The organism is Crateriforma spongiae (assembly GCF_012290005.1).
In the GTDB taxonomy this organism is placed as follows: Bacteria; Planctomycetota; Planctomycetia; order Pirellulales; family Pirellulaceae; genus Crateriforma; species Crateriforma spongiae.
The window spans coordinates 692,058-1,094,336 of the sequence record NZ_JAAXMS010000002.1 but is presented as its reverse complement, the minus strand read 5'-3'; the positions used below and the strand labels follow the sequence as shown (position 1 = coordinate 1,094,336).

At 56.7% G+C, this 402,279-nt stretch carries 272 protein-coding genes and 2 tRNA genes (1 of these 274 cut by a window edge); 158 read left to right on the top strand and 116 right to left on the bottom strand.

Annotated features, from left to right (window positions below; all coding sequences use genetic code 11):
* Window positions 1-139 precede the first annotated feature (139 nt).
* The 13 genes from gmd to HFP54_RS08015 all read left to right on the top strand — a co-directional run bounded on the left by gmd (window position 140) and on the right by HFP54_RS08015 (window position 15,574).
* Complete coding sequence (gene gmd / locus HFP54_RS08075; protein ID WP_168564684.1) at window positions 140-1,258, top strand: GDP-mannose 4,6-dehydratase; 1,119 nt, start codon at window positions 140-142, stop codon at window positions 1,256-1,258.
* Between the two features lie 81 nt (window positions 1,259-1,339).
* Window positions 1,340-2,173, top strand: coding sequence for a glucose-1-phosphate cytidylyltransferase (rfbF, locus tag HFP54_RS08070; protein ID WP_168564683.1), 834 nt, complete (start codon window positions 1,340-1,342; stop codon window positions 2,171-2,173).
* Window positions 2,174-2,250: 77 nt separating this feature from the next.
* The gene (gene rfbG, locus HFP54_RS08065; protein WP_168564682.1) at window positions 2,251-3,351 is read left to right on the top strand and encodes a CDP-glucose 4,6-dehydratase; all 1,101 of its coding nucleotides are present in this window, start codon (window positions 2,251-2,253) and stop codon (window positions 3,349-3,351) included.
* Between the two features lie 50 nt (window positions 3,352-3,401).
* Complete coding sequence (gene rfbH, locus HFP54_RS08060) at window positions 3,402-4,928, top strand: lipopolysaccharide biosynthesis protein RfbH (protein ID WP_168564681.1); 1,527 nt, start codon at window positions 3,402-3,404, stop codon at window positions 4,926-4,928.
* Window positions 4,925-5,467, top strand: a complete 543-nt coding sequence (locus HFP54_RS08055) for a dTDP-4-dehydrorhamnose 3,5-epimerase family protein (RefSeq protein WP_168564680.1) — start codon at window positions 4,925-4,927, stop codon at window positions 5,465-5,467. Before rfbH ends, HFP54_RS08055 begins: the two co-directional genes overlap by 4 nt.
* 389 nt (window positions 5,468-5,856) lie before the next feature.
* Window positions 5,857-6,723 (top strand): NAD-dependent epimerase/dehydratase family protein, encoded by an 867-nt coding sequence (locus tag HFP54_RS08050; protein WP_168564679.1) that lies wholly within the window; start codon window positions 5,857-5,859, stop codon window positions 6,721-6,723.
* Window positions 6,724-6,835: 112 nt separating this feature from the next.
* Complete coding sequence (locus HFP54_RS08045) at window positions 6,836-8,350, top strand: lipopolysaccharide biosynthesis protein (RefSeq protein WP_168564678.1); 1,515 nt, start codon at window positions 6,836-6,838, stop codon at window positions 8,348-8,350.
* Window positions 8,347-9,345 (top strand): glycosyltransferase family 2 protein, encoded by a 999-nt coding sequence (locus tag HFP54_RS08040; RefSeq protein WP_168564677.1) that lies wholly within the window; start codon window positions 8,347-8,349, stop codon window positions 9,343-9,345. The genes HFP54_RS08045 and HFP54_RS08040 overlap by 4 nt, the downstream gene beginning before the upstream one ends.
* Before the next feature lie 82 nt (window positions 9,346-9,427).
* On the top strand, window positions 9,428-10,624 hold the full coding sequence (locus HFP54_RS08035; RefSeq protein WP_168564676.1) for a glycosyltransferase family 4 protein: 1,197 nt from the start codon (window positions 9,428-9,430) through the stop codon (window positions 10,622-10,624).
* 20 nt (window positions 10,625-10,644) lie between these two features.
* Window positions 10,645-12,177 (top strand): hypothetical protein, encoded by a 1,533-nt coding sequence (locus tag HFP54_RS08030; protein WP_168564675.1) that lies wholly within the window; start codon window positions 10,645-10,647, stop codon window positions 12,175-12,177.
* Window positions 12,174-13,196 carry a CgeB family protein gene (locus HFP54_RS08025; RefSeq protein ID WP_168564674.1) on the top strand — a complete coding sequence of 341 codons (1,023 nt, stop codon included), beginning with the start codon at window positions 12,174-12,176 and terminating at the stop codon, window positions 13,194-13,196. Before HFP54_RS08030 ends, HFP54_RS08025 begins: the two co-directional genes overlap by 4 nt.
* A gap of 40 nt (window positions 13,197-13,236) precedes the next feature.
* Window positions 13,237-14,406: a glycosyltransferase family 4 protein gene (locus tag HFP54_RS08020; RefSeq protein ID WP_168564673.1), complete on the top strand. Its 1,170-nt coding sequence runs from the start codon at window positions 13,237-13,239 to the stop codon at window positions 14,404-14,406.
* A 4-nt stretch (window positions 14,407-14,410) separates the two neighbouring features.
* Window positions 14,411-15,574, top strand: coding sequence for a glycosyltransferase (locus HFP54_RS08015; RefSeq protein WP_168564672.1), 1,164 nt, complete (start codon window positions 14,411-14,413; stop codon window positions 15,572-15,574).
* Window positions 15,575-16,177: 603 nt separating this feature from the next.
* On the opposite strand, the gene HFP54_RS08010 is transcribed toward HFP54_RS08015, so the two are convergent.
* Both HFP54_RS08010 and HFP54_RS08005 read right to left on the bottom strand, forming a co-directional pair.
* Entirely contained in the window at window positions 16,178-16,885 is a 708-nt protein-coding gene (locus HFP54_RS08010; RefSeq protein ID WP_315853860.1) for an IS3 family transposase, read from the bottom strand.
* Between the two features lie 50 nt (window positions 16,886-16,935).
* A complete protein-coding gene (locus tag HFP54_RS08005; RefSeq protein ID WP_168564671.1) occupies window positions 16,936-17,220 on the bottom strand; it encodes a transposase in 285 nt (94 codons plus the stop codon).
* Between the two features lie 149 nt (window positions 17,221-17,369).
* Between HFP54_RS08005 and HFP54_RS08000 the strand changes: the two genes are divergently transcribed.
* The 17 genes from HFP54_RS08000 (at window position 17,370) to HFP54_RS07930 (ending at window position 51,563) form a co-directional block, all read left to right on the top strand.
* Window positions 17,370-18,509 (top strand): glycosyltransferase family 4 protein, encoded by a 1,140-nt coding sequence (locus HFP54_RS08000; protein ID WP_168564670.1) that lies wholly within the window; start codon window positions 17,370-17,372, stop codon window positions 18,507-18,509.
* A gap of 56 nt (window positions 18,510-18,565) precedes the next feature.
* Window positions 18,566-19,285, top strand: a complete 720-nt coding sequence (locus HFP54_RS07995) for an FkbM family methyltransferase (protein WP_168564669.1) — start codon at window positions 18,566-18,568, stop codon at window positions 19,283-19,285.
* 156 nt (window positions 19,286-19,441) lie between these two features.
* Window positions 19,442-19,837 (top strand): transposase family protein, encoded by a 396-nt coding sequence (locus tag HFP54_RS25200; protein WP_206036049.1) that lies wholly within the window; start codon window positions 19,442-19,444, stop codon window positions 19,835-19,837.
* A 43-nt stretch (window positions 19,838-19,880) separates the two neighbouring features.
* Entirely contained in the window at window positions 19,881-20,408 is a 528-nt protein-coding gene (locus HFP54_RS25195) for a transposase (RefSeq protein WP_206036048.1), read from the top strand.
* 28 nt (window positions 20,409-20,436) lie between these two features.
* Window positions 20,437-20,658 (top strand): transposase, encoded by a 222-nt coding sequence (locus tag HFP54_RS26345; RefSeq protein ID WP_390656835.1) that lies wholly within the window; start codon window positions 20,437-20,439, stop codon window positions 20,656-20,658.
* Window positions 20,659-20,885: 227 nt separating this feature from the next.
* Window positions 20,886-21,890, top strand: coding sequence for an NAD-dependent epimerase/dehydratase family protein (locus HFP54_RS07985; protein WP_168564668.1), 1,005 nt, complete (start codon window positions 20,886-20,888; stop codon window positions 21,888-21,890).
* 687 nt (window positions 21,891-22,577) lie between these two features.
* Window positions 22,578-22,805 (top strand): hypothetical protein, encoded by a 228-nt coding sequence (locus HFP54_RS25185; protein ID WP_206036047.1) that lies wholly within the window; start codon window positions 22,578-22,580, stop codon window positions 22,803-22,805.
* 260 nt (window positions 22,806-23,065) lie between these two features.
* Entirely contained in the window at window positions 23,066-24,847 is a 1,782-nt protein-coding gene (locus tag HFP54_RS07975; protein WP_315853862.1) for a WcaI family glycosyltransferase, read from the top strand.
* Between the two features lie 87 nt (window positions 24,848-24,934).
* Window positions 24,935-25,630 carry a VanZ family protein gene (locus tag HFP54_RS07970; protein WP_168564666.1) on the top strand — a complete coding sequence of 232 codons (696 nt, stop codon included), beginning with the start codon at window positions 24,935-24,937 and terminating at the stop codon, window positions 25,628-25,630.
* A 179-nt stretch (window positions 25,631-25,809) separates the two neighbouring features.
* The gene (locus tag HFP54_RS07965) at window positions 25,810-26,928 is read left to right on the top strand and encodes a S1 family peptidase (protein WP_168564665.1); all 1,119 of its coding nucleotides are present in this window, start codon (window positions 25,810-25,812) and stop codon (window positions 26,926-26,928) included.
* Window positions 26,929-27,284: 356 nt separating this feature from the next.
* Window positions 27,285-28,022 carry a PEP-CTERM sorting domain-containing protein gene (locus HFP54_RS07960; protein WP_168564664.1) on the top strand — a complete coding sequence of 246 codons (738 nt, stop codon included), beginning with the start codon at window positions 27,285-27,287 and terminating at the stop codon, window positions 28,020-28,022.
* 103 nt (window positions 28,023-28,125) lie between these two features.
* Window positions 28,126-28,374 (top strand): hypothetical protein, encoded by a 249-nt coding sequence (locus HFP54_RS07955; protein WP_206036046.1) that lies wholly within the window; start codon window positions 28,126-28,128, stop codon window positions 28,372-28,374.
* A gap of 501 nt (window positions 28,375-28,875) precedes the next feature.
* On the top strand, window positions 28,876-31,518 hold the full coding sequence (locus HFP54_RS07950; RefSeq protein WP_168564662.1) for an O-antigen ligase family protein: 2,643 nt from the start codon (window positions 28,876-28,878) through the stop codon (window positions 31,516-31,518).
* A 1,201-nt stretch (window positions 31,519-32,719) separates the two neighbouring features.
* Complete coding sequence (locus tag HFP54_RS07945) at window positions 32,720-48,229, top strand: beta strand repeat-containing protein (protein ID WP_168564661.1); 15,510 nt, start codon at window positions 32,720-32,722, stop codon at window positions 48,227-48,229.
* Between the two features lie 128 nt (window positions 48,230-48,357).
* Window positions 48,358-48,966 (top strand): PEP-CTERM sorting domain-containing protein, encoded by a 609-nt coding sequence (locus HFP54_RS07940; protein ID WP_168564660.1) that lies wholly within the window; start codon window positions 48,358-48,360, stop codon window positions 48,964-48,966.
* 20 nt (window positions 48,967-48,986) lie between these two features.
* The gene (locus HFP54_RS07935) at window positions 48,987-50,036 is read left to right on the top strand and encodes a zinc metalloprotease (RefSeq protein WP_168564659.1); all 1,050 of its coding nucleotides are present in this window, start codon (window positions 48,987-48,989) and stop codon (window positions 50,034-50,036) included.
* Window positions 50,037-50,057: 21 nt separating this feature from the next.
* Window positions 50,058-51,563, top strand: coding sequence for a tetratricopeptide repeat-containing sulfotransferase family protein (locus tag HFP54_RS07930; protein WP_206036045.1), 1,506 nt, complete (start codon window positions 50,058-50,060; stop codon window positions 51,561-51,563).
* A gap of 402 nt (window positions 51,564-51,965) precedes the next feature.
* On the opposite strand, the gene HFP54_RS07925 is transcribed toward HFP54_RS07930, so the two are convergent.
* Together HFP54_RS07925 and HFP54_RS07920 are read right to left on the bottom strand one after the other, a co-directional pair.
* Complete coding sequence (locus HFP54_RS07925; RefSeq protein WP_168564657.1) at window positions 51,966-54,338, bottom strand: DUF7309 domain-containing protein; 2,373 nt, start codon at window positions 54,336-54,338, stop codon at window positions 51,966-51,968.
* Window positions 54,339-54,499: 161 nt separating this feature from the next.
* Window positions 54,500-55,870 carry a vanadium-dependent haloperoxidase gene (locus HFP54_RS07920; protein ID WP_168564656.1) on the bottom strand — a complete coding sequence of 457 codons (1,371 nt, stop codon included), beginning with the start codon at window positions 55,868-55,870 and terminating at the stop codon, window positions 54,500-54,502.
* Between the two features lie 270 nt (window positions 55,871-56,140).
* On the opposite strand from HFP54_RS07920, the gene HFP54_RS07915 reads away from it, so the two are divergent.
* A tRNA-Arg gene (locus HFP54_RS07915) sits at window positions 56,141-56,213 on the top strand.
* A 40-nt stretch (window positions 56,214-56,253) separates the two neighbouring features.
* Here the strand turns inward: HFP54_RS07915 and HFP54_RS07910 are convergent.
* A complete protein-coding gene (locus HFP54_RS07910; protein WP_235951348.1) occupies window positions 56,254-57,303 on the bottom strand; it encodes a sialate O-acetylesterase in 1,050 nt (349 codons plus the stop codon).
* A gap of 349 nt (window positions 57,304-57,652) precedes the next feature.
* Between HFP54_RS07910 and HFP54_RS07905 the strand changes: the two genes are divergently transcribed.
* Window positions 57,653-59,473, top strand: coding sequence for an arylsulfatase (locus HFP54_RS07905; RefSeq protein WP_206036044.1), 1,821 nt, complete (start codon window positions 57,653-57,655; stop codon window positions 59,471-59,473).
* A gap of 186 nt (window positions 59,474-59,659) precedes the next feature.
* The gene (locus HFP54_RS07900) at window positions 59,660-62,116 is read left to right on the top strand and encodes a glycoside hydrolase family 95 protein (RefSeq protein ID WP_168564654.1); all 2,457 of its coding nucleotides are present in this window, start codon (window positions 59,660-59,662) and stop codon (window positions 62,114-62,116) included.
* Window positions 62,117-62,326: 210 nt separating this feature from the next.
* Here HFP54_RS07900 and HFP54_RS07895 read toward each other — a convergent pair whose 3' ends face one another.
* The 14 genes from HFP54_RS07895 to HFP54_RS07830 all read right to left on the bottom strand — a co-directional run bounded on the left by HFP54_RS07895 (window position 62,327) and on the right by HFP54_RS07830 (window position 77,904).
* A complete protein-coding gene (locus HFP54_RS07895; RefSeq protein WP_235951347.1) occupies window positions 62,327-63,475 on the bottom strand; it encodes a glycoside hydrolase family 117 protein in 1,149 nt (382 codons plus the stop codon).
* A gap of 251 nt (window positions 63,476-63,726) precedes the next feature.
* On the bottom strand, window positions 63,727-64,806 hold the full coding sequence (locus HFP54_RS07890) for a zinc-dependent alcohol dehydrogenase family protein (RefSeq protein ID WP_146410149.1): 1,080 nt from the start codon (window positions 64,804-64,806) through the stop codon (window positions 63,727-63,729).
* Between the two features lie 56 nt (window positions 64,807-64,862).
* Window positions 64,863-65,909, bottom strand: coding sequence for an aldo/keto reductase (locus tag HFP54_RS07885; protein WP_168564653.1), 1,047 nt, complete (start codon window positions 65,907-65,909; stop codon window positions 64,863-64,865).
* Window positions 65,910-66,017: 108 nt separating this feature from the next.
* Entirely contained in the window at window positions 66,018-66,506 is a 489-nt protein-coding gene (locus tag HFP54_RS07880; protein ID WP_146410151.1) for a hypothetical protein, read from the bottom strand.
* Window positions 66,507-66,628: 122 nt separating this feature from the next.
* Window positions 66,629-67,639 carry an aldose epimerase family protein gene (locus HFP54_RS07875; RefSeq protein WP_168564652.1) on the bottom strand — a complete coding sequence of 337 codons (1,011 nt, stop codon included), beginning with the start codon at window positions 67,637-67,639 and terminating at the stop codon, window positions 66,629-66,631.
* A 56-nt stretch (window positions 67,640-67,695) separates the two neighbouring features.
* On the bottom strand, window positions 67,696-68,805 hold the full coding sequence (locus HFP54_RS07870) for a mandelate racemase/muconate lactonizing enzyme family protein (protein ID WP_315853859.1): 1,110 nt from the start codon (window positions 68,803-68,805) through the stop codon (window positions 67,696-67,698).
* 19 nt (window positions 68,806-68,824) lie between these two features.
* Complete coding sequence (aldA, locus tag HFP54_RS07865; protein ID WP_235951344.1) at window positions 68,825-70,303, bottom strand: aldehyde dehydrogenase; 1,479 nt, start codon at window positions 70,301-70,303, stop codon at window positions 68,825-68,827.
* Window positions 70,304-70,429: 126 nt separating this feature from the next.
* On the bottom strand, window positions 70,430-71,194 hold the full coding sequence (locus HFP54_RS07860) for an SDR family NAD(P)-dependent oxidoreductase (protein WP_315853861.1): 765 nt from the start codon (window positions 71,192-71,194) through the stop codon (window positions 70,430-70,432).
* 18 nt (window positions 71,195-71,212) lie between these two features.
* Window positions 71,213-72,229 carry a zinc-dependent alcohol dehydrogenase gene (locus HFP54_RS07855; protein WP_146410155.1) on the bottom strand — a complete coding sequence of 339 codons (1,017 nt, stop codon included), beginning with the start codon at window positions 72,227-72,229 and terminating at the stop codon, window positions 71,213-71,215.
* A 92-nt stretch (window positions 72,230-72,321) separates the two neighbouring features.
* Complete coding sequence (locus HFP54_RS07850) at window positions 72,322-73,383, bottom strand: aldose epimerase family protein (RefSeq protein ID WP_168564650.1); 1,062 nt, start codon at window positions 73,381-73,383, stop codon at window positions 72,322-72,324.
* A gap of 206 nt (window positions 73,384-73,589) precedes the next feature.
* The gene (locus tag HFP54_RS07845; RefSeq protein ID WP_168564649.1) at window positions 73,590-74,693 is read right to left on the bottom strand and encodes an L-rhamnose/proton symporter RhaT; all 1,104 of its coding nucleotides are present in this window, start codon (window positions 74,691-74,693) and stop codon (window positions 73,590-73,592) included.
* A gap of 70 nt (window positions 74,694-74,763) precedes the next feature.
* Window positions 74,764-75,366, bottom strand: coding sequence for a GntR family transcriptional regulator (locus HFP54_RS07840; protein WP_146410158.1), 603 nt, complete (start codon window positions 75,364-75,366; stop codon window positions 74,764-74,766).
* Window positions 75,367-76,050: 684 nt separating this feature from the next.
* Entirely contained in the window at window positions 76,051-76,497 is a 447-nt protein-coding gene (locus HFP54_RS07835) for a universal stress protein (RefSeq protein ID WP_168564648.1), read from the bottom strand.
* Window positions 76,498-76,581: 84 nt separating this feature from the next.
* Entirely contained in the window at window positions 76,582-77,904 is a 1,323-nt protein-coding gene (locus HFP54_RS07830; RefSeq protein WP_146410160.1) for a BBP7 family outer membrane beta-barrel protein, read from the bottom strand.
* A gap of 273 nt (window positions 77,905-78,177) precedes the next feature.
* On the opposite strand from HFP54_RS07830, the gene HFP54_RS07825 reads away from it, so the two are divergent.
* Both HFP54_RS07825 and HFP54_RS07820 read left to right on the top strand, forming a co-directional pair.
* Window positions 78,178-78,546, top strand: coding sequence for a heavy-metal-associated domain-containing protein (locus tag HFP54_RS07825; RefSeq protein WP_146410161.1), 369 nt, complete (start codon window positions 78,178-78,180; stop codon window positions 78,544-78,546).
* 4 nt (window positions 78,547-78,550) lie between these two features.
* The gene (locus HFP54_RS07820; RefSeq protein ID WP_235951342.1) at window positions 78,551-79,408 is read left to right on the top strand and encodes a sirohydrochlorin chelatase; all 858 of its coding nucleotides are present in this window, start codon (window positions 78,551-78,553) and stop codon (window positions 79,406-79,408) included.
* An 85-nt stretch (window positions 79,409-79,493) separates the two neighbouring features.
* Here HFP54_RS07820 and HFP54_RS07815 read toward each other — a convergent pair whose 3' ends face one another.
* On the bottom strand, window positions 79,494-82,250 hold the full coding sequence (locus HFP54_RS07815; protein ID WP_168564647.1) for a hypothetical protein: 2,757 nt from the start codon (window positions 82,248-82,250) through the stop codon (window positions 79,494-79,496).
* A 36-nt stretch (window positions 82,251-82,286) separates the two neighbouring features.
* Here HFP54_RS07815 and argH point away from each other — a divergent pair, with 36 nt between their 5' ends.
* Window positions 82,287-83,678 carry an argininosuccinate lyase gene (gene argH / locus HFP54_RS07810; RefSeq protein WP_168564646.1) on the top strand — a complete coding sequence of 464 codons (1,392 nt, stop codon included), beginning with the start codon at window positions 82,287-82,289 and terminating at the stop codon, window positions 83,676-83,678.
* A gap of 54 nt (window positions 83,679-83,732) precedes the next feature.
* Here argH and HFP54_RS07805 read toward each other — a convergent pair whose 3' ends face one another.
* Window positions 83,733-85,130 (bottom strand): PQQ-binding-like beta-propeller repeat protein, encoded by a 1,398-nt coding sequence (locus tag HFP54_RS07805; RefSeq protein WP_168564645.1) that lies wholly within the window; start codon window positions 85,128-85,130, stop codon window positions 83,733-83,735.
* Between HFP54_RS07805 and HFP54_RS25180 the strand changes: the two genes are divergently transcribed.
* The 3 genes from HFP54_RS25180 to HFP54_RS07795 are packed head-to-tail and all read left to right on the top strand — an operon-like array spanning window position 85,129 to window position 87,000.
* Window positions 85,129-85,272 carry a hypothetical protein gene (locus HFP54_RS25180; RefSeq protein WP_206036042.1) on the top strand — a complete coding sequence of 48 codons (144 nt, stop codon included), beginning with the start codon at window positions 85,129-85,131 and terminating at the stop codon, window positions 85,270-85,272. The genes HFP54_RS07805 and HFP54_RS25180 overlap by 2 nt on opposite strands.
* Window positions 85,269-85,781, top strand: coding sequence for a SixA phosphatase family protein (locus HFP54_RS07800; RefSeq protein ID WP_168564644.1), 513 nt, complete (start codon window positions 85,269-85,271; stop codon window positions 85,779-85,781). Before HFP54_RS25180 ends, HFP54_RS07800 begins: the two co-directional genes overlap by 4 nt.
* 7 nt (window positions 85,782-85,788) lie before the next feature.
* Window positions 85,789-87,000, top strand: coding sequence for a metallophosphoesterase (locus tag HFP54_RS07795; RefSeq protein WP_168564643.1), 1,212 nt, complete (start codon window positions 85,789-85,791; stop codon window positions 86,998-87,000).
* 25 nt (window positions 87,001-87,025) lie between these two features.
* On the opposite strand, the gene HFP54_RS07790 is transcribed toward HFP54_RS07795, so the two are convergent.
* The gene (locus tag HFP54_RS07790; RefSeq protein WP_168564757.1) at window positions 87,026-88,681 is read right to left on the bottom strand and encodes a serine/threonine-protein kinase; all 1,656 of its coding nucleotides are present in this window, start codon (window positions 88,679-88,681) and stop codon (window positions 87,026-87,028) included.
* Between the two features lie 107 nt (window positions 88,682-88,788).
* Window positions 88,789-89,454, bottom strand: a complete 666-nt coding sequence (locus tag HFP54_RS07785; RefSeq protein ID WP_168564642.1) for a sigma-70 family RNA polymerase sigma factor — start codon at window positions 89,452-89,454, stop codon at window positions 88,789-88,791.
* 281 nt (window positions 89,455-89,735) lie between these two features.
* On the opposite strand from HFP54_RS07785, the gene HFP54_RS07780 reads away from it, so the two are divergent.
* From HFP54_RS07780 to HFP54_RS07770, 3 genes are all read left to right on the top strand, one after another.
* The gene (locus tag HFP54_RS07780; RefSeq protein WP_145304208.1) at window positions 89,736-90,038 is read left to right on the top strand and encodes a hypothetical protein; all 303 of its coding nucleotides are present in this window, start codon (window positions 89,736-89,738) and stop codon (window positions 90,036-90,038) included.
* Between the two features lie 46 nt (window positions 90,039-90,084).
* Window positions 90,085-91,677 carry a DUF4332 domain-containing protein gene (locus HFP54_RS07775; RefSeq protein WP_168564641.1) on the top strand — a complete coding sequence of 531 codons (1,593 nt, stop codon included), beginning with the start codon at window positions 90,085-90,087 and terminating at the stop codon, window positions 91,675-91,677.
* 235 nt (window positions 91,678-91,912) lie between these two features.
* Window positions 91,913-93,154 (top strand): Glu/Leu/Phe/Val family dehydrogenase, encoded by a 1,242-nt coding sequence (locus HFP54_RS07770; protein ID WP_146410167.1) that lies wholly within the window; start codon window positions 91,913-91,915, stop codon window positions 93,152-93,154.
* 37 nt (window positions 93,155-93,191) lie between these two features.
* On the opposite strand, the gene HFP54_RS07765 is transcribed toward HFP54_RS07770, so the two are convergent.
* Window positions 93,192-94,757 (bottom strand): cryptochrome/photolyase family protein, encoded by a 1,566-nt coding sequence (locus HFP54_RS07765; protein WP_168564640.1) that lies wholly within the window; start codon window positions 94,755-94,757, stop codon window positions 93,192-93,194.
* Window positions 94,758-95,018: 261 nt separating this feature from the next.
* On the opposite strand from HFP54_RS07765, the gene hisA reads away from it, so the two are divergent.
* Window positions 95,019-95,747: a 1-(5-phosphoribosyl)-5-[(5-phosphoribosylamino)methylideneamino]imidazole-4-carboxamide isomerase gene (gene hisA / locus HFP54_RS07760; RefSeq protein ID WP_146414087.1), complete on the top strand. Its 729-nt coding sequence runs from the start codon at window positions 95,019-95,021 to the stop codon at window positions 95,745-95,747.
* Window positions 95,747-97,897 (top strand): prolyl oligopeptidase family serine peptidase, encoded by a 2,151-nt coding sequence (locus tag HFP54_RS07755; protein ID WP_168564639.1) that lies wholly within the window; start codon window positions 95,747-95,749, stop codon window positions 97,895-97,897. The genes hisA and HFP54_RS07755 overlap by 1 nt, the downstream gene beginning before the upstream one ends.
* A gap of 50 nt (window positions 97,898-97,947) precedes the next feature.
* Here HFP54_RS07755 and HFP54_RS07750 read toward each other — a convergent pair whose 3' ends face one another.
* Entirely contained in the window at window positions 97,948-99,093 is a 1,146-nt protein-coding gene (locus HFP54_RS07750; RefSeq protein ID WP_146410170.1) for a helix-turn-helix domain-containing protein, read from the bottom strand.
* A 333-nt stretch (window positions 99,094-99,426) separates the two neighbouring features.
* Between HFP54_RS07750 and HFP54_RS07745 the strand changes: the two genes are divergently transcribed.
* The 8 genes from HFP54_RS07745 (at window position 99,427) to HFP54_RS07710 (ending at window position 111,928) form a co-directional block, all read left to right on the top strand.
* On the top strand, window positions 99,427-102,948 hold the full coding sequence (locus tag HFP54_RS07745) for a hypothetical protein (protein ID WP_168564638.1): 3,522 nt from the start codon (window positions 99,427-99,429) through the stop codon (window positions 102,946-102,948).
* 64 nt (window positions 102,949-103,012) lie between these two features.
* The gene (locus HFP54_RS07740; protein WP_168564637.1) at window positions 103,013-104,371 is read left to right on the top strand and encodes a dihydroorotase; all 1,359 of its coding nucleotides are present in this window, start codon (window positions 103,013-103,015) and stop codon (window positions 104,369-104,371) included.
* Window positions 104,352-105,302: a 3-keto-disaccharide hydrolase gene (locus tag HFP54_RS07735; RefSeq protein WP_197135589.1), complete on the top strand. Its 951-nt coding sequence runs from the start codon at window positions 104,352-104,354 to the stop codon at window positions 105,300-105,302. The genes HFP54_RS07740 and HFP54_RS07735 overlap by 20 nt, the downstream gene beginning before the upstream one ends.
* A gap of 655 nt (window positions 105,303-105,957) precedes the next feature.
* Window positions 105,958-106,899 (top strand): cysteine peptidase family C39 domain-containing protein, encoded by a 942-nt coding sequence (locus tag HFP54_RS07730; protein ID WP_168564636.1) that lies wholly within the window; start codon window positions 105,958-105,960, stop codon window positions 106,897-106,899.
* 293 nt (window positions 106,900-107,192) lie between these two features.
* A complete protein-coding gene (locus HFP54_RS07725) occupies window positions 107,193-108,119 on the top strand; it encodes a sugar phosphate isomerase/epimerase family protein (RefSeq protein WP_146410174.1) in 927 nt (308 codons plus the stop codon).
* A gap of 104 nt (window positions 108,120-108,223) precedes the next feature.
* Window positions 108,224-110,041 carry a sulfatase-like hydrolase/transferase gene (locus HFP54_RS07720; protein ID WP_168564635.1) on the top strand — a complete coding sequence of 606 codons (1,818 nt, stop codon included), beginning with the start codon at window positions 108,224-108,226 and terminating at the stop codon, window positions 110,039-110,041.
* Between the two features lie 114 nt (window positions 110,042-110,155).
* On the top strand, window positions 110,156-110,923 hold the full coding sequence (locus tag HFP54_RS07715; protein ID WP_146410176.1) for a TrkA C-terminal domain-containing protein: 768 nt from the start codon (window positions 110,156-110,158) through the stop codon (window positions 110,921-110,923).
* A gap of 123 nt (window positions 110,924-111,046) precedes the next feature.
* Window positions 111,047-111,928, top strand: a complete 882-nt coding sequence (locus HFP54_RS07710) for a serine/threonine-protein kinase (protein WP_197135591.1) — start codon at window positions 111,047-111,049, stop codon at window positions 111,926-111,928.
* Window positions 111,929-112,033: 105 nt separating this feature from the next.
* Here HFP54_RS07710 and pnp read toward each other — a convergent pair whose 3' ends face one another.
* The 4 genes from pnp to HFP54_RS07690 form a co-directional block, all read right to left on the bottom strand.
* Complete coding sequence (gene pnp, locus HFP54_RS07705; protein ID WP_168564634.1) at window positions 112,034-114,283, bottom strand: polyribonucleotide nucleotidyltransferase; 2,250 nt, start codon at window positions 114,281-114,283, stop codon at window positions 112,034-112,036.
* 357 nt (window positions 114,284-114,640) lie between these two features.
* Complete coding sequence (rpsO, locus tag HFP54_RS07700) at window positions 114,641-114,910, bottom strand: 30S ribosomal protein S15 (RefSeq protein ID WP_145304181.1); 270 nt, start codon at window positions 114,908-114,910, stop codon at window positions 114,641-114,643.
* Window positions 114,911-115,030: 120 nt separating this feature from the next.
* Window positions 115,031-115,711 carry an adenylyl-sulfate kinase gene (cysC, locus tag HFP54_RS07695; protein ID WP_168564633.1) on the bottom strand — a complete coding sequence of 227 codons (681 nt, stop codon included), beginning with the start codon at window positions 115,709-115,711 and terminating at the stop codon, window positions 115,031-115,033.
* A gap of 124 nt (window positions 115,712-115,835) precedes the next feature.
* Window positions 115,836-116,993 (bottom strand): SMI1/KNR4 family protein, encoded by a 1,158-nt coding sequence (locus tag HFP54_RS07690; protein ID WP_168564632.1) that lies wholly within the window; start codon window positions 116,991-116,993, stop codon window positions 115,836-115,838.
* 441 nt (window positions 116,994-117,434) lie between these two features.
* Here HFP54_RS07690 and HFP54_RS07685 point away from each other — a divergent pair, with 441 nt between their 5' ends.
* A complete protein-coding gene (locus tag HFP54_RS07685) occupies window positions 117,435-119,057 on the top strand; it encodes a sulfatase family protein (RefSeq protein WP_168564631.1) in 1,623 nt (540 codons plus the stop codon).
* Here HFP54_RS07685 and HFP54_RS07680 read toward each other — a convergent pair.
* On the bottom strand, window positions 119,024-120,103 hold the full coding sequence (locus HFP54_RS07680) for a carbon-nitrogen hydrolase family protein (protein ID WP_168564630.1): 1,080 nt from the start codon (window positions 120,101-120,103) through the stop codon (window positions 119,024-119,026). The two genes, HFP54_RS07685 and HFP54_RS07680, sit on opposite strands and share 34 nt — an antisense overlap.
* A gap of 179 nt (window positions 120,104-120,282) precedes the next feature.
* On the opposite strand from HFP54_RS07680, the gene HFP54_RS07675 reads away from it, so the two are divergent.
* Window positions 120,283-120,356, top strand: a tRNA-Arg gene (locus HFP54_RS07675).
* Between the two features lie 206 nt (window positions 120,357-120,562).
* On the opposite strand, the gene HFP54_RS07670 is transcribed toward HFP54_RS07675, so the two are convergent.
* From HFP54_RS07670 to HFP54_RS07600, 14 genes are all read right to left on the bottom strand, one after another.
* Entirely contained in the window at window positions 120,563-121,741 is a 1,179-nt protein-coding gene (locus tag HFP54_RS07670; protein WP_146439772.1) for a Gfo/Idh/MocA family protein, read from the bottom strand.
* 164 nt (window positions 121,742-121,905) lie between these two features.
* Window positions 121,906-123,300, bottom strand: a complete 1,395-nt coding sequence (locus HFP54_RS07665) for a DUF1501 domain-containing protein (protein WP_168564629.1) — start codon at window positions 123,298-123,300, stop codon at window positions 121,906-121,908.
* The gene (locus HFP54_RS07660) at window positions 123,293-125,011 is read right to left on the bottom strand and encodes a sulfatase (RefSeq protein WP_168564628.1); all 1,719 of its coding nucleotides are present in this window, start codon (window positions 125,009-125,011) and stop codon (window positions 123,293-123,295) included. The genes HFP54_RS07665 and HFP54_RS07660 overlap by 8 nt, the downstream gene beginning before the upstream one ends.
* Before the next feature lie 18 nt (window positions 125,012-125,029).
* The gene (locus HFP54_RS07655; RefSeq protein ID WP_145304120.1) at window positions 125,030-125,545 is read right to left on the bottom strand and encodes a transposase; all 516 of its coding nucleotides are present in this window, start codon (window positions 125,543-125,545) and stop codon (window positions 125,030-125,032) included.
* 128 nt (window positions 125,546-125,673) lie between these two features.
* The gene (locus HFP54_RS07650; RefSeq protein ID WP_390656880.1) at window positions 125,674-129,306 is read right to left on the bottom strand and encodes a DUF1549 domain-containing protein; all 3,633 of its coding nucleotides are present in this window, start codon (window positions 129,304-129,306) and stop codon (window positions 125,674-125,676) included.
* A 281-nt stretch (window positions 129,307-129,587) separates the two neighbouring features.
* Window positions 129,588-131,240, bottom strand: coding sequence for a LamG-like jellyroll fold domain-containing protein (locus tag HFP54_RS07645; RefSeq protein WP_168564626.1), 1,653 nt, complete (start codon window positions 131,238-131,240; stop codon window positions 129,588-129,590).
* Window positions 131,241-131,307: 67 nt separating this feature from the next.
* Complete coding sequence (locus HFP54_RS07640) at window positions 131,308-131,841, bottom strand: sigma-70 family RNA polymerase sigma factor (protein WP_145304114.1); 534 nt, start codon at window positions 131,839-131,841, stop codon at window positions 131,308-131,310.
* Between the two features lie 256 nt (window positions 131,842-132,097).
* The gene (locus HFP54_RS07630; protein WP_168564625.1) at window positions 132,098-134,062 is read right to left on the bottom strand and encodes a glycoside hydrolase family 127 protein; all 1,965 of its coding nucleotides are present in this window, start codon (window positions 134,060-134,062) and stop codon (window positions 132,098-132,100) included.
* The gene (locus HFP54_RS07625) at window positions 134,059-135,636 is read right to left on the bottom strand and encodes an MFS transporter (RefSeq protein WP_168564624.1); all 1,578 of its coding nucleotides are present in this window, start codon (window positions 135,634-135,636) and stop codon (window positions 134,059-134,061) included. The genes HFP54_RS07630 and HFP54_RS07625 overlap by 4 nt, the downstream gene beginning before the upstream one ends.
* Before the next feature lie 220 nt (window positions 135,637-135,856).
* A complete protein-coding gene (locus tag HFP54_RS07620; RefSeq protein WP_235951340.1) occupies window positions 135,857-137,587 on the bottom strand; it encodes a family 16 glycosylhydrolase in 1,731 nt (576 codons plus the stop codon).
* Window positions 137,588-137,613: 26 nt separating this feature from the next.
* Window positions 137,614-138,705: a sugar kinase gene (locus tag HFP54_RS07615; RefSeq protein WP_146410286.1), complete on the bottom strand. Its 1,092-nt coding sequence runs from the start codon at window positions 138,703-138,705 to the stop codon at window positions 137,614-137,616.
* Entirely contained in the window at window positions 138,702-139,358 is a 657-nt protein-coding gene (locus HFP54_RS07610) for a bifunctional 4-hydroxy-2-oxoglutarate aldolase/2-dehydro-3-deoxy-phosphogluconate aldolase (RefSeq protein ID WP_146410287.1), read from the bottom strand. Before HFP54_RS07610 ends, HFP54_RS07615 begins: the two co-directional genes overlap by 4 nt.
* A 118-nt stretch (window positions 139,359-139,476) precedes the next feature.
* Window positions 139,477-140,913: an NAD-dependent succinate-semialdehyde dehydrogenase gene (locus tag HFP54_RS07605; protein WP_168564623.1), complete on the bottom strand. Its 1,437-nt coding sequence runs from the start codon at window positions 140,911-140,913 to the stop codon at window positions 139,477-139,479.
* A gap of 116 nt (window positions 140,914-141,029) precedes the next feature.
* Window positions 141,030-142,196: a mandelate racemase/muconate lactonizing enzyme family protein gene (locus tag HFP54_RS07600; RefSeq protein ID WP_168564622.1), complete on the bottom strand. Its 1,167-nt coding sequence runs from the start codon at window positions 142,194-142,196 to the stop codon at window positions 141,030-141,032.
* A gap of 140 nt (window positions 142,197-142,336) precedes the next feature.
* Here HFP54_RS07600 and HFP54_RS07595 point away from each other — a divergent pair, with 140 nt between their 5' ends.
* Window positions 142,337-143,104: a FadR/GntR family transcriptional regulator gene (locus HFP54_RS07595; RefSeq protein ID WP_168564621.1), complete on the top strand. Its 768-nt coding sequence runs from the start codon at window positions 142,337-142,339 to the stop codon at window positions 143,102-143,104.
* 4 nt (window positions 143,105-143,108) lie between these two features.
* Window positions 143,109-145,535 (top strand): glycoside hydrolase family 42, encoded by a 2,427-nt coding sequence (locus HFP54_RS07590; RefSeq protein ID WP_168564620.1) that lies wholly within the window; start codon window positions 143,109-143,111, stop codon window positions 145,533-145,535.
* 33 nt (window positions 145,536-145,568) lie between these two features.
* Here HFP54_RS07590 and HFP54_RS07585 read toward each other — a convergent pair whose 3' ends face one another.
* Entirely contained in the window at window positions 145,569-147,008 is a 1,440-nt protein-coding gene (locus HFP54_RS07585) for a sulfatase-like hydrolase/transferase (protein WP_168564619.1), read from the bottom strand.
* A gap of 91 nt (window positions 147,009-147,099) precedes the next feature.
* Window positions 147,100-151,872 (bottom strand): family 78 glycoside hydrolase catalytic domain, encoded by a 4,773-nt coding sequence (locus HFP54_RS25505; protein ID WP_235951338.1) that lies wholly within the window; start codon window positions 151,870-151,872, stop codon window positions 147,100-147,102.
* Between the two features lie 686 nt (window positions 151,873-152,558).
* Between HFP54_RS25505 and HFP54_RS07570 the strand changes: the two genes are divergently transcribed.
* On the top strand, window positions 152,559-153,854 hold the full coding sequence (locus tag HFP54_RS07570) for a BNR repeat-containing protein (protein ID WP_168564618.1): 1,296 nt from the start codon (window positions 152,559-152,561) through the stop codon (window positions 153,852-153,854).
* 318 nt (window positions 153,855-154,172) lie between these two features.
* Here the strand turns inward: HFP54_RS07570 and HFP54_RS07565 are convergent, their stop codons facing one another.
* The 4 genes from HFP54_RS07565 to HFP54_RS07550 form a co-directional block, all read right to left on the bottom strand.
* Entirely contained in the window at window positions 154,173-155,096 is a 924-nt protein-coding gene (locus HFP54_RS07565) for a sugar phosphate isomerase/epimerase family protein (protein ID WP_168564617.1), read from the bottom strand.
* Window positions 155,097-155,154: 58 nt separating this feature from the next.
* Window positions 155,155-158,406 (bottom strand): family 78 glycoside hydrolase catalytic domain, encoded by a 3,252-nt coding sequence (locus HFP54_RS07560; protein ID WP_168564616.1) that lies wholly within the window; start codon window positions 158,404-158,406, stop codon window positions 155,155-155,157.
* Between the two features lie 54 nt (window positions 158,407-158,460).
* Complete coding sequence (locus HFP54_RS07555; protein WP_168564615.1) at window positions 158,461-158,688, bottom strand: hypothetical protein; 228 nt, start codon at window positions 158,686-158,688, stop codon at window positions 158,461-158,463.
* Between the two features lie 219 nt (window positions 158,689-158,907).
* Complete coding sequence (locus tag HFP54_RS07550; protein WP_168564614.1) at window positions 158,908-161,751, bottom strand: family 78 glycoside hydrolase catalytic domain; 2,844 nt, start codon at window positions 161,749-161,751, stop codon at window positions 158,908-158,910.
* Window positions 161,752-161,816: 65 nt separating this feature from the next.
* Here HFP54_RS07550 and HFP54_RS07545 point away from each other — a divergent pair, with 65 nt between their 5' ends.
* Entirely contained in the window at window positions 161,817-162,302 is a 486-nt protein-coding gene (locus tag HFP54_RS07545; RefSeq protein ID WP_206036040.1) for a GxxExxY protein, read from the top strand.
* Between the two features lie 65 nt (window positions 162,303-162,367).
* Here HFP54_RS07545 and HFP54_RS07540 read toward each other — a convergent pair whose 3' ends face one another.
* The 4 genes from HFP54_RS07540 to HFP54_RS07525 all read right to left on the bottom strand — a co-directional run bounded on the left by HFP54_RS07540 (window position 162,368) and on the right by HFP54_RS07525 (window position 169,733).
* On the bottom strand, window positions 162,368-164,770 hold the full coding sequence (locus tag HFP54_RS07540) for an alpha-L-rhamnosidase-related protein (RefSeq protein ID WP_168564613.1): 2,403 nt from the start codon (window positions 164,768-164,770) through the stop codon (window positions 162,368-162,370).
* A gap of 79 nt (window positions 164,771-164,849) precedes the next feature.
* Window positions 164,850-166,187, bottom strand: coding sequence for a sulfatase family protein (locus tag HFP54_RS07535; protein WP_168564612.1), 1,338 nt, complete (start codon window positions 166,185-166,187; stop codon window positions 164,850-164,852).
* Window positions 166,188-166,322: 135 nt separating this feature from the next.
* Complete coding sequence (locus HFP54_RS07530; RefSeq protein ID WP_168564611.1) at window positions 166,323-168,272, bottom strand: ulvan lysase-like protein; 1,950 nt, start codon at window positions 168,270-168,272, stop codon at window positions 166,323-166,325.
* A 96-nt stretch (window positions 168,273-168,368) separates the two neighbouring features.
* The gene (locus tag HFP54_RS07525) at window positions 168,369-169,733 is read right to left on the bottom strand and encodes a sulfatase family protein (RefSeq protein ID WP_235951334.1); all 1,365 of its coding nucleotides are present in this window, start codon (window positions 169,731-169,733) and stop codon (window positions 168,369-168,371) included.
* A 366-nt stretch (window positions 169,734-170,099) separates the two neighbouring features.
* Here HFP54_RS07525 and HFP54_RS07520 point away from each other — a divergent pair, with 366 nt between their 5' ends.
* Window positions 170,100-170,960 carry a helix-turn-helix domain-containing protein gene (locus HFP54_RS07520; protein WP_168564609.1) on the top strand — a complete coding sequence of 287 codons (861 nt, stop codon included), beginning with the start codon at window positions 170,100-170,102 and terminating at the stop codon, window positions 170,958-170,960.
* 32 nt (window positions 170,961-170,992) lie between these two features.
* Here HFP54_RS07520 and HFP54_RS07515 read toward each other — a convergent pair whose 3' ends face one another.
* The 3 genes from HFP54_RS07515 to HFP54_RS07505 form a co-directional block, all read right to left on the bottom strand.
* Window positions 170,993-172,285 (bottom strand): class II aldolase/adducin family protein, encoded by a 1,293-nt coding sequence (locus tag HFP54_RS07515; protein WP_168564608.1) that lies wholly within the window; start codon window positions 172,283-172,285, stop codon window positions 170,993-170,995.
* A 58-nt stretch (window positions 172,286-172,343) separates the two neighbouring features.
* Window positions 172,344-173,834 (bottom strand): aldehyde dehydrogenase family protein, encoded by a 1,491-nt coding sequence (locus HFP54_RS07510; RefSeq protein ID WP_168564607.1) that lies wholly within the window; start codon window positions 173,832-173,834, stop codon window positions 172,344-172,346.
* Window positions 173,835-174,160: 326 nt separating this feature from the next.
* Window positions 174,161-177,718, bottom strand: coding sequence for a glycosyl hydrolase (locus HFP54_RS07505; RefSeq protein ID WP_168564606.1), 3,558 nt, complete (start codon window positions 177,716-177,718; stop codon window positions 174,161-174,163).
* Between the two features lie 776 nt (window positions 177,719-178,494).
* On the opposite strand from HFP54_RS07505, the gene HFP54_RS07500 reads away from it, so the two are divergent.
* A complete protein-coding gene (locus tag HFP54_RS07500) occupies window positions 178,495-179,913 on the top strand; it encodes a sulfatase family protein (RefSeq protein ID WP_206036039.1) in 1,419 nt (472 codons plus the stop codon).
* 68 nt (window positions 179,914-179,981) lie between these two features.
* On the opposite strand, the gene HFP54_RS07495 is transcribed toward HFP54_RS07500, so the two are convergent.
* Both HFP54_RS07495 and HFP54_RS07490 read right to left on the bottom strand, forming a co-directional pair.
* On the bottom strand, window positions 179,982-181,115 hold the full coding sequence (locus tag HFP54_RS07495; RefSeq protein ID WP_168564605.1) for a glycoside hydrolase family 183 protein: 1,134 nt from the start codon (window positions 181,113-181,115) through the stop codon (window positions 179,982-179,984).
* A gap of 191 nt (window positions 181,116-181,306) precedes the next feature.
* Window positions 181,307-182,755, bottom strand: coding sequence for a right-handed parallel beta-helix repeat-containing protein (locus HFP54_RS07490; RefSeq protein ID WP_168564604.1), 1,449 nt, complete (start codon window positions 182,753-182,755; stop codon window positions 181,307-181,309).
* A gap of 359 nt (window positions 182,756-183,114) precedes the next feature.
* Here HFP54_RS07490 and HFP54_RS07485 point away from each other — a divergent pair, with 359 nt between their 5' ends.
* From HFP54_RS07485 to HFP54_RS07470, 4 genes are all read left to right on the top strand, one after another.
* A complete protein-coding gene (locus HFP54_RS07485) occupies window positions 183,115-183,828 on the top strand; it encodes an orotidine 5'-phosphate decarboxylase / HUMPS family protein (protein WP_168564603.1) in 714 nt (237 codons plus the stop codon).
* Window positions 183,825-184,847, top strand: a complete 1,023-nt coding sequence (locus HFP54_RS07480) for a zinc-binding dehydrogenase (protein WP_168564602.1) — start codon at window positions 183,825-183,827, stop codon at window positions 184,845-184,847. Before HFP54_RS07485 ends, HFP54_RS07480 begins: the two co-directional genes overlap by 4 nt.
* A gap of 110 nt (window positions 184,848-184,957) precedes the next feature.
* Window positions 184,958-185,842: a sugar phosphate isomerase/epimerase family protein gene (locus HFP54_RS07475; protein WP_168564601.1), complete on the top strand. Its 885-nt coding sequence runs from the start codon at window positions 184,958-184,960 to the stop codon at window positions 185,840-185,842.
* Window positions 185,843-185,993: 151 nt separating this feature from the next.
* Complete coding sequence (locus HFP54_RS07470; RefSeq protein ID WP_206036038.1) at window positions 185,994-187,388, top strand: sulfatase-like hydrolase/transferase; 1,395 nt, start codon at window positions 185,994-185,996, stop codon at window positions 187,386-187,388.
* Here the strand turns inward: HFP54_RS07470 and HFP54_RS07465 are convergent.
* Window positions 187,385-187,537, bottom strand: coding sequence for a hypothetical protein (locus HFP54_RS07465; protein WP_168564600.1), 153 nt, complete (start codon window positions 187,535-187,537; stop codon window positions 187,385-187,387). The genes HFP54_RS07470 and HFP54_RS07465 overlap by 4 nt on opposite strands.
* Before the next feature lie 204 nt (window positions 187,538-187,741).
* On the opposite strand from HFP54_RS07465, the gene HFP54_RS07460 reads away from it, so the two are divergent.
* From HFP54_RS07460 to HFP54_RS07445, 4 genes are all read left to right on the top strand, one after another.
* Window positions 187,742-189,184, top strand: a complete 1,443-nt coding sequence (locus HFP54_RS07460; protein WP_168564599.1) for a sulfatase family protein — start codon at window positions 187,742-187,744, stop codon at window positions 189,182-189,184.
* 150 nt (window positions 189,185-189,334) lie between these two features.
* Complete coding sequence (locus HFP54_RS07455; protein ID WP_206036037.1) at window positions 189,335-191,272, top strand: DUF1592 domain-containing protein; 1,938 nt, start codon at window positions 189,335-189,337, stop codon at window positions 191,270-191,272.
* Window positions 191,273-191,340: 68 nt separating this feature from the next.
* On the top strand, window positions 191,341-192,729 hold the full coding sequence (locus tag HFP54_RS07450) for a DUF1552 domain-containing protein (protein WP_168564598.1): 1,389 nt from the start codon (window positions 191,341-191,343) through the stop codon (window positions 192,727-192,729).
* 342 nt (window positions 192,730-193,071) lie between these two features.
* Complete coding sequence (locus HFP54_RS07445) at window positions 193,072-193,917, top strand: nucleoside hydrolase (RefSeq protein ID WP_168564597.1); 846 nt, start codon at window positions 193,072-193,074, stop codon at window positions 193,915-193,917.
* Between the two features lie 52 nt (window positions 193,918-193,969).
* On the opposite strand, the gene HFP54_RS07440 is transcribed toward HFP54_RS07445, so the two are convergent.
* On the bottom strand, window positions 193,970-195,379 hold the full coding sequence (locus HFP54_RS07440; RefSeq protein WP_168564596.1) for a sulfatase: 1,410 nt from the start codon (window positions 195,377-195,379) through the stop codon (window positions 193,970-193,972).
* A gap of 228 nt (window positions 195,380-195,607) precedes the next feature.
* Between HFP54_RS07440 and HFP54_RS07435 the strand changes: the two genes are divergently transcribed.
* The 4 genes from HFP54_RS07435 to HFP54_RS07420 all read left to right on the top strand — a co-directional run bounded on the left by HFP54_RS07435 (window position 195,608) and on the right by HFP54_RS07420 (window position 202,473).
* Window positions 195,608-196,801 (top strand): glycoside hydrolase family protein, encoded by a 1,194-nt coding sequence (locus HFP54_RS07435; RefSeq protein WP_168564595.1) that lies wholly within the window; start codon window positions 195,608-195,610, stop codon window positions 196,799-196,801.
* Between the two features lie 26 nt (window positions 196,802-196,827).
* Entirely contained in the window at window positions 196,828-198,876 is a 2,049-nt protein-coding gene (locus HFP54_RS07430; protein WP_168564594.1) for a beta-L-arabinofuranosidase domain-containing protein, read from the top strand.
* A gap of 96 nt (window positions 198,877-198,972) precedes the next feature.
* The gene (locus HFP54_RS07425) at window positions 198,973-200,427 is read left to right on the top strand and encodes a sulfatase-like hydrolase/transferase (RefSeq protein ID WP_235951332.1); all 1,455 of its coding nucleotides are present in this window, start codon (window positions 198,973-198,975) and stop codon (window positions 200,425-200,427) included.
* 153 nt (window positions 200,428-200,580) lie between these two features.
* Entirely contained in the window at window positions 200,581-202,473 is a 1,893-nt protein-coding gene (locus tag HFP54_RS07420; protein WP_168564593.1) for a sulfatase-like hydrolase/transferase, read from the top strand.
* A 70-nt stretch (window positions 202,474-202,543) separates the two neighbouring features.
* Here the strand turns inward: HFP54_RS07420 and HFP54_RS07415 are convergent, their stop codons facing one another.
* On the bottom strand, window positions 202,544-203,311 hold the full coding sequence (locus HFP54_RS07415) for a hypothetical protein (RefSeq protein ID WP_168564592.1): 768 nt from the start codon (window positions 203,309-203,311) through the stop codon (window positions 202,544-202,546).
* Between the two features lie 456 nt (window positions 203,312-203,767).
* Here HFP54_RS07415 and HFP54_RS07410 point away from each other — a divergent pair, with 456 nt between their 5' ends.
* From HFP54_RS07410 to HFP54_RS07355, 12 genes are all read left to right on the top strand, one after another.
* Window positions 203,768-205,897, top strand: coding sequence for a right-handed parallel beta-helix repeat-containing protein (locus HFP54_RS07410; RefSeq protein WP_390656878.1), 2,130 nt, complete (start codon window positions 203,768-203,770; stop codon window positions 205,895-205,897).
* On the top strand, window positions 205,894-207,156 hold the full coding sequence (locus tag HFP54_RS07405) for a putative glycoside hydrolase (protein ID WP_168564590.1): 1,263 nt from the start codon (window positions 205,894-205,896) through the stop codon (window positions 207,154-207,156). Before HFP54_RS07410 ends, HFP54_RS07405 begins: the two co-directional genes overlap by 4 nt.
* A gap of 41 nt (window positions 207,157-207,197) precedes the next feature.
* Window positions 207,198-208,310 carry an alpha/beta hydrolase fold domain-containing protein gene (locus HFP54_RS07400; RefSeq protein ID WP_206036104.1) on the top strand — a complete coding sequence of 371 codons (1,113 nt, stop codon included), beginning with the start codon at window positions 207,198-207,200 and terminating at the stop codon, window positions 208,308-208,310.
* Window positions 208,311-208,368: 58 nt separating this feature from the next.
* Window positions 208,369-209,892, top strand: coding sequence for a hypothetical protein (locus HFP54_RS07395; RefSeq protein WP_168564588.1), 1,524 nt, complete (start codon window positions 208,369-208,371; stop codon window positions 209,890-209,892).
* An 8-nt stretch (window positions 209,893-209,900) separates the two neighbouring features.
* A complete protein-coding gene (locus HFP54_RS07390) occupies window positions 209,901-211,649 on the top strand; it encodes an arylsulfatase (protein ID WP_235951326.1) in 1,749 nt (582 codons plus the stop codon).
* Between the two features lie 2 nt (window positions 211,650-211,651).
* Complete coding sequence (locus HFP54_RS25500) at window positions 211,652-215,269, top strand: alpha-L-fucosidase (RefSeq protein WP_235951442.1); 3,618 nt, start codon at window positions 211,652-211,654, stop codon at window positions 215,267-215,269.
* A 67-nt stretch (window positions 215,270-215,336) separates the two neighbouring features.
* Entirely contained in the window at window positions 215,337-216,842 is a 1,506-nt protein-coding gene (locus HFP54_RS07380; protein ID WP_168564587.1) for an alpha-L-fucosidase, read from the top strand.
* 91 nt (window positions 216,843-216,933) lie between these two features.
* A complete protein-coding gene (locus HFP54_RS07375) occupies window positions 216,934-218,268 on the top strand; it encodes a sulfatase family protein (RefSeq protein WP_390656875.1) in 1,335 nt (444 codons plus the stop codon).
* Between the two features lie 2 nt (window positions 218,269-218,270).
* Window positions 218,271-219,716: a sulfatase family protein gene (locus tag HFP54_RS07370; RefSeq protein WP_168564585.1), complete on the top strand. Its 1,446-nt coding sequence runs from the start codon at window positions 218,271-218,273 to the stop codon at window positions 219,714-219,716.
* A gap of 86 nt (window positions 219,717-219,802) precedes the next feature.
* The gene (locus HFP54_RS07365; protein WP_168564584.1) at window positions 219,803-220,528 is read left to right on the top strand and encodes a 3-keto-disaccharide hydrolase; all 726 of its coding nucleotides are present in this window, start codon (window positions 219,803-219,805) and stop codon (window positions 220,526-220,528) included.
* Window positions 220,529-220,670: 142 nt separating this feature from the next.
* The gene (locus HFP54_RS07360) at window positions 220,671-222,059 is read left to right on the top strand and encodes a sulfatase family protein (protein WP_168564583.1); all 1,389 of its coding nucleotides are present in this window, start codon (window positions 220,671-220,673) and stop codon (window positions 222,057-222,059) included.
* 150 nt (window positions 222,060-222,209) lie between these two features.
* The gene (locus tag HFP54_RS07355) at window positions 222,210-223,199 is read left to right on the top strand and encodes a family 43 glycosylhydrolase (protein ID WP_168564582.1); all 990 of its coding nucleotides are present in this window, start codon (window positions 222,210-222,212) and stop codon (window positions 223,197-223,199) included.
* Between the two features lie 67 nt (window positions 223,200-223,266).
* Here HFP54_RS07355 and HFP54_RS07350 read toward each other — a convergent pair whose 3' ends face one another.
* Together HFP54_RS07350 and HFP54_RS07345 are read right to left on the bottom strand one after the other, a co-directional pair.
* On the bottom strand, window positions 223,267-224,793 hold the full coding sequence (locus tag HFP54_RS07350) for a sulfatase family protein (protein WP_168564581.1): 1,527 nt from the start codon (window positions 224,791-224,793) through the stop codon (window positions 223,267-223,269).
* A gap of 64 nt (window positions 224,794-224,857) precedes the next feature.
* Window positions 224,858-226,432, bottom strand: coding sequence for an arylsulfatase (locus HFP54_RS07345; protein WP_206036035.1), 1,575 nt, complete (start codon window positions 226,430-226,432; stop codon window positions 224,858-224,860).
* 216 nt (window positions 226,433-226,648) lie between these two features.
* Between HFP54_RS07345 and HFP54_RS07340 the strand changes: the two genes are divergently transcribed.
* Together HFP54_RS07340 and HFP54_RS07335 are read left to right on the top strand one after the other, a co-directional pair.
* Complete coding sequence (locus tag HFP54_RS07340) at window positions 226,649-228,256, top strand: hypothetical protein (RefSeq protein WP_168564580.1); 1,608 nt, start codon at window positions 226,649-226,651, stop codon at window positions 228,254-228,256.
* The gene (locus HFP54_RS07335; RefSeq protein WP_146410329.1) at window positions 228,256-228,930 is read left to right on the top strand and encodes a methylated-DNA--[protein]-cysteine S-methyltransferase; all 675 of its coding nucleotides are present in this window, start codon (window positions 228,256-228,258) and stop codon (window positions 228,928-228,930) included. Before HFP54_RS07340 ends, HFP54_RS07335 begins: the two co-directional genes overlap by 1 nt.
* Window positions 228,931-229,041: 111 nt before the next feature.
* Here HFP54_RS07335 and HFP54_RS07330 read toward each other — a convergent pair whose 3' ends face one another.
* Window positions 229,042-231,417 (bottom strand): beta-agarase, encoded by a 2,376-nt coding sequence (locus HFP54_RS07330; protein ID WP_168564578.1) that lies wholly within the window; start codon window positions 231,415-231,417, stop codon window positions 229,042-229,044.
* 141 nt (window positions 231,418-231,558) lie between these two features.
* Window positions 231,559-233,415, bottom strand: coding sequence for a sulfatase-like hydrolase/transferase (locus HFP54_RS07325; RefSeq protein WP_168564577.1), 1,857 nt, complete (start codon window positions 233,413-233,415; stop codon window positions 231,559-231,561).
* 445 nt (window positions 233,416-233,860) lie between these two features.
* Between HFP54_RS07325 and HFP54_RS07320 the strand changes: the two genes are divergently transcribed.
* Entirely contained in the window at window positions 233,861-236,191 is a 2,331-nt protein-coding gene (locus HFP54_RS07320; RefSeq protein WP_168564576.1) for a hypothetical protein, read from the top strand.
* Between the two features lie 92 nt (window positions 236,192-236,283).
* On the opposite strand, the gene HFP54_RS07315 is transcribed toward HFP54_RS07320, so the two are convergent.
* Both HFP54_RS07315 and HFP54_RS07310 read right to left on the bottom strand, forming a co-directional pair.
* A complete protein-coding gene (locus tag HFP54_RS07315; RefSeq protein WP_168564575.1) occupies window positions 236,284-237,759 on the bottom strand; it encodes a sulfatase in 1,476 nt (491 codons plus the stop codon).
* Window positions 237,760-237,791: 32 nt separating this feature from the next.
* Window positions 237,792-239,441 carry a sulfatase family protein gene (locus HFP54_RS07310; RefSeq protein WP_235951324.1) on the bottom strand — a complete coding sequence of 550 codons (1,650 nt, stop codon included), beginning with the start codon at window positions 239,439-239,441 and terminating at the stop codon, window positions 237,792-237,794.
* Between the two features lie 168 nt (window positions 239,442-239,609).
* Here HFP54_RS07310 and HFP54_RS07305 point away from each other — a divergent pair, with 168 nt between their 5' ends.
* The 3 genes from HFP54_RS07305 (at window position 239,610) to HFP54_RS07295 (ending at window position 244,804) form a co-directional block, all read left to right on the top strand.
* Window positions 239,610-240,713 carry a cis-3-hydroxy-L-proline dehydratase gene (locus HFP54_RS07305; protein WP_168564574.1) on the top strand — a complete coding sequence of 368 codons (1,104 nt, stop codon included), beginning with the start codon at window positions 239,610-239,612 and terminating at the stop codon, window positions 240,711-240,713.
* Between the two features lie 287 nt (window positions 240,714-241,000).
* Window positions 241,001-243,214: a glycosyl hydrolase family 28-related protein gene (locus HFP54_RS07300; RefSeq protein WP_168564573.1), complete on the top strand. Its 2,214-nt coding sequence runs from the start codon at window positions 241,001-241,003 to the stop codon at window positions 243,212-243,214.
* 306 nt (window positions 243,215-243,520) lie between these two features.
* Window positions 243,521-244,804 (top strand): Gfo/Idh/MocA family protein, encoded by a 1,284-nt coding sequence (locus HFP54_RS07295; protein WP_206036034.1) that lies wholly within the window; start codon window positions 243,521-243,523, stop codon window positions 244,802-244,804.
* Window positions 244,805-244,849: 45 nt separating this feature from the next.
* On the opposite strand, the gene HFP54_RS07290 is transcribed toward HFP54_RS07295, so the two are convergent.
* Window positions 244,850-246,349, bottom strand: coding sequence for an arylsulfatase (locus HFP54_RS07290; protein ID WP_168564571.1), 1,500 nt, complete (start codon window positions 246,347-246,349; stop codon window positions 244,850-244,852).
* A 165-nt stretch (window positions 246,350-246,514) separates the two neighbouring features.
* Between HFP54_RS07290 and HFP54_RS07285 the strand changes: the two genes are divergently transcribed.
* Window positions 246,515-248,800 (top strand): sulfatase-like hydrolase/transferase, encoded by a 2,286-nt coding sequence (locus HFP54_RS07285; protein ID WP_315853855.1) that lies wholly within the window; start codon window positions 246,515-246,517, stop codon window positions 248,798-248,800.
* 15 nt (window positions 248,801-248,815) lie between these two features.
* Here HFP54_RS07285 and HFP54_RS07280 read toward each other — a convergent pair whose 3' ends face one another.
* Together HFP54_RS07280 and HFP54_RS07275 are read right to left on the bottom strand one after the other, a co-directional pair.
* The gene (locus HFP54_RS07280; protein ID WP_146410338.1) at window positions 248,816-249,376 is read right to left on the bottom strand and encodes an ECF-type sigma factor; all 561 of its coding nucleotides are present in this window, start codon (window positions 249,374-249,376) and stop codon (window positions 248,816-248,818) included.
* 224 nt (window positions 249,377-249,600) lie between these two features.
* Window positions 249,601-250,239, bottom strand: a complete 639-nt coding sequence (locus HFP54_RS07275) for a hypothetical protein (protein ID WP_168564570.1) — start codon at window positions 250,237-250,239, stop codon at window positions 249,601-249,603.
* Window positions 250,240-250,636: 397 nt separating this feature from the next.
* Here HFP54_RS07275 and HFP54_RS07270 point away from each other — a divergent pair, with 397 nt between their 5' ends.
* Together HFP54_RS07270 and HFP54_RS07265 are read left to right on the top strand one after the other, a co-directional pair.
* On the top strand, window positions 250,637-251,146 hold the full coding sequence (locus tag HFP54_RS07270) for an EF-hand domain-containing protein (protein WP_206036033.1): 510 nt from the start codon (window positions 250,637-250,639) through the stop codon (window positions 251,144-251,146).
* Between the two features lie 129 nt (window positions 251,147-251,275).
* Window positions 251,276-253,591, top strand: coding sequence for a serine/threonine protein kinase (locus HFP54_RS07265; RefSeq protein WP_168564568.1), 2,316 nt, complete (start codon window positions 251,276-251,278; stop codon window positions 253,589-253,591).
* 61 nt (window positions 253,592-253,652) lie between these two features.
* On the opposite strand, the gene HFP54_RS07260 is transcribed toward HFP54_RS07265, so the two are convergent.
* Entirely contained in the window at window positions 253,653-256,007 is a 2,355-nt protein-coding gene (locus tag HFP54_RS07260; protein WP_168564567.1) for a peroxidase family protein, read from the bottom strand.
* 280 nt (window positions 256,008-256,287) lie between these two features.
* On the opposite strand from HFP54_RS07260, the gene HFP54_RS07255 reads away from it, so the two are divergent.
* Entirely contained in the window at window positions 256,288-256,950 is a 663-nt protein-coding gene (locus HFP54_RS07255; protein ID WP_146410343.1) for a sigma-70 family RNA polymerase sigma factor, read from the top strand.
* Between the two features lie 67 nt (window positions 256,951-257,017).
* Complete coding sequence (locus tag HFP54_RS07250; RefSeq protein ID WP_168564745.1) at window positions 257,018-258,274, top strand: BamB-related PQQ repeat family beta-propellar protein; 1,257 nt, start codon at window positions 257,018-257,020, stop codon at window positions 258,272-258,274.
* Window positions 258,275-258,298: 24 nt separating this feature from the next.
* Here HFP54_RS07250 and HFP54_RS07245 read toward each other — a convergent pair whose 3' ends face one another.
* The 3 genes from HFP54_RS07245 to HFP54_RS07235 all read right to left on the bottom strand — a co-directional run bounded on the left by HFP54_RS07245 (window position 258,299) and on the right by HFP54_RS07235 (window position 264,607).
* Entirely contained in the window at window positions 258,299-260,185 is a 1,887-nt protein-coding gene (locus HFP54_RS07245; protein ID WP_235951320.1) for a dienelactone hydrolase family protein, read from the bottom strand.
* 57 nt (window positions 260,186-260,242) lie between these two features.
* Complete coding sequence (locus tag HFP54_RS07240) at window positions 260,243-262,045, bottom strand: sulfatase (RefSeq protein WP_390656872.1); 1,803 nt, start codon at window positions 262,043-262,045, stop codon at window positions 260,243-260,245.
* A gap of 135 nt (window positions 262,046-262,180) precedes the next feature.
* Window positions 262,181-264,607, bottom strand: coding sequence for a right-handed parallel beta-helix repeat-containing protein (locus tag HFP54_RS07235; RefSeq protein WP_168564564.1), 2,427 nt, complete (start codon window positions 264,605-264,607; stop codon window positions 262,181-262,183).
* Window positions 264,608-265,078: 471 nt separating this feature from the next.
* On the opposite strand from HFP54_RS07235, the gene HFP54_RS07230 reads away from it, so the two are divergent.
* From HFP54_RS07230 to HFP54_RS07215, 4 genes are all read left to right on the top strand, one after another.
* Window positions 265,079-266,887 (top strand): L-fucose isomerase, encoded by a 1,809-nt coding sequence (locus HFP54_RS07230; protein ID WP_168564563.1) that lies wholly within the window; start codon window positions 265,079-265,081, stop codon window positions 266,885-266,887.
* A gap of 56 nt (window positions 266,888-266,943) precedes the next feature.
* Window positions 266,944-268,743, top strand: a complete 1,800-nt coding sequence (locus HFP54_RS07225) for an alpha-L-fucosidase (RefSeq protein ID WP_235951318.1) — start codon at window positions 266,944-266,946, stop codon at window positions 268,741-268,743.
* 7 nt (window positions 268,744-268,750) lie between these two features.
* The gene (locus HFP54_RS07220) at window positions 268,751-270,502 is read left to right on the top strand and encodes an alpha-L-fucosidase (protein WP_168564562.1); all 1,752 of its coding nucleotides are present in this window, start codon (window positions 268,751-268,753) and stop codon (window positions 270,500-270,502) included.
* Between the two features lie 73 nt (window positions 270,503-270,575).
* Window positions 270,576-271,682 (top strand): alpha-L-fucosidase, encoded by a 1,107-nt coding sequence (locus HFP54_RS07215; protein WP_168564561.1) that lies wholly within the window; start codon window positions 270,576-270,578, stop codon window positions 271,680-271,682.
* Window positions 271,683-271,747: 65 nt separating this feature from the next.
* On the opposite strand, the gene HFP54_RS07210 is transcribed toward HFP54_RS07215, so the two are convergent.
* Both HFP54_RS07210 and HFP54_RS07205 read right to left on the bottom strand, forming a co-directional pair.
* Window positions 271,748-273,112 (bottom strand): sulfatase family protein, encoded by a 1,365-nt coding sequence (locus tag HFP54_RS07210; protein WP_168564743.1) that lies wholly within the window; start codon window positions 273,110-273,112, stop codon window positions 271,748-271,750.
* A 205-nt stretch (window positions 273,113-273,317) separates the two neighbouring features.
* Window positions 273,318-274,496, bottom strand: coding sequence for an AraC family transcriptional regulator (locus HFP54_RS07205; protein WP_168564560.1), 1,179 nt, complete (start codon window positions 274,494-274,496; stop codon window positions 273,318-273,320).
* Window positions 274,497-274,669: 173 nt separating this feature from the next.
* On the opposite strand from HFP54_RS07205, the gene HFP54_RS07200 reads away from it, so the two are divergent.
* Window positions 274,670-275,944, top strand: coding sequence for a glycoside hydrolase family 117 protein (locus HFP54_RS07200; protein WP_197135742.1), 1,275 nt, complete (start codon window positions 274,670-274,672; stop codon window positions 275,942-275,944).
* Here HFP54_RS07200 and HFP54_RS07195 read toward each other — a convergent pair.
* Both HFP54_RS07195 and HFP54_RS07190 read right to left on the bottom strand, forming a co-directional pair.
* Window positions 275,922-277,358 (bottom strand): sulfatase family protein, encoded by a 1,437-nt coding sequence (locus HFP54_RS07195; protein ID WP_168564559.1) that lies wholly within the window; start codon window positions 277,356-277,358, stop codon window positions 275,922-275,924. The genes HFP54_RS07200 and HFP54_RS07195 overlap by 23 nt on opposite strands.
* Before the next feature lie 49 nt (window positions 277,359-277,407).
* Entirely contained in the window at window positions 277,408-278,973 is a 1,566-nt protein-coding gene (locus HFP54_RS07190; RefSeq protein WP_168564558.1) for a sulfatase, read from the bottom strand.
* Window positions 278,974-279,890: 917 nt separating this feature from the next.
* Between HFP54_RS07190 and HFP54_RS07185 the strand changes: the two genes are divergently transcribed.
* Window positions 279,891-281,117: a glycoside hydrolase family 117 protein gene (locus HFP54_RS07185; protein ID WP_168564742.1), complete on the top strand. Its 1,227-nt coding sequence runs from the start codon at window positions 279,891-279,893 to the stop codon at window positions 281,115-281,117.
* A gap of 44 nt (window positions 281,118-281,161) precedes the next feature.
* Here HFP54_RS07185 and HFP54_RS07180 read toward each other — a convergent pair whose 3' ends face one another.
* The gene (locus HFP54_RS07180; protein ID WP_168564557.1) at window positions 281,162-281,512 is read right to left on the bottom strand and encodes a hypothetical protein; all 351 of its coding nucleotides are present in this window, start codon (window positions 281,510-281,512) and stop codon (window positions 281,162-281,164) included.
* A 254-nt stretch (window positions 281,513-281,766) separates the two neighbouring features.
* The gene (locus HFP54_RS07175) at window positions 281,767-282,084 is read right to left on the bottom strand and encodes a hypothetical protein (RefSeq protein ID WP_235951315.1); all 318 of its coding nucleotides are present in this window, start codon (window positions 282,082-282,084) and stop codon (window positions 281,767-281,769) included.
* Between the two features lie 470 nt (window positions 282,085-282,554).
* Between HFP54_RS07175 and HFP54_RS07170 the strand changes: the two genes are divergently transcribed.
* Window positions 282,555-283,559, top strand: coding sequence for an NAD(P)-dependent alcohol dehydrogenase (locus HFP54_RS07170; RefSeq protein WP_235951314.1), 1,005 nt, complete (start codon window positions 282,555-282,557; stop codon window positions 283,557-283,559).
* A gap of 20 nt (window positions 283,560-283,579) precedes the next feature.
* Here HFP54_RS07170 and HFP54_RS07165 read toward each other — a convergent pair whose 3' ends face one another.
* A complete protein-coding gene (locus HFP54_RS07165; protein WP_168564556.1) occupies window positions 283,580-284,107 on the bottom strand; it encodes an MgtC/SapB family protein in 528 nt (175 codons plus the stop codon).
* A 217-nt stretch (window positions 284,108-284,324) separates the two neighbouring features.
* On the opposite strand from HFP54_RS07165, the gene HFP54_RS07160 reads away from it, so the two are divergent.
* Window positions 284,325-284,891: a type 1 glutamine amidotransferase domain-containing protein gene (locus HFP54_RS07160; RefSeq protein WP_146410356.1), complete on the top strand. Its 567-nt coding sequence runs from the start codon at window positions 284,325-284,327 to the stop codon at window positions 284,889-284,891.
* Between the two features lie 83 nt (window positions 284,892-284,974).
* Here HFP54_RS07160 and HFP54_RS07155 read toward each other — a convergent pair whose 3' ends face one another.
* Window positions 284,975-286,426, bottom strand: a complete 1,452-nt coding sequence (locus HFP54_RS07155; RefSeq protein WP_168564555.1) for a tetratricopeptide repeat protein — start codon at window positions 286,424-286,426, stop codon at window positions 284,975-284,977.
* A 262-nt stretch (window positions 286,427-286,688) separates the two neighbouring features.
* On the opposite strand from HFP54_RS07155, the gene HFP54_RS07150 reads away from it, so the two are divergent.
* Complete coding sequence (locus HFP54_RS07150) at window positions 286,689-287,825, top strand: hypothetical protein (RefSeq protein WP_168564554.1); 1,137 nt, start codon at window positions 286,689-286,691, stop codon at window positions 287,823-287,825.
* Window positions 287,826-288,058: 233 nt separating this feature from the next.
* Window positions 288,059-288,286, top strand: coding sequence for a hypervirulence associated TUDOR domain-containing protein (locus tag HFP54_RS07145; RefSeq protein ID WP_206036032.1), 228 nt, complete (start codon window positions 288,059-288,061; stop codon window positions 288,284-288,286).
* Between the two features lie 79 nt (window positions 288,287-288,365).
* On the opposite strand, the gene HFP54_RS07140 is transcribed toward HFP54_RS07145, so the two are convergent.
* Complete coding sequence (locus HFP54_RS07140; RefSeq protein WP_168564553.1) at window positions 288,366-288,911, bottom strand: carboxymuconolactone decarboxylase family protein; 546 nt, start codon at window positions 288,909-288,911, stop codon at window positions 288,366-288,368.
* A gap of 325 nt (window positions 288,912-289,236) precedes the next feature.
* On the opposite strand from HFP54_RS07140, the gene HFP54_RS07135 reads away from it, so the two are divergent.
* Window positions 289,237-289,836, top strand: coding sequence for an RNA polymerase sigma factor (locus tag HFP54_RS07135; RefSeq protein ID WP_168564552.1), 600 nt, complete (start codon window positions 289,237-289,239; stop codon window positions 289,834-289,836).
* Between the two features lie 10 nt (window positions 289,837-289,846).
* Window positions 289,847-290,101, top strand: a complete 255-nt coding sequence (locus tag HFP54_RS07130) for a hypothetical protein (protein WP_168564551.1) — start codon at window positions 289,847-289,849, stop codon at window positions 290,099-290,101.
* 84 nt (window positions 290,102-290,185) lie between these two features.
* Here HFP54_RS07130 and HFP54_RS07125 read toward each other — a convergent pair whose 3' ends face one another.
* The 3 genes from HFP54_RS07125 to HFP54_RS07115 form a co-directional block, all read right to left on the bottom strand.
* Window positions 290,186-291,286, bottom strand: coding sequence for a lipid-binding SYLF domain-containing protein (locus HFP54_RS07125; RefSeq protein WP_235951313.1), 1,101 nt, complete (start codon window positions 291,284-291,286; stop codon window positions 290,186-290,188).
* Between the two features lie 71 nt (window positions 291,287-291,357).
* A complete protein-coding gene (locus HFP54_RS07120; RefSeq protein WP_206036031.1) occupies window positions 291,358-293,022 on the bottom strand; it encodes an alpha/beta hydrolase in 1,665 nt (554 codons plus the stop codon).
* A 173-nt stretch (window positions 293,023-293,195) separates the two neighbouring features.
* Window positions 293,196-293,966: an exodeoxyribonuclease III gene (locus tag HFP54_RS07115; protein ID WP_168564549.1), complete on the bottom strand. Its 771-nt coding sequence runs from the start codon at window positions 293,964-293,966 to the stop codon at window positions 293,196-293,198.
* Window positions 293,967-294,240: 274 nt separating this feature from the next.
* Here HFP54_RS07115 and HFP54_RS07110 point away from each other — a divergent pair, with 274 nt between their 5' ends.
* A complete protein-coding gene (locus HFP54_RS07110; RefSeq protein ID WP_168564548.1) occupies window positions 294,241-294,990 on the top strand; it encodes an SDR family oxidoreductase in 750 nt (249 codons plus the stop codon).
* A gap of 34 nt (window positions 294,991-295,024) precedes the next feature.
* On the opposite strand, the gene HFP54_RS07105 is transcribed toward HFP54_RS07110, so the two are convergent.
* The gene (locus HFP54_RS07105; protein WP_168564547.1) at window positions 295,025-296,380 is read right to left on the bottom strand and encodes a BamB-related PQQ repeat family beta-propellar protein; all 1,356 of its coding nucleotides are present in this window, start codon (window positions 296,378-296,380) and stop codon (window positions 295,025-295,027) included.
* A gap of 97 nt (window positions 296,381-296,477) precedes the next feature.
* On the opposite strand from HFP54_RS07105, the gene HFP54_RS07100 reads away from it, so the two are divergent.
* Window positions 296,478-297,731, top strand: a complete 1,254-nt coding sequence (locus tag HFP54_RS07100) for a S1C family serine protease (RefSeq protein WP_235951312.1) — start codon at window positions 296,478-296,480, stop codon at window positions 297,729-297,731.
* A 51-nt stretch (window positions 297,732-297,782) separates the two neighbouring features.
* Here the strand turns inward: HFP54_RS07100 and HFP54_RS07095 are convergent, their stop codons facing one another.
* Together HFP54_RS07095 and HFP54_RS07090 are read right to left on the bottom strand one after the other, a co-directional pair.
* Window positions 297,783-298,730 (bottom strand): mechanosensitive ion channel family protein, encoded by a 948-nt coding sequence (locus HFP54_RS07095; RefSeq protein WP_146414117.1) that lies wholly within the window; start codon window positions 298,728-298,730, stop codon window positions 297,783-297,785.
* Between the two features lie 407 nt (window positions 298,731-299,137).
* Window positions 299,138-300,424, bottom strand: a complete 1,287-nt coding sequence (locus HFP54_RS07090) for a radical SAM protein (protein WP_168564737.1) — start codon at window positions 300,422-300,424, stop codon at window positions 299,138-299,140.
* A 535-nt stretch (window positions 300,425-300,959) separates the two neighbouring features.
* Between HFP54_RS07090 and HFP54_RS07085 the strand changes: the two genes are divergently transcribed.
* Window positions 300,960-307,067, top strand: a complete 6,108-nt coding sequence (locus HFP54_RS07085) for a DUF11 domain-containing protein (RefSeq protein ID WP_168564546.1) — start codon at window positions 300,960-300,962, stop codon at window positions 307,065-307,067.
* Between the two features lie 113 nt (window positions 307,068-307,180).
* Here the strand turns inward: HFP54_RS07085 and mdoH are convergent, their stop codons facing one another.
* Complete coding sequence (gene mdoH / locus HFP54_RS07080) at window positions 307,181-309,226, bottom strand: glucans biosynthesis glucosyltransferase MdoH (protein WP_168564545.1); 2,046 nt, start codon at window positions 309,224-309,226, stop codon at window positions 307,181-307,183.
* The gene (locus HFP54_RS07075; protein WP_146410368.1) at window positions 309,204-309,713 is read right to left on the bottom strand and encodes a hypothetical protein; all 510 of its coding nucleotides are present in this window, start codon (window positions 309,711-309,713) and stop codon (window positions 309,204-309,206) included. Before HFP54_RS07075 ends, mdoH begins: the two co-directional genes overlap by 23 nt.
* Window positions 309,714-310,421: 708 nt before the next feature.
* Between HFP54_RS07075 and HFP54_RS07070 the strand changes: the two genes are divergently transcribed.
* The 6 genes from HFP54_RS07070 (at window position 310,422) to clpX (ending at window position 317,964) form a co-directional block, all read left to right on the top strand.
* Window positions 310,422-311,819: a glucoamylase family protein gene (locus HFP54_RS07070; RefSeq protein ID WP_235951310.1), complete on the top strand. Its 1,398-nt coding sequence runs from the start codon at window positions 310,422-310,424 to the stop codon at window positions 311,817-311,819.
* 119 nt (window positions 311,820-311,938) lie between these two features.
* Entirely contained in the window at window positions 311,939-313,651 is a 1,713-nt protein-coding gene (locus HFP54_RS07065; RefSeq protein WP_168564544.1) for a glucan biosynthesis protein, read from the top strand.
* Window positions 313,652-313,777: 126 nt separating this feature from the next.
* Window positions 313,778-314,794, top strand: a complete 1,017-nt coding sequence (locus HFP54_RS07060; protein WP_146410370.1) for a UbiA family prenyltransferase — start codon at window positions 313,778-313,780, stop codon at window positions 314,792-314,794.
* 67 nt (window positions 314,795-314,861) lie between these two features.
* Window positions 314,862-315,689, top strand: coding sequence for a sugar phosphate isomerase/epimerase family protein (locus tag HFP54_RS07055; protein ID WP_168564543.1), 828 nt, complete (start codon window positions 314,862-314,864; stop codon window positions 315,687-315,689).
* 303 nt (window positions 315,690-315,992) lie between these two features.
* On the top strand, window positions 315,993-316,271 hold the full coding sequence (locus HFP54_RS07050; protein ID WP_168564542.1) for an SHOCT domain-containing protein: 279 nt from the start codon (window positions 315,993-315,995) through the stop codon (window positions 316,269-316,271).
* Between the two features lie 412 nt (window positions 316,272-316,683).
* Window positions 316,684-317,964, top strand: a complete 1,281-nt coding sequence (clpX, locus tag HFP54_RS07045) for an ATP-dependent Clp protease ATP-binding subunit ClpX (protein WP_146410373.1) — start codon at window positions 316,684-316,686, stop codon at window positions 317,962-317,964.
* A gap of 254 nt (window positions 317,965-318,218) precedes the next feature.
* Here clpX and HFP54_RS07040 read toward each other — a convergent pair whose 3' ends face one another.
* Window positions 318,219-319,202: a DUF1559 domain-containing protein gene (locus tag HFP54_RS07040; RefSeq protein WP_196784417.1), complete on the bottom strand. Its 984-nt coding sequence runs from the start codon at window positions 319,200-319,202 to the stop codon at window positions 318,219-318,221.
* Window positions 319,203-319,670: 468 nt separating this feature from the next.
* Entirely contained in the window at window positions 319,671-320,207 is a 537-nt protein-coding gene (locus HFP54_RS07035; protein ID WP_146410374.1) for a hypothetical protein, read from the bottom strand.
* A 461-nt stretch (window positions 320,208-320,668) separates the two neighbouring features.
* Between HFP54_RS07035 and rpmB the strand changes: the two genes are divergently transcribed.
* The 4 genes from rpmB (at window position 320,669) to HFP54_RS07015 (ending at window position 324,018) form a co-directional block, all read left to right on the top strand.
* Complete coding sequence (gene rpmB / locus HFP54_RS07030; protein WP_145303833.1) at window positions 320,669-320,935, top strand: 50S ribosomal protein L28; 267 nt, start codon at window positions 320,669-320,671, stop codon at window positions 320,933-320,935.
* A gap of 2 nt (window positions 320,936-320,937) precedes the next feature.
* Window positions 320,938-321,243 carry an Asp-tRNA(Asn)/Glu-tRNA(Gln) amidotransferase subunit GatC gene (gene gatC, locus HFP54_RS07025; RefSeq protein ID WP_146439706.1) on the top strand — a complete coding sequence of 102 codons (306 nt, stop codon included), beginning with the start codon at window positions 320,938-320,940 and terminating at the stop codon, window positions 321,241-321,243.
* A 96-nt stretch (window positions 321,244-321,339) separates the two neighbouring features.
* Window positions 321,340-322,959: a Na+/H+ antiporter NhaC family protein gene (locus HFP54_RS07020; protein WP_168564541.1), complete on the top strand. Its 1,620-nt coding sequence runs from the start codon at window positions 321,340-321,342 to the stop codon at window positions 322,957-322,959.
* A gap of 114 nt (window positions 322,960-323,073) precedes the next feature.
* Complete coding sequence (locus tag HFP54_RS07015) at window positions 323,074-324,018, top strand: hypothetical protein (protein WP_168564540.1); 945 nt, start codon at window positions 323,074-323,076, stop codon at window positions 324,016-324,018.
* A gap of 18 nt (window positions 324,019-324,036) precedes the next feature.
* On the opposite strand, the gene HFP54_RS07010 is transcribed toward HFP54_RS07015, so the two are convergent.
* The 4 genes from HFP54_RS07010 to ruvA all read right to left on the bottom strand — a co-directional run bounded on the left by HFP54_RS07010 (window position 324,037) and on the right by ruvA (window position 327,882).
* Complete coding sequence (locus tag HFP54_RS07010; RefSeq protein WP_168564539.1) at window positions 324,037-325,050, bottom strand: dihydrodipicolinate synthase family protein; 1,014 nt, start codon at window positions 325,048-325,050, stop codon at window positions 324,037-324,039.
* Window positions 325,051-325,077: 27 nt separating this feature from the next.
* Window positions 325,078-325,590 carry a thioredoxin fold domain-containing protein gene (locus HFP54_RS07005; protein ID WP_168564538.1) on the bottom strand — a complete coding sequence of 171 codons (513 nt, stop codon included), beginning with the start codon at window positions 325,588-325,590 and terminating at the stop codon, window positions 325,078-325,080.
* Between the two features lie 456 nt (window positions 325,591-326,046).
* Window positions 326,047-326,838 (bottom strand): PAS and helix-turn-helix domain-containing protein, encoded by a 792-nt coding sequence (locus tag HFP54_RS07000; RefSeq protein WP_235951309.1) that lies wholly within the window; start codon window positions 326,836-326,838, stop codon window positions 326,047-326,049.
* A gap of 417 nt (window positions 326,839-327,255) precedes the next feature.
* On the bottom strand, window positions 327,256-327,882 hold the full coding sequence (gene ruvA / locus HFP54_RS06995; RefSeq protein ID WP_146410380.1) for a Holliday junction branch migration protein RuvA: 627 nt from the start codon (window positions 327,880-327,882) through the stop codon (window positions 327,256-327,258).
* A 696-nt stretch (window positions 327,883-328,578) separates the two neighbouring features.
* Between ruvA and HFP54_RS06990 the strand changes: the two genes are divergently transcribed.
* On the top strand, window positions 328,579-329,730 hold the full coding sequence (locus HFP54_RS06990) for an Ig-like domain-containing protein (protein ID WP_168564537.1): 1,152 nt from the start codon (window positions 328,579-328,581) through the stop codon (window positions 329,728-329,730).
* 356 nt (window positions 329,731-330,086) lie between these two features.
* Complete coding sequence (locus HFP54_RS06985) at window positions 330,087-331,040, top strand: hypothetical protein (RefSeq protein ID WP_168564536.1); 954 nt, start codon at window positions 330,087-330,089, stop codon at window positions 331,038-331,040.
* A 180-nt stretch (window positions 331,041-331,220) separates the two neighbouring features.
* Here the strand turns inward: HFP54_RS06985 and ruvC are convergent, their stop codons facing one another.
* Window positions 331,221-331,724: a crossover junction endodeoxyribonuclease RuvC gene (ruvC, locus tag HFP54_RS06980; protein WP_197135799.1), complete on the bottom strand. Its 504-nt coding sequence runs from the start codon at window positions 331,722-331,724 to the stop codon at window positions 331,221-331,223.
* A gap of 15 nt (window positions 331,725-331,739) precedes the next feature.
* Window positions 331,740-333,335, bottom strand: coding sequence for a cysteine--tRNA ligase (cysS, locus tag HFP54_RS06975; RefSeq protein ID WP_146410384.1), 1,596 nt, complete (start codon window positions 333,333-333,335; stop codon window positions 331,740-331,742).
* Between the two features lie 270 nt (window positions 333,336-333,605).
* Here cysS and HFP54_RS25170 point away from each other — a divergent pair, with 270 nt between their 5' ends.
* The 4 genes from HFP54_RS25170 to HFP54_RS06960 all read left to right on the top strand — a co-directional run bounded on the left by HFP54_RS25170 (window position 333,606) and on the right by HFP54_RS06960 (window position 340,999).
* Entirely contained in the window at window positions 333,606-336,293 is a 2,688-nt protein-coding gene (locus HFP54_RS25170; RefSeq protein ID WP_206036030.1) for a hypothetical protein, read from the top strand.
* A 97-nt stretch (window positions 336,294-336,390) separates the two neighbouring features.
* On the top strand, window positions 336,391-337,431 hold the full coding sequence (locus HFP54_RS06970) for an ABC transporter ATP-binding protein (RefSeq protein WP_206036029.1): 1,041 nt from the start codon (window positions 336,391-336,393) through the stop codon (window positions 337,429-337,431).
* Window positions 337,431-339,113 (top strand): ABC transporter permease, encoded by a 1,683-nt coding sequence (locus HFP54_RS06965; RefSeq protein WP_168564535.1) that lies wholly within the window; start codon window positions 337,431-337,433, stop codon window positions 339,111-339,113. Before HFP54_RS06970 ends, HFP54_RS06965 begins: the two co-directional genes overlap by 1 nt.
* Window positions 339,114-339,118: 5 nt before the next feature.
* Window positions 339,119-340,999, top strand: a complete 1,881-nt coding sequence (locus HFP54_RS06960) for a HEAT repeat domain-containing protein (protein WP_168564534.1) — start codon at window positions 339,119-339,121, stop codon at window positions 340,997-340,999.
* On the opposite strand, the gene ispF is transcribed toward HFP54_RS06960, so the two are convergent.
* Window positions 340,988-341,491 carry a 2-C-methyl-D-erythritol 2,4-cyclodiphosphate synthase gene (ispF, locus tag HFP54_RS06955; RefSeq protein WP_146410388.1) on the bottom strand — a complete coding sequence of 168 codons (504 nt, stop codon included), beginning with the start codon at window positions 341,489-341,491 and terminating at the stop codon, window positions 340,988-340,990. The two genes, HFP54_RS06960 and ispF, sit on opposite strands and share 12 nt — an antisense overlap.
* Window positions 341,492-341,702: 211 nt before the next feature.
* Here ispF and HFP54_RS06950 point away from each other — a divergent pair, with 211 nt between their 5' ends.
* Window positions 341,703-342,689 carry an ABC transporter ATP-binding protein gene (locus HFP54_RS06950; RefSeq protein WP_168564533.1) on the top strand — a complete coding sequence of 329 codons (987 nt, stop codon included), beginning with the start codon at window positions 341,703-341,705 and terminating at the stop codon, window positions 342,687-342,689.
* Between the two features lie 55 nt (window positions 342,690-342,744).
* On the top strand, window positions 342,745-344,595 hold the full coding sequence (locus HFP54_RS06945; protein WP_168564532.1) for an ATP-binding cassette domain-containing protein: 1,851 nt from the start codon (window positions 342,745-342,747) through the stop codon (window positions 344,593-344,595).
* On the opposite strand, the gene HFP54_RS06940 is transcribed toward HFP54_RS06945, so the two are convergent.
* The 5 genes from HFP54_RS06940 to HFP54_RS06920 form a co-directional block, all read right to left on the bottom strand.
* On the bottom strand, window positions 344,568-346,052 hold the full coding sequence (locus HFP54_RS06940) for a cellulase family glycosylhydrolase (RefSeq protein ID WP_206036028.1): 1,485 nt from the start codon (window positions 346,050-346,052) through the stop codon (window positions 344,568-344,570). The genes HFP54_RS06945 and HFP54_RS06940 overlap by 28 nt on opposite strands.
* A 161-nt stretch (window positions 346,053-346,213) precedes the next feature.
* Window positions 346,214-349,738, bottom strand: a complete 3,525-nt coding sequence (locus HFP54_RS06935) for an efflux RND transporter permease subunit (RefSeq protein WP_168564530.1) — start codon at window positions 349,736-349,738, stop codon at window positions 346,214-346,216.
* A 72-nt stretch (window positions 349,739-349,810) separates the two neighbouring features.
* Window positions 349,811-351,121, bottom strand: coding sequence for an efflux RND transporter periplasmic adaptor subunit (locus HFP54_RS06930; RefSeq protein WP_168564529.1), 1,311 nt, complete (start codon window positions 351,119-351,121; stop codon window positions 349,811-349,813).
* Window positions 351,122-351,369: 248 nt separating this feature from the next.
* Window positions 351,370-353,196 carry a Gfo/Idh/MocA family protein gene (locus HFP54_RS06925; RefSeq protein WP_146410394.1) on the bottom strand — a complete coding sequence of 609 codons (1,827 nt, stop codon included), beginning with the start codon at window positions 353,194-353,196 and terminating at the stop codon, window positions 351,370-351,372.
* Window positions 353,197-353,352: 156 nt separating this feature from the next.
* Window positions 353,353-354,291, bottom strand: a complete 939-nt coding sequence (locus HFP54_RS06920) for a P-loop NTPase family protein (RefSeq protein ID WP_146410395.1) — start codon at window positions 354,289-354,291, stop codon at window positions 353,353-353,355.
* A 476-nt stretch (window positions 354,292-354,767) separates the two neighbouring features.
* Here HFP54_RS06920 and HFP54_RS06915 point away from each other — a divergent pair, with 476 nt between their 5' ends.
* The 17 genes from HFP54_RS06915 (at window position 354,768) to proS (ending at window position 373,928) form a co-directional block, all read left to right on the top strand.
* Complete coding sequence (locus HFP54_RS06915; RefSeq protein ID WP_168564528.1) at window positions 354,768-357,578, top strand: hypothetical protein; 2,811 nt, start codon at window positions 354,768-354,770, stop codon at window positions 357,576-357,578.
* Window positions 357,579-357,653: 75 nt separating this feature from the next.
* On the top strand, window positions 357,654-358,139 hold the full coding sequence (locus tag HFP54_RS06910; protein WP_146410397.1) for a hypothetical protein: 486 nt from the start codon (window positions 357,654-357,656) through the stop codon (window positions 358,137-358,139).
* 208 nt (window positions 358,140-358,347) lie between these two features.
* Window positions 358,348-359,313, top strand: coding sequence for a hypothetical protein (locus HFP54_RS06905; RefSeq protein WP_168564527.1), 966 nt, complete (start codon window positions 358,348-358,350; stop codon window positions 359,311-359,313).
* A gap of 155 nt (window positions 359,314-359,468) precedes the next feature.
* Window positions 359,469-359,915: a histidine kinase gene (locus tag HFP54_RS06900; RefSeq protein ID WP_146410399.1), complete on the top strand. Its 447-nt coding sequence runs from the start codon at window positions 359,469-359,471 to the stop codon at window positions 359,913-359,915.
* A gap of 42 nt (window positions 359,916-359,957) precedes the next feature.
* Window positions 359,958-360,362: a flagellar basal body rod protein FlgB gene (locus HFP54_RS06895; RefSeq protein WP_146410400.1), complete on the top strand. Its 405-nt coding sequence runs from the start codon at window positions 359,958-359,960 to the stop codon at window positions 360,360-360,362.
* A gap of 37 nt (window positions 360,363-360,399) precedes the next feature.
* On the top strand, window positions 360,400-360,822 hold the full coding sequence (gene flgC, locus HFP54_RS06890) for a flagellar basal body rod protein FlgC (protein WP_146410401.1): 423 nt from the start codon (window positions 360,400-360,402) through the stop codon (window positions 360,820-360,822).
* A gap of 51 nt (window positions 360,823-360,873) precedes the next feature.
* Entirely contained in the window at window positions 360,874-361,176 is a 303-nt protein-coding gene (fliE, locus tag HFP54_RS06885; protein ID WP_146410402.1) for a flagellar hook-basal body complex protein FliE, read from the top strand.
* A 72-nt stretch (window positions 361,177-361,248) separates the two neighbouring features.
* Window positions 361,249-362,883 carry a beta-cystathionase gene (locus HFP54_RS06880; RefSeq protein WP_146410403.1) on the top strand — a complete coding sequence of 545 codons (1,635 nt, stop codon included), beginning with the start codon at window positions 361,249-361,251 and terminating at the stop codon, window positions 362,881-362,883.
* A 147-nt stretch (window positions 362,884-363,030) separates the two neighbouring features.
* Window positions 363,031-364,134, top strand: coding sequence for a FliG C-terminal domain-containing protein (locus HFP54_RS06875; protein ID WP_168564526.1), 1,104 nt, complete (start codon window positions 363,031-363,033; stop codon window positions 364,132-364,134).
* Window positions 364,135-364,235: 101 nt separating this feature from the next.
* Window positions 364,236-364,922, top strand: coding sequence for a FliH/SctL family protein (locus HFP54_RS06870; RefSeq protein ID WP_146410405.1), 687 nt, complete (start codon window positions 364,236-364,238; stop codon window positions 364,920-364,922).
* The gene (locus tag HFP54_RS06865) at window positions 364,919-366,310 is read left to right on the top strand and encodes a FliI/YscN family ATPase (RefSeq protein WP_146410406.1); all 1,392 of its coding nucleotides are present in this window, start codon (window positions 364,919-364,921) and stop codon (window positions 366,308-366,310) included. Before HFP54_RS06870 ends, HFP54_RS06865 begins: the two co-directional genes overlap by 4 nt.
* A 56-nt stretch (window positions 366,311-366,366) precedes the next feature.
* A complete protein-coding gene (gene fliJ / locus HFP54_RS06860) occupies window positions 366,367-366,852 on the top strand; it encodes a flagellar export protein FliJ (protein ID WP_146410407.1) in 486 nt (161 codons plus the stop codon).
* A 19-nt stretch (window positions 366,853-366,871) separates the two neighbouring features.
* A complete protein-coding gene (locus HFP54_RS06855; protein ID WP_235951308.1) occupies window positions 366,872-367,522 on the top strand; it encodes a hypothetical protein in 651 nt (216 codons plus the stop codon).
* Window positions 367,523-367,600: 78 nt separating this feature from the next.
* Window positions 367,601-369,178 (top strand): flagellar hook-length control protein FliK, encoded by a 1,578-nt coding sequence (locus HFP54_RS06850; RefSeq protein WP_168564525.1) that lies wholly within the window; start codon window positions 367,601-367,603, stop codon window positions 369,176-369,178.
* 118 nt (window positions 369,179-369,296) lie between these two features.
* Window positions 369,297-369,743 (top strand): flagellar hook assembly protein FlgD, encoded by a 447-nt coding sequence (locus tag HFP54_RS06845; protein ID WP_146410409.1) that lies wholly within the window; start codon window positions 369,297-369,299, stop codon window positions 369,741-369,743.
* 101 nt (window positions 369,744-369,844) lie between these two features.
* Window positions 369,845-372,283: a flagellar hook-basal body complex protein gene (locus HFP54_RS06840; RefSeq protein ID WP_146410410.1), complete on the top strand. Its 2,439-nt coding sequence runs from the start codon at window positions 369,845-369,847 to the stop codon at window positions 372,281-372,283.
* A 142-nt stretch (window positions 372,284-372,425) separates the two neighbouring features.
* Entirely contained in the window at window positions 372,426-373,928 is a 1,503-nt protein-coding gene (gene proS / locus HFP54_RS06835; protein ID WP_168564524.1) for a proline--tRNA ligase, read from the top strand.
* A 25-nt stretch (window positions 373,929-373,953) separates the two neighbouring features.
* Here proS and HFP54_RS06830 read toward each other — a convergent pair whose 3' ends face one another.
* On the bottom strand, window positions 373,954-374,787 hold the full coding sequence (locus tag HFP54_RS06830) for an amidohydrolase family protein (protein ID WP_146410412.1): 834 nt from the start codon (window positions 374,785-374,787) through the stop codon (window positions 373,954-373,956).
* 193 nt (window positions 374,788-374,980) lie between these two features.
* On the opposite strand from HFP54_RS06830, the gene lpxK reads away from it, so the two are divergent.
* A complete protein-coding gene (gene lpxK, locus HFP54_RS06825) occupies window positions 374,981-376,033 on the top strand; it encodes a tetraacyldisaccharide 4'-kinase (protein WP_235951307.1) in 1,053 nt (350 codons plus the stop codon).
* A 48-nt stretch (window positions 376,034-376,081) separates the two neighbouring features.
* Here the strand turns inward: lpxK and HFP54_RS06820 are convergent, their stop codons facing one another.
* Complete coding sequence (locus HFP54_RS06820) at window positions 376,082-376,288, bottom strand: hypothetical protein (RefSeq protein WP_146410414.1); 207 nt, start codon at window positions 376,286-376,288, stop codon at window positions 376,082-376,084.
* A 362-nt stretch (window positions 376,289-376,650) separates the two neighbouring features.
* On the opposite strand from HFP54_RS06820, the gene HFP54_RS06815 reads away from it, so the two are divergent.
* The 5 genes from HFP54_RS06815 to HFP54_RS06795 all read left to right on the top strand — a co-directional run bounded on the left by HFP54_RS06815 (window position 376,651) and on the right by HFP54_RS06795 (window position 381,839).
* Window positions 376,651-377,055, top strand: coding sequence for a hypothetical protein (locus HFP54_RS06815; protein WP_168564522.1), 405 nt, complete (start codon window positions 376,651-376,653; stop codon window positions 377,053-377,055).
* Window positions 377,056-377,198: 143 nt separating this feature from the next.
* A complete protein-coding gene (locus HFP54_RS06810; RefSeq protein WP_168564733.1) occupies window positions 377,199-378,245 on the top strand; it encodes a hypothetical protein in 1,047 nt (348 codons plus the stop codon).
* A gap of 85 nt (window positions 378,246-378,330) precedes the next feature.
* Window positions 378,331-378,573: a hypothetical protein gene (locus HFP54_RS06805; protein WP_145303708.1), complete on the top strand. Its 243-nt coding sequence runs from the start codon at window positions 378,331-378,333 to the stop codon at window positions 378,571-378,573.
* A 36-nt stretch (window positions 378,574-378,609) separates the two neighbouring features.
* A complete protein-coding gene (gene xerC / locus HFP54_RS06800; protein WP_146410416.1) occupies window positions 378,610-379,515 on the top strand; it encodes a tyrosine recombinase XerC in 906 nt (301 codons plus the stop codon).
* Between the two features lie 155 nt (window positions 379,516-379,670).
* The gene (locus HFP54_RS06795) at window positions 379,671-381,839 is read left to right on the top strand and encodes an FAD-dependent oxidoreductase (protein ID WP_235951305.1); all 2,169 of its coding nucleotides are present in this window, start codon (window positions 379,671-379,673) and stop codon (window positions 381,837-381,839) included.
* Window position 381,840: 1 nt separating this feature from the next.
* Here the strand turns inward: HFP54_RS06795 and HFP54_RS06790 are convergent, their stop codons facing one another.
* The 4 genes from HFP54_RS06790 to HFP54_RS25495 form a co-directional block, all read right to left on the bottom strand.
* Window positions 381,841-382,521, bottom strand: a complete 681-nt coding sequence (locus HFP54_RS06790; protein ID WP_168564521.1) for a TIGR04283 family arsenosugar biosynthesis glycosyltransferase — start codon at window positions 382,519-382,521, stop codon at window positions 381,841-381,843.
* Between the two features lie 51 nt (window positions 382,522-382,572).
* Window positions 382,573-383,712, bottom strand: a complete 1,140-nt coding sequence (locus tag HFP54_RS06785) for an LptF/LptG family permease (RefSeq protein WP_168564520.1) — start codon at window positions 383,710-383,712, stop codon at window positions 382,573-382,575.
* 116 nt (window positions 383,713-383,828) lie between these two features.
* A complete protein-coding gene (locus tag HFP54_RS06780) occupies window positions 383,829-384,605 on the bottom strand; it encodes a 2-phosphosulfolactate phosphatase (protein WP_168564519.1) in 777 nt (258 codons plus the stop codon).
* Between the two features lie 9 nt (window positions 384,606-384,614).
* Window positions 384,615-384,824, bottom strand: a complete 210-nt coding sequence (locus HFP54_RS25495; protein WP_231131236.1) for a zinc ribbon domain-containing protein — start codon at window positions 384,822-384,824, stop codon at window positions 384,615-384,617.
* Here HFP54_RS25495 and HFP54_RS06770 point away from each other — a divergent pair.
* From HFP54_RS06770 to HFP54_RS06745, 6 genes are all read left to right on the top strand, one after another.
* The gene (locus tag HFP54_RS06770; RefSeq protein WP_235951304.1) at window positions 384,823-386,061 is read left to right on the top strand and encodes a leucine-rich repeat domain-containing protein; all 1,239 of its coding nucleotides are present in this window, start codon (window positions 384,823-384,825) and stop codon (window positions 386,059-386,061) included. The two genes, HFP54_RS25495 and HFP54_RS06770, sit on opposite strands and share 2 nt — an antisense overlap.
* On the top strand, window positions 386,061-388,955 hold the full coding sequence (locus tag HFP54_RS06765; protein WP_168564518.1) for an ATP-dependent DNA helicase RecQ: 2,895 nt from the start codon (window positions 386,061-386,063) through the stop codon (window positions 388,953-388,955). The genes HFP54_RS06770 and HFP54_RS06765 overlap by 1 nt, the downstream gene beginning before the upstream one ends.
* Before the next feature lie 188 nt (window positions 388,956-389,143).
* Window positions 389,144-391,183: an ATP-dependent zinc metalloprotease FtsH gene (ftsH, locus tag HFP54_RS06760; protein ID WP_146410423.1), complete on the top strand. Its 2,040-nt coding sequence runs from the start codon at window positions 389,144-389,146 to the stop codon at window positions 391,181-391,183.
* Between the two features lie 42 nt (window positions 391,184-391,225).
* Complete coding sequence (gene rsgA / locus HFP54_RS06755) at window positions 391,226-392,371, top strand: ribosome small subunit-dependent GTPase A (protein WP_146410424.1); 1,146 nt, start codon at window positions 391,226-391,228, stop codon at window positions 392,369-392,371.
* Window positions 392,368-392,625, top strand: a complete 258-nt coding sequence (locus HFP54_RS06750; RefSeq protein ID WP_146410425.1) for a hypothetical protein — start codon at window positions 392,368-392,370, stop codon at window positions 392,623-392,625. Before rsgA ends, HFP54_RS06750 begins: the two co-directional genes overlap by 4 nt.
* Before the next feature lie 112 nt (window positions 392,626-392,737).
* Complete coding sequence (locus tag HFP54_RS06745; RefSeq protein ID WP_168564517.1) at window positions 392,738-393,880, top strand: lactonase family protein; 1,143 nt, start codon at window positions 392,738-392,740, stop codon at window positions 393,878-393,880.
* Window positions 393,881-393,893: 13 nt separating this feature from the next.
* Here HFP54_RS06745 and dnaE read toward each other — a convergent pair whose 3' ends face one another.
* From dnaE to HFP54_RS06730, 3 genes are all read right to left on the bottom strand, one after another.
* Complete coding sequence (gene dnaE / locus HFP54_RS06740) at window positions 393,894-397,442, bottom strand: DNA polymerase III subunit alpha (RefSeq protein ID WP_168564516.1); 3,549 nt, start codon at window positions 397,440-397,442, stop codon at window positions 393,894-393,896.
* Window positions 397,443-397,831: 389 nt separating this feature from the next.
* Window positions 397,832-398,983, bottom strand: a complete 1,152-nt coding sequence (locus tag HFP54_RS06735; protein WP_146410428.1) for a DUF1559 domain-containing protein — start codon at window positions 398,981-398,983, stop codon at window positions 397,832-397,834.
* Window positions 398,984-399,145: 162 nt separating this feature from the next.
* Window positions 399,146-399,364: a hypothetical protein gene (locus HFP54_RS06730; RefSeq protein ID WP_146410429.1), complete on the bottom strand. Its 219-nt coding sequence runs from the start codon at window positions 399,362-399,364 to the stop codon at window positions 399,146-399,148.
* Window positions 399,365-399,659: 295 nt separating this feature from the next.
* Between HFP54_RS06730 and HFP54_RS06725 the strand changes: the two genes are divergently transcribed.
* Window positions 399,660-400,424, top strand: coding sequence for a tetratricopeptide repeat protein (locus tag HFP54_RS06725; protein WP_168564515.1), 765 nt, complete (start codon window positions 399,660-399,662; stop codon window positions 400,422-400,424).
* Window positions 400,425-400,487: 63 nt separating this feature from the next.
* Here HFP54_RS06725 and acnA read toward each other — a convergent pair whose 3' ends face one another.
* Window positions 400,488-402,279 carry the 3' portion of an aconitate hydratase AcnA gene (gene acnA, locus HFP54_RS06720; RefSeq protein ID WP_168564514.1) on the bottom strand. The gene runs 917 nt beyond the window's last position, so only the last 1,792 of its 2,709 coding nucleotides appear in the window; the start codon falls outside the window, past its right edge — the gene reads right to left on this strand; the stop codon is at window positions 400,488-400,490.

The following is a 402,279-nucleotide window of genomic DNA, read 5'->3' as shown; positions in this document are numbered from 1 at the left end:
GCAGCTCGGCCGAATGCTGGGGGCATTGATTCAACGACACAAAAGAGAGTAGCGGTTAGAGAAAGTAGCGAGCGGCTAGTCGCGAGTCACAAGAAAATCGCTCCTCGCCCCTCGCAACTCTCCCCTCGCCACTTAAAAAATGAAAAAAGCTCTCATCACCGGCGTCACCGGCCAAGACGGCTCCTATCTGGCGGAGTTTTTGCTGGAAAAAGGCTATGAGGTTCACGGCATCAAGCGTCGTGCGTCCTCGTTCAACACCGACCGCGTGGACCATATCTATCAATCGCCCCATGCCGAACAGCAACGATTCAAACTGCATTATGGCGACCTGACCGACACATCGAACCTGACGCGGATCTTGCACGAAGTGCAGCCCGATGAGGTTTACAATCTCGGTGCCCAGTCGCATGTGGCGGTGTCGTTTGAATCGCCCGAATACACCGCCGATGTCGATGGGATGGGGACGTTACGGCTATTGGAAGCGATTCGGTTTTTGGGACTGGAAAAGAAGACGCGTTTTTACCAAGCCAGCACCTCGGAATTGTTCGGCCTGGTCCAAGAGATCCCGCAACGGGAGACCACGCCGTTTTACCCGCGTTCGCCGTACGCCTGTGCCAAATTGTATGCGTACTGGATCACGATCAACTATCGCGAATCGTACGGGATGTATGCGTGTAATGGGATTTTGTTCAATCACGAATCACCGCGTCGCGGCGAAACGTTTGTGACTCGCAAGATCACCCGCGGGATGGCCAACATTGCCCAGGGCCTTGAGCCCTGCCTGTACCTCGGCAACATGGACGCGCTCAGGGATTGGGGGCACGCCAAGGACTACGTGCGGATGCAATGGATGATGTTGCAGCAGGACAGTGCCGAGGACTTCGTCATTGCGACGGGCAAGCAGATCAGCGTGCGAGAGTTTGTGCGGATGTCGGCGCACTACGCGGGGATGGAGGTCGAGTTCAGCGGTGCGGGACTCGGCGAGATTGCCACGGTCACGGCGGTGACCGACGCGTCGAAGGCGCCCGCGGTAAAGGCGGGCGACGTCATCGTCCGGGTCGACCCGCGATACTTCCGTCCGGCGGAAGTCGAAACACTGCTTGGCGATCCCACCAAAGCCAAAGACCGCCTCGGCTGGCAACCCGAAATCACGGTGGAGGAAATGTGCGACGAAATGGTCACCAGCGACCTCGGCATCGCCCGCCGCCACGCTCTGTTAGAGCAACACGGACATACGGTAAGCATGGCGGCGGAGTAGCAGCATGACAGACCAGCGATTGACGCATACACCCACCTGTTTCTACGTCGCGACAGCATCATTCTTTTGCCAGCAATCACAATGAGAAACTCAATCCACAATAACTCGACGAAAGCTGTGGTTTTGGCCGGCGGCTTGGGGACTCGGATCTCCGAAGAAACACACCTTAAGCCCAAGCCGATGGTGGAAATCGGAGGCCGGCCAATTCTGTGGCATATCCTGAAGATGTATTCTTCGCATGGAATCAATGATTTTATTATCTGTGCGGGCTACAAGGGCTATGTGATCAAGGAGTATTTCGCGAACTATTTTTTGCACACGTCGGACATTACTTTTGACGTTTCACGTAATTCAATTGAAGTCCATACACGCCATGGTGAACCATGGCGTGTCACTGTTGTCGACACCGGCGATGAAACGATGACTGGAGGAAGACTGGCGCGGGTTCGTCGCTACCTCAACGACGAGCCCTTTTGCTTTACCTATGGGGATGGGGTTTCCGATGTCGATATCGGAGATCTGATACGGTTTCACGATGATCAAGGCAAGCTTGCCACCGTCACAGCAGTACAGCCACCGGGACGCTATGGCACCATGGGTTTCTCAGAAGACGATTCGAACTTGGTCAAGCAGTTCCAGGAAAAGCCTGTTGGCGACGGTGCCTGGATCAATGGTGGCTTCTTTGTGCTTGATCCCAAAGCGATCGACTATGTCGAAGAAGGGGACGAAACCATTTGGGAGCGTGGTCCGCTTGAAACACTGGCTAAAGACAACCAATTGGCAGCCTACCGACACGACGGCTTTTGGCGGCCGATGGATACACTTCGTGATAAGAACGAACTTGAGAAACTGTGGGAAGCGGGAAACGCCCCATGGAAAACCTGGGATTCGTCCGCCAGGGTGAATGTGGGATAGGATTCCAGCTGTGTCGTCACGGGGGCGTCAGGCTTTCCTTGCCTCGTTGATGATGATTCTCATGCTGCTTTCTAACTATGTTTAACAACGCTTTCCGCAATCGATCGGTTTTTTTGACCGGGCATACAGGCTTCAAGGGAAGCTGGCTGTGTCAGTGGTTACTGCGACTGGGCGCCAACGTTCATGGCTTCGCACTGGACCCTCAACCCCACGAAACCCTCTTTGATCAGCTCGGGTTGCCGTCACGCATCGCATCCGACAGTCGGGGTGATGTTCGTGACGCAAGTGCGTTGCGGGATGCACTTCTCGCTGCCAAGCCAGATTACGTGTTTCACTTGGCCGCACAGCCACTGGTACGTTTTTCGTTCGAGATCCCAGTGGACACCTTTGCCACCAACGTGATGGGAACGGTTCATTTGCTCGATGCACTGCGTCAATTGAGCGGGCCTTGCAGAACTGTGGTGGTTACCACCGACAAGTGTTACGAAAACCGAGAGTGGCTGCATGCCTATCGAGAGAATGATCCGATGGGTGGCCATGATCCTTACAGTGCGTCAAAAGGATGTGCGGAACTGGTGGTCAGTTCCTACCGAAATTCATACTTTGCTGGTGATTCACTAATCGATGTTGCATCGGCCCGAGCAGGAAATGTGATCGGCGGCGGTGACTGGGCAAGCGATCGAATCATTCCCGATGTTTTTCGGGCAATCTTCGCAAAGCAGCCCGTCCCGGTTCGAAATCGGACCGCAACTCGGCCCTGGCAGCACGTCTTGGAGCCGCTTTCAGGTTACCTTTGGTTGGCTGCAAACATGGATGCGAGCCAATGCCAATTTTGTGACGCTTTCAATTTTGGTCCCTCGCTGACTAGCAACCGAACCGTCCTGCAAGTCGTCCAAGAGGTGCTCGCATCGACGGGTGGCGAATGGCTCGACGCATCCGATCCAAACGCTCCACATGAAGCGTCCAAGCTGAATCTAGCTATCGACAAAGCATTTCACTTGTTGAGCTGGCAGCCCACTTGGGACTTTAAAACCACGATTCAGAAAACCGTCCAGTGGTATCTAGGCAATCATAACGGCGGCAATCCTGCTGATCTCACATCCAGCCAGATCGACGAATACGAACAAGATGCCCTGCAGTCAGGACGAAACTGGGCCTCCGAGAATAGTGTGGGATAGGCTTCTAGCCCGTCGAACTGATTCGCCACCCCATCACGACCGTTGACAATATGAATCCAAGCGACAATTTAGCAACTGAAGAAATTCGTGAGCAGATCCTAAAGTTGACACGGGAATACTCACGACGAACCCACGGTCAAAATCGTCCTGCGTATGATGCCAGCGCTCCCAAATTTGTCCCGGGAGAAACCAACATCCCCTACGCCGGTCGCGTCTTCACCGAAGACGAAGTCGAAGCAGGGGTTGGTTCGATGCTCGATTTTTGGTTGACGCTTGGGAAAGAAGGAGAAAAGTTCGAAAACTCGCTCGCTGATTTTCTGGATGTCCGTCGATCTTTGTTGGTGAACTCGGGGTCCAGCGCAAACTTGGTCGCTCTTTCGGCTCTCACCAGCCACAAGCTTCCGGCAGAAAAGCGAATCTGCCCCGGCGATGAGATCATCACCGTGGCGGCGGGCTTTCCAACCACGGTCGCACCCATCATTCAGTGCGGGGCCACCGCGGTCTTCATTGACGCGGATCCCGTCACGGGAAACGCCAAATGCGAGCAGCTGGAAGACGCCTATGTTCCCGGGAAAACCAAGGCGGTGATGATGGCTCACGCGCTAGGCAATCCGTTTGACCTCAGCACCACCCTGCAATTCTGCCGTGATTACGACCTGTGGTTGATTGAGGACAACTGCGATGCGCTGGGTTGCAGTTACACCCTCAGTGCCGATTCTTCGCTGCTGCCGCAGTATCCGAAGGCGGAACGCAATGAAGATGGATCGCTCACAAAGTACACCGGCAGTTTCGGTGATCTTTCCACACAAAGCTTCTATCCACCTCACCACCTGACTCTGGGCGAAGGCGGTGCCGTCAACATTGTCGGCCAAGCGGCGTTGAAGGTGCTTGTTGAAAGTTTCCGCGATTGGGGGCGTGATTGCTGGTGCCCATCGGGCAAAGACAACACTTGCAACAAGCGGTTTGGTTGGCAATTGGGCGAACTGCCTGAAGGTTATGATCACAAGTACATTTACAGCCATTTGGGCTACAACTTAAAACCGCTCGATCCGCAAGCCGCGATCGGGAGTGAACAGTTGAAGAAACTGCCTGAGTTCATTGAGGCACGGAAGCGGAATTGGCAAACACTGCGGTCGGGCTTGGCCGGACTGGAAGAGTACATTGAGTTTTCGCTGCCGACCCATGCCACGGGATGGAATTCGGACGGCAGCTTCAGTTGGGACAGCACCGGGAACCGGTCGGATTGCTCGTGGTTCGGATTCAAAATGTCGGTCAGGGAGAATGCTCCCTTCACGAGGACCGATTTGGCGAGATTCCTTGACGAAAAGAAGATCGGAAATCGCATGTTGTTTGGCGGCAACTTGCTCCGTCAACCGGCGTTCGTTCAGCTTCGGAAAGACAACCCGGGAGCAATCAGGGTGGTTGGAGAGATGACGGGTGCGGACGAGATCATGAATCAAACCGTGTTCACCGGAACCTACCCAGGGCTGACGGAAGAGATGCTTGGCTACATCGTCGATTCAATCATCGAATTTGCGAACGAAGTCACCACGGGTTCAACGGTCGCAAACGCATGATTGGAAAGTGGCAACCACAAAAGTTTACTGGTGTCTATCTGCTAGATCCGTTTCACGCAGGCGACCCGCGGGGCGAGTTCGTGAAGACATTTCACATCGGCCAGGTCGCGGACGTCGGTTTGCAATTTGAGCTCCGCGAAGAGTTTTACTCCGTTTCACATGCGAATGTGATCCGTGGAATGCATTTCCAAGTTCCGCCGCATGCCCATCAAAAGATTGTCTACTGCATCGGCGGATCGATTGTCGATGTGCTTGTGGATTTAAGGAAGAACGAGCCAACCTACCGGGAAGCGATCAGCTTGGAACTCTCGGCCGCGGGTCGGCAAGTCCTATGGATTCCAATCGGCATTGCGCACGGTTTCAGAAGTTTGGAAGACAACACCTGTGTCGTCTACAAGACCGACCACGAGTATGCCCCCGAATCGGACACAGGTATCCGATGGGACAGCATCGGGTTTGACTGGGGAAGTGAAGAGGCAATCGTTTCGGATCGTGATCGAGCGTTCGCGACATTGAAAGAATACAATTCACCGTTCTAGATCTGCCTTGGCACGGCCATTACCCATTTGGACCAGAGCGGGCTGCCAATTTAGTGAGCGGCAAGGCGCTAGCCGCCGGTTCGTACGCCTTACCGGCTGCTAGCGTATGACCGTTCACCACCAATTCTAAACGTTATAAAATTACACGCCGTTAGTCCCGGCTCTCATACCGGCTTACAGGACATTAGCCGCGACGCGATATCGTTCGGTTCCAATCAATTCCCGAACGCAACACGCGGGCAAGTCAATTTTGGACGAGTGCCAATCAGCGACGATCAGTGTTCCGTTTTTCTCGTTTCGGGGAACACTAAATTGCACTCATCGAGCACTTTGTTTCAGCTAGCCGTGTCGCAGAAAGGCCCAGCGGTATTTTCGAATCAACACGAACAATGAAACTGTTTGTCACCGGCGCGACCGGGTTTATCGGTTCTCACCTCGTCAACCAAGCTCACGCGGCTGGCCATGAAGTCATAGGGCTCCGAAGGCTACCAACTTCGAAGCCGCGAATCACGCTTGCTAAGCAGCCCACATGGATCGACTCGGCATTGGACGAAGTGCCTGAATCTGCGTTCAGCGGGTGCGATGCCGTTGTCCACCTAGCGGCCCACACGGCAAACGTCCCCTATGACACGCTGGAGAATTGCATCAGGTGGAACGTGCTTGCGCCGTTAACGCTGTTTCGAACAGCAATCTCCGCAGGAATTGACCGGTTTGTCGTAGCCGGTAGTTGCTTCGAGTACGGTCGATCAGGTGAACGCTATGAGTTCATCCCACCGGACGCTCCACTCGAGCCTACCCATAGTTATCCGGCGTCGAAGGCTGCAGCGTCGATCGCATTCAGTCAGTTAGCCATAGAGGAAAACTTGCGACTGTCGATTCACCGGATTTTCCAGGTCTTTGGAGAAGGCGAAGCTGAATCGCGGCTTTGGCCGTCTTTGAAACGAGCAGCGGAAAGCGGCAACGATTTTCCCATGACATCGGGCAATCAGGTTCGCGATTTTGTCTCCGTAACCGAAGTCGCTAAAAAGATCGTTGACAGTGTTGTCCGCGACGACATTGCACCAGGAGAACCTGCTATCGAAAATGTCGGTAGCGGCAACCCCTGTCGGTTGCGTGACTTTGCCGAAGAATGGTGGTCACGCTTTGGTGCGAATGGAAAACTACAGTTTGGTGCCCTACCATCGCGTCCAAATGAAGTTACGAGATACGTGCCAGAATTGTCCCAGCGGGACCTGCAAAACAGTGCAGAGCCATGATCAGGTTCTATCTCGCGAATCGATATCAAAGAATGCAACTGCTGTTAGGTGTGAATCAAGAATTGGGCGCGGGATCCTCATCCGCATGACAAGCTCGACGTCAACAAGACTATTGAAAGGCACGATTGCGACTTGGATTCGTTTGGGAGTCGGAATCGTCGCACAGGTGGTCGCAACGCCCGTTTATCTTACTTTTTGGAGCGCGGAAGACTACGGATTATGGATCGCGGTCATCGCCGCCGTTGCTCTACTTCAAATTCCAGGCCAGTGTTTTCAAGACTACGTTGGATTTGAACTATTGCAAACGGTTGGCCCCAAACCACGAAGGTTTGCAACGCAACTGCATTCAGGCGTTCGTATTGGAATGCTCTACACCTTGCTGGAGCTTTTGCTAGCGACACTGGTTGCTGCGGGCATCTATTCTTCGGGAAATTCGCTTGGTGTTGAGACAGACGACCGGGCTACAGCTTCCCTTGCTTTTCTTGCGCTAGCACTTGGAAGTGGCCTTATTCGAACTTGGGCCGGAATCTGGATCCGCGGAGCCTATGCGACGGGGAATTTTGCTCGAGCGACGTCATGGGGAGTTGTAGATGCACTTTTCAGGGTGCTCACTCCACTCATAGTGCTGCCCCTGGGAGCGAACGTAGTCACTGTTGCGTTGACGACGGCAGTCGTTGGCTTTTTGCTAATGCTGATCACTATCGCCGATTTACGTCGCAGAACAATTGACCAAATGAAGGCGAGATGGAGAGCTAGCTGGAAACTCGGCTTTTCAATGTTCTGGAACTCACAGGTGCTGACTTTCAAATCCGGCATCGAGATGATGCGCCAGCAGGGCATACGATTGATGATTGCCCCCGTAGTCGGGCCAGCGGAACTAACTGCGTTTGCAACGACTCGAACAGTAGCCAATGTTGCACAACAAGGATTGGGTACAATCACTAGTCCAATGATGCCAGAGCTAATGCGATTCGTAAGTTTAAGGGACCAACCGCGAACGGATGCAGCATTCGCGACTGTCTGGATCTTTGTCGTTGGTTTGATAGCCCCCGGGATTGTGCTAATGCAAGCAACGGTGGAGCCATTCTTCGAAATTTGGACTCGCGGAAAAGTTGCCTTTGACCCAACGCTTTTCGCACTGCTGTCAATCCCCGTCCTTGTCTACGCGTTAGTTCAGCCAGCAACAGCTGTGATACAGGGGAACAATCTTACAAAAGCACAAGCCCTAATTTCCTCGCTTTCAGGCGTCATTGCAATTCTTGGAACGTTTGTAATGCTTCCAATGACCGGGACGATTGGAGTCGGCTATGCCCTCATGCTTGCGGGTATCGCTGATGCAATCCTCAACCAACATGCCGCCAAGAGGTGGCTGACAAAAAATCAAATGCGCTGGCCAAGTTCACAATGGGCGTGTGTCCTCGCATCTGCAATCATTGCAATTCTCTCGCTCGCACTTATGGTTTACTTGCCCGAGGATAAACTGCTTGTCTCTCTAGTTGCATTGACGCTCATGAGCATCAACCTCGGAATTTTCGTGAATCGACTACCCAGGCTCTTGGTTGAGTGTCTGACACCGCGTCTTTCGACGTCAACTTTGGGGCGTCGGATTCTTGCATTATTCTGGTGATTTCAAAGCATATGGATAGCAAGCCGCAAATAACAATTGTGACGCCTGTCTGGAACGGGATGCCGTATATTCGCGAATGTGTAGAATCAGTCCTTGCGCAGGACTTCTCCGATTGGGAAATGATAATCAGCGACAATGGCTCGACGGATGGGACAAGACAGTATCTCTCTACACTCAGTGACAAACGGATACAAGTTTTCCTGCAGGATAGCAATCTCGGAATTTTTGGAAACCTGAATTTCGTGTTCAGCAAAGCAACGTGCCCATTCAGTCAAGTATTGTGTGCAGACGATTACTTCACCGATAGTGAGTCGCTGTCAAGAGTGGTGAAATATTGGGTGCGCCAACCAGATTCGGTACAGATATCGCGAGCCAATTTGGGGTCATCCACTGGAAGTTCCGGAACAGAGTATTTTCTAAAAGTCGCTCCCGCCTATATTACTCCGGAGATCAGTGACCTCATGTTTTTATTGTTTGGCTGCATCCCTGGTAATTTGTCAAACGTATCGTTGAGGACCACCATCGTGAAAGAACTCGGGGGATTTCGAGAAGATTTACCGTATGCAGGCGATTTTGAGTTCTGGAGTCGTGCTGGTCGCCAATGTGGCATTGCGATGGTGCGCGAGAATTTAACGGAAATTCGCCGCCATCCAGGTGTAGCTTCCAATTACCTAAACCGTCGTGGCGAACTATACAAACAGATTTTTGAAATACTTGACAGCCTTTACGATCACCTCCTTGCAGAGGATCCAACGTTTGCCACAAAAATCAGACTCGCTGCATGCATTATATATGATGCACCGTTTCGTTGGGCAAGTTTGCGGAACGATCCCTTGATAAGGCACGGTGTTTTGTCGGAACTTGAAAGGGCGCATGATGGTTCGAAGATCCGCGTGTCGAAATCATTAAGGTGGTTGGTTTTCTTTCTTTCACTCGGAGGTAGAATCGGTCGTGTCACGGTCGCCAAATCTATACTCAAGCAGTGCGGTCATTAAACTGACTAGTAGATTTAGAGTGAGCGTTTCCAACGCTACTCGGAGTTTTAAGGAGCGTGAGCATTGAGCGCAAGGTTTAAAAATGAAGGTTACCCAGATCTGCATTGGACGTTTTCATCACTTTCATCTGGCGAGACAATTTGAAAAGCACGGACTTCTGAGAGAAATTTGGACCGGCTATCCACGCCTAAAGCTTAAGGATGAAGGCGGAATTCCAAAAGCAAAAGTCCGAACATTTCCCTGGTTTCAAACGACCTACATGGCCCGAGGGCACGTAGGTCTCGACCGCTGGCAATCGATTAATGCCAATTGGGCTTGGTGGAGCCATGTTACTCTCGACCATCATGTGTCCAAGCATATCAAAGAACCGGGAGTGCTATTTGCTCTTTCAGGATCTGGCTTGAAATCGGGCCGAAAAATGAAGTCGATTGGTGGTAAGTTCATCTGTGACAGAGGATCTTCACACATCGGCTATCAGAATACCATTCTCCACGAAGAATACGCTCGATGGGGCCTGAATTTCGCTGGAGTTGACGCCAGGGTGATAGAGAAGGAGCAGCAGGAGTACTGCGAGGCAGACCTGATCACCGTTCCTTCCAGATTTGTTCAAAATTCATTTATTCAAATGGGAGTTCCAGCAGAGAAGATCAGGAAGGTCCCTTATGGTGCACGTTTGGATAGATTCACAAAGGCAGGGTCGCCGCCCTCTGATCGCTTCCGCGTTTTATGGGTCGGTTCCGTTTCAGTGCGCAAGGCATTCCTCGATGCGCTCGATGCTTTTCGGGCATTCAAGCATCCCAAAAAAGAGTTTGTGGTAATCGGTGCGGTTGAGCCACAAATGAAGCATTTGCTAAGAAAAAAATCGACTGCCGATGTGACATTCTTGGGGACAGTTCCCAACATTGAGCTCCCACGCTACTACAGTACATCTCACGTTTTCTTGCTATCAAGCATCGAGGAAGGGCTAGCAATGGTTCAAGGAGAGTCGCTTGCCTGCGGTTGCCCCATTGTCGCAACGGATCACACCGGTGCGAGTGATTTGTTTCATGATGGTAAGGAAGGCTTTATAGTGCCAATTCGCCGCCCCGATCTGATCGCAGGAAAGCTGCAGCAGCTAGCAGATAGCCCAGAGCTCCGCAGGTCGATGTCGAACGCGGCGATCGAGCGAGTTGCTAGGCTGGGTGGCTGGGATAAGTACGGTGATGAAATGGCGGATGTTGTCGGCGAGTTCAGCTCTGCCAATCCGCAATCAACCGCCAGTGACACAACGTCCTGCTGACCATGATAGCGAACCGACCCTTGAATCCCAGTGCAGCTATCGCTATCACTATTCCAGGCTGGGGCATCGCTTCTTTGGTGAATTCGTGCATCGTAAGTGATGTGGCGTCAACTGTTGGTGTCGTAGTCACATGCTCTTGGCTTTGGTCATGCGTTGGCAATTCATTCCAAATGATACGATTTGCAAGATGTGGTGCGATTGTGCTATGTTTCCTGCAAAATTTTGCCTGGCTCTTCACTTCGGTGAAGCATCACTTAGATAGTAGCCTAGATATCTCGGAAACATTGAACGAAACAATGTTTGGTGGCTTGGTGATCAGTGATTATGCTGCTGCCGTATTGTATTGTTCGATCTTCTGCTTTGCACTAGCCTTTTTCGGTTCACTGCGTTTCGTAAAGTCCTTGGAGCGAAAGCTCGATCAAGTCCTAGGTGCTCTGAAGCTTCTGTCAACCAAAAGTCTCCTCCCAGTTATCATCTCCCTTTTGATGGCAGAAGCCTTCTTGGTATCAACTGGCATTGTTGGGACGCGCACAATAAAAGTCGATGGCTTCGAAGACGGGGAAATGCCGGTTTGGTATTTTCTAGTCTCGTCCATGACGAGCCTGCAGTTGCTGCTAAACGGTTTGCTATTATGGAAAACAGTAGAAGCGAAGAATCGATCATCGCGACTGTTTCTGGGGGGCATTTTGGCATGTTCAATTCTTGTCGTTCTATTTTTGTATTTCAATCAGGGCCGGAGAGATTTAGCGTTTTGTGCATTCGCGCACTTTTGGTGGGCAGTCTACTTCTTTGGTAACCGGCCAGGGTTTATTAAGGCACTTGCAGCGGTGGCAATATGTCTGCCTCTTCTGTATTATTCGATGCTTTTCAATAACTTTATGCGAAGTGGGCACGCGGGCTTAGACAACTACCGCGTCAGTGCAATTGAGGCAATCCCAGGAGCACTCAAAAAGTTTGTGATGGATCCAGCGATGCGAGAACTGGAGCAAGAAAGAACAAGTAATAATCTTTCGAGCCGACCGCTTGTTGCGACGCCTTTGGCATACTGTATTAGGCTCCCCGCTGAAAAGAAGGCGTATCTGTTACACAAGGACTTGTTTCATTCATTTATCTGGAGCATTCCTGGCCCCTTGTTTCCTTGGAAGGAGAACTTTCCAAACCAGGAGGATCTACTGTACCAGTCGTTTGCGATTGGCGATAAAGATACAGCCGACTCTATAGTATTGAGTGCATACGCATCGTTTGGTTGGTTTGGTGTTATCACCCATAGTCTTTTCATTTCATCACTTATTGCCGGCACGGTGTTTGCCGTAATGTACACAAAAACGCCGCCAATAGGCACTGCATTGGTATGTGCCCCGATACTTCAACTTATTACAGTTGATTTGGCAGAGGAGAGCACAACAAGTTTTTTCAATTTCGCTAGGTCAGCGATCTTTTTTGTGGTAGTGCTATGGATGCTGGATGCGATTTTGAGACGTATGGGCAGGTCGAGCGCGAAACTTATTGCTATTAAGCAGAACTCTAGATTTGGGCCACGGTGTACCAGATGAAAGTTGTTTACGTAGGTAATTCATCTCCCTCTTCAACATCTTATCATCGTGCATGTGCGCTCGAACGACTTGGTCACGATGTGGTGATAGTTGACATGGACAAAATCGCTCTGCATGGAATAGGTTCGGCGATTACGTCGCGAGTTCACTATCGTACTGGTTACCGGTTTGTCCAAAAAAGGGTTCAACGGTGGTTAAAGAGCTTTTCGGAGCAGCAGCCTGATCTTGTTTGGGTCAACTCTGGAGAGCTTCTCGGGCGTGAATGTGTGAAGGTTTTAAGGCAATGGGGCTGCCCCGTTGTGCTGTATAACAATGACGATCCCACAGGCGGACGCGATGGACGGCGGTTTGATTCACTTCTTGCAGCGATTCCCGATTACGACCTTTGCGTTGTGTGTCGGGATGAGAATGTTTCGGAGTATGGTGCGCTTGGTGCAAAGAAGATTTTGCGGGTCTATATGAGCTACGACGAAGTTCAACATGCACCGCCTCCCGCCGACGGTTCGGTTGCATTTCAATCGGACGTTGCATTTATTGGAACTTGGATGCGAAACGAGGGGAGAGATCGTTTTCTGTGCAGTCTTATGGACAGCGGCTTTTCTGTTGCAATATGGGGGAATTCTTGGAGCAAGTCACCTGTTTTTCATCGTCTTTCGTGCGCTTTCCGAGGAAGTGCTTTGTATGGCAGTGATTATGTATCAGCCATACGCGGAGCTAAAGTCTGCCTCGGAATGCTGTCTAAAGGAAACCGGGACTTCCATACGCGTCGTTCCGTTGAAATTCCCTTTGCTGGCGGCCTTTTGTGTGCCGAACGAACCAGCGAACATACAGAGATGTTCCGTGAAGGGGAGGAAGCCATGTTTTGGAGTGATGCCGAGGAATGTAAAAGAGTATGCAAAACGCTGCTTTGCGACGACGCCAAGCGAGAGAAGATACGCGATGCTGGAATGCGTCGGGTGAGAGAGTTAAAAGTCGGAAACGAAGATATTTGTTCGCAAATTTTGAACGCGGTATTTTAGCCGCGAGCTGTTCAATATATAGAAACGAAACGAGTATACGATGACGCAGCTCTTGATTTTTGAAACTCATCCGATTCAATATCGGGCACCTGTCTACCAGGCGCTTTTCGATTTAGTTGGTGACCGATTTGAAGTGATTTACGCGAGCGATTTTTCGGTTCGCGGTGGGTATGATAGCGAATTTGGAAAAAGCGTTTCGTGGGATGTTCCCCTGCTTGACGGATACTCCAATCGCGTGCTCAGCAACGACGAGCCTGGCGGCATTCAGAAGTATTCAGGGCTATCCGGCAAAGGGGTTTCCGAGACAATCCAAAATGCTCGACCTGGAGCGATTTTGCTGCATTCGTTTGGGTACGAGTACTGCGTGAAAGCGTTTGCAGCTGCAAGGCTTCGTCGCATTCCCGTCTGGATCCGCATGGAAACACAAGATGAATCGAATAACCGAAGCCGACTGAAAGCACTGGGGCGTGCTGCGGTTTATCGCGGAATCTATTCTCAGATCAACCGTTTTTTCGTGATAGGAAATGCAAATCGCAAGCATTACCTTGCAAGCGGCGTCCCCGAATCAAAGTTGCGTGTCGCACGCTACTGTACACCCAATCCAACAGCGGATAAGTCATCTAGCGAAAAACAAGTTGCTCGCGACCAGTCCAGGGAAAAACTGCAGATCTCTCATGGGAAACATGTTATTGGATTTTCTGGAAAACTGATCCCGAAGAAGAATCCCGATATCATCCTCGATGCATGGTCTCGGTTACCGGCGCAGCTGAAAGAGAAAACGGAACTACTGTTTGTGGGATCAGGCGAGCTTGAAAGTGAACTTAGACAGCGCGCTATCGAAAGTGGGATTCCTGCCCACTTTGCTGGATTTATTAACCAGTCGAAACTAGCTGACTACTATTTGGCCATGGATTTATTGGTACTTCCGTCGCGAAAAATGGGTGAGACGTGGGGGCTGGTCGTCAACGAAGCGCTTGATTGTGGATGCAGCGTCGTCACATCCGATGCAGTCGGTTGCAGTCAGGACTTCGCTGGCCTTGAGCGTTTTCGCGTTTTCCCCGTCGGGGACGCAGGAGCGCTCTCGCGCTCGATCATAGAACTTGCGGCATTTGATCGCGATTTCGATTGGGCAGCGGAACAAATGGCTTCGTATAGTGTTGCAGAGGCTGCAAAATCGATAGCGTGCGAGATCGAGACGCTTGATAGATAGTCCAATGAAACTAGTTTTTGTTATTCACCCGCCGACACTCCCTTCGACCAGCATGCCTCGCTTTGCGAAAATGATTGGCGAAGGGATGCTTGAGCGTGGTCACGATGTTGAGTATTGGACTTCATCGAGGTTGTTCTCGAGGCTGCCAGTTGGTCATGGCGGTGTTCGTAAGTGGCTAGGATATGTGGATCAGTACTTGATCTATCCGCCCAAGCTTGCGAATCGAGTTTCCAAAGAGTCTAGCGAGACGCTATTTGTCGTTGCCGATCAAGCGTTAGGAATGTGGGTTCCGCGAATCGCTCATCGTACGCATGTGGTCCATTGCCACGACTTTCTTGCCTTGCGATCAGCGCTTGGTGAAATTCCAGAGAATCCAACAAGCTGGACTGGCAAGAGGTATCAAGCCCTCATTCGCGATGGTTTTTCCGCGGCTAGAAACTTTATTAGCGTTTCCTACCAAACTCAAACAGACCTACACCGTTTCTTGCCGAAGGCACCGCAGTTGTCAGAAGTCGTTCACAATGGACTGAACGGTAACTTTCGGGTTCTTGCAAAAAGCGAGGCCGAAGAATCGTTAACGCAACATCTCGAACCGGACGACAAAGATGGCTTCCTGCTGCATGTTGGCGGCAATCTCTGGTACAAGAATCGCGAAGGAGTCATTGAGCTCTACCGTGCTTGGTGCGAACGTGCCACCACCCCAATTCCATTGTGGATGGTCGGCGGAAAGCCGAATGAAGATCTTCGGCGATCTGCGACTGATATGCCGAATGGAGGATTGGTGCGTTTTGTCCATGGCCTTACAGACGAACAAGTAATCGCTGCCTACAACTTGGCCAGCGTCTTTCTTTTCCCAAGTCTCGAAGAGGGTTTTGGCTGGCCGATCGCCGAAGCGATGGCGTGTGGTACGCCTGTTATTACGACCAATACGGCGCCGATGACCGAAGTGGGCGGGAATGCGGCGATATATCTACCACGGTTCACTGGCAACCTATCTGCCTGGGCCTCTCACGCAGCATCAGTATTAGATCATACGGTAACCTCGTCTTGCGAAGATCGGCAGTTGAGGATTCAGCAAGGCTTTTCTCAGTCGAATAAGTTCTCTACTGACAAGGCACTTGATGCATACGAGGCAATTTATCAGAAGATCGGAGGGGCACCGCTTTAGGGTTCGAAAACGAACGAGATTTATGGCTCTAACTCAGGCAATAGATTGTTCTGGTGATCGCACCTTTGGAGTGATTCGCAATTCGTCCGGGTTTCCTCTTTCGGAGAATAGAAAATGAGCAGCTATGGCGAATTGAGTCAGCTGAATTCACTAATGCGTATTGCAGTTCTATCGCAGGGTCGAAGTCGTATGTGAAGTCTCATGAAGTCTTTCGTAGTCTGTTTCGTTCAAGTGAGGGTGTTGATCCACTCAAGCAGAGAGGTGCGGGACCGCTACCTCGGTCCTGGAGACCGACGAAAACCTATCTCCCTTCTTGATCGCAGGATGCTTCGAGTTAGTCACTCGCACAATGTGCAAAATGCTGTGGCATGGTTCGCCAGTTTTCTCCTATGCGAACTGCGTTGAAATTGACTGCGACAGGACAGGCATGGAGTGACCCCATTTTCGGGTACACGCTTATGAAGGAACGGGTTGGGTAGTTGATTCGGGTTTGGTGTACCGCTTCGACTTCGGTCGCTGCGCTCCCTGCGTCGAAGCGGAACACCGAGAGGCGAAGGCGGCCGGCGTAAGCCCATCGAGTGAACTGTGAGGCCGCCGATGGTTTTAGGTCTGCCTCCAGTGCTCAATGACCGCACGGGCTTCCTGCACGGTCGCAAACTCTTCACGGTTCAGGCATTCATCTCGGAAACGGCTGTTGAAGCTCTCAACAAAGCCGTTTTGCCAAGGGCTGCCAGAGTCGATGTAGGACTTGCCGACATTTATCGATTCCAAAAAGTCTCGGACACGCCGTGAGATGAACTCCGGCCCATTGTCGCTTCGGACGTATTTCGGAACGCCGCGAATCGCAATGAGATCGACCAACACTTCGACAAGATGGTCCCCTGTGATTTTTCGACTGACCTCCACTGCGACACACTCACGGGTGAACTCATCAAGCACAACGAGCATCTTCAGTGAGCGACCATTCGTTGTACGGTCAAAAATGAAGTCGACTGACCACGCGTGATCCTTTCGCTCGGCTTTGCGACGAACGATTCCACCCTCAGCAGAACCAAGCCGACGCATTTTTGCTGTCTTTTTTGGGACCTTTAGCCCCTCCTGACGCCAGAGGCGATAAACACGTTTCGCATTGACCTTCCAACCTTCACTTCGCAGCAGACGCGTGATTCGTCGGTAACCAAAGCGGGGGAACTCCGAGACAAGTTCCAGGATCCGCTTGATCAATGACGGCTCATCCTCCTTCGTTGATGGTTGGTATCGTTGGGGGCTCAAGGATTGATCCAATGTTCGACAAGCCCGACGCTGCGACACTTCGCAGGTCTTTTGAACGTAGTTGACTGCCTCGCGCCGCCGTGCCGGGCTCAGTAGTTTCCCTCCAAGGCCGTCTTCAAGATTCGCTTATCCAGCTCGGCTTCGGCGAGCATCTCCTTAAGTCGCTGATTCTCGACCTCGAGCTCCCGAAGACGCTTGGCTTCATCAGACTTCATGCCACCAAACTGCTTGTTCCACCGCTGCCATGTCGACTCGGTGATCTCAAGCCGCTGAAAAACCTCGGCTTCAGATTTGCCTGTCGCCAGCATGGGCTGGCCTTCTTGAAGTAGCTTCACAATCTGCTCATGTCTTCTTCGTTTTCGCTTCTTGGTCATCGAAAGTCTCCTTCTGAGAAATCTTCATAACGCGCGCATCAGGTTTTGGGGAGCATTCCAGGCATTCACGTCGTCGAAACAACGCGATGGCTCGGGGCGTAAGGTCATCGCCCCGGAAATCCCTCACCTACTAAATCCCGAGTTTTCAATTGAGCAAGGCTTCCGAAAGACTTCTGGTAATCGCCCCCATACCCGGCCCTAAGACTGGTCAGAGCCTGCTCTCTGATTTTATGGCGAACTTCTTCAGTGCGAACTTCCAAACTATCACAATTTCCATAGCCGGGCCGGGAACTTCGCTTCAGATGAATTCGTGGAAGCAACGATTTCTGAAAGGTTGCCGGCATTTTGGGGCCGCCTGCAAAGTTTTTTCAACCAAAAGGAGGCACAAGACAATTGTATACCTTGCTCTTGACGGTGGTTTTGGTTTGGTATACGCCGTTTTCCAAACGGCAGTTGCGAGCATATTACGCATCCCAATTGTCTATCATCATCACAGCTACAGTTATCTCACTAAACGTAGCTGCATGATATCGCTGCTTTGCCGTATTTCAAAACGCGAGAGTTTACATCTAGTTCATTGCCATAAAATGGCTGACAAGTTTACAGGCCTGTATGGGACCGGCCTCAAAACCTTTGTTCTTCCAGCAAGCGTGATGCTCGCATCGCAGACGAGCGGCATCGCGTGGCCCCCGCTAGAGACGACAGTTAACCCTGCAGGACGTCACCGCCGTTACTGTCGAGTCGGGCATATGAGCAATCTGATGTTCGACAAAGGCCTCGACTTAGTACTGGAAACTTTTGAGGAGCTCAGACTACGCGGCGCTGAAACGTCGATGTTGCTTGCGGGCCCATGCTTTGGCAAAGACGAATTTCTCCGTGTATCAGAGTTCTGCGACCAGTATTCAGATTCGACTGAATACCTTGGCCCTGTGTATGGCAAGGACAAAGAAACTTTCTTTCGAAACATTGACGTTTTTCTATTCCCCTCGACCTACGTAAATGAATCTTGGGGGATCGTGCTAAGTGAAGCCAAAACTTACGGTGTCCCCATTGTGGCGATTGACCAGGGATGCGTAGCCGCTGCAGTGGGCAACGTAGGTGGTCTAGTGTTGAAACGCGATTTGTGTTTCGCTCAGCTTGCGGCAGACCAGATTGAAGCATGGATGGAAGACGGGTGGGAAAAGACCCAAGCTGATGTGCTGGAAGAATCAGTAATAGAATCGCGTGACAATCAGGAAAGGCTCAGGGCTTTACTAATAGAACTGCGGGAAATGCTGGATGTCCGTTGAGTTTAGGAGTCCGTTGTTTTGTTTGATTCTTTTGGATGGAAGGTTGGACAGGTCTTATGCCGTTTTTATTGATGCGTCTCAGGAAATTAGCGAAATCCGTTTTTTGCCCAGCTTGCTGGCACGCACTGGCATTGGGCGTGACACCGACGATCGAGCATATCCCGCTAATTGAAGTGCTAGACGTTGACGGCATTATTGATGTCGGTGGGAATCGTGGTCAGTTCAGCCTGGCTTGTCAGTTGGCTAAGAAGGACATCCCGATCGTTGCTTTTGAACCGATTCCCTCAGAGGCTGAGACCTTTCGCAAAGTGCATGGCGCAAACGAGGACATTGTTTTAATTGAATCTGCCCTTGGCGAGACTGCTGGCGAGGCGACTCTGCACTTGAGCAACCGTGCTGATAGCTCGTCTCTGCTACCAATCGGCAAGCGACAAACCGAACTGTTTCCGAAGACCGTCGAAGTCGGCACGATCACAGTTTCAGTAAAACGCCTCGATGATTGTGCTGAGCTATGGAAAGGTCGCACCAGCCAACTTCTCAAGATCGATGTCCAAGGTTTTGAGCTGAGCGTCCTGAAGGGTGCTAGCGATTCCCTGAAGAATTGTAAGTACGTCTACGTGGAATGCTCCGAAGTGGCGTTATACGATGGACAGGCCCTAAGATCCGAGGTCAGCGAATTTTTGAAAACGCATAATTTCTCTGAACAAGGACGCTACAATCCCCAGTTCTCCAATGGTGAACTTGTCCAGGCTGACTATCTATATGTTCGCGTGTGAGGAAAGTAGCCTTTCGGTGAAGTGCATTTAACGCAGTGGTTTTGCTTGGGTGGATAGTTATTTTTCACTTCGACAAGGCGATCTGGTGGCAGCGAGTTCTGGGGCCATCCGGAAAGTCTCTGGGTTCAGTAGGATTCTTCGACGAAGAATATGCCGATGCAGGGAACAGAATTCTATAAACAGATTCTCGGTCACGAAGAATCGTGGTTCGTTGCGAACGTCAAGCTGGACATCGAATTCCAGCAAGTTGATGTGTTTTTCGAGCATGCCGAAAGCACTACCTTTGAGTTCCCCGAATGCGGAAAGCCGTGTGCAGTGTATTTCCACACCGGGACGTGTCGTTGGAGACATCTGGACACAATGCAATTCCGGACAATCCTGCACGCCCAACCCCTCGCGAAAAATGCTCCGAATACGGAGTCAAGCACCTCGCTTGCCATGGACAGAGAAAAACAGTCGATTCACGATCAATGGCCTTTTGGCAAGCCAGAACGTCAAGGGCCCGCAGAGCATCCTGCGAACGAGTTGAGACGAAACATGGCACATCCATGAAGAGGCGGTCGCTCGTGGCAGGGCACGTAAGACTCGAGAGCCGATGCAAGGGATCGCGATCGACGAGAAAACACTCGGCAAAGGACCGAACTACACTACACTGATCGATGATCTCGACCGCAGTACTGTCGAGGCAATCTCCGGTGGAATTGACACCGCAAGCGAAAACGCCTGTTTTTCTCTGCTTTCTCCACAGCAACGAGAATCGGTAGAGGCGATCGCGATGAACATGAGTGCGGCCATTGTCAAAAGTGCCAAGCAGCATATTTCTCTGGCCAAGACCAAGATCGTTCACAATCGCTTCCATGCCATGAAGTTGGTAGGTGAATCAGGCGGCAAGGTTCGCCGGGGCGAACACCGACCATTAAAACAAGAGGGTGACGGTCGCTTGATCGGCACTCGCTATCTTTGGCTGACCAACCAGGAGAATCTGACCGAGGACCAAAAAGCACGGTTTGGTTTGGTCTACAAGCAGGAGCTCGAGGCTGGCAAGGCTTGGGCATGCATATTAATTGCTTCACGACCTTCGATACCACTGAGACGCCGGAACCGCAACAGAGTTTTTCCATGATTGTTATCGTCGCGTCATTCGCAAGAGTTTGGATCAGCTAAAGAACGTTTCCCGAATAATAAAGGAGCGATTAGCCAACGTGATGAGCTACTTCAGGTACGAAATCACCAACGCCGTCGTCGAAGGGATCAGCAGCAAGATCATGTCGATCAAACGCCGTGTTGGCGTTGCCGCAATCGTGAGAATTTCAAAACGGCAATCGATTTCTACTGTGGCGGACTCGATCTCTATCAACAATAGCCCGGGATGAACCTAAGAATCTTTGGCATCTACGAGAGCGCCATAGCGTTGAGTGGAGTGAAATTGTGTAATAAAGAGTTGTTTGTTCGCAAGCTTGACGCACTATTTGGCCCGCAACTTTCATTCGAGATCCAACTCACTTGACGCAGTGGGTTTGCATTTCATGCTGGGGAGTCGCCTTTTGACGAGGCTACATTCCTTCCCCTGGTTTCACGTTTTCGACCGAAAAGGATAGCTATGGATCAGGCAGAATCGTGTGGAGTGGTCTTGGTTGCTGGATGTGCTGGATTCATTGGTTCCAGGGTTGTTTGTCGACTGCTGGATCGAGGCGTTCCAGTCGTGGGTGTTGACAATCTAAACGACTACTACGACGTCTCACTGAAGTTTCATCGTTTGCAATCATTGCGCGAACGAGAAGGCTTTCATTTTCACTCAGTTGATATTTCTGATCGCATTGAACTTGCGTCCGTTTTCCAGCGATGGAAGTTCGGCTGCATTTTGAATCTTGCCGCAAGGGCTGGCGTACGCTACAGCATGGAAAATCCGTATGTCTATATGGCGACCAATGCTCAAGGTAGTTTGAATCTGCTCGAGGAGGCTCGTGCCCACGGGGTGGAAAAGTACGTTTTGGCCTCCACGTCATCGCTGTACGCAGGGCAGCCGATGCCGTTCGTTGAGTCGCTGGCAGTGAACACGCCAATATCGCCATACGCGGCCACCAAGAAGGCCGCCGAGGCAATGGCATTTTCTTATCATCACCTGTACGGCGTTGATGTATCAATAGTCCGCTACTTTACGGTCTATGGTCCGGCGGGTCGGCCCGACATGAGCTATTTTCGATTCATCCATAGCATCTCGAATGGACTTCCTATTACCGTTTACGGCGATGGGGAACAGTCGCGAGACTTCACCTATGTGGATGACATCGCTGCCGGGACAGTTTTGGCATCCAAGCGGCTCGGATATGAAATCATCAATCTTGGCGGCGGAAATCAGCCCTATTCAATCAACGATGTCATTCGCCGGCTTGAAGACATCATAGGCAAGAAGGCCATCGTGAACTACACTCCGGCCCATGTTGCCGATATGAATTCTACCTGGGCGAATATCGACAAGGCAAAAGCATTGCTTGGGTGGCAACCAGGGATCGGTCTTGGTGAAGGATTGGAAAGATGTGTCGATTGGTACCGAAATAACGAGAATTGGCTAAGTACGTTGCCTGGTATTTGCGATACAGCTTGAGGAGGTGTGCTTTCGGCGATTTGAAAGCAGGATGTGTTTTTGTTGATGCTTTTCGGTATGGTCGTAGACGTTTTTGTGTTGTGCATGTTTCTTCGGTGATACAAAAATTGCCAGAATCGCATTCTTCAAGAGGCACATCGGTGCTATAAGTGTTTGTGCTTGGGTTTGTGTATTGCAATCCGGAGTGTTTTATGGGCGGTCTCAAAAATTCCCGTTCCCAAATTGATCCACTGCGCTGAATTTTGGGTCGTGCGATTGGCGTGCGTTGGTGTTCAATTTCACTTTTGGCAAAACCGATCCTAGAGTCTGATTGTTGTAGAAAATAGATTTCTCAACGCGTAGCCAATGAATCGCGTGAGTATTGCACGGGTATGATCTGATCTGGTCAATATTGTCAATCGGAGTTGCTCTGTGCAGATCAAGTCGTAATCGGGCGAGCGGTGGCGAAACGCGCTGTGGAGACCTAGCTGCTTTTTGCCCGTAATGTAAGTGCCGGCACTTATGCCAGAGAATAGTCGCTAGCGATAAGAATCTAGGCAGGTCGGGATGGAGCCGTTAGTGCGAAGATCGCGTCGATACAAGCAGCTTTCAAACGCTTCGTGAAAGAGAAGATCTACAACCGGATCCCGTTCACGATCAGTTCGACGGCGTATTTTCTGTACCGCTACATCTTTACAATTGGGGTTCTTGGACGGGCGCTCGGGACTGGTGTACCACTTCTTGCAAGGCTATTGGTACCGATTCCTTGTCGGAGCCAAGGTCATGGAGCTTGAGAAGGCGATCGACGGCATGACCGACAAACAAGAAATCTGTCAGGAACTGTCGCGACGCACCGGGCTGCAACTGACGCCGCCCGAGAGCAAACCGGAATCAGTATCTGAGTCGCCCGTCGCGAGTGCAGAAACAACAAAGTAGCGGTTATGAGGGTTGGCCGTTTTGGCTGGCCATATTTTGCCGTCTTTTTGATTGCATTGGTGTGCGAATTTTGCACACTGGACTCGCTGATCTTCGCGACGCGCCGACCGCAATCACTCGATCCTGCCTTCCATGAGATTTGACGCAACCTTCGTCGCCTTGCCCGCCAGTCCCACAACTCGGATCGCAACGTGAAAATACTACTTCACGGCTTGAATTTTGCGCCGGAGGAATTAGGCATCGGAAAATACTCCGGTGAAATGATGCGGTGGATGGCCGAACAGGGGCACCAGTGCGAGGTGGTGACCACGCCGCCTTATTATCCTCAGTGGAAGATCGGTGAGGGGTATTTTGGGGGGAGATATTGTTCCGAGTGGCTGGAGGCGAGTGGTGAGAAGGTAGGGGCCGGTGATGGGGGGGCGGTGGATGAGGGTGGGCCCTCCCCTCGCTCCGCTCGACCCTCCCAGGGGGAGGGTGAAGTGGAAATTGGGGGCGCGGCTCGACCCTCCCGGAGAGACGAAGAAGTGGATGGTGGGCCCTCCCCTCGCTTCGCTCGACCCTCCCAGAGGGAGGGTGAAGTAGAAATTGGGGGCTCGGCTCGACCCTCCCAGAGAGACGAAGAAGTGGATGGTAGGCCCTCCCCTCGCTCCGCTCGACCCTCCCAGAGGGAGGGTGAAGTGGGAATTGGGGCTGAGCCGATCCGGGTTATTCGGTGTCCGTTGTGGGTGCCGGGTAAGGTCAGCGGACTGAAACGGATCATTCACCTGGCTTCGTTCGGTTTGTCCAGCGTCCCCGTGATGCTGTGGAAAGCCGTCACGTTCCGCCCCGATGTGATCCTGACCGTCGAACCGGCCGCGATGTGCATGCCCACCACTTGGCTGGCCGCCCGCCTGTGCGGGGCCAAGGCTTGGCTTCACGTCCAGGATTTCGAGGTCGATGCGGCCTTTGAACTGGGCATCTTGAAACAGCCGTTGTTGAAGCGAATGGTTCTGGCCGCCGAAGCGTTTTTGATGAGACGCTTTGACCGCGTCAGCAGTATTTCCCCCAACATGCAAGCCAAATTGGCCGAAAAAGGGGTCCACCCCAATCGCATCGCCGGGCTGCCCAACTGGGTCGACTGTGACATGATCCGCCCGCTGGATGCTGTCGGTGGAAACGGGACCAAGCCCGGGGAACCACCGGCCAGTGATCCGGCGGCCGAATCGGACACGGTGTCGCGGCGGATCGATGGTCCACACTTCACCGCCGACGGCAGCGCGGAACCCAAGGTGACGGTGGACGCCGCAGCAGCCGATGGGATCGATCGACGATCGCTGAGGCAACGTTTCGGCATTCCCGCCGATCGATTCGTCGCACTGTATGCCGGAAACATCGGGGCCAAGCAGGGACTTGAAATCATCGTCGATGCCGCCAAAGCGTTGGCGGAGAGACCGGGTGACGGGGATGCAGGTCGCGGGGAAGCAGGCCAGGTTCCGGTTCATTTGGTGATTTGCGGGACCGGTGCGGCGGTGGACGATTTGCGGGCGCGTGCCCAGGGTGTGCCGGGATTACAGTTGTTGCCGCCCCAGCCCTGGCAGCACTTCAACGAGCTGATGAATTGTGCCGATTTGCATTTGTTGCCGCAAAAGGCCGGTGCCGCGGACTTGGTGATGCCATCGAAGTTGACCGGGATGCTGGCCAGCGGCCGGCCCGTGGTCGCCTGTGCCGATCCGGGAACCCAGATCGCCGACGTGGTCCAGGGCCGCGGGGTCGTGGTCCCGGCGGGCGACACCGCCGGGTTCACCGCCGCGATTCGGATGCTGGCCGATGACCCTGTGTTGTGCGGGGAATTGGGCCGGGCGGCGCGGAGGTTTGCCGTGGACCATCTGGGCCGTGATGCCATTTTGCGGCGATTCGAATCCGCACTTTTCGATTTGCTGGGTCCGTCCGAATTGCCGCAACGGGCCGATTCGGTTCCGGCACCGTTGGGATCCACAACCGGGGCGCATGCCGGCGAGATCGCCCAGGCGGCGGAGCTTCGTCGGTCGGCCACGCCCCAATGATTGCCATCGCGGGTCCAGCGAACGGCAGACTTGAAATGATGGTGACTGTCGCCCCGGCGGCGAATGATGCGGCGTCCGATACCGTCAGTGACTGACTCTTTCCCGGCAAAGTCGCCGGTGAACGGTTCGTCGACGACGCAGACGATGGCGACCGACGCCGCGGCACCGGATCCGAATCCTGGTGCGGATCATTCTGGGTCGAACGCTTCGACCAACCCCACCGCTGTGGCGGGCACCGACGTGGGTTCCGAACCGTCGCGTCTGCCACGCGTTGCCGCATCGCGGGACGACGCGCCGGCCGCAGTGGAGGATGGCAACCTAGCGATGCGTTCGCCGCGGGCGATCGGATCGGACTCGTCGGCAGGTCGCGTGGTGTTCACTTGGCGGGACACTTTCGTTGTCCTCTGGTCGTCGGCCGCGTTTCTGTTGGCGTGCTATTCACTGCTAAAGCCATCGACCACGGCGGCGGATTTGCCGCTGATCGACGGTGCGCTGGCTCGCTGGCTGGACGAAAACTATGACTTTCGGACGGCGGTGATGGCGGGGTTGATTGTGTCGGGGCCGGCACTGGTCTGGGCGGGGCCGGTGTTCCGGGGTCGCCGATTGGCATTTCTGGTGGCCACGGCGGTGATTTTGGTGTCGCTGGAGTTTGCGCAGCGATGGATCCCCAGCCGCGGGTTCGGGTGGGCGGACGTGGTGTACACCTTGGCCGGAATCATCGTGGTCGAAACGGTCGTCCAGGCCACCCAGAGGGTCAGGGAGTGGCTAGTGGTCAGTGGCTAGTGGCCGGACTATGCGGGTTTTGCCGAAACCGCCCGGTTTGCGGGTTTCCAAACGTCGGGTTTGGCTGGTATTTGTGGGTGGAAAGGTGGCGGGCGGCGTTATGATGGAGACTGACCGCCACGCCTGACCGCCGACTGTCTTTGGGGTCGGTACTTTTCTGCCCGTACCTTCTGTGGGTTATGCCGACCAAACGCGTTCTGATCACCGTTTTTTGTGTCGTCTTGGTCGTGCTGCAGTGCGGCTATTTGGTGCTTGTCCGTCAGGACGGCACCTTGGACGAAGACAAGTTGCCGGAATGGTCACGTTCGATCGTCGAACCGATCAACGAATCGTTGGTGGACGAATCGGCCGCTTCGCTGGCCGAAGCATCTCGCGGCCCGGGTGGTGTCGTTACCGGTGACAATACCGGCAACGATGCAACGGTTGACATGACGGACGTGGCGACGATGGCCGGCGATCAAGCGGTCACCGCGGGGGCCGAAGGCGGGTCGATTTCACAGGCTGAAATGGAATCGGCGACAACCGAACCTTCCTCCGATGCATCGGATTCCAGTGAATCCGGCGAATCGGCGGGTCCGGCGGCGGATGATTCCGCCATCGACTCGACCGTGGGGCAAGTGCTTGCACCCGTCCGCCGTGCTGTCTTTGCTTCGGTGCGGGTGACCGATGACGCCACCGGAATCGTTGGTTGCGGATCGGTGGTTGCGATCGATGCCGGCGGCTTTGACGTACTGACTGCTGCCCATGTGCTGCGTGGGATGGTGTCGGCCCAGGTCGAATTTTTGGATCCCGGATCGGTGGCCGATCCGTATTCCAGTTCTGGGGAACCTGCGGGCGTGATTCGGCGTTGCCGCCAAGTTCGTTCGGTCGCTGTCGACGATACTCTGGACCTTGCACTATTGCGTGTGACTTCGGCGTTTCGTCCCGAGTTCAGTCTATCGTTGCCCAATACCAATCGTGCGGAACGAATCGCCGCATCGGTTCGATCGCGTGGCGGCGTGGATGCGTTTCGGGCCGGTTGGATGTCCGCCGATCGTCCCGAAACGTCGGCGGTGCGGATTGTCGGCACCAAACGCGCGAAGCGCCGTCGCAGTGACGTCCCGGTCAATTACTTTGCCGTCGATGTCCCCACCATCAAAGGGGATTCGGGTGCGGGGCTTTTCGATGGCGACGGGGTGTTGCTGGGTGTGGCCAGCGGGAACAGTTTGGGACGCGGATATTTCTGTGACGCCTCGGAAATTCTGCGATTTTTGGCGGAATTTTCTGGCGATGACGCGTCCGCAAACACTGGCAATTAGACGGCCGCTGTGGCCCCATGATGCGTCACTGCGCAACCGTCTTTCGATGACCGTCCGGGTGGACAGTATTGATCCCCCCAAAGTACGCCGAGTTTTCCGGGTGGCGAAACATTGCCGTCGGTATGGGTCGCAACTAATCTGCGGAGGGTCGCATGTGCACCTCCAGCGAAGTGCTTTTCGGCCTCCCTAAAGCTTGCCGACGGCGTGCTGAATTGAGGGGGGGGCGGGCATCTGGAGCGTTCCAGCATCCGCGGAAACATCGGAAGGTCCGTGTTTTCGCTAATTTTATTGATCACTGTTTGCTGTGAAGAGAGAATATTCGAATGAAAAGTGGCTCTACCCGATCGATGCGGATCATGGGACGATCCCTGTTTGGTCTTGTCGCTGTGTTCTTGATGACGCAGCCAGTGTCGGCGGAGGTCTTTACCCAAATCGCCGATCCGTTCGCCCCGGTCGTCTATCCCGTCACCGGCGATGAGGTTGGCTTTTCCCAATTTGATCCGGCGGCCGATCCGCTGTTGGGCGAAGAAGACAATTTCGCGACCATTTACGACAATTTTTCCTTTGCGTCGAATGTGTTTGCCACCAACTTCAGTTGGGTCGGGGCTTACGAGTTGCCGACGACCGGTATGACGCCGTCGCCGATGGCCAACTTCTTTACTGTCAATGTGTACACCGGCGTGACGGCGACCCCCGGATCGGGAAGCCTAGTGGATTCGTTCAGCGTCGGATTGGCCAATGAGACTCAGATCGGTGCGACGGATTATTACACCTACTCCGCGGATATCGCCCCACTCTCGCTGACCGGCGGAACGGAATACTTCTTCTCGGTGGTCGCCGACCTTGAGTTCACCGACAACGGCTGGGGTGTTGCGTACAGCACCGCTGGTGAGTCCGATGGTGCAGCGTTCCAGGACATCCAAGAAGTCGCATTTGGGCCAATTGTTCGATATGCCGAGACGACCGATTTTGCATTCTCCGTCACCGCGGTTCCCGAGCCGTCGTCGATTTTCGCTTTGACGTCGCTGGGTTTGGTTGCCGGAAACGTGGTTCGCCGTCGTCGTTTGCGAAAGGTCGGATCGCAAAAAGTGTGACGAATTTCCGGGATGGTGCTTGCCTCCCCCACAGTTTGTTGCGTAAGATTCCGATAAACCGAACTAGATCTGATTTTCAATGCCCCATCGCCTGGGATTCATCATGAACAACCAACTTCGTCGCATTGCCGCAGGCGTGTTTTCGCTCGGCCTGGTCGCGGCCTTGGGTTTGACCGTGGCGTTGCCCGCCGGTGCACCCGTTGATGCCATTGCTGACGACGCGGTGACGACCACTCAGGTGGCCAGTACCGATGCGGAAACGCTCAGTGACTGGGAATTCACCCGTGCTCGTCGTTTCTCCCGATGCCGATTTGATCGCTCGTTCACGCCCTCCCGATCGTTCTCGCCCTGAATCAGGGGCTGATCGTTTGTAGGCGGGTCTTTTTAGCCGCAGGTCGAATTTAGACCGGTCGAACGTTCCCCGTTCGCGACCGAGAAATCGTATTCAACGAAGGCGATGGTGTTCCCACCATCGCCTTTTTTCGTGCGCCGATGATATGTCGTTCGTGGTCGTGCGGCCATCACGGGCAAGGATGCCGATCGGTCCGTAGCGGTTTTGAGTGTTGGATCGGCGAAACCGTCGCACGCCCCAATTCTTAGCGGCTTCACAGACGATCTGTTCGGATGGGCCAATGCGGTGTGATTACTGTGCGTGTGGTTACTGTGCATTGGGTCCTGCGGTCCCGGCCGGAATTGATCGCGTAGTGATAGGTGTGCGCGTGTCCGTGTCGACGTTCCGGCATAGCAGGGGGGCGGGCTGGAGATGCGGTATTCTGAACAGATCGGGCGACGCCATCGACGCACTCAGGTCCATGATGCGGTACGCCCGCGAAGGCGGAAAGATTCACAAAGCATGTCAGACGAAAGCAAAGAAGCCTGGCGGATCACCGACCGTTGTGAAATGGTGACGGATGTTGCCCTTTGCGCGGCAATCGTGCTGTCGCCTTGGGCATTTGGCAGCACCGAGGGTGTGTCCCTTTTCATATTGATGTCGCTTGCGGCGGTGGCCTTGATGTCGTTTGCCGTCCGCCTTGTTTTCGGGACTCGTCCGGTTTGGAGGGCGTCCACCGCTGGTTGGTGTGTCGTCTTAGGTTTGCTGGTTTTGGCGTCGGTGGCCGGCATTCATCAAGTCAATCTGCCCCGTGGTTTCGTCCACTCCATGGCGCCAGGTGTCCAGCGGTGGTCGTTGCCGACGGAATCGAACACTGGCGTCCGTAACGCCGGGGCCGATTCGGCTGTTGACGGTTCAAGCACTGCTGATGCGTTGACCGGTGGGCAGGCCGGTTTGGAAGGTTGGTTCTTTGGGAACAAACTGGGGCTCAATGCCGGAGGCAGCTATCGGTTTGGGCTGCAGGTTTTGATGGCCGGCTGTTTGTTCGCAATCGTCAGTGCAGGGCGGCAACCGGCATTACGCCTGCGCCGCTTGGCGCTGGTCGGTTTGGGGATGGGGACCTGTCTAGCGGTTTTTGGGATCGCCCAGCACTTTGGGTCTCATGACGGGCTGGTGTATTGGGCATTTGAGGTTCCCGGTGGCCTTGGTTTTGGACCGTTCGTCAACCGAAATCATTTTCCGTTCTACATGAACCTCTGCTTGGGGCTGGGTGCGGGCCTTTTGATCGACAAGCTGGATGGCCTTGGTAAACACTGGTTGCGGGCCTTGTTCGGCGAGGCCAGTTTCAGCTGGCTGATCGCGGCACTGGCGTTCATGTTTGCCAGTCTTGTCATTTGCGTTTCGCGTGGCGGCGTCATGTCGGCGATCATCGCGGTCATGTTGGTGATGTTGGTTCGCCTGCGGCCGGCCAACGCGGTGCGAACCACCGTCATTGTTTTGGCGATCGGGATCCCGGTCAGTCTGTTGTTTGTTTGGGTCGGGTTCGATCTAGCCGAATCTCGATTGAACATGTTGGTGGAGACGGATCGATACACGCAGGACGGACGGTGGCACCTGTGGCGCGCTGCGTTGCAAAGCGTCGATGAATTCCCCTGGTTTGGATCCGGGGGCGAGACCTACCGCTATTGGGAAACCATCTATTCCCACGCGGATCCGCGGTGGCACAGCGGCACCATGCAGTCGTTGCGTGCGGACAACGAGTTTTTGGACGTGTTGTGCGAATACGGGCTGGTCGGACTGGCGGGATTGTTGCTTGCGACCGGAGGGTTGTTATGGGCCGTGTTGCGTGCCGCGCGTCGAAGCGGATTGGCGGCTGGGGCGGCCATCGGCGTGATCGCGGTGTTGATCCACAGTGTGGTGGATTTCGGATTGCGAGTACCCGCGACGGGATTGCTGGCGGTTTGTGTGGCCGCCCTGATGTGTTGCCAACCGGTCGTGGTCCGGAAGCCATCGCGTCGATCGCGTTCACGCCGCCGATACCAAATGATCCAGGATGGTGGTGACGGGGCGTCTTCGCATCAATCTTCGGAACGCGAGAGCCGGTCGTCGCAGGGGGCGATTCGGTCCGCAGCCGTTGACGCCGATGCTGATGTGAGTGATTCCCTTTTATCCAGACGCGATACCGTGATTCGCTACGCATTGGCGGTTTGGCTGGTGATCTTTGCCCTCTGGACAGTACGGGTGAATCGTCGTTACGCGGTAGCAGAACTTGCCAAGATTTCCGCATCCGATCAGATGCGGCGGGCGGACCAGGCATCGGCCGTTGCCCAAATGGGCGCAGCGGTTGACGCCGTCCCAGAGGATGTCGAATTGCGAATCGAATACGTTCGCACCATCCAGGCGGCTTCAGCGATGCGTTCGGATGCGACGATGCCGAAAAAATGGACGGAAGAGATTCTGTCACAAAGCCGAATCATTCAGCGGCTTTGTCCGTTGACGTGGCAGCCATCAGCTTGGTTGGCCCAGTATGGCGATGCTGATGATGCGGATCGCCACTTGCAGTATCTGGTTCGCGCCCGCCGGCTGCATCCTGGGCAACCCGACTTGGCCGTCTTGGCCGGCAGGGCGATGCAATCGGAAAAGGGCGTCACCGCGGCATTGGTTCATTATCGCGATTCGTTGACGTATTCCACCGAGCATCTGCAAGAAATCTTGCAGCGTTTGGACGGACAACTCGATGCATCGGAGCTGGTGAACCAAGTCTTGCCAACTGACCCTGTGGTGTTGTTAAGGGTCGCGCAAGTTGCACCCACCGTATCGGACCAATGGGAATCCGCGGTGTTCGCCGAAGCGGCTTTGTTGGCTGTCAAACGCCCCGAAGCACATGCCCGGGATCTCGACCGTGGCGAAACCGAGGCCCTTCGTTCCAGCGCACTGGAGATTCTGGGCCGCAACGACGAGGCCATTGATGCAATGCGAATGGCTTTGAACGAGGACCCCGAGCAGGTTCAGTGGCGTGTGCGTATGGCAACGTTGCTGCTGGCCGAAGATCGGTTGGATCAGGCGACTCGCGAGGTACGAATCGCACTGCAGTTGCGGCCCAGTGATCGAAGTGCCAAAGCGCTTCAACAAGAATTGGTTCGCCGCAAGTCGCTGCTTCCCTAGGCCGCTTTCAACCGCTGCGTGACTCGCACGCGATGGTACTTTGACGTTTGCCATTGCGCATCGAACCACAGGATTGCGCGGACCCGAAACGGACGGTTTGGCGGCCAAGCCGCTTCTGCGGGCAATGTGTCGCGGGCTGGCCGGGCGGGCATTCTGTTGCCGCCTCAGCATCCAATTGCGAGCTCCACAGTCGCGGTCGGAAGGGAGCATCTGCCGGCGAGGGTGGACTCCGGTTCATCGGTTCGTACGCGACGATAGTCTCCGGTGCAACGGCGAGAAACCTGCCACTGAAAATCCTCCCCGCAGGCGGGTGTGGAAGAGTCTTTGGGGGTCCCTCTGAAGATAATTGCGTTTCCGTTTTGTCGCGTTCCTCTGCGGAAATCATGCTGTGGATGAGTGACCAAGTCACCGCCAAGGGCTTGCCCGCTGTCATTCCATTTTGTCGAAAGCCTCAAGGTGGGGGGTGTGGCTTGCGTTCGGAACGCTTGCGGCTTTCGCATCCCAATTGTGCCGACGATCAGGGCACCCGAATGGCGTTTTCGTGAGTGCTTCGGAACGACCATCCGGTCGGATCATGCGGCCTTTTCGGGTCGCGTGTCTGCTCACCCGCGTTGGGCTGTCGATCGCTGTCGGATTCGCGATGCCGGGATGCGGGGGTACCGCGGCGTCGGCCAAGTCCGGCGATGGTGTCAGAATGACGTGTTTTGCGGGCTATTTCACGTTTTGGCTACATCGCAGCGGGAGATTTCCTGGGCTTGAAAGACGCTCGACGTTCGGTTGTCTCGAAAAGCGAACAATTCCACATTTGAGACCGTGTTGTCCCCTCTGGTGGTTGAGTTTTGCGAAAAAAATTTCGGTGAAGAAAACCATGGGGATGCCGTGAAATAGCCCAGATTTACGGTGTTTTTTCGCTATCCGGCTGTCGTCATCGTGACATTCGGGAAATCTTCGCATTCAAAAATGATTGCTAGGGGGGGTTGGGCTGACTATAACGCGTAGCTCCGGGGAACCCCCCTGCGGTGCCTTTGGGTTAATCCCTCAGGAGCCCCTCCGGTGATGAAGTGTTTGCAAAGTTGACACCTGTGATGCTCGCGACCCGTCGCCGAGCTTGATGACCCGCCGAATTCCCGCTTGATGGTTTGGGCAAAGAAGCAGCCTTAATCCGTTGGCGGAACACCCTTTGTTCTCGGAATCTGTCCCCATGATCCATCGATCCATGTTTCGAAACGCCTCGCGTCGCCAATCGGCAGCCACCCCGAATCAAGACCGCATTCATTCACAGGCCAGTCGGTGGGAAGCAAAGCGGGAGGCTCACCGCCAGCGTTGGGCCGAAAAACGTGCCGCGCGGATCGAGCGGTACCGCGATGCGTTTCGGGGTAGCTGGATTTATCGCGTCGGCTTGGGCCTGTTGGCGATTTGGAACGCCGTTGCCTCGCAGATGCCGTTTGAAATCACCCGCCGCAAGGCTCCGCTGGCGCCGTACATGATGATGGGCTTCCCCTTCATGATTCGCCGCAAGGATGGTGCTGCAAAGAAGAAAAAGAGCAAGTCCGCTGCAAAGCCACGATTTGCCAATTCACAGGCAGGGCAATTGCATGCCGAAGCATTGGAATCGCGTCAGTTGCTGGCGGCCAACGTGCTAGGCATTGACTTGAACCCCGGTTCCGACTCTGGCATTGCAGGTGACCAGAAGACGGAGGTCAGCGCGCCCTCGTTTGATGTCAGCTACAACAATTTCAACCCCAGTAATTCGATCGTCCTTCTGGACAGCACGGGGGCAATCACGGGAACGGCGGGATCAATCATTGGATCTTCCGGCGTTCTCCCTGTTGGGCCGGGTACAACCACGATCATGATGTCTGTGCCATTTCCGGCGGATGGGTCGTTTGACGTCGAAGCCGACTCAGCGCTGGTCTCGGGAACCAATGCCACGGTTGCGATCGAGTTTGACGACTCCGACCCCTCGTTGGTTTCGGCAACTTTCGACACAGCGACCATCAACGAAGACACCGCCACAACAGGGGCGATGCAGGTCACGCTGGATTTGACCTTCAGCGAGGCGATGGACACCACGGCCCCGGCGCCGACGATCGCTTTGATTGGCCCCGATGCCAATAGTGCTTTGTCGTTCAATTCGGGCAGTTGGTCGGTCGACGGTTTGACGTACAGCGCTGTCTACGACGTTACCGATGGAGACGACATCGATCCCGACGTCACGGTTGACGTGTCGGGAGTGTCCGACGAAGCGGGCAACGCTGTTGACCCGGTAACGGCGACCGGCGTCAGCACGGGTACCGTCATCGACACCGTCGCACCGTTGGCGCCGACCGTCGATTCGTTTTCGGATGACACGGGTGCCCCCGATGGCTTGACTAGCGACAGCACCATCACGATTGAGGGAACGGCTGAGCCGGGCGCGAGCGTTGAGGTCACGGTTGATGATGGCATCGGACCCGTGTTTGTTGGGACGGCCACAGCGAACTTGCTGGGTGACTACTCCGTCACGACCACGCCACTTGGCACTGGTTCCTACACGGCCACGGCGGTTGCGACCGACGTCAACGGAAATGTCAGTCCCGTTTCCGCGCCCGCTCTACCCTTCGACATCGACGTCGACGCACCTTCGGTGATTGGACTGACGCTGAGTGATACGTTCATCGATGACGATGACGTGATGGGACCTCCCGGAACGGTCGATCTTGTCATCACGTTCGACGAAGCGATGGATGTGGGAGTTCCTGTGACCGTCAGTAGCAATGTCGACGGCACAACGTTTCCCGCTTCGCTTCCCGCGGGTGTTTGGAGTGCGGGCAACACCGTCTATACGGTCACGATCCCGCTGAACGATGCCGACGAAGAAGTCGCCGATGTGACCTTTGACATTAGCGGTGCCCAAGACGTGGCGGGCAATACGATGGCCCCGGTCGTGGGACAGTCGACCGACACACCGTCGGCGGTCGACACCTTGACCGAGGAGGTCGACTTTACGATCAACGATTCGTCGCCGCAGGAAGACATCCTGCCCAGCACGACGCTCGTCAATGCGGAAGTGACCTTCACCGTCGACAACGACGCGGATTCGCCCACGGTCATCACCTATCAGGTCGGCATGGCCGGTGACACCGCGACCTACGGCGACGACTATCAGGTGGAAGGGGAACCTGCGGCGAACGGAACTGACGGCGGCGTACCCACCTTTACCGGCACGGTGACGATCCCGCAGGGTGATACCGAAATCAAGCTTGACATCAACATGCTGGGCGACCTGATCTGGGAAGGCGATGAAACCTTCACGGTCAAGATCGTCAGTGTTTCGTCGGGCGCGATGGACGTCTCGGCACCGCAAACGGTCACCATCGAAGATAACGAAGTCGGCGCCGAAGTCACATTGATGGCGATCGACAACGAAGCCGCCGAAACGTTCCAGTTCGAGATCGCCGACGATGCGATCAGCGGGAACCCCATTTTCAATTCGGACATTGTCGCCAATACAGGCGACGGATCGCAGGACCCGTTTGGTCCGGCTCCGAACGAGGTTTACGCGACCGACAGTCAGGTTGCCGGCGGTTTGCCCGATGGCGGCATGATTCCCGGGAATGCCTTCGGACCGGCCGCGATGCTGACTTACAACAACGCGGACAACGGCCCCAACGCGCGGGTCACTCCTGCCGGTACAACGCCGGATGTCTTCAATATTCCTGTCGTACCGGGTGATTACAGCGAGATTCACCTGTACGGTGCCGCAGTCGACGGAACGGCGCAAGTGAGCGTTCGGTTCTTCTATAACGATGCCGGTCCGGCCAGTGCCCAGCAGACCAATGTGTTTACACAGTGGAACATGCCGATCGCCGATACCGCCGATCTGTACACGATGATCGATGGCGTGCCGACTCGTGACGCCGGTAATACAGCGACCGGCGGTGGCAGTGTGGCCGTGTTCGGTTCGACCTTCGTCAACCCCGACCCCAGTCGCGAATTGGCTTACGTCGAAGTCAGCGTCAACACCAGCGACGCTGACAATGCTGGTGATGGCGGCGACTTTGCGTTCCTTGGCGCCAGTGGTGTGCAAGCCGCCGGCACGATGGGCATGTTCGCGGTCAAGTTGGACTTTGCAATCAATGATCCGTTGACCGTGGTACTGGATACGACCGTCGGCGATGCGATCAACGGTGTTGATTACACTTTGTCTTTGCCGGGCGCTGCTCCCGCGGCAACGTTTGATGATGCGGCACCTGTCGCTCTTGCAACGACACCTTTGACAGATGGGCCCTTGACGGCCTCGGTGGTCACCGGCCATTACGATATTTTTACAGGTGGTCCGTCCGGAAACTACTTCAATATCGACAACGTTACGTTCGGCGATTCGGTTGTTCGTTTTGATCGGGGTGGATTGCCTTTCGATCTAGATAGTATCGATTTCCTTTTCCCGGGTGAATCAGGCACGGTGACCTCGTCGACCGGCGCCGTTATGGCCGTGACGGGCGGATCGACCGCAAGCTTCTCGGGGCCTGATTGGGAAGGGATCACGTTCTTCGACGTGGCCCACGATCCAGGGGTATTCCTCGGCTTCGACAATATCGAGACGAGCAATTTGGGCTTGTCTGGTGGTCCGAGCGTCAGCGTTGTCGTTCCTGCAGGAGAGACTCAGGTCCCGATCAAGCTGACCGCGATCGAGGACATGATCATCGAGGGCGGCATTGTTGATAACTTTGGTACCGAAGACGCGACGCTGGAAATCGACAGTCGCAGCGTGACGGCCGGTCCGCTTCCGGATATCGGAACGCCCGACCAGGCGACCGTGACGATTCTGGATGACGACCAAGGTTTGGTCAGCATCGAAAAAATCAGCGATGCGGATGAAAACGGACCTCCCGCCAGCCTTGATCCGGTCTCCGGCGAATTCAAGGTCACGCTGAACAAGACGGACACCACGTCAACAGGTATGACGACCAGCAGCACCGACACCATCGTTGCGGTGGATATTGCCGGTGAGGCTGTGGTCGGAACCGACTACCAAACCAGCATCACTAGCACCGAAGCCAGTTCGCTCGGATCCGCACAGCGTGTCGACGGGTTCTGGTCGCTTCGGGAAGATGACGACATTTCGTTCGCCACCAGTCGGGCCCACAACACGGTTCGCGCTGAAACTACCGTCGCCGCGAAGCACTACTACGAGATCGTGCTGTACCAGCCCGGCAGGATCACAGCCGATATTGACTTGACTGACGGATTTAATTCGCACTTGCGAATCTTGCGTCCCAACGGCAGTGTCGTCGCAGCGAATAACAACACCAGCAACTCGACTGGCGCCGGCGGAAGCCAAGGCAGTGGAGTGCGTGACGCTTACGTGATGACATCCAGTCAGCCGGCCGGGCGCTACATCATCGAAGTCTCTCGATCGACCAAGGGTGCCACGAACACAGGTAGCCACAACAACAATGCGGGAAATCCGAGTAGCACCCAGAATCTCGCGATCGGTGATGAATACACCCTGAACATTTCCATCCAAAATCACTTGGAGGGTGTTCTCATTCCGGCCGGTCAGGAGATGACGACGTTTAATATCGATCCGATTGATGATTCGATCGTCGAAGGCGGAACGTCGGTTTCCTACGGTTCGGAAGATGTTGAATTCACGCTTTCGGCAATGACGACCCAGGCCGATCCGAATATCGACGTCGATGGCGGCAATGACACTGCCACGCTGGATATCGAAGACGACGACACCGCAACGCTGACAATTAGCACCGACAACGGGTTCGAGAACCCGCTGCCGACACCACCGAATACACCCGAGGATGGTGCGTTCACGTTCACGCTTAGTGAAGAAAGCAGCACCGATACCACGGTGAAGTTCCAAATCACGAACTTCCAAACCGCCGACAACAGCATCGATGCCACCTATGGGTTGGACTACACGCTGTCGGTCAGTAGCAATGGTTCGTACACATTCAATTCGACCACCGGCATGGGGACGATCACGATCCCGCAAGGAGAAACGGCAGTCGACTTGAACGTGGTGGTCGTCAATGACGACATCATTGAAGACGATGAAGACATTAACTTGGTATTGCTGCCCGGTCACGCCGACAGCGAATTCGATCCTGACATCACGGTATCCACCGGGCCGGAAACGGTCACGATCTTTGATGAAGACATTTCCGACGTCGCGATCAATGGAACCGCATTCGCAGTGGAGGGCGGCCAAAACGGTGTGTTCACCGTTTCGCTAGATTCGCCCAAGACCAGCGACACCGACACGATCGTGGAATTTCAGGTTGTTTCGGCGATGACTTCGCCGGCGGCGGACATTCCCCCGGCCGCCGAATTTGACATCCCGGTTGCCGGCGATGTCGTGTCCTACAATCCGACGACGGGGCTTGGTACCGTCCGGATCTCCGCATTCCAGCCGAGCGGCCAGATCGTCGTGGTTGCTGATGACGACTCGCTGCTAGAACCGACCGAACACATTAAGGTCGAGTTGACCGGCAATGTGACCGGCGATTCCAACATTGTCGATTTGAGTCCCGGGCAAGAAGCCGCCGAGATTCAGTTATTCGACAATGATCAGGCCTTCGTCAAAGTCGAAAACAATGGTGACGGCGACGAGAACGCCGCTGGCGCTCCAACCGACGGCCAATTCAAGTTTACCCTCGTCAATGCGGCCGGCGTTCCGGTGACCGCGGCGTTTGATATTGAGGTCAGCTACAGCCTGGTCAATCCTGCCACCACGGCAACGGCGGGTCCAATGGCTGACGGTTTCAACATCGATTATCAAACACTCGATGGGTCGGTGACAATCAATGCCGGCGACACGATGGCGTTTGAAGACGTCGTCGTGTTCGAAGACATCGTTAACGAATCGACCGAATATGTCGTGATCGGATTGACGGGTACTGATAGCAGCCAGGTGACTCCGGTCACGATGACCTCGATGAATACCGCCACGGTGGCGATCACCGATGACGATGTCGTCGAAGTCACGATTGTGGCCACTGACAACATGGCGAGAGAGGGCAACGACGATGGTCAGTACAAGCTTGAACTGAGCACTTACAGCGATGCACCGATCGTTGTCGATCTGGCCCAGATTACCGGTAACGGTCCCTATGTGGATGCCAGTACCTCCGATTACACGCTTTCCAGTTCGACCGTCACGTTTGCTCCCTTCGAATTGATGTCGGGGCCGGTCGATTTGAACGTGACCAATGACGCCGAGTTGGAAGAGTTCATCGAGCAGGTGGAATTGGGCGTTGATTCGATCGTTTCGTCGAATCCCGGTGTCAGTAGCGGTGGTAGTGCCACCGTCATTATCAAACCCGATCCGACGGTCAGCGTTCGTGCCAGCGACATGATGGGTACCGAGGAAGCGGATGATGCACAATTCATCGTCGAGCTTCCCCTGGTGCAGAACTCGGGCGGCCCGATTGCGGGTAACTACAACAAGGCCGATGGCGATCTGACGGTCGACTACTTGGTGCGAGGCACGGCAGTTGGCGGTGACGATTACACGGCGTTGTCGGGAAGTGTGGTCGTTCCGGCCGCTGACGGGTTCGCCTACATCGATGTCAGTATCATCAACGACCTGATCATCGAAGAAACGGAATCGGTGACCGTGACGCTGACCTCGGTAACCGCTGCCGACCCGAATGACGGCGATATCACCGTTCGTCGTGATCTTTATGCGGTTGAATCGAGCTCGTCCGACTTGTCAACCATCAACGTGGATGTCGGCGATGCCGTTCCAGATGGAACCGTCGGTTTGGTCGCCCCAATCACATTGAATGATGGTTCGACGATCGACGCGGGATTGGGGATCGATGTCGATCCGACCGATCAACAGGTCTACGCAGTGGTCGCGGTCAACGGGGAATCCGATCCTGTTCTGGTGACACTGGATGTTGCGACCGGTTGGGCTGAACGTGTGGGTTCGCTGAACCGCGACATTGTCAGTATCACGTTCGACAGCACCGGCAAGTTGTATGGCATTCAAGACAACGGCAAGGTTTACACGATCAACAAGTCAACCGCAGCGACTTCGGCTGCGACCGGCACCACATCATCGCTGGGCAGCTACGGTGTCGCGGTCAATGGTTCCGATATCGTTCACCGAGTCGGTGGTGATCTTCCTCCCGGATCTGGCTTGTTTGACGCGTTTGCCGGTGGTGCGATTACCGTTCTGGGTCCGGACAGCTTGGACGAAGCGACCGGCATGGAAGGTATCGAGGAAGGTAATTTCGCTGGCAATGGATTCTTGGTGGCTGACGAAGCGACCGGCTTGGCTCGGGTGGAGTTCAACACAGGAACTGCGGCCAATGATGTCAATGTCAACCAGTTCGCGGCCTACTCGGGTCTCGGCAGTGACCTGATCGAAGACATCGCCTTTGTCAACAGCACCGCCGCGGTGCTAATTAAGGACGATGACGCAGGAATTCTGAAAGTTGCGGCGAAGGACAAAGGGCATGATCGCCTGAACGACGCTGATACGGTGGACACAGGCTTTACGATCACACTGAGTACGGCGGAGACCAATCAAGTCACCACCTCCAGTACCGACACCACGTTCAAGTTCACCGTCGATGATACTGCGACGCCGTTCTTGGGCGATCAGCTTGAAAATTCATCCAGTGCATCCGGACAGGACATTGATACGTTCAACACGCTGACCGGAGGAGCCGATCATTGGAAGTTCAATGGTTCCGGTGTTCCCCACACGAAAGTCTTGGGGACCGGCGATGCGACCGATGATTTGTACACGTTCACTGTCCTAAACGATGGTGATTCGATCGAACTGAGTGTCTCTGGCGGCGGTAGCACCATGACACTGCTGGATTCCAGTTCGACCGTGCTTTCTTCGGGACCGTTCATCACGGGCAGTTTGGACGCCGGGGTCTACACCGTCAGCGTCAGTGCGAACAACGGTCAAAATTACACGCTGGATGTCGCCGTTGAAAACCATTTGATCGCCGACTACGAACTGACCGCTGACAATGCTGTCGGTTTGACGTCGCTGGGCGGCGGCATGTGGGAAGCAACCATTCCCGCCGACGAATCGTCGATCATGATCAACGTGGATGTCTTCAATGACACCCAGGTCGAAGGCGATGAAACAGTCACCCTGGGATTGAACGACGTTACCGGTGGCGATGCGGATATCTATCTGGGCGGATCCGCCTGGACGCTGCCGTTTGATGGCCAGGAGTTGGTGCTCATCAGCACTGCAACGGGTGAAACCATCCACAGTGTTCCCATCGATCCCGGCGTCGGTCAGTTGATTCTTTCCGGAAACGCGCTGGCCCAAGACCCGCTGACCGGCGACTTTTATGCCTCGCTTTCCGAGGATGCAATCGGCGGTGACGCGCTTTACATCATCGATAGCAACACCGGGCAAGCGACTCTGGTGGGTGTTCTCGGGGATCTGATCGATGCAATCGATTTCGATGCTGGATTTGGCTCGCTGTACGGTGTCGGCGATGATTTGGCCAGCGGCAACAATGCTCTGTTCTTCATCAATCCTTTGGACGCGTCGAACTTTGTCGCAACCACAATTAGCCCGTCCACGCTGTCGACGGGGCTCGCGTACAATGATGATGACGGTTTGCTTTATCACCTTTGGGGCAGCGACAATCCAACGGGCTTCACTTTCTTAGAGACCATCGATCCGTTCTCCTTGGCCCAGGTGAATATTCCTTTGGTCGGAAGCAGTTCACCCATTTTGCCAATTCCAACTGGTGCGGCGCCCGAAGGATTCGCCTATGAAGGCAACGGAGTCTTCAAGTTCATCGACACGTTTGACAACCTGTACAGCCTGACGCTGGTAAATACTGGTAGCGGTGTTCAGGGCGTGGTCGAGTTCATTGCCGTAACCGAGCGATTTGAGAGTTCGGAAGGCATGGTGATTGTCGCGCCGATGATGACCGAAGCCACGGCGGTGATCTGTGACCATGACGAAGCCGAGGTGTATGTCAGCAGCGACAACACATTGGCCGAAGCATCAGTGGATCCAGCCCACGAGGGAAACCCGACGACCAAGCACAAAGACATCGTCGTCAGCTTGCGAGATGCCAATGGGGTCCCGGTGACCAGCCAGACCCCGACCTTGGTTGACTACACCTATAAAGCCTCCAGCACGGCGACCAACGGTTCGGACTTTGCGACACTGGATGGTGACGTTTTGATTCCAGCGGGCCAGAGTTCTCAAACTCTTGAGAACACTTTGGACGACATGCTTGATTCTGATCCGGCAGTGAATTCGTTGCCGTCCGTATTCGTTTTCAACGACGCATTTCTTGAGGGTGACGAAACCGCAGAAATCGGATTGGACGATGTCGCCGCTGGCGATGATGACATCAGCATCGTCGCGTCCAACGCCGACATGGAAGATATGGGCGTCGTGCTGATCAAGGACAACGAAACGGCATCCGTTTCGTTCACCGCCAGCGACGACTTGGCCAAAGAACGAGACGGTAGTGACGACGAGCCTTTGAATCCCGGGGCTTTCACGTTCAACCTGGACAAGACCAGCAGCACCGATACCACAGTGGCCTTCATGGTCGACGCATCGATGTCCGATGCGGAAGCGACTGACTACAGTTTCTCCGCCAACCCGGCCAATAATCTGACCGACCTGGGTGGAGGCATCTGGGCCATCACGATTCCCGCCAACCAATTCTCCGCCACGGTCATGTTGGACGTGGTTGAAGATGAGTTGATCGAATTGGACGAAGACGTGACGATCAAAGTCACCAACGTCTTGTCGGCAAGTAACGCCACGATCGGATTCGATCCTTCCGAGCGTGAGACGGTTACGATCTATGACGATGACATCGGCAAGGTGATCATCGAGAACGTCGGCAATGCGGTTGAATCGACCCAGCCTGGCACATCACCAGGCATCGACGGGCGGTTCAAGATCTCGATCGTCGATCCGATCACGGGTGATTTTGTCGAGAGCGAAACACCGACCACCGTTCGCGTTTTGTTGGACGAATCAATTCCAGACGCTGCTACGTTCAGTGTCACAACAGGAACCAACGATGGCGACTATACGATCGACAACTTTGTCACACCGACATCTGGGCCCCGGTACATCGATTTGACGTTTGATCCGGGAGACACAATGTTGTTCCTGGATGTCGAACTGATCGAAGAAACTCCGCCACTGGACATGGGTGACGAGTTCGTCAAGTTGACCCTTGATCCGACCTACGGCGTTGCCACTGATACTCGTCCCGATGACGGTGTCGTCGGCGATAATCAGATTCTGCTCGATGCGATGCCCGGTGGCGGGGTGATCGTTGGAAACGATCCTGACTTTGTGTTCGCTGTGGATGTGTCAGGAAGCACGTCTGGCGGCATCCTGGCCGCGGAGAAGGCGGCTTTGATCGCCTTGAACAATCAGTTAATCACTGACGGATTTGGGGCCAACGCCCGAGTGTCGGTTGTGCCCTTCACATCCAGTGCGAGTGCGATAGACATGGAACCCGGTACTCCAGGATTCCAGTATTTTACGTCGCCGACGACCGATAGTGATATGAACGGCACCAATGACGTTGAGCAGGTAATCAATGCATTATCAGCTGGTGGTAGTACCAGTTTCGAAAGCGCCCTACAGGAAGTAGTTGATATCTTCCAGAATCATCTTCCGGGGACAACGTCGGCAAACGGTAACGTTGTTTTTGTTTCGGACGGTTTTGGTGGTTCTGGTTTCACTGATGAGGTGGCCACGCTTCAGGGATTGGCGGACAACATTCGTGCCTTCGGCGTGGGCTCGGGGTCCAGTCTAAGCAGTTTGCAATTGATCGACTCGGGGGCGATTCAAGTCACCAATCCGAATGACTTGGTGAATGCGATCACCGTTGGTAGCGGCGGCGGTATGACTGGCGGTGGCGGCGAACTCGTCTATACCTTCGACCCTGCCAGCGGTTGCCCCGACATCATTGTTGACGGCATGGGCATGAACATGGCGACGGTGACGATCATCGACGAAGAGTTCAAGATCAACATCAACGCCAATGACCAGAACGCCAGCGAACCAGGCACTTTGCCACTGGTTCCGGGCGACAACGGTCAATTCACCATCAGCATCTCAAACCCGTGGCAGTTCGGCGACACGATCGTCAACTACACCGTTACCGGAACCGCCACGACAGCGAGTGATGCCTCGGGTGCCTTGAACCCGGCCGACTACGCCGATCTGGACGGCTACGATCCTTCCAACCCCGACTTCGTCAGCGTCAGCATTGATGGTCAGGCGGTCATTCCCGCCGGCGCCAGTTCGGTGCTGTTGGACGTGACGGTGATCGACGACCTGCTGATCGAGCTAGATCCGGAAACTGTTGTGGTGACGTTGACCGGGTTGGATGACGAATCGACCACCGGTTCGGGCAATGTCGAAAATGTCTCCAGCGTCGGTGTTCGAATGCTGGGCAACGTCCTAAGCGACACAGTCAATATCTTCGATAACGACGGTGCGGTCGCGAACGCTTCGGTCAGCGATGCGGATGCCAACGAGCCGAACAGTCCCGGCGACAACGGTCAGTTCATGGTGACGCTAGAAAATGGCGGTTCACCGATCACCAGCATCAGCAATACCACCGTTGAATTCATGATCGGTGGCGATGCCGCCGACGGAGCTTTGGGTGCGGGAGACTATGATCCCGCCGGTGCCGACTTTACGCTTGCTCTGGATCCGACGACCAGCGGTGCAGGCTACGCGTTGACCTACAACCCAGCCACCAACAAGGGGTTGGTGACGATTCCCGCCGGGGAATCCACGGTCAAGATCAACGTCGTCACGTTGAACGACTATGTCTTGGAAGACGACGAAACGGTGACACTGACACCGATCGATATCACGTCGGGCGAACCTGGAATCTCAGCCTCCAACGTGACATCAAGTGCTGTCACCATCGAAGACACCGACGTCGGCATGGTTGAATTCGTGGCATTGGATCCGACGGGCAACGAGCCGGGCGGATTGAATCCCGACGCGGCGTTCCGTGTCTACCTGGTGGACGCGAACAACCCGAGCCAACGATTGGCCAGCGACACCGCGACGGATGTCACATACGATGTGCTTGGAACGAGTACCGCCACGGCCGCAGCGGATTACGTAACGCTAAGCGAAATGGTGACCATTCCGGCGTTCGTGCCGACGTCCGGTCAGCCAGTTCCTGACTTCACGTTGGGTAGCGGAGACGGCGAAGCCATCATTGGCGTTCACGTCCTGGATGACCCTGAGTTGGAGCCGACCGAAACGGTGAATGCTGTTCTGGGCACCGCTGTCGGCGATGCTGATATCAGCCCAAGCACGACAGTGACCAGTGGTACGGTCAGCATCATCGACAACGACACCGCGTTGGTGTCGATCAAGAGTGACACCGCCGGTGCAGACGATGATGCATCCGAAACTGACCCTGAAGGTCAAAACGACGGCAAGTTCGAAGTGTTCTTGAGTGCCCCGAGTGCGACACCCACGGTGGTTACTTACACCGTGAACACCGGAGTGTTTGACGCGTTCTACTTTGACGATTACCTATTGTCCGGTGGCCCGGCCACTGCACCGATTCAACCGGGGTCGTTCACGGGGACGATAACGATTGGTGCCGGCGATATCTCTGGCATCATTGACTTGTCGGTGCTCGACGACAACGTGCTGGAGTCCGATGAAGATGTGACGGTTGAAGTGACCTCCACCAGCAACCCCAATATCACACCGGATGTGACGATGGATACGGCGACGATTACGATCAAGGACAATGATCTGCCCACTTTCACCGTCATGGATGCCATGGCTGATGAAGATGACGGAACGATCACGTTCACCATCAAACTGGACCAGCCGATCGATCAGGACGTCGACGTGTTCCTGACTTTCCCGGGCAGCGGATCCGACACGGCAACGGGGGCTTCGGCACCGCTGGATAACACGGTTTCGGATCAGGACTACGTCAATACCAATACCGGACTGGTCAATTTCCCGGCCAATGGTAGTGGATCCGATCTGGTTCGAACGATCAGTGTCCCGATCAACGACGATAACTGGGTTGAACGAGACGAAACGTTCACCGCTCAGCTGGTCGTCGATGGTGGTTCATTGGCAAATCCAACTGCCGGATTGCCGATCTTCATCGACAACGGCGTTGGGACAATCAAGGACAACGACACTGCAACGTTCACGATCTTTGCCAAGGGCAGCAATCCGAGTGACGACGCGGATCCAACTGTGACAGAAGGTACCGATTCGCCGAATCCGTATAACAACGGATCCCCAACGACACCGGTCGAATTCGAGGTGGAACTGTCCAACCCCATTGATACTGATGTCGATGTGGAAGTTAGCTTCGGTGGTGGAACGGCAACTGGAGCTAACTTTAGCTCCAACGGTTCTGGAACCAGTATCAGTAGCGGATCGGCGTCCTTCGGCACGGATTATGACAACGGATCTAAAACGATCACCTTCACATCAGGACAGTTTGGTGCCGGTGATCGTAAGGAAATCGACGTCGCTGTCATTCAAGATTTGATCGTTGAAGGTGGTACCACCACGGTCTTGCCGGCGTTTGGTTCCGAGACGTTTGTCGCATCGTTGACGCCGGATGCGGGTGATCTGGGATCCCGCAGTTCCGACGCTACCGACGATTCAACCGCAACGATCACGGACGACGACGAAGCTGTCATTTCGGTGGACGCCAGTGATGAAGAAGCATCCGAGGACGGTGACACGCCCGACTTTGAGGACGCTTCGTTTACCATCACGCAAAGCAATCCCAGTCAGTCGAAATCAGTGGTCAAGTTCACCTTGACCGGCGACGCGGTGTTGAATGACGACTACCAGATTTCGGCACCTCCGGCCAACAATCTGACCCCTCTGGGTGGCGGAATGTACAGCGTGGAGATTCCCGGCAGTACCAGCTCGTCAAACACCTCGGTTCTGATCACCGTGGAAGCACTCAACAACACCGTTCTGAATGAGAACAGTGTCGTTGTTAACCTGCTGGAAGACGATGAATTCGTCACGATGACCCTGGATACGACGCTGATCTCGGCTGATCCGCAGGTCACCGTTGGCACCGACGTTGAAGACACGGTTCGCATCAACGACGGCGACGCAGCGACCGTCAAGGTCAGCAGTGATGCCGCCGATGGTGGCAATCCGGTTGCGACGGAGTCAGGGACGAACGCGAAGTTTGTGTTCTTCCTAAATGATGACACTGGTCCGGCGGCCAGCGATAGCGATACGTTGATCGAATTCTCGGTCCCAACCTCGGGTCCGGGAATTGCCTCTCCCACGATGGATTACAACTTCACCGGTGCGGATCTGGTGTCGTTCAACCCGGCACTTGGCACGGGAGTCGTCCGCATCGATGCAAATACATCGACCGGCGAATTGACACTAGTGGCAGTGAACGATACCGCAGTTGAGTCCACCGAGACCTTGACGTTGACGATCACTGATGTGATTAGCAACGCCGACATCGATGTGGATCCAGCGATGCCGTCCGCGGATGCAGAAATTCAGGACGATGGCGATGGAATCTTCGTCACTCTGAAGGCAACCGATCCGGATGCGAGCGAACCTGACGATGCTGGTGAATTCACCGTCCAGTTGGTGGATGGCAATATGATGCCGATCACTAACACCACGGGGGCGGCCATTGAGATCTTGCTGGATACGATTCTGGTTGATCCCGATCCGAACGATGCAACGCCGATTGCTACACCATCCCTTGACTATGACGCGTTGCCAACGTCGGTCACAATCAACCCAGGTGAAGGGTCTTCGGTGATTACCGTTGATGTCAACAACGACGATAATGATCCGACACCCGAACCCGATGAACTGGTGATCTATCGCATCAATCCAGCGACGACGGATGCGACGATCGTTGCCGGGATGGATCAGGATGTTGTCACCATCGCGGACGACGATGCCCCGCTTTCGGTCACAAGCATCGAAGTCAATAACCCGATTTGGAGTCAGGGATTCCGCGATGAGGCCAATGATCCCACCGGAGCGACAACGGGCACCACTGGATATGTCCTGCCCGACGATGGCGGACAAAACGCTCCGCTGCCATGGGTGAATATCACCGAGATGACGGTGGAGTTCAGTGACAACATTGATCCGCTTTCGGTGCCCGGACAAGTCAGCTTCAATTCCGTGCTGACCGTACCGACGTTCACAACGTCGGTCAGTGGAAACCGATTGAGGATCCAGTTTACTGAGCCACTTGATCGTGACGCATTCCAGTTGGTGCTGGGTGATGGCATCAAGAGCACCGGAGATGTCCTGCTTGACGGCGAATATGCGACTGGAAGCGGGTTGGACAATTCCGGTAACGGAACTCCCGGCGGCGACTTGGTGTTCTCGTTCCGCGTCAATCCAGGGGATGTCAACCAATCGGGGACCGTTGCGGTGGACGATGTCCTGGCAGAAACAGCGCGACTGTTCCGCGACACTTCGGATTCCGATTACTTCGCTTTTGCCGATATTAACGGGTCTGGCACGATCGCAATTGACGACGTCCTGGAAACCACTCCTCGCCTGTTCGATGCCGTACCTGCGGCGTTCCCGGGTTCGCTGAGCGGTTCGTCGGTCAGCCCATTGCTGGCTTCCAGCAGTTCAGCAAGCTCCGTTGACCAAGCCATGGCAGACATGGACGAAGATGACACGGCTTCTGACGATCTGATGGAAGGATTGTTTTAGAAATCGTTGACTCAATGAATTGACGCACCCCCAAGACGATGTAGTCTGTGGGGGTGTTGATCCCACTCGATGGACTTCCCGCCTCTCCCCCAAAACGCACGGTTTACCATTTTCGGAAGGAATTTCTTATGATTCGACAGCTTCGGTTTATTGCCCCCATCGTGGCAATGGTGATGGCATCTCCATGTTTTGCGGCGTACACGGTGGCGCTCAAAACGTACAACTCTGGTGGAGGCGAAACCAGCGTTTTCGCCCTGGGCGACGTTGTAACCGTCAGCTTGGTGGCTGAAGATACATCTGGTAGTTTCACAGGCCTGGCGTCGACCAGCGCATCTATTCTGGCGACGACCACCGATGCGGATGACTATTCCAACGTGACTTACAATGCCGCGCTTGGATCGGGTCTCACGATTGACGGACCACCATTAGGATTTGATAACCCAGGACTGATTGATGGTGCTTCGTTTGGTACCTCTGGAGCAGCAGTCGATCTTGCCAACCCTGTCGAAGTGTTCTCGTTCGATTTCACTTTTGACGGGCCCGGTGATACAACGATTCGGCTCACCGACTTTATCCTTACTGACGTTACCGGGGCTGATATCGGGTTTGAAGCTGCGGGTAGTATCACGTCGGCAACAGTGACGGCGGTACCCGAGCCGACCACATTTGCCGTCCTCGGATTATTGAGTGCTGGCGCCGGTGTTCGTTCCTATCGACGCCGGAAACTTCGTCAGTAGCGTTACGGCGAATTTACTGAATGCACGACAAAGCTGAGGGGCCACGAGGCCCTTCAGCTTTTCTCAATGATTGGGGAGGTCGAATGATCAGGGTTAACCTACTTGTCACTCTGTTTTTCATTCCTCTCGCAAGTGCGTCGGGGGGCGTGGTGGATTTTTTGCAGGCGCGTTGGGATGCAGCACCTCGAATCATCGACGGTGATGAACGATCGCTGGACGGAGGTATTCGGTACAGTGTTAGCGGCGGATCGTATGAAGCTTTTCGTGATTCGTTCACTTGGGCTGTTGTCCCTGACGTCATCACATTTCAGAACGCCATTAATGACTCGTTCTCCGCTTGGACGGCTGTCGACCCGGTAAGTGGGCTGCATACCGACATCTCGTTTCTTGCTGATTTTGAAACTCCGGTCGCCACGCTTGGCGGCTTCGGACGGTTAGATCCCAGGGGGGCCGAGATTGATCTTATCGCCAGCAATTCGGGGCAGGCTGGTTACCGGGCACTGACGGCTGTTTCGCGAATAGGAATGCCAGTCGCGTTGACTTCTGGTGTCGAAGATTACCAACCGTCCGCTGCCATCGGTGGAGTCGATTTGCATCTGAACAACCACCCCAGTACGCCCTACACAATCGACATCTTCCGAAGGTTATTGACCCACGAGATTGGTCATGCCATCGGTCTGGGGGACGTGGATTTTGGTGGCGCGTTTATCGACGACAATTACGACCCCGATGATCCTTTGCAAACGCTCACAAACTCATGGGCACTTCTTGTCGACCCCTTTGATCCCGTGGGATCAATCGGCCTCGGCGTCTTCGATGTACCGTCTACCGATTTGCAAACCTATGGTGTTGATATCTTGATGGAGTCCAATGGGTTGGGGATTGGGCCGACCAATCCAATTAGTGAACGGTTTCCATTGCGAAACGACGACTATGCAATGCGCCAATTCCTGTATCCTGTAGTGGCTGTCCCCGAGTCCAGATGCTGGCTGATTGTTTATGTGATTCAGATGCTGCTGATTCGCTTGTGGTGGTGGCGCCGACCCAGTACGATTTTCAGTAGTTCATAAGGTCGGTGAAGTTCTATCGGGGTGGATTTGGCGATGCCGTCGGAGTTACCGATTCATCGTTTGGCGGATGGCGAACGAATTCGCTTGGGTCGAATGTTGCGGGGTAGGGGGCGTTCGCGCGACGCAGAACATGCTTTTCAGGCGGTTTTGCAGAGTGATGCGGACAATCCTTATGCTTTGCTTGGGCTTGGCCAGGCTCGCTTGGACCAATTGGATGCTGACGGTGCAATTGGCCCTATAGAAAAGGCTGCAAAGCGGTTGCGGGACTGCCTGGATGTTCATCATTCGCTTGCGGTTGCCTATGGAATTTGCGGTGATCACGAACGTTCGTCTTGGCATTTCGGTCAGGCCTTAAGGATCTCCCCCTATGACCCTGCGGTGATTCTGGACTATTCGAAATCACGGCGATTCAGTGAACATGATGGGTTGTTGGAGAGGATCGACAGATCACTACGGGCTACAGGTTTAGCGAGAAAGCAAATAACCGGATTGCACTTTGCGGCTGGAAAAGTCCTGGACGATCTTGGTTCGTACGATAATGCGTGGTCCCGATTTCGCATTGCCAATGAGAGTGTCATCGGTCGCTTCTCAGTAGAATGGTGGGAGAAGGTTGTTCACGAGTCCATTGCATTTTTTGATGCGTTTAAGATGGAAGATCTCCAAGCGAAAGCGGCATCCACTCCTGGGATCATTTTCGTGTTTGGTTCTCCGCGATCGGGAACAACCTTGATTGATCAGATCTTATCCAGTCATCCATGTGTAGACGGTGTCGGCGAAAAGTCCACTTTAAGCCAGGTGGCGGCACGGATGGTTAAAGAACTGAGTTCGAAGGAGCGGTTTCCGCAGTGTATGAACCGGTTGACCGGCATGCAGGTCTCTGAACTTGCTGAATGGTATTGCAAGCAAGTGTTTTCGAATGATATGAGTCTAGAGTGCAAGGTTTGTGACAAGACGCCAAGTAATTTTTTTTACGTCGGTCTGATAAACGCGATTTTTCAGAATGCCAGTTTGGTGCATTGTCGTCGAAATGCTTTGGATACAATTCTTTCTTGCTATTTTACGTACTTTCGAAGCGGGCAAGAGTACAGCTATGATTTATCGGATCTTGCAAACTATTACGCAGGGTATCAGCGTTTGACACGGCATTGGGAGTCCGTCTCTGCAGCAAAAATTTATGCCGTTCAATATGAGAAACTTGTAGTGGACCAGGAAGCAGTGACCTCGGATTTGTTGCAGGATTTGGGACTGCCGTGGCATGCGGGGTGTCTTTCGTTTCATCAAACGCGACGTACGGTTGCAACGGCCAGTTGTTGGCAAGTACGCCAACCGCTCTACCATCATTCAATTGATCGCTGGAAGAACTACGAAAAATTTCTGGATCCTTTGGTCGATGCCTTAGATCGATTGGGGGTGCATTGGGATTCGTATTCTCGAACGGATGAACCGCATCCGATTGACTCTGCGAGATCGAAACGCCATGGCCGTCACGCCAATAAGAGGATCACGCGAGGAAGAGATCTTGGTTAGCAGTCGAGAAGATCGATTTCGAAACGGTAGTGATGTTGCGCTCGTCAAGAGTTTTCAAATGCCATGCAGGTCTCGATTCCAGGATTACGATGGAGTTGAATAGTCAATCTGTCCGGCGGCACTGCTCCATCTCAGAGCGATCGTCCGGATGGTTGTGCGAATTTGAAAGCCAGTTCTAGCGTTGGTGTTGATTTGATTGCCATACCTCCCAGCCCAGAAATTCGTGGCCGATTATGACAAACTTTCCAGGTGAGCAGGTCAGTCAAGAAATCCATTTTTCAATCTGGAAAAATGCTGGCCGCCTCGGGGGAATCGCTATCCGAGAGGTCTCGGGAAGGGGCTCTGGATGGTGGCGACTGCCCCGTCCCTGACGCGTCACGGCTTAGGATGGCAATCGAGCGGCTAAAGCCGGCCGTAGTGAAGCCCGACTGAGGGATCCGGGGTCTGATCGGCCAGGTATGCCGGCAACGTGCGGAGGACTCGGGTCAGGTAGAGGAGTTCGTCCGCCGAATCGGGGCACTGATAACGGGGGCCTTGGGAATCGGCCGCGATTTGTGTGATCAGTGGGTATGCCTGGGGTGCGGCTAACGACCATCCATATCGTTCCAGGTTCCAAGCATCAACAGGAATGCAGTCTCGGGCTTCACCGTAATTCACCGCCAAACCGCGAATCGTGGTGGGATCCAAGCTTTCAAACAATGCCCGTGCGGCGGACTCGTCGTCAAAGATATTGATTCCAAATTCTTGGCCCATTTGTCCCATCACACTGGCGACTCGATTGCTCGCGCCAGGGGTGCTGTCATCATAGACCGTGATCAGCGTGTCGCCGGGGACCGAATGCCATGGCTTGGCGAGATAAAAATCGGCCGCGGCATCATAAAGATCGGCAAGCTGGTCATGCGTGATTCCATCGATCTTGACCAAGGGCCGAGACACGGGGCTTTGGGCCAGCAGCATGTCCCCGACCATCTCGGTAAACAGCTGTTCCAGACGATCGTCACCGACCATCATCCAATCATCGTTCTCGCCAATACAGGGCGGTGCACACGAAGGCGCAAACACGATGGAGGCCGGTCGACCAGGAGAGCCCACTTTGGGTTGACGCATGGTTTGCAAAAGCAAGCCGAACGCTTCGTGGTCACTGGCCTCCGTCATGGACAAATCAAAGCCGACGATGGTTCCGTCGTCATTGTTGATGACGATACCCGTTCGACCACGCTCGGAACCCGATCCATGTTGGATGAACAGAGGCGGTGAAAAGATACCGACCAGCCACTGTTGGTCTTCGCCACGTAGAGGCAAATCACTGGATTGCCGCCGCAGATCGTCCAGCGATAAATTGGAAAGGTTGGCATCGTCGTCAGTCGCGTCGCCCGGCAGTGCATCGCCATGCTGATTGAAATCGTCCAGCATCATCGTTGCGACCTGTTGCAACATGCCTTTGATGCTGTATTTCGCGATGACGTTGTGAGGTTCGTGGACACAAGCGATGTCCAGTTTTCCGGAAATGGCTTTTAGATTATTGCAATCAGTTTTCGTGCTGAAGATCAATTCAGCGGGCCGTCCCGACTGCCCCAAAACCGGATCGACAATGCCACGCAGAAGGACTTCACGCAGCAACGCCGGTTTCGGTTTGTTTTGAAAGACCTGGCAGGACCTTAGCGAACCTTCGTCGTCCGGACTGTCATTCATCAAAACGGCCACGTAGTGAATGCCCGCATCGTTACAGCGTTTGTCTTTGACCGGGCCGTGCAGCAGACGCCACGATTGCTTTGATGCGGCGGCGCGTTTGGCTTCGTCGGTCAGTTCCGCCAGCATGCGTTTGGATAATGGCGTGTCTGATGTCAATGCATCGGACGAATCGTCGGGATTCGACGGTCCAGCAAAATCTGGAAAGACGTCGGCCAATGTTTGATGGACCCAGTCAACTGCGCCTTGGGTTATGTTCATCGCGTACTGCAAACATTCTGCCGTCAGATTCGTCACTTCATCCTCGGATTCAACGGACGAAGGATCGATCCACTGAATCGCGACATCGGGCAACAAAGCATTCGCGGCCTTCAGCAACGCACGACCGCGGCGCGTGTCGCCGGCACGGCGATACTCCAGCAGTGCTTGAGCGTACATGACCATGGGGAACGGATCCGGATCAATGTCCTGCAAGACTCCGGAGAGTTCTTGATCACGATCCAGCCGCAACAGGGCCTCGATCAGCATGACGATCGCGGTGGGTGCGGACTCATAGTCTTCGTTGACCACCGGAAGCAGCACTTCGCAGACGTCGTCCAATTTCATGGCGTCGGACAATCGCTGTGCCATCTCGACACGATAGCCCGGCATCACGGTGGCGACGGTTTCTGTGTCATGATGCCGGGTGGCATCACAGGCATCGCGAAAGTGCCGACATGCTTGTTTGATTTCATCGCAGTACATGCCGGCGATGTAATGCAATTCGACGCTGTTCGGCGAAGCCTTGATTTGATCGGTCAAGAAGGCGTACAGCTGGTCTGCGTCCTCGATCTCGTCACGAGCTTGAAGCATCGCTTCGGCGACTTGCGGATCGCTGAGCGGCATTTCCGGCTCACTGGAGTCAACCAACGCACCGGTGTCGATTCCGTCGAACACTTCGATCAGTTCACGCAGCATTTCGTCATCGCCTTGCTCCGATTGCTGCACAGCGGTTTGAATCACTTTGCGAAGCTGCGGCGGTGCGTCATCCAGTCCACCAGGAAACTGGCTCATCAATCGATTGAGAAGTGTTTGATGCTTGGGCATTTCAAATCTTCCGTGCGTGAAATGTTTCGATGCCCCATCACCATAGCAAAAGGGTGGACGTATCGTTGGACGTATCCCGTTTGCCGGACTTCTTGTTTGGAAGGTCCGAGCACGAACAACGCACCCGGAGAGGGGCCAAACGCTGGGATTGCGACGCGAATCTAGCGTCGTCGACGTCTGGCCGCATGAATTGCGATGACCAGCAAGACGGCAAAGCCGCTCGGTTCGGGTACAGCGGCGGCGGTAAACGGCTGGCTGTTGATAAACTGGGCGATGTTGGCTCCCGTGGTTTGGCCAACGGTGTCGTCGTAGTTCCAGTGAATTCCCAGATAGACTCGGCTGCGTCCGTTTTCGGCCATCGCATCGGACAGTCGATCAAACGTCCGAATCATGCCGGGAAGTTCGTCGCTTTCCAATGAGAATGTGACTTCGTCGGTGTCGTAGAATTCGGCAATCGTCGTGAACAGTGCGCCGCCGAACGTCGCGTGGCCTGATATGTAAGTCGGGAATGGCGGCGTGAAGTTGGGCCCGTTGATCTCCGGTGCACCCAGTGGTGTCCAGTTTGGATCTGCCGCGGTGTCCGGATTTTCATCGTTGTCCGCTTCGCGAATGCCGGTGACGGGACGCCATAGGTCGTGTTCGAATTTGGCGTTCCATGCAACGATTCCCGCGTCCGCCATCGCGACGGTTGCTTTGGCAAACAGGTCGGCGTTTTCCGATACGTTATTGATTCGTGCCTCGGCGTTGATCTGTGACTCGGCGATGTTTCGAAGGGCTTGGTTGTATAGTCGCATCGGCGTTCCCATCCCCAGTCGGTCATAGGCCCAGAACTTGCCGATATCTGTTTGCTCTTGCGTTCGTTCGCTGCTGTTTACCGATCCCAGTGATTTGACTTCATTGAAAGCGTTGGCGTATTGCTGGCTGGTGATTGCCGGGGGCGCCGCCGGGAGGAATGGTTCGACCGATGGCAGGCAAAAAGTTTGGACGTCACCCCAGTTGGGTCCCCATGCCTGTTGTGAACTGTTGATCGGGTCGGGCTGCCAATGGCCAACGGCGCCTGTCGGCTGATATTGCACGTTGGTGTTGAAGCCGTCGTTGGCACGGTTGGCTATGACCGTTTGTCCGATGGCTTGTCCGGCAGCCATTGCGGTGGATCGGTCGGCCATGCTGTGTCCGGCCAAGGCCTGATCTAGTGCGGCGTCCAGCGATCCCTGTTGGCCGGAGTAGATCGATGACAGAACCGTGTGGGCGGCGGTTGCGGCCGTCGCGTTGGCCAACGACGACTGCGTCGACGGCAGGCTGTGGTAGGAGTAGAACGTTCCGCTGCCCACACCGCTTGCCGCCAGGGCATCATGGATGGCAATGTTGACCATCGCCATGGTTCGCGATGCCATCCCAGGATTTTGATAGGTCTGGTCAGCGACCAACACATCGCTCGCGGTGGCGTTCCAGTCTAAAACGACATCGGCGATCGTGCTGTTGCTTGCCAGCACCGCCATCATGACGCCGGCCAAAGCGGGGTGTCGGAACATCTGAACACCAGTTGCTGCGTGTGTTTTGGTGGGTGGTGTGATATCCCCTAGATCTTAATCGGTTCCCCGCTGGGTTGCTGGTTTTTGAAGCAGAACTTTGCTGCCCAATGGCGATGTGATGTGGAGGGCCGATGTGGCCCGTGTTCATGCGTTTCGCGGCATTGTGGGCGTCAAGACTGCGGCGAATAGGTGTGTCTACTGGGCGGGTTGGATGTTCGTTAGACTATCGCCCGATCGGTGGGATCGCGGTACTCGCAAGCTCCCGCCGACGCCCGCGTAGCTCAGGGGATAGAGCAGAGCTTTCCTAAAGCTAAGGTCGCAGGTTCGAATCCTGCCGTGGGTGCTGCATCGGTCGTTGGCCGGTTCAGGGCTGGTCAGTCAGTTCAGGGCTGGTCAGCCAGCAGCACGTTCATTGCTTCGGCATAGCGTTTTCCCAACAGCAATTGGCTGGGGGCATCAAAGTGGGTGCCGGGATCGGACGTGGTGGTGCCTTCGGATGAAACCAGAGCCACACCGGGGTGATCGGCGGCAACGGCTTGTGTTGCGGCACGAACGTTGTCTCGCTGGCCATTGTCGAAAACCTCGCCGACGACCACCGGCAAATCGGCGACGCCCACGTCTTCACGTATGCGTTGGATCAGGTGCGTCAGTTGTTGTTGGTAGGTCTCTGTTTTCGACTTTGCGTCGGACTCACCCTGATGCCATAGCAGCGCGCGAAACTGAAACTGGTCACCGCGGTCGATCAATTGTTGCGTTGCCATCCGGATCGTTTCGATGAAGTCACGATAGCGAGGTCCCTGGCTTTCCGGGTCGGATGCGATTCCCGGTTTCCAATCCGCACGCAGACTGGTGCCGCCCTTGGATCCTTTGATCAGTGCAAACTGACGATCAGGGTGACGTTGCATCATGCTGTGGGCAAATCCAATCTCCGGCCCGAATGTTGGCGACGGAAGTTCGCCCTTGTACTTCGGCGGAATGCTGAACCCGGGCATCAGGGATTGCCAGCCGTCACTGGATCCGGAAACGTTTCGATAGAAGATGATGACGCGATCCATCGGTGACCGCTGGTCTTCGGCGGGCAGTTCGCTGACCCGCCCCCGACCGTCCATGTTTGATTGGCCGGCCAACAGGTAAACGTCATAGTCAGCCGCCTCGCAGGGCGTTCCAAGATTCACCGTGACAACCACGACGGTTACAAGAAAGGCGACAAAGCAAACGGTCCGAAACATGAAATGAAGTCCCATCGCATGGAAAAACGCAACTGAGTATGCCGGTTGGTCACCATCGTACAAAAGAATCGATCTGGACTTGTTGCATCGATCGCGGAGCAATCTGAACACCGGATTGGTTTGAACATTGGCTGCGGCGTTCTGTCCGTAGCGGTCGGCGGATGCTGCAGGTTCCGCGATCACGACGCCGCAAATCATTAGCATGTTGGCGTGATTCCTCCTTCAACGACAATTGTTGCCGGCTACGCTGAAACGCACGGGCATCCGTCGCAATCCAGAAACGTTCCAAGCAAAACAGGGTAACTGTTCGCTCCGCAGCAACGCCAAAGTGACGTTCCTGTAGGGTCGGCAACGGCCCGGCCGAATCGACCGATTTGCCCGACGCACCGCGTGATGAGTACGGCCAGCTTATCGGGTTCGGTTTTGCCAACATCGCCGGCGAATCTTGGGATTTTCGATGATAGCTGCGATTGGATCCGTCACCAAACTTCTGAGTCTTTCGCCTTTCGCGTCTTCTGCACCTTCGGTACCTGTGAACCACCGTCATTCAATGATGAATCTACGACGAACCCCGCTGTCCGACGCCGTCCGGACCACGGTCCTGGCTTTGCTGGGCATCGTTTTAACATGCACGGTATCCGCCAAGTCACCGAATGTTGTGATCGTCATCTCTGATGACCAAGGTTACGGCGATTTGGGTTGCACTGGAAACCCCATCGTCAAGACACCCAATATTGATCAATTGGCGTCAGAGAGTTCAGGTTTGAGCGACTACCACGTCGCGCCGACCTGTTCACCGACACGTTGTGCGTTCTTGACGGGGCACTGGACGAACCGAACGGGTGTATGGCACACGATCATGGGGCGGTCGATGTTGCGAGAGAACGAGGTGACGGTGGGCCGGATGTTTTCCGATGCCGGCTATGAAACAGGAATGTTTGGAAAATGGCATTTGGGCGACAATTTCCCGTATCGTCCCGAGGACCGTGGTTTTACGGAAGTTTATCGGCATGGTGGTGGCGGTATCGGTCAAACGCCGGACGTTTGGAATAACGCCTATTTTGATGGTTCCTATTTTCATAACGGTAGGATCGTCGCAGCCAAAGGATTCTGCACGGATGTGTTTTTCGACAAGGCAAATGCGTTTATCTCTGATTGTGCGAAGCAGGAAAAGCCGTTTTTCGCTTACATTTCCACCAACGCACCCCATAAGCCGCTTCATTGTCCACCAAAGTACATGAAGATGTATGAGGGTCAGTCGGATGGTATCGCTGCTTTTTACGGCATGATCACCAATATCGATGATAATGTCGGGCGGACACGCCGGTTGCTTCAAGATTTGGGGATCGCTGAGGATACGATCTTCATCTTCACGACAGACAACGGTACGGCCAGCGGGGCGAAAATCTATAACGCCGGAATGCGTGGCGGAAAAGGCAGTCCGTATGAAGGCGGGCACCGAGTCCCCTTCTTTGTGCATTGGCCTGCCGGTGGTTTGACACAGCAGCACGATGTCGATGAATTGACGCATGCGGTCGATGTGGTCCCGACACTGTTGGACATGACGGGAATCCAGAAGCCGGACGATGTGGTGTTCGATGGTGTTTCGATCGCCGGTTTGCTGGACCCCAAGCAGGACGTCGACTGGCCTAAGCGGTTTGTTGTGACCGATTCGCAGCGTGTCCGCGATCCGATCAAGTGGCGAAGTTCATCGGTGATGTCGCGAAAGTATCGGCTGGTCAATCGTAAAGAGCTTTACGATGTTTCCGTCGATCCGGGCCAAAGGAAAAACATTGCAACAGATCACCCGGAGGTGGTTCGTGAAATGCGAGAGTTTTACGAACAGTGGTGGGCGGAACTGAAACCGACGTTTTCACAGACAACCGAGATCTACCTGGGGCATCCCGAACATCCGGTCGTAAGTCTGACCGCGCACGATTGGATTCAAAAGGCGTATCCGCCGTGGCATCAGGGGGCGATTCGTGAAGCCGATCGTCAACATCCGAAGAACGAAAAGCTTCAACACTCCGGTCATTGGGCTGTGAAAGTTGTGCGAGGCGGAACGTATCAAATTTCGCTTCGCCGATGGCCTGTTGAATCTGGAATTGCGATCAATGCCGCGATACCGGCTGGAGGAAATGTCCCTGGTGCGACTGAGGCATTCCGGACCACGCCGGGCAATTCCATTGGTGCGTCTGCGGCCGTGTTGCGTATCGATGATCAAAATTTGGAGCGCAAGATGGTTGAAGCTGATGACCAGGAAGTGATTTTCGAGACACAGTTGACTAGAGGATCACACCGACTCTCCCCCGTGTTTGAAGTAAAGGAAGGAGAATTGGGGGCCTACTATGTGGTGGTCACCCACGTGGAATAGATGTGGGTGATCCCAACGGGGTTCGACAGTGAGTCCGAGAATAGCGGTGTTTTGTTTCAGAAAGACCCAGTGTAGGTCCATCGATCTTGTCGATCATTCCTCGTTGGCAATTGATTGGATAGCACGCGGTCCAATGTGGACAAGACTGCCATTTGAAGTCAGAGTGGAAGATCAAGGAACAAGTCAATGAGTATAGTGATAGGAAGATGCTTGGTGGCGGTGTTGGTCGCCGGTGGGTTGGTCAGTCAGGCCTTGGCGGTGGTCCCGTCCGGGGCCAAATTGAACGATCATCGTGCGAAACTGTTAAAGGAATCTGCTAGCGAGTTGACGGGGCGATCCGAGGCGCCTGAGTCGCCAAGTGCATTGTGGTACCGTCAGCCCGCACGAAATTGGAATGAAGCACTTCCGATCGGAAACGGCCGATTGGGCGGAATGGTGTACGGCGGCGTCAACCGCGAGTGGATTCAGTTGAATGAAGATTCGCTTTGGTCGGGTGCCAATATCGATCACTACATGCCTAATGGCCCCGAGGTCCTGAAACAGGCTCGTGAATTGATGTTCGCGGGGCGGTACGGCGACGCTGAACAATTAGTCGCACAGAAGTTTTTGAGTGTCCGTTTGCCATCGGGGACACACACTTATCAGACGCTCGGTGATTTGGAGTTGACGTTTCCTTCCGCCGATGAGGTGAAAGATTATCGACGAGACTTGGATTTAGACCAAGCGGTTACACGTGTTCGATATGAGGTGGACGGCGTTCGGTATCTGCGAGAGATATTCGCCAGCCCGGTCGATCAAGCCATTGTGGTACGGATCAGCAGCGACCACCCGGGAAAGGTTGGTTTTGGTGCGACCTTGCAGCGACGATTTCATGCCGACGTTGAAGCCAGGGGAAGCGACGAATTGGTGATGTCTGGACATGCCCGCAGCACCAACACCCGTCCTCAGGATACAAATGATTTTCCTTCCCATGCCGAGGGGGTGCATTTCGTTGCAAGAATGAAGATCGTTCCTGAGGGTGGAGTTGTGAAAGCGGCCGATGGGAAACTGGAAGTCTCCGGTGCTGATTCGGCCATGATTCTACTGACCGCCGCGACCAGTTTTCGCGGAGGTGATCCCCATGTGGTTAGCCAAAATCAATTGGACAAGGCTGCTGCCAAAGACTTCCAAGTTCTTCTTAACGATCATTTGGAAGAACACCGCCGTTTGTTTCGGCGCGTGAAATTGGAATTGGGCGATGCAAACGCCGCGAATCAGCCCACCGATGTGCGGATGGCTGCGTTGGATTCAGGGAAGAGAGATCCGCAGCTGCTTGCCCTCTATTTTCAGTTCGGTCGCTATCTTTTGATCTCCAGTTCTCGGCCGGGTTGTGCGGCGGCGAATCTGCAGGGTCTTTGGGCCGACGGATTTAGCCCGCCTTGGAATGCTGATTATCACATTAACATCAACATCCAGATGAACTACTGGATGGCTCAGTCTTGCGGCCTAGCTGAATGTCACGAACCGTTCTTTGATTTTGTCGAATCGTTGGTGCCTGGCGGGCGGAAAACGGCCAAAACGATGTTTGGTTGTAATGGCTTTGTCGCAGGCCACACGTCCGATTTGTGGGCCAATAGCTCGATTTTTGGCAAACCACGTTACGGAATGTGGGTGACCGGGCCGGCGTGGTGTTTGCGTCAGTTTTGGGAGCGGTGGTTGTTTTCTGGTGATCGCGAGTTTTTGGAAGAACGTGCGTATCCGATGATGAAAGAATCGGCAGAATTCTTCGTCGATTTTTTGGTGGAAGATCCGTCGACCGGAAAATTGGTGTCGGGGCCGACGACATCACCAGAGAACAACATTCAAGCCCCCGACGGCAGTCACGGTGCGCTTTCGATGGGGCCTGCAATGGATCAACAGATCATTTATGAGCTGTTCACGCATTGTATTTTGGCGTCAGAGGTTTTGGATAAGGATCGCAAATTTCGGGAACAGCTGATTGATCTTCGCGCCCGATTGGCGGATCCGGTTAAGGTCGGAGCGGATGGGCGAGTGCTTGAGTGGCAGGAAGGCTTGGAAGAGGTGGCGAAGGGGCATCGTCATGTATCGCATCTATATGCGTTGCACCCCTCGTGGCAGATTTCGCCTGGGACGACGCCGCAGTGGGCCGCGGCAGCGCGGAAGACGATCGACCACCGATTGGCCCATGGTGGCGGACATACTGGTTGGAGCCGAGCGTGGATCATCAACTTTTACGCTCGGTTGTTGGATGGCGAAAAATGCGATGAGAATCTTCAGGCCCTGTTGATCAAGTCGACGCTTCCAAACTTTTTTGATACCCACCCGCCGTTCCAAATCGATGGCAACTTAGGGGCGACCGCCGGGATCGCCGAAATGTTGTTGCAGTCCCATGAGCAGGCAAATGATGGATTGCCCGTCATCGCTTTGCTTCCCGCATTGCCCAGGGTTTGGAGCGATGGGGCGGTGAAGGGACTTCGTGCCCGTGGCGGTTTTGAGGTCGATATTACTTGGAAGGATGGAAAGCTGGTGGCTGCGAAGCTACATTCCCGCATCGGTCGACCGTGCCAAGTCCGCTACGGGAACAAGACCATCGATCTGCAGACCGAGGTCGATGCCAGCTATGACCTGAAAGACCGGTTCTGAAAGATCACGGCACCGGACGCTGAGAGTGTGTGTCCGGAAATACTGCGGCAGGCTCGGCGCAGAAGGCGGCGTGCCGTAGTGCATGAGGATGATTCCCAAGCAGGGAAACGGAGTTTTCCTGCGAAAAATCAGTTCAATCAATGCTCGATGCGTCCTTCATGACGCTCAGACATCGGTGGATTGGGCGGTTGGGACTGCCGTCCATTGGTGTTACTTGGCGTCTTCGCCTTTGGCCGTGTGATGCCTGAGGTTGACTCCGCTGAAACGGCGAATGTACTGATAGTCGCCGGTTCGATATTGGTGGGTCAGTCCCCATTGTAAGATCGCTGTCGGGGCTGATTCGTTGTCCAGTGACCGATTCAAACCGATCGCGTGAGGGGCATCTTTGATGTGTGACATGATTTCAAAGTTGATGCCGTCGGGCGACCACTGAATCGTGTTTCGTTCCGGGCCATCGGTGGTGATCATTGACGCGATCCCGCCGTTGTATTTCCACACACAGACCTCGTGTCCGCTATTGCTGATCGGGTTATAGGGGGATTTTACGTACGGGCCTTTGGGGTTATCGGCGATGGCGACCCCGTGGCGAATCATACGTCCGCCGAAATTGATTTCTTCGCCCATCTGTTCGCCTTTGTAGTACAGATAGAATTTGCCATTGAAGGGAATGATGCAAGGGTCATGAACTTTGTGGCTGTCGAAATCGCCTTTCTTCTCAACCAAAAAGCGGTTCTGTTCTTCCCCTTTCCAGATTCCATTGTTCGCTGGGCTAAGGATTGGTTCTTCGCTTTTCGTCCAAGGTCCGTCCGGCGAATCGGCCCAGGCCAAACCGACTTGGTTCTTCACGCGAATGTTGTACGGTGATTTGACCGTTTGGTAGCACAGATAGAACTTGCCATCATGTTTCATGATTTCGCAAGTGAACACCGAACGGTCGTCGTAGCTGCCGGGCTTTCCACGTTTGACCGCCGGGCCTTGTTCCTTCCACGTCCAACCGTCTTTGGACGTCGCGTACCAAACGTCACATCGGTCCCAGGGAAAGACTTTGTCCTTGTCGATGTCGCCGGCGAAGCCTTGGCTGGGGCCGGTGCTGCGTGAATACCAAACGTAATACTGGCCGTTTTCTTTGATGACAGCACTGGGATCACGCCGCACGATACCTTCTTCGTAGGCCAGGTCGCCCTTCAGATCCTTGACGGTGAATTGGACGTACCAATCGTTTTCCAGATTCTTCCACTGAAGCGCACGTTTGGTTGCCGCACTCAGTTTGTCAGGATTGGTGATCCCGAAGTAGTCGATTTGCTCGGGGGTTGGGGCGACGTCGACTTCGCTGTCGGCTGGTTCTTGTGTGTGACCCATCGAAGGACCAATGAAGTTGCCTGCCGACATCAAAATCACCATGGGAAGTGCAACGAAACGGCGAGCGTTTGAGATCCAGGTGGCGGCCGGAGCGCGGCGACGTGAGAAATGGAGCATGTCGGTATGGCGAAGTGCGGAAGGGGAGGGGACAAAAAAACGGCCGGAGGCAGGGGCTGCTTCCGGCCGATCATTGTCAATTGTAAACGATTGGGTTCTGTGAATCGAATCTCGTATTCGTTCGCCGATCGAAATCAATCAAAGACGATGCAGACCTTTCCTTCTTGGCCCTTGTCGGACAGGTCATAGGCAAGAGAGGCTTCCGAGAGGGGCAGTTTGCGTCCTGCGGTGGATTCGGGGTGCACGTCGCGGGCGGCCAGCAGATTTGCCAAGTCTGCCAGGTGTTTGCGTGACGTGACCCAGGATCCGAACAGGGTGATCTGTTCGTGAATCAGGTAGGGTGAAACATCGAATTCCACCGTTCCGCCTTCGCCAACGAATCCACAGCGTCCCCATTGCCGTGTTCCCTGCAGCGCCAGAAGACGGGCGGGAGCGGCACCGGAGCAGTCGATGCTGACTTCCGCACCTTTCCCGCCGGTGACATCTTTGATGGCATCCAGGGCGGCATCGTCGGATCGAAAGACGTGATCGACCAGCGGAATGCCGGGCGCAAATTCCAATTCCTTTGCCAGATCCATTCGGCCATCCGACAGGTCGACGCCAATGATCTCATATGCCCCGAGAGCGCGTCCGAGTTGTGCGGCGGCCAACCCAACCGGTCCCAAACCGGTGATCAGCAAGCGGTCTTTCCCGTTGACCTTCATTCGGTCCAGGCATTCCCAGGCGGTTCCGAAGCCGCACGCCATGAAGGCGCCGTCGACATAGGTCAACGGTTCGGGCAAAGGAATGCAGTCGGCTTCGTCCGCCAACATGTATTCGGCGTGTCCGCCGTCACGCTGCCATCCATAGGCCTTGCGATAGTCGGTGCTGGTACAACTGATTTGGTATCCATGCATGCAGTCTTCACAAACGCCGCAACCGGAAATGTGATACAGCACCACACGGTCGCCGACTTGTCGTTCCCGACATCCCGGGCCGACCTGGACGACTTGACCGCAAGGTTCGTGACCGGCAATCACGCCTTGATAGGCTTCGGGACCTTTACCGAGGTGTTCCCGATAGATCGCGCGGATGTCGCTGCCGCAAATCGACGACGCTTTGGTTTTCAGCAATACCTGGCCGTGGCCGGGTGTTGGGACATCGTATTCACGAAATTCGACGGTGCTGTTTCCCGGCAAGACGACGCCGGTCATTTTCGATGGAACTGCGGACATGGGATGCAGGCTGGGTTGTGAGGAAGGGAATCGGGATTGCGATGGGACTTGGGTGATCAGGCGGGTGTGATTTCACCGTTGATATCCCACAGGTCTTGCCAGTCCTGATCGTCTTTCCACAGAAAGACTTGCCCTTTGATCAGTCGACAATTCTTATCGATTTCCGCAATCGCTTTCATTTCCGCATCGGATAGCGGATCTTCGGTCACGCACTTGAGGTTGGATAGAATGTTTCGTCGCTTGGTGGACATCGGGATCGGAATCTGTCCCCGCTGGACCGCCCACTTCAAGCAGACGACCGCGGGGTGCACTTGATGGTTTTCGGCAACTTTGACGATGACGGGATCTTCGATGTCGACCGTGTCATCGGATGTGCGGTCTCGTTCTGGTCGCGCCGGTGAACCGATCGGGCTGAAGCCGATCGGAACGATGTCGTGGCTGCGGACAAAATCAAACAATTCTGGTTGTTGGAAATGAGGGTGAAGCTCCATCTCGTTCACGGCGGGTTTGATTTCCGCATCTTCCAGAATGCGTTTCAGTTTGGGGATCGTCACATTCGATGTGCCGATGTTTCGGACCAACCCCATTTCGACCAAGCGTTCCATTTGACGCCAGGTCTTCATGAAATTCTCGTGGATATAAGGTTTTGCGTCGGCGCTACGTGAACTGACATCACACCCGGGGGCGTGGTAGTTCGGAAACGGCCAGTGGACGAAGTACAGGTCCAAGTAGTCCAGTTGCAAATCCTTGAGTGTTTTTTCGCAGGCGGGAATGACATTTTTCTCGTCGTGCATGTCGTTCCATAGCTTGGAATTGATCCAAAGGTCTTCGCGTTTGATACCGCTACGAAGAACGGTTTGCAGCGCGTTTCCGATGTAATCCTCGTTTCCATAGACGGCGGCACAGTCGATGTGTCGATAACCCACGGAGATCGCCGTCACCACCGATTCGGCGACCGCTTCATGGGCGGCGTGATCCGAGCCGAAGGTTCCCAGGCCGATGGCGGGAATACGATCACCGCTTGCCAAAGTGTGTGAAGGCACCAGAGCGGGGTCGACCGCGTCGTCGGCAACGGCAAAGGTTGAAAGGTCGGAAGATGTCATGAGTGCAGCCCTTTATCGCAAAACAGGCGGAGGTGAAGCGGGTGGGGTGATGCGGTGCGTGTCGGCGTACCGCGTGTGAACTGGCAACGTTTTAGCGCGTGCAATCGATCAGGACGCCGCAGCCATTGTTGAACGTAGCGAGCGTTCGGATTCTTCGTCCCAATAACCACAATCCAACTGCAGGAAGACCGTGGTGTAAGGCAAAACCATGTTGGTTTTTAACAACAGGATGTCGAAGGTTTCGCCGGCCGCGTCCAGGTCAGCGATGATGTCCTCGTGAAGCCGCTTGGATACCGGAAAGGCGTTCAGCGAGGTGTCTAAGAAACGACGCAGCGTATCGATGCCGGGCGCGGCGTTTTCGTCCAACAGATCGACTTCCTTATCCAGATGGACAATCGGTCGCACGTGCGGCGACTGGTCGATTTGCTGCAAGACGTGGCTTAAAACGTCTTCGTGGGTTTCACCCGTTGCCACCGTTTGGATGCCCGGTGAAGTCTGCGACGGATAAGCTGCGTCGGCAACGACGATCCAGTTACGGTGCCCCAGAAGCGGAAGTCGTTCGGAAAGGACGGACTTCCAGCAGGTTGATGTGTCCATCGGGTGCTCCAGATTTGATTGGAAGCTGATCGATTGACCGGCAATCCCAACAATCGTTGGGTCACGTTCGATCTTATTCGATCCGATGAATCGCCTACTAGACTTTCAGTTCCTTGAAAGACCTAAAAACCGAAACGAAAGATTGTTTTGGTTTTATATTGGCTATCCGGGTAAAGAATCGTTGACGGAAAGCCAATTTGGTTGGGCGAATCGGGGAAGTGCTGGGTTTCCAAACAGAACCCTGAGTTCCTCGTGTATGCCGATCCCGATTTGCCGGTTAACCGTCCATCCAAGAAGTTGCCTGAATAAAACTGGACGCCCGGTTGGTCGGTCCAGACCTCCAAAGTGCGACCGCTGGTGGGGTGTTTGACTGTTGCCGCCATGGAAATCGATTGCTGATCCGACGAATCTTTCGAGATGATGAAGTTGTGATCAAAGCCTTGCCCAATTTCCAACTGCGGATGCGACGACAGAATGTCGCGGCCAATGGGTTTGGCTTGCCGAAAGTCGAACGGCGTGTCGGCGACGTCGGCAAGTTGACCGGTCGGGATCAGCGTCGGATCGACGGGCACGAACTGTGACGCATTCAGCTTCAGTTCATGATCCAGAATGTCGCCGCTACCTTCACCACCAAGATTGAAGTACGTGTGCTGCGTCAGGTTGACCGGGGTGGCTTGATCGGTGGTGGCTTCGTACAGGACTTCCAAATCGCCCGGTGCGGACACCTTGTACGTGACGGTCACGATCAGATTGCCTGGATAGCCTTCGTCGCCATCGGGTGATTCCAGTTGCAAGACCATTTGATTGTCGTCCGATGAAACGACGGTCCATTCTTTTCGGTCGAATCCGACGTCACCACCGTGCAGATGGTTGGAGCCATTATTGCAAGCCAAACGGTAGGTCTGACCGTTCAATTGGAATTCGCCTTTGGCGATACGATTTCCGTAGCGTCCAACGACCGCGCCGAAATAGGGATGATCCACCGCGTCGGTGTAATTCGACACGTCATTGAATCCGAGCACGACGTCCGCCATCGCTCCCGATGCATCGGGAACGCGAATCGCGGTGATGATAGCGCCCAAGGGAACGACATCCACTTCGATCGATGAACCTTTGCCGATCGTGTATTTCATGGAAAGATCAGGGGGTGGGAGATCAAAATGGATGCCGGGATCAAATCGCCAGAGGATCAGCCTTGTGCTGATTTAAACGCGATCTTGTGTTTGGCGATCTTGTCCCAATCGATCACCACGCCGTGCCCGGGACGATCCGATGCGTAGGCGTAACCGTCTTTGATTTCCAGCGGGTGAACCAAGAAATCATCGACGCGGAAGGCATGGATTTCCAACAGAGATGCGTTGGGAATCGCAGCCAAACAGCTGACGTGCATTTCTTGAATGCCGTGGGTGGTCAAGTTGCGGTTATGCGCTTCGGCGATGTGGGCGACCTTCATCAATGCGGTGATCCCACCCAGGTTGGAAATGTCGGCATCGGGGAACGACACGCCGCCGTCGGCGATCATTTGGCGAAACTCATAGATGGAATGTAAGTTTTCGCCGGTGGCGACGGGAATACCGCCTTCGACCTGGATGCGTCGATTTCCTTCGACGTCGTCGGGGATGGTCGGTTCTTCGATCCAATAAAGGTCGTAGGGTTCAAAAGCACGAGCGGCGCGGATCGCCTTTTCAACGCTCCACTTCATATTCACATCGACCATCAGCTTTCGGTCGGGGCCAAGGAAGTCACGCATTGCACTGATGCGTTCACATTCCTGTGCGATGGAATCGCGGCCGATCTTGATTTTGATCGCGTTCAGGCCGGCATCCAAGAAGCCTTGTGTCTGTTTCAGCAACTCGTCGATCGACAGTTCAAAATCGATACCACCGCCGTAAGCTTCGGCCTTATTGTCATGGCCACCTAGGAAACGCCACAAAGGTTCGTCGGCCAGGCGGGCTTTCAGATCCCAAAGTGCCGTGTCGACCGCGGAAAGTGCAAAGACGGCGATTCCGCTGCGTCCGACGTAGTGAAGTGCCCACCACATCTTTTCCCACAGGTGTTCGATTCGACGCGGGTCTTCGCCGATCAACAGTGGAACCAGGTTGTCGTGGATCAGGGTGGCGATGGATGTACCGCCGACTTGGCCGACGCTGTAGGTGTATCCCATGCCGGTCGCGCCATCGTCGGTCGTGATTTTGACAACGATTAGCGAGAATTCTTTCTGGACGCCGTGGATGGCATCGACCATCGCGCGTGAAAGCGGGACGTGATAGAGTTCGGTTTCGACTTTTTGAATTTTCACGGGTCAGGTTGCCGATCGGCTAGTTGGAAAAATTGACATACATGGTTTTCTTTTCGAGATAGTTTTCCATCCCGTATTTGCCGTCTTCGCCACCGGTTCCGCTGAGTTTGTGACCGTTGTGGAAGCCTTGACGTTGTTCGCCCATCGGACGATTGACATAGATTTCGCCGAATTCCAATTCCAACACGGCACGCTGGATCAGACGCATGTCATGTGTGAATAAGAAGGCGGCCAGCCCATAGTCGCTATCGTTGGCTAATTCCAAGGCTTGTTCGTAGCTTTGGATCTTCATGATCGGGCTGACGACACCAAACACTTCGTCGCGCATCACGGACATGGCATTGTCACATTCGGTTAGTACCGTCGGTTCATACCAGTGGCCTTTCTGAAAGAACTCGCCGTCGGGACGCTTGCCACCGGTGGCAATTTTTGCGCCATCGGCGACTGCTTGTTGGACCACTTTTTCCAATTGGTCCGTCTCATAGGCGTTGACCTTGGGGCCGATATCGGTGTCGTCTTTCATCGGATCGCCGATGGTCAATTTTTCGACGGCCGCGACATACTTGTCCAAGAATTCGTCATACACCGCTTCGTGGATATAGAAGCGTTCCGGACAGGTACAGACTTGGCCGCTGTTCAGGTGACGTGAGACCACGGCGGCTTCGACGGCCTGATCGACATCGCCATCGGCCAGCAAGATGAACGGCGCTTTGCCGCCGAGTTCCAAGCGGACGGCGGTCAGGCGATCGGACGCTTTGCGGAAGATCTGTTGGCCCGTTGCGGTGGACCCCGTCATGGTGACCAAACGCGTGATCTTGTTGGTGACCAGTTCTTCGCCCATGGTCGATCCGCCGCCGGTGACCAGGTTCAAAACGCCCTTGGGGACACCGGCTTGAATGGCCAGTTCGCCCAAGGCCAACACGGCCACGGGGGTGACCGACGGTGGTTTGACAACCATCACGTTGCCGGTGGTCAGGGCGGGGCCGATTTTTCGGCACGCGAGTGCGAGGGGGAAATTCCATGCCGCGATACCGACGGTCACACCATAAGGAACCTTATGGATCATGATGTGTTCGTTGGGCAAGTCCGAGGGCAAGATGTCGCCTTCGATTCGCCGGGCGGCTTGAGCGGGGAAGTTTATAAAGTCGGCGGACACGTCGACTTCCCCCAAGGCCAATTCATATGTCTTGCCCATTTCGGTGACCAAGATTTTGGCCAACCGTTCGCGATTGTCACGGATCAGCGAAGCGAATCGGGCCAGGATTTCACCACGCTGGACGGCGGGCATGGCGGCCCATGCGGGGAAAGCGGCTTGCGCGGCTTGCAGGGCCGAGGTTGCGTCTTCGGCGTTTCCGTTGGGAACGCTGTAGGTGGCATCTTCGTTGGTCGGGTTTTCCACTTGGATGACGTCACCGCTGGTCGAATCAACGAATTCACCGTTGATCAGCATGCGATAGTGGTCAACGCCATCACGAGTTTCGTGCATCGTTTGGGACATAACAACTTTTTGAATCGGAGATGGAACAGGCGTGGATCGGAGGCGGAATCGGTTCTGTTAACCGTCCAAATGTGTGCTCTCCCCGCAGGTCGGTGCGAGGAAAGCGAAACCAGAAACCCAAAATCTTTAGCGACCCATCCAGCCGCCGTCGACCAACAGCACCGCGCCGTGGACATAGCGTGCGGCGTCGGAAGCCAGGAAGACAGCCGGGCCTTTGAAGTCGTCGGGTTCGCCCCAACGTCCGGCGGGGATTCGCGTCAAGATTTGTTCGCTGCGGACCGCATCGTCGCGAAGGGCCTGTGTATTGTCGGTGGCGATGTAGCCCGGTGCGATCGCGTTGACGTTGACACCCTTGCCGGCCCATTCGTTGGCCAGGGCCATGGTCAGTTGTCCGATAGCGCCTTTGCTGGCCGCGTAGCCCGGGACCGTGATGCCGCCTTGGAAGGTCAACAGCGAGGCGGTGAAGATGATTTTGCCTTCGCCACGTTCGACCATTTCGCGTCCGAATTCGCGCGACAAAACGAATTGCGCGTTCAAGTTGACTTCGATCACCTTGTCCCAGTACTCATCGGGATGTTCGGCGGCAGGTTTGCGCAAGATCGTTCCCGCGTTGTTGATCAGGATGTCGATCTTGGGGTGATCCGATTTTGCTTTCTCGATGAACGCATAGACGGCTTTGCGATTAGCAAAATCACATTGATAGGCCGTGAACTGACGTCCCACCGCCTGGACCTCTTTTTCGACATCACTGCCGGATGCCTCCAATGACGCGGAGACGCCGATCACATCAGCGCCCGCTTCGGCCAAACCGACGGCGATTGCTTTGCCGATGCCGCGTTTGCATCCGGTCACCAACGCGGTTTTTCCGGACAGGTCAAAAGTATCTAAGATTGCCATGTTTGATTCTTCTTAGGCGTTGCATTGAATGAGGTACTTGATGCCGTCGGGGTTGGCATCGATGGCTTCGAAGGTCTGCTGGGTCTTTTCGATCGGCACGACTTCGGTGATCAGTTTGTCCAGGTGCAGTTTGCCCGCGTCGGCCAAGCGGATCGCTTCGTCGAAGTCTTGTTCTTCATACAGTCGGGCTCCGATCATGCGGATTTCGGACCAGAAGAATTTGAACAGGTTGACCGGCTTGGGTTGCGGGTGAATCGCAACCATGACGATGCGTCCGCGGACGTTCGGAAGTTCCGTCATGACTTCCACGCCGGGGGCCGAACCGGAAACTTCAAAGACACAATCGGCCATGCCGCCATCGGTCAGCTTGCTGACTTCGGCGACCAGGTCTTGTTGCATCGGGTTGACCGCTTCCATGCCCAGTGACTTGGCCAGGGCCAAACGTGATTCGTTGACTTCGGACAAGATGACTTTGGCGCCTTTGTCCATGGCGACCAAAGCGATCAACAGACCGATCGGGCCCCCGCCGATGACGACGCACGTTTCGCCGGCTTTCACTTCGCCCAGTCGTACGTCGTGACAGGCCACCGCGGCCGGTTCGATCATGGCGCCGTGCTGCATCGACAGCGAATCGGGCAGGGCATGCAGAGTGTAAGCGGGGACGGTCCACGACGACTGCATTCCGCCGGGCATGTCGATGCCGATGAATTTCAAGTTTTTGCCGACGTGAGCATGTCCTTTGTCGAAGGATGCCGGTTGACCAAATTTCAGCGGCCGAACGGCGACACGTTGGCCGACCTGGACATCGGACACGTCGGGGCCGACTTCGGCGACCGTCGCGGACACCTCGTGGCCGATGATCTGAGGCATTTGCACACGCTGGTCCATCGCCCCGTGAAAGATGTGAATGTCGGTGCCACAAATTCCACAATAGGCGACTTCCAGGCGGGCTTCGCCGGGGCCGGGGGCAATGCTTTGACTGTCACCGATGTCGATGCTGCGATTGCCGACATACTGGGCGGACTTCATCACAAGTGATCCAAGTAAGGTTTTGATTGGGAAAATGAGGGGACGTCAACGCAGCCGACGGTTTCGAACAGGGACGCATTGACGTGGGAAAGTTAGGCGTTGGATGACCAGCCGAATTTGTAAACGGTCGTTTCATCGTAGGTTTCGCCCGGCTGCAGAACGCATTTTGGAGCCGACGGCAAATTTGGGCCGTTGGGTAGCTTGGATGTTTCCAAGCAGAAGGCACGAAACTGGCCGAACGCGGCACCGCTTTCACGCCCCAGTGCGTCGGAGGTGTAGCGGCCCGTGTAAAACAGTGTGCCCGGTTCGGTGGATTGGACTTCCAAGCGTCGACCGGTCGAAGGTTCGTTCACTGTTGCGATCGTACGCAGCGATCCGTCGTGGGACGGGATCACATAGAAATGTTCAAAACCCATCGGCAATTCATCGAACGCGTCGCCGATGCGTTTGGGTTGGTTGAAGTCGGCGGCGGTTCCCGCCACGTCGGCTTCTTCACCGACCGGAACGTTCGAATCGTCGGGAACCATGTAACGTGGGCTGTCCAACTGGACGACATGATCCAAGACGTTCGCGCGGAATCCGTTCAGGTTGAAATAGGTGTGATTGGTTAATGAAACCGGAGTCGCTTGATCGGTTTCGGCTAGATAGTGAATCCGAAGTTCATTGTCGTTGTTCAGCAGATACTGAACTTTGGTATCCAAGCGGCCCGGATAGCTTTCTTCGCCATCGGGACTGATCAACTGTAACGTGACAGAAACTTCATCAGTGCTTTCGGTTGTATCGATGACGTCCCAAAAGCGTTTATCGAAACCGCGAACGCCACCGTGCAAATGATTGGGGCCGTCGTTGGTCGCCAATTGATAGGTCTTGCCATCCAATTCAAAGCGTCCGTCTTTGATGCGGGCGGCATAGCGTCCGACCAGACAACCAAAATAGGGCGAATTGGTTTTGTATTCTTCGCTGAAGTAACCGTCCAACGTGTCAAAGCCACAGACGATATCGTCGATGTTGCCCGATCCGTCGGGTACACGAATGGAAGTGACGGTTCCGCCATAAGTCATCAACTTGACCGTCACACCATGATCATTGACCAGTGTCCAAAGTTCGACGGGTTGGTTTTCGAAAGTACCGAAGGGCGACTTGCTTAGTTGCATCGTTGGACCGCCGTGCGGGGAATGGGGGAGGGGAGAAAGTGAAGGCGACGAGACAGGGGAACGAGAAAACGATTTTGTTGAATGTCGACAGTTCAAACGCGGAGGGTTCGATCGAGTCGTATGAAAACTGGGAGGTTGCCGCCGCATCCGCTGGGTCACCGAATGACCCCTGACGGACCAATGGATGTGGGCAACGAATCGTCGAATCAGGAGGTTGTTTCGACCGAGAGCGTTTCAATGGCAACGATTTCGTCGGCGACCGGTTGTTCGGTCGCGAACTTGTTGCCGAGCGAAATGATCAGGATGCCGATAACCATGCAGGTCAATCCGGCGTACAGCAAATTCTTGGCTTTCGGTGATGCCAATTTCCATTCGCCTGTCACGATCCCGCTGACGATGGCCGTCACGACACAGGCGGTATTGAAGATGGCATAGCCGACCGTATTACCGACGGCGCCTAACTTGAAAGCCGCATAAGCGAACACGGCAGATGCCGCGTAATGGAAAACGGCCATGACAAAGATCAGCACAAAGTTCTTGGCCAGCGACGGCGTGGCAAAATCACCCCAAGCTTTCTTTTGGGTCAATTGCCAAGCGAAGTAGCCCGCCATGATCACCCCGCCGCTTAAAAAGATCGGAAACATTACCGCCAGCGCGGTGACCCATTCCGGGTTGCCCTGCGCCTGGCTGGCGGCGTGCAGCGGCGGTCGTCCGACCGCATTGGCGAAACTGAAACCGGTGGCCAACAGTCCGCCGATGACGGCGATCAGGATGCCGGCGGCCATCGATTTTTTGTCAGTCGATTCACCGTCGCCGTCTTCGGATGATTGTGATTCTGCGGCCACTTCGTCGGCTTCGCGTGTCATGCCCGCTTTGCCGTTGGCAAAGATGCCGGCCAGAACGAACAACAACCCGACCATGATGGTCAGGAACACTTTGGATTCCGGCAAACCTTCGACCAAGAAAGGCATCAGTGATCCGACCAAGATCACGGTGCCGATGAAGATGGAAAACCCGAGCGAGACACCGATGTGGTGAATCGCTTTGCCCCACATCATCACGCCGATACCCCACAGCACGCTGGTGACAACCATTTTGGGCAAAATGGCTTGGACGTCTTCGGCACCATAGATGTTTCCGACACCTTTCATGATCAGAAAGGTCGCTAGGATGGGGACGACGAACATCGTCAGCATGAAGAACAGGCCCCAAGTGTTTTCCTCCTTGAAGCCTTTGGTGAACTTGGCGGGCAGGGCATACAGGCCCAGCATCAAGCCTGCAAAGAGAGCCCAAATGATTCCTTCGACCATGGGAGAAGCCTGTCAATCGTGGGGAGGTGGGGCTTCGGCGGCCATGGGGGGGAATGTGCCGCCAAAGGTATCAACGGATGTTGGCTTTGATGGCCGTGATTGCCGCCGCTTTCTTGCGATCCTGAAGTGCATCGAAAATCACGACGTGTTCGTGAAAGACTTTCATGTAGTCCGTCAGACGCGTGTAGGTCAGCAACATGCGCGAGCACAGGTGACGCCAAGCGGGCAAAAGGTCTTCGCCACCGCAGGCGGTCAAAAAGGCTTCATGGAACTGGATATCGCGACGCGCGATGCGGGCAACGTCACCCTGTTCACAGGCCGACTGCAAGTGATCCAAAGCGTCTTTGATCTTTGCGATCTGGGCGTCGGTTAAGTCGCCCAGGCCCTTTTGAATCACATGCGTTTCCAATTGCTTGCGAAGCGACGTGATCAATTCGCGGTCCTCGGGATCCGGCGGGTGCCGAACGGTGACGCCGCGGTTGGCCTGGTAAGTCAAAAAACCTTCGTTGGACAATTGCAGAAAGGCATCGCGAATCGGACCGCGGCTGACGCCGAAGCGTTCGGCCAGATCGGTTTCACGAAGCGTGGTGCCGGCGGGGAACTGGCCCGTGACCAATTGATCGCGAATTTCGTTGGTGACTTGTTCGCGGATGGTGCGTGGAAGCGAGCCCATGATGAAAGCCTCAGCAATGAGTGGCGACAACGGCCAGGTTGTCAACAGTTAACAATATGAAGGGTCCCTCGCGCGTCGTCAAGCGTTTGACGGGGGACGAAGAGTCGCAGGGTGAAGATGCGGTGCGGAAGCAGGGGCGTTGCAGCACGTCACCATGAGGGCCGGTGGGGCGTGGCGGGAGCCGGTGGGGCAGTGGCGAGCGGTGTGTCGGCCAAACACGCGGCCATTATGACGGATTCGTCGGCCGGCAGGTATGACGTGGGGGCACCACATGGCACTGAAAAGTTGAGGCTCGGAGGAGGCAAATCGCAGCTTCCGCCGGCTTTGCCATGGGAACGTCGCGTCGCCGGGGGGCTTTCGCAGCATCTTCGCGGACCGCAGCATCGCCCCGCCAAGATCGGCTTGCCCAAAGCGGCACCGAAATCGCGCGATGTGCGGAATCCAGATTGTCTACGATCGGCACCCACCAATTCTCGACAATTCCCCGCCCAGTTCGGGGCAATCGAAGTGTCTGGGCGATCGGAAGCGGCGAACTGCCTCAGACGCGGCAAAAGAATCCAGCCGACCGGTCCGCGAAAACCGCCACCCTTTGTGAAGATCGGTGGTGGTCGATCCGCAATTGTGTTGCCCGTCGGATCAGCCCTGGGCCCTGCAACGCGATCAGGCTTGGGCCCTGCCGCCCGATCAGGCTTGGCCGACTTTGACCGACGTGACCGGGCATTTGGCGCCGGCGATGACGTGGCTGGTCACGCTACCCAACAAGACGGTGGAAACCATCGACCGTCCGACGTTACCGATCACGATCATGTCGATGTCGCGTTCTTCGGCGTACTTGACGATTTCGTGGCTGGCCGTGCCCAGACGTACCGAAAGTTGGACGTCAAACGTTTCGCGTTCCTGTGCGGTCAGGTGCTCGATGAACCGCATCGCCATCTTGTCTTCGTGCTCGTCCCGAAACTTTTGGCCCGTGCATTCTTGGATCAAGATCGGGTCATCGTCGACATACAGCAGGTGCAACCGTGCATCGCAGGCGGACGCCAACCGCTTGGCAAAATTCAGCGCGGACACCGAGCATTCGCTGAAGTCCATGGGGACCAGAATTTCACGGATCGGTGAGAAGGATTCAGACATGGCAGTCACCATCAAAGCAGAAGAATCGCGACGAATCGAGTCGCACGGATCGTCCCGCCACGCCTGGTTCCGCCGTTGTCGAAATTAGAACCGAATTTCGCCACCGATGCTTAGCCCGTGTGCGAAATAGTCCGTCTCGTTGAAGTAGAACTGGGGCCGCAGCGAACCTGTCAGTGGTACGGTTTCTTCGGGGATCAAGTTCGGATTCACGTCGGTATCGATGTGGTCACCGGCGCGAACGACATTCGGGAAATACAACACGGTGTATCCCAGGGTGGCATCCAACCAATCGGTCACTCGGAACCCCAGCGTGAATCCCAGTTCGGGGATCATGACGAATTCATCGCGGCTGTGCGTGCCGATGTTGCTGCGCTGGGCCAGCAAGCCGCCGGTGAAGCTTTCGGTGACCCCGAATTCCGTCAAATCACTGGTTCCCGAAATTTGCACCGTTTGTTCGTTGCGGCCCACCGAGACACGCATCAGTGTTTCACCCCAAACGTTGCGGTAATGGACACGCCGGACGAATCCCAATTGGATCCCATCAAACTTGTTGCTGGATTCGAACGATTCGTTCAGCGCGATGGTTCCCGGCGTTGCGGTGACCAGGGAATTCAGATTTTCTTCAAAGCGAATCGCATCATTCAGCTTCAAGCATCGATAACCGACGATCCAGTCCATTCGATCGCTGGGGCCGCAAGCGCACAAACCGTCGCACCGGGGACAGATTCCGCCACGGGCGCTGAGCGAAAACGAACGCAGCTTGCTGTGGGTGGCGATTCGCAGTTGCCCTTCGACCAGATTGGGAAAGGCGATCAGTTGGGCGGTTTCGCGGTCATTGGTGGTGTCAAAGAACGGGCGGGCCAGGATGGTCGTTCCGCTGGCGGACCGCGCGAATCCGTCGCCTTGTTCGGCCAAGTCAAAGTATTCCCACTGGATTCCCAGGTTGGCCGCGGGCGTCCACCACATGCCGCCACGCAAACGAAAGCCGCCTTGGGTGTCGTCGTTGATCTTGCGTCCGCCGAACAGAACGGTCGTGTTGGGAAAGCCCAGAATGCCGGCTTCGTTTTGCGGCGTCCCGGTGCTGCTGGTGGTCGCCAGGGCGGGGGTGTGCATGCCTTCGGGACGCCAATACAGGTATTCCGCGCTGAACCACAGCCGATCGGAAAAACGCCCGGTCAGGTCGTTGGCCATGGGGACCAACATTCCGTCGGTGATCCCGTCGGGAAAGGCGCCCATCGGTGAGGCGATGTAGTCGGTCGGGACGACCATCGCATAGGGGTCCAGCTGGGCCGTCGTCGTAAAAGCACTCGGCGAATACGCCGGCGCGACCGGGCCGTACCCGTTCTGGGCCACCAGAATCGAAGTCAGGCAGCACCAAATCAGACATGCGGCGGCGGGGCTTCGCATCGGATTGCGGGCTCGGCAAAGGGGCAAATTCGGAAAAATTGCGGCAAACGCGTGTTTCCGCTCAAGTTCAATCTCGGTTCTGCCGAGGAATCGCCGATTCGGGCCGTTCAGGTCAAGAGTGATGCGATTTCGACACCCAAAACCTTGCCTTGCAGGGGAAAAATGGTCATCGTGGAAGAAGGATCGCGGTGGTGTTTTGAAGCCCACGATTTTTTGCATGACCTTGCTGTTTAACGATCCTTGTTATCTTCCCCAGCTTATCCGGAGTTTTTTATGCGTCCTGTTCTGTACGCTGTCGCCGCCGTCGCCGCCCTGGGCATCATGATCGCGGTCGCCAACATGCCGCCGCAGCAAGAGGCCACCGAGTCGGCCATGGAAGCCAAGCCGGCCGTGATGACCGATTCGGGCACCCTGACCGTGGCCGTCCCCGGCATGCACTGTGAATTCAATTGCTATCCCAAAGTCAAAAAGGCTTTGGAGTCCGTCGACGGTGTGAAGACGGTCGAACTGGATGCACAGAAGGAAGAAGGCATCTTGGACAACCGTCAGGTCGTCGTCAGCTATGAACCCGGTTTCGATGTCACCGCGGCGATCAGCCGATTGGACGAATCCGGTTACAAGGATTCGTCGGTGGTCCAGTAACGTCTTGCTGCTGAAACCTTTGGATAAGCTTTCCGACGCCGATGAATCGGCCGGTCTGTTGCTGATCGGCCACGGCACCCGCGACCGGCGGGGCACCGAGGAATTTTTTCGGCTAGCCGAATTGGTGCGTCAACGGATGGCACCCCGGCCGGTGGCCGAGGCTTTGCTGGAATTTCAGACGCCGACCATTTCAGATGCATGGCAGTGCCTGGTCGATCAAGGTGTCGGGCACGTGCGCGTCGCACCGCTGTTGTTGTTCGCCGCCGGGCACGCCAAGCAAGACATTCCCGAAGCGGTTGCGGCGGCCGCGTTGCAGACCCCAGGTGTCATCTGGGACCAGTGCGGACCGATCAGTCGTCAGGCGGACCTGATCCGCTGGGTCGCGCACCGCATCGCACAGTGTGGTATTCCCGCAGCCCGGATCGGCCGGGACCGAACGGTTTCCGGTACCAATGCCATTGGCATGGAAGACACGCCGATTTCGGAAACTGCGGTGATCATGGTCGGGCGTGGCAGCCATGACCCTTGTGCCCAAGCGGACATGCGGGTGTTGACCGAGGTCGTCGCACGACGCTTTCCGGACGTGACCTTTGATACCGCTTTCTACGCGATGGCACAGCCACGACTGCCCGAGGTGATTGATCGCGTCGTTTCGATGCGGCGTCCCCGTCGGATCATTGTCCAGCCACACCTGTTGTTCATGGGGCGGTTGTACGAAGCCATCCAAGACCAAGTCGATCAGGCAAACGTACGTCATCGCGACGTGACGTTCGTCGTGGGCGACTATCTGGGACCCGTCCAAGCGGTGGCCGATGCGCTGGCGGATCGCGCGGGCTTGGGTCGGCGCGTTGCGGCGTCGTGAACCTGTCGATTTCGATCATTGATTGAGGGGATCAACCGGCCGTTGGGCGACCGTTGGCTGATTCGCCGGTGGTGGTTGTCGCCGGTTATTGTCGGGCCACATCCACGACCGCGTCGACGACCACGCGATCGTCGTACTGAGTCAACTTCGCGTCGGCGCCACGGAACCACTGCATGATGGGGGCGACGTAGTCGTCGGGCATCGTGTCGGCGGCTGTTCGGTTGCCCCAACGAGTGCTGACCCACTGGTGATGCGTGGGGGAATGTTCATACCGGCCGCCCAGCGGGCACTGTAGTGGACCACCCAAGATCAATTCGGCGGACGGTGACGCTTGCTCCGGTGCAACGCGTAGTTGTCGTGAGAGGAGGTTCAGGAAATTGGCGCCGCTTTGGCTGCCGACTGCGGCCCGTTGATAAAGCTGGTCGTTGACCCAGTGTTTCAACAAGCTTTCGCTAAGATCGCCGATGTGGGCGCGGACTTGGGCGCGATCGTCCACTTCGATCGCTCCCATGTGTGGCAAACTGGCTTGTAACAAATCGGGATAGAAGCTGAGGACGCTGAATCCACCGCCGGTGTAGCGATACACGCCGCCGATCAATCGACTCATTCCGGGGCTGACCGGGACGCCGCGTCCCAGACCCAAGGGCAGGCGATCGAGCGCGCCCGGTTGCGGCCACGCACCCAGGTAAGCCGGCAGCGATTTCAAAGCCCGGTACGTTGCGATCAGCCCATCAAAATCGTCGGGTTGCGGCGGGATCGAATCCTTGATGCCGACGAACAGATGCGTGGGCGGCCCCAGCAATTCGCTGGCCACGTGAGCTTGCACGGCGACGATGTCATCGGGAGCGAAATCCATCGCGACGTTGGTGGGCGGCCCGAGCTGTTGGGCGATGGTGCCGTATTTCTCAGGGCTCCAAGGTGCGATTTCGACGTGCGCGGTCAAGCGTTCGTTACCCGATCCGTCCTCCAGTTGGGTCCGCTGGATGCCGGCCATGATCGGATCAAGTTGTCGGAAGCGTGTCGAATAGTCATCGGCGATCCGTTCATACCAGCGGGCTTCTTCCCCGGTGACCTTGTCGACCGATGCGTCCGCGATCGGCAGAAAGTAACCACGGGCGCCTCGTTTGGTGTCCATGATGTCGTCGCCGATTTCAAAGACGCTGCTGCCGTCGGCCCGCTTGGAAAAACCCGCCGGCAAGTACCCGGCGTCGGTCAACTGGGCAATCGATCGCGCGGGGCTGCCTTCGGCGGCCGCGGCAAGGCGAGCGACGTGCACCAATGCGATGTCCGATTCGGCATGCATGCGGCGTCGCAGTTCGATCATGTTGTCCGGCGCGACCAGGCCCTGCAGCATCGCTGGGGAGAAATAGGCAAAGATCGTGTCGTTACGTGTCAGTGGCATCAATTGGCGGGCGAAGCGGAAAGACGGTGTCTGTGCCAAGGAATCACCCGACTTGCCGACTTCGACAAACCGCCGGGCCAACGTTTCGCTGTTGGTGACGAAGATGTACCCGTCGTATTCGACCATGAAGGACCGGATTTGATTGTCCGCGCTGCGCAGCAGGGTCGCTTTCTGACCGGCGATGTCGACGTCGGTCAGCGTGACCGCGTCGTCCGAAGCGGCCAGTGATGTGCGGTCTTGGTTGATGGATGTTCGCAGCAAAAACGTGTTGATCGGTTCGAACAGCACACCCATCGTCGCGCCGTCACCCAGGAACAGATCGCGGCCGACCAGGGCTTGGTCCTTGATGACCGTCGGCCCCAACATCCGTGACAGTTCGTTCGTCTGCAGGTGCAGCTGCTTTTCCAGTTGCAGCGATCCCAGTTGCTGGATCCCCGACAGCGTGATCATGCGGGATAGGTCGCCGCCGTATTCTTCCGACAGATCGCGGAACCACAGATAGTTCGCGAAAGATCCATAGCGAATGTAGAAACATTCCGGCGGGACACGATCCGCGATCGGTTCGGTGGGCACATCGTCGGTGCCCGGTGGCACGTCGGGTGGCAACCATGCCGGCGGCGCGGGCAGGGTCTGGTCCATACCGCCGGTGGTGTCCCGTATTCCTGCGGCGGCTTCGCGATATATCCGCTGCGCCACATCGGTGGCACCGCCGATCAATTTCAACGTATCGGTCAACGCTGCTTCGGAATCGTCTTCGGCCAAGTACCAATCGGGAAGCGGCAGATTCAATCGGCCGGCCAGCATGGCCACCAGATAGTCTTCCACGTAAGTCGGATAGTCGGCCGATTCAATTTGTCGCTTGGCCGCGTCGGTGTAGACCGACCACCATTGGTTCAGCATCGCCGCGTGCGTCGCCGGGTCCGGGGTCGGCACGATGTCATAGGTTCCGATCGAGCCACGCGAATCGGCCAGCGTGATCACCAGAGGGCCATCGCCTTTGAACAAGAACGTCACGCGGCGGGCGACGGTTTGTTGCAGCGGTTCTTCATCGCTGGCGATTTCACGAATCAGGTTTCCCAGCCGTCCCAACAAGCGGCCGCGCCCCTGTGGCGGCAGGGGGCGATCGGACGGCCGCACGGCGGTGTCGACTCGGGTGTCTTCGGCGATCGGGTAGAACACCCGACCGGATGCTTCGTCGACGCTCAGCGGCGGCAACGGTTCGCCGACGACCGGGACCGGCAACGGGATTTCGACGGTGGCCACGCCGAACGGGGACCCTGGGATGGCCGTGGCCAGGATATCGACCGCGACGGCGGTCGGGGCGGATGCCACCAGCATCCAAGCCGTGCAGGTCACAGAAAACAGAATCGATGGCAAACGCATCGCGTGGTCTTTGGGTGTGGGGGCGTCGCGGTCATACTGCTTGGTCGCAGTCCACATTATTCATCCGGCCGAACCTTGGGAACAGTCAATCCAGTGGCAAGTCCATCGCGCAGCGGCGTGTTCGCCGCCGACACCGATCAACGTCTCGAAGCTTATGCGGAAAGCATCAGTTTCGATTCGCGTCTTTACCGTCACGACATCCGCGGCAGCATCGCGCATGCCGAAATGCTGTCGACCGTCGGGCTGATCAGCTCCCAGGAATTTCAGCAAATCCGGGATGCGTTGACGGAGATTGGTGCGGAGATCGAAGCCGGCAAGATGCCGTTTCGTTTCGAACTGGAAGACATCCACATGCACATCGAACAGGCGTTGATCGAGCGTCTGGGCGATGTCGGACGCAAGCTGCACACCGCCCGCAGTCGCAATGACCAGGTCAGCACCGACACCCGTCTGTGGGTTCGCGACGCACTGGATCGCGTGGACGCCTTGCTGGCCGATTTACAGCGTGCGTTTCTGTCGCGGTGCGAAGCCGATTTCGACTGTATCTTGCCCGCCTACACCCACCTGCAGCGTGCCCAACCGGTTTTGGCGCCGCATTATTGGTTGGCTTATGTCGAAAAGTTTGCGCGTGATCGCGAGCGTGTCGCCGATTGTCGTCGACGGGTGAACCAGTGCAGCCTGGGCGTCGCCGCGGTGGCCGGCACCACGTTACCGATCGATCGTGATCAAACCGCCGCGGCATTGGGGTTTGATTCGCCGACGGCCAACAGTTTGGACACCAGCAGTGATCGTGATTTCTTGATCGAATCCGCGTTCGTGCTGTCAACCATCGCGTTGCACCTGAGCGGATGGGCGGAGGAATGGATTTTGTGGAGCACCGTTGAATTTGATTTCATCCGTTTGCCCCAAGCGTTCTGCACCGGCAGCAGCATCATGCCGCAAAAGATCAATCCCGACACCCTGGAATTGACCCGTGGCAAGTCCGCCCGGGTGATGGGCAATCTGCAAACGTTGATGCTGTTGGTCAAAAATCTGCCGTTGGCGTACAACCGCGATTTGCAGGAAGACAAGCCACCGTTGTTCGATTCATTTGACACGGTCGAAGCGATGTTGGAATTGGCCGCGCCGATGGTCCGCGAAAGCGAACTGAATCGGGAAAAGATCGCCGACCGATTGGAAAAGGGGTATCTGGACGCGACGACGTTGATGGAATGGATGATCCGTCGTGGCATGCCACAACGGACCGCCCATCATTTGGTCGGTGCCATCGTCGGCGAAGCGATGTCGCGCGACGTTCCGTTGGCCGACCTGCCGATCGAAGTATTCCAGTCGCATGCACCGGAGATTGATGACAGCGTCTATGACGTCCTGGGCAGCCGCAATGCGGTCGACGCGTTTTGCAGTTATGGCAGCACGGCGCCCGACCAGGTGCGGGCCCAGGTCGAGCGTTGGCAAACGGCGATCGCAACGGCGGACGAAGCCTGAGCGGTTCGTCCCGCGCGGCTCTTGCGATCGCCACGGTGGTGACTTCGCAAGGTCCTATTTCGACAAATCAAACGCGGCGATTTCTTTGTCGTTGCGGATGTAGGCCGTTCGGTTGGCATAGGCCGGATGCGTCCAGACGACATCGTTGCCGAACGCTTCGCCGGTGGCATCGACCGCATGAAAGCGGCCGTGTTCGTGGAAGCCGGTTTCATCCAGTGTGGCGATCATCAGGTCGCCGGTCTGGCCGAACACGAGGTACCGATCGGACTGGCCCAATCGAGTGACGAACGCGGTGCCGTGTTTGACGCCCACTTTCTTTTGCCGTTCGGTGGCGTCCGGCGCGGTGGGCCGGAACGATTGCCAGATACGACTGCCGTCTTTGGCATCGACGGCGATCAGTGATCCTTGATGGCAATCGCTGCCGTACAGGATTCCGTCGACGAACATGGGCGTCGCGTTGCTGGAATACAACGCTTCGTCTCGTTCGCCTCGCCACAGTTCTTCGGCCGCCGGTTGGTCACTGCTTAAACGCAGCATGACGGATTCGCTGCCGATCCCGCTGGCGTACATCAGATCGCCGTCGACCATCGGACGTGCGATCGACATTTCGTACATGGGGGCCAAGTCGACGGTCCAAAACACTTCGCCGTTGGTGGGGTTCAGAGATGTGATCCCGTTGGGATGAAACGCAATCAACTGACGCGTTCCGCCGGCCTCGATCAAGGTGGGCGGACAGTAACCCGCGTTGGTGTCCAAGGCCTTCCAGCGAACGTCGCCCGTGTTTTTGTCAAACGCAACGATGCCTTGGCCGTCGCCGCCGACCATCGTGTACAGCAGGTCGCCGATGATCAGCGGGTGCGATGCGAAGCCCCAGATCGGGACTTCGGCACCGAAATCTTTCTTGAAACTGCGTGCCCAAACCAAGTCGCCGTTGGCGACGTTCAGGCAATGCAGGTCGCCTTCGCTGCCCAAGATATAGACGTGGTCACCGTCCACGGTCGGCGTGCATCGTGGGCCGGCGGGATAGCTGATGCTGTAGGGGCAGTCGTATTGGTGTTTCCACAATTCTTCGCCGGTTTCGGCGTCCAAGGCGATCAAGCGTTCGACACCCTGCAAATTGGCGCGGCTGTTGGGGCTGTTGACCGCTTCGCCGGCAGATCGCTGGTAATCGAAGACGAACACACGCCCGTCGGCCACGGCAGGTCCGGCATAGCCGCCGGCGATCGGATGACGCCACTTGGCTTTCAGGCCGCCGGGCGGGATCGCGTCGATGATCCCTGATTCGCTATAAACACCGTCACGGCCGGCACCCATCCAACCGGGCCAATCGTCGGCTCGGGCCTCGGTGGTCACAGCGGCGATCATCAGAAAAAGGCCCAGCGGCAATCCGGCAATACGGACCGCGGGCGACAACAGATGGGATCGATTGGCGATAGGAATTACGGATTTCATGTTTGACTGGAAGGACGGAAAAGGAATGGACAGTGGCCAAACCGGAACGAAACCGCTGCGAAAGGATGCCAGCGCGGTCTGCTACGGTCGCCCGGGCAGTATAGGGATGTCCGATGCCGGAACCGACCGGTCGGTCGCGTGAAGAACGGATCCGAAATGGACATTCCGCGACTGTTGTTGATGCGTCATGCCAAGAGCGACTGGTCCGATGCGGGGCTGGACGATCATAAAAGGCCGTTGAATCGTCGAGGCCGCCATGATGCACCTCGGATGGCAGATTGGGTCGGACAGTTGGGCGATTTGCCGGACCGGATTCTGTGCAGCACCGCGACTCGGGCTCGGCAAACCGTCGACGCCTTGGTCGACCGGTGGGACCCGTCGGTCGACGTGATCCACACGGATGAACTGTATTTGGCGTCACCGGCGGGCATTTTGGGCGTCATCGCCGATTCGGCCGGCGACGCGGAAACGCTGATGGTGGTGGGGCACAACCCCGGCATGGCAACGTTGGCGTCCCTGCTGGCGGGACGACCGCTGGAGATGCCGACCGCCGCGATCGCGGTCTATTCCCGATCCGCGTCGACGTGGGACCAGATCCGCGACGGCGGTGACGTTCGGTGCATTGGCTGGATGAAGCCGAAAGCGTTGTGAAATTTCGATGAATCCGATGGCTTGTTGGGTGTTGTCTGCCGCGGCGTTGCTGGGGCACTTCGGGTTGCACTTGGCGCTCTACAACCGCTTGAATTCGTTGGGTTGGCCACGCCGCCGGATCAAACGCACCGAAAAGGTGTTGTTCGTCGAAATGTGGCTGACGCTGTTGGCCGTACTGGTTTTCTTTCCCGATGTCGTCCGCCGAATGTTTGCCGGAACGATGGTCTGGTCAGATCTGTCGTGGCCGTTGGCGGTTTACGGCGGTGTGTGCTTGGCGGCTTGGTTGGTGTTCGGGTTGCCTTGGCTGTTGTGGCGACCGATCTTCCGATGGGAATGGGCCGATGCGCCACGGCGGGTGGAAGTCGTCGATGTGGCCAAAACGTTGGGCCGACCCTTGCCGCGTTCGTTGAAATGTCGCTGGCAATCTCGGTTGCCGATGAATCAGATTTTCGATCTGGCGGTGGAAGAAGTCTTGCTGCCCGTTCCTGGGTTGCCGAAGGAATTGGACGGCTATCGAATCGCCCATCTCAGCGACATCCATTTGACCGGCGACGTCGCGCCAGATTACGTCCGGTACGCGGTTGATCGGGCCAGCCAGTGGATGCCCGACATGATGGCTCTGTCCGGCGACATCATCGACAAGCAACCGTGCATCGATTGGCTGTTTGATATCTTCTCCGGTGCAAGGGCCAGTGACGGATGCTATTTCGTGTTGGGCAATCACGACACACGGGTGGTCGATTCGTGGCAGACTCGCGAAGCGATGGACCGCGCCGGATGGACGGATTTGGGCAGCCGTGTCTTGCCGACGGAAGTACGCGGTGTATCGATCGAGTTGATCGGCAACGAGCATCCCTGGTTTGCCCGGCCGGTGATCCCTCCGCCCCCAAGAAAACGTCCAGACGATGCCCAACAAACGCACGCATCGGAACGTCCGTTTCGGCTGGCGATCAGCCACAGCCCGGACCAGGTCTTTTGGGCCCAGCGTCACGGTATTGAACTGGTGCTGGCCGGTCACACGCACGGCGGGCAGGGCAGGTTGCCCCTGGTCGGGCCACTGCTGAGTCCCAGTTTTCACGGCAGCCGATTCGCATCGGGCGATTTCTGGAAGCCGCCGACCACGATGCATGTGTCCCGTGGGCTGGGCGGCGTGCATCTGTTGCGCGTGAACTGCCGCCCCGAGTTGTCACTGTTGGTGTTGAAGTCGGACGGACCATGACCGCGACACAGTGTTTGCGACGACATCAGTGTTTGCGACGACGCCAGTATTTCAGCCCGGGAAAGAAAAAGCATCCGGCCGAAACGACGCCGAAGATCAGATGTGACCAATTCGGCCATGCCGCCATTGCCACCGAAGCGATCAACAACGCGACCGCTTGGCAATAGAACGCGCCGGTCAGCATGCCCGCTTTGATGATGAAGACCATTGCGCTGATCACGCCCAACATCGGCGACAGGGTCAACACGGGTAGCTTCAGCCACCATTCCAGAGGAAACAACAATCCGATCGCGATCATGCTGGATCCCCAGACATGGGCGATCTGGCGTTCGATGAACGTCACCGGTCCCATGCGTTGCCGCATTTTCCAGAACACCGCGGCCCAGGCACCCAAGCCGACGACCCAAACCCCGACGTAGGAGAAACGATCGGCAACCCCGACGTATTCCATCCACCAGGTCAGCGTGCAGGCGACCATCAGCACCAGTGAGTGCCACATCCACAACAGGCCCCAGTTTTCCAAAACGGCGGCGTGGTGGGTTTCGCGGAACAGTCGGGCCAGCACTTGTGAAAAGCGACCGCTGCTGGCGTTGACATGTTCGTCGGCCAAGAAGGCTTCCAAGTCGTCGGCCAATGCGTCGGCGGATTCGTATCGCAAATCCATCGGCTTTTGCAGACAACGGATGACGATCATTTCCAGATCGCGATTGACCCGCGGTCTTAGCGCCCGGGGCGGCAGCGGGTCTTGTTCGATGACTTGCATGACCAGGTCCATCGGCGAATCGGCGACGAACGGGGCGCGACCGGTCAGCGCGTAATACAACACGCAACCCAGGCTGTAGATGTCGCTGGCAGGGCCGACGCTGGATGTCCGCCCGCCCGCCTGTTCGGGTGACATGTAGGCGGGGGTTCCCAGCAGCATGCCGCTGCGTGTCAGGTCGACCTTTGCGCCGGTCTGTTTGGCCAGACCAAAGTCGGTGATCATGGCGTTGCCGTCGTTTCCCAGCAAAACGTTGCTGGGTTTCACGTCGCGATGCAGCACGCCTTGGCGGTGAGCATAGGCGACCGCGCGAGCCACATCAGCGACGATTCGCGCCGCTTCACGTTGCGGCATCGGACCCGATTTGATTCGCTGGGCCAGTGTTTTGCCGGCGACGAACTTCATACTGAAAAACGGGCGACCCTCGATGTCGCCGACTTCATAGACCGGAACGATGCCCGGGTGGTCCAAACGCGCCGTCGCAGAGGCTTCGGCCAAGAAACGTTGAAGATCCGCATCGCTGGCCAGCCGGCCACGCAGGATCATCTTCACGGCGACTTCGCGTTCCAGGCTGATTTGTCGCGCGCGAAAGACGACGCCCATGCCGCCACGGCCGATTTCTTCGATTAGCTCGTAATCGCCGACGGTGGTGGGCAACTGTAACGATCGCCATCGCGAAACGCCGCCGCCCGCATCGCTGTCGGACCCATCCACCGCGGCCGGGTTTTGATCATGCGCCGCACCGGCGGTGTCGGTGATCAGCACCGCGCCCCATAGATGCCGCAGTTCGTCGGCGATGTCGGAGTTTTCGCGACAGGCTTGGTCGAAATCAACGATTTCCCCGCGGCACACCTGATCGGTCAGCCGGCCCAGGACATCGGCCAAACGTTGTTCCTGGGTTTCGCTGCGCGGTCGGTTCAGGTCTTCGGTCGCAACCGGGGCGACGGGCGATGGATGCTGACCGGACGATGACGCGGTGCCAGCGTTGTCGGGCCGATCCTGGGCGGCGTCCCGGTCGGCTTGGCGATTCACGTGTCAGCCTGGTTCAGGTCTTCGGTCGCCTGGTCGTCTTGCAACAACTGTCGCAGACGCCGGACCGCCCGCAGGTAGCGCATGCTGGCCGCCGGCGGGTTCAATTTCAAGACTTCGGCGATTTCCAGATTCGACAAGTGTTCGTAGTGACGCATCAGGATCACTTCGCGGTCGTTTTCATCCAGCCGGTGGATCGCTTTTTCCACCAATTCGGCGATCTCACGCTGCGTCGCGATCGCCGCCGGTGTCATCTTGGGGTCGCAAAGCTGGACCGCCAGGTCCATCGACGATTCGTCGCCGCCGGTCGGACCGACGGCCAACGGCTGTTCGCGGTCCATGTTGCGTTTGGCGCTGACGCGGTGCCGCCGATAGGTGTCGATAATGTGATCCCAGGCGATCTGGCGTAACCACAAATGGAACGCCATCGACGGGTCGGTCAAATAGTTTTCCAGCCGTCCAGACGCCTCCACCAAGACTTCTTGGACCACGTCGCTGACGTCGACACGTCGCTGGACTTTGCGGTCCAGCCGCAGTTCGATCAGCCGCCGAATCGGCTTGCGGTGGCGGTCAAGCAGCTGATTGACCGCGCGCGAATCGCCCTCGCGTGCTGCGTCCAACAGCACGTCGGTTTTGTCATCGCTGGGCCAAATCGATTTTGCCATCAAAGGTTCTCCTACTGACAGCATAGCCCCTTGCAAATTGCAGACCCACCAGCGAGGTGATCGCCGACGCGGTGGTGACGATATTTCATCCGTTTTCGTCGACTTCGGGCAATGGCCGGCGCTGTCCACGGCCGCCGGTCTGGTCGGGCGGATCCCCACGAGAAAATTCGGATCCGCCGGGCGGAAATCCGTCTTGCCTTTGCCGTGCGGCAAATGGCACAACCGCTTTACCGCTGTTGTCCCACCGAACTGCCTTCGCTTGACACAAAAGGATGCCTGTTATGGCGATCGGTCCACTACAAAACCTGAACGGATTGAACTGTGGTGATTTGTACTCCGTGTACGCCGCGATCGCGCGAGCCGATCACGGGCATCGTTTGATCGCGATGTTCGGTGATGAAAAACCGCCGCGAGGGCACTGGCCGCTGCGATTGCTGTCGGTCGATGCGTTCACCCGGCGTTGGGATTCGGCGGATTCGGTTCCCGGCGGCCGTGACGCGTTCGTCCGCGGTTTGTCGCGTCGTGCGGCGGTCTATGGGATCGACGTCAACGCGGTGATCGCCCGCAAGCGTACCGCTGCATAGTTTCACGCCGCCGGCAAAGGCCGGGTTTGAAAAGTCGGGTCTTTCGATGAGCCTTCTGTTGACGATTTTGCGCGCCGCCCATTGCCGCAGCACGCACCACTTCTTCGCCCTGGATGCGCTGCCGCTGGTACAGACGGCTGCTGGCAAGCGGTTGGCCGGTTGGTTGCTGAAGCATCACGGTCGCTATTTGACCGGCGCGAAAGATCCCGACACACGGTTTCGCGACTTTCAAAACCATGTGGTTCACGTCGAAGACGGTTATTGGGGCGGCGCACCGCGTGTGGCACACCAGTGGTACGACCGCATGTTCCGATATGTCAGGGATGGGCGTTATTCCGACGCGGCCCATGCCGCCGGGGTGATCAGCCACTACTTCACCGACCCGATCCAGCCGTTGCACACCGCGCAAACCGCACGTGAAAAAGTGCTGCATCGTCCGATCGAATGGTCGATCACGCTTTCCTACGAAGACATCTATCGACGCTGGCTGCGTGACGAATCACGCGTCGTTTTTCAGCTTTCCGAAGGCCCCCAGTGGCTGGGCGAAGCGATCTTGCACGCGGCCAAGTTTGCACATCGTCGCTACAACACGCTGGTTGATTCTTATCGTCTGGATTTGGGTGCCAAGGATCCGCCGGCCGGTCTGGATGATCCGACCCGGGACGTGCTGGCGGATTTGTTCGGAATTGCCATCACCGGTTGGGCCCGAGCCCTGGAGCGAATGGCGCTGGAAACCGAATTGGCACTGGGGCAACCGATCCCGAAGGCCAACCTGTCGCTTTCGGCCGTGATGGCGGCAATTCAAACACCCGCCAAGTGGTGGATCAAACGCATCGCCGATCGCGACGAACAGGATGCGGTGTCGGCGCTGATCAGTGAATTCACACGCACCGGGCAAGTCCTGGAAAACCTGCCCGCCGAAATCGATATCGTCGACCGGGTGATGCGGATCCGCCGCGACGAACAGATCTGGAAACAACGTCGAATCGCACAGGCGGAATCGAAACAGACGGCTGTCGCGATCGACGAAACGATCACCACCGAATCCGCCAAGTCATCGGCCGGGCAATCCGCCGCCGCGCCGTCGACCATCCCGTTCCCCGCCAATCGTTCGGAAGCAAACGACACCACACGCACCGCCGATTCCGATCAAACCGTTGCCGCCGAACAGGCCGGTCGGCAACCGCGTGAAGCTTCGGAGAATTCCACGCCCAGCTTGCACGCCGGCGACGACCTGGTCGATGCGCCGTCGATCGGTCCGAAAACCGCTCATCGCTTCGCCGAAATCGGCGTCCAAACGGTGGCCCAGTTTCTTGCCAAGTCACCGGAGGAACTGGCTGGTCGCTTGGCAACGCGGTGGATGACTGCCGACACGATCCGAACCTGGCAACACCAGGCGTCGCTGATGTGCGAGATGCCAAAGATGCTGGCTCGTGAAATCCAGCTGTTGGTCGGTGCAGGCTATGTCACGATGCGGGATATCGCCGGTGCGGACGCGTCCGAATTGCATCGGGAAATCGAAGCCTTTGCCGCCACCAGTGCCGGCCGACGCTACTTGCGTGGTGGTTCACCGCCGTCGATTCAGCGGGTGACCCAGTGGACACAGCTTCCACAGAAACCGCGTCGACGCGCCGCATAAACGCCCGACCGGCGTTGTGAACCGCTCGGCACATCGTCGGTTTACAAGGTAGGGTTTGGGTGGGGAAAAGGGCCGGACAGCCATTGAATCACTTGGCGAAATCGATCGTCCGAGGCCCGATGCGTTTTTACCGCTCCGTCGCCGGCGGTCTGGTAACGTCGGATCGCAGGACTGGACGCTTTTCGAATCCGACCCGTCATCCCACGCGCCGCCATCTGTCACAACCGGAATCAACATGCACGCCTCCGAAGCCACCCAGAAGTATTTCCACCAGGCGGCCGACCATTTGGATTTGCCTTGTGGTTTGCGCGAAACGCTGTTGTTGCCACGTCGTGAGTTGCAGGTCCAAGTCACGCTGGAACGCGAAGACGGGTGCCTGGCAAACTTCGTCGGCTTTCGAGTCCAACACGACAACAGCCGTGGCCCGATGAAGGGCGGGCTGCGTTATCACCATGAAGTCGACTTGGATGAAACGCGTGCGCTGGCCAGTTTGATGACTTGGAAGACGGCCGTCGTCAATTTGCCCTACGGCGGTGCCAAAGGTGGGATCGATGTGGATCCGTCAACGCTGACGTCGCGTGAATTGGAAAAGCTGACTCGCGTCTTTGTCGACCGCATTCACGATGTCGTCGGTCCGGATACGGATATCCCCGCGCCCGACATGGGCACCAATCACCAAGTGATGTCTTGGTTCCGAAACCAGTGGGAAAAGTACCACGGTTTCAATCCCGCGGTGATCACGGGCAAACCGGTGGAAGAATACGGCGCACGTGGTCGCGAAGAAGCCACCGGCCGTGGTGTGGGTATCTTGACGGTCAAACTGATGAAACGGCTCGGCCGCAAACCGGAAGATACCAAGGTTGCGATTCAAGGTTTCGGCAATGTGGGATCGCACGCGGCGAAGTTCTTGCACGACGCGCAGTTTCCCATCATCGCGGTCAGTGATATTTCGGGCACCTATTATCAGGAAGATGGGTTGAACGTGCCGGAGCTGATCCGCCATAAATTTCATCATCCCAACGGATTGTTGGAAGGATTCGAGCACGCCAAACACCTGCCCATGGATTCGCTGTTGTCACTGAGTGATGCGACGGTGCTGATCCCAGCGGCACTCGGTGGCGTGATCACCGACGACAACGTGGACTCGGTTTCCGCACCGGTCATCATCGAAGCGGCCAACGGCCCGATCTATCCGGTCGCCGACAAGAAATTGCATGATCGGGGCACGGTCGTGTTGCCCGACATTTTGGCCAACGCCGGTGGCGTGACGGTCAGCTATTTCGAATGGGTTCAGAATCGTCAACACTATCGATGGTCCCTCGATCGCGTTCGCCAGGAACTGGATCACACGATGAGCGAGGCGTTTGAAGAAGTCTGGCAACGGGCCCAGCAACTGAAAATCCCGCTGCGGACCGCTGCGTTCATGATCGGCATCGAACGCGTCCAACGGGCAACCGAACTGGGCGGCGGATGGTGATCGCAGCTGTCGGGTGAATCAAGGCACCGGCGGTTTGTTACAGATCCAGTTCGTCGCGACGAATTTTTTGTGCCCGGTCGCGGATCGCGTTCATTTGCGAGGAGTCTTTCCGCTGCAGATTCTTTAGTTGCATCGTCATCCGTGTGTTGTTCTTGAACTGTTGTTGGTGACGGTCCAAGAAGTCCCAGTACAGCGTCGTGAACGGACAAGCGTCGTCACCGGTCGCTTCGTCGGGGTTGAATCGGCATTCTTTGCAGTAATTTCCCATGCGTTTGATGTATTTGCCGCTGGCGCAGTACGGCTTGGTTGCCATCAACCCACCGTCACCCCACTGTGACATGCCAAGCGCGTTGGGCAAGCTGACCCAGTCGACCGCGTCGTTGTACATCGCCATGTGCCACTGGTGAAACTTTGCGGGATGCGTCCCGTACAACTGGGCGAACAGTCCCAGCACCATCAAGCGTTGGATGTGGTGGGCATACCCCGTTTCGATCAGCAAACGCATCGCATCGGCCACGCATGCCATGTCAGTTTTGCCATCCCAGAAGAACGACGGAACGTCCTGATCGTCGTCGCATTGCAGGGCATTGCGGTCTTGATAGTCCGGCATGTGGGTCCAGTAGATGCCGCGAACAAATTCACGCCAGCCCAAGATTTGACGCACGAAGCCTTCCACGCTGTTGATCGGTGCCTCACCGCTGTCGAATGCCGCGATGGCTTTGTCGACCACTTCGCGTGGGCTTAGCAAATGCAGGTTGATCGCGTGGGACAACCGCGAATGATACAAGTACTTTTGATCCGACCACATCGCGTCCTGGTAATCACCAAAGTGAATCAAACGGTGTTTGATGAACTCACGCAGCAGTGTCAACGCTTCGGATCGTGTCACGGGCAGATCAAAGGACGACGCATCGACCTTTCCCGGATGATCGTCAAAGCGTTGGTTCACCATGTCGATCACGTCTTGGGTGACGTCATCGGGGCGAAAGTGATGAGTGTGGGGAACATCGCTGGGGCCGGACTTGCCAAACGTTCCTCGGTTTTCCTTGTCGTGGTTCCACACACCGGAAACCGGATCACCGCCGTCCATCAACACGTCGTGTTGTTTCCGCATGTGGCGATAGAACGTTTCCAGCACCAGGCTGTTTCGGCCATCGGCCCAGTCACGAAACTGGTCGATCGTGCAGTAGAAATGCCGGTCGTCACGAATCTCCAGTGTAACGTTTTGTTCGTCAGCGACGGTTTTCAGTGATTCCAGCACCCTGTGATCGCCTGGATGAACGACGATCATCTTTTGGACGTCGTGTTCGTTCAGCGTCGTGGTCAGCAGACTGGCGAAGCTGCTGGCTCTTGCTTTTCGACCATCGGTGGGCAGTGCGTGGTAGAGCACTTGCCGCCCCTTTTCGTCCAGTTCATCACGGAAGTGGCGCATGGGTGCAAAGAAAGCGACCAGCCGGAATTTGTGGCACCAAACGTGGGTCGCTTCTTCCTGGTTTTCGGCCATCCACACGCGGTCACGCTGGTTGTCGAAATCGTCCAACGCGGCGCTGTCGTGGTTCAGTTGGTCGCCAAGGACGATCACAAGATTGCGGATATCGGACACGCTGCGCTGCTTTACCAGTATTTTGAAATGTCGGGGACGATCGTGCTCAGCAGGGTCGCGGTTGGCGGACGTGCGATCGTCGATCCGTGGTGATGCCGTGGGTTAGTGTCGACCGCCGGCAACTGGCCGCGACGAACCGGAGGCTTGGTTGTTTCCACGGGGCAGCCATTTATGCTGTCAGCCTCGCGTTTCGGTTGCCAGATGTCAGGTCGGTCCGACGGGCCCAACGCGATCCATATCGACAGCAAACGAGTGAATCCCTTGGAAATTTGGCCCGCCATCGATTTGCGTCATGGCAAGCCCGTGCGGCTTCGCCAGGGTGACTATGACCGTCAAACCGTGTTCGGCGACGATCCCGTCGAATTCGCACTCCGCTGGAAAGAACTGGGGGCACGACGCTTACACCTGGTCGACTTGGATGCCGCCCGCGGCGATGACCCGACCGCCAATCGTGACGCCGTTTCTCGGATCATTCGCGAAACCGGGTTGCCGTGTCAGATGGGTGGTGGCGTGCGAGACGACCAGGCGATCGATGCCTTGATGGCAATCGGTGTCAGCCGTTTGGTCGTCGGATCGGCGGCGCTGAAGAAACCCGACTGGTTTGCCGGTGCGTGTGACCGGTTTCCGGGACGTTTGGCGGCCGGAATCGATGCCCGCGACGGCATGGTGGCAACCGACGGTTGGTTGGAAACCAGCAGCACGCCGGCGATCGACTTGGCCAAAGATCTGCGTGGCCGCACCGCCAACATCGCGGCGATCATTTACACCGATATCGCCCGCGACGGCATGATGCAGGGGCCCAACTTTGACGGACTGGTCGCCATGGCCGAGGCGACCGACATTCCGCTGGTTGCCAGCGGCGGCGTGACCACGCTGGACGACGTGTCACGGCTGACTGAATTGGGGATGCCGGCGGCGATCGTCGGCCGGGCGCTTTACGATGGTGCGATCGAATTGCCCGATGTCCTGCGATTGGCGAAAGACGACTGATGATGAAGTGCTGCCAGATTCGGCCACAGATGCCACCCTTGGCCTGGTGTTTGTCCTGCGTGGTGATGCTGCTGGCCGCCACTGTTGGCAACGCCCAAGACAAAGCGTCATCCACCACCAAAAAGCCGACCTACAAATCGTTGCCGCCGGCCGGGATCGCGATCGATCCGGCGCGGCGTGATTCATTGGCGTCACGCGCCCAGAGTCTTCGGTCACGGCTGTCCAAAACACAGTCTGCCGGCGACCGAGCGGCAGACGCCGAATCATCCGATGTGGATTGGCGGCCCCACGTGTCGGTGCTGATCCGTGCGGTGGATCTGGCGTTGACCCAAAATCTGTTCTTCAAGCCCAATCAGGTCGACGCGGCGGATCGTCTGTTGAACGAAGCACAGCGTCGGCTGGATGCGGCGGCATCCGGGGATCGCGGATTGCGTTTGTTGGGCTGGAAACCGTCCCGCAGCGAACAGCCGCAGCCGCTGGTCGGTGGATTTGTCAGCCGGATCGACGGAACCGTTCAACCCTTTGGCATCGTCGTGCCGGCGGGTTTTCTCGATGCAGCGGATTCGCAGCAAGACGGGCATCGGATGGACGTTTGGTTGCATGGACGCGGCGACACAAAAACGGAGATACCGTTTCTGATTGAACGGATGGACAAACCGGGGCAGGCATTGCCGCGTGATGCATTCGTGTTGCATCCTTTTGGCCGCCACTGCAATGCGTTCAAGTTTGCCGGTGAAACCGACGTTTACGAAGCGATCGAGGCGGCCGAGCGTTTGGTCCACATCGATACGGATCGAATCGCAATTCGCGGATTCTCGATGGGCGGTGCCGGTTGCTGGCACTTCGCCGTTCACGATTCGACGCGGTGGTTTGCCGCCAGCCCCGGCGCCGGGTTCGTCGACACACTGGTCTATCAAGGTTGGGGGGATCAGCCGCCTTTCGAATTGACCCCGGCGCGTCGTCAGTTGCTGAATTGGTACGACGTGCTGCCCTGGGCCGGCAACCTTCGCAACACTCATGTGATCGCGTACAGCGGTGAAGTGGACAAGCAGAAACAGGCGGCCGATCGCGTCGCCCAGGCATGCAAAGCGATGGGCTTTCAGTGGCCCTATGTCATCGGTGCCGGCATGGGGCACAAAATCGATCCAGCATCGATGCAGCAGATCGAATCACAGTTGGCCAAATGGGCCGATCCGACCAAGCAGACCGAATCGGGGCTGCCGCCGGCCAAACTGGATTGGACGACCTATACCCTGCGGTACAACCGAGCCGGATTCCTGACAGTGACTGGTTTGCAAAAACACTGGGACAAATCGGTGGTTCGTACCGACTGGCGAACCGAAGACGTGGACGTTCCGCGGTTGGTCATCAACACGGACGGCGTGACGGCGATGCAGATCGACTGGGATGCCGATTCGTGGGCGCAGATTCGTTCCGTCGTCGGCCGACCGATGCAGGTGTTGATCGCGGAAGTCGACGATCGCGTTATGCCCCTGGTCGATGAGTCGTCCGAACCGGGGTTCCAAGCGTCGCTGTGGCGTACCGGTGGCCAATGGAAACAGGGGCAGCCGAACCCTGGTGTGCTTCGCAAAAGTCCGGGGCTGCAGGGGCCGATCGACGACGCGCTGACTGAAAAATTCGTGATGGTTTTGCCCAGTCGGCCGGCCAAACACGGGCCGGTCCAGCGATGGATCGATCGTGAAATCCGGACGGCGCAGCGCCGATGGCGGGAAATCATGCGTGGCGAAATGCCGGTGGTGCAAGACACCGACGTCACCGATGACATGATTCGCGATTGCAATCTGATCTGCTTCGGTGATTACGGCAGCAACACGGTGCTGCGGAAAATCAGCGGACGATTGCCGATCGGATGGAACCGCGATCGAATTTCGGTGGGCGATAGGACGTTCGACGCGTCGAATCACGTCGCGATTCTTTGCTATCCCAACCCGTTGAATCCGGATCGCTATGTGGTCGTCAACAGCGGGCTGACGTTCCGAACGTTTTCCAACAACAGCAATTCACGGCAGATTGCGATGTTGCCCGATTGGGCGATCGGCGAAATTCGACCCGGGTTTGACGATTCCATTTTGCCCGCACCCATTGCCGCCGAAGGATTCTTCGACGAATCCTGGCAATTGGCACCTTAGAAGTCGGCCGTCGCGTCGGTGTTCGCGACGGGGCCTGAAACTGACCGCGTCTAGCGTCGCGCCAGACGTCGAGCGATCGCTTCGGTCGGCAGCGGCAGAATGGTTGCCGCACCGCCGGGGTTGTACAGCAGATCGTCGCGGCTGGGTTTGCCGTCAGTGTTTTCGTAGGTCACCAAATAGGCGCCGATTTGAGTCCCGCCGCGGTGATACACGGGCGGCCAAAATTCTTCACCGCGGATCGCCAGCGTTTTGGCCAGCAAGCGGGTGGCCCGACCGGAAAACCCGCTCAGCACCATGTCCAGTCGGCCCAAGGCTTCGCGAAAGACGTAAAACACCAGCGCCGTATCTTGGTCTTTGCCGCCGGCGTATTCCCAGGACCCGTCGTCTTTTTCGAAGTAGAACCCGGGTTCCGGGGCGTCTTCGTTCTTGCTTAGCCGGGTTCCCGCACTGGCCCCATCGGGTTTGGGGTCGCTGTCGCGGTAGCGTAGGTAAAACGGGCAACTTCGTGCCGACGCATCGTCGATGTCGTCTTCGGTAACAAACGGGGTGCACCCGAACAGGTCGCTCATCATCAATTCGACGACCGGATTGGATTTCACGCTACCGATACAGACCAATCCGCGGTCGCCCTGGGCATTAACGAAGCTTTCGAAGACCTCGGTCGCACGGGCACGGGCGTCTTCCAGCGACACCTGACCGGGGCTCCAAACCAGCGTTTGTTGCAGGCGATCGGGCATCAAGACTTCTTTTTCGGTTTCGGCGTTGCCTTCGGCCCCCGCTTGATGCTTGGCACTGCCGCCCAGGGTGCTGACGCCGTTGAGCAGTTCGCCGACCAGAACGCTGTCACTGGCGACGACCATCGCACCTTCGGGCGAATCGTTGCCGTCCGCCTGACGCACACCGACGACGATTTCGATTTCGCCGCGACGGGCCAGCAATTCCCAAAAGTTTTCCGCGTTGACGGCGAAAAGGGCGCCCGGCAGTTGTTCGGCGGTGGCATAGCCGTGATCGATCAGGTAATCGCACAGACGCGAAAGTGCTTCCAGCGGGATGTATTTCGCTTCGTTCTTCAACAGCGAAGCGACCTGGTGTCGGTCCAGCCCGGTGTGTTCAACGATGGATTTGATCGTTCCGGGGCGTTTACGGCGGTCCGGAGTGTGTCCGAGCAGTTCGGCCAGCCTGAATGCGTATCTCATAAAGCGATCGATCGACTAGAAAAGTTGACGGGTTTGGATCGGGGGCACCCAGTCATGTGGCTCTTGCCCTCCCATCACGGCACTAGTTTACCCGGGAATTCGGTTTCTGCTGTCCCCCCAGCTGTGAGTTTCCAAGTTCTAACCGAAACGGGGGTACCGGGCGGGTGATGACGGCAAGCTAGAATAAAGTCAAGAAGTTCCCCACCTTTGGGGACGATCTGCGGTGATGCGAAACGCGGTGGTCGAGCCGTCGGGCTTGGTACCGGTGTTGTTGGATCACAGCCACCTTCGCGACACCCGAATATCAGCCATTCCCTTTTCTTGCCGTCACGCATGACACGTACCCCATCCAATGCACTCGGTTCGTCCGCCGGCACCGGCGGGATGCCTGCATCGGAGATTGTCGACCGCTGGATCGGTGATGTTCGCGCGGCGCTGTGGCGGACCGACGCGACCCGCTGTGTTCTGGCTGTCGTTCTGTGGGGCGTCGGGGTCTGGCTGACTTGGCTGGTGGTCGACCATTGGGTGGCCGATACCGGGGTGGCCGGGCGGTTGTTCTTCTGGATCCTCGGGATCGCCGGAACGGCGTTCTGGTTGTACCGGCGCGGATTTCCGCTGTGGTCTCAACAGATCGATCCGGCCTATGCCGCCGCGGCGATCGAGCGAGATCACCCCCAGCTACGCCAAGCCCTGACCAGTTACATCACCTTGCGTCGCGAGGGAGATGCCAAAGGAATCCGCGCATCGGTCATTCGCGGTTTGGCCGTCCGATCGGCAACGGTGCTGCAGAAAGTCGATGCGTTGCCCAGCGAAGTGACCGGGCTGTTGCGTTTTTGGTTGCTCGCGTTGGCTGCCGTGCTTGCCGTGTTGGTGTACTGGGCGGCCAGTCCAAAAAGCAGTTGGCAATCCACCCAACGTCTGTTGCTGCCGTGGTCCGACATTCAACGTCCGACACGTGTTCGCATCGGTCAAGTTTTCCCCGCCGATGAGACCGTCATGGTGGGACGCCCGGTCGCCATCCGTGTTGATCTATCCGGGCTTCGCGATGACGACACGGTTGTGTGTCACATCCACCAGGGCGATTCGCGGCAATCCTTGCCCATGCGACTGTCGGAGGAACCGGCCGAATCGGGAAGCCAGCGTTTCGAAACCGTCGTCGTTTTGCCGCCCGGACGAAGCCAGCATGCCGACTATCGCATCGACGCCGGGGACGCGTCCACGCGTGCTTACCGTTTGACGCCACGCGATGTGCCGGTGGTCAGCTTGGAATCGATTGAACTGACGCCTCCGGAATACACCGGGATTGAATCTTGGCGACAGTCATCGGGACCGATTCGCGCCGTCGATGGGACCAAGGTTCGCATTCGTGTGCGGGGCAATCGACCGCTGCGCAAAGCCGTCGTGCAAACCAACCCCGCCTCGGTCGGTGATCGCGTGGTTGCGACCGGTCGATCGTTTGCGATGAAGCCCGCGGGTTCGGCGGAAGACGATGGGACCTGGGAAACCGAATTTGTGCTTCGCCGATCCGATACCGACACGAATCCCACGTCCTACCGTGTCCGCATTTGGGATCAGGACGATCAATCGAATCCCGATCCGATTGTGTACCCGATCGAATGCGTCGCGGACTTGAAGCCGGATGTCACCATCGTCGTGCCGACGCAAAGTCCCAAAGAAATCCCGCTGGATGCCCAGCAGGTGATTGAAGTCCACGCAAGTGATCCCGACTTTGGATTGAACCAAGTGCGGTTGCTGATCGACGTCAACGGTCGGCCGGTTCCACCACGCATGCTGTGGCAAGCTCCACCAACGTCCGACTTGATGCATCCGTCGATGGCGGGGAAGACCGGCAACCAAATCGCAGAATTCGCCGTCCGCGCCGATCGGATGCGTTTGAATGCTGGCGATGTCGTTCGGATTCGCGCGATCGCTACCGACAATCGGTACAGCGTTACCGACGATCAAATCCGCCCCAACGAAAATGTCACTGATCCCGTGGAGTTGCGCTGGGTTGAACCGGAGCCGCGGTCGGACAACACACCGGCGGGCGATGATGGTATGTCTCGTCCGGAACCATCAAGTGACCAGTCATCATCGGCCCAAAGCGACGCATCGTCCGGCGGCGACGAATCATCGGATGATACCGAAGGCGATGGCGACAGTGATGGCGCAAACGAAGGCGGTGATGGACAGGGTGCTGGAGACCAAGAGGGGCAAGGTTCCACCGGGGCCAATGGTGGGGGCGATTCCGATGCGGGCGAAGATGCCCCATCCGACCCAAACGGCGACGGAGAACCCCAGGATGGCTCCAGTGACGGCGGCGAAGATTCGTCAGCGCAAGATTCCGGCGAAGGCGATTCGGGCGATGCCCGTTCCGGCGGTGACAGTTCCGGCGGAAATCGTTCCGACAACGCGGGCGACGACAGCGATGGGACGAGCGAATCCGACCCCGGCGAATCCGACCCCGGCGAATCGACCGCAGGAAAGGGCGGTGGTGCGGCGGATCCCGAGTCCGGTCAAGCCGGCGCAGAGCAAGGGGGATCCGGCGGCGACCAGAACGCGGATCAAAATCCCCAGGCCGGAACGGGGCAGGGGACGGATCGTGATGAAGCACCGGGGGATTCGTCCAGTGTCGATGAAGCGGCGACATCCGGCAGCGATGGTGACACCGGCGAACCATCGAATGCACCGGAGGATTCGGGTGGCGACGGTCGTTTGGCGAATTCGGAAGGGCAACGCTCCGGCGGACAACCGGATCCGGACGCAACACCGGACACGCCGCCCAGTCACGACGGCGATGCGTTCGAGCGGATTCAAGAATTCTTGAAGCAAAACCAGGACTCGGGTGGTTCCGGCAACCAATCGCAATCCGACCAAAACGATCCGTCGTCGCCGAACCAGGGGGCGGGTGGTTCGAATCAGCAGAACGAAGAATCGACCACCACTCGCGACGCAACCGAGGAATCCTCCGGTGTCTCACCGTCAAACGAACCGGGCGATGAATCGATCGCCGAGTCCTCGTCCGATCAAGAGTCGCCACAAACGGGAACCGCCGACTCGGGAAAACCCCCAAATGATCCGCCATCGGGATCGCAGGGGCCAACCGCCGGCGACGAATCCACCGGCGACGCCGCCAGTGAAACTTCCGGCGATGAGACGGGCGACGCACCTGATGCCGGCACCGACGGAACATCTGCACCCCAGGATGCAGGTACAGCAGAATCCACGTCACCGGAGAACCATCCAACGGATTCAAACCCGGCCGGACAAGACGATGCCGGCGAACCGTCGATGCCGGGCGATCCGGGATCCCCAACCGATGCGGCCGGATCGCCCAGCCCCGGCGGTGCCAGCGAATCGTCGGCCGCCAACGATGAAGCCGGGACGCAGGGGACCGCGTCGTCAAGTTCTGGTCGAGATTCGGCAACCAGTGCGACATCGGACACGGCATCGCCCCCGGCCACGCCACCGGATCCGGTCGATCTGGACTATGCCAAACAGGCGACGGATCTCGTGTTGGACTATCTGGAAAGGACCAAGGACCAGCCGGACAAGGAACTACTGCAACAGTTGAATTGGACCGCCGACGACCTGGAACGTTTCCGCCAGCGCTGGTCACAGATGCGCGACATGGCCGATCAGGCCGGACAGCCGGGCCAGCTTGATGAGTTCGAAGATGCGCTTCGCAGCCTGGGGCTTCGACAATCCGATACCGTGCGTTCCGGTGGTCGCCAGGACGGCGTGATCGATCGCGGGTTGCGTGATTCCGGTGAACGTTCGCGGCCCCCGGCAGCGTTTCGTGAAGCCTTCGAGGCGTTCCGCCGCGGCGTTGGCCGATCCGGCGCGGGGCGATAAGCTGCGCGGTCAGTCGAAGCCCCGCAACCGCTTGCCCCTTTCACGCTGATTTTTCTTGATCGCCATGTCCAGCCTGCTGATTCGCGGATCTCAAGTCGTCTTTCCGGACGGCGTTCGAACTTGCAACGTGTTGGTTCGCGACGGCCGCATCGCCGATACCGATGCGTCACCGGATGCCGCGGCCGATGAAATCGTCGACGCCAAGGGGCTGCATCTGATGCCCGGTGTTGTGGATGACCAAGTCCATTTTCGCGACCCCGGGCTGACCCATAAGGAAGACTTGGCGACCGCGTCGCGCGCTTGCGCGGCGGGCGGTGTGACGACATTCCTGGAAATGCCCAACACGGTGCCGCCCGCGGTGACCTGTGACGGCATCCGAGCCAAAGAAGCGTTGGCAGCCGAAAAGTCGCTGGTCAATTACGGCTTTTACATCGGTGCCACGCCGGACAATGTTGATGAACTGAAAGCCGCGTCGGACGCCAACTTTCCCGGCATCAAGATTTTCATCGGCAGCAGCACGGGCAATCTGTTGGTCGATCAACAGGAGGCACTGGAACGGATTTTCGCCGAAACCGATCTGCCGATTTGTGCGCACTGCGAAGACGAATCGACGGTCAATGCCAACCGTGCCAAGTACGCCGACACGACGGATGTCCGCGACCATTCACGGATTCGTGATGAATCGGCCGCGTTGATCGCCACGCGACGTTCGATCGACTTGTCGGTTCGTCATCAGCATCGCTTTCACGTTCTGCACGTATCGACTGCGGCGGAAGTACCACTGATTCGCGGTCAACAACCGTGGATCACTGCGGAAGTCTGCCCGCATCATTTGTTTTTCAACGTCGACGATTACCAGCGACTGGGAACACGGATTCAAATGAATCCGTCGATCAAAACGGCCGCCGACAATGACGGGTTGTGGAAAGCATTGTTGGATGGTGATGTCCAAGTCATCGCCACCGATCACGCGCCGCACACGTTGGATGAAAAATCGGTCGCCTATCCGAAATCACCCAGCGGCTTGCCCGCCGTCGAAAACAGTTTGGCGTTGATGTTGAACCAAGTCAGCCAAGACCGCTGTCGTTTGACCGACGTCGCTTCCTGGATGTGCGACGCACCGGCACGGGTTTGGGGCATTACGGGGAAAGGTCGAATCGAAAACGGTTACGATGCGGACCTGGTCTTGGTGGACATGGCACTGTCCCAAACCATTCTGGATCAGCACCAGCACACCAAGTCGCGGTGGAGTCCCTGGCATGGCGTAACGACGACCGGTTGGCCGATCGCAACCTTCGTCGCGGGGCACCGTGTTTGGAGCCGGCGTGACGGCTTCGACGTGAATCACCGTGGACAAAAACCGCTGTTCGATCACGCCCGCGGCGGGTTCTGGGCCACGACCGATGGAATCGGGCCCCGCTAGGTTTCCCGACTTTGGTGCGAACCTGGCCGAGATTGTTGACACCGGCCAAAGCAACGGAACCGGCGCCGATCGTGCCACCGTTTCAGCTAAGCTGTGGGGGCGAAATGAATTCGACACCGTCGCATTTGCATCGGTTCGACGTCAGTTCGTTGTCTTCCCGCCCCACGAATTTCTCTCCCCATCTTGTGGACTGATCAATATGTTGGCCCTCCTGCGTCGCTGCGCTCTGTTCTGTGTTTGCACCTTGATTGGACTCTCGGCATCCGTCGATGCGGACGATGTTGCCGCGGGTGCTGATGACCAAACGATCACTCAGCCGGTGATTCTGTTCAATGGCAAAGACTTGGACGGCTGGGAAGGCCGCGATGATCTTTGGTCGGTCGAAGACGGTGCGATCGTGGGACGCACCAGTGAAGACGATCCGATCGACGGCAACACGTTCTTGGTCTGGAAAGACGGACAGCCTTCGAATTTCCAATTGGTCCTGATGTTCAAGATCGAAAGCGGCAATTCAGGGATCCAGTATCGCAGCCGCGTGATCGACCAAGACAAGTTCGTCGTTTCGGGTTACCAGGCCGACATCGATTTTGCCAACAAGTTCGCCGGCATCCTGTACGAGGAAAAAGCACGCGGCATCCTGACCTTGCGCGGGACCAAGGTGACCATCGGTGCAGACGGCAAGAAGACGCCGGAGACGTTTGCAGATTCCCAAGCATTAGCCGCCGGGATCCATCCCGGAAAATGGAACGAGTTCCGCGTGGTCGCCGACGGAAATCATTTGATCCACTACATCAATGGTGCGAAGGTCAGCGAGACGATCGACCATCAGTCCGACAAAGCCGCCAAGTCGGGTGTGATCGCCCTGCAGCTGCACCGTGGCCCCGCGATGGTGGTCCGGTTCAAGAACATCAAGCTGTTGCCGCTGGACTGAATCATCGCCTCATTTGGGTCACGCAAATTAGTCCAGATCTGAATTGACCAGAACCCGCTCGGTCCGAAGCAGTCGGGCCGAGCCCAATGCAGCCGCCTGATTTCAAGGCAATTCTTTCGCCGCGTTTACCAAGCGGCTTTGCCGGCGCTCTGCCGCATTTTTCACGCCGCGCCGTCTCGCAAATCGGCATTCGAGCCCGGCCGGGAATGCTGACCCGGCTGGCAAGCACTGCTTTGCTTCGCGGCGGCCATCCGACTTGTCAGATCCGGACCCCAGTCTCGCCTCCGTTTTGTGAGGTATAGAGAGTCTGGGAGGACTGGGGGCCCAGCGGCCCGGGACGTTTCTTCAAAAAAATTTCATGCCAGGCGCGTGATTTGCGTCGGCAAGCGTCAAGAAGGTCGCATCCACGATTGCGAGCGGTTTAGAGGCTCAAATGACGTGGACTGGCGAATTAATGGTCGGTATTCTTCCTCCATTGTCCATTTTTGAGACTTTAGGTCACAGAAACAGTCGGATTTCATCTCCGGCACTGCATTTCTCGTGAGCTAAACTTGGATGGAATTCCGATCATTATTCACGTAGAATGGCCTAAATCTTTGCGAAAAATTCACAAAGAAGACGGAGTGTAGTTACCACCTGTTGGAGGAGCCGTGTCATGACCTTGGAGACGATAGCCGCCCTATTTGCGGCAGCCGGTCTCGGTCTAGGCGGCTGGGCGGCCGGACGGCGTCTGGGACGCCAGAATCAGGTTTCGCCCCTGCTGTTTTCGATGGTGGTGGTGCTGGCACTCGTTGCGGCTTGGGTTTTGAGCGGCCGTTTGCTGTGGGCGGTGATTCTGCCCAGTGCCGAGGCAATTTTTTGGGCCAACTGGATGCCTGCGATTCTGTGCTTCACCGCGGGGTTGGCGACGGCCACACCAGGGCTGCATCGCTGGCATCGTCCGGCGACGGTCGGGTTGTTGTGGATCCTGGCGGGCTGTTTTTGGGTCGGCCCCTTTGCCCGCCCCTGGATCGCGCCGGCGACGGTGCTGGACGAAGACTGGATCGGGTGGCGACGCGGTGTTTGTCTGCAATCGCATCCATCGACTTGTGGTCCGGCTTCGGCTGCGACGTTGCTGTCCGAACATGACATTCGGTCCAGCGAAAAGGACTTGATGGCGACCTGTTTCACCAGCCGCTGGGGAACCGAACCGCTGGGTTTGTACCGTGGTCTGACATTGGCCAGTGCCCACGCAGGGCTGAAGCCTCAGCCGGCATCCCCCGACTCGCGACAGTGGATTCATCGAGGCCAGGTTCCCAACGTGGCGATCGTGCGACTTGGGGTGGAAGATTCCGACGGTTCGCTAAGCCGATGGTTCGGGGCGTCACAGGAGCGTCATGCCATCACCGTGTTGGGGCGAACCGACGATGGTTTGTGGCTGATCGGAGATCCGGCGATTGGCTTGGTCAGCTGGACCGATGCTCAGATGCAGAAGCGATTCACGGGCGAAGCGATTTGTCTGGTCCCCGATCATTCGGTTCGATCACGCTATCGTGCGGTCGCGGGCAAACGTTTTGAAGCGATGGTGTCGGATTCGACGTCTGACCAGCCGCGCTAAGACGTCGTGGGCCCTTCTTTTGGCCGCCAGGTGACATTCGTTGCCGCGGCCTGCATCGATGTTCGGCGGGCGATCGTTCGTGTCGTCTGTGGCGGCGCAGATTGACCCGATTGCACTCCCAATCCCCACCGGAACGTCCGCGCGTTTATGCTGGGGGCGTTCAGTATCGTGGATGGCGTATTCGGGCCAATCCGCCTGTGCATCCTTCCCCCACCTCCCTTTCAGCCAAATTTCCCGCCGTCGTCGGCAGACGCTGTGCGCGTCGATCGGCTGGATTCTTTGATCGGATCATCATGAAAGCGCAACGCCGCACTTTTTTGGTTTCCTCCGCCGCGATGACGTTGGCGGCGGCAATGCCCAAGCCCCACCGTGCGTCGGCACAATCGCCCGACCGGCCCGCCAAGCGATCGATTCCCCTGTGTGTATTCACCAAGCCGCTGACATCGCTTTCGTTTGACGACTTGGCGGCTCGCGTCGCCGATCTGGGGTTCGATGGATTGGAAGCACCGGTCCGACCACGCGGTCATGTCGAACCGAAGGACGCTGCCCAGAAGCTGCCCAAGCTGGTGAAAGCACTACAGAAACGTGATTTGGAAATCACCGTGCTGACGTCGGCCATCAACAACGCCGATGACGCCACCAATCGTGAACTGTTGAAAGTCGCCGCCGACCTGGGTGTGCGTCGCTATCGACTGGGTTACTTCAAATACGATTTGTCCAAGCCGATCGTGCCACAGTTGGACCAGTGGAAACAGAAACTGATTGACTTGGCGGAATTGAATGAGCGGCTGGGGATTTGTGGTCTGTACCAGAACCATGCCGGACGCAACACGATGGGCGCACCGTTGTGGGATCTACGGTACATCTTGAACGGCATCGATCCGAAAGACTTGGCCGTCGCCTACGACATTCGTCACGCCACTGTGGAAGGTGGAACCAGTTGGCCGTTGACGTTCCAACTGATTCGGCCCCACATCGATACGGTGTATGTCAAAGACTTTGATTGGGACGGCACGAAAGTGATCAATGTTCCGTTGGGGCAGGGCATGGTCGATCCCGCGTTCTTCAAGATGCTGGCCGATTCCGATTTCAGCGGACCGATTTCATTGCACGAAGAATACTTGGACCATGCCGATCCGGCATTGGTCCCCAAACATATCGATGCGATACGCGATGACTTGGCGACGCTTGATCGCTGGATGACCGACGCCGGTATTTGACGGCGTTTTCTTTTTCCCTTGCATTGAAAACCATCGGCCCACCCTGCACAGTGTGCGGCCCGCTGTGTGCGTCGCTCGCACGATCGATTGATAGGAATCCAAGCATGCTGAAAATTCATCGCTTCGCAACGTTGGTGCTTTTTGTTTTGGTCAAAGGCGTTGGCAATTTGCCGGCCGACGATCGTCCCAACGTGGTCGTGATCCTGGCCGACGATCAGGGGTTCGGTGACCTTAGCTGGACCGGAAATCCCAACTTTCAAACGCCCAACATCGATTCACTGGCACGTGACGGGGCGCGGCTTCAGCACTTCTATGTGTGTGCCGTCTGTTCACCGACACGAGCCGAGTTTCTGACCGGTCGCTATCACACACGCATGGGAGTGACCAGTACTTCGTCCGGTGGCGAGCGAATGAATACGGATGAAGTCACCGTGGCTGATCTGTTTCGCGATGCCGGTTATCGAACCGCCGCCTATGGCAAATGGCACAACGGAATGCAGGCACCCTATCATCCGAATTCTCGTGGGTTCGATGATTTCTATGGTTTTTGCAGCGGACATTGGGGCAACTACCACTCGCCGATGTTGGAACACAACGGGCGTTTGGTCGAAGGCGAGGGGTTCATCGTTGATGATTTGACCAATCACGCGATCGACTTCATACGTCAAAGCGGGGATCAGCCGTTTTTTGTCTATCTGCCGTACAACACGCCGCATTCACCCATGCAGGCGCCGGACGAATACTGGCAACAGTATCGAAACCGTGACATCACGAGCGATCCGGATCCCAACAACGCGAAACAGGAAAACAAAGACTTCACCCGCGCCGCGTTGGCGATGGTGGCCAACATCGACGACAACGTCGGACGTGTCCTGAAGTGCCTGGACGAACAGGGCATCGCCGATGAAACGATCGTGATCTATTTCAGTGACAACGGTCCAAACAAGGCACGCTGGAACGCGGGGCTTCGTGGTCGCAAAGGGTCGGTCAACGAAGGCGGATTGCGGTCACCATGTACGGTCCGGTATCCGGCCAAGATCGACGCAGGTACGGAAGTCAATCAGGTCATGGGGGCGATCGATTTGATGCCCACGCTGATGCAGTTGGCGGGAATTAGCGAACAAGACCGCCAGCGATTCGCGGCGAATCATGATGGAATGAACGCCCACAAAATCGACGGTGTTTCCCAAGTCGCCGTACTAACCGGTGATTCACCGCAATCATCGGACGATCGGTTGTTGTTTTCATGGTGGAAGAACAAGGCCAGCGTGCGGTCCAGCCAGTATCGCTATCACAGCACCGGCCAATTGTTCGATATCCAATCGGATCCGGTCGAAGACGTCGATTTGGCTCAGCAGTTACCGCAGGTTGCATCAGAGCTTTCCGACGCGTTACGCCGGGCCACCGAATCGACCTTGGCAAGCAATGCGATTGACCCCGAATCGCGACCGTTCATCATCGGCCATCCCGACATGGCACTGACGCAGTTGCCCGCACGTGATGCGAACAGCACCGGCGATATTCAGCGGTCCAACAGATTTCCCAATTGCACGTTCTTTGGAAACTGGACATCCACGGACGAAACGATCGACTGGGATGTTCATGTTGCGGAAGCGGGGCGTTATAAGGTCATGATCAAGTACGCTTGCCCGGCATCGTCGGTCGGCACGCGTCTGAAACTGACGGCGCGTGGGGCGAGCGTTTCCGCCGTCGTGCAGAAGCCCAACGATGTGCCCCTGATCGGCGCCGATGAAGACTTGTTTCCGCGTCAGGAAGGCTACGTGAAGCGGTGGGCCGATCTCCCGGTCGGGGAAATCGATCTGCAGGCGGGGCCCCAAAAGCTTTCGCTGCACGCGACCGAGATTCCAGGCGACCAAGCGATCGAGTTTCGGTTGATGATGTTGGAACGATTGTCGCCGTGACCTGACGCGTGATTGCCGCCGGCAACGGCGGAAACGGGCGTATTTTGAAGTCCCGATTGATGGGAATGCACCCGTTTGCCAAGCTTCACCGGTTCCCTTGTGAAGGATCGATCGGTGGCAGCAATCATCACCCTGTTATTGACGCTTTCGGTGTCGCTGTTGATCACCCGAGTCGCAGCGATGGCCCTGATGTTGACCGGCCTCAGTCGCGAGGCGGCTCGATTCCAGGCTCGCAGTGCTTTCAGTGGCGTCGGTTTCACGACGACCGAGGCTGAATCGATCGTCAATCATCCCGTCCGACGTCGCATCGCGATGATGTTGATGCTGTTCGGCAACATCGGTCTGGCCACCGTGGGAGCCTCGCTGATGGTGTCGATGTTGGACGCCAAGAATAACGAGACCTGGTGGACGACCTTGATCGTGTTGTTTATCGGTGTGACGTTGTTGCTGCTATTGGCCCGCAGTCGGTGGGTGGAACGACGGTTGAATCGAATCATCGCTTGGTCGCTGCGTCGGTTCACCGACCTGGACGTTCGGGACTACGTCGCGGTGCTGAACCTGCAGGAAGGATTCGCGGTGACGGAAATGCGCGTCGATCCGGGCGACTGGTTGTCGGACAAAACGTTGATCGATCTGGATTTGCCGCGCGAAGGCGTGTTGATTTTGGGCGTCCACAGCGTCCAGGCGGATCAGTACATCGGCGCGCCGATGGCGACCACAAAGATCTGCGTCGGCGACACCTTGGTCATGTACGGACCGATCGAGCGTCTGAAGGAACTGGACCAGCGGCGCTCAGGGAACCGTGGTTATCAGGCGCATCGGCGTGCAGTGCGTGACTATCAGGAAATTCTGGCTGATCAGCAGCAAAAATTGGCCCAGTAGACGATCGATCCGCAACTGAAGAATTCCCGTCCAGCGGTCGATAACCATTCGAGGGAAGACAAGCCGTTTGAAATGCTTCGCCTGTCTTCGCCCCCTGCGTGCTCGCGATCCGCGGATGTGCCTGTGACCGCCCGTTTACGACTGTTTCCCGGCTCGATCCACCCCGATTCGATTCGATCGGGGACGCGGCTGGATCGTTATCGGTTGCAAAGCCGGCTGGGCGAAGGCGGTTTTGCGACCGTCTATTCGGCCTACGATCAGCTGGAACGCTGTCACGTTGCGATCAAAATTCCCGACGCACGTTATGTCAGCAACACCCAGTCGATGGATGACCTGCGTCGTGAAGTCGACATCATGGCATCGCTGGAGCATCCCGGTGTTTTGCCCCTGCACGACGCACGTGTCATCGACGGCTTGTTTGTGATGGTGTTTCCGCTGGGCATTGAAACCCTGGCGGATCGAATGATGCGGCGGATGTCGCGTGCCACCGCAATGGTGATGATTTATCAGATGGTCGATGCGGTCGCCTATGCCCACAGCCACGAGGTGCTGCACCGCGACCTGAAGCCGGAAAACTTCATTCTGTTTGACGACAATGAAGTGCGTCTGACCGATTTCGGCTTGGCCCGTATCGAACACGGCTGTTACGACGATTCGGCCTCGGGAACGCTGGGCTACATCGCGCCGGAACAGGCGATGGGACGACCGGCCTATCACAGCGATGTGTTCTCACTGGGGCTGATCATCTACCGCATGCTTGCCGGCGAATTGCCCGAGTACCCGTTTCAACCACCGTTGCCGGGATTCAACAAACTTCGGCGCGGCGTTTCACGCGACTTTGTGGCTCTGGTTCGCAAGGCGATTGATCCGGTGCCGTCGAAACGCTTTCGTACCGCCGTGGCGATGCACCGTGCCCTAAAAAAAATCGCCCATCCGCTGAGCGGAAAGGGCGATCGAGAACGTTTCAGGACGTCGGCCAAACGTCAATTGAATCGGGCGGCCTAGCCGAAAAACTAGAGGCCGCCGGTAAGCCTGGCCGCCGATCCACCGGTTTTCGGGATTGGCCGGATGATGCGGCGGTCGCCTGACAGTGGCGAAGACCAACGACGATTACGAGCGTCGGTTGCGACGGCCACCGCCACCGCCACTGCTGCCACGGCGTCGACGCGGACGATCGTCATCGCCTCGGTCACGGTCGCCACGATCGCGATCCCCGCCGCCTTCGCTTTCAAAGGCACCGGCCAATTCGTCTTCCTCGCCCAGTTCTTCCAGGGCGCGACGACGACTCAGCTTGACGCGGTCGTGTTCGTCGACATCGATGACCAAGACCTTCATCGGGTCACCGACGCCGATGACGCTGTCGATATTGCTGACGAATCCGCTGGACATCTCACTGATGTGAACCAGTCCATCGCGGCCAGGCAGGATTTCGACAAACGCGCCGAATTCCTTGATGCTGCTGACCGTTCCGTCGTAGATCTTGCCGATTTGAACGGTGGCGGTGCAGGCTTCGACCTGACGCATCGCGTCTTCGGCGCTTTGCTTGTCGCTGCTGGCCACCAACACGGTGCCGTCGTCGTCGACTTCGATCACGCTGCCGGTCGTTTCTTGGATCGTGCGGATGTTCTTTCCGCCGGGGCCGATCAGGGCACCGATCTTGTCGGGGGAAATCTTGGTACGCAGCAAACGCGGCGCGGTGGCGGCGATTTCACGACGCGGACGCGGGATCGTCGTCAGCATCTTCTTCAAGATCTCGATGCGAGCCAGACGTGATTGCTTCAGCGTCGCACGAATGATTTCTTCGCTGATACCGGTGATCTTCAGGTCCAACTGGATACCGGTGATACCGTTTTGCGTTCCAGCGATCTTGAAGTCCATGTCACCAAAGTGGTCTTCGGTGCCCAAGATGTCGGTCAACAAGACCCAACTGTCTTTGTTGTCCTTGTCTTGGACCAAGCCGACGCTGATGCCGGCGACCGGGTTGCTGATCGGAACTCCCGAAGCCATCAAGCCCAGCGTCGCACCGCAAACGGTGGCCATGCTGCTGGACCCGTTGGATTCGGTGATATCGCTGATCACACGAATCGTGTAGGGGAAATCGTCCGCGCCGGGCAACACCGGTGCAACGCTTCGTTCGGCCAACGCACCGTGACCGATTTCACGACGTCCCGGACCGCGGATCGGACGACATTCACCGACCGAGAAGGACGGAAAGTTGTAGTCCAGCATGAACTTCTTGCTGTACTCATCCTGCAAGCCGTCGACGCGTTGTTCGTCGCGTGCGGTTCCCAGTGCGATCGTGATCAATGCCTGGGTTTCGCCACGTTGGAACAAGGCCGAACCGTGGACTCGCGGCAACAGGTCCGTTTCGCAGTAGATCGGACGCAGGCTTTCACGGTCACGTCCGTCGGGTCGGGTGCCGGCGATGATCAGATCGCGGACGACCTTTTCTTCCAAGTCATGCCAGACGGACTTGAAGCGATTGACGTCGATCGCGCCTTCTGCGCTGGGATCGGGGATCACTTCGCCCATCGCACGATCACGCAGCGCGCGAACGGCTTCGGCACGTTCCAGCTTGCCGGACGTTTGTTGGGCGGCCTTGAATTCGTCGTAATAGGTGTCCGTCAGACGTTGCAACAGACCGTCGTCTTCCGGTTCGACGTATTCGATCTTTTGCGGATTGACCTTTTCATACAGCTCTTCCTGCAGCTCGATCACTTCGCGGATCGTCTTGTGTGCGAACTGGATCGCTTCGACCATCTGGTCTTCGGGCATCTCGTTGGCGAAGCCTTCGATCATGGCGACCATTTCGCGGTCACCACTGACGATCATGTCCAGTTCACTTTCGACCAAGTCGTCGTGTGTCGGGAACGCGATCAGTTCGCCATCGACTTTGCCGACGCGGACGCTGGCGACCGGACCCTTGAAGGGCAGGGGGCTGATGTGCAGGGCGGCACCGGCACCGTTCATGGCCAACACATCGCCGTCGTTTTGAAGATCGCTGGCGATAACAAAGGCTTGCACTTGGACTTCGTCCTTGTAGCCGTTGGGCCACAGCGGACGAATCGGGCGGTCCATCAGCCGCGCGCTCAGCGTTTCCTTGGTGCTCGGGCGGCCTTCACGTTTCAAGAATCCGCCGGGGAATTTACCAGCCGCGGCCAATCGCTCGCGGTAGTCACACATCAGCGGGAAAAAATCAATTCCCGGTCGTGGCGGGCCACTGGCGGCGGCGACCAGCACCGTCGTGTCGCCGTATTGCACCAGCACGCTGCCGGCGGCTTGCTTGGCCAACTGGCCGGTTTCGAACGACAACACTTGACGTCCGATCTTTCGCTCCACGCGAACTTTATTCACAGTCACTTCTACTTCTCTCTAATACAAACAGACAACAGATTCCGGTTCCACCCAGACCGGACAGCCGCATTCGCGACGGGTTGCCGAATGTCAAGACAGCGGCACCCCAGCCCGAAAAGCGACGGGGGGGGCGGCAATTCGATCAGCCAGAGACTGCAAGAAGGTCGTGCCGAAAGCTGCCCAAGATCAGGCGGGGCATTCCGAGCCGACGGTCAAGCCGGGCGCGAGCCTATCACATCGCCGCGTCAGAAAGCCGGCGCCCGAACGAAAGATGATGGAAAACAGGTGGAAGCCGGGCCGCCCGACTCGGGCGAACTGAAAAGCGGCTGTTGCCATCGTCGCTCGGGTCGCGGCCCTTTTGGGCTATTTACGAATGCCCAGTTTTCCAATGATATCCAGATAACGCTGGGGATCGCCGCCACGGACGTAATCCAACAGGCGACGGCGACGGCTGACCAGTCCCAGCAAACCACGACGCGACGCGTAATCCTTGCGGTGCGTTCGCATGTGTTCGGTCAGGCCGTTGATTCGCTCGGTCAAAATGGCGATTTGGACTTCCGGGCTTCCGGTGTCACCGTTTTCGTGGCCGTGTTCGCCGATCAGTTCTTGTTTACGTTCTTTCGAAATGGTCATTCGACTGAATGTCTCGTCCTAATACACTGCTTTATTCAAAGATTCGCCGCGTAGTGTAGCGTCACGGCTTGGCGACGCAACGTCAAAAACCGGCAATCGTCCGTGATCCGTTTCCGCCGATCAACCCGCCGATTCGGTGGCCGCAGTCCAACGTCCGTGCCCGGCCAAAAAGTCGAAGATCTCTTGGGCCTGTTCGGTGGGCGTCCGATCATCGCCGCCCCGCAGGTGAATTTCCGGATCCGCGGGCGATTCGTAGGGGTCGCTGATGCCGGTGAAGTTCTTGATTTCGCCGGCGCGTGCTTTTTTGTACAGCCCTTTGGGGTCGCGCTTTTCACAGATTTCCAACGGTGTGTCGACGAACACCTCCAGGAAATCGCCTTTCTCGCCCGCCGCTTCGACGATCTTTCGCGCCCGGTCGCGGTCGCGACGGTAAGGGCTGACAAAAGCCGTCAACGTGATCAACCCGGCCGATGCCATCAGGGCGGCCACGGATCCGATCCGGCGGATGTTCTCCTCGCGATCGATTTCGCCAAATCCCAGCCCGAAACGCTCTGCAAAGGCATCGCCATGTTCGCCGGCCAACATCGCCGGCGGCGCGCACAAACCGTGACGAATATTGTCCCCGTCCAGCAACATCGTCGCGCGACCGGCGGACGTCAGCAGCCGGTCCAGTTCATTGGCGATCGTGCTTTTTCCGCAACCGCTCAGTCCGGTCAGCCACACAACGCAGCCTCGCTGGGCCAGCAGTTGTTCGCGGTCCTGTCGGCTGACCGTGCCTTGGTGCCAAACGATGTCGGTCATCTCGATTCTTCTTGCACTGATAAAACGTTCAAATTCATGGTCGCCGTCGACCCGTCAACACCGCGACATTTCGGCGTCCAACGTTCCCTTGCAGGGGGGGGGCGTCCGATTGCGACCGGTCGTGTCAGCCCAGTCCCTGATACCGCTGGCGAAAACAGTCGGCGTGTATTTGGCACAGCCTCGCCCGACCGTCGCCAACGCGATCCGCCATTTCAGCCAGCCGATTCAAGACGTCACCATAAACCGACAGCGGCTGGATTCCCAAATCCCAGCCCGATCGAATCAGGCAATTCACCGCTTCGGTCCCATTTCCACCCTTCTCGGACCCTTCGGCGGCTTCCAGCCAAAAATCGTGGGCGGATTGTTGCCAGTGTGACGGGGCGGTCTGCACCAACATCGACACATAACGCTGCTGTATCGACGAGATTTCCGCCAATTCATCGACACGGACGTGCTGCTGACGCAACCAAGCCACCGACAGCTTCACGGCTTGATTCTCCGCATCCCCCAATTCGATGCCCGGCGGTCGCATCCGAACGGCTTGATCGGTGAACGCCGAACAGCAGGCGGCTTTCGCGAAACAGTTGGCCGCCGATACCGGTTGTCCCAGCCGATCGTGTGACATGGCCAACCACTCCCAGGCCCATGCCAGATCGGGGTCCGTCTGGGCAGCCGCCGAAGCGTGCTTGCCGATCAACGGCCAGTCATCACGATGGTTCTGAATCATTTCGCATCGCACCGCCACCTCTGCGATGCCATGTCGGATCATCCCGTCAGCCAAACCCAGGGATGCCGTCACTTTCTCATTGCCGGAAAGAGATGTCTGGGCAAGCGCGTGCTGCATCAATTCTCGTGCCCCAGGATGCGCGGTGTCGGCTGCCCACCGGACCCACGGATGGTCGCCGCTCAAGCAGGCACCGGCCCGCGGATCATCGGGTTCGATCGCGTGACGTCGACCCGGTCCCGGTAACAACGGGCACCAAACATCGAATAAGACAGCTTCGCCCAAGTGGTTGCCCCACGGAATCCAGTCGCCGCCGCCGTGATACCAGTGGACGAATCGATCGACAGTCCCCGCGGCACTGACGCGGCCGCAAATCCAATCGCCACGACCGTTGCCGATCAGCGGCAGAAAATCGGGCGGCATCAGACCGGGCCAAATCGCGTCGGCCGGATCGTCCATCAAGGATGCGGGGTCAACGGCTTCGTGAAATTCGCCGCACCCGGTGTGCCTCCACAACGCTTGGTCGATCCAGTCGATCAGGTCGCTGGAAAGCGTCAATCCGAAATGCCGGGCAAATCCAGACGCATCGCACGCCGCCCGACGCGAATCGTTGAAGCCGCCAGAGGGTACCGAGTCAGCCAAAATTCGCGGGCGTCAGCAAAAGAAACCGAAAAGATGAAAAGCATCGAAGCGCAGGCGATCGCGCCGGCACCGCCGTCATATTACCGTCCCGGTCGCTCGGCGGCCTAGACCAGCCGGCGCAAGTCGGCTTTTCACACCACGCGATGTCGCCAACGGCATTTCCCACCGCTTTGCCTGGTCACGTGGCGGATTTGGTCACGTGGCGGATTTGGCGGCCTCACGACAGGGCGGCTAGACTGGTTCGATCCGTTTGCCCGCCTGCCAAAAGGCATCGCCAAAGCGACACGCGTTCGATCGTCGCGTTCCGTCCCGCCTGGATCTCTCCTTCCCTCCCTCGCGGCAATCCTAGGTTCCGTCATGTCTCTCTCAAACGTTCGGCTTGCATTGCATGGTTCACTCCGCCGACGGATCTCCGCCGCAACGGATTGGCACGCGGCCATCCCCTTTGCAGTTTCGATTCGTTTCGGCCTGAACGTCACGTTGTTTGCCTGGGGCTTGTTGGCGTGCACCGCATTTCCCGTGGTCGCCGATGATCGCCCGAACATCGTTTTGCTGATGGGGGACGATCATGGTTGGGATGAAACCGGATACAACGGCCACCCGCATTTGAAGACGCCGGTGCTGGACCAGATGGCGGCCACCGGCCTGCGTTTGGATCGGTTTTACGCGGCGCATCCGACGTGCTCGCCGACTCGGGGCAGTGTGCTGACCGGACGTCATCCGAATCGTTACGGAACCTTCACCCCGAACTACTCCATCCGCCCGGAAGAAATCACGATCGCGGACTTGTTGGGCGATGCCGGTTACGCCTGCGGTCACTTCGGCAAGTGGCACGTCGGACCGGTGAAGGCCGACTCGCCAACCAGTCCCGGTGCGATGGGATTTGACACGTGGCTTTCGCACGACAACTTCTTCGAACTCGATCCCGTCCTGTCACGCGACGGTGGTCCGCCAAAAAAGATCGAAGGCGAAAGCTCGCAGATTCTGATCGATGCAGCCAAGCCTTTCTTGGCCAGTGCGAAGCAATCCGGCAAGCCTTCGTTGACGGTGATTTGGTTCGGATCACCACACGAACCATACAGTGGATTGCCAGAGGACTTGGCACTGTACGACGACTTGCCCGCGGAGTATGCCGAAAGGTCCTTTCGACTGACCAGCAATGAAACGGGCTCGCCAACCACACGACCGTTGCGCGATGTCTTGCAAGAACGCTATGCGGAGATCACGGCGATGGACCGCGCGATTGGTGATCTTCGTGACTGGCTGACGCAGAATGATCTGCGCGACAACACATTGATCTGGTACTGCGGCGACAACGGAACGCCGGGCGATGGCATCATCACTTCGCCGCTTCGTGGTCAAAAAGGCAATCACTACGAGGGCGGTGTCCGCGTGCCGGGAATCATTGAGTGGCCCGCTAGGATCAAGACGCCTACAAGCACCGATTTCAATTCGGTCACCAGCGATATCCTGCCAACCATCTGCGATGTTTTGGATGTCGATGTCCCCGATCGTCCGCTCGATGGAATCAGCCTGATGCCGATCCTTGAAGGCCGCTCAGAACCTCGCTCTCAGCCGATCGGTTTCTGGAGTTTTGATACGAAGAACGCGCACAAGGACCAGCCGTATCTGACCCAGCAGCAACAGACCGGGACGACGCCTTTGGTCAAATTGATGAAGGGCATTCCGACACGCAACTTCGTCAACTACTTCCATCCGGACACAACAAATGCGGACTACGGCGGCACACGGGTTTGGTTGGCAAACCAGTACAAGCTGATTGTCACCGGCCTTGGTGACGATCAAGTACTGGAACTGTACAACCTTCGCGACGACCCAAGCGAATCTGACAACTTGGCCGAACCGCGACGCAAGATAGCCGACGAGATGTTTGGCGAATTGACGCAGTGGCAAACGTCGGTGCTCAATAGCCTTACGGGCGGCGATTACGGTTCGTCGTCCGGCAGAACTCGAAACTGATTTTGCAGCCTAGTGTTCCGCATCAACATGTCGCGTGACGTCTCGATCGAAAACTCTTCAAGGACCGAATCAACGTCGACCGAATCGTCCAGGCTTTCGATCAACGCCCAGGCTTCATCGTGCTTGACCGTCATCTTCAACTTGCGACCGTACTTGGTCACCGCTCGTTCCAGTTTGGCGATATCTTGCCAGCCTTGAATGACCGCGGATTCCAAGTTCAGCGGGCCGTAGATGACTTCGCCAAACCGACCCGAGGAAATCACGTCGTCGCCCATGGGCCCGATGATCTTGGATGACTGGATTCGCGTTGCCGACACGACGTGGTACTTGTAGGTCGCTGCCATCGCGTTAAGCATTTGCCCGCCGGCGAACGCGGACGGCCAAAAGACGATCTCCGCGCCCTTCTCAGCAAGTCGCTGCCAATTGGATTGCCAATTGATGTCGAAGCAAATTTGCACGCCGATGCGTCCAAAATCGCAATCGAATACCGGTGGGTCGATGGGGCCCGGCGTGATGCCGTTCTTCAGTTCGTCTTCGGTCGGATTGATCTTTCGATACTCGCCCACCAGGCGTCCCGCCCGATCGATGATGACGGCACTGTTGTAATAACGTCCTGAATCGATCGTGTGGATCGGGCAAATCACATAGCACCGGTGGTCTCGGGCAAACTCCGCGAAGGGTCGAGAGATCTTTCCGATGGGGACTTCCGCGGTATCGGGCAACGGTGGGCGACCGCCGCCGTGAATGTTGGCGACGTGAAAACACTCTGGCAAACAGATGATGTCGGGATTCGTGGGAACGACTTCCTTCATCCGCCGCAGAACTTTTGTGGACATCTCTTCCGGTGTCTGCGCAGACAGTTTGTGCTGGCAAACGCTGGCCACCCAAACGTTTCTGCGATCGACGTCACGACCACTTTTCGTATTCCCTTGGACGGATCGCTGCGGCGGCTCGGCCGATCCCGTCGCGGAAACCGCTAAGCCGGTGCTCAGTCCGACCGTCGCACGCCCAAGGAAATGACGACGATTCAGGGGGCGGTCAGGCATTGATCTGATCCGAAGAAAGGGGCACGAACCGCTTATTGCACAAGCCGAAACGAATTGGCAAAACTCGCCGGGCCAACGGACTTGGAGTTTACCCCAGATGCGGTACAATCGTGGTTTGTTTGGTTGGGTCCCGGTCGATCCCGGGGCCAACCAGCCAAACAAATTGAGCTTCAACAGCTGCACCCGTGGCACAACTGGATAGCGCATCGGTCTTCGGAACCGAGGGTTGGGGGTTCGAATCCCTCCGGGTGTACTCTTTTCAATTTGCGAACTCGGCATGGCCCGCAAGTTCGCTCTCGGGTCCGAACCGCTGGACCCGCGAAAACCGCCCTATTTTGCGGTGTTTTCGGCACCGCCTACGATCCTGGGCTCTCTCTTGATGGTAGGGCGTGAGTCAGCGTCCGAGGTTCGACCGCCAGATCTCGCCAAAACGATCACGCTGTTTCGATCGGCTTCAGTTTATAGGTTGACGCGAACTCCGCCGCTGGCAGCTGATTCATAGATCTTTTCGACGATACGAATATCCCTTAGACCCATTTCCCCGGGTGTCTTGAACGTCTTATCGCCGCGGATAATTGCTTGGGCGAATGCGTCCAGCAAGTCTGCTTGCTGAAGCGTTTGTTCAAGCACAACCTCTTTCCGATTGACCAGCAGGCGTTTTGGGCTCGGATTGCCTCCACCGGACTGACCGAAAACGCTGCCTCTGGAATCGCCAGGAACAATCTCAACAGACCCTTTGGGCCCCAACGTGGTGCATTGGTGAAACGACTGGCTGTAGCTTGCACGGCAAAGTGCCTGAAAACCATCGTCGAACAACAGCTCATAGCTCATGGTTTCTTCGACGCCGTCGGGAAACAGATCATGATGAAATGTTGTGGGAAGTCCGCGCACTGCAACCGGCTCTCGCCCTGTCAGATAGCACGCGGCTTGGATGGGATAGACACCGGTATCGAACAAGGCGCCGCCGCCGGCCATCGTCGGGTTAAGCAGCCACTTCTTGATCCGGTCCTTGTTCTTTCCCATCAATGCGCGAGCATAGCCCCACGAGAATTCGTAGTTGCCATTGGTCAGATTTCCGACGGCCCCGCCCGAAAGTTTGTCGATTGCTCGAACGTGGTGCGGCTCCCAGTGCAATCGATAGTTGACGCCCAGCAGTACGCCTGCCTGTTTTGCGGCGGCGATGATCTGTTCGCACTCCTTACTGGAAATCGCCATTGGTTTTTCAACCATGACGTGTTTGCCTGCCTTCGCGGCACGGATCGCAAACTCCGCGTGCATCGAATTGGGAAGTGCAATGTGGACGAAGTCGATCCGATCGTCGCCGGCGATCTTGTCGATGGTGTCGTAGTCATAAATCGCGTCTTCCTTAAATCCATGTCTTTGCGCCCATAACTTTCCCTTCTCCGCGTCACCCGTCACGACGCCAGCGAGCCGGACATGCTGACAGGAGGAGACTTCCGGAGCGATCGATGAGGTTGCGTAGCCTCCAAGGCCAACAACGGCCAAACCGAGCTTTCTCGTTGGTTCGACGGCGGATGCACGGCCAATCATTGCCGGAGCAACACCAGTAGAGAGCATTGTGGCAAAGCTGATCTGGGAAAATCGTCGACGGTCAAGTTGGTTGGGGTTTTGGTTCATGGTTGGTTTCAATGGTTGTGGGTTAGTGGACTAGCTGGGAAACGTTTGGAGCCACCTCGATACAAGCACGAAGCGCAAGCAAGCGAGTGAGTTTGCAGTACGTGATTCACTCGCTTGCGCTTCATTCGTGTAAGGAAAGTAAGCAAGTAGCTTGCCCATTCGCTTTAGGCAATGAGTTCCTCGATCACCTTGCCGCCGAACTGGCTGAGTTGCTTGAAACGCCCGGCGTGATAGTACGTCAGCTTGTTGTCATCGAGCCCGAGTAACCGAAGTAGTGTGACGTGGAAGTCGCGAACGTGATGTACTTCTTCGACGGCGGTCATCCCCACTTCATCGGTGGCTCCGATCGTGTGTCCTGCATTGCAACCGCCGCCGGCTAGCCAGATCGTCATCGCGTTTGCGTTGTGGTCACGTCCATAGGCGGTACCGCCGCGCACTCCGTTGTCCGGCGACCTTCCAAACTCTCCGCACCAAACGATCAATGTGCTTTCCAGGAGGCCCCGATCCTTTAGGTCAGCGATCAACGCGGCGATCGGTTGGTCGACGCCACGGACGAGATTCTCGTGGGCCCGTTCGATGTAGTCGTGACTGTCCCAGGTGCCGTTGTAAAGCTGTACGAATCGAACACCCTTCTCGACCATCTTTCGAGCGAGCAAACACTTCCGCCCAAATGCATCGGTCGCTTCGTTTCCGATCCCATACATCGACAGCGTTCGCTGATCTTCGCCCGACAAATCGATCGCCTCGGGCACTTCCGTCTGCATCCGAAATGCCAGTTCGTAACTCTCTAGTCGAGCTGATAGCTCCCGGTGTTCAGGATGTTGCTGTAAGTGCCGCGTATTCATTCGCGCAAGCAGATCCAGATTGCGGCGTTGTCGCTGGGGAGTCACGCCAGAAGGTGGTTGAAGGTCCAGGATGGGAGAGCCTTTAGGTCGCAGTGGCGTCCCTTGATAAAACGCCGGGAGATAACCATTGCTCCAATTCGCAGCTCCACCCTGTGGGTATGAGATTTCCGGTAACACCAGGAAACCCGGCAGATCCTGATTCATCGAACCAAGCCCATACGTGACCCAGGCACCAATTCCTGGATCACCCCCGAAGCGATTCCCACAATTCATTTGGTACATGGCGGTGGGGTGATTCACGCTGTCGACTTGGCAGCCTCGATAGAAACAGAGTTCATCGGCGACCTTTGCGAGGTGTACCCAGTTGTCAGCCATGTCGGCGCCACTTTGGCCGTGCTTGCTGAAGCTGAACGGACTCTGCACGTAATACCGTTTTCCGCTCTCCATTGCCGATTTCTGCTGTCCTTCTCGGACAAACTCTTTGAGATGTAGATCTTTGAGCGCAGGCTTTGGATCGAAGGTATCGATGTGAGACGGTCCGCCCTCCATCATCAGAAAGATGCAATTCTTTGCTTTCGCGGGAAAATGACCGTCCTTGGGAGCAAGCGGGCTCTGCTTTCCATCGGCGCGTGCTTCGTCTGCCAGCATCGCAGAAAAAGCAATGCTGCCCAGGGACGTCCCCAGGCCGTATAAAAACTCACGGCGGTTATTCATGCAATTTCTCCGTTTTTGCTGGGACGAGCTGATTCAGACGCTGACTCAAATGACTGACAACGTGTGTCATCTTTGGGTCGCTGATAATGTTTTCTATTTCGAGCTGTCCGGGCGTCGTGTCGTTTCGATGGTCATACAGCTCACGAGCCACGATGTTGTTCTTTGGATCACGCCATTCGGTGTATCGGAATTCGGCGGTTCGGATGCTTCGGCCGAGACGCCCTTGCCGTTTCATCTCGCTGCATGCGGCGTCACGAACGCTTGTGTCGTCGTTTAGTAGGTCCGAAAAGCTGATACCTTCCAAGTGTTCAGGCTTGGGCAAATGCGCGAGATCGCAAAGCGTCGGATACAGGTCAAGGAATTCAACAAGTGCGTTTGACGATGCTCCCGCTCGCGCCATCTTTGGCGACGAAATCAGCAACGGTGCACGGGTCGAGATTTCAAAGTTCGAGTGCTTGTGGCCCCAAGAGTCATACTCACCCATTTGGTAACCGTGGTCGCCCATGAACACGACGATCGTGTTCTCGGCATGCCCCGACTTTTCAAGAGCCTCCATCAAACGACCAAAGCAAGCATCGACGTAACTGATGCACGCCAGGTAAGCCTGCAGATATCGCTGCAGGAACGCGGAATCGGTTTCTTCCAGCGACGGCATGTTGTGATAGTTCTTGACGATGCCTCGGTTCACGACCCACGCGGGAACGTTTTTCGGAAGCTGACGGAACGCGGGAAGGCGAAGCGTCGTAGGGTCGTAGAGATCCCAGTACTTTTGGGGAGCGTTAAAGGGCAGGTGCGGCCGCAGAAATCCAACCGCCAGAAAGAACGGCGTTTGATCTCCTTGCCGCGAATCCAGATATTTCTCGACGGCTGCTGTGGTGTCGCCGTCCTGCATCTGATCGTCAGGGATGTCGCTATCATCCCATGTTTCGGCTCGCGGCCAATCGTGCGGATGCTTGAACTCTTTTCCGGTTTTCTTTGCTGCGGCGATCTGCCGGTCGCGAAGTGCGTTCTGCTCAGGTCCCCACACGGGAACTTCGGGCCATCGAGTGGGTTCGCTCCACGATTGGGCATCGTCTTCATCACCGAGCATCGATTCATCGTAGATATGAAAGATCTTGCCAAATGCTCGGGTTTCGTAGCCGTGATTCTTGAAGTGCTGGGGAAGAGTGACAATGTCGGGTATCACATCACGCACTTTTGTACCAAACCCACGTAAGCCCGTCGTGTTTGGGCGAAGCCCACTGAGCATTGAATTGCGGGACGGGCTGCATACCGCACTTTGCACGTACGCATGGTCGAATCGCAATGCCCGCTGCGCAAACTGGTCAATGTGTGGCGATATGACCACTTCATCGCCGTAGCAACCGAGTTGAGGCCGAAGGTCGTCGGCCATGATCCATAATACATTCTGTGCGAAGGCCGACGGATGAAGGCAGAAGGATGAAAGAAGAAGGAATGTAGCGAAGGCAGAAGGAGGAAGGCAGAACGATGAACGAAGAAGTGTTGTAGGTCTCGTTGACTTCATCTTTGTTCCGCTTGGTGAGTTTTGTGTTCCGGGTTGCGCTTCGATTGAGGTAGCTGATGTCGGTTTTCCTTCTGATACTAGCACGCAGCGCAAGCAAGTGACTCTCTGCGTTCTCGTTGCGGGGGCCACTTGCTTGATCAACTTGCTTGCGCTGCGTGTTAATAAGTGCAAATCTCGATTGGTCACTATTCCTCTTGTATTGGCTCATCTTTCGTACCCCGGGTGTTCCTCGCGATCTTTTCTGTCTTGGGCTTCTCCGACGTACAGCACGGCTGCTTCCAGATCATCGTCATGGTTGATCCAACGCTGGCTACCGCCTTCGGTCCAGAATCGCTCGCGTCCGGGATGAAACGGTTTCAGCTTCCGAGTACACCAAGCTTTGAACTGGTCGCGAACGGTTTTCGGATCGTATCCCGACGCGGTAACAACGACATGGACGTGATTCGATCGTGCATTGACCGTGTGCAGCGTCCATTCGCGAATCTCGCAGTGGCGTTTCACTGTCTCTTCGACGATTTCGCGATCATCAACAGACAAGAAAAACGCCGATTTCTTCATCTCAGACCTCGCGGACTCTTGGATCCGCTCATCGGATGGTTGGATTCCGCCTTTTCCCCAACGGTGCCATCCGCGATCGTCTCCGGGAAGCCACGTGCCGTAAGCGGTCCATGTAAGGAAGAAAGCGATTGGCTCGTCGGCATTAAACGGTCGTTCACTCATCGTGTTCTCCATACCAGCACGAAGCGCCTGCGAGTGAATGAATAGACCAGCACGACGCGCAAGCGAGTCCCCGTGAGAATTCGAGAGCTGGGTTCACTCGCTTGCGCGTCGTGCTAGTATTTGAGGTCTCAATACACATACACGAACTCGTTTGAATTCAGGATCACCAGACAGACGTCTGACAATGCTCGTGTGCGACGGTCGACGTCGGCCGGTCTCAGATCAGGAACGAAGTCGGCGTTTGAAAAGAGGCGTTCCACAAACGTGAACTTCTCGCCCGTGTTTTCCTCGACCGCTTCCCGGAGGACTTCCAGTGGCGGAGCGCCGCGAAAGGGTGGATCGGTGGGCAACGAATTTTCTGTCTGGTGCCAGTGCGCGAGGAATTCCTCCAACTCGGTCGGCGTCGGTTCACGCAAGAGTGTCAGTTGGAAGCACCGCCGGATCGCGTCGCGGTCGTTGTCCGTTTCCTTCAAGACACGTGCAGCCAGCGATAACGCACGATTGTGTGTGTTCCGGCCATTGAACAAGTTGAACACCTGCGGTGTGACCGTCGATGTTTCTCGCTGCTCACAGGAAAAGTCGGGGGAGGGTGAATTGAAGACTTCCAGCATCGGGTCAATCAGACCACGCAGCTTGAGCACATAGATCGAGCGACGATGTCTCTGATCGGGAAACGGATTGGGTGTCCATGCAGCAGCGAACGTTCCCATCACTTGTCGCGGTTGAAGCGCGACTTCCTGACTGATTTCGGGTCGACAGGGTATGCCACCAAGCTTTGGGTTGAGTTCACCTGTGACGGCCAGCATCGAATCCCGTAACTCTTCGGCACTCAGACGTCGCGGATGAAAGACGGCGTAGCTGATTCCTTCAGGATCGAGCTCTCGCAATCGCTTTGGGTCGGGGTGACTTCCAGATCTGCAATAGGCATCGGACAGCATGATGCGACGATGCATCGCCTTCACCGACCAGCCCTCTTCGACGAACGTCGATGCCAGCCAGTCGAGCAGAAGTGGATGTGTCGGTCGCTGCCCAGTGGATCCAAAGTTGTTCGGATTTCCGGCGATCGCTGTGCCAAAGTGCCAGAGCCACAGCCGATTGACAATCACGCGTGTGGTCAAAGGGTTCTTCGCGTCAGCGATCCAGCGTGCAAACGCGGCGCGTCGTCCGCTGGTGGTGTCGGGAATTGACGGAGTGACTTGGTCGTTGACGACACTCAGTGTCCCCGGCGAAACCGGCTCGCCCGGTGAAAACGGATCGCCACCGGTTAAGATCGCGGTTTGCTCGAGTTCGCCTTTGTGAAAACGGTCCTTCGGAATTCGCGTCGGCGCGTAGATGCCCTTCACGTCCCTCGTTCGACCGTTGTAGACAGCGAGTGCATACGGCTGATACCGCTCCAGCTCCCATCTCAAACGCTCAATCCCTTTCCTCGCGACACGTTCGCGTCCAAACTGCTCCGGGGTAAAGCCGACCAGCTTTGGCGGGTATTCATTTTCAGCGATACCCGACTTAATCATCGCCGACCGGGCGTCGCTAAACAGGTTCTTCTTGCGACCCTTCGCTTTAAGGTCGGCAATTGCACGATCCCAGGACTCCGGGGATTTCCCCTGTTGTTGATACCACCGCTGGGCGTTCTGCAGCAGTACCGAATCCAGTTCGTCGAGAGCCTGTTGATGTTGTTGCAGTTTTTGCTTGAGGTACGCCTGCTCGTCAAAACCGGTGGTGTTCTCGTCGGGGACAAACTCGGCTTTTCGCTCGGCCAGTTGCGTCGTCGCGAACACCGCTTGGATGGAATAATAGTCTCGTGTGGGAACAGGATCGAACTTGTGGTCGTGGCACCGTGCGCATTGCAATGAATGGGCCAGGAATGTCTCACCAACACTGTTGGTCACATCATCAAGAAACCGCTGTCGGGCTACTTTGGCGACTTCCATGCCAGTCAATTCCCATGGGCCCATGCGTAGAAACCCAGTCGCCACAATCATCTCTGGATCTTTGGGATACAGTTCGTCTCCCGCAATTTGTTCAAGAATAAACTGATCATACGGCTTGTCATCGTTGAACGAACGCACCACGTAATCGCGATACCGCCAAGCGTTGCCGCGTTCATAGTCATTTGCAAAGCCTGATGAGTCGGCGTAGCGAACGACATCTAGCCAGTGCTGGGCCATCCGCTCGCCATAGTGGGGTGATCTCAACAATCGATCCACGACTTTGGCAAAGGCCTGTTGATCCGAACCTGAATCGTTGACAAACGCATCGACTTCTTCGGGAGTCGCCGGAAGGCCCGTCAAGTCATAGGTGGCTCGCCGAATCAGCGTTCTTCGATCAGCTCTCGGTGCAGCCACCAACTCGTCGGGCAACGCTTCGTCAATCAGGACATCAATCGGGTTTTGATGATTCTTACTAGCACGACGCGCAAGCGAGTGTGCACTGTCCGACTGAGCAATTCCCGAGTGAGCACCATTCGAGCGAGATCCTGTGTTTGATTCACTGCCTTGCGCGTCGTGCTGGTATTGTTGCAACGGTTGGTAGGCCCAGAGTCCCGCTGGATCGTACTTGCGATTGGTCCAGTGAGAATCCAAACCGCCCGAAGTCTGCACGACGATTCCATCCTCCACTGACCATTCGTCTTCGTACGTTTCTTCAATTTCGCGGCGGCGATCGTCGCTTGGCCACTGGGCACCCGAATCGATCCAATCATATAGCCATTGGAGTTCTTCGGCCGACAATTGCTCCGCCTCTTTGGGAGGCATCTCGGACCAGTCGTCGCTCTGGCGGGTCGAAGCAAGGTACAGCGGGCTGTCCTGCGGCGCTGCGACAACGATAGCAGGTTCGCCGCTGTCACCACCCGACAGCAATCCCTCACGTGTTCGCAAGTCGAGCGATCCCTCAATGAAATCGGGGTCGTTTCCATGACAGCCAAGACACTTCTCGCGTAGCAGGGGGGCAACGCGCCGGACGAATAGGATTTCGGAGTCCTCTTTCCGGTCATCGCCCGCTCGATCAACCAACTGGGGTTGTCCAGCATCTTCCTCGGCAAGCTCCGTGATGTAGCAGGCATCACGGGTTGTGACGGCGATGCTTCGCGAAGGCGCCGGCGCGAACGCAACCGACGTGGGTTTGCCGGGCGTCTTAACAACCGTCTTGGTTTGGCCCGACTCATTCAAGATGGCGAGGCCAGCCTTCGTGCAGCACCAAAGTCGTCCGAACCGATCAAATGCAATTCCGTCGTTGCCCGTATCGGCGAATGTTGCGAAGACTTCACGCCGATCCAATTCGTTCTTGTTGTTGATCTTCCAACGATAGAGGTTCTTGGTAGCACTATCGGTCACAAACAACCACCTTTCATCCGGCGAGAAGGCGATCCCATTGGGTTTGTCTAATCCGTCCACCATCTTCCGGAGGGAGTTATCTCGCGGATCGAACCGAAACACGAACTGGCCGGCGAGTTCTTTGGTGTCGCCTGGACGTTGATTGAAAAGCCAATCGGGATCGGTGAACCAGACGCTTCCATCGGAGTGCACCACACAATCATTGGGACGGTTCAGACGCTTTCCCTGGTAGCGATCGGCAAGGATCGCAACCTGTTGCCCTTTGGAGTTCCAACGAGTGAGCTGCCGAGTGGTTTGTTCAACGACGTAGTAGCCACCACTTCCATCGGGTCTGAACGATGTCGCTTCGGGCGAATCATCTCGCCAGACCTCCAGTCCCTTTGACTCAGTCCAGCGGAATGCCAGGCGATCGTGGTGGGCGGCATACATCAGCGCGAATTCGCCATTGCGAATTTCCCATTGGGATCCTTCACATCCGGCGTGCCCGTTGCTGAGTTGTTTCCATTGTGCGTTCGGCGTGAAGGGAGATTCCCCTTTAAGAATCTCGATCGGCAACCCTTCGTTGTTGGCAACGTCTTCTTGCGCGAACAGACTGTTGGTTTCTATGCCGAGGATAACGACAAGCACAAGCACGAAACGCAAGCAAGTGAGTTCTGCCATCAGTGATTCGCTCGCTCGCGCTTCGTGCTGGTATCGAAGTGTTTTTCCTCTCATGGTCTGCCCTGCATATATATGGTGCGGATTTCATTCGCTTCAAGCGCAGCGGAGTAGATGGCAAACTCGTCAATGCGTCCATTCAGCGAACGAATGGCCTTGGCCCAGATCGGATCCGTCCAGTTTCCGAGATCGGCATATCCGATTCGCAGTTTTGGAAGCGGTCGATCCATGTTGCTTCCACCATTGAATCCAACGGGTTGGCCATTGATGTAGTGAACAACACTCGGTTGCTTTGCGCGATCCACCGTTGTTGCCAGAAGAAACCAATGCCCACTCTGGCTGGCGTCCCAAAAGTTTTCTGACCAGAACCGACGGTTCTCGGCTTGAATCTGTTCATTAGGTGCAACTTCAAAGCCGGCCGGCGCGGGTGGAACACCAATAGGACTGGTCGCGAAATGCAACGATCCATGCACCGACAGTTGCCAATGGATTTCTCCGGGATCGAAGTGGTCGGTTAGAAACAAGGAGTTCAGGTCCCTGTCCAAAGCGTCGATCCGAACCCACGCATACAGTGTCATGGCGTCGAACTCGCCCGGGATGTTGAACCGTACGCGGTCGCCTTCACCACGAAAATCCAATGCCGGTTTACCGGGCCACCTGCCATCGGCGACCCGAGCACCAACAATGCCACCATCCAGTTCGCTGCCGGAGCCAGCGACCGCGCGATTTGCCAAGCGGCGGGAAGTGTCTGTCAGGTTCTCAAAATCGTAATAGGCGATCAGGCGTGGGTCGCTGCGTCTGTCGGTTGCTGCCGCTTTCCAACGGGCATAGCGAGACTGGACAAGGTCGCCAGACCGTTCGATGATCGCCAGGATGTCTGGAAACTCCCCCAATTCTTGACTTGAAGACATTGTCGCTTCACCTTCGACGAGGTGAGCCGTGTCACCGGCGAGAAGAGAAAGTTCATCCGCCTCGCGGTCAACAGCCCGAACTTCGCCGTCAAACACAACGACATCCGACTGACCGTTGTCGCCCGCAACGATTCCGAAGCTTGTACCGAGATCCTCGAGTCGCACATCTGCTGTCTGAATTTCAAAGCCGCGAGCAGCAGGAGGGACATTCGCCCGAACACGTCCCCGATGCAAAACAGCCAGATTCCTGCTCCTCAGTTCAATCACGGTGGGACCCGACAGGGTCATGGAGGCGCCGCTGAAAAAGTCGATCTGAGCCAGGCCTTCCGCCAGATTCAGCATGCCGGGTTCAAGTGCCGTACCTTTGCCAATTCGTTTTCCATCCTCTGCCGTCCACACCGCATCCGCTTCGGCGGAGATGACTGCGACACTACGCACAGGCTTTGACGGAGTTGCATTCGTTGTGCCCCCAACTTGGTTGCCAACCGGTCTGTCGGGGCGAACCATCATCCACGTCGGTACCAGTAGAATCAGAACGGTGGCAGCAATGACCAGCGTCTGAGCGACTCGTGGCATACGAGACCAAGTTGATAGCTGCGGTGATTTTTCACTCGCGGGTTCGTCAAACGCTCCCCCGGACTCCCGCAACTCGGAGTCAAGCCGTGCCATTTCCACATATCGGGTACGCGCATCGGCATCTGATTCCAGCAATTGCTGTAACTCAGCAAATTCGCTGTCCGAAATACATCCATCGAGATGGGCCAGCGTGAGTTCGTTCAGGCGATGATTGTCCATACAGACAGACTCCCGATCGCCAGGAGATTGCCCGAAAAAACAACATCAAAATCTCTGGCGCCCGCTGCTACGTCGCATTCAGACGCTGCCGAACGCACTGGCGGAGCTTTTCGCGTATCCGATTGAGCGTCTTGTAGAACGCGGTCGCGGATTGACCGACATCGTCGGCGACTTCGCGAATTGTCCGGTCTCCAGCGTAGGCTGCTCGAATCAGGTGTCCTGATTTTTCCGGAAGCATTTTCAGGCACGCCTGCAACGCGTCCCGAAACTCATCGCTTGAACTGCTGGCGTCTACCTCTTCAACGACGCCCGCCAGCAGCGACATGACATCTTCACGGAAGACATGCCGGTCCCTGGCCATCTTGCGGCGGTACTTCAGCACCTCGAATCGGGTGATCACCCGAGCCCATTTCATGAAGTCCGAATCGACATCATATTCATGCCACTTACGCCACATCACCAGGCTGACCGTCTGCATCACGTCGTCGGCGGCGGCCCAGTCTAGCCCCATCGACCGAACAAACGCGCGCAGGTCGCGCTCATGTCCGGCAAACATCTGCACGAACTGTTCCTCGACGTTTTCCGGCTGGTCATGTTTCATAAGCGGGAGAAATCCCCAGGTCTAGCATCAAAAGCGATCATCACCAATTCTAGTAGACTCCCGCTGTCTCTGAGATTGCCCATAAATTGGCGACAAAGTCACGGTTGGCCTCCTGGTTCCATCCAATCGTCGTCTTCGAAAGACGCTGTACACCGTGTTCCAGTTGGGGAAATCCGATGGCAGGTATCGAAGTTGGCACCCGATTGGGCAACATTACGCGATGGCTGTCCAAGCTTGCATGTTGGTCGGCAGATTCCTATGTCCGTTGGCTCCATACAATCGGCAGGAAGACGGTCATTTCGGCCTCACCACGATTGGACCACGCGAAGTAGGGCACGAAACGCGTCTGGATCGTTCGCCACGGTTGGCCGTCGTGCAGTCGTCCGTACATCTGCTGGCGTTGTTCGCTTCGCACCAAGACCTCGCCGCTGAGCGTGGTGATTCCGCCCAGTAGCTCCGGATCACTTTCCTTTTTTAAATCAATGTCCGACGGTAAATGCACATCCAGCGTGCGGACATCGTCGGGAAGGTCCGGTGATTCCAAGCAATACACAAGCGGTCCCACCTTGATTGCCGCTTGGTTTCGAACTTCTTCGATCAGCGGATGCCCCTTCATCAGGGTCACATCCATTGGCAGATTTAGCTCAATCGTGTCACCCGATTCCCACGATCGCTCGATTTTGGAAAACGAGCCTGGTTCGACATTGATGCCCATGGGACTTCCGTTGACCAACAGTTTTGCACCGTCAGCCCAATCCGGAATGCGAAGCAAGATCTCGATGGGCCTCTGCCGGCACTTCTCAACGGTGAATCGGATTGCGCCTTCGAAGGGATAGGCCGATTGCTGGGTCAGTGTGAAATCCGACCCGTCGGTCAGCTTTGTCTCCAGGCGGTTGCCACCAAACAGGTTCACTGCCACACCGTTGTCGGTCAGGCTGTAAGCCCAGTTGGAAAGTTTGGCAATCGTGCGAACCAAGTTGGGCGGGCAGCAAAAGCACTCGATGTACGGTTCGCGAATCGGGCTTTCGGTGCAATCGCGATGATCTTGATAATCCCGCTGGCCGCGATTGAGTCGTAGTGGATTGGCGTAAAAGTAGTCCTTGCCGCCCAGGCCGATACCGACCAGGGCGCTGTTCATCGCCACCAGTTCCATGATGTCGGCATACTTTGATTGGCCATGGATGCCCAACAAACGGAAATTGAACATCGCGTTGGCAATGTTTGCGCACGTTTCGTTGTACGCGGTTGCCATCGGCATCAAGTAGGCGTCCAAAAAACCCTCTTCGATTTTATCGCGTCGCGTCGACGCGCCGAAGTGAGCTTGTCCAACGGCACCGGTGACATACATCTTCTGTTCACAAACGTTGTGCCACAGACGGTCGAGCGCGTCGATCAGTGCCTTTTCGCCCGTTTCCGCGAACACGTCGGCTGCACCGGCGTAGTAGTACAGTGCTAGCACCGCGTGCCCGACTGCCTCAGTTTCCTCTCGCAGCGGGACACGTTCCTGAACCATGTCCCCAATGGGATATCCTTCGGTGCTGGGGTCGTCGACGACTTCCGACTGCCCACGATTGTTGATGAAGATTTCGGCAAGTTCCAAGTAGCGTTTGTCGCGCGTCGTTCGATACAGTTCAACCAATCCCATGATCTGGGATTGGTTGAAACCGAAGCGGCAGAGTTCTTTGGGGCGCGGCTGGAACAGCTTGTAGAGCAGGTCGGCGTTCTTGATCGCAATGTCTAGGAAATTGCGTTTGCCCGTCACTCGATGATGTACACAAGCACTCGTGTATAAGTGCCCGCAATTGTACATCTCGTGGTATTTGCGATTGGAAAAGTGGCCGATGTTTTCAATCTGGATTTGGGTATGCAGATAACCATCGTCTTCCTGCACCTTGGCGACAATCTCCAGAATCTCGTCGAGTTCGTCGAGAATCGATGAGTCACGATTGATCGAATAGACGTAGACGGCGGCCTCCATCCACTTAAAGAAATCCCCATCATGCCAGGCGAATCCCTGATGTTTGCCTTCCATCATTCCGGCGGCGATCTTGAAGTTGTTCAGACCGTGGCCGATGTCGCCTTTCAGTAGCGATCCCATGTACGGGATCATGACGTCTTGGCACTGTTGGAACTTGTCCGCCCAAAACCCTTCGGTCCATCGACAATCTGCAATGGGAATGCTGCGGAGCTTGACATGCGGGCTGTTCGTGGTGTCAATCATGACTGGGCCTTCGGACGGAGTGTACGCTCGATTTCTTCAATGCTCATGTTCTTCGTTTCAACCAGCGTGAAGAACAGGATGACCAAGCCGATCGAAACGGTGCCGGCATAGAAAAGGAATATCGATGTCATGCCCATGGTTTCCAGCTGCCAGGGGAAGAACTTCTGGACGATGTAGTTCGTTAGGCTCGTCACGATGGTGAATAGCGGAATCGCAATGCTGCGCACCGAGATTGGAAAAATCTCGGAAAACAAAACCCACATGACTGGGCCCACCGAGAAATGAAAAGCCGCAATGAAACTGAGAATGCCGATCAAGACCAGCGTCGCCGGCATCTTGATCGATCGTTCCAGCAACGCCCCCTGGAACTTGCGGGCATCATCTGGGCCGATCGCGTCGTTGACCGCGTTTTTGAACGCGATGTCGCTTGGAAAAGGTTGACCAACAAGCGGATCCAAACGTTGCGGGTCGGAAAAATCTTCTAGTTCGGCGACCGCATCCGCCGGCAACGTGTATCGGGCTTTGTGGAATCCATAAGCACAGATTCCCAAGCTGGCGATGATCCACACCATGCCTCCGATGATCAACGGTCGCCGCCCAAGCTTGTCGACCAGAAGCAATCCCAGGACCGTGAACACGATACCGGTCAATCCGACCCAAATAGCTTGTACGAATGCGGCATCCGTTCCTCCGCCCAACTGTTTGAAGACGGTTTGTGCGTAGAACAGAATCGCGTTGATGCCGGTCGCCTGTTGAGCGATTGCGATCGTCAACGCGATGATGAAAGTCAATCGCATCGGACGGCTGAAGATCTCTCGAAGTTGCGCACCCATCGATCGGCTCGACGCGCCAAGCTGAAGGCTCTGTTTCATCTCCGATAAATGAGCGGTCACTTCGTCCGCGGGCAGAAGTTTTCCGAGGGTCTTAGCGGCATCTTCGTCACGCTGCCTTGAAACGTACCAAGCGGGGCTTTCGGGAATGATCAGCAGCAAGAAGAACCAAACAATGGCGACGGGGATCTCCGATCCCAGCATCCAACGCCACATGTTGGCTTCATCGATTCCCAGCGATCCCGCCAGCCCAGTACCGGACGTGGCCCAGTAGTGGATGAGATAATTGATGAAATAGGCACCCGAGAGTCCGATGACGATATTGATCTGTGTCATGGAAACCAGCTTGCCACGCAGTTTCGGCGGCGCGATTTCCCCGATGTACATGGATGCCAGTGAGATCGAACTGAATGCCAGTCCCCCCAAAAAACGGGCGCCCACGAGCATTTCATAGTTGACCGCGTACGCGGAACAGACAGCGGAGATCAGATACAAGATGGCAATCAGTAAGATCGCCTTCTTGCGTCCGAACTGGTTGCAGATCCACCCGGCAAAAGGCAGTGCGATCAACACGCCCAGGGCCGGGGCGCTCACCGCATTTCCCAGTTGAAGCGAGTCGAGCGAAAACTGCTGGGTGATGGAGTCGACGGTTCCGGCGATCAACGCCGCGTCGAGACCAAACAGAAAGCCACCCATGGCGACGATCGTCGAGTAGATCAGTGCGTTGCGTTCGAATGATTTCATGAGTGGCTTCGCCTTGTGTTTGATCACAGCCCAATCGTTTCGTATCGGAGCTTGCCGAATGTTTCGGCGTCCCAATCAGTCGTTTCGTCGCAAGCATTTTCCGACAGTTCCGACATGGCCGTGGGGAGGTGCTGGAAAACGCCACCAACAAAGCCAACGCGGCGAGGACGCTATCGGATTGTCTGCTTGCCGTCGTTCATTTGCGACGCAGTGCATCACTTCAGGGCGACTGGATTTTTGCCGAATTTTCCTTGGCCACTTCCGCGGCACGTTTGGCGAACCACGTTTGACGTTCCTGACCCGACGCCAAGCCGTTCTGGTCGACATCCATTTCTTTGAAGTTGGCTTCAACCGCCTGCTGGTTCCATGGCCAGCCGTTCTTCTTCCACTTTGCCTTTTCCATGTCGACAAACTCCTGCATCGTCATGTCATTGGGCGACTTCTTGAGGGTCTTCCGTTGAATGACACTCATTGCAGGTACGGGAGCTGATGGATCATGAGCGGATATGGAGATGTCGTCGATGTAGATCATCCCTTCGCCCGGTTCCACCTGGTCCTTCATGATACGCAAACGCAATCGATCACTATCGCCTGATGCTTGATCACGTTTGAATGTTTTGGTCATCTTCACCCATTGTTCTTTCGGGACGCCTTTCAAATCGAAGCTGTCCAAGATGACTTCTGGATCAGAGAGGCTGACATTCAGCGATTGCAACCCACAGTCTTTATCCAAAAAGACCGACAAGGACAAATCAAACTGGCCGTCAGGAATCTGGACCGCGGCCGGGGGAGTCACCGCCGAAACATGGACGTTCAAGCCGTTCGGATCGAAGCGTAGGCTTTTGATTCCCTGTACCGCTTGGTCTTTGGTGATTGAAAACCGCGTGAGTGCATCTTCGCCGAATTGCCAAAACTGCTGGTACTGATTGACTTCGCTGCTCTCGGGCACCAGCATGTTCGGCTTTGGATTGTCTTGAAACAAAATCGGCCCTTCAAAACCAAAGAACTGCCTTGCCAGTAGATGTTTTGAAGGCTTCTGCCAGACCCTGACGTAGTCAATTTCATAGTCCATCGGCAGCCCTTCTTGGGTGGGCATTCCGAGCCAAGTGAAGATTTCCGAATCGAACCAGATTTCCAGCGGATTGTTCAGTACCCAACTTTTGCCTTCGCGTTCGCGCGATGTTTCCCAAATCAATTCGCCATCAAGGTACAGCTTCAAATAATCTTCGCCCCATTCGGCACCATAGACATGAAAATCGTCGGCCACCCGAAACGGCAGTTTGGTTTTCAAACCGAAACGGCGTGTCGGGCGTTTCGCCGGAGGCGACCAGTCATGCACGGACGCTTTCCACATGTCTTCTTGAATATCGCCCGTTTTGATCGCTGGATTTCCGATCTGTTCATAGATATCCAATTCGCTTTGGTATCCGATCGCCCAGAACGAACTGGTCATCGAAGCGTTACCCGCCTTGGTGCGTGCTTCCATGTATCCATATAAGAATCGTTTGTTGCTGATCACACCGCCGGTGGTCACTGGAAACGGTTGACCTTCCCAAACACCGTAGGTGTCGTTGTGCGCACCGTCAGCATAATCTTCTTTCGCAAATTCGAATTCCGGCTCCCATTGGCTGCGGATTTTTAGCTTGCCGTCTTCGACAAGTACATTGTGCGGAGCAAACTGGGACGGCGGCCGACCTTTCCAGATGTAGTATTCGCCATCGGTGCCTTCGACAAACCACTTGTCCTGGTCCAACTGCGGACCGTTGAATTCATCACTGATGTCGGGATTCAACACCCAGCCACCCTCGTTGTCCGGGTCCGACGCCGGGGCGGGCGCCTTTGGCGACGATGTGTTGGAAACGGCGTCGGTTGGTGATTCCGCTTCCCCGACGGAAGAGGGCATGCATGCCAATACCGCCAGCGTTGCCAATAAAGATGGAACGTATTTCATCTTGCTACCTGCTATTTCTTTCTCGATCAACGAACGACCCTACCCGAAGCCGAACCACCCATCAGTCGCTCGACCTCTTGGCGAGTCGAGTAGTTGAAGTCACCCTTGATGGAATGCTTCAAACACGACGCAGCGACGGCATAATTCAGTGCCGTTTGTGGCTGTGACAATTCGTCGGTGGACAGTGCAAAGATCAACCCACCGGCAAAAGCATCTCCACCGCCCACTCGGTCGACGATGCTTTTGATTTGATAGGGCTGATAATCCCCATCCGAATTGATGGGCGAGAAGCACGAAGCCTGGTTGGCCGCGTCGTACAACATCGCGCCCCAGTTGTTATGGGTGGCCGACAGGCTTTCACGCAGCGTGATGGCGACCTTGGAGATGTTTGGGAACTGCTGGACCACCTGTCGAGCCACGTCGGGATAATGCGAAGTTTCAAGGGTTCCCGAATGGACATCCGTCTGGCCCGCTTGGATACCCAGAACGTCGTGACAGTCCTCTTCGTTTGCGATGACGACGTCGACATGCGGCAAGATGCCTTTCATGGTCTGACGTGCCAGTTCGCGCGGTTGCAGGGAGGAATCCCATTTCCAAAGCTTGCCGCGGAAGTTCAAGTCGATCGAAACGGTTACCCCCGCCTTCTTTGCCTGTGTTGCCGCCACACGCGTTGCATCGGCGGCATTGCAGGACAACGCCGGCGTAATACCGCTGAGATGAAGCCAACTGGCGTCCTTGAAGATTGCATCCCAGTCGTAGGCATCCGCCGGGGTGATCGCGACCGCCGAATCGGCGCGATCGTAGATCACGTGACTTGGCCGCTGATTCGCACCGGTTTCCAAATAATACATTCCCAAGCGACCGGTGTCGGTTCGCAGGATATAGCTGGCGTCGATGCCGACCGAGCGAATCGAATCCATCGTCGCGTCGGCCAATGCATGCTTGGGCAGCGCGGTGACGAACCGTGCTTGGCCGCCGAAGTTGCAAATCGATGCCGCCACGCTGGCTTCGGCACCCGCATAGGTGACGTCCAGTGTGCGCGTTTGACGCAACCGCAAATGTTCGGGGGCTGCCAATCGCCCCATGATTTCGCCAAAGGTGACAACAACTGAATTCAACGTTCGCCTCCCGTTTTCAAAGCGTTCACGACTTCGGTAGCCCGTGATTGCAGGCCCGCCCAGTCCCCGTTTTCCACCATCTGTTTATTGACGATCCATGAACCACCCACCGCGGCGACTTCTGGTATTCGCAGGTAATCCAGCATGTTGTCCATGCACACGCCGCCCAACGGGAAGTATTCGATTTTGAGATGCTTGTAAGGAGCAGCCAGACTTTTTAGGAAAGTCACGCCCCCGGATGCTTCGGCTGGAAAGAATTTGACAAAGCGACAATCGGATTCGATCGCAGTTTCCAATTCCGATGGTGTCATGATCCCGGGTGCAAAAGGTAAGCCGGCATCTTTGGCCGCTTCGATCACGCGACGATTCAGGCCAGGAGCGACGCCGAAAGCGGCGCCCGCCCGGGCGACGGCCGCAGTAGCGTCAGGGGTAAGAATGGTGCCCACGCCGACCAGCATATCGGGGACTTGTCGACAGATCGCATTGACCGCGTCGATCCCCGCGTCGGTGCGCAACGTCAACTCGATCGCATCAATGCCGCCGGCCAAGAGTGCTTCGGCGATTGGTATCGCATGGTCAATGTGATCGACGGAAAATCCGGCCACGACGCGACATCGTTTCAGTCGATCAATGATCTCAGTTGGGAAAATCATCAAGCTAAAATTCTTAATGGCAGGCAGAAGGAAGCACGGCAGGACGAAGCGTTTCCAGGACTCTGTGACGAGGTAAGAAATCTAAGATTCCGCGATTCGTGCCTTCGTTCACGACGAATCAGGAGGGGACGCGAACGGAGACTCGTTTCAGTGTCAGGTACTCTTGCAAGCTGTAGCGAGAACAGTCTTTGCCGACTCCACTTTGCTTCAATCCGCCGTGCGGCAGATGGACGGCGTAGTGAACTTCGTTGACGCAAACGCTGCCCGCTTGAATTTCTGCCCCGGCGCGAAGCCCGCGATTCAGATTGGTGGTGTAGACATATGCGGCCAGCCCATACTCCGTATCATTGGCTAGTGCGATTTCATCGTCGTCATCACTAAAGGGAATCACGGGCAGGACCGGACCAAAGATTTCGTCGCATGATAGCTGCATGTCTTTCTTGACATCACGCAGGATCGTTGGCTCAAAAAAGTATCCCTTGGTAAGATCTTCCGGGGCTTTGCCACCGCAAACGACCGAGGCACCGTTGTCGATGGCCGACTGGATCAGTTGGCTCATCCGGTCTCGCGATTTACCCGTCAACATCGGCCCCATCCGACGGCCTTCGCCACGACCGGCTGCCAACACGATACCGCCGACTCTTGCGGCCGCTTTGGTAATGAATTCCTCATAAACCGATTCGTGGACGAAGCAGCGATTGGGCGAAACGCATACTTGCCCCGAGTTAGCGAATTTCAAGTCGACGATACTGTTGGCGGCGGCTTCGATGTCGGCATCGTCATACACCAGCACCGGGGCGTTACCGCCAAGTTCGACGGAGAAGTGTTTGACGTTTGTGCACGCGGACTTCATCGCCCCCACGCCGGCTCGCGTCGAACCGATCATCGTAAACATCGACGGAATATCACTTTCCAACAGTGGGCCTGTGACGTCATAGTCCGTTCCGGCAATCACGTTGATGACCCCCGCCGGAACACCGGCTGCGCCCAGTAATTCGGCGCATCGCAGCGATGCCAGCGGGGTCAACTGTGATGGTTTGATGATCCCGGTACAGCCGGAGGCAAGGATGGGACCGAGCTTGTAGCCAAGGTTCAAAAGAGGAAAGTTCCAGGCCAGGTAACCGACCACCACGCCCAATGGCTGACGAAGAACATAGTTCAGAAAGTTCCCATCCGGATCAGGGATCACCGGTTGGTCGATCCGCGCCGCTTCCTCGCAGAAAAACCGTAAGCAAGTCGTCAACATGCCAAAGTCGTACTCGGCGTTGTCGATGGGTTTGCCGGTTTCTGCGATCAAAAGATCAACGATCTCATCGCGATGGGATTCTAGAAGTTCTGCATACCGATCGATGATCGCCTTGCGTTTTGAAAGTGGTGTTTTGGACCAAGCCGGGAATGCGTTGTTGGCGGAATCCAAACACCGCTGCACCGTATCGGCGTCAACTTCGGATACTTCCGCAATGACATCCTCCGTCGCCGGATTGATGACTTCGAAAGTCTTGCCGGTATGGGTCGCCCGGCCGTCGACCCACAGTGAAAACGTTTGATCGGGCATGTTTCAAGCTTTCAGTTTCGTGTGGAAACGAGTTGTCGATTCCTATCGCGGTGGGGGATAGAACAGGCGTTGTGCTTGGTGATTTGTTGGCACGTCCACCAGAAATCCGCCGCTATTTAGACCTTCAGTTCTGTTCGGTTGACCACGAACGATTGCATCTTTTGCTCATTGACGATAACACCCAGCCCCGGGCCGGTTGGCACAGTGGCCACACCGTTTTCGACAACGACAGGAACGTCGAAAAGTTCGTCCCGTAACGCGTTCGGAGTGCGATCGAATTCCAACATCAACGCGTCGATCTCCTTACGTCCCGGTTCGCGATAGCCGCTGGCCAGGAAGTGCGTCGCCGAAGCCAGGTTTAGCATTGTCCCCCAAGCATGCGGGATGACATTGATACCTTTGGCCGACGCCAGCGTTCGAATCTTCAGTGCTTCTGAAGGGCCGCCACAATACGCAAGGTCGGGTTGTGCGATCTGAACGCCACCGGTTCTGAGCAAACGTTCAAATCCGAATCTTGTTTGTTCACATTCGCCGGTGGCGATCGGAATGTCCAACTTGTCTTGAAGCTGACGAAACTGGTTCTCAAACTCCGGTGACAGCGGTTCTTCGAACCATCGGAAGTCGTTGGCTTCCAAGACACGACCCATTCGGATCGCCTCGGGCAAGTCAAACGCATGATTCGAATCGGCCATCATCGTCATGTCGGGCAAGGCATGACGAAGGGATTCGACTTGTTGAGTATCAAAGTTTGGGTTCTTGCCGACTTTAATTTTTAGCGCGGCAAAACCCTGCTGTTGATAGGAGGAGGCCTCATCGACGATCGATCGAATCAGGTCGTCTTCCGGCATGTCTTTGAAATACATCCCGGTTGCATAGCAGGGAACCGTGTCGCAATGGCGACCGCCCATCATTTCACACACCGATTGATTCAGGATCTTGCCACGAAGATCCCATAGGGCCATGTCGATCCCCGACATCGCGCCCATCATCACGCCGCCACGTGCGAAGTCCAAAGAGGCTCGCCACATGAGTTGCCAATTCCGGTCCGTTACTAACGCATCCTGGCCTAACAGACGCGGGGCATAGAAGCGATCGATTGCCGTCTGGTAAACCTCCGACGGACCGTAGCATTCGCCCCAGCCGGTGGTTCCGTCTTCAGCGACGATCTCGACCCACAGCGTGTTGCGAGTGTCGTAATACCACTGTGAAAAACCGAACGGTTCCTCGAGATGGTCACGCAGGTGGTAGGTCCGGATGGTGGCAATCTTGGTGGTCGAACTCATGTTCCTTGACGCCGTGGTGTGAATGAAACGCCCGGGAAATCGGACCCGGCGTGCGGCCGGTTCGTGCTAGCCTTGTCGATCAGCGTTAATTAGCATATTGTAATACAAAAAGAAGTGCAACCCGGCGGTGTGCAGACGAGGTGAAGAATTTGACGATTCGCAAAAACCTGTGCGCGCAGATCGTGCACGATCTCGGACGCCAGATCCTGGGAGGCGAGATCCAGCCAGGCCAGGCTATTCCAAACGAAAGCGTGCTGTGCGAACGAATGGGAGTCAGTCGGACGGTGATCCGCGAGGCCGTCAAGTCATTGGCCGCCAAGGGGTTGATCCGATCGCGGGCAAAGCTGGGGACCACGGTCTTACCCAGCGTTTCCTGGAATTTCTTGGACCCCGATGTGTTGGAATGGCAGGCGCAAACCGACGTCGACGGACGCCTGCTGAGGCATCTGACTCAATTTCGTCTCGGTCTTGAGCCAGCCGCCGCGGCGTTTGCCGCCCAGTGTGCCAGTGATGACCAGCTGCAGACCATTCGTGATGCGTTCCAGGCGATGGAAGGAGCGGTGGAAAATGCGGAGGCCTTTCTGGTGGCGGATCTGCGATTTCATACGTCGATTCTGCATGCCACGGGCAACCCCTTCTTCTCTCCGGTCGCCAACGTGATCCGGGCTGCTTTGAAATCCAGCATCCGAGTGACCAATCGTCAATCGGCCGAAAACCGCAAGTCCATTCCGCTGCACCAATCCGTCATGCAAGCGATCTGGGACCGCGACTCGGTCGCTGCAGATCACGCGATGCGAACGTTGCTGGGTGACGCACGAGCCCGTATTAAAAAAGCGGGCGGTGGAAAGCGTCCATCAACACTATTGCCAAATCCACAACCTGAATCTTCCGTTCAATCTCACGAATGAACCCATGCGAATAAATCCATCCCATGTCGTCGTTGTCTTAAGCGTGCTGCTTGGTTGGGCTGTTGCCACGGAAAACGCGTGCGGTGACAAGCCGGTTGTGACCCAAGTGGAAAATCCTTTGGCCAAGGAAGCGGTCCGCAAGATGGGCGTGCTAAAAGAAAGGATGGCGGAAGCCGAAGACAAGGGAATGGATGTCACCCGAGAGGAATCAACGCTCTGGTTTGCCGAGCAGTTCCTGAAGTTCGCCGATTGGGATGAAGACCATCCAAGTGAGGTGGCCTATTTGTTCGCCCAATACGGACCCTACGAACAGCAGAGTGAAACCCTGGCCAAAGAGATTCCTGAATTTCAACGCCGTATGGTTGTCGTGACACTGGACCAGGCGATCGAAACGCTGTCCAAGGTCATCAACGGCGAAATCCGAAGACGTCCCGTCAACAAGATCGATTGGCGAAACGTGGAAGTCGGCGACAACATGCTGGTGAGCCACGGAAAGCCGGTGTTTCTTTACGACTACTTCTCAAAATCTGTCGGACGTCCACTTAGCGATGGCGGCGTCTACAACGATCACTTGGGAGCGATCTATCACGGCGGCGAAAACCTGTATCCGCCCGAATACGATCGTGCGATCAACTCATTCCTGTTGAAAGAAGATCGTTCACTGGATCAAGAATTGCTGCGAGAAGTGACGGAAATTGATGACACTAATGTCGGCTTTTTGTTGTATTGGATGCAGGGGATTCCCGAGTGGGTGCAGAGGCGTGAACCCGAGGTGCGTTTTGGTCGCAGCACGTTCACGGGATTCGATATCGACAACCCGTTGGTCAAAGAAGTCTGGGGAACGATCGCCCGGGAAACCGGTGTGCTGACTCGTGGAAAAAGGGTGACCCGGCTTGGATACATTCTGGCCAATGAACCGCATTGGCATTCGATCGCGAGCAATTGGACGCGGCGAACCGGCGAGATGCAGCAGATCTCGTCCTACACGCTGGAAGGATTCCGCCAGTGGCTGCGTGCAAAGTATTCCGGTGACATCAACCGGCTCAATCAAAATTGGGAGACGCAGTTTCTGGGTTTCGAAACCGTCCAAATCCAAATACCCATCTCTGCACAGACCCGTGGCACGCCGGTCTTTTACGATTGGGCACGCTACAACATGGACCGGGTCATTGCCTGGTATGGGTTGCTTCAGAGTGAGTTGCGAAAGGGCAATCCGGATGCGGACACTCACATCAAACTCATTCCGCACCACTATACCGACAACGATCGTGCGCATGGTATTGATATCGAATCGTTGACGCAGTTGACGTCCATCATCGGTGACGATGCCAAAGCACGACCGACGCGACGGAGTTATACGAACGAACCCGAACCGTGGGAACAGCACTATGCGTTCTATTGGGAAGAGCTCTGTATGTCCTACGATTTCATGGAATCCGTCGCACCGGACAGCATCCACATCAATTCGGAATCGCATTTTCTGTCGGCAGCGCGTTGGCGAAAGCTCGATCTTTCGACGCAATACGTGAAGTGTGTCTATTGGTTGGCAACGCTTCACGGAATGGACGCCAATTTCGCCTGGTTCTGGGCTCGTGACCCTGACGGTTCGCCGGAAGACCGTTTGGAGGGCGAGCTGAACTTCGCTGATCTGGCGTTAGCAGGATCTTTCGCAGGTTCGGTCAACCAACAGCCACACATCGCCAACGCCTATACCCAGGTCATGTTGGATCTGAACAGCTTCTCGGAAGAGGTCATTGCTTTGCGAAAGCAGCGGCGGCCGTTGCGACTGTTCCACTCGGAAACATCGGCCATCAACAAACGTTCGCACATGACCGAGCAGTTTGCATTGTACGAGGAGCTGTTCTTTGAAGGTTTTCCGATGGGATTTGCAACGGAAAAGATCATCAAGAGTCAAGACAATGCGTCTTGGGATGCCATTCTCGTTTACCGCACGCCGTACGTGACGGTGGCAGAGTTGGATGCTTTGCAATCGTATTTGGATCAAGGTGGGACAGTGATTGTGGATGGGGAGAAAAGTCTGGCCAAGGACGAGTACGGAAACCCACATGCGAAGCGTCTTGAAGCCGGCCAAGGCAGGCTGGTTTTACTGGAGAACAACCCAAGTCCAAAGCAGATTCGTGACATTGCCCTCCGCAAAATCGCCAGTAGCATGCCTCCCTTCAAATTGGTCGAAGCCAACGGCAGCGATCGCAAGAGCTGTCGTTGGCAAGCGGTCAAGCAAGACGACGGCAGCTATTTGGTCAGCATCCTCAACCTGGGTAAGCACGACGCCGAACTACAGATCGCCTTCGATCACGACAAGCCGGTTTCTGTCACGGACTTGTTGACAGGCCAAGACATTGGGACCGACTTGTCTTTGAATTCACAAGGCGTGGTACTGCTGAAGGTTGATCTGCAATCAGGCGATTGAATATCTGAAGAGGGCGAATTTTAAACGCCAGATTTAGCGGGCGTACGTCTCGAAAAGTTCTTGGAATTTTTGGTGCAGATCTGGTCGCTGATTGGAAAGATCCATCCGTTCGCCAGGGTCGGATTCGAGATCATAAATCTGGGTTGGTTGGTCCAGCCCGTAACGCACCGCTTTCCATCGACCTTCACGCGCCGCTTGAAACACCTCGCCGACGATTCCCGAGTTTGGGTCGCCGGCTTGTTTGCCGAATTCCCAATACAACATCCGTTCGCCGATCGGTTGCGGCGAATCGCTTAAGCGGCGATCAATGGAGATGCCATTGGTTTGAACGCGGGGAACCGCGGTCAGCGAAACGCCAGCCAGTTCGGCAAACGTCGGCAGCACATCCGCAAAGGCCCACGGCGTGTCATCCACTCGTCCCGTTCGAATTCTGGCGGGCCAATGGATGATCATCGGCACATGGATGCCTCCGTCAAACAAGTCCCGTTTCATGCCTCGGTAGGGCGCGGCAGCTTTGAAAAACTCGGGATCACCACCACCCTCATCGTGCGGTCCGTTATCGGAGGTGAAAAGGATCAGCGTGTTGTCCGCAATGCCCAGTTTCCGGAGTCGTTCGACGATTCGTCCGATGTACGCATCCAATGCGGTCACCATGCCAGCCAAAGTCGCCCGTGGTTGGTCAACGGGTTCGGGGTAATACCAAGCGTATTTGTCGGCCGGTTCGCCAGTGGACATGCCCGAGTAAGGTGTTTCGTCAAAGACTTTTCGGTAGGGGGCAACGAATTCTTCGGGTGCCGCCAGTTCCGCGTGCGGCGATGAAAAGTTTAGCATCACGAAGAACGGGTTTTGATGTTGTTGTGCGATGTAGTCGATGGCCTTGTCGGCAAACAGCTCTTGCGCATAGGCACCTTTGCGTCCCCCCTCGTTTTCAGCGATGCGGATCTTCCGGCCATCGCGCCAAAGAAACTGTGGGTACTGTCGATGGCCTTCGAGAATCGAATACATGCCGTACCATGTGTCGAATCCCATCGCCAACGGATCCGTGACGCCCATCTGCGATCCAACCGAGTATTTACCGAATAGGGCGGTGTCATAACCTGCGTACTTCAAGACATGAGCGATCGTCACGTCGATGTCACGCAGTTGGACTTTGTTGGAATTGTCGTGCAACAGGCGTCCGTCTCGCCCGGTCAGCAGCGACACCCGTGATGGAGAGCAGACGGTGTTTCCCGAATAAGCATTGGTGAACCGGATTCCGTTTCTGGCCAGCTGATCCAGGTGCGGTGTTTTGATTGGTGTATCGCCGTAGGCTCCGATCTGATTGAAACCCAGGTCGTCGGCGAGGATCAGGACGATGTTCGGCTTGGCTGCATCGCTATGCGTTTCCGCTCGCAGCGGCAAGGCAAACACGACGCCCACGCACGCGGTAATGAGACAACGTGTTGTGAAGGGAATCTGTTCGGCGTGGGGCATCGTCTGCTTTGTTGTTTGAGGGTGGCGCAATCGCGGGTTGCCCGGGGCAGGGCAGTGGGCAGTGGAGTGTCGATCGACGGATGCGACCGCACTACTGGCCAAGCCGTATCCGCAGTGTTGTTCCGCTGCGTTCCAGGCTGGCCGTTTGTTCCGCCGTCATCCCCTCGCTCGTGACCGTGATTTGGTACGTGCCCAAGAAACCTCGCGTCTTGCACGTTCCATCGTCGGGCGTCACCAGTGTTTCGTCCGTCCACCATTGTTTGGCGACCAGATCCACGAAGACCTTTCCGGCGGGTTTCAGTGTCCAGTCCTTCCGCCACAGGGCAGCGGCAGGTTTCCAATGTAACGGCTCCCAAAATCCCCATTGGCAGATTGCTTCGAAGTTCGGATGGCTGAAGGAAGCAATCATGACGTCGCGAAAGTAGTCGGCTTGGAGTTCATCGTCATCGCCTGCATCCACATCAAACTCGCTTAGTTGTAGTCGCGGTGCGATGGTCCCAAACTCATCGTAAACCCTCAGCAGTTCTTCGGGAGGCGTCAGCGATGTCAATCCGAAGTGCCCCATGAATCCAACCATGTCAGGGCCTTGGTTCTGTTCGTTCAGGTAACGAATGATTTTTTTGTAAGGCTCACGTTTGTAACCGTCCGGCAGCACTTTGCCTTCGTTGATGGCATGCGATGCATTGGGAGCCAATCTTCGAGCTTCGGCCATGATGTCGGCGTAAATTTTCGGGCTCCCGTATTCCTTCTCGTAGGTATGCTGTCCCCAGCCGATGATGTGGTTGATCGTATCCCACTCTTTGACGTACTGGCTGGTGGCCGGCAATACATCGGCCATGTGTCCCCAAAGCCACTTGCGGTGCTCGTCCGGTTTGCCGATGAACTGTTTTTCGAAAGCGTTGAAGTCCATTGGAGCCCAGCCGATGTAGTGGCCTCGCGCGGCAATGTTGTTTTCAAGCAACCATGGCAGTGTTCGGTTCAGCAAAATGTCTTTGCGTCGCTGCCAGACGGGATTGTCTGAACTCAAGTTTTGCCAATTATGCGGCCGAAGTTCTGATTCGAAGGTCACGCGGTCAAAGTATTGCTTGACGATTTCGCGGTACTTTTGTGCGTCGTTCCAGCTGACAGGAATTTTCTTCTTCGGGGTGATGGGGAAGTCGCTCTGAGGTGCGCCCAGCATCTCGGCGTTGACCGCGTTCCCAAACCCAAAGGCGTGCTTTTGCATGGCGACATGGACGTTCGCATTGGGTACAGGTTGGCCCTGGGCGTCGACAACTTCGATCTCCAAGTCGCCCTTGCGAATTTTCTCTATTCGCTCCCACGCGTTGATTCGCCATGCAGCATCTTCTTCGCGTCCCGCGTACATCACGGTCGATCTCGGCAGCGATTCGATGTCGTAGTCACTGCCATAATTGACCAGCTGGAAATCGGCGAGCTCCACGACCGTGCCCGCTTCCCCAAGATCGAATCGAACCACGTCGGTCGATGCGTCGATTGTCTCCGTTGCCACGAACGATCGAACGTGTTGTTTCCACTCTCGATATGCGGACAGCTTGTTTTGATAGACCCCGTTTCCAGACGGATCGCCGATGGAAAGGTACACGTTGTTCGGTTGGCCGCCCGCTTTGGGGCGACAGATCCAATAGGAAACCAGAACGACGTCGCCAGTCTGGATCGTTTCGTCAATGGGAATGCAAAGCTTCACGTCGGATGGGGTTGTGAAGCGTTCGTCGCATTCAACCCGGTACAAATCGCTGAATGGCATTTGTGTTGCTTCTGCCCATCCTGCTTCCGCTGTTACGTTCTGGGATGCAAATTCCAGTTTGGTCTGCGGGGCAAACGACATCGCGGGTTGGCCACCTTTGGGAGGCACAATCTGATCCGGTTGTGAATCGTGGCTCGTTTTGATTGCCAAGCGATGGGTTCCTGGCTGCAGCGTGACCAGGATCATGTCCGCATCAGTGGTTGTCTTTTCAACTGTTTGGCCATTGTGCTGAATGTCGACCGCTCCGTCCGCCGGAAGTTCGGCCGTCGCTGTGGCGTTCGGCGGCACCACGGCTTCGACAATGATCCCGTCGTCGGAGCGCCGCCATTGGCTCTTAGCAGTCCCATAGGGTGTTTCAAGTTCCGCCGATGCTGAATCGAGTGGTCCATCGACCAGCGGGCGAACGAAGAAGTGCTTGTAGCCCGGCCGTTCGGGATCAGGTGACAGGCCCGCGACACGCTCGTACAAGAATTGACCAATCGCGCCGTACGCATAGTGGTTGAACGAGTTCATGCTGGCGTCGCCGAAACCGTCGGCATGGCTGTAGCTATTCCAACGTTCCCACATTGTCGTCGCACCCTGATTGATCGAATAGAACCACGACGGATAGCTTTCTTTGAAAAGCAACTCGTAGCAGATTTCTGGGTGCCCGAGTTCATCAAACACGGGGGCCAACAAGGGCGTGCCCAGGAATCCAGTCCTCAGGTGTCGGTCGGCTTCCTTGAATTTTGTCATTAGGATTCCGGCGACTCGATCCCGCTGATCAGCTTCGATCAAGTCGTAGCCAAGACCCATCAAGCAAGCAGTCTGGGTGTCTGCGCCGACGTGAATTTCGTTCTCGGGAAAGTAGCGATTCGTGAATGCCGTTCGAATCGATGCGTGCAAATTTTCGTAACGCGCCGCGTCGTCTTCTTTACCAATGGCCTCGGCGGCCCAACTCAGAATACGAGCGTCGCGACCGAAGTAGGCCGTCGCGATCAGATCTTGAGCCGTGTCACCTTTGCGATCCGATTCTGTGTACGGCTGCAGCCAATCGCCCCAGCCTTTCAGATTTGGAATGAGGTTCTTCGATCGGTTTTCGTAAACGGACACCCATCTTTGCATCGCGGCATAATTGTCATGCAGGATGCTAGGGTCGCCGGTACGTACATAAATTTGCCACGGTGCCGTCACGATCACATCGGCCCAGCCGGGACTGGCATAGCCGAATCCACCGGCCGGAACGGTATGCGGTATCTCGCCGTCGGCGTTTTGCTCGTCGCGAACACTCTGCAGCCAGCGTGCCCAGAACGAGTAGACGTCATAGTTGAAGAACGATGTTGGCAAGAAAACCTGTGCGTCACCGGTCCAGCCGAGTCGCTCATCCCGCTGCGGACAGTCGGTCGGGATATCTACAAAGTTGCTAATTTGACCCCAGCGGATGTTGCTTTGCAGTTGATTCAACTTGTCGTGTGACGAAGCGAATTCACCACTGGAATGAAACGCGGTATGTAGGACCTTCGCGACCACCGCATCTTTCGTCAGCTTCGCACCTGCGGACAAACCGCTGAGTTCCACGTATCGAAAGCCAAAAAAGGACAATGAGGGTTGGTAATGGATCGTCCCGTCCTTGGCAGCCTGGAAAGTCGCCTGAGATCGCGCGCTGCGGTAGTTCTCCGTATACAACGACCCATCTTGTTGAAGCATCTCGGCAAAGCGTATTTGAACTTTCTCGCCTTTCATTACAGGGATATTGATATCGGGAACACCAACTAGGTTTTGGCCGAAATCAAAGACATAACGCCCCGGTTCGGGTTCCGTTAGCTGAGTTGCCGCAACTTGTTTCATGCATTGGACCGGCGGCATTCGTTTCGGCACAATCAAACGTTGTTTGTCCAGCTTGGTTGACTTGGTGGGTTTCCAAGCGGAATCGTCGTAGTCGGGGCGATTCCAATTGCCCAACTCTTGCGTCGCGTCGTAGTCTTCACCATGGTAAAAGCCGCCTGCCCGGATGGGGCCTTGATCGGTCCCACGCCACGTATCGTCAGTTGTGATCGTTTCGACGGTTCCGTCTGCGAATGTAAGCTCCAGTTGACCAATCAGTTTTGGATTCAACTCTCGAAGCTCGGTTGGCTTGCTCAGCAACAATCGTCCCGCGTACCAACCTTCCCCCAGCAAGGCACCGATAGCGTTATCACCTTCATGGATCATGTCGGTCACGTCATAAGCCAGCGATTCCACTCGTTTGGAATAGGCTGTGTAACCAGGGCTCAGAACGTCATCGCCGACGCGTTGGCCGTTGATATGAAATTCACAGATGCCAAGTGCTGATCCATACAACCTGGCTTTGGTGATCGGTGCGCGGACGTCAAATTTGTGACGGAAGTAGTAACCGGGGTGGGCCGTCCAGGGCGGCAACGGGCTGAACCGCTTGTTCTCCGCTACGGTCGCCTTCTTCGTTACGCCGTTGAACTGAAATTCGACCCACAAGGTCTTGGCGGTGTCTGGCGCCGGATCTCCGCCCAGTCTCGCGTTCGTCACAGGGAACGGGATAACGCCGCGATCGATGGCTCTGGACAGTCGGGCCGTGACGTCGACCACTTGCGCAGAGGTTCCTTCACGACTTCCGTACTCCGCTTTCAAGATCGTGATTTCATCCGCCGCTGCCGTTTCGCCTTCGACCTCAATCCAGTCCGCTTTCCAATCGGAATTGGACAACAGTCCCATCTCAATGGTCGCATCATTGCTCCATTGCGAACGGCGGCCCTGGTCATCCCAAAATCGGACTCGCCAAACGATTTGCTGGCGAGACTTTAGCGCCGGACCACTGTAGGGCACCCATGTGGATTGATCCGACACGATCTTTCCTGAATCCCAAAGCGGTGTTGCCCGAGTTTGAGGAACATCCGTCACGATGATCTGATAGGCAGACTGGGAAGTCACACCGCTATCCGCCGGCAACTTCCATGAGAAAACAGGTGAGGGATCGTAAAAGCCAATCGGGTCGGCAAACCCTTCTCCCACCGTCAGCGAATGAGGTTGCAGGCCGGCGGAAAAGCTCGGCGCAGACCCTGCCCATAGAAACAATGCGGACAGGAAAACGGGTCGAAAGTTTTTCATCACACGGTTCGCTGCTTGTTCATTCTGGTGTTGGAGGCTTGGACGCCTCCCAATCCAAGGTGCAGTTTAGCCGTGAGGTCGATGAAAACCTGGACAATCGAATCGGAAACTAGCACGATAGTACCGCCTGCCCGAAGGCCTTCCGGTGTGGGCTGTTTCCGTGCAAAGGTTTCTAGGTCACCGGAGTCGTCCCTCGGTTGCCAGGGACGACTGGAATATTGAAAGAAGTAGGGCGATGTTGGTACGCTGGTTCGTCCAGTTTCTTGGTCTTCTGATTTCTGTACCCGATGTTGTCGCAAGAGCCGCTTGGTGCAAACCTCGTCGGAGGCGAAGCCGCATCGCCTCGCGTTGTGCTGTCAACGACCGTTGGTGATTCGTCGCGAAAAATGTGTCGGTCCTCGGTCAAGTTCTGCAGCAAGACCGTTTTGGATTCCCAGGCGCGAAAGGTATCTCGGTCGCCGAACAGAGTGGTGGATGAATCGGTGTAGAATTCACGCTCGGCATCTGACACTCGAATGAACTAAGAACCGTTGATTCATCCGTGATAATGGCGTCGACGCAAGAGCGTTTGATATTCCAGTGGAACTCTGAACGGAAACAAGATGATCGCGAGACACGTTGCGTCCATTGCACTACTTCTTCAATCATGCCTATTGCACGCTGATGCTCCTGCGGTAACGGGTCTGATGGCAAACGGTATCCAGCGTTCGTTGGTTTCTGAAAACGGCATGCCTTTAGATATTGTGGATCGGCATTCACAATGGAACTTCGGCCCGGGGGCACTTCAGACGTTCAGCGGTTGGCAATATGCCGCCTACTGGGATGACGCAAAGCAGGTTTCGGTAGCCAGACGGAAGCTGCCGGATGGTCCCTGGGCTGTCGTGTCTTTATCCGATTACCAACGGACCAGCACTGGCGATCGCGGAAAGGGCGGCGTGATCTCACGCGGATTCGGAGACGGTCACGAGAAGGTTGCAATGGGGATCTCGTCCGATGGTTATATTCATCTGTCGTTTGACCACCACCTGTCAACTCTGCGGTATCGCCGCAGTATCCAACCAATCGCCAAGGCCCCAGAACGGGTCGTTTGGAACGAGAAATTGTTCGGGATCGTTCAAAATCACTTGGGAATCATAGACAGTCGCAGCCACCGCAATGACGCTCAGAAGATCGTCGACCAAACCGCTCCCAAACTAGAAAGCGTGACGTATCCGAGTTTCGTCTCGCACGGCAATTCGATGCTGTTGTACCTGCGCCTCGGTGGTGGGTCCGGGGCCGCAAACTCACATCTGTTTCATTACTCAGGCGGATCTTGGTCACCGCGTGATGAACCGTCCAGTCAGTTCATCGACCAACGTTGGTCTGGTGGTGACGGAACCGTGAACGCGTATCCGTTTGGGTTGGTGTTCCAACACGGTAGATGCCACTTGACGTGGTGCTGGCGAGACAACCCGGATCATCGCACCTCACACGACCTTTGCTACGCCTACAGTGACGACGGAGGGATTCATTGGTGTAACAACGACGGGAGGTTGGTCGCAACACGCGGTCTCGAATTCATCACTGCCGACAGCACCGGCATCACTGTCATGAAGATCCCGCCTGGACACGGCTATCGCAACGGCGGGTCGATGGTCGTCGACGAGGAAAGCCGAGTTCATGTTCTGGCACGCGGCCCTAACGGCGATCCGACGATTTACCAGCGTGATCCCCAAGCCGGCGATTGGACACGAATGCAAGCGCCACAGCTTGGAAAGCTTTTGACCTACAATGGCAACCTTTACCTTGTATCCAATGACACTTTCTATCGAACCAACCCAGCCGATCCGACGAAATTCAAGGTCCTCGCATCTGGTTTTGAATCCACCTTCGAAGACAGCAAGTTGTCACTCGATCTCCAACGCCCATCACACGACGGTTGGACATCGATCATCGGCCAAAAAGGCAAGAATATCACTGTGATCGACGTGAAGCTTGAATAGCCACCTGCAGAGACAGCCTGTTTCAACGTATTTCAGGTCAGAGGCCATGCCGATTCGGTCTGCCAGCGTCAATCACCTGATTGCATCAAATCTGCGGTTCTCAAAACCTGCGAATCGAGAATCGCATTTGTGTCGGTCTCTGACTTGGTTCCTACGCGACTCACCCAGCGCGACTCTCTATTTCTTCATCGGAACTTTGTTGGATTTCATTCGTTCCGCTGCGGCGAGTTGCTTGGACAGTCGCGACGCTGAATCACGATGCCTAGGCATGAAGGCAAGATGCTGATCCGGAGTTTTGCTCCGAGTGAGATCATGCAATCAGAGAAGTTTTTCTTGGATCAATGTGCAAAAGTCTGTGGCCTCCATGCGACGTGCGGCCAAATCATCAAAGCTCCCTGTTAGCTCGAATGGCAAAAAGCCACGATAGCCAACCTTGTGGATGATCGACTTGATCCGAGGCAGATCGACCGGCATCATTGTTCCGTCGATCCAGGCATCTTTTTTTAATTGCCACGTCGCTGAATAGGGTAACAGCTTTTCGATTTCATCATAAACATACTCGTTTCGCAGACTGCCGGTATCCAACACGACCCTCAGCCAAGGTTCGTTCACGGCGTCGAGCAGTTTGATGGTCTGATCGGCCGTTTTCAGAAAGTCATGATGGGGCTGGACACCAAGGATCACGCCATGGTCAGCGGCCATCTTTGCGCAGTCTCGAAATGCTTGAACCATTCGATCAAAACAGGCGTTGCGGTCCTGGGATTGGGGCAATCTTTTCCCGGAGAAGACTCGCAGCACATCGCCTCCCATTTTGGCCGTCACGGGGATCCAGCTTTTGACTAACTGCACTTCCTTTTGGAATAGCTCCGAATCGGCCACTGAGAAATCATTCTTTACGCCCGTCCCGCTGATGATGACACCATTCTCGAAGGCATACTTCTTGAACTCCAACAGCGATTGATCGTCGGGAACCTCCGGATACTGTGAAAAGTAGTATCCCGTCATATCCACCCCATCAATCTGATGACGGCAGCAGAAGTCGATCACATCGTTGCGTGTCATCTCCCCTGAGATCAGTGCTGTGTTGAAAGTGAATGCATTAAGCCCCAGTTTCAATCGGACGTTACTTTTCACTCTCGATTGGTCTGTATCCTGAGCATGGCAAACCCCAGTGGACCGCATACAAAGCGGTGACAACGCAGTCGCCAACGAGGCGCATAGCAGGTTTCTTCGTCGCATCATCTGTTATTGCTCGCTCTTAGGGTTGTCCAACGGGATGGCCGGGTCAGGTTGCTACCAATCAATTCACCTGAAACTCACAGATGGTCGGTGCCGCGGCGGCTTCTGGGATCAACAACCGACATTTGGTGGACTTGACCGGACTGAATTCGTGAACTCGATCTCGCCCACATTCACCTCCCGCAACAAGCTTCTTCCACTCGCTTCCTGTCCAATACAATACCTTGTAGCTGGTGATGTGATCGCCCTGTTCCTGGATGACGACGCGGCTGAATTCTTGTGGTTTCAGCCACGATACTTCGATCCACTGATGGTTTGGTTCAGCCGCTTTCCAACAAGTTTCACGGTTCTCGTCGTTGGCTTTGAACGCTTCAAACCCTGGCAGCTTTTCTGACTCGATGAACATGGACGACGCATTCATGCGTCCAATCGTTGATAGGTTCGACGTCTTGGCCAGCGGATCTGGGAAGCGTGGTTCGGGTAGCTCGTCGACATAGAAGTTGTAAACTCCCGAGTCGACTTGATAAACGACATAGTGTCCCACCGCATCGCTGGGCTCGCCACCAACAAACGTGACTCCTTCAGACTTCTCTGCCAGGACGTCGCTCTCCCTTACATGCTGTTTGTCGGTGGCCGGAATGAATACGGTAGCCGATGTGTTGGGCGGCACTTCGATGTGATAGGTCGCGGCGGTTCCATCACGCCGCCAATTCACCACGATGTTGCCGTGCATGGATTCGTACTGCGTGTTCGCATACGCTAGGTCGCCCACCGGCGCGGGCTTGATTAAGAACTGTTTGAATCCGGCGTGATCCGGATCAACGCGAATGCCTCCAATCCCCTTGATAAAGTAGGCTCCGATCCCTGTGTAGCAGGTGTGGATTTGACTGTTCCCGACCGCCGACCAGCGTTCCGGCCAAGTCGTTTTCCCCTGCTCGATGAAATAACCATAGCTGGGATGATGCCTGTCCCTCAGTAATTCATAAACCAGATCCATTCGCTCGCCATGTTCGACGAAATAGCGTGTGTACAAAGCCTGTCCGGAACTGCCCGTGTCGTAGTAGGGGAACGTGTAAAGTAAGTTTTCTACCAGCTGCGCACGAACTTTGGCCTTCTCAGATTCCGGCGTCACACCAGCCAGCAGTGCAAAGGCTTGATCGACCTGTTTGCCGTCTAGGTACTTTCCAGTTTCCGGATCGTATGACTGCCGGTGCGTGGCTTGCTGCTGGGCTTTTAAGCGGTCGGCATACGTGTGTGCGTCGTCTGTTCTGCCAAGGGCTTTGGCGATATTCCCGGCACACGACAGCATGTAGGCGTAAACGCAGTTATTGAAATGGGCCGCATCTGGCGAATTGCTGCTGTCCCAAAAGTTGCCTCTCGGCGTGCACCAGTCACCCAGGCCTGGGAATTCCCTGGCGCCTTGCGTTCCAATTTTGAGTGCCCCGCCCGTCTGATAGTCGGAAGCATTGTGGAGCCACTGCATCCAACGTTGCATCGCCTGGTAGTTGTCCTCCAGCACCTTGGGATCGCCCAACACTTTGTAGGTTTCCCATACAGTGATCGGGCTGTTAGCTTTCCACATCAGAAACGGACGGTCCTGTTCGTTGATCACCGCGCGGACTTGACCATCATGCAATTGAGCATCACGTTGGAACTGCAGGTATTGCTCCATGTAGGCACCGCTATCGAAATTCGGTAGCGCATCGCCGTACATCGCGGCCACCGTCACCTCACCCCAACCGCGGCGCTCGCGGTGTGGGCAGTCCATCAGGATGCCGTCCAGTGTGTTGGCCAGATAGGTGTTAAGGTTGACTTGGTAAATCCTATTTAGCAGATCATTGGAACATTCAAACTTACTGACCTGAGGGCGATCGCAGGTGACGACGTAGCCACTGATGTCGTCTAGGTGTGGCTGGGATGACAAGCCGTACACGGTCACCCACCGGCCGCCCGCCACATTGAAACGGTTGGTGAAGCGTCCTTTTCCACTTTTGCCGAAGATGTATTGGCTCTTTTGATTCCAGTTCATCGTGACTTCGGTCCGATCGCTGATTTCAAAGAAAACCGATTCCCCTTCCGTGCCATCGTACAAGTGCATCTCGAAGAAACCGGTGTAGTTTTCTCCCATGTCGATGCGGTAGGTGCCGTCATGGTTATCCTTGACCTCGATCGGTTTCACTTCTTTGAAGCGAACCTGCGGCTGGACAATCTGCGCGGTCAATTCGGCTTCGATGTCGGTGTACGGACCCACATTCAACGTTCGATCTTTGGTGCTGTTGATCGCGATGGTGACCGTTTGGCCGTCTGGGAACTTCGCGTTCAGGTCCGACGCACGGTAGACACGGGCATTGCCCCAACCGCTGTCGTCATAGTCGGCTCGGTTCCAGTCCTCTTCGTGAAGCCGGTCATCAATGATTTCCCCGCCGAAATCTAAGACATCCCAATCGCCAAAATAGGAGCTATAACTCTTTTTGCATTTCCAGCTTTCATCCGAACCAAAGCTCAGCTCGTTCTCATTGGTTGCGATTTCCACTTGAGCCTTGAATACAAATGGGACGCTTCGATACTCCGGCGTCCGTCGCCAGCGTGCCCATCCCGCTGCGTGCCAGATCGCGATCACGTTGTCGCCCGTCGTCAAGTAGTCCGAGACATCATAGGTGAGATATGGAATCCGCTTCTTCATGAATGACGCGACTGGATTGAGAACATTGTCCGTCACTTTTTCGCCATTTACGTAGAGTTCGTGATAGCCAAATGAAGCCACATAGACGAATGCTGATCGAGGCTCTTGGTACAGCTTGAAACTCTTGCGATACCAGTTGTGATCAGTCTTTTCCTGATCCGCTTTATAAACCCACTCGCCTTTCCAGTCGGTAGGATCCAGCAGCCCAACGGTGAACCTTGCAATCGGGCTCCAATCAGAAAGCTTGCCGGATGCGTCAGTGATGCAGACTTTCCAGAAACACTGCTGTCCAGACGACAAGGAAGTGCCGTTATAGACGTTGTTCACGGACTGAGCCCCCGGCACAAGCCCCGTGTCCCAAAGGTCGCCGATGTTTTGCTTCAGTTTGTTCTCTTTGCTCGCCACAAGGATTCGGTGACCGGTCTGTTTCTGACCTCGCGTCTTGTCGGAATCGATGATCTTCCAACTAAGCCGCGGATGGATATTTTCGATTCCCAACGGATCGACCCGATATTCACAACGTAGATCCGTCAATTGAACCGTCGCATGACTGGTCGATGTCAAAACTGCGAATATCGCAAACAACAATATCGAAGTGAGGTGCTTGGGATCGTCTGGAAGAAGTGTCATTGGTTCGACGGACAGTGAAGGTAGGCTTGATGTGGCGTTTGCTACGACAATGCGTTAGCAGACTTGATGAACTTCGGTTCTCAATAGCTTGGCGAGCTTTCTGATCTTTCCGGCGATGTGTCCGACTCCGATGGCACAGTGATGGGCGGGCCCGCCCATGAACCATTGGTTTATGAATGCCTTTACGCCGATACTGAATCGATAGCCCGTCAAGTTCTCCAGCAGGTTGTCAAACTGCGACCAGTAGGTATCGAGCCCGATGCCAAACAGTCCAGCTTGCATTTTGATGTCCTTGAATGGTTACCGCAGTGTGATTGGGAAGCACGCCGGAAAATGGACTTGCGTCCACTCGTTAATTTCTTGGGACAAAGAAGATCCCGAGACAAAGCTCGCGTTCCTACAGACGTTGCTTTTCAGCTTGGCGGGTACAGTCCCCCAGCATTTTGGGGCGCAAAGCATCTCGCACTATTCGTGTTGTGTCGCATTGGTCGATTACGGATCTCATTCGGCTACCTTCTGCCGGCGGACTTCGAAGCGAAAGATTCCTGATCCGAGTTTCAGCTCAAACCATTGTTCGCCTCTGGAATCGGTGGCCGGCGAAGCGTCTTTTACTTGACGACCGTTTTCCCATAGTTCGGCGTTCGGTGAACAAGGAATACGTACGGTTGCGGTCGTGTTGACCGGGATCTCGATCTCCCACCGGAACATGTCGCCTTCGGTTTTCCATTCGCTACGCACTACGCCATATGGCGATTCGGTGCTGGCGGATGCCCAAGCGAGTTGGGCGGTCAATCGAGGTTGCAAGTAAAAATGCTTGTAGCCGGGTGATGCAGGGTCCGGATTGATACCGCCGAGTGATTCGTGCATGAATGCCGCGAAGCCGCCGTTCATTGGGTGATTGAACGAATTGCGATAGTAGCGTTCCTTCTTCCACTCCCAACGACGTTCGGGCCAAGTCGATAAACCACAACTGAGCACATAGCCTGGGCTGGGGAACGCTGTGTCGGCCAGCATCTCGTAAGCCAACGCGTCTCGTCCCTGTTCGGCGAGCACCGTATACAGATGCCGTAGTCCGTGAATTCCGCAAGCATGATGACCGTCGTGCAGACCGTTGATGTCATGCACCAAGCCTTCAACACGATCGTCCGTGTCGTCCTTGGAAACCATTCCCAACTTCAACGCCATCACCGTCGCGGTTTGGCTGCCGTAGTGTTTCAGATCGCTGTCCTTGATTGGCTGCAGGTAAACCTTTTCAAACACGGTTTTGATTTCCTCCGCTTCCTCAAGGCACTGCCGACTGTATCGGTCATCGCCCAAAACCTGCGCCATCTGGCTGGCGATGTGCAACGCCTGGAAATAGAAAGCGGTTCCCGATACGTACGGATGACACTCCATGTACTCAGGAGCCTGCTTGCGATCCCATCGCGGCGGGCACCAATCACCCAGACCGTTGTCGATCACGCCTTGTTTGTTTCTGTAAGTGCGATAGTAGGCCAGGAAATCCTTCACATGATCGAAACGAGAACGGAACGCCTCCGCATCGCCCGTGTGAACGTACAAACGCCACGGCAGAATTAGGTAGGCGACACCCCAATCAATGTTCGCGATCCGGTTGGCTCGTTTGCCCGGAGCCACCATCGTGGGAACGCCCGCACTCTTCGGTCGAACGCGACGGAGACGACCATCCTTGCGACGGCTGTCTTCGATGTCGCGAATGTACTTCAGGTAAAAGGTGTTCATGTCGTAGTTGAACAGGCTCAGGTCCGCCGTCGCGTGAGCGTCACCCAGCCAACCACACTTTTCACGATGCGGACAATCTTCCGGCAGCGAATGCCAGTTGCCTTCCAAGCTCAGCAAACTGGCTGCGTATTGTTCGTTCAACAGATCCTCAGAACATTCAAATGATCCTGTTCGCTTTACATCGCTTCGAACGAAAACAGCGGTGACGCTGTCCTTGGTCGGAGGATTCTTCAGTCCGCTGATTTCGACGTACTGGAAGCCGGAATACGTGAACCTGGGCGACCACGATTCGGAACCGCCTCCTTTGCACACATGATACAGTTCATAGGGCCGGCCCGGTGCACCCCCGTAGGTCCGCTGGTCCGCTCGCCCGGTCACCTTGTCCAGTACCTCAGCAGGCAGGATCTCAATCACATCACCGGGATCTTGCGAGACTTCCATCTCGACCCAGCCGGCGATGTTCTTGCCGAAGTCGAACAGCCACGTTTCGGGAGCCACCTCTTTGATCGACACCGGCTGTAGACGTTGGACTTCCTTGATCGGCGGCAGCAACTGAGGCCGAAGCCGATTGTCCGGGCATGGCGGCTCTTTTTGCACTGCTGTTTGCCAATCGGAATCGTCCAATTCAGGCTGCGCCCAGCCATCAATCTCCTGCCGCGCGTCATAGGTCTCACCCCAGTACACGTTGTCGAAAATCGTCGGGCTGACCGTCGCTTTCCAGCTTTCATCGGTCACGATTTCGTCCGTACTTCCATCGGCGTATTTGATGAAAATTTTGGCTCGTACGCTCGGCTGGCCGTAGCCGAACTTTCCGTCAAATCCGATGTTCTGCCCATAGAAACCGTTGCCCAGCCAGAACCCCAACGCGTTTGTTCCTGTCTGCAGCGAATCGGTCACGTCATGAGCAACGTAAAGAGTATGTTGTCCGTAGTTCGTTTGGCCCGGATCCAGCACTGCGTCGCCAACCTTTTGGCCGTTGATATAGAAGTCGGCATAGCCAACGCCGCTGACGTAGGCAATCGCTTTGCGAATGACTTTGTCCAGCGACACGTCCTTTCGCAGCAGCGGCGACGGGTGCGATCGCAGCGACTTCTTGAGCGTCAGACTCCAACGACACGCCAAATCCGAATCACGTGTGTCCTCTTTCAAACCGATCCACTGTGAACCAGACCAGTCGGCGGGATCCAGCAGTGCCATTGACCACGTTCCCACATTCGACCAGCCACTTCGGCGACCGTGGTTGTCGGTAACGCGAACCTTCCAGTAGCACGTTTGGCGACTGGTCAGCGTCTTGCCTTCATAGGGCACCAGCACCGACTGATCCGACTCGACGACACCGCTATCCCAAAGGTCAGCCTTTTCCCCAGACAGCAACTCAGGCCGGCTGGCAACCAAAACCTGATAGGACTTCTGCACCACATTACGAGTCGTCTCATCATCCGAAAGAATCTTCCAGCTCAACCGCGGCATCGGCTGGTCCAGTTGAATCGGATTGTGCAGATGTTCGACCGTCAATTGCCCCAGCATAATCTTAGATAGTTCGTCGCCGAAAGATGGACTAGAGCCCAGTAGGAAGACGCAAAGGGTGAGTAGTAGAGTTTTCATCTTCTTGTTGTCAGATTGAACCAAGCAAGTGCTAGTAGAATTCGTGGAACCGCGAATGGACGCAAATGAACGCGAATAGCGACGACCATGGGATTTACGTCCATCAACGTTCATTCGCGGTTTTTGTTACGGGGCTGGGCAATTATTTTCGTTTTGTGTGCGAGGTGATCATGGCTGACTTGCTTTTGAAAGAAGAGTGTCACAAGATCGTGGGATGTGCGATGGAAGTGTTGAACACGGTGGGGCACGGCTTTCATGAAAAGATCTATGAGAACGGTTTGATGGTGGAGTTTCGACTGCGCGACATTCCCGCACTGCAACAACCGGAGTTCCCGATCACATACAAGGCCACTCAGCTCGGCAAGTACATTCCGGACCTGATCTGTTTTGACCAAGTGATTGTGGATACAAAAACGGTTGAGCGGATTGGCGATCACGAGATTGGGCAGATGTTGAACTACTTGAAAGTCACAGAGCTTCAGGTTGGTCTGCTAATCAATTTCAAACACGCCAAACTCGAATGGCGTCGAGTGGTCTTGCAAAGCAGTTGATGAGGGAGAAACCGCAAACGGATGGGAACGGACGCGAATAGCGACGAGCATGGAATTCACGTCTATCAATGTTCATTCGCGGTCGTCGAAACAATGCTCCACTGGCCGCTTCCAAGCTTGAACTTGATGAGCTCTTTGTCTTCGCTCGCGAATTCGACATTGGATTTGTCGCCGGTGAACTTGCCATCCTTCCATATGATTTGGTCGTTGACACGGACGTTGTGTATGTCGCCAACCGACTTGGGGATTCCGACGATGGCTGTCGTGCCTTCGGGGGATTGGAGGTTGATGCTGAATGTGCTGTCATTGCGCTGCATGCTGACGGCGACATCCCCTACAACGCTTGGGATGTCTTGGTCGAGCGAAGTCATGTGCAGCAGTGTCGGAGTGATCCGGAATTCTCGCCAACCGGGTTGGGTCGGAACGATGCCGGCGATGTGTTTGGCGAGAATCGCATTGGGAGCGTTCCAGGCATGGTTGTAAGTGCCGCCTTTGGGGAATTTTTCGTACAGCGTGGTCTGCCACTCGCGATCGACCTGCGACTGGTAGCGCTGCTTCATCCGCTGCAAAGCCGCTTCGTGGAAGCCAGCCTGGCACATTGCGTCTTCCACCATCCATTCGAAATGCGGACTGCAGAAATGGTTTGGAATCAACACATTGCGGACGATCGATGCATGTTTGTCCTTGGGTGCGATCCCGGACAGAATCGTCAAGCAGTTCGCTCGGTCGTCTTGCAGTTTGCCGGGACGACTCGAGTAATACTTACCCGTCCAATACTTCTTGTCGAAGCCGGCTTTCATCGCGTCGATGCGTTTTTGGTACCACGCGACGTCTCCGGTTTCGCCGAGCTCATTTGCCATCTTCACAGCACTGTTAAGCGCCATGAAGTACAGCGAGTCGATCACGATCTGTTGGTCGATCGTGTCTTTCTGCCCCCAGTCGCTCCAGTTCCAATGATCCATCGATGGTTTCTTGCGCACCTGCAAGCCATCCTCGCCTGGGTTCCACAGTTTGAGATATTGGCGGACGTAAGGGTATGCGTAACGCAGTGTTTCGATGTCGCCGGTGTTCAAGTAGTACTGCCATACGCCCTGGTCGACAAACTGCAAGCTCTGGCTAGGCAGTTCACGCAGTCGAAGCGGTCCGAGGGCCGCGTAGATGCCTTCGTGGCTGTAGGCCATTGTGGTGCGAATGGCCTTCTTCAAAAGCTGGCGACCAGACTTATCCATGCAGTAAAAGAGATAGCTCGATTGGTCCGCGACGTCACCGATCCAGCACGCACGCTCACGATCGGGGCAATCCATGAAGTTGTCACGCGCACAAACAAACAGCGTGTTGCGTCCCATCTGCCACAATCGATCGTAGAACGGATCGCTACACGCGAACGAGCCCGCCATCTCGCCGACGCTCATCCAGCGATATTTCAGACCCAGTACTTCGACGCCCGCCGGGATGTCATAGATCACGCGGTGTCCGTTCATCCAAGAGTAGGCTTCAAACGATTGGCGGCCTTCTTTCGTTGTGTAGAACGCACTGATTTTGTTGTGCGGGTCATCGGTCGTGATTTTGATTTCTAGCCCCGCCTCGCATTCGACCTCCAACCACGGCGTGATCTGCTGGTTAAACGCAAGCACGGCGTTGATCGGTTGGCCGTCGCTGGAAAACGGGAACTTCGATTCCGGATGGCTCGTGTAGAACTGCAGACCATGATTCACCAGCGGCGGGACGTAGTTCTTCACGAGCTCGTACCAGGGCGCCGTCGGTGGCATTCCCTTCTGCGTTGCGGCGGCCCAATCCGCATCGTCAAAGTCAGCCGACTGCCAGTCTTCCATCGCTTCGCGGGCGTCATATTGGACGTTGTACTGGATGATGCTTGTCCCGGTATCGCCGCTGTCGAGTGCGTAAGCCGGGTTGGATTTCACCTTCCATGATTGATCGGTCACGAGCGTTTCCTTGCCGAGATCAGCTTGCAGGATGAACCCGCCCTTGCCGCTGTCGATATGAGTTCCCTTGTGGGTCTCGGCACCCCAGTACCAAACAAGGACCGCGATCGTGTTTTCACCGGACTTCAGATATTCGGTGATTTCAGCTTCTTCATACCAACTGTTGGACGGCTTATCCTCCGGTGGCGCTAACCATATCTCCTTTACTCGTTTCCATGGCTTGGCCGGACTCGGCCCGCGCGCCACGCTGCCTTCAAAGACCGCCAACTCACCGTTGATCCACATCCAATATTTACTGTCCGCAGAAACGCTCGCGACAACCTTCTCCGGAACATCATCGATGTTCACGGTTTTTCGAAACGCCACCCAAGTATTCGACGGCCCTTCGGCTGCTTGCCAGATCCACTGGGCTCGCCAATCGGGGTTAGCGGCATTGGCACGGGAGGTTGTCAGTGAAAACAAAGTAAATGAAAGAGTCAGGAAGACAACGCTGACGATGTACCCGCATTTGGTGATCGATTTCATGGGGAAGCTTTCCGAAGTGCCTGTTTAGATAGTGGCTATGCAAATGGATCCGGATGTGGCATCGGATAACCGAACGCAATCATTCGGGATTTATCATGGGGGTCTTCGTCAGCCAATGCTTCAGGGCATTTGATAGTTCTTCCACCGTCTGCGGATCATTTTTCGACAAATCATTTCGGTCGTCCGGGTCAGACTTGAGATCGAAAAGCTGCTTGTGATCGGACCATGCAATCAGCTTGTTCCAGCCCTCGATGATGACACGTGCTTTCAAACCATGATTGATGTCGTCGAGGTGGTCCAAGTCGGTGTCGTGCTGGTAGGCTTCGACAAAGATGCGGTTGCGTCTTCGCAATGCATCGCTGTCACGCAAATCCAACCCTTCCATTTCCTCAGGTGGCGTGATACCACAGGCCCGCAGAATCGTCGGTGCGATATCAATGTTACTAGCCAGTGTTGTGGAATCTCGTCGCGGATCGATTGTGCTCGAGTGCGTCAAAAAGATGGGTGTGCGAATTCCCGCTTCAACGGGTTCTTGCTTTGATCGAATGTAACGGTCTCGTCGCTGCGGATCGGGGATCCAGCCGTTGTCGCACGTGTAGACAAAGAGAGTATTTTCGTAGAGTCCCTTAGACTTCAAGTGATTGACCAGTTCGCCGCAAGTTTCATCAAACCAGTCCACATTAGCCCAGTACCATGCCGTTGGTTCATTGGGCGCGACATCTTTGTACTTGTCAAAAAAACGCTGTGGAGCGTTGTGTGGTGCGTGTGGCAGAAAAACCCCATACCAAACAAAGAATGGTTGCCCGTTTTCCGCGGCGTTTTCGACAAATTCATAGATCGGCTGCATCGTTTTGCGGCCGATATCCAAGCCTTTGTCACCATGACGCCCGCCGCGTGATTCGTCACCGTGCGTCATTGCATGGGTGAATCCATGATCTTTCGGGTTGCCTTCCCACCACTTTCCGGTTTGCAGTGTTGCGTAACCGTTTTCATTCAATGTGCGAATCAGCGACGGTTGCTCGTGCAAGGGTGTCGTCATGCGGCTCCGAAGCTTGGCGAATAAGGACGGGTTGTTCTTGCGATTGTTCGAACCTGGCATGACCGGATCATTGCCGCGGATTCCGGTTTGGTGGGGGTATCGGCTTGTGACGATGCTGGCAAGCGATGGCCGGCATAGCGGCGCGGTCACGTAGCCGCGTTCGTACAGCAAGCCTTGCTTGGCCAACGCATCCAAGTTGGGTGTTTGAATGTGCTCGTGCCCCATGAACCCATAATCATTCCACGCCTGGTCGTCACTCAAGATAAAAACGACATTTGGTTGATCGGCGGCGACCGATTGAAAAACTCCGAAGCTGATCAGCAAGAGTCTGTAAAGGACGTGCGGGGAAAATCGCGAAAGGGTGGCAATCGAGATCATGTCGACGACGTGGTTGATGGGGTTGAGACGGAGTGGTTCTTTCGATCCGCAAGTGGACGCTGAGGCACGCGAATGTGGGAGAGTATGACCTTCGCGGTCGGAATGACGGTGATGGCTGTGAATCTTCGGTCGTGTTCATACGCGCACGGAAATTTCGCACTCGACGGGTCTGGAGTTTTTGCTGAGGTTCATTGTCACTGGAGCGGATTCCATTCCGGGAACCATGTTGAAGACTCGTTTTTTGAGTCCGGCGAGCAACGTGAGGGGCACGTTCGATTTCAACACGACGGTTCCATGTGGCTTGTCGATCTCGATGCAAGTATTTGACACCTGTCGAACCGATTCGCCGGATGGGGAGATAAGAGGCACGACCAGTGTTGCGTCTTCCGTCTTCGCTTCGCTGGATTGGGTGACCGAGATAGTGGTTTTGTCGGAATCGAAGGTGTATCGCAATTGAAAGGCTGCGGAATCGTCCGAAGGCTTGTCTCGTTCTTCGTTCTGAAGGGTGGTCGCGATATCGAATACGCACCGCTGTTCGGTTTCCGAGATGCGAACGTCTGCTGTCAAGTCGTACAGATTGGTGAACCAATCATCGTCGATTCGACGTTCAACTCGTGTGGTCAGAGGAAAGTCGTCACCGGGTTGCGGCTGCATATTCAGCGGTTCGACCATCTCATACCGTGCCATACTGGACGCCAGCAACGTGCCCACCTTCTCGTGATACAAAACCGACAGCGAGCCTCCGGTTGGCTGTTGCAGCAGACCGGACTTTTTTGTTTTGTAGATCGAATCGTAGGCCGATACGGTGGCACGCCAGGGGCCCTTCGCCGCTAGCCAAACATCCAGTTCGGGAACATGCTTGACGTTACTGGCGATTTCACGAGGCAGCGGCGTGTTGGTATTGACCGGCGGCAACGACTTCATGCGATCCTGCATCAATGCCATCACTTTGGCGTGTGTGAACGTGTGATGCATGCATGGTTTGATACCGTGAGAAACATAGTGGGGGCCGCCGTGCAGAAGGCCGTTGGACGTGCAACGCTGCATCAGCTGGGCGTTGCGAATCGCTGCGGTACCGAATGCCGGGTTGTGATCGGCCATCAGGGCAAAGGCCGGCTGGCATCCGTCCGATGTACGGCTGCCCCAATAGCTCCACTTCTGTGACCGCGTTCCCCAACTGTTGTCCCAAGCTCCATCGGGAAGCATGAACTGCAGGTGTCCGGCCAACGCATTGGACACTAGGTCGAGCAGTTCCTGATCACCCACATCAACGGCATACAGGACAACACCGTTGAGCGATTCTTCGACGTTGTAACCCAGGTCCACCGGCAGCAGGCCACGACCGCTGCGATTGTCATTCGGTTTGCCTTCGCCCCAAAGCAAATGGTTCGGTTCGGTAAAGAACTCTTTCACGCGGCTAGCGAACCGTTCACTCCGTCGTGTGTAATCGGGGTTCGCCAGAAGATCGCCAAACAGATGGAACCCGTACACGGCAGTCATGCCGTAGTTGAGGTTGGTGAAATCAATTTCCTTGAAATCAGACCACAGATAGCCACCGACCGCTTCATCCAAACGGTTCGTCCAAGCGTCGCGTTGTGATTGATCCAACACGTCGCCGTGGTAGTGCAACGCTTCGGCCAACGCGATGGCTCCGAAGATCGTGGTCCCACGCCATGATTTCGGATTGACGTCATTGGTCCAACTGCCATCGGCGCGACTGACGTTGTGCTCGGCCCAGTCGTAAACGGCAATGGAAGCATCCAGGTATTTCTGCTGGCCGGTGGTGTGTGCCATGTGCAAAAACGGATACAGCGCATCGCTGCATCGACCGTGAATTCGCGGACATGCCGGGCACGCCAGGCCACCATGCCGGGTGGGATCTTCCGGGGCATCGATCTGATGGGCCAGCATTCCATCACACCATTGCTTCAATAGCTGTGCGGTGAGTTGGTCAAATTCGGAAAGGGCCTGAGGTGCTTCATTGTCAAGTTGATACGCTTGGTCGGATCCCCATACTTGGTATGGGTCCAGCGATGCGAGTGCACCGCCGAGGGTCAGGGAAGTAATGAATTCACGTCGTTGCATGGAATCGTCTAGTCTTACACCGCACGTCCATCACCGGAGACGCGGGCGTGGTGGGGCACGAAGTCGAGAAGTTCAAAACGCCGTCACAACGAGCGCCTATCGTTTTTGGCGCGGCAATTTGCGAGGTTCCCAGGTTTCCGGCGCGTCGAGCATTAGCGGTTCGTGGAACACTGTAAGTTCGTCGCCTTGCGACTGGATCCAGGAGTTCAGCTCGTTTCGAAGACGGTCTTGAATTGCAGCAACGTCCTCGTTCCCGGCGATGTTGGTTTGCTCAAGCGGATCGGTCTGCAGATCGTACAGTTCGTATTCAGGGCGACCGTGGTGCTTGGCGACCACGTCAGCGGCGCGGGCGTCAGTGTTCGCGCGTTCCGTCCACTGTTTGAAGTAATCACCTGACGTTTCACGCAACAGCAGGTCAATGTGCGTGGTGAACGCGAATTCCGGATGTACGTTCCAGATGAGCTTGTAGCGGTCGGTGCGTATGGCGCGGCTGAGATAGACGTTCATCAACCGGTCACCACTGTGGGTCGTGAAGATGCGATTGCGATGCGCGGCTTGTTGTGCGCCCAGGACCGCGGAAAAGGAACGGCCGTCCAGTCCATCGGGGACATTACCACCGGCAACATCGATCAGCGTCGGCAGGATATCGATCCAGCTGACCATGGCGTCGGTACGCGAACCCGGTTCGATCACACCAGGGCGAGCGACAATCAGTGGAACGCGGGTGCCCTCGTCATAAAGTGTCCATTTGCCAAACGGGAACTGTGCGCCATGGTCACTGGAAAACACAAACACCGTGTCATCCGACAGATGTTCGCGTGTCAGCAATCGCAGTTCGTCAAGGTAGGCGTCCAGGTCTTTGACTTCTTGTAGATAGCGAGAACGCTGCACTCTGGTTTGCGGAGTGTCCAACAATTTCGGTGGAAGGTTCATTCCCAGTGGATCAACGCTTGATTCACTTGGCCAGGGAACATGAGGATTGGACACGCCGACAAACAACGCCAGCGGACGAGGGTCGTTGCGCTTCTTCAAAAAATCCCGGACAGCAGTGCGGACGTCGGGGATGTCTTGTCGCAGATCGAATGTCTGGAACTGATAGTCCTTAGCACTTTTTAGGTGAGCCACTTTTCCGAACGCTGCGGTTTCGTATCCCAGTTGATTCAAAACCGCCGGCAGTCGCGGTGTGCCTTCTCGCGGGTAGGAATGATTTTCCTCGGCGCCGTTTCGTGCCGGCATCAGCCCCGTCAAAAACGCGGCTCGGCTGGGGGCACACGAAGGAGAGGCGACGAAAGCGCGATCGAACGTCATTCCCTCATCCGCTAAGGCGTCGATGGCGGGAGTTGGAATGTTTGTTCCGCCGTACAGCGAAAGGTCACGTGCCGACAGATCGTCGGCCAGATAGACGACAATGTCCGGTTGCTGTTGATCCGCCGATGACCACGCGGCCATGGCGACTAGCATCGGAACAGCCAAAGTCAGCGGGAGACTTACCCTAGTCATGATGGAGGCTCGTGCGATGACGACAGGGAAGGGCGGGAACGCATGAAAGTCGGGAGCACGATGGTGGGCGGCGTCGCCAATTCCGCTGGGACGCTGCAATTCATCTCTGCGACGCTCCGGAATGGAATTGTCACGATCCGTCGGCGGATCAGTTCGCTTTTCCCTTCAAACAGCAGACGCAGTCTAGGCGGCCGGTGACACCAAAACCTTGACGATCGAACCAGTGACTAGCACAATAGTTTCATCTTGGATCGGTTTTCTGGCGGAACAAAATTCCTCTATTTGCATCCGCTGGCTGGATGGCCACCGTTGTGGCGTTGCTGTCGTATGAAAGTGCTAAAGAAGCAGGACTGGTTTCATGCCGACGGGTTTCCCATCGTCGTGGAGCGGCGCGACCCTCAGGAACCGTTTGGATTGCACTGCCACGAGTTTTCCGAAATCGTGATCATCACCGGCGGGGCGGGCGTGCATATTACGGGGGAAGACAGCTACGACCTGAAAACGGGCGACACGTTTGTCATTGGCGGCGACCGGCCGCATGACTATTTGAACATGGATCAATTGAGTTTGATCAACATCCTGTTCACCCCCAGCGAGTTGCCGTTGTCGCTTGGCGATCTGCAATCGCTTTCCGGCTATCACGCGTTGTTTACTTTGGAGCCCGCTTGGCGTAGCCGGCACAAATTCACCAGCCGTCTGCAGCTGAGCCCGGCGGAGATCGTCGAAACAATGCAGTTGGTCGACAAGCTAGACAGCGAACTTGCTGCGCGGCGACCGGGATTCGAGGTCGTGTCAATCGCAACCATGCTGGAATTGGTGACTTTCCTTTCGCGTTGCTATAGCGAGACGCGAAACCCATCCAGCAAGTCACTCATTCGCGTCGGCGAAACGATCTCGCACATGAGACGCCATATCGCCCATCCGATCACACTTGAAATGCTGGTCAATATTTCTGGAATGTCCCGGACGAACTATATCCGTATGTTTGAGTCCGCAATGGGAACCTCGCCCATCAACTACCTGATTGGACTACGGATCGAAGAAGCCTGTCGGTTACTGCGGAACACAGAAAACAGCATCACGGACATCGCATTTGATGTGGGGTTTTCTGACAGCAACTACTTCAGCCGTCAGTTTCGCAAGGCGAACGGTGAATCACCACGCGAATACCGGAAACGTCATCGCTGATCGGCTCGGGATGACCGGCGCCGATCGGTTGTTCAGTTCAGATTGAACGCGGTGCATAGTTCGTCGATCACATCACCGGACATGACCGACACGTCTCCGATGGCACCGGCGTTGATCACGGCTTCGGCGGTGGATTCCAAAACTTCCAATCGGTCGAACGTGTCCAGCACGGTCGATCCTGTTACAACCACGCCGTCGTTCTGTAGGACCGCGGCAGGGTTGGACCGAGACACGTAATCGGCAATGCTGCCGTCGTCGCGGTACTGAACGCCGTACGGTACCCGTCGCACATCACGTAGAAAAACATAGCTTTCGGGAATGGTGCGAACGTCCAGTGGTGTTTCGGTCACGCTGAACGCCGTCGCATTCACGGGATGGGCGAACACGATCGCCTGCACGTGCGGGTGCTTATCGTAAATCGCTTGATGTGCACGAGCTGCACGGCTGGCCAATTTACCGGCTTCGCGCTGGTTGCCGCGAACAAGCACCAAATCATCAGCGTGCAATTGTTCACGATCCTTTTGCGTGGGAGTGATCAGGAAAGAATCGGCGTCGACACGCGCAGAAAAGCTGCCCTCGGTACTGATCAGTAATCGCTGGCGGCAACCACGACGAACAAAATCACAAAGCTGTTTGCGAAGCTCCAATTCGTCAGCGGTTGCCTGATCCGGATCGTACGAATCAAAGTTGACGCAGCGATCAGCCGCCAGCCTCAATTGTTCTTCGTTCAGGAATCGCACGGGGCTCAGTTGGTTGGCCTTGATCAGCGTCTTGCCGGCGAATTCAAACGCTTCGAAACGTTCGAACGCACGTGCGAGATCGCTTCCGCCGACGACGACACCGTGATTTTCAAGGATCACGCTGTCGCAGCCCTCGGAAAACGTGTCCGCAATGCTCACGCCCAAAGCTTCGCTTCCTGGGCACGCATAGGGCGCAAATCCCACTTTCCCACACACCGAGTGTGCTTGGTGAAACAGTCGTGTGTCGGGTGACTGGCGACAAATGCTGAAAGCGACCAACGCGACGGGATGAGCATGTACGATCGCCCGGATGTCGGGACGTGCATCATAGATCGCTTTGTGAAAGGGAAACTCACTGGATGGCGGATGCAAGCCATCGGCGGTCCCGTCTGCGTGAACGCACACGATGTCGCGGCGATTCAAATTGCCTTTGTCCACACGGGCTGGCGAGATCCAAATGTCACCGGCGGAGTCGCGGATGGAAAGATTGCCGCCTGATGTGGTCGTCATGCGGTAACGATAGATACGATCCATCGTTTGCATGATTTCATCACGCGGGTGAAGCGTGTTTCGCATGTTGGTCATTTCAATCTCAATCCACTTTTGAACTTCACCAGTCAACCGAACCGCCCGATGCGTCTGATCAGCCCAAAGGACGGACCACCGACGTGCTGCGGTAATAGTCCATCAGGGTTTCGACTGACAAGACACCGCCGCCCATGCCGCTTTTATTGATGCCCCCATAGGGCACGCCGTGGACAAACACATTGTGAGCATTGATCCAGCTGTTCCCGGCGACCATGGCCTCCGCCACACGATCGGCACGATCTTTGTCGTTGGTCCATACGCTGTTGGCCAAGCCGTAATCGGTGTCGTTGGCCATTGCGATCGCTTCCTCTTCGCTTTCGAACGCGGTCACATAGGCAACCGGTCCGAAGATTTCCTCTCGTGCCGCGACGTTGTCCAGTGATCCTGCGAGCAGCGTCGGGTTGACGTAGTTGCCTTCATAGCCATCGACCTTTGCCGGGCCACCACCCACCAAGCATTCGGCACCCTCGGCTTTGCCCTTGGCTTGATAACCGAGCACCCGCTGGCATTGCTTTGGATTGACCACCGGACCCATTTGGCTTTCGGGATCCAGTGGGTGACCGATCTTCACATTCTGCATAAGGTCTCGGCAATGAGCGACGAATTCGTCGTAGACGTCTTGATGGACCATCCAGCGTGTCGCGTCACAACAGACTTGCCCGGTATGAAAGGTGATCGCGCCCACCAACGCTTCGGCGGTGGCTTTGACATCGACATCGTCAAAGACCAGGGCCGCTCCTTTTCCACCCAACTCCAACTTGACCGGGACGAGATTGCGGCCACATGCTTCGCCGACCAATCGTCCGACCTCCGGTGACCCGGTGAAAGACATTCGTTTGATCTGTTTGTTGTTGGACAGTGCCGAACCCGCGGTTGCGCCTCGACCGGTGACCACATTGATCACGCCATCGGGTACGCCGACTTCCTTTGCCAGTTGCGCCAGATAGATGGCCGACAGCGATGTGTCTTCGGCCGGCTTGATGACCACCGTGTTGCCGGCGGCAAGAGCAGGCGAGATGCCCCAACCGATCAACAAGAAAGGAAAGTTCCATGGGAAGATAAACGCACAGGCGCCCCACGGTTGCTTTACCGTCCAAGCTTCATGTCCCTCGACATCCAGCTTCGTGCGTTTTTCGACCTTACCGGAAAGTTCAACGAAGTAACGCAGGGTATCGACGAAGTTTTGGACATCGCCGGCCGCTTGAGCTTCGATCTTTCCGGCGTCCAGCGATTCGATCTGGGCAATGATCGGCTTTCGTTGCTCAACCGCATCGGCCAACTTCAACAGAATGCTGCTGCGTTCTTGTTGCGGCAATGCAGCCCATGCGGGGAAGGCAGCATCGGCGATTTCGACGGCGCGATCGATTTCCGCCTCGCTCAGGTCGTGGATCTCCGCAATCTGTTGTCCCGAACCGGGATCGATGGTTGCCACCAGATTTCCGTCCGCGTTGGGGAAGCTTTTCCCTCCAACAAAACTTGCCAGCGGACTCTGGTTCAAGAATGCTTCGACTTCGGGAAGCAGATTCAACTGAAGCGTCACACTCATTGGGGTCTCGCCTAACATTGAGGGAATGGGTGATCAAACGAAGGTGGAAAAGCGAAAGCGGATGCCCGCCGGTTGTATCGCGGGCGAGGGAGTCTATGCGTGTTCGATCGATGAAACCATGACGATTGTTTCTCGCACTAGCACGATCGTTCCAGCGGCGTCCATTCAACATACCCGATGGGGACACGTTGTATTTGCCCCGGTCACGGTGCCTTCACGACCACAACCGATTCATCGTCGGTTGGGTTGGAACCAGCCAATCAATGCGAATCTGGTGGGACGTGTGATCGAAGCACCGGAGTGCGGACGGGCGTGGATCTGCGACCTTAATCGATTGCCTGCGGCTTTGATGCGTTGGTAATCCGAACGGCCTTGCCGATGTTCAGTCGGACGTCGCTACTGAGACCCGAGAATTCGAGTGGCGAATCGGCGGGCGGCGGGCCGATGGTCCATGTCTTTCGTTGCTCGGGTTGTTGACCGGAATCAAACGCCAATCGATTGTGCCAGGTGCTAGTCACCTGGATCGATAAAGTGTTTTCGCCAGGATGAACTTGATCAGAAATATCGATCCGGTAGGGTGCCGACCAAAGTGTGCCTGCATGGATTCCGTTTACTTCGATGGACGCAATGTTTCCGACGCGTCCTAGGTCCAGCTGAAACCGCCGATCGCTCGGTTTCGCGTCCAGTGCGAATGTCGTTTTGTAGGTCGCGGTACCGGAGAAATGACGAACCGCTGGGGCGTCCAACTCGGACCAAGGCCGTGGTCCTTGCAGAGTCAATTGATCAGGGGTGTCCCATCCATCGGGAAACCGAATCTGCCAGGTGCCGTCCAAAGGAATCGTATTCGCATCGGTGATGTCCACCGTCCGCGGCGAGCCTTTGGCTCGATCGATTCGATACTCTCCGTTCTGATAGGCGATCAAATGTTCGCCGGCGGGATCGAATTCAACCGTGGGGGACGGTGGCAGAACCCATGGTTGTGTGATTCCATAGCGGTCGATTCCAAACGCGGGGTAGCGCGGTGTGTCGTCAATGCGTGCGGTGTCGGTCGCGTCAAGCAAGACGTCGGAATTGCGCGAAAGACGCTGGATCGGTACGCTCGACGATGATTCAGGACGAAAGACCACAAACGTGGAACCGGCGGCCGGCAGGCGGATCGGAATCGCGGTGCCGTTTTCCGTCCGGTGGTACATCGGGGCGGCCATGCGATGGCCATCGATCGGATTCCAAAGCTCGGGCTTCCCTTTGGCGCGAAACTCCAGAGTCGCATCGACCGCTTGCGTGCGACTTCCAATGACAAAGTAGATGTCGATATCGCCGACGCGACGGTGACACCATCGCTGACGAAGTGTTCCGTGCACGTCGGGCGGTACGTCGATACTTTGGAGGGCTTGCGCCAGCGACATGCCCCACAACAAGCGACCACGGCCGATCTTGCGATCACCTGGATGCCGACCTGCATCGCCCCAAAGCTCTTGAACCAGTCGACGGAATCGCCCGTCGGCTTGATCGCCACCACTGTATGAAGGGTTCATGATGGGAGCCGGTCCGATGACCGTCGCCCCTGCGTGAAGCAGTTCTTTGATTCGCTGGAGTGTTTGTGGTGTCAAACGTCGACACTGCTGCGGGGCCAACCAAAGCACCTTCCATCGCGTGCCTTCGGGAATGACCAGTTCGCCGTCATCTACCGTCAGCCGATTCAGCAAGGCATCTTGATTGACATAGTCGAAATGGTAGCCGCCGGGAAACGGCGAATCTTGTCTGGGTTTGTGATCAACGTCATCGCCCAGATACCAAAGCACATCGGCGACGGGATGGCCTTGTTCCAGCATGTGCTGGCAACGCGCAAGGTAATCGGTGAACAGTCGCATGTGCCGCCACCAAGTTTGACCACGCAGGAATGGCGTTCCAATCGTGCTGCCGAACGATGTTCCCGGTAAGCGGTCAAGCGGGTTGTGGGTGTAGGTATGGAAAACCAAATGGGTGACGCCCGCGGCAAAAGTCCGATCGGCCACGTTCTTCAGTGAAAACGGATGCTCGCGCCAATTCATCGGTGCTGACGTGAACGTTTCGCATGCGACGCGAGGTTTGCCATAGATGTGCGCTGCCGAGGATGTGGGGGCGATCGGTTTGGTTTCCAATCCACCGACATGCGGATCATTGGGCTTCCAGACTTCGCACATTGGAATATCGGCCGACTTGAAGTATTCCAGAATGTCGCCCGGCGATACGTCACCCACGGCGGTTTCGAACGAAAGTTCCAAGTCGTGTTGTTTGCCCAGTTCAGCCATTCGGCCGTAGTAGTTTTCAACAATCAAATCGCTGATCGTCGCCCGCCAGTCACGCAGGAATCGCTCGCTGGCGGTGTGGTTTTCCACGACCCAACCGCCCAGGGCGGGAAGCCAGCTTCGCAGGGAATAACCACGTCGCTTTTGAAATTCTTCCTCCATGGCGGGCGTCCACGTTTGTGTGTAGCACTCCCAGCTATCGATCAGCATTCCTTTCAAGCGATCATCGTCAGCGGCGCCGCCGGGTTTGGACAACCGGCCGATGTAACCGGCAAAGTGTTGTTCGGCTCCCATCGGCGAAAGCTTGTCGCATTCGAATCCGGTCGCCTCGGGTGGAGCCGGCTTGTTCTTTACCCCTGTATTGACGTGCCCGAACCGAACGATGGTCCAAACTCCGTCAGGCGGTTCCCAAGTCAACTTCCCAGACGAATCCATCATCGCCGAAACATCTAAGACATCTTTCAAGTCGATCCATGCTTGGGTGGATTGTTGGGCCGGTGTTGGTCGTTCAAGACTGCGAAGCGCATATCCCGCTTGGGCCGGCCAATCGTGGGTGCGTGCCCCTGACGACAGAAGCAGGTGCGAAATCTCCATCGGCCGACCGTTAAGGAACGTCATTCGATAACGCTGGGTCTTCGCATCGGGGACAGATAAAACATAGTGATGCTCGGGTTGGCGATCCTGCCAGTTACCTCGTGGTACTTGGTGAGTGACCAGTGGTTTCCAGCCGGCGTCATGTCTCGCGGAGATTGATATGGATGAATCCGGATCGAACATCATCCGCTTCATCAAGTGTTCCGTTGGAGGCAGCTGAATCGACCGTAGCGTGACCGGTTGATCAAACTCGAACTCAACCCAGTGATCCAATGAATTTGTCGGTATCTGGATCTTGATGTCGTCGCCCTGCATCAACTTCGTCCAATCCGCCTCCGGCAAACTGCTAGTGACCTTGGATGGAATGAGTGGTTGACCGGAGTCTCCGTCGGGCGTCGGAAACGCGAGCACGGCGATGTCACGGTAATCACGCCATTCCTCGTTGCTGGGCTGCGGCACGGACAGATCGAACGACCGTCGTTCTCCACCTGCCACATTCACACGACTGAACACAAGATGCCGCATCGCGTTATCGGGCGTGATCCATGGACCGCCGGACATGGCCCAGCCCGGACAATTCTGCATCGTGAACTTGAGGTCCAGGCGTTGGCATTCATCTGCGACATGGCCGACCAAAGAATCCCAGGTTGGGCTGAGCGTCTGGATTTGCGGCTCCACGCCCGGCCAAGCTCTCCCTCTACCATGAAACAACTGAATGCCGCGGAGTCCAGCCGAAGCCACCGCGTTTAGGTCTTTCGTCAACGCTTGCCGATCGACGTTTCCACCAATCAAGTGAAACCATGTCTGTGGTCGCGATTCCAACGGCGGTGAACGGAAACCTTGCGACAACTGCTTCGGTTGCGCTGTGGCGGATACTGGGGTCGCAACGATCAGAATCGCAGCCAGCAATCGTCCGACTAAATGGTCGGTGAATGCTTTCCAACGTCGGCGGCATGCGGCCGGAAGGTTGGTCAATGTGAACATCGAACGTGATTTGTTCATCAATCGATTCCTAAACCGCTGAGATTTCAAGTCGGACCGCCAAAGCATCCCGTCGTACCCATTCGTCAGCAAACGATCGTGCAATCCGTCCTGTTCTGTATTCGCTTGTGCGGCTTGACGATGTGAGACCATCAGTGATGTGGATGCGCCAGCATCTGCCAAGTTTTCAAGGAAACGACGGCGATGCATGTGACGGGGGTTCTGGTTCATTTTCATTGCTTGCCGCGTAAAGTCATTCAGCCTTGGATCAGCTCCGTTGGTTCCTTCGGGCTGCGAATTGCGGTCGGTTTTGGGGGCTCGTCGCAAGTGGTTTCAGCGCATGGGGGCAATCGGGCATTGGCATGACGCATGCATGTCGAAGGTCTCGAGTCAAATGGTTGCAACGCACTATTTTGCCGCGGCTCGCGAAGCTCCGAGACCAACGATGGCCGGCGCGGATAAAGGCGTTGTGGTTGCATCATTCGCCCCCAGGTCCACGGGGGTTTCTTTAGCAAGCGTCAGCCGAGTCGGGATCGCATCGTAGGTCTGACGAAGAGCCGAAACCTTCACGATCGAGCCAAGAAATAGCACAATCGTTCATGAGCAATCACGTGTCGGGATGTCGGCCCACACGGCAGTTTTTGATGACAGATCCTTGCTGAAGTCCATGCGAGACTTCGCAAAGCGATTCGGAGGCCACGCATGCGTTCGTCGTTTTTGGGCTATCTTGAGCGTCGCTGGTCGCGGCTGTCGAAAGAAGTATTCCCAGTCGCTTTGCCGTTTGTTTTCGCCGCGTGATGAAAGTGGAAAGCCGCGTGTACCCGATGCTTCGTTTTGCCGTCGTTGCCTGTGTGTTGATATTCCCATGGCAGGTTGGGGCAGAGGACCGTCCCAACGTGATTCTGATCATGGCCGATGATGTCAGTTGGGAATGCTTCGGGTGCTACGGCGGTGAAGACTACGAAACGCCCAACATCGATCGATTGGCCGCGCAGGGCATTCGTTTCGAACATTGCTATTCGACACCGATCTGTACTCCGTCACGTGTCAAAATCATGACGGGGAAATATGGTTTTCGAAATTACACGCACTTCGGCTACTTGCATCCTGATGAACGAACGTTTGGCCACATGATGCAAGACGCGGGTTACCAAACGGCAATCGCGGGGAAATGGCAGCTGAATGGTCTGTACAACTCGTTGCCAGGCAACCAAGATTCCACGCGACCGATGAATGCCGGCTTTCACGAATCATTGCTGTGGCAGGTCACCCGCGGCAAAGGCGGTGACGGTGGCGAACGTTTCTGGGACCCGCCGCTGGAACACAACGGGAATTTCATTACGAAGGAAGAAAACGCTGGAAAATACGGACCAGATTTATTGACCGATTTCGTTTGCGATTTTGTGGAACGCAATCGTGACAAGCCATTCTTTGTTTATTACCCGATGGTTCTGGTCCATGACCCGTTTGTCCCCACGCCGGATACGGTGGGTGACCAGGCAATCACACATGCATTGAACAAGGCACCGAAGGGGGCCAAAGCCCGAAAGGCGAACTTTGTGGCCATGGTCCAGTACATGGACAAGCTGATCGGTCGAATCGCCGACAAGGTTGATTCGCTGGGCTTGGGCGAAGACACCATCATTCTGTTCACTGCGGACAACGGCACCAACACAAGCATCCGGTCCCGATGGAATGGCACCGAGATTCAAGGTGGCAAAGCAGGAATGAAAGACAACGGGACGCACGTTCCACTGGTTGCTCGGTGGACGGGGCACACGCCGAAGGGAAGCGTGTTGTCTGACCTGGTCGACTTCACTGACTTCTATGCGACGCTATCAGATGTTGCGGGCCGCGAGGCGACTGCTGATGATCCGATCGATGGAAGAAGCTTCTTCCCGCAACTCAATGGCCAGCCGGGGAATCTTCGCGAGTGGGTCCTATGCCACTATCAATGCTATTGGAAGAAGAAGCCAGGGCAGTACGCCAGAACGGCACAATACAAGTTGTATCGCGATGGACGCTATTACCAAGTTCCGGTGGACTTGGACGAGTCCAATGATCTTGGCGATTCGGTCAATGGTGAAGCGGCCAATGTTCGAAAGGAACTCGCGTACTTGTTAGAAAAGTGCCCGCCCGTTCCACCGGGAGCGTTGGACAAAAACACCAAGGTCCGGCCAACGTATCCGGAAACACCGAATCTTTTTGCGCAGTGATGCAGACGTTTGCGGCACACGATCGCATCACGCAGGCCGCAGCTTTCATTGCGGCGAACATCGCAGCACTATTGACGGCTTCTCAAAACGAATCGACCGCTGACTGTGTTGAACGAGTCGTTGTCTTTTCCCGTGCCTGCGCCGGTGAAATTTGCGGTGAAGTCCAAGCCGTCGAACCATTTGGTTGGGAAGGCGATGAAGAATACGTTGTTCTTCCACGGCCAGTCGCTTCCCGGTCGCTTGGCACCGAACGGTCTCTCCGGACTGTAATACTCCACGGTTGTCCAGGGACCCCAGGGTGCGGGTGCATCAAAAACTCCCAGTAAACCCGCCTTGCTTTCACCGTGTTCCGTGCAGATCAGGACTCGCTGTAATCCAGGGTGGTAACACGCACTCATGCACCATCCGACCCCGTTTGAATCGCGAAAGACAGGACGTTTTTCGTCAATGGAGCCCCACTTGGGCTGATCGTCAGGGCTCAGCCCGGCAAAGAACTCGAAGCGATCGCGATCTGGTCCGAATTGAAGTTGATCCGTGGCGATGCGGGCAAGGTAAATCGTCCCTGGGCGATGGACGATCAATCCGGCGGCGTCGTTTCCTTGTTGTTGTATTTTGGGATCACTCGGCCGAATGAAATAGCTGTAAACATAGTCGCCAAACGATTCAGGGACGCCCCGGTTTGCACGTCCAAAGTTTAGGAACGTTGGTATGGTCAGGTTGTCGAAAGAGGTGAATTTCCAGCCGGATTTGTTCCATGTGGCACCGAAGTCACGAGAACTTGCCAAGCGAATGAATTCATAATGGTTTCGGTAGTCCTTGCCTGGTGGTCTATCGGGGACAACCCACATGTGAAGCTGTTCGTCAACGCCGATCATTCCCCAGCTTTTGCCATCGAACTGGGCCGGATTTTGACCGTCGACTCCGCCCCAGATGTTGGTGCCTCGATAGTCATCGGCGGGACCTTCAATCTTGGCCACCCCCAATCCGACACGGCCCTTGGAATTGGATCCGCCGAAGCCTCCACCGTCACCCCAAGCCCCATAAAGGTGGCCATCCTGTGCCCAGGTCAATTGAAAGTTGTCACTACCCTGTGCGGCACGTCGGTGCGTCTTCCAGTCCAACTGAATTCGTTCAATGATTGGACTTTTGGGATAGGGCTCGTTGGCGACCGACCGGGCGAACATTCCAAGGCAGACAAACATCACAACTACACCCAGGCGTACAAATGAATGTGATGCTACCGCGGATGGCCTTGTGTGGATTCGGCTGAATGGGTTCACGACATCCTCCAAGAGTTTCTGCCGTCCCGGCGATAGCGAATCGCCGGGTTAGAATGTTGTGAGAAATCGAAAAGGGGAGACGAGAGAACTCGACCGGTGGTGTGTCCTCGATATTACTGACGATCGTCGGTTATCTCGTGGGTATCTTCTTGTGTCAGTTTTCGAAAGCGGTTGTTGCGCAGAACGACGTCGTTTTCACCAACCTTTGCAAAGGCGACCGACTCGTCACCCAGGCCGCTGATCAGGCAGTTTGAGATGCTGGAGAAGCGAACGTCCTTCATTCGAAAGGCGGCTCGGTTGAAGTTTGCCAAGACACAGCCACTGATCGAAACGCCCTCGCAATCAGCCAACTCGACCACCGCGTCCTGGTGCACGATTCCCTGAAACACCTCGCCGTTGAGTGTCAGGTTTCCACAGCCTTCCAGGATCATGCCCAGCTTTGCGTCCGCGCCGTCGCCATAGTGATATTGCGGGTTTCGGTCGTACAAGTTGCCCGACAACGCGATCTCTCGGCAATTCTTGGCTCGTAAGTTCGCTTCATAACCCTTCCACATTGTGTTGCCCGAAATCGTGATCCCTCGCACGTCCTCGAGGTCGATGTTGAACTGGACGTCGGAAAGCACATTGTTGGCGATGGTGATGTTTCCGACACGACGGTCTTGTGTGAACGATCGCGCTTCCGGGATGCCGGTGATGCGAATGTTTGCGGAATCCGTTGCCTCGTGGGTGTGTTGGATCGTACAGCCGACGATCGCGACCTCCGCCACCGATGCATCGTTCGAATCCAGCAGGATGTTTGCGGTCGCGGGCGAACCATCGCCCGCATGGTTCCCTTCGATGTCGCAGGTACCGATCTGCAGGTTGCGGATCTCACTGCGACGTGACACCACGCCACCGCCTTGGTTGTAACTGATGTGACAGTTGGCGATGTTGATTTGATGCAAGTTCAAGTCTTCCATCAGCACACCAATGCCCGCGTTTTCATACAGGTGGCATTGTCCAATCGTGACATTGCGATTGCGACCTGTCAGGCGAATAGCGTGTCGGCTGTTGCGGATCACTAGGCGAGTCATCGTCAACTGCATCGTACCGGATGCTTCGATCCCGTCGGCCTCGGGATGCTTGCCGACGATTTCAATTCCGTCGATCAGTGGGGCACGCTGGCGATCCCAAACACCCGGCCGGACCGTCGATGGGCTGGCGGTTCCATCGTGCGTCCCGGTGAATTGAATTGCGGGCCCAGGCCCCGTCATTACAAAACGGACAACTCCATCGCCATGCAGGCTGGTCCAACCGACGCGATCCAGGTCAATCACGATGGGCCGAGTCAGTCGGTAAACGCCTGGGGCGAAACGCAGCGAACCGGTGGAGCGGTCCACGGCCGCCTGAATCGCCATGGTGTCGTCGGCGACTCCGTCACCGACTGGTTGGTGCGGCAGGGAAGTGCGTGCATCGTTAGCGTGTGCCGGGCGGGCATTTTCAACGGTTTGCGCGATCAGCAACGACGATGGCAGCGTCCATAGCGTAAATGCAAAAAGCAGCAGTGGTCGATTGATGTTCATGGTCGGCCTTCCTAGGGTTCGTAACTCAGCAGCTTACCAAGACCGATCAGCATGGGTACGTCAGGCTGTCCGGCTATCCTGCAATGACGCAAAGATGACTTCCCATACCGGTTTGCTGCCTCGCACGGAACTGACCTTGGCGTGGCGACATGGTGGCGTTGCCGAACCAAGATCACTTTGGCCGAATCCACCCCGTGCTGGTCATCAGTGCTTTCTGGAAATGGGGAGCGATGTCAGCGGGGCCGGTGCGCAGATGCTAAAAACAGACGCATCGAAAAGCCTTCTCGGGTCGCTCCTGCGAACCTGGCTTGCATTCGGTCGCCGGTGTCCCCACTTTCCTTCAATGATCCGCGAAGCCCATGAAGCCAATCGTTCAGATCTCACTTGACGTCACCGACATCGCGGAAGCCGTGAAGCTTGCCGAACTGGCGATGCGTTCCGGGGTGGACTGGCTGGAGGTCGGTACTCCGTTAATCATCGCCGAAGGGATGCATGGGGTGCGGGCACTTCGTCAACGGTTTCCCGACACCCCCATCGTTGCCGATTTGAAAACGATGGACGGCGGATGGCTGGAAGCCGAACTGATGGCCAAGGCCGGCGCAACGCATGTGGTCGTCATGTCTCAAGCACATGATGAAACGATCAAGTGTGTTGTGAAGGCCGGGAAAGACTTTGGTGTGGGCGTGATGGGCGACAACTTGGCTTCGTCTTGCATGATCGACGGGGCCAAGCGACTTGAACAGCTTGGTTGCGGCTACGTCATCCATCACATCGGGTTTGACGAACGTAACGGAATTGCCGCGGCGGGCGGACGCATGCCCAGTCCAATGGATCAACTGAAAGACGTGGTGGACGCGGTGTCCGTACCGGTTCAGGCGGTCGGCGGACTGACCTTGGAACAGGCGATCGAAACACCCAAGTTCGGTGCCCCATTGGTTGTGCTTGGTGCACCGCTGACGATCGACAACGATCGGTTCCAGGCTGCATCGGGTGACATCGAAGGGGCACTTCGAAAAATCTGTGATCATGTGCACGGGTACGGTGATGTCGTGATCGGAGGGTCGGTCGAATGAGTATGCCCGCGGTGGTCAATTACAAAGCGGAAAAGCACTGTGTCGAGTTGCGGGAACTGGATGTTCCCGAGTTTGGTGATGATGAAGTTCTGCTGGAGGTTGGTAACGTCGGTGTCTGTGGCAGCGACTTGCACCAGTGGACCAATGATCAATCTTGGCCTGTGAATTATCCGGTCGTCTTGGGGCATGAGTTTTGTGGGACCGTGGCCAAGGTCGGCCGGCGTGTCGATGGGTTCCGTGAAGGCGACCGCGTCGTAAGTGAAACCGCCGCGGTGATCGATCCGGACAGCCCGATGACCCGACGTGGTTTGTACAACTTGGATCCGTCTCGCAAGGGTTTTGGATATGGCGTTGATGGCGCGATGACGAGGTTTGTTCGGGTACCCGCGCGGACTTTGCACGCGATTCCCGATTCGTTGCCATTCGAGTCGGCGTGCTTGGTGGAACCTTGTTGCGTGGCCTACAACACCGTGGTCGGGAACGTGCGGATTTTTCCAGGCGACCGAATTTTGGTCTTGGGACCGGGGACAATCGGGATCCTTTGCGCGGCCATCGCCAAGCTGTGTGGTGCCGAGGTTGCGATCGTCGGTTTGGAAAAGGATCGGCCGCGGTTGGACATCGCGATGCAGTATGGTTGCAGCACCATCGTTGGCGATGCCCGTGATTGGGCACTGCAACGCGACGCAATGGGATGCGATGGTGTCGTCGATGCGGCGGGAGTGGGGCCGACGATGAAAATCGCTTTGGATTTGGTAAGACCGGCGGGCTGGATCTGCAAAGTTGGTTGGGGTGCACCATCGGATGGTTTTACGCTTGACCCCATGATCCAAAAGAACATCACCGTGCAGGGAAGCTTTTCGCATCATTGGGCTATCTGGGAACGTGTGATCGCGCTGCTTTCCAGTGGTGCGCTTGATGTGCGACCCATCATTGGTGGCGTCTGGACGCTCGATCAGTGGCAAACCGCTTTTGAAACCATGCACAGTGGACAAATCGTCAAAGCCGTCTTGCGCCCCTGAACACTTTGGAATTGAATTGGGACATGTGATGGGGATGCTCTTGGTGAAGGTCGACGTTTCGATCGCAACGGAACGTCGGGCCCCAGGGATCGAAAAGAAAGTTGAATGCCATGCCGAAATTAGCCGTTTTTCCGAAGGCCTACATGGATGCCTTGTGCATCGATGGCACGATGAAGTTGGAGCAGTGGATTGATCTTGCCGCAACGTTGCCGATCGATGGTCTGGAGTTGTACAGCGGGCTTTTGGATCTGAAGGATTCCAGTGTCTGGGGCCGATACCGAAAATTGATCGAATCGTCTGGTCTACAAATGCCGATGATGTGTTGTTCGCCCGATTTCACTCATCCCGATGATGGCTTTCGCGCCGACCAGGTCGAAAAAGAAAAGTACTGGATCAATATGACGGCCGAACTTGGGGGCCAATATTGTCGTGTACTCAGCGGCCAGCGTCGGCCGGAGATTAGTCGTCAGGACGGAATTCGATATGCCGCGGATTGTATCCGGGCTTGCATCCCGTACGCGAAAGAACGAGGGATCACGCTGATTATCGAAAACCATTACAAAGACAACTATTGGACCTATCCCGAGTTCGCCCAATACGCTGATGTGTTTTGTGATCTGGTCGACGCGATCGACGTTCCTGGCTTCGGGGTCAACTACGATCCCTCCAACACGTTGATCGCTGGGGAAGATCCGATCGAACTACTGCAACGCGTCAAAGATCGCGTCGTAACGATGCACGCATCAGACCGCTATCTGAAGGAAGGCACTTGGGATGACCTGCGGCATGAAGAGATGGATGTCGAAGGTTATGCGCAGCGACTTTGCCATGGTGAGATCGGAAAAGGGCTGAATGACTACGACCAGATCTTTGCGATCCTTCAGGACATCGGGTTTGATGGTTGGATCAGTGTGGAAGATGGTGTCGAAGGATTCGATCAGTTGCAACGCAGCGTTGAATTTCTGCGACGCAAATTAGCAGCCTGGCAAGCTTAGCCCATCGCGGTCTTCATCTTGGTTCGTTGCACGGCGGTTGGATCGAGGGCCTTGGTCTGAACCTGGCCGGGGGGGCGTGTGAGTTCCGCTATGATGGTTCGGCGGATGATTGAGTGTGGTTCAAAGTCGGCGTCACCAACAGATCAGCGGAATGATGAAGCGTCTAGTTTGCCTGTTAATCTTTCTGTTCACTTCGTCATTTGCCTTTGCGGACGATCGTCCCAACTTTGTGATCATCATGGTCGATGATATGGGATACGCCGGGATCAGTTGCTTCGGCAATCCGTACTTTCAGACGCCTGAGATCGACCGCCTGGCTGCGGAGGGCATGCGATTGACCGACTTCCATTCCTCTGGAACTGTCTGTTCGCCGACGCGTGCGGGTTTGCTGACCGGTCGCTACCAGCAACGTGCGGGAATCGAGGCAGTGATCCATCCGGTGCGAAGTCATCCGGAGCACCGAAAGGGATTGCAAACGTCTGAAGTTACCTTTGCAGAGATGTTGCAATCCCAAGGATATGCGACGGCACTGATCGGCAAGTGGCATCAGGGGTATGTCCATAACTCCGACGATTTTCACCCGCAAAACCATGGTTTTGATCAGTTCATCGGGTATCACAGCGGCAACATCGACTTCGTCAGCCACGTTGGTGACCACAATGAACACGATTGGTGGCATGGACGTGAAGAAACGAAAGAAAAAGGGTACGTCACCGATTTGATCAACGCTTACGCGGTTGACTTTATCCAGCGAAGTCGAGACCAGCCATTCTGTCTGTATATTCCGCATTTGGCGATTCACAATCCGGTTCAGACGCCCGGCGATCCGCCACGACGCACCGAAGACGGAGGTTGGAATCGTTGGAAGCCCGCGGATCATGACGAACGCATTGAAAAGTATCGCGGAATGACTTTGCCGATCGATCAGGGGGTCGGTCAGATTCGAAAGAAGTTGACCGAACTTGGACTGGATCGCAAAACACTCGTTTTATTTTTCTCTGACAACGGTGCGGCCAACGATTTTCCCAGCGGCAGTCCCGGTCTGCGAGGTAACAAAGGCAGCGTGTACGAGGGCGGGCATAAGGTTCCCTTCATTGCCTGGTGGCCAGGTCGAATTGCAGCCGGCAGCAAGAGTGATGTTCCCGCGATCACTTTGGATGTGATGCCCACTCTGTTGTCTCTCGCCGGAGTGCAATTACCCGCGGATCGGCGACTTGACGGTGTTGACTTGTCGCCCCTGCTGCTTCGGCGTCAGACTCTGGAAAGTCGGCCTCTTTATTGGGCTTCGCTTAGCAACAACGGGGGGCGTTCCGAGGCGATGCGAGACGGTCCATGGAAGCTGGTCGTCCAACATCCCAGGGCCGCAAAAGGAAGCTTTGAAAACGAGCGTCTGGAGCTGTACCGCCTGGACCAAGACCCTTCGGAATCGAACAACCTGGCAGACCAGCATCGTGCTCAAGCAGCACAGATGTTGTCCCGTTTGAAAGACTGGTATGCCGACACGCAGCGCACCGCGACGCCACAGTTTGGCGGTTGGCGGCGCTAGATTTCCGGAATGACATCAGCGTGTACCCAGCCACTGAGATGGCGTTTGTAGGCAACGCTGGACTGGAACAATGCCGTGGGTGGCCGACCAATCGTTCCCGAAAACTGGACCGGCAGAGTCGGGTTGGGATAGACTGCCAGGAGTTCCAACTCAGCTTCCCACCGGGGCGTGTTCCGGCGGTGGGCGGGCCTCACTGAAATTGACAGCTTATTGTCAACATTCGCGCGGCCGCAGCGTTCACCAGAGCCATTCGTCTTGACCGTGTTTGACAGGTTGACGTCATTTCATTCGCGGGTAGCGGATGGTTCTGGACGCATTGGATCATTCATCAAGTTATTTCAGGAAAATTGGACATGATTCAGCGGCTATATCAAACGGTGGCAATCGCGTTGGTGCTATTCGTGGGTGTTAGCCATGCCTCGGACAGGCTGAACATTCTCTTGATCACCGCTGATGATTTGGGAACACAGCTTTCCTGCTACGGAGATCCGATCGCCAAAACGCCCGAGATCGACGACTTGGCGAGACATTCGGTCCAGTTTCAAACGGCGTACGTGAGCCAAGCGTCTTGCAGCCCATCGCGGTCCACGATGTTCACTGGCTTGTACCCGCACGGAAACGGTCACTACGGATTGGCGAACGCCAATGTCGGATTCCAGTTGCATTCGGAATTGCGTGACGACGTGTTGCCAAATGTGCTCAAGCGGGCCGGATATCGAACAGGGATTATCGGAAAGCTCCACGTGAATCCGGAAGATTCATTTCAGTTTGACATGCGGCAAAGAGACGGATTCGGCAACCGGTTGGTCCGAAAGCAACTGCAGTATGCCAAAGAGTTCGTCAGCCAGTCAGAAGGACATCCATGGTTCTTGATGTTCAATCTGTTCGATCCGCATGTTGCGCGCCAGCGACTTGCCAACGGGAATCGAGGACCACAATACTTTCCAGACCAAGTCGATGGATTGCCGGAGAAAGTTTTAACCGCGCAGGATGTCCCGCCGTGGCCGTGGCAACAAGTGAATTCGCGGGCACAACGAACCAAGATCGCAGGTTACTACAACTGCGTGCATCGGATCGACGCGGCAATCGGAATGCTGACCCAGATGCTTCAGCAATCGAGCCATTGGGATGACACGTTGATCATTTTCCTTGGGGATCATGGACCACCCTTCGCGCGAGGAAAAACCAGTTGCTATGAAGCCGGGCTGCGTATCCCGTTCTTGGCCCGATGGCCGGGTGTGTCTGAGCCACATGTTTCGAACCGTTTGGTGGGCAGTGTCGACATTTATCCGACGATCTTAGACGCAGCTGGCATCGAAACGAATTCACCGCTGCATGGACGCTCGCTAAGGCCGGTTTTGGTGCAATCGGAATCGGTGGATTGGCGCAATACGCTAGTTGCTGAATTTCATTATCACGGCGGATCGCCGTTTTTTCCAAGAAGGGCCATTACCGATGGCCGGTTCAAGTTGATTCATAACTTGCGTTCCGGCGAGGTCACCGCTTCACCGTCGGTCGATGGCGATCGAGCCAACGTCATGGCTGAAAAGCTGGGATCTGATCATCCGGCCAGGCTGGTGATGGAGCGTTTGGCTGATCCGCCCGAGTGGGAATTGTACGATCTGAAGGACGATCCGATCGAGTTCGACAACCGGGCAAACGATCCGGCAATGTCCAAGGAGGTAAGCCGATTGAAACAGGCTTTGACCCTGTGGCAACAGCGAACGGAGGATCCGTTTGTTGATGCTGATTTTCGCGACAGGATCGAAAGCAAGTATCAGAAATCCTCCAACTGAAACGAACGGTTTCGGCTGATGAGTGCGTCATTCGGTTCAGTCAGATTTGTATTTGGACTGACGTGCGATATTGGGGCCGACACCATCGATCACGAACCCCAAGTCGGTCGAAAGAGCATCCGAATCCACCGATGCAAACCAAGGGATTCAATGAGCCAGCTGGTAACCATTCGAATGCAACGGTTTCTAACGAACACGATTGCTGCGATCTCGTTGGCCGTCATGCCAATGCGGGCCGCCGATTGCTCCGCACAGTCAGTTGTGCCGGCGGACCTTGCGGCTCAAAAAGCCGAAGCGGAGCAGTTTTTTCAGAAAAGCATTCGTCCATTCATCAAGACCTATTGCCTGGATTGTCATCAGAATCGACGTCCGACCGAGGCAGGGCTCAGCTTTACCCCCGCGCTTGATACGCCGGGGCATGCCGCCTTCAGTGAGAAATGGAAGAAGGCAGTGGCGCGCGTGAAAGCGCATGATATGCCTCCGGAAGGTTTAGAGCAGCCCAGCGATGAAGAACGACTGAAATTTGTTCAGTGGCTGGATAAGGTCAAATACCTTAGTCCCAAAGACCCGGGGCCGTTTGTCATCCGGCGTCTAACCAAGACAGAATACGCCAATACCCTGCGTGATCTGTTTGGTGTTGATCCCAAGGTTGCCGATCGTCTGCCCGACGAGGTCAGCGGTGAAGGTTACCTCAACTCTCTTTCCCCACTTCAGCTGGAACAATACCTTGCAATCACTGACCAGGTGGTGAACCAGGTCATTGCGACTGACGAGTCGTCTCCGACGAACTGGCAAAGGGAATGGATCGGCCAGCTTCCCTCCGAAAGTTCGAATACTGGTGCAGCCGTCGAAAAGATTGCCAGATCGCTTGCCAAGAACATCTATCGGCGGCCTGCGTCGGATGATGAAGTGGCGGTCCTGTTGAATGTTTACGAACTCGGACGTGGAAAAGGGCTTTCAGAAACCGGATCACTGCGTTTGATGCTCAAAGCGATGTTGGTTTCCCCACAATTCCTGTTCATCACACCGGCCGTCGGGGCCGCTGCCCCGGTGGGCATTGTTCCACTGGACGACCATCAGATCGCCGCGCGTTTGTCGTACTTGTTGTGGGCAACGATGCCCGATGCCGAACTGATGGCACTGGCTGATTCCAAACGACTGCATGAACCACAGACGTTGAAGGCTCAAGTCTATCGCATGCTGGACGATCCACGGTCTCGTGCGTTGTTTGATGGTTTTGGCGCACAATGGCTTGGGCTGACGGACCTGAAGACCAGGGCGTTTGATGCATCAAAGTTCCCACAGATGACCGACGCGATGCGATCGGCCATGTATGACGAGGTGCGATTGTTTTTTGAAGACGTGGTACGAAACAACCACAGCGTCACGCGATTGATCGACAGCGAATACTCGTTTCTCAATGAAGACTTAGCAGCGATTTACGGACTTCCGGATGCCATTTCGGGGCCAGAGATGCGTCGTGTTTCTTTGCCCGACCGAAATCGTGGAGGGATTTTGGGGATGCCCGGCGTTCTGGCGGCCACGTCGTTTCCCAACCGCACCAGCCCGGTCATTCGCGGCGTGTGGGTATTGCAGCAAGTGTTGGGCGAACAGGTGCCATCGGCGCCGCCCGATGTACCGGAACTCGAAACACAGGATCAGGAATCCGTGGCCAACTTGACACTGCGCGAACGGACGGAATTGCATCGAACGGATCCTGTCTGTGCCAACTGCCACAAATTGCTCGATCCGATCGGTTTCGGCCTCGAGAACTTTGACGCGATTGGTCGCTGGCGTGATCAAGATGAAAATGGTCGTGCCATCGATTCCACGGGCGAGCTTCCCGATGGAAGTCGATTCACCAGCCCCGAAGAATTGAAAGCGATGATCGCCGGTCGCGTCGACGACTTTTCACGCAACTTGCTGGAGAAGTTGTTAGCCTATGCTTTATGTCGAAGGCTGGAGGGCTACGACGAGATCGTCGTCGATGAATTGATGCGAGAAATCGCAGCGGATGACTACCGAATGAAAACGATCGTCACCGCCGTGGTCACCAGTTATCCCTTCACACATCGCCAGACCAACTGATTGACGCAGTTCAATCAGTTGGCAACGACAGACTGGGCGCATCAGTTGGCGTGCCCGAAAGGTTTCTCATGAGCACAATCAGCACGATCGGGCGAAGATCCTATCTTAAGGGTGCGGGAGCCGCGCTTGCGTTGCCTCTTTTGGATGCGATGGGATGGGCGGATTCGGGGGCAGGCAAAGCGTTGAAACCTCCGGTCCGTTTGGGATTCATGTACATGCCCCACGGGGTGATCATGGATCAGTTTTGGCCCGCCGATGCGCACAGTTTCTTGACGTCGCCACCACCGGCAATCCAGTCACTGCGACCGGTTTTGGATCAATGTCTGATGATGAAAGGCATTTCAGGCGTTTCCAACGGTCCGTACAAGGGTGCCCCCCATGCCTTGGAATTGTCGACTTGGCTGACCGCGGCGCTGCCCGATCCCGATCGGCGTGATGAGATCGCAATCTCGATTTCCGCAGACCAGATTGCGGCGAATGCATTGGGAGCGTTTACCACGCTGCCTTCGTTGGAACTTGCCACGATGCCCCAAACATGGAAAGAAAACCAAGCGGGGCTGAACGAAGCCTACTATTCCCATTGCAGTTTTCGTTCTCCAACCCAGGCGGTCCCTGCCGAAATCAATCCGCGGAATGTGTTGAATCGACTGTTCAATACGAAAGATCAAGACAGCGGCAAGGTTTCCTCGGAGATCAGTCCCTTGGACCGCAATATGTTGGATCTGGTTCTTGGTGGTGCGCGTGATTTACGACGGACGCTGTCTCCGAACGACCAGCAAAAGCTGGATGAATACCTAGATAGTGTGCGGTCGGTGGAACGACGAATCGCCGCCATTGAAATACGTCAAAAGGAAGCGGCATTGGAAAAGGCTGGGATTCGACCGAGCCGTAGTCACAAGTCGGATTCGCCACCGATCGAGGTCAAGATTCCTGAAGGAGACAAACGTAGCGAGTACATGCAGGTCATGTGCGATTTGAATGTGTTGGCCTTCCAAACCGACACGACTCGGGTGTGCACCTACATCGGGTCCACGCCAAACGGTGCGTCCTATCCGGAGCTGGGATTTTCTGACAAGCATCATTCGACAACACACCACAACAACCAGCCCGATAAGGTCCGGAAAGTCGCCGCCATCACGGAATTCAATATTGAACAATTTGCCTATATGGTGAAGAAGATGCACAGCTTGCGTGAAGGCGATGGAACACTGTTGGATAACTGCATCATGATGTGGGGTTCCGGACTGGAAGACGGTAACAAGCATACCCGCGAAAATTTGCCCTTCATTTTGGCCGGACGCGGCGGCGGTTCTCTGAATACCGGGCGTTTCCTTCCGGATGTTCAGGGGAATCAGGGAGATTTGTTGACGACCTTGTTGACTTGTGCCGGCGTGCCGATGGATCGTCCCGTAGGAATCGCAACCAAGCAAATTACGGAGCTGTCAGCGAAAGGCTAGACGCATGTCCTGGTTTTTTTGGGGCGAACTTCGGGCTGTTTTTTCACGCAGATGGCATGGTCGAGTCGAAGGAGTCGTGCGGTATTATGTTGCAGGATCACGCACGATGAGAGTTCGTTCCGGACGAAGCGATTGGTTCCGATAAGATTGCTGGCCAGGTGAATGGAGATGGTAATGACGATGGTTCGGTTTGTTTGTTTGGGTGTCTGTTCGATTGCACTGTTTGTGACAGGATCCGTGAATTCGGGACGGGCGTCTGCACAGCAAATCGGATCCACCACCGTCGTATCAGCCGACGCATCGCAGCGAATCGTTCCGGCTGTTCCTGCGCCCGGTCAATGTATGCCGCTGTTGATTGATAGCGATGTTGCGAATGAGATTGATGATCTTTACGCCATCTCGCTAGCGCTTGCGGCCAGCGAGAGGTTTGAGCTTCAGGGGATGGTGGCTACACACTTCGCGCAGTGGGCGGGACCCGACAGCACTGACAAGTCGTTTGATCTGTTACAGCAACTGTTGGAAGTGTCGGGAAACCAAGTACGATTTCCGATAGCCCGTGGTGGCGACCCCATGCAGTATTCAAATGTCCCCACTTCCAGTGAGGGAGCGGATCTCATCGTTAGGCTGGCAAGGCAGGCGTCGCCGAGCAATCCGCTTTGGGTTGTCGTGTTGGGAGCCGCGACCAATACAGCAAGTGCCATACTGCAGGCACCCGACATTCAACCCTACCTGCGGGTTGTCTTTCATGCCCGCTGTGCCCACCACTGGCCGGAGCGAACGGTTCAGTTCAATGTCGTGGGCGATGTGATCGCCGTTCAAGCTTTGTTGGAAAGCCAGGTACCGTTGGTGTGGTTCGACACAGGAACCAAACTGACGATTCCGTATGCAGAAACGAAAGCAAGGCTTGCCCCGATGGGAGCCACCGGAGAGTTTCTGCATCGATTTCGAGACCAGAAGCCGCAATTCGCCAAGGTCACGAAAGGCTTTTTCGATGTCGGCGACATCGCTTGGCTGATGGATCCGACGTTGTGCAAGATGGAGGTCGTTTCTACACCTCGACTGCAGCGAACGTTGGCTTTTGAAAGATCACAACGTCACGGCGAGATGTTGCGAGTCAGCGAGATTGACGTGGATCGCACCTGGAAACTTTTCTTTGACAGCCTTACGCGGTCGCCTCAGATTCGTTAGTCCGGTACGTTTGTTGGCGGAGCAGACAATCGTCTGGGCACGTGTTGGTGCTTCAAGGCGATAGCAAGTCAGACATTCGCTTCCTCAGCTCAGCCAAGGTCGACTGCACCTGGGCATCTTGCCGGTGGGTGACGGCCAAGTTTTCAAATTCTTCGGAGTCGCGGGAGTGATCGTACAACTCCTCCTCGCCGGAAGAGTAACGGATGTATCGCCAACGTGGCGTCCGCAATGCATGGTGGTCAACAAATGTCGTGAGCACTGGATGGGGCCAATTTCGGGTGGGGTCTTCCAGGATTGGCCGCAGTGAATGCCCATCCAGTTCGCCGAGAGGTTGAACGCCTGCGTAATCCAATACGGTCGGGGCAATCGTTAGTAGGTCGACCGGTTGATCGTATCGGATGCCGCTGGGGATGCCTGGCCCAGCCACGATCATGGGGATCCGTGTGGTCTGTTCCCACAATGCGGCTTTGCCCCAATGCCGTTTCTCACCCAAGTGCCATCCGTGGTCGGAGAACACAATCACATAGGTGTTCTTGGCATGGGGACCACGATCCAGCGCATCCAAGACACGACCGAGTTGATGATCCATGGCCGAGGTGCACGCCAAATAGGCTCGCAGAACGTCTTTCCATTTCCCCGTCTTCTCCGCCCAATCTTGGTTGAACAGACCTGGCGCTTCGATGTCCTGGGGACGTCGTGGTCGTCGGCCAAAGTAAACCAGGTCGTCGTTGTCGTCTGGAATGGTTTGGGGCAGGGCGATGTCGGCTTCGGGATGCATATCGAACCATTGGCTGGCGGCATACAGCGGCGTGTGTGGCCGGTAAAAACCGCAGCCCAGCAGAAGAGGTCGGCTGTGACGGTCGTTCAGTGCGGCGATCGTGCGATCGGCGATGATCGGATCAAAGCTTGACGCTTGATCGCGATCTTTCGGGGGAACGCCCCAGTCGGTGATGGAATCGCCAGAGGCATAATTTAACTTTGGCTTCTGTCGTGGACCGTAACTGAAGACATTTGAACGCTGCCATTCGACCGCTGATTCGGCCTGTCGACCGACGTGGAATAGTTTGCCAAAACCAAGTGTGCTGTATCCGGCCGACGCCATCGCCTGTGGCAGCGACACGGCATCGGGATGATTTGAACTTTCGCGAAACCACGGAGATCGATTCGCGGTGATGCCAGTCGTGGTCGGTCGTAGGCCAGTCCAAAGACTGGTGCGTGACGGTTGGCAAACTGGTGAATTGCAATAGGCACGAGTGAAAAGGACCCCGCGTTCGGCCAAGCGGTCAAGGTTTGGAGTGATCGCATTCGGATGCCCGTCCAGGCAGCCGACATAGTCATTCAGATCATCGATCGCGATCAACAAAAAATTGGGCCGTGTTTCCGCACCGTGTGATGTCGCGGCGACGACAAGCATTCCGATCGCCAGCAGTCGTGGAATGAACTCGGATTGACTAATGTTCATAAGTCTACTGTTTTGCGGAGCGTGCCAAATATGTGGGACCGGTAGAAAAGACGCGAACGTACAAATCTATCTGAGAAGCATGTGTTCTTGGGCGTGTGTAGGCACGAGAAATTTGGATCCATCGTCGCTGCGAATTTGACGGCCGGCGCGGGGCAGGAATGCCACGTCTTGATGCAAGAAAGTCAACCACGGTAGCGTAACCCACCGGCGGTGGGCACACTTTGTGAAATGAATGAAGTCAACCGCGACGCTTCCACCGAGGAGTACATGTTCATGATCTCGAATCGATGGAAGGATCGTGTGAATGGATCGGCGTTCCGGGGCGGTTTGGCGATCTTATGGGTGCTGTTGCTAATCGATTCGCCCGTACTTTCACAGGCTTTGATGACCAGGACGGATCAGAATCCGATTCTGTCCGTCAATGACGCGCCGGCCTGGAGATCCGTGCATGTGGCCAACGCGGCAATCTTAACTCCGACCGAATCACCAGACGGTCGGTGGCGCATGTTCATCCGAGGTAGCGGTTACTTTCCCGAGGAGGGAGGAGATCCGGCCGATCACTACCATGATTCCATCGGCCTGCTGTATCAGGACCCTGCGACGTTTTCGCCTCGTGGCCCATGGAAGGAATTTCCTGGCAATCCAATACTGGTGCACGGTGAACGGACCGCATATGACGGAAAGCATTTGTTGGATTGCACCCCGGTTTGGGGGGCTGTCCCAGGTGGTCGAAACCTGTTGGTGATGTTCTACAAGGGCGTGTCCTACGATCACGGGGCCTGCTTGGCTGTTGCCTATTCCGCTGATTTGGGGAGGAGTTTCGAAAAGCTGTCGGGAAATCCGCTTCAGCGATTCATCGGCCCATGTGATGCAATTTTTCACGAGGGCCTGTTCTACGTGTTTTACGGAGACCTGAAGTATGACCCAGCGAAAGGAAAGCGAACCGACAAACTGAAGACCTACCTGGCGATTACGTCGGATCCGGCGAGGTTCGCGGAAACGCCTCGACAGTTGGTGCTTGATACCGGCCCGGAAGGCAGCTTTGACAGTCTGTCGGTGCATGGTGGTCGAGTCTTTCGAATCGCCGGTCGCTGGTACATGGTTTACCAATGCAGTCGCCGCCATATCGACTATCCTGATCGTTTTCACGTTGCCTGGTCAGATGATCTTGTCACGTGGACGAAAGTCACCAATCAACAGCCTTTTTTCCAGCGTGGTCCATCGGGCGCATGGGACGAAGGTGGCATCTGGTTTGGCGAAGTGTTTGAACACGACGGTATCCTGTACATGTATTACGAAGGTTGGGGCAGCGGGATGCCCGGATACGACCGCCGTCGGCCTTACCAACCCGGTGGAAGATCGCAAACCGGACTCGCAAGCGTCTCCGTCGATAAGTTTCTCCGGTGGTGCGGACAACCATAGATCTGTTTTATAGAAGTCAAGTTCGAATGAAACTGAAAACCAGCGTTTTCTTATGCTTAGCGGTGCTGATTGCGTCATCATCATCTGGCGAGAATCATGAGTCCGGTCGATTCAATCGTCCGCCACTGATCGAAAAGCCCTACGCGGAATTACCTTTGGGATCGGTCAAGCCCGGTGGATGGCTGAAGCACCAGCTTCAAACCATGGCCGACGGCTTGACCGGAAATTTGGATGAGGCCTATGAGGCTGTTTGCGGGGACCGGAACGCGTGGCTGGGTGGAGACGGTGATACCTGGGAACGCGGCCCCTACTGGATCGACGGTCTGTATCCGCTTGCCAAATTGTTGAATGACCCTGCATTGGAAGCCAAGGCCATGTGTTGGATCGAATGGACCTTGGCCAATCAACGGCCAAGCGGCCAGATTGGACCGTTCGAGCGGAAGCAAAGCGAACGAAAAGTCCCACCGCCAAAGGGGGCACAGATCACCGATCCCGATGACTGGTGGCCGCGGATGGTGATGCTGAAAATCTTACAGCAGCACTACATGGCCACCGGTGATCATCGTGCACTATTCTGCATGCTGCGCTACGCTCGATTCCAACACGCTGAGCTGAACGCACGACCGTTGTACGATCCTGAGAATGCGGAAAGCGGTTCTTGGTGGGCCGGGCGACGCGGTGGTGAAAATGTGATGAGCGTCTACTGGTTGTATAACGTTACCGGCGAACCGTTCTTGCTGGACCTGGCGGAACAGCTGAAACAACAAACCTATCCCTGGGTAGACGACTTCCGCTCGGGAATCAACCTGAAACGATACCGATACAGCGAGCATCATGGTGAAGGCGATGCGTATCACTGTGTGAATTTAGCGCATGCGCTGAAGTACCCGCTGGTGTTCGGTCAGCATGATGGCGTGCAACAGGCTCTCGCAGTCACGGTGAAGGCACTTAATGACATCCGAACGTATCACGGCCAACCCCATGGGCTCTGGGGCGGCGATGAAGGAATGCATGGCACCGACCCGACTCGTGGCAGTGAGTTTTGCACGATCTCCGAAGCATTGTTTTCATTAGAGAAAAACTTTGAAATCTCGGGCGACGTGCGTTTCGCGGATCTGCTGGAACGGATCGCCTACAATGCGTTGCCTACGCAGGCGACCGACGACTTTTCCGCTCGCCAGTACTTTCAGCAAGCGAATCAAATCTCGTGTACGCACAGTCCGCACAAGTTTACAAACCATCCCTACGAATCAAACTTGTTCGGCTTGACCAACGGCTACCCCTGCTGCACGTGCAACATGCATCAGGCGTGGCCCAAATTTGCCGCCCATTTGTGGATGGCTTCCAGCGATGGTGGTCTTGCCACGATGGCATATGCTCCGTGCCACGTGACGACCACGGTTGGCAACGGAACGGAGGTTTCGATCAGGGAGGAAACCGATTACCCCTTCCGCGATGTTGTCCGTTTTTCCTTGGAACTGAGCGAACCCACTCGCTTTCCGCTGCATTTACGAATACCGCAGTGGTGTGAACAGGCATCGATCGAGATCAATGGCCAGGCCGTACCACAGCCCGCGGCCGGATCCATGACAATATTGGATCGTGTGTGGGAATCTGAAGATCTGGTCACGCTGCGTCTGCCGATGCAGGTCCGATTTAAACGTGGCCATGAAAACTGCGTCAGCGTCCTACGTGGCCCGTTGGTGTTCGCATTGAAGATGGACGAGCAATGGACGTCGGCGGATGCGGGCCATGAGGTGCGCAGCGGTGCGGCCTGGAATTTTTCGTTGTTTGAAAATGACATTGTTTCCGGTCGCGACGTCATTGATCGAAAGTATGTTGTTACCGATGACGGTGCATCCTTGGCGGAAAACCCTTGGGCGTTAAGTTCCGCACCAATCAGCATGAAGGCTTTTGGCGTGCGGAACCCACTCTGGGGACGCTATCACGACGAAGCCGGACCGCTACCATGGAGTCCGGCGGCCTTCCCGAAGGGTGAAAAGCCACAACGATTGACTCTGGTTCCCTATGGATGCACCACGCTGCGAATTAGCGTGTTTCCGACGGTGAACTAGGGTCCTGTGCGAGAGCGGTTTTCCAATCCAATCCGGTTTCAGTCGTGATGGCCGATCGATCAAAACGAAAAGACGTAAGCGATGGACAGAAAATATATGATGCCTCTATCACCCATGGGGATCATCATTACGTTGATCGTCGTGCTGTCGACGATGGTGTCGCGTGTTCCCTTGCATGGAGACGATCCGCGACCCAACATCATCGTAGTGTTCATTGATGATCTCGGCTGGTCGGACTTGGGTTGTTTCGGAAACCGACAAGCGAACACGCCCGCGATTGACAGGTTGGCGAGTGAGGGGATCGCGTTCGAGCAGTTCTATGTGAATTCGCCCATCTGTTCGCCTTCACGTGTGGCGATCACGACGGGCCAATATCCTCAACGATGGCGTATCACATCCTATTTGGACGCGTCACAAGTCAATCGACGTCGCGGCTTGGCCAATTGGCTGGATCCTGGTGCACCGACGTTGGCTCGTGCATTGCAGCGGCAGGGGTACGCCACCGGCCATTTCGGGAAATGGCACATGGGAGGTCAACGGGATGTTGATGCCGCACCGCCGATCTCTCAGTACGGTTTTGATGTCTCGATTACCAATTTCGAGGGGATGGGGCCAAAGTTTCTCCCGTTGACGCTCGCGCCTGGTTGGGAGAAGCCGCGAAAGATCTGGCAAGACGCCGAGCGTTTGGGTGGACCGTATGAATGGTCGATGCGATCGCAAATCACTACCGATTTCATGTCGGCGGCGATTGATTTTATCAAGGCGTCCCGGGCCGCCGATCACCCATTCTATGTCAATCTGTGGCCTGACGATGTTCATGGTCCGTGGTTTCCGACATTGGAACATTGGCGTCAGGGAGTTCCAGGCTTGTACTTGTCAGTGCTACAGGAGATGGACACGCAGTTGCGTGTGTTGTTCGACCTGATCCGTGAAGATGATTACCTGCGTGAGAACACTTTCATCGTGCTTTGCAGCGACAACGGCCCGGATCCAAAGACGTTTGACCCGGCGACCAAACCACTTCGTGGTTGTAAAGCGACACTATACGAAAATGGCATTCGGTCGCCCTTGATTGTTTGGGGACCGGGCTTTGTATCACCTGAGAAGCAGGGCACGCGAGACGCGAGAACGGTTGTGGCGGCTTTCGATCTGGCTCCGTCGCTGTTGCGGCTGGCTGGAATTGATGCCTCAACGGAGGCCCCGTTTGATGGTGAAGACATGCTGGATGCATTGTTGGGCCATCGGTCGATTAAACGATCCGATCCACTTTGTTTTTCTCGACCGCCCGATTTCAAGAACTTCGGGAATGAAAAGAACCTTCCGGATCTGGCGATTCGCAAAGACAAGTGGAAACTCTTGTGCGACGATAACGGTGGGCGACCCCAGTTGTACGACCTTCATGCGGACCCTGGCGAAACTCGGAATGTCGTCGATCAGAATTCCGAACTTTCTCGAGTGCTGATCGATGAAGTGCTGAACTGGAAGGCATCCCTACAGCCGCCGGTCGTGACCAACGACCAGCCGACAAGATCCTCGGCAACGAACGAATAAATACCATATTTATGATTCCAATTAACTTGTGTCGCGATTGCTGGACATCTTTCACCCGCAACGCCCACGGGGCCGTGACCGAGAAACAACGCGACAAAGACCATGAATGAAGTTCGGACTTGGTGCAGGTGCCCCGCATCATGGGATCAGCTCATGCTACGAGTGCTATTGATGTTTTGGGTGTGCAGCGGGATCTGTGCAGCCGCGGATCGTCCCAACATTCTGTTGATCGTCGCCGATGATGTCGGGTACTCCGATCTGGGATGCTATGGAGGAGAGATCGACACACCGCATCTGGATCGGATGGCAGAGCAGGGGATTCGGTTCAGCGAATTTCATGTCAATCCGATGTGTGTGGTAACGCGCACCAGTCTGATGACGGGACACGAGCATTCTCAGTCGGACAGCTATCGGCGGTCATTGCCGATCGCACGGTTGATGCGTGATGCGGGCTATGCGACTTCGATCGTGGGGAAATGGCATCAACCGGGGCATCCCCTGGATGCGGGTTTTGAATTCTTCTACGGATTCCTTCACGGTGCCATCAACAGTTGGACGGGAAAGGAGAACGGCCATCCGGCGATCCAGACGAATCGTGACGACCCCAAGGCCGTCGCTGATGATTGGTACAGCACCGACGCGTTCACAGATCATGCCATCAGCCAAATCAACGCCGCGACGGAAGCCGGGCGTCCCTTTTTCACCTACTTGGCATTCAACGCACCGCACACCCCGCTGCATGCGCCACGCAAGAATGTGGAGAAGTATTATCAGCGTTATCGGGCCGGCTGGGACGTTCTGCGGTCAAGGCGATACCAGCGGCTGATGGATCTCGGGATGATCGATGATCGGTATGTGATGTCTGAACCCGAAGCGGAGGTCCGGCGTTGGGATGAATTGCCTCAGGCAATCCAGCGACAGGAAAGTCGAAGAATGGCTGCCTACGCGGGAATGCTTGACCGACTTGATTGGAACGTCGGGCGTGTCCTGAATCATCTTGATGAAATAGGGCTCAGCGAAAACACGCTGGTGGTGTTTCTGGCGGATAACGGCGGAGCATACAGCAACGGTGACATCCGAATGTACAGCAAACAGATTCCTTGGCAAAAAGAAAGTAACCCATTTGTTTCCAATGGTTGGGGATACCTTAAGAACACGCCATTTCGTTGGTACAAGTCGTGTGCGCAGGAAGGCGGCGTGTCGGTGCCTTTGATCGTCCGTTGGCCTTCACGACTTACGGCACAGGCGGGCGGCATACGGCGACAACGTTTGCATGTGACGGATCTGTATCCGACCTTTTTGGATCTTGCCGGTGTGAAGTATCCGGAGCACGATGGTGATCGAAAGCTTCAGCCGCTGTATGGACATTCCATGTTGTCACTTTGGAATGATCCGTCTTTGCCGAAACTGTCGATCCACGATGAGATCTTTTGGGGATTCAACCAAACCGGCAAAGGATTGTTGAAGGGAGACTGGAAAATCTCCAGCATCAGTGATGGGCCCTGGCGTCTGTACAATATTTCCCGGGATCCTGCCGAATCTCGCGATCTTGCAACGTCCAACCTCGCGAAGTTGCAAGAAATGAGCGATGCGTGGTTTCGGTTCGCCCGAGAGCAAACGACGATGCCCGCGTCATGGCGATCGCCATTGAATTCCTATCAAGAAGGTTGGGGGTTTCACCGGATTCGAATGGTCATGCCGGGCTATGTTCGCTCTGTACCCGCCATGTCGGCGATGAACGTCCCAACCACGACATCTTTGACGTTTCATTTTGACCGAAAGATCAGTTTCGGCAGAACCAGCGGAAACACCATTCGGTTGTATGAAGTCTCCGACGTCCATCGACCCGTTTGGGAATCCGACCCGCAGCCTGGTCATCCAGCCGAAGGCAAACGGTCGATCACCTTTTCAGATTTACCGGTGCTGAAACCGGACACCACCTACTTTGTGCTCGCGGATCCCGGATGGATTTGGCTTGGAGGCAAGCCGGCAGGACCGCTAAATGACGGTGCTTACTGGTATCGCTTCCGCACCGGACAACATTAGGGGCTCACGCAGGCGAACGATCCGCTGCTGCGATTGGGGTGTCGGTCGCCCGCGACGTCGCGATACGTCGTTAAGGGACCGTGTTGCCAATCGAATGAACACGCAGGTCGTCGAAGTGAACTTCGTGTGATGGATGGCTTCCCCATACGCCGATCCGAAGGTCCGGTTTTGTGGGGTGCTTCAGCCCAGCGCTTTTCAAATTTCCCGCAAGTTTGCCGTCGATCCAGACCTTCATTACGTCGGCAACAATTTCCAATCGAAGTTGATACCACCGGTCCTGCTGTAGTGACAGGGGAAACCTAGCCGTTGCGTCGGCCGATAAACGATCGCCTTCGGCTTTCTTTTCCGGGTCACCCGATTTTCGAAGCTTGCGAATATCCAAACGCATGACGCCTTCTTTATCGTCAAACAGGGTCAGTCGATTGGGTTGGACGGTGATTCTGGCGATGTGCCCCGCATGAACTTTTTGACAGGATCGATCATCACAACTTAGATTGAATGAACGTGCACCTTGAAAGTTGAACCTCAATTCAATACGCACGTTGCCGTTGGGCAGTTGGATCGGGCGATGCGCCGAGCCGCCATGATCGGGTTTGCGTTGTCGGCCTTTCAGCACGCCGTCTTCGATGCGAAAGTCCGGAATCATCGAACGCAGGTCCGGTCCAAGTTCGCGGCGCTCAAAGCTATCGACCCAGATCACCTTGGATTCGGCGGCATGGGTGTGGGGGACAAGCGTGACCATGGCAATCGACGTGAAAATGGTTGCGATATTGTTCAGCGGCGATGGACGGCCGTGGATGCTCGACGAATCACAGCGAATCAACTTCAGGGAATTCATGAACGAGGTTGGTGAGTAACGAGGGGCGGATCGGAACAGCAGCGTGGTTGCCCGGATTCGGAAGCACGTCGGCGTTGTTGCAAGAATCATAGGGTTGAGGCGGGCCAAATGTAGCTGAGCGCACACGCGGACGCTGGAGACGTCCGAGATCTGGGACGCAAAACGTTACCGGGGTGTCGCATTTCGCACTCGAACATCATCGGAGATCGGGTTCTGATATTCAGGGCGTTTGAAGGCAAGCGGGTCAATGTCAACGCACCGCTTGCTTCAATGGCGGCCCTTCACGCGGCGATCAGTGTATATCGAGACTTCATGTTCGTGACGCATCCTCTTTCGAAATGCAAATGCGTCGGACGGACTGGTCCAACCGTCAACGCCATGGTGATGATCTCTTGGTGGCCAAGGCGAATGCCCGCGTTGGTGTCTGGTGCCGTGGTGTGGTGCCTTTTGTTTGCAATGGCCGTTCGCGGCTGGACGGCTGGAACGTCCGCTGATTTTTTTGTCTCGCCAATCGGATCCGATGCTTGGTCGGGAACCATCGCGGAACCGAATGAGGAACGATCGGACGGCCCTTTCGCGACGTTGGCGCGTGCAAGAGATGCCGTGCGCGAACTGGACCAGCGGAACAAACGCGATGTCCTTGTCTTGGTTCGAGGTGGCGATTATCAGCTGGCGCAGACCATTGTCTTTGGCCTGGCGGATTCGGGTCAGGGGGAACACGCGATTACCTATGCGGCCTTTCCCAATGAAACGCCGGTCTTCCGTTCGGGTGCGGGGATCAGCGGATGGCGGCCGGTGCCGTCGTCGATGGCGGGCCTTCCCAAAGCCGCCGTGGGAAAGGTGCAAGTCGCGGACGTGGACGAGTCCTTTGCTACGCTCTTTGATTCCGACGGATTGTTGCCACGAGCACGATCCGAAGGGTTCATTCCACTTGCCGGAGGCAGTCGAAACGAGCTTAGGTATCCGGCCGGCCTGCTGAAGGAGTCAACCCGCACCGGCGATATCGAGATCGTGGTACGACCTCACCACGCCTGGATCTTGAACATATTGCCAGTGGAATCGATTGATCATCACGGGCGGGTTGCTCATACCGGTGTCGACGCCACCTACGCAATGAATCGCCTGCATTTTTTGAAGGAAACAGAATCTTGCTGGTTTGAAAACTCGCTTCAGTATCTGGATCGACCCGGCGAATGGGTATTGGATACCGAGCAGCGAAAGCTGTACCTGTGGCCACGTTCGGATTCACCTGTCTTCGCACCGCAGTTGGCGGAACTGATTCGTGTCGAAGGGAAAATTGATAAAGACGGCCCCACCGATCAACCGGTTCGGAATCTTTGTTTTCGCGGACTGACGTTCATGCACGCTCGTCGGTACACGGTTTCAGCCGACGATGCAGGGCTGCAGCATGACTGGGACATGCACGACAAAGCCACCGCAATGTTTCGGTTGCGTGGAACCCAGCAGTGCCGCATTGAACAATGCCACTTCAGGCACAGCGGTGGTGGTGCGATCCGCGTGGACCTGCACGGTCAGAAGAACACGCTGTCGGGTAACTTGATTGAAAACATCGGTGGTGCCGGCATTCTGTTGTGTGGCTATGGTCCAGGAACCAAGGACGTCAATCGCAATAACTTGGTGATTAACAATCACATCCATCATGTAGGACAGGTCTATTCCCACTCACCCGGAATCATGATCTGGCAAAGTGGCCACAATCGCATCGCCAATAATCTGGTGCATCACACCCCGTACACGGGGATCATTGTTTCAGGGTGCATGGCCCACTTTTTTGCGAAGCAGGGCCGAGAGCTTGGGCGGACAATTCGGTGGCATGAATTGGAAGGTTTGACGAGGTTGCCGCAGCGAAATGACGTGTTGCCATTTCTGCACACTCGAGACAATCGTATCGAATTTAATGAAATTCATCATGCGATGGAGATGCTCGGCGACGGGAATGCCATCTACATTCGCGGCGCCGGTTCCGGAAACGTTATCCGCGGAAACTACATTCATCACCTGGTGGCGCCGATGATCATGCAGGCGGCGATTCGAACCGATGGCGGGCAAACCGATACACTGATCACCGGGAACCTAATCTATAGGTGCACGTCGCAGGGGATCATCCTTAAATTAAATAATCGCTGTGTGAACAATATTGTTGCCGACGTGATCGCACCGCCACGCGGCTACTATCTGGCCGTGCGTGAAGGCCCGATGGTCGGCGCGGTGATTCAGCGGAATGTTTTCTACGCTTCGTCGGACGAATGCACGTTCATCGATGAATTGCCACCCGGAAATGGACGCACAACCGAAGATCGGCGGGGTCGAACTTTGGCGCGATCCAAGGACGCGCAGACTGATCGGAACATCTATTACTGTGCGGCGGATCCAACGCTGGGGCGTCAGATGCTGGAACAGCAACAGCGTGACAACGTCGACGCTCATAGTCTGGCCGTCGATCCGCTGTTCGTCGATCCTGACAATGGCGATTTCAGTTTTCGTCCCGAGTCGCCGGCGCACGCTTTGGGAATCGTACCCTTTGATCGATCAAAAGCTGGCCTGATCGACGGAGACCTGCCATGAAATTAAGTGACCTTTGGGTTTGCCCACCATTGCTTCGCATCAGTTTGGTGGGGCTATGCATCGGGCTGACGAGTTTACGATCGGGACATGCGGAAGAGGCCGGCGGAACGGTAGCAGGTGGCGCGGCTGTGCTATCGCAACGAGCGGTGAATTATCCCCAGTTCAGCTGGGATCGAATCCCGCGATACATGCACGTCCGAAAAGCGAGGTCATTCACGGATGACGAAATTCAGTATCTGTCCAAGTTTCCGCTGATCACCTTCGAAAAAGCCAACGGTCATCTGGATCATGGCTCCGTAGAAGCTGGGACGCTAGCCGCCGCTCGAGCGGTGAAGGCGATCAATCCCAAGGCGACGATCCTGTATTACCGCAACGTCATGGTGCACTACGGTGGATATGAAGCCGATGAACAATTGGGCGGGATCTCCGGTGCGTTTTTGCGGGGGCGAAGCGGTCACACCAAGCTTGTTCGCGGACGCGTCGAAGCATACGACCTGTCCAATGCGGAACTGCGATCATGGTGGGCGAATGCATGTCGTACCATGACGCAAAGTCCAGACATCGATGGCGTCTTTCTTGACGGCAACGTTAAAGCCATTGAACCGGCATACCTTGCCAAGGAAATCGGGCTAGCCAAAAAGCAACAAACCATCGAAGGCTATCACGAACTGATACGCGAAACGCGGAAAGCAATCGGTCCTGGGGAATTGATGCTCGCCAATCTTCTGCGAGCACGCTTTGAGGATGCGGGATTGGAGTATCTGGACTATTTCGACGGTTCGTACTTGGAGAACTTCTTTCATAACGTCGGTGATGCGGACTACGAGCAATACGTTGCCCGAGGAATCGATGCGTTTCAAACGGCGGCGAGGCAAGGAAAGATCATCGCATTCACATGCGGCCTTGCTTCGACAAATCGGAAGTCAGTCCGTTCGAATGACTTAGGAATCGATGAGGCTCACGCAAGTGTTGAAACGATGGATCAAGCGCGTCAGGGGTTGATGTATCCCTTGGCTGTCTTCCTGGTTTGTGCCGAACGATATAGCTACTTCCGAGTTCACGAAGGCTATTCGGCCAATGAAAGTGATCGATGGATGCGATGGTTTCCAGAATACGATCGTCCCTTGGGGCCGCCCGATGGCCCCGCATCGCGTGAAGGCAGTGTGTATCGGAGAAAGTTTCGGCATGCATCGGTGATGGTGGACATCAGAAATCGGACAGCCGACATCCGCTGGACGAACCCTTCAGGCGAACAATGAGACGACAATCATCAATATCCGTCACGGTGATCTTGTTGGCAATGATGTCTTGCATTGTCATTGCCCAAGAGCAGGGAGCGCCGCCAGATGACCAGTCGATTGCACGGGCAAGGCGACTGATGCGAAAAATCGACAAAGACCGAAACGGCACCTTCGAAAAAACGGAAAATGCTCGCACTTGGAAGCGGTATCAGCGTTTGGACGCTGACGGAGACGACTGCCTGACCGTTCAGGAACTGGGCAGCGACCGAACCGCCTACTTGCAGACCGGTGGCCGGCGCAGCTTGGATGTCGTTTACAAAACTGTTGGGAATCGAGATCTGTTATTGGATCTGTACTATCCCACCGAAATGAGTCCTAGCGATCGTTGTCCCGTGATCGTCTATACCCATGGCGGCGGATGGGCCGCCGGAAGCAAGCAAGGTGCCGCCCGAGGATCTTTCGCGAGGGTGTTTCTGGATCTTGTGGGGCACGGATTTGCCGTCGCATCCGTGGACTATCGGTTATGCAAGCCCGATAGTGGTGTCGCAATGCGCGACTGTGTCATCGACTGCAAGGATGCCGTTCGCTATCTAGCAAAACATTCCGATTCGCTCGGTTTGGATGCGGGAAAGTTTTTTGTGATGGGCGATTCTGCTGGAGGCCAGATCGCACAGATGCTGTTACTTTCCCCATCAGAAAGTCTTGCCGGCGATCCGGAACTCGCGTCAACACCATTCCAATTGGTCGCGGGAGTTTCCTGGTACGGGCCGTGCGATTTTGAGCGAATGGATTTGTTCAATCATGATGACCGACCAGACTTTCGGGATCGATTTGAGCCTCGCATTTTGGGGACCAGCGGTGGTACCGATGCAGCGGAAGCGAAACGCGAACTATTAGAAAATAAATTGCAGCGGTACCGTGAAATCAGTCCGGTGAACTATTTGGCGGGTGACAGTCCTCCGTTGTTGATGATTCAGGGGGACAAAGACACAACCATTCCCGTGAAGCATGCCTACTACATGAAAGAGCGTGCGGAGGCTGTCTCCGCGTCAGTGCAAATAATGATCGTTCGGAATGCTGGTCACAATTGGCGAATGGTTGATGCGGAGATTGATCCGTCTCGAGAAGCAATTGAGGATCGTACCGTCCAGTTTTTCGTAGATCATCGTTGACAATGCTTTCTCACTACAGTTTTTCAGTCCTTGTGGTACCACATCCCAACAAGATCCGATGAAATGTAAAATTTTGCCCAGTGTGGCATTGGCGACGCTGTTGTTTGCTTCGGTCGCGGAGGGGGACGAATGGGCGATTGAAACCGCCGATGACTGGGCAACCAATGTCGAAACGGTATCAGGAGCCACTTTCACTGATGGCGCCGTTTTGCCCACCGGGCAATCGGCTAGCATCAGCACCATCGTCTACACCTCGGACCAGAAACTGTCGGCCCGGTCGCTTCGCATTGAACAGTCGCCGATTTGGCAAAACTGGAATCCGATTGAAAACCTTGGCCCTACCAACCTTGCCGACGCTCCCGTTCTGTTGACATTGGGACCGAATGACTACTGGATGTTTGGTCGCTACCGCGCTACCAAACCGAAACGAAAAAAGGGGCAAAGCAGAATAGCGCCACAACCTTTTGATCCTCAACCGGCGACCTTAGTAGGGTTTGATGTGCCCTTGTTGACGACGCCCTTTCCAAATCAGTATGACGCGCCGGGAGGCCTGCAACCTGGAAGGGGTGGGTATCACGCTTGGCAAAGTCGCGACATGAAAAACTGGGTGCACCATGGTCCGGTCACCGAGGGCTTTTCCAAGTGGGTGACCAGCGCCGAATGGGTCGACGGAAAAGCCTACATCTATTACGACTTTCCGAACGATCAGGATCCACATGTCTATGTCGACGACGATCTGTTCGATGGAATGCCGGGCAAGAATATGGGGCTTGCCGTGAAGGATCCGTCACACGGAAGTGACGCCGGTTTCATCCGAGACCTGGAAGGCAAGATGCATGTCATTATTGAGGACTGGACCCCCATTAGTGCCAATAAGCGCTCCTGGGATTCGCCACTGGCGGGCCACGCGGTCAGTCCGAATGGTATCAATGATTTCCGCTTTTTGGATCCACCGGTGGATCATCGTACCAATCCAACCGGGAAGATTGGAACATACAAGCATCCTCATTGGATGAAGGAAGACCCAGAGAACTATCCGACCAATGTGGCGGAATACGAAATTCACCATCCCGAACAGGAGGCTTATGGTGATTGGGCGGCGATTTGCATTGGTGGCCAGTACTATTTGTTTGGCGACTACGATCCGGTCGGCGGTCATCAGATGAGCGTGGGCTGGTTCACTGCACCCTCGATCAATGAGCCCTTCACGTGGTGCGGAAACATTGGAAACGGCCACCCCGATCCGGATATCGCTTTCGCGGAGGGGCAGTTTTATCTTGCTACCCAACAGAATACGGATTTCGTTAGTCCTGGTCCCTGGGTTGAAACGGTGGAAGCTCGTGTTGGTGTTGATACCGACAATGATCGGGCGATCGATCAATGGACCGATTGGAACGAAGTGAAGGAGCATTACGATTACATCCCGGGCTTTTCAAAGCAGATTAACAGAACGCCTGCCACAATGGATGCATCTGAACTGCCAGCAGGTTTCGGGTTCCGGGTCCAACTGCGTCTAACGGACTCCACGGATAATCCATCAAAGCCGATCATTGATCGGATGACTTTGGTATTCGCAAACTGAGGGACGTGATGGCGCCTCGAATGATCGTGATCGTCTTTCTGCTGCTGGCCAATCTAGGCATGCCGGCCCGCGAGTGTCTCTCAATGGATCCGCCGAACGTTATACTCGTCATGACGGATGACCAAGGGTATGGCGATCTGTCATGCCATGGCAATCCGATTCTTCAAACGCCGAATCTCAATAAGCTGCATCGCGAATCGATTCGTTTCACGGATTTCCACGTCAGTCCCTTTTGCACGCCGACGCGTGCATCGCTGATGACTGGCAACTATGCGGGGTACACCGGCGCGTTTCGAACCAGTTCGGGACGCACGATGATGCACCGGGATCAGAAGACGCTCGGTGACTTGTTTTCAAGTGCCGGCTATGCCACAGCGATGATTGGTAAATGGCATCTTGGCGACAACGCGCCGCATCGCCCGCAGGACCGCGGTTTTCAGCATGTGGTGTGGCACCGGTGTGGTGGCGTGGGGCAAGCGTCGGACTATTGGGGCAACGACTATTTCGATGATGTCTACGAACGCAACGGTAACTTTGAAAAGTTCGACGGCTATTGCACGGATGTTTGGTTCAAAGAAGGGCTTCGCTTCATCGGAGAAAACCGAAGCAAACGGTTTTTTCTCTATCTTGCAACGAATGCACCGCATGGACCCTATCGTGTGGACCAGAAGTGGGCGAAACCCTATGCGAGACGAACAGACGTTGCCAATGCGAATTTCTACGGAATGATCGCCAACATTGATCACAATATGGGGCGACTGCGAGACCGGCTTGTGGAGCTCGGTTTGAATGAGAATACGATCCTGATCTTTATGACCGACAACGGAACGGCCGCGGGTGGGAGTTTTCGCGGATTGGATTCGGAGCCAAGTCGGGGATACAACGCCGGGATGCGAGGCAAGAAGTCATCGCTTTACGACGGTGGCCATCGTGTCCCATTTTTTATGCATTGGCCGAAAGGGGGTCTGGTCGGAGGAAGGGATATCGACACTTTGGCCGCGCACCTTGATGTGCTGCCCACGCTGGCGGATCTGTGCGGGATTCCAATACCCGACGATATTCGGCCCGATGGGACCTCGCTGGTTCCATTATTGCGGGGCCCTGTCGAACCATGGCCGCGTGACCACCTGGTGGAACAGTTTCTCGGTGGAGCGTATGCGAAGGAATTTCCGCCTCAGCCATTTCACTTTAGCGTTGTGATGACGGAGCGCTGGCGGTTGGTGAATTCCGGCGGTGAACGCCTCTTTGACATACAGGCGGATCCTGCGCAGCGAACGGATCTGGCAAAGATGTACCCTGACATCGTCGCAAAACTGCGAACGAAGTATCAAAAGTATTGGGATACGATATCGCCCCGGTTGACGCCGGTTAGGATTGACATCGGAAGTGATGCTGAGAATCCGACGGTACTTTGTTCCCAGGATTGGCGAATGGCCAGCGGAAACCCGCCCTGGAATTTCAATGCAATCAAGCGATTGCCCAAGGTCACCGGGCCATGGATGCTGAGGGTGAAGAAGGCCGGGCGTTATCGGATCACGCTTCGGCAATTTCCGAAACAGGCGAACAAGCCTGTCGTGGGTAAACTCGCGAGGATTGAAATTGCGGGCATGGTCAAGGAGTTGCCCGTAACGCCGGATCGCTTGAAAGTCGTTTTTGAGCTGGATCTTCCGGCCGGTCCCACAGAATTGACAACCTATCTGTTCGATGAAAACGGTGAAGCCGGCGGTGCCTACTTCACCGAGGTAAAGGCGCTTTGAAGATGACGAACAAGTCGGCGATTTTGGCGGTTTTTGTGCTTCTGGGGAGCTACGGTGCCGGTGGAGGCATTTGTGGTGAGCCAACCGCGCGGCCCAATGTGGTCTTTATCTTTGCAGATGATATGGGCTATGGCGAAGTCGAAGCACTGAACCCGGAACGCAGTAAGATCCCGACGCCCGCTTTGAATCAATTGGCGGCAGAGGGAAAAGTCTTTACCGATGCGCATACCAGTTCATCGGTGTGCTCGCCATCGCGGTATTCCTTGCTGACCGGACGATACAGTTGGCGATCGCGTTTGCAGCGTGGCGTGTTGACCGGTGGCGGACAGCCACTGATCGCAGATGATCGTGTTACCCTTGCGTCCTTGTTTCGCCAAGAAGGATATCAAACCGCCATCTTCGGAAAATGGCATCTGGAATATCACTATCAAGTTCCTGAGGACCTGAAGAACGTCAAACCCAATCAAGCCGAAAGTCGATACGCTGCTCCGGTTCCCATCGGCACGCACATTCCTGACGGTCCTATCACACGCGGGTTCGATACATTTCTTGGCTTTCATCATTCAAGGTCGATGAGCAGTCTGGTTCGTGACGACCGGATCATCGAAGAGATTGATGTCGTCGAGATGTTGCCGAGATTAACCGAAGAGGTCGTGCGTTACATCGACACGCACGCATCGGAGTCTGAATCCGGAAAGCCGTTCTTTTTGTACCTTCCTCTAAATTCGCCGCACTCACCGATTGTGCCCGCCGCAGAATGGGAAGGCAAAGGCGGCATGGGGCCATACAGCGATTTTGTTGCGCAGACGGACGGTGCGGTGGCGGAAGTCTTAAAGGCTTTGGAACGCAATAATTTAAGCGACGATACGATCGTCATTTTTAGCACAGACAATGGGACTTCGCGAATCGCAAAGATTCCGGATCTGCAGGCCAAAGGGCACTTTCCTAGCGCCGATTTTCGGGGTTCGAAAGCTGATTTATGGGACGGCGGACACCGCGTGCCGTTCATCGTTCGATGGCCCGGAGTCATCAAACCGGAATCAACGTCAGATCAATTGGTTTGTTTGACGGACATCATGGCCACCTTTGCCGAATACTTCTCCGTAAGTCTTGCCGACGACGTGGCAGAAGACAGCATCAGTTTTCTGCATGCAATGTTAGATCGTCCGGGCAAGAACGCGCGTACATCGGTGGTGCATCATTCGATTGCGGGACACTTTTCGATTCGGCAGGATGGCTGGAAGTTGCTGCTCGCACCTGGTTCGGGTGGTTGGACCGCTCCGGTAGGAGCGACCGCCATCAAAGCCGGTCTTCCGGAGATGCAACTCTATCACATTAGCGAGGATGTCGGCGAACGCCAAAATGTGATCAATCAGTATCCGGATAAGGCAAAAGAGCTTCTGACGCTACTTCAGTCCTACGTCGCGAAAGGCCGCAGCACTCCAGGCCAGCCGCAGTCCAATGACGTGGAAATTGATGTTTGGAAAAAGACAAATTGGCAACCCAAACCCAGAAAGAATGGGAAGTCTGAATTGGTTGTCCCGGTCGCGGCGAAGGAAGATGTTGCTGCGAAGGGGCAGACCAGGCTTCCGTACGATGGGTCCTGGGAATCGCTACAAGAAATGCCTGTTCCAAAGTGGTTCGATGATGGGAAGGTTGGGATCTTTATCCACTGGGGACCCTACAGTGAAATCGGATATCGCAAAGGAAGTCGGGGCTATGCTGAACATGTTCCGAAGTTGCTGTACGAGGACCCAGGGCATTATTACCCTTACATGCAAGAACGATGGGGGGCAAAACCTCCGCAGTTTGGATACAAGGACATTGTCCCAGATTTCAAAGCGGAAAAGTGGGACCCGGACCAATGGGCCCAGCTCTTTCAAGAAGTCGGCGCAAAATACGTCGTCTTCACTGCAGAGCATCATGACGGATGGGCAAACTGGGATTCGGATCTAACGCCCTGGAATGCTGTCAAAATGGGGCCGAAGCGAGATTTGGTTGGTGATCTTGGCGAAGCGTTGCGTCAACGTGGTTTGAAATATGCCCCCTCTTATCATCGTGAGCGACACACTGGGTTCTTTGCAAAGGAAAAGTACGTGGTCCACAGCCAGCCGCGTGAGGATATTGCCGAAGAAATTCGTCGGATGCCCCAAGCCGCGTCTTTATACGGTCCGTTTTCCTACAGCAAGGCGTTTGTGGACGACTACGTCGCAAGGTGGAAGGAGATCCAAGAAAAGTATCACCCAGATATGTTGTGGGTTGATGACTTTCCGATCTACACGCGTGATGGGAACCAAGTTCGTAGCGGGAGGATGAAGCCAGAAATAAAGTACTTCGACGATCAAGTACGTCGCATGATTACTGACTTCATGAATGACGCTGCGGAGCGTGGGCAGCAAGTGTATTGCAACAACAAGGGCGGTAATCCGAATTGGCCTGCCGGCGTAGGTTGTCTGGAGAAGGACAATTTGAAGCTAAAGGTGATCGGACCGAAATGGCAAAGCTGCACGACGTTCGGTTCTTCCTTTGGATATTTGGAAGGGGATCGTTATCGAACCATTGAAAGCGTGATTCATGAACTGGTCGAGGTGATCAGCCGGAACGGAAACTTTTTGATCAATATCGGACCGAAGGGCGATGGGACGCTTGTTCCCGAACAGGTCGAGCGTCTTCGAGCGATGGGGCAGTGGCTAAAGATCAATGGAGATGCAATCTATGGTTCGCGATACTGGAAAGTCAGTGATCAAGAAGACGAACGTCTGGTTTTCACGACGAAGGGGAAGAGTCTTTACGCCATCAAGATGGAGGAACCGTCGGAACCATTCACGATTTTGGGGACCGCAGGATGGAAGTCCGATGAAGTCCGGTCGGTGCGTTTACTTGGTGCCGATGCGAGGGTGTCGTGGAGCATGACGCGCCAGGGGTTGAGAATCGTTCCGCCAGATGATCCTGGGATCAGTCGGTACGCATGGGCGTTTGAAGTCGTCACCCTCCGCAACCAGCATGTCCCCAACGTCATTCAAAACGACGCGGATGAAGCGTTGAAGGGGACAAGAAGAGTGGATCTGGAAGGCCATGATCTTTCGGAGGTTCAAAATCTTCCGGGGACATCGGTCGAAATTGAGACTGCGAATCGTGCGGACGGCTTTCAAAAACTCGTCCCAAAGACCTGTGATGCGAAAATCACAACGAATCACATCACGAGCAACGATCCGGTGGATTCACTGACAGATGGGAAGCTGGAGGAAGGGTTTGGCCCCGTTTTCAAGAACGGAGTGCGCAACGGGGCGTACAAGTTGGATCTTGGGGCCGTGCAATCGATTTCGTCGATTACGAGCTGGTCGCACAACCAACGTGGCTTTCGTGGGCATCAACGTATCGCACTGTTTGGCAGTGACGCCTCGACCGATCCGGGTTGGGATCTCCGTCAATATGTCCCGCTAGGGAAGATCGATACGACAGACCAAGCCATCGGAAAGTTCACAGCCGCGTCACTGCGTGCGTCTGACGAAACGACGCTCGGAAAGTTCCGATGGATCGTTTGGGCGGTCGCACCGATCACGACGTCTGGCGGAGGGGAAAACACTGCTTTTCAGGAACTGTCCGTTGAGTTTGAATGACGTGCTGCAAAACCGGTCCGATGAACTGACCGGTTGAGTTTCGCTAGCCTCTTATAACGATCGAAACATGATTCGAAATCTCTTTCTTTTTAGTTGTGTATTCAGTCTTGGGATCTTGGCGGATTCAGCCGCGGCCCAGGAGATTGAGCCGAACTGGGAATCGCTGGCAGAGCACTACGAGGTTCCGGAGTGGTTTGTCGACGGGAAAATCGGCGTTTGGTTCCATTGGGGAATTTCATCGGCCGCCGACGAAAATCGTCCCAATGATGGATCGCACTACGGGCGTCGCATGTATTCGCCGCCGCCTGAAGGAATGGCCGACGAAGAGATGGGCATGAGCGAAACTCTGACCAAATGGCACATTGAGCGATACGGGCCGTTGGAGGAGTTTGGCTACGAAGATCTCATCCCGTTGTTTAAGGCAGAGAATTGGGATCCCGATTCGATCGTGAAGTTCGTCAAAGAAAACGGTGCCAAGTTCATCATGCCCGTTGCCTGTCACCACGACAACTTCGACATGTACGATTCCTCGCATCCATGGAATGCGGTCAAAATGGGGCCGCGACGAGATACTTTGAAGGAGTGGAAGGCGGCGGCACGGAAGCATGGACTGAAATTCGGCGTGTCGACGCATCTGTACTGGTCACCACGCTTCTTCGCGAATGCCAGAAAGTACCAAACGCCTGGGACCGCGGAATGGGCTTTGTTCAACATGGATTACGACCCGCAGGGCTATGCGACCCAGGATAGCTGGAATCAGCATTGGTATGACCGGTGTTGGGAGATTATCGAAAAGTATGATCCGGACATGTTCAATAACGATTCGCCCTATCCGAAGATCGATGGGGGCAACGGATTAGGCATCCAGTTGTTCACAAACTATTTGAATCGTGATCGACGACAAAACGGCGGAAAACAGACCGTCGTGCTCTCCTTTAAAGACGCAAAGGTGGATCGGTCGGCATTCACGTACAACCTGGAACGTGGTGGTGCAGGGGAAATCAAACCGGAACCATGGATTTGGGCGACCGATCTTTCAGGTGGGTGGTTCTACCGGGCGACCGCTGTCAATCGGATGAGTGTCCCCGTCATGGTCGGAAATTCGGTGGACGCGATCAGTAAGAATGGCGTGGTGATGTTGAACATCGCGTTGAAGGGTGATGGCACCATCCCGGAGAGCCAAGCAGAGTATCTGACCGCATTCGGCGATTTTCTAAAAATCAATGGTCAAGGGATTTACGGCACACGACCCTGGAAGGTCTTCGGTGAGGGACCACTGAAGATCAAGGATGGGCGTCAGGGAGAGAATCGACGGGAGTTTTCCCAGCAAGATATTCGCTTCACCACGAAAGACGGAAATTTGTATGCATTTGTGCTGGCACGTCCGACAAAAGATGTTTTGATCAAAACGCTTGCTAGTGACGGTCTGCTGGATCGGTCCATCACTGAAGTACGGATGCTGGGAAGCGATGAAGTCATTCGGTGGAAGCGTTCGACCGACGGACTGACAATTCGTTTGCCCAATGAGATTCCGGATTCCATGGTGGTTGGATTCGCCCTAAGTCTCAATTGACGGTGCGAGTGGCGGTGGTTTTCTTCAATGCCCTTTTCGCGATAAGGCCAAGACAATGCGCATCGATGTGATCATGATCGGCTGTTTCCTGATGCTAGTGCTCGCATCGGTCAACGAAGTCGAAGCGGAATCGAATCGTCCCAATATTGTCGTGGTCCTAGCGGACGACATGGGATGGGGCGATTCCGCCACCTATGGTCATGAGCTGATCCAAACGCCCAATCTTGACCGCTTGGCATCGCAGGGTGTGAAGTTCACGCAATGCTATTCGGCCTGCGGGGTTTGTTCCCCGTCGCGTTCGGCAATTCTGACCGGGCGAACTCCGTATCGAAATGGCGTCTATCGTCATTTGTCCGGAAATCATGAAGCCCATCTACGTTCCAGCGAAGTGACGTACCCGAAACTGCTGAAAGCCGTGGGCTACGAGACTTGCCATGTGGGAAAGTGGCATCTGAATTCAAGACCACAATTCAACACAGCAGAGTACCCGCAGCCTGGCGACCACGGGTACGACTATTGGATGGCTACCCACAACAATGCGGACCCCAGCCACAAAAATCCGAACAACTTTGTCCGCAACGGAGATCCCGTGGGCGAGATGCAGGGGTTTTCCTCGTTGTTGGTTGTCCAGGAAGCAGCCCATTGGTTGAAGGAGATCCGTGAGAAGGCAAAACCATTTGCGCTGTCGGTTTGGTTTCATGAACCGCATTCACCGATCGCGACCGCGCCGCAGTTTTCGGATTTGTACCAAGGTCACGAAAACAGTACTTACATGGGGAACATCACTCAGCTCGATGCTGCACTCGGGAAGTTGATGATCGCACTGGAAGAAGAAGGTGTAGCGAAAGACACCTTGGTGATCTTTTCGTCTGACAACGGACCGGTTGCCGCGTTTGGTGGGACAACCGGTGGCTTGCGAGGCGGCAAACGAAGCGATCACGAAGGAGGAATTCGTGTTCCGGGAATCGCGCGTTGGCCTGGTGTGATCCAACCCGGCACCGTAAGCGATGTTCCTGTCATTGGGACCGATATCTTTGCGACTGTGCTAGAGGCGGCCGGAATTCCGCTGCCAAGCGATCGCACCATCGATGGGGTAAGTATGCTGCCCGCATTCGCGGGGCAACCGGTACAGCGAAAGGTTCCGTTGTTTTGGAGGACCCACGTATCACCTCCCGCTGATCGGGTCGCGATGCGAATCGGTGACTGGAAGCTGGTGGGTGATGAAACGCTCGCAAAATTTCAGCTGTATCAGATCAATGAAGACTGGAAAGAAGAACACGACCTGTCGGATCGGTATCCCGGCAAAACTGAAGAGATGAAAGAGGCTCTGTTTCGTGTGTGGAAGCAGATCGAAACGGAAGGTCCTGATCAGTGGTGGAAGAATGAACGACAAGCGCCAGTTCGAGGCGGGAAAGTGAACTATTGAAAATGACGATCGACAAAAATTCGGATCATACGAGACGCATTTGTTTGGCAGCGTGTCTGTTGGTTTTTGTTTCGGGATATTCCGGTGTTTCGCGTGCCGATTCGTCGCGGCCCAATATCATCTTGTTGTTGGCCGACGACTTGGGATACGGCGATCTTTCTTGTTTCGGAAGCCCCGCCGTACGGACGCCGAACCTTGATCGTTTGGCGGAACAGGGACGGAAGTTCACCCACTTTTACGCGGCATCCGCGGTTTGTTCACCGACGCGTGCTTCCGTCTTGACCGGTCGGTATCCTCTGCGATTTGGAATTACGAAACACTTCAACGATGTCAATCGATGGTTGCCCGAATCGGCGACCACGATTGCCGAACTGTTGTCAGACGCGGGCTATCACACAGCGCATGTGGGAAAGTGGCACCTTGGGGGATTGCATGTGGATGACACAGGAAAACGGTTGGAAAACCAACCAGGGCCGCGTCAGCATGGTTTTGATCACTACCAAACCCAAATCGAGCAGCAACCGCTGCGCGGCCAAATGGGGCGAGACAAAACATTGTTTCGACAGGGTGGGACGGTGCTGATGCGCGATGGTCAGCGTATCTCCAAAAATGATCCCTATTATTCAAAGCACTTTACCGATGCCAATGGTGACTATGCGGTTCAGATGATCGAACAGTTCGCCAAGGACGCAAATCCATTCTTTCTGAATGTCTGGTGGTTGGTACCACACAAGCCCTACGAGCCCGCTCCTGATCCGCATTGGGACGCCACCGCCGCCGAGAGCATTTCCGAGGATCAGCACCGATTTCGATCCATGGTCGCCCACATGGACAGTAAGGTCGGTGCGATCATGAAAAAACTTGATCAATTGGGAATTGCGGACAACACGATGGTGTTGTTCACAAGTGACAACGGGGCAGCCTTTGAAGGCTACATTGGCGATTTGAAGGGTGGTAAAACGGATCTGCATGATGGCGGGCTTCGTGTGCCTATGATCGTGCGGTGGCCAGCGAAGATTCCGGCCGGTCAATCTGATGCTTTTGGTCACACCAATGATTTGTTGCCTACGTTCTGTGAGGCGGCAGGAGTCGACCTGTCACATCATCAGACATCGCTGGACGGTCTTAGTCTGTTGTCACATATGAAGGGCCAAGATCCGCCGACCGCGGAGCAACGGGGCACAATGTTCTGGCAATTGGATCTTTATCGAAATATCCAACGCCATTACCCCAAGCCCAAGCCCTATGCGACCGAGGTGGTGAGGCGGGGGAAGTGGAAAATGCTTGCGTATCACGGAACGCCTGTTGAACTGTTTGACGTTGTGGCGGACCCGAACGAGCAGCAGAATTTGCTGGCGGAGCACTCTGACCTGGCCGCCTCGCTGACGTCAGAGCTTGAACAATGGCTAAGCGCGCCTCGGATTTCTCAAAAGCGGCAAGGGAAATGATCGTGATGATGATTCGACAAAGCACTTGTGCACGTTCCGGCTTTCGTTCGATTGGCGTAGCAGTTGTTTGTTTCGCATTCTGTTTGATGGCAACGACGTTTGCTTCGCTTTCAGCGGAGGATTGGGCGGATCCTGGGCAGCAATCGGCATCAGTGCTTCTGCCGCCTGATGGAGCAGTGGTGCTGTTCGACGGATCGGGTTTTGATGCGTGGAAGCCATTTTCTTTCCAGTGGATCAACCCGGACGACGATCAGCGGCAGATCCAGTGGAGAATCGTTGATGGTAATGCGATGCAAATCGAATTCGAGTTCGATGGGATACGTCGAAAGCAGTTTTTGTGTACAAAGCAGTCTTTCGGTGATTATCGACTGCACCTGGAGTTTCAGTTGCCCAGTGAAGGGTCAGGAAATAGCGGTGTCTTCTTCGGGCCGCTTTACGAATTGCAGATTCTGAACAGCGCGGGAAAGGAGAAGTTGGGTCTGGCGGATTGCGGAGCGATCTATCAGATCCGCGAACCTGACGTGAATGCCGCTCGGCCGCCCGGTGTTTGGCAGACCATTGACCTGGTTTACCAAGCTGCGAAGATCGGCGGGAACGGTTTCATGGCTGAAAAAGATGCGGCGAGGGTATCGATCTGGCTCAATAGCACCCTGATCCACGATGACGTCAAGCTTTCCCTGCGGCGGAACAAATACGCGGCCTTTCCAGAGACGCCCTTGTCTCCCATTGTTCTGCAAGAGCATGGTTCACCCGTCAAGTTTCGAAATATTTGGTTGCTGGAATCGACAAGCACGCCAGATCAAGACCCGTGAATGTCGCAGACGTAGTGGCAAAGATTTGGTGCCTGGTGTTTGGGCATCGACGCCATCGGATGAAATCGAGATCAACTAATTTTCAGTGAATATGTCATATCACAGCGTATCGGAGTCCGCAGGGATGTCCTCGCGAATCAGGATGAGATTCGCAATTGTTTTTAGATTGGTCGCGATTGTTGCTTGCTCGGTTTCATGGGCGGGTGGGGCGGAACGACCGCCAAACTTTGTGGTGATTTTCGCCGACGACCTAGGGTTCGGTGACCTGAGTTGTTACGACTCTCAGGGAATCGAAACACCGAACATCGATGCAATAGCACAACAGGGATTCCGAAGTACTGATTTTTTCGTCCCGGCCAACGTTTGCAGCCCGTCTCGTGCGGCACTGTTAACGGGACGCTACCCAATGCGATGCGGGATGCCGGTGGCTAGGCATGAATCGGTATCGAAGTACGATCGATATGGACTTGCGAACGACGAAATAACCATCCCCGAGCTACTGAAGTCGGCCGGCTATCGGACGTTGATGGTGGGCAAGTGGCATCTCGGGATGGAGGTTGATGGGGCCCATCCGTTGGATGCTGGTTTCGACGAACATCTGGGGATCCCCAGTAACTATGGTAAGCAGCGCGGGCCCAACTACAACACACTGTATCGTGGACGGCAGATTGAACAACGTAATGTTCCATGCCAAGAATTGACGAAGCGTTACACCGACGAAGTGGTTCGATTCATCCAGCGGCGTAAAAAGCAGCCGTTTTTCATCTATGTTTCGCACCACATTGTTCACTCACCCTTGCTTCCAAGTGCAGGATTCGTTGGGAAATCTGGCAAAGGAAAGTACGGCGATTTTGTTCAAGAACTTGACCACAGTACCGGTCGGATCATGGCGGCCATTCGTGATGCCGGAGTCGAAGAGAACACATTGGTGGTATTCACCTCTGACAATGGCCCTACCATCGCAGGGTCCACTGGTGGGCTGAACGGCGGAAAGTACTGCACGTTGGAAGGTGGGCATCGTGTCCCGGGAATCTTCCGGTGGCCGGGAATGATTCCGGCCGGCCAGGTGTCGAATGCGACCTTGACCAGCATGGACCTGTTACCGCTATTTTGTGGACTCGCCGGTGTGATGCCACCAGAGGATCGAAAGATCGATGGAGAAGACATCCTGCCGATTCTTTTGGGTCAGTCCACTGAGTCACCCCACAAGGTTCTGTACTACTACAACGGCACCAACTTACAGGCCGTCCGCGAAGGTGACTGGAAACTTCATTTGCCGCGTACGGCAAGGGACCAACCGTACTGGTCTAAGAAGAAGATGAAAGGCCGCGGTTTTGTGACATTGAACGCTCATCGATTATTCAATCTCCGTCTGGACGTCGGTGAAACGCAGGACGTGTCGAGTCGTTATCCAGACGTGGTGGCACGGTTGAAACAGAAGGCAGATGATATACGTGCCGAATTAGGCGATGTGGATGTGATGGGAACTGACCAGCGCAAGATTGATTTGGTGGATCCCCAAGAACGATAACGCAAATGAAGTCCAGAGCCATCGATATTTCGATGCTCAGGCATCATTATTCGAACGTTGACAGCGATATGCCGCCAGATTGCAGTGGTACCTCGTCGTCGACGATGACCAGAAAGCTGTCGCCCGTATGCGACAGACCAGGAGCCTAATATGAAATTTGTATTGTCGACCTTTGTGTACGTTTTGGCATCGCTAACCGCTGTCGCGGGTTCCGCCGAACTTCCAATCGTTACGGTGACCCACCGAAGCGTCGAAGGGATTGGCGCGACACCAGGTGTGATGCGACGTGACCCCAGTGATATCATCCGAGTCGATGATACGTATTACGTGTGGTATTCCAGGGGGAAGATATCACCTGGATACGACGCAACCGTCTGGTATGCGACATCTTCGGATGGTGTGCACTGGGACGAACAGGGACAAGCCCTGGCAAAAGGAGAACCTGGCGGCTGGGATGGGGCCAGCGTCTTCACCCCCAATATCTTAGTGGCTGAAGGACGGTACTGGCTTTTCTATACGGGAACGTCCCGCAAATTTCAGAAAGGGTTCAATCCGGATTCAAAAATCGGCGTTGCCGTGTCCGAATCGCCAAATGGACCATGGTCGCGTGTGGGTGACGGTCCTGTCGTGACCAATAGTGAGCATGGAAATGATTTTGACAGCCATCTTGTAGACGACGCGTGTTTGGTCGCTCGTGACGGAAAGTACTGGCTTTATTATAAAGGCAGGCAGCTGGGGAAAGGTCCCGGGCAAACGCAAATGGGAGTTGCAGTCGCGGAGGATCCACAGGGGCCCTACATGAAACATGCGGCGAACCCCGTCATTCCTGGAAATCATGAAGTGTTGGTCTGGCCGCAAGGTGGTGGTGTGGCGGCGATGATCGGGACCACGGGCCCCAAAGAGATCACAAATTCCATCATGTACGCTGCCGACGGAATTCGATTTACCAAGACTTATCATGTGAATAGCGGACCCTGGGCGGGTGGGGTTTACCGTGCTGATGATTTCAAGATGGATTACTCAGGTGGTTCGCCCAAGTGGGGAATCGAAATTGGAAGGCCCGTGAAGGGCGGGGGCACCCGCTTACCGTTCCTTCAGCGTTTTGAAATTCCCGAGGTTAGTCAGCAATCGATGCGGTGAACAGGCTCGTGTATCGCTTGATGGGCCAACGTGTCGGACGGCCGCCGCGCGGTCTACTGGGTAATCATCATTCCTGGGGTTTTCGTCGCTTGGTCAATGCGGCTTTCTTGCTCCAGGGTAGATTGCGATCAAACACCGTGGCGTATCGCGAATAGCCGTTGTAGGGTACCGATTCTTTGGCCCACTGACGGACATATGCATCGTATCGGCGACGCATCAGGCGAAGCGTTTCTATCTGCTGGTTGTCTCGAGCAAGATTCACCAATTCCAACGGATCGTTTGCTGTATCGTAGAACTCTTCTGACGCTTCGAATCCGTCGCCGGCGTAGGACCACAAGATGTATTTGTGATCTTTGGTGACTACGGAGAGTGAATGGGTTGCCGGATTCCCCCAAACGTTGATTAGTGGCAATGATTCATGGATGGATTGGGAAGGATCTTCATAAAGAGTCATCAGGTCGCCACCGTCGGTTCCCTGCGGAACGGGAACGCCCGCAAGCGTCAGCAACGTCGGCATGAAGTCGCAATTTCCGGTCAACGCTTCGCAACGCCGGTTTTGGCCAAACTGTGAGGACCGCGGATCGAAGACGATCAATGGGACGCGTGATGATTCTTCGTAGGGAAGGACTTTGGATCCATAGCCGTGCGACCCACATAGAAATCCATTGTCTGACGTGTAGATGATGACCGTGTTGTGGTCGACATTGCACTGCTTCAAGGCTTTTCGAATCATCCCGACGGCTTGATCGATTCCATAGACCTGCTGATGGTACTTGGCCATCACGCCGTCGTAGTCATCGGCATAGTTCCAGCTAAAGAAACGCTCGTATTGGCGGTCTGTTTTGCTTTGTTTGGAAAAATGTGTCCCGTACTCGCGGCCGAAGTTGTCGGGTTTCTTGAAGCGTTTGTTTCGGTAAACCTGATCAAATTCTGGATCCGGTTCGGCAGGTTTGTGTGGTGCTTTGAAGCTGATGGAAAGACAAAATGGCTGGCCGGAGATTGCGGAACTCTGAATGAAATCTCGACCAAACGCGCCATAGGACATTGTTGAATGGGGATACTTGTCCGCATAAGCGGCCATGGACGCATTCGCTTTGGTTTTGTAACTCGTCTGACCCGGGCCACCGCCCCAGCGATCGAACTCACTCGACAGCTTCAATCGTTTTTCGCCTTGTTGGTCAACAACGTCGAAGCCGAACTTTCCCGCAAACGCCGTGCGATAGCCCGATCGGCGAAGCAGAACCGGGTAGGACGTCTTCCAAGTGTCAAGCCGCATGTCACCGTGCGTGAAATTGCATCCGGTCTTGAACTCGAATCGCCCCGTCATCACGGTTGCCCGACTGGCCATGCAGATGGCTGTGGTGACGTAGTGATTGTCAAACACGATGCCATCGCGTGCCAGTTGATCGAGATTCGGTGTTTGGACATCGTTGTTGCCGTAGCATCCCAGGGAATAGGTGCACTGATCGTCGGCCATCAAAAAGATCAGGTTGGGACGTTGATCGGTCGAGAACGCAACCACCGAACCGATCCCCCACTGGATAAGGCAAGCGATGGCGGTCAGTACAACACCAGCAGAGCAGGGAGTGCGCATTTTTCGTCGGTGGGTTTCGGACGGTGGTGAGATTGGAAATTCGAAGGCGTCGGCACGTCGTGTTTTAGGGCTGAACAAGAAGCAAGTCCGGACGTGGAGAATTCGATTCTTGCTGCATGATCTTCTTCATGTGCTGGACTTTGTCGGGGTATCGGGACGCCAGGTCGAAACGTTCCTCGTTGTCTTCCGCAATGTTGTACAGTTGGAAAACGCCTTGATCGCGTTGGGCTTCGACCAGCTTGAAGCCATCGTTTGCGATCAATGCGCTGCTTCCCATCGTGGCAAATCGATTGAAGACAAAAATGTGATCGTGTCGCTCGGTTTGTTCTTTCCCGAGCAAGGTGGGCAAGTACGAGATCCCATCTTTTCCCGCGGGCCTATTCTGCCCCACCAAATCTGCCAAAGTGGGAAGGAAATCGTAGTGTGATGACAGCAGAGAGGTCTCGGTACCCGCGGCAATTTTTCCAGGCCAGCGTGCAATCATGGGGCATTGCATTCCGCCCTGGTAACCGCTTCGTTTCAAACCCGCGCGTCCGCCGGCGCCGTTGAACACATCACCGTGCTGGGCCGTCCGCCATTTCCTGTCGGTCAGATTTGCTGGCTTTCCATCAGGCAAACGCTGGGCGCGATAGTCATCTTTGGGGCCGTAGTAGAGTTCATGACCGTTGTCCGATGTGAAGAAGACGATAGTGTTTTCGTCCAAGCCCTGTATCTTCAACTCATGCATGATGCGTCCGACGTGATCGTCAAGCATCTTCACCATCGACGCGTACTTCTTTTCAGCCAAGGATAGATTCGGGGCGTCAGAAAAATCGGGATGAAGTTCCGGGATTGAAACCGGACCATGCGGCAATTGCGTGGGATGATAGAGGAAGAAGCGTCGATCACGGTTTTGGCGAATGAACTTCACGATGCCTTCGATGAAAACATTTTGTGAATAAGTTTGGCCACCGTATCCGACGGGTTCATCACCTTTCTCGGAAGTCTTTCCGCAGTCCGCGCGCGTATTTCCCGGAAGTTCGAATCGCTGGCCGTTTCGCCACAGGTAGGGTGGATAAAAGCCGTGGCATCGTTGGTGGTCGAAGTAGCCTTCGTAAAAATCCCATCCGAATCGTTTGACACGCTGATGCCACGTCAGGAAGCCACGATCGAGTTTGCCGAACTGTGCGGTTTCGAATCCGGCACGCTGGGCAATTTGTGCCAAGAAGACTTCGTTCTCGGCGATGGGATTTGCGTTGGCCTTCAGCGCCGCGAATCGCCTTTCGTATTCTTGCTGTGTGATGCGTCCGGAATCACGCTGGATGGGCAGGCCGGGGCGGGTTTGTGCCCACCCGCCGATGCGACCGTCGTGCATTCCGGTCAACAATGTCCAGCGTGATGGAGCACAGTAGACGCCACCGTAATAGTTGGTGAATCGGATACCCTCCGCGGCCAAGCGGTCGATATTGGGCGTGCGGATGACTTGTTGGCCGTAACACCCCAGTAGTCCCGGGCCAAGGTCGTCCGCGAAGATTAGGATGACATTGGGGCGATCGTTGTTTGGGGCCGCCTGGATTTGCGTGGACACGGCAACCAGTAACAAAACGGCGATACTGCGGCAGATTTCGGATCGGTTCACATCAAATGCCTTGTTCATCATTCGTGCTGGTCGCTGGCATCTTCGGGAATGAATGGACGCGACCAGATTTCGGGGGGGCGAATCGCGATGATGCGAAATGATTGGGCCACGAGATCGGAGACGCTGGCGAATGCTCGGATGGCATCTGGTCGATCGGTCCGCAGGTGTTTAGCGTCACCCTGGTAAAGATTTTGATTGTACTTGAATTGCTCGGCGTCTAGTTCGGAACTTCTTGTGATGACCCACACGGAACATTTTTCTCGTAGAACCCTTGGCACGATCACGATTTGGATGCTGGGTGGCTTGATCGTTGGCGGCTTGGCGATTGGCCAAGACATTCGGCCGGATCAGATTCAGTTTCGTCGGCAAGCGGTGCGGCGAATGATTTTTGATTCTGAACAGGCGATTCCACTTTCTGGTTTGTCACCTTCCAAAACAATTGACCTGGATTTGATGTATCCGGACAACGTTCCCGCGAGTGAGCGTGCGGTTTGCAGGCTGGATGCCGGGAACCTGATCGTCACGACCGGGCAGTCAGAACGATCGATGACACGGCGATGGATTGGCAGTGTCAACCCTTTTGCGACCTATGAAGTGGAGGTTGCTTCGATCAGCGGAAACGCGGCAGTTGGAATCCGGTTTGACGATTCAGAGTCGACCGATTTTCTGGGAGCCGAATTACTGTTTCAAAACGATCGGCCGAATCAGGTGCGATGGACGACGCACATCGATGGCAACGACGTTCAGTCCCCTGTCTGGGAATTGGAGAATCACTTTGTCAAGGGAACATCCTGTGTTCTGAGGGTTCAGATGGCGGCGGTTGGCGCAAACGTGTTCATTGAAACATCTGGTCGCAGCCAGTTGATCGGGTACGTCGATTTTTCGCAGCATCTGGAACTGAGGGAAAAGACTGTAGCGTTTCAGTATGAATTCATGGCCACCGCCGAATTGAAAGAATCGTCCGAAGTGAAGATTCGACGAGTGACCGCGGCAATCACTCCGGGGACCGGTCAGGCGGACATTCGTGCCATCACCGACGAACAGGGACAACCTTTGTTGGATGACGGGCGATTGTGGTTCACTGTCACCATTCGCGGACGTGCGCTTCCGCATCCAGCTCAAGGCGTGTTTTCGCTGAACCCATCCGTATTCGATCTTCGTTTCGAAGGCTTGATCGTGTTCGATATGGGGGATGGGCTGTTGCGCAACGAATTGGCGTCGCACTTGTTCCGCGATTCAACGACGGGACAATGGCGTGGTTGGACGACCGGTTTCAGTGCGTTCGGAAACAAAGGGCGCAATGAATCCAAATCGATCCTTGCGGTCTATTCAGATCGAGACCCACGCAAAGGGTACTCGATCATGAAGGCGCGACCGGTTGGCATCGACGGTGCGCACGAAGATCCGCACGGCGTGTACGATCGCCGCGATGGGAAATGGCGTTTGCTGCTGTGCGAAAATGCGGGCGGATACAAGGCGGCCATGTGGGAAAGCGATCACTGGGATCATGGCTTTCAGCGGATCGCCGGCCCGGTAGAAGTCGACAGCACGGGCACGCAGATCCAGCAATTTGGCGACCAACGATTCGCCCTTTTTGGCAGCGCTGATCGGACGGTCTATATTCGAAGCTATCCTGATCTAAAGCCGGTTGGGGAGTTAAAGATTCATCGTCCACCGTGGAATGATGATCATGGGACTCGAATTTGGCCCAACGTGATTCCACTTCCGTCCGGGTATCCGGCCCCATATATCGCGTTGATGATGGATCGGGCCAATTTTCCTGGGATGCCAAAGCGAAATTGGACTTACGGTGCCTTGTACCTGTATCACGGCGATCTGAAGTGATGGAGGGCGAACCGACTGAGAAGAAGTTGGGATTGCAAGAACATGCGTCGGTTTCCCATCAAGGCGTTCTGGAGGGAATGTTGACTCCGAAAGACCAGGACGATCGATTGGCCGACGCGATCCTTCAACGTTGGGCTCAACGTCGTCCGCCGGCACATGGTCGAATCGCCGTGCCTTTTTCCCTGGCTCGGATCATGTCACCTTTGGGGCCGATGGTGGTGGCCGCTGACCAACAGCGGTTGATTCTGATGGAGTTTGCCGATCGAGAAACACTGGATACACAGTTGCGGGACACCCAGGCGTTGTTCTGTGCTGACTTTCATATCGAAACCAATTCGTTGATTCGGCAAGTGGAAGAACAGTTGCGGGAGTACTTCCGCGGCCACCGAAGCAAGTTCACCGTCCCATGCGAACTTCGGGGCACAGAATTTCAGCGTTCGGTCTGGGAGCAACTGCTTGCGATCCCACCTGGGACGACCCTCAGTTACCAAGAACTGGCCAATCGAGTCGGAAAGCCTGGTGCCCAGCGAGCCGTGGGACGCGCCAACGGTCAGAATCGATTGGCGATTTTGGTTCCCTGCCATCGCGTCGTTCGCGCTGATGGGAAACTGAGTGGGTACGCCGGTGGAGTGTGGCGTAAGAGATGGTTGCTGGAACGTGAGCGACAAACCTGAAAGAACCCTGCGATGCTGCGGAGCTGAACGAACGATGCCTTGGTGCGCGTCGGTAGGCTTGCAACCGTGCGACACCAAGGCGTTCGGGAAAGCGTTGTCGCCGTGCGGTGATTAGTTCGCGTCGCTTAGCGTTTGCAACTGGACCGATGTGATTGTCGCCCCGGGTTGGGCGACGATGTCGATCTGGTTTTCTTGCTGAACCAACGATGGACGAATGGTCGCGTCCAGTGGTGCGAAGAATTCGGAAAACTCATCGGCGTCGCCGGTATCAATTGAAACCGGCGTGCCATTGATTTGAACGGCCAAAGGTTCCGTGATGCCGCCACTTCGATGCATACCGACAATCAGTTTGGCGTGTTTGACCCGTGCCGCGTCGGAAACGTTGATTCGGAAGGTCTTGGATTGGCCGTCGCTTTTGATCGCCGTCGCATGGGCATAATTTCGATCCATTGCCAGTGTTCCCGTGGGGGCAAGCGGCTGGGGCAACAAAAGCCGAATCACCGTGGTTTCGTTGACATCGACGGGGATCTTCGACGCGTCCACGGTATGTTCCGGTTCAAAGACGACTTGGCCACGATGGTAATTCAGCCGAGTCTGTGTCGCGGCACTCGCACCGACGCGTTGGGCAACCTTCGATAAATCGATCGCGATTTGTCGTCCACCCATGTTGGTCACCGCCAGGGAGACACGTTCACCGTCGTGCACGGCAACGACGTCCAACCAATCGCGTTGGAAGTCGACCGGCAACCGGTTCCCGTCAAAGTCGCTCCACAGATCAAAGTAGCGTGACACCGTTGTGCGATCAAAATCGTCGATCGTTCGATGGCGGTCGCGATCCGTTTTGGGGGTGAATGCGGCATCGCCGCTGTTGGGGTTCCACGACATGTGCAAGAAAATGAATGGAACAAACAAGTCGATCTGATCGGGACGCTGCATCGACTTATTCAGATAGGCGTTCCAGGCGTAAAGCCGAAGCCAATTGTCCGATGGCTGGCGACCGTTTTGAAGCGAACCACATTCGGTGATCAGGATCGGCAACACATTGTCGACCTTGTGCATGTGCGCACGAAGCATATCCAGAATGGCTTCGTATCGGCCCAGCAGGTAGTTCGAATATCCCAGCCCACGACGCTCGTGAGCACCCAGCATCAACGCGTTTTCGTAAAAGTGATGCGAGAAGAAATCAATGTGGCCACGCGTTTCTTCGATGAACCGGGCTTGGTTGCGATACAGATCAAAGTCTTTGACTTGCAGTTGCATGTAGGCCGATGATGGACCGCCGACTTGGGTTTCGGGCGAACGCTGATGGACGGCGTCCGCGACACGATTGTGAAAATCGGCAAGCAATCCCCAGCCGTCGATGCCCTTGCTTTCCTGCCAGTGGTGGGCCCATTCGGATTGGACACTGCTTTCGTTTTTGACTTCCCACCAATGGGCGCTGTAACCGGCGTCCTTGATCTGTTCGGCGACCAGAGCGGCCGCCAATTCCGCGGCATCGTCAAAGTGTTCCACTTGAGGTGTGCCACGGCCGACCAAGGGCACGGACATGAAATCAGGCCAGTCGTTGAAACAACACGCAAACGGCTTTTCTTGGTACAGCGGGATCGCCTTTCGCAAACGTTCGCCGGCGTCGTAGCGATCAAAAAAGCTCATGTCAGCGGCGCCGGGCTGTGTCTTGCTTTCCTGCAGAACCTCGGACCCGCCCCAACTGCGGGTCAGTCCCGGATTGAACTTGAACGCACCACGACCGGTCAGGAATCCGCGCTGGGCGGCCCAATTTTCAAACGTGGCATCGACGGTTCCAGGTGTTTCGTGCATTCGAAACCATCGATCACGTTGCAGACGGCTGGTTCCACCAACCGACAATTCGTGATCGGTGTCCAATTGGATTTCCACCCGTTCACGAGGGAATTCTGATCCCAGGTCGCGATAGGGGATCGTGTCAAATTGTGGTGGAATCGCTTTCTGAGCAATGAAGACCAAGTCGTCAACGCGACAGGTGTCATTCGCTTGCTTCATCAGAAAACGCATCTTCATTCGTGATGGTGGCGCGTCCATCAGCGGAATCGATGGCATCTGAACGCGATAAAAGTCTTCGACTTGTTTGCTACGCGGCGGAGCTTTGTCGGGCGAAAACGGAAACACTCGAACTTCGGCGATACGATGCAAGTTCTCGCCATGAAACGCAAAGTGACGGAACAGTCCGGCGATCCGTTCAGCACCCTCGGGCAACAGGATTTCGTCACCGTCGCCGATCTGGTGCGTTTCGGTCAGAATCGTCAGCTCTTTCAATCCACGATCACGCCCATTGCCGGTGAACGTTGTTTGGCGGTCTTTGGCAAAGTCGTCAAACAGAAATTGATGCGTCGCTTGTTGTGCCAAGCCTTCTTGGCTTAGTTGCTGGCCATGCACTGGACAGATGGTGGCCAAGAAGGCCGCCGACACAATCATCAAGGTCGGGCGTTGTTGGGCGAAGGATGCAAACATTCGAACGTGGTGGGGATCGGGGGAACGGTGATCCGCAGGTCCGCGTCTGTCGACACGCGACATGCATTGATTGGGGACAGTACAGTTGTTGAGGCCGGGCGGGATGATCCGTGATGCGACGAGCCGCAGGAAGAAGGAACGCTACAGTTCCAGTTTTCCGTCGTGGGCTCCGGTCGCGAATGAGCTGCGATGGATTTTGGTACCGTCAGCCTTTGGCCCCCATTCGACTTCGATGCGTCCGTCGCCAAGGACGATGCGTAATAGCTTGTCTTTTAATTTCTCAGCGACCTCGCGATAGTCGTCGTCGAAGGCCAAGTTGTGGATTTCATGAGGATCGCTGGGCATGTGATACAAACCCGGGTCCAGGTCCTCGTAATCAGCCTTCATGGCCCATTGCATGTCGACGCCGCGACGTTTGTCGGGGCGGGTCTGCAGCGACAGCACGTATTCTTTGGTACGAATGAACGCGCGAGGTCCGGTGACCGCGTGGCTTTCACCCACGACATAATCTCGAACCGGTGCGTCGCCGGAAGTGACTTTGGCCAGATCGTAACCGTCCAGATAATCAAAGCGTTCGGTGGAAAGATCAGCACCGGCTGCGGCGAGAATGGTCGGTGCGATATCGACAAACTCGGTGAAGTCCGTGACCACTTTGCTAGCCGGGAATGCCTGTTTGTCCGACGCGGCCACGATGATCGGGTTGTGGGCGTCGATATCCCAAGGCGTGAATTTGCTGACCGATCCGTGGTCATTGAGTTTCCATCCGTGATCGCCGCAGACGTAAACGATCACCCAGGGCTGTTGATGGTCATTGCTGTACCGAATGAAATCGTCGGTTGCCTGGCCGACCAACGCATCGCCGTAGGCACAGAACGCAAAGTAGTCTTGGATCATCGCCTGTTTCTGAGCATCGGTGAAGTGATCCGAATAGCCGGCTTTGACTTGCTTCTGCATCTGCTTCGGCATCGACTCCAATTCGCTTTCGCTGAACTGAGGAACCTTGTAGGTGTGCTGTTGGAAACACTCGCGATAGTCCGCCGGGGGCAATACGGGAGTGTGGGGAAAGTCAAATCCGATGTGACAAAACAGAGGCTTGGTGGGATCCACGCCGTCAAACGTTTGTGATCCAACGGGGAATGGTTGATTTTCGCTTTTCAGGTATTCGCCAAACAATGACGCGTACCAACCATCGCGTGTTTTACCCGCCGGTTGTGAACTGACACCCGCCAGAATGGATCCGTTGTCGGGGGCCGGTGGTTTGGACGGCGTGAAGTGACGCAGCAAGTCGTACTTCTTCATCGTCATCTCGGCCGAACCGGCATACTTGGGAAAACGTTTCTCCAGTTCCAAAGATGCATATTCGAACTCGCCATCCGGGGTCACAAAGAAACGCAATTGTTTGATGGGCGGGTCCAGCTTGATGCCGTCGATTTCGTAGAACCAGTCTTTCCCCCAACCGGTCAATCCGTCGCGGTGCAGTTGCTTGAAATTCAGGTCCGTTTGATAGATCGGATAAGGTTTTGCCCAATTGTTCTGGACCGTCTTCAACCGGACGCCTAGTTTCCCGATGTGTGTCGTTTGGTATCCCAACGATGCCATTTGTTCGGGAAGGGTTGGTTTGCAGTGCGGGGCGTTGTTGTTGTGGTATTCAAATTCATAGACGCCCGAACGGAACGGGTAACGTCCGAAATGCATCGAAGCACGTGACGGTGCGCAGCCTTGGGCTTGGCAGTACGTATTGACGAACGTCGTGCCCATCGCCGCCAAGCGATCGACGTTGGGCGATTCAACGTAACCCAGTTCGCTCATTTCGCGACCGTGCAGCATTCGATTGAAAGCACGGATGGAATCGTACCGCTGGTCGTCGGTCAGAATCCAAAGCACGTTCGGTTGGACGACGGACTGGGCCTGCGATGTCGCTTGTTGGGCCGGGGCCGAGGCGGGCAGCAATGCCAGTGCGGCCAAAAATGCGAAGAAGAGCAGGGGAGAACGTTTCATGGTGAAAGGCTTGGGGGATGACGCTTGGAGGGGGGCTCGGCCGAAGCTTTGACCGATGATTCATGCTTGGCGTCGCATCCACGACGCAGATCCAGATTGTAAACAATTGACGATCCGTTGTGCTGCTTCTTTTTGCCCCAAGTCAGACGATGGGCGGTTGCTGGACGTCGAAGACCGGGGGTGCGACCATTGACGCATTGATCGCCGATGACCACGCCGCGACGGGCGGTGCTGTGCCGAATGCCGTCGAAATGGAATGATCTTGCCCGCTAATCGTAGTGGAACCGCATGGTCCAAGACTCGGCAGAAAACGGTTCGACAGTGTGACTGGAACACAATGACGCACATGAATTTTTTGCATCACCACGGCTTCGGGCGAGCGATATCCAAACAGCTTCCCGGACTTGTGTTTGGGCTTGTTCTTTTCGCGACGATCGGTGGATGCATGGCGTCCGCAACCGCGTCGGATCGCTATTCATTCGCCACTTGGAAGAACGGCTGGCGAAAGAACCCAGATGACTCGAGCCCCGATGTGTTTCAGATTCAAACGGATCGGTTTGAATTTGCGTTGGATGTTGAGCAGATGTCGCAGCCTAGGCTGGGGTCATCGACGCCCATGCCGGGCTATCAGGCGGCGTTGAAAACCGAGTGGACGGATTGGGCCGCGATACCCGTCGCGTCGCTGAGGTTGCAGATCGTGGTCGATGGTCAGACCTATACCGCCAAGTGTTGTGCCGCCGGGGCGCGAGACGACCTTAAACGTTTGGCCGATGTTCGGTTGTGGGAATCCGGACGATTCGTCCAGCACTTCGATTTTCTAGGGCTAGAGTTTTTGGATGCTTCAGGGCAACCTTTGAATGTCAACAGTCGCTTGGACATCGTGGCATGGCCCGACCGATTGGTGTTCACTCTGATTGCCAAGGGCTTGCCGGCCGAAAACCCAGTGAGCATGTCTTTGCACCTGAGAAGTGCGCTGGGGGAATGGTCTGCAGCGGATTCATTCGATGTCAAAGCAGAAGAGGATGATGAGCAGCGGGTTCGGATGGTTTGCCATTTCGACAAAGGGCATGCGTCCGCGTTTGAGATCGATATTGCCGTGACGGCTCATGACGGGCAGCAGCAACTGGCCGGCTTCGAGGATGATTTCGCCTGCCATGCGGTCAATTTTGGGCGTTTGCATCGAACGTTTCAGACCGGTTATCAGCCCAACCGGGGCTTTGACGAATTCGAGATCTCAGTGACCCGGAGGTCAAAGACGAACTCAAATGCAGCCGTGAATGATGCCATTCCGTTCATGCTGCATTTGTCTTCGCCGGCCAACATCACGGGCATCGCACCTGTGTTGTGCGATTCGAAGGGGCGACCGACGGGGATTCCGGTTCAGCTGAGTAAGAACTGGCACTACGAACCGACGGGAAGCTATGCCACCGTGTTTGCCATGCTTCCGCGACAGACGGCTACTTATCGTTTGCGATTGGCCTATGGATTTTATGGGTCGCTGCCCAGTGCCAGCCACGCACAACTGAGTCTTGTCGGGTATGGCGGTCATGGACGTTGGGATCAGTTTGCAATCGGGTGCTGGGGCGAAACCATCTGTTTTGACAGCGATCGCAGTCTGGTCGATTGTGCGATCACGGATATCCGCATGTTGATGGCTCGTGATGGTATCAATGGGCGGAAATGGTCTTGGACCGAAGCGGGGTGGGGTGGTGACTGGTTGGACATCAAGAACGCGATCGGTCAGAAGCTTCAGCCTCGTCGCGTCAAAACAGCTTATCTGTCGCACGGACCATGCATGCCTCGCATGCTGCAGACTGGATGCTACGGGAAAAATCAGCAGGTCTCATTCACCGCCGATGTTCAAGTGGCACGGGCCGACGACTACGCGCGTACATTTCAAACGCTGCGTTATCAGTTTCACCAAGATGTATCCGCCGACGACGTTTCGTTTTTTTCACTCGGCCGCACGCATCACTATGCGACTCCGTTTGTCGATGTGGGACAACGCACCGGATTGATTCGCCGCGTCCCTGTGCAAAACGGATTGACGAAGGGGGATCGTATTATCAATTCATTTCAGTGGAGCGGGGCGGCTCCGCATTGGGTTGCGTTGACCGATGCGTATTCCATCGCGGCGAAGCCGAAACCCAACGGCTACCGAGCGTTGATAGTGCACCGCTATCGCGCGAATTTGGGCGGTCAGGTCTATCAGCGACCGACTTTGGATGCACGGGTACACCAGTCGGATCCTGCAAACGTGGATTTGCGATTGGTGCCGCCGGCATCGGTTTCCGCTTTTCGCAGCGGCGATCAAGTCGAATTGATGGTCGAACTGATCACCCTGCCAAGGAACGCTGAAGACTACTACGGACCCAACGAAGCGTTTCGCGAACACCTTCGTCGACATCCATCTTCATGGAAAACCACACTTCGCGAAGCGACGAACCATGGGGTCGCCACGGATGTGTCCGGTGGCCAACTGTTGCAAGCGTATCCCGTTGTGATCCGAGCTAGCGATTCGATCGTTCGATGGCGGCATCAGGACGGTGTCGGTCCCATTGCGGTGCGGATCGAAGGTCTTTCAACAATCAAGGATTTTTCATTGCACCAGATTGTCGACGGGGCAAAAGTTCCGTTTGAGCTATCGTCACAGGGGGTGGACCAGTGGCAAGTTGACCGTGATCCAGCGACGGGCACGTTTGCATTGACGTTCAACTTGCCCAGCGATCAACCGTCGCGGCAATGGGTGTTTGAAACCACCGCTGGGGACCATTGATCATCAACGTGGGCGATGGAACGGGTCGGAGTTCCCGCGTGCCGCTGGAATGCAGACGACGCCACGGCAAACATTGACGCGAATCACCGCGATCATTCGCTGGGGACCCAAGGTTGGTTGCCGTTCTTTTCCCGAAGGAAGTGCGCGTTCACGTCCTGATACCAATCGTGTAGCCGATGCCGCATCTGTTCTGCCTTGTCCGGCATGCTATCGGCCAGGTCATTCTTTTCGCCCACGTCTCTGGACAGATCGTATAAGTGAATCCGGCCGTCTTCGTAACGTTCGACCAGCTTGTAATTGCCCATGCGGATCGCGCCGCCGGGAAAGCCACCTTGATTGCTGTAGTGGGGGTAGTGCCAAAAGAGTGCTTCGCGATCCAGTGAGTTTCCACGAAGGGCGGGAGCCAAGTTGATCCCATCGATCGGTTGGGGTAGCGTCGCGTCCACCGCAGCGGCAATGGTCGGAAGCAGGTCAATCGAACAGATCGGTTCGTCGCTGACGCTGCCGGGTTGGGTCACACCGGGGTACCGAATGATCCATGGTTCACGAATGCCACCTTCATACACCCAGCCTTTGCCGCCACGCAGCGGCAGATTGCTGGTGGGCGAACCTTCCGATGTGGACAACCCGCCATTGTCGGATGTCAGAACGACGACGGTGTGATCGGCGATTCCGGCGGCGTCGATTTGGTCCAAGACCTTGCCAACCGCCTGATCCATGGCTTCGACCATTGCGGCATAAACGGCATGCTTCTGAAGAATGCGAACCTTGCGGGGACGATCGCCGAAGACCTGTTCTTCATCGGCAAATTCTTCGCCTTCGATCTCCGCTGCTTTCGCTTGGTATTTCTTCACCAAATCCGGGCGTCCCATCAATGGCGTGTGGACGGAATAGAAAGCCAGGTATGCCAAGAAGGGTTGGTCCGCATTTTGTTCGATAAAGGAAGCGGTTTCACGAGCCAGGCGATCCGGTAAATGGTCACCCGGCGGGCTGTCAGGTTTCAATTCTGGATTTTGAAAAGGCGAAAAGTACTTCTTGCCCGTGTAGGGGCCGCCACGGTGATAGCCGCCCATGTTTACATCGAAACCTTGGGCTGGCGGGTAGAAATCCGAATCAGGACCGAGATGCCATTTGCCGGCAAAGAAGGTTTGGTATCCCTTGGGCTTCAACACTTCCGCGATCGTCACTTCGTCCAAAGGCATCTTGTCGTTCAACGGTGCCGGGCGAAACGTGCCTTCGCGTTTTCCCGAAAAGAAATTGGTCGCCTGAGTTCTCGTCGGATAACGGCCCGTCATCAAACTGAACCGCGTCGGCGAACAAACCGGGTTCGCTGCATAGCCGTTGGTGAATCGCATTGCGGAATCAGAAAAGCGATCGATGTTTGGCGTTTCGTAAAAACAATTCGGGTTGTTCGCACCAATGTCCATGAAGCCGAGGTCATCGACCAATAAGACGACAAAGTTCAATGGCGGTGTGTCCGTTTCTGCGGCCGCGGTGGATCGCACGGTGGCGACACCCAGCAAGAGGACACAGACAATCAGCCAGCGGGATTTTGATTCAGGTCGCATCGCGGTCTCGAGGAAAGTTGAAAAAAGTAAACTCATTGCAGGGAGCTGGTTGTTGTTTTGGCGGGACGACTGCGTCCGGACTGAACCGATTCATGTAGTTGGTCGCGTAGTCTTGCGGCGATGTCCGGATGGCGTTCGACCAGATTGAACGTTTCGCCTGGGTCGGCTTCCAGATCGTACAGTTGTCCTGGCGTATCCGGTGCGTTATCGGGCAGGGCATACGACTTCAATTGTCGGTGTTTTTCATAGTTGTTTCCTCCGGATCCTTTATGATCCAAGTACTTCCATTTGCCTTGTCGGATTGCCAGCCAGCGAGTTCCGCCAAAACCTTGTTGCAAGAGATACGGACGCAATGGGCCGGACAAGCGTTCCCTGAAAACAGGGATCAAGCTGTAGCTGTCTTCCGCCGCGTCATCAGGCAGGTCGACATCAAGTGTTTCCGCTGCGGTCGCAAACACGTCGCACAGTGAAATCAACGCATCGGAGGTCGTCCCTGGGCGAATGCTGCCCGGCCAAGTCGCAATGAACGGCACGCGATGGCCGCCTTCCCAATTGTCCCGCTTGACGCCACGCCAGGGACGTGCGCCGTCGTGTTGGTGATCGTTTCGCATATGGAATACGGTGGGGACTTCTGGGCCGTTGTCACTGGTAAAGATCACCAAGGTGTTATCGGCAATGCCCAATTCGCCCAACGTGTCGGTCAATTCGCCGACGATGTGATCTAGCTGGGCGATGAAATCACCATGCGGCCCCGAGTCGGTTCCGCCTTGAAACGCGGGGGCAGGAAACGATGGAAGGTGAACCGCTTGAGTGCTGTGCAACAAGAAGAATGGCTGGTCGGGATGGCGTCGAACATGGTCACGCAAAAATTGCCGACTCTTTTCCAGGAAAACCAAATCAACGGTTTCCAGGTCAAAGTCTGGGGCCTGCATCCCACGTCGGTTGTCGTTGGCATAGGGGTGCTTGGGCAACGTCGATCGATCCAACAGTCCGGTCGGCGGTGTGGGGATTCGATCACCATCGATGAACGCGTACAGCCAATCGGTTGTCGGGCAGCAAGCGGTACCAAAAAATTGGTCAAAGCCGCAATCGATCGGCCCACCGTCGATGCGACGCGAATAGTCAATTCGTTGAACGTCGGGAAGTCCGCCGCGATGGATCGGTTGGCCCTGTTCGTCGTAGAACGTCAGGCCAATGTGCCATTTCCCAAAACAGGCGGTGGCGTAACCGTTTTGTTGAAGCATGCCGGGCAAGGTCAAGCGGTCACTTGCGATCAGGGATGGTCCACCTGCGCCGCTGAAGACACGTCCGCCGTTGGGAATGCGGAATGCCATTTGGCCGGTCATCAAGCTATAGCGTGTCGGCGTGCAAACCGTGCATGGGCTATGGGCATCGGTCATCCTCATGCCCCGGCGGGCCAACGCGTCGATGTTCGGTGTCGGGATGTTCGATTCCGGGTTGTAACAGCCGATATCACCGTATCCCAAGTCGTCGGCCAGGATGACCAGGATGTTTGGACGCGACGCCCCATCGGCAGCGGCGACAGATCCATGGATGCATCCAGCGACAATCGTCAAGGCAATCCGTGCCCACCAGACCATCATTGCATGGGTTCGTCGGACAGGATTGCCGACGCGGATGACAAACGCGTCGGTGGAAACCGGGATTGTTGGGTGAGCCATGGCATTGTTGGTATCGCGAATGTTTCGAGCCGTCAGTCTACCTCAACGGCCGATCGGCGATGGAGTTTCAAGGGATCCACCGATTGGAAATGTCGAACGTCGGATCGAACAGGTTTGCCTTCGGCGGGTAGGATGTGACCTCTTTGAACGATCCCAGTGGAGACCGCGATGAAAATTGCATGCATCCGCGCCTATCAAGTCGATCTTCCCTTGATCGAAGGCTCATACAATTGGTCGGGCGGAAAGTCCGTCTCGGTGTTTGACAGCACCATCGTTGCGGTCGAAGCGGACGACGGAACCGTGGGCTTTGGCGAAGTCTGTCCGTTGGGACCAGCCTATCTGCCCGCGTTTGCCGCGGGTGTGCGGACAGGGCTTCGCGAAATTGGTCCCAGTCTGATCGGATGGGACCCACGCGAGCTTGGTGCGCTGAACCTGCGGATGGATTCGGTGCTGCGTGGGCACCCGTATGTGAAATCGGGGGTCGATATCGCGTGTTGGGATCTATTGGGCAAAAACAGTGGCTTGCCAGTTTGCACGCTGATGGGGGGACGTCATGGCGACGCGGTGCGGTTGTACCGGGCCATTTCCCAACAGTCGGCGGACGAGATGGCGGCGAAAATCGCGCGCTATCGCGACGAAGGGTACACACGATTTCAGTTGAAGGTCGGTGGTGATCCCGATATCGACATCGAACGCATTCATGCGGCTCGCGATATCCTGCCCCCATCGCATCGACTGGTTGCCGATGCCAACACCGGTTGGACGCAGCATGAAGCGATGCGGGTGGTTCGGGCGACAAAGAATTTGGACGTCTACATCGAACAGCCCTGCGAGACCTATGAAGAATGTTTGGCGATTCGACGCGGGACGGATCATACGTTCGTGCTGGATGAAAACATTGACGATCTTGGCATGCTGTTGCGAGCTAAATCCGATCTGGCAATGGACGTGGTGAACCTAAAAATCAGCAAGTTGGGTGGACTCACGAAGGCGAAGCAGGCGAGAGATTTGTGCGTCGCGATGGGAATCGCAATGACTTTGGAAGACAGTTGGGGCGGAGACATTGCCACGGCGGCGATCGCGCACTTTGCCCACAGCACCCCCGAGGCCTTTCGATTCACCAGTACCGATTTCAATAGCTATGTCACGGTCTGTACCGCGGACGGAGCACCCCAACGGATGAGTGGTTGGATGAAAGCGTCGGACCGACCCGGTCTGGGGATTCAGCCTCGGATGGATGTTCTGGGCGATCCCGTGCTGGAGATTCGCTGACGTTGTGGTCGGCTGCTGAAACATTGCCGGCATGTTTTTGATTGGCTGTTCTGGCCGTGCGGCCAATTCGATCAATTCACTTTCCGGTGAATGCGGAAATAGGTGAAAGGTGGTTACCCCACCATGCTTGCTGTGGTGAAGTGCCGCAGACGCTGTCTCGTCGGCTTCACGGCGTCCCGCATCAAGTTTTCGTGGCGTTGTGCACGCGTCTTCGTCGTTACACTGCACCGCAAACCTCCTTGTAACGTCCACTGTGGCGTTGCCCGCAAATTCGCATGAGAATTGATATGGCCTGCCCCATCTTGAGACTCTCCGTCTTCCTGCTACTCCTCGGTGTTTTGGTGCGGGCCGCAGCGGCGGAAGATCCCGATCAAGTGTTCGCCAGTCAGGCTCTTTCGTCGCTGGGGATGATTGACGTAACCTCGCCCCCATTTGGTGCCGATCCGACGGGCGAAAGCGACAGCACCGAAGCGATTCAGCGCGCGATTTTGTTCGCACGTGACGCACAAATGGTGACCTACTTTCCAAAGGGCACCTACGTCGTCAGCGACACACTGCGGTGCCTGCACGGGCGTTGGGATCCCGACATCGGCAAGCTTCGCAATACACGCGACTTGCCATGCATTTTGGTCGGCGATCGGTCAACAACGGAACGTCCACTGATCCGACTTGCCGATCATAGCCCTGGATATGACGACCCAGCGCGTCCCAAGCACGTGGTTCGGTTTTGGGCATTCGGAAGCGGTCGAGAGCAACCGACCACCGAGTTGCAGCCGAATATCAACATGAACCAAATGATGATCGGAATCGATGTCAGTGTCGGTCGTGGGAATCCGGGGGCCGTCGCCATTCGCCATCGCGCCGCACAGGGTTCCAGTATCCAAGACTGTACCATCGATGCCCGAGGCGGATTGATCGGATTGGAAGGCGGCGCGGGGTCGGGAGGATCCCACTTCGGAATCACCGTGATCGGAGGAAAAGTCGGAATTGACTACTCCGAGACACAGCCCGCGCCCACCTTGGCCGGGATCACCCTGATCGATCAAGAACAGACCGCAATTGTCAATGCCTCGCGTCAGGCTTTGACGGTGGTCGGGTGCCGGATCGAAACCAACGGCCATGGTCCCGTGATCGTCACACGCCAAAAAACACCACACCATGGCCAACTGTCGATGGTCGATTCCATGATCGACTTCAAGAAGCCCGGCCAGAATGTGGTGATCGATGCACAAGCGGCGGTGACGATGCATGACGTGTATGTGCGTGGTGCATCGGCTGTGGTGCAGAGTGGCCAACAGACGTTGTTCAAAGCCGATCAAGAAGGCTGGATGCGTGTGCAGGAATTGGCTGCCGCACTACCGGCCCCGCCGCTGGGATCTTGGACGCCGATGCCGGGCTTTCGATACGAGACGCCCATTTTTGTGAATGGCAACCGTTCGTTGTCGGCGATTCATGCACTTGTCGATTCGGTGAATGGTCCGCCGGAGAATCTGGTGACACGCCACCTTTGGCGATCATCTTTTCCGTCGTGGCAATCCCCCGGAGCGGTCAATGTGGCTGAACCACCGTATGAGGCTCAGGGCGATGGTCAGCACGACGATACGGAGGCCATTCAACGCGCCGTTGATGAAAACGGAATCGTTTTTCTGCCGAAAGGGGTTTATAAGATTTCACGCCCGATTCGTTTGCGATCCGACTCTGCACTGATCGGTGTAGGGCGTTGCTATACCTGGATCGAACCGCTGGGCGGCAAGGGGAGTGCGTTTGTAAACCCGGCGGACCCAATGCCATTGATCCAAACGGCCGACGATGCGCAGGCAAACACGACGTTGGCGTTTCTTGGTTTACAGACGACGCTGGACGCACCCGGTGCCTATTGTCTGAACTGGCGATGCGGCGGGGCATCCGTCTATCGCAGCGTCAACGTTGACATGCCGGCGGCGTGGAAAGCAAAACGCTTGAAAGAATCACCCCAGTATGACTTCCCATTGGTGCGAATCACCGGCAACGGTGGCGGCAAATTTTACAATTTTCACCAAGAATCCTGGGGGCTTCATGGAAGGGAATACCGCCACGTATTGGTCGAAGGCACCCGTCAGCCATTGCGGTTCTATCAATGCAATCCGGAACATGCCCGCAGCGATGCAAACATGGAGATTCGTGGGGCAAGCGATGTCAGTGTGTTTGGCGTCAAAGGCGAATACCAAACCCCAATCATCAGGATGGTCGACAGCGACAAGATCCGCATTTTCGGCTATGGAGGCAACGCATCGGCGTGGCCGGGTCGTGCGCTCTTTGAAATCGAAGATTGCTCCAGCTATTTGCTGACCAACTTGGTGGATTCACCACGACTCCAGGGGGCGGGTTCGGCGGATCATTTTGCCGGCGAAGGCTCGGACCCCAGGACCTGGTCGATGGTTCAGGTGATCGCCGGCGAAAAGCCAGACCTGGAATTACGTCCCGCCGATCGACCGGTCTTGATCCGCCGCGGTGATCCCTGAGGCTGGCTGCAGGGATGGGCTGCCGCGTGAGTTGTCAAGTTCCAGCGACGACCAACACCGCTCCGGTGGATTGATCGGAGGCAGTCACTCGGATTGCGGCATATTGCCCCGCTGTGCGGCGATGTTGGCCGATGTCAAGTCGATGCTTCCGCGTCCGCATTAGGCTGGTATGTCGATCTGGGGTGACTCGGTCCTGGCATCCGGTCGAAAATCCGTCATTCATCCAAAGGCAAAGGCATGAACTTCTCATCCAATACATCTGAATCTGCAAGTCGTCGTCAGTTCTTCAAAGCAGGGTCGGCCGCGATGGCTGCCGCATCTGTCGCTTCGGCGCCCCGTGTGCATGCGGCTGGCAGTGATGATCAGGAGATCCGAATCGGTTTGATCGGTTGCGGTGGCCGGGGAACTGGTGCCGTGATTGATGCCCTGGGTGCTGAACGTTTGACCGTCTACCCGCAATCGGGATATCACACCGAAACGGTGGCCCAAGACACAAAGGTCAGCCAAAGTCGAATGCGCGTGGTGGCACTTGCCGATGTATTCGAAGACCGTCTGGAAAGCTGTCGAAAACAGATGGGCAAGTTGGGGTTTGATTTGGGACCGGAAGTCTGTTTCTCCGGTTTCGATGCTTACAAGCAGCTTCTTTCGATGGCCGATGTGAACTACGTCATTTTGGCAACGCCGCCCCATTTTCGGCCGCTGCATTTACAAGCGGCCATCAATGCCGGTAAGCACGTTTTTATGGAAAAGCCCGTGGCCGTCGACGTCCCTGGTGTTCGCATGGTGATGGAAGCCGGAAAGCTCGCCCGGCAGAAGGGTTTGGGCATTGCCGCCGGAACGCAGCGACGCCATGACCGTGGCTATCGTGAAACCATCGAGCGAATACACGGCGGCGCTATCGGCGACTTGGTCTATGGGAAATGCTATTGGAACGGAGGGCAGATCTGGGTGGTTAATCGGAAACAAGAGTGGAGCGACATGGAATGGCAGCTTCGCAATTGGAACTATTTCACTTGGCTTTCAGGCGACCATATCGTTGAACAGCACGTTCACAATCTGGACATTATGAATTGGGTGATCGGGTCACACCCGTTGCGTGTGGTCAGCGGTTTGGGGGGCCGTCAGGTGCGAACAGATCCACGTTATGGGCACATCTATGATCACTTTGCAGTGGAGTACGAATACCCCGGCGGCGTGTCCGTATTCAGCCAGTGCCGTCAGATCAATCGTTGCAAAAATATGGTCAGCGAAGAAATCGTTGGCACTCACGGCATGAGCAACTGCAAAGACTATATTCAGCCGAAATCTGGAGAAGCCTGGAGTCGACGGCAGAAAGAACCGAGCGCCTACAAACGGGAACACGAGGACTTGATCAACAGCATCCGCCAGGGCCATCCGATCAACGAAGCTCAGACGATTGCCGAAGCCACGATGACCGGAATCATCGGTCGCGAAGCGGTGTACAGCGGCCAAGGAATCGAGTGGGACGAAGCGATGAAGTCCGAGGTCAAATTGGGGCCCGAACAATACCAGTTGGGCGACCACCCCGTTCCGCCCGTTCCCATGCCGGGAACGTATCGGTTTGTATGATGGAATCCGGCAGCCGTTGACACCGTCAACGGGCAGCGATTCCCGTCACAGCGAAGGTGCCTGCCAATCTGGAATGCCGGATTCCGCCAATTGCTTTTCGTAACGGACGGCTTGTGGTTGGACGGGGCAATAGGGGGCATCTTCATTGACCATCAGCGGTCGCGTCTCGTTCCACCATTGATCGTAGAGGGTCCGCAATCGTTGAACGACGTCCGGATGGGCGTCGGCGACGTCGGTGGATTCTTTGGGGTCGGAACGAATGTCAAACAGTTCGTTGTTGTTGACCAGACGCCAACGTGCGGTCCGCACGGCGCATTTGTCATAGCGACTGTCGTTCGGATCGGCGCCTTTTTTCCAGCGTCCGACGTGCACGAACAATTCGCGATCGGCCCATTCAGATTGAGGATTTTCCAGCAACGGCAGCAGGCTTCGTCCATCAATGGCTTGGGCATCCGCCGGAATCTTTACGCCCGCGAGATCGCAGAACGTCTTGTACAGATCAATGTGAGCCGTCAACGCATCGACATCGGCATTTTCGGGTAGCTTGCCTTTCCATCGCCAGAACGCCGGGACATGGGTACCGCCTTCGTAGGGTGATCCTTTGCCAGTTTTAAAACCGGCGGTAAACAGCGGGGTGGGTTTGCCGTTCCGTTTGCCGCTGCGTCCCGCCTGCCCGTTGTCGGTCATGAAAATCACCAGCGTGTTTTCCCACAATTCCCATTCGTCTAACTTTTGCATCAGCCGACCAAAATTGTCATCGATGTTCTCGATCATCCCGTAGCGACCTTGGGTATTCCCGTCCCAACCCATGTCGGCAAATCGCTTCTTATAACGTTCGGGTGCGATCATGGGGCCGTGTGGTGCATTGGTCGACACGTAGGCAAAGAAGGGTGTACCGGATTGTTGTTGATCGCGGATCCATCCGAGTGCCGCTTGAAAGAACACATCGGTGCAGAATCCTTGGGTCTGAACGATGGTGTCGTTGTGCAGAATCACGTTGTCGAAATAGCGTTGGTCTGCTTTGCGGTTCGGCGGGAAATCGGCGCAGCTACCTTGGAACGATTGGCCGATTCCGCCGGCGCCGTGGATGAAGACTTCGCTGAATCCGCGTTGATAAGGCTGGTATTCGTCTTCGTCGCCAAGGTGCCACTTTCCAAAGATTCCGGTGGCATATCCGGCTTGCCGCAATAGCTGTGGAAACGTGGTGGTGGACAGGGCCATTCGTTCCCGTTCCTTGATGGTGTGGGTCACGCCGTTTCGAAACTCGTGACGTCCGCTGAAAATCGCGCTGCGGGTGGGGGCACAGGTCGGGCTGACATGAAAGTCGGTGAACCGCATCGACATCGAATGAAACTTGTCCAAGTTCGGCGTCCGCAACACCGGGTTCCCCATGCAAGACAGGTCGCCCATGCCCTGGTCGTCGGTCATCACCAGCAAGATGTTCGGCCGACTGCCGGTCAGGGAATCGGCACCGGCGGTTTCGGCACCCCCGATCGTGATGCAGATACAGAACGAGACCAGCAACCAGTGACGGTGAAAAAGCATTGCAAACACTCTTGGGGTGGGGTGTTGGGGCGGCAACCGGACATGTCGATCCCTAGCATATCGATCGCGGAGTTCGGGGTGTTGTCGATTGTGGCCCGTGGCCGAATCAACGCTGCTAGAATTGTCCCCACATCGTTTTCGATTCGCCGTACCTAGAGGTCAAACGTGGACCATCGCTCGTTCGTTCCGTTCGCGGTTTTGGTGGCTTTGCTTGGATCGGTGAATGCCCCACGCAATTGTGTGGGTGCCGAAAATCCGAACATCGTACTCATCTTTGTCGATGACCAGGGTTATTACGATCTTGGTTGCTATGGCGCAACAGAGGTCCAGACACCTCGAATCGACGCCTTGGCGGAACAAGGTGTGCGGTTGACGGACTACTATGCCGCGGCACCGATCTGCAGTCCATCAAGAGCGGGGTTGTTAACGGGATGTTATCCGCGACGCGTTGGGAACCACATCTGGGTTCATCGCGCCGATTCGAATACCGGGATTCACCCCGATGAATTGACTCTGGCAGAATTATTAAAATCGGCGGGGTATGCCACGGCATGCGTCGGCAAATGGCACTTGGGTTTTCATCCGCCATTCTTGCCGCTTCAACAAGGCTTCGATCACTATTACGGCTTGTTGCATAACCTGGACCCGGTGGAGGTCGTCTATTTCGACGATCAGGGCGGTGTGCCTTTGATGCGGGGAGATCAAGTCGTCAAACGACCGGCGGATCCGTCGGAGCTAACGCGGCTTTATACCGACGAGACGATCAAGTTCATCAGGGATCATCGTGACGGGCCGTTCTTTGTCTACCTAGCCCACACGATGTTGCACAACCCGTTGGGAGTGGGTCCGGAGTTCAAGGGCACCTCGCACTGGGGCGATTATGGAGATGCGATTCAGGAGATGGATTTTCATGTCGGACGGATTGTCGATGAACTCGAGAATCTGGACATCGACGACAACACGTTGATCGTCTACGCGTCGGACAATGGGCGAGGCCCCGGTCGCACGCCCGACCAGAAAATGCAAGGCCGGAAGTTGTCCACTTATGAAGGTGGGATTCGAGTTCCCGCGATCGCTTGGGGGCCGGGTGTCGGGATTACCAAGTCATTGGTGTCCGGTGCCGTGACGCGAGCGATGGATTGGTATCCGACGCTGGCGACCTTTGCCGGAGTGCCGGTTCCAACGGATCGAGTCATTGATGGACGCGATTTGACGCCATTGCTGACCGGAGAAACCATATTGGTACCGCCCCCGGGGTTGAAGATGTCCTTGAACGCGACGGTTCCATTGCGGCGTCGCTTCGAACCCCCTGGGGAATGGGCGTCAATGATCAATCGCAACGAATACTTTGACGCATTTTTCTATCATGGCAGCCAAGGCGCCCTGGCTGCGGTGAGGTGGCGAAATTGGAAGCTTGTGCTGAATCCAAGTTTGACCTTGTACGACTTGGCGAAAGATCCGGGCGAAACGAAGCCGGTGCGCAACGGAGAGATCTTGCGAAAGTTGCGGGGAATGGCGGTTCTGTTTCAAGAAGAAATGCGACGGGATGCGCGGCCGGCGGGCGTCGTTGTTCCCAAACAAGCGAATGGCCGGACACGGGTCACGGCGGATCAGTTGGATCGATTGAATGCAAAGACGGACGTGGTGTATGCGCAGTACGATGATCGACAGTTGGCGATGGATATCTATCGCCCAAGTTCTTCATGGGGGACATTGCCCGCGGTCGTCTGCATTCACGGGGGCGGTTGGTACAAAGGAAATCGATCAAGTCATCGGGCGATGGCGCAATCACTTGCTTTGCGTGGATACGTGACAGCAACGATTTCCTATCGACTTAGTGGCGAAGCGTCCTTTCCCGCAGCCATTCACGATTGCAAAGCGGCGGTGCGTTACTTGCGTGCCCATGCCAAAGAGTATGGGATTGATCCTGATCACATCGGCGCGATGGGACTTTCGGCTGGCGGCCATCTGACCGCGCTGCTGGCGACTTCCGCGGGCGTGCAAAGGTTGGAAGGAAGCGGTGGAAATCCCCAGTTCAGCAGCGCGATCCAGGCCGCGGTACCCATGGGTGCCCAAACGGACCTGTTATCGGAGCGGACCCGCACCGTGTCCGCCAGCGCCAGCCGGGGGGAAATCTGGCGACAGTTTTTGGACGGTTCGTTGGACCAAAACGAATCGAATTACCAGTTGGCATCACCGTTGTTTCATTTGAATGACGGCGACCCACCGTGTTGGTTTGTGACGGGGGCATTGGACGATCCCAGCACTCACGCGGATGGCTTTCGCAAACGCATGGATGAATTGGGGATTGATACCGGGCTGACTGTCATCGCAGAAGCGCCGCATGCGTTTGTGGGCAAGCAGCGTTGGTTCGACACGATGTTGAACGACGCGGATCGTTTCTTTCAGAAGCACCTGAAAGCAAAAGCCGGGCAGAAAAACGGACAATAGCCGTCTTCGGGCGCGCTATTGATCCATCTCTCGCTGCAACCAAGCTCGGGCGTATGCCCAATTCCGTTTGGTGGTCCGGGGAGAAACGCCCAGGATTTCGGCTGTTTCTTCGATGGTCAGTCCTGTGAAGTAACGCAGTTCCACCAACTTTGCCAACTCGGGATCTTCGTCGGCAAGTTTGGTCAGTGCGTCATCAAGACTTAGTAGGTCGTCAATATTGTCCGGGGTCACCGCCACCAGGGCGTCGTCCATTTCTTGACGCACCCAATCGCCACCACGCTTGTCGCGACTTTTCCGACGTGCGTTTTCGATCAGGATTCGTCGCATCGCTTCGGCGGCTGCGGCGAAAAAGTGTCCTCGTCCGTCCCATTGTTGCGGTCGGCTGCCACCGACCAAACGCAGGAATGCTTCATGAACCAAAGCCGTGGGTTGCAACGTGTGCCCGGGCTTCTCCTGATTCATTCGGCTGGCGGCCAGACGCCGAAGTTCGTCATAGACGACCGGCAAAAGATCATCGGCGGCTTTGGTATCGCCGCTTTCGATGGCCGAGAGTATTCGCGTGATGTCCGGGTTCATATGCTGAAGCCGCCGTCGCGAAATCGGTCAGCGGATCGAAACGGGTGTCGGGGAGAAAACCTTTCAAAAGCTGTGAATCAGTGATTGTTTCATAGTTGGCGGTGCCTGTACATCCACAGGTGTAGGTGTCGACCCGAAGGCAGACGTGCAAGATGTCCCGGGGGGACGCCGCAAATTTCGGCGTCCGCCCGCAAGCCGATCCGGTGCCAAACGCGGACCAGCGGTTAAGCAAAACGATCCATGAATAGCCCGCTGGGATCAACAACGTCTGCGACGGCCCGTTGAAAGGCGTCCAGATCAACACCGTTATCCTGCAGAACGTTGGTTATCGCCGAACGAATTTGGTCGGGGGATGTGCCTTGGGAGGCTTCTGAAGTCAGGTCGTCGATGGTTTCCAAGATCTGACTGATCAATTGATCGGTGGATGATTCGTCGACACCAGCGACCAATAGCGCCGATTCTAACGAACGGGTGTCGCTGTCTTCATCGCTCGGCGGCGGTCCTGGCGGTCGATTCGGCCGGCTTGCGCCTGATGTTCGGCCGGAGCCCGACGCAGCGGAGGGGCCGTTGGCACGCATCGCTTCCCCGACCTTGGCTGAATCGATCCCGTTGGATTCCAAGACGTCTTCGATTGCGGATTGGACCGTTTGGTGATCCACAGAACCGGATGGTGAATCGGTTCGAAGCCCAGAGATGGCGTCGTCGATTTGTTGCAATACATCCGACGCCGTTGACTGGTCCACACCGACCGATTGCAAAGCTTCGGTCATCGCTTGTTTGCCATTGGGTGGGGGGCCGCCGGTGCGCGTATTTGCAGCGGAGGCATGAGGGGATAGCGACGAATTGGTGTTCGAAATATTCATGGATTCAAGCTTATGTTCCTGATCACGGAAAGACGGGTCGCGTAAGGTTGCGACCTTCAACGTGTCGGAGTTTAAGATCAGATTCTTCGTCGAAATCACACGCAAAAGAACGGAATTCAGGTCGCAATTTCTTATTCCATCGAACTTCTGAAAATTCTCAGAATGCGCGGCCCTTGACCGACAAACATGGCGCATTGCATTGGTGCCAACACATGTCGTGTTCGAACAAAGCTTCTTTGCATCTGTCGCATCTACGAGGAATTGACCATTGAAATGCTATCTGAATGCCTTTGCGATTTCTGGTCTTCTGGTGTTCCCTATCGTTGCATCTGCGCAGCCGCCGGGACGCGGTGGGCCTCCCGGGATGGGAGGGCCCGGGTTCCACAACGGTGGGCCAATGGAGATGCGTTCACAACCGTCGATCGAGGTGTTGGTTCTGTTGTTCGATCAGGCGGATTTGAATCGTGACGGATGCCTGACAAAATCAGAACTGACTCGGACGATGCAAAGTCGTAGCAATCCCTTGGCGATGGGCGGTGCGGCACGACGACCACCGCACATGCCACCCGAAGGGATGCGGCAAGACCGGCCGGGTGACGATGGGCCCATGATGCCATCTGGGCCGGCATCCAAGCCCGGCGAAGTGATGTCGGATGATGCGGCCGATTCGCTGGATTTGAATCCGAGACAAAGCCGCCAATTGAAGTTGTTGCAAGCGGAAGTGGATCGAAGGCTCGCTGCGATATTGACCGATGAACAGGAACTGTCGTTGAAGAACTATCGTCCCCTGCATCCGCCGGGTCAGCCGCCGCAAGGCGATGGTCCGCCACCGCCCCGCGATGACGAAGACTTGGACGCGGCGGATGACAACGCGGAAGCCGAACAAAACGACGTGCAAGAGGATTAGCCCGCAGTTGATCATCGCGTCATGGCACGGCATCGAACGGTTCGCGAACCGTTCTGGTAGGCTCTTGGGCCGATGACGTGCCGCCATTGGTTTCGTGGCGACGTTGTGTTACCTGTCTTCAATCATCAGATGTCAAATCCTACCGAGCGAGCCGTTTTTCTGCAGGCGATCGAGGAAGAAGATCCCGCGGATCGTCGTGCGTATTTGGATTCCGCCTGCGGTGATGATGCACAGTTGCGTCGCAACGTCGAAGCCCTGTTGCAGGCTCATGAAAACCCGGCTGATCTGTTGGATCACCCGATCGGTGCGGATCAACAACGTCCCGTTTTCAACACCGAAACCATCGTTCAGCACGTCGATCATATCGGCATGCAAATCGGTCCCTACAAATTGATGGAGCAAATTGGGGAAGGCGGTTTCGGTCTTGTCTTTGTGGCCGAACAGGATCAACCGGTTCGACGGCGCGTGGCGTTGAAGATCGTCAAACCAGGAGTCGGATCCAAAGAAGTCATTGCGCGTTTCGAAGCGGAACGGCAAGCGGTCGCGATGATGAATCATCCGAACATTGCACAGGTGTTCGATGCCGGGGTGACTGCCGATCATCGACCCTATTTCGTAATGGAACTCGTGCGTGGGTTACCCATCACGGATTTCTGTGACAAACAACATTTGACGGTGCGCGATCGTTTGAATCTGATGGTCGATGTTTGCTTGGCGGTGCATCACGCGCATCAAAAAGGGGTGATTCATCGCGACATCAAGCCATCCAATGTCATGGTGACGTTGCACGACGGTCGGCCGATTGCCAAAGTCATCGATTTTGGCGTCGCCAAAGCGATCGGCCAACGATTGACTGACAAGACCGTGTACACGCGGTTCTTTTCGATGATCGGAACGCCGTTGTACATGAGTCCCGAGCAAGCCGAGATGAGCGGATTGGATGTCGACACCCGCAGCGACATTTATTCACTTGGCGTTTTGTTGTACGAATTGTTGGCCGGTGCAACCCCGTTTGATCGTGGACGAATGGAATCCGCCGGACTGGATGAAATGCGCCGAATCATTCGCGAAGAAGAACCGCCGCGACCCAGCACGCGTCTTTCAACAATGAATCGTACGATGACGACGATCGCCGATCAGCGACGTGTTGATCCACAGCGGTTGGCATCGACCCTGCGTGGTGATCTGGATTGGATCGTCATGATGGCTTTGGAGAAAGATCGTGCCCGAAGGTACGACACCGCGTCATCGTTTGCCGAAGACGTTCGCAGGTACCTGCGTGGCGAATCGGTTCAAGCACGTCCACCCAGCACGATGTACCGCTTTCGAAAGTTTGCCAGTCGCAATCGTGTGGCCATTGTCACCGTGGGACTGGTGGCCGGATCGATGATCTTGGGAACGGCCGCCAGTTTGTGGCAGATGTCTCGCGCGATCGACGAACGTAACGCCAAAGACTTGGCTTTCCGTGAAGCCATGCAGGCAAAGGTCGAAGCGATTCAAGCAAAGCAACAGGTGGAACAGTTTGCCGAAGACTTGATTCGATCCAACGAATTGGTTGCCAGCGGTCAATCTCACGTGGATGCGGGACGTTGGCAGGAGGCGGTGGACGATTTCGACGCCGCAGTGGCGATGCAGCCGAGTTACTATTTTCCGCGAATCCAGCGGGCCCAGCTATACACGCGTTTGCGGTTATGGCCCGAAGCGGCGAAGGATTACCGGGTGGCGATGGAAACTGGTGCGGCGACCAATCAGCCGCAGTGGTGGGGAACGCCCGCCTTGTTTTGCCTGGTCGGATACGAGGACGCTTTCGAACGTTTGGCCCAGCAGAATTTGCGACGTCTGACAAAGAACTCGCTATCGGATTGGTTAACGCTTCGTGGTTTGTTGGTGCGTCCCGAATCCAGTGTGATCGAAGATTCCGACCAACTGGCGAACCTTGCCGAGCGATGGTTGCTGGAATTGGAATTTCCGATTCCACCGGAATTGCGAGGCCCCTTTGCCGCTCTTGGTCCTGAACGACCAAGAGACGAATTCGGCCGGATGCCGCTTGGCGACGACACACCGCTGACCGTTTGCCGGTACACGACCGGGATTGCCGAACTGCGGGCGGGACAGTTTTCGTTGGCCGTCGATTTGTTGAACGAAGCGAAGGACGATCAACAATGGCCGGCGCACTTCATCGTGCACGCACCGTTGGCGTTGGCCTATCACCACCAAGGTGATTCGACACAAGCGACTCAGACGCTGCAGCAATCCGAAAAGGCTTTGCGAAGGATTTTGAAACTTTATCAAAATCAACCCGATCGTCCGTCCGTATCACCCTGGTTCGATTTGGTGGAGGCGTTGGTGCTGCACGAAGAAGCCAGCGTGGCGATCACGGGATCGCCATCGGCGTTGCAATCCGAGGTGCAGCAGATGCGAAAGGTTGCATCGGATTTGCTGTGACTTGGTTCACTCCGGAAAGGCCGTTGAGCAAGGCCCGCACGGCCGATCTTTTTCGTGACGGTCAGACAACGACACGAAAATCCATGTCGCGAATATCGACGTCGCCGTCGGTGACCTGAACCTGAAGCGTTTCATTTCCGATCACGCTGTAGAGATCGGATGGCAACATCTGGATGGTGTAGGTTCCCGACTGATCGATCTCTGCAAAGCTGTAGTTGCCTCGATCGTCGGTGATCGCGACGTCGACGACGTTGCCATCGCTATCGAGCAACTGCAACGTTGCACCGGCCATCGGATCCAAATCGCCGTCGGTTTCCTTCCGGCGATCTTTTCGGTCGTCGTTTTGCCGCCGATCATTTCCCTGGTCACGGGCCAGCAGCTCCAGGTCCGCTTCGCTGATCGGTTCGGATTCATCGACAACGGCTTGCAGCGGATCGGTGGATTGCGAGGTCACGTCGCGGCTAGTGGATTCCGCCATCACGGTGCCGCTGATCTCCGGTGCAAAGAAAAACACGTTTTCCTGTAACGTCGTCAGTTCCGTGTTTCGATCGATGATGTCCGCCAGCGTTGTGTTTTCAACTTCCCGCAACTCTCTTCCGCTAAGCGTGTTCTGGTACCAGAAACGATCGCCGTCACGCAGTCGTTCGAATTGGTCGGCGATGATGGTCGTTGCGGTTTCGCCCAGTGATCCATCTTCGGTGGCGTCTTCAGCCAACAAGCCAACCCACAGGTCGATGTTGTCGACGCTGCCATACAGGGATTCCAAATTCGCCGCCAGAACGCTGTCGCTCGTGATGGCGTCAAAGGTGTCGACCGGTTCCAAGCCATACGCTTGGCGGACGGAGTTGTAGTCGGCCAGCCCATGGTCGCGGCCACGTTGGATGTTTAGCGAAACCAGGTCCAGACCGCCGGCACCGGGGGGGCCAAACAAGAAGTTTCGTAGGCTGTCGACCACTTCAAGATCGACTTCTTGTGAAAGTGTCGACGAAGCATATTTCAGTAAAGGCTCGATACCCGTTTCTTTCAGCACGCCAGGTTGGAAAAATGCATCGGCCAGGGAGATCGCTTCATCAATATCACTTCCGTCATCGCCGACCATGCGGAACGTGTCGTTCAGTGTGCTGTGCCCGAATCGAAAAGCCGCGGTCGAAAATTCATTGGCGATGGACGGGTCGACATCGGCGTTGTAGCCGACGTATTGATCAACCGCATCGTTGCCCAACAATGCGGGCAGAAACTCGTTGTAGGTGATCGATTGCAATTCAGCGATCACCGTCGCCCGTGCTTCTTGATAAATCTGTTCGTCGGTCAAGGTCGGATCGCTGGCGGAAATTTCGTCCGCCAATCGGTTGTGTTCCCGGACAAACAGGGCATGCATCGATGTCAGCATGATGTTTTCGGCGGCGCGAATGTCTCCCGCCAGAATGCCACCGTTTTCGTCGCTGGGAAGCAATCCGTCGTCGGTGATCAATAGCCGACCGCCGACGAATTCACGCAGGGAATCCGCAGTCGTTTGATCGCTGCCATAGATTTGTGAACCATCAATCCACGCGGTGATCGCGTTGACTTGTTCGGCCGGATTTTCGGTGGACGTTCCCGTTCCATCGGCAAATTCGGATCGAGTCAGGTGAATCGTTGCTTCACCGGTGCCGAGCGGATCAAATAAAGGATCGCCCGTGGGCACTTGGATGTCAAAGGCGGTGCCGTCGGTCTCCGGTTCCAGTGACAGATCAATGTCATGATCTAAGAATTGTCCCCAAGCGAAAACAAAGGAGCTGAGATCACGGTCGCTGGTGGTGCCTTCGGGATCCGCGGCGGAAAGCGTGTTGCTGATCTCGCGTGCGCTCGGGCGGTCCTCGCCGGCGGGCTGTGAAATTCCGTCGGCATAATCGGCTTCGGAAACCCGAAGCAATTCTGTGTCCGCAGCCCCCAGATCAGGGTTTTCCAGATTGTTTCCGGTCCCGTCGATCGACTGGACCTCCGTGGTGGTTAAGGGATCTTCGTCAGGCGTTTCGGTCGGCGGGTCGGCGACGGGAGCTTGATCGTCTCTATCTGGTCGCGATTGGTTGCGCTCGCGATTCAAACGATTGATTACCAGAAGAGCGTCGTGAGCCGTGTCGCGGCCATCGTTATTCACGTCGGTCATACGCCCGCGACCCCGCGGCTCGTTGTCGGCATCGGCACTGGACTGTCGCCGATTCATTTGGTTGATGATGGTCAACGCATCGATCGCCGTGACTTGTCCGTCCTCATTGACGTCCTCGGGGATGGCTTGGTTATGGAACAGATTGGCGGCCAGAAGACGTCGAGATTCCAACGCTTCGCTGCGCATCTTTCGGCGTCGCGTCTTGCGTCGACGCGGAACGTTTGTGTTGGGGCGGAGACGGCGAATCCAGCGATTCCAAAGGTCTGACATCACGGCACCTTTGCGGAGTGGACAGAGAAGCGGAGGAGGGGGAAAAGCGGTGGTTCAGCAACGGCTTGGATGCTTCATTGCTCTACCTTTAGGTGCGACATGTGCGACAGAATGTCACGCTTGAGCGGAAAAACCGTCCCTAGCTAGCGGAACTTTTCCTTGCGGGTGGGGTTGGGGTGTCCCCGCAAGTTCAGAAAACTTGGCCCGGTTGCCGGTCAAATGTCGCATGGAATTCCACACCAAACCGTTCGATTGATCCGCCGCTTTGTGGTCTTTTCCGATGCGCTGTCTGCCTAGCACCGATGCCGAATCATCCGCCCGATCCGATGCCGTTGGCCAAAGGATCGCCCAGGCCCGTCAGGGGAACATCCAGATGTTGGGTCAGCTGCTGCAGCGGTATCAGCACTTCTTGTCGGTTCAAGCATCGGCTCAGCTGCACGGACGTTTGCGGCGGCGGGTCAGCGATTCGGATTTGGTCCAAGAAACCATGTTGGCCGCGCACCGTGACTTTCATCGCTTTCGCGGAACCACCGAAGGCGAACTGTTGGCATGGTTGCGACAGATCTTGAATCATTGTCTGAACCACGCTGTTGAAAAAAACGTGTTCGCACAAAAGCGGGACGTTCGTCGCGAAGTGTCCCTGGATGCATTGGCCACACGATCGAGTGACAGTGTGATGCGGTTGTCGCACATCGCAACGGATCGTGCGGCATCACCCAGCGAAGTCATGCAGAAACAGGAATTGGCGGACGATCTATCCAGACAGCTTGGAAAGCTTAAGGACAACTATCGTGACGTCATTGTCTTTCGAAACCTGCAAGGAATGTCGTTCGAAGAAATCGGACAACGCATGAATGTGAAGTCTGGGACGGCCCGAATGATGTGGGTCCGTGCCATTGCAAAGTTCAAAGAAATCGCCACGCCCACGTCATCGTCGTTTTGAGTTCTTCTTCGTCCTTGTTTGGTGGTCGGGCACGCCTTTCGCTACACGTATTCTGTTCGGAATCATGATGAATCGATTCGCTCTTGTTCTGGCCATCTTCGCCACTTGGTCACTGTCGGCGCTCTCGGACGACTGGCCAGAGTTCTTGGGGCCCGGTGGGGCTGCACACAGCAGTGACACCGTACCCAGTGAGTGGAGCGAGTCCCAGAATCTGAAATGGAAGGTCGATCTGCCCGGCATCGGATCGTCCAGCCCGATCATTGTCGGCGATCAAATCTTGGTCACCTGTTATGTGTCACAGCAGGACGTTTCCAAGCGTCAACTCCTGGCTTTCGACAAAACGACCGGACGTCAGAACTGGTCGTTAGATTTCCCTATCGACTATCGTGAAGACCCGTATCAGGGATACATCACCGAACATGGATACGCCAGCAACACACCGGTGACCGACGGAACCAACGTGTACGTCTTCTTTGGCAAAGGCGGTGTGCATTCAGTCACGTTGGACGGAAAACGAAACTGGAGTGTCGATGTCGGAAAAGAATCCAGCAATCGGCAATGGGGATCCGCAGCCAGTTTGATCCTGTTTGAAGACAGCGTGATCGTGAACGCGGCAGAGGAAGCGGTGTCGATCATTTCGCTGGACAAAGCCACGGGAAAAGAAAACTGGCGTCAAGAAGCCGGCATGCTGGAACTGACCTACGGGACACCACGAATCGTCCATTTGGATAGTGGCGACAGTGAATTGGTGATCAGTGTTCCGGGAGAGATCTGGTCGATGAACCCGGTCACCGGAAAGCTGAAATGGTACGCGCAGTCGCCGATGACAGGAAACGTCTCACCGTCGGTGATCGTTGATGGTGAAACGGTCTACAGTTTTGGTGGTTATCGTGCGTCGGGAAGCATCGCGGTTGCCGCCGGTGGAAAGGACGACGTGACGGATTCCAAGGTGTTATGGACCAATCGTTCCAGTTCCTATGTCGCGACACCGTTGTTACATCAGGGGCGGTTTTATTGGATCGATGATCGTGGCATTGCGTATTGCACATCCGCCGATGACGGCGAAGTGATTTATCGCGAGCGTGTCGGGACACTGAAAAGCGGACGGCCCGTTTACGCATCACCATTGCTGATCGGCGATCGGATCTACGTGGTGACGCGTCGCAGCGGAACACTGGTCTACGAACCCGGTGATTCCTTTGATCCAATCGCGCAGAACGTTTTCGACGGTGACGAGTCGGATTTCAATGCGACGCCGGCCGTTTCCGATGGGCACCTCTATTTGCGTAGCGATCAATCACTGTATTGCGTCGCCGAATCATGATCGGCTGCCTGTGATGAATGACTTTCACGGCGAATCGGACGTCGCGGAATGGTCCTTTTCAGGATCGACCGCAATCCACCGCAGATCGCGAAATTTTGGATCGGGTCCGGACCATCGCTGGCCGATCGTACGGCTATTTAGGTCCGAACCACGCGAGGGCTTTAAACGAAGGGTGTCGGTCAGCATCAGCTGGTGAATTCCCTGCCAATCGGTCAGCGAATCACCGGCCAAGTTGCGGAAGTCGTTCACATCGACGACCACGGTTTGCCAGCCGCTAGACCCCTGAAGTTCGACTGATGCGGCATATTCGTCGATCGCCAAGACCAGCGTGTTGGGCCGTTGGGTTTGCACATCGACAGTCAACCTGGCGTTTGGTGGCGCATGATAGATGGATGCATAGACTTGGTTGGTGCGGCGGGCCCAGTGGTCGGGTTGATAGGTAAACCAACGCTTTTGCCAATCGCCACCAAAGTCTTCAAGCAGTCGGGTGGGATGAAGGCTGGGGCGGACACCGGCGGCGACCAACCGGCTTTTGGATACCGACAACATCAACGATGAAACATTGAATCGGTCCGTCGTGTATTCGCGGTAGTAATAGCCGGCGCCTGTGACCGAATGGGGAAGGTCGTAGGTGACGTTGGCGAACACCCACAACGGCCCGTCATCGGATGGTTGTGGCAATTCGGCGTGCCACTGTTGACCATCGGTTGCAGCGGGTGCGTGGAACCAGTAACGGTGAACGGTGTGGTCGCGATCGGCCGAGGTTTCGTGTTCTTTGCCTTGACGTGTGTAGTACACATCCACCGATCGGATGGGTAACGAATCGTCGGCATCGACATGGACAACCGGGACGCCATCGTTGGTGTTCAGCACTAACGATGTTGTTGGGCTTTGCGGCCACGCAAAGCGGTGCTGCAGATGCTGGTCGAACCAAAGCATCGATGCGACTTCGAATGGCGGTGTGTCCTGGTGGTTGTGATGTGGCGAACAAGTGACTCGCCACTGCTTCGATTGGATCTCTTGGATTGCTTTGGGGAGATCACCGATTCGTCCGTGAAAATCGTTCGCAGGGCTGAGGAAGATGATCGGACAATCGATGTGCTTCAGGCTGGTGTTGTCGCCAAGGGTTGATCGGAAAATCGGGTGATCATTGTCACGGTCGCTGATGCCGCCGCACGAGGGTGCCGCCGCCTTGACACGTGGATCGGAAGCAACCATCACGGTCAGCTTGCCGCCCATGGAGTGCCCATAGACGCCCAGGCGATCGGGATCGACTTGTTCCTGTTGTTGCAGGAATGTCAACGCACGTCGTGCCGCCATCGCACACAAAAACCAGCCGCTATTTCGAGGCGAATCGACACGGTCGATGGTCCATGCATCCGGACGAACGTTCGGAAAACTGTTGCCTTGGTTACGCGTGGGGGCGTGATAGCCGTCAACGGCACCCCAGTCGGTGGTTGGTCGATAATCGGGGTGATCGACATCGTCGTTCCAGAAAAGTTGAACTTCGTCCGGACCGACCCGGTAATCCGGGGCGGAAATCCGTCCCGCCCAGGCAATCGAGAGTGTCGCGTATCCTCGTTTGGCATTCAGCAGACAGGGTAAGTGATGGGCGTATTGTCCGCCGCCGTGAATCTGTACCAAGCCGGGCAGATTGGTTCCCTGTTTGGGGACTCCATACACCGCAGCGATTTTGGACTCCTGCCCCTTGAAAACACCCACACGAAAACGGACGACTTTTAGATCAACCCCGTCTTGCTCCCACGAATGCAAGACTTCGACGTCCAGCGGTTCGAATTCCGGGTCAAAGTCGGCCCAAAGTTCTTCGAAACTTGCGGGAGCCTGTCCTCCGGTCGCCGCCGGCAGCGTGTCTGCAAGGGTGACGTTGACGCTGCAAAGGAGGTAAAGCATGCCCCATTTTGATAAACAGTTGATGTGCTGGCGGTTCGGCAACATGGGCATCTGCAATTAAGGGGCGTCACGGGCGAACGCAGTGTCGGAAAAGTTTCCGGACGCATCCGAGGCGTATTTGACGTCGGGATAGCTGACCAAGAAGTGGTTTTCGTCGATCAAGTTAAACACATAGTGCGTCGCAGATGCCGGCAACGCGGCAACGACACGGTTGCCGACAATGTTTGCTGCGATCCGATACCACTCTTCATCACGATGGCCACCGTTGTCGGTGTAGATCAGGTCAGCGTGAACGACCTTGGCGCCGTTTTCACGAAACGTGGCCCAGACCTGTTGATCTTTGCGTCCATGTCGAAGCGGGGTGGGGACCTGTTGTCGGTTGGGAAGCTTTCGTGCCGACTTGGCATTCAGCATCGGCGCATCGGCGTCATGCTGTTCCAACAGTTGGTCCAACTGCTGGTGAAGATCTTCAGCGATCTCTGGCAATCGAATCGCAAGGTTCTCGGACTCTTCGATATCCACTCGATGTCCCTGGTCGTCGTACAAGCGATAGAGCTCTAGGCAATCGGATTGCCCCTGCAGGTAAGGTTCCCAATTCCGTATCAGTTTGTAGCCGCCGACACGCATCGTGGACTGCATCGACGAATGTGGGAAATGCCAGAACATGCGGTCCCGCGGTTGACCGTCGGCGCCTTTGATGGCGTCAGGATCAGGTGGATTCAACGTGAGAAACCGAGACAGATCCGATCCATCCAAATGTTGGGACTCGGGGCGATCAACGCCGGTCCAAGACAGGATGGTTGGATAGAAATCCAGGCCGTTGACCATGGCCTGTGTTTGCGTACCCGCTGCAATCCCGGGGCCGCAGATGATCAGGGGGACACGAACGCCGCCTTCTTTCGCATTGATTTTTCCTTTGTCCAGGGGATAGTTGTCGGTAATGACTTCACCAGGATGGCGTTCCATTCCGCCATTGTCCGAAGTGAAAATGATGTAGGTGTTTTCGATCAGTTTGTGTCCTGGTCGACGCGGATCATCGATTGCCGAAAGATGGTTCACTGTCTTACCGACGTAATAGTCCAGCATTTCGACCATCGCCGCGTAGTAGGGATTGTTTTGGCCCTGGACATCCCAAACGGTCGGATCCGTCGGGTAGGGCACCTTCATTTTGCGGCAGTACTTTTCCAATAGATGTTGCGCCCGCGTGTGGATGGGGGCATGGACTAGCCAGTTCGCCTGATACAAGAAAAAGGGACGATCTTTGGCTTGGTCGATGAACTCAATCGCGTCGACCGAGTTTTGGTGATAGGGGAATCCATTCTTGTCCAGTCGGTACGGATCGTCGGGATCATCCGTTGCGAAATCGGTCAGACGATTGGGACGCTGGGGCCGCGTCACTCCACGATCGGATCGCGTGTATTCAAAACCTTGGTCTTCGGGTTGCGGAAACGAGTTGTGGTTGATCGCGACATGCCATTTGCCGACGTGGCCAGTGACATAGCCGGCGGATTGCAAGGCTTCGGCAATCGTGATTTCACTCAATCGCATGCGTCCACTGTACCAAGGCGATATCAGGGGCGAATTCTTGGTGTGCGGCGACGGTGGCGCACCGCCCACGACATGAGTCTTTTGAAGTCTTGCAGGGTGCCGACCCGAAAGAATCGCCGCGCGTGACGGTGCACAGGTTGGGGCGGGTGAATAGGCTTGCCAAAATTGGACGCCTCGGTCCGCAAGCCGGTCGATGTTGGGCGTTTCATAGGGGCACGGATCATCAATGTCATAGCATCCGACGTCTTGCCATCCCAAATCATCCACCAGAATCAAAACCACGTTGGGACGCGGTGTCGGTGGATCGGCCATTGAATTGTTCAGGCACAAAGCGCCGACGAACCAGCATGCCGATAGGAAAGCGAATCGAGTGTTCATGCCAAATGATCGTCTGCCCTGGGATCTGCAGTCCCGGGAAAGCGTGATGCGGGTGGGATCGGACGATGGTCAGGGCTTCTTCAGCACCAACGACAGGGGTTGTTGTTGCCGGATGATCCCGACGCGATGTTGTCGGCGTTGTTTCCACGCTTGGGACTTAACCGATGCTTGGAAATTGGGGACGGAAGCCTCATCGACCTTCAGCACAATGTCGTCTCGGGTCAGCCCGGCTGTGGCCGCGGGACTGCCGGGCTTCACCGCCAAAACCAACCACGAATCGTCTTCCGCAGAAACGCCGAACGCGGAGAACTCTTGTCCTGTCAGTTTGCGAATCTTCGCTCCGTACCACTGGACCAGCGATGCTTGCGACGCAGCCTTGGGGCTATCGGATCTTGGCGTCGCCAAACTGTCGCGGATTTGTAGACGAGGAATTTCGGGCGTCAAAGCGATTCGTTTCAACGATTCCTTTTTGACACCGAACTGGTCCATGGGGAAGTTTTCAAAACCGATCGAAAAAGCAGGCGATCCGGGTTGAACGCGAAAATCACCGGATGCCGGATCGACAAATTGCGGGTCGGCGACGATGGAATTCAGATCCCAACCGAATGATTGATAGCGATCCTTCATCGACGGTGTTCGTGAAAAATACAAATTGTCGTCGATACGTTTGCCGCGAGCCGAAAGGGTCGGCGTTCGCGCACCGCGGTGCGCGGCCATGAAGATGTTGGCGTACACTTCGTCGCCGCTGTCGTTGTACCAGACGTGCGGATGGAAGCCGTTGTTGATGGCGATGTTGTTGTGGGCGCGCCGCCAAAAGCCTTCGCGGAATTTCAACCCACCTGAGAGCATCAAGTTGTTATAGATGTCGTAGTTGGAGGAACCATCGTCCAGGTCAATGTCCCAGCCATGATCACACCGCCAGCGACTGTTACAGATGACGGTCGTTTCGACCGCGTCCAGGAACGGCAGGTCAGGTTCGGCGTCGACGAATTTTTGTGACTCGGACCGGTCTTTGTGCCAGTAGCGATCCCGGCCCCAGGAATTGAACGATCCATGGTCATGCGTTTCTTGCACCGTGTCGAACACATCGCAACGTTCGATTCGATGTCCACCCCAACAACCGTCTCCGATATTAATGCCGGCTCGGGCACAGTCGTAGATTGAACAATCGGAAATGCGTATTCGTCTGGCCATCGCGATTTGCACGCCGGCCGGTTGACGCTCCACGCGACCGATACCGTGAATCAAACAGTTTTCCACAGCGCAGTCGGCGGGATAGTTGTCCGTTTTGGGGCCGGGGGTACGGTCGATCTTGGCCAAGTCGTTCGTTTGGCCGTATCCGAACAGCGGATCACGTACGGCATCGGGGTCGCCCACAAAGCAAACCCCGCTGGCACCCGTATCGTGAATGTGACAGCCACGAATCACCAATCGTCGGTTGTAGTGATTCGCAAAGATCGCGTTACCGCCGACTTGATCAAATTCCGAATCCAGGATCTGAACCGATTCCGTTCCGGTCAACGTTACCGCGCCGCCACGATAGATGGCCCAATCGCTGCGAAGCAGCGGTTCGCTGGTTTCCATGAACGTGCGTGCGGCATGGCGGAAAGTAAATCCGGAAAGCGTGATGTCATGAACCGGCTGGTCTTGTGTGCCCGTGAATTCAATCAAATGCCGCAGACGCACCACTTCGACCGTTGCCGACGAAAGGTCTGTGTCACCGCTGGGGATGAAGTACAAACGCTGTTGGTCGGCATCGTGATACCATTCACCGGGATCGTCCAGTTCTTCAAAGACATTTTCGATCATCCGGTATTCTTTGTGCATTCCCGACGGCCGGTTGTTTTGCCAACCGCCTTCATACACGACAACGCCGTCGGCATTTTTTCCCGTCACCCGATAGTGATAGCCACCCCAACGAGACCGGTGCATGGCGTGGATATAGGCGCCGGTTGGATCGTTCCAACCGGCCGCACGTTGTTCGGAAAACGCATCGGCCGAGAAGCCCTGATACGCAGCCGTTTTCTTGGCGGCGTCATAGTTCGGGTAGCGCGCCATGCGTTGATTGACACCGTCGACAAATAGCTGATCGATGACCAATCCCGGTGGCGTGTCGGCATGAAAGATTCCGTCGCGACCGGATTGCCAGTCCAAGTCCAACTGCATGCCGCCGCTGATGATTGCCCCGTGTTCGGACTGGGCAACGAAGCGAACCGGGTGATCGACCGAACCTGAATCCTCGGGGCCAAAGACAAGGGTTTCAGCCAGATAGTAGGTCCCATCGGCCACGTGAACCGTCACGTTTTCCTGCCCGGCTTCGGTTCGCACCAGTTCCTGTGCGCGCCGCAGTGTGGCGACCGGCGAAGATGCATCACCCGTGTTGGAATCGTTTCCGCCGGGGCTGACATAGATGTCGGTTGCGTTGGTCCATCCGGCATCGAACGAAACGCTGATCAGCAGAATGGTGACAAGCCAGGCGGTGCGAATCAAAGGCATGGCAGATTTCGTCGTTGGGGCAGGAGACAGGCGTGGGATGCCAAAGATCGTTTGCTTTGGCAGTGTGCAGCGGTGCAGAAACGCAGCCACAGCGGTTCCAACGCATCAATGGGTGGGAGGCAGGGGGATGTTTCAGTCTGTTAGGTCGGCACCGACGCAGCAACAGTGGACTACGCCATCGGGTTAATGTTTTGCGACGAACCGTTGTGGACCATCGATTGGCCGGAATCGTTTGACGCAAATCCAGGGTGTGGCCAATTGTCACTTTGTGATTGGAATCGCCACGCCGGTTCAACAGTGTCGTGGATTGTTACTGTCGTGTCGCAGCCCGCCATTGCTTGGTCGGTCGTAGAATTTAGGCTCGTCGTCCGACCTGGCCCGCCGACCATGTGATTCATGACGCGGGCCTGCGCCGGCAGGTAACTCCGAAGTCACCGCGTGTGACGGTTTCGCGCCATCCCCAGATTCGACATGTCTCGCCAAGTATCCCCCACCGTCTTTCAAGAACCGCTTCCTGCGATCGGCATCCGTCCCACCATCGATGGTCGGCTGGGCGGGGTGCGTGAATCGTTGGAAGATCAAACGATGAATTTGGCCAACAGTGTGGCCGAACTTATCTCGTCCAAGCTTCACTATCCCACCGGTGATCCGGTCCGGTGCGTCGTCGCCGAATCGTGCATCGGTGGCGTTCGCGAAGCGGCCGCATGTGAACAGTATTTCCAGCAACAGAACGTCGGCGTTTCTTTGACGGTCACGCCGTGTTGGTGCTACGGATCGGAAACGATGGACATGGATCCGTTGCGTCCCAAAGCGGTCTTCGGATTCAACGGAACCGAGAGGCCCGGCGCGGTCTATCTGGCCGCGGTTCTGGCCGGACACACGCAAAAGGGCATTCCGGCTTTTGGAATCTATGGTCGCGACGTGCAGTCGGCCGGTGACACGGAATTGCCCGACGACGTCCGCAACAAAATCCTTGGCTTTGCACAGTGCGGCTTGGCCGTGGCGCTGATGCGTGGCAAAGCCTACTTGTCGATGGGCGGAACATCGATGGGAATCGCCGGGTCGGTCGTCAACCACGAGTTCTGGGAAAAGTGGTTGGGCATGCGGGTCGAAGACATCGACATGACCGAGTTTGTCGGTCGAATGCAAAAGGGACAGTACGACGCCCAGGAATTCGAAACCGCGCTGGCTTGGGTCAAAGAGAAGTGTCCTGAAGGCGAAGACTACAACACGCCTGAAACCCGGCGCAGTCGCGAGCAGTTGGATAGTGAATGGGCCGATAGTGTGAAGATGTCTCTGATCGCTCGAGACCTGATGGTGGGCAATCCAAAGCTGGCTGATCAAGGTTTGGGCGAACAGTCGCATGGTCACCAAGCCATCGCAGCCGGATTCCAAGGTCAGCGTCAATGGACCGATCATTTTCCCAACGGCGATTTCCTGGAAGCGATCCTCAATACGTCGTTTGATTGGAACGGCAAACGCGCGCCTTACATCGTGGCAACCGAAAACGATGCCTTGAACGCCGCGACCATGTTGTTCGGCCATTTGCTGACCAACACCGCCCAGATCTTTGCCGACCTGCGAACCTACTGGAGCCCCGATGCGGTGGCCGCCGCTTGCGACGGTTACCAATTGGACGGTGCGGCCCAAGACGGATTGTTGCACCTGATCAATTCGGGGCCTGCCGCTTTGGATGGTACCGGCCAGCAGACTGGATCCGATGGCCGGCCGACGATGAAACCGTTCTGGGAAATCACTGACGACGAAGTCAGGGATTGCCTGGGCGTCACCACCTGGCACCCCTCGGTGACGGAGTACTTCCCGGGCGGTGGAATGAGCACTCGGTTCAAGACCAAGGGTGGGATGCCGGCGACCATGACGCGCATCAATCTTGTCGATGGAATGGGGCCGGCGCTGCAGATTGCTGAAGGCAGCACGGTGGAACTTCCCGACGCGGTTCACGACAAGCTGGATCAACGGACCAACCCGACTTGGCCGACGACGTGGTTTGCACCGCGATTGAACCAACGGGGCGCGTTCACATCGACTTATGAAGTGATGAACCACTGGGGGGCCAATCACTGCGTCATGACCGCCGGGCACGTCGGGCATTTGTTCATCACGCTGGCGTCGATTCTGCGGATCCCGGTCTACATGCACAACGTTGAACCGGAGCGGGTCTTTCGGCCGAGTGCTTGGAACCTATTCGGTACCGACAACTTGGAATCAGCCGATTTTCGCGCCTGCCAGAATTTCGGACCGATGTATGGTCGCCGCTGAGCCGGCATCGATGTCAAACGCAGCACCGTTGTTGTCCAAGCTTGAAGGGAAGTCCCATGCGAAACTTTGTCCTGTTGTTGGTCGCCGTTTTGACCGTTGCGGCCCAGAACGCCACTGTCCAAGGCCAACAGGCGATGGATCAGATGTGGGGCGAATCGGTAGTGAAGCTTCGTGCCGAAAACGCCCGCCGGGGGCAACTGTTCGACGAAGGCAACTATGCGATGTTCATTCATTGGGGACTGTACTCGATGTTGGGTAATCAGGTCGACGGAAAGACCTATTACGGCATCGGTGAATGGATCATGAACCCACGCATGGCCGGTATTCCCGTCGACGAGTACAAGCAATTGGCCAAGCGGTTCAATCCGGTGGACTTTGATGCCAAAAAGATCGTCGCCATCGCCAAAGACGCGGGGATGAAATACATCGTGATCACCGCGAAGCATCACGACGGCTTTGCGATGTACGATTCGGATGTCTGTGATTTCAACATCGCCGATGCGACCCCTTGGAACCGTGATCCGATGGGGGAACTGGCCGATGCGTGCCGTGACGCGGGACTGGGAATCGGCTTTTACTACTCGCATAACCAGGATTGGACGTTCCCCGGCGGTGGCAACGGTCCCAAAGTGGACGATCAGGGCAAACCGGCAACCTTTGACGACTATTTCGCGAACAAGTGCTTACCGCAAGTCAATGAAATCACGACCAAGTACGGTCCGATCGAATTGGTATGGTTCGATACTCCTGGGAAGATGCCCAAAAAGTACGTCCAGCAACTCGTGGAACTGGTCCACAAAAACCAGCCGAACGCTTTGGTGTCCGGTCGCGCCGGACACGGTCTAGGCGATTACCAAACGCTGGGCGACATGGAGGTCCCGCAGGAGAACGTTCCCGGGATGTGGGAAAGTGTCGATACCACCAACGATTCCTGGGCCTACGCATGGTATGACGAAAACTGGAAATCTCCCAAGGAGATTTTGAAGCGATTGGTCGCATGTGTCGGTCGCGGTGGCACCTACATGCTGAACATCGGCCCCAAAGGCGATGGCAGCGTGCCTGGCCGGGCGGTCGCATCCCTGAAAGCGGCGGGCGACTGGATCCATCGTTATCCACAAGTGATCTACGGGACCGATGCATCTCCGTGGCAGCATGCGTTGCCTTGGGGTGATGTGACCCGCAAGGACAACACCCTGTTCTTGTGTGTGTTCCGCTGGCCCGATGACGGACGCTTGTATGTCCCGAATCTGATGACGTCGATTCAATCGGCCCGGTTGCTCGGTGCAGAGTCTTCCGACTCGCTGCCGTTTCGAAGCGAGCAGGATTGGGCGGTCATCGAATTACCACCACGTCCGGTCGATCCTTTGGTGTCAGTGATTCAGCTGGATTTGGAATCACCGCCGGAAGTGGATCCGATTTGGGCCATCGACCCGGTACAAGGCACCGAAGTTTTGGCAGAGTTTGCCGAAGCCGATCATGCGGTGAAGGAGAAGCGTCGCTGGATGGAAAAGTTTGGCGAATGGAAGGGCGTCGTTCACGTCCATGATTTTGATGGCGACGGTCGGGCCGTCTGGAAACTGGATGTACATCGCGCCGGCACCTACCAAGTCGATTTGGTCTACTCCGGAACGGGACGGTTGGTATGGCAGGTGGGCATCGACGGTGGCGAAAGAATCCAGAATCAACAGAACGCGTCGCACAACTACCAAGCATTTCCGATCGGTTGGTTATCGTTTCCAGACCCGGGAACCTATTCAGTGTTCGCCCGCTGCATCGACGGTGATGTGGAATCGGCCAGTCTGAAATCCATCCAATTCGATCCCGTTGAACTGATGAACGATGCAAATCAAGAGTAAGACCGAGATGAGAAATTCAACGTTCGCCTGTTTGTGTCTATTCGCTGTTACATCTTTGCTGACCTCGGCACCCGCGGTTGCCGAAAACCCGAGTTCCGATCGGGATCAACGCATGGCGTGGTGGCGCGAAGCCAAGTTTGGCATGTTCGTCCACTGGGGTGTCTATTCGGTGACCGGCGGACGCTATCGCGGCGAAGAATTGCCCAACAGCGCCGAATGGATGATGAACCGAGGCAAGATCCCGATTGCCGAATACGAACAGTATGCGGCTCGATTCAACCCGACTGAATTTGACGCTGCGCAGTTCGTCGGCTTGGCCAAGGAAGCGGGGATGAAGTACCTGATCATCACCGCCAAGCATCATGACGGGTTTGCGATGTTTGATTCGCACGTCAATCCGTTCAACGTGGTCGACGCGACCCCCTTTGGTCGCGACATCATGAAAGAGTTGGCCGAAGAATGTCAGCGGCAAGATATCCGCTTCGGTTTCTACTATTCGCAAGCGCAAGACTGGCACCATCCCGGTGGTTTCGGGAACAACTGGGACAAGGACCTTCAGCGGGTCAGTAGCGATATCTATGTGCGTGAAAAAGCTGTTCCGGAGGTCCGGCAACTGCTGACCGAATATGGGCCGATCGGAATCTTTTGGTGGGACACGCCTCGGAAAATGAGTCGCGAATCGTTCGACAGCCTACATTCATTGACGCGATTACAGCCCAACGTCGTCACCAACGATCGACTGGGCGAGGATTATCCGGGTGACTACAAGACATTCGAACGTCACATTCCTGACACGCCGCCGGCGGATCAAGACTGGGAAGTCTGCATGCCCATCAGTGGCAGTTGGGGCTACAAAGCAATCGACCAGGATTTCAAGTCATCCGAGACGCTGATCCGCAACCTGATCGACATCGCCAGCAAGGGCGGAAACTATTTGTTGAACGTCAGTCCGACCGGACGTGGCGACTTGTTGCCCCAAGCGGTCGAAAGGCTGAAACGAATCGGTCAATGGATGAAGGTGAATCGGGAGTCGATCGAAGGTACCCAAGCCAGTCCGTTGTCGGATTTGACATGGGGACGGTGCACCATGAAGACGACCGGCGAAACCACGCGTCTGTTTCTGCACGTCTTTGACTGGCCGGATGATCCGGTGCTGACGGTTCCCGAGTTGAAGAACAACGTTCGCGAAGCCCGTTTGCTGGCCGACGGTCGGACGCTCATGGCCGAAAACACGGACAAGGGCGTGTCAGTATCCCTGCCGATGGAGGCACCCGACGACATTGCATCGGTGATCGTGTTGGAAGTGGAGGGCGAACTGAAGATCGAGAAGCGTTTGCCGCACCCGGATGAAAACGGAAGGCTGACGCTGAACGCCCGTGACGCCTATATCCACAACAACGAAGGTGCACGCCAGGCGGGGATCCGATACCACGACGACCTACCGCATATCGGGTACTGGCACGATCGACAGGCTTGGCTGGAATGGAACGTCGAATTGGATCATCCGGCAACGTTCCGGGTTCGTGCCGAATTGTCGGTCGAGCAACCCCAGACTCGATTCATCGTCACGGCACCAGGCGAATCGCTTCACGCTATCGCGTCGTCGACGGGAGGCTATGGCAACTATGCGGAGGTCGATCTGGGGATGATGACGATTTCGGACTCAGGCAAGATTCGAATCACTTTGCGACCCGATGTGGACCATTGGAATCCGATGAATCTGCGCCAGGTCGAACTGACCGAAGTGAAGCAACCCTAGCAAGCGTCGCCATCGATTGTTTTGCGTTCCGCCCGCCTTGTTGATCACCCATCAAAGAACGAGAGTCTGTTCGATGTGTTCACAAAAGTTCAATCGTCGACAAGCCCTTCAGGCGGCCTTTGCCGCGTCAACGCTTTCCTTGGTCGATCGCTGCACGGCGGACGAAACGTCTGCGGATCCGCCTTCCTACTTGGCTGGCATGAAGGCCGCTTACGCAAAGGACCCACGCGGTGCGGCGATTGAGTGGTTTGAATCCGCCAAATTTGGTCTGTTTCTGCACTACGGCTTGTACTCACTGTTGGGCCGAGGCGAATGGGTTCAGATCAATGAAAAAATTCGTGTCGCCGACTACGCGAAACTGGCGGATCGTTTTACGGCGGAAAAATTCGATGCCGACTTCATCACCGATTTGGCGCTCGATGCGGAAATGAAGTACATCAACATCACGACTCGTCACCACGACAGCTTTTGCCTGTTTGATTCGAAGTACACGGAATTTAAGAGCACCAACACACCGGCCAAGCGTGATTTGGTAGCGGAGTTGGCCGTGCAATGCCAAGCGAAAGGGTTGGCGTTCTTTTTGTACTATTCGCATGGTCGCGACTGGCGGCATCCCCACGCGCCCAACAACTGGGGTTGGGGTGGTTCCGCGCGACCCAAGTACGATCCGCCGGAGACGCATTATGTGCAAGGCAAAACGCATGATCTTCAGATCTACGTCGAATTCATGAAGAACCAGATTACCGAATTGTTGACCAATTACGGACCGATCGCGGGGATTTGGTTGGACGGCATCGGGGTTCCCAAGTCGCGGCAAAACAAGATCGATCAGTTTAAGACCCAGGAACTGTACGAACACATCTGGTCGCTGCAGCCGCAAGTGTTGGTGTCGTATAAGCAAGGGCTGTTGGGAAACGAGGACTTCAAAGCGCCCGAGCGAAACTGGAAGGGCGAATCCGATGTTCCGCTGGAGTTGTGTGACACGTTGCAGCCGCACGGATGGGGCTATAAGGAAAGCGACAACGGCAAGCACAAGTCGGCTGACCAAGTGATGCAGATGCTGGACAAAGCATCACAGATTCCGGCCAACCTGTTGCTGAACACCGGGCCTTTGCCCGACGGATCGATTCATCCCGACGATGTTGCCACCTTGCGCGAAGTCGGTCGACGGCTGCGCTGATCCAAGCATCCGCACTGTCCCCGTCGCGCGGTGTTAACTTGCTGGTATTGATTCTTGCGTTTGGTTCACTGGGAACGCAGTTCAGAGAAGAATGCGGGATCGGGCGACTCGGGAAGTGTCGATTTCCAATCATTCAGTTGTTCATTCAGACGTTGTGCGACTTCTTGATTGGACGCCTGGATGTCGACCAGTTCCATTGGGTCTTTGACGATGTCATACATTTCGACATAGGAACCATCGGCGTTGGCCAGCAGTTTCCATTCGTTCTGGACAACACAGTACGACGCCCAGTGGTGTGGACGTGATTTGGACGGTGGCCAAGATGATCGGAGTTTCCAGTACAGCGGTTTGGCGCGTCCCGTGGGGGCGTTTCCGGCCAGATAGGCCGCTTGGCTGATTCCGTCGCCCCGGTACGCATCGGGAAGTTCGGCGTGGGCAATTTCACAAAAGGTTGGCAACAGATCCACGGCCGAGATCATCAAGTCGGGGTCGATCGCACCGGCCCGTATCTTGCCCGGCCAACGTGCGATGAAGGGAACGTTGATGCCGCCTTCGAACAGCGAACTCTTGTAGCCTTTTCGACCCGCGGTGATGCCTTTGGATGCGGCGATCCCGAATCCGGCACCAGTCGCCGTGTCGTAGGTCAATTCCATTGATGTCGGCCTCGATGCGCGTGCGGGGCCGTTGTCGGAACTAAAGATGACCAGCGTGTTGTCCGCAATTCCGAAACGGTCCAATGCGTCCAGCACTTCGCCGATGCGGTCATCGGCGTGGGCGAGTACCGCCGCATAAATTTCGTCGGCTTCGGATAGACCCGCGTCACGAAATTGCCAGCGGTACTTTGGAATCACGTGAAACGGCGTATGGGGTTCGTGAATCCACAGGTTAATGAAGAAGGGTTGGTCGTTTTGATTCGCTTGTTCGATGAACGCGATGGCACGATCGGCGTCGTCGTGGACCGGCATTTGTTCGCCGGAGCAATTGAATGCACCGTGGTCGTCGTATCCATAGACGCCTGGCGACGGAGAGTCCGGGATCATGTCGTTGGACAAGTGCCACTTGCCGTAATGGGCCGTGGCGTAGCCTGCTGATTTCAGCAATCCGGGTAAGGTCGTCGCATTGGGATCCAACCAATCGGGCATGTTGCGTTTCGCATTGCTGGGCACCCAAGCGAAATGGCCGTCGATGTTGAAGCGTGCGGGAAACCGACCGGTCATCACCGCCGTGCGACTGGGCGAACAGACACCACTGGCGACGGTGAAGCGGTGAAAGTCGGTGCCCTCTCGCGCCAGGCGATCGATGTTTGGTGTTTCGACATAGGGGTGGCCGTGGCATCCCAGATCGCCCCAGCCCCAGTCATCAGCAAAAATGAACAGGATGTTGGGGCGCTCGTCAGCGGATGCTGCATGTGCGGTTGGCAATGACAACATGCCAAACGTCAAGCTAGTCACGATCACAAGTATCGATCGTTTGGGTGACATTCGTTGATCCTGCTGTGATGGGTGATCGGACCGGTCGATGACGACTTTGGTCTTTTAAGTATCGACGTGAAGACGGAGACGCATTTTGATCGACCGTGGTTGTGGTGGGGTCAAAGATTGCGTCAATCACGTAAGGGATCGCGACACCGATCGACTATTTGGAATCGCGGTGTTTGGTGCGATACACGCCTGGGGTCAATCCGGTTTCGCGCTTGAAAACCGCACTCAGGCTTTCTTTGTGGGCATAGCCGGCTTTGGCCGCGATCTGTTCCAGCGTCATGTCGGTTTCACGCAGCAGTTGTTTGACACGATCAAGTTGCGTCGCGGTGATCATCTCGTGCGGTGTGCGTCCAAGTTCTTCACGAAACCGTCGTTCCAATTGCCGGCGCGACAGATTGGAGATTTCTGTGATGTCGTTGACGTTGATTCCCTGACAAGCGTTCTGGCGAATGTATCGGCACACCTTGGCCAGTTCGACATCGTCAACGGCAACGACTCGGGTAGATTCACGCTCGGACACATGGCACGGCGGAATCAGTTCGACTTCGCGGTCCGGCGGATGCCCGGAAATCATCTGGTGAAGGATCTCGGCCGCCCGGTATCCGACGCGTTCCGCATCGGGTCGGACACTGGACAACGGTGGGTCGCACATCAGACAGATCGCGTCGTCGTCGTCCACACCGATCACGCCGACATCATCCGGGATCGAAATACCGATACCGCGACACGCGTTCAAAACTTGCTGGCCACGGATGTCGTTGCAAACAAACAATCCGGTGGGACGCTGCAACTTGGAAAGCCATTCGGTCAAGGGTTTGGTGTCGGACAGACCTTGGCATTCCAGCGTGGTCAATTGGCTGCCCAGCTTGCCTTCGGATTGATAGGCGGTGAACGGGCACCCGGATTGCTGGACGCAAGCACGAAACGCATCCAGACGAGTTTCGGAATAGGTGGCAAAGCGGAAGCCACAGTACGCGAATCGTCGAAAGCCCCGGTTCCACAAATGCTTGAACGCCACTTCGGCGACACGGTGGTTGTCGGTTTCGACTTGGGGAATGCCCGAAAACTTTCGGTTGCAGCGGACATCAACGATCGGGACACCCAACTTGCGAAGCGGATCGATCACGTGTCGATCGACGCGAGCGATCACCCCGTCGATTCGCGAATCAGACATCCACGGCGGAACGGTGGAATCCAGCATCATTTCTTGATGAAGCAACGACCAGTGGACTTGCGTGCGGGCGTAGTAGGCGACGCCGCGCAGCAGTTCACGACCGTACGCGCGTGACGCTTCGACGAGCAGTGCGATTTGCGGGCGACGTTGTTCAAGCATCGGGCGGGATGACGGGCGGAGCTGCGCAGCGGTCGTTGGCTTTGCGGTCCCCCTGTCACGGGCGGTGAAAGGGCGTGCTAGGCTAGGAAAACCGGTTCCGAATCGGCCGGTCCGGCCCTGCGTCCAACGCCGCGGGCCACCCCCATGCTAGTTTCTTTGCGAGACACAACGAGATGTTGACCAAGATGATCGAACCAGAACGCGTCATTCTAACGCTGGCGGGTCTGTTGCTGGCAGCCGCCGGCGGACAAATCCACGCCGATCCCCCGACCGGTTTTCCCTATCAGTTTCCAGACCAGAAGCCCGACTTGCCGCTGAGCGCCGCCATGGAGCGGAATTACACGGCCTACCCGGCGCCGCGACCGGAGAACAACGAGCTGTTCACGCAGTTCAAGTACACGCGTTTGAAGGGCTTTGATTACAACGGCCACGACGGAACGATTTCGCGTCGCGATCCATCCAAGATCATTGCGGTCGATGGAAAGTATTACGTCTGGTACACCAAGCGTGACACCCCCACACCGCCACAAGGCGCGGGCAACAGCACCGATGTGATTCCGTCGGCCGATTGGGATCTGGCCGACATCTGGTACGCAACCAGCGAAGACGGTTTCGTTTGGAAGGAACAAGGCGTGGCTGTGCCGCGACCACCCAAGCCGAACGTGGGTTGGCGATCGGTGACCACCACCGACATCTTGGTGTGGAAAGGAAAGTACTACCTGTATTACCAAGGCTTCATGGAAGCCAGTGGAACCCGCGGCGATGATTGTCCGGTGTCCGTTTCCTGGGCTGATTCACCCGATGGCCCTTGGCATCCGACTCATAAAATCGTCATCCCCAACGGCCCGCCGGGGCAGTGGGATCAGTATTCGATTCATGATCCTTATCCGCTGGTGCACAACGGTAAGATCTATCTGTACTACAAGTCCGACAGCAACGGTGATCCCTACATTCGCATGCACGGTTTGGCCATCGCCGATGACCCGTTGGGGCCGTTCACCAAGCATCCGTTGAACCCGGTGGTCAATTCAGGCCACGAGACGACTTTATTCCCGTTCAAGAAAGGAGTCGCCGCGCTGGTTATCCGCGACGGCAATGAACACAACACGGTCCAGTATGCCGAAGACTGGGTCAACTTTGAAATCAAATCGATCGTGGAATTGATGCCCAACGCGGGCGGCCCTTTTATCAAAGATGCCTTCACCGATACCGATGACGGCCGCGGTATCACTTGGGGACTTTCGCACTTCACCAACGCCACGGGAAATTGGAAGAAGAATCACGCGATTCTGGCCAGGTTTGATTGTGATCTCAGTCGCGATGTCGATGACCCGTCGATGAAAAAACACCACGTCTATTTCAAGCCGGAGATTCACTTCCAACAAGGCTTGAACAAGGAACAGCGTGCACGTATCGACGAAGAAACTAAGGCGAATCTGTTGCCTTAGACTGGTGGGTGGCCGGGACTTCCAACAAGACGTCCATGGGCGGGCCGTGTCGTTGTAACGTATCGCCGCTTTGCCGAATCCACTGATTCAGCAAGCGACGATGCCGGCGTTTGACCGCTTCATAGCCGGGGTCGGCCGCTAGGTTGCGTTGTTCGGAAGGATCCGATTCCAGGTCGTAAAGCTCTTCGGCGGGACGGCGATGGTATTCCCGCAGTTTCTGTGCGACCTCGGGATCCGATTTCGCCTTGGCGATCCATGATTTCCACATCGCGTGACCTTCGGCCGATGGGTTATGGTCCGTCTGTGTCGTGAAATTCCATTCGGGCACGACATTCATCACGTATCGGAAACGTCGGGTCCGAACACTTCGCAACGGGTAGGTGTGATGGGCCGCTGATGAGTTGGTTGAAAAGACGGTTTCGCGATGCTGGTCGGTCTGTCCCCGCAGCAGGTCGGCGAAAGACCGACCATCAATTTGGCCGGAACCAAACCCGGCGGAAGGCGGCTTTCCGCCGGCGATTTCGATCAGTGTCGGCAAGATGTCGACGAACGAAATCAGCGCGTTACTTTTCACGCCTGCCTTGGTAACGCCTGGCCAGTGGACCAAGAACGGGACACGCAAACTGTAGTCGTAATTGTTCCACTTTCCGTAGGGCAGTTGCGCACCATGGTCACTGGTAAAGATGACGATCGTGTCGGATCCCAGGTGTTGCTTCGTCGCCCGCAACACCGCGGCCAACTGTTGGTCCATCCGCTGAACATCGCTGTAGTACCGGGCCAGATGAAACCGGGTTTGCGGCGTGTCGATCAATTGCTGATGCGGCGTCAACTTGGCGGGATCGCAGTTGGAATCCGGGGTATCGGGCCAGGGAACATGCGGGTCTTTGATGCCGACCATCATCAACAGCGGTCGGATGCCCTTTCGGTTGGCTAAAAATTCGTCGACCATCTGCGTGTTTTCAAATGAAAAGCGGCGATCGTCCACATCGAATCCGGCACGCTTATCTTTGCCGTGGGTGATCTTTCCAAAGCTGGCCACCTGATAGCCCAAGTCTTTGAAATAACGTGGCAGCTGTTTGACGTCGTCACGAACCAGCGAGTGATTCGGTTCAGCACCATTGCGGAATGGCATCAGCCCCGACAGCAATGCACCACGCGATGGTGCACAGGTGGGGGACGCCACGTACATGCGATGAAATTGCATGCTTTGTTCAGCAAGTTCATCCAATGCAGGGGTCTGCACGTCCGGGTTTCCCATGAATCCGGCGTCGAGATATCCCAAGTCATCGGCAATGACAAAAACAATGTCGGGAGACTCTTCGGCATCGACGCCGACGGACAGCATCGTGAACACCAAAGCGGCAATCATCCAAATGCGGTTCGGTGTCGGTGTTGGGTTCAATGAAGACTTCATGGCGGGCGGTCTTGTGTTCATGTTCGATGGAAAGGAAGCAGCAGGTGAATTAGTGAGGATCGTTCAGCCAAACGTCCAATTGCTGATTCAATGATGCTTTCAGTTCCGCGTACGATGCGTCGCCGGCCAAGCTAGATAGCTGACGCGGGTCAGCGTCCATGTCGTAAAGTTCCGTCGTTCCGTCTTGGTATCGCAGGAATGCATGCCTGGCCGTCCGCAAGCCATGATTTCCTTTCATGTACGTGAAGACGACTTCGTTGCGTACCGGGTCGGCGTCGGCGGAATTGAGCAGCGGAACCAGGCTGTGACCGACCTTGGGACCCGGTAGCGGCACGTCGGTCAACTCGCAGATCGTCGGGTACAGATCGTTCAGACTGGCTAGCTGGCGACGCGGCGTTCCATCGCAGGCGTCGGGGTTACGCGGGTCGCGAATCACCAGCAGCACCCGATTGGCTTTCTCCCACACCGCTTGTTTGGCGACGTGGTATTTGGGGCCCAGGTGGTACCCATGATCGCTCCACACCACCACCACGGTGTTGTCGGCGTATTCGGATTTCTGCAGTCCATCCAAGATGCGTCCGAGACAAGAATCGGCGAACGAAACACAGGCCAAATAGGATTGCACCAGCGCTTTCCATGCCTGTGTTTCGACGCTAGGGCCACCGACCGTTTTGGCATGATCCATGATCATGCGGAACTTGCCGCCACGGTAGTCAGTGAAACGTTCGGCTCCCGGTGGCAAATCTTTCAAGTCGTCGACGATGGTGCGCAAATTGTCGGAATTCAAACCCGTCATTTCTGTTGTCGGGAATCGATCGAAGAATTCTCCCGGTGCATAGAACGGCAGGTGAGGACGGAACAGGCCGGCGGCCAGAAAGAAAGGTTGATCCGACGGCAACGCGATTCGTCGTTCGCCCAAACGGCCACGCGCCGCGGTCGCCGTTGCCGAACCGGCTTCCAATACTCGCGCAATGAAGTCCGCCGTTTTCCAATCGCCGGTTTCCTGTTGTGGTTGGTGCCCACGACCAAACTGCATCAAACCGCCATTGGGTGGTGAAAACCGACCCGGCTTGCCCGCGGCACCTTGCGCATGATTGACCCAGGCATCCCATGAATGCCTGGCATCGGCCCAGTCGTCCTTCAATGCACCGTTGCGATCCCCAACCGCTTTATGAAAGATCTTTCCGGCGCCAGCGGTGAAGTAGCCGTGTCGACGCAACTGTTGCGGCAAGGTGACCACGTCGGACAACGTGGGATACAGTCGAAAGTGGCGGTCGTGCAAATAGTATCCGGAAACATGTGGCGCGACCCCGGTCATCAAAGAGGTGCGCGATGGGCCGCACAATGCAGCGGCACAGTATGCACGCACGAACGGAGATGATTGCTTGGCCAATCGATTCAACGTCGGCGTCAGTCGGCCGGCTACCTGCCGCCGAACCTCTGGATCGGGGTAAATCACTTGCAGAAAATTTCCAGGTTCCTCCGACGCGAACCCGCTGAAATCGTTCAAGTCATCGACGGCGATGAACAGAATGTTCGGTCGCCCGCGCGATGCTTCGGTGGTATCGCCGTGGCACGGGCACTGGGACGCGATGCTGACCACGATTGTCAGCATCCCTGTCACAAGTCGGGCGACAGATCGCCAAGGGAAGATCCAATACATCACGGTGCGGTTGGGGCAGGCTGGGGAAGGGGATTCGAAGGTCGGCGTAACTTGGTGTCCAACCGGTCGGCTGGTGGTGCGTCAAATTTCAATTGTCGAGAGGCGAACGTCATTTTTCGTTCGCCGAAGGAATCGGTACCGGCTGATTGCCGGCATTGTCGATGAGGTGCGGCGGTTTGCGGCTCATGTGGTGTTGGGTTACCGGCGGCTAGCGCCTTGCCGCTTACGTGGTGTTGGGTTACCGGCGGCTAGCGCCTTGCCGCTCATGTGGTGTTGGTTTGCCGGCGGCTAGCGCCTTGCCGCTTATGTGGTGGTGGGTTACCGGCGGCTAGCGCCTTGCCGCTTATGTGGTGGTGGGGAACCGGCGGCTAGCGCCTTGCCGCTCATGTGGTGTTGGGTTGCCGGCGGCTAGCACCTTGCCGCTCATGTGGTGGTGGGTTACCGGCGGCTGGCGGTTTGCCGCTCATGTGGTGGGTTACCGGCGGCTAGCGCCTTGCCGCTCACCTCTTGAGCCGAAATCCAGTTGCACCACCGGGTTGTATACGTTGGTCGGGGCAGGCCATCGACATCCGGCTTGTCGGCAAGTTTGACGATCGGGCTTCGCGGACAATGTAGATCCGGGCATTCGCTTGGCAAACGATTGTCGACAATTTACAATCAGGGTCGTGGCGATCGTCCGGGAATCGGGATGCTTCGTCACAGCCCACCTAATCTGGCCCCACCTTATGACGATTTTGACTCAGGAGATCTTCACCATGAGTGGATCCGTTCGTCCCGCCCCGCCCAGCGATCTGGGCACACCATCGCCGAAGACTCGACACCACGTCGCCCGGTCCTTCGCCGCCTGCACCCAAGGCCTTCGCTGGTCGATGGCCAGCCTGGTGGTGGTCGTTGCTGTCACCGCATCCGCCCAGGACACGGTGTATCCGTATGGTGTGCCGGCGGAGAAACCCGACATGGAATTGAGCGCTGCGATGGAGCGGGCTTACGAGCAGTACATCGCCCCGTCGACGTGGGACAACGAACTGTTCACCAAGTTTCGGCATTCGCCCATCGAAGGTCTGGATTATCACGACGGCGACGGAACGATTTCACGTCGCGATCCTTCCAAGATCGTCAAGGCGAACGGCAAATACTACGTCTGGTACACGCATCGCAGCACGCCGACGCCGCCCCGTGGTGCGGCGGGTGGAACCGATGTCATTCCGTCGACCGACTGGGATCTGGCCGAAATTTGGTATGCCACCAGCACAGACGGTTTCACTTGGAAAGAACAGGGTGTTGCCGTCAAACGTCCGCCGAAGCCGCAAGCGGGCTGGCGTTCGGTATCCACTCCCGATGTCTTGGTTTGGAAAGGCAAGTACTACCTTTTCTATCAAGCGTTTTTGGAAATGTCGGGGACTCGCGGTGACGATTGTCCGGTCACCGCATCCTGGGCTGATTCACCCGATGGGCCCTGGCATGCGGTCGGTAACGTTGTGATTCCCAACGGGTCGAAAGGGCAATGGGACCAGTACTCGATTCACGATCCGTACCCTCTGGTTTATAAGGGAAAGATCTATCTGTACTACAAGTCCGAAGCGAACGGGAAGCCACGACCGGTTCGCTTTACGGGCCTGGCGATCGCCGACAATCCACTGGGCCCCTACACCAAGCATCCGTTGAATCCGGTGCTGAACTCGGGGCATGAAACGGGGCTGTTTCCGTTCAAAGAAGGAATCGCCGCGATGGTGATTCGCCACGGGAACGAACACAACACGATTCAATACGCACCCGATGGCGTCAATTTTCAAGTGGCTTCCAGCGTCAGCCTGATGCCCATCGCATCGGGCCCCTATGTCCCCGATGCATTCGATGGTAACGACAACGGGCGTGGCATCACCTGGGGACTATGCCATCACACCGGTGCCGGAACGAAGGACAAGAAACACAGCATCCTGTACCGTTTTGATTGTGATCTGAGCCTGGATGTTCACGATGAGTGGATGAAGGAGCCCGAACATTGGTTTCCGCCGGAGGTCTACTTTCATAGCCAAGTCAATGCGGGAAAGCGAAAACAGCTGATCGACGCGGCCGAAAAGGATTTGGCGGAATAGCTTCGGTCGCCGAAGGTCATCGGTTTGGCAGACCGGCGCGTGGGTCAGGCGTCGGTCGCCGAGCTGATGTTTGCCGGTCGTGTGCCGCTGTCTTTGGACGGCTGAACGCTTTCCCAGGTGACTTGCCGGTTGAAAGCTTTCTGAATCGATTCGGTGATTGCCTTCAATTCGCCGCCCCGGTGCATCGCGGTGTCCAGGCACCGGTTCCGCGCACGCGACCCGATTTCCGCGCTTAGCGGTTGCGAATCCTTCTGAACAAACCCGCTCATCAACAAGGCCTTGGTCAGACGCTGAACACGATCGGGATCCAATGTTCGTTCGGTTCCCAGCGTTTCGCAGCACAGATCACTCAGTGCGTTCAGTTGGGCGTCTATTTCGGGGTTGCAGTCGTTCATCGGTGGGTACCTGCGGTATTGGCCAGCGGCATTTCAGGTCGTCCCTGCCGCGAAGGGAGGCTCGTGCCAGCGGCGATTGGGCAGCATGCTGGCGTGGCTGTCACGTGTCGCCGACATCATTCGTTTGTATGGCAGCCATAAGTCGTCTGCATTTGCCGGGCCGATTGAGAACCGGTCGGGCCGAACTGGCAGGCCGTCGCCGCAGGTGGAGGTGTGACGACGGCGGCGCGCCATCGGGCCAACATTGCCGGAACTCATTCCGATCCGTGCTGTTTGACCATCTTGTTGTAGATGCCCAGCAGCAGAAAAGTCGGGGCCCAATTTCCGACAAACAGAGATTTTTGTTTCTGTCCGGTCGCTTGCAGAAACATCGACAGTGCGATGGAACCGCCCGCGGCAAGTAGCCAAGTATCCGAAGGCAACTTGGCGGTCTGTTGCTCGATCGACTGTGTCAAATAGCCTTCGCTGGGTTGCTGGTTGCCTGGTTCGGGCAAATGGGATGTTTCGTTCGAGCGATTCGCGTGAGCTTGGCTTTCGCGGTCCACGTGAGCTTGTTTTGCAATGGTCGACATCAAAGTCTCCTGAAGTTGTTATCGGTGGAATCTGGATCGACAGATTCTGGATTTCAAAACGTAAGCGAAGCAAAGTCGCAACTGGCGCGCCACGCGGTGAAAACGTTGCGGACGGCGACGTGCAGACGGGTAATCCAGCGTCTTATTGATCCTTGAATCGATGGGCAGTTGGTCTGGAACGGTCCAAGTGCTCGTAAAGCGATCAACATGGGCATGAGTCGAACATTGCCGGTTCACGGGTGCATGAACTTCGATGTGAACAATTGTCAGTGGCGCCGTTGGTGTGGCGGTGTGCACTGATCGTGCATTGGAACGGTGATTGCATCCAGTGATGCCTGTGACGGTATGGGGGATCCCTTTGACCCAATGCCGACCAAAATATTCCGCCCAGGACACCGTTGGCTTACATCTAGTCTGTTGAAAAGGTGGATTTCTGGGCGTCAAACCCAAAGCCGCCAGGAGTCCCAATAATGACCACGATTGATATGCCCAACGCCCAGTCTATTCCCCTTCGCCCTGCTGGTTCGACAATGTCGGCCGTCACGTACGAAGACTACGGCGATGCGTCTGTCTTGAAGTCGTCGACGGTGGACGTGCCGCACCGTCGACCGGGGCAGTTGCTGTTGCAGGTGGTGGCATCCAGCGTGAACCCTATCGACTATCGAATGCGGCAAGGTGAGATGCGGGCGGTGCTGCCCGGAGGCTTTCCTCGCATTCCTGGATATGACGTGGCGGGGTATGTCGCTGACAACGGTGGGGACGGCCCCTTCCAAGTTGGTGATCGCGTGATTGCGTTTTTGAAACATTTAACCGGCGGGGCTTCGGCGGACTACGCGACATGCGCGGTCCATTGTGTGGCAAAGATTCCTGATGATTTGCCATTTGACGAGGCTGCGGCGATGCCGTTGGCTGGGACGACAGCCCTGCAGTCGTTACGTGATCACGCAAAAATGCAGGCGGGAAATCGGGTCTTGGTCAATGGTGCCAGTGGAGGTGTCGGCATGTTCGCTGTCCAGATCGCCAAAGCGTCTGGGTGTCACGTCGATGCGGTGGCCAGTGGTGACAACGAAGCGTATTGTCGTTCGCTCGGTGCGGACGGCTTCATTGACTACACCCAAATCGATTTCACCCAGACCGGACAGACGTGGGACATCATTTTTGACGCTGCAGGAAAGTCGAGCTATTTCCAAGCACGGGCGGCCCTGGCGTCCGGAGGGCATTACGTGTCGACCGAGCCGAATCTGTCGGGCTTGGCGGTGTCATTGCTGACTTGGCCGCTTTCGAAGTCCGGCCGGATCATGCTGGCAAAACCGAACGGCGAAGACTTGTTGCAGCTGATCGATTTGTACCGGCAATCAAAACTGAAGATCACCATCGATCGTCACTATGGTTTGTCGCAACTGGCCGATGCCCATCGGCGGGTCGAACAGGGCGTCGATCGTGGCAAGGTTGTCGTGATGAATGATTCGATGTAAAGCGTTGATGTCCATGAATTTCACTCGTGCGAATCGTCCTTCGATGGACGAGACTCGGGTGCAATGTGTCGATCGGATTCGCCAACGCGTTGTGAATTCCGACGATGCCATCGTGCGATGCAGCGTTCAAGGGCACCCACGATTCCTAACACGACCAAGCCTCCCACCGTGACGACGATTGCCAGGCGGGTCTGGCCGATGGCGGCGGCGACACCAATTCCGGCGGTCAAATAGATCGTGGCCGCGGTGGTCAACCCTTCAACGCCTTCGTGTTGATCGTGCACGATGGTGCCGGCGCCTAAAAAGCTGATGCCGACCACAATGGCTTGCAAGACACGGATCGGGTCAGATCGCAACAACTGATCGGGCTGCTGACCCTGGAAATCGTCAAAGATTCGCTGGCTCAGCAGCATCAGCATCGCAGATCCCGCAGCCACGATCATATGCGTGCGGATTCCTGCCGGTTTCCCCGCAATCTCCCGTTCCAGTCCTAGAAGGAATCCCAGACCGGCTGCGACCGCGATTGGGGCCATGTCGAACCATGTCATTCCTGGGGTTCTCCTTTGTCGTGGGGGCAATTGAACGTCGGCGGTAGAAACAATGCCGGCTGCAAGTCATGTTCCCACCGCCGGATGGTCACGGTTGGTGCGACTGGCGCGCGATGTGCGACGTCTGGGTTTCTTGAAGTTTTCTGCGGGGATCCGCTGGCTCCGTTGCCAGGTCCCCGATCAAACCACCAACAATTTCGAAGGGAAATTATCTCTGATGAATAGTCAATCGCTGCAAGGAAAACGAATCGCATTTCTGGCAACCGACGGTTTTGAACAAGTCGAATTGACCAAGCCATGGCAGGCTATCCAAGACGCCGGTGCCGAGGTTGTTCTGGTTTCTCCCAAAACAGGGCAAATTCAAGGTGTCAACCATGACGAGAAGGCTGACAAGTTTGATGTCGACTTAAGCGTCCATGATGCATCGGCCGAAGACTTCGACGGCTTGGTTTTGCCCGGTGGTGTGATGAACCCCGACGCACTGAGAACCTGTGATGTCAGCGTCAGTTTCGTTCGTGACTTCTTTAAGCAGCACAAGCCGGTTGCCGCGATCTGTCACGGACCGTGGACGTTGGTGGAAGCCGACGTGGTTCGTGATCGAACGGTGACGTCATGGCCCAGTTTGAAGACCGACCTGGTCAATGCCGGGGCTCAATGGGTCGATGAAGAATGCGTTTGCGATCAAGGGTTGGTGACCAGCCGAAACCCTGATGACTTGCCCGCGTTCTGTGACAAAGCCATCGAGGAATTCGCCGAAGGTAAGCACGCGGCGCAAACGGTCTGAAACACCGACATTTGATCGGTCGTCGCCCACGTCGTGGCGGCGATCCGCGGGCGATCATCGTGCTGGCACGGCGATTTCGAACATCAATTGGTCCAGGTCATGACCAGTCCGCCTTCGGTTCGTTCGGTGTCATAGTCGTCATTGTCAGTCGCGAATCGATCGTGGCCGGCAACCAAAGCAATCTTCAACCGTTCGCTGCACGCATACTGCAGCCTGCCGTGCAGTCGCCAAAAGAACTCGTCCCGCGATACCGGTCCGGTGAAATCTGCATAGCTTCGATACCCCAGTCCCAGTGTGGGTATCAGCGACCAGCGGTTTGTCCAGTGGTAGGTCATCGATGCGTGTGTGTTGAACGACCAATACCGGTAATCATCACCGACAGTATCGGCACGTTCCAAATCGACGCCGATCGCATAGGTGGGCAATCGTTTCCACCGGGTTCTGGAAAACCGGCTGATCCCTGTCGTGTAGGTCGTTCCATCCAACGATGTCTGTGTGGGCAATGATCCATCATCGCGGAAATCGGAATCTGCCAGGGTCAGGTACAGATAGTACGCATCGAGGCTGGGCAAAATCGTCGTCGCGGATAACGTTCCTGCCAAACGATCACCCACCGTCGATCCATCAAACAGGTCTCGGGAATAGACCGTTTCCAATCGAAAGATGGTGTCGGACTGACCAACCGGTCGATCGTGTTCGACAAAGACACCGGGTTGAAAGCTGGCCAGATTGAACTGTGAAAACGCCGATTCGTTCAGCGTGAAATATCCACGAAATAGCGGGCCCAAACGCATCGCGTCGCGATTGACGATCTTCCAGTCGACGTCGGGGCTGGCGAAACCTTGAAAGCTGGCACTATCGGATTGAGCCAGTTCGCGACTGACGGGGGTCAGGGTGATGTTGTCGTTGTACAGCAATCCCGTTTCCAAGTACCACCGAATCGGCGAAGTCGGTTGACCGACGGCTTTCGCTAACTGGTCTTCCGCTTGTTTTTCGAGTTCCAGTTTCCGAGTTTCAACGTCATCGGAACCATCAAACGTCTGGATTTCGTACGAAGCCAAACGCATTGATGAACCATCGACATCGTCCGATGAATCTGTCGTGATGGGTTCTGGGCGGTTGTTCCGGTCGTTTGGTTCGCTAACGGCTCGTATTCCCTGAGATCGCAACTGATCGGCATAGTGGCTTTTCGGGGCGATTTCAAAGACGCGCTGGAAGTGATGGTTGGCAGCCACGGGATCTTGCGTGGACAGGTATTGGCCCCGGTCGAAATGGGCGGCCGCGTTGTGCTCGTCCAGCGATACCGCTTTCAGGAAGGACTGTCCCGCGTCATCGGTCATGCCCAGCGTGTCTTGCAATCTTCCCAGAGAACGCCAACCATCGGAATGGTTCGGATTGACGGCCACCTTGTCTTGCAACATGGCAAGCATCTTTAATTGTGCCGGAGTCGGCGTGTCTGTGTCGTCTGCTTGCACCGGAGACCCGATCAGGCAACACGCCGTGAAACTGAGCAAGAGCGCTCGCAACAGTCGCATGGTGTCGTGACGATCAACCGATCGTGCATGATGCATTGCCGAGACGGAAACACGAGTGGCCAAGCGTGGCGGCGCCGCAAAATTTTCTGATCCGGCCAAGGGGAAATCTCAAACACGTGCGTATTGATGAAAACTTTTCGCGTCTTTGCCCCGCGAAGCACGTATACGAAAGGCCAGAGTCAAAAAGCCACCTTGATTCGCATCATTTCGTTTTGATATTCGCCCACGGACGACCATTCGCTTCCCCCACCGCAATTCAAGGATGAAGATGACGAAGTTTCGTATCGCTAAAACGGCAGCCGCGCTGGCAACGGTCGCGCTGACTTCCACCGTGTCCGCCCAAGGCTTGGGGAACGCGTTGTCTGGTTTGCAATCGCAGACGCAGCAACAGATCCAACAACGGGTGCAGGGGCAAGTCCAGCAACGCGTTCAGGCTCAGGTGCAACAGCAACTGCAAACCAAGGTTCAGGCCCAGGTGCAGTCGAACATCCAGGGACGTGTGCAGGCCCAGGTTCAAAACCAGATTCAACAACGCGTCCAGAATCAAGTGAACACAACGGTCCGGCAGGCCGTCGGGCTGGCGGCACGCGCCCAACGTGCCGTTGACGTTTCCGCGGGGGCCAATGCTTCCCTGTCAGCGAAAGGCTCCGTCAACGGAAATCGTGTTCGAGCCAATCAGAATGTCGGTGTCAACGCCCGCGTCGGATCACAAACGGGGATCGGCATCGGTGACATCGCGGTGACCCAACAGGACGTCGCGGCTTTCGATTCGATCTTTGGTCAATTCAATCCGTTGCGAAAGGCGGCAATCGTCGACGCGGCAGCAGTCGCCGACGCTAAGTTGAGTGGCCGTTTCGCGGCCGAAGCACAGCGACCAACGGAACCCGCGTCATCGGAGCCATCCGTTGATGCAGATCAAGCCGACCAGTCCAGGTCGCAGGTGTCCACCGTCGCGTCGTCGATGAACCAAGTGGCATCGGATCAGGCAAGTCAAACTGGTGATTCCGGACAGAGTGCATCGTCGGAATCGTCTGCCCAAGGGCGTGCCGCGGTGGTCGGATTCCTTTCGGCCAAAGCTGATTTGCAAGCGGAGATCGTCGCGGCGGCGCAACAACGTCGTGCGGAGATCTCGCAGATGCGCGACCAAGCTTTGGCTGATGCCAATGCCGAATTGATGATGCGGGCGGATCAGATCGAGGCACAGTTGGACGCCTTCACCCAAACGCAGATTGCCGCCGCCGGCGAAGCACGCCAGCGTGCCACCGCGGCCGTCTCGGAAAACGCGGTCAAAGCACGGGGACGGTTTCGTGCGAATGCTTCGCAACAGATCGATGCGGCTGGACAGTCGATCGGCGGTCAGGCATCGGTTCGTGGCCGTGGATCTGCCACCGTGCGCTAAGACCGTTCGTCTTTCATTGATGCTTTCACGATGACGTCTTCGCGGGATCCCAGGATTCCACGAAGACGTCTTTTTTGTGGCAATGTGACCTTCGCTTGAAATTTGTTTCGGCAGACAGTCGCGAAAACGGTCACCGGGCGAGGGTTGATCCATCGATCCGCCGGTTTGGCACGATGGGTGCATCCTAGACCTGCTTCGCCGATCGCGACGTGCGTTCGACCGACACACCACAGATGAAGAGAATCATGGACAAGTACAACGAAGGCACTGATGTGAAATGGAAGTGGGGCAACGGCTATGGGCGGGGAACCGTCCAGTCTGTTTTCGAAAAGAAAGTCACCCGCAAGATTGACGGGAAAGAAATCACTCGTGATGGCAGCAAGGACAACCCGGCCTATTACGTGACCGTCGAAGACGGAAACAACGTCTTGAAGCTGCACAGTGAATTGGAAAAGGCCTGAACAGGCTTCCGCAAAAAATTGGGTCCGCCATGGGATTGGCGGACCCAATGAAATTTCGGCTGATCGTTCCGCGTACCGGTCAGGCCGTTGCCAAAGCCGGTGCAACGGGGAAGTCGATTTCCGGATCGGCGACGTGGTTGAAGTAGTTGGTGAAAATGTTCAACGCCACATTGGCGACGATCTCACCGATTTGACCGTCATCGTATCCGGCGTCACGCAACGCTTGGACATCTTCGTCGGAGACGTTTCCACGTTGTTCGACCAATTTCTGTGCGAACTGGACGGCCGCCGCTTCTTTGGGTTCCGACGCGGTGCCTTGTCGTGCTCGCAGAACTTCTTCGTCGCTCAGTCCGGCTCCCTTGCCCAATAGCGTGTGTGCGGAAAGGCAATAGCCACACTCGTTTACTTGGCCGGTTACCAATGCGATTCGTTCGCGGACGGGGGCGGGCAGGGCACCACCGGCCAGAGCACCGCTGAACGATAGATAGGCGTTGGCAACGGCGGGGGACTGAGCCATCGTCGCGATAATGTTGGGGACCATGCCCATTTTCTTCTTCACGCCTTGAAAGATCTCAGCGGCGGGGCCATTGGCGTTCTTGACGTCGACAGGTGCGATGCGGGTCATCGTTCGGTTGCTCCGAGTTTGGTTTGAAATTGTGAATGAAACGGAAGGTCAATTTCGTTGACGTGTATGGGACGCCCCGATGGTCGGCGGTCTTACCCGGATCTGAAAAACTTTTTTCACGGTGACCCTTGGGCGTGCTTCGCCGGCAAAGAATGTAGGACAAACCGTGCGAACGGTGTAAGATTAGTCGCGGTGAGAGCGTCCAACGTCACAGCGACGCTTACGTGGTCCACACGCGGCGATCTTCACCTGGTGTGACGAAACGTCAGAGATCGGTTCTGGCGCGTGGGCCCGTGGACGCACTGAAGCAGGCAAGGAGAATCGATTGCATCCCGACGACGCACGATGGATCGAAGATTTGCGGGGCGGCGGCCCGGATCATGACGCGGCCGTTTTGCGGCTGCATCAGGTGTTGGCCAGGGGGCTAAGCAAGGCCTTCGCAAATCGGTTGCGTGGTCCACTGCAAGCGGACGACGTGGCGCAGGACGCCATGGTCAAAGTCTTGGCAACGATCGATCAATTCGAAGGTCGCAGTCGACTGACCACTTGGGCGATGGCGGTGGCGATTCGGATCGCCGTCAGTGAACTGCGACGGAAACACCACGATGACGTTTCGCTTGATGCGGTCGCCGGGCCCGATCGGCTGGTCGTCCCGGACCAGTGGAGCGATCGTCAGGTGCAAGACACCGAGCGTGACGATGTGCTGCGTTTGCTGCGTCGATTGATCGATACCGAGTTAACGGATCGCCAGCGTGGGGCGATCAACGGTCTGTTGGACGGCATGACGATCGAAAGCGTGGCCGAATCGCTCGGCAGCAACCGGAACGCAATTTACAAGTTGGTCCACGACGCCCGTCGGCGTTTAAAAGCTGGGTTCGAGTCGGCCGGCTTGATGCCCGAAGATATCCAAGCGGTGATTGCCTGAGGTTTTCAACATGTCATTATCCGAACAACAAGTTGCCACGTTGCTGAATTTGGTCAGCACCACCGAATCCGATTCACTGGATTGCGATGGATGCTTTGGCAAGATCGCGGAGTTCGCCGAATTGCGTCTGAAAGGCAGGTCCGTGCCCGACGCGATGAAAGCGGTGGAAGTTCATCTGCGACAGTGCCACTGTTGCCAGACGGAATTCGAAGCACTGATGGACGCGTTGGGCGAACTGGATGGCGATACGGTTCGGCCCCAGTGACACATCGCCTGCGGCGGGTCAGTGCATCGCCGGCGGCGAGTCAGTGCATCGCCTGCGGCGGGCCAGTGCATCGCCTGCGGCGAGTCAGTGCATCGCCGGCGGCGGGGGCAACTGCACCTTCGGGTCATCCGGCTGCAGCGAACGGTGATAGTGTTGCAACAGCCCGTACACCGATTGGAATTCCGGTCGTTGGGCCAGCGCCCGGTATTGCGGGTTGGTGGCCACGGTCTGATAGCGGGCCAGTGTCGGTGCCAAGTTTTCGGGGGTGACGTGTGCCGACGCAGCAAACATCTCTTTGGGCAATGCCAAGAACGCTTGCCATTGTGGATCGACCAGGTCGAACAGCTCCGGTGCAATCTTTGTCAACTCGTCCCGCAACACGTCCGATTCATGTGTTGCGAACTGGTCGACAAATCCCGGTCCGGCGGCTGGTTGGCCGGCGGCAGGTTGTCCCGGGACCGGTCCGGTGGGAATCGCGCCGGCGGGTGCAACCGGTGGCGTGTTGGTACCCGTCACAGCCGCGATGGATTGGGTCAGTTGCTGGGCCGTCGGGGGCACGATGACGGGTTGGCCCGGACCGGCGCTGCGGTAATAGGCGCCCGTGGCCAATTGATCGATCTTGATCACGGAACCGTCGATGGCCACACCGGCGAACAGCCCGCGTGTGCGTGCATACGAGTAGATTTCCGCTTGCAAACGGCCATCGGTTCCCGCGCTGGCTTGTCCGCCCAGCGGGCCGGCGGCGGCCGCCACGTCCGCACCCAGCGTCAACTTGCCGTCCAAGATTCCTTGAACGCTTTGTGCGGTTTTGAACACCAGCACGATGTCGGATGAATTGACACCGATTTGCCATCCGACGTTCCCGCCGGTCAAGGTGATGAAGACCGGGGCATGCCAGGGGCCCGCCGCGTCGCGAACGCACAATACCCCGCGGCCGTGCCGGGCGCCGACGACAAAGCTGCCTTTGATCACGCCCGGGATCACGGCCACGGCATGGGCACCATTGAGCATCGACGCGGGAATCCGTGTCGCCGCGTTGGCCATCGTTTCGTTCAGCACCGCTTGAGCCTGCTGCACGGTTTGTTCTTCACGCATTTGGGCGTGCGCCCGTGACGACGTGAAAAGGCAAACCGAAACCAAAACCGCGGTGACGTATCGAACGCCGATGGAAAAACGCGTGGACATGAGCTGCACCGTCAAGGTGATCGTGAAAGAAGCAAGCGAAGCAGAAGAGTGCGGGCAGTCGTGCCCCATTGTCAGCGGCGTGTTGGCAGGACGACCGAAGCGTTTCGTTCGACCAATTTCCAATACACTTTTTCGCCCAACCGGCGACCGACCAGGGATTCACGTTGCCACGCCGGCAAACGCGACTGCACGACATCGTACAGTTCCCTCAGCATGAATTCACTATCGCCGTAATAGCTGTGTCCCAACAGGCTCAGGTCGATCCCGCTGACATCGACGGTCTCCACGCCGGGGACGATCACCAGGTGGTCGCCGCTTTCGCCGGCACGCGGGTATCCATGGACTTGCTTGGACGCGATCAACGCTTGGTCGTCGGACGATGCGTACAGTGTGACTTGATTGGCCAAATCCGTCAGCGGGGCGGCCAAGTCGCGGCGAAAATAGTCGGCATCGACATCCGGGGCCGCCATCACGACGCGGTCGAAAAGCTTTTCGCCGGGGTGCGACAACTGGATCTGCTGCATTGCCGCAGTCATCGCTCGGTTTCCCATGCTGTGGGCGACGACATTGATCGATCGGGCCCCGGTTTTTTGCACCAAGTCCATCAAGAATTGCCGCAAATGGCTGGTCGTCCACTGGACGTTGTTTTCGTCGACCGAATAGCCCAGCAACGTTCCCTGACTGGGCCAGCTATAGCAAATCGGTACACCATCAAATGGTAGGTCGACGGCGATCTGGGCGGTGCGACGAACGGCAGATTGGAAATCAACGTTGTAGCCATGAATGAACAACAACAGTTCGCGGTCGGTCGTCTGGTCAATGCATTCCCCCAGACGCCGATGAAAATCTTCGGGGATCAATTCGATCGCCTGGGTCAAAACGATGTGTCGCTGTTGGTCTTCGGCGAACTCGAATCGCAGCAAACTCGGCCGTTCGACTTCGCCGCGGCGATGCGTATCCGGCACGGTGACTTTACACACACCGTGCTGCAACGTTCCCCGCTGGCCGGTGTAGGTGACGCCGTGTTTTTCAATGTTCGCTCGTCCCATCAGCACGACCAGACCGGTCAGACAGCCCGTCATCCCCGCCAGAATCATCGACAGCGTGGCAAGGCGACCGTTGCGGCGGATCAACTGGAACAGGCTGAATCCCAGTAGGACGAAGAACACCATCGACGCGACCAAGAAAAGGTTCCGGTCGCCCGTCATGCGATAGTCGGCAAGCGATGTTGATCCCTGGGCACGATCGGTCGCGTAAAACACCTGCAAGGTGGCGAAACCCGATTCTGGATCGTGGCTGGCCCCGGCAGGCAAGTCTTCCAAGTGCGGCGGAAGACGGACATCGCCGGAGGCATCGGCCATGGTCGATGCCGGCGCGCGTGTCGGTGCCAGCTTTTCCACCGCCGTCGAATCCGGTGATTCCATGGGCATCGCCGGTGCTGCGGTCGGTGCCGCTTCGACAAAATCCGGGGCTGCGGCTTCGGAGGCAGGCGGCTCTGGATCGACCCATTCTGCTGAAGCGAGATTCGCGTCGGGGTCGGCCATCAACACGGCATCAGCATCGCTGCCGTGCATGGCGTGATCGCCTTGCCTGACTTCATCGGGGGCGACCGACGCTTCGCCGGGCGGCTCGGAACTGCACCCGGCGGTCAACAACAAGGCGGGCAAGAACAGCACGGCAAGAATGCCGGTTTGAAACGGCAGGAATGCACGGGCGGGCTTGGTAGGTGTCAGCATCGGCGGCGGGCAACGCGAAACGGGTTCGGCTAAGGGCACACAGAATGCCTTATCAAATCCAATTCACGTTCGTCGACATCGAAAGTCGACGCCGGCGCAGGGCGTGTTCAGATGGTCACCGGGTGCCTCGCCGACCGTCACACAATAAGTCGGTCAGTCGCATCGCGGCGGCTTCATGCCGATGCCGATTTCAGGGTCAATTGGACCGGGCAATGGTCCGATCCAAACACCTGGTCCAGGATCTTGGCATCGGCAACACGGTCCCAGAACTTTTTGGCGACCCAGAAGTAATCCAAACGCCATCCGATGTTTCGTTCGCGGGCGTTGTTGCGATAAGTCCACCAGGTGTAGCGATCCGGGGAACCATCAAACTCACGGAACGAATCGACGAACTTCGCCGTCGCGATCGCATCCAGCCCGGCGCGTTCTTGATCGGTGAATCCCGCGTTCTTGCGATTCGCTTTGGGATTGGCCAAGTCGATCTCTTGATGCGAACAATTCAAATCGCCACAAAAGATCACCGGCTTTCGGCGATTCAGTTTGCGTAGGTATTCCAAAAAGTCGGCGTCCCACTGCATGCGGTAATCCAGCCGTTTCAATCCACGCTGCGAATTGGGCGTGTACACGTTGACCAAATGAAAGTCGTCAAAGGTCGCCGTGATCACTCGGCCTTCGCGGTCGTGCTGATCCAGTCCGATTCCCAGGGTGTGCTTGTTCGGCGCGACTTTGGTCCACACCGATGTGCCGCTGTAGCCCGCCTTGTCGGCCGGATTCCAGAGTTGGGTGTACCCGAGATCGTCGGCCCAGGATGTGTCGACCTGTTCCGGCTTGGCCTTGGTTTCTTGCAGGCACAGCATGTCGGGCTGATGGTCGACAACAAAGTCGCGGAAGCCCTTGTCCATCGCGGCGCGGATGCCATTCACGTTCCATGAAACCAACTGCATCGGGCGGCATCCCTGCAAGAAAAAGTCGTGTGGAAAAAACGATGGACCGACTGTCCGGCGGGACCAGACGCACGGTGGTCATTGAAGAAACGCTGAAACGTCGCAGCGGCGGCATTCTACTTGCATACGTCACAACCACAGCCCCCCCTTTGTTTCCGGACCCTTTGGTAACACACCGCTTCCCCGGGTTCGGCACGGCATTGGCGGCGTCATGCATCAATGGGAACATGGGGCGGGGGACGACTTATTTCCACCGAATCACTTGAGGCATGACATGACATTTCAAGTCGACGGCAAAGTTGTATTGATCACCGGTGCCAACCGCGGGATCGGTCGAGTCATTTTGAACGAAGCGATCGCGCGCGGCGCAGCCAAGGTTTATGCGGCGGTGCGACGGCCGGAATCGGTCGATGAATTGGTCCAGCAGCATGGCGACCGCGTCGTCCCCGTTGCATTGGACCTGTCCAAGCCGGAAACGATCGAAGCAGCGGCCAAGACCGCCAGCGACGTCGACTTGGTCGTCAACAATGCCGGCGTGCTGAAGAATGCGACGCCGCTTGCCGATGATGTCGTCGATTGTTGGGTGTACGAATCCAATATCAACGTGGTCGGACTGATCCGAATGGCCAAAGCGTTTGCACCGGTCTTGAAGGCCAACGGTGGCGGCGCATTCGTTCAGTTAAACAGCGTCGCGTCCATGCAATCATTCACGGACTTCTGCACCTACACGGCGTCCAAAGCGGCCAGCTATCTGTACACCCAAGCGTTGCGTGACGAGTTGTCCCAGCAGGAAACCGCAGTGGTCAGCGTGCATCCCGGTCCCATCGATACTGACATGGCTCACGATGCCGGGCTACAGGATATGACCGAACCGCCGCAGGTGGTGGCCGACGCGATCTTCGATGCCTTGGCCGAAGGACGCTTTCACGCCTTTCCCGACAAGATGGCTCGGCAAACCGCCGAGGCTTATGGCGGATACATCGACGCGGTGGTCGGTGACGCGTCGCTGCCCGCAAAGGCTTGATCGGCCGAGGCCTAGAATCAAGACACTATGATCGTCAATGCACTGCGATCTTGGCCAGCGTCTTGCCGGCCCGCAGGATCAGACCGTCGCCCGATACCGCGGGCGACGCTGTCATCGATTCCCCGATCGTGTTCCGCCGCTGTTCGGTCAGACCGTCGTGATCCACTTTGGCGATGACGCACTGGCCGTCACTATTGAAGAAGTACACCGTGTCGTCGTCGACCAGCGGTGACGCCACATAGTTGCCACCAATTCGGTGTTTCCACAACTCGAATCCCTCCGCCGCGTCCACCGCGGTGGCAACGCCGCTGTCGGTGATCCAGATCACCATGTCGTTGCATAGCACGGGATACGACAAACGTGCGTTTCCCCGGTCATGATTCCAAACGACATGCGTATCGGTGACGTCGCCGACCGTTGAATCATCAATCCGAATGGCCATCAATTCGGCTCCCCGCGATCCGGTGTTGATGATGACCGTGTCACGGAAGACCAGCGGCTGCGCCGAAGCGTTGTAATCGTCATGGCGGACCGTCCAGATTTCTTCACCCGTTTCGGCGTCATAGCCGAACGCCGCGCGCGATCCCACTGAAACGATTTGCGTCTGGTCGCCACGCCGAAACACCGCCGGGGTTCCAAACGCTTTGCGAAGATCCCCGTCACGCAGCGGCCGCCCGTCGTCATCCAGGTCGCCGAAATCCGTGCTGCGTGGCGTCGTCCAGACCGTTCGCCCGGTATGTTTGTCCAGCGCCGTAACGAACTGACGATCGATGCCGTCGAAGGTCAATATCACAAGGTTGCCGACCACCACGGGCGACGATCCGGGGCCACGAAAATGACGCACATTGATGTCGCGGCGTTGCCAAACCGTGGCTCCGCTTATCGGATCCAGTCGTGCGGTGCCATAGGTGCCGAAATGGACATAGACCGCATCCGATTCCAAAAACGGCGTGGGAGCCGCGTAATTGTTGACCGGATTCCCCAGCGGCTCCGGTGCATCGTTCTGGAACAACATGCGGTGATGGACGACTTTACCACTGGACGAATCAATCGCGGTGATGAATTGTTGGGTACCGTCGTCAGTTGCTGATGTCAGCCAAATGCGGCCGGATCCGACCACGGGCGTGCTGTGGCCGCCGTGTTCCAGCGACGTGGTCCAATCGATTCCTTGGCCATTTTCCCAGTCCCACATTCTCGGGATCTGTCCCGCCATGGTCGTCGGAACGGTCCCGTCAGCGGTGGGACCCGATTTGGTCGGCCAAGCGACTTCGGAAGACACGGAATGTCGGTTCGCGGTCTGGGCAACGACCACGGTCGGCGGGCCAAACAGGCATCCGGCAATCATCAGCGCGACGGTGCAACGGTATGGGCGGGCGGGCAAGTCGATCATGGGTGGGAAATCAAAAGGTGACTTGTCAGGAAAGGCGGGGACGCGGAAGCTGGTGGGAATCCCCCGACAGATTAACCGAAGGAGTTGGATCAGCGGCATGACGAATTCTATTTCACGCCCGTTTGCTTGGTTGATGTTGTTGGCGAACATCGTTCTGCTGGTGGTCGTGCTGTCGATGCTGATCGGTGGCGACGACGCATCGCCGCTGGTACAGCAGCAGGGCGAAAGTGCGTCTAAAACCGGGGAATCGGCGACAGCGGCATCTGATCCCATGGACGTGGACACACGGATGCGTCCGCCCACGTTGCCGTTGCCCGCGCCACCGGCGGTTGCGGAGGTCGGTGCGAATCCAGCGACGCCGGCGGGGCTGACGACCGAGCTGGCGCAACAGGAACGTGCCACGATCCAGTTGTTTCGCGAAGCGTCACCGTCGGTCGTTCACATCACGACCGCGCGTGTGGCACGCGACCTGTTCACCTTGGACGTCCAGCAGATTGCTCAAGGCAGTGGGACCGGATTCGTCTGGGATGACCAAGGCCACATCGTCACTAACTTTCACGTCATTCGTCGTGCCGACGTCGCGACCGTGGCTTTTGATGACCAGAACACGTATCCGGCCAAGCTGGTCGGTTCAGCCGAAGAAAAGGATCTGGCGGTCTTGAAGATCGACGCACCGCCGGAACAGCTCAAGCCACTACGGATCGGCGTTTCGTCTGATTTGCAAGTCGGCCGAATGACGTTCGCCATCGGAAACCCGTTCGGGCTGGATCAAACCCTGACCACCGGTGTCGTCAGCGCGCTTGGACGCGAAATCAAATCTGAATCGGGCGTGCCCATCAAAGACGTCATTCAAACCGATGCGGCGATCAATCCGGGCAACAGTGGGGGCCCGCTGTTGGATCTTTCCGGACAACTGATCGGCGTGAACACCGCGATCTTCAGCCCCTCCGGTGCATACGCTGGTATCGGTTTTGCCATCCCCGTGGATACCGTCCGCTGGGTCGTGCCCGAATTGATCCAGCATGGTCGCATCATCCGCCCGGGCATCGCCGTGACCGTGGCCAGCGATACGATGACCCGTCGCTGGGGACTACCCGACGGTCTGTTGGTGTTGCGAGTGACCGAGGGCAGCCAAGCGGAAGCCGCCGGGCTGCGTCCGACACGTCAAACGCGACGCGGGGTGGAGCTGGGCGACATCATCGTGGCGATCGACAACAAACCCGTGCAGTCGACCGCGGATCTGGTGCTGATTCTGGAAAACTACACCGCTGGAGATATCGTCCGGTTGACGGTATTACGCGGCGGCAAACGTGAACTCGTCCCGATCCAGTTGGAACTGTTGGACGAGTAGAGATCGCCCAGACCGTCGTGGTCATGACCGCGCGTCGTTTCGCGCGGCCTCTTAACCGGCGATGGCGTCGCGACGGGTCGGTCGTGGACGCTGGCGCTGCGTCGGTTGGGAACCATCATCGTCCCCGGCAACGCGGTGCAAATGAATGTCCATTTGCGGGAACGGGATGCCGATTTCCACGGCGTCTAGGTTGCGTTTGACGGCGCCGGTCAAAGCCTCGTGCGCCGGCCAATAGTTCGACGATGCCACCCACAGCCGGACCTTCCATTCCACGGCACTGTCGCCCAATCCGGAAAGCACGACGGCGTACCCGCGATCATCGCCGGGGATCATCACGTCCGACAACGATTCGGCCGCGCGAGTCAGCGCGGCACGGGTTTCGTCTTGGTTGGCCGAATAGTCCACACCGACGACGACTTCGACACGACGGTGTGCGTGATGGCTGATGTTTTCGATCGTGCCGCCGGCAATGCTGCTGTTGGGGACAATGATGCGACGATTGTCGGGCGTGTCCAGCGTGGTGGTGAACAAGTCGATTTCGTTGACCGTTCCCGCCACTCCGCCGGCATTGATGAAATCCCCGACTTTGAATGGTCGAAACACCATCATCAACACGCCGGACGCAAAGTTCGATAGCGTGCCTTGGAAAGCCAGACCGATGGCAAAACCGGCGGCGGCCAGCATTGCCGCTAATCCGCCCAGCGGAGCGCCCAATTTGCTCAGCACCGCGGCGGTCACACCGGCAAGGATGGAATAAAACACCAGCCGACCGATGAACTTGCCCAGCGTTTGGTCGACACGTCGACAGATCGGCCCGCTGATGATGCGGCTGATGTACGAGGCCACCAAGTATCCGATGAAGATGACGCCCAAGCCGATCCCCGCGGCCAACAAGCCCGGGACCACATTCTGTGTCATCGTCGCGGTCAAGCCTTCGTAGTCGCCCGCTTGCATCTGTTCGATCAGAGTCGACACGGTTTCGCCGACCGACTTGGTCATGTCGGGTTGATCGGTCAGGGTTTCGGCGGCGCCGGCGGCGGGTTGGTCTGTCACGGGTCGGATCCGTCCTTGAATCGCTTGCGAAAGGGGGCGTGAAACACGTGGTCGGCGGTCATCGCATTGCCGACTCTGCTACACAGACGAATACCATCACGCTTTGTCTGGCGACAAGACGGATGTGGGGGGAAGAAGGTGACAGGGCGGTGAGGGGGACAGGGGACAGGGGCGACGCTGCTTTCGGCGGAGCGAAAGGCGACTTTGGGAGGAAGGTTGTCGGGGCGCGATACCCTCTCCTCGCTTGAGGCTCGACTCTCCCTAGAAGGGCGAGTGAAAACGAAGGCGACTTTGGGGCCGACTTGCCGGCGGATACCTGTCACCTGCAAACCCGTCACCCGACCACCTAACAATCAAACCACCGGTAGGGAGACCTTGGATGCGTCGTCGGCATCCTGTGAGTTCCCTTCGGGCGAGGATGCCGAATCGGGGTCGGCATATTTGGCCACGTCGAAGCGGCGTCCGTAGGTGCCGAAGTCGTTGAACGCGTACTTCTTGGCCCAGCGATAAACGAAACTTCGTTCGGGGATCTCATCGCCGGGCTGGTACTGGCTGCGGCGTGGCGTGACGTTCTTCAATTCCTCGAAGACGCGGCCTCGGGCAGTGGTGTCGCGGGCACCGTGTTTGTCGGCCAGCTGCAGCAGCAAGTCGGGACGCTCCATGATCACGCATCCCCGAGTGTGTTGGGCGGTCAGCTCGCGGAAGTCGCGCAGAAACTCCGACTCATTGAACGTGGTCGCCAAGTCACGTTGATCATGAATCGATTCTTTGGCGATCTGAATCACGGGGCACGGTTCGATATCGCCCCAGGGTCCGACGTGGTGCGTGAATCCCGTCACGGCCGGGCACAACGCGTTGCCCGCGTCATCGTGATAGGCGTCGATGACGATGATCGGTTTGGTGGCACGCGTGTCGACAACGAACTGACGAACGCGACGTTGCTGGTCGCTGGACAATGCCAGCTGTGGGTTGGGTTCCGGGCCGACCGGCCGATAGATGTGGAACCAGCAATACATCACGCCCATTTCGATCAAACGATCGACCCAGGCGTCGGTGACCAGGTCGTCCAGGTTGGTTTTACAGACGCTGGTGCAAACGCCGACCAGCAACTTGTTTCGCAGCGCGGCTTCCAAACCGGCCATCGTCTGGTTGTAAACGCCGGATTTGCCGCGGCGTTGGTCGCTGATGATCTCGCTGCCTTCGACACTGATCAGCGGAGTCACGTTGCCCAATTCACGCAATCGTTTGGCCACGTCGTCGGTGATGAAGTGGCCGTTGGTGAAGACTTGGAAATAGACGTCTCGGTTGGCTTCAAAGATCTTCAGCAGGTCTTTGTGCATGAACGGTTCGCCGCCCAAGATGCCAAAGAAACTGTTGCCCATCGCCTTGGCTTGGCGGATCGTTTCGTTGGCCGCGTCCAGTTCAATGCGATGCTGTTTCGAATCCACGTCGACCCAGCAGCCTTGGCATCGCAGGTTGCATGAATTGATGACCGACAGGTACAGAAACGGCGGAAAGAATTCCCCCTGTTTCAGTCGACGCTTGTGTCGGTGGACCGACCACAATCCGCGGGCACCCAGCGTCCACGCCGCTTTGGCCAGCAACCGCTTGTCGGTTTCCAACAGAAATCGCTTGGCCATTCGAAGATACATGGGCGGTTCGCTGCGAAGGGGCAGGGGGGCTCGGGTGGGGCGAAGCGGACGGCGTGCGGTGGATTCAGGGGGCCGCGGGAATCGAATTTCGCCAAGACGGGCGGCCACGGCATCTTCCACCGTAACCACTGGCTGATTGTAACCCCAGCCCGCCAACGAAGCCCACCGAATCCCCACGCCCCCAGCATCCCCGCCGCAAACCCGGCCCCGTATCGCGGATGTCGACTTTGATCGTGCAATAGCCCGGGCTTCGGTGCGCGGCGAAACCCTCGAACCCGGCATCAGGCGAACCGCGGGTTGGTTCTTGTAGTGGTTGCTGAGAGGTTTGCCTGGGGGGATTGGCTGGCCAGGTTTTCCTAGTCCGGTTGTTTTGCGTAGGTTGCGTGGTCCACAATTTCGGCTTCTCTAGATTCGCCAGCTTGTGATGGTCCGTGGTGGACCGGCGGCTTGGCGGGGTTTTCGGACTCACGGGGGGCCGGTCGGTCGGCCCGCTGGAGACGAGGGATTGCCAGGGGGACCAGCGATGAAGATGCCGAAACCGCGACGCCGATCGTCGCGCCGACCACGTCCGTCCAACGCTCGCGTGTTGCGGCGTCTGATCGCCGAACCGCTGGAATTGCGGCGTTTGCTGGCGGCCACCGACTTGGCGATGATCAGTGGGCTGGTTTTCAAGGACGTCACCGGCGACGGCTTCACTGCCGGCGAACAGGTTTCCGGGGCTCAGGTCGCTCTGTACCGCGACAACGGCAACGGATCGTTCGATTCCGGTTCCGACACGCTGGTGACCACGGCGACGACCGGCACCGACGGCCGGTACACGCTGAACCGATTGACCGCCGGCAATTACTTCGTGCTGCAAGATGCCCAGACGGTCGACGGTCGAACGTTGCTGCGGAACGTGTCGCCGATGATCACGATCAGCGGGACCGACGTCGAAGGCCGCATCGTCCAAGTCGTCGATGATTTTGATCAGACACAACAGCAAGTCGTCGACACCACCAACGACGGTGTCCCGGTGACTAGTTCGGTCGCCGCGCCCGAGGCGATCGGCGGCGAACGCGATCTTTTCGTCAACAAGACCAGCGTCAACGGCGCGGTCCAGTTGGAAGTCGACAACCCGCTGTTGCCGAATCTGTTGACGTTTGATTCCTTGGCCACCGGTGATGGCGAACGGCGTGTTACCTGGGACGGACCCGACGGGGATGCGACGACGGTCGACGATACCGGGCTGGGGACGGTGGATTTGACCGATGCCGCCGATGCGATCGGATTGCAACTTCAGATCGGCGCCGATTTGCCGGGCGGCCAAGCGGTCGTGCGGATCTACAGTGACGATGGAAACGCGGCGACGGCCGAGCGATTCAGCAGCGCGACGCTGAACATCCCACAAACCGGCGGCGGCGTATCGTCGGCGGAATTCTTGCCGTTTTCCAGCTTCGTGGCGGCGGCCGGCGGCGGCGTGGACATCAACAACGTCGGCGCGATCGAACTGGAAATCACCGGATCGGCCAACGTCAACGGGACCGCGGAATTGGTCGGGACGGTCGGGCAGACCGCGTTCACGGCGGATTTCGATAACTTCACGCCGACCATTGATCTGTCGTTGTCCAAAACGTCGGCCAGTGGCGAGGTCGCCGTCGGCGAAAGCACCACCTTTACCATCACCGTCAACAACGCGGGCCCGGTGGCCGCCACGGGGGTCGTGGTCCAAGACGTGTTACCCGCCGGCATGACGTTGGTGTCGCAAACGACAAGCCAAGGGACCTACAACGCAACGACCGGACGCTGGGAGATCGGCGACGTCGCGGTGTCGGCCAGCCACACGTTGTCGATCACCGCACGGATGGACACCCCGGGCACCAAAACCAACATCGCCGAAGTCATCGCGGCAGACCAAACCGACATCGACAGCACGCCGGGGAACGGTGCGGCGGGCGAAGACGACCGGGCGACGGTGTCGATCTTGTCACCGCAAATCGATTTGTCGATCGCCAAGACGGCCAGCGATCTGTCGCCCGACGTCGGCCAGAACGTGACGTTCACGGTGACGCTGTCCAACGCCGGTCCGGATACGGCCACGGGGGTTACGGTCCGTGACGTGTTGCCGGCCGGATTGAATTTCGTTTCCGCGACGCCCAGCCAGGGCAGCTACGAATCCGGGACAGGCGTGTGGACCGTCGGCAGTGTGAATGCCGGCTCCGGTGCAACGCTAAGTATCATCGCCGGCGTCACCGCGGCGGGATCCATTCAAAACGTCGCCGAAGTTTTGGCGGCCGACCAACCCGACGCCGACAGCACGCCGGGTAACGGCGCGATCGGCGAAGACGACTTGGCCACCGTCACGCTGGACCCGCAACAAATCGATCTGTCGCTGATCAAAACGGTCGACAACGCGGCGCCCAATCGTGGTGACAACGTGACCTTCACGATCACGCTTAGCAACGCCGGTCCATCCGCGGCCACCGGCGTGATCGTTCGTGATGCGATTCCCGCGGGGCTGACGTTCGTGTCGTCGGCACCGTCGATCGGCAGCTACAACACCACCACGGGCCAGTGGGTTGCCGGCACGGTGGCGGCGGGCACCAGCCAGACGTTGCAGTTGGTGGCGCGTGTCGATTCGGTCGCCGTCGCGACCAACGTGGCGGAGGTCATTGCGGCCGATCAGACGGACGTCGACAGCACACCGAACAACAACGTGCCGGCCGAAGACGACCAGTCCAGTGTCGTCGTCACACCGGCCAGCGCGGACTTGTCGTTGACCAAAACGATCGACAACGCGGTCGCCAACGTCGGCCAAAATGCGACGTTCACGATCGCGGTGCAGAACGACGGTCCAAGTGTGGCAACCGGTGTCCAGGTGACCGACTTGTTGCCGGCGGGCATGTCGTTCGTGTCGTCGTCGCCGTCGCAAGGTGGGTACAACGCGGCGACCGGATTGTGGGACGTCGGCACGATCGGCGGCGGGGCCAATGCGACGCTCGCGATCGTGGCTCAGGTGCAATCGTCTGGAACCAAAACGAACACGGCGCAGATCAGTGCGGCCGATCAGTTCGACCCCGACAGCACACCGGGAAACAACGCACCGGCCGAAGATGACCAGGCCTCGGTCAATCTGGTCCCGCCGACTATCGATCTGTCGCTGGGTAAAACCGTCGACCAGGATCGGCCCAACGTCGGCGATACCGTGCGGTTCACCGTTTCGGTCAGCAACGCGGGACCGGACGTGGCCAGCGGTGTGGTGGTTCGCGACGTTTTGCCGGCGGGATTGACGTTTGTCGGCGCTACGCCGGGGGCCGGGATCTACGACGTGGGGACCGGCCAGTGGAATGTCGGCGGGGTCACCAGTGGCCAGACGGTCTCGCTGGCCATCGACGCCACGGTGACCGGGACGACGACGATCAGCAACCAAGCGGAAGTCATCGCGGCGGACCAGTTCGACATCGACAGCACACCGGGTGAAGGTGGCGAGGGGGAAGACGACATTGCCAGCGTTTCCATCACTCCGGCCAGCGCGGACTTGTCGCTGACCAAGACGGTCGACAATGCCACCCCCAACGTCGGCGAAAACGTCAGCTTCACGGTGACGGTGTCCAACGCGGGACCCGACACGGCGACGGGGGTGGTCGTGCGCGACTTGCTGCCGGCGGGATTGAACTTCGTCAGCGCGACGCCGGGGCAGGGGACTTACAACGCGGCCACGGGCTTGTGGAACGCGGGCCAGATCGCCAGTGGGGCGACCGGCACACTGGTTCTGATCGCGACGGTGACATCAACCGATGCTTTGACCAACACGGCGGAGATCACCGAGGCCGACCAACGCGACCCCGATTCAACGCCTGGTAACGGCAGTGCGTCCGAAGACGATCTGGCGACGGTGGGTGTTCGCGGCCAACAAATCGATTTGTCATTGACCAAGACGGTCGACAACGCCGCGCCGAATGTCGGCGACGAAATCACTTTCACGATCACGGTTCGCAACGACGGCGTGTCACCGGCGACGGGCGTCCAAGTTCGCGACATCTTGCCGGTCGGTTTGACGCCCCGCGGCACGTCGCCGTCGCAGGGCAGTTTGAATACGTCGACCAGTATTTGGACGGTGGGCGATTTGGCGGTCGGCGGCACCGCGACGATCGACGTGGTCGTTCGAGTCGATCAGATCCTGGAGATCGAAAACGTTGCGGAGGTCATCGCGGCAGATCAGCCTGATGCCGACAGCACCCCGGACAACAACATTGCAGCCGAAGACGACCAGGATGCGGTCACCGTACGGACGCCGGTATCGGATTTGAGTCTGGTCAAGGGCGTCGACAACGACCGGCCGAATGTCGGCGACGTGGTCATCTTTGATTTGACGGTCACCAACGGCGGGCCCGATCCGGCGGTCGGCGTGGAGGTCACGGATTTGCTGCCCGAGGGGATCGAATACATCAGCAACAGTTTGAGCCAGGGCAGCTACAACGCCACGACCGGCATTTGGACGATCGGCAATTTGGCGGTCGGATCCACGGCAACGCTGGGGCTGCGCGGTCGCGTCAGTGCTGATGCCGCGGATCCTTTGGCGGCGAAAACCAACACGGCGGAGATCACCGCGGCGGGCCAAGCGGACAGTGATTCGACGCCGGGCAACCGCAATCCAGACGAAGACGATTTTGATCAAGCCACGATCACGCCGATGGCGATCGATCTGTCGTTGGAAAAGACGGTCAGTGACGCGGCACCGTCGGTCGGCGGCACGGTCACTTACACCGTGACGGTTCGCAATGACGGCGATGATCCCGCCACAGGCGTCCAGATTCGCGACCGACTGCCCGACGGTGTGACCTTGGTCAGCGTGAATGAATCGCAGGGATCGTTCAACGCGGCAAGCGGCGTGTGGGCGGTCCCACAGATCGACGTCGGCGGATCGGCGACGCTGCAACTGGAGGTCTTGGTGGATTCACCGGGAACGCTGGTCAATCAGGCAGAAGTGATCGCGGCGGATCAACTGGATCGTGACAGCACGCCGGACAACGACGTCGACGGCGAAGATGATCAGGCGGACGTGACTCTGGTGACTCAGCAGGCCGATCTGTCGCTGACCAAGACCGTCGACAATGCGACGCCCGGTGTCGGCGAGGAAGCCGTCTTTACCCTGGAAATTCGTAATGACGGACCTGATGCGGCCGAATCGATCGTCGTCCGAGATGTCTTGCCCAGCGGCCTGGGGTTCTCCGGTGCAACGGCAAGCTCCGGTTCGTACAACGCGTCCAACGGCCAGTGGTCGATACCCGCATTGGCCGCTTCGCAGACGGCGACACTACAGATTCGCGTCACGGCGGATTCGGTCGGCGAGAAGATCAACGTCGCGGAAATCATTCAGTCCAGCGAGTTTGATCCGGACAGCACACCGGACAACGGATTGGATGACGAAGACGATTACGCCACCGTTTCACTGTCGCCTCAATTGGTCGATTTGGCCCTATCCAAAGACGTCGACGAAGCCCGGCCCACACGAGGCCAGCGTGTGACGTTCACGCTGCGATTGACCAACGACGGACCGTCCCGGGCCACGGGGGTTCAGGTCCGCGATGTGTTGCCCGATTCGTTGACTTTTGAAAACGCCTCGGCGAGCGTCGGCAGTTACAGCCCGCTGTCGGGGCTGTGGACGATCGATTCGCTTGACGCCGGTGGCGAAGTCACGTTGGCGATCGAAGCATTGGTCGGCGATGTCGCGGCGGCGTCGAACGTGGCCGAAGTCATCGCGGCGGATCAGCCTGATGCCGATAGCACGCCCGACAACGACGATGAAGCGGAAGACGATTTCGCACGCGTCGACTTGGAAACGCAGGTGGCCGATCTTTCCGTCGCGGTGGCCGCCGACCGGACTTCGGCCAACCAAGGTGATCCTGTGATCTTTACCGTCACCCTGGACAATGCGGGACCCGATGCGGCGACGGATGTCGTGGTTTCGACCGTGTTGCCCGCCGGATTGGTGTTTGCCGAAGCTCAACCGTCGGTTGGCACCTACGACCCGGCGACCGGTCAGTGGTCGGTTGATTCGCTGGTCGACGGATCTTCCGCGACGTTGCGATTGCTGACCACGATCGACGGTCGGGACGTTCAGTCCGTGACGGCGGAGGTCAGTTCGGTTCGCCAGTTCGATCCCGACAGCACGCCGGGCAACGGGGTGGTCGGCGAGGACGATTTGGACGACGCGGCCGTCACGCCGGTGCTGATCGACGTGTCGGTGACCGGGACGATCGATAACGATGAACCACTGGAAGGCGACCGTGTGACCATCGAATTCACCGCGACCAACGACGGACCCGACGGGGCGACCGGGCTGGTGTTGGAAACGATGTTGCCCGATGGCATGTCGTTGGTCAGTGTCCAGGCGGGACGCGGGGCTTATGACACCGCCAGCGGGACGTGGAATTTGGGTTCGCTGGCCGCGGGCCAATCCGGCACCCTGACGTTCATAGCCGTGGTGGACGAACGCGGTGTGAAAACGATGCCGATCGAGGTGGTGGCGGCGGATCAGGTGGACATCGACAGCACGCCGGGCAACGGCGGAGTGGACGAAGACGACCGGTTCGAGTTGTTGATCCGGGCGCCGCGGTTGTTGACCAAGCGGCTGTTTTTGGCGCGTTGATGGGTTGGCCCGAGGCCGGCCGGTGGGGCGGGGGATGGGGTTCCCGAGGCCTGACGGCCGGCGGCTAGGGAATTGGGGTCCCGAGGCCTAACGGCCGGCGGCTCAGGGGGAGATTAGGCGCTCAGGCGTGACAGGCTGCCGACGTGCATTTGCCGCAGCAGCCCGACGTCACACAGCATGCGACGCTGCAAAGGTGCCGGGATTTCGTCGATTCCGATGTCGTAGTGTCGCAGCACTTCGTGTCGGTCTTCGTCGGACAAGGTGACCGCACTTTCGCTGGCCGAGACGACTTGTTGGTGGGTCAACAGAAACGCGGGGTCACGCAACAGTCGGTGCAACGCACGCTCCGGTGCAGTGTCCTGTTTCGGTGAAACGTTTTGATCCAACGCGACTTTGAAATCGTCGTACAGCCGTGGCGAATCGGTTTCCTCTGGGATGATCAGCAGTCCCAAACGCTGCATCGCAACGCCAAGGCCTCGACTGCCCAACATCATCGCCAGCGGGATCGCCAACAACCAACCGGCCAAGATCGGAACAAACCAAGGCAACAGCGGCGGGGCGGCGTAGGCGACCGCCGCGGTGGCCAGGATGCCGATCGCCGTCATGCCGCCGAAATCGCTGGCCGCTTGTCCCAGTGTCACGCCGTGTTCGTCACGCTGTTGGGCACCCCAGTGGACCTTGCGGCCGCGAAGGGTGGAGACGACGAATCGGCTATGCAGCACGGCCATGATGGGTGACAGCAGCACCGACATGACGGTTTCCAGAACCGCAGACAGCGCGACGCGAATCGCACCGCCGAATTGCGTGGAACGTCCCGACAGCCAGATTTCCGCCACGCCATAGGCTTTGGGGATCAACAGCATGACCATCGCGACGCCGAACAACGCGAAGCGTCCGAAACGGTCGAACCAATCCGCCGACGCGACTGGTTGATCCAACGCCCGTCCGGCCAAGCACGTCACGGTGAACAGGATCCAAAGTGGCGATGCCACATAGGACATCACGCCGCTGGCGAAGTGCAGTCGGCTGACCGGGTGAAAGCCTTCGCTGACGACCAATCGGCTGTGTTGCAAATTACCTTGACACCAACGCTGGTCGCGCTGGGCGTAATCGGTCAGCGTCGTCGGGCATTCTTCGTAGCTGCCGGCCAGATCGGTGGCCAAGCGAACTTTCCAGCCACGGCGAACCATCAATGCGGCTTCGACAAAATCGTGTGACAGGATTTCACCGCCCAGCGGCGCTTGTCCGGGCAACACGGGCAGATCGCAGCACTGACAGAACGCTTCGACGCGAATGATCGCGTTGTGTCCCCAGTAATTGCCTTGGTCGCCCGCCCAAGCATCGAAGCCTTCGACAAAGACCGGGCCGTACGCCTGCGCTGCAAACTGCTGAAGACGTGCAAACAACGACGCGCGTCCGATCGGTGCGGGAGGAACTTGTAAGATCCCCAGCCGCGGATCGGCATCCATTCGCCGTGTCATTTCGAACATCGCCGATGGCGACATCAAGCTGTCGGCGTCCAATACGATCATGAACGGATAGGGCTGGGACCAACGGTGACAAAAGTCGGCGATGTTGCCCGCTTTGCGGCCCTTGTTTTCGTTGCGGTGTCGATAAAACACGCGGCACACTTCTGACACATCGGCCGGCAATCGGTCCCGCAAGCTTGCCCAAGTTTGTTCTTCGGCCAACCAAGTGTCGACGTTGGTGCTGTCGCTGAGCACGAAAAAGTCGAACTCGATCCCCGGGTTGTGGGCCGATTCTCGGGCGATTCCGCGCATCATCGCTTCGATCCGCGCGAACACGTCGTCGGGCGATTCGTTGTACACCGGGACCAGCACCGCGGTTTTCAGCGGCTGTTTCGGCTGTCCGTCGCGGGACCATGTTGGACGCGACGCGGAAAAGACGCGGCGACAAAACCCAAAAGTCGCGACACAAAACGAAAACGCGATCCAAGTCCACAGAACGGCGAACAGGGCCGCCGATGCCGCATCCCAGAAACCGAGTTCGCCCCAGTCAAATCCACGTTCCGGTCCGCCCGACGCGACGCTGCGGACATAGGCGGCAATGCCCAGGACCGACAGCACGAACGTGGCGGCGCCGATCAGCCAACGCGCCGCGTGGGTGCCGGCGGCATCACTTGCTGTGTCGCGCGTCATCGTGACTCCAGTGGTTCGAAGGAACGCGAACGGAACCGGTCGACAAAATCCAGCGTCCCAGCGTGGTCGATTGCAGTCGCGCCACCCACCAATCGATCCGCAGCGGTCCGATCAGACCGGGGGTGGTGTTGGTGACCAATGCGCGGGGCTGGATCGTGGGAATGACAACTTGTTGCGTCGGAGTAGACGTTTGTTGGTGTTTGGTGGCGACGGATTCGAAGGCCAAGTCCAGCGTCAGGCCGGACAGTCGTTCATCGTCGATTGATCCCGCGTCGCCACCGGCGTTCAACCGTTGCCGAGCGGTTTCGACCAAGCGGTGGCATTCATCACGCAACACATCGGGGTGATGGATGCCGCAGTGCCGCAAGTAATTCGCGGCGGCGATCAGGGCGCGATCGATCGCGGATGCCGGCGAATCGCTCGTCCGGGCATCGGCGGCCGGGGGGGCAATGGTCAGGGCGCCAGTCGGTTCGGTCGTCAGATTCATGGCTTTCTCGACTGAAACAAAACAGAAAAGAGGGGGAGAAAAGTTGCGGTTTGCGGTCGTTCGGTTCGCGTCACGTCTGAAAGGGAAACGGTTGCGTCGCAATGAGAAGTTTTGGAATCTTGCGAAACCCGTGACTCCGGTGCGACGTTATGTTCCCTTCAGAAAATCGGCGTTCGGGCCGGTCACCTCAACCTATCTTTTGGCGGTTCTGCGTCGCCGGAAAAGCCGGATCTGGCGCCATTGTGTTTAAGGGCAAACGCAAGGGCGTTCGGGCATTCCAACGATCGATGGTTCCACCGTGCGACAAACGTGAATTTGTGAAGTAAACGGCATCAAAACTGTCGGTTCTGACGGTCGCAAAACCCATGCCCAAAAATCGGATCTTGGCGCGGTGGTGAGGCGGGCAGCGGAGATTCCAGGTGCCGTGATCGCGACGCCGTGTGGGTGGCGAATCCCGGGAAACGCAGCAGCCGTGAAGACCGGAAAGGCGTAAAGGGCGGGTCGCAAGATTCAACTTGTGAATTCCATGCGAAGCCACTATCGTGCGGTCCCGTCCCGTTGGTGCCGATGTTGTGTTGCCTAGGCTTCCGTTAGGCGGTTAGCAAACTGGGCTAACGCGGACAGTTCCCGCCTGTTTCGATCCCCACCCCCCCGCCTCCGGTGCATCCCCTTGCGCCCCGGTTGCCCCCGCCTTCGATGGTGCCGGAAATGTTTCGACGACGCTTTCTTTTGTCCGGCGCGGCCGCCGGTTCGACGCTGATTGGTGTCGGTACGCCCGCTTGGATTGCCGCGATCGAGTCATCGGTGAACGATGATCTGCCAGTGCGCCGGTCCGATGGTCGGTGGCCGGGGCAAAGTCGCGACATGCGGGACGGCGGAATGACCGAACAACAGTCAGCGTTCTTGGACGATTTGCGTCAACGCTGTTACCAGTACTTTGTCGACGCCGCCGATCCGGACACGGGGCTGATTGCCGACCGCGGACGCGTTGACGGCAGCGGATTCAGTGATCACGCCAGCATGGCGGCATGCGGCTTCGGATTGTCCGCCCACGCCTTGGCAGGCCAGAACGGTTGGGTCAGTCCCGGTTTGGCGCGAGACCGCGTTGCCAAGTTGATGGTGTCGCTTCGAGATCGCGTCCAGCATGAACGTGGCTTTCTGTACCACTTTGTCGACCGACGCACGGGGCGTCGAGCGCTGCGCAGTGAAGCTTCGTCCATCGACACCGCATTGCTGATCGCCGGTGCAATGCACGCTCAGATGATCTACGCGAATGATCGCGTGATTTCCGATGCGGCGGACGAGATCTATCAGCGGGTCGATTGGCGATGGTTGCTGGGCGACAACGATTGTTTGCACATGGGGTACACGCCGGAGATCGGCATTTTGCCGGCTCAGTGGGACACGTTCAGCGAGCTGACGATTTTGGTGCTGCTGGCGATCGGTGCACCGCAGTCGCCGATCCCGGCACGGTGCTGGGAAGCGTGGCAGCGGGGGCCGGTGCTGCACCACCAGGGGCAACCGTTCATGTCGTACCCGCCGTTGTTTGTTCACCAGTATCCGACGGCGTTCTTTGATTTTCGGCGTCTGGTGTCCGCCGGGGGCCGCAGTTTTTGGCAGAACGCCCAGGTGGCCCATCGCGCCCATCAACAATTCATGAAAGATTTGGCGACCGCGGATCCGCATCGCATGGGCCACTACGGCGAAGACCTGTGGGGGATCACCAGCAGCGACAGCGCCCACGGGTATCGCGACTGGGGCGGACCCTATCACGACGGGCCGGCGCGACCGGATCGTGGCATTGATGGGACGATCGTTCCCAGTGCGGCGGGCGGAGCGTTGGCGATTGTGCCACAGTCGGCAATGCACACGTTGCAATATCAGCGACAGGCCTTTGGCGACGCCGTCTATGGTCGGTATGGATTCGTCAACGCGTTCAACCCGGCCAACGGTTGGGTGAACCCCGATGTGATCGGTATCGACACCGGAATCACCCTGTTAATGGCGTCCAATCTGTTCGGCGATCAGGTTTGGAGACCCTTCATGCAGCATCCGGCCGCACGGCGTGCACTGTCGCTGGCCGGTTTCCGCGCAGCGGCGGCCTAGGCGGCAGCGGCGGCTTAGTCGGGCGCGCGGGGCACGGTAGACGGATTGCCAGATCTGGCAGCGTGGGCAAAATGCATCGGCTTTTCTGATGCTTCTGCTCCTCATTCGGTGCCTCGTTGATGCGTTTCTTTCATGCTCCGGTGCGGTGGTTGGTTTATGTGGCGTGGGTGCTGTTGTTGGCCCAGACCACGACCGCAGCCGATGACGCCGTGGTCAGCCGATTTGCACCGACCGCCGATGGCGGGACGACCTATCTGGACCAATACATCAAGGTTCGTGATTTTGATGATTTGAAATCGCTGGCACAGTCCGCGTCGTTATATGACTGTGTTCCGACCGACCCGTTGCCCCAGCCGTTGGACTCGTGGAGCTATGACGATTACATCAAAGTCGGGTTTCGTCATCGTCGCGCCACGTGGTGGAATCAAGGCCTTCCGTTTTGGTTCGAAACATTTCATCGCGGCTTCGTCCAAGTCGATCGTGTCGAACTGTTCACGCTGATCCCCAGTGCCGGGGACCAACCGATTTGCCAACGGATCAAGTTCAGCAAGAAGGACTTTGAATACCAATCGCCGTTGGAGGAATCAGCGATCCCGGCCGCCGGACATGCCGGGGTGAAATTGATCGGACAGTTTCCCGGGACCGACCGCGCCGAAGAAGTCTTGAGCTTTTTGGGTTCCAGTTATTTTCGCGGACGCAGCGGTGACTGTGTTTATGGGGCGTCGGCACGCGGCATCGCGATCGATATCGCGATGCAGAAGGTGGAGGAGTTTCCTGACTTTCGCGCGTTTTGGATCACGCTGCCCGCCGCCGAGGATGATTCGTTGACGATTCTGGCGCACTTGGACAGCCCCAGTGTCAGCGGCGCGTATCGGTTCCGCTTGTTTCCCGGCGAAACCGACACGCGGTTGTCGGTGGAGGCCGAGTTGTATTTCCGCCGCGTACCGGACAAGGTCGCCTACGCACCACTGACCAGCATGTGGATGTGGGGCGACGGATTGAAAGGGCCCCCCAAGGACGCCAGGCCTGGTGTGCATGACAGTGACGGATTGTTGATCCGGACCGACCAGTTGCAGTGGCGTTGGCGTCCGTTTGCTCGCCAGGATTACCCATCGGTGACGTCGACCGAGGTCGAACAGTTGTTGGGCTTTGGATTGATCCAGCGGAACCGTGCATTCTTTCATTACGACGACCACAACGCGCGGTACGACATGCGTCCCAGTTTGTGGGTGGTCCCCAAAAGGCCTTGGACCGAGGGATCGATTGAACTGTTGGAATTGCCCGGCGCGCATGAAGGCGTTGATAACCTGGGCGCCTATTGGTTACCAAAGGAAACGCCGGAGGTGGGCCAACCGGTGAATCTGGAATACGACATCCATTTCTTTGCCGGCGATCCGCCGCAGCACAACGCGCTGGCCCGGGCCACCAATCTGGACGTGACACGACCGGATCGATCGGTTCCGCCGAAACAGGCGGAGTCGTCCGAGCAGGATGCGGCCGACGCGCGGGCGACTGACACAACAGTGGCCGATGCGGTGATCGGGATCGAAGTCCGGTTTGCCGGTCCGTCGATTCGTGGGCTTCCAGCCGATTCGCCTCCGCAAGCGCAAACATCGGCGGTGCGTGGTGTGATGAAAAACCCAACGCTGAAGCGGACCGAACAGGGCGATTGGATCTTGCGGGCCGAGGTGATTCCCGAGGGCGATGGCCCGGTGGAATTGGAAGTCCAGTTGATCAGCGCGGGTGAACCCGTGTCGGAACAGTGGACGTACCTACTGCCGCCTTGGGAACCGTCGTTTGTCTATCCGGCGGTCTACACCCGCCAGGAATAGTCGCAGCGGTTGTCGGCGATGCCTTCGGTCAGGGGGGTTGCGGTGTGGACGCATCCTGTGTCGGTCATACCGCAGGGTGTCTACACTGGTCGGTTTGTGATTCCGACCGTTGAATGAATTTCCGATATGGCATCCCGCACCGAATCCGCCAGCCAAGCTGACGGGGATCATCGCCCACAAAATTCTGTTTCCCGGCCCACGTGGTTGGCATGGGGGCAGTTGGTGCGTCTGCCCAATGTGTTCACGGTCTTGGCCGACGTGGCGGCCGGTTATTTGATCGTCGCCGGTGGTGCCGAACCGGTACCGCGTTTTGTTTCGGTGTTGATTGCCGGGGTGCTGTTGTACTGGGCCGGGATGATTTTGAACGACGTTTTTGACGTCCAGAAAGATCGCCAACAACGGCCACAGCGTCCGTTGGCATCGGGCGCGATCAGCGTGTCGGTCGCACGTGCGGTCGGCATTGCCATGTTGGTCGGTGGCGTGATCGTCGCGGCAGTGGCCGGTCAGTTGGTGGCAGACGATTCGGCCCCGGCGGTCAATTGGACACCGGCAATGGTGGCGGCCGCCTTGGCGGTGTCGGTGCTGTTGTACGACGGACCGCTGAAGGCGACGCCCGTTGGGCCGTTGGCGATGGGAATGTGTCGTGTGCTGAGTTTCCTGTTGGGCGCCGCGCCCCATTTCGCGTCTCCGGCGGAATTCCCGACTTGGTTGCTGGGCATGGCAGCCGGGATGGGCATGTTTGTGATGGGGGTGACCACGATCGGACGACGCGAAGCGGAAAAGACGATTGATGGATTCCAGCCCAATCTGTGGACCGGGACGATTGTGGTCGCGCTGGGCGGTGCGATGATCGGTGTCGCGCCGCGTCTGGATATCAACGCGGTTGCCTGGCAATTGTCGCCCGCCGGTCCGTTTTTGTTGTTGGTGGCCATGGTTGTATTTCCGGTGGTCGTCCGAGGTTTCCGCGCGGCGCGGTTGGGAACGGCCGATTCGATCCAATCGGCCGTCCGCAGCGGTGTGTTGACGATCATTCCGTTGGCCGCGGCGATTGCCTTTTTGGGCGCCGGGCCGTTTTGGGGTTTGTTGATCTTTGCGGGCGTCATGCCGGCGCTGGGGCTGTCACGATACTTTCGGGTGACCTGATGCGATCGCCAATTTGCGTCCAGCGGACCACCGAGACCCGGCAAATGGTTTGGGGAGCGGCCGCAACGTGAACGTCGGATTTCATGCCGCCGCTATGCCGTGGCACGACGACGCAACGGCGTTGGGATGGCTTGCCCAAATGGGTTACCGCGTCGTGGCATTGATCCCGCGGCGTAACGGATTGCGGTTGGCCGACGACGGCGCCGTGGCTGACGCAACCCAGTTGAATGTCTTGGCCGGTGAACTGGGGGTGCAGCTTTGGCTGTGTTTGGAAGGCCGCTTCATTGACGATCCGCATCGTCCCGGTTGGCCGTCGCTGGCCAGTGAAGACCCCTGCGTTGCTGATCGATCGTTGGAACTGGCAAGTCGTTGGATCAAGGCCGCCGCCAGCATCGGGGTGACGACGGTGACGTTTTGCTGTGGCAGCACCGGCGGGACAACCGAACGTCATGACGAAGCGGTCTTGGATCGATTGGCCCATCGGATCGACGTGTTGTTGTCGCTGGCCGATCAAACGGGAATCGCGTTGGCACTGCGGCCCGAGCGGGGCGGGGTGGTGGCAACGACGATTCATTTTGATCGGCTGCGGCAATGGGTCCGCCGGCCGGGGTTATTGAAACTGTGGGCGGACGTGGACGTGATGCTGCAGACCGGTGAAATTCCGGTGGCGGATCGGCTGGCCCGTCACGGTGATTGCTTGGCGGGTTTGGTGATGGGGATGCATCACGTCACGGCCAGTGAATCGGCGGGGTTGCGATTCGATCCCGCAATCATGCTGGACAACTTGTCCGGGACCGGATTCGACGCACCGGTGATTTTCCAGATGTCGGCGGCGGATGATCCGCTGCGATGTCCCTACGATTCGGCGGTCCGGTTCATGCGTGGAAATGTCTGAACGGCTAAACGCGGCGGTCCCTTCGGTGCGGCGTCGGATTCGCGACAGATTGACGTTGGCTGTGGGCTGTGAAACGTCGTAAACTACGTGAAACACGAAATTCTTGCGAAATCGCGTTCCCTTTCCTGGACCACGTTTACGGGACACTCCTATCATCTTTTTGGGCGGAGGACGACGCGGGGATCGACGGGCAAGATTGAATTGCGACGACGACCAAGCGACGACGCATTGTTGACGAATGCAACGGTGTGACGTCCCGACCGGATCGGTGGGATTGTGACAGATTTGTTTAGCACATCGACGATGCAGTCTGTCGGCTCCTTATTGATCTTGGCCGTCTTGATTGCTGCCGGATTTTATCTGGTGTCAATCTTTCGCGACTACGCCGCCAACGACCAGGAAACCGAAGTCGACGTGCTTGCTAACTTGCGAGAAATGCATCGCAAGGGTGACATCAGCGACCAGGAATTCCGAAAGATAGAATCCATCACCCAAGGTCAAGTTTCAGGGAGCCAACCATCCGCGTCGTCCGACAGTGACGACCCATCCGGCGAAACGTCGCCCACGTCATCGAATCAGTGAAATCGGATCGACCCGGCTTTTTGGTGCCTTGTGCACCGGAATCCGAATGGACCGCCAGAACCACCACTTTGACGTGGCCACCGTGACGCCGACCGACCGATGCAGGTCAGGCGGATGATTGATTCCTTGGAATTGACGCCGGTGAAAGACAAACGGCCGAACGTGGCCCGGGTGAACCTTCCCTTTTGTTCGCTCGGGCAACCCAGCAAAACTAGCGTAGGCCGACCCGATATTTAAAACCCAATCCACCACCAAAGTTTGCCGCGGGTCGTTGATGACCCACGTTACAAACCCACGTGGCTGATCCTTCCCTCGCCGTCCGCCGCCGAATCGTTTTTTCAAAACGTCGGCGGCGAACGGCGGTCTCGGTCGGCCGTGGCGACATTGGCGTGGCACAGCCTAGGAGTCGTGTATGCCCTCGAAGGATAATTCCAGCTCACGCCGCGGAAGTTCGGCCAGCAAAAAGAACGCGTTCTGTTCGTTCTGTCGAAAGAGCTATCGCGACGTCGGGCCGTTGGTCGAAGGACCAGGCGACGTTTACATCTGCAGCGAGTGCATCGAGCTGTGCCAGTCGATCTTGGATCAAGAAGAACGACGGCGTGGTCCCAGCAAAGCACTGTTCAGTGAGATCCCGTCGCCGCGTGAAATCACCGAGCACTTGGATCAATACGTCATCGGCCAAACGGCCGCCAAGCGTGTTTTGGCCGTCGCCGTCCATAACCACTACAAACGGTTAAGCACCGAGTGGGATGGCGGCAGCGAAGTCGAAATTGAAAAGAGCAACATCCTGTTGGCCGGCCCGACCGGCAGCGGCAAAACGCTGTTGGCCCGTTCGCTGGCGCGGATGCTGAACGTTCCCTTTGCGATCGGCGACGCCACGACGTTGACCGAAGCGGGGTACGTCGGTGAAGACGTCGAAAACTTGTTGTTGAAACTGTTGCATGCGGCCGACTTTGATGTCGAGGCTGCCCAACGCGGCATCTTGTACATCGACGAAGTCGACAAGATCGGACGCACCAACGGCAACGTTTCGATCACCCGTGATGTGTCCGGCGAAGGCGTTCAGCAAAGCTTGCTGAAGATGCTGGAGGGAACCGTTGCCAACGTTCCGCCACAAGGCGGGCGAAAGCATCCCGAACAGCAATACATCCAAATGGATACCAGCAACATCCTGTTCATTTGTGGCGGGACGTTCGTCGGGATCGAAGAAATCATCCGCAAACGCTTGGGGCATCGTACCCTGGGCTTTGGCGGTGGGTCGAGCGTCCGCAACGAACAGTCCACCGCGGAACTGTTGGCCCAGGTCGAAACCGAAGACATCCTGCAATTCGGTCTGATCCCCGAATTGGTCGGACGTTTGCCGGTGGTCAGCTACCTGCAACCGCTGGACGAAGAAGGCTTGGTACGAGTGATGAAAGAGCCCAAGAACTCGATCATCAAACAGTACAAAGCGCTGTTCGAGATGGAAAACTGCGAACTGAATTTCACCGACGAAGCGTTGCACTATGTGGCACGCCAAGCCCTGGACAAGGGTGTCGGAGCTCGTGGGCTTCGCGGCATCTTGGAACAAGTGATGTTGGACATCATGTACGACCTGCCCGAACAAGAAGACGGCAGCGTTTACACGATCGACGAAACCGTGGTCAGCGGGTCGCGCAAGTTGTTTCAAATGCCGACCACCAAAAGCGCCTGATCTGGACCAGTGAATCCGATGGTAGGCAAATGCCATCGGATTTCAGATCAAACGAATCTCGCCTGGGCCCGCCGATGCAAATGTGTCGGCGGGCCTTTTATATGAGTCGCAAAAATTGCCGTTCACGCATCGCCGATCAAGCAACGCGACCGTGATGGACGTGTCCCAAAGATCGCGTCTCAGTGATCAAAGTCTCAGCGATCACCGTCTCGCAGTCGAACGATCGCCGGCAGGTTGCCAATTCGTTGGGACGCTTAGAAGCTGGACATCTCAACGACTTCGCGACCGTTGCGTGAACCGATCGCCAAGCGGATCGCTTCGTCCAGTTGTTCGGTGATGTAGCGAACCGAACCGTCGGCCATCGCGACGTGAACGCCGCCGGGGTGATAGCTGCCGATGCTCATCTGCAGATGATCGTTGGGCACACGTTCCAGGTTGATGCCGAAGTACAACGACGCCAGGGCTTCGGAGAAATCGCGTCCGTTCAAGTCATCGAAGTCGGTGTGATACAGCATGAAGTGATCACACACGCCACATTGGGCGAAATCAATGAACCGAGTTTCGGCGACCATCACCGTGTTGCTCAGACCGTCGGTGACCGAAGCGAAGGAAAGCGGCGGCATCTCCGGTCGATTGTCACAGAAATTCGATCCGCTGCTGCGGTGACAAAAATCACAGGCCTGGAACAGGCCGTTGCCCGATTCCATCCCCAGCCGTCCGGTGATGGAGTAGTTGTTGTGAATCACATCGCTGCCGGCATTGCCCAGATAGCTGTTCAGCGCGCGACCGGTGATGCGTCCCATGGATTCGTTGAACACGGTGGGACCGAACTGGGACGGACAACGAAACGTCGGCAACGCGCTGGTGGCCAGCAACCGAAAGTGTTTGCTGTCTTGGTCGTTGCCGGTCGCGTAGCCCGGTTCGCCATAAGGGACGATCGACGCCAACGACGCTTCGCCGATATTGGGCAAGATGTCGGTCGTCCAGCTGGGGCCCCAGCCGCCTTTGGCACCCCACGGCAACTTTTGGTACGTCGCGTGATAGTTGTGAATGGCCAGACCGATCTGTTTCAAATTGTTCTTACAGGAAGTCTGGCGGGCGGCTTCCCGGGCCGCTTGAACGGCGGGCAACAGCAACGCGACCATCACACCGATCACGGCGATCACCACCAACAGTTCCACCAACGTGAAACCAGCGATCGGGCGGCGGGCGGCGAAGGGGTGAAGGGACGTTCTCACGCGGACTGTTCCGGTCGACGCGGGCGGGGATGGATCCGACGTGGTTGCATTCGTTCGAGCCGGCGTGATCTTGGCCGGTCGGTTTTGGGCGGCCCATTCATGGTCGGCCGCTGACAGGTGCCGGCGGGTCGCCGGCCCCGACGGCTCGATCATTACGGGAACGATCCGGACTTGGATCGCGCGCCGGACCCCCGATCGTGGTCTCATGCCCGATCGAGGCATTTGGAATCGGGGAAACAGCTGTCCGCTGTGACCGGGAACGCCGCGTGCGAGTTCGACCGGTCGCCGGGTGTCCCTTCCCCCACGGTGGGCCGTCATCGCGGCCCTACAGTTTATCTTCGTCCGTGCGGGGGCGTCCAGAAACAAAACACGGATTGTGTGGTGTCGGCGATGATGGGGCGATGTCGGAATTTTGGGTCGAACCGACCGCCCAGAAGCCCACAGAAATTGGCACCCGCAGGAATCGGCTTACAGCAGGCCGACCATTTCCATCAGACTGTTCAGACTGTCGAATTTCCGCTCACTGACCTGAAGCCGGTCACCCGCACGCAGGGCATAATCGCTTTCGGGGCGGACTTGATCGCCGTCCTCGGACATTTTCACTGCCATGGGAATGCCCGATACGGAATCGCTGGTGTATCGATACAGCGTTGCATCCACGGCACCGATCTTGGCCAGCACACCGGTCTGTTGCAGCAGGGTGCTGACGAAGACGCTTTTTTGTCCCGGCGGCAGCGGCAAGACGCGGGTCGGCTGTTCGTCCCCGACAACTTCCAGGACGATGGCGTTTTCACGTTTGGCCTGGCGGACTCGCTGGTACATGTCCTGGGTTGCCGTGCCGGCCAGTGTGACGCCTTCACCGATCGGTTGATATGGCACATCGGGGGCCGGCGGTTTGAACGCCGGAATCGACAAAGAACTGCATCCGGTCGTCAAAATGGCGGCGAACAGCAGCGCGGCGACCGGCGCGGAGCGTCGGATCTGGCCGGTTGAAAATGCAATCATCGGGTTCGTCTGCCTGAACGTGGCGGTCCGGGGTGGGAAAATCTGTGTGGGGGACGATCACCCGGGACGCATTGGTGTCGCGTCGACGACATTGCGGCCTGGGCGGTCTTGGGGAAAGATCGGCACTTTGACGACGACACTTTGGCCAATCGCGACTTTCCTGATGGAATTTTTCAAGTCGAACGACTTTCCAAACGCGACCGGCGGATCGGACTGACTCCGATAGAGGGGGGGCGGGGCTGGCCGACCGGTTCGGCGATCGATGGATCCCGTCCCAGTGGGCACTGATTTACCGATCGGACCGCGTGAGCCCGCGAATTTGCCACGCCGTGGGCCCGGTTCACCCCGGCGGGTCCGGTTCACCTGGTTTTCCTGCTTTTCCCCGATCGGACAACCGGCTATGATCCCGCGTTTGATCCAGACCAAAAATCAATCATCCCAGCGCCAGAGAAGAAGAAAACATGGCCCGGAAGTGTGAAATCTGCGGTAAAGGTGTCCAAATGGGCAACCGCATCGAAACGCGTGGTAAGGCGAAGTACTTGGGTGGTGTCGGTACGAAAATCACCGGCAAGACGCGTCGCAAATTCGTTCCCAACCTGCAAAAAGTCCACGTGACGCTGCCCAGCGGCGCGAACAAGTCCATGCGTGTGTGCACCCAGTGCCTGCGTAGCGGATCGGTCCGCAAGACGGTCAAGACCAAGCCGTTTGACGTTAGTGGCGCTAAGTAGCCATGGCGTTGTCCGAAGACGACGTCCGCCAGCTGGCCAAGCTGGCGCGTTTGCAGCTGAGTGACGATGAGGTCCACGGGATCGCACCCCAACTGGAGTCGATTCTGGGGTTCGTTCAGCAATTGTCAGAACTGGACACCGATGATGTGCAGCCGATGACGACGGCTTTGGACGTCGAAAACCGCTGGCGTGACGATCAAGTTCAGCCCAGTCTGGGCACCGATGTGGCTGTCCGGACGGCACCGTCCAGCGACGGCGAGCACTTTTTGGTCCCGCCTGTACTGGGTGCCGGCGGCACTCGTAAATAGATCCCGGGCCGAATCGAGTCGCCCAAGCTGGACTTTTTCGGCACCGGATCGTTGGCCCTCTGATCTTTGGCAGCGTGCCGGAAGTGACCCCGATTCATGGCCGATGCGAGCTGGCTGAGTCTGCTGCCGCCCGTCGTTGCGATCGTCCTGGCCATCGCGACCGGCCGCGTTTACATCTCTTTGACCCTCGGCGTCTTGTCGGGGGCCGCACTGTTGGCGACAGGGCAACCGGATTCGACCGGCACCCTGGTTTGGGTGCTGGCAACGATCGAAATCTTCGTTCGGTCCCTCTGGCAATCCGTGACTGATTTCTATCACCTGCAGGTCTTGGCGTTCAGCCTGTTGCTCGGTGCGATGGTGGGCGTCTTGGAAAGTGGCGGGGCGATTCCCGCATTACTGCAGCGGATTGCCCAACGAGTCAGGTCGCGCCGGGGGGCCCAGTTGTTGATCAGCTGTTCCGGCTTGGCCATCTTCTTTGACGACTATGCCAACACGCTGATGATCGGCGGCGCCTTTCGTTCGACCGCCGATCGATATCGAATTTCGCGGGCACGTTTGGCCTATTTGGTGGATTCCACTGCGGCGCCGGTGGCTGGATTGGCGTTGGTCAGCACTTGGGTGGCCACAGAGATCAGTTATCTGCAAGAAGGTCTGCAACAGTCTGGTTGGCCGGATACCGATCGGACGTTTGAGATTTTTGTGGCGTCGGTTCCGTATCGCTTTTATCCGATCTTGGCCATCGTGATGGTCATGTGGACGAGTATTTCGGGACGGGAATACGGCCCGATGGTGTCGCAGCGCCCGCATCGGTTGCCGGAGACACCGGACGATGAATTCGATGTGGGGTGCTCCGGTGCAACGAATGGTTTGATGGTTTTATTGGCCGCCGTGCTGCCGGTGGTACTGTGTGTCGCCGCCGTGTTGGCAACATTGATCCAGACGGGATGGCCACAGGAACCGTTCCCATCGTCCATGTCAGGGCTTCAGCGTGTCGGGACAATCATCGGAGGCGGAGATTCGTATTTGGCGTTGGTGGTCGGCGGTGGCGTCGGATTGGTATCCGCATGGATCGGCGCAGCGGTGATAAAAATGTGGCCGCTGCGTCGTGTGGGGCAGGGGGCCTTGGTGGGTGCCGGACAGATGTTGCCAGCGATGTTGGTGCTGTGGTTGGCGTGGGCACTGTCGGGCATGACGTCGACCGATCAACTGAACACCAGCGGATATTTGTCATCGATGCTCAGCGACACCATGGACGTGCGGTGGTTGCCGACGGTGACTTTTTTGCTGGCCGGGGTCGTCGCGTTTTCGACCGGAACCAGTTGGGGCACGATGGCGATCCTGACACCGATCGTGGTCGCATTAGCGATTCGGATGTCGGGATTGGCCAATGACGGGGACGTCGATTTGGCGGAACATCCGATCTTTCTGGCGACGTTCGGATCGGTTTTGGCGGGCGCCATCTTCGGCGATCATTGTTCACCGATTTCCGACACCACGGTGCTGTCCAGTCGTGCAAGCGGCTGCGATCACATGGTCCACGTCCGGACACAGATGCCGTATGCGATCACCGTCGGCGTGGTTTGCGTGTTGGTCGGCACCTTGCCGGTGGCCGTCGGCTGGTCGCCTTGGATTTGCCTGTCGGCGGGTGCATGTCTATTGATTGGATGGGTCCGTTGGCTCGGCCGTCCGATGGATCAGGATGGCGTCGTGGACTGAACCGCTGGATTGACCTTGCGTCGTATCGGGCGATTTTTCTAACGGTCGACGTTGGACGATTCTCCGATGATGGAAGGTGCCGCTTTGCCAGGATTGCCATTCGTGCAGGATTCGATGAAACGTACCGCAAAGATTGTTGCTTTGGTCTTGGTCCTGACCTGGGTTGCCGACGGTGATCCGACGCTGGCCCAGACGCTGCGTCCGATCGGCAGCCTGTCGCGTTCTGCTGCGCCGACCACGGTTGCGCCGTCGATGTCGGCGTCGCCGGCCAGTCGCACGGCCTCGTCTGCCAACGTGGTGCCGGCCGGCTACACGGCGCCGGTCCAACGCGCGATGTTCATGCAGCAAGATGGATTCGGTTTACCCGGTTTTGATTCGACGGCGCCGGGCGGAACGCCCGGTGCGGGCGGCCCGGTGGCACCAGGCATTGATTCGCCGCCGTTGATGCCGCCGCCCAGTTCTTCGGCAACGCCAGCGCCGGCACCGCAAAGTGGGGCTCAGGGTTTTGCATCGCCGGGATCGGCCTCGCCGACTTTGCCACCGCCGGGGATGACGACCACACCATCATTAACACCACCGCCGTCGGCACCGCAGCGTAGTTTGCCCTCACCGCCGGCGACGACGTCGGTACCCGGGATGCCATCGACGCCACCGCCCGCATCGACGATCACCGGTGGCGATTACGCACCCATGGCGACACCATCGTTGGCGGGATCGGGCTATGCGACGATGGACAACTGTCCCAATATTTCCCCACCCAGTTCGTACACAGCGGCCAGCGGCTATGGATGCGGCGTCGTGCCGGCATCGGCAACCACCACGACGCCATACGTGCCGCCACCGGCACAGATCGCCACGCCCGCGGTGATGCCGCCGGCATCGACGGTGGTCGTCCAGCCGGTTCCCGTTGCGCCCACCACGGCGGCGCCCGCCGACGCGTTGATCAATCTGGGAAACCAAACAGTGCCGGTCCAAGTCGGACAAGGATTGTGGGGGCAGCCCAAGGCCTACGTGCCGGGACAATCAGTGCGGAACTGGATTCGCTACTTCGCACCCTAGCGGGCGGGCCTAGGCAACTTACCGGGCTTCGTCGCGGGTGACTTGAAGCTGGCGGATGACCGATTCGACGATCGATTCGATCGTCTCGCTGGGCAGCGATGCCTGCCGAGTCTGGTGGTCCGATGAATCATCGGTGACACGCCGGATCATGGCGTCAATCTGGTCTTGGCTGCGACGCACCGCCTCCTGTTGTGTCGCCGACAGAGTGACCCGCCCGCTGCCCAAATCCCAACCTCGGCTGCGCGCCCCGGCACGGAATCCGGCCGGAAATTCACCAAGAGAGATCATCGTGTCGAACAGGGGCACCAACTGGTACTGCAACTGGACCGCGGTGGCATAGTCACCGGCGACACACGCGCGATGGATCGCTCGGGTCAATTCGGGGACCACGCCGCTGGTCGCGTTGGTTCCGCCGTCGGCACCGACCAGCAACATCGGTGTCAGCACGGTGTCCCATCCGGTCAAGAAAGAAAAGTCATCACGCATCGGCCGAATCGCGGCGATCATGCGGATCATGTTTGGCACATCGCCGCTGCTGTCTTTGATGCCGATCACGCGAGGACATTCCGATGCCAGGCGGATGACGGTGTCGACGTCGATCGGCGAAGCGAAAAGCGGAATGTTGTACACCGTGACGTCGATCGACACGGCATCGGCGATTTCGCGAAAGTACGCATACACGCCTTCGCTGGACAGCCGATAGTAAAACGGCGCGACGATCGCGACCGCCCGGGCACCCATCGCGGCATAGGCTTCGCACGCTTCGATCGTTTCCCGCGTGTTGGCTTCGGCGGCGCCAGCCAAAACCGGGACACGTCCGGCAGCCTGGTCGATCACGATCTGTGCGATGTGTCGACGTTCTTGCGGTGAAAAACGGACGAATTCACCCGTGCTGCCGTTGGGGTAAATGCCGTCGACGCCGCGTTCAATCAGCCAGTCGACATAGGCACGCAAAGTGTCTTCGTCCACGCGGCCCTTCGCATCCACCGGCGTGATGTTGGGGGTCAAGATGCCAGAGATGCGTTGGTTCATCGTGGTGCAGCAAACAGTCGTTGGGGATCAACGGCTGGGCGTGCGTCCGCCGATCCGTTGATTCAAAAATGACAAAACGTTTTCCGGCGGCTGAAAGCCGTCGCGGTGCTGGACGACTTTGCCCTCGGGCGTGGCCAGCAGGGTGGTCGGGTACATCTTAAGCTGGATCCGCGACAAAACCGTGTCGTTGCGGCCCTTCTTTAGATGGATCGGAATAAACCGGCCCACCAGTTGACCCGCGATGCTGTCGTTGCACCAAGTCCGCTTTTCCATGGCCTGGCAATACACACAGTTTTCGCTGGTGATAAAGATCACCATGGGCAGCCCCGTTTTGCGTGACGCATTCCAACCGTCTTCCAAGCTCTGGTGCCATATCGGTTGCCCCTTGGAAGCCGTGGGCGACGTGACCGGCGGAAGTGAAGCCGAACTGGAACGATAGCCACTGGACGCCGGGGCAACGGACGCCGGCATGTCGGCATCGACCGGGACGCATTGAAACGCCCCTGCCAGCATCACAGCAATGCTGGCGAGTGTGAACATTGGCCGAGAATTTCGGCGCAGAGAACGGGGCTGACGTTTGGGGATCGCGCCGCGTTGGCATCGAACCCGTGCCGATTCTTTCAAGCACGTGAGCATGACATTGTTCGCAACAAAATGAGGGAATCGAATACTCCGCCCGCGCCCGCACCCGCTCGCGTTCTGCGTAGCGACGGTGCACCGCCCAAGTCTTTGATAAATGGAAGGCATGGGGCGTGTACGGCGACTGGCGAAAAGAAGCCGATTGGGCGGACAAGGCCAGTGAGGCTAGGGGATCCCCATCGTCAAAACAATCCAATGCGATATATCCGCCCCAAGAAGGATTGTTTCTGTCTGTTTGTACCCCCGTAGATTCGGATGGTGGGGGGCGGTGGTTGTGGTAAGAAGCCCTACGCCGGGTTCGAGTGCTTCGATGGACGGTGGGCTTTGCGGCGGTTGTGGCGACCGCGAACCACGTGGCTATTCGGACTCGCCCAAGCGTTTCAGCGCGGCATGCTTCAGGTCCAAGCCGACCTGTGTCACCAGCCGGGTCATCGCGACTTGGCCCTGCAGGTGCAATTTGTGGCCGATCGATGTCTTGTGACGTTCGATGGTTTTGGGGCTGCGAAACAGATACTTCGCGACGTCGGGAACGCTAAGGCCGTGGCCCAGCAGGACCAGGACTTCCAGTTCACGCGGGCTGAGAACGTTCAACGGTCCCAGGTCGATGAAGTTGGAATTCAAAATGGTTTCTTCGCTGTTTTCCGATTCCGAGATTTGGCCATCTTGGGGTTCGGCGGGGGCTCCGGACGAGGCCGGTGTGCCCAGGTCGCTGGGGTCGACTTCTTGCGTGACGACCAAAACGTGGGAATCAAACGATGGATCGGCGGCCCGGTCATCGCCAGATTGCTGTTCACCGCAGTGGGGCGCGGTTGCGGCGCGCAATCCTTCGTCGTCGGGGGCGATCAATTTGGTCAGCGGCCAAATCTTGGATTCCAAATGACGGGCTTTATAGATGTGCCGGAATCGAATCGGTTTCTGTTCGTCCAGCACGCGACGGATCAGCGCCAAGCGTTCGGTGACGAAGTCTTCGTTATGAAAGTCGGCGATGCACTTGCCGCGGTAATCGACGGTCGGATCGACAAAGAACATCTCCATCGACACGTCGTTGACGAACAGCAATCCGCCCCGATCATCCATCAAACTGACGCCGACGCCGGGCAGGTTGGTCAGCACGGACCACAGTTGCAGTGCGGGTTGTGGATCGTTCATAGCTGTCAGACAAAGAAAAGCGTTGGGACGGGCGGTCGTTTGACTGTCGACGGGTTCAGTGTGGCGTCACTCGCGATTCCTACATGGATCGCCTTAAGGTTATCGCCCCATTGATTGTGACGTTTGCCCCGGGCTAGGACTGTCAGTGTCCGGCAATCAGCAAAAAGAAATCGGAAAGAGGGAATCCCCCGATCGAATGGTGGGGGATGAACATCCGATGATGCTTCCAAGGTCGCAACGTGTCAACGATGCGAACCGGTGGGGTGTGCAGACGGCCAATCAGGGCGCGAGGCAGGCCGTCTGTTCAGGCGTGTCATTGGACGCACCGGGCGTTCCCGTCTCGCCGAGGGGCAATCACGGGAACGCCGCTTTTTCGGACGCGGGTGTCGCTGGAACACCAGTGTCGCAGAGCTGCTTTTAAGACTGTCGCTGGTAAATCGCGGTCAGCAACGATTCGGTGTCCTTGAACTTCTTGCCGGTCGCCAGTGCTTCGTCGATCAGTTTGCGAGCGTCGGCTTCGCTGTGCCCCAGCACGACCAATGCGTCAAAGGTTTCACCGACGACTTGTCCGCCATCGCCGCCGACTTCCGCCGCTTCATCGCCCCCGACGATCAGGGCAAAGCGAGGCATCTTTCGGCGCAGTTTGGCAATGATCCGCTCGGACGTCGCCGGGCCGATGCCGGGCAGGGCGGACAAGGATTTGGCGTCCTGTTGTTCGATCAGCACGGCCAGTTCTTTCACCGGCCGGACCATCGCACGCAGCGCTTTCTTGACGCCCACGCCGTCAACGCTGCAAAACAAGTCAAAGAACTGACGTTCCGGTTCGGTCGAAAACCCGATCAGCCGTGGGGTCAGCCGGCCGCCTTGGGCCGCATTGCCTTCGATGTAGTCCAGCGTGTGCAAACGCACCTGGTCACCGACCTTGCTTTGCAGTTGTCGTCGGGTGTAGTCACCCACATAGACTTCGTACTCAAAGGGGGCCGAAGCCACGACGACGGCGGTTTCACCGACCCGAGTCAGTTCGCCGGAAATGGTGACGATCATAAAAGCGATTCTTCCTTGTCTTACCGAGCGCGGACGCGGCGTTGGAACCTGCGGTGATCGTTGCGCCGATCAACGCCGGGCAGCCAATCCAGTGGTCTATTCTGAGCGACTGGTCTGTTTCGAGTCATCAGTAACCTGAACCGTCGGCAAACAGCGGGACGCATAACCTTGGCCATCGATCAAGTCGACGCCATTGCGCCGGTGTTCACCGTTCGGCAATGACCGTATCGATGCCTCCAAAACCACTTTTCATGCGTGGTGTTGTCCGCACGGATTCGTGGCGCTGTTGGCACGGGGGCCGCAACCGAGATTTCTGGTCGTTGTAACCCGCCGGGCCGAGGGCGAAAAGCAGGTCGACCCGGCTGCGTTCATTCTGGCTTCAGACCAAGGACGCTCCGCGATAATTCGGGCAGGCCGGTCAAAGGTGTCTGTGTCGAACCGGTACCGGGGCGCACTGGATCCTAAGCGTGCGTTCGCGCCGGCGACGGTAATGTTTCGTCGACTCCTTCAGGGAACCGCCGGCGATTGGCTGGAATTCCGGATGCGTGATCTAGCAGCGATAGGCTCGACGAGACAGCTTTCTAAATGGCGAACGGCTAAATGACCAGAAAACTTGCCCCCCCCCCCCCCGTGTGGTTACTATAAATCCTCTCCGTAGTTGTTGGTCTCAACGCATCAAAGGGACAAAGTCGTTGTATGTCTATTCTCACGTGCTCCACCCTGCGTCGAACAACGTCTCTTGCGTTGCTCATTGTTGGTTCATTCTGCGTTGCGGATGATCCCGGCCAGTTGATGAATGAAAACCGCGGGCCCTCGGTTCGCAAGGAGCCGATCAAGGTCGTCAACAATACGGACATTGGTGGGGATAGCGGCACACTTGCTCGCTGTGAGATCGATCTAGGTGAACACCCGCCAGCAGCTTTGCTTCATTGCATCGTCACCATTCGAAATGTTGGCAATCGCATGCTTCGATTCAGTCGCGTTGAATCAGGTTGTGCCTGTTTGTCGGTGGCGCCCGCGAAGGGTGAGATTTCCAGTGGCGAATCGTTGACATTTCGTGTGCAAATAGAAGCAGTCCAAAGGCCGACTCGCGTTGTGCAAACGGCGACTTTTACTTGCCACGATGACGCGATTCCCTCAATGTCGGTAAAGCTGCGGTACGGACTGACCGGTGTCGTTGGGTTCACCGCGAGTGACGTCCATGTCCGCGTGCCGGAAGGGGCCGGGGATTACTTCACGGAATTGTCGTTCTTCGCCGACCGTTCGTCGGTTGTGGATCTTATCGATTTCGGATTCGCTAGAAAAACGGACTCCACTGACCAGATAGACGTCAGCATCGACGAACACGAAAAAAAGCTTCGGTTGAAGATTCCGGAGTCGGTTCTTCAGCGAGGCACTGTGTTTAATGAGCTATTCATCAAGAACATCGAAACGGGGCACATCAGCACTTTGCCTGTCACGATAAGCAAGAAGTCGGCAATCTCCATATTTCCGAAAAAGCTAAGGTTCATTCGGCATGGTGATGAGACGGCGAGCCAAGACGATATCGTATCGGCCGCTGTGATGGTGCTCGATCTCAACCAAAAACAATCCGCCGAAGAAGGAGGGCCAGCATTGTTGAAAGTAAGTTATTGTGATCAGCCTCTAAAAACAGTGCTTGTAAGCCGAAACGGGCAGTTGACTCATTACAGCGTTGACTTGCCTATGGAATTGGTGCGATCTGCGCCTGCAGACAGACGGTTTGAATGTCGCTGTGAAGTCAGCGGCGCCAAAAACATAAGGGTAGTGACGCTACCTGTTTCTCAGGACGTGGTTCGGTATCTCGCGGAAGTAGAAGGTGATTTGTGATGCGTCGCTGTTTTCTGTTTTCGACGCTGTGGTGGTGTCGATCAGAAACCATCCCGTGCAGCGGGGATGCTGCGTGGATTGGATAGGATGGCTGTGAAAACCACTTTGGCCGAGGCTTGGTTGCGAATTGGTGGGGGTGAAGAAGTTTGTCTGTTGGCGAAAGATACAAATGGGACGGAATGGTAGAGCGCTGAGTTGTAGTCCTATGGTTTTCAAACTCCGATAAATGTTTTTGCGTTTTTATGCAATCTTGAGTCCCGGATGTTTGGAACCAGGGAAGAATTAGAGTGCGGTGCGGCCTGTCCGCCTGGAGGTCGAATCGCGTAATCGGTCAGCCGTTGTTGAGGGTAGGGTAAATGACGAAAAACTTAGGGGCGTTGTTCGTGTTGGGCGTCTGTTGCGCATCGGTTGCGACGGCACAGGACGAAACTGGTGCGAGAGAAGAGGCTCAAGGGTACTTTGATGCCGTCGCCATTCGGATGGCGAATTTTCAAGAATATGACTTGCTGGTACGAGTCGATAACTCCGTCGTCGTCAACGATGTGGTTGCACCAGTGTCGACCACCCGATGGCGAATTCGGATGGACAAAGGTGAAAACTTTTGCTGCTTCGTTGCGTTGGAGGAAAGTGTTGATCCAGAGAGTGCGATGGTCGGGAAGCTCGACAAGATGAAGCTGGGGTGGAAAGCGACCATTGTTGACGGCACGGAATTGCGGACGCAGATCGCAGGAAGAGGGCGCGGATCGCAAGCGTATCGGGATTTCGACGAGGCTTTGAGTCAGGCGAGGTGTCCGAATCTGAGCTTCATCGGAACGGGAGATTTTTTGTCGACATGCCTGGATTCGAAACGGTATCGCCTGCGTTTGGGGCGAGCTTTCGGCGCGGCTACCAAGTTGCGTGTTTCTTCGTCACCGGCAGAAGCGCAATGCAACATCAACGTGGTTTTTCAAAATGCAAAAAGCATTGAATCTCATCTTTGGCAGTTCGGATTGCATTCCCTGTCTCCTGAGCGATACATCACGCGAATGAGTCGGCCGGGGAATCGCAAGACCAGAGTCATGTTTGACCAACGTCTTGATTGGGAGAAGCATTCGGCATTGGGTTGGGTCCCCGTCATGTGCGAATCCACGGAAGAGATTCGCTTGAAGTCAGAGGCAGAAGACGGGCAGCGAAAGTACACACTTGCGAAGAAACTTAGCGATGCGCAGCTCTATTGGAAAAAGCCCGATAACTACACGGACTTGGCCGATTTTCGAAAGATGGAGTTTTCGTTAGCGGAGATTCAAAAACTCGTCGACGCCAAGGAGTGATCGTGAACTCGAACGCTCCGTTTCAGCGGTGAATGTCGCCAGGGTCGGAGGCGAGATTCGGCACGAAAGCCAAGTCGGATGTTGTGGTCAAGGGAAAACCTGGCGTGAAGGTTTTCCCGTCGGGAGGGTGTGGAGGATGGTAGCTGATCTTCGCAATCCATCCTTCTTTTCTAGGTTCCCTTAACGTTCGGCCAACGACCCTGAACCCAGATAGTGACCACACAGCGACAGGGCCATGGCATCGGCGACGTCAGCCGGTTCGGGCACCGCGGTCAGGTTCAATTGAAGTTTGACGGCCTGTTGGATCTGTGATTTTGGTGCGCGACCGTTGCCCGTGATCACCTTTTTCACCCGTGTGGGTTCAAAGTGCGTGACGGGAATCCCCGCTTGGCTGGCGGCCAAACAGATCACGCCGCGGGCATGTCCCATCAGGATGGCGGTGCGTGGGCGTTCATAGTGTGAAAACAGCTGTTCCAGTGCCATCAAGTCGACGCGATGGGCCTGCAGCACTTCCGAGACACCGGCGTGCAATTCGGCCAGCCGCGTTTCCATCGGGTCACGTTGGCGGCTGCGGATCACGCCGGCTTCGCACAGGTGCATCGCGGCCCCGTCCAGCCGGCGGATGACCGCGTAACCGGTGGTATTCAGCCCGGGGTCGATCCCCAGGATCAGCTTGCCATCCATGTCCGCGCCGCGGGGTTATTTCTTTTCCCAGGTCGTGCCGTCTTTGCTGTCCAGCAAAGCGACGCCGATTTCGCCCAGGCGATCACGGATCGCGTCGCCCATCGCATAATCTTTATTCGCGCGTGCTTCCTTGCGTAGGTCGATCAGCAGCCCGATGACGTGGTCCAACAGTTCGGCGTCACCGTCGTCACCGCCTGCCGACGCGGCGACGGGTTTCAGGAACAGGCCCAAGACGGAGGTCAGTTCACGCAGCACGGTGGCCGCGGATGTCAGCGTTTCCAAGGCGGGGCTTGCCGGTGCGGCCGTGCCCAGTTTTTGAGTGTCGATGTGACGGTTCAGCAACCGCAGCAAATCGAACAACTGGCTGATCGCCGCGCCGGTGTTGAAGTCATCGTCCATTGCGGCCAAATATTTTGACCGCAACTGGGCGACGTCTTTCAACAGTGCATCGTCTTTGGGATTGGCGACACCGCCATCGAAGCGGGTTCGGGCGGCGGGCAGATCATAGAACGATGATCCGGTGATTTGTTCATAGCGATCGAAGAAGCGATAGAAGCCTTCCAATGCCGTACCGGCTTCTTGCAGCCCGTCTTCGCCGAAGACGATCGTGCTGCGGTAGTGCGTTCGCAACAGGAAGAATCGAATGCGTTCGCCGGTGTGGCGTCGGATCAATTCGGCCAGCCCGCCGGCGCCTTTGCTGCGGCTGATCTTGCCCTGTGCATCATCGGCGGTGGATTCACGATCGCTGCGTCCGCCGACTTTGCCTTTTTCGCCGGCCCGCATCAGGCCGTTGTGCATCCAATACTTCACCATGGGCGCGCCATGACAGCAACTGCTTTGGGCGCGTTCGTTTTCGTGGTGGGGGAACACCAAGTCCAAGCCACCACCGTGGATGTCAAAGGTTTCGCCCAGGATTTCGTGGCTCATCGCCGAACATTCGATGTGCCATCCCGGTCGGCCGGCGCCCCAGGGGCTGTCCCAACTGGGTTCGTCCGATTTGGCGGACTTCCAAAGGGCGAAGTCGCCGGGGGACCGTTTCTTGGCGGCGGCATCACCGCCTTCGCCTTGCTGACTGTCGACGCTGCGGTTGGACAGCTGGCCGTAACTGGGGTCTTTCATGACGTCAAAGAAGACGTCGCCGTCGACGGCATAGGCGTGCCCTTTCGCTTCCAGGGTCTGGATGAAAGCGATGATTTGCGGCATGTGGTCGGTGGCGCGGGGCAGATGATTGATCTGGTTGACGCCCAGTTCTTTCAAGTTCGCCAGATAGTCGGCGGTCATTTCCACCGCGATCTGGCTCATCGGGATCCCACGTTCGCGTCCTTTGGCAATCAGTTTGTCGTCGACATCGGTGATGTTCACGACCCAGGTCACGTCGTAACCGCTGTAGGTCAAAAAACGCTTGACGCAGTCGAAGATCACCGGACCGACCATGTGCCCGATGTGGGCTTCGGCATAGACGGTGGGGCCGCACAGGTACATGCCGACGCTGGGCGGGCGCAGCGGCTGGAACGCTTCCTTGGTCTTGCTCAGCGTGTTGTAGATGCGGATTTCGGGCTTCTCGGCGGGCGTCGTCGGGGTCGAAGCGTCGCTGGCGGTCGCAGTGCTCATCGAAAACGGTCTTCCAGGGCGTCCGTGGTCTGTACGTTCGTTTTTGGCGAAGTGAAGTTTTGCGGATTATAGGGGCGTTTGGCTGATCTGGAGAGGCCGATTCTGGGGGGAAAAACGGCGGCGGTCTCTTGGGGCAGCACGGGGAATTCTGTGACTGCGTTGAACATCGCCCGCGGGCGTTGGGTTATCGTGGCCGGTCGATTCGGGCCGCCACGCACAGGATGTCGATGGAACGCCCGTCCGCTTGTCCGCTTTGCCGATCGGTCTGTCATGCCGGGAATCCTTCTTCAGCGTTTTGCGTGTTTGAACCGTCCGGCGTCTGTTTGCCTGGTCGCAATCGTCATCGCGGGGGTGGTTCGGGGCGATTCGGACGTCGATCCGTCCCGCGTTCCCGATTCGTTCGAGGCGGTCAATGAAAACGGCGGTTTGAAATTGGCCCCGGTGACCGCCACATCACCCACGCCACCGATGCCGGGCCATTGGTGGCCGATGCCCGTTTTGATCAGCAATTCAGCGCCAAAGGCCAAGACGGCCATCGTGACGGTTCGTCTGATCGGACATGGTGACGTCACCTATCGATTGGTGCGGCGTATCGAATCCGGATTCACCGCCCGCGACGAAGTGTGGGTGCAATTGCCCGATCTGGCCGGTGGCACTCATGTGAATCTTTCGATCGCCTTGGCCGAAGTCGTCGACGGCGTCGAAGTCCCGCTGAAGCATGATTCCCAGCGGGCGGTCCAAGACCTGCGCCTGCTGTTAAGCGAAGACATCGTTGCGACGGCGGTGTTGGCCAAGCTGGCACCGACACCGGCCGAGGACTGGCAGTGGCGATTGGACCAGTTGGATCATGAATACAACCTGATGATCGCCTGTCGTGAATTGGACCAGCAAAGCCGCTTGGTCTTGGACCTGGAACGTTTGCCCAGAGATTTTCGTCGCTGGGATGCGATCGACAACTTGTTCATTCATGACGCCTCGGGACTGAACGATCCCCACGGTGTCGCCGTTTTGCGTCGCTGGCTGGCCGATGGTGGAAAGGCGTGGGTGTCGCTGGACCGCATCAGCGTGGCTGCGATAGCACCATTGATCGGTGATCTGTGGCAGGCCACCGACATGGGGACAGTCCAACGGAATGATTTTGACTTTCGCACCAAACTGCGGCCCGACATGGACACGCATCCGCTGCGGGTTCAGCGCTACCATCCGATGACCCTGCGCAAAATTCATCAATCCGGCGGCGAAGTCACGCATTGGATCGATGATTGGCCGGCGGCCGTTCGGGTCCGTGTTGGGCGGGGCGAAGTCTGGTTGACGATGGCCGACGCATCCGCCTGGTATGAACCGTATCCACCGAATTACGACATCGCGTACAACCCGCCGTACCAGCCCAACGCCGCGGCGATCCCCATCGTCAGTCTGTTTCAACAGCCACGCAATCGTCAGCCGCCGCCGTCGGTTTCGCCCACGGCCGCCGCGATCCACGTCGGTTATCCGGTGGCATCGCGGTGGGCGGTCTTGGCATCGTTGGCAACGTTCATCGTTGGTGGTTGGTGCGTGACCCGCTACTGGGCCCGCCAGGGGGTGGCCGAGCGCTCGTTGTGGAGCCTGCCGCTGACGGCGGTGATCGCCAGCGCACCGCTTGCAATCGCGTCGATGTCGATGCGGAAAAGCGTGCCGGACACCTTGGCACATGCTCAGTTCGCGATGCTGCAACCGGACCGCGACCAAGCCATCTTGGATCAATCCAGTGTGCTGTACTTTCGCGACGGCGGCAGCATGGATCGAGCGGTCGACGACGCAGAAAGCTTGCGGCCCTTCGGCGGCCAGTCGACACAGTCGCCGGTGGTTTGGACCGACATGACGCACCAACGTCGGCTAAGCATCGCTGATTGGCCGACCGGGCTGCAGTCGATCGGTGCCAGTCTTTCGGTCCCGGCCGGATCCGGGCAGGCGATCGGAAGGCTTACCCAGCGTGGATTGGAAATTCGCTTAGCCGAAGGCTTGCCCGGTCCCGGCGATGACCCGGCCATTGTTTTGCCACCCGCTCGGGTGCATGCGTTGGTTCGTGATGCGGAAGCGGACGACGTTTGGGTGTTGCCCGCCGATGCGGACGCCCCGCAGCAGTTCCGACTGGCATCGGGGTTGCTGAATCAGACTCAGCAGAGTCACCAAGAAGCTTACCGAACGCTGATCCGCGAGCGTGATCGGACCATTTTCGGAGACGATGAAACGCCACGCATTGCGCCGCTGGTGCTGGCTTGGACGCCGCCGTGGGAACAACCGATGAACGACGGTGTCGACGCCAGGATCAACGGCGAAGCATTGTGTGCGATGTCGATGCGGTTGTTGCCCGCGTCGCCGGGCGATCAGGTGCGGTTGCCACCATCGACGATCAAGGTCGAATCCGTCGAATCGGGATGGGGCACATCGCTTACCAAAATCATGGCCGACGGTGAAAGCCATGCGCCCGAAGAAGATCCGATGACTTGGCAACTGCGTTGGCAAATCCCAAGGGTTGTGCTGCCCCTGGATCTGACATCGGCACAGTTCCAAATGGACATCGATGCACCGATGCGTGAGGTGACATTGACGATGTTGGATTCCGATGGAAAACGAAAACAGATTGCAAAACTGGATGCACCCAGCGGCACGGTGAAGATCGATGTCGGGGCCGGCGACTTGGTTTACCATCCCGGTGTCGGCGAACTGCGTTTGGAATTCGACGTGTCACCCGCCAAGCGTCCGCCGTCAAACGATGGACCTGAAGCCCTGCCTGGCAATGCCGTCATCGGCGATGATTCGGCCGGCGAAGACGACCCGGCTTGGCAGATCCGACGACCGCAGTGGTGGCTGCGTGGTGTCGTCCAGGATTCCGGCACGCGGGCCGACCCTGCGACACGACCAAAATTCGGACTCGAGCCGAAGCCTGCCGACGCGACCAGCGACGACGATCGGTAACGTCGTTGCTGTCAGCCCCATTCGACTGGCGCGGACGACCGCAAGCGTCTTGCCCAGCAGAAAACGATTCACTTGCTTTTCAAATGAAGGTCACCCATTGAATTCGACAACACAGGCGGTTGCGCCGGAGCCGGCGGGAGTGCACGCCGCCGGGAGCTCGGCGGTCGTCCAAACCCATGAATTGACCAAGCGTTTTGGTGACTTTGTGGCCCTGGATCGACTTTCGATCTCCGTGGACCGCGGGCAAATCCTGGGCTTCATCGGTCCCAACGGTGCGGGCAAGACGACCACGATTCGTATTTTGGTGGGGCTTTCCAAACCCACATCGGGACATGCAACCATTTCCGGCATCGATTGCACCGGGCAATCAAAGAAAATCAAACGCGCCGTCGGCTATATGCCCGATAAATTCGGCGTGTACGACAACATGCGTGTCCGCGAATACTTGGACTTCTTTGCCGCAGTCTATGGGTTGCCGCCACGCCAACGGAAACAACGCATCGCCGAGGTGATGGACACGACCAACTGCACTTACATGCAGGACAAATTTGTCGAATCGCTTAGCCATGGCATGCAACAACGCGTCGGGATCGCGCGGATCATGTTGCACGATCCCGAGGTCCTGATCTTGGACGAACCGGCCAACGGCCTGGACCCACAAGCGCGAATCGAGATGCGCGAGATCCTGTTGAACTTGGCCGCGATGGGGAAAACGCTGATCGTGACCAGCCACATTTTGCCCGAACTATCCCGCATCTGTAACACCGTGGCGATCCTGACCGGCGGGAAGTTGCGAGCGTTCGGGTCACTGGATTCGGTGATGAAGGAGTTGTGTCCGCGGCAAACCTTCGAAGTCCAGTTGTTGGATCAGGCCCAGGCACAACAGGCGGCCGATTGGATCGAAGGATGGAAAGACGACGACGAAATCGTCACGGTCATGACCGGTCAATCGTTGGTGCGTTTGGAAACGAACCGTACCGAACGAGCATTGGCGGATTTGCTGCGAGAACTGGTCACCCGCGACATCCACGTGGCCCAGTTCCGCGAAGTTCCCAGCGATTTGGAGGATGCATTCGTCAGCGTGACACGCGCGGGCGATGATGATTCGGTCGCTGACGATGCAAAGGCGGCCAGCTGATGTTGGGTGGACCGGTGTTGGTTCGCGAAGTTCGCGGACAATTTCGTTCGGGAAAGACCTTGGCAGCGGCGATGGCGATCGCCTTTTTCACCGGCGGTCTGGTCCTGTTGCGTTGGCCATCGGCGGGATCGGCCGACATGATGAGCCAACGTTCTTTCGAAGTGTTTCGTCCGCTGGCGTATGCGATGTTGACGGCGACCTTGTTGGCCGTGCCCGCGTTCCCGGCAACGTCCATCGTTCGCGAATGGCGTCAGGGAACACTAGCGATGCTGTTGCATTCACCGATTCGTGTGGCGGACATCTATTTTGGCAAGTTTTGGGCGAACGTCGTGGTGGCGGTCGTGTTATTGACCGCCACCTTGCCGGCGTTGACCGCCAGCTATGCGATGGGCGGCGTTTCGCTGGTCCAGCACATTGCACCTTTGTTGGCGACGTTGTTCGGCGTCGTCGTCCTGTATACGGCGGTGTCGTTGTGGATCAGCAGTCGGACGCGGACCAGCGATGCAAGTCTGCGCGGCAGCTATGCGGCCATGGTTTTGATCGCCATTGGATCGGTGATCATCGGTGCCGTGTTGTCCCGTCTGCCCGGGACCATCGGTACGATCGGTTGGTGGATTCGTTCGATCAGTCCGATCCCGTTGATCGGCCAGATTGTCGGCGATCGGTATGCGGTCGGTGCGATGGACGTTTCGGTGGGCGATGCGACCGGAACACTGGCCAGTGTGGTCGTGCGATACTTGGTTTTATGTCTGGCCGGTGCGGCGGTGTTTTCGTTGTTGACGATTCTGCGTTTGGGATCGTCAGCGGTCGATCGGTCGCGGTCGACGGGGACCGTGACCGATGATCAATCGCGGTGGGTTCGCATCATTCGACGTTTCGCTTTCTTGGTGGATCCCAATCGACGCAGCAGCGGGATTCCCCGGTGGCTGAATCCGGTGATGGTCAAAGAATTTCGCACCCGGCGATTCGGGCGTATGCACTGGTTGTTGCGTTTGGTTTCGGTGTGCGCCGTGCTGTCGATGACGTTGGCCGTGGTGGCCACCACGGGAACGGTCAGTTGGGGCGTCGAAAGGGTGGCCACCGTCATGGTCGTCGTCCAGATGGCGTTGCTGGTATTGATCGGCCCCAGTTTGGCCAGTAGCCAGATTGCCGGCGAACTGGAAAGTGGCGGCTGGGACATCCTGCGGACCACGCCGATGTCGATGGTGCGGATTCTTAGCGGGAAGGTCTTCAGCGTGGTCTGGACGCTGTTGTTGATTTTGATGGCGACGTTGCCCGGCTACCTTGTGATGATCATGATCCAGCCCACGCTGGTGCCACAGGTTCAACGTGTTTTGGTCTGTCTGGGAATCACCGCGTTGGTGGTCTTGTCGATCAGCCTTTGCGTCAGTGCGATGAATCGTCGGACCGCCACCGCGACGGCGATCAATTACTTGGTCTTGCTGTTGGTCTTTGCCGGAACGTTGTTGGTTTGGTCGGCGCAGGACCGTCCGTTCGGACACGGATTTGTCCAAGCGGTCCTGTCGATCAATCCGGCGGCCGCGGCGTTGGCAGAAATTCAAACACCCGGGTTTGAGGATTATCAATTGGTCCCCACGGCGTGGATCGTTGGACTTGGTGTGACCGTGATCGCCAGCGGTTTGGTTTGGCTCCGGTGCGTCCGTTTGACACGTATGGATTAACGGTAATGAAGATGATCGCAAAGCGGCAGGGCAACTCCCTGTCCGCCATGCTTTGGATTCCGTTGGCCGGATGGATCGTGTCGGCGGTTGTTTTTTCGCGGTCTTTGCCAGCGCAGGATGATGTGTCGGCATCCGTCGCGGAGGTCACGTTTGATGTGTTGAATGATTTGCCGGTCCAAGTCCCTTTGCCCGTACCCGATTATCCGAACACGCGTTTGTTTCCTGATGACGCCGTTCTGGACCAGTGGGATCAGTTGCCGGCTGAACAGCGTGAAAGTTTGCGACAGCGGATGTTGCAGGTCATTCGCGAAGAAGAATACCTGGGGCTGCAGGATCCGGAACGGGGCCAGTGGTTGCCCGCGTCGGTGACGCGTTTGGCCCTTCGACGCGCGGCGGCGAACCGGACGCATTCGCTGGCTCAACGCCAATGGATGGGCATTGCGATGCACGGTGCGTTGGATCAATCACAAGCCGCACAAATGTGGGAAATTGCGGTCAAAGACCCTTACCTTTCCGGTCAAGCACAACAAAAGCTGATTAACGCCGGTCAGTCTTGCGCAAATCCCTATTGGCGCAGCGTTTTGGATTCAAACGACAGTCCGGCGGGGCACGTCGTGATGGCGCTGCAGGGCATTGCCGCACTTGGAGCGTCTGATGATGCGCGGCGAATCCGCCCTTGGCTGGATCGAAAACAGCCGGATGCGGTTCGCTTGCAAGCGGCAATTGCACTGGCGGCGGTGCAACCGACCGGACATACCGATCGTGTCGATTCGCTGTTGGATCTACAGCGTGGGGCGGGGACCGTTGTTGACCAGAATGTCGCCGCACTTTTGTTGCGCGGCGATGCGTCGGAGGAAGCGGCCCGCCAGCGTCGCCAAATTTTCGACGCCGATGTTCGCGGGGCTTCGACCATTGCGTTGCAAGGCATGGCGGATCACGAAACCGACGTTGCCAGGCAGTTGGCTGCCGATGCGATCGCGTTCCATCAAGACGGCGGTCGGCGTGAGACCGATTTGCGTCTGCTGTGTTTGCGACTGTTGCGTGATCCGGTGGACGAACCATCGTTGAATGCCGTCGTGACGGCTCTGGCCGATCCGGTACCGCAAATCCGGCAGGACGCTTTGCGTCATCTGATCGATACTGCATCCGACGAAGCTTGGCGATCGAACATCATCGACGCGTTGTCAAAGCAATTGCAATCGCCACACTGGCAGGCGGCCGAACAATCGATTTTGGGACTGGTCAGCTTGGGGCACCGACCCGCGGTTGCCCAGTACATCACGCTGCTGGAACATCCGGTGCCCAGTGTCTACGTCACCGCGGCATGGGCGATCAAACAGTCCGGCGGCAGCGATTCGGACTGTCAGCAAGCAGCCGCGTACATGGATGCGTTTCGCCAGAAAATGTTGCCACAATCCGAAGCCCAATACCCTTATGACCAGGACCGCAGCAAGCAATTGGCTCAGTTGGCCGAAGTTTTTGGGCAGCACCGTTACGAGTCGGGAACGGATCTGTTGTTGTTTTTCGTTCGACGCGGCTATCACCCGATGGTTCGGGCTTCGTCGATGTGGGCGTTGGGGAAAATCTATGAAGACCAACCGGTCCCCGATGCGGTGATGGCACAGGTCCGCAAATCGATGGCACAAATTCGTGCCGTCGACCCCGACCACCCCTTAATGATCTTTGCATCGGCGGTGACTGTTGGCCGTTTGCGGGATCAACAGTCTTTGCCGTTGGTCGAGTTTGGTGTGGGCGAAATCTGGCAACGCGTCTCCATCGATGCGGCGTGTCGCTGGGCGATTGAGCGAATCGACAGTGAACCAGCATCCATTAGTATCCGGCAACCGAAGATCCCCGATTCGAACGATGCCGATTCAGCCGACTGATGTTCGCACTTGGATCATGACGACGCAGCGGGCTGCGATTGCCGCGCCCTGACCGATCACGCCCACGGTTTCCCCTGTCTTGGCTTTCAAGCCCACCCCGTCGGTTGGCAAGTCCAGCATGCGTCCGATGGTCTGTCGCAGATCATCGATGTGCGGCGCCATTTTAGGACGTTCGGCCAGAATCACCGCATCGATGTTGACCAATTCGTATCCGGCCGATCGGACCCGATGCATTGCTTCGGCGACAAAATCGCTGCTGTTGCGTCCACGATTTTCTGCGGCGTTGTCGGGAAACAGGCGACCGATGTCCGGAGCAGCCACCGAGCCCAACAATGCATCCGTGATCGCGTGCAGCAGGACGTCCGCGTCGCTGTGGCCGATCGCGTGGACTTCCGCGGGAATGTCCATTCCGCCGATCCGCAGGGGGCCGCCGTTGCCCAGTCGGTGGCTGTCGTATCCCAATCCGACGCGAAACGGGGGGCGGGGGCTCATGGGGGGACCGTGGTTGCGGATCTTAAACAAGAATCAGGGGGGCAAGCATTCCGGGCGTCGCGATGGCGAATCGACGATCGGTGGGGAACATGATAAAGAAATGGCCATTGAATCGTCAGTCGGGCGTCATTGATGACCCCCTTTGCCGCAATCCATCCTGACGGTCCGGCCGTCGTCCACCGGATCTCCAACACAAGTTGCCAGCCCGCCAATGCCCATCATCGAAGTCTCGGGACTGACGAAATCGTACCGCGTTTATCGCAAACGCGAGGGGCTGCGCGAAAGCATGAAAGGGCTGTTCCGCCGCGAATACACGGAAGTCGAAGCGGTCCGCGGGATCGACTTGACGGTCCCCCAGGGCGAATTCGTTGCCTTTCTGGGCCCAAACGGTGCGGGTAAGACGACGACGTTGAAGTTGCTAAGCGGTGTGATCAATCCAACGTCCGGCACGGCAACGGTCATGGGCCACGTCCCATGGAAACGCGAAAACGATTATCGGCGACGCTTCGCTTTGGTGATGGGCCAAAAGAATCAGCTGTGGTGGGATTTGCCGGCGCAAGAATCCTATCGGCTTCATCAACAGATCTATGGCATCCCCGACGACCAATTCCGGACCACCCTGGATGAACTGACTGAATTGCTGGACGTTCGTCGTTTGCTGGGGAATCCCGTCCGGGAACTTTCGCTGGGCGAACGCATGAAGATGGAATTGATCGCCGCTCTGTTGCACAGTCCCGAAGTGTTGTTTTTGGATGAACCGACGATCGGTTTGGACGTCATCGCCCAGCACAACATTCAACAGTTCTTGCGGTTCTATCAAGAGAAACGCAAGATCACGATTCTATTGACCAGTCATTACATGAAGGACGTCGCGGCGCTTTGCAAGCGGGTCGTGGTGATCGCCAAGGGGACCATTCAATATGATGGTTCCCTGTCCGGCATCATTGACAAATTCAGCGGGCGAAAGATCGTGACGCTGCAGTTCCCCGAAGGCCACCAGCCGACAATGTTGTCCAAGTGGGGCGAGGTCTTGGATTGCAATTGGCCCAAGGTGCGATTGCGAATGCCGCGGGCCGAAGTCCCCAAGGTGCTGGCCCAAGCCTTGGCCGAACATCCGGTGGAGGACGTCGCGGTGGAAGACCCGCCATTGGAAGACGTCATCGCCGGCCTGTTTCGCGAATCGATGGACCAAGAATAGTCCGTCCGAGTTCGTCTTCTTTTGACTATCGACGTTAACCGACCAAATTGCGTTCATGGCATTACTTTCCTTTACGGATCTTTCCATCGGATACCGAGGCCCCTTGTTGCTGGACCAAGTGTCCGCACGCATCGCAGCGGACCAGCGAATTGGACTGCTGGGACGCAACGGCGCTGGTAAAACCACGTTGCTGAAAATTCTGGAAGGATCGGTCACACCCGATTCGGGCGACATCACGCGTCAGCCGAATTTGAAAGTCACTCGTTTGGTTCAAGATGTCCCATCGCAATTGCAGGGCACCGTTCACGATGTGGTCGTCGATCGCGTTCGCCAGGAATTAAAGCAGGCCGATGCCAGCGTCGATGCCTGGGATGGGGAGAATCAGTGGCGGTGGGAACATGAAATCGAACGCACGTTGACCGAAACTCAGCTGGATGGCCAACAGCAATTTGCAACGCTATCCAGCGGGATGAAACGTCGCGTTTTGCTGGCGGCCGCGATCGCAAGTCGGCCCGACATTCTGTTGTTGGACGAACCGACCAACCATTTGGATATTCCGTCGATCTTGTGGTTGGAACAGTTCCTAAAGCGATGGTCCGGCACCCTGGTGTTCATCACCCACGACCGGACGTTCCTGCAAAACTTGGCGACCCGAATTTGGGAAATCGATCGCGGACAGCTGTTTGATTGGTCGTGTGACTATGCGACGTTCTTGAAACGGAAAGAAGCCGCCATTGAGGCCCAGGAAAAACAGGATGCGTTGTTCGACAAGAAGTTGGCGGAGGAAGAAGCTTGGATACGCCAAGGCATCAAAGCACGCCGGACTCGCAACGAAGGCCGCGTGCGTGCCTTGAAGGCGATGCGAGTGCAGCGACAACAGCGACGCAAAGCGGAAGGCACCGCCAAGCTGAACTTGCAACAAGGTGACAAGTCGGGCGCGTTGGTCGCGGAGGTCAAAAAGGTCGGGTTCGCCTACGACGACCGCACAATCCTGAAGGACTTCAGTACGACCATCATGCGGGGCGACAAGGTCGGAATCATCGGGCGCAACGGTGCGGGAAAGACGACGCTGTTGCGAATCTTGTTGGGACAGTTGCCGCCTGATGAGGGCAACGTTCGATTGGGAACCAATCTGCAGGTCGCCTATTTCGATCAACTGCGTGATACGTTGGATCCTGAAAAGACCGTCCAGGAAAATGTGGGGGAAGGCAGCGATCGCATCCGGTTGGGCGAAAACACCAAACACGTTTTGGGTTACTTGCAGGATTTCTTGTTCACCCCGGAACGGGCGCGAACGCAAGTCAAATTTTTGTCCGGCGGCGAACGGAATCGGGCATTGCTTGCCAAGCTGATGACACGTCCCGCCAATGTCTTGGTCATGGACGAACCGACCAATGATCTGGATAGCGAGACATTGGAGTTGCTGGAAGAACAGTTGGCGGAGTTCGCCGGAACGCTTTTGATGGTCAGTCACGACCGGTCTTTTTTGAACAACGTGGTGACCAGCACGATCGTGTTTGAAGACGAGGGCGTTCGTGAATACGTGGGCGGCTATGACGATTGGCAGGACGCGGTCGCACGACGCACCGTTGCCTCGACTTCCGAATCTAAAAAGTCATCGGGTAAATCAGAAACCAAGTCAAACAACAAGCCGAAACAAGAGACTTCTTCGGCCAGTGCCGATGCGCCGCGCAAGTTGTCCTACAAGGAAAAGCGAGAGCTGGAACAGTTGCCGGAACGAATCGAAATGTTGGAAGGGCAGATCGAGCAACTGCACCAGGCAATGGCGGATGCGGACTATTACAAAAAGAACCCTGACGAGCTCGCGCAGGATTCGGAGAATTTGAAACAGTGGCAATCCGAACTGGAACAGGCGTTTCAGCGTTGGGAGTTTTTAGAATCCTGACGTCGAATCGATAGGCAGGTGTCTGTTTGGAAGTCGTTCAGTTGCAGGGATGTTTCCCGATCCTTCACGCGAAGCTGTGATTCGCTTAGAAGCTTGGCCGTCTTGGGATCCCATTGCCGCACGCGGTAGTCGCCGTTTGGCAAACGGAGATTCAGGGTTAAATCGCTGATGGTTTGCTTGAAATCGCCCAATGGCTGGTCTTTGATTTTTCCCGGCAGTTTGACGTGGGCGTAGGCCAGATAGGCGTTGGCCGCTTTCCCAATGGCGGACACCACGATGTCATCACGCTGGCAAACGGCAAACTTTGCGTCTTGCGTTTGGATATCGGGCAGCGGAAGTTCCATCAGCCGGGACTTCAAAAAACCAAGCTGCATTCGCAGACGTTCGCTGCCGCCACCGGGTGATTGATAATCCGTCAGGGTTCCGCCGGGATGGCTGACCGTGAAGGAGTAATCCAGGTTGTTGTACAAGCCGCCGCCGGCAAGCAAAAAGTCCCATCCTTCGGTGCGGTACAACAAATCGGCCTGTCCACGAAATCCGGTTTCATTTTCACCGATCACTCCGTGTAGATGTGCATTTTCGGCGACCACGACCGGTGGATGGCAGTAATGGAAGTTAAAGATTGAAACGTTGGGATGCGGATCGGTTACCTTTTTGGTCTTGTTGGCAACGTTGACGGAGACCAGGTGACGCGCCGACAGTTTCCGTAATTTTTTGGCGATCACATCGGCCATCATGTTCTGCCAGCGATCGGTGATGCCGCCGAAATAGGGTTCGTTGCAGACTTCGATATAGACATTGTCAAAGGGAACGATTGCTTCGACCAAGCGTTCGGCGACCTTCTGTTGGACCTTGAACAGTTCTTTGTCTTCGCCCGTGTAGACCTGCTTTGAACCACAATCGCCAACATTGTTGACGTTGTTTCGCACGTTCATCGGATTGACGTCCCATAAAACGGGACGATACATCGGACAGAAAATGCAAAATTCGACGACGATGCCGTGTTTGGAAGCGGACTGCATCATGCGATGTAAACGATCGAAGTACCCGGCATCCCATTTGGATAAATCGAAGATTGGCGAACCATCGGCGTGACTTTTGGCAGTCCGCTGCCACGGACATACATAGTTCTCATGAGTCGGCGCCAACGGATTCTCGGTGATCCCAAAGGACTCGGGGACCTCGCGATAGATGCCGCTGAAGATGCGAGTGTGATTCAAACCATGTCGCTGCAGTTCTTTGAAATAGGCCTCGTAGTCGAACGCCTTGTTCAGCAAAAGACCGTAGTGTTCACCGCTGGTGACCAAGACCGTTGGCTGGCCACGAAATTGAAAATAGCGGTCGTTGTCGGGATGCAGCGAAAGCGGATCGGTCGCCGGTGAAGCGGCGATCACGATGTTCGAAACACTCCACGCGATGATCCCGACGCACAAGAGCAACATGAATTTGTTTGGCATGATTCCCTTCACGTCGGTTGGGAAACTCAAAGACTTCGATGCCCAAGGCCGCGGGGTTGATGACAGGGACGATGAACAAGACATGACAGGTCTTCGGTTGGCGGTTTAGACGGTGGGGAACCGCAACAGAATAACGCGCCTGATGCTACGTCGTCCGATGTTCAGGCGACTTGGGCCGTCGGCTTCTTTGACGCACCTTCCATCGCCTGGTTCGCCAAGCCGATCGGGGCAACTGCTTGGCGAAGGTCCATGAAGATTCGGAACAAGGTTGGGACGAAGACCAACGTGAACACGGTACTGATCACGAGTCCGCCCAGCAGGACGCTGCCCAAGCCGCGGTAAAGTTCACTTCCGGCACCGGGAAACAACACCAACGGGCAAAGTCCCAGCACCGTGGTCGCTGTTGTCATGAAAATCGGACGGATGCGTGTTCGCACGCTTTCCAGAATCGCCGCGCGCGAATCGTAGCCCTGGTCTCGCATCAAGTTCAGCGATTGGTGAACGATCAGGATGGCATTGTTGACCACCGTTCCGATCAAGATGACAAAGCCCAGCATCGTCAACACATCCAAGGCTTGAGGCGGTTGGCCTTGCCACTGCAGGTAGTACCCCAAGACTTTCAGTCCCAGCAGACCGCCAACGGCACCCAGAGGGACGCTAAGAATAATCACCAGCGGATAGATCCAACTTTCGAACAGGGCGGCCATCAACAGATAGGTGATCAACAACGCAAGCAGCACGTTGTATCGCAGGGCCAGCCATGTGTCGCGCAGTTTGTCGGCGGTGCCCGAAAGGCCGATTCGGTATCCTCCGTCCAATTGTCCCGAGGCTTCGATCGGGTCGATGACCTGAGTGGCGATACGGTTCAGTGCGTCTTCCAGTGCCATTTCCGGTGGCGGTGAAACTTCGATCGTGATGGCCCGCTGGCGTTCGCGGTGATTGATTTGTTCCGGACCGCTGGACAATTTGATCTCGGCCAGCGATGACAAGGGAACCAACTGGCCGCCCGGGGTGGCAATCGGCAGGGCCGCCAAATCCTGGGAACGGCTGGCACGCTCGGGGCTGCCCATCAGCGTCAGATCGATCTTGTCGCCCCCAACGAAGTAGTCGGCGGCGAACGCACCATCGACCAATGCGTTGACGCTGTACCCCAGCGCGGTCGCATCGACACCCATTTGTTGAGCCTGGATCAGCTTGGGCCGGATGTGGACCTCGGGGTTGTTCAAGTCCAAGCTGGGTACCGGGCGCGCTTGGGCGTTGGGAATGACCGGATCATTCGGGTTCATCACTTGGCCCATGATTTGACCGCCGATACCGACCAGGTGTTCCAGTTCCGGCCCGGTGATTTCCACATCGATCGTCCGGCCTGCGGTCAGGCCTTGCTCAAACAAGCTGGACTGCTTGGCAACGACAAATGTGCCGGGCAACTTGGGGCCGACCGCCTGCATCAGCGGAACCAATTCGCCGGAACGCGTCGGGTCGACCGCCCGGATGCCGATAAACACGCTTCGGCCGCGGGCGACATAGAAGAAGTCATAGATCGCTGGAAATTCGCGATCTTGCTGGCCGATTGCCTCGTCATCGATATCCCAATATGGACGCAGGTGATCTTCGACGATTTCGCCCATCTGGCTTAGCTTGTCCAGGTTGTATCCGGGCGGTGGCATCACGATGCCGAAGACGAGGTTGCGGTTTCCGGTTGGCAGGTATTCGACTTTCGGCCACATGGAAATCGCCAAAACAACCACGGCGCCCAGCAAACCGACGACCAGAGCAATCCGGCGCAGCCACGTCCGTTGGATCCAGCGATTGATGGCAACGATGCCCGCCACGGCTTGGTCGGCCAACTGGGTAAGTGGATCCAATAGACGGCGACGACGTGACGGCGTGGCATGGTTTCCACCGGAAGATTCACTCGTCGCATCTGGATCGCGCTGTAACAGTCGCGCCGTTGCGGTGGGAATCAGCGTGATGCTGATGATCAACGATAGCCCGACTGCGGCACTGATAGCCAAAGCGATGTCACGGAACAGTTGTCCGGCCTGTTCTTGGACAAACAACACCGGAAGGAACACGGCCAGGGTGGTCAGCGTCGACGCCAGCACCGCGCCCCAGACTTCTTTGGTTCCGTTGACCGCGGCGACGAAGGGTGGTTCACCGTCCTGGAAATGCCGGTAAATATTTTCCAGCACGACCACGGCATTATCGACCAACATGCCGACGGCGAAGGCCATGCCGGCCAGACTGATCACGTTCAGCGATCGGCCCCAAAGGTTCAGCAGCAAAAAGGTTCCGATGACGCTGATCGGAATTGCCAAGCCGACCACCAACGCACCGCGTGCGAACCAAAATCCGGTGATCACGATCAAGATCAGGGTCACAATAAAGAAACGCGGATCGATCGTCATTGCGGCAATACTGGTTGCCGCAATCAATGGTGCCAGCAGCAGCGTTCGAATTTGAAGGTGCAAGAATAGCATCAGCACGATCATCGTTAGGGTGCCGCCGACGATGATGTTTTGGTTGACCAATTGAACCGATGAATCGATGTATTCGGTTTCGTCATAGACTTGCGTTAATTGCATCTGACGCGGATTCAACACGTCGCGATTCAGTTCGTCGATGGCCTGTCGAATTCCCGCCATCACGTCCATGATGTTCGCACCATTTTCTCGCAGCGCATTGCAGGCGATGCTGGATTCGCCGAATCGGCGAACCATGCCGTCGGGCTTTTTGAAACCCATGCGGACTTCGGCAACATCGCTGATGAATACCGGTGCACCGTTTTGCATGTCCAAGACCTGGCTGGCGACTTGGTCCGGGCTGTCGAACTGATTCAGCGTCCGCACCACATAGCGACGCTTGCCTTCCCAAAAATCGCCGCCGGAGGTGTCTTGGTTTTGGTTCCGCAATACACGGCGAACGTCTTCGATGGTCAATCGGCGCGATGCCAATTTTTGCGGGTCGACGATCACCTGCAGTTCTTCTTCCAATCCGCCCAGAACGTTGGCATTGGACACACCATCGACGCGTTCCAATCGGGCTTCGATGAAGTCTTCGGCGAACCGACGCATGCCGGGAATATTCAAATCCGGTGGCAGCAGTTCCTTCAGTGCCGGATGATCTTTGGCCGCCACGCGCAGTCGCATCAGCCGCAGGCCCGGAATGCTGGTCGCCAAAATATGGTCGACCGCGGGTTTGACATCCGGATGGTCGACGGCGGCTTGTCGAATTTGTGTTTCGGTCGGTTGGATCGCGGAAAGGATCATCCAAGCGATCGGTCGATCCGATGAACTGCTGGTGGAAATCACCGGTTCGTCGGCTTCTTCCGGGTATTCCGGTACCTGTTGAAGCCGGCTGTTGACCTTCAACAGCGATTCTTCCATGTTCGTGCCGACCAGGAATTCCAGGCGTATCGTGCCGGACGAATCCGCCGATTCGCTGGTCATTTTGCGAACGCCTTCGACGCTTTTTAGTTGCTCTTCTTGTTCCTGAATGATCTCGCGTTCGATCTCTTGTGGACTGGCGCCGGGCCAACGTGTTTCGATCGTCAAAGTCGGTGTTTCGACTTCGGGGATCAACTGCATTGGCATGGTCAGCACGGCGATCACGCCGAACAGGATCAACAACAGTGCGCCGACGGCGACTTTCACGGGGTTGCGAACGCAGGCTTCGATCGGATGCATGAAGGATGGCGGGGGGGGATTTGGTGGGGCGGGGCGGGGGAATGCCGCTGCGGTTCGAAAAGCGTGATCAGCCTATTGGGCCGGTTCTTTGGACTCCTGGTCTTCCTCCTGCTCGGTGGCAACGACTGGTTGTCCGGGGCGCAACCGTTCGTTGCCGATCACGACGACGGCATCCCCACTGGCCAGCTGGCCGGACACCAGCGGATGAACGGCGATTTTGAATCCATCCGCCATTCCGTATCGCACGGGGACGGGGACGGCACTGTTGTCGACGATCTTGAACACGATCGATTTGTCACCGTTGATCTGCAGCGCATCTTTGTGAACCATCAATTCGTTCTTAGGTTCGCTGATGGGCAAAGCGATGTGCGCCAACATGCCGGGCAGCAGTCGGTGCCGTCCGTTAATGGCAGGATTGGGGACGGATACGCGGACGGGGAATGATCGACTGCGGTCATCGGCAAGCGGAACGATTCGCGTCACGGTGCCTTGAAACTTTTCGTCCGGCAATGCGTCGATGCGGATCGTGACTGTGTCGCCGTCTTGTGTGAATCTAACCAGCGATTCGGGGACAAAGACTTCAATCTCCACCGGATCGATCTCAACGACTTCGGCTACCGCGTCGCCTTGTCGAACCCAGGCACCGGTTTCTGTCAGCTCGGCAACGACAAAACCGTTGAAAGGCGATTTGACGGTGTACTTCTTTTTTCGATCTTCCAGGTTCGCCACGATTTCTTGTTGAACCGTCACGCGGGCGGCGGCCTGTTCGATGCGTTCTTGGCGTGTGCCTTGTTCGGCCAATGCCAGACTGGCGGCGGTCTGTTCAACGATGGCTTGGGCCGCCAAGGCCTCGGCTCGTGACGATTCGTATTCGTCACGAGACACGCCGGACGAAGATTTGAATAGCGATTCGAATCGTTTCAGCTTTGCTTGTGCGTAGGCGTTTGCGGCGTTTGCGGCTTGCGACTTGGCGCGTTCCAACTGGATTTCTTCGTCTCGCAAGCCGTTTTTCAGTTCCTGCAGTTCCGCTTCGCGAAGCTTCAGTTCGGCTTTGGCCGCGGCGATCTCCAGGCTGATCGTTCGTGTGCGCAGCTGAGCCAGTTCGTCACCCGCGGCGACCGGATCGCCGGCTTCGACCATGAACTGTTCGACGCGTCCGTCAACGGCACTGCCGATGACGCTGCGGCGGTTGGCTTTCACGCTGCCAACGAACTCTTGATACGGCGCGATCTTTTCTTCGGTGACCTTTTGGACGATCACGACGGCGGGGCCGCCGGGCTGTGCATGGGCGGCGGACATGCATCCCAGCGGGGCCAGCGTGATCCCGATCAAAGCGGCAACAAAACGATCACTCAGCCGATCGAACTTGGGGCGGGGCGGCATGGCATGCACGGGCAGGATGAAGGTGGGGTGTGGGGATGAGTCACCATCCTAGATGACCGGGCGGATCAAATTGAAGCTTTTTGACGAAATTTCGGCAGCGTCGGAGACCGGGGTGCTCGCTGTGTTTCGTGGGGTTGAACCACCTACGGGGTGTGGGGGGAAACAAAAACAGGCTTGTCCGGTGGATCGGACAAGCCTGTGCGGGGGTTGGGGACGGTGCGAATCGTCCAAGTGAAGCGGCGGTGGTTTTAGGCCACGGGCTTCTTCATGAACTCGGTCGCTTCGGCAATGGTGCTGCCATCGGGAACCGCATCGTTGTCGACGTCGAACCAGTCTTCTTCAAATTCCAGATAGCCGCCCTTGCCGGCCAAGTTGTTCTTGATCGCAACGTTGGTGGCCAAAGCAATGACGGCGTCACCCATGGCGACGGCGGGATAGCAACGCGGCTTGTTTTCCGGATCGGGGTTGCGGATGCAGTAAGCCCAGTGCTCGATTTCCTCGCGATAACCACGGCTGACCGGACCGCTGTCGGCGGCCTGGGCGACCGGTGCGGAATAATCACCCGAGGCGCTGGTGTCCAAGGCATAGCCGCCTTCTTTCTTGGCGACGCCGACTTTGCTGCTGGTGTCACTGTTACGGTACAGCAGAACGTCGGTTTCTTTGTCCAAGATCAACGTGCCCTTGGTGCCCATGACGACTTCGCCCCAGCCGCCAAAGCCGTTGCCGTTGATGCTGCTGTAGGTGACCACGACCTTCTTGTTCGGGTCTTGTTCGTAACCGGGGACCGCGCCGTCGGGATACTTTTCGACGCGGTCGTAATAGCCGACGTCGAACTGTGCGGAGTATTCCGGCCCGGGGAATTCGAACGTGCAGTAAACGTGGTCGCCGACTTCGCGGTCCAGCGGCATGATGTGACGACCGCCGACGGCGTGGACCGACAACGGATGGACCTTTTTGCCATCGTCACGCAGCGAGGACAAGAAGATGCTGACCGCATCCAGTTGGTGGCTGCCCAGTTCGGCCATCAAACCGGCGCCGGTGCGTTGGAACAAACGCCAACGGTGCAATTCTTCGGCGGCGGTGAACAGCTTGTCATTGACCTGGAAGTCTTCGTAACCGAACGCCTTCGGATCGATGTTCTTGTCGGCATCCCAGGCGGCCCATTGGGCGATTTGTGCCTGCCACTTGGCGACTTCATCGGGATCGGTCGCTTCTTCCAATTTCTTGCGTCGGTACTCCAAGTCCTTGGCGATGCGATCAAAGACCTTGCCATCGGCGGTGCGTTCGCCGCCGGGGATGGGCATCGACCAGCTGTCGGCGCCCGGCAGGTTGCCGCGGTGCCACTGCGCCCGGATGTGGTGCAACTGTCCCAGCAAACCCCAGCGGATCAGGTTGACCGCATTGTCATACTTGACGTTGTAGTGACGTTGGTGACCGGTGGCCAAGTGAATCGGATTGCCCGCCTTGTCCGTCATTTCGTTGGCCATCCGTGCCATGACTTTGCACTGGGCCACGGTGCGGGCCATCAGTTTTTCGGTCAGTACGTGAAGACCACGTTCCATCGCCTGTGCGGCGACCGGGGCGTGAAGCCACAACGGCAACGCGATGATCACCGCTTCGATGTCCGGATCGTCCAGACATGCCATGATGCCGCCGTTGTCGGCGTCGTAAACCTTGACGTTCTTGCGGGCTTCCGCTTCGTCCTTGTATCCGGCGACTGAGATCAAACCGGGACGACGAACCAGTGCCGACGGACTGCTGCAGTCCCCGTGGAACGCACGGTGTTTGCTGAACGGACGAATGTCACAGATCGCGCGGACATCGACGTAATCAGGGTTACAGCCGCCGATCAAAACATTGCCTTCGTCGCCGGTACCGATCACGGCAACGCGGACGGGATCTTTGACTTTGCCGTAACCAAAGTAGGCGGCACCCAAACCGGCACCACTGACCGCACCGGCGGCGACGATCCCACGCAGGAAATCACGACGATTGACGTCGTAGTAGCTGCCGACCGCCGAGTAATAATTTTGTTTGCCGATGTCGCGTTGATCGGCCGAAAGCTTGTCTACCACGGTGGGCTCCTGGACCTAAGAAGGAGTTGGGTGTGTTTTGGATGGGTTGCTGTGTGGGGGGGGCGAACGGGCGAACACCCATTCATTTTATGCCGTCGCTGCACCGTTGTGCCGAAAGATCCCGCAGGAGATCAACGAACGACGATGCGTCCGAGTTCATTTTGGACCGGCGGTTTTCCGCGTGATCAGATGGAAAAAGTAGTCCAAGCCGGCGAAGCGTCCGGAACCCGTCGCTGCCAAAACCAGGCAAGCCATCGATTCGATCAGCTGGTACATCGTCGATGACGGACCGGTCGATGGTGGAAACTGGCTTAGGAAAACTGAACCGAGAAAACCAGCCGCAGCCAACGCCGCCAAAGGTGTCAGCAGACCCAGCATCAACATTAGGCCGATGACCACGTCGAAATACGGCAGGATCAAATCGATCCGCGACGTGTCCATCAACGAAGTGGGCGGCGGTGCCATCGCCAGGGCAGGATGGCGGTCTTGTTGTTCTTCGTTGGCGATGCGGTTTTGCGCCAATTCGTAATTCTCGGCGATCGCATCAATCTGGCTCAGCACCGGTGCGATCAGCTTTTGACGTTCTCTGCGGATCGTTTCGCGTTGACCACCCAGACTGTCGACGCCCCCGCGGGTCGGGTCTCGGTCCAGGGCGGCGATGCGGTCACGCCCCAGTTCGAATTCTTCGATGTCCGTTTGGTTCAATTCGATCACGTAATCGTATTGCTCGACGGCTTTGGCATAATTCGCTTGGGCCAGGGCCTGCTGTGCGTCATCCAGACCGTAGTGCCGGATAATTTGTTCGCGAAAACGTGCCCATTCCAGCATGACGCGGTCACGATCCAGCCGGTAAACGCCTTCGGAATCCCAGACCATGTCGCGGTACATCGGGGCCAGTGGACCGCGAGCGTTGGTGAAAAACGGCTCGGCCGTCCAACTGCCGCTGCGGACCTTTTCGACGCCTTCGCTGTAGAAATGCCATCCGATGGTCAATCGCAACAGCACCAACATCAACACGCCGATCCAGCCCAAAATGCGGGGACTGATTCCCCAGCCGGTGGCCAGCCGCAGCGGTGCGTATAGAACTTTCAACACGAAACGAGAACTCCAAGCTCACTTGGGCAAAAAGACAGATGCATGGTGGGACGTGCGATGCCGGTGGCGGGCGAAAGATCGATCCGCAGCCGATCGGCTTGGATCAAGAAGCCGAACGTACGACGTCCCCGAATCTGGCGACGTGCACATCTGTCAACGGTGGGTGGGTCGGCAGGCACGCGACCGCCGGCGTGACGCGGAAACGTCCCGGGTGGCCATGACGCCCTGAACGCTCAGTATGGTAATTCCACCCGCCTTCGCCAAGGAGAATCACCGCAAACAATTCCTGTGCCGCGACACTGCGTCCGTCTTCAGGCCGCTCGGCGACGCGACGGTGGGCCGACGAACCGGCCCTCGCGGGGGCCAGCCACCGTGCGGATCCGCCTTGTGCGTGAAACAGGAATCTTGGTAGGGATGCAGACCGTCGAAAACGGATCGTCGACGAATTCTATGTCCACCGATGGGACCCTGCCGGGATGGCCGATACGCCTGACGCAACCGATGCCGCCGCACCCAAGTCGGGTTTCCCTTGGCCGGTCGTGTTCGTCGGGATCGCCGGTCTGAGTGCACTGATGGGATTCGCCGGCATTGCGTCGATCTGGCTGGGCAGCGGTCCACCGGACGACGGTCGACGTCTGCAACTGGCGATGGACCAGTACCTGCAGGGACAACCGATCATCGCAGGCAAAATCGCCGAACAAGTCGAACTGGGGGAATTGGAATCCGAACTGCCGCCCGAAGGCGATCCTGGCGAACGAATCGTCGAAGAACCGGCGGAGCCCCCGGACGATCCCACAGAAAACGGCGACGCCGCAGAACCCGCGGTTGCACCGGAAACGAAAGACGACGCTGGTTCGCTGCGGGCATTGCGAGCCTTTCTGGTCGGCGCCGGAAAGATGGCGTTGTCCGAAAGTGCCACCGGAACCGCGGCACGACGAGAGATCCATTCCGACGCGGTGCCCTACCTAAAGGAAGCGTCGGAAAAAGGTTTTCCCGATGGACGCGAAGCGGAAGGCAACCGATTGTTGGGGTTGGCTTTGCTATCGACCGGCGAATACGCCGCGGCGGCCGACGCCCTTGATAAGGCGATCGAGCGGGACCAAACGATGCGGCGAGATCTGTTGCCGCTATTGGCGTCGGCACAACTGAGGCTGAAGATCGGTGGCGCGCAGAAGTCGCTGGATACCATCAAGACATTTCTGTCCTTGCCGACGCTAAGCGAGGAACAGCAGCGCCAAGGCCAGTTGATTCGAACGCGTGCGTTGTTGGCGATGGCACGTTGGCAGGACGCCAAAGCGATCATCGATGGCGAATTCGCCAAATTCAATGCATCCGATTTGGCAACCCAAACACGTTTAGCTTCCTTTCGCGACGAATTTCGTCTGCTGAACGCTCAGCGACAGATCGACCAAACGGTGGAAGATTTTGATCTGAACGAATCCATGGCCTCATCGGCCGGTGGTGCGACGGGATCGTCCGCATGGACCAGCGGTCGTGATGAGGACCCACGAATCAAACAAGCGATCGCCAGTCGTTTTGAACCGGTGCTGGTCGAAATGAATCGGCTGCAACGCGAAGCCGAACCCCGCATCGGATCCCAAGCCCGGTTGTTGGCCGCCCGCGCGTATCAATTGCAGGGCGATTTGGAACTGGCCATTGCCCAATTGACGTCCGTCCGCCAGCAACGTCCCTTCGGCGCCGCCGCGTTGGTGGGTGGAATCCGCGAAATTGAACTGCTGGCCGATCAAGGCCGTGGTGAGGAAGTCGTGCAGACGACCCGTTACATGATGCACGAACTGGGCAGCACCGACCGATTCGATTCGTCGCTGATCACGAAAGACGAATTTCGCAAACGATTGAGCGCGGCGATCGAAGTTTTACGTCGAAAAAACGAATTCGAATCGGCCATCGAAACCGCCAGGTCATTGTCACCGCTTTATTCCAGCAGCGAGTCCCTGGAAGAAGAAGGGCAAGGCTATTTGCAGTGGGCCCAGGCCACCCTTGCCGACGCCGCGGGCGGTGAAATCGATCGTTCCACCTTTCAGGTCGCTCGGCACCGATACCATTCCGCCGGCGATGCCTTTCATCAAGCAGCCAAGTTGCGCTTCAATGAACCGGAGTATTTGGATCTGCTGTGGTCGGCGATTCAGGCCTATCAACAAGGTCGGCACTTTTCACGCAGCATCAACATGTTGCAGGATTATCTGCGATACGAACAACGGCGACGCCAGCCGCGTGGTCTGATCGCTCTGGGACGGGCCCTGCTGGCCGAAGACCGGGCCGAGGAAGCCATCGACGCGTTTGAGACGTGCATCGTCGAATTCGAACGGGATCCGTTGCGCTATGACGCTCGGTTGATGGCCGCACTGGCGTCAATCGAATTGGCCAATCGCGAACAGCGACGGCGTCGTCTGCAGGACGAAGATGCCGAGGCGGTCACCGATATCGACGCGATCGATTATGTCCAGCTAGCGAAGGACTTTCTGCACGCGAACCTGCAAGATGGCGACCTGCGGCCGGACAGCCCCGCGTGGCGTGATTCGATGTATTCACTGGGTGAATTGCTGTACGAACAGATCACGGTGGCGGATCTGGAATCGTCGGACCAAAGCGATGCCGAAAAGATCGAACTGTATCGCCAGAACGATGAACTGTTGCAGGAAACCATTCGCGTGTTGGATGAAGCGGTCCAGCGATATTGGCCGGAACGTCGCGCCGAAACAACGGCCTATCTGTTGGCACGGACTCATGCACTCGCGGCTCGCTGGGCGGCCACCGAAGCGGACGACCCGTCGCTGTTGGACGCCGCACGCCGAACGTCGCGGCAACGCAGTGAAGCGGAATTGTTGGCGGCCCTGGAGGGATTCACACAGCTGAGACAACTGTATGAACGTCGCGAAGAAGAACAACCTTTGTCGGCACGCGCCGATGTGATCTTGCGGAACTGTTTGATGTCCGAAGCCGACACGCTGTTGGAAATGGGGCGACTGGATGAAGCGTCGACCGCGTATCGGGCGATCTCACTGCGTTACATGAATCAGCCGCCGGCGCTGGAGGCGATCTTGGGACAGGCCCAGTGTGTTCGGAAAATGGGGCGAACCCGTGAAGCGGATCTGTTGATCAAGCAAGCCTTGTCGGTGCTGTCCAAAATCCCGCCGGAACTGGATTCGGAATTTGATCGTACGACCCGATTCGATCGCGGCGGCTGGCAACGTTACCTGCAATGGATGGACAGCATGGCGGGCGGCACACGGCTGGGTGAATACCGATTGGGCGTGACGGGCTAGGGCAGGGCGACCAGGGCCGGGCGGGATGCCTCGCACAGATTGGAAACAAAACTTTTCAGGCACGGAGACAACTTCATGGAATCGGAAATCGTCCACGGCGATCAGTTGGCCGTGTGGGTCCAGCGTCGGTCTGAACTGATCGATGAACTGTTTGAATGGACCCGGCAACAGTCCGACGCGATCGACGGCGGTCGCATGTCCGAGCTGATGAATGTGTTGGCCAAGAAGCAACCGCCACTGCGTGAACTGTCGGACTTGTCCAACAAGGTCGCCACCCAAGCCGACGTCGATCCGGAACGACGGTCTTGGAGTGACCCGACGTTGCGGCAGCGAACGATCCGTCTGCACAAACAGTCCGAAGAACGGTTGCTGGAGCTGATTCAGTTCGAAAAAGAATGCGAGCAGCGGCTGTCGACCAGTCGGGACGACGTGCAACGACAGATGACGACCCAGCACAGCAAACAGACCGCCGTCAATCGCTATGCCAGCGTGTCAGCGGGATATCAAACGCAGCAGTATTCGGGATCGTCCGGCGATTCTTTGGACCTGAGCAGCGACTGATCAGTGGCCTGGAATCCCCGGTTTTCCCGCCGAATCCGGCATCAATTCGTCGTCGCTGACAATTTTCGGCGAAAGTCTGTCACAACGGTGGTGGTTGCCCGCTTGGATGAACGTTGGCCGATCGCTGAACCGCCCTTGGGGTGAAAGCGATTTTCCTTTCGGCCAGGTTGCACGTTCTTTCACATCCGTCGTTCGGGGGAACCACGCCGTGTCACTTCGCAGCCCGATTTGCTTCCTTTCGTCCCAAATTCGCGCCACCGCCGCCCGCGGGTTGCTGTTGGCCGGTGCCCTTGTTTTGGCCTGCGGTGGCGGTCTGGCATCGGCGGGAAACCCCGGCGGGCTGGGGCATGCCGCAAAACACCACTTTCATCACGATTCGGCCGATCGCTATGCGGCGAAGAAGTATGTCGTCGGGTACCGGCACGTCGGCTGTGGTTATCGGCCCTGGGGCGGCTATGCGTACGGGGTGTCGTCGCCGTACCGATCGGGATTGATCAACAGTTATGCCAACGTGTTGCACGGCCGTGCCGATGTGATCCGCAGCCTGGGCGTCGCCAACTTGAACCATGCCCAAGCGCAAACCCAGTGGGAAGTTGCCCGCAGTGCCGCGATGCAAAACGGCATCGACGCTTTGCTGGCGCGCCAAGAACGACAACAAATCAATCGTGAATCGCGTTTCGGGCGTGTCTACGAACGGGCGATGGCACGCAAGGCCGCCGCGGCCATGGTTCCACAGATTCCTGGAGGTTGGCAATTGCCGGATGGCTGGGAACTGACCGGACACTGGGCCGATGCGGCAACCGAACCGGCCGCGGACGCCAACGGGATCGGACCTGACGCGATGGGATTGTCGCCACAGCAACTGGATCCGATTTCTGGTCGTCTGAATTGGCCGGCGTTGTTGCAGCACGACCACTTTGCCAAGGCTCGCCGACCGCTGGACGAACTTTTTGCCCGCCGTGCGGTCGAAGGCTGGATCGAAGACCGCCATTTGCCGTCTCTGCGAGACTGGGTGGCCAAGATCGGCCAAGAAGTGGATCGACTGGACGTTCCCGAGCCCATTCGCAGCGAAGCCCATCGTTTCTTGGCCGGTCTGGTCGATGCAGCCCACACGCCGCGTCAGCCGATCAACGACCCGGCGGGAATGCTGGACCGTATCGCGGACAGCCGCTGAACCGCCCTGGCACGCGTTGGCCGATCCACCGCAGACCGCCACGGTTGGCACGATCGGGCTTGCCCCGGCCTTCGCGCAATTGTTATGGCTCGAACACGTCGCACTGTTACGGCGACGAATGACCACCAGCCATCGACGCAAGACGCGAGCGGATCATGTCACATCTTTCCATCGACCCGGGTGCCAGTGTTTCTTTAGCCCTTCTGGTCGAAACCGTCACGGCCCCCATGCTGATGGCGCATCCGGCGCCGGTCTGTTTGGAAGTCGACATCGACCCGTCGATTCCCGTACCGGCTGATCCGGCATTGACCACTCGAGTGGTGCGTTCGATCGCGTCGCAGGTTTTGGCCGAATTGGATGCCGGCGGGGATTTGATGATCACCGCGTGCCAGACGGATTCGGCGGTGGAATTGGAAATCGCCGACGACGGTCCGGACATCGACAAGCGATCTCGCAGCATTCCGATCGCGGTCGCCGAAGCCGGCGCGAAGCTGAACTGGCAAAACTGTCCCCAGGGCGGGGCAGCGGTCACGATCGTCTTTCCACAGCGATCAGCGGCATCGCAAAAACCCGAGACCCGTTCGATTCGGCGCGCCGCCTGATTCGGGCAAGATCAACGACGTTCATCGGGTGAGGAAACACGCATGTTTGGCATCTTGAATTCGGGCACGCTGCCGGCGTTGCAAGAAACGCTGAACTTTGCCCAGAAACGACACGACCTGCTGGCCAGCAACATCGCCAACTTGTCGACACCCGGATATCGCGCCCGCGACATCAGCGTTGATGACTTTCAACAAGCATTGTCGGATTCGATCGCCGGATACAACGATCGTCCCAGCGGATCGGTCACCCCCTTTACCCGCGACGATGTGTTTTCCGGACCACGCGCGGCCACCGAGCAAATCGTTTACCACGACGACAGTGACGTGTCGTTGGAACAGCAAGTCACCGAAATCGGCAAGAACCAGCACTTGCAAAGCATGGCCATCACGACGATGCGAAGCCAATTCGCGTTGCTGCGTGCCGCGATCACCGAACGCGCCACATGATCCCCCGTGTTTCGTCCCCATTGACCAGGAAGCTTTCATGATCAGTTCATTGGACATCAGCACATCGGCGCTGGTCGCCCAGCGTACTCGGCTCAATGCGATCTCGGGCAACATCGCCAACATGTCATCGCTGACCGACGAAACCGGCGCGGCCAATCCCTACAAGGCTCGCCAAGTCGTGTTTCAAACCGACACGACCGTCAGTGACGACCAGGGGGTTGCGGGCGTCAAGGTCAAAGAAATCCTGCAGGACCAATCGGGGCCCCAGTACCGGTATCAGCCCAATCATCCGCTGGCGATTCAAGACGGCAAATGGAAGGGCTATGTCGCGTATCCCAACATTGATCTGACGACTCAGATGGTCGACGCGTTGGAAACCACGCGGGCGTACGAAGCCAACGTCGGGGTGATCGAAATTTCCAAGAACATGGGCCGCGAACGACTGACCATCCTGGCCTGAACGTTTTGTCCGCGTCTCGTTCCCTTGTTCCCTTAGGTTTTCTTGCCCGTCATGCCCGCGATCCCATCGCTGCGACCGCCGACCCCGCCGCCCAATCCGATGGGTGCCGCGCCGGCGCGACCGAGCGAATCGATGGGGTCGTTCGCCGAGTTGTTGGGGGAAAAGGTCAGCGAAGTCAACCAAATGCAGCTGACCGCCGACGACAACGTTCACCAATTGCTGACCGGCGGTGATGTGAACGAAGCGGAGGTTTTGACCAGCGTTCAAAAGGCTGATTTGGCGTTCCGCATGCTGTTGCAGGTCCGGAACAAATTGATGGAAGCCTATCGCGAAGTTCAGCAGATCCAAATCTAAACGTCATCGACATCGCGGGTGAAAGCCTGCTCCGATTCAATCACCTGTTCGTTTTCTTAGTCATTCAATCCCGTGCCATTTTTTCGTGACCTTTACGATCAGGCTCGCCAGGTTTTTCTGGCCATGCCGATGCAGTCCCGCGTCATCGCGGTGCTGTTGGTGACGGCGATCGCCGTCAGTCTTGCGTTCTTGGTCAAGGGCGGCACCACCGACGAAACGGTGTACCTGTTCGGTGACACGGTGCACACCGAATCGGAGCTGAACGCGATGGACGTCGCGTTTGGACAGGCACAGCTTAGCGGATGGCGTACCGAAGGCCGTCGTGTGCGTGTGCCTGCGTCGCAGAGGCCGCAATTCCTGGCCGCACTGGAAGACGCGGCCAGCCTGCCACCAGGGCTGCGCAGCAACCTGGAAGCCATGATGGATTCGGCCGGACCGTTTGATTCCGATGTCATGGTGCGGACCAAGTTGATGGTCGGAAAACAGCAGGACATCGCCCGCAGTCTGGAACAAATGCATGACATTCGTTTCGCCGTGGTGACCTACACCCAGGGTGAACGGCGGCCGTTCCAGGCCAAACGCGACGAATCCGCCGCCGTCATGATCACCCCCGAAGGTTCGCTGCCGCTGGAACGCGGACGGGTCAACACGATTCGGGAATACGTGGCCAAGGCGTTCGGCCTGGACGTCAATGATGTCAACGTGACCGACGTGAATTCACCCGATTCGTCATCTTTGGCCGATGAAGAAGACCCGTGGATTCGTCGTGAACGCGAAGTCGAAGAAGCCACGCGTCGCCAGATCATGAAACAGTTGTCGTACATCGAAGGCGTGGTCGTCGAAGTCAACGCGGAAATTGATTCGACGCTGGACACCGAACAGACCCGTGTCCAGTACGACGCCCAGCCGACGACGGTCAGCGAAAAGACACGCAAGATTTCGCAGCAATCCAATCGGCCGCTGGTCGGTGGCGTTCCGGGGACCGAACCCAACGCGATCGGCAATCGCGCGCGAAACTTGGAAGACTTGGCACAAACGTCCACGATGAGCGACGACACGAAAGAAAGTGATCGCGTGGTCGGCCAGACCTTTGAAAAGTCACGGACTCTGGGGCTGCTGCCCACGCGGGTGACGGCCACGATCACGCTGCCCACCAGCTATTACGACAAATACTGGCTGGACCAACAGATGCGGGACAACCCGGACACGCCGGTCGACGAGCTGCCCAAAGCCACGACGGCCGATCTGAACGTGTTGCGGGACACGATCGAGAAAGAAATTCAGGGGCTGGTCACGCCGATGTTGCCGCAAGTCGCCGCCGGCGAAGACGCACGACCGCTGGTCACCGTCGTCGACATGCCCGACTTGCGAACCCCCGTGGTGGAGGAAGCGGACACGGTCGGCCAGGCGCTGACATGGTTGGCCGATTCCTGGAAAAACATCGCACTGTTGCTGTTGGGTGTGTTTGCCCTGCTCGTCGCACGATCCGCTGTTTCCGGTGGCGGCAAGGACACACCGGCGGAATTTACCGAGGGCTTTGGTTTGGAACTGCCCGCACCGCCGGCGCCCGAAGAAAAGAAACCCGAGGATGGCGAAAAGATGACCATCACCGGCGGTTCGCTACAGGATGAACTGGTCAACTTGGTCGAATCGAATCCCGAGGTCGCCGCCAACGTTATCCGCGGCTGGGTGGGCGAAGCCGCCTAGGTCCTGCGACGCATGATCCGCGAATCTCGCGAGGTCAGGCAAACCGCCCGAAGCGATCTAGCCCCGGTCGACGCCGAACGCTAAAAGCGATGTTCGACGGCGTCGTGAAACCGTCACGGATTCCCCACCCAAGGAAAGGCTTTCAGGATGAATGCCGGGCGACAGGCCGCACAGAATCGCGAAGTGTCCTTGCGACGCGTTGCGATCGTGATGAGCAGTCTGCCTGGACCGTTGGCCAACCGATTGATGTCGCAGATGAGCGACACTCAGCGGACGCAATTGCGACGCACGATGACGGGACTGGCCGACGTCGATCCGATGGAACGCAAACGTGCGTTGCAGGCGTTTTCCGGGTCGATTCAAAATCGTGTCGATGCACCTATCGTCGATGACGAGTTTCAAGTTTCCACCACCGGTTCGGTGGATCCGATAACCGCCGCGCCCCAGGCGACACCGAAGCGGAATCATCCACTGGGATTCTTGGATTCGGTACCCGACGTCGAACTGACGCGAATCCTGGAAAGCGAGCACCCGCAGATCGCCGCAATCGTGCTGGCCAGCATCGAACCGGAGAAAGCCGCCAAGCTGTTGTCCCGTATGGATTCATCCAGTCGACGCGACGTTGTGCGCCGGATCGGCCGACTGGAATCGATCGAACCGGAAACGTTGAACGAAGTTTCCGAAATGTTGCGGGCAAAGTGTTTGGACATCGAATTGCCCGCCCAATCATCGGGCGGGGCCAGTGCCCTGCGGCAGATCATGGCGCGAATGCCAATGCCTGGCGACGATCCGGCCACTTCACGGTCACGGATCGATTCCCCGGATGCATCGACACCCGCGGTCCCGCCGTCCCAACCCAAACCGTCATCATCGACGACCGCGCCTTCGACGAATGGGACGCCGATGACGATCCCGCTTTCGGGGAAACAGGTGGATGCACCGGAGTCGTCTGCGGGGGGCAAGCCCGTCGACGACGCGATGACACAGCAGATCCATCAAATGCTGGAACGATCGTCGCCCGCGGCGTTGTGCCAAGCTTTGGGAAAGGTCGAAACACGTGACGCCCTGTTGACGTTGTGTGGCATTTCACGCAAGCAAGCGGATCGTGCGATCGCGATGCTGCCCAAGGCGGCGCAGAAAGAAACGCGTCGGGCTTTGGCGAACTTGGGGCCGCTAAAAATTTCGGATATCGACCAAGCCAAGCAGCGTGTGGCTGCTCTGATGCCCACCGCGGTGGCCGCAGCCGCCTGATCGATCGAGTCGACGAAGAATTCGTTGGGCTCGTATTCATTGGGCTCGCACAACCATCAAGAACACCAGCAATCCAAACATCGAAAGATTCCTGAGGCGTCATGGCATTCGTTCTGAAATCCAAGTCCGAACAAGAGGCCGCGTCGGCGGCGCGGAAGGCGTCCAGCCTGGCCGGATTCAATTTGGATGACTTGGCCGGTCAGGGATTGGCACAATTGGAACACGCCAAGACGGAAGCACAAAACGTCTTGCGGCAGGCGAAAGTCCAAGCCGAACAGGTCCTGCAGCAGGCACGCCAGGACGGCCACGCCGAAGGCTTGCAACAGGCAGAAAAGGATATCGACGCCCGCGTGAAGAAGGAGGCGTCGGCTTTGGCCACACAGCAGGTTGCCGCGATGAAAAAGGCGACCAGCGAACTGCAACAGACCTATCAGGAATGGATGCAGCAGTACGCATCGGTGCTGCAGCAAACCATCCTGGCCGCCATCGAAAAGATCGTCGTCGCGCGAGTCGACAGCGAAAAGGAGATCTTGTTGCGCTGGACCGCCGAAGCGTTATCGAAAACGCGTGCCGCAACTGATCTGACCGTCGCGGTGCATCCCGAACTGTTGGCCGAACTTGGACAACAACTGGATGAACTGGTCGCCCAATCAGATTTGCCCGAACGCACGACGGTGGTGCCCGATGAAAGCCTTTCGATGTCGGACGTTGTGATTCGACAAAGTGGCGGTGAAATCCGGGCCGGTTTGACGGCACAACTGGATCGATTGGCGGAGTTGCTGCAATGACGACGGCGACCATGCAAATCCCTGTGCTGCCGGATCCCGATGCCTATGCGTCGATGGTGCGTCAATCGCTTCCCCACGAGGTTCGTGGCAGTGTTGCGGCGATCACCGGGGAAACGATCGAAGTCAAAGGCATGACCGCGCCCCTTGGCGCGATTTGTCAACTGAACTTTGATCGACAGTCTTACGCCCCATCGACGGCACCGGAACACCATGCGGGGCCGGGCGTGGGCGCCGGATCGCTTGCGAAAGTGGTCGGGTTTCGCGGGGTGCGTCCGCTGCTGGCACCTTTGGAAACGCTGGGGGCGATTGCCGCCGGCGATCCCGTGCGGCTGTTGGACACGTCGCTGAAGGTTCGCGTCGGCGATTCATTGTGTGGCCGTGTGCTCGATGCGTTCGGCAACCCGATTGACGGCAAGCCGTTGCCGGACGACTTGATTCCGATCGATACCGATCGACAACCGCCGTCGTCCTTGGAACGGCCTCCGATCGATACTCCGATGCAAACCGGTGTGCGCGCAATCGACGGAATGTTGACGTGTGGACTGGGGCAACGTTTGGGCATCTTCGCCGGCAGCGGTGTCGGCAAGAGCACGTTGTTGGGCATGTTAGCTCGCAATTCCGCCGCGGATCGAATCGTGATCGGCATGGTCGGCGAACGGGGCCGCGAGGTGCAGGACTTCATCACGCGTTGTTTGGGGCCCGCCGGGCTGGCACGCAGCGTGGTCGTTGTGGCAACCAGCGATCGTGTGGCGACCCAGCGGGTGGCCGCGGCATGGACCGCCACCGCAGTCGCCGAAAGCTTTCGCGACGCCGGACACAATGTCTTGTTGCTGCTGGACAGCGTGACACGTTTCGCGATGGCGGGACGCGAACTAGGTTTGGCCGCCGGAGAACCGCCGACGACACGTGGATATCCGCCCAGCGTTTTCAACAGCTTGCCGCGATTGGTCGAACGGGCCGGCCGAACGACCGCCGGATCGATCACGGCGTTTTACACCGTGTTGGTCGAAGGCGACGACAACAACGAACCGATCGCCGATGCGCTTCGGGGATTGTTGGATGGACACATTGTGCTGAATCGTGCGTTGACCGAGGAAGCGCACTATCCACCGATCGATGTGCTGCAAAGTCTTAGCCGGCTGCAACCGGAATTGCTGGATGCGAAAACCCTGCAAGCGGTCTCCGGTGTCCGCCGGTTGATGGCGGAATATCGCAAGAACGCGGATTTGATTTCCATCGGTGCCTACAAGCAGGGTGCCGATCCCAAGGTCGACGCGGCGATCGCACGTCGCGATCCGATTCGCAGCTTTCTGATCCAGCAGGCCCAGGACGCAACACCGCTGAAAACCACCACCCAAATGCTAATGAAACTGGCCGCCGGGACATGACATCGTCGGTACCATTGCGACGCTTGAAACACTGACAAAGCCAAACAGGGATACGGATGTCCTTTCAGTATCGCTTTGACATTCTGCTGAGACTTCGCGAGCGAGAGCGTGACGAAGCCGGTGCCGCTGTGGGACAGGCCAACGCGGCGATTGCAAAGATCGATCAGCAGATGCAGGAGGTCGAACAAACACGCATCGATCTGAAGCAGGCGATGTCGGGAGAATCCCTGACTGGCAACGTTTCGGTTGACCGCATGCTGCAGGGAGGTCGCTATGACCTACAGTTGCAGGGGGATCTGCAAAGTCTGGCTGACACGCGTGGAAAGCTGGTCCAGGAACTGCAACGCCGCCAAGAAATGCTGAAAACGGCACAGATCGAAGTCAAACGCTGGGAAAAGCTGAAAGAGATTGACCAGCAACGCTATCGCGAACAACAAAATCGTCGCGAACAGTTGGAATTGGACGAAGCCGCATCTCGGAATTTCCAGCGTGCCGCCGCAGCGGGCCGCGACGCGGAAACACTCGGTGACGGTCGCGACTGATCGACGACGGAGGCCATGAATGATGAAACTGATCCTGCGCGTCTTTACGGCGTTTTGCATCGGCACGGTCATCACCCAGATGATCATGTTGGGCTATTTTGCCTCCACCGGATCGCTCAGCCATGAAACCGGCGTGAAAGTCGTTGCGTTGCTGAACGGTATCGATATCAGTGGCAACCGATTGCAAAAAATCTTGCGTGATGCGGAAGAACGCGAGCAGCCCGATTTTGAAGAAATCCTGGAAGCCCGTCGTCTGGAAGGCATGAACATGGACCTGCGATTGCGAAGCCAAAAGCGTGCCCGCGACGAACTGAGCGAACAAATGGCGGTGCTGGTGGAAGAAACCCAGGTCTTCGACGGGCGAATCCAATCGATCAACGATGAAATCGCGCGGGTCAAAGCGGGGATCCGCGATCAGGGGGCGATCGAACGCCAGCAGACGATCCAATCGCTGGAAGCCGATGCGGCAAAAGACCAGCTGTTGAGAATTTATGACGATGAGAAAATTGATGACGTCGTCGGTATCATTAAAGCCATGCCAATTGATAAACGATCAGAGATATTGGCAGAGTTCGAAACCGAAGACGAAAAAGATAAGCTTCACGAGATCATTCGTCGGATCGGTGACGGACAGCCGGAGACCACTGCGATCGAACAAGCCGGCCGTTAATCGGATCGGTTGAAGACGTCTCAGTCGTGGCGGTCGTCCTTTCGATCGTTACGCCAAAGGACTGGGGGGTCGGTTGGCATGTCGGTGATCCAACAAAGCGACGCTGCGCACCAAGCGACGCCGTCGGCGGTTTCACGTCGGTCCAAGCCCGTCTTGAACGCAAATCGTTTGACCGCGGAAACGGGGCTGGTCGATCCATTTGCCGAAATCTTTGCCGCGATGTCCGTCGCGCAGCCCGTCGTCCAGCAGACCGACGCCACCAGCGAACCTGACACGTCACTGTCGGATTCGGGGCCCACTGAAGCGTCGGATTCGTCCGACAACGATTCCAACGACGATTCGTCTGCGGAATCAACGACGCAGAAACATGCCGTTTCGGGCGATGCCGACGTCGAAGAAACGTCCGCCCAGTGGACGGCATCGGTTGAAAACGAACACGGGCCGGCGGAACAATCGGCCGAGGTGAAACAGGAATCCGCTGATGCTGTGACGACCGAGGCGGCGGAGGTCGAAGCGGCGGACGTCGCCCGAGTTGAAACCAACACCGGCGAAATCAAGGTCGAAGCGGAAACTGTGGTTGCCGCGGAAGGCTATGGGCGACGTCGATCCAAGGCCTCCGAGGCGAAACAAGTCGATGCACCGGTGGTAACGGGTCCGACGAACGCGGATACAACGGGCCGAACCGGCGAAGCCGCCGCGGCCAACCCGGTCAATGATCCATCGGCAACCACCGGCGACGATCCGGCGTCGGTCGACTTGGAATCCTGGACGGCGGCCCAAACCGATGCAGGTGAAGGGCGGCGACGTCGTGACCCCAGAGAACGACGCGCCGAATCCCCTGCACCACAGGGCGAACCGGTCGGAAACGGCGCGGGCGCTGGATCTCCGGCGACACCCAGTTCATCCCAAAGCACACCCGTTCCGGACGGCGAACCAGCGGCAGCGGTTTCTGCCGAAGTCGTGACCAAAGTTGATACGGTCCAAACGCGGCCGGTCGTCGCAGCGACCAACGCGTCGTCGGCCGTTTCCGCGGCTTCCAAAGCGGCGGGCGAATCGGCTGCACGCGGTGGCAACGCTAGCGGAAAAATCGACTCGGTCACCGAATCGATCCAGCAGACCAAAGGGGCGGGCGATGCCGCATCGGCATCGAAGTCTAAGTCAGCACAGACGCGAAATCCGGCTGACGCTGTGACGCGTGCCCGACTGGTGCAGCGGGTCAGCAAGGCGTTTCAACACTTCGGCAGCGAAGGCGGCAGCATTCGTTTGAAACTGGCCCCCGCCGAACTGGGCAGTGTGCGGGTGGAAATGCAGGTCCGTGACAAAAAAATCCAAGCACGCGTGGTCGCCGATTCGGAAACAGCGGCCGAAATGCTGCGGCAACAATTGCCCGAGTTGCGTACGCGTTTGGAAGCCCAGGGCATGCAAGTGGATCGGTTGAGCGTCGAACAGGAATCGTCCGCGGAAGGTGAAAACGGTTTCCACGACCACCAGCAAGCCAGAGACGAATCTCAGCAAGACGCCGGGCGTCACCGTCGTCGGTACCAGGGTGGGGAAACGGCACCGTCGCCGGGCAACCCATCCGTTTCCGGTACCGCACCTGCAAATCCGACCGCAACCGCGGCGACACCGGGCGGCGGCATCGATTTTCGGCATTGATCTCGCCTTGCGTCCGCCAGGTTTCCTATCACCACCACCAGGGCCCCGGACGGGACGCTTCGCCCGTACGCCAACGCGTCTACTGTTTCACGGCATCTTCTAGCAACGGTCAAACAACATGTCAGCGATCTCAGGCAGCGGCGGCGCGGATTTTTCGGCGGCCGAAGCGGCGGGCCAATTCGGCGGGACGGACCAAAGCTTCAACGACATGGGCAGCACCGACTTCCTGACGTTGTTGATGGAAGAACTGCAAAACCAGGACCCGCTGAATCCGATGGACAATTCGGAAATGATTCAGCAGATCGGGCTGATCCGTGAAATCGGGGCGACGGACTCGCTGAGCGAAACGCTGTCCGATTTCTCACACAGTCAAGAATTGGTGACCGCTAGCAATCTGATCGGCCAGACCGTTCGGGGGTTGGCCGATGACACTTCCGACGTCGAAGGCACGGTCGATCGCGTCACAGTTTCAACAGATCCGAATTCTGGTTCACGTTCGGTCAAAGTTCATGTGGGTGAACGGACGATGGATGTAAAGAACATTCGCGAAATTCAAACTGGGTGAACTTTACCGATTGCGACGCCCGGCGGCTCTGATTGAGCCGTTGGCGGCCCGACCGATCGGTGGTTGACCCGGTTCGCCTACGATAACCGGGGACACCGACCATGGGTCTGCAATCCGCTTTGACCACTGCGCTGACGGGATTAAGTGCAGCGGAAACTCAAATCGACGTGATCGGTAACAACCTGGCCAACGCGCAAACGGTCGGGTTCAAATCATCCGATGTTGTTTTCGCTGACCAGTTTCTGCAGACGCTGACGCTGGGGTCCAGCCCCACCGACAGCAACGGTGGTACCAACCCACGCCAGATCGGTTTGGGGGTTCAGATCGCTGAAATCGCGGCGAATCACAACCAAGGCACGATCGAAATCAGCAGTTCGTCGTCGGATTTGGCGATCCAGGGCGATGGATTCTTCGTTGTCCAAGGTGATGCCGGCGAAACGTTGTATTCGCGAAACGGGATTTTTAAGCTCAACAGTGATGCCGAACTGGTCAATGCAACCGGTCAGCGTTTGTTGGGCTACGGCGTCGACGAACAGTTCAGCTTGGACAAATCCAGCTTGGTGCCGCTTCAAGTTCCGCTGGGAACCGAGAGTGTTGCCAAGGCGACCGAAATTGTGAACTTCGAAGGCACGCTGACCCCCGAGGGCGAAGTGTCCAGCGCCGCCCAGGTGATCGAAAGCGCAGTTCTGGGTGACGCCCAGACACCACGTCCCGATGCGTCGGGCGTATCGCTTAGCACTGCGCCGTTTTCCGACAGTTCATCGATCGGCATCAGCACCGCCGGTGTGGGAACGCTTGCCCCGGGAACGTATCAGTATCGAGTCGCCCTGGTGGACGCCAACGGACGTGAATCGACACCCAGCGGCGCGATTTCGGCGACCGTCGGTGTGGGCGGAAATATCGAACTGACGAATCTGCCGACGGATTCCACCGGGGGTGATTACCCCAACGTCAACGTCTATCGAACGTCACCCGACGGCAGCGATTTCTTCTTTCTTGGCACCACGACCGCCGGTGGCACCTTCACCGATGATGGGACAACCGCGCTGTCGGCCAACGCCTTGGATGATTCGACGCTGACGGGCAACTACACGTACATGATTACTTATCACCGCAACGGTGAAGTCGAATCGCGACCGAGTGTGTTGATTGGTCCGCAAAGCGTGGTCAATGGTCGTTTGACTTTGGACGATTTTCCGGTGCCACCGACGCCCCCGGTGTCGGGTGGTTTTCCCGCCTATGACGAAATCCGGATCTATCGCAACTTAGCCGGTGACCAAAACAACTTTTATTTGGTTGACAGCGTCGCGCCGGGCGAAACATACACGGACACCAAGACGGACGCACAGATCGCGGACTTGGACACGGCCGGCAATCAACTGCTGAACATGGACGGTCCGACGATCAACAGCAACACGTTGTTGACCGACGTGTTGAAGCGTGATGGTTTGACGTACGAACAAGTCTTCCAAGAAGGAACGCTTAGTTATAGCGGCCGCAAGGGTGGGCGATCACTGGGCGAACAAACCTTCGAAGTCACCGACACGACGACCGTTCAAGACTTCTTGGATTTCGTCGTCGATTCGTCAGGGATTCAAACGTCCCAAGTCGATTCACAGAATCCGATCCCGCTTAGCGAGAATAACATCCCCGGTGAATCCGCAGACTTGGCGCCGGGAGCCTACATCAACAACGGCACGATTCGAATCGTCAGTAACAACGGCGAACTAAACGCCTTGGACATTGACCTCAGTGCGTTTCGAATCACCGATTCGGTCGGCACCGTGACCACGCCCAACTTGGCGTTCGGTGTCACCCAGGACGCGGTCGGCCAAAGTGCCGCCAGTGACTTCATCGTTTACGATTCACTGGGTGTTCCGATCAACGTGCGTGTGACCGCCGTCTTGGAAAGCCGTACCGATCAATCGACCGTGTACCGCTGGTATGCCGACAGCCCCGAAAACCAACCGGGCGATGGAACGGAGATTGCCGTCGGTACCGGGCTGATCACGTTCGATGGCAACGGTAACTTTGTGGATGCGACCAACGAAAGCATTGCCATCGACCGGAACGGCGTCCCCAGTGTTTCGCCGCTGCAATTCGATATGGATTTCTCATTGGTGTCCGGTTTGGCGACCCAAGAGGCTTCGTTGGCTGCGACACGGCAGGACGGTAGCGAACCTGGGGTGCTGAACAGTTTTGTCGTCGGCGAAGACGGCACGATCCGCGGTGTGTTCAGCAACGGGATCACGCGTGACCTGGGCCAGTTGCAATTGGCTCGCTTTGCCAACCCGGCCGGTCTGGAGGCCAAGGGACTGAACCTGTACGCCGAAGGGATCAACACGGGGCTTCCCGTCCAAGGGGCACCCGGCGAAAACGGGATCGGTAAGGTCATCGGGGGTGCGTTGGAATTGTCCAACACCGACATCGGAAAAGACTTGGTCGATCTGGTGTTGGCAAGCACGATGTATCGGGGCAACAGCCGGGTGATCACGACCAGCCAGCAATTGATCGACGAATTGCTGAACATTCGGCGATAGGCCGTCGCCGGTTCGACCGGCGGGCGCGGTCTTATTCTGATCCGGCGGCTTCGGTACGATGCCGCTTTCGTTCGACGCGTGTGGGCCTGGTTCGCACGCGTTTTCTTGATGTTCTGACGCCTCGAACTCTTGCATCACTGCCATGGCCAAAACCGCCATCACGCCGACCCGTGCCGAAGATTATCCGGAATGGTTTCAACAGGTGGTCCGTGCGGCCGATATGGCGGAAACGTCGGCGGTCCGCGGCTGCATCGTGATCAAACCGTGGGGATACCGGCTGTGGGAAAACATGCAGCGATCCCTGGACGACATGTTCAAGGCGACCGGGCACCAGAACGCCTATTTCCCGCTATTCATTCCCATGAGCTTTCTGGAAAAGGAAGCGGAACATGTCGAGGGGTTCGCCAAGGAATGCGCCGTCGTCACCCACCACCGTCTGGAACCGGATCCCGACGGCGGGCTGCGACCGGCCGGCAAGTTGGAAGAACCACTGATCGTTCGGCCGACCAGCGAAACGATCATCGGCGCGACCTATTCCAAGTGGGTTCAGAGCTATCGTGATCTGCCGATTCTGATCAACCAGTGGGCCAATGTCGTTCGTTGGGAAATGCGGACGCGGATGTTTTTGCGGACCGCTGAATTCTTGTGGCAGGAAGGTCACACGGTTCATGCGACCGCCGACGAAGCGGTGGAAGAAACCGAGCGGATGATCGACGTCTATGCCGACTTTGCCGAAAACTGGATGGCCATGCCGGTGATCGTCGGTAGCAAGACCGACAGCGAACGCTTTCCCGGTGCCGTCGAAACGCTGTCCATCGAAGCGATGATGCAGGATCGCAAGGCACTGCAGGCGGGCACCAGCCACTTCCTTGGACAAAATTTCTCCAAAGCCCAGGAGATCAAGTTTCAAAGCGAAACCGGTGACATCCAGTACGCTTGGACCACCAGCTGGGGCGTTTCCACACGTTTGGTCGGCGCATTGGTGATGACCCACAGTGACGACGACGGCTTGGTCTTGCCGCCACGTTTGGCACCCACCCAAATCGTGATCCAACCGATTTACAAAGGCGACGATCAACGCGGCCAGATTCTGCAATACGTCAACGAGCTTCGTGATCAGATCGCCGCCCAAAAATACGACAACCAACCCATCCGTGTCGAAATCGATGACCGCGATATTCGGGGCGGTGAAAAGAAGTGGTATCACGTCAAACGCGGCGTCCCGATTCGATTGGAAGTCGGTCCGAAAGACATGGCCGCCGGCAGCGTCTTCGTCGGCCGTCGTGATCAGCCCAAAAGCACCGGCATGGACAAAGCCGAATTCGTCGCCAAGGTGAGCGACCTATTGGCCCAGATTCAAAAGGGGTTGTTTGAACGCGCCTTGGCAATGCGCAACGACAACACCGTCACGATCGATAACGAAGCCGATTTCCGTTCGTTCTTCACGCCGGCCAATGCCAAGAATCCGGAGATCCATGGTGGCTTTGCCAAGTGCCACTACGCCAGCGAAGCAGACTTGGCCGAATTGTTGAAAGAACTGAAAGTCACCCCACGGTGTATTCCGCGTGGCGACAACCATCCGGGCAAATGCTTTTTGACCGGCAAGCCGGCGGATCACTACGCCATTTTTGCCAAGTCGTATTGATCGGATTCTTTTCCGGTGATCGGAATCACTTCAAGCCGTAGGCGTCGATCGCGGTCTGGGCAAAGAACTGCGACTTTTCAGAATCGCTGAGTGGTTCGGTCAGTTGCCGGACCGTGTCCAGCCACCGGGTGTACTGCGAACGAAGCAAACAGACCGGCCAGTCGCTTCCGAACATCAATCGGTCTGCACCGAATGCTTCCAACGCGATGTCAAAGTACGGACGGATCGTGTCGATCGTCCATTGTTCGTCACGGACCTCGGTCACAACGCCGCTGAACTTGCAAACGACATTGGAACGCTTGGCCAACTGGCGGAAATTGGTCATCCAATTCGCGTTGACGTGGTCGCCGTCGATCGCCGGTTTGGCGATATGGTCCAAGACAAACTTTTGGTCGGGATGTCGGTCGACGAATTCCAGTGCCGCGGGCAACTGTCGTCCGAAAATCAGAATGTCATAGACGAATCCAAATTCACGCAGCCGGCCGACACCGCGATTGAAATCTTCCCGCAACAGAAAACGGTCATCGGGTTCGTCTTGCACCACATGCCGAAAACCCACCACCCGCGGTTGGTCCGCATAATGGTGCAAGTGCTTGTCGACGTCCGGATCGATCAAGGGCACCCAGCCGACGATGCCGCGGATGCGTGATTCCTGTTCGGCGATTTCCAGCAAGGCATCGGTCTCTTCGATGCACTGACGGGCCTGGACACTGACGAAACCATCGACCGAATGACCGTCGGCGATTTCTGCCAATTGGGGTGCCAGGAAGTCGTTCTTCAGCACCGACATGGAATCGTCGATCCAGCCATAGTCGTCGACGCTGTATTTCCAGAGATGGTGATGACTATCGATCAGCATGGGGGCAGCCGGTAAGAAGTGTGGGGATGGTAAAAATTGTGGGCAACAGTGAAGGCAGACCAGGGTGACAGCCCGGACGTCGGGGCGCTATTCTGAACCCAGAAAAACAGGTCGCGATCGTTCGGAATCGCGACAGCACCAGTTCCAGGAATCGTCGACACGTAGTGGCCGGGTGATGGATTATCGCGAAATCATGTCGGGACGGAAACGCGGTGTGTCGGCGGGATTGTTGCGTGCGGCCTTGGGGGCCGGCAGCCTGGCCTACGGCTTGGGCGTTCGTTATCGAAATCAGCGTTTCGATCGCGATCGCCAAGCGGTGATCGATTGTGGCGTCCCGGTCATCAGCGTCGGCAATCTGACGACCGGTGGGACGGGAAAGACGCCGATCGTGGCCGCGCTTGCTCGACAGATTCGCGATGCAGGGTACCGTGTGGCATTGGTCAGCCGAGGTTACGGGCGTGGGGACGCCGACCAAAACGACGAGGCGGATGAGCTGTACGCGCGATTGCCCGATGTGCCGCATTTGCAGGATCCCGATCGGGTGTCGGCCGCCGAAATCGCGGTCAATGAATTGGAAGCCGAAGTCATCTTGATGGACGACGGTTTCCAGCATCGCCGCTTGCATCGCGATCTGGACATTGTCGTGATCGATGCGACGTGTCCATTCGGCTACGGTCACCTGTTGCCACGTGGGTTGCTGCGTGAACCGGTGACCGGAATCCGACGTGCCGATCTGGTGATCCTCAGCCGATGCGGCCAAGTCAATGCCGACACGGTGGATGCGATCAAGAGACGGCTGGCCGATGTGGACGAAAGGATCGGCGATCAGATACCGCTGATCACGAGCGACCACCAACCGTCACGCTTGATCAATGATGCCGACCAGAACCGGCCGATCAGCGATTTAGAAGATCGCCGGGTCGCGACTCTGTGCGCGATCGGAAATCCAGATTCCTTCGAATCAACCGTGCGGCAGTGCGGCGCGAAAATGGTTGATTCTTTTCGTTTGCCCGACCACGACCGGTACGAACCCGACACGGTCCAGCGGGTACGTGAATGGATCGGCGGACTGGATGGCCGCGTCGACGAAGTGGTCTGTACCCACAAGGACCTTGTGAAACTAAAGACCTCGCGACTGGGCGGGCTGCCATTGTCCGCGATTCAGGTCGATTGGGTGGTCTTGTCCGGTGAGGAGGCACTAAAAAAGGCCGTTCAATCGGTGATTGAACGGCCCAAAGACTTCTAGGGCAACGGCGGGAAATCCCAGCCCAACGCGACGGCGGTGGACCGTCGATCAGGGAGTTTCGCCGGCGGGCGTTTCGCTGCCGGTGGTGACGTTGCTGCCCGGGGTTTCAACACCGGTGGTGGTGTTGGAGGTTTCCGTTTCGGTTTCGGTGACGGTGGTGTCGGTCGAAACGTCCACGTCTTCGGCCGGCGGGGTGCATCCGACGGTGAAGCAGCACAACAGGGCGGCGGCAACCAAGGAGATCAATTTGTTCATAGGTCTGTTCAGCGGGCAGGACGGTTGAAAAACGGAACGGTTCGTCGATGAACGATTCGCAAAGGGGGGGAGCGACGCACCGTCGGATCACGAACGTCATGTGCGTCTGACGATTCATCTTAGCCGGCGCTTCGCCGACGAAAAGGGCGTCATCCGCGACAACGCCGCCTGGGCGGTCGCCGCACAAACACCCTAATCGATACAGTTGCCCAGATCCGTCCGCATAACCCGTTTGTGGGCGTCTGATTCACCCTTGTTTCGTTCGCACGCCTAAGCGCCGCTTCGGTCAATCGCCGATACCAATGGCAGGGCTATCAACCCAGAAATCTGGCCAAACACCTTCCGGCGTACGAGCGGGTGAAATGAAAAAGACGTTGCTGTTGTCCGCTTTCGCGGTTTGTGTGTTTTCCGCCGGTGCCGCTGTGGCGCAAGACGATGCGACCGATGCCGCCGCACCGATGTTCGATCGTCTGCCGCTTTATGGCAGCCCCGCCGAATCGGCCGAGCCGAGCGCAACGCAACCGCCGGCGGTGACCGAAAATCCGTCGCTGGACCGTCGTCGTGCCGAACAGGCGTACGACAAAAAGCTGCGGACGGCGATGCTTCGTCAGGAACGAGCGCTCTACTGGATGAAGCATCGTATGGCACGGATGGAACGCGACGCTTGGCTGGGACATTCGCCGTTGCGTCCTCGCTTCCACGCGATCCCCACGGCGGCCAGCCGCTACAACCAGCCGACGGTGCTGGTGCCCGTGTACGTTCGCTGATTCGGATCGGCAGCGCCGAAAAAATCCTGGGATTTGAATCAAGTCGGCCGCGATGCGTGCCGATCCAGGAAAGCTAGGGACGGAGGCAACGCGGGACTCATTGCGCGCCGGCCCGAGTAACCGTGAAACACGCCACCCGTCATCTGCCCGCGATTCTGCTGACGATCGCTTTGTGCCCGTTCTGGGGCGGCTGTTCGCTGTTTCCCGAAACGCGGTACCGCCAAAGGCTTCACAACCCGTTTCCGCAGCTCAAGCGGGTGGCGGTGTTGCCGTTCTATAACCAAAGTCAATCGCCGACGCTGGACACCGAACAGGTGGCCGAGGCCTACTATGCGGCGCTGCAAGCGGTTCCCGGGTTCGAGGTCTTGCCGGTCGGCGTGACCAAAGCACAGTGGCACGCGTATGCGATGCAGTTCGGCGAACCCACCACCGGGCAACAGTTTCAGAACCTGGCCCGGTTCATGAACGTGGAAGCGGTCGTGGTCGGCTCGGTCACCGATTACGAATCGTATTACCCGCCCCGCATGGCCATGACCGTTCATTGGTATGCAGCCAACGAAGGCTTCCACGAAATCCCGCCCGGTTATGGTTTGCCGTGGGGAACCGAGGCGGAAGAAGACATCCCCAGTCGAATTGTCCAGGAAGCCGAATTCGAACTTGCCCGCAGCCAGCTGGCCACCCAATCGCCGACCGTTGCCCAGCAACAACCCGACGGCCACCAAGGCCCCGACAGCCAAGCGACGGTCCAAGCAGGCTATGTCGAAGGTGAGAACATCATCGGCGATGTCATGTTGCAAGACCCTTTGGATGGTTCGATCGTCACGTTGGATGCGGAATCATGGACCGCCGACGGAGCGATGCACGAAAGCCTGCCACCCAATTTTCCCGGTCCGGTCGACTTGATCCCCGATCCGCCGGCTCCGGTGCGACCGGTTGCAACGCCCACTCATAAGCCGGTCTTGGCACAAACGCGGATGTATCGCGGGGACGACCCTTACTTTACGGCAAGGCTTGCCGATTACGTTGAAACGGGTGATGACGCACGCGGGATGGGTTGGCAAGGATATCTGAAACGTAGCGATGATTTCGTACGTTTCTGTTGTCACCTTCACATCGCTGAAATGCTGGAGTCTCGCGGGGGTGCGGACCAAAGCGACCTCATCCTACGTTGGCCGCTCAGCCGATACTGATGTTCGTCAGCGTGGCACGCCGGCCGGCGAATTGTCGGCTCGGTCCAAGGCCACGGACGTTCAACGGACCATCGGGAACAATCGAATGGATGCGGAAATCAACGTACTGGCGTTGGTCAAAGGTGAAGAGAAGTTTCTCTTTTTGTTCGACGATCAGAACCGCGACGAAACGTTGCGTCAGCTGGCCCGATTCGCCGCCAATCCGGAAATCGATTTCAGCTGGTACGACGCCGCGATGCTGAGCCGCAAGATCCGTGACGCCGTGCCCGATGAAGCCTGCGATTATTACGAAGCGGAGTTGGACAGTCTGTCATCGGACGAATTTTAGTCGTCCGCTTCCAAACGTTTCGGGCTCTTTTGGGCAATGCAACAAGCGATCACTTCGTTTCTGCGATACTTGGCCACCGAACGCAACGCGTCCGACTTGACGATCAAGTCGTATCGCGAAGATCTGTTCGGATTGTTGGAATGGTTGCAAGCGACCACCGGCGGCACGCCCAAGCCGGATGATCTTTCGCCACAACAGCTGCGCACGTTCCAGGCGGCTTTGACCGAAGCCGGATACGCACGCGCGACCATTTCCCGAAAGTTGGCATCGCTGCGCAGTTTCTATCGCTTTGCCATGCGTGAAGGGATGGCGACCAGCAATCCCGCCAAGCCGCTGCGTAACCCACGCCGACAGCGAAAGCTGCCACACGTGTTAAGCACCGATGAGGTTGGGCGGCTGTTGTTGGCACCGCCCGATGCCGATCCGGCGGGCCTGAGGGACCGGGCGATTCTGGAAACGATGTACTCCGCAGGGCTTCGCGTCAGCGAACTGGTGGGGATCCGCGACGGTGATATCGACCCACACGAACAGATTGTTCGGGTGCGTGGGAAAGGTCGCAAGGAACGGATCAGTCCGCTAGGGTCTTTCGCACTGCGGGCGATCGATCGTTATGCGCGGGTGCGGGTTCGCGACCCCAAGGTCGAACAACTCGGCCGCGAGGCCCCGGTCTTTGTGAATCGTTTCGGTCGAAACCTGACCACGCGTAGCGTCGGACGAATGTTGGAAAAATACATCGGTCTGGCTGATCTGGATTCACGGACCAGTCCACACACGCTGCGACACAGTTTTGCCACACATTTGCTGGATCGCGGAGCCGATATCCGCAGCGTCCAAGAATTGCTGGGCCATAAAAGCCTGTCGACCACACAGATTTACACGCACGTTAGCGCCGCGGGGCTACGCCAGATTTACGAAAAGGCGCACCCACGCGCCGCAGGCTGATCGGGTTCGACGTTGGTGCCCACGGTAACGGGGCAGGGCATTATGCTGTGGCACTAGCTGTCGCCCGGTCGCATCATCGACGCATTGGTTGATCGCGACCGACGGTGGCAGGTTTCGTCCCGCCTTTCGACTCGCTTCCCCAGCGTGTGTGCCCCATGACTGTTCGACAAGCTTTCACCATCGCTCTGATGGTGATCTGTGTGCATCCGGTGTTCGCTGCCGATGCAAACCAGACCCAAGGAAAAGACCAAGATAGGCCGGTCCGTGTGCGTCGCGACCTGGTCATTTATGGCGGTACATCAGCGGCGATTTCCGCTGCGGTTCAAGCGAAACGCGATGGCCTGTCGGTCGTCGTCGTATCGCCGGACAAGCACTTGGGTGGATTGACCAGCGGCGGTTTGGGGTGGACCGACACGGGGAACAAAGCGGTCATCGGCGGAATCGCCCGAGAATTTTATGCCCGTGTATACGACCACTATCAAACCGACCAGGCTTGGCAATGGCAGCCACGTTCGGATTACGGAAATCGCGGCCAGGGGACCCCGGCAATCGATGGCGATCGACGCACGATGTGGATCTTTGAACCGCACGTGGCCGAAGCCATCTTTGACAGTTGGGTCGACGAAAACCAGATCGATGTGCACCGCGACCGGTGGCTGGATCGCGATAACGGTGTCACCGTGGTCGACGGACGCATCACACAGTTCACGACGCTTGATGGCAGTGTCTATCAAGGCAAAATGTTCATCGACGCGACCTATGAAGGTGATCTGATGGCGGCCGCCGGTGTCAGCTATCACGTCGGTCGCGAATCCATGGATACGTACGGTGAACAATGGAACGGCATTCAAACCGGCGTCTATCACCACCGCCATCATTTTAAAGCCATCGATTCCCCGATCGATCCCTATGTGGTCCCTGGTGACCCGTCCAGCGGCGTGATCGCCAAAGTCAGCGATGATCCGCCCGGTGAATATGGTGCGGCGGACCACCGGATCCAAGCCTATTGCTTTCGCATGTGTCTGACGGATCATCCCGATAACCGAGTCCCTTTTGCAAAGCCTGACGGTTACGATCCGGCCGATTACGAATTGTTGGGGCGAATCTACCAAGCCGGTTGGAGGGATACGTTTCGGAAATTCGATCCGATTCCCAATCGCAAAACCGACACGAACAACCATGGTCCGATGAGTACCGACAACATCGGCATGAACTACGAATATCCCGAGGCCAGCTACCAGCGACGTCGCGAAATCATCGCCGAACACGAGCGCTATCAGAAAGGTTGGCTGTACTTCATCTGCACCGACCCGCGTGTACCACAGACGACACGCGATCGAATGAACCAATGGGGCTTGGCGGCGGACGAGTTTCAAGACAACGGTAATTGGCCGCATCAGATTTACGTTCGCGAAGCCCGCCGAATGATGGGCGAAATGGTGATGACCGAAAACCATCTGCTGAAGCGAACCGAAACGCCCTGTTCGGTGGGCATGGGCAGTTACGCGATGGATTCACATAACGTCCAGCGGTACGTCGATGACAACGGTCATGTGCAAAACGAAGGCGATATCGGTGTGTCGACACGGGGCCCGTATCAGATCGCCTATCAAGCGTTGGTGCCGAAGAAGGCCGAGTGCGAAAATCTGTTGGTACCCGTCTGTGTGTCCAGCTCGCACATCGCCTTTGGTTCGATTCGTATGGAACCCGTGTTCATGATCCTGGGGCAATCCGCGTCGACCGCCGCCGCCATTGCGATTGATCGCGGCGTCGCCGTTCAAGAAATACCGTACGCGGAATTGCGACAGAAATTGTTGGATGACGAACAAGTGCTGGAAACACCGGCGGATGTCTTGGATGCCGTCTCAGACCGCTCGCAATCGATTCCTGTGAAGTCGATCAATGGCTTGGTCGTTGACAACACGAAAGCACAGACCACGGGCAGTTGGCAATCCAGTCATTCTGCGGCCAACCATGTCGGTTACGACTATCTGCACGATGGGAATGCGGGGGACGGCAAATCAACCGCAACCTTCACGATCACCGTTGACGACGGCGGCGAATACGAGCTGCGTCTGGCATACACACCGCATTCCAATCGTGCGACCAATGTGCCGGTTCTGATTCGATGGGGGGGAAATCAGGTGGTCGCCACCGTCAATCAGAAGGAAAGTCCGACGTTGGATGGCTGTTTCGTTTCCCTGGGCAAATACTCGTTATCGACCAGACAATCCGTCACCGTTCGAATCAGCAATCAGGGGACCGATGGGCATGTCATTGCCGATGCGGTCGCCTTGGTCCCGCTTGTGTCGGCAAAGCCGTAGGTCACTTGCCGCGATACCAATCGGCCAGGGTCTCCGGTGCAACACCCAGTTTGTAGGCGATCTGGATTCGCCAGTTCAGCAGCGTCTGGCGGACCGGTCCCCGGTTTTGCCAGCGGCGTGCGCTGGTGATCACCGGGCCATCAATCAGTTTGGGTCGGTCGCGACTTCGCAGCCTTCTGGACAGTTCGACATCTTCCATCAGTGGTGATTCGCTAAACCCGCCGACGGACTTGAAGACATTGCGACGGACGAAGATGGCTTGGTCGCCGAACGCCATCGACATCCAGCGGACTCTTGCCGCGTTGCCCGATTCGATCCAGCGATAGATGCGTTCGGAAGATTCGATTCTCTGGCGGCACGCGCCCCAGACCCATTCGTCGTCCAAGCGACAGATCTGGTCCAAGGTGTCGTTGCCCAGACGACTGTCGGCGTGCAGGAACAAGATGGCTTTGCCACGGGCGAAAACCGATCCCGAATTCATTTGGATGCCGCGTCCAGGAAGGCTACGGATGACATGCCCGGCACCGGACTGTCGCGCGATCGAAGCGGTTGCGTCGGTGCTGCCGCCGTCGCTGACGATGATCTCCGTTGCTCCCGCCGCTAAGGCGGAATCAATGCACGGGGCGATGTGATCCGCTTCGTTCAGTGCGGGGATCACAATCGAAATTTCGTCGGGCTTCACGTGCCGTGACCGTTGCAGATGGGGACGGCGACACGCCGATGCGACGCCGATTCAAACCGTTTGGACGAAGCGGTACCGGACGTACGCGACCGGACCGATCACCAACAGCGGGATCCAAGCGGCCATCGCGGGTGACAACACATAGCCACTGCCCGCCATTCCGCCGGCCACCGTTTTTAGCCCAAAGAAGAAAACGACGATACCGATTGCCGCCCCGATACAGACGAACAAGTTCTGTTGACGACGATTGACCACCAACGGCAACACCAACAGCACCAAAGCCATATCCAAGGGGACACGGACGACCCGTTCGTGCAGATAGACCCGCAGCGCGTCGCTGCTGTGGACGGCCGGATTGCAAACACGACCGACCAGTTCCAGAACCGATGCCTGTTTGGTGGCGGTGGAATTGGACTGTAGCAAATCGATGCCGATCCTCGTCGCGACGAAGCACTCGTCGGGATTCAGCCAATCTTGGTCAGTGGCCGTCATCAGAATCGGTCGTCCGTCAAAATAGACCGTGGGGACTTGCGAAACAGATTCGGGACGCTGGACGTCTTGGACCAGAAAACCATCGGGGTGCTTGTCGCTGGCGGCCAACCAGACGGCGTCGGTGCCGGTCAACAGATCGCCAAAGCCGTCAAAGTCGCCGTACAACAGAAAGCTGGGTTCGGTGATGCGTTTTTCAGTAGCAACCAGCGAACTGCCGTCGATCAGGATGCCGTTGATTCGGTCGTAACGCGACGTCACCGGTTGCGCTGCGTTGACGTCCAAGTCTTTCGATTTCATCGTCAGACTATCGCGAAAATGCGGCAGCACCAGCTCGCGATTGGCCAACTGGACCATGATGATGGCGGCACTGGCCATCACCATCGGTCGCAAGATTCGGCCGTGGGAGACTCCCGCCGCCAACGTTGCGGTCAGTTCGCCGGTGTGCCGCAGCCAACCGGCCGTGAACAGAAACGCCATCAACGTGATGATCGCCCCGGTCCAGTCGAAAAGCAGCAACAGCAACGGGCCGTACGAACTGATCAGCGTCGGAAACCAACCGCCACTGGATTCGGCGCGTCGCGTCAATTCGTCCATGCTGTGAAACGCATGAAACACCACAAAAACGCCACCCAGCGAACAAAACGTGATCAATACGGTGCGCAGAAACAGCACCAAGATGTAGCGATCAATGCGTGTCACGTTCCAAACGTCTGGGGATACAGGTGGAAGGTCGATCGGTTCGCAGCCAACAGTCCGTCCGCGTTATCTCCGGAACAGCCCCGTCGTCACAAGATCAATCGTTACGGCGATGACGATTACCTTGGTGCATCGGCAAACGCGGTCCCATCGGTTCCGGCGTCGAATCGGATTCGTGTCGGAACGACCCGACAGGTGTCAATTCGGGCGCATCGCAGAACATCATCTGCGTAGCCGCGATTGACCAAATTACGGCCGCCGCGGCCCAGTCGCAGGCCACCGGCCAGGTCGGTGGGTGCCAGCGAACAGACGGGTGCGGAAAACTGCTGACGCCAAGTCGCCCGCGCGATTTCGGCGGCATCATCGGCGACGGTCGCGTTATCGCTGATGACGGCATCTTCGATGATTGCGCCCGCCAGCAAGACGTCTTCCAAAGTGATCTCGCCGTCGGTTCCCGCACAGACAAGCAACACGTTTTCATGACCCGACATCGCGTTCCGGATGGCGGAAAAGTTCACGAAGGAACCCAGGATCACTTGGCCCACATCACCGACCGCCGCGACGGCAGCGGTTCCATTGGTCGTCGTCAAAATCAAGTCGCGTCCGGACACGACCGACTTTCCATATTCGGCCGGCGAATTGCCCAGATCAAATCCTGCGATCCGGTGGCATTGCCGTTCACCGCACAGCAGCGGTGGTGTCGGAGTGTCCGCCGCGATTCGTTCGGACAGTTTTCGCGACGCATCGATGCCGGGGCACGTCCACAAAATTCCGGCGCCATTGCCCAGGGCAGTGGACGCGACCGTGGTCGCCCGCAAAACGTCAATCACGATGGCCAAGTCCGCCGAAAAATCGGCCGACCGCAGCGACGGCAATAAGCAAGTACTGATGCGCACGACGCAGATTCAGAAACGGTCTTGTTCGGCGTCGGCGGACACGAAAACTTCGCCATCACGGACGTCGACATGGATGTGATTGGGACGACAGCACACCGGACAGTCTTCGACATAATCTTGCCGGGAGCCTTCGGTGACGTCGATCGGAATCACGATCTCTTCGCCACATCCGTCACACACATAGGTGGATTCGTCGTTCAATTCGCGGTCTTCGTCCATGTCTATGTCCTCGACTGATCGCTTCAATGGTGGGGCGGACGGTCCGGCGATTCGGATGATGTTGGTGCACAAGCTCCGCCGGTTGCCTGTTCCCGTCGGCCCGGTCATCCCGCACAATAGCATCTTTGTCGACGCTTGCAGCCGATTCCTGCGGTGGGCCGCAGCGACGACCTTTGCATCGGGGCCAATGGAGGACATCGACGTGCTAAGCAGATTGCAATCCCGACGCCGGAAAATCCGAGCGTTTTCCCTGATCGTCTTGGGGGTTGGTGTCTTTTTGGTCGCCGGTTGTGGCCGAGACGCACGCAAAGACGCACCCGACGTTGGTTCGGACGATGCGGCGAACACGGTGGATTCATCATCCGAGATCCAGCGGCTCGGGGGCGAAGTTCATTGGACCAAAGGCAACGAACGGTGTGCGGTGTATTTGAACGACATCGCAGCGGACGATTTGCCCGTGGTCGTTGCGGCCACGCTTTCGCTGCCCGGTGTGGAAGAGGTTCGGATGACCGGGGCACAGGTTGGTGATACGGCGGCACTGCCCATTGCCGGTATCCCGACGCTGCGTCGTCTGCGGCTGACGGATACTTCGATCACCGACGCGACGATTGCCAAGGTGTCTCAACAAGGCAACTTGCAACTGTTGCATTTGCACGGGGCGCCCGACGTGACGTCCGAAGGCATGTCGGCGATCGAATCGTTGACCGCGATGAAAGACCTAAGCTTGTCCGGCAAAAACTTTGACGACCGTGTCTTGCCCGCTCTCACAGCGATGGGCCAACTCAAGAAGTTGCGTCTGCGGGGCAGCGGCGTCACCGGTGACTCCTTTGAACCGATCGCGACTTTGCCGGTGGTCGATTTGGAATTGGCCGAAACCGATTTTGGGAACCAGGGGATGCCTTGGATCGGCCAAATGCCAAAACTGACCAAGCTGAACTTGTGGCTTTGCAAGGTGGACGATGCCGGTGTCAAAGCATTGGATGGAATGACGCAGTTGACCTCGTTGAATTTGGACAACCTTCCCGGCGTCACCGACGCGTCGATCGACACCATCGTTGGGCTTCCCGAATTGACATTTTTGCATCTGGGGAAAACCAGCGTCTCACCTGAGGGCGTGGCCCGGCTGACGAAGCTGCAAAAACTGGAAACCTTGCACGTGACCAACTTGGACGTTCCCGATGACGTAATGGAAACGCTGCGTGAAGAAATGCCGAATTTGAAAAGCCTGGTGAATTGATGGCGGATGTGAAGGTCGCACATCAGGTTCCCGGAACGGGCAACCCCGAATCGCTGCTGGATCGGTTCGGGTTGCAATCGTTTCGCCCGGGACAGCGAGACGTCATTGATGCGGTCGCCGATGGTCGCGATTGTTTGTGCATCATGCCGACCGGGGGCGGCAAGAGTCTGTGTTATCAATTGCCGGCCTTGTCCCGCGAGGGAACAACCATTGTTGTGTCGCCATTGATCGCGCTGATGAAAGACCAGGTCGATGCGTTGCAGGCCCGCGGCATCGACGCGCGGCTGTTGAACAGCAGCCTGACGATGGCCGAACACGATGCAACGATCGAAGCGATGGCATCGGGCCAAGTGAAACTGGTTTACATCGCACCGGAACGATTGCGGAACGGACGGTTCCTGGAAGCGATCCGCAGGGTGAAGGTGTCGTTGTTGGCGATCGACGAAGCCCATTGTGTCAGTGAATGGGGGCACGATTTTCGACCCGACTATGCACGTCTGGGGGCGTTTCGTCAGCGTTACCTGAACAAAGTGCAAACGATCGCGCTGACGGCAACGGCAACTCCGACGGTCCGTGACGATATCTGTGGCTTGTTGAATCTGGACCAGCCGTCAGTCTTCGTTACCGGATTCGCCAGAACGAATTTGCGTTTTTCGGTGGATCATTTTCAAAGCGATTCGTCCAAAGACGAACGTCTGGCCCAGCACGTCGCACAAACGGACGGAACGGGGATCATTTATGCCGCCACGCGGAAGCGCTGTGAAGCGATCGGCGACTGGTTACCCGATCGCAGTGGTAAACGAGTCGGGGTCTACCATGCGGGGTTGGATCCGACACAGCGACATCAGGTTCAAGAAGCCTTCATGTCGGGCAAGCTTGCCGCGATTGTCGCCACTAACGCGTTCGGAATGGGGATCGACAAATCCGACATCCGGTATGTGATTCACTACAACATGCCGGGCAGCCTGGAAGCGTATTACCAGGAAGCCGGACGCGCCGGTCGTGATGGAAAGATGAGCGGCTGTCGGTTGCTGTTTTCCTACCAGGACCGCTACATCCAAGAATTCTTTATCGAGAATCGTTACCCGTCGCGGGAAACGGTTCAAAAGGTTTACCAGTACCTGTGTTCGCTGGACGACGACCCGATCGAACTGACCTTGGATCAAGTCCGACAGGCGATCGATGTCAAAGACAGTGCCGAAGCAATTGGGACCGCGGAAACGCTGTTGGCCAAAGCCGGGGTGTTGCGGCGATTGGACAGCAGTAGCAACCACGCGGTGGTTCGGATCGATGACGAAACACCCACGTTGCTGGATTATCTGCCTCGCGAAGCCAAGCTGCGACGCAAAGTGATGACGGCCATCGAAAAAGTGGTGGGGCGTCGACGCGGGGAAGACGTGTATGTGCGGCCGTCACGCTTGGCCGAATTAGCGGGGGTGGACCGTGAACAGTTGTCACGAACACTGCGCGAACTACAGAAACTGCGATCGTTCGACTACGTGCCGCCGTTTCGGGGCCGGGCGATTCACTTCACACGCCGCGACGTTCGCTTTGACGACTTGGCGATCGACTTCGACGAATTGCAACGACGCAAGGACGCGGAGTATCAAAAACTGGATGCGGTGATCGACTTTGCGCGGACGTCCGGCTGTCGTCAGCGAGTCGTTCTGCGGTACTTCGGTGACCCGAATGCAACCGATTGTGGATTATGCGATCGATGTGATCCGACCGGACGACGCTCCGGTGCAGATGTTGGTGTCGTGTCGGCATCGAAGATGTCTGCGACGCCGTCATCGGGCGTTTCCAAGATCGATCCGGTGCTGTTGCAACGCGGCGTCCAAGTGGTCTTGAGCGGCGTCACCCGGACGCACGGACGATTCGGCAAAACATTGGTGGCACAGATGTTGTGCGGCAGCAAAAGCAAAAAGCTGCAGCAATGGAAATTGAATCGGCTTAGCACCTACGGTTTGTTGGACAAGCTTCGTCAAACAGAGGTCGTCCAAGTGATGGATGAACTGATCGCTGCGGGATTGCTGAAACAGGTCGAGGTTGATCAGCGACGCCCCACGGTGCATTTGACCGATGACGGGCGCGACGTGATGCACGCCAAAGCGTCGGTTCCCGACAGTTTCCAGCCCGCCTACCCGCTTGCACGCAAATTGGCCGCCGCCGTTCGGTCGTTGGAAAAGGCGGACGTCACCGCCGCCGCCAAGACCGAACCGGATGCTCCGCGGTCGTCGTCGGAACCACCGAATCAGCCGGAGGCATCGAATGCGGCTTCGACACCGCAAGCGTCGGAAACCACTCTGCGGATCGACAACAATCCGGGGCGGGCCCCCGAGTCGCCCGCCGGCACGCCAGCGTCGGGCAAGCATTCCGCCGAAGCCGACTTGGTCGCTTCGTCAGTCGCCGTCAGCCCCGAAGAACAGTTGCGGAGCGATTTGGAAGAACGATTGAAGCGGTTTCGACGCAAACGCGCCGCCGCCATGGCGGTTCCCGCCCACCAGATCGTTTCCGCCGCAACGCTTCAGCGAATCGCCCGCCGGCAACCCCAGACGACAACGCAATTGGAATCGGTCGAAGGCGTGTCGACGGAATTGATTGAGTCGGCGGGGCACGATTTGGTCCAAATCGTGCTGGACTGTTTGGCCGACGCTCCCCAGGCTGGCGATTTGGCAGTCGGCGGCCAGGGCGACGATTCCTCAGAACCGTCCGGGACCGCCACGGCGTACTACTGGACCTGGAAGCTTCGTCGCGACGGCTACACCTGCAGCCAGATTCAGGAGATCCGTGGTTTATCGGCCGACGCCGTTCGCGGTCATTTGATCCGTGCCGATGGCGAGGGGTATCCCGTTGATCCCCAGTGGTTGTCCGGGCAACCGTCCGGCGACTAGGACGCCCGCACGTCTGAACCGGCGTTCGTCGCGGCCTGATTTGCGGCGATTGACCGTCGCACAGTGGGGTCGGACGTTTGGGGGTGTCAGTGCTAGACTGGTGTTCGACCGCCTACGATGACGTCGTCGGCTTAAACAAATTTTGAACGTTCGGAGCGTCCCGCCCGGGGGCTCGGGAAAGGTATTCGATGGAAAATCGTCCGGAGGAGAAGACCGATTCGGCCACCGATGGTCGCAAGCGGGGAAACAATTCGTTCTTGATCGCCCTGGTTGTGGCCGGGCTGATCGCGATGTTGTTTTTCAATCGCGGCGAAGAACGCGACCGGGTCACCGCCAGCTTTTTCCAGAACGAACTGGCCGGCGATAACATAGAAAGTGTCGTCATCACCGACGAAACTATCCGCGGAAAGTTCAAAACGCGGCCCAACAAGCCGGCGTCCGAACAAACTGCTGATTCCGATACGGTCCAGAAATACCGCAAAGAGTTCTACGTCACTCGCAACCGTGACGCCGGTGCCACCATCGAACTGGAAGACCAGTTGCGTCAGGCCGATGTGCCTTATGAATTCGCCGAGCGCGACCGTACCGGCGAAATTCTCAGTCTGCTGATCATGGTGGGGCTGCCGCTGGCGATCATCGCGTTCCTGTTTGTGATGATTCGTCGGACACGCAGCGACATCATGGGCGGCGGATTTTTATCAGGGTTCAGCAAGAGTCCCGCCAAGCGTTTCGAAGCGAATGAAAAGGCAATCAAGTTCACCGACGTTGCCGGTCTGGAGGGCGTCAAAGCCGACCTGCAAGAGATTGTCGACTACCTGAAAACGCCCGAGAAGTTTCAAAAACTGGGCGGCTTTGTCCCCAAAGGCGTGCTGCTTAATGGGCCTCCGGGGACGGGCAAAACGTTGTTGGCACGCGCCATTGCGGGCGAAGCGGATGTGCCGTTCTTCAGCGTCAACGGCAGCGAATTCATTCAAATGTTCGTCGGTGTCGGTGCCAGTCGTGTGCGCGATCTGTTCCGCACGGCCAAGGAACAAGCACCGTCGATCATCTTCATCGACGAAATCGACGCCGTCGGCCGCCAACGCGGCGCGGGCCTGGGCGGCGGCCACGATGAACGTGAACAAACGTTGAACCAAATCTTGGGTGAAATGGATGGCTTCAGCGGCAGCCAAGCCGTGATCGTTGTCGCCGCGACCAACCGACCGGATGTCTTGGATCCGGCGTTGCTGCGCCCCGGCCGCTTTGACCGTCACATCACTGTCGGGCGTCCGACGATGAAAGGCCGCGAAGAAATCTTCAAAGTCCACGTCCGCGACGTTCCGCTGGGCGACGATGTTGATCTGAAACGTTTGGCCGCTGGCACGGTCGGTTTGACCGGTGCGGACATTCGCAACATGGTCAATGAAGCGGCATTGTGGGCCGCACGTCAGGACAAAAAGCTGGTCGAAATGGAAGATTTCGACTACGCCCGCGACAAGATCCTGATGGGGGCCAAGCGTGAAGAGGTGCTGCAAGAAAGCGAGAAAGAAAAGACCGCTTATCACGAAGCGGGGCACACCCTGACCGCCTGGCATTTGGACGGATCGCACATCGTACACAAGGTGACGATCATTCCTCGTGGCCGTGCTTTGGGGGTCACCCAGTATGTGCCCAACGAAGATCGGCTGAGTGTCAGCAAGCGTGAATTGGAACACCAATTGATCGTTTTGCTGGGGGGGCGTGCTGCCGAAAAGATCATCTACAGCGAAACCTGTGTCGGTGCCGAAAACGATCTGGAACGTGCCACCAGCATCGCGCGACGCATGGTCACCCACTGGGGCATGAGTTCGAAAATCGGTCCGGTCAGCTACAAGACCAGTGACGAAGACCCATTTTTGGGCCGCGAGATCCATCAGTCACGACAGTTCAGCGAACACACGCAAGAGTTGATCGATGAAGAAGTCGCGCGGATCTTGTTGGAGGCCGATCAAAAGGCTGAACAACTGTTGCGTGAGCATCGCGAAGAACTGGAATCCATCACCAGGGCGTTGTTGGAGAAGGAAGAACTGTCGGAAATGGAATTGACTGACCTGATCGGACCCTCGATTCACCAACGCAACGGGACCAAGAAAGATAAGGTCGAACAGACGCTTGCACCCGAGAGTGCGCAGGAGCACAGTCCCGGCACGCCCGTCCAGCGAGACAGCGATTCGCGGGATGCCGACGCCCTGATCGATGGCGGAACCTGATCCGTTTGGCGATTCGCATGCGGTGACCCGGGCGGCGGTCAGATGCCAAAGAAAAAACACAACAAGCTTCGTGCCGATTTTCGCAAGAAACACCAGGGTCGTGTCCGCGATTCGGATCTGACCCGTCGCTTCCAAGCCGGGGATCAAGACAGCTTGGCCGACGCCGTTCAGTCCGAACGGTTGACGGGCAAAGGCGACCTGACTCGCAAGCGAACGGTCATCGGTGCCGATTCCAATCCCGACCAGGCGGCCGGTCTGAATGTCAAACTGGATACCGATTCAGATTTGATTCGTGGCCGCGTCGTCAGCGTTCACGGGCTAAAGGTTCGTGTAATCGGTGACGACGGACGGCGGTATGAATGTGCCGTGCGTCAGTTGTTAAAGTCATTGTCGACCGATCAGCGACACGTCGTGGTGGCCGGTGATCGCGTGACGCTGCGTGCGGAATCACCGCAAGATGGCATGATCGAAAGTGTGCTGCCACGTCGTGGCGTGTTGTCACGGTCCAGTCGCGGGAAACAGCATGTCATTGTCGCCAATGTCGACTACGTGCTGATCATCGCCAGCGTGGCCAGGCCATCGCTGAAGCCCGCTTTGATCGATCGGTTTTTGTTGACGGCGGCTCAATGCGAAATTCAGCCGATCATCGTTTTCAACAAATGCGATTTGATCGACCCGATACGGATTCAGCCCATCGTGGGCGTTTATGCGTCGATGGGGTACCGAACGCTGATGGTTTCCGCCGAAACGGAATGGAACATCGATCCACTGCGTGCGTTGCTTACCGGCAAACAGGCGGTCTTGGCTGGGCAAAGCGGTGTGGGGAAAAGCAGTTTGCTGAACCGGATCCAACCGGGGCTTGGGCTGGCCGTGGGCGAAGTCAGTGACGACAACGACAAGGGGCGTCACACCACGACCGCGTCGCGATTGATTCCCACCGACGGCGGTGGTGCCGTCTTTGATACGCCCGGGATCCGCCAGTTCCAATTGTGGAATATCGAGGCCAATGAGGTTGGCGGATTGATGCCCGATTTTCGGCCCTACGTCAGCAGTTGTCGGTACCCGGATTGTCTGCATTTGACGGAGACGGATTGTGCTGTGAAGGATGCCGTCGCCGACGCACGTATCGATGCGCGACGGTACGACGCCTATTGCCACTTGTTGGAAGAGGATTTGCTGCCGCAATGAGGCCACTGTCACGCCGCCGGGCCTTTGGCCTGATTGTTATCAGTTCACTGATCTTCACCGCTGCCTTGGTCTTGTTCTGCTTGGCATTGGGATTGGACCTGCGGAACGAAGGCTGGTCGGGGCCCAAATCAGATTTGCTGCAGTCAGGTCGCTCAATCGCCATGGTGGTTGCGTCGGCGGTGATGCTGGCCGTTGCCATTGTGATGTTCTTCGTGGGCTTGCATCGAATCAGCAAGCCCGACGATCTTCGTTGAACACGGCGGTTGCCCCCGTGGCGTTTCGCGCAAACCGGATGCATGGCGGCTTGTTACGATGGTGCCGTTGAAAATACGCACCCCAACCAAGTTTCGCTTTCCGGAGGTTTCCATGCGTGCACGTCGTTTGACCGTTGCGGTCGGGTTCAGTTTGTTTGCGGCGACATTGGGTCAAGCCGCGACGTCGGCGGTCTTTTTCGGAACGACAACCCCACGAGGCGGCACCAGCCAGGGGATTTACCAGGGCCAATTTGATTCCGACAGCGGCAAGTTGACGAACATCGCTTTGGCCGCCGAGCTTTCCAACCCCGGGTTTGTCGCCAAACACCCGACGTTGGACATCTTGTACAGCACGGGGGCCATCGACGGTCAGGCGGTGGTGGCCGCGTACAAGATTGATCGTGACGCCGATGGAAGTTGGTTGACACCGGTGGGGCACCAAGAAATCGGTGACGGTGGTGCGGCTCATTTGTCGACCGATCGCAGCGGGAAGGTTCTGATGTCGGCGCAGTACGGCGGCGGCAGCGTTGCGGTGTTCCCGCTGGCCGACGATGGCACGATCCAGCCGCGAAGCGATTTGCAAAAGCACAGTGGCGGCAGCGGTGTCGTGGATCGCCGTCAAGACAAACCGCACGCCCATTGGGTGGGGACATCGCCGGACAATCGGTTCGTGTTTGTTCCCGATTTGGGATTGGACCGCGTCGTGATTTATCGCCTGGATGCCGAAAATGCCAAACTGACGCCGCATGGTGAAGGAGTTTGCCCGCCCGGCGGTGGTCCGCGGCACATGAAATTCAGCCCCGACGGGGACAAAGCCTATGTGTTGAATGAACTGGCACTTTCGGTCACCGTGTTCGACTATGACGCCAAAGCCGGCACCATGGCTCCGGTGCAAACCATTGAGACTCTTTCCGAAGAAACCAAGGCCAAAGAGACCTTCAACAGCGCCGCGGAGATCCGTGTTCATCCCAGCGGAAAGTTTGTCTACACCAGCAACCGCGGACACGATTCGATCAGCGCGTTTCGTGTGGACGATGAATCAGGAAAGCTGTCGGCGATCGAAGTCGAGCCCATTCGCGGCGGGTGGCCGCGGAATTTTAACCTGGATCCCAGCGGCAGCTATTTGTTAGCCGCCGGACGCGATAGCAATACCGTTACGGTGTTTGCCATCGATTCGGAATCCGGCGAACTGACTTACACGCGGAATATGGCCGTCGTGCCGACACCGATCTGCGTTGAATTTGCGTCCCATTGAACTTGATTGTGGTTCAGCGTCCGGCCGGTTTGCTCATCAGCAGTTTGTAATGGCCGCTGCCCATTAAATCGTCCAGACGATCACGCAATTCGGGGGTCACGTCGACGCGGAAACGATCGCTTTTCAGGTGAACGGTTTCTCCGTCGCGTAGCCCGATGGTGATCAACAACTCTTTGGAACCGGGATACCCGCGGATGATTTCGCGGACACTGTTCATCGTATTGGCGTCGTGTTCGATTTCGTCAAAGCGAATACGGATGCCGTGGGTGTACCGGTTGTCCAGTTCATCCAGCGGGACCAGGTCGTCGATGATCAGATTGACTTCATCACCGCCGCCCCGCCGGTCAACTTTGCCTTTGGCCAAGACCACCGCGTCGGGCTGAACGCGTTCGCCGCATTCGGCGAAACCGCGTGGCCAGACGATACAGCGGACGTTGCCGCCCATGTCTTCCAAATCAAAGTTGGCGTACTTCGACGGCTGACCAGGTTTGCTGTTCTTGGTGTGGGCCAACTTGATGCTGCTGATCATGCCGCCAAGGATGACTTCGGCACGATCCTTGACGTCCCCCAATTTGTCGGTGGTGTGCGTCCGAAAGGTTGCTAGTTTGTTTTCATATTCAGCCAACGGATGGCTGTCCAAATAGAAGCCCAGCACTTCTTTCTCGTTCAACAGCTTTTCACGATCGGGCCATTCATCAATGTCGGGCAGGGGGATCGACGGTGCGTCGGCTTCCGGTTCATCGTCGAACGCACCAAAGAGATTGGCTTGCCCGCTTTTCTTGTCTTTTTGAACCGCGGCACCGGCTTGTAGGGCCCGGTCGACGATCGACATTAGCTGGCTGCGATGGGCACCGAAGCAGTCCATCGCACCGGCTTTGATTAGTGATTCGATCGATGACCGGTTACAGTCATGCGGGTCGACTCGTTCACAGAAATCGAAAATGTCTTTGAACGGACCGTTTTTGCAACGCTCTCGTTCGATCGACGTCGCCGTGCTGCCACCACAGCCTTTGATTGCCGACAGGGCAAATTGGACCTTTCCGTCGTTGACCGAAAAGTCGGCGGCGCTGCGATTGACACACGGATGCTCGATCTCGATCTGCATCCGGTCGCAGTCTTCCATGTGCTCGACCAGCGAATCCTTTCGCTTGAAATTTCGACCGTCGATGTCACTGGACAGCAACGCTGCCATGAATTCCATCGGATGGTGGGCTTTCAGGTACGCCGTCTGGTAGGCCACCAGTGCATAGGCGGTACTGTGTGACTTGTTAAATCCGTAGCCCGCAAATTTGACGATCAGATTCCAGATGTCTTCGGCATCTTTGTTGGCCAGCCCGTTTTCGACGGAACCTTCGATGAAGGCTTTGTAGTTGGCTGCGATCAAAGCTTCTTTTTTCTTACTGATCGCCTTGATGCACGTGTACGCTTTGGCCAACGGAATCTTGCCCAAGCGGTTCAAGATCCGCATGACCTGTTCTTGATAAACCATGATGGAGTTGGTTTCTTCAAGAACTTCCTTCAGCACAGGGTGCTTGTATTCGGGTTCCTGGCGACCGTGTTTGATGTTGACGTAATCGTCGACCATCCCGCCTTCCAATGGTCCGGGGCGGTAAAGCGCGGCGGTCGCGATGATGTCGCTGAAGCAGTCAGGTTTCATCCGCTGCAACAAATCACGAATACCACCCGATTCCAGCTGAAAGACGCCCTTGGTTTCGCCGCGTTGCAGCAGGGCATAGGATTCCTTGTCATCCAAGGGGAATTTCAGCGGGTCGATCTCCGTCCCGGTGGTTTGTTGGACCAACTGAACCGTCCGCGACAGAATGGTCAGGTTCCGCAGTCCCAAGAAATCCATCTTCAACAGGCCCGACGCTTCCACGTCGTTCATCGACCACTGGGTGATGACATCTTGTTTGCCGGGCACCCGCGTCAGCGGCACGTATTCGGTCAAAGGTTTGTCGGAAATCACCACCGCGGCGGCGTGCGTTCCGACGTTTCGGGCCAGACCTTCGATCTTCATCGCCAGGTCGATCAGTTCCCGAATTTCGGGATCGTTGTCATACGTGTTTTTCAGGTCGGCGCTTTTCTCGAGCGCCTTGGGCAGGGTGATCTTCAGCTCGTCCGGCACCATTTCGGTGACCTGATTGACCCGGCTTAGCGGGATGCCCAGGGCGCGGCCGGTGTCTTTGATCGCGGCGCGCGCGGCCAGCGTTCCGAAGGTACCGATTTGGCAGACCATCTCGCTGCCGTACCGCTTTTTCACGTAGTCGATGACTTCGCCGCGGCGTTCCTTTTCAAAGTCGATATCGATATCCGGCGGCTCGGTTCGGCTTTCATCCAGGAACCGTTCGAACAACAGGTCGTACCGCAGCGGACAGACGTGAGACAGGTACAAGGCATAGCAAACGATCGCGCCGACGCCGCTGCCCCGTGCTGTTGCGTTGATACCAATGCTGCGGGCGTGATTGACGAAGTCCCAAACGATCAGGAAATAGGTCGGGTAGCCCAGTTTTTCGATAACGCCCAGTTCTCGGTCCAAGCGAGCTTTGACTTCATCGGACAGTTCGCCGTCGATCAATCGATCGGGATCGCCCTCATATCGTTCCTTCAGACCTTCGACGCACAGTTCGCGCAGATAGTCGATCGGCTTTTGTTCATTCGGGCATTCGAACCGAGGGAAAAAGTGTTTGCCGAATTCCAGATCGATGTCCACGCTGTCGGCGATTTCTTGGCTGCGTGAAACCGCGTCTTCCATGCCCGGAAAACAGTCGTACATCTGTTCGGGGCTGCGCAAGAAGAACTGGTCGTTCTCCATCTTCATCCGCGATTGGTCGGTCCGGAATCGTCCCGTGTTGATGCACAGCATGATGTCTTGGGCTTCGGCGTCTTCCCGATCGACATAGTGTGTGTCGCTGGTGGTGACGACGGGCAATCCCAAGCGGTCAGCGATTTCAACAGCACCCTGCAGTTGCTGACGCTGGATGTCGACGCCGTTGTTCATCACTTCGATGAAGTACCGATCGCCGAAGACGTTGTGAAACCACCCGGCGATGTCTCTGGCTTCTTTCTCGTGCTCGGCGGTGTCGATCCCCTTCAAGATGGCACGGCTGAATTCACTGCTGACGCAACCGGACAGACAGATGATGCCTTCGTTGTAGGTTTCCAGAATCTCCTTATCGATCCGCGGCTTGAAGTAAAAGCCTTCCAACGACGCGGCGCTGGCCATCTTGATCAAGTTTTTGAAGCCGGTTCGGTTTTTGGCCAACAGGGTCAGGTGGTAACTGGCCGCTTTGCTGCTGGACGCACCTCCCTTGTCGAATCGGCTGCCCGGTGCGATGTAGGCTTCATAGCCGATGATCGGATTGATGCCCGCGCCTTTGGCCTTCCGATAAAACTCCAATGCCCCGTGCAGATTGCCGTGGTCGGTCAATGCCAGGGCGTTCATGCCGTGATCGACGGTCCGCTGGACCAACTTGCCGATATCGCTGGCGCCATCCAACAGGCTGTAGTGGCTGTGGCAATGAAGGTGCACAAACGGACGCGATGCGGCAGTGGTTTCGGACACGCGATCGGATTCCTTGTCGACGTGGGGATCACGGGATCTGCCCCAGGGTGGGGCTGGATCGGTCACGGTTGCGTAACGGCATTATCGCAGGTGGACCGGGGCACAGACGTTGGATGCCATCGCATCGGTCGTCCAGACCGCTGCATCTTAGAAAATCCGTCCCCCGTGGTCGATTCTGTTGACCGGATTGGACGGACCACAAACACGTTGGCGGGCCGAAGTGTGGCGGGAAACACGGGCCAAAAAGAATCACGCAAACCAACGAAAAGCGGCGACCTGAGGGACAGGTCGCCGCTGGTGGAATCGATTGGGATGGTTGCAAATGAGCCGTCGGAGACGGACACACCGCGACCGCCGCAAGGATGGCGACCGGGTGCACCCATCCGCGGTTAGGGAACTTCGACGGATTCACGCATTGCGCGTGTCCCCAAAGCACCCCAGACACCGTACGGGCTGGCGGATCCCGGCGGCGTGCCAGGATTGCCGGTCGGCCAGTTCGGCGAGGGAGCCGTCTTGTCACCCGCATCGATGGATTCGGAAATGAATCGCACCGCACCGTCGCCCAGCACGACATGGCATCCGCCCGGGTGATAGCTGCCCGCCGAATTCATGGTATCCGAACCGTCACCGGACCACGCGCAGCTGACGCCGTTGGGTGGCATGATTGTGGTGACGCTGCCCAAGACGGGGCGACCGTCGGTCCAACGCATCCCCTTACGCTGTGACGAACCCCAGTTGTTGGCGTTGGTGCCCGCCAAGTGATACTGCGGTCGCGTCGGATCGATGGTGTCTTCGCAAACCGACGGATCGGTGAAGAACGCGGCGTCTTGGCCACGGTTCACGCAAGTCGCACGGACTTCCAAGTTGCCATTGTCGACACAGATTTCGGTACACGCGATGGTGTTGCTTAGCCCGTCGATCATGTCGCGAAATTTGGTCGTGATACGGGTTTCAAAGAATCCGCGATCGAATGCGCCTTTTCGTGCCGTGCACCAGCCACGGATCGAGCCGTCATCGTTGATGCATGAGTGGTTGTTGCTGGCGATTCCATCACCGATGCAGGCAGCAATGTTGGTGTAGCCTTCGGTGTTGGCACGTGGCACGCTGGGATCGCTGGGACAACGATAGGTACCGACTTGCGTCAACCAGGGCGTGTAATTCCGATTCCAAACTTCCGGACCCATCGACGGGAACGGTGGGCTTTGTGGTTGGCCGTTATGACGAACCGCAATCGGATTAGAAATCTGGTCCCACAACGGTTGCTGTTCCATGAACGGCAAAATGGGAACCAAGAAATTCAACATGTGACGGTTGCCCGGATTGTTGGTCCCGCCACTTTGCTTTGGAAGCTGTTTGAATGCCGAATGATAGTTGTGCAACGCCAAGCCGACTTGCTTGAAATTATTGCTGCAACTCATTCGACGTGCCGCTTCACGAGCGGACTGAACGGCCGGCAACAGCAAGCCGACCAAAACCCCGATGATCGCAATGACGACCAATAGCTCCACGAGCGTGAAGCCGATGCGTTTCTTGTGGTTCATAAAAGAAAGTCCAAAACGAAAAACAAATAACAAACGATTCGAAACGAATCGAAATCGACGTTCCCCGGGCATCGCCCCCGCGTCCTGCGTTTCAGCCCGTTGCCCCCGTAAGGTGCATCGATCCAACGATGCACGAATCAATGACGGTCAAGCCAAAGGGTGTTAGTGGCTTCCCGCGTCCGCCTCATACTGTGCTTCCATGTCGGCCAGATCCTCCTCGCTGCGAAGTGCACTGTCGTCGACGCCGGAAACGGTCGTGGAGTTGTCCGGACCGCAGCCGACCACGGTGAAGGTTCCGGCCAATGCGCATGCCAGGACGGTTGCTTTGGCGATACGCTGGAATGTGAATGCAATCTTGGATTCGGTATTGCTCTTGGTCATGAGAGTTCTCTGTGTCCTCAATGATGTTGCCCGGGGTGAAGAAATGAAGAAAACAACGGCTAATGTAAACGGATTGTGCTCGGTTTTTAGATCGAATTGAGTGTGATTCGCCGTTGGGGGGTGTTGTTTTTTGTTGACATGTGTGCGCCCACCCATTGCAGGGGGCGTGCTCGCGCCATCGCTGTGGTGTTTCTACTGACAACCGGTGTGCCGGACGCAAAACCGTGTCGAACGCGTGTCGTGAACGGTTTTCGTAGGGTGGAATCTTGTGATGAGTTTTCAGGTGAGTTGATCGATGAATGCTTTGTTTCAACGGCGCTGGCCTCAGGCCGTCCGCGATGCATTTCGGCGGCCGATGCTGATGGCATTGCTATCGCTGGTTGTTTGTCACGTTCACGTTAGTTCAGACGATGGCGTGCATGCATCGCGCATTCGCGCTAGCTTGTCCTTGGCCGAGACAAAAGTGCGTGAAGCGGGTGATTCGGCACGTGCGATTGATCACGTTCAACTTGGCGATGCCCAACTGCGGTTCGGTCGCGTGGAAGAATCGATCCACAGTTTTGAGAGGGCGATTGAAATGCGTCCGGAGTGGAAACCAGAGCTATGGCAGTACGGCATCGCATTGGCCTTCGCGCAACGTTACCGAGAGGGCCGCGAGCTTTTTGAGATGCATCGTCGCGTGAATCCGCACGATGTTGAAAACGCGGCTTGGCATTTCTTATGCGTTGCGAAAGACGCCGACCTTGCGACCGCGCGTCAGCTTTTGTTGCCCGCACCGTCCGACCCCCGTCCACCGATGAAACAAGTGTTACGGCGACTGGCCGGCGGTGATGATGCGATTGTTGTCGACGCGGTACGCGACACCCGGTCGATGCGCCAACGTGATTCCGCACAGTTTTTCGCGGACCTATATCTAGGTCTGATCGCCGACGCCGAAGGGAATTCCGCCAAAGCCGAACAATACATGCAGGCGGCAGCGAAGACAGGGTTGGGGCACTACATGGCGGATGTGGCAAGGGTTTACGCCAAGCGTCTGACGCTGGGACGCGCAAAAAAATAGGCGTGTCGGCCGGACCGACACGCCTGATTCAGCGGCCAAAGTGATCAACAGCGGTGGGGTTGATCACTTGGCTGTCAAGTTTCGCAACACGGTGGGCAGGATGCCACCGTTGCGATAGTACTGCAGTTCAACTGGCGTATCGATCCGCACCACGCAGGGGAACGACTTTGCGTTTCCGTTGACATCGGTCGCGGTGACGGTGATCGTGCTGCGGGGTTCCAGGTCGTTGGACAAATCGGGGATGTCGATCGATTCTTCACCGGTCAACCCCAGCGATTGCCATGTCGCGCCGTCGGCGAATTCCAGGGGCAACACGCCCATGCCAACCAGGTTGCTCCGGTGAATTCGTTCGTAACTGGCTGCGATCACGGCTTTGACGCCCAGCATCATCGTGCCTTTGGCGGCCCAGTCACGGCTGCTGCCCGTGCCGTATTCGCTGCCGGCCAAGACAACCAAAGGGGTGCCATCGGCTTGGTACTTCATCGATGCGTCGTAGATCGACATCGTTTCACCGGTGGGCAGGTATCGGGTCACGCCGCCTTCGGTGCCGGGGGCCAGTTGGTTGCGGATGCGAATGTTGGCGAACGTTCCACGGACCATCACGCGGTCATTCCCGCGGCGTGAACCGAAGCTGTTGAAGTCCCGAATGCCCACGCCTTTTTCTTGCAAGTACTTTCCTGCGGGGCCGTCCGAGGCGATCGCACCGGCGGGGGAAATATGGTCGGTGGTGACGCTGTCGGCCAGCAATGCCAAGACGCGGGCGCCTTGGATGGGGCTGACATCGGGGACGGTGTCGTCTTTGACCGCATCCAAGAACGGCGGGTGTTGGATATAGGTGCTGGAATCGTCCCAGGGATAGATCGCACCGCCGGCCGCGTCGATGGCGTTCCACAGGTCGTTGCCACCGACGGCGGCTTGGTACTGTTCGGTGAACATGGACGGATCGATCGACGACCGGATGGCATCGGCGACTTCGTCGGCGGTGGGCCATATGTCGGCCAGCATGACGGGCTGACCGTCCTTGTCGGTCCCGATCGGTTCGGTAGCCAGATCGATGTCGACGGTACCGGCCAGTGCGTAAGCAACGACCAACGGCGGGCTGGCCAAGTAGTTGGCTTTGGTTAACGGATTGACGCGGCCTTCGAAGTTGCGGTTGCCCGACAAGACGGCCGACGCAATCAGGTCACCGCTGGTGATGGCTGCTGCGACCGGTTCGGGCAGGGGGCCACTGTTACCGATACAGGTGGTGCAGCCGTAGCCGACGGTGTTGAATCCCAGGTCGTTCAGGCTTTCGGTCAGTCCCGCTTTGTCCAAGTACTCGGTGACGACGCGGGATCCGGGGGCCAAGCTGGTTTTGACATAGTGCGGCACGGACAGGCCACGTTCGACGGCCTTTTGGGCCAGCAAGCCGGCACCGACCATCACCGAAGGGTTGCTGGTGTTGGTGCATGAAGTGATCGCAGCGATGACGACGGCACCGTGTTTGATCTCGGTGCTGTGCCCGTTGTCGCTGACTGTTCCGATGCGTTCCAAATCGTCACCGCCCAGGCCGAACCCGGTTTTTCCGACCGGTGCGGTCAACGACGCTTCGAACGCGTCCTTCATTCGGTTCAGCGGGATGCGGTCTTGCGGACGCTTGGGGCCGGCCAGCGATGGTTCGACGGTGGACAGGTCCAGCGACAATCGTTTGGTGTACTGCAACGTCGGGCCGTCGTCGGTCCGGAACAGGCCCTGTTCTTTGCAGTAGCGTTCGACCAATTGAACGCCGGCATCGTCACGACCGGTTTGACGCAGGTAATGCAGCGTCAGGTCGTCGACCGGAAAGAAGCCCATGGTCGCACCGTACTCGGGCGCC

Excerpts from the sequence above, each read along its gene's own strand:
- gmd (WP_168564684.1), top strand. The coding sequence starts at position 140 with ATGAAAAAAGCTCTCATCACCGGCGTCACCGGCCAAGACGGCTCCTAT.
- rfbG (WP_168564682.1), top strand. The coding sequence starts at position 2,251 with ATGTTTAACAACGCTTTCCGCAATCGATCGGTTTTTTTGACCGGGCAT.
- HFP54_RS07190 (WP_168564558.1), bottom strand. The coding sequence starts at position 278,973 with ATGCTGACAATCGTGGTCAGCATCGCGTCCCAGTGCCCGTGCCACGGC.
- HFP54_RS25200 (WP_206036049.1), top strand. The coding sequence starts at position 19,442 with ATGCAGGGAACAGAATTCTATAAACAGATTCTCGGTCACGAAGAATCG.
- HFP54_RS07255 (WP_146410343.1), top strand. The coding sequence starts at position 256,288 with ATGCGCTGTCTGCCTAGCACCGATGCCGAATCATCCGCCCGATCCGAT.
- HFP54_RS06865 (WP_146410406.1), top strand. The coding sequence starts at position 364,919 with ATGACGACGGCGACCATGCAAATCCCTGTGCTGCCGGATCCCGATGCC.
- HFP54_RS07685 (WP_168564631.1), top strand. The coding sequence starts at position 117,435 with ATGTCTCTCTCAAACGTTCGGCTTGCATTGCATGGTTCACTCCGCCGA.
- HFP54_RS07490 (WP_168564604.1), bottom strand. The coding sequence starts at position 182,755 with ATGAACATCAATCGACCACTGCTGCTTTTTGCATTTACGCTATGGACG.
- HFP54_RS08055 (WP_168564680.1), top strand. The coding sequence starts at position 4,925 with ATGATTGGAAAGTGGCAACCACAAAAGTTTACTGGTGTCTATCTGCTA.
- HFP54_RS07975 (WP_315853862.1), top strand. The coding sequence starts at position 23,066 with ATGATGCGGTGGATGGCCGAACAGGGGCACCAGTGCGAGGTGGTGACC.
- HFP54_RS07725 (WP_146410174.1), top strand. The coding sequence starts at position 107,193 with ATGAAAGCGCAACGCCGCACTTTTTTGGTTTCCTCCGCCGCGATGACG.
- HFP54_RS06805 (WP_145303708.1), top strand. The coding sequence starts at position 378,331 with ATGGATGCGGAAATCAACGTACTGGCGTTGGTCAAAGGTGAAGAGAAG.
- HFP54_RS07390 (WP_235951326.1), top strand. The coding sequence starts at position 209,901 with ATGGCGCCTCGAATGATCGTGATCGTCTTTCTGCTGCTGGCCAATCTA.
- HFP54_RS07610 (WP_146410287.1), bottom strand. The coding sequence starts at position 139,358 with ATGATTTTCCCAACTGAGATCATTGATCGACTGAAACGATGTCGCGTC.
- HFP54_RS06900 (WP_146410399.1), top strand. The coding sequence starts at position 359,469 with ATGTCACATCTTTCCATCGACCCGGGTGCCAGTGTTTCTTTAGCCCTT.
- flgC (WP_146410401.1), top strand. The coding sequence starts at position 360,400 with ATGATCAGTTCATTGGACATCAGCACATCGGCGCTGGTCGCCCAGCGT.
- cysC (WP_168564633.1), bottom strand. The coding sequence starts at position 115,711 with ATGACCGACATCGTTTGGCACCAAGGCACGGTCAGCCGACAGGACCGC.
- HFP54_RS07445 (WP_168564597.1), top strand. The coding sequence starts at position 193,072 with ATGCCGCTGTTGATTGATAGCGATGTTGCGAATGAGATTGATGATCTT.
- HFP54_RS07900 (WP_168564654.1), top strand. The coding sequence starts at position 59,660 with ATGAGTATAGTGATAGGAAGATGCTTGGTGGCGGTGTTGGTCGCCGGT.
- HFP54_RS07665 (WP_168564629.1), bottom strand. The coding sequence starts at position 123,300 with ATGAATAACCGCCGTGAGTTTTTATACGGCCTGGGGACGTCCCTGGGC.
- HFP54_RS07060 (WP_146410370.1), top strand. The coding sequence starts at position 313,778 with ATGGCATCCCGCACCGAATCCGCCAGCCAAGCTGACGGGGATCATCGC.
- HFP54_RS25500 (WP_235951442.1), top strand. The coding sequence starts at position 211,652 with ATGACGAACAAGTCGGCGATTTTGGCGGTTTTTGTGCTTCTGGGGAGC.
- HFP54_RS07585 (WP_168564619.1), bottom strand. The coding sequence starts at position 147,008 with ATGCCCCACGCCGAACAGATTCCCTTCACAACACGTTGTCTCATTACC.
- HFP54_RS07720 (WP_168564635.1), top strand. The coding sequence starts at position 108,224 with ATGCTGAAAATTCATCGCTTCGCAACGTTGGTGCTTTTTGTTTTGGTC.
- HFP54_RS07825 (WP_146410161.1), top strand. The coding sequence starts at position 78,178 with ATGCGTCCTGTTCTGTACGCTGTCGCCGCCGTCGCCGCCCTGGGCATC.
- HFP54_RS07780 (WP_145304208.1), top strand. The coding sequence starts at position 89,736 with ATGGCGATCGGTCCACTACAAAACCTGAACGGATTGAACTGTGGTGAT.
- HFP54_RS06815 (WP_168564522.1), top strand. The coding sequence starts at position 376,651 with ATGAAAAAGACGTTGCTGTTGTCCGCTTTCGCGGTTTGTGTGTTTTCC.
- HFP54_RS07475 (WP_168564601.1), top strand. The coding sequence starts at position 184,958 with ATGCCGAAATTAGCCGTTTTTCCGAAGGCCTACATGGATGCCTTGTGC.
- HFP54_RS07670 (WP_146439772.1), bottom strand. The coding sequence starts at position 121,741 with ATGAACCAAAACCCCAACCAACTTGACCGTCGACGATTTTCCCAGATC.
- HFP54_RS07400 (WP_206036104.1), top strand. The coding sequence starts at position 207,198 with ATGATGTCTTGCATTGTCATTGCCCAAGAGCAGGGAGCGCCGCCAGAT.
- HFP54_RS06910 (WP_146410397.1), top strand. The coding sequence starts at position 357,654 with ATGGAATCGGAAATCGTCCACGGCGATCAGTTGGCCGTGTGGGTCCAG.
- cysS (WP_146410384.1), bottom strand. The coding sequence starts at position 333,335 with ATGAGCACTGCGACCGCCAGCGACGCTTCGACCCCGACGACGCCCGCC.
- HFP54_RS07730 (WP_168564636.1), top strand. The coding sequence starts at position 105,958 with ATGACCTTGGAGACGATAGCCGCCCTATTTGCGGCAGCCGGTCTCGGT.
- HFP54_RS07540 (WP_168564613.1), bottom strand. The coding sequence starts at position 164,770 with ATGAAATCGATCACCAAATGCGGGTACATCGTCAGCGTTGTCTTCCTG.
- ruvA (WP_146410380.1), bottom strand. The coding sequence starts at position 327,882 with ATGATCGTCACCATTTCCGGCGAACTGACTCGGGTCGGTGAAACCGCC.
- HFP54_RS07290 (WP_168564571.1), bottom strand. The coding sequence starts at position 246,349 with ATGCTTTTTCACCGTCACTGGTTGCTGGTCTCGTTCTGTATCTGCATC.
- HFP54_RS07130 (WP_168564551.1), top strand. The coding sequence starts at position 289,847 with ATGTCATTATCCGAACAACAAGTTGCCACGTTGCTGAATTTGGTCAGC.
- ispF (WP_146410388.1), bottom strand. The coding sequence starts at position 341,491 with ATGAGCCCCCGCCCCCCGTTTCGCGTCGGATTGGGATACGACAGCCAC.
- HFP54_RS08020 (WP_168564673.1), top strand. The coding sequence starts at position 13,237 with ATGACGCAGCTCTTGATTTTTGAAACTCATCCGATTCAATATCGGGCA.
- HFP54_RS07985 (WP_168564668.1), top strand. The coding sequence starts at position 20,886 with ATGGATCAGGCAGAATCGTGTGGAGTGGTCTTGGTTGCTGGATGTGCT.
- HFP54_RS07455 (WP_206036037.1), top strand. The coding sequence starts at position 189,335 with ATGAGCCAGCTGGTAACCATTCGAATGCAACGGTTTCTAACGAACACG.
- HFP54_RS07090 (WP_168564737.1), bottom strand. The coding sequence starts at position 300,424 with ATGGCCAAGCGATTTCTGTTGGAAACCGACAAGCGGTTGCTGGCCAAA.
- HFP54_RS06875 (WP_168564526.1), top strand. The coding sequence starts at position 363,031 with ATGAATGCCGGGCGACAGGCCGCACAGAATCGCGAAGTGTCCTTGCGA.
- HFP54_RS07830 (WP_146410160.1), bottom strand. The coding sequence starts at position 77,904 with ATGCGAAGCCCCGCCGCCGCATGTCTGATTTGGTGCTGCCTGACTTCG.
- HFP54_RS07895 (WP_235951347.1), bottom strand. The coding sequence starts at position 63,475 with ATGGGTCACACACAAGAACCAGCCGACAGCGAAGTCGACGTCGCCCCA.
- aldA (WP_235951344.1), bottom strand. The coding sequence starts at position 70,303 with ATGTCCCAAACGATGCACGAAACTCGTGATGGCGTTGACCACTATCGC.
- HFP54_RS07395 (WP_168564588.1), top strand. The coding sequence starts at position 208,369 with ATGAAATGTAAAATTTTGCCCAGTGTGGCATTGGCGACGCTGTTGTTT.
- ftsH (WP_146410423.1), top strand. The coding sequence starts at position 389,144 with ATGGAAAATCGTCCGGAGGAGAAGACCGATTCGGCCACCGATGGTCGC.
- HFP54_RS07480 (WP_168564602.1), top strand. The coding sequence starts at position 183,825 with ATGAGTATGCCCGCGGTGGTCAATTACAAAGCGGAAAAGCACTGTGTC.
- HFP54_RS06725 (WP_168564515.1), top strand. The coding sequence starts at position 399,660 with ATGAATGCTTTGTTTCAACGGCGCTGGCCTCAGGCCGTCCGCGATGCA.
- HFP54_RS07240 (WP_390656872.1), bottom strand. The coding sequence starts at position 262,045 with ATGGCCGATCCACCGACACCGCGTCCCAACGTGGTTTTGATTCTGGTG.
- HFP54_RS07770 (WP_146410167.1), top strand. The coding sequence starts at position 91,913 with ATGCACGCCTCCGAAGCCACCCAGAAGTATTTCCACCAGGCGGCCGAC.
- HFP54_RS07485 (WP_168564603.1), top strand. The coding sequence starts at position 183,115 with ATGAAGCCAATCGTTCAGATCTCACTTGACGTCACCGACATCGCGGAA.
- HFP54_RS07510 (WP_168564607.1), bottom strand. The coding sequence starts at position 173,834 with ATGAGTGTGACGCTTCAGTTGAATCTGCTTCCCGAAGTCGAAGCATTC.
- HFP54_RS07295 (WP_206036034.1), top strand. The coding sequence starts at position 243,521 with ATGGCTGCCGCATCTGTCGCTTCGGCGCCCCGTGTGCATGCGGCTGGC.
- HFP54_RS07885 (WP_168564653.1), bottom strand. The coding sequence starts at position 65,909 with ATGACATCTTCCGACCTTTCAACCTTTGCCGTTGCCGACGACGCGGTC.
- HFP54_RS06935 (WP_168564530.1), bottom strand. The coding sequence starts at position 349,738 with ATGCATCCGATCGAAGCCTGCGTTCGCAACCCCGTGAAAGTCGCCGTC.
- HFP54_RS07160 (WP_146410356.1), top strand. The coding sequence starts at position 284,325 with ATGAATAGTCAATCGCTGCAAGGAAAACGAATCGCATTTCTGGCAACC.
- HFP54_RS06820 (WP_146410414.1), bottom strand. The coding sequence starts at position 376,288 with ATGAACAAATTGATCTCCTTGGTTGCCGCCGCCCTGTTGTGCTGCTTC.
- HFP54_RS07230 (WP_168564563.1), top strand. The coding sequence starts at position 265,079 with ATGTCTCGCCAAGTATCCCCCACCGTCTTTCAAGAACCGCTTCCTGCG.
- HFP54_RS07550 (WP_168564614.1), bottom strand. The coding sequence starts at position 161,751 with ATGAAAACTCTACTACTCACCCTTTGCGTCTTCCTACTGGGCTCTAGT.
- HFP54_RS07125 (WP_235951313.1), bottom strand. The coding sequence starts at position 291,286 with ATGTCCACGCGTTTTTCCATCGGCGTTCGATACGTCACCGCGGTTTTG.
- HFP54_RS07560 (WP_168564616.1), bottom strand. The coding sequence starts at position 158,406 with ATGACACTTCTTCCAGACGATCCCAAGCACCTCACTTCGATATTGTTG.
- HFP54_RS07605 (WP_168564623.1), bottom strand. The coding sequence starts at position 140,913 with ATGCCCGATCAAACGTTTTCACTGTGGGTCGACGGCCGGGCGACCCAT.
- HFP54_RS07940 (WP_168564660.1), top strand. The coding sequence starts at position 48,358 with ATGATTCGACAGCTTCGGTTTATTGCCCCCATCGTGGCAATGGTGATG.
- HFP54_RS07185 (WP_168564742.1), top strand. The coding sequence starts at position 279,891 with ATGGCCAGCCTGGTGGTGGTCGTTGCTGTCACCGCATCCGCCCAGGAC.
- HFP54_RS07875 (WP_168564652.1), bottom strand. The coding sequence starts at position 67,639 with ATGAAATACACGATCGGCAAAGGTTCATCGATCGAAGTGGATGTCGTT.
- HFP54_RS07170 (WP_235951314.1), top strand. The coding sequence starts at position 282,555 with ATGACCACGATTGATATGCCCAACGCCCAGTCTATTCCCCTTCGCCCT.
- HFP54_RS07555 (WP_168564615.1), bottom strand. The coding sequence starts at position 158,688 with ATGCAAGCTGGACTGTTTGGCATCGGGCTCGATACCTACTGGTCGCAG.
- HFP54_RS07495 (WP_168564605.1), bottom strand. The coding sequence starts at position 181,115 with ATGTTTGTCTGCCTTGGAATGTTCGCCCGGTCGGTCGCCAACGAGCCC.
- HFP54_RS07245 (WP_235951320.1), bottom strand. The coding sequence starts at position 260,185 with ATGCTTTACCTCCTTTGCAGCGTCAACGTCACCCTTGCAGACACGCTG.
- HFP54_RS06960 (WP_168564534.1), top strand. The coding sequence starts at position 339,119 with ATGAAGATGATCGCAAAGCGGCAGGGCAACTCCCTGTCCGCCATGCTT.
- HFP54_RS07415 (WP_168564592.1), bottom strand. The coding sequence starts at position 203,311 with ATGAATTCCCTGAAGTTGATTCGCTGTGATTCGTCGAGCATCCACGGC.
- HFP54_RS07945 (WP_168564661.1), top strand. The coding sequence starts at position 32,720 with ATGATCCATCGATCCATGTTTCGAAACGCCTCGCGTCGCCAATCGGCA.
- HFP54_RS07570 (WP_168564618.1), top strand. The coding sequence starts at position 152,559 with ATGGCAAACGGTATCCAGCGTTCGTTGGTTTCTGAAAACGGCATGCCT.
- HFP54_RS25170 (WP_206036030.1), top strand. The coding sequence starts at position 333,606 with ATGCCGGGAATCCTTCTTCAGCGTTTTGCGTGTTTGAACCGTCCGGCG.
- HFP54_RS07925 (WP_168564657.1), bottom strand. The coding sequence starts at position 54,338 with ATGCCCAAGCATCAAACACTTCTCAATCGATTGATGAGCCAGTTTCCT.
- HFP54_RS07015 (WP_168564540.1), top strand. The coding sequence starts at position 323,074 with ATGAAACGTACCGCAAAGATTGTTGCTTTGGTCTTGGTCCTGACCTGG.
- HFP54_RS07835 (WP_168564648.1), bottom strand. The coding sequence starts at position 76,497 with ATGTCTGAATCCTTCTCACCGATCCGTGAAATTCTGGTCCCCATGGAC.
- HFP54_RS07565 (WP_168564617.1), bottom strand. The coding sequence starts at position 155,096 with ATGATGCGACGAAGAAACCTGCTATGCGCCTCGTTGGCGACTGCGTTG.
- HFP54_RS06930 (WP_168564529.1), bottom strand. The coding sequence starts at position 351,121 with ATGCCGCCCCGCCCCAAGTTCGATCGGCTGAGTGATCGTTTTGTTGCC.
- HFP54_RS07905 (WP_206036044.1), top strand. The coding sequence starts at position 57,653 with ATGAATCTACGACGAACCCCGCTGTCCGACGCCGTCCGGACCACGGTC.
- HFP54_RS06895 (WP_146410400.1), top strand. The coding sequence starts at position 359,958 with ATGTTTGGCATCTTGAATTCGGGCACGCTGCCGGCGTTGCAAGAAACG.
- HFP54_RS07425 (WP_235951332.1), top strand. The coding sequence starts at position 198,973 with ATGATGCCTCTATCACCCATGGGGATCATCATTACGTTGATCGTCGTG.
- HFP54_RS07010 (WP_168564539.1), bottom strand. The coding sequence starts at position 325,050 with ATGAACCAACGCATCTCTGGCATCTTGACCCCCAACATCACGCCGGTG.
- HFP54_RS07620 (WP_235951340.1), bottom strand. The coding sequence starts at position 137,587 with ATGAAATACGTTCCATCTTTATTGGCAACGCTGGCGGTATTGGCATGC.
- HFP54_RS08035 (WP_168564676.1), top strand. The coding sequence starts at position 9,428 with ATGAAGGTTACCCAGATCTGCATTGGACGTTTTCATCACTTTCATCTG.
- HFP54_RS07155 (WP_168564555.1), bottom strand. The coding sequence starts at position 286,426 with ATGCGACTGTTGCGAGCGCTCTTGCTCAGTTTCACGGCGTGTTGCCTG.
- HFP54_RS08025 (WP_168564674.1), top strand. The coding sequence starts at position 12,174 with ATGAAAGTTGTTTACGTAGGTAATTCATCTCCCTCTTCAACATCTTAT.
- HFP54_RS07235 (WP_168564564.1), bottom strand. The coding sequence starts at position 264,607 with ATGCCTTTGATTCGCACCGCCTGGCTTGTCACCATTCTGCTGATCAGC.
- gatC (WP_146439706.1), top strand. The coding sequence starts at position 320,938 with ATGGCGTTGTCCGAAGACGACGTCCGCCAGCTGGCCAAGCTGGCGCGT.
- HFP54_RS07355 (WP_168564582.1), top strand. The coding sequence starts at position 222,210 with ATGAAATTTGTATTGTCGACCTTTGTGTACGTTTTGGCATCGCTAACC.
- HFP54_RS07755 (WP_168564639.1), top strand. The coding sequence starts at position 95,747 with ATGATGAAGTGCTGCCAGATTCGGCCACAGATGCCACCCTTGGCCTGG.
- HFP54_RS07935 (WP_168564659.1), top strand. The coding sequence starts at position 48,987 with ATGCACGACAAAGCTGAGGGGCCACGAGGCCCTTCAGCTTTTCTCAAT.
- HFP54_RS07625 (WP_168564624.1), bottom strand. The coding sequence starts at position 135,636 with ATGAAATCATTCGAACGCAACGCACTGATCTACTCGACGATCGTCGCC.
- HFP54_RS07370 (WP_168564585.1), top strand. The coding sequence starts at position 218,271 with ATGACGATCGACAAAAATTCGGATCATACGAGACGCATTTGTTTGGCA.
- HFP54_RS07505 (WP_168564606.1), bottom strand. The coding sequence starts at position 177,718 with ATGAACAAATCACGTTCGATGTTCACATTGACCAACCTTCCGGCCGCA.
- HFP54_RS07300 (WP_168564573.1), top strand. The coding sequence starts at position 241,001 with ATGGCCTGCCCCATCTTGAGACTCTCCGTCTTCCTGCTACTCCTCGGT.
- HFP54_RS07630 (WP_168564625.1), bottom strand. The coding sequence starts at position 134,062 with ATGATTGACACCACGAACAGCCCGCATGTCAAGCTCCGCAGCATTCCC.
- HFP54_RS07960 (WP_168564664.1), top strand. The coding sequence starts at position 27,285 with ATGGGACGATCCCTGTTTGGTCTTGTCGCTGTGTTCTTGATGACGCAG.
- HFP54_RS08015 (WP_168564672.1), top strand. The coding sequence starts at position 14,411 with ATGAAACTAGTTTTTGTTATTCACCCGCCGACACTCCCTTCGACCAGC.
- HFP54_RS07645 (WP_168564626.1), bottom strand. The coding sequence starts at position 131,240 with ATGGACAATCATCGCCTGAACGAACTCACGCTGGCCCATCTCGATGGA.
- HFP54_RS07350 (WP_168564581.1), bottom strand. The coding sequence starts at position 224,793 with ATGCGCACTCCCTGCTCTGCTGGTGTTGTACTGACCGCCATCGCTTGC.
- HFP54_RS07195 (WP_168564559.1), bottom strand. The coding sequence starts at position 277,358 with ATGAAGTCTTCATTGAACCCAACACCGACACCGAACCGCATTTGGATG.
- HFP54_RS06870 (WP_146410405.1), top strand. The coding sequence starts at position 364,236 with ATGGCATTCGTTCTGAAATCCAAGTCCGAACAAGAGGCCGCGTCGGCG.
- HFP54_RS07335 (WP_146410329.1), top strand. The coding sequence starts at position 228,256 with ATGGAGGGCGAACCGACTGAGAAGAAGTTGGGATTGCAAGAACATGCG.
- HFP54_RS07815 (WP_168564647.1), bottom strand. The coding sequence starts at position 82,250 with ATGTGGACTGCGACCAAGCAGTATGACCGCGACGCCCCCACACCCAAA.
- HFP54_RS07265 (WP_168564568.1), top strand. The coding sequence starts at position 251,276 with ATGTCAAATCCTACCGAGCGAGCCGTTTTTCTGCAGGCGATCGAGGAA.
- HFP54_RS07110 (WP_168564548.1), top strand. The coding sequence starts at position 294,241 with ATGACATTTCAAGTCGACGGCAAAGTTGTATTGATCACCGGTGCCAAC.
- HFP54_RS08005 (WP_168564671.1), bottom strand. The coding sequence starts at position 17,220 with ATGACCAAGAAGCGAAAACGAAGAAGACATGAGCAGATTGTGAAGCTA.
- HFP54_RS07650 (WP_390656880.1), bottom strand. The coding sequence starts at position 129,306 with ATGTATGCCGCCCACCACGATCGCCTGGCATTCCGCTGGACTGAGTCA.
- HFP54_RS07260 (WP_168564567.1), bottom strand. The coding sequence starts at position 256,007 with ATGTCAGACCTTTGGAATCGCTGGATTCGCCGTCTCCGCCCCAACACA.
- HFP54_RS07785 (WP_168564642.1), bottom strand. The coding sequence starts at position 89,454 with ATGGCAAAATCGATTTGGCCCAGCGATGACAAAACCGACGTGCTGTTG.
- HFP54_RS07845 (WP_168564649.1), bottom strand. The coding sequence starts at position 74,693 with ATGGTCGAAGGAATCATTTGGGCTCTCTTTGCAGGCTTGATGCTGGGC.
- HFP54_RS07085 (WP_168564546.1), top strand. The coding sequence starts at position 300,960 with ATGAAGATGCCGAAACCGCGACGCCGATCGTCGCGCCGACCACGTCCG.
- HFP54_RS07600 (WP_168564622.1), bottom strand. The coding sequence starts at position 142,196 with ATGAGTTCGACCACCAAGATTGCCACCATCCGGACCTACCACCTGCGT.
- HFP54_RS07020 (WP_168564541.1), top strand. The coding sequence starts at position 321,340 with ATGGCCGATGCGAGCTGGCTGAGTCTGCTGCCGCCCGTCGTTGCGATC.
- HFP54_RS07280 (WP_146410338.1), bottom strand. The coding sequence starts at position 249,376 with ATGAACCCGGACATCACGCGAATACTCTCGGCCATCGAAAGCGGCGAT.
- HFP54_RS07745 (WP_168564638.1), top strand. The coding sequence starts at position 99,427 with ATGACACGTACCCCATCCAATGCACTCGGTTCGTCCGCCGGCACCGGC.
- HFP54_RS07220 (WP_168564562.1), top strand. The coding sequence starts at position 268,751 with ATGAGAAATTCAACGTTCGCCTGTTTGTGTCTATTCGCTGTTACATCT.
- HFP54_RS07910 (WP_235951348.1), bottom strand. The coding sequence starts at position 57,303 with ATGCTAATGATTTGCGGCGTCGTGATCGCGGAACCTGCAGCATCCGCC.
- HFP54_RS07375 (WP_390656875.1), top strand. The coding sequence starts at position 216,934 with ATGCTAGTGCTCGCATCGGTCAACGAAGTCGAAGCGGAATCGAATCGT.
- HFP54_RS07515 (WP_168564608.1), bottom strand. The coding sequence starts at position 172,285 with ATGACCAACATGCGAAACACGCTTCACCCGCGTGATGAAATCATGCAA.
- HFP54_RS07000 (WP_235951309.1), bottom strand. The coding sequence starts at position 326,838 with ATGAACGATCCACAACCCGCACTGCAACTGTGGTCCGTGCTGACCAAC.
- HFP54_RS07955 (WP_206036046.1), top strand. The coding sequence starts at position 28,126 with ATGAACAACCAACTTCGTCGCATTGCCGCAGGCGTGTTTTCGCTCGGC.
- HFP54_RS07275 (WP_168564570.1), bottom strand. The coding sequence starts at position 250,239 with ATGAATATTTCGAACACCAATTCGTCGCTATCCCCTCATGCCTCCGCT.
- HFP54_RS07310 (WP_235951324.1), bottom strand. The coding sequence starts at position 239,441 with ATGGCTCACCCAACAATCCCGGTTTCCACCGACGCGTTTGTCATCCGC.
- HFP54_RS07270 (WP_206036033.1), top strand. The coding sequence starts at position 250,637 with ATGGAGATGCGTTCACAACCGTCGATCGAGGTGTTGGTTCTGTTGTTC.
- HFP54_RS06795 (WP_235951305.1), top strand. The coding sequence starts at position 379,671 with ATGACTGTTCGACAAGCTTTCACCATCGCTCTGATGGTGATCTGTGTG.
- HFP54_RS25195 (WP_206036048.1), top strand. The coding sequence starts at position 19,881 with ATGCAAGGGATCGCGATCGACGAGAAAACACTCGGCAAAGGACCGAAC.
- HFP54_RS06965 (WP_168564535.1), top strand. The coding sequence starts at position 337,431 with ATGTTGGGTGGACCGGTGTTGGTTCGCGAAGTTCGCGGACAATTTCGT.
- HFP54_RS07520 (WP_168564609.1), top strand. The coding sequence starts at position 170,100 with ATGAAAGTGCTAAAGAAGCAGGACTGGTTTCATGCCGACGGGTTTCCC.
- HFP54_RS06770 (WP_235951304.1), top strand. The coding sequence starts at position 384,823 with ATGTCTATGTCCTCGACTGATCGCTTCAATGGTGGGGCGGACGGTCCG.
- HFP54_RS07735 (WP_197135589.1), top strand. The coding sequence starts at position 104,352 with ATGGAATCGGGCCCCGCTAGGTTTCCCGACTTTGGTGCGAACCTGGCC.
- HFP54_RS07115 (WP_168564549.1), bottom strand. The coding sequence starts at position 293,966 with ATGCAGTTGGTTTCATGGAACGTGAATGGCATCCGCGCCGCGATGGAC.
- HFP54_RS07145 (WP_206036032.1), top strand. The coding sequence starts at position 288,059 with ATGAAGAGAATCATGGACAAGTACAACGAAGGCACTGATGTGAAATGG.
- proS (WP_168564524.1), top strand. The coding sequence starts at position 372,426 with ATGGCCAAAACCGCCATCACGCCGACCCGTGCCGAAGATTATCCGGAA.
- HFP54_RS07345 (WP_206036035.1), bottom strand. The coding sequence starts at position 226,432 with ATGATGAACAAGGCATTTGATGTGAACCGATCCGAAATCTGCCGCAGT.
- HFP54_RS07325 (WP_168564577.1), bottom strand. The coding sequence starts at position 233,415 with ATGAAACGTTCTCCCCTGCTCTTCTTCGCATTTTTGGCCGCACTGGCA.
- HFP54_RS07165 (WP_168564556.1), bottom strand. The coding sequence starts at position 284,107 with ATGACATGGTTCGACATGGCCCCAATCGCGGTCGCAGCCGGTCTGGGA.
- HFP54_RS07795 (WP_168564643.1), top strand. The coding sequence starts at position 85,789 with ATGAATCCGATGGCTTGTTGGGTGTTGTCTGCCGCGGCGTTGCTGGGG.
- HFP54_RS07105 (WP_168564547.1), bottom strand. The coding sequence starts at position 296,380 with ATGATCGACTTGCCCGCCCGCCCATACCGTTGCACCGTCGCGCTGATG.
- HFP54_RS07750 (WP_146410170.1), bottom strand. The coding sequence starts at position 99,093 with ATGAGATACGCATTCAGGCTGGCCGAACTGCTCGGACACACTCCGGAC.
- rfbF (WP_168564683.1), top strand. The coding sequence starts at position 1,340 with ATGAGAAACTCAATCCACAATAACTCGACGAAAGCTGTGGTTTTGGCC.
- HFP54_RS07470 (WP_206036038.1), top strand. The coding sequence starts at position 185,994 with ATGATGAAGCGTCTAGTTTGCCTGTTAATCTTTCTGTTCACTTCGTCA.
- HFP54_RS07420 (WP_168564593.1), top strand. The coding sequence starts at position 200,581 with ATGCTACGAGTGCTATTGATGTTTTGGGTGTGCAGCGGGATCTGTGCA.
- HFP54_RS06990 (WP_168564537.1), top strand. The coding sequence starts at position 328,579 with ATGTCTATTCTCACGTGCTCCACCCTGCGTCGAACAACGTCTCTTGCG.
- HFP54_RS07380 (WP_168564587.1), top strand. The coding sequence starts at position 215,337 with ATGATTCGAAATCTCTTTCTTTTTAGTTGTGTATTCAGTCTTGGGATC.
- HFP54_RS07210 (WP_168564743.1), bottom strand. The coding sequence starts at position 273,112 with ATGTTGTCATTGCCAACCGCACATGCAGCATCCGCTGACGAGCGCCCC.
- HFP54_RS07150 (WP_168564554.1), top strand. The coding sequence starts at position 286,689 with ATGAAGATGACGAAGTTTCGTATCGCTAAAACGGCAGCCGCGCTGGCA.
- HFP54_RS07850 (WP_168564650.1), bottom strand. The coding sequence starts at position 73,383 with ATGCAACTAAGCAAGTCGCCCTTCGGTACTTTCGAAAACCAACCCGTC.
- HFP54_RS07545 (WP_206036040.1), top strand. The coding sequence starts at position 161,817 with ATGAACGCGAATAGCGACGACCATGGGATTTACGTCCATCAACGTTCA.
- HFP54_RS08050 (WP_168564679.1), top strand. The coding sequence starts at position 5,857 with ATGAAACTGTTTGTCACCGGCGCGACCGGGTTTATCGGTTCTCACCTC.
- HFP54_RS06840 (WP_146410410.1), top strand. The coding sequence starts at position 369,845 with ATGGGTCTGCAATCCGCTTTGACCACTGCGCTGACGGGATTAAGTGCA.
- HFP54_RS07775 (WP_168564641.1), top strand. The coding sequence starts at position 90,085 with ATGAGCCTTCTGTTGACGATTTTGCGCGCCGCCCATTGCCGCAGCACG.
- HFP54_RS07590 (WP_168564620.1), top strand. The coding sequence starts at position 143,109 with ATGCGAATAAATCCATCCCATGTCGTCGTTGTCTTAAGCGTGCTGCTT.
- HFP54_RS06950 (WP_168564533.1), top strand. The coding sequence starts at position 341,703 with ATGCCCATCATCGAAGTCTCGGGACTGACGAAATCGTACCGCGTTTAT.
- HFP54_RS07360 (WP_168564583.1), top strand. The coding sequence starts at position 220,671 with ATGAGATTCGCAATTGTTTTTAGATTGGTCGCGATTGTTGCTTGCTCG.
- HFP54_RS07205 (WP_168564560.1), bottom strand. The coding sequence starts at position 274,496 with ATGCTTGAACAACGTCGCCCGCAAATCGCACTGCTCGTCGAAGCGTCA.
- HFP54_RS07175 (WP_235951315.1), bottom strand. The coding sequence starts at position 282,084 with ATGTCGACCATTGCAAAACAAGCTCACGTGGACCGCGAAAGCCAAGCT.
- ruvC (WP_197135799.1), bottom strand. The coding sequence starts at position 331,724 with ATGGATGGCAAGCTGATCCTGGGGATCGACCCCGGGCTGAATACCACC.
- HFP54_RS07305 (WP_168564574.1), top strand. The coding sequence starts at position 239,610 with ATGAAAATTGCATGCATCCGCGCCTATCAAGTCGATCTTCCCTTGATC.
- HFP54_RS07890 (WP_146410149.1), bottom strand. The coding sequence starts at position 64,806 with ATGTCCGCAGTTCCATCGAAAATGACCGGCGTCGTCTTGCCGGGAAAC.
- rsgA (WP_146410424.1), top strand. The coding sequence starts at position 391,226 with ATGCCAAAGAAAAAACACAACAAGCTTCGTGCCGATTTTCGCAAGAAA.
- HFP54_RS07535 (WP_168564612.1), bottom strand. The coding sequence starts at position 166,187 with ATGATCTCGATTGCCACCCTTTCGCGATTTTCCCCGCACGTCCTTTAC.
- rpsO (WP_145304181.1), bottom strand. The coding sequence starts at position 114,910 with ATGACCATTTCGAAAGAACGTAAACAAGAACTGATCGGCGAACACGGC.
- HFP54_RS07200 (WP_197135742.1), top strand. The coding sequence starts at position 274,670 with ATGTTGACCAAGATGATCGAACCAGAACGCGTCATTCTAACGCTGGCG.
- HFP54_RS07965 (WP_168564665.1), top strand. The coding sequence starts at position 25,810 with ATGCCGACCAAACGCGTTCTGATCACCGTTTTTTGTGTCGTCTTGGTC.
- HFP54_RS07460 (WP_168564599.1), top strand. The coding sequence starts at position 187,742 with ATGATTCAGCGGCTATATCAAACGGTGGCAATCGCGTTGGTGCTATTC.
- HFP54_RS07440 (WP_168564596.1), bottom strand. The coding sequence starts at position 195,379 with ATGAACATTAGTCAATCCGAGTTCATTCCACGACTGCTGGCGATCGGA.
- HFP54_RS07005 (WP_168564538.1), bottom strand. The coding sequence starts at position 325,590 with ATGTTCACACTCGCCAGCATTGCTGTGATGCTGGCAGGGGCGTTTCAA.
- mdoH (WP_168564545.1), bottom strand. The coding sequence starts at position 309,226 with ATGACGCGCGACACAGCAAGTGATGCCGCCGGCACCCACGCGGCGCGT.
- HFP54_RS07120 (WP_206036031.1), bottom strand. The coding sequence starts at position 293,022 with ATGCTGACACCTACCAAGCCCGCCCGTGCATTCCTGCCGTTTCAAACC.
- HFP54_RS07140 (WP_168564553.1), bottom strand. The coding sequence starts at position 288,911 with ATGACCCGCATCGCACCTGTCGACGTCAAGAACGCCAATGGCCCCGCC.
- rpmB (WP_145303833.1), top strand. The coding sequence starts at position 320,669 with ATGGCCCGGAAGTGTGAAATCTGCGGTAAAGGTGTCCAAATGGGCAAC.
- HFP54_RS06850 (WP_168564525.1), top strand. The coding sequence starts at position 367,601 with ATGTCGGTGATCCAACAAAGCGACGCTGCGCACCAAGCGACGCCGTCG.
- HFP54_RS07035 (WP_146410374.1), bottom strand. The coding sequence starts at position 320,207 with ATGATTGCATTTTCAACCGGCCAGATCCGACGCTCCGCGCCGGTCGCC.
- HFP54_RS06985 (WP_168564536.1), top strand. The coding sequence starts at position 330,087 with ATGACGAAAAACTTAGGGGCGTTGTTCGTGTTGGGCGTCTGTTGCGCA.
- HFP54_RS25180 (WP_206036042.1), top strand. The coding sequence starts at position 85,129 with ATGTTTGACTGGAAGGACGGAAAAGGAATGGACAGTGGCCAAACCGGA.
- HFP54_RS07405 (WP_168564590.1), top strand. The coding sequence starts at position 205,894 with ATGAAATTAAGTGACCTTTGGGTTTGCCCACCATTGCTTCGCATCAGT.
- HFP54_RS06745 (WP_168564517.1), top strand. The coding sequence starts at position 392,738 with ATGCGTGCACGTCGTTTGACCGTTGCGGTCGGGTTCAGTTTGTTTGCG.
- clpX (WP_146410373.1), top strand. The coding sequence starts at position 316,684 with ATGCCCTCGAAGGATAATTCCAGCTCACGCCGCGGAAGTTCGGCCAGC.
- HFP54_RS07450 (WP_168564598.1), top strand. The coding sequence starts at position 191,341 with ATGAGCACAATCAGCACGATCGGGCGAAGATCCTATCTTAAGGGTGCG.
- HFP54_RS25495 (WP_231131236.1), bottom strand. The coding sequence starts at position 384,824 with ATGGACGAAGACCGCGAATTGAACGACGAATCCACCTATGTGTGTGAC.
- HFP54_RS07075 (WP_146410368.1), bottom strand. The coding sequence starts at position 309,713 with ATGAATCTGACGACCGAACCGACTGGCGCCCTGACCATTGCCCCCCCG.
- HFP54_RS06765 (WP_168564518.1), top strand. The coding sequence starts at position 386,061 with ATGGCGGATGTGAAGGTCGCACATCAGGTTCCCGGAACGGGCAACCCC.
- HFP54_RS06750 (WP_146410425.1), top strand. The coding sequence starts at position 392,368 with ATGAGGCCACTGTCACGCCGCCGGGCCTTTGGCCTGATTGTTATCAGT.
- HFP54_RS07340 (WP_168564580.1), top strand. The coding sequence starts at position 226,649 with ATGACCCACACGGAACATTTTTCTCGTAGAACCCTTGGCACGATCACG.
- HFP54_RS07215 (WP_168564561.1), top strand. The coding sequence starts at position 270,576 with ATGTGTTCACAAAAGTTCAATCGTCGACAAGCCCTTCAGGCGGCCTTT.
- HFP54_RS07655 (WP_145304120.1), bottom strand. The coding sequence starts at position 125,545 with ATGAGTGAACGACCGTTTAATGCCGACGAGCCAATCGCTTTCTTCCTT.
- HFP54_RS07950 (WP_168564662.1), top strand. The coding sequence starts at position 28,876 with ATGTCAGACGAAAGCAAAGAAGCCTGGCGGATCACCGACCGTTGTGAA.
- HFP54_RS07315 (WP_168564575.1), bottom strand. The coding sequence starts at position 237,759 with ATGCGACCTGAATCAAAATCCCGCTGGCTGATTGTCTGTGTCCTCTTG.
- HFP54_RS06730 (WP_146410429.1), bottom strand. The coding sequence starts at position 399,364 with ATGACCAAGAGCAATACCGAATCCAAGATTGCATTCACATTCCAGCGT.
- HFP54_RS07500 (WP_206036039.1), top strand. The coding sequence starts at position 178,495 with ATGAAAGTGGAAAGCCGCGTGTACCCGATGCTTCGTTTTGCCGTCGTT.
- HFP54_RS07995 (WP_168564669.1), top strand. The coding sequence starts at position 18,566 with ATGCCGTTTTTATTGATGCGTCTCAGGAAATTAGCGAAATCCGTTTTT.
- HFP54_RS06845 (WP_146410409.1), top strand. The coding sequence starts at position 369,297 with ATGTCAGCGATCTCAGGCAGCGGCGGCGCGGATTTTTCGGCGGCCGAA.
- fliE (WP_146410402.1), top strand. The coding sequence starts at position 360,874 with ATGCCCGCGATCCCATCGCTGCGACCGCCGACCCCGCCGCCCAATCCG.
- HFP54_RS06915 (WP_168564528.1), top strand. The coding sequence starts at position 354,768 with ATGGCCGATACGCCTGACGCAACCGATGCCGCCGCACCCAAGTCGGGT.
- HFP54_RS07740 (WP_168564637.1), top strand. The coding sequence starts at position 103,013 with ATGTCCAGCCTGCTGATTCGCGGATCTCAAGTCGTCTTTCCGGACGGC.
- HFP54_RS07225 (WP_235951318.1), top strand. The coding sequence starts at position 266,944 with ATGCGAAACTTTGTCCTGTTGTTGGTCGCCGTTTTGACCGTTGCGGCC.
- HFP54_RS07880 (WP_146410151.1), bottom strand. The coding sequence starts at position 66,506 with ATGGACACATCAACCTGCTGGAAGTCCGTCCTTTCCGAACGACTTCCG.
- lpxK (WP_235951307.1), top strand. The coding sequence starts at position 374,981 with ATGTCGGGACGGAAACGCGGTGTGTCGGCGGGATTGTTGCGTGCGGCC.
- HFP54_RS07530 (WP_168564611.1), bottom strand. The coding sequence starts at position 168,272 with ATGCAACGACGTGAATTCATTACTTCCCTGACCCTCGGCGGTGCACTC.
- HFP54_RS07430 (WP_168564594.1), top strand. The coding sequence starts at position 196,828 with ATGAAACTGAAAACCAGCGTTTTCTTATGCTTAGCGGTGCTGATTGCG.
- HFP54_RS07840 (WP_146410158.1), bottom strand. The coding sequence starts at position 75,366 with ATGGGCTCGCTTCCACGCACCATCCGCGAACAAGTCACCAACGAAATT.
- HFP54_RS25505 (WP_235951338.1), bottom strand. The coding sequence starts at position 151,872 with ATGAAAAACTTTCGACCCGTTTTCCTGTCCGCATTGTTTCTATGGGCA.
- xerC (WP_146410416.1), top strand. The coding sequence starts at position 378,610 with ATGCAACAAGCGATCACTTCGTTTCTGCGATACTTGGCCACCGAACGC.
- HFP54_RS07920 (WP_168564656.1), bottom strand. The coding sequence starts at position 55,870 with ATGTTCCGACACCCCGCTTTGGCCGGCGTCATGATGGCGGTGCTGGCA.
- HFP54_RS06735 (WP_146410428.1), bottom strand. The coding sequence starts at position 398,983 with ATGAACCACAAGAAACGCATCGGCTTCACGCTCGTGGAGCTATTGGTC.
- HFP54_RS07330 (WP_168564578.1), bottom strand. The coding sequence starts at position 231,417 with ATGTTTGCATCCTTCGCCCAACAACGCCCGACCTTGATGATTGTGTCG.
- HFP54_RS07805 (WP_168564645.1), bottom strand. The coding sequence starts at position 85,130 with ATGAAATCCGTAATTCCTATCGCCAATCGATCCCATCTGTTGTCGCCC.
- HFP54_RS06830 (WP_146410412.1), bottom strand. The coding sequence starts at position 374,787 with ATGCTGATCGATAGTCATCACCATCTCTGGAAATACAGCGTCGACGAC.
- HFP54_RS07180 (WP_168564557.1), bottom strand. The coding sequence starts at position 281,512 with ATGAACGACTGCAACCCCGAAATAGACGCCCAACTGAACGCACTGAGT.
- rfbH (WP_168564681.1), top strand. The coding sequence starts at position 3,402 with ATGAATCCAAGCGACAATTTAGCAACTGAAGAAATTCGTGAGCAGATC.
- HFP54_RS07365 (WP_168564584.1), top strand. The coding sequence starts at position 219,803 with ATGGCAACGACGTTTGCTTCGCTTTCAGCGGAGGATTGGGCGGATCCT.
- HFP54_RS07250 (WP_168564745.1), top strand. The coding sequence starts at position 257,018 with ATGAATCGATTCGCTCTTGTTCTGGCCATCTTCGCCACTTGGTCACTG.
- HFP54_RS06940 (WP_206036028.1), bottom strand. The coding sequence starts at position 346,052 with ATGCCAAACAAATTCATGTTGCTCTTGTGCGTCGGGATCATCGCGTGG.
- HFP54_RS06855 (WP_235951308.1), top strand. The coding sequence starts at position 366,872 with ATGATGAAACTGATCCTGCGCGTCTTTACGGCGTTTTGCATCGGCACG.
- HFP54_RS07095 (WP_146414117.1), bottom strand. The coding sequence starts at position 298,730 with ATGACCAAGTCGGTCGGCGAAACCGTGTCGACTCTGATCGAACAGATG.
- HFP54_RS07435 (WP_168564595.1), top strand. The coding sequence starts at position 195,608 with ATGAATGAAGTCAACCGCGACGCTTCCACCGAGGAGTACATGTTCATG.
- HFP54_RS07100 (WP_235951312.1), top strand. The coding sequence starts at position 296,478 with ATGACGAATTCTATTTCACGCCCGTTTGCTTGGTTGATGTTGTTGGCG.
- fliJ (WP_146410407.1), top strand. The coding sequence starts at position 366,367 with ATGTCCTTTCAGTATCGCTTTGACATTCTGCTGAGACTTCGCGAGCGA.
- HFP54_RS07320 (WP_168564576.1), top strand. The coding sequence starts at position 233,861 with ATGGCGTCCGCAACCGCGTCGGATCGCTATTCATTCGCCACTTGGAAG.
- HFP54_RS06945 (WP_168564532.1), top strand. The coding sequence starts at position 342,745 with ATGGCATTACTTTCCTTTACGGATCTTTCCATCGGATACCGAGGCCCC.
- HFP54_RS07525 (WP_235951334.1), bottom strand. The coding sequence starts at position 169,733 with ATGCTAGTCGCCATGGCCGCGTGGTCATCGGCGGATCAACAGCAACCG.
- HFP54_RS07070 (WP_235951310.1), top strand. The coding sequence starts at position 310,422 with ATGTTTCGACGACGCTTTCTTTTGTCCGGCGCGGCCGCCGGTTCGACG.
- HFP54_RS07640 (WP_145304114.1), bottom strand. The coding sequence starts at position 131,841 with ATGAAACATGACCAGCCGGAAAACGTCGAGGAACAGTTCGTGCAGATG.
- HFP54_RS07855 (WP_146410155.1), bottom strand. The coding sequence starts at position 72,229 with ATGAAGTCCGCCCAGTATGTCGGCAATCGCAGCATCGACATCGGTGAC.
- HFP54_RS07680 (WP_168564630.1), bottom strand. The coding sequence starts at position 120,103 with ATGCCTGACCGCCCCCTGAATCGTCGTCATTTCCTTGGGCGTGCGACG.
- HFP54_RS07410 (WP_390656878.1), top strand. The coding sequence starts at position 203,768 with ATGGCCGTTCGCGGCTGGACGGCTGGAACGTCCGCTGATTTTTTTGTC.
- HFP54_RS07050 (WP_168564542.1), top strand. The coding sequence starts at position 315,993 with ATGCAGTCTGTCGGCTCCTTATTGATCTTGGCCGTCTTGATTGCTGCC.
- HFP54_RS07065 (WP_168564544.1), top strand. The coding sequence starts at position 311,939 with ATGCGTTTCTTTCATGCTCCGGTGCGGTGGTTGGTTTATGTGGCGTGG.